Raw genomic sequence first — 422,603 nt, forward strand, 5'->3', positions numbered from 1 at the left:
ATCGCGCAACGGGCCGCGGCTGGGCGCTGAGCGAGTACCGCAACAGCGGGCATCCGTACGCGACCCCGGTCCACCTCACGATGCTCCGACGCGACCACTGGAAGCTCATCGTCCAGCACGGCTCCCCCGCCACCGACAGGGAGCGGACCGGTGAGCTGTACGACCTCGCCGCCGATCCGAACGAGTTGCAGAACCTCTGGGACGACCCGCTGCACCGAGACATCCGCACCGACCTCCAGGAGTTCCTCCTTGACGTCCTGGTCGCCACCGAGGACCGCAGTCAGGAACGTGTCGCCGACTGGTGAGAAATTCGTTGGCACGCACGTCGAGCGGGCGAGTACGGTACCGGCGGACGTGACTTCACGCGAGGAGGTGGGACCCATGAACGCTGTATCTCGACGGGTGCTCCCTCTCTCCGTCACGACAGGGCGATCGGACTAGGTGTCGCCAGGAGCGCCGCAACCAGGCACTCCTGAAAGGGCACCACCATGACTGATCTGCAGTTCATCAGCACCACCACCACGAACGGCGTCCTCGAACGCGAGTTCACCCTCAACGAAGACATCCACGGCATGCTCTGGTCACCAGCCGCGCCGAGTCAGCCCGCCCCAGTGATCCTGCTAGGGCACGGCGGCGGCCGCGACGCCAAGGCACTCCCGATGGTCGGTCGCGCCCAGCGCCTCGTCGCGGAGGGCTTCCACGCCGTCGCGATCGACGCACCCGGTCACGGCGAGCGGCCCCGTACGGCGCTCGACGACCAGCAGATCGCCGCGATGCAGGAGGCGATGAACACCGGCGTACCGGTCGGACCGATCGTCGTCCCGTACAACCTGCACCTCGCCGAGCGCGCCGTACCCGAATGGCAGGCAACCCTCGACGCGCTCGAGCGACTGCCCGAGATCGACGGCCCGTTCGGGTACTTCGGGCTCAACATGGGCACCGCGATCGGCGTACCGCTCACCGCCGCCGATCCCCGGATCGCGGCCGCCGTGTTCGGCATCTTCTGGTACGACGGGACGCTCGCCGAGCATGCCCGCCGGATCAAGGTGCCGGTCGAGTTCCTGCTGCAGTGGGACGATCAGCACATCCCGCGCGACTCCGGGCTGGCGTTGTTCGACGCGTTCGCCTCGACGGAGAAGTCCTTGCACGCGAACGCAGGTGCGCACAAGGAAGTCCCGCGGTTCGAGGTCGAGAGCATGGTGCGGTTCTTCAATCGGCACCTCGGTCGCTAGGACGTGGTGAAGCGCTGCTCCACGGTGTCGAGGAAGCCTTCGACCTGGCGGTACGTCTCGGAGCTGTACACGCCGATGCTGCGTTCCGTCCCGAGGGCTTCGCGCATCGCGTCGAGGTAGCGGCGCTGCAGGATCTCCATCTGTTCGCGCGTGTCCGCCTTGGTCTCCCGGAGCTGCCGGCTCCCGGAGACCAGGCGCGGCACGATCCGGTCCTTCAGCGTGCTGACCACGACCGGATCGAGGGGTTCGCCGTCGACGGTCTGCTCCTCGAGCGGGCCGACCGAGTCGATCGCGGCTTCGCCGATCTGCCGCATCAGCGCCTGCACCGAGTCGCGCTTGTCCTCGCTGCTCTCCGGACGGAACCGCATCTTCGCGATCACCGCGGGCAGCGAGATCCCGAACAGCACCAGCGTGAGCAGCGCGACGATGAACGCCGCGAGCACGACCGTGTCGCGATGCGGCGTACCGGCCGGGATCGTCTGCGCGGCGGCGACTGTCACGACGCCGCGCATCCCGGCCCAGGCGAGCACCAGCATCCCGCGGCCGGTGATCGGCTCGCGCTTCTCGAAGTCCGCGTCCGCCCGGCCGCGGGCGAGCCGTCTGCGCGCCCAGGCGACGCGGTTCTCCTCGCGCGCACCGGCCGGCTCCATCGAGTCCAGGTGCTCCTCGAACTGGTCCAACTGCGCCCGGACCTGCTCATGGCGGTCCTTCCGGCCGAACCGGCCCTGCAGCGCGGGCCACGCCAGCCCGACGAAACGCAGTACGACCAGCAGGCCGACCACCAGCAGGACGAGCCCGGTGATCTCGCCGATCGTCGTCTCCGCGCGGGCGTCGTCGACGAGTTCCGGCAACTGGTACCCCATCGCGAGGAAGACGCCGCTCTCCAGGATGAAGCTGATCGTCGTCCAGGTGGTCGCCTGCGTCTGCCGGTCGCGGGCACTGAACTTCCGGCTGCCGAGCGCTCCGGTCAGCAGCCCGGCGATCACCACGGCGAGTACGCCGGACGCGTGTGCCTCCTCGGCCGGGAAGTAGGCGAGGAACGGTACGGCGAACGAGATCGTCGTGTTGAGGACCGGGTCGTCGAGACGCTGCCGCAGTACGACGGTCAGCAGGCCGACGGCCGCGCCGATCAGGATCGCGCCGACGACTGCCCAGGCGAAGTCGAGGGCGGTGTGGCCGAGGCTGAAGTGGCTGGTGACGGCGAGCGCGGCCACCGCCGTACGTAGGACGACGAGCGCCGAGGCGTCGTTGACGAGGCTCTCGCCTTCGAGCACGGTCATGAGGCGTGGCGGGAGCCCGACCCGGTGCCCGATCGCGGTCGCCGCGACCGCGTCGGTGGGGCTCACGACCGCACCGAGTGCGGTGGCGAGCGCGAACGAGATACTCGGGAACAGCGCGTGGACGACGGCCCCGATCACCAGCGCGGACACGATCACCATCACGATCGACAACCAGGAGATCAACCCGAAGTTCCGCCGTACGTCGAGGACCGGGAGCTGGACCGCCGACGCGTAGAGCAGCGGCGGCAGGATGCCCGCGAGGATGATCTCGGGCTCGATGTGGATGGCCGGCGTACTCGGCAGGTAACTGGCTCCGATGCCCAGGGCAACGAGCAGCAGCGGCGCGGCGACACCGGTCCGGCGTGCGAAGACCGAGGCCGCGATCATGATCACGAGGCCCGCTCCGGCAATCAGAACAATCTGATGATCCACGTGACAGCACTCTAGGGCCGGTCACCGGTGGGCCCGGGTAATGACCAGGGATTCTCACTGGTGTCACGGGGGCGTCTTAGCGGCATTGTGGAGGTCAGTGAACGAGTCGAATCCCCTGGAGGAAGTCATGAGCACCGACCTGAAGCTGGAAGCCGTCGTCGTCCCGGTCGCGGACGCCGATCGGTCGAAGGAGTTCTACAGCGGCCTGGGCTGGCGGCTGGACGCGGACTTCGCGTTCGACAACGGCTTCCGGGTGGTCCAGTTCACTCCGCCGGGCTCCCCCGCCTCGGTCCAGTTCGGCACTCACATCACCTCGGCCGCGCCGGGCACCGCGCAGGGGCTCTACCTCGTCGTCACCGATGTGGAGGCGGCGCGGTCCGAACTTCTGGCGCACGGCGCCAAGGTCAGCGAGGTCTTCCACCCGGCTGCTCCCGGTGCGCAGTTCGAGGCCGGCGACACCAGCGGTCGGGTGACCGGGCCGGCGGACGAGCGGTCGAGCTACGGGTCGTTCGCGACGTTCAGTGACCCCGACGGCAACACCTGGCTGTTGCAGGAGGTCACCAAGCGGCTGCCCGGTCGCGTGGACGATGCGACGTACACCTCCGTCGACGACCTCGAAGCGGCTCTTCGGCGCGCCGCGGCCGCCCACGGCGAGCACGAGGCCCGCACCGGCCAGGCCGACGAGAACTGGCCGACCTGGTACGCCACCTACATGCTCGCCGAGCGCACCGGAGCCGAACTCCCTCAGTAACTGAATTGTCCGTGGGCACGGCTAGCGTGCCGAGCATGAACCGGATCGATCGGCTGTATGCGCTCGCCGAGGAGTTACGCGCGGCGGGTCCTCGGGGGCGTACGGCGCGGCAGCTGGCGGCGCGTTTCGAGGTGAGCGTGCGCACCATCGAGCGTGATCTCAGTGCGCTCGGGCAGGCCGGCGTACCGCTGGCGACGAAACAGGGGCGCACCGGTGGGTATTCGGTGGACCGGTCGATGAGCCTCCCGCCGCTGAACTTCACCGCGCGGGAGGCGATGGCGGTCGCGGTGGCGTTGAGCCGCAGCAACCACGTGCTGTTCTCACGCGACTCGCGGACCGCGCTGCAGAAGATCGTGGCCGCGATGCCGCCGCGGGATCTGGACGAGGCACGTACGGCTGCGGCGAAGGTGCGGCTGCTCGTGCAGCCGGTGCCGGATCCGGACGGTGAGGTCGCCGAGCAGATCTGGCGGGCGGTGCGTCACAACCAGGTACTGCGGATCGCCTACACCGACGTCGGCGGTGTCGCGACCGAGCGCGAGGTCGAGCCGCAACATGTCGTCGTCGGACCGAACGGCTCCTACCTGACCGCCTGGTGCCACCTGCGCCAGGAGGACCGGGTGTTCCGGATGGATCGGATCACCCGCGCCGAGCGCACCGCGACACCACCCTCCCGACCGCTCGCGACCGGCGATCTGAAGGTCGATGGCTACGAAACCAAACTGCCGCATGCCGCGCTGCGTCCCGAAGATCTTTTCCCAACTCCGACATAGGGCTGTCGCGAACCGCTGACACCGTGGGGTCCGTTGCACAGACCACCTGATGCCCTCGGATGAAAGAGAGAGATCGATGAGTACTCCGGCCCCTGGCACGCTGGCCTGGTTCGAGGTCGCGACCGACGACCCCGACACCACCCAGAAGTTCTACGGCAGCCTGTTCGACTGGACCTGCGAGTCCGACGGCGCCCTCGCCGCCACCGGCCTCGAGTACCGCAACATCAAGGCCTCCGGCTCCGACCGGCCGATGGGCGGCATCTTCGGCACCAACGGGCAACTGCCGAACCACGCGATCTTCTACATCCTGGTCGCCGACATCGAAGCCACCTGCGCCGACGCCGAACAGCTCGGCGGCACCGTGATCAACAAGCGCCTCGACGCCACCCCGGCCTTCGCCTACCTGCGCGACCCGTCCGGCAACCAGTTCGGGATCTTCACCCCGCCCGCCGCATGACCCGACCCACCCACCACACGTCCCCGCCGGCCAACGCCGGCGGGGACGCCGCGCGCGAGCTGTACGACGAGCTCACCGACGACCTGCTCTACGACCCTGCCATCGGCCACGGCACGATCATGGGGCACCCGTGCATCCGTCTCGCCGGGCAGTTCGTCGCCTGCCTCGAGAGGAACGGCACGGCGCTGATTCTCAAGCTCCCCGCCGACCGCGTGACCGCCCTCATCACCGCGGGCACCGGCACCCCGTTCGCCCCGACCGGCAACCCGATGCGCGAGTGGGTCGCCATTCCCACCCCGGACCGCGCCCTCTGGCAGTTGCTCCTCACTGAAGCCGTCGCCTTCGCCCGCCAGAACCTCCCCGGCAAATCCGGTTAGTGTCCTGCGCCGCAAGTTCGCGTCGTAAGTCCGGCCCGGTGCGATCTCGGCTCCCCGCGCCCAGTCCACTCAGGCCCTCGACGAGCTCCCCAAACCGGTTTGGGGAGGCTCTTGCCTGCGACCGGGGAGCGCTACTGCCCGATTCGGGGAGGTAGGTCTCCCCAAACCGGTTTGGGGGCCCGGAGCCAGAGGCTGGCGTGGTCAAGTCCGGCCGACTCCGGACTTAGCGCACGAACTTCGGGCGCGGGACACTAGCTGGAGAGTTGGTAGGACCACCTGCCCGCCTTGACGCGCCCTACAGTTTCGTAGGGTTCGCGGTATGGGTAGCAGTGTCTATGTGGCTTCGGTGGAGGGCACGACCGGGAAGTCGACGGTGGCTCTCGGGGTGCTCCACCAGTTGTCCCGACGCGTCGGACGAGTGGCGGTGTTCCGGCCGATCGTGCGCGCGGACACCGCGACACACGGCGGGCGGGACTATGTTCTCGAGCTACTGATCTCGCAGGGTGCGGTCGAGCAGTCGTACGACGACGGCGTCGGGGTCACGTACGACGAGGTGCACGAGGATCCCGACGCGGCGCTGGACACCATCGTCCAGCGCTATCACGCGGTCGCCGAGCACGCTGATGCGGTGGTGATCGTCGGCAGCGACTACACCGATGTCGGCACCCCGACCGAGTTCTCGTTCAACGCCAAGATCGCCGCGAACCTCGGCGCGCCGGTACTGCTCGTGCTGAACGGGTTCGGCCGTACGCCGCACGACGTACGGGCGATCGCCGACATGGCCGCGACGGAGCTCGCCGCGAACCACGGCTCGCTCTTCGCGGTCATCGCGAACCGCGTGGACGATGGCGAAGGCAAGCTCCTCGTCGCCGCACTCGACGGCATCGGCGCGCCGGCGTTCGCGATCCCCGAGGAGCCGGTGCTGAACCAGCCGCTCGTCGCCGACCTGATGGCGCCGATCGACGGCCGGCTGCTGAGCGGTGACCCGCAACTGCTGACCCGCGAGGTCACCGGGCTGATGATCGCCGGGATGACGATGCCGAACGTGCTGGACCGGCTGTTCGACGGCGCCGCGGTCGTCACCGCCGGCGACCGCCCCGAGGTCGTGCTCGGCGTCCTGATGGCGCACGCGTCCCGGACCTTCCCGCAGATCGCGGCCATCGTGCTCAACGGCGGCTTCGAGCTCCCGGCCCAGGTGCAACGGCTGATCGAGGGCCTCGGTGTCACGTTGCCGATCATCGAGACCGATCTCGGTACGCAGGCCACCTCTGCGAAGCTCACCGCCGTCCGCGGCCGGCTCACGAAGGACGCGCCGCGCAAGATCGACACGGCCCTGGCGCTCTTCGACCAGTACGTCGACGGTACGGCGCTGCTCGACCAGCTCGCGCTCGCCCGCAGCAGCGCGGTGACGCCCCTCATGTTCGAGCACCAACTGGTCGACCGGGCCGTCTCCGACCGCAGGCACATCGTGCTGCCGGAGGGCGAGGAGGAGCGGATCCTGCGCGCCGCCGACGTACTGCTGCGGCGCGGCGTCGCCGACCTCACCCTGCTCGGCGACCCGACCACGATCAGCGGAAAGGCCGCGGCGCTCGGCGTCGACCTGACCGCGGCGCACGTCGTACATCCCGAGAACACTGACCTGACCGAGCAGTTCGCCGCCGAGTATCACCGGCTGCGGCAGCATCGCGGCGTCGACCTCGACCGCGCACGCGAACTGATCCGGGACGTGTCGTACTTCGGCACAATGATGGTCCAGCTCGGACTCGCGGACGGGATGGTGTCGGGCGCCGTCCACACCACCGCGCACACCATCCGGCCGGCCCTCGAAGTGGTGAAGACCGTCCCGGACGTCTCCGTCGTCTCGTCGGTGTTCTTCATGTGCCTGCAGAACCAGGTCCTGGTGTACGGCGACTGCGCGGTGAACCCGGACCCGACGGCCGAGCAGCTCGCCGACATCGCGATCTCGTCCGCCGCGACCGCCGTCGCGTTCGGCGTCGAGCCGCGGGTCGCGATGCTCTCGTACTCGACCGGCACGTCCGGCGCCGGCACCGACGTCGAAAAGGTGTCCAAGGCAACGAACATCGTCCGCGAACGCGCACCGCAACTGCCGGTCGAGGGACCGATCCAGTACGACGCCGCGATCGACAGCGCCGTGGCACGGACGAAGCTGCCGGACTCCCCCGTCGCCGGCCGGGCCACCGTGTTCGTGTTCCCCGACCTGAACACGGGCAACAACACGTACAAGGCAGTGCAGCGCTCGGCGAACGCCGTTGCGGTCGGCCCGGTCCTGCAGGGTCTGCGCAAACCGGTCAACGACCTGTCGCGTGGAGCGACCGTCCGGGACATCATCAACACGGTCGCGATCACCGCGATCCAGGCCCAGGAAGGCGGAACGCGATGAGTGATCACGTACTGGTGATCAATGCCGGATCGTCTTCCCTCAAGTACAGCCTCGTCGACGCCAAGACGGGTGAGGCCGCGGCAACGGGGCTCGTCGAGCAGATCGGGGAGGAGCAGAGCCACCACGTGCACCACGGGCCTGCGGGTGAGTTCAACGACGACCAGGCGGTGGCCGATCACGAGGCCGCGTTGGAGGCCGCCGTACGGGCGTTCGAGACGCATGGTCCCGCGCTCGCTGACGTGGACATCGTGGCCGTCGGGCATCGGGTCGTCCACGGCGGCGACCGGTTCGCGGCGCCGGCCCTGGTCGACGACGAGTTGATCGCGGCGGTGACCGACCTGGTTCCGCTGGCGCCGTTGCACAATCCCGCGAATCTGGAGGGCATCGAGGTCGCGCGGCGGTTGTTGCCGGACCTGCCGCATGTGGCGGTGTTCGACACCGCGTTCCATCAGACGTTGCCGCCGCACGCCTACACGTACGCGGTGCCGACTTCCTGGCAGGAGGAGTACGGCATCCGGCGGTACGGATTCCACGGTACGTCGCACTCGTTCGTGTCCGGTCAGGCCGCAGCGCTGCTCGGGCGCGAGCTCGAGGATGTGAATCTGATCGTGCTGCACCTCGGCAACGGTTGCTCCGCGACCGCCGTACAGGGCGGCCGGTCGGTGGACACGTCGATGGGGCTGACGCCGTTGGAGGGTCTGGTGATGGGGACCCGGTCGGGCGATCTCGATCCGGCGATCCACGGGCTCCTCGCCCGGGTCGCGGGCCGGTCGGCCGAGGAGACCGACCGGGCGCTGAACTCGGAGTCCGGGCTCAAGGGCCTCACCGGCGTGAACGACTTCCGCGAGGTGTCACGCCGCCGGGCGGCCGGGGACGAGCGGGCCGAACTCGCGTTCGACGTCTACTGCTACCGCTTGAAGAAGTACATCGGCGCCTACTACGCCGTACTGGGAAGGGTCGACGCGATCGTCTTCACCGCCGGCGTCGGCCAGCACTCGGCCGAGGTCCGCGCCGCCGCCCTCAGCGGCCTGGAAGGCCTGGGCGTTCGTCTCGACCCAACTCGGAACACCAACAACGACCAGATCGTCTCCACCGAGGACAGCCCCGTAGCCGTCCTCGTCATCCCCACCAACGAGGAGTGGGAGATCGCCCGCCAGGCGCTGGACGTCGTCCGCGGTTAGCGCGCCATCGCAACATCGATGAGACGGGCGGCCGCCGCGGCCAGGTCCTCCGAGGTCGTGCCGATGCCGGACATCTTCGACGCCGACTGGAAACGGACCGCCAGGGCCAGCAGATCGGTGCGGGCGAGCTGCTCGCCCGCTTCCCAGCGCGGAGGTACGGGCGGCGGGGTCGGGATCGTGATGACAACGGTTCCGATCACGATGACGGTGCCAGGGGGCGGAATCACGGTGGTCAGGACCGGCGGGCTTGCGATCACACCGTCCGTGAAGGCGTCGAGTGCGTCCTTGACGTGTGCACGTTCGGGTTCGCCCTCCGCGGCGTCCGGGCTCGCGGACCTCCCCCGGGTAACGGCCTGGGTTGCCTCCATCGAGCAGGCCAAAGACAACAGGGCAAGGCGCTCGTCGGCCTTCCGCCCTTTGCGGGCTACTCCGCTGTCGGCGTCCGCGAAGACGTCAGCGCCGGTTTCGACGAAGCCCAGGAAGTGGGCGACGGCGATCGGGTCGATGATGGTTCCTTCTTCACACGGGAAGGGGGAGCTCACCATCGCGCACAGGTCATCTGCAGTGAGTTCGATCAGTGCCATCGGAGCCTCCAAAGTCCTCTACAGGTACGGAACTCCGACCGCGCCCTCGTGATACACGACGAGTCCTAGGTGTCCGGTGACTGGTTGCGGAAGGCCTCTACCGCAGTGGGGAGGGTGTAGAAGACGCGGTCGGGACCTAGCCGGTCGAGGAAGCCGGCGTTGTCCAGGTCGTCACGGAGTTCTTGTTTGACTCGGGCGAGGGCCAGGACGATGCCGCGGGACTTCAGGTCCTCGCGCAGTGCGTCGAGGGCGTCGAGCGCGGTGATGTCGATCTCCACGTTCGCCTCGGTGTTCAGCAGGAACCAGCGCACCGGCGTCGTCGCCTGGTCGGCCGCCGCCAGCGCGCGGCGGTGGAAGTCGTCGGCGTTCGCGAAGAACAACGGCGAGTCGTACCGGTACACGACCAGCCCGGGCACCGGTTGCGCATCCGGGTAGTCGTCCAGATCGTGCATCCCCGCGATCCCGGGCACGTAGCCGAGGATCCCGTCGTGCGGCCGGGCGACGCGTCGCAGTACGTCGATGACGGACAGCGCGACCGCGACGAGTACGCCGTACAACACGTTGAGCGCGACCACGCCGACGGTTGTTGCCACCGCCAGCAGGAACTCGCTGCGCCGGAACGACGCGATCCGGCGGAACTCCCCCAGTTCGATCAGGCGCAGCGCGGCGTACACGACCAGGGCGCCGAGCGCGGGGATCGGGAACGTCTCGAGCAGCGGGCCGGCGAAGAGCAGCGTAGCGACGATCGTGAGCGCGGCCACCAGCGAGTAGACCTGGCTCTTCGCGTTGGAGGCGTCCGCGAGAGCAGTACGGCTGCCGCTACTGCTGATCGGGAAGCCGCGCAGAAGGCCGGCCGAGACGTTGGCCAGTCCGAGTACGAGCAGTTCGCGGCCCGGGTCGATGCGCTCGCCACCGCCGCGGCTCGCGAATGCGCGGGCGGTGAGGACCACGTCGGTGTAGCCGACCAGAGCGACGCCCACCGCAGGTAGGACGAGCAGGCCAAGGTCATGCACCGACAGCGCGGGCACGTGCGGCACAGGCAGACCGCTCGGAACCGAACCGACCAGCGCCACTCCCCTGTCACCTAGGTCAGCTGCCCAAGTCACTAGCGCTGCTAGCGCCACCATGACGAGCGGCCCAGGTATGCGCGGCGTCCAGCGGGCCAAGCCGAGCAGCAACGCCAGAGCTGCCACGGACAACAGCACCGGAGCGGGCTTCCAGTCACCGATCAGCCGGAGCGCGGACAGCACTTCCGCCGGTGGAGAGTCACCGTCGACCGGAGCGCCGGTGAGCCGTCCCAGCTGGCCGGTCATCATGATCACCGCGATGCCGGTCAGGTAGCCGATGAGCACCGGTCTGGACAGCAGATCGGCCAGGAATCCGAGCCGCGCCGCCCACCCGAGCAGGCAGATCGCTCCCACTAGCAGTGCTAGTACGGCGGCCAACCCGGCGTACCGCACCGGATCGCCAGCCGCGAGCGGGCCGATGGCGGTGGCCGTGAGCAGCGCCGTCGTCGACTCCGGACCGAGTGACAGCAGCCGTGACGATCCGAGGAAGAAGTACAGCACCAACGGACCGAGCGCGACCCACAACCCGGTCACCGCCGGCAGACCGGCGAGCTGCGCATACGCCATCACCTGCGGCACGAAGTACGCCGCGACAGTCAGGCCGGCGAGTACGTCGGACCGCAACCAGCCCCGCTGATACTGCCGCAGCGTCTCAACTCCGGGAATCGTCAAGTTCCACCCCCTTCGGGAAACAGTGTCCTTGCTGCTCGGGACTTTCGGCCCTACTGCCACGCTCGACGTCGCCGGACTGTTGATGTGTGGAGACATTCGGGACAGTGCAGCAGTTCGACAGATCCCGCCTGGAGATCATCGGGCCGGCGGACTGTCTGCGGCTGCTCGCGTCGGTCCCACTCGGACGGCTGGTCTACACGGACGCCGGGCTGCCGGCGATCCGCCTGGTCAACTTCGTCGTCGACGAGGACACGATCGTGTTCAGCACCGGCCAGGGCGACAAGTTCCGGGCCGCCGAGCGGGGCGATGTGGTCGCGTTCGAGGCCGACGAGGTCGACGCGGAGCGGCACGTCGGGTGGACGGTGACGGCGATCGGGCACCTGTCCGTGGTCACGGACGACGAGGCAGCCGAGTTGCGTCGTACGTTGGCCCTGCATTCCTGGATGCCGATGGAGGAACCGCAGCTCGTCCGGCTCGGGATCGAGTCGGTCCACGGCCGGCGCCTGGTCCCGTGGGGCCGGCGTCCGCGCTTCCGGTAGCTCGTCACTGTTTGTACTGTGGTCCGGTGGCCGAAGGCTCGCGTGGGGGGTGGGACGAAGGCGCGCTCGAGCATGCGGGCTTGTCCCGGGTACGGCTCGATGCGCTCCTGCAGGAACTGCTGGGGCGTGTCGACGAGTTCATGGAGTACCAGGAGCGCTTGCGGGCGCTTCTCGACGCGGTCGTCGGGATCGGCGCGGATCTCGACCTGAACAGCACCCTGGACCGCATCGTCTCCGCGGCCTGCGAGCTCGCCGGTGCACGGTACGGCGCGCTCGGTGTCGTCGGGCCGGACGGCAAAAGACTCGTCCGCTTCATCACCCACGGCGTGACCGACGAGGACATCGCCTCGATCGGACCGTACCCCGAGGGCCACGGCATCCTGGGCCTGCTGATCGAGCACCCCGAGCCGATCCGCCTGCACGACCTCGCCGAACACCCGAGATCGTACGGATTCCCGGCGAACCACCCGCCGATGAAGAGCTTCCTCGGCGTCCCGATCCGAACCCGCGAACACGCCTACGGCAACCTCTACCTGACCGAGAAGACCAGCGGCGCCGACTTCACCGAGGACGACGAACGCGCCGTCACCGCCCTGGCTGCCGCGGCCGGCGTCGTCATCGACAACGCCCGGTTGTACGCCGACACCGAGCGACGCCGGCGCTGGCACGAGATCACGGCCGAGATCACCCAACTGATGCTCGGCGAATTCGATGTCGACCAGGCGCTCCAGTTGATCGCGCAGCGGTCTCGTGAGGTGTCCGGGGCGCAGGTCGCGGCCGTTCTCCTCACCGACGCGGATCAGCTCGTCGTCCGCGCCGTCGACGGGCCGCCCGGATACTCGCAGTACATCGGCCGGCGGATCCCCAGCGACCTACCGGTGCTCGGCCGCGTGATCTCGGGCGCCGGTGAACAGGTCGTCATCGAGGACCTCGCGCAGTTCCTCAAGGATTCCGGTGGGTTGGCCGAGTTCCCCGAAGGCGCGACGCTTGCACGGACGACGTTCGCGCCGCTGCCGGCCGGCGGTTCCGGCACCGGCGGCGTGCTGGTCGTCGCGGCCGCACAAGGCGCGAACTCACGGGTCGCCGAGGGCACAGACCTGGTCCGGATGTTCGCCGGCCAGGCCACGCTCGCGGTCGAGCGCGCCCAGGCGCAACGGGACCGGGACGTGCTCGCCGTACTCGAGGACCGCGACCGGATCGCCCGCGACCTGCACGATCTCGTCATCCAGCGGCTGTTCGCGACCGGGCTCCAGCTCCAGGGCATGCAACGGCTGGTCGCGTCCGAGCACCAGGAACGTCTGGCCCGTGCGGTCGACGAGATCGACACGACGATCCACGAACTGCGCGCAGCGATCTTCGAGCTGCAGCAGCCGCACGAGACCGCGTCGCTGCGTAGCGACGTACAGGCGCTCGTCAACGAGTACGCCGAACCGCTCGGGTTCCGGCCGCAACTCACGTGCACGGGCCCGATCGACACCGTCGTACCGGCGACGGTCCGGCCGCAGATCCTCGCCACGATCCGCGAAGCCCTGTCCAACATCGTCCGCCACGCCGAGGCATCGCACGCGACCGTCGAGATCACCGTCTCGCCCGACCAGGTCGTCACCCGCGTCACCGACAACGGCGTCGGTATCGGCCCGAGCACCCGTCGCAGTGGGCTCCGCAACCTGACTGACCGCGCCCAGGCGCTCGGTGGCACCGTGCGGATCAGCGACAACGACCCGCAGGGCACCGTCGTCGAGCTGACTGCCCCGGTCGGCTGACGGCCGAACGGCCCACCAGGTCGGGACTCTTGCCCGCAGCGCCACCCACGCTTCTCCGGCGAAGCTGAAGGTGGAGGTGGACCTCATGTCCGATCAGCTGCCCAGAGAGCACATCGACGTACTGCTCGCGGCCGCCGTTGCCGCGCCGAGCATGCACAACACCCAGCCGTGGCGGTTCGAGATCGACGGCCACGTGATCGACGTCTACGTGGACGGATCCCGCACTCTTCCTGCCGAGGACCCCACCGGACGGGCGATGCGGATCGCTGCCGGCGCAGCCACCTTCAACCTCCGCTGCGCTGCCGAGACTCTCGGGTACGGCGCCTGGTTCGGGCTGGCGCCGTACCCGAGCGAAGAACCCGATCTGCTCGCGCGCATCGTGATCGAGCCGACCGCCGCCCGGAACGACGAGCTGCTCGATCTCGCCGTACAGATCCCGTATCGCCACACCGACCGGAACCCGTCGGACGCCACCGCGATCGCCGAGGGTACGCGGGTTTCGCTGATGCAGGCGGCGTACGCCGAGGGCGCGCAGCTCACCTGGCTCGCCGAGGACGATGTCCGCACGGTCCTCGACCTGGTGCTCGACACCGACCTGCGCGAGATCGGCGACTGGCACCGCCGCGCCGAACGCGCTCACTGGGTCGGCGGCGAACGAACCGCCGACGGCGTGCCCAGCTCGGCGCTCGGCCCGCGCGCCACCACCTACCCGGCCGCCGTGCGCGACCTCGCGACCCGGCCGACCGACCGCGTGCGGGCCGAGCGGCCGTTCGAACAGCACCCGGACCTCGCCGTACTCTCGACCGACTTCGACGAGCCCTCCGACCAGGTCACGGCAGGCGCAGCACTCCAACGCGTGCTGCTCACCGCGACCCAGGCAGGTGTCAGCGCCTCGTTCCTCAACCAGCCGCTCGAGTACGACGACTTGCGCCGCAGTGTCCAGCACCTCACGGGACAGCCGGGCCACGCGCACATGGTCATCCGCTTCGGCCACCACCGACCCGGTTCCGCAACCGCCCGTCGCCCGCTCGCCGAGTTCCTGAAGGAGCAGTCATGACCACGTTGCGCCGGGAGATCGACCGCTGGGAGGCCGACCTCGGGAACCTCGCCGAGACCAGCTCGTCCGATAGTTGGTTCCTCGAGGAGCGCCGGCTGGCCGAGGCCCAGCACACCCTCGTCGCTTTCCGCGGCCACATCCTGCCCCTGCTGACCGCGCAGCCGCCGTACGACGCCGTGGCCGCCGAGATCGAACACCTGCTCGAAGGCCTCGAAGGCGACCGCAACGAACTGTTCCGGACGGTTCACTCCAGCGCGTCGCATCAGCAGATCGCGGAGACCGTGGCCGCCCTGCGCGCCCTCAGCCGGGTAGCTGTCCGTATCCATGCGCCTGTTGCCGACGTACATTGATTGATGGTGATGCACCGATGCCCCAGGTGAGATTCCACAGCAACGAAAAGACCGCCGTCCGGCGGGGCCACCTTGTCCCCGAGCAATTGCCGGACTGGGTTCCTTCGGCGTGTGCGGTCGTGGCCGAGCATCTCCGTCACCACGGCATCGCTCCGACCGGCTACCCGTTCGCCCGTTGGCATCCGCTGCCCGGCGGCGAGATCGAGGCCGAAGCCGGCTTCCCGGTCAGCGCGCCGATCGCGAACAGCGGGGAGGTCGAAGCCTCCTCCCTGCCCGCCGGACCGGTGCTCGCCGTCTGGCACACCGACCCGGACGAGAAACTCCCGCTCAGCTACCACGCCGTCCAGGACTGGCTGGAAACCGAGGCCGCGGTCGCGACCGGGGACAGCTGGGAGATCTACCACGACCTCCCCACCTGCGACCACGTCGGGACCCGCATCGAGATCGTCCAGCCGATCACGTTCCCGACCACCTGACCGCGTCGGGCTCAGCGGGCTCAGCGGGTGATGGTTTGGGCGGCCTCTGCCAGTTCGGCGAGGCGGTGCGCTCGGGCGGACTCAGCCGGGGTGAACGGCTCTCCCGGCCGGCTGAACGCGAACAGGCCGGTCCACGGCGAGGGCACCTTCAGCACGGTCCCATCGTCGGGAAGCTGACCCGCCAGGGTCACCCGATTCGTGACCAGCTGAGCGCCGAGCAACTCGGCGACCGCGTGCGGCAGCTCGCTCGGATCCGCCACCACGCGAGCCGACAGACTCAATGCCTTCGTCTGGCCGTCCACCAACGCCAGCGCGGTCGTCGGCCACACGTGCGTCCCGCGCCCGCCGCCTGACTCGATCGCAAGCTCCAGATCTGCGGCCGTGATGTCATCCGGCGTCGAGACCACCAGCTCGTCCCGCACCCCGTCGTCGATCGGATGAACGTGCAGCCCCAGGATGTTCGCATCCAGCACGGAGAGCTGCCGGGCAACGCTCTCCAGCGTTCCCGCCCGGTCGTCGAGCGTCACGCGAATCCGCCACAGCGTCCCGATCCCATTCCGCGGACGAGCCTTCGGAGCATGCAGCCAGGACCGCAGCAACCGCATCGTCGACGGCTCCACCACCCAGATCACGAGCGCCGTTGTCACGCTCGCCAGAACGGCCACCGAGACCAGGTACGGCGGATGCGCAGCGAGCACCACCGCGTGCAAGGCCAGCTCCACCGGAGCGATCGCCAACAGCTTCGCCAGAGTCAGCCGGAGTCGCCGCGGATGCGGCAAACGTCCACACACGTCACAGGCAGTCCCACCCGTGAGCGTCGTACGCAACGAGTCCATACCTGAAAGCGTCCCCGACCCAGATTGCCCACCTGTTGCGCCAACGTGACGTCAGCGTGGGATCGCTCACATGACCCGCTCAGGCTCGGTCGGCCGACAGCTCTTCGGCGATGCGGTCGCCGATGACGAGGCAGGCGGTGGCGGCGGGTGACGGCGCGTTCAGTACGTGCAGGGCGCGGCCGTCGCGGAGGAACAGGAAGTCGTCGACCAGCTTGCCGTCACGCGTCACGGCCTGGGCGCGGACGCCGGCACCGGACCGTCGTACGTCGGACACCTGCAACTCCGGCAGCATCCGCCGCGCCTCGCGCACGAGCGCCCGTCCGGTCAGCGAGCGGACGATCTCCTTCGCGCCGGTGCGGGCGTACCGGCGCGCGAGCTTCCAGGAGCCGCGGTACGTCGCCGCCTCCCACACGTCCCGTACGACGATCTTTGACCACGAGTAGCCCTCGCGGGACAGCGCCGGGACGGCGTTCGGGCCGAGGTGGACGCTGCCGTCGATTCCGCGGGTCAGGTGGACGCCGAGGAATGGCAGGTCGGGATCGGGCACCGGATACACCAGCCCTTTCACCAGGTACTCCCGCTCGGGGACGAGCTCGCTGAACTCGCCGCGGAACGGGAGGATGCGGACCCCGGGTTCGAGACCGGACGCACGCGCAAGCCTGTCGCTGTGCAAGCCCGCGCACACCGCCACCCGGCCTGCCTCGATCACCTCGTCCGTCGTCCGCACGCGCACCACGGAGCTCGCGTTCTCGACCGCCGTCACAGACACACCGGTCCGGATCTCGCCGCCGGCAGCCCGTACGTCGTCAGCGAGCGCGGCGGCTACGAGTTTGAAATCGACGCGTCCCGTCGAGTCGACCGCGAGGGCACCCTTCACCCGCAGATGCGGTTCACGTTCCGCGACCTCGTCCAGGGTGAGCCGACGTACCGGGACACCGTTCTCGCGGCCGATCCCGAAGAGTCGATCGAGCTGCAGCAGTTCGGCCTCGGTCGTCGCGACGACGAGCTTGCCCGGCACGTCGAGCGGGATGTCCTTCTCCTCGCAGTACTCGCGCAGCGCCGTACCGCCCGCCACCGCGAACCGCGCCTTCAGCGAGCCCGGACGGTAGTAGAGCCCCGAGTGCACGACGCCCGAGTTGTGCCCGGTCTGGTGCGCCCCGACAGTCGGTTCCTTCTCGAGTACGACGACCGGCGTACCGGGATCGAGCCGCTGCAGGCTTCGCGCCACAGCCAGCCCCACGATCCCGCCACCGACCACCACCGCAGATCTCGTCACCTGTGAAAAGAGGGTGGACCTGCGGTCAGAAATACAGCCACTTGCGCAGCTCCGTCGCCAGCGCCACCGGGGCGTCGTACTGCATGAGGTGGCCGGCGCCCGGTACTTCGACGTACGACGAACCCGGGATCAGCCCGGCCAGCCGCCGCCCGGTCGCAGGCGGGATCCAGGCGTCCTCGCTCCCCCAGACCACCTTCACGGGGATCGCGAGGTTGCCGACCGTCCGCTCGTTCTGGACCAGGAACTCCTCGTCGTACTGCGTGATCTGCCGATAGAACGCCGGCTGCCCCGCCTCCGTGCACCACGGAGAAACTAGCGCTGCTAGCTCCTCGTCCCGCAGACCGCGATGACTCGCCGCGCTCACGTACGCCCGCAGGATCGCCTCATGGATGTACGCCGGCAACTCGTCGAGCGTCGTCGGGTAGCGCTTCACGAACTGGAAGAACGCCGACCCGCTCGGCGGGATCGCGACCACGTCGACCAGCATCAACGACTCGTACGCCGCGCCCTCGGCTAGCGTTGCTAGCAAGGAGACGGCCCCGCCGAAGTCGTGTGCCACGACCCGCGGCCGCTCCAAATCCCAGTGCTCGAGCAACGCCGCGAACGCCTTCGCCTGCGCGCCGAAGTCGACCGCGTGTTCGGGGTGCTTCGACGACTCGCCGTACCCCGGCATGTCCCACAGGTACACGGTGAAGTCGGCGCTCAGCGCGTCGGCGTACCGCGACCACACGCGCGACGAGAACGGCGTCCCGTGGCAGAACACCACCGGCGGACCGCTGCCCGCCCGGCCCCACGCGATCGATCGGCCCTCCCAGCTGAACCGCTCATCAACGTCCATACCTCCACCTAACCATCACGACGGTTCATGCTGGTTAGGCGGTGTGGGCGATCTGCTCCTGGATCCGGAACTCGAGGCCGTCGGCGACCGCCAGGTACACGTCCTGGTCGACAAGGTTGCCGTCGAGGCGCAGCAGGCCCCGCGGGCTGTCGTAGAAATGACCGCTCGGGAGAGCGGCCGACATCGCGATCGAGCCGCTGATCTCGCCGAGCCGGGCGAGGAAGCGGATCGCCTCGTAACAGGACTCACCGACCGCGTTGAGCGCGGGCGCAAAGGCACCGAAGCGGGCGTAGTACTGCTGGGCGAACTCGCTGCTCTCGACGGTCGTGAGCTTGTCGAAGTACGCCGCGGCCGCGTAGACGCCGTGGTTCGCACCTGATCCGGCGCCGAGCAGCGTGTTCTCCTCGATCGCGGGGCTGAGACGGAGCAGCCTCTCGCTCAGTCCACCGGCCGCGAACTGCCGGTTGAAGTGCACCGCGTCCTGGCCCATCAGGAGCATGATCACGCCATCGGCATCGGTTGCCCGGAGCCCGTCGATCACGTCCCGGAAGTCCGCCGTACCGAGTGGGACGTACGCCGAGTGCACGATCTCGGATCCCGTTCCCTGCAAGGCTTCCTGCGCCACCGAGCCGGTCACCCGCGGGTAGACGTAATCGTTGCCGACGACAACCCAACGGCGAGCGCCAAGGTTCTCGCGCAACCAGTGCGCGGCCGGCAGCAACTGGTTGACCGGGCGCTCGCCGAGCATGAACACGCCAGGCGTGTCGTCGCCGCCCTCGTGCATGGCCGCGAACGCGTACACGACCCGCCCGCCGATCCGTCGGGTCAGTGCGACCCGGACCGCGGAGATGTGCCAGCCGGCCACGGCCTCGACGCGACCCGTGTCGACCAGTCGCCCCACATCCTCGGCGACGACCTCTGGCGGGCGGCCGGCGTCGACCTGGATGAGCTCGACCCGGCGGCCGGCGATGCCGTTCCGTGCGTTCAACTGCTCGACCGCGAGCTGGCCGCAGGCAACACAGGACGGTCCGTAGATCCCGGTCGGCCCCTGCAGCGGCACGACGAAGGCGATCGGCAGTACGTCGGAGCGCCGCACCGTCACCTCCTCCCGCCGTACATTCGGTCAAGTGTGGACGAACCGGAGGCGGAACATCGACCGAACGGCTATATTTCCCACCACCTGAACCGATGAGGGGGTCTTCCGTGCTCCTCTTGCTGAAGCGGATCGAGCGGCAACTCGAGCTGGGTCTGCAGCCGTTGCTCGACGAGTTCGGCCTGACGATCGAGCAGTGGCGGGTCATGGCCGCGCTCCACGAGGAGCCCGGGCAGCCGATGTCGATGCTCGCGGAGTCCGCCGTACTGCCGGCCGCGAGCCTGACGCGGCACGTCGACAAGCTGGTCGAGCGCGGGCTGGTGCTGCGGCGCATCCATCCCGACGACAAGCGCCGGATCGTCACAGCGCTCTCCCCCGTCGGCGGCACGGTCGCCGATCGCCTCGCTTCGGCCCAGCGCGAGCTCGAGGCGGACGTAGCGAAGTACTTCCAGATGGAAATACACGAACGTAGCAGCTCGGCAACACACCGGTAACACGGCGTTCCTAGGTTCCTTCCATTCGGGTGCATCCCTCGTCGGCAGCGTCGCCGGCCCGCCGGAGCACCGCTCGCCCGAAGGTGCCGCCAGGAGTTCGCCCATGTCTGTGGAACCCTCGCTCGACCACCGCACCACCGCTGAAGCCCCCACACCCACCACCGCGACCCGCGAGACGCTGGAGGACTACACCCTCCGGTTCGCGCCGCGCAGCTACCGGAAATGGTCGACCGGCGTCGTCGCCGTCTCGGCCCTCGGCGGGATCGCCTACCTCGCCGACTTCGCGATCGGCGCGAACATCGGGATCTCGTACGGGACCACGAACGCGCTCTGGGGTATCGCGATCTTCGCCGTGGTGATCTTCGCGACCGGCCTGCCGCTCGCGTACTACGCCGCGCGCTACAACATCGACCTCGACCTGATCACCCGCGGCAGCGGCTTCGGGTACTACGGCTCGGTCGTCACCAACGTGATCTTCGCGTCGTTCACGTTCATCTTCTTCGCGCTCGAAGGCTCGATCATGGCGCAAGGCCTTCAGCTGGGGCTTCATGTGCCGCTGTGGCTCGGGTACGCCGTCTCGACGCTGGTCATCTTCCCGCTGGTCATCTACGGGATGAAAGTGCTGTCCACGCTCCAGGTCTGGACGACGCCGCTGTGGCTGATCCTGATGGTGCTGCCGTTCTGCTACCTGCTCGTGTCGCACCCGTCGTCGGTGTCGACGTTCTTCGACTACGGTCCGGACGCCGACTTCGGTTCGATGCTGCTGGCGGCCGGGGTGTGCCTGTCGCTGATCGCCCAGATCGCCGAGCAGATCGACTACCTGCGGTTCATGCCGCCGAAGACCCCGGAGAACTCGCGCCGGTGGTGGACCGCGATGCTGCTGGCCGGGCCGGGCTGGGTGATCTTCGGCGCCCTGAAACAGGTCATCGGCCTGTTCCTCGCCGTCTACCTGATCGCGAACGTCGCCGACTCGTCATCGATCGCGAACCAGCCGGTGCACCAGTTCCTCGAGATCTACCGCGGGTTCCTGCCCGGGTGGGTGGCGATGACGCTGGCCGTCGTACTGGTCGTCATCAGCCAGGTGAAGATCAACGTGACGAACGCGTACTCCGGTTCGCTGGCCTGGACCAACTCGTACACGCGGCTGACCCGGCACTACCCCGGACGGCTGGTGTTCCTCGGGTTCAACCTGGTGATCGCGCTGGTGCTGATGGAGGCGAACATGTTCGACTTCCTGAACACCATTCTCGGGTTCTACGCGAACTGCGGGATGGCGTGGATCGTGGTCGTTGCCTCGGACATCGTGTTCAACAAGTACCTGCTGGGGTTGTCCCCGAAGGCTCCTGAGTTCCGGCGCGGCATGCTGTACGCCGTCAACCCGGTCGGCTTCGGATCGATGGCGGCAGCCGCCGGCGTCTCGATCGTCGTGTTCTTCGGTGGACTCGGCTCGGGGATCAAGCCGTACTCACCGCTCGTCGCCATCGGGCTGGCTCTCGTCCTGCCGCCGGTGCTCGCCGTGATCACGCGCGGGAAGTACTACCTGCGACGGGTCGACGACGGGCTGGACCTGCCGATGTACGACGAGCACGGGAACCCGTCCGGTGAGGTGCTGACGTGCCACGTGTGCCGGCAGCAGTACGAGCGCCCCGACATGACCGCCTGCGAGACGCACTCCGCTGCAGTGTGTTCGCTGTGCCTGAGCACGGACAAGGTCGCCGACCACGTCCTACCTGCGCAAGCATGACCGCCTCACGAGGGACCTGCCCCGCCGCCCTCGCTGCTCCGCCGCCGAGTCGGGGCTGCCATGATGCAGCTTGGGGAGGATTACCTCCCATATCGGGTACAAAATCCTCCCCAACCCGGCGTGTGGAGCCGGATCACGGCTCCTGCTCCATCCAGGCTGCTGCCTCGGCAGCCCCCGACCTGCGAAGGGAGTCAGCGGTGGTCGCTTCCTGCGTCTCTGGGCGGCCCCGCACCAACACACCATGAACTTCACTCCCGCTGACGTCGAGAAGCTGCTGCTCTCCGTGGCCGGCATGGTCGCCCGCGACCGGCTGGCCCGGGGAGTGCTTCTCAACCATCCCGAAGCCGTGGCTCTACTCAGCACCTGGGTGATCGAACGCGCCCGCGAAGGCGCCCGCGTCGCCGACCTGATGGAGTCCGGCCGCACCGTCCTCGGCCGCGACCAGGTCATGCCCGGCGTCGCCGAACTCCTGCACGACGTGCAGGTCGAGGCGACGTTCCCGGACGGCCGCAAGCTCGTCACCATCCACAATCCGATCATCTGAGGGAGAGGTATGAGTGCTCCAGGTGAGATTCGTGTTCGGCCCGGAACCATCACACTGAACGCCGACCGCTCCGACGACGAACGTTTGCGGCTGGTGATCGTGAACGCCGGCGACCGGCCGATCCAGATCGGCTCGCATCTGCATCTGCCCGACGCCAACACCGCCCTCACCTTCGACCGCGAGGCTGCGCAAGGCTTCCGGCTGGACATCCCGTCGGGTACGTCGCAGCGGTTCGAGCCCGGCGCCTCGCGTGAGGTGGCGTTGGTCGCGCTCCGCGGTAGGCGGCGGGTGCCTGGAATCCAGTTGAAGTCGGCTGAATCCGCTGAGGTGGATCGTGGTTGAGATCTCGCGCGCGGCGTACGCCGCCCTGTACGGGCCGACCGTCGGCGACCAGGTGCGCCTCGGCGACACCGATCTCTGGGTCGAGGTCGAGCAGGACCTCACCGTCGGCGGCGAGGAGGTCGTCTTCGGCGGTGGCAAGTCCATCCGCGAGTCGATGGCGCAAGGTACGACGACCCGCGCGGAGGGTGCGCCCGACACCGTCATCACCAACGTGCTGGTCGTGGACTGGTGGGGTATCGTCCGCGCCGACGTGGGGATCCGCGACGGCCGGATCGTCGCCCTCGGCCGCGCCGGCAACCCGGACATCGCGGACGGCGTGCACCCCGACCTCCAGATCGGCCCGTCCACCGACGTGATCGCCGGCGAGGGTCGCATCCTCACCGCCGGCGCGATCGACTCACACGTCCACCTGCTGTCCCCATCGCAGCTCCACGAGGCGCTCGCAACCGGGATCACCACGATCGTCGGCGGCGGCACCGGCCCGAGCGAGGGCTCGAAGGCGACCACGGTCACCCCCGGCGCGTGGCACCTCGAGCAGATGCATCGCGCGCTGGACGCCGTACCCCTCAACATCCTCCTGCTCGGCAAGGGGAACACCGTCAGCGCCGAGGCGCTCGCCGAGCAGGCGCTCGCCGGCGCCGCCGGGTACAAGGTGCACGAGGACTGGGGTTCGACCCCGGCCGCGATCGACGCGTCCCTGCGTGCCGCGGACGAGTGGGGTCTCCAGGTCGCGCTGCATGCCGACAGCCTGAACGAGGCCGGGTACGTCGAGTCGACGCTCGGCGCGATCGCGGGCCGGGGCATCCACGCGTTCCACGTCGAGGGCGCGGGCGGTGGTCACGCGCCGGACATCCTCACGATCGCGTCGTACCCGCACGTCATCCCGGGCTCCACGAACCCCACGTTGCCGCACACCGTCAACACGGTCGCCGAGCATCTCGACATGCTCATGGTCTGCCATCACCTCAGCCCCGACGTACCCGAGGATCTCGCGTTCGCCGAGTCCCGGATCCGCGCCACCACGATCGCGGCCGAGGACATCCTGCACGACCTCGGCGCGCTCTCGGTGACGTCGTCCGACGCGCAGGCAATGGGCCGGATCGGCGAGGTCATCACCCGCACCTGGCAGGTCGCCCACGTGATGAAACACCGCCGCGGCCCGCTCGGCGAGGTCGCCGACAACGAGCGGGTACGCCGGTACGTCGCGAAGTACACGATCAACCCGGCCATTGCCCACGGCATCGATCATGTCGTGGGCTCGGTCGAAGCCGGCAAACTCGCGGACCTCACGCTCTGGGACCCGCGGTACTTCGGGGTCCGCCCGAGCCTGGTGATCAAGGGCGGCGCGATCGCCTGGGCCGCCCTGGGCGATCCGAACGCGTCGATCCCGACGCCGCAGCCGGTGCTGATGCGGCCCGCGTTCGGTGATGCGATCGGGGCGGATCTCTCGTACACGTTCGTGTCTCCGGCCGCGCTCGAGAACGGGCTGGCCGAGCGACTCGGTCTGCGTCGGGGACTGCTCGGCGTACGGCCCACGCGGGAGCTCACCAAGGCAGACCTGAAAAACAACGACGCGCTGCCGGCGATCGACATCGACCCGGAGACGTTCGCGATCAAGGTCGACGGTGAGCTGGTCGAGCCCGCGCCGGCGTCGGTCCTCCCACTCGCTCAGCTCTACGCGATGTTCTGATGGGCAACGCGGAGCTGGTCGCGATGATGCTCGCCGACGGCCGGCTGCCGACCGGCGGGCACACCCAGTCCGGCGGACTGGAGCCCGCCGTACGCGCGGGCCTAGGTGCCGACGGCAAGCAACTCGCCGACGTCGCGGCCTATGCCCGGGATCGACTCCGTACGACGACCCGCGTCGAAGCCGCCGTCGCCGTCGTCACCCTTTGCGGAACAAATGTTGCACCAGACGACGAAAATGTTCCGCAAAACCCCGACACCGTGGCGTTGGTCGAGGCGGCGTGGGCGGCGCGGGTTCCCAGCCATGTTGTGCGGGGCGTCTCGCGACGCCAAGGCCGCCTGTTGTTGAGGCTCGCGCGCCGCGTCTGGCCCGACGTCTCGACGTACCTTCCGAACGACGGCGAGATCGCGAGACCCGTCGTACTCGGGGTCGTCGGTGCAGTGACCGGACTGTCCGCGGAGCAGGTCGCGCGCACCATCGCGTACGACGACGCGCAAACAGTCATCGCCGCGTCCCTGAAGCTGCTCCCCGTGGACCCGGCCGACGCCGCGACCTGGCTCGCCGGTCTGCACGACGACATCGAGTGGCTCGTCAAGGACGTCGCGTCCCTGACCCGAATCGACGAGATCCCGGCCGACGGTGCGCCGCTGATCGACGTGTTCGCGCACAACCATGCAATCGAGAGAATGAGGTTGTTCCATGCCTGAGACCCGCTCCTTCCGTCTCGGTGTCGCCGGACCGGTCGGCACCGGGAAGAGCTCACTGATCGCCACCGTCTGCCGCGAACTCGCCGGTGAACTCCAGCTCGGTGTCATCACCAACGACATCTATACCGACGAGGACGCGCGACTGCTGCGCTCGGCCGGCGTACTCGACCCGGAACGCATCCGCGCCGTCGAGACCGGCGCCTGCCCGCACACCGCGATCCGTGACGACGTCACGCCGAACCTGATCGCGGTCGAGGATCTCGAACGCGACTTCGCGCCGCTGGATGTCGTACTGGTCGAGTCCGGCGGCGACAACCTGACGGCGACGTTCTCCCCCGCGCTCGTCGACGCGCAGATCTTCGTGCTCGACGTAGCCGGCGGCGGGGACGTGGCACGCAAGGGCGGCCCCGGCATCGCCCGCGCCGATCTCCTGATCGTGAACAAGACCGACCTCGCGCCGTACGTCGGAGTCGACGTCGAGCAGATGGTGAAGGACGCCGAGACGGCCCGCGACGGGAAACCTGTGATCGCGCTCTCTCGCACGGATCCCTCCTCGGTCGCACTCTTGACCGCATGGGTGCGCTCGATGGCGCACGTCGTACGCGCCGGCGACCACACGCCCGTCGATCCCGGACCGATGGCCCCGCACTCGCACGTCGGCGAGGACGGCGAACTGATCACGCACACCCATGCCCACACGCATTGAGGTCGTCGCCGACCCGGTTCGCGACCGCTGCCTGCTGACGACCGACCACCTGTCACCGCGGCAACTGCCCGGTGCCGACGGCGTGGTCCGTGTCGCGCTCGTCGCCGCGGGCGCACTGTTGCTCGCCGGTGACGACGTACGCATCGAGATCGCGGTCTCCGGCGCCGTACGGCTGGAGATCGTGGAGACCGCCGGAACCGTTGCCTATGGCATGCGTGGCGGCTCCGCGCGTTGGGACATCGACATCCGGCTCACCGACGGCGCGAGCCTCCAGTGGTACGCCGAACCTTTCGTCGTCTCCGCCGACGCCGAAGTCACCCGTACGACGACCGCACGCCTCGCGACCGGCTGTACGGCGCACCTTCGCGAGTCACTCGTCCTGGGCCGGCACGGCGAGACCGGCGGCGTCCTGCGCACCGCGACCCGCGCCTGGCTCGGCGAGGACCTGCTCCTCGCCGAGGATCTCGACCTCTCCCCCGAAACTCGCACCGGCTGGGCAGTCCTGGGTACGAACCGTTGCCTGGACACTGTGACCACACTCGGCTTCCGGCTACCCGACGACCCGCAAACTCTGCAGCTCGAGGGCCCGGGCTCGATCGCTCGCCGACTGGTCCAGGAACAGCACCAGAGCACCCTCAACCACCCAGTCTCCGCGAGCTAGCTGAATCTAATTGCCTCGGTCAGTCGGGGCTGTCGGTCAGGAGCCGATCGAGGACCTCCGCGGCCTCGTCGTAGCCAGCATCCGCGATGCGTTGCAGTTCGCGCAGATCACGAGCGGCCGCGGCCCGCCGCGTGAGGTGCTCACCCGCGTGCAGGCAGCCCTCGTCCAGCAGATCGCTCAACTCCTGTACGTCGCCGCGCGCCTCCGCCAGGTCCGCGAGCCGGTCCAGGGCCCGCTCGTTCCCGTCATCAGCGAGCGCTCTCAGGGTCTCCCGATCGTTCTCGAAACTCGTCATACACCCATCCTCCGACATTTGGTGCGACCTGCGTCAGCCGACGTGGACCCAGGGGCGGTTCGAGCGTTTGGGCTCGGCGCGGCGGAGTACCTCGCGGGTGACCGGCGGTACGTCGCCCTCGCCGGAGATGAGGTAGCGAAACAGAAAGTAGAACGGGTTCCCCTCGGCCCAGGCGAAGTAGATGTGCGGCATCACGTGCCAGTCGTCGCGGATCTTCAGCAACAGCGCGGCGATCGCGTTCGGAACGCTGGGGCTTTCGACGCGCAGGATCTTGTAGCCGAACCGTTCCTCGCCGCGCACGTCCAGTTCGGTCTCGAACTGTGAGGCGTCGGTGAGCGTGACCTCGAGGAACAGGATCGGCAGGCCCTCCGGCAGGTTGCGGACCTCGCGCTGCTCGGCCTCCTTCTCCTGGTACTCCGCCTCGTCCCGGGCGTCCGGCTCGTTCGCGATGATCCGCAGATCACCGTGCTTGGCGGCTGTGGCGATCAGCCGGCACGCCTCCTCGTCAAACCGGACCTCGGTGGCGCGCAGCTCCAGCGACCTGGTGGCGCGGGAGATCAGCGAGGTGAGAATGATCGCGACGATGAAGAACGAGGCGATCTGCACGCCGTCCGGCCGCTCGATGATGTTCGCGACGGTCGTGTAGAGCAGCACCACGCTGATCACGCCGAACCCGACGGTCTTGGCCCGCTCCCCCTTCCGTCGGGCGGACAGCGTGACGGCGATCGATGCGGACATGATCAGCACCAGTACGCCGGTCGCGTACGCACCGCCCTGCGCGTCGACGTCGGCCTTGAACAGGATCGTGATGACGAACGCGATCAGCCCGAACACGATCACCAGCGGCCGGGTCGCCCGGGCCCAGTCCGGGACCATGCCGTAGCGGGGCAGGTAGCGCGGCACGATGTTCAGCAGGCCGGCCATCGCGGACGCCCCGGCGAACCACAGGATGAGGATGGTACTGACGTCGTACACCGTCCCGAAGATGTTGCCGAGGTGCTCGTGGGCAAGGTAAGCGAGCGCTCTCCCGGAGGCCTCGCCGCCGTCCTTGAACTCGTCCTCCGGGATCAGCACGATCGTCGTGAAGCTGCTGGTGATCAGGAAACCGCTCATGATCAGTGCAGCCGTGGTGAGCAGCTTCCGGGTGTTCCGGATCCGGGTCGCCGGGTGGGCCGGATCGTCCTCGGCGGCACCGTCGACCTGCGGCATCACCGCGACGCCGGTCTCGAAGCCGGACAGGCCGAGGGCGAGCTTCGGGAACACCACCAGCGAGATGCCGATCATCACCCAGATGTTCGAGTGCTCGGTGGTCAGCATGCCGCGCCAGTTCGTGACCAGCTCCGGAGCGGTGACGACGTTCCAGAGCGCGTTCGCTACCACGATCAGGTTCAGGCCGAGGTACACGACGACCAGGGCGACCGCGATCCCGATCGCCTCGCCGAAGCCGCGCAGGAACACTCCCGCCAGCAGTGCTAGCAGGACCAGGGTGATGATCACCTCCTTGCCTTCGAACCAGTGCGGTACGTACGGATTCTCGACCAGGTGCGCGGTGGCGTCGGCGGCGGACAGCGTCATCGTGATGATGAAGTCGGTGGCCATGAACCCGAGCAGGACCAGGATCGTGAACTTGCCCTTCCAGCGGCCGAGCAGCCGGTCGAGCATCGCGATCGAGCCCTCTCCGTGCGGGCTCTCGGCCGCGACCCGGCGGTAGACCGGCAGGGCGCCGAACAGGGTCAGAAGAATCAGGATCAAGGTCGCGACCGGTGACAGCAGGCCTACCGCGGCCGCGGCGATCGCGGGCTGGTAGCCGAGCGTCGAGAAGTAGTCGACACCGGTCAGGCACATCACCTTCCACCAGCGGTGGGTCGGGTGCGGCGCCGGCCGATGCGGGCCCGGGTGCCCGGCCGGACGGTCGTGCAGCAACCAACCGACCACCCGCCCATGGGTGGGTGGCGGTACGCCGACCGTCTCGTTCTCACGCGTTTCTGTCACCGCTCGGAGCCTAACCAGCAGCCAGCGCCCGACCCGGGCCCTCTAACGCCCTTCTAACAACCCCGCCGTGAGACCCCTGTCACCCGGGACCGGGGAACGCTACCCACCTGAACTGACCAGCAGAACTCCCCGGCTAAGCCACGTATCCGGCCCGCTCACTCCCCCACGCCGGCTGCTGTCGATTGCCCGGCGTACCGTCGCCGACGACCTGCGCCGCAAGACCCAACTCGCCGGCGTCCCCTACGCCCAGACCGCCGCCCACCTCGGCTGTCCGGTCGGCACCGTCCGCTCCCGCGTTTCGCGCGCCCGGACGACCCTCGCCGACCTACTCACCGCCTGACTGAGTCCGGCTGCCTCCCGACCCGTGCAGGAGGCAGCCTGGCCTAGGATCGGCGGTATGGCAACGCGGTTGGTACAGATCTCGATCAAGGCTCACGACAGTTCCGGGCTCGGCAGGTTCTGGGCGGAGGCGCTCGGCTGGGACGTCACGGCCGACAACGCCGACGAAACCAACCTCGAGCCGCTCGGCTTCAGCTATCCGGACCCGAGCGCTGTCTGCATCGACCTCATTCCCATCCCGTTGCCCAAGACGGTGAAGAACCGCGTACACCTCGACCTCGCCACCACCTCCGCGGCGCACCAGGCGGAGCTGATCGAGCGCCTCCAGAGCCTCGGCGCAACGCCTGCCGACATCGGCCAGGGCAATGTTCCGTGGACGGTCCTCGCGGATCCGGAGGGCAACGAGTTCTGCGTCCTGGAGCCCCGGCCGATCTACAGCGACACGGGCCCGATCGCCGCAGTCGTCGTGGACTGCGCGGACCCGCGAGCCATGGCGCGGTTCTGGTCGTCGGCGATGGACTGGAGCCTCCACGAGGTCGGCGATGAGTCCGCCGTACTGCGTTCCGCCAAGGGCGTCGGGCCGTACCTCGAGTTCATCCACACCCCCGACCCGAAGACCGTGCTGGACCGCATCCATCTCGACCTGCGCCCGTACCCCACCGACGACCACGCGGCGGAGGCGGACCGACTGCGCGCTCTCGGTGCCACCGACCTCGACATCGGCCAGGGCAACGTCCCCTGGACCGTCCTGGCAGACCCCGAGAACAACGAGTTCTGCCTCCTCACTCCCCGCTAGGTTCTGAGTTCCGCGACGAGTTTCTCGATGCGGGTGCGGATCTCGTCGCGGACCTCGCGGACGACCTCGATCGGCTGTCCGGCGGGGTCGGTGAGTTCCCAGTCCTCGTAGCGTTTGCCGGGGAAGATCGGGCAGGCGTCGCCGCAGCCCATCGTGATCACCACGTCGCTGGCGCGGACGTCCTCGGTCTTCAGTACTTGCGGGACGTTGGCGGCGATGTCGATACCGACCTCGCGCATCGCCTCGACCGCAGTCGGGTTAATTTGGTCGCGCGGTTCGGATCCGGCCGACCGGACCTCAACGGTGTCGCCGGCAAGGTGCCGCAACCACCCAGCAGCCATTTGCGAGCGACCGGCGTTGTGAACACAGACGAACAACACGACAGGCTTACTCACGACGCAACTCCAGAGTCGGTACGGCGGGCTCCTCAGCGGAGTCGCCCAAGTCGGGGTAGAGCACGACGACCAGGCTGGCGCCGACGACCGCGCCGATCACCTGGAAGAACACGAAACCAGGAACGGAACCAGGTGCGATCCCGGCGAACGTGTCGCTGAACGCGCGGCCGATGGTCACGGCGGGGTTGGCGAACGACGTCGACGAGGTGAACCAGTAGGCCGCGCCGATATACGCGCCGACAGCAGCAGGTGCGACGGCGGCCCGACCGGACCGGACGAGCGAGAAGATCAGCAGGATCAGCCCCGCGGTCGCGACCGTCTCTCCGATCCACAAGTGACCTGCGGAGCGGTGGGTCGTCGACCACGACACCGCAGCCTGACCGAACATCACGTTGGCCAGCACCGCGCCCGCGACCGCGCCGACGACTTGCGCGGCGACGTACGCAGACAAATCCCGCAGACTCAGGCCGTCACCGTTTCGTCGGCCGAGCCACCAATCGGCGACTGACACGACCGGGTTGAAATGCGCACCGGACACCGGTCCGAGCATCAGGATCAGAACAGCCAGCCCGAGCGCCGTCGCGAACGAATTCTCCAGCAACTGCAGTCCGGTGTCGCCTGGTGAGAGCTTGGCGGCCGCGATCCCCGAGCCGACGACAACGGTCACCAGCAGCCCGGTCCCGAGCCCCTCGGCGACCAGCCGCCGCCACAACGCCCGGATCATCCCTTGCCCACCGCAACCACCAATCGGTCGATCCGGTCAGCGAGTTCGGCGTACGCGGCTTCGAAGCCTGCGTCGGTGTCGGCCGGCGCCGGGTCGGGGATCGACCAGTGCAACCGGGTTTCGCGGTCGAGCTGTTCGTACGCGTTGTCGCACACCGCGATCAGCAGGTCGTCACGCCGTACGACGTCCCGCAGCCGCGCCGTGCGCCACGCGGCCGGATCCAGGCCGTGCCGCCGGGCGATCTTCACGGCTCGCGGATGCACACGCTCCGCCGGCTGCGTGCCCGCGGACAACGCCGGGACCCGACTGCGCCGCGACCAGATCGCCGCGGCCAACTGGGAACGCGCAGAGTTCTGCGTGCACACGAACACGACCCGCTCTGCCCCGGCCAGCGCGGGTGTCGTGATCGACGCCAGCGCCTCAGGGCGGAGCCGCACATAGGTACGGCGCCTGTCGCCCTCGGACCGCGTCCGCGCGACGACTCCGGCAGCTTCCAGAACCTTCAGATGATGGGCCACCAGGTTCGTCGGCAACTCCAGCGCGGCGCCGAGCTCACCCGGCGCCGCATCACCGGCCACCAGGGTGTCCACGATCGCGAGCCGCGCCGGATCACCGAGCGCCGCGTGAATCCGAGCGCGCTGCTCAATGGTGAATCTCTCAGCGTTCATTGACTCAATGATTGCTGAGCTATTTCAGGGCGTCAAGCCAGACTGATCAGCCCAGCGGCGCCGGCGTCGCGATGAGGGTGGCGATCCACTCCAGGCGTTGCGGGACGGACCAGTAGTAGACCCAGGTACCGCGGCGTTCGCAGTCGACCAGGCCGGCCTCGCGGAGCACCTTCAGGTGGTGCGAGATTGTCGGACCACTGACCTCGAACTGCGGCGTCAGGTCGCACACGCAGATCTCGCCGGCCGCCGACGTGATCATCGACAACAGGCGCAGGCGGATCGGGTCGGCGAGCGCCTTGAACACCACGGCTCCTTCAGCGGCCGCAGCCGGATCGAGAGCCGCGTCGGAGATCGGCGTACAGCAGGCGCCGCCGGACATGGGCGTCAGAGTGATCTCCTGTTTCGACATGCTTCTATCTTGACTCCTGTCGAATCAAGAGGCAAGGTGGGACTCGTTGATTAGATGAACTTCAAGACAGGGAGTGGATCGTGGGCGAGCATCAAACGGCCCCCGTGGTGGTCATCGGGGCTGGTCCGGTCGGGCTGGCCGCGGCGGCGCATCTGGCCGAGCGTGGGCTGGACTTCGTCGTACTGGAAGCCGGTCCGGGCGTCGCGGCGGCGATCGGGGAATGGCGGCACGTGAAGCTGTTCAGCCCGTGGCGGTACGACCTGGACAGCGCGGCACGGCGACTGCTTGAGGCCGGCGGCTGGGTCGCGCCGGACCTCGGCACGCTGCCGACCGGCGGGGAGCTCATCGACGCGTACCTCGAACCGCTCACGAAGCTCCCGCAGCTCAACGACAAGATTCGGTACGGCGCTGAGGTGGTCGCGATCACCCGCGTCGGTTTCGACCGGATCCGCACGTCTGGACGTGAGAACGCACCGTTCCTGATCCGGCTCGCCGACGGCACCGAACTGCACGCGTCGTCCGTGATCGACGCCTCCGGCACCTGGCGCAAACCGAACGTCCTCGGCGGCTCAGGCATCCCGGCGCGCGGCGAGGCGCTGGCGTCGGGTGGTGTCGCTCACGCGCTGCCCGACGTACTCGGCGCTGATCGCGACCGGTATGCCGGACGCCGGACAGCCGTCGTCGGCGCCGGCCACTCCGCAGCGACCACCTTGCTGGACCTCGGCCGGCTCGCGGAGGAGGCCCCCGGAACCGAGATCGTGTGGGTCGTCCGAGGCACCGACCAGGCCCGCACGTACGGCGGCGGCGACGCCGACGAACTGCCCGCCCGAGGCGCCCTCGGCTCCCGCCTCAAGAAGCTCGTCCAATCCGGACAGGTCGAGCTGGTCAGCTCCTTCCGCATCGAGTCCGTCAGTACGTCGAACGGACGCATCGAACTGAGCTCCAGTGATCGGACCGTCAGCGCCGACACGGTCGTGAACTCCACCGGGTTCCGGCCGGACCACGACATCGTCGCGGAGTTGCGGCTCGATCTCGACCCGGTTCTCGGCTCGACCCGCGCCCTCGCGCCGCTGATCGACCCGAACCAGCACTCCTGCGGCACGGTGCCGCCGCACGGCGTCGACGAACTGGCCCATCCCGAGCCGGGCTACTACGCGATCGGTGCGAAGTCGTACGGCCGCGCACCGACCTTCCTGCTCGCCACCGGATACGAGCAGGCCCGTTCCGTCGTCGCCGCACTCGCCGGCGACTGGGAGGCCGCCCGCGACGTCCAGCTCGACCTCCCCGAAACCGGCGTTTGCTCGTCCAACCTGGCGTTCGGCGGATCTGCCGATGAAGCCGGCGGCTGCTGCGGTCCCGCGCCGCAAGCCGTCGAGCTCACCGCACCGACCGGCCGCGGCCTGGCCACCGGTATCAGCGGCGGCCTGCTCACCGTGATCGAGGACAAGCAATCCGGCTGCTGCAACTGATGTCTGCGCCCGCCACCACGACCGGCCTCACCGGGTCCGGTCGTGGTGGCATGCGACGCGACGTCATCGCCGCACTCGCGATCACCACCACCGTCAGCTACGGCGTCCTGTACTACGCCTTCAGCGCCCTACTCGAGCCAATGCGCCAGGACCTGCGGATCTCCCCCACCACCGCGACCGGCGCCCTCACCCTCGCCTCACTCATCAGCGCCGTCCTGGCCGTACCCATCGGCCGCCAGCTCGACAACCGCGGCGGCCACGGGATCATGAGCCTTGGCTCGGTCATCGCGTGCGTCGCAGTTCTCGCCTGGTCACAGGCCCAGAACACGATCCAGCTGTACGCCGCCTTTGTTGCCATCGGCATCGCTTCGGCCATGGTGCTCTACCCACCCGCGTTCGCCGTCGTCGTTGCAGTCACCGCACCACAACGCCGTACCGCCGCACTTCTCGCCATCACCCTCGTGGCAGGATTCGCCAGCTCGATCTTCATCCCACTGACCGGGCAACTCGTCCACGCCCTCGGCTGGCGGCGAGCCCTCCTCGTCCTGGCCGCCGTACTCGCCGTCATGACCATCCCCCTGCATGTCCTCGCCCTGCGCCGCACCCGACCAAGCACCGCGCGCCGCGAAGCCCGCCAGGCATCACCGACCCGTGTTCTTCGCGACGCCGGGTTCTGGTTGCTCGCGGTCGCGTTCGTGCTCCACAGCGCCGCGCTCGCGATCATCGGCGTACACCTCGTCACCTACCTGACGAAACTGGGGCACTCCCCCACCACCGCCGCGACCCTCGCCGGTCTGCTCGGTCTGCTCTCCGTCACCGGCCGGATCACTGTCAGCGTCCTCCGCCGATGGTTGCCGATGACATCGATCAGCGCTGCGGTCATCACGGTCCAGGGCGTCGCGCTGGCCGTCCTACCGGCCGCCGGCCACAGCACCACCGGCGCCGCCGGCTGCCTGATCGCGTTCGGCCTCGGGTTCGGCGTCGCGTCGATCGCGAAACCGGCGATCATTCTCGACCGGTACGGCGACCAGGGCTACGCGACCATCGCCGGCCTTCTCGGTACGCCGACAATGCTCGCATCTGCAACCGCTCCACTGGCCGCCGCAGCCCTGGCCACCACCCTCGGCTACACCCCGCTCATCCTGAGCGCCGCCACCGCCTGCACTCTCGCAGGCCTCACCCTCGCCGCCACCCGCTTCCTGCCCCCGCGCTTCACGCCGGTCTCGCCTCGCCGGTCGCGTTCTTGCGCGCCCTAGGCTTACGGGGTTTGGTGCCGTTGCCGTTGCCGTTGCCCGCCGGCTCGGGGTCGGCCGCGAACGGGACGAACGGCATGGTCAGCGGGAGAGCTGCCAGCCGCATCAGGAGCAGGACGTTGTCGTCACCGGCGGTCTTGTTGAGGCGGAGGCGCCCACAGTTGGTGCACCGGTGGATGAGGACCCAGCGACCCTCACCGCGGACCGTGACCGCGATCGGCTCCATGCCGCCGGCACAGTCAGCCTTGCGATCACCCGGCACGTTGCGGTCGAGATGACGCGACCACAAGCAACTCGGGCAATGATTGCGATGGGTAGTTCCAGGGGCGTCGAGGGAAACCTCTACGCCGCAATGTTCACAGCTGAACGAACGTGCGAATGCCAAACCGAAGAACCTTTCAGAGCAAAGCTGCAGGACAGAGCAGACATACGCTTCCCTCCTCCCGGTCCGCACCGGCTGATCCGGCGCACGTCCCACAGCAGACCAGCCCACCTCCACCACCGTCAAACAATTAACCTGGGTTGACCTTGACGCAGGGTCAACCCTGCAGGCTGATCGTCATGACAGTTCAAGCGGCCGCCGGGCCGACGATTCGGGTGCAGGGTCTGGAGAAGGCGTACGGGAAGAAGGCCGTACTGCGTGGCGTGGAGTTCGACGTCGCGCGGGGCAGCATCTTCGCGCTGCTCGGCTCCAACGGAGCGGGCAAGACCACGACGATCAGGATCCTTTCCACGCTCCTCAAGGCGGATGCGGGCACGGCCGCCGTCAACGGTTTCGACGTCGCCACGCAGCCGGCCGACGTACGGGAATCGATCAGCCTGACCGGGCAGTTCGCCGCCGTCGACGAGATCCTCAGCGGCCGGGAGAACCTCGTACTTGTTGCCAAACTGCGGCACGTCAAGGATCCCGGCGCGGTCGCCGACGACCTGCTCGAACGCTTCTCGCTGACGGAGGCGGCCGCCCAGAGAACAGCGACGTACTCGGGTGGAATGCGCCGCCGTCTGGACATCGCGATGAGTCTGATCGGGAACTCGCCGGTCATCTTCCTGGACGAGCCCACCGCGGGCCTCGATCCCGAGGCGCGGATCGAGGTGTGGCAGACGGTGAAGGAGCTCGCCGGCCACGGTACGACGGTGCTGCTCACCACGCAGTACCTGGAAGAAGCCGAACAACTCGCCGACCGGATCGCGATCCTGCACCAGGGCCGGATCATCGTGAACGGCACCCTCACCGAGCTCAAGCAGCTCCTCCCGCCCGCCAAGGTCGAGTACGTCGAGAAGCAGCCGACCCTCGAGGACGTGTTCCTCGCAATCACCAAGGACCGCGCATGACTACCCACTTCTTCAGCGACACCGGCGCACTGACCGGACGCAGCCTGCGCCACGTCACCCGCAGCATGGACACGATCATCACCACGGTCCTCACGCCGATCGCGATGATGGTGATGTTCGTGTACGTCTTCGGCGGCGCGATCGACACCGGGTCGGAGGCGTACGTCAACTACATGCTGCCCGGCATCCTGCTCATCACGGTCGCGTCCGGCGTCGCGTACACGGCCTTCCGGATCTTCATGGACATGAAGAGCGGGATCTTCGAGCGGTTCCAGTCGATGCCGATCGCACGGTCGGGCGTGCTGTGGGCGCACGTCCTCACCTCGCTGGTCGCCAACCTGATCTCGCTGGTGATCGTCTCGGGTGTCGCGCTGATCATGGGGTTCCGCTCAAGTGCGGGCGTACTGGATTGGTTTGCTGTCGCAGGAATCCTGTTCCTGTTCACACTGGCCCTGACGTGGATCGCTGTGATCCCGGGACTCTCGGCCGCGACAGTCGAGGGCGCTGGCGCGTTCGCGTACCCGCTCATCTTCCTGCCGTTCGTCAGCTCGGCGTTCGTGCCCACGCAGACCATGCCTGGTCCGGTGCGCTGGTTCGCCGAGAACCAGCCGGTGACCTCCATCGTCGACACGATCCGCAACCTGTTCGCCCAGCAACCGGTCGGAGACGACATCTGGACAGCGCTGGCGTGGTGCGTCGGCATCCTCGTCGTCGCCTACGTCTTCGCAGTGGCTGCCTACCGCCGGAAGATCGCCTGAGGCAGGCTGGGACTCATGCTCACGATCAGCCAGCTGGCGGCGCACGCCGGGGTGACGGTGCGAGCGGTGCGGCACTATCACAAGATCGGGCTGCTGCCGGAGCCCGAACGCGACCACTCCGGGTACCGGGCGTACGACGCCGGCGCGGTCGTGCGACTGATCCGGATCCATACGCTGGCGGATGCCGGCGTACCGCTCGCACGGGTGCAGGAACTCCTCGACGCCGCCCCGGGCGACTTCACCGACGGCGTCGAGAAGATCGACAAGCAGCTGCGCACCGAGATCCGACGGCTGCAGAACACCCGCAAACGCCTCGCCAAACTCGCTGCCGGCGAGCACCTCGCGCTTCCACCCAGCGTGGTGGACTACCTCGACCGGCTCCGCGAGCTCGGCATGGACGAGCGGTACGTCGATCTCGAGCGCGACGCCTGGATCATGATCGCCGCACAGGTCCCGCACCTGGTCGACGACGTCATCGTCGAGAAAATCGAAGCGCTGCAGCACCCCGAGATGGTGAAGCTCTACCGCATCGTGAACGAATCGCTCGACTGGACCGACGACAACCCGCGGATCGTCGAGATCGTCGACATCCTGGAGAGCCTGATGGTCGCCGCAGTACACGCCGGCGCCACCGGCAGCTACGGCCTCGACGACGACCTGGTCCGCCTGATGGACTCGGCCATGCTCGAAGCCGCCCCTGGCGCCGAGCGGATCCTGGCGCTCCTGGAGGAACGCGGCTGGAAAGGCTGGACCCGCATCGAGCGAGTGCCCCTGGACCGGCTCTGACCGGTCAGGTGTTCCGGCCGATCAGATCCGGAGCCGCTGGAGCGTCGGAGCGACCGATCTCGCCCCGCTCGGCGGCCGAGATCAACCCGAGCTCGTGCAGGATCGCCGCGGACCGGCGCCAGCAGTCGCGCGCGGTACCGGCCGAACCGAGATCGGCCTGCGTACGGCCGAGACCCCACCAGATCTCGGCGTCGAGGAGCGTCTGGGTCGCTTCGGACCGGCGGCTGGCCGCGTGCGCGCGCTCGAAGTGGGCGAGCGCCTCCGCGGGCCGGCCAGCCAGCCGGGTCGCCTCGGCCAGGTTGCAGAGAATGTTCGCCAGCCAGTTCATCTCGTCCAGCGACTCGGCGATCGCCAAGGCCTCGGTGTGCGCGGCGACCTCGTCCGCGGGCCGGTTCGCGTGCCGGTAGGTCAGGCCGAGGCTGGTCAGGGAGTCGGCGAGTGCGGTGGGCCGGTCGTTGCGCCGGTTGAGCTCGATCGCCGCTCGCGAGTGGGCGATCGACTCGTCATGGCGCCCCAGCAGGCGGTACGCCGATGCCATCGCGGCGAGCTGTACCGCTTCGCCTGGCTCGTTGCCGATCTCCCGGTACGCCGACAGTGCCTGCGACAGGTGCTCGATCGCGAAGCTGTGGTCTCCCCAGCGCAGCAGCGCGGCGCCGATGTTCTCGTGGCCGACCGCTGTGTGGAACGGCTCGGTGGCCGCGGACAGCACCAGTTGGCCGAGCCGGAGTCTGTCGCGATGCCGGCCGCGCAGGGTCAGGCCGAGGCCGACCGCAGAGCCGATCGCGGCCGCCAGCCCGGGCACTAGTTCGGCGGCCTGGCGGACGATCGCGGACAGATTGTCGCCCTCGGAATCGAGCCACGCGTAGACCTCGTCGCGATCGCGCAGTTCGATCCCAACACCCTGGAGGGTTGCGGGCCCGGCCTCGGTCCGCCAGGCGGCGTCGGCGTTCAGCAGTCGGCACGCGGTCCGCGAGGTGGCCAGATAGCAGTGCAGAGCCCGTCGTACGGCGGCTGCGCGGCTGGCGTCGTCGTCCGCTGCAACGGCGCGGTCACGGCCGAACAACCGGAGCAGGTCGTGCGCGCGGTACCGCCCAGGCGCGTGGCTCTCGAGTAACTGCATGTCGACCAGGCTCTCGAGCAGTTCCTCGGCGGCACTGGTGCTGGTGTCCGCCAACGCGGCGACAACCGGAATGCCGACGTCGGCAGCGTCCAGCAGGTTGATCTGCCGGAAGAGCCGCCGTTGCCGATCGTCGAGCTCCTGATAGCTGACCTGGAAACTCGCCCGCACGCCGCGGTCCTCGGTCTGCAACTCACTCAACCGCCGACACCCGTGGTCGGTGGTTGCGAGCCGGTCGGCCAACGTCGGCAGGGTCCACGACGGGCGGGAGGTCAGCCGGGACGCAGCGATCGAAACCGCCAGCGGCAAAGCGCCACAGAGCCGTACGACGTCGGCCGCGGCCCGTCGCTGCTCCGGGTCCGCCAGGTCCACCCGACCGACCAGGCGGGCCAGCAACGCGATCGCATCTTCCTCGGGCAGCACCTCGAGCGGTTCATGGACGGCGCCGGGCAGCGCCGCCAGGATCCGTCTGCTGGTGACGATGGTGCGGCAGCCCTGACCGGCCGGGATCAGCGGTTCGACCTGACCGACGTCCAGCGCGTTGTCCAGGACCACCAGCAGCCGCAGGTCGTTTGTCATCGACCGGAACCGGGCGGCCGCCTCATCGGTCTCCGCCGGGACGGTCCCGCCGGCGGCCCCAAGCGAACGCAGGAACCGCCCGAGCACCTCGGCGGGTTCCAACGGCGCCACGTCGGGAGTCGATCCGCGCAGATCGACGTACAGCTGACCGTCGGGGAACGCATCGGCGAGCAGATGCCCGACATGCACCGCGAGCTCGGACTTACCGACGCCACCGGGTCCGGCGAGGGCCGCGATCGGTGCCGGACGCGGCCGCGCGGACGCCAGCAGATCGCGGAGCCTACGGATCGCGGCTTCCCGCCCGGTGAACGTCGGCACACCGAGCGGCAGTTCCGCCGGTACGACGGTCTCCTGGACAGCCTGTGTCTCGTCCGGCGCCGCACCGGCCAGCACCGCGTGCTCGAGTTCGCGGAGTTCCCGGCCAGGCTCGATGCCGAGCTCCTCAACCAGCAGGCGGCGGCCGTCCCGGTAGCACTCGAGTGCCTCCGCCGGCCGGCCGGATCGCCACAATGCCGTCATCAGCAATGCCCGCAGGTGTTCGCGCAACGGTTGCTCGGCGACCAGAGCGCTCAGCTCCGCTATCGCCTGGCGGTACCTCCCGAGCGCGAACTCGACGTCGTACAACTGCTCGGCGATCGTCAGCCGCAGTTCGGCCAGCCGTTGGGCACTGGCGCTCAGTGCTCGGGTCGACAGGTCGCGCAACGCCGTACCACGCCAGAGCGCGAGGGCGGCGCGCAACCGGTCGGCCGCGTCCTCGAGATCGCCGGCAGCCTGCGCCTCGGCCTGCAACCGCTCGGCCTCTGCCAGGTCGATCCGAACCTCCTGGTCGTTCAGTCGGTAGCCGTGCTGTGTCGTCTCGATGAGTTCGCGTTCGCACCCGGCGTCGGCGAGCGCGCGCCGCAGCGTGGACACCTGGATGGACAGTTGCGTGCGCGCCGACGCCGGCGGACTGTCGTCCCACACCGCGTCGATGAGCTCGTCCGCCGACACCGCCCGGCCGGCCTCCATCAGCAGGGCGGCCAGCACCTGATGGGCTCGCTGACCCCCCAGGCTCGCCGGCCTGCCCCCAACGACCACCTCGACCGGGCCCAGCACCCGGATCTCCACCCCGTCCCCGACCATCACTTCAGGTTAGGCGACGATCGGGTCCTCCCCCGGGTGCCGGGCTCAGGCCCTCAGCAGGGCGAGACTCCGTCGATCACGTTGTTGTATCCGCTGTAGCGCCCCAGATCCGGCTCCCGGTGCGGTGCGACGCTGGTGAACTTGACGTGCCATGCGCCGCTCTTGAAGTTGTAGAACTTCGCCCGCGTGCCCTTCGTCTGGAAGTTCAGGTACGACGTGAGGCGATCGTTCCACGCCGGCTTCAGCTTGCCGAGGTCGGTGAAATGGCAGTAGTACAGGGTGACCTTGTCGTGGTCGTAGTAGTCGCCCGCCCACAAGCAGAGCCGCCCGCTCGTGCAAGTGCGGTCCCCCTCTGCCGCGGTGCCCGGTACGGACAGGGTGACCTTCGCACTCCCGTCGTCGGTCATGATCTCGTTGAAGCCGACCTGGTGCGCCGCAATCTTCATCTGCGCCAGCCGCGCGTCGATCGTGCGCTGCAACTCCTGTGCCTGCGTGGTGCTGAGGCCCGCGCTGCGAGCCTGTGTTGCGAACCGGGTCTCCTGCGGAACTGTTTGCTCGTTGGGTGTTGCGGCGTTCGCCATCAGGGCGCCGCTCGCCGATACCGCCAGCGCGGTCAGCCCCACCCAGAGCCGTGCCATCGTGCGTGAACGCATTTCTCTTGTCCCCTCGAGTTAGTTGATGCGCCATCCGAAGAAGCGCTTGCACTTGTCCGGATCGACCTTGCGATGCGAACTGATGCTGTTGCTCCAATTGCCTGCTTCGGCCTTACCGTCGCCGTACATCTTCAGCTTCGTCACGTAGTGACCGGGGCGGACGCAGAACCGGTCGCCCTTGTCGCTGTACGCCGTACGCGTGTAGAACTCCATGGTCACGTTGCTGTGATTGATCAGCGAGCCGGCCTGGTTGTCGAAATCCTTGATCTGACCCTCGCCGTCGCCGTAGTCACGGTCCTTGGTGGAATCGTCCTTGGCGTCGTGAGCACCTCCGCAGTTCGGCGCTTTGTACAGATAGATGTGCTTGTCGCTGCTCGGCAAACTGTTGACCGTCGCGTGGCAGTCGTTCCCGCGCGCTTTCTCGGCCCCCGTCTTGACAGCAGGTCCGGCCTTCGGCGCCATCGCGGCCGCACTGACACCACCCACCATCAGCACGGCAGTCGCCGCCGAGGTCAGCACAAGTCGCGTACCCATCACACTCCCCTTCCTGGATGGTTGATTCCAGGACACTAGGAGCAGTCGCTATATGTCGGTTATCCCCGCGCGATAACGCGCGGATAACCGACATACCTACCGTCGCCGGTATGAAACCTTCGGATCTGGTCAAAGGACTCGTGGTCGCCGCGACGACCTGCGCACTGGTGTACGGCGGCGGCGCGCAAGCCACCGGCGCGGAGGACGGCGACGACGCCCCCGACGCACCCGCCGTGTTTGTGGACAACGACCCGAACGGCACGGCCCAGGACGTCCCGGCGGAATACCAGCAATACCGCATCCGCGACTACCTGGTGAACCTGATCGAGGGCGCGGGGAAGGGCTCGGACATCACCATCGCGTCGTATCGGTTCGACGACCAGAAGGTCGCGAATGCCCTAGTGAAGAAGATCGAGGACGATGACGTGAAGGTTCGGGTGATCGTCGACGCGGAGCACGCCGGCAAGAAGCCGTACAAGTACGTCGAGAAAGCTGTGGACGGCCGGACCTCGTGGATCAAGAACTGCGGCGACCTCGGTAAGTCCGACGGCAACAAGCACACGTCGTGCATCGGCGACCACATCATGCACAACAAGTTCTACCTGTTCAGCAAGACCCGCGGTCAGTCGAACGTGGTCGTGCAGACGAGCTCGAACCTCAGCGACCATTCCGGCCCGAAGATGTGGAACACCGCGTTCACCGCGATGGGCGACGACGGGAAGTGGCTGTACGACAAGTACCAGGAGTACTTCTTCGATCTCAGCACCGAGGAGAAGCGCGCCGACCAGTACCAGCACTTCATCGACGAGCACGGGCCGGTGTCGAACGCGAAGTACAAGATGTATGTCTCGCCGCGCAAGGAGTCGAGCAGCAACGTCACCTTCGCGAACATCCTGAAGAGCGTGAAATGCGACGGGAACACGTCAGGCGGCACCAACGACAAGGAGCACCGGACCATCGTCCGGGTCGCCGCGGCCCAGATCGCGAAGGGCGGTGGCGCCGCCGTCGCCGCCGAGCTGTGGCGGCTGGACAACGAGGGTTGCTACGTCGACGTCGTAGGCACGGACGTCAGTCAGGCGAAGGACGGGCCGCTCCGCGGCGGTCTGCTCCGCGCTCCGACCGGCAAGTTCCACGGGCCGGAGGTCCGCGAGTTCAGCAAGAACCAGTGCGGAACCCACGAGAAGAACATCCTGATCGACGGCAACTACGCCGGGAACGGGGATCAGAAGGTCGTCTTCACCGGTAGCCACAACCTCAACCGCAAGTCGCCCTGGCACAACGACGACGTGATACTGCGCATCACCGACGCGGACGTGCACGAGAAGTTCAAGGACCACTTCTTCAAGATCCGTGCCGCCGCCGCGGTCACGTGGCAGACGAGCAAGTTCGACACGTACGACCCGGACGATCTGAAATTCAACTGCTAGGAGTTCAGCCTGGCCCCGGCGTGAAGCGCCAGGCCGTCCGAGGCGGCGATGTCGGCGCGGAACCAGCCCGATGAGTCGACGGTGTACGTCGGACCGGTGCAGCTGCCCGACGAGTAGTCGCCGTGGAAGACGTCGCAGTACACGCCGGCCGGAAGCTGGGTGTGGAAGCTCCGGCCGGTCAGCGCCGAACTCTCGTCGTTGAGGACGAGGTAACCCTTGTCGCCACGCCCGAACGCGATCGCGTCGTTCCCGTTGTCCCACCACTCGGTCACGGCGGTCCCTCGTACGGCGTTGTGGAAGCCGACCATGTTGGCGATCACCCGCCACTCGTGCTCGCACCGCCAGCGGTTGCTGAAGCAGGTCGTGTCGACCGTCTGCCCGCTACTGTTCGACGGCGGTCCCTCGTCGTTCGACGAGTACTCGTAGCTCGACATAACCTTCGGCGTCCCGTACGTCCAGGCCAGCATGAACGCGTTCGCCATCGCATAGCGGCCGTTGTCGCGGAACGTCAGTACGCCGCTGCCGCGCTGGGTGTCGTGGTTGTCGGTGAACACCACGGCACGATCCGACGCCAACGGCTCCGCGAACGTTTTCAGGTAGGCGAGGCGCTCGGTGTTGAAGATCTTCGCGAGATCCTTCCCGTACCGGAACTCCAGCACATCGCCGTTCCCGACGTACTCGTCCGGGGTGATCGGCTCGCCGGCGCCGTAGATGACCTCCTGGTACAGGTACGCCGGACGCGACAAGCGGGACTTGATCGCGGCGATGTCCTCGGCCGGCATGTGCTTGGAGGCATCCAGCCGGAACCCGTCGACCCCGGTCGACAGCAGATCGTTCAGGTACGTCGCGATCCGGCCGCGCACGTAGTCGGTGCCGGTCGCGAGATCGGCCAGGTCGACGAGCTCACAGTTCTGCACCTCGTACCGGTCGCCGTAGTTGACGATGTCGTCGTTCCCGTTGCGCCCGCAATGATGGAAGTCCTGTGTCTGATACGTGCCCGGGTAGTCGTAATGCGTGTACGACGATCCCGCGCTGCCGGTGCCGCCCGACGAGCCACCGGTCATGTGGTTGATCACGGCATCGACGTACACCTTGACACCGGCCGCGTGGCAACTGTTGACCATGGCAACGAACTGACTGCGCGTTCCGCGGCGGGTGCTGTCGATCTTGTAGCTCACCGGCTGGTAGTCCTGCCACCACGGATACCCCGACCCCGGCAGCACGACATGCTCCTGCGGAGGCGAGACCTGCACCGCGCCGTACCCCTTCGGGCCGAGCACCTGACCGCACTCCCGCCCGACCGACGTCCAGTTCCATTCGAACAGCTGGACGATGACGTCCCGGTCCCCCACCGGCGCTGCCTGCGCGCTCGCCCCGCTCAATCCGGCCATCGACAGACCCAGCAACAGGACCAGCAATTTGCGCATCATCGGACTCCCTCGGGGCGGCGGGTACCTCATCAAACCACGCAGGCCGGTGGCTCCGAGGGGGTCCCGTGTCGCAGAGTCGGCGAAAACGGCGCATACTTGAGGTCTGATGCTGCCCTATCGCGCGACGACGCGTCGTCACCTGTCCACCAGTCCTTTCAAGGCCCAGGTTTCTGACTCGCTCAAGAGTTACGAAGTCGGTGAGCGGGTCTCTCACGACAGGGAGGGGCTCGGCCGCGTCCATTCAGTCGAAGCTGATGGCACGGTCATCATCGACTTCGGGGCCGGACGGCTCCTGCGAGTCGTCGCCCCCTTCTCCAAACTCCATTCCCTCGGCCAGGCCGACGCCGAGGCCTGATCCGCTCACGCTGCGCAGCGGGTGTTGTGCGGCGGTACCGTCAGCGACGCCAGGTAGTCGGCGACGTGACGGTTGACGCAGTCGTTGCGACCGACTGCGGTATGGCCCTGACCCTCCCAAGTCAGTAACTCCGCGTTACCCAGGATCGCGGCCATCGCGACGGCCCCGCCGTACGGCGTTGCGGGGTCGTGGCGAGTGCCCACGACGATGATCGGGTGCGCCGTGGCGGCGACGGGCGGCTGCAGGGTGTGACGGGTCGGCTGCCAGAACGCGCACCCGAACAGCTGCCACGATCCCCAGACCCCGAACAGCGGGAACTCCTTGGCGAACCGGGCTCCGGCCGCCCTGATCTCACCCTCGCTGGGCCCGGGTGCGCTGTCATTGCAGTTGATGACCAGCAGGGCGTCCTCCGAGTCCCCGCCGCGACCGGCGTCGGCCAGCTCCCGCAGGGTGCCCGAGTCGCCGTCCGCAGCCTCCCGCAGTCCGTCGGCAAGATCAGGCCAGCGCGCATCGTCGTACAGGGAGGCCACCACAGCATCGACGACATCGACGCCGTACGTCGGTACGTCGTCCGCCGGCCGCCTGCTCGGGATGGGCGACTCCTGCGCCTTGCGGACGAGCTCGCCAACGAACTTGCGCACATCGCGGAACCGGTCACAACTGTCCTGTGTCGCGCACCAGGCCGTGAACTGATCGAACGCACTCTCGAAGCCGGCGATCTGGCGTTCGACGGTCTCGATCCAGGTCGTGCCGGGGGCGGTCGGGGCGTCGAGGACGGCGGCGCGGACCTTGTCCGGGTAGAGGCGGGCGTACTCGGCCCCAAGTTTGGCGCCGTACGACCAGCCCAGGTAGGTCAGCGTCGACTGGCCCAAAGCTGCCCGAATGCGATCGATGTCGACAGCCGTCGCCGTCGTACTGAACAAGGCCGCCTTGGATCCCAGCGCCGCCGCGCACTCGTTCGTGATCCCACGCATCAGGCCGGCAGCACGGGCATATCCCGCGTCGGTCAGCAGGTCGGGGAACGTCGGCGTACCGGTATCGGCGTGCTCACACCGGATGGGCTGCGTGCGCCCGACCCCGCGCGGATCGAACCCCACCAGATCGAACCGGTCTAGTACGGATTCCGGCAGCAGACCGGCCGCAACAACCGCGTAGTCCACACCGGACTGCCCAGGCCCACCGGCAATCAGCAACAACGGATCCTTGGTCGCCGCCCCGCCCGACCGATGAACCCGAATGACCTGCACCCCAACCGTCCCCGCCTCCTTATGAGCAGGGTCAAGCTCAACCTCCACAGCCCCACACCGCAGCTCAAACCGATCCGCAGGAAGACTCCCCCCGCCCACGCCGGCACCAGCCGAGCAGTCCCCCCACTCGATCCCCGCCGACTCCCCCACCGACGAACACGAGCCCAGTCCCACCCCAGCCACCAAAACCGCGACCACACCCACCCGCCCCACACCCCCAGTAAGCACCCACCCCAAACCCACCGACAAGACCGAAAGCCCACCAGCAGGTTGCCCGGCTCAACCGGACGTACGACGCGTTCGCGCGGGCGTATCAGTCGCCGTTCTCAGACCTCTTATAGGTGAGTGGGGGTGGAGCAAATGGCGATTCTTCTGGATCCGCCGGTCGAGGGACTCACATCGGATACGGATGTCTCCTTTCACTACGGGCGGCGGGTGGTGTTGCTGATTGTGGGCGTCGGCGTGCTCGCGCTCGGCGCAGTGTTTCTCGGCGACCGTGTCGGAGACGATGACTTGCCGCGGGCGGTCTGGGTCGCGTTCCTTGTGCTCGCCATCGTGCTGGTGGTCGTTCTGCTCGCCACCGACCTGGAGCGCCACTTGCGTGCCGTACTGCGCTGGCTTGCTCTGATCCTGTTTGCTCTTGCCGCCGCACACTTCGGCGACGCGGCGAGTCTCAAGGGCACTCCGAGGTCGATCGTCGAGATCGAACTCGCCGGCACCAGCGACGCATGGACGGCCTGCGCGTGCGGCGATGCCTTCACGAGGGCCGTTCAACAGGACTTCTGGTTCATCGCCTCCTACGTCTTCCTGCTCGGCCTACTGGCGTCGTGGGCCGGCAACTACTTCCGGCTGCCGGCGCTACGGCGAGCGCGTACCACCGTGGTCATCGCTGTCGTCGTCGCGGGCGTCTTCGACGTCGCCGAGAACATCCTCATGCTCACCGCGGGATCGTCGAACGGGCCCTGGCGGTTCGTCGCGGTCTGCGCCTGGGCCAAGTTCACCCTGCTCCTCGTCGCCATCGTCTACACCGCGGCAGGTGCCTTCGCCTGGTGGTCGACGCCACGCTGGGTCAGGACCGCCTCTCTGAAGCTGCCGTCGTACGCCCAAAAGGTGGCCGGCATGGCTCCGACGCCGGAACCTTCGGAAGAGGTCGCGCAAGCCGCAGAGGGCACCCAGATGCGACGCGCCGATCCCCCGTCCGGACCGGCGAGGTATGGCATTGCCCTTTCCGGTGGCGGCATCCGGGCGTCGTCGATCAGCCTCGGCGCACTCCAGGCGCTCGACGACGGCGTCCTCGGCTGGTCCGGGGCGCGCGCCGTCACCGCGGTGTCGGGTGGATCGAACATGGCGGCCGGCTGGAGCATCTCGCGATCCAGCCTCCCGACGACGGATGAGGAGAGCCGTGAACGAGAGCGCCTCCGCCAGCTGGCACCTCGACCGTGGCGGCAGCGGGAAAACGGGTGGCTCACCCCCGAGGAGCGCCATCTGGTCGACAACCTCGGGTACCTCGGGTCGAACCAGCCTCGAGGATCCGACACCGATCCGGCAGCCGCGAAGGCGACCAGGCAATCCGGACCCGAGGGCAATCAGACCTCCACCAAGGCGTCGTACCGCCCAGCCGTGTTCGCAACGGTGATCGCCGGGCTGACAGTCAACCTGGTGGTGCTACTGAGCATGGGCTGGGCAATCACACGGCCTGTGGGCTGGGCATTGCGCAGCCTCACGGGCCAGGGCGGCGAGCTGCCGAACGGCGCGATGCACGGACTCGTCAAGGACCATTTGCTCGCACTGCCCGGGCTCATCTTCCTCGCCGCCGGATTCGTCGTCCTGATGCTCTGGGTCCTCGCCGGTCAGTTTCTCGTCGGTTACGCCCAGAACAAGCCGGCCGCGCGCGTCACACTGCAGACGCTGAAGCGGGCGTCGTACAGCGCGCTCGGCCTTGGTGCGTTGCTCGCACTGACCTTGTGGGGCTTCATCGAGCTGGTCGGTGCGGTCGCCCATCTGACGTTGCCCACGCTGATCGCTACGGTCGGTGCGAGTGTCGGCGTTGTCGGCTCGGTCGTCCGCATCCTCAGGAAGCCGGCGGCGCGCTTCGCGCCCATGCTCGGCGGCTTTGCCTTCGTCGTGGTCGCGCTGGGTCTGACAGCGCTGGCGACGTGGACCGCTGCCAAGCACGAGGTGACCTGGTCCAGGGACGATCTGGTCAGCTGGCAGTCCGGCTGGAACTGGGTACTCGCGCTGGCGGTTCTGGCTGTTGTGCTCCTGGGACCCAGCTCGGAAAGCTGGTCACTGGCGCCCTTCTACCGAGGCAAGCTGCGTCTGGCCTACGCGACGTACCGGACCGACAACGGCGAGGACGAGGTCCGTGTGCGCCCGTACGACAACGACGTCCCTGGTACAGACGAGGCCAAGCATGAACCCGGCCTCTTCGCCTTCAACTACGACAACAAGGCGGTGCGTACGCCGCTGGTGGTGTGCACGACCAGCACCGTGACCTCACGTGCGGTCCGTACCCGCTACGGCACTCCGGCTCTGAGCGTGACGTTCGACCCTGAGCGGACGATCTTGCATCTGCCCCAGGACGGGCGCGGCAACACCCTGCAGTTCGCCGCATCCACACGGGTGCTCGACCGGCTCGGCGAGAAGCTGAACAAGCGGATCACCACGATGATGGCGGTCGCCATCTCCAGCGCGGCGGTCTCCCCCGCGATGGGGCGGTACCAGATCGGCCCGACCAGCATGCTGCTGGCCTTCTTCAACATCCGGCTCGGGGTGTGGATCGCCAACCCGCGCTTCATCACCCAACTCGAAGCCGCCGAGCTGGACAAGGAGATCGACCTGTCGTATCCCCGGACCGGGCTCGGCTACCTGTTCAAGGAGTTCTTCGGGATCCACGACCTCGACGACCCCTACCTGTACCTGACCGACGGCGGGCACTGGGAGAACACCGGACTCGTCGAGCTGCTCCGGATCCCCGAAATCACCGAGATCGTCTGCGTCGACGCCGACTCCGGTCCGGGTGACGCGACGAGCTCACTCGGCAAGGCCATCGCGATCGCCCCGAGCGAGTGCGACATCCGGATCGACATCAGTCTCGACCCGCTCCGGGCAGCGCCCAGCACCTCGCGCGTCCCGGCGTACTCGCCCCGGACCGTCAACATCGGGTTCTTCAGCAAGGGCGCGGGATCGTTCACCGACCAGACGCCGGTCGGTGTCCTCTGGTACGCCAAGCCCGGCCTGGCCAAGGAGATGCCCGCGGCGCTGCTCGCCTTCCACGAGCGGTACCCGACCTACCCGCGGGAGTCGACTCTGAACCAATTCTTCGACACGGCGAGCTTCGTTGCCTACCGCAACTTCGGTCGGTACAACGCCCGCCAGATCCTGCTGGCGCGCCAGAATCTCCAGGAAGCCCTGGACGAACTCCTGGTGATCACCGACCCCGTACTTCTCGAGAAGCGGCTGAAAGCCATGGCCATCGATCGAGAAGGCCACTGGGCCATCGCCGAACTCTACCGCGCCGCCAACAGCGCGGCGGGCACTGCATCTCTCATCACGTCCTACTGCCGCGCGGTAAGGAGCTCCCTCGTAGAACCCACGTGACGCAGTAGAGGTGACCTACCTCACGCCTCAACCCAGTGTCTTCTCCGCGCGTGCCACGTCGGCCTGGATGCGTTCTGGCGGGAAGCCTTTGAGGATTGACTCGTGCACCTGGTCGACCATCCAATGCGCCTCGTAGCTGCGTCTGGTCGCCGGGCTGAGGTGGGCCAGCTTCTCCTCGACCTGCTTCAACTCCTCGGCCCCGACCGTCCTCCGGCCGACGCTCCCCCAGTGCAGCCCGAGGAGCGCGTAGTACCGATCGCCGCGCACAGCGCCGTTGTTCCAGTCGACCACACCGCTGACATTGCCGGCGTCATCGAACAACACGTTTCCCGGCGTGTAGTCGGTGTGCACAAGATCGTCGCCCTGCATGCGAAAGGGGCGCCCACCGTCAATCTCAAGCAGTCGCCCCAGCAGGCGCCGGCCACGCTCGCCAAGACGGCCCACGGTGTTCTCGAAAGTGCGAAAGGCTCTTGGCCGCGGGACCTCTGGACGGTCTCGTAGCACTCCAGCAAACCGGTCGTTCATCGCGATGAACGCAGCAGCCGTGGTCGAGTTGAGCTCACTCACATGACGGCCGGGCAGCCTCTCCTGCACAACAGCGACGTACCCATCAGAAAGCTCCAGCACGAGCTGATGCTCTGGAACGGGCAAGCCCTGCCCGCGTACGTCGTTCAGGACACTCGCCGTCTGCCGCATCACGGCCAACGGCGTACGAGTCCGCGTGAGCGCAGATTCCCGCCCATCCGCCCACGCAACGAACGCCGCGCTGCTCGACCCACCCACCTGATCAGCCAGCCCGGTCAGCACCAACCCGCCACCTGTGCGCGCGTTCACCTCTTCAATGACCGCAGTCGGCGCCCACGGATTCTCCGACAACAGAAACTCAAGCCTGTGCGACATCTCCACGCCCCTTCCTGTCCGAAGGGAGAGGTTAAGTTCCCAATGGGGTTAAGAGCTGGCCGAGCCGAACAGCTCGGCCATCCGGCGCGTCAGCTCGTCGGGCGTCACGTCCTCAATGTGTGACGCGACGGTCCACCCGTGTCCGAACGGATCGACGATGTGGCCGTCCCTGTCGCCGTAGAACTGGTCCTCCGCGGGACGCTGCAGCGTCGCACCGAGCTCCACGGCGCGTGCGATGACCGCGTCGACGTCCTCGACGTAGATGAAGAGCAACGCGGGCGAGCCCGGCAGTCCACCAGGAGGCGGCGCAGTGGTGCCTCGCTGGGGATCCTCGTCCTCGACGATGACGACCGAGTCGCCGATCTGGATCTCCGCGTGGGCGATCGTCCCTTCCGGACCGGGGAAACGCATCCGCTCGGTCGCGCCGAACACCGAGCTGTAGAACTCGAGCGCCTTGACGGCGCCCGCAACGGTGAGGGTGGGCGTCACCCGCCGGTACGAAGCGGGGATCGGGCTGGGCTTTGCTGCCGGTGTCATCTGGTCTTCCTCCGTGGTCGCTCTGCTGTATCCGGGCAGCTCGAATGCCGCCCGCTATCAGTAGGACGATCGGAGACACGGCGCATACGACAGCCGTCCGGCTGCGCGTCAATCGTCCTAACGCTCGACGGGCAGGCCGGCCATTGCCCATTCCGGAAAGCCGTCCTCCAGCCGGTACGCCGCACGACCTTCGTTGGCCAGCAGTCTGACGGCGTCGTCGGCGTACACGCAGTACGGCCCGCGGCAGTACGCCACGACCTGAGCACCGCTGGTCACCTCACCCAACCGCTCCTGCAGTTGGGCGAGCGGCAGCGAGATCGCGCCGGGCAGGTGCCCTGCGTCGTACTCCGCCGCCGGCCGGACGTCCAGTACGACGACGTCCCCGGCGCGAAGGCGCTTCACCAATTCGTCGCGGGTCATACTTTCGAGCGAGCCGCGGTTGCCGAGGTAGTCCTGCGCGAGCCGATCCAGACCGGAGGCATGCTCCTCGGCGGCCGCACGCATCGCCCGCCACAGATCCGTCACCGCGGGGCTTGCGAGCGCGTAGTAGACGTGGGTTCCCGACCGGCGGGTCCGGACCAGGCCGGACCGGAGCAAGCGCTGCAAGTGGTGGGAGGTGTTCGCCACCGACTGCCCGATCTCAGTGGCGAGCTCCTCGACCGACCGCTCCCCCTGGGCCAGTACGTCGATCAGCTCCGCCCGACGACCGTTCGCCAACGCCTTCGCACCCTCTGTCAGAGCGTCGAACAGTGCTGTCTTCGCGGCGCGATCCCGCATCTGTCAGCCTCCTGACCAGCGTATTCAAGTGCTTTCTTGACAATACCCCAGCTCCGGCGCTCTTATTCAAGTAGTTCCTTGAACAGGATGGCGGGAGCGATGACGGTTGTTCCGCTGGTGGACGAGGGCCTGGGCAACTCGGCGTACCTGGTTGACCTGGACGACGGCCGCGCGCTGGTGGTCGACGTCAGCGTCGACCTCCGGGCCGCGACCGCGGCAGTTGAGCGGCGTGGACTGACCGTCGCGTTCGCCGCGGACACGCATCTGCATGCCGACTTCCTCTCCGGTGCGCGACAGCTAGCCGCGAGCCAAGGCACCGAGATCCTCGCCTCCGCCGCTGGTCATCGCGAGTTCGGCCACCGCGGCCTGCATGACGGGGACGAGGTCGACCTCGGCGGGCTGCGCCTGCGAGCACTCGGTACGCCGGGTCACACCCACGAGCACCTGTCCTTCCTTCTCCTCGACGGCGCGCGCCCGCTCGGCGTCTTCACCGGCGGATCGCTGCTCGTCGGAGCAGCCGCCCGTACCGACCTCGTCTCCCCCGATCAGACCGAGGCGCTCGCCCGTGCGCAGTACGCCTCGCTGCGGCGTCTCGCCGAACTGCCCGACGACGTGGCGGTCTGGCCGACCCACGGTGCCGGGTCGTTCTGCTCTGCTCCCCCGGATGCCGACCGAGTCAGCACGATCGGCCGCGAACGGGCAACGAATCCGCTGTTGCAGGTCGGCAGCGAGGACGCGTTCGTGAAGGAACTGCTCGAGTCGCTCGGCAGCTTCCCGCCGTACTTCCTGCGGTTGCCTGAAATCAACCGACGCGGTCCGGCCGTCCTGTACTTCGCCCCATCTCTACGACCCCTCGATGCCCCGGCGCTCCGGAGTATGGATGCCGAGTTGGTCGACGTCCGACCGACGAGAGATTTCGCGGCCGCGCACATCCCGGGCGCGTTGTCGATCCCGCTGCGGCCGGCGTTCGCGTCGTGGCTGGGCTGGCTGGTGCCGGACCGCCGGCCGGTGATCGTCGTACGGCGACCTGACCAGGACGCCGACGAGATCGCGTGGCAAGCGGCCAAGATCGTCTACAACGTCGTCGGCGAACTGCGCGGCGGGATGGATGCGTGGGACGCCGAGACCGTGCACACCCAGCTGATCCGCCCGGGCGACGTCCACGGGGCGGTCCTCGACGTCCGGCAGGAGTCCGAGTTCCACGGCGGCCACCTCCCCCACGCCCAGCACATCGAACTCGGCGCGCTCGTGGACCGCGCCCATGAGGTACGACGCGAACCGCTGGTGGTGATGTGTGGCCACGGCGAGCGCGCGATGAGCGCCGCGAGTTTGCTGGAACGCACCGGGCACCGTGATCTCGCCGTACTCGTCGGCGGAGCGGAGGACTGGGCCGCGGCGACCGGGCAGGATCTGGAGACCGGCTGATGCAGCTCGGGATCCGCGCAAATCTCGCCCAGTTCAGCCTGCTCGTCGCGGTCAACGCGCTCGTCGGCGGGATGCTCGGGCAAGAACGCACCGTCCTGCCGCTACTCGCCGACCACACGTTCCACCTCACCGGGTACACGTTCTTGCTCACCTACGTCCTCGCCTTCGGCCTCACCAAGGCCGCGACGAACTACTTCGCGGGCACCTGGTCGGACCGGTTCGGTCGCAAACCCGTCCTGGTGGTCGGCTGGCTGATCGCCGTGCCGGTTCCGCTGCTCCTCATCTGGGCACCGTCCTGGGGCTGGGTCGTCGCCACCAACGTGCTCCTGGGCGTCAACCAGGGCCTGACCTGGTCGGCCACAGTGATCATGAAGATCGACCTGGCAGGCCCACACCGGCGAGGCCTGGCAATGGGTCTGAACGAGGCCGCCGGCTACGTCGCCGTCGCGGTGACGGCCCTGGCCACGGGGTATCTCGCCGCGCGCTACGGCCTGCGTCCGGCCCCGTTCCTGCTCGGCTTGTCGTACGCCGCTCTCGGGCTCGGCTTGTCGGCGTTCGTCGTACGCGAAACCCGAGGACACGCGCAGCTGGAGGCTGCTGGACATCACACTCGGGGCGAGGTGACGAATCGCCAGGTGTTCAGCCGGACAAGCCTGCGCGAGCCGGCACTGTCGTCGGCCAGCCAGGCCGGGATGGTGAACAACCTGAACGACGGACTCGCGTGGGGACTGTTCCCGATCCTGTTCGCCACCGCAGGATTGTCCGTTGCGCGGATCGGGATCCTCGCCGCGCTCTACCCGGCCGTTTGGGGCCTTGGGCAACTTGTCACCGGTCCGCTGTCGGATCGCTGGGGACGCAAGTGGCTGATCACCGCGGGCATGCTCGTCCAAGCCGTGGCCCTCGCAACGACCGCCGCGGCCGACAGCTTCCCGCTGTGGGCAGCGGCCGCAGTACTGCTCGGCGTCGGCACCGCGATGGTCTATCCGACACTGCTCGCCACTATCGGCGACGTCGCCCATCCCGCCTGGCGCGCGCGAGCCGTCGGCGTCTACCGGCTGTGGCGCGATGGCGGGTTCGCGGTCGGCGCGATTCTGGCCGGTCTGGTCGCGGACCTCTGGGGACTGCGGGCGGCGGTCTGGGTCGTCGCAGTCATCACCGCCTTGTCGGGTCTCGTGGTCGCGATCCGCATGTATGAAACCCATCCGGCCGCGTCGCGACGGCGGCGACCGATGCCGATCGACGACTGGGTCGCCACAGTCCAGGCCGAGCTGCCGCGCCTCAGTCCCGAGGAGGCGTACGACGCCGTACGGCGAAACGAGGCGATGATCGTCGACACCCGGCCCGAATTCCAGCGACGGGCAAGCGGTGAGATCCCTGGAGCGTTCGTCATCGAACGAAACCACCTGGAATGGCGGCTCGACCCCACGAGCACTGCGAGAATTCCCGAGGCCGTTGCGCACGGCATCCAGTGGATCGTCATCTGCGAAGGCGGGTACTCCTCGAGCCTCGCCGCTCGCTCTCTGCGAGAACTCGGACTATTCCGTAGTACCGACGTCATCGGTGGATTCGAGGCCTGGCAGGAAGCCCGTCTGCCGGTCACCCATCCCAAGACCCCGACCCGCCCGGCGACACATTCTTGACCAGCCAACGCGCCAGCGGACGCAGCTGGGCGAAGGCCGCGAGTACCTGGTCCGCCGCGGCGGAGGTGTGAATCCATTCCTCGCAGCCAAGCGGCCGGGTTGCGATCACCGACTTGTGCCGCAGCAGCTCCGCTCGCGGATGGTCAGCGGGATAACCACGCAGCGGCCGCTTCAGTAGATCGCCCGAGATCACGAACCCCTCCCGCTCAAGCTTCCGCACAATGACGGCCAGCTGCGGACCAGAACCGCCGTCCGCCACCGCAGCACGATAGCGCTCGATCTGTACGGACGGCGCATACCACCACGCCAAGCTGACCTCTAACCCATCCAGATCAAACCGAACTCCGAGCTCAACGTTCCGAGCCTGTCGCACAATCGCACTCTGCCGCTGCCAGGCCCTCAGCAACACATCGCCGTACCCCCAGACCGAAAAGTCCTCGTACGCCGAATCCGCATCAGCCACCATATTCAGCAGCTCGATCATCGGCCGCCGAACCAGTTCCTCCCGCTCCCGCCTGCACTCCCGCCTGACATCAGCCGAAGGCTCCCCCTCGAGGCGCAACAACACATCGAAAGCACCCTGCGGCCACCCGTCGAACTCCCCGCTCACGACAGGCAGCCTACCGAGCAGTCAGCGGTAGCGGCGTGACTTGTTCTCCGTCTTGGATTCGCCGGGCTGCCATTCGGCGATCCACGGGCCGGTCCCCTCGGAAGGATCCACGATCCCGTTCTCGAGCCAACTGTGTTTCCCATCGAGCACCTGCCGAGCCAGCTGTCGATCGGCGTCGTCAGTGTTGCTCCACAGCTGCTCGAAGAGGTGGTCGACCCGGAGCCGCGCCTGCTCGCAGAACACCGCCGCCAGCTCGTACGCCGACTCCCCCTGAGCGGCGTCCTGGCCGCGCAGCGTTTCGGCCCGCGAACAGGAAGCGGCCATCGCGAACAGCTCGGCGCCGATGTCCACGATCCTGGCCAGGAAGCCCTGCCGGTACTCAAGCTTCGCCTGCCACCGCCCCATGCCGTAGAAGGTCTGCCGCGCGAGCTTGCGCGACGACCGCTCGACGTACCGCAAGTGCTTCGCGAGCGGCCCGAACTCCCGGTACGACCTGGGATCGGTTCCCTTTCCGACGGCGAGCTGAGGCAGCCATTTGGCGTAGAACCCGCTCGCGTTCACCGCGGCCTTCGCCTTGGCCTGAAGATCGGCGTCCGCTGAGGCGAGGTCCCCGGCCGCGGACAGGTGGGCGTCGACGGCCTCCCGGGCGATCAGCAGATGCATGATCTCCGTCGAGCCCTCGAAGATCCGGTTGATCCGCAGGTCGCGCAGGATCTGCTCCGCCGGCACCGCCCGTTCGCCCCGGGCCGCCAGCGAGTCGGCGGTCTCGTATCCCCGTCCACCGCGGATCTGCACCAGTTCGTCGGCGATCCGCCAGGCCATCTCGCTGGACCACAGCTTGGCCAGCGCCGCCTCGATCCGGATGTCCTTGGTGCCCGCGTCGGCCAGGTTCGCCGACAGGTCGAGGACCGCCTCGAGCGCGAACGTGGTGGCCGCCATGAACGAGATCTTCTCCGCCACGGCCGCGTGGGCGCCGATCGGCCGGCCCCACTGGACGCGCTCCACGGACCACTCCCGCGCGATCTTCAGGCACCATTTGGCGGCCGCGGTGGTGGTCGCCGGGATGGACAACCGGCCCGTGTTCAGTGTGGTGAGGGCGATCCGCAGGCCGGCGCCTTCCCGTCCCAGCCGGTTCTCGACGGGCACCCGGACCTGGTGGAAACGGGTGACGCCGTTCTCGATCCCGCGCAACCCCATGAACGCATTGCGGTTCTCCACGGTGATCCCTGGCGAGTCGGCCTCGACGACGAACGCGCTGATGCCTCCCCGCTCGCCGTCGTGCTCGGGTACGCGTGCCATCACCACGACCAGCTCGGCGATGACGCCGTTCGTCGTCCAGAGCTTCACGCCGTCGAGGAGGTACGCCGTACCGTCGTCGGTCAGGGTTGCGGTCGACGCCAGGCGAGCCGGATCCGAGCCCACGTCAGGCTCCGTGAGCAGGAACGCGGTCACCGCACCGGCAGCGCAGCGGGGCAGGAACCGTTGCTTCTGCTCGTCGGTCCCGAACATCTTCACCGGCTCCGGCACACCGATCGACTGATGCGCGGAGACGAGCGCACTCAGACTCGGATGCACCGACGCGACCAGCATCAACGCCTTGCCGTAGTACGACATCGGCAGGCCCAGGCCGCCGTACTCGGTCGGGATCTTGATGCCGAAGGTCCCCAGCTCCGCGAGCCCTCGCAGGTACTCGTCCGGGATCTTCGCCTCCCGCTCGATCAGCAGGCCGTCGAGGGTCGCGCAGTACGCCGCCAGCCGGGCGATGAACTCCTCGCCCCGGGCAGCGTCGTCCGCCGCGATCGCGTGCGGTTGCGGATGGATCAGCGACAAGTCGAAGTCGCCGAGGTACAGCTTCTTCGCGAAGCTCGGCCGGGTCCACTCGGTCTCCCGGGCCGCCTCCGCAACCTCTCGGGCCTCACGCTCGCCGACCTGCCGGGTCGTAGCCGTCACGGGTATCCCTCCTCGCCTGGGGACTCCTACTACCCGCTAGTACCCCAAACGAGCTTGTGGGAACTCAGAGGCCAACCATGGCCATCCCGGCCGGGTTGTAACGGTCCCCCTGGACACCGATCCGAGCGGCGAGCGCATCGAGATCGGCGATCTCGTCGGCCGACAGCGCGACCTGGGTCGCGCCGGTGTTCTCGTCGATCCGCGGGCGGCGACGGGTTCCGGGAATGGGGACGATCCACGGGTGCTGGGCCAGCAGCCACGCGAGGGCGATCTGGCCGGGCGTGCAGCCCTTCGGCTCGGCGAGCGCGCGGACGTAAGCGACCAAGGCCTCATTCGCGGTGAGGTTTCCGGCCTCGAAGCGCGGGACCCGCGAACGGATGTCGTCGGGGGTGAACTCCGTCGAGGTACTCACGGTGCCGGTCAGGAAGCCCTTGCCCAGCGGGCTGAACGGCACGAACCCGATCCCCAGCTCGGCGCACGCCGGCAGCACCTCAGGCTCCGGGTCCCGCGTCCACAGCGAGTACTCACTCTGCACAGCCGTGACCGGATGTACGGCGTGCGCCCGGCGGATCGTGTCCGCACCGGCCTCGGAGAGCCCGAAATGCCGAACCTTGCCGGCCTTCACGAGTTCGGCCACCGCCCCGGCGACATCTTCGATCGGTACGTCGGGGTCCACCCGGTGCTGGTAGAACAGGTCGATCACATCGATCCCGAGCCGCTGCAACGACTCGTCCGCGACCCGCCGGATCTGCTCGGGACGCGAGTTCGTCCCGGTCATCTTGCCGTCCTGGATGTTCCACCCGAACTTGGTCGCGATCACGACCTGGTCGCGCAGCGGCGCCAGCGCCTCGCCGACCAGTTCCTCGTTGACGTACGGCCCGTACACCTCGGCCGTGTCGAAGAACGTCACCCCGGCGGACTCCACGGCGTACCGGATCACGCCGATCATGTCGTCGCGGTCACCAGGGTTCGGTCCGTAACTCTGCGACATCCCCATGCAGCCGAGACCGACCGCGGAGACCTCCAGGCCTTGACCGAGCGTGCGTGTGTGCATGATGCCTCCTCAGGCCTCAGGGATTTCGATGCCGCCGAACCCTCGCGTGATGGTCTCCGGCGCCGGGCCGCCGCGGATCCCGGTGTCGAGCGCGTCGATCGCGGCGAGCTGCTCGCCGGTGAGTTCGAAGTCGAAGACGGCGAAGTTCTCCGCGATCCGGGAGGGGGTGACCGACTTCGGAATCGGCTGCCGCCCTTCCTGCAGGTGCCAGCGCAACATCACCTGCGCGGGCGTACGGCGGTGTGCCGCAGCGATCTCCAGGATCGTCGGATCTGCCAGCGTCGACCCCTTCGAGCCGCCCCGGTAGAAGGTGATCCCGCCGATCGGCGACCACGCCTGGTTGAGGATGCCCCGCTCGTTGTCATAGGCAAGCAAGTCGGACTGCTGGAAGTACGGGTGGATCTCGAGCTGGTTGACCGCCGGCACGACCCCGGTCTCGGCCAGCAACAGGTCCAGGTGCGGCGGCATGAAGTTCGACACCCCGATGGCCCGGACCTTGCCGTCGGCAAGTAACTTCTCCAGCGCCTGGTAGGCGCCGATGGTGCGCTCGAAGTCGCTGGGAACCGCCTGGTGCAGGATCAGCAGGTCGATCTGCTCGACGCCGAGCTTCCCGGCGCTCTTGTCGAACGCGTGCAGAGTCTCGTCGTACCCGTAGTCGACGACCCAGATCTTCGTCTCCACGAAGACGTCGTCCCGACCGGAGCGGCGGATCGCCTCGCCTACCTCACGCTCGTTCCCGTACGCCGCTGCCGTGTCGACGTGCCGGTACCCCACCTCCAGCGCGCTCTCGACAGCCGCAATCGTCTCCTCGGGCGGCGTTTGAAACACACCGAACCCGATGGCGGGCATCTCCACCCCGTTGTTCAACTTGATCGCTGGAACGGTCATGCCGCCACCGTAGGCCCGCACGGCACGACCAGGGAGTCACTGCCGTTCCAGGTACTACCAGTGCCCCCTTCACCGCCTGTCAGGTCACCTGCGCACAGTGGGTTGACGTAGCCCGATTTCCAGCGTCCCATGAGCTAAGGCAACGAGGCGCTGGGCCCCGGCCGGAGAGTTGGACAGGGTGAAGCTGCCGCGGATCGTGACCCCGTAGAAGCGCCATGGCTGGGCGCGCGCGAGCATCTTGGACGTCGAGGCCGCTCGCGCTGCGCCTGCCGCCCGATCTGGGCCGCACGGCCACGGCCATTGTCCTGGTCGGCGCGGCCTATTATCTCGGGGCGCGTCTGGGCCTGAGCCTGTCGCTGGTGGAGCGAAACGTCACGCCGCTATGGCCGCCCAGCGGCATCGCGCTGGCGGCGTTCCTCGTGCTAGGCAGGTCGATGTGGCCAGCTGTCGCGCTGGCGGCTCTGGCCGTCAATCTGCCGATCAGCGCCGGTCCAGTGCCCGCGTTGTTCACCGCCGTGGGCAACACCCTCGCACCACTGGTCGCGGCGATCGTCCTTGAGCGCGTCGGCTTCCGGCGTCAGCTGGACAGCCGGCGTGATGCGCTGGCGATCGTCTTCCTGGGTGCACTCGCGAGCATGACGATCAGCGCGACCATCGGCGCCACCACTCTCGTAGCCTCGAACGCGATCGGCATCGATCAGCTGGCCGGTGCGTGGGCGGTCTGGTGGACCGGCGACGCGATGGGCGTTCTCGCCGTCGCGCCGTTCCTTTTGTGCATCCCCCTGTTCTGGGAGCACGAGCGGTGGCCGGCCGCGCGCTGGCTCGAGGCCGCGGCAATCCTCGTGCTGACCACGGTGCTTGCGTTCTGGACAGCGTCCACCGACCTGTCGCTGTTGTTCCTGGTGCTGCCGTGCCTGGGCTGGGCCTCGTGGCGTCTCCAGTTGCGCGGAGCTGCACCTGCCGCGCTGATCGCCTCATTGATCGCAACCTGGTCGGCAACACGCGAGCTCGGCCCCTTCGCGGGCGGGTCGCTGCTGGAGCAGATGTTGACCCTTCAGGCGTTCAACGCCACGATCGCGCTCACGTCGTTCTTCCTCGCCGCGCTCGTGACCGAACGTATGCGGTTTGCTCGCGCGCTGATGACCGCAGCTGCCGACCTGGAGGAGCGCGTCAAGACCCGCACGGCGCAGCTCACGGCAACCAACGACCGCCTGCGCCGCGAGATCCACCAACGGTACGAGACCCAACAGCAGTTGACCCTGGAGGAGGCACGGACCCGGCGCGAGCACCAGATCGCGGAAACGCTGCAACGCAGCCTGCTCCCGGACCGGATGCCGGACATCCCTGGCGTGGCCGTAGCCGCCCGCTACGTCCCAGCGACCGCGGATCTCCATGTCGGCGGCGACTGGTACGACGTGATCCCCCTGCGCGGTGGGCTGGTCGGTCTCGTCATCGGTGATGTTGCCGGGCACGGTCTGCAGGCCGCGGCAGCCATGGCCCAGCTGAGGATGGCGGTCCGGGCGTACGCCGTACACGATCCATCACCGGTTGCGGTGATGAACGGCCTGCACGAGTTGGTCCGCGAGCTTCCAATGGCCGAGATGGTGACCTTGCTCTACGTCGTGTACGACCCGGACACCGGCACGATTCGGTTCACGAACGCCGGGCATCCGCCGGCCCTCCTGATCGACGGCGGAGACACGCGGTACCTCGAGGGTGGGCTGGCCCCACCGCTCGGCGTACTCGCTCAACGGGACTATGCCGAGGCAACTCAGCAACTGCGGCCCGGAGCCACTCTGCTGCTCTACACCGACGGGCTCGTCGAGGAGCGCACGCTGTCGATTCAGGACGGTCTCGATCGGCTGCTCGCCGAAGCGTCCGGCATCGGGCAGGCCGACCTCGATGCTCTCTGTGACCGGGTCCTGTCGTCCCTCCCGGAGAACGGCGAGGTTGCCGACGACATCGCACTGGTCGCGCTCCGCCCATTGGTGTTGGCAGGAGCGCCGCTTTCACTTGACGTACCGGCCGATGCACGCATGCTCCTTCAAGTCCGGCACGCGTTAGGTCGCTGGCTGCGCGAGTCAGGTGTCGGCGGGCGGGACGCCGACGAGCTCGCGATCGCCTGCGGGGAGGCTTGCAGCAATGTCGTACGGCACGCGTACGGCGCCTCGCCAGGCGACATGCACGTCGAGGCGCGACTCGTGGACGGCGCAGTCGAGGTGACCGTCCGCGACCACGGCCGGTGGCGGAGCCCAACGCACCGCGGCGGCGGCTTGGGACTGAGACTGATCCGCGGGCTCACGGACTCGGTGGACGTCGACAGCGGCCCAGAAGGCACGACGATCCTCATGCGCCGCAAAGTGATCGTAGGAAACGACCGATGACGTACAGAGTCACACCGACGGTCGTTGGTCCAGACCGAGGCGCGCAGCGATGGCCGCCGCTTGCACCCTCGTCTGCACCCCGAGCTTGTCCAGGATGTGGGTCACGTGGACGCTTGCGGTCTTAGGGCTCATGAAGAGGGCCTTGCCGATCTCACGGTTGGTGAGCCCGTCGGCCAGCAGCGCCAGGACCTGCTGCTCGCGTTCTGTCAGCGCGGGCTGACCCGCCGGGCCCGGTACCGCCTCCGCATGGTCGTCGGCCGTAGTTCCTCGTCCCGTGTCGATGCGGGCGAGACGTGCGAGTTTGCCGATCTGCTCGAGCAGCGGAACCGCGCGGAGGCGTTCGGCAAGGCGTCGTGCCGCGATGAGTTCTTCGGCGGCTGTACGTCGGGCGGCGGCGCCCGGGCGGCTGGTGAGGAACGCCTCGGCGGCGCGAAGGTGTGCCTGCGCCTCCTCGTACGGCCGCCCGAGGACGGACCATTCCCGCGCCGCGATCAGCCACGGATCCGGCTCGAAGGCTCCCGTAGCGCGCGATCGCTCGCCATCGATCACGGCGGACACAGCCGCTCGGGTCCGGCCCTTGGTCGCGCCGCCGAGGCGCGACACCAACCGCTCGAGGCGGTCAGGCGCACGGACGGCCGCAGCCGCCTCGAGACCGGCGAGCAGCAGCCCGCCCTCCACATCCTCATCAGCGCCTGCACGCGCGGTGTCGGCCACTGACAACGCCAACTCGAGCGCCTGCTCCGCATGACCGGTCCGCAGCAGGAGGAGCGTTTGACCTTCGCCGTACGACGCCAGGAACCGTGGTTGATCGCGTTCGTTCAAGGATTCCGCGTGACGCAGCGACTGCTCCGCCGCCGCGATATCGCCGCGCGCCAGGTGTACGTGGACCATCATCACCTGGAAGAAGCCCAGATCGGACGGCGCCGATCGCTCGGACATCCAAGCAACCGCCTCGTCCCATCGACCGGACTCGTAGAGCGCCTGGACGACGTTGCTGTCGATGAGGTCTTCCAGCCAGTGCCGGCCCAGCATCAGCCGGCGTACACCGCGCCCGACGAAGCGGGCGACCCGGGCCACCCGGTCCGGCTCACCCAACCGCAAGTAGACATCGGTCAGAGCGACCCCGGCCATCGCGAGATCCTCTGGTTCAGCCAGCTTGTGCGCGATCGCGAGTGCCGTGAGGTCATGTCCGAGCGCTTGAGAGAACAGGCCCTGCAGAGCCGCCCCGATACCGAGTACGGCGTGAGCCTTGCCGATCGTTCGGTGGTCCGAGTACTTCGCGCCCAGCTCGAGCGCGATGCGCGCCGGCGCCTCCACGTCGTCCCACCGCGAGCAGGTGCCGAGCGCCATTGCCTGGCAGGCGCAGATCCTGGCCCACGTCGGTTCGTCGTCGGCGGACACCAACCGCTGAGCGAGCTCGACGTCGCGCAATGCCTGCACGGTGTCCCCCACGGTGGTACCGAGCCAGCTGCGGGTCAACGCTGCCCGCAGCACCTCCTCGCGCGTGTCGGACATGGCCGTCAGATCGCCCTCCAGCAACGCCATGGCCTTGTCCGTTTGACCGACAGCGCTCAGGTACGTCGCCGCGGACACGAGCAGCGACAGTTTCTCGGGTACGTCGGCCGACGCCGTGCGGGCCGAACCCCACAAGGACCCGGCCACGGCGTACCAATGACCGGCCTCGGCGATCGCGTACCCCTGCTCGGCCGCCACAGCAGCCCGCACCGACCAGACGAGCCCTTCGTCGGCATCCTCAGCGCGGCAATACTGTCCAGCGACCTCCGCGACCGCGGCCGCGCTCGGCCGCTCAGGCAGAACCGACTCCAAACACCCCGCCAGCCTGCTGTGCAGCTGTCGCCGATCACGCGACAACAGTTCCTCGTACGCGACCTCGGCCAGCACGGGGTGACGAGCCATCGCCCCACGCCCAGGCTCGCGCACCACGAGACCTGCGTCGCACGCCTCCCAGACAGCGTCAGCGGCACCGGAGGCCGCGGCGAGCATCTCGTCGTCGGTCAAACCCCGGCCAAGGGTCGCGGCGGCGGCGACCACCATGCGAGCGGGCAACCCGACGGCATCAAGCCTCGAGACCAGCACCTGGCGCAGTGACTCCGTCGGTTCCGCACCGCCGTCGGCCAGTTCGGCGTTGAGATAAGGGTTGCCGGCACTGCGCGCGTACACCGCTGCCACGACCTCAGTCGAACACTCCGGCAGCTGACGAGCGGTCTCCTCCAGAGTCAGCGGGCGAAGGGGTACGTCGGTGACGGACAAGATGCGCAACTGTTCCCCGAGCCAGCGCGCGTGCTCGGCGTCGGTGTCCTCGTCCCGCCAGGTCAGCAAGACCAGCAGACCCGTCGAGGGGAGGTTGCGACTCAGGTGCGCCAGGAAATCCAAGGTCGAGACATCCGCCCAGTGCACGTCCTCGACGACGAGCACGGCGCCACCCTCGGCGATCTCACCAACCGTACGCATCATCGACTCGACGGCCCACGCTCGACCGGCCGCGACCGACGTGAACACCTCGCCGGCAGCACCCCGCCCCACCCCGAGTGCCGTGTCCAGTCCGCCGTACGCCACCGCACCGGACAACGGCGCACACGCACCGCTCAGGATCCGCAACCCGACGGAATCGGCATCCGCCACGGCGGCACGCACCACCGTCGTCTTCCCGATCCCCGCTTCACCCCGCACGACCGCGACGGCCGACCCTTTCGGCAGTCCGGCCGTCAGCTCCCCCAGCAGCGCGAGCTCCCCCTCGCGCCCGATCAACATCCCGCCCACACCACCATCATGCGCCCGCTAAGGCATCGGCAACGGCCATCTAAGGAAACGCCGCGTCGACGCTGACTCCGATGCCCGATGTGCTGAACACACCCGCGGACGGACTGTGGTTGAAACACCAAACTCTCACCAAGGGGAAGCCATGAACCACAAGCGCATCATCATCACCGCACCCGTCCTCGCCGTCGCCGCCCTCGCGTTCGCATCGGCGGAGTCGAACGCCAAGGTCCCAGCCAACGAACCCCATCCCGCTGTGGTCGCACCGCGCGATCCCGCCCCGTCGAACTACGCAGTCCCGACCCAGCCCGCCACCAGCTCCACCATCGTCTCGGACGACAACACAGCCGAGGCATTCCAAGCCGCCGCATCAGGCCTCGGCGGAGCCGGCATCGCCCTCGCCGCCATGTGGCTCTACCGACGCCACCAGACCCACACCGCCTAGCAGTGCTCTAGATCCAACCCCGGACCACAACAGGGCAAGCGCCGTTTAGCTTCACGATCTGGTCGATCATCGAGACAAGACCGCTGGGGCCACTGACGCCGACGCTGTAGCCGCGGCCAACGGCCTGGGGCAGGATGTGCAGAGTCCCGTCTTCGAGACGGGCCTACTGCATACAGCAGGTCGGAGAGGACTGATCGCTCGATGGATGGCAGTGACTCCGGATCAAACCAGGTCGCAGTCGCACTGCGCCTAGCCTCCTTCCAACTTGCCAAAGACATCTTCTTCGCCGAGCCGGCAGGACTCTCGCGAGATCGAATGAAGCGTGCACTCGATGCCATCGAGCGTTCGCTACGTGAGGACGCCGGCGAGTTCTACGTCCGCGGTGCGACGCCGGATCTGACGGCAATGCTTGATGGCACTTCCCTGAACGATCGACATGCGTTTCTCCTCGAGGTCGTCACAGCGCAGCCCTTCGCACCGTACTGGTTCGAGTGGACGAAACCCCGCCGTGCTGAGCACCGAGAGGCGATCCGCCGGCTGGCTGGGAACTCGCTTGGCATGGAGGTCGAGGACGCCGAGCGAATCGAGGTGACGTGGCACCGGCTCCAGCGCGACGAGTCAAAGGCAACTCGCACCCGAAGGGGTTTGAGCGACTATGCCCTGTGGGGGCTCGCGGCCGCCGCTGTGGCAGGAGTTGCTGTGATGGCCGGGCCGGTGATTGCGGTGCTCATGCCAGCCGCGGCGGGTCTCTCCGGAGCGGCCGCCATCTCCGCAGGTATGGCGCAACTCGGCTTCGGATCGATCGCAGCCGGCGGCCTGGGCATGACCGGTGGCATGTGGATGCTGGGTGTGGCTGGTGGAGTCGTTGGACTCGGAAGTGCGGCAGGCATTCGTACTGCGCTGCACGAAGCGGTCGGTACGCCAGGTGCAGGCGAGCTCTTACGTATCGAAGTGGTCAAGCTTCTCGCGTCGGCGACCCTGGCGAAGCAGCTTGGCTGGTTCGGCGGCGACCTCGGCCCGTTCGTGGCAGCGATAGACCGGATCGACACCGAGGTGGACGAGCAACTGGCCGTCGAGCAATCGCGCAACGACCCGAAGGCACCTCGGCTGGAGGAGCTAGCGACGCTGCGGCAGTCGCTGGACTTCGCGCGTGAACAGCTCCGCGGGCTCACTGCCTGATATCGGGTCAGAGCGTGCGTGGGCTGCAGTCCGCCAGCCTCAGCGCCACGGCCGACATGCTGGGCCCCGGAGACGTTCGGTCACAAGCATGTACCGAGTGCACCGCGCGGGTGTCGGCGCCAGCGCGTTCACTCTCACTGGCGTTGAGCGGCTGAAAGTGAACTGAAAGCGGTGGGTGGTGTGATCTGGGGACACGGATCGCTTACCTGGGGAGAGAATATGAAACGGGTCAAGTACGGCGTCGGCGTTATGGCTCTGGCGGCGGGGGTTCTGAGCAGTTCGTCGGTGGCGGGTGCTGCGCCTGCGTCCGACGCCGGTGCGGCGGGGTGGCCGATTTGTGAGCGTTCGCGGATCTGCATCTGGCAGGGCGCGCAATTCGAAGGGTTCATCAAGCTGACGCAGGTGCCGGTGACGCCTGGGTCGTGCCGGCTTATCTGGTTCGGCGGAAGCTCGGTCTTCAACAACTCGTCGGTCACGCAACGGCTCTACACGAGCAAGAACTGCACGGGTACCCCTCGACGCGATGTCGCGCCGGGTGCGTACATCTCTGATCTCGGCTACGAGTACTACTCGCTGGGCGGCTGAGGTACGCCCACGCTACTGGTGTCGCCAGTCCCCCGCCCGGAGCCACCGGCGGGTGGAGCCGCCGCCCGCATGGCCAGGCGCGAGGCCCCGTCGGCAGGCACGCCGGGGACTGGCGACACCAAGGACTCGGCAGCGCTCGCCCTGAGCACGATCGCCGAGTCGGCCTCCGCGATCAGCGCGGTGCCGCCTGCGGTCTCGATCTCGGTGGCAAGGATCTCGAGCCGGTCGCGGCGTCGGGCCACGAGTACGACGGACGCGTGGCCCCGTACAACCTGACACCGGATCACAGGCCGGTCAGGAACAGTGCGCCCGCGGCGAGCAATCCGATCTCGACCAGCAGGACGAAGACGCGGTCGCTGATGCGGCCGACGATCTTCTTGCCCGTCCACGCGCCGAGCAGTGTGGCCGGCGTGAGTGCGGCGCCGTACAGCAGAACCCGCGTGGTGAGCAGGTCCCCAACGCCGTACGTCGCGATCTTGGTGACATGCATCGTGAGCGCGCTGGCGGCCTCGGTGCCGATGTACGCGGCACGAGTGAGTCCAGCGGCGAGGAAGAACGGCGCGGTGAGCGGGCCGACCGAGCCGAGCAGCGCCGACCCGAGACCAGACGCGGCACCGACGGCGGCGAAAGCCGGCTGCGAGGGTGGTCGCGGTTGACGCCGGACCCGTCGCCAGACGACCACCCCAATGAGGAACACACCGAGCAGCCGCTTGAGCACCGGCAGCGGCGCGTGGGTCAGCAACACGCCACCGATCACCGCACACGGTACGGCGCCGAGTGCGAACCAGCCGATCATCGACCGGTGCAGCTCACGGCGGTTGAGCCAGACCCGCGAACCGTTGCTGGACAACTGCGTCAAGGTGAGCATCGGTACGGCGGTCCGCAGCCCGAACAGAACGGTGAACACCGGAAGCAGCAAGACCCCACCACCGAATCCAGCGACCGCCGACAACAGTGCGAGCCCGAACGCCGCAGCCGAGGCCGCCGCCAGCGTGAACAAGACGCCCTCCGTCATCGGGAGTTGCGCAGGCCGGTCAGCCGTGCGACGGCGTCGAACCCGTCCGGAGTGCCTGGCCAATGCGCGCGAACAGCCTCGATGCCTGCGTGACGGACGACGCTGCGCAGTACGGCGGTGACGATGATCGCGTCGTCGGCGTACCCGAGCACCGGGATGAAGTCGGGGATCAGATCGATCGGAAACGCCAGATAGACCATCAACAGTCCCAACCTCACCCGCACACCGCGCGGCAAGCTCTTGTCAGCCGCGAGCCGGCGCAGCAGACGCAACACGTCGGGCAGCACCCGAAGCGCCTCGCGCAGCAACCCACCACGCGGCCGGACAATGACCAGCGCGATAACCAGAGCAAGCCAAACCAGGACGACAGCGGCGACTACGCCGACGACCAGGTCCACCCACACCGACCCCGTCACGACCGGTCCAATGTCCCGAAGTAGTCGCGATCCGCAATCTTGCCCGGCCAGGTGCTGAAGCGTTGCAAGTCAGCCTCAGACCCCTCCACCTCGGCGTACTCATCGCGAGCCGGAAGCCGACAAACCGACTGCTGCAGGTAGAGCGCCGCCGCCCCCGCACTCGACACACTCACGACCCAAGCATCTCACGGAGCAGTGACGGATCAAGAATTTGCCCACAGCAACATTTCGAGCAGCTCAAGGTCAGCGGCCAAGGCGTTGTCGCTCGGTATTGCGGGGTTGTCGTTCCTCTCCTGAAGCGTGACGGCACGGTCGACCCGGCGCACAGTCTGACCAGAAGGGGCGACCCGGGGTGCGATGTGGGCGTTGAGTGGCAGCTGTTTGAGTCAGGTCCGGCGGACGCCGAACACACTGTGCTGTTGCTTCCTGGCGGCATGTGCAGCGCGCGCTCGTGCCACTCGGGCGTACCGACGTGGGTCGTCCACGCCGAGAAGGGCGACGGCGGGCTCACCGGCGCCGAGCGGCGCACGCTAGAGGCATGTTCGACGGTCAAGATCGTGACGATTCCGGGCAGCGTGTTCTTCCTGCCGAACGAGGTGCCCGACCAGATCGCGTCTGTCATCAACGATGCCGTCGCCGCGGTCAACGCGTGATTCCAGAGCCGGAGACCAACGCTATTGTCGCGAGAACCGGACGACGCCGGCCGGAGACTGGCAACGAGGCCGGCTCGATGCTGGCGGCGGCGCGGCTGGACCATCCTGGCGCGCGTCGGCGATGCTGTGGGTGTGGAGTACGTGTCCAGAGTGCCGCGACCGCCGCTGGACGGGCTGATCGACGACCTCTACTACTTGGAGGGTGCGCCGCCGTACGCCCGGCTGACGCTGCCGCCGATGCCGTCGGCGTTGCTCATCGTCAACCTCGGGGCGCCGTTCCGCATCCGCGCCGGCACCGACATCGAGACGGCCGAGTACGCCGACGGCTGCGTGGTCACCATGCCCACCCGTGCGTTGGAGTTCGGCTACCCACCCCGGACCCGGTCCGTCGGCGTGCACGTCAAGCCGTGGGGGCTGGCGCCGTTCCTGCCGATGCCCGCGGCCGAGCTGTGTGACCGGCCGGTGACGGTCGAGCAGGTTTGGGGCCGGCCCGCCGTTGCTGAGCTGCGGGACCGGCTGGCCACGGCGAACGGACCGCACGAGATGCTGACGCTGCTCGAGGAGGAGCTGATGCGACGGCTGTGCGAGACCGCCGGCCTAGGGCTGGTCCGCCATACGAGCAGTGTCATCGCGACGACCACTGGGGCGGTGGCGATCGGCGACCTGAGCGTGGCAGCCGGTGTCAGCACCACTCATCTGGCACAGCGGTTCAAGGAGCTCATCGGCGTCACGCCGAAGCGGCTCGCCCGCACCTACCGCTTCACCGCCACCGTGTTCGCGATCAACCCCGAAGGACCGATCGACTGGGGCGAGCTCGCCGCCGGCGCAGGCTACTTCGACCAGGCCCACTTCGGCCACGAGTTCCGGGCGTTCACCGGGCTCACTCCGACCCGGTACGTCGAAGTCCGGCGGCGGTTCCTGCGCGAACATCCCGGCCACGTGTTCGACGGCTGGCCGCTGCCGGCCGATTGATTTCTTACAAGAGCGACAGCTCACGACACGCTAATTTGGGGGCACCCCAGAGCAGAGGAGAGCCCCGTGGGCAAGGTGGTCATGTACAGCTCGGTGTCGGTGGACGGCTTCGTCGCGGACGAGAACGACCAGCCCGGACCGCTGTTCGACTGGCTGACCAGCGGTGACGTCCCGTTGGACGAGAGCGGCGTGGTGAAGGTGTCGCAGGTGTCCTACGACTACACCCGGACGTACTGGGACCAGATCGGGGTGACAGTCGCCGGCCGCCACGTCTTCGACATGACCGACGGCTGGGACGGGAAACCTCCGGGCGGGATCGACCACGTGGTCGTCGTGACGCACCGACCTGCGCCCGAGGGCTGGGACCCCGAGGCGCCGTTTCACTTCGTCGACGGCGTCGAGGCAGCCATGGCCAAGGCGCAAGAGCTTGCGGGCGACCGCATCGTCGAGGTCGCCGCCGGTGACGTCGGTGGCCAGATGCTTGCCGCGGGCCTGGTCGACGAGGTGCGCATGGACGTCGTACCCGTCGTGTTGGGGTCCGGCAAGCGCTACTTCGGGTCGGTCGAAGCGCAGCACCTGTTGGAGGATCCTGACGTGGTGATTCAGGGCAACCGGGTGCTTCACCTGCGCTATCAGGTGCGCCGCTGATCGACCTGAGCGGGTACGCGAAGAATCTCAGGGTTTGAGGGCGCGGGTGGCGAAGTAGCCAGGCAGCCAGCCTGCGGTCGCGTCGGAATGGTGCGGGGCCTCCTCGAACCCTGTGATCACGAAGCCGGCGGCCAGCTGCCCGCCGATCTGCTCGGCCATCGTGTGGCTGTACTCCAGCGGCGCGTTGGCTCCCCACAGCCGCTCACGCTCCTCCGCCGGGACGTGCGTCAGGTCGCTGTACGGCAGGCGGTGGCGGACGACCAACTCCCCGCGGGTGTCCATGGCCTCGTTGTCGAACAGGTACACGTCAGGGTTGAGGAAGCCGCACAGCAGCGCGCCACCCGGCCGCAGCACCCGGAAGCACTCGCGCCACACGGGTGCGAGCTCGGGCACGAACAGGTTCGAGACCGGGTTGAAGACGAGGTCGAACGAGGAGTCGTCGAACTCCGACAGGTCGCGCATGTCGCCCAGTACCGTGCGCAGCTCCAGACCCTCGCGCTCCGCGACCATCTGATCCTGGGCGAGCTGACGCGGCGAGTTGTCGAAGACCGTGACCCGCGCGCCGGCCGCAGCGAGCGTCGGGCCTTGCTGCCCACCACCCGAGCCCAGGCCGAGAATGTCTACATCGGACAGGTCGGCGGGGAACCACGCCCTATCGACCGGCCGGTACCCGATGAGCACCACGGACCAGTCACCGGCGCGTGCCCGCGCAACGGTCTCGGGAGTGACCGGCCGCGACCACTCGTTGCCACTCTCAACCTCAAGGTCCCACGCCGCACGATTGTGCGCTACCGGATCAACGCTCACGCGCATACGCTAACGCCCCACCGACGACCGCCGCCGAGGCGCATACCTTCAGCTTCTGGTCCGGGCCTGGTTGCTGTCTCCGTTGCAGGAGCGGACGCGGCGCGGCACTCCCCCTACGAGTCAGCGGCGGCCGTCCTCCTGGGGTCTGCCGAGCCCAGGAGGTCATTGTGTTGTCGGGCTGCGGTCAGGCGAACGGGACGAGGCCCGGTTGGCAGACGGTGCCGTGGGGCGGCAGGGTGCCGGCGACGAGGTAGCGCTCGAGGATCTGGTCGGCGCACTCGCTGCCGGTATCGCGTGCGGTGTGACCCCAGCCGTCGACGGTCAGCAGCCTGCTGCCCAGCAGCAGGTCGGTCATCAGCACAGCGTTGCGGTGGCCGGTCGCGGGGTCGTAGCGGTTGTTGATCACTAGGGCAGGGTGCGCCGTACGGACCCGCCAAGGGCCGGTGTAGCGGTCGGTATCCGTGGCCGGCCAGGCCGCGCACGGCAGGGAGAGGTAGGCCCAGAACGCGCCGACGTGCGGGCCTGGCGGTCTGCGGCAGCCGCGGCGTGGGCGTAGTCGGATGGTTCGGCGGGGTTGCGGGTGTCGCTGCAGACACTCGCGAACAGCGACTCCCGCGTGTTGCTCGCGGGCGGATCGTGGGTGGCGGCGGGTCCGCTCGGTACTCGCGCGATCGACCCGGGACTGGTTGCGGCGTACACCTGCTGCAGGATGGAGGCCGCGAATGCCCAGTCGGCGGCCCGGTACAGCGAGGCAAGGGTGAAGTCGACCAGTAGGGCGTAGCCGAAGACCAGGCCGTCGGGCAGGACGAGGGGATTCTCGCGGAGCCGCGCCGCGAGCGTGGCGAACTTGGTCCGTGGGTGGCCTCCGGTGGCGAAGTCGCAGCGCGGACCGGCTGCGGCGCACAGCGTGAAGAACTGGTCGAGGGTCTCGGAGGCGGCCAGGTGGGCGTTGACCCGGACGAAGGGAACAGATTTCGGTGAGCCCGCCGGGTAGGCCGTCGGGTCGGTGTTCCCGTCGAGCGCCAGCGCCCGTACCTTGCCCGGGAAGAGATTGGCGTACGTCGCGCCGAGGTAGGTGCCATAGGAGTAGCCGACGTAGCTGAGCTTCGCATCGCCGACCGCCTTCCGCATCGCGTCGAGGTCCCGGGCGACGTTCGCGGTCGACAGGTGCGGCAGCAGCCACCCTGACCGCGCCTGGCAACGCCGGGCCAGTTCGGCCGCCAGGTTGGCGGCGGCGTTCAGCTCGGGGCGGTTGATCGGGAGCGGGTTGTACCCGGCGAAGAACTGTGCCTGGTCCGCGGCGGTGTCGAAGCATTGGACCGGCGTGCTGGCGCCGACTCCGCGCGGGTCCATCCCGACGATGTCGAAGCGAGCGCGGACGCCGGCCGGATAGGCGGAGCGGGCCGATTCCTGGACGTACTGGACCGCGGAGTTGCCTGGTCCGCCAGGGTTGACGAACAGGGACCCGATCCGTCCCGCCGGGTCGGTTGCCGGCAGCCGGAGCAGTGCCAGTTCGATGCTGCGGCCGTCCGGTTTGTCGTAGTCCAGCGGTACGCGGGCAGTCGCACACTCGAACCCGTCGCCGCAGTCCTGCCAGGCCAGCCGTGGCTGGTTGGTCGGGTCCTCGCTGTTCGTGGCTGTCGCGCCGGCCGACGGCACCCAGCTGAGCAGTGTGAGCGCCGCGGTGACGCAGCCAATGATCCGTGCCGGGTGTTGTCGCATCGGAGCCTCCTGGTATCGGCGATGTGGTGATGGTGTCGAGGTTTGGTCAAGCCGGTCAGAGTGGGGCGCTGTGAGTGAGGAAGGTGTGGATGTCGTGCTGGAGTTGCCGGGCGCGGTGTTTGGGCAGGCCGTGTCCGTGGCCGGGATAGATCCGGAGAGTCGCTGGCGGCAACGCGTCGGCGGTGGCGCGTAACACCGGTTCGGGGAAGAACGGGTCGTCGCTGCCGCCCACGACGAGTGTCGGCATGCTCACCTACGAGAGGTCCGGCGTGGTGTCGTGGGCGAGGTCGGCGTCGACCATGGTGAGGAAGTCGGCGGCGTCGGTCGGTGTCGGTGGCAGGCCGCCCGACAGCAGCGGACGAAGCCGGCGCCACTGTTGTCGTCCGGCCAGGTCACTCCACCGCTGGCAGATCACCTGTGCCCGACTCGCTCGTTCAGGTGCTGTGCGAAGAATCGGCTCAGGAATTGTCGCTGGGCGGTGAGGGCCGCGCGCCCGGCGCGCAGGTCGTCGACGGTCCCGGTCGGGACAAGCTGCTCGAGCTGGGCGCCGACGGCGGGGTCGGCCCGGGCGGCCTGCGGGTTGAACACGACCCAGTCGCTGTAGCCGTAGTGCCGGACGGGCAGTTCGCGGACCGGGTGTGGGCCGCGCAGGTTCCCGAGGAACTCGGCCAGGAGCGTGTTGCCCTGCAGGGGCTGGTCGAGGCTGAGCATGAGCCCGAACGGCTGGTCGAGTCCTGCGGCGACGACGTCGCCGCGAGGGCTGCCGTCGAGGTCGACACCGGCGATGACCTGTGGGTGGTGGAGCATGACCTCCGCCGCTGCGGCGCCGCCTCGGGAGTGACCGAACATCGCGACCGGTGTACGTCGGTCGGCCTCGGGCACGAGCCGGTGGAGCTGGCCGAGCACGACGGCAGCGTCTTGGATCCGCTCGTTGAACGGCCGGGTCTCGGGGTCGTCCGCGAAGATCAGGGTTCCGTCAGGCTCCTCGATCACGAGACTTTCGTGCGGATGTTCCATGGTGACGACCGCGTAGCCGCGGCTGGCCAGGTCGATGACCTGGCCGGTTTGGAAGGCAGCGAGGAAACCGCCGGCGTGCTGGACGAGGACGACGCCCGCGACGTGCTGTCGTGGGCGGACGTCGGGTGCCGCATGGGTGTCGACGTCGAGCCATCCGGTGGGCAGGCCGAATACCTGCTCGAGGGCCGGCTGTACGGCGGCCGACACGTACGGCGCGGGCGGCACCGCCCCGTGCTGGATCGCCGGGTACCACACGCGGATGGGCAGCCTTCGCGGTCGACCGGTCTGGTCGTCGATCCGGGTGGGGTCCGAAACGGATGCCGTTCGCACCCCGACCGGGTACGGCCCGGTCGGCAGGGGCAGCGTCAGCACCGGTTGTGCGTGGCTCGCGGAGTCCGCGACCGCAGCTGTTGCGCCTGTGACGGCGCCACCGACGGCGGTGGCGGCCACGAACACGGCCAGGGCGACTGAGGTGATTATCGCGTTACGCATCATGCCGCTACTCCTTGTCCGCTCTGTGTGGGACGGCGGCGGTGTGGCAGCAGGTTGACGGCGGCCAGGATCAGTACGGCGCCGCCGAGGGCGACGACGAGGCCGCCGACGAGGAGCCATCGACCGATCTGCGGGAGCACCGGCAAGGTGGCGCCGACATCGGTGCTGGCAGCGACACCGGCCGAGCCGAGCAGCAGGAACAGGCCCACGATCAGCGCGATGATGCGAGAGTGCGTCCAGCTGGTGCGTCGCGGTGACACCGGGGTCTGCGGTGACAGCTGGGTTGGGTTGATGGTCATGATGACTCCACGTTGTCGATGGGGCGGGATGTGGCGAGGACGGGTGACCGGAGGGCTCGCAGCGCGATCAGGCCGCTCGCGCCGAGCAGCCCCAGTCCGGCGACGGCGACGGCGCTCGAGACCAGGCCGAGGTCGAGTGGGCGTGATCCGCTGTAGGTCTGGATCATGGTCGAGACGATGACGACGGCGTAGCCGATCGCGCCGAGCTGGACGATCCGGATCCGCCGCCGCTCGGTGGACACCGATGACCGCAGCAGCAGGGCCAATGCGGGGAGCACCTGGGCGGCATGCAGCGTGAAGGCATGCGGGACCTTCAGCGACCCTGAGTCGCCGAAGGTGTTACCGCCCTCGGCAATCATCTGTACGCCGACGGCCTGGCTCGCGAGCATCAGAAGCAGACCGAGGCGGATCGCCCAGGCCAGACTCGCGGGTGCGTCGATCCGGAAGAAGGATCTGGCCGTGACGAACACGGTCGTCACCACAACGACGCCGACCAGCATTCCCATCCAGGAGAACACCGTCGAGTCGAACGTGGTCGACTCGTTGAAGTGCGACTCGACGCCGCGCCACTTCTGCAGCGAGACCAGGGCGACCTCGGCCAGCGACGCGAACGAGAGCACCGATACCACGATCCAGCCGGTGATGTTCCTGATCCTGAAGAAGGTCAGTAACCAGGTCACCGTGAGCAAGGTGATCCCGAACGACAGGCCGAACACGATCGGCTTGCGCCACGAGATCGGGCCCTGCCACGAGCCGCCGTCGACCGCGAAGACCACGGCATGCACACCGGCGCTGAGCAGCAGCAGCGCGCCGCAGACGTAGCCGACGCGCTGGTAACGCTTGGCGTCGGCGAAACGCCCTTCGCGCAGCAGGTTTCTGATCAGGTCTGTCATTTCGTCACCTCAGTTCTCCAGTGGCTGGTCGTGGTCGCCTGCGAGGATCGGGGCGAGCCGTTCGACGATCGATCCCGCCGGCGCGAGCCGCATCACCTTGTTGCGCACGGCAACGGCAACCGGGTTACGCAGGTGGCCGATGCGGGACATCTGCCGGGACCGCCGCACAGCGGCGGAGGCCGCGGACAGGAGGTCGTGGCTGTAGGAGCCGCCGGTCATGGGATCTCGACCTCGCTGACCCTCGTTGCCGTGCTGCGGTCGGCAACGTAGATTGGCAGGAAGCCAAGCGCCTGTCGCTCCGACTTCGCCTCGACCGTCCACCAGATCATGTGGCCACCGGTCAGACAGGAGGTGATCGTCATACCGTGCCGCAGCGGGCTGTCGTGGCCCTTGAACGCGGCATACGCGACACCGCACTCAGCGGGTTCGTGACGGTGCTGCACAAGGAACCGGGCCATGCGCTGAGCGTGCGCGCCCCAGTCGGCGGCCGACATCGGTCGACACCCTGAGCAAGCACCCTGACATCGCGGGACCGCGCAGGCCAAGGGGGAGGGGATCGATCCATGCATGCCAGGACACTCGTCGGACGTGCCACCGAACTAGACCGGATCGACCGTGCCATCTCAGCACTGGACAGCGGTCCGCCGCCGGCCATCGCGGTGGTCGGCGAACCGGGCATCGGAAAGACGTTCCTGCTCGCCGAGCTAGCCACCCGCGCGGACGCCCGGGGCGCACTCGTTCTGCACGGGTCGGCATCCGAGATGGAGAACGACCTGCCATTCTGGGTGTTCGTGGACGCCCTGGACGAATACGTCCGCGGGATCTCACCCCAACTGCTGCCGGTGCTCGATCAGGATGTCGGAGCGGAGCTGACGACGGTTCTGCCGTCCCTGACCTTCCTTCCCCGCGACATTCCGACAGCCGGCCAGCACGAGCGCTATCGCAGCCATCGAGCAGTCCGTACGCTGCTTGAGCTGCTGGCCCGCGAACGCCCGCTGGTATTGATCCTCGACGACCTGCACTGGGCCGACCCGGCGTCCGTCGAGCTGGTGTCCGCACTGCTGCACCGGCCCCCTGCCGCAGCGGTGCTGCTGGCCCTGGCGATGCGGCCGAACCAGATGCCCCGCAGGCTGTCCGTGGCCGTCGAGCACGCCGAGCGGTCGGGCGAGATCGAGCGATTGAACCTCCAGGCACTCACTCCGGCGCAGACGCGCGAGGTGCTCGCCGGACGGGCTGACAGCGACCTCGCGACGCTCCTGCACGAGCAGAGCGGCGGCAACCCGTTCTACCTCGACCAGCTCGCCAGGGCGGCGGCCCGTACCCAGCACGACACCGGCGGGCGGACAGGCTCGGTGACATCGCTGCCGGGCGTCCAGGTTCCGCCGCTGGTCGCCGCATCGCTGAACGAAGAACTCGGCCTGCTCTCCCCTGCAGCACGGCTGGTACTCGACGGCGCCGCGGTCGCAGGCGACCCGTTCGAACCCGAACTGGCCGCCGCGGCGGCACAGGTCACGGTCACCGACGTGGTCGAGGCCCTCGACGAGCTACTGGTCGTCGACGTCGTCCGCACCACCGACGCGCCCCGCCGGTTCCGGTTCCGCCACCCGATCGTCCGCCACGCCGTGTACGAGACAACCCTTGCCGGATGGCGGCTCGGCGCCCACGAACGCTGCGCCCGCGACCTTGCCGACGGCGGCGCCGCGGCAACCGCGCGAGCCCACCACATCGCGCGGTCGGCCCGGCCCGGTGACCTCGACGCCGTCGCTGTGCTGACCGAGGCCGGAACGCAAGCATCGACGCGCGCGCCACAGACCGCCGCCCACTGGTTCGGCATCGCCCTCGACCTGCTTCCCGCCACCGCGCCCGCCGCCGCGCGCATCGAGCTCCTGCTCCCGCGCGCGGGCGCGCTCGCAACGATCGGCGAATACCCCGACAGCTACACCGTCCTGCTCCAGGCCCTGGAGCTGCTGCCGGCCGAACCCGGCCCGCTGCGGACCAAGCTGACCGCATCATGCGCCGCCCTCGAGCAACTACTGGGACACCACGAACAAGCCCGCCGACGCCTGCACGACGCCCTCGACGAATTGCCCGACGCCGACTCGCCCGAATCCGTGCCCTTCATGATCGAGCTGGCCATGGACGGCTACTTCGCCCTGCGGTACGACGTCATGGAGGAGTGGAGCCGACGCGCACTCGCCGCGGCACTGCGCGGCGACGACCGGTGCGCAGCCGGATCGGCGGCCGCGGCCCTGACCCTGGCCGGCGCCCTCGCAGGCACCGCCCAACGCGCCCAAACAGATGCCACCCAAGCCGCCGAGCTAGTGGACAACCTGTCCGACGACGAACTCGCCGGCCAACTCGACGCGCTCGCGTACCTTGCCCTCGCCGAGCTCTACCTCGAGCGCTACCCGCAGGCAGCACAACACGCGGACCGCGCGACCGCGATCGCACGGGCAACGGGACAGGGACAGTTCCTCCCCCTCCTACAGCCAACCCGCGCAACGCTGTGGCTGCTTGAGGGCGCGCTCGGCCGAGCCCGCGAGCTGATCGACGAGGCCACCGAGGCAGCGCGCCTGTCGAACTACCCCCGCGCACTGGCCTGGGTCCTCCTCAGCCGATCAGCCATCGCCCTGACGGCCGGTGACCTCCAACTCGCACTCGCCGACGCGCACGAGAGCGTGGAGATCATCCGCGACCTCGATGAACGCTTCATCAAGGCATGGGCCGCAATCAGCCTCGGCGAGGCGCTGCTCGAGTCCGGCCACCCGAAGCGAGCACTCGAGATCCTCCTCGAACTGGCCGGCGGCGACCAACAAACCCAGGTGTTCGCCGGCTCGCGGGTCAACGCCCTCGAACTCCTCACCCGCTGCCATCTCGCACTCGGCCAGCGAGACGAGGCCACACGCGCGGCGCAGCGCGCCCGGGCCTGGGCCGCCACGGTCGACCTGCGGTTCGCCACCGCGGTCGCACAGCGCGCCACCGCCGCCGTCGAACTGGACGCCGGACATCCGGACCGCGCCGCCGAACTGGCACTGGCCGCGGCCCGCGGTGCTGCCGACGCCGGCGTACCGATCGAAGGCGCCGTGGCGCAGCTTCTCGCCGGCCGCGCGCTGACCCAGGCGCAGAAGCGCGACCGCGCGCTCGCCGTACTGAAACAGGCCACTGCCGAACTCGACCGACGCGGCGCCACCAGGCACCGGGCCGCGGCCGAACAGGAACTGCGTCGGCTCGGCGAGCCTGTTCACCGCCGCTCAGCCACCGATGGCGCAAGCCCCGGCGGCCTCACCGGCCGCGAGCAAGAAATCGCACGGCTGGTCGCCGAGGGCATGACCAACGCGCAGATCGCGGCTGCCCTGTTCCTCAGCCCCAAGACCGTCGAAACACACCTGCGCAACGTGTTCCGCAAACTGGACGTCACCTCACGCCTCCAGGTCGCCCGCTCTGTCGAACGCTCCTGAGCCTGGCCAACATCCGCTCCAGACTCGACCCGAACCTTCAGCCTCATCTGATGGTTGGTCCGTCATCTGCACGGAAGCGCGGTTGGGCATCGGTTCGAGCTTGTGCCAGCCGAGTAGCGGCGCTGCCGGCGCGGGGCCGGTCCACTCGGGTTTGCTCCTTCAAGCAACTGCCAGATGGTGGCCGAGTGGTTCTCGAACAAGACCGGCTGGGTCAGATCTGGAGCGAGCCTGACCGCTTCGCGTTGGTCGATCGCACTCCCCCGGTCAGCAATTACCTGATGCGCATCCCGGAGATGGCCCGGGCGATCACCAGGCGCTGGATTTCGGAGGTGCCTTCGAAGATGGTGTAGATCTCCTCGGTGCTCGCCAGAACAGCCCAGCCCGAAGCACCGATCCGTCCCTGACCTGCGGCTTTGCCACTCGGCATTTGCCGTCGGTTCCCACCGCTTGCCGACGTCCCACGGAACTGTCACGGAACACCGATCACCCCTCGTGCGACGATCATTCGAACCCAAGCTGCCTCCAGGCCCGCCCCAAAGCCAGCCCCGGCACCGACCGCAGCATCAACACCCACTACCGCGTGCTCCACGACATCTCAGACCCCGCCGGCAAACTCACCCTGCGCCGCGCCGGCCGCCTCCACCACATCCCCACCGACAGCGAGCACGCCCGAACCCCCCGTCCTCAAGCTCGTCGACGACCTCCACATCCGGATCATCAACGCCGCCACCGGCGAACTCGTCCGCGAGCTCACTCGACCCCACCCGCGATTCCCAACCCCCTCGGCAGATCCCAGGCCCACCACCCAAAAACAGAAGACCGGACCCCGACAAGTGTCCGGTCTGTCCGGTATCTCCTGAGAGATCACACCACCGCGACCGCCGATGAGCCCAGGACATCGATCATGTCGTAGTCCCCGACCTACACGATCATCACGACCCCGTCGCTTCGGTGAAGCCTGGCGTCTCAATCGATGTCTCGAAAGTACGGTTCTGAATCCGACTTTTGGGACGCCCGCCGGGCGCCACCTTGCCGGGCTACTACATCGTGACCCGAGCCATCGACTACCAGAAGAACCTCTGAAACAAGCCGGGGGCGCCGCATCAAGCGGCGCCCCCGGCTCTGCACCACTGCAGGATCACTCCCCCACGAGCTGGTTCCAGTGGCCGGTGATCGGGAAGATGCCGGTGCCCGGAATCCGCTTCATCGTCTACTGTTTGGTGCTCTCAAACGACTTGGCTTCGAGCCTCACGAGATCGACGACTTTGAGCTGATCGTGCGGCGACACGGCGACGATGCGATTCTCACAACGTACGTGGCACTCTCGCCGTGAGTCGCTAACCCATGGATCTGCCGGGATTTCGGGTTTCGCGCTAGCACACCATTCCGCCCAGAGCGACCCGCGCGAAGGGGATAGAACACGTGGACACTGACGTAAGCTCCCATTCTGCGTGCGTGAAATCCGGAGGCCCTGGAGGCGGAAGCACGTGGTTCAACCTGGCGTCCGACAGCAGCTCGGGCAGTCCCGGACACACCGCGAAACCAAGTTGCGGTCATTGGGAAGAATGGAGCCATGACCGTTGCGTCGCCAGAGCCTGACGCGGACGAGCCGGACGACGGCGACTCCGCCAGTCTGGCCAGCGCTGATCCGGAGGGGGTCGACACCGAGGTCCCCGAGCCGGCACCCATCCCCGCCTACGTTTTCGACGACGCCCACTTGCCGATCGCGACCGACATCCTGGATGCGGCGTTCACGGACCTTCACTTGGGGCCCGTCGGCTGGGGGCTCGTCGAACAGGCCGCCGCTAAGCGCCCCGACCTGGACCCAACCCTGGTCCGGGAGCTGTCCCTCATTGCGTCCCGCGACCTGCGTCTTGCACGGCGGGGTGAGGTCGGTTGCGAATTCTGGCTGGACGGCAAGTGGCTGCCCGACCCGAGGAACGTCAGCACCGACGTGGTCTCACTGTGGGTCGCCTGCGCCGAGTCGGTCACCTCGACCGGAGCCCGTGCACGGCTCGAGGAGCTCCTCATCGCCAGACGCGAGGGGAACGTCGGTCAGCGTGCTCGCACTGCGGCGGCCAGCTACCTCGCAACCGTGATTGGCAAGGACGACGAACTCACTCTCACCATCCAACTCTCGCGAGCCTGGACCATCGCCCGCAAGTACAGCGTCACCGACGTCGAGGACCAGGTGCTCGACGAGATCCTGATCCGGGTCGAGTCCATCAGCCCCGCCCACCCCGGCTCGCTGCTTCCGCTGGTCGCGATCCTGTGCCACAAGCCCTCGAGCAGCGCACGGGCTGAGGACCTGCGGACCGCCGCAGACAAGCTCCTTACCCGCCTCGCCAAGGTCCTGACCCGCGACCACCTCGCTGCGGAGGTCGCCGACCTCCGCCTCTCCCTCTTGCATGGTCCGGATGCCGACGAAGCACGCCTCCAGATCCGACGGGACCAGCTGACCGCGCTCCGGCTGGCGACCACTGTGGCTGGCCTGCACCCGGCCGTTCGGCAGCACCACCTCGCGATCGCGGCAGAGTTCGCAACCCGGCACAACTTCAAGACTGAGCTGAGGCAGATCCGGGCCGAGCTCGAGTCCATCCCGGTCGAGGACCTCGGTCTAATCCGGTTTTCGCAGAGTGTCCCGATTCCGCGGCAGATGCCCGAGTACGAACTCCAGCCATTCACGCGCGGCCACCTGTGGCAGGACGCCCTGGGATACTTCCTCCACACCGGCCCGCCGACCGGGAGCGTTGACGACCTCCGGGCTCGGGCCTCATCCGGCCGCAGCGGGCTCCTGTCGATCCTGCCGACCCAGCTCCTCGGCCACGGTGGCCTACCCCGCGTCACGCTGGCCACCGAGGAGGCAGAGGTCGAGCACCGGATGTCAGAACATGCCAAGGTCATCGCGCAGACGGTCGGGAGTTGCTATGCCGAAGGGCTGATGCGGCTGGCAGACCGGTACGGCACGCCTACCCTGGACGACCTCCAGACCTACTTCGTACAGCAGTACAAGTGCAACCCCGCAGGCGCGTTTATTCTCGCGAAGGCGTACCGGATGTTCTGGAACGGCGACTACATCGACGCCGTGCACCTCGTGATCCCCGCAGCCGAAGCGGCCGCACGACGGCTCCTGCGCATGCTCGACGAAGGGATCTACAAAGTTGCCGTCGGCAACAGTGTCGGTGAGTACCCCGGCTTCCGGGTCCTGCTCGAGGAGCTCGACACCTTGGCGCTCGACCCGTCCTGGTCCTGGTTCCTGAAGTGGATTTTCCTGGGGCCGATTGGTCTAAACCTCCGCAACGACGTCGCGCACGGGTTCATCGTCGGCATTGACCCCGCCTACGCCGCCCTCGTCCTGCGGGCCGCGTCCCTGTTGATTACGACTACTACCACCATCGATGGGGAGCGCCCCATCATCTCGGTGCCGTCGCCGCCCGCGCCGCGACCCGGTATCCGAGGCGTTGGCGACCGGCTGATCCGGACGGCCTCGTCCGCGCTGCTGCGCGGCCACGTGCGACTGGAGGCGATTCGCCGACGCCCCACCCAGGACCCGGCGTAACCCGGTCTCTGGCTCGTCCCCTGGTCGCTCAATTGTCCGGCCACCACAGCCCATGTCGAGAGACTTTGAGATCGGATCGGGCCGAACTCGATTACGGATCAGGTGGCCAAGCGGGGCCGACCTACTTTGTGGTGCTGATCATGCTGAGTTGGTGGCCAACTCGATAGCGGATCGGATTGCCCGCCAGGGAATCTGCTTGTTCGGCGCGCTGCGCGGAGCATGGAGGGGCCACACGTCCTCTCCGTAGACGAGGTGGACTCCGGCTCGTATCAGGGCCGTAATGTGGTCGTCCCATGCCGGTTGGCCGGCGTGGGCTGCGTTGACTCTCGGAAAGACGACGACAGGCGGTCGACGCCCGCCGACCGCTTCGCACAGCTGCGTTAGCGCCTGATTGTCAGCGATGCCTAGCGCCAGCTTTGCAACGAAGTTTGCGGTCGCCGGCACCGCTGCGTAGCAACCCACCGCAGGATGGAGGCTGGTCTCGTTGGGCAGCCGAGGTGCGCTGCGAACAGGAAGACCTGTGACAGCCTCGATCTTTCGAGTTCGCCGGTGGCGTCTAGCCAAGTTGCCGCCGTCGGAGTGAGCGTTACGCCGACGGTCCATCCGTCTGCGAGGGTCGGCTCGATGAGTTCTTCGCGGACTTGCTCGATGCCGCCGGCAGCAGCACAGACGAGGCCGAGGACGCGCCTGCTCACTGAACGGCCCGGCACCGTTCGGCCAGAGCCAAGATCTCCGATCCTCGACCGCCGGTAACCGGTGAGCGGCGGTGAATGTTCCGCACGATCTCACGGACGGCGGGGTTGTGTCGTACGAGTTGGGGCGAGCTGGAACAAGCCCGCCGCGAACTACGCCGAGCCCAGGGCCGAACCCGCAAACTTGAACGCAGTCTCACTCGTGCTGCTCGCCTTACCGCCGCTGCCCGTCGGCGCCGCGACGTTCAGCAACATCGCCTCTGAGCCTTCGAGGGGTGAGGCAAGCCGGCCTGCTCAGGCACCGCACAGCGCGCGGTGTCGCCAGTCCCGGGCCTGCCTGCTGACGGGGCCTTGCGCCTCGACGCCATGCGAGCGGCGTCTCCACCCGCCGGTGGCTCCGGGCCGGGGACTGACAACCCCAACAGTTTGCCAAGATCTGACCGTGCGCCTCGCGAGTTATCCATAACTCGCTTGCACGACCGCCTATGCACCGATGGGCACTGGGCGTCCCGTCGGCGGAGTCAGCCGCCGGGACGGACAGTGCCTGCCCAGTTCGCGCTGGCGTTATCCGCCCAACCCAACAGTCCATCTTCGACAGCGGAGCAAATTCGCGTGCGCAGTCCGGGACGAGATCGCCTGCGGTCACCTGGCTGATTGGCTGCGCAGTCCAGGCAGTTTCTGGTTACTGCTCGCGGCGCGCCGTCGCGAGGATCCAGTAGGCGAGGTTGGTTTGTGCTCGGATGGTGCTGGGGTGGTGCGGGCCGGAGATGCGCTCGCGGATTGGCACTAGTTCGAAGTACATGTCGCGCGCCGTAACAGGGTCGCCGGCCCGGCCAGTCCAGCCGGCGAGACTTGCCCGGCACAGCAGCGTACTAGGGTGTTCCGGGCCGGAGACGCGTTCCCGTATTCGCACCAGGTCGGTGTAGTGGTCCCGAGCCAGGGCAGGATCACCTGCCTCTCCGATGGAGGTCGCTAGGTTGGCCCGGGCTGTGAGCGTGTCGGGATGCTCCTGGCCGGAAATACGCTCTCGGATCGGCACCAGTTCGGCGAACTGATCCCGAGCGGCCGCCGGGTCACCAGCGCGCCCGATGTAGAACGCAAGAGTCGTCCGAGTGCTCAGCGTGTCTGGGTGTTCTGCACCGAGGGTACCCACCATTATCGGCACCAGCTCGGCGAGCTGGTTTCGGGACTTGGCAGGATCACCAGCTTGGCCGGTCCAGACGGCGAGGTCGAATCGGGCGGCGAGTGTGTCCGGGTGTTCTAGGCCGGAGACGCGTTCCAGGGTTCGAACGAGTCTCGCGAGTTGGCTTCGGGCTGCGGCTGGCTCTCCGGCCTCGCCGGTCCAGATCGCCAGGTTTGTACGCGCTGTAAGGGTCTCCGGGTGTTCTGGGCCGGAGACGCGTTCCAGGATTCGAACGAGGCTGGCGAGCTGGTTTCGGGCCGCGGCCGGATCACCCGCCTGTCCGGTCCAGTTGGCGAGCTCCCCGCGAGCGCTGAGTGTCTCGGCGCGTTCTGGGCCAGCGACACGTTGCAGGATCGGCACCAGTTCGGTGAACTGCCCACGAGCTCTGGTCGGGTCACCCGCACGTCCGGTCCAGTGGGCCAGGCTGGCTTGAGCCGAAAGCGTGTCGGGGTGTTCTGGTCCAAGGACGGATTCGAATGTGGTGTGCCACTGCTGCCATCGCTCCTTCTCGTCAGCAGCTTGATTCAACGGTCGTTGATTTAGGCTGGCGAGGACGGCGGTACTGTCACGATGCGAGGCCCACAGGTGGTCGGCTTCGGCGCGGCTTGCGTAACGATGGAGCGCATCGGTTGGGTCGTGATCAGTGGGACTGGCTAGCTCGCCGAGCGCCGCTGCGAGCGCCGCGTGGGCTGGTGCGGGGTCGATGGAGAATTGCGCCTCTTGGGCGGGGCGAAGCAGGTAGTCCTCTATCAGGCTCGAATGAAACAGGCCGATCTGTTCACCGATCTGTCCCGGCTGAGACCGTACGATCAAGCCAGACAAACGTGCGATAACGTCACGGAATCTAATCGTTGTGGCTGGCCCGTCAAGGCGTGCGGTGGCTGCGACCGCCAGCGGTAGCGGGAGGTTCGGCCCAGCCCCTGCCGCGGCGAGAACCGCCAGCACAGGCCTTAGTTCGCTTTGCCAACGATCAATGTTCCCGGCACCGGCGGCCAAAAGCTCCTCGTCGTAGAGGGCCGTGAGTTGGGGCTCGGTCGGTATGTCTGCGGCATCGAATCCGGGACGAACTGCATGTTCGGCGAGCAAATGGGCGTGCAACCAACTTCCCTGCGCCCTCGGAACCAGCAAGGAAACGTAGGTCTCGTCGACGCGTCTGGCGCGCAAGTACTCAGCGATGATGTCGTCGCCAGGCTGGTCGGCCTCGACATGATGCGCGCCGGGTGGCCGGGCCGCGGAGGGGCGTGCGGTGACAACGAACCCCACCAAGTCCAGCGCTGGCTGCCTTAGAGCTGTAGTGATCGAATCACGCACCGCATCCTGTGTCGCGCCAGGGAGTTCGTCTAGGGCGTCAATAATTAGTCGAACTTGCTGCATCGAGCCAACGCGCGACAGCGGCCCAAGGACGCGCCGCTGTAGGGAGGGCAGGCCTTCGATCTCTGCCGCGTCCAGACTCGATGCGTAAGCGCGGGCTGCTTGCTGGAAACCGGGAAGTTGGTCGGTGAGTTGACCAGCCAATGAGGCAGCTAGAGTACCCAACGTGCTCGCGCCGTTCCCAAACGCGACCGCATGTATGGTGCCTGAGCTCATTCGACCGTGCGCTGCAGACGGTCGAATGAACGCGGCCGCGAGCGTGCTCTTGCCACTGCCACGAGGCCCAGTGAGAACGACGCAACGGTGCTGGGTAGTGGCCTCCTCGAGCGCCACCATTGTCGGAGTGGTCTGCAGAAAGTTGGTCAGCTCGACAACGCGGTCAATAGTGGTCCGCGCGGCGGCATCATCATCCTCGTGCCTGACGACAGCGTTGTACGCCAGCCAGAGTCCCTCGTCACCGGATTGAGCCCAACTGCCGCCGTCGACGGTAATCCGCTGCGGGTTCTGCGCCGGTGCGCCAGTCATGAGAGGGTCACGCAGGTAGCGGGCATCGATCGTGGTTCCGGCGGAAGGCACCCCAGATCGAAGCACGTCTACCAGAATGCGAGTGAAGTCGCCCCCGTAGGCTGGGGTTTCGGCTGTGGCAGTTAGCAACTCAAATCGGCGGGCGTAGCGGCCCATCCCGACTTCGCCCCAGTGTCGAAGAGCCTGCCCCGCCACAACACCAGCTTGGCACGTATCCACGAGGACGATCAGTCCGTCCAAATCTCCGTGATCGCGCAGGCCCTCCTTGAGCGCTTGGGACAGGTGCACATCCTTGCGGGAGTTGCCTTCACCTGTCGCGTCCGCGCTGAGAAAGTAGAAGTCGTCCCCTAGAGCGATGCCATGCCCAATCATCGCGAGGACAAGGGTCGCGCCGTCTTGTGCGGAAATCGTGAACGCGTCATCGATCGCATCGAGGGTCTCGTCGCGCGTTGGATCTAACAACAATCCGCCATCATCGGGCAGCACGGAGAGGCACGCCCCCAGCTGTGAATCAGTCAGGACCGCATATAGTTCCGTAGCAAGGTCTGGAAGGAACGCCAGTCTTGGTGCAGCCTCGCACTGAGACCCAACGACCAGTGCTCGGCGTCGCGTGGAAGGTGTCACCAAGTCAGAATGGCGCAATACGGTGACCGGAAGAAGGTCGTTGGCGCCGATCCCCTCGGCGAGAGCCACGGAGGCGCCAAATGTCCGACATCGTACTTGTCCATGGCATCGCCCAAGAGCAGCGCTCGGCCGCCAACCTGGAAGCCGAATGGCTGCCCAGCCTCGCCGGAGGACTCGAGAACGCCGGCCGCACGTCACTCGCGGATCGGCTCCGCCGGGAAGTAGATGCCACCACCACTTCAATCAGTGTGCGCATGGCCTTCTACGGGAATCTTTTCGTCGCCCCTGACTTCCAAGGCGTAGGTGGGGACGGAGCACTAAACGATGATGAAGAGTCGACCGCCATAGACGTTGCAATCGACCTACTCCGCAATGCATCAGAATCGAGCAACACCAGGGATGCCGGCGAAGCCCACCGCGCGCTCGCGATGCTCTCCCGTGACGATGCGGACGGTCAGGGGATCCGCGCGACGGCGGTGAACGTTGTCGCTGCGCTCGACCGGATCCCGTGGTTCTCCCGAGGTGGCATTACTGCTCTCGCCCTCGCGAGCCGGACACTTACTCAGGTCACGCGCTATTTGACCGACCCCGACATTCGAACCTACGCGATCAAGCAAGTGACCCGACACATCGGTCCGAGTACTCGTGCCGTCGTTGGACACAGCCTTGGCTCCGTCGTCGCCTACGAAGCGCTCCGCTCCCTCCCAGCCGGGCCGCGCGTTCCGCTTCTGCTCACCCTCGGCAGCCCGCTCGGTCTCTCCGCGATCAGCGCCAGACTTGCGCAACCGCCGCGCTACCCTGACGTTGTAGGCCGATGGACCAATGTGGCCTCCCTGGACGACATCGTCGCAGCTCGCCGAAATCTTGAATCTCTCTTTGATCAAGATCGTCCACCGGGATCACAGTTCGACCGGACCTGGCACGTCGATAACGGTTCAGAACCCCATCAAGCCGGCCACTACCTCACGAAGCGGATCTGCGGACAGGCACTCGCAGGAGCACTCGCCTAGCGGTGTCAGGCTGGCCCGATGGTGCGGCACTTCGTCGGGCTGACCCGGGGGCCTTTCAACGTACGCCGGCCTGGTCACCCTCGTGGTGCGGCTTGTGGTGCGAACTGGTGTCAATGATGCGGAATATGTTGACGTGGTGCGAAGCAAAGGATGGCAAGGTTGCTGGTAGAGGCCAGGGTCGTCGGGTGTCGTTCCTCCTCGTAATGAGAACGACCTCAATTCGACGTGGCACCAACCCACCTTCCCAGCTCCGCGTGCCGTGTACCCAAGCGTGCTGGCTGAGGTGTCCCGTGCAGCAGGACTGCTGACCTCGTCGTCTGCTTGGCGACGCTGGCGGCGCGGTCTGGCCTCACTTGCTGGTTCGGTCAGCAGCCCCATCGGAGCCGTCTGACCGGGGAAGGTCGCGCGTCATGATCTCTTCCTCGCGTCCGAGCATCTGGAGTAGGTCCCGGGCGAGCCTGCGCGCAGAATTCAGCGTGTCCCGGTACTCCGCCGGCTGCGCCGCCGCTGGGGCTTGGAGTACGTCTAAGGCTTCGGTGGCTAAGGCCAATCCTGCCTCGGGGGCGCCTGAGAATCCGATCACGCCGCCCAGACTGACGAGAACGGTCCCAAGGTCGCCCTGGTATACCTCTGCGTTCGTGGCTGTTAGTTGCCGGAATAGCTCGACCGATTGCTGCAGGTAGGATACAGCTTCTTCGGGCTGGCCGGCTTTTGCTAAGTTCGTGGCTAAATTCCGGAGCGCTAGCGCGAGATCTGACTGAAGTTCATCGGGCTCGCCAGTTGCGATTTGTTGAAGTATCTGAACTGCCTCGCGATTGAGCGTGACAGAGGTCTCATATGATCCGGTCCTGCCGTAACCGACAGCCAGGCTCATCACAGCATGGGCCAGTTGGCCCTGATAGGCGTGGGGGTCGGCCGCCGCCAGCCTACGGGAAATTCGGACAGATTCCTTTCCGATAATGAGTAGGTCTGGATATTTGCCGAGTCGTTCCTGAGCAATTCCAAGATTTGTCAGCGCCAGAGCGAGATTGCCTTCGTATGTACCAGGTAGCTCGGCTGCCAAGCGTCGAAAGAGCCGAACAGCTTCTTCGTTCGCCATGAGCGATTCTGCGTATCGTCCGATCCTGGTCATGGTTACGCCCAGTTCGAGGAGACTCTGAGCTACATTGCCCTCGTGGTCCTCAGGTCGGTCGGCCATCAGTTGCTGGTACAGCTCTACGGCCTCCGAGGCAGCCGCTGCGCCCTCGTCGTACCGCCCGACGCTACATAGGGCGATGCACAGGCGATCAGTGGCTCGGCCCAGAAGGGCATGGTGCGCCCCGCGCTCGGCAGTGATCAATTCTCGTGCAATGCGCACGGCTTCCTCGCAGGCTGCCAGAGCCTCGTCATCTCGGCCGACTGCCCTGAGGTGCGGCGCCAGATTGATGAGTGCGTGGGATAAGCCGTCCTTGGCTCCTTCGACTTGCTGCGAAGCAAGCTGACGGTACAGTTGCAATGCCTCCGTCGCCACCTCGATCGCCCCTTCGTGTCGGCCGATGCCAGGAAGCGCGGTGCTCAGGCTGGTGAGAGCGAAGGCGAGAGGCAACTCGAGTCCTTCGCTGGGCTCAACAACTGGCTGACGTGCCACCGTCACGGCCTCTGAGTATGCGTCAACGGCCTCCTGGGTCCGGCCAAGCCGCTCCAAGCCAGCGCCCAACAAAACTAGGGTTTGCGAGAGATCGCCCGGTCGAGCCTCGGCCCGAGATTTATCCACCTGGCGACGCAAGAGTTCAACGTAAGCGCGAGGCATCTTCCAGCCCTCGCCGACGACATCGCCAAGACGGGATAGTTCAACCTGGGAGATCTCTCCCTGTTGAATCAGATACGCGAGAATCGCGTCGGGCTCGGAGAGTCTGGGAACAGTTGACAGAACTGCTTCGACAGTGGGACGGAGTGCTGCAGACAATCCGCTGCGAGCGAATAGATCCGCAAGGAGTGCTGATCCGTCGTGGACTGCAGCGATATTGTTATTGACAAGCGCGATGACTGACGACAGTTGCTCCGGCCGCAGGGCGCCCGTAACCTCGCTCCAGAGCGCGCGATCACCGGTTACCGCGCCGATGAGTCCTGCCACGACGAGTTCGGCGTTGGGAACCTCGATCCACATCCGGTCCGGCCCGGGGTAGATCGTCCGAACGTAGCGGGCTATCTCACGCAAGCGGTGTTGAGCCGCGTCTCGCAGGTCAGGTAGTCGTGAAAGAACGCTGGCTGCGTCGCTCTCGTCGATGGTGGGCACGAGGATCAGCGCTGCCACGGCTCGGTCTCGTAGATCTCCCGGAATGGCTACATCGACAGGCTCAGGCCATTGCCGCCGCTCGTGCTCCGCGAGCACACGCACGACTTCATCCAGGTCGAGGCTTGTTCCATCGCTCACGCCGACCGATCCGGCCCCCTGCTTGCTCGGTTCGCGCGCCGCTACCAAGGCTCGAGCAAGGAGTTCTCCCATGGACGTACCTGGCTGGAGAGGGTGCGCTGGTCGCGAGGACGCGAACTGTCCTGTCGCCTGATCGGAGGCAAAGACCTGCCTGGCGTGCCGATACCACCGCAGCAAGTCGTCGCCCGATCCAACCGGTTCGACGTGCAACTGGGCCGCGTCCGTCACGATGGCGGCCGATGTCTCGGCCAGTTGAGATTTCAAGTACGGCAACCATGCGAGATTTCGGGCAATCAGTAGGATCTTCAGTTGAGAGCCAGAAGCCCGAGCCGCATCCTCGAGGAACGGCAGCAGCCCGGATCGCCAGCCACCCGTCTCCACCACGACTACGGTGGGCTCACCGCAGGCGAGGATAGCCGCCACACTCGACGCCTCTCGCGCGGTCCGCAGCCTGCCTGCGAGCCATCCGTCTGGTGGTGAGGCGGCGAACTCCAACGCCAAGCGCGTCTTCCCGATGCCTGGAGGTCCCCACATCAGGCAAAGTTGAGGACCGTCCTGATCCGCAAGCCAGGTACGAAGGACGTTGAGCTCTCGCGAACGTCCCCACAGAGGCAGAGCTGCCCGAGCAGTCAGGACCTCAGCGAGCAACGCTTGAGAGGGTGCCAACTGTGCGATACTTCGCGGCTCGGTGACAAGCGAAAGCGGAATGAGATCCAGGGCTTCGGACCTCGCCCTGACCGCCTCACGCTTCTCGAGGCGACGCTGATCGACGCGGGACCAAATGGTCCCGGCCACCAGACCGCCAATAGCGCCGACCGTGCCTCCGAAGCCCGGCCACCAACCGCCTTGTGTGTAGCCTGCAAACCAGCCTGTAATCGACAGCAACGCAGCGGCGCCGCCAACCATCCCAGCCTGGCGCCAGCCAACATACTTCAATCTAGCCTCCCCGTTTACTGACCCGTAAGGGTATGGCCGGCGGCGTTGAACTGCCAGCGCCGAGTCCCTCCGGCGTCACCGATGCCGCGGCCGGCCTGAACAGCCCGGGCTGCGGAGAGCCAGCCGCTCAGTCGTGAGTAGCCGTTTGACCTGGGTCAGAGCGTGCGCTCGGGGGTGACCGCCCGTATGTGTCAATGGATCTGTCAATGAAGCCCAGCTATCTCACGGCAGATATGGCGGCCCAGACAGCCTCGATGCAACTGCCTTCAGCGCTAGACAGCACCGCGTAGACCGGCCCTCGCACTTAGAGGGCGGTGCAGCCAAGGTGCGAGGGCTCACGCTTGCCCGGCAGCCGTGGGGCTGACCAGGAGCCCCACTGCCCGTTCGCTGATGAACCAAGGCTGATCCGGCCCAAGCCTCGTCTCAGGAGGGAGGAGGTTTGGAGGCGGACGGGTCACGAAGCGTCAGACTCGGCCTGCAAAGGTCGGAGAGGCTGACGACAGCCCTGTCCGTGATGCCGCTCCGACACGTTCTGCTCCTCAGTCCAGCTCGCCGACGGTGGCTTTGGGCATCGCGTCCGTGCCGCCGCGCTGCTAGCTTTTAAATATGCGCGTATACGTCCTAATTGCAGTCTTGGTGCTCGCACTTGGCAATATCGTTCTCGGTAGCGTGGTATTCCTTGACGACACGCAGGCACCCGGCGTGCTGTGGGCCAGGCTCGGCGGTTTGACGCTGGGCGTAGTGTCGCTCATCGCGCTGGCGATCTGGCTGCGGCTGACGGCTCTCTCAAACCGGCATTTCCACGCCGCCGCCGAGATCGCTAGCACGGCTCGACCTGAATTGCACAGGTGGTAGGCGCGGAGATGTCTTGGATCCAGCAACTTATCCGGCGGCGGCCACCGGAGCTGGAGGAGCCGATATCGTCCATGATCGAACCGCCAGATGTCTCCTATAAACGCGAGATCGAGAGACACGAGCGGGAGATCGAAAAGATCAGGGCCCAGGGTCGGTGGGCACTAGGCGGTGCTGTTGCCGCTGCTGTCTTGGGGCTTCTTCACGCTTGGAGGCAACCTGTTGGACCGGCAGGAACCGGCTGTACCGGCCGCTGATTCACAAAGTGTGTGTGCGGCGGCGTACGCCAACGTCGACGAGACACTGAAGATCGGTATTCGAAACCCGCTCCTGCTGGAGCGCGTGAACCCGAGGTAGTGGACCAGCAGTGTGGAGAGGAGACCGAAATCGCAGGAGACATTCTCGATGGCAACCAGTAGTCCGATCCCGTTCGTCCTGGCCACCAATCCGCGTTCGGCCGACCGACAGCGAGCTGACGAGTTGGGCAGGTAGCCGGTGCCATGAGCTCTGCGGACTGCTCCGCGGGGCATCGCCGCCAGCGGCAGTCCGCTGGCAAAGCCCAGTCGACCCGCCGCCGCCCGCAGCGCCAGTCGCCAGCTGCCCTGTTCGAGCTATCGCTGCGCATGGTGCCCAGCAGTCCCGCGCATGACGGGAATCGGCGATTCCGAGTGTGCCGGACCGCGGGTTCCCGATCGCCCGCAACTGTCTGTGGTTGGGGTTACCTTGCTTGTCCAGGCCCGCGACTTGAGAGGACAACGATGCGATGTGGAACGACGACCCTGACTTAGGCGAAGGGCTGGAGTACGTGCTCGGCGCGACGGCTCACCTGCTCGCGCAGATGGGCGACGAGCTGGCGTCGCTGCTCCTGGAGGACGTGCAGGGCCTCGGCATCGAGTCCGAGGACCGGGGTGTGACGGAAGAGGACGGCTTTGGGCCGGTCGGATCCGTCTGGCCGAGGAACTCTAATGTGTACTACCTCGACGTGGAGCCATACCTCCGGCCCCGCTTCACTCCGGAGGTTATGGACCGGATCCTGCCCGTCATCCGGAGCCTCGCACAGCGGACCCACCTGCCGGTTGTCGAGTTCCTCGACGCCCGGCTGGCTCTCCCGAATATTGACACCAAGAACTGGCGGGAGACCCTGCGGCAGCAGTATGCGAGCCCGGACGTCACCAACTCGGCGCGCAAAGAGCGGCTGGCTGCGGAGTCGCCTGTAGTCGATGGGTTGACCTTCACCAACACCGCGGAGCTGGCAGTCTATGAGGCACTCGTCAGGCTGCAGGCCACAACCGCTGAAGACCGGACGTTCGCCATCTCACCGCTACCGGGCACTCGGATCAGAGCGGGCAATGTATGGGTGCCGGACTTCCTGCTCGCTGGGAATGGGCGCGCCATGCTGATCGAAGTTGACGGGCCCCACCACGCCAAGGGGCATCGGCGTGCCGACGACGACATGCGCGATGCGCAGTGGCGACGCTGCGGCTTGCAGACTCGTCGGGTCCCTGTCGAGTACACCCGAGGCGAACTCATCAGCGAGCTAGACGCCTGGCTCAAGGTGGAGGTCCGCGACGGTCTCGACTTCGGTCGCTGACCAACATTCCAAGCCTGTGCCGCGGCCATGCGGCGCCAAAGTTGCAGCGCCAGGGCGAGGCGAGAACAGACCTCCATGCGCCGTGCCCACACCCCGAGCGACTCGACACCAACAGGTCCACAGACTGGTGGCGTGCCGCAGAGAGAGCAGAGCCGCGTGTGGACAAGCCGGCTGAGCCGATCGCGGTCGTGGTGCGGCTCGTGGTGCGAAGTGGAGTCAACTCGTGCGGGATATGTTGCCGTGGTCCGAAGCAGACGATGGCAAAGTTCCTGGTAGCGGTCAGGGTCGGCAGTGTCGTTCCTCCTCGTAATGAGAATGTCGACGGTTCGACTTCGACAGGCGGCTCCATCGAGCCAGGGATGCCTGCCACCAATAGGGTCAGTGTCGGCTCCGCTTCGTAGGCTCGACTCATGCAGTCGCTGAGCCGCCCCAGGCCTGGGTGGTCGCGCTCGCCGGCACCGGTGATGTCGACGGCACTGAAAGAGAATCCCACACCTGGTCGGACGTGACCCGCGTGAGCCGCGCCTCCGTCGACCTCAGGGCGCCTGGGAGATGACAAAGGCGATCCCGGCAGCGTCGAGATGGCGATACCGAGCCCGGCGCGTTAGTCCTACGCCGAGCACCAACCTCTTCTGCAGATCAGCGGGCTGCCAGCCCTTGTGTGCCCCGCCGATTAGGCGCATCCACGTTCGCGTATCTGAATCTGGATTCCTGACGCGGAGAAGCAGGTCGTCACCCTCGCGCTCGAGGGCTGTGATGTAGCCGCCGGCACTTCCTGGCTGCCCAATCGGCAGCGTCGCGTTCAGCGCCGGGAGAGCAGCGGCTTGCTTCGCAATTTGGCGGTGTGCAATTTGGATGAGGCATATGGCGACCAACGCTGGACTAACGTCTGCCGGTACCTTGCGGTCGGGGAGCCATGACTCGAAGAGTTCCATCTCCGGTTGTGGCTGAAGCGCCCGATACAGGTCGGTATTGGCGATGATTCGTGAGAAGAGCGTGACCACGAGGGGTTCGTCGACGTAGAACAGCTGTCCTGCCCACGCTTCCCTGGCCAGTGCAGGTGAGAAGACCTGTCGCGCAGGTGGCTGCTGCTTGCGTTGGTGCTGGATCCAGGATGCAGCAGCGCCACTAGTGCTAGTGGACGAGCTGCTTGGCGAGACTGCCGATGGTCTGGAGCCGCCTGCAGACGTCGGGGTCGTCTGTACGTGTCGGCGGTTGCTGAACCAGCTCATCCACAAGCCCCGAGCTAGCTTCGCTTGCCTGGTCGCGGGTTCAAGAATGCGGCAGGCCGCTTCTGTCGAAGAGTGAAGTACGGGCGTGCAGCCGTCCCACGCCTGACGAGCTCGAATAGCTCAGGCTCTTCGTTCGGTGCGAACTCCTTCATAAGCGCGTCGCGGAGTTCTGCGTCAGCGATTGGCGCTTCGGGACCAAGCTCGAACTCCCAAACATCGGCCGTACCGTTCGCCTCAATGGTCAGCGTCACCTGTGGCAGGTACTCGTCTGTCATGCCGGGGCCCCTCGTCTTGTTTGCAGTCCGACAGTACCCCGCCACGAGTACTGCGGCGGTATCTCAGGTGCTGACGTCTCCGGGATACCAAGCCGACACTCGTGTCACCAGTCCTGCGGCATGTATTCGTTCCGTCGCGACCGTCGACGCCAGCGCTGCCGTTTGGCGCGTCCACCGCGCTCGGGGCGCACCACCCATCGCCTCCCAGCGTTGTCCACGATAAGGATCCACTCGATATGCGCGAGGATCCCGTCCGTGAATACCAAGTGGCTGGCTACATCCGGGGCCATGTGCGCAACATTGACTTGGCACTCGGGTCTCAACGTCTCCTGAGGCGGGAGCCGAACGTTGTCGATGAAGAACATCTGCGACTCGGTTCCAGGCGTCGCGGTCCAGCTGTTCGGATCGCTCGGTCCTTGCGCCGTAGGATCGGGTACCCACCAGGAGGTTTCGATCCGGTAGGCGAGCTGACGAACCCTGACCGGCAACTGGCTCGCGTTTCGAAGGTGTGCGGTAACCATGCCCTCCTCCACACGTGGTGTCTGGTGCGGCTCGCTCATCGCCCAAACCACGGTTGTCCATGCACCGACGAGGTCAACCTGCGTCCGCTCCGCGTTACCGCGATCTCGGGCGAAGACTACGAACGCGAGTATGAGCGAGCCCGCACCGAGCCAGGCGGGCACGCTGCCCCAGTCCAACTTGGACAACCAATCCATCACACCAGGAATATCGAGGAGCGGGCCGCACCGTTACTGCAACGCTCTACCGAGCCGGCCGACCCGCGAAGGCGGGCCGCCGAGAATCCGTGCCGACTCCTCCGGATCGGGACGCCCGCCAATCACAACTTCCGCCCATGTCAACCTGCTTGCTCCGAAAGATTCCGGCGACCCGGGACCTATGGCTGCCGACACTCGCCACCGGGCGTTCCAGCATGGCGATCCGAGGATGTCCCAAGCCGGTTCGATCGATCACAGCCGCGCTGGGGTCGCACCTGCCGTGCAGCGATCGCTCGTTGACAACAGCCGTCTGGCGAGATCCCGCGACAAGCGGCTGGGAGCGATTAGCGCGTCGCGAATGGCCGACACGTCGCCATCTTGGTCGGCGGCTCGTGGGACCGCCAGGCGTCCATGGATTTAGTGCGGGTAGCCAGCCGACTCCGGAAGGGGGATTCTGGGAGTCAGGGACGACAGCTCAGTGACTGAGGCAAGCATGCCAACGCCTGAGCGATCAATCCACCGGGGGGCAAGGGTGTCGGATGCCGGAGCGATCCGTAGCCGGGTAGCCGCCAGGCGCGAGGCACAGCAACTGCGACTGGAGTTGGCCGCCATACATCGGCATAACTTGGAACGAGACGTCCCGAAGAGTTCCTGGCCGCCATGGGTCGTGGCCGTTTTGTCGAGCGCAGTTTCGATCGCGGTCGCGTTGCTCGGAGGCTGGGTAGCACTGTCGGGAACCCACTTTGGTGCAGCTGAGGTTCGGGAGAAGGAGAGCCGGGAGAAGCGTGCCCAAATCTACTTGGACTACCTCGCGGCCGCGCGCGCATTGCCCGACCCACAGACTCGTTTGGATCTGGCCTTCGAGGAGTACGAGGAGGCGGTGAAGGCGGCCGCGGAGCCGGGAGCAACGAACGCTATGAAGGCCAGACAGGTGGCGGCCCTACGGGAGCTCACCGCCGCCAGTGTGAAGGCAAAGGTTGTTGGCGACGAGCTCCAAAAACAGGCTGACCTAATCTGGGTGTACGGCAGCAACGAGGCCTGGTACGCACACCTCGAGCTGCAAGAAGCTAGCGGCAAAAAAGCCGCTTCCTCAGGGACTGACCGGGCAGCGAACGCCCGGCAGGGGAAGGCCCTCACCCAGTTCCTGAAGCTCTTCTGCCGAGAGGCCTCAGCAACGCCCCCTGAGCGGTGCGACTCAGGGTAACGGCCTGATGTTCCTTTAGGAGCTGCTCTCCACACCTCGTGTGGAGGGTGTTGAGCTCGGTTGTTAGCAGTATCCGATAAGGCATCGTGGCGACTAAGGCATCGTGGCGACGGCCAACCCGCGGCCTGCTGTGGCGGTGCGGGCGCGTAAGCTGCGTCGAACCAGGGGTGGGGCAGTGCATCCGAACCCGTGACACGGTTCGTGACGCGAAGACGAGTCAACTGCTGCTGGTCGATGCGTCCAGAGGGGCCGTCGCCGACACTCCTGACGCACAAAGATGGTCGAGTTCATGCCATCGCGCAGCCTTTTAATCCGCAGCTGCAGGCTTCGATCGATGTATCGACCGACAACGAATCTCATGTCAGGTGCAATTTGTGCACATGCTGCTTACCGCGACTTGGATAGCTTCTGAAGGTTCATTGCCGAGCCAGCTAGGTCGATTGTGCCGCAGTCCTGGGCGAGGAACGCAACTTCGACCCCTGCTGAGATGGTCTTGCGACTGCAATCTATGTTCCTGAGCCATTCAGCCGCCCTCCTTCCTCTTCCTGTCCGGTCCTTGGGGCGCAATCGGGCTGGGTGCGGCATGTTTGAAGTGCCGATAGCTCGCTATTTCCGTTCGCGGGGGTGGTGTCGCCGGCCGCGGACCAAGAGCGAGAGGACCTCGAGTGCTGCGCGGCGCTGTTCGGGATCGGGGCTGGCGAGGGCGGTGATGGCCGCGATCGTGATGGTCGCCGCGTACAGCAGGCCGGCTGCGCCAGCGGAGTCGTGGAGGAACTGAAGTGTTGTCATGCCGATAGCTGACTCCGTGGCGGTTCGGTCCTGCATCGAGTAGGTTCGGTCACCGGGGGAATGCGCAGGTCAGCGGCCCAATCCGACTGATCCGGCCGTATCCGGACCGGATCATTTCGAGGTCCGTGGGAGCGAAGGGGGCCGCGTGGCGGATGAGGTGTTCGATGTAGAGCTCCGTCGGCTGCGGGACGCTGCCGGTCTCTTTCAAAAGCAGATTGCCACACTGGCGAGCCGGCAAGATCCCCCGATCCGGGTGTCCGAGCAAACGCTGAGTGACTGGTTCAAAGGCAAGGTCAGGGCCCCTAACGACCCGCGAGTCCAGGACCGCATCATCGTGCTCCTCGAGGGGTTGGCCAAGCGACGGGATCCCCAACACCATTGGCACTCGATCGCGTGGTGGCGTGAACTGCGCGACGCGCAGCGCGAAACACCCGAGGCGCGTCGGCTCCGCGCCCGGACGTCAATTCCACAGGGTGGGCAGCTTTTGAAAAGCTACCTCGCAGCTGCACAGCGCGCGGCACGCAGCCACCCATACCCGGGCGTCATCCAGGACATGCCACCGCTCGCAGCCGTCTACCGCCAGCAGCAGGCCATACCCCTGGGCACAACCCGGTCTGCCGACGCCGACGAGACGACTGCCGTCGCTGGGACCGGATCACTGGCCGCCGAGGAGGCGCTATCCGGCGACCAGACATGCGTAGTGCTAGCCGGGCCGGGAGGTGGCAAATCGAGCTTGCTGCGTACACACCTTGCTACGGGTATGGAGCAGTGGATCGACGGCAGGGTCGGGGACAGGGTCCCTGTCCTGGTTCCGGCAGCTGCGCTGACCGATCTCCCATTGGCCCAGGCGCTCGCCGCGGCGGTCAACGCGGATTTGGCAACGCACGGCTTGCTCGAGCCGCTCCCTTCAGGGTTCTTCGCCGATCCTCCGCATCCAGGAGTGGGCTGGCTGGTGCTTGTCGATGGGTTAGACGAGGTCGCCGATCCGCGCGCCCAACGGAGGATCCTCGAGAAACTGGGAGCGGTCTCTACTGGCGAGCGCGCATCCCTATATCGATTCATAGTCGCGACCCGACACCTGCCCGGTGGTGACGACGTCCTCGGCCTACTGAACAACGGGCGATCGTCGCCTCACGCAGTGCCGCGCTACGAGCTGGAGCCGTTCGGTCCCGAGGATCTCGAACACGTTGCCCGCAGCTGGTTCCGCGCTCTCGGACTGTCCGAGCCAGATCAAACCGCCGTGCGGTTCGCCCATGCCATCGCTTCGACCAAGTGGGCCGAGCTCGCGCGGACTCCGCTGATGGCGTGCATGCTGTGTCAACTACACGCCGCCGATCCCGCCCAGCCCCTGCCAGCCAGCCGCGGAGACATCTACGACAAATTCGTGGCACTGCTGTACGAGCGCCAACACACAGCTAACGTCCGAAACGGCGTCGAGGGCCTCCGACGCTACGGAAAGTCGGCCGTTGAGAAGGCCGAGCACACGCTAGACCACCTGCACGACCTGATCGCCTATCTTGCGGCCGCGCGGTCCCAGCGGTACCTCCCCGGTGTATCTGTGCTTCGCCAGCTCCGGGAGATGGAAGAGGTGGTCGTACCCGGCGGAAGCCTCTTCATCCCCCGGCTGACCTTGGCGATCGAGATCGTAGAGTCTCGGCCCGAGGCTCAGCGACCGCCAAGGGTGCCCGTCGATGTTTGGGGAGCTTTCCTCCGGACGAATCTGACTCGCAGCGGGCTGCTCACCGAGCAAGCGGGCGACCTGGTCTTTCTACACCAGACCTTGCTCGAATACTTCGCCATGCGTCATCTCGTCCGAGACCCGAAGGCCAAGAAGAGGAGGCTTCAGGAGCTTGGCACGCAGCGTGTGGAGTCGCCGGTGCCGCAGAGTTGGCCGCGCTTTCTGCGTTATCTCATTGAGGGCGTGCCCTCCTGGGGACATCAGGCGGCAAAGGATCTCTCGATCGACGGTTTCCTCATCGACGCAGTACAGCAGACGGACCCCAGCAGTTGCCTGCCATACCTCAAACGGCTGGCCTCTGGTCTGCATGGAGCCGAATTCGTGGCGGAGCAAGTCATGCTCGGCACCTCCCTGCCCGACGACATTGTCCGTTCGGCCAAAGATGTGTTGGCGGCGCTGGCGGCCAACCAGCGTCGGCGACCGGATTATCAACGGGTCCGTGCGGCGCGGTTGCTGATCCAGCTACACGATCTCCGCGCCGGCGACCTAGTGGTCTCCATCGCGGGAGATCACAAGATCTATCCACGCGACCGTGTCGGGCTGGTTGAAAGGTTGGCCGAACGCCGTGATCCCCGTGCCGCTGATGCGCTGTATGTAGTAGCCACCGATACCTCAGCGCAGGTTTGGCACCGGCTGTCGCTGGCGGGCAAGTTGATGGTGGACTTCGATGATCCCCGCGGCGCCGACATTTGGTTGACGCTAGCCAAAGGTTCACTCCAGCTATGGACCCGGACGGAGAGACTTAACGATCTGATCGTCCTTGGTGATCCCCGTGCCCGCGACATCGTGCAGAACCTTGCCACCGACCCCCGCTGCGATGCTTGGCGTTTGTGGTTACAGACAAACGGGGTAACGATCCCTTCCCGCAGAGACCTGGATCTCAGGCGGTGGTATTCGTGGGCTAGCGCTGTGCGTGCACCCAGTTAGCTCCGACTGGGTGGCATGTTGAGAATCGATCGTTTTCCCGACACTGGTCCCGGGAGACCGATCGGCAACCCGACACACGGGATCTGAGTGTCGAAAAAACGTGTTGCAAAGTTGGAGTGTCCAACAAATCGGCGGCCAACCGATTCTCATACAGTCGCGGGCATGGCGACCCCCGTGACCGCACCCGACCTACTCGCCGCCGAACCCGCGGTGCTCACAGACGCCTCGGTCGGGTACGCCAGGGTGTCGACCCACGGCCAGATCCTCGACCGGCAGCTACTCAAGCTGACCGAGGCCGGCTGCATCAAGGTGTTCGCCGACAAGCAGTCCGGCCGCGACGCCGATCGGCCCGAGCTCATCGCCTGCCTGGCCTACCTGCGCCCGGGCGACACACTCGTCGTACCGAGCCTCGACCGGCTCGCCCGGTCGCTGCAGGATCTCCTCAACATTGTCGGAGACCTTCGACGCAACGGAGTCGGGTTCCGATCACTGCACGAGGCGATCGACACCACGACTCCGGGCGGTCGGCTCGTGTTCCACATCTTCGCCGCCCTCGCCGAGTTCATCCGCGAGCTCATCGTGGAAGGCACCCACGAACGCCTCGCCGCTGCCCGGGCGCGCGGCACACGGCTCGGCCGGCCGCCAGCGATGACACCAGACCAGGTGCGCTCGGCCCGAACCCTCCTCGCCGAGCCCGATCACTCCGTAACCTCGATCGCCAAGCTGCTCGGCGTCAGCCGCTCGACCATCTACAAGTACATCCCCGAACTCCGCTCCCCCGCCATGGCCAGCGCACCAGCTCCGCTCGAGCTCCCGGCTGCGACGGCCGCCGACAGTACGAGGGACGAGCCGATGCCGGCGACGCCGCGAGCCAATGCGTGCCCGACCTGCGGTCACAGTCCGTCGAGCAAGCACGAACTAGAACTGCACCGCGAAGGGCTCGAGACCGTGTGGCTCGAACCTGACCCAGCACAGGCCGGATCCGTCGTCAAGCGCTGGCACTGCGAACGCTGCCAGCCCCACCAGGCCCGGATCGTGATGTGCGGCCTATGCAGCTCAACGGTCATGCTCGGCGGCGCGTTCGCCGCCGAGGCCCCGGCCAAGGTCCCCGACTCCGCTGCGCTCTGGCTCGCCGGCCACGACTGGACTGACGTCGGCGGCCAGTGGGTGTGCGGGCGGCGTCACGAGTAGAGCCGCTCAACCCAAGAACCCCTCGCCGGTGCCCCATGTGCCATCGCATTCCACGTCACATGCAATACCGCCGCCCCCAGCGCCAACCCCCTACACCTTCTTCTCACCCACCTGTCCGGGACCAGTCACCTGCCGGCGTACGGCGATGAGCTCTGTCCACACCTGCCCGTGACTGCGACACTGAGCCTGTGGGAGGGGTGCAGGAGCTGCACGCGAACGGCATTGCGCACTATCGGTGGGGGAGCCAGATGGTGTCGCTGCTCGGTAGCGCCACGGCCAACGGTCGAATGGTCGTCGAGACCCTCGCCCAGGAAATCGTCGGCACGTTCCGCTGGACCCGCCCCCGAGATGTCCGCGCGGCGATCTCCATCCTCCATGAACTGATCCACCTCCAGCAGGACGTGTCCACCGGGCTGGGTGCCTGGGATCACTTCCAGACTCGGGAGTCGATGCCGGCACTCGTCGCAGAACTTCGCCGCCATATCACCGAGGATTCACCGCTGCCCTATCGGGAGACTGGCGAAGGGATCGTGCCCGACGACAACGATGCGCGGACAGATGACCTTCTTCGTCGAATCCATCAGGACACCATCGGCTTCCGCCAGCTGCAGGGTTCGCAGTGGAATACGCCTGCGGTCAGCGCTGCACTCGAACGATGTCTGGGCAGCGAATTCGCCAACGCGGCGGCGCAGGGCGACTTCACCTTGCGGCAGATCCTGGAAGGCGAAGCCGCCTGTCACGTGACCAGGTTCATTGTCGACGCGGCGGTCGAGCAGCAGACCCGGTCCGAACTCGATGCAAGCACCTCCCTATGGCGTATCGACGAGATGCCGGAGGTCTACGGAGTCGCTCTGCTCGAGGTCATGGTCGCGATCGCGAACGAGGCGCTCACCACGGAGCTCATCGTCAAACTGTACGACCCGGCGATGTTGATCACGCCGTGGCTGCTCGACCTGGCCCAAGCGCATCCACCGCCTCGATTCGTCGAGCGCTTCGACGCCGACGCGGCCATGTTCGACCCGGTCGTGCGCTTCCTCGTCCTCACGAAGGCCCTGAACAAGATGTCCGGCGACGACTACGAGACCATGATCCGATCGATAATCGCCGATGATGCGCCGGAGGCCGAACGGATGCTGCTGCAATCGTCCAACTTCGCGTATCCGCCTACGCACGAGATCTACACAGAGTGGATCGCGGATCTGGACGAGGCGATCGCAGCGCAGCCCTGGGACATGCCGCTGCTCCAGATGCGCCGCGATGCGATCTCCCATCGGCTCCAGTCCGGTCGGGGCAAGGGGATCACCCAGCTCGTGGATGCGAAGACCCCGCTGCAGATGATGGTCGAGGGCTACGGCATCGAAGGGATCGTCGTCGGCGTCCAGTTCCACGACTCGGTCAAAGGCCCACTCTTCCGGGCCTTGATCGAGCGGAACATCGACCTCGAGTTGTTCGACCTGCTCGTGGCCGGAGGCACATTCAGGTGCCCGCTGGCGCGAGCTCACGTGTGTGACGGCCGTACGCCGCGCTGCAGCGAAGGAATCGTCACTCTCGACCAACTGCCACCCACCGCCGTGTGCCAAGTGAGAACCGGTCTGCAGTCATGGGGTTACCGGATCTGACGTCCCCTCCAGCGCGGCTCCCATCCCGCCGACAACCTGACCGACCTCCTGAGACCCGACGTCGCGCGGCAGGGTCAGGATCGAGGTGAGGATCCTTTCCACGACCTCTTTCGGCTCGTCGATGGTCTGGATGCGGACGTCGTCATCGGCGGTCAGGATCACCACCGTGCCGTACGGGATGTCCCGGATCCGCTCGACGGTGTGCGGCTGGGTTCCCAGGTCGATCCGCATCCCGCCCTTACGCCGCTCGAGGACCGAGATCACGAACCGCGCGCCGAAGACCGCGGCACCCGTCAGGATGATCGCGGTCGCCGGATCCAAGGCGAGCTCACCACCGCCCGTAGACGTCACCCGCCTGAGCCCCGATTCCGCGGCGTCCTCGAGCAGTTCCGTCGGCTCATCCCCACCCATGACGACGACACGTAGGTCAGCCATCGCTCTCACCCCCTCGACTCACTATGCCCAGCGCCACGGCGCCTGGCAATGCCACCACTGGTGGCCTAGACGAGCGCAGGGCCGGGCGTCCCGCAGGCCCGCGCAGGTGACTCGCGGCAGGTGGTACTTCTCGACCGATTCCGAGGCCGACTTCAGTGTCGCGCTGCTCGAGATCAGGAGCATCTTCCCCCAGGAGTTGCCGCTGCTGCTCTCGCTTGGCGGTCTTCGGGTTGTTGAACGCTTCGGCGACTGGTCCCGTGCGCCACTCACCGCAGATGCTGCGCTCCAACTCTACGTCTGCGCTCCGGACTGAACCGAGAGCTGGCAGGACTGTCGGTTCTCATCCCCCAGGCACCATCATCTGCCGCGAACCGGGCGCTACTCCCGGCTCATCAACTGCCGTTCCTGCCAGTTCGATGTGTAGGTCGAACCACCGCTTTACAAGTGCGAGGTTCGCCACGGACAGGATCGTCTGGAGGCGGAACACGTGGCTTTCAGCCTGTCTCTGCTGCCAAATCTGGCTGGAGTTGACTGGAGTTCATTGACAGAGCCATTGCCAGACCGGGACCTCCGTTCAAGGGTTGTCCGGTCCGGAGGCCGAGCGTGTCAGCTGCGCTCCCCGCCTGCGGGCCCGCACCGGCCAATCCATCAAACTGAGTCCGATCACATGCTGCCACCTCTGAAGGTCGATGATCCGGGCCCGCTTCACCTACTGAAAGCGACTCCCCAACTTTTGTATTTCCTTGCGCCGCACACCCCTCCTTACTTCACGGCGACGACTGGACAGCTGTTCGCCGCACCCCACAGACGTGAGGTGCAGTGTCAGAGGGAGTGGTTCGCATTCGCTTCGATGACGCGGTCGGGTGGTCGAACATCCTCGGCGCCGGGGTGGCTGTGATTGCGCTTGCGGTGGGCGCGTTGGCCAGCTGGTCGAAGTACCAGGCACGCGCCCTGTTCGCTCGCCGGCGCCGCTTCGTACTTCGAGCATTGCGCCGTGCGGGCTGGCCCGTGAATCGGTGGCGCTTCGGCCTCGCGACACGAACGGTCGTAGGCCGTCGCGTCGCGCGCGGCCGTCCCATTGTTCAAGAGGAGATCGCGTGGTTGTCGGAATTGGTTGCCGCCCGCGCCGACGAGCACATTGGATCCCAGCAATTGCCGGTACCTGTTCCAATCACGTTCGCCCCCGTCGCGGACGAGGCCGATTACGAGCGGCGACTATTGCTGCTGTCGGCGTCCTATGACAGGTACGCCGTCGCGGTGCGGCGACGGTGGTTGTTGCGGTCAACGGCCGGACCGCTCGTTGCTGAAGAGTATGCCTGCGCTCGGGAGACCGCGTTCCAGCTGCGACGCTGGGCATCGTTTCGCCCCATCCCGCCGGCCAGCGATCCAGCCGAACTTCGGGGCTTCGTCGTCGCTCTGCCGTCAACACGCAAGGGACCAGGCGGCACCATCAAGCGCAGCGTTCGGCTGGTCACGTGGCCACAGATGGGCAGCACCAGGTCATCAATAACATTTCCCCTGGTGGGCGCATCCTTCCAGCCATACCGAATCACGCTGAACGGCCAGCCTGTCGCCGAAGCCGACGACGGCCTGCCTCGCCAGCTCACCTACGTCGACGACCCCATAGGCGATGCGGCGCATGACCCACTCACCTTCGACGGTGTTCTGACTCGCTGGCACGGCGACGGATACCGGCTCGAGATCGACCGGGTGACCGGTCGCCAGAAACTCCACCTGTGCCTAAGCGAGACCTCCTATTTCGCTTTCCGCGCGACTCAGGTGCCCGAGGCGGCCGCCATCAGCGCTACGCCGCGACTGTCCCGACTGCTCTCGCTCAACTTGGTGGCGATGGATCGTGACGAGAACGTCCTACTGGTGCAGCGTTCTGACTATGTTGTCCACGCGGGCGGTTACGCCGGCACCGTTAGCGGCAACTGCGAACTGGCGAGCAGAGAGGGCGTCCATGCCGACGTCGATGCCCGTGGCTTCCCGGATGTGATGAGCGCGATAATCAGAGAAGCGCGCGAAGAACTCGGCCTCGATCTGTCCCAGGCTGAGGCGCAGCTTGGTGCACTGGGCGTCGTCGAGATCGACACAGATCGAGAGCTTGGCACGCACATACTCGTCGGGACCGCGCTCCTACCGCAGCCAGCTGATCAGTTCGAACCGGATCTTTCCGCGATCGACCCTGTCGAAGGCGCGTGGGAGATCGGCGATCGGGCAATGGTCATCGACCTGCGAGCAGCGACTAAATCAGCCTCTAGCATTCGCGCGTTTGTTGGTTGGCTTAGGTCTGCAACCGAGTTGACGCCCCATGCAGTCGGGGCACTGCTCCTCTTAGTGGTCGCCCGCCAGCAGTTGCGCGAGCACCAGGCCGTACGAGCACAAATCTCGGGCCAGCAGCGCGAAAATCTGACATGGACGTCAACGGACCTCGCGACCTGGCTTCGTGAGCCGCCACCTCGCTCGACGCCAGATGTCTCCGGATTCGTACGCGAGCGCCCACTCTTCATCTCGCAGTCAAAGCCTGCGCCTCCGAACTAGAAGTCGGAGGCATCCGCGGCCTGCCCGCACCTGTTCCGCTGAGTAGTGCAACTTGGTTGCCGTGCCGGTACGCCGAGCCGGTCGGATGGACGGAAGCCTAGTCGCCGATGTTGGTGCTCAGATGCCGCGGTTCGTTCCTCGGGCCTCCACGTCGGCGGGTGCTAACCTGCGGCGATGGTAGCCAAGAAGCGCCCGGACAGTCCGCTTGAGGCCGCGCGCAGAAGGCTGTTTCAGGTCGGACAGGACCTACCGAAGGTGCTCCTCGCAATAGAGCAACCAACGGAGCCTGATCGCGGGCGGGATCTGCACCATCTTGTGCCACAGGTGAACGAGGCTATGTCAGCCGTTGAACAGGCCGACAAGGTCGTTGGCGGTCCTTACGATGCACCAGTCCCTGACAGCCTCCGGCGCGCCCTCAACCTCTCGAATCGGGCCATCAACGCTGTTGCTAATGCTCGGCACGACGACGACGCCTCCGCCCGGATCAGGAGCATGGGCAACGGGCTCGAGTACTACACATAGGCCTGCCACAAATCGATCGGGAATCTACAACCGACGCTCGTCTTGTGGCGTGGTCCCAGCAGCCCGGCGATCAAGCCGGCGGATGGCGCGACTCGGACGACCTTCTCATCACGAGGAGGAACGACAGCGTCACATCCGCTCTCAACCGGCGTCTGTGCTTGCACGCGGAGCCTCATTCGACCCGACATTGTCATCGGGCCCAGGTACTTCGTGTTACGAGCCATGCCACGCTCGGCGGTCATGACCGCCGAGCGTCGGTTGGCGGTCCACGGGCCTCAAGGCTCTGGCCTCGTACAAGAACACCGACGCCGACGCCCTTCGCGCGTCGTAGTCACCGACCTCGGATCCCACCCGGAGTTCGTTCACTGCCCACTCCCCAGCCCTCGCCCGGTGAGATCCTCGCGCGCATTCACCCGCCGGAGTGAACCCCGGCTCTCAGCGGCATGCCCGCAGCTCGTTGACCCGCTGGAGCATCGTGAGGTGTCCTGCCCGGCCAAGATCGTTGAGAAGTGCCTCGGCCCTCGCTGTCAGATCGACGTCGTCGACATCGAGAACAGCGGCAAGCACGGCAGGTGCGTTCTCGATCAAGTCGTAACGCTTAAAGTCGCCTACACCCGATTCGAACAACGCAGCGAGGACATCGAATGCAGCGCTGGGGTCAGCTTGCGCAGCTTCCGCGATCTGCTCGCCAATCATCCCGCGCCCGTCGAACCCGGGAACCTGGCTGGCAACGAGCAGCCTCGGCATCCACCACGTCGGTGAGAACTGACCGCACCTCACCCACCAGTAGAAGCCGCTTAGCTCATGCGACTGGTCCTCCGAGCCCTCAACCGCGTTCGCCCGCCAGTCCCAGATCGCCCGGGCGCGAGCAAGAAACTCCTCCGGGGCCTTCGAGTGCAGGAGCATCCACCCGAGGTGGCCGAGCACTGTGGAGCGAGCGGCTACATCGACCTGCGCGTAGTAGGCGAGAAGCAACGGGTCGTCGAGCTCGATCTCTCCACGCGCAGCGAGCAACGTGAGGTGATCACCCAGCGACTCCGTCGCCGACCGACGTGACTCATACCCGACTTTGACCGGCTCATCGCTTACAAGGCGGTCCAGCCACTGCGGCAGCCACGGACGGAGGAGCTCGAGCAAGAAGGCCGAAGGGGCGTACGCCGCAAGGACGGTCGACATAACGACGCTGGTGTAGTCGCCATCACCCTCGAACAGCCGAGCCAGACGCTCGCGAGTCCACGCCGAGTTGCTCCAGGCCAACGAACTGAGAGCCTCGCCGTAGACGGCAGCGACGGTCAGACTTGAGTCCCGCTCCGATCCGAGCCGCCCATCAAGTACGTCCAATACCGCCTTGTTGATCTCGGGGACAGACGTACCCCGCTCATCCATTCCACTGCTGAATCGCGCGAGGCGGGCGGCGACACGCAGCGCATTTGGGCGGACGGTATTCATCGAGAGAGTGAGCGGGTCCATGTTGGACCCGCCGTACTCGGCCTCGTGTTCCGGCGTCGGATCGGGGTCGAGTGACAGTGCAGACACGATCCGAACCACATCGGGCCAAGCGTCAACATCGACGATGGGCTTCGTGTCACCACCGGCTGACAGGCCGCCCAGGAGCATGGATAACAACGAGTCGTGCACCGATGCGAGATCGGTTCCCCGACCATGAATGTCGCCATCAATCGCCTCGGCCGGCTGCATCGCTACCAGCGAGGCTCCCAACCGCACCAAGGACGCCCACGGAAACGCCGTCCCCGAGTCGGCGATCTCGCGGAACGCGTTAAACAGCGACGCGATGTAGCGAGGGTCCGTGTCGGCAAAGCTTCCCGCCGCCTCCGCGTACTCGATAGGTCGAGCCTTTACGTCTTGCATCAGTGCGAACGTCACGCCCCCGTAAGTAGGCCCATGGAAGGCCCGGTCCGCCGGCTCGCTCCACGACCGCAGGAAGGTGACGACCTCCGGGAGGCTCCATGAAGCGATGTCCTCGACCTCAGCTGGCGCCTTCTCGCCGGCCCCGGAGCTAACGAAGCTCGGGAAGTCAGCGTGCTCCCACTCACCGAACTCCGCTTGCAGATCCGTCAGACGAGCAACAGCCGCATCAGGCATACCCGTTGCGATGGAGCTCAAGATTCGCATCTGCCAGACGCGCCGACGCTCGTCGACAGCCTCCTGCGGTACGTCAGTCTCCGGGAACCGCCACGAAAGCCATCCCCTGATTTCGTCGTCCGTGGCAGTCGGGCCGTCGAGCACAGCCCGCGTCCAAGCAGCGACGACATCACTCGCCGCAACCGGCAACGCGCGCCTTGCGAACTCCGCGTACTCGTGGCGGTAGTCGACTTCGAGGTATTGCTCATCACCGAGGACATCCGCGGCCAGCGACTGCGCACTATCCAGGCCCAGGCCAACTGCGACTGTGATGATGTGGATGCCAACGCGACGCAAGAGCGGCTGGCGGCTCTCCAGGAGAGGCCGAACCACATCGACTACCGGCAGTCCGTCTGCGAGCGCACGGATCGCGGCGTCACGAAGGGCGTCGACTAGACCGTTCCCGACATCATCGAAGTGGTTGTTCTGTTCGTGAGCGGCGATCGAAGGACGCCAAACGTAACTACGGTCGGTTTCAACCTCGCCTGAGCTGTCGTCGCCAGCCGCTTCGAGACCTCGCGCCAGTACCTGGTAACGCTCGAGCCACCGCTGAAGCTCGGCGAGCCATCTCGCACCAAGCGGCGCCATCGCAATCGACACCGAGGCAAGCGTCTCGCTATAGGCGTAGTCATCGATCCCTACAACCACGCGGTCCCCTCCAAAGCGAACCGCCTTTCCATCAGTGCCGGTCGCCTCGCGTGGACCAAACGCGCGGGACGCGACATGTAGCGCTTGCTTCGACTTGCCGGCCGTTATGAGTGCCTCGCCGATTCGGACGATCTCCTCCGGCGGCACCAAGCGGCTACGATCGGCGCTCAGGTACTCGCCAACAATCTTGCTCAGCCTTGCTGCGTTCTCGCCGTCGAGCCGAGCGGTGGCTGACACGACCATGCGTCGAGCAAAGGGGTCTTCCGTGGCTGCCATCCTGACGAGGATCGGCGCGACCTTCGACGGGATAAATTCAGCCATCCGCACGAGGTACTCACCCTCAGACCACACTTTCGATCTGAGGTTGCCCTCGGCGTCCTCGAACGGCGCGGGCACCTCGTCGAACGCACCGAGCCTGTCCAGCGGCTCCACCCACAACGGATTCTGCAAGCCCTGGTAGAAGAGTCGCCGATGCTGCTCGTCGGCACCAAGCACGAGCAGGGCGTCCGCCACCTGCTGCTTCGTGGGTGCCTCGTAGCCGAGGTCGTCGTCGGCACGCACTACGCGTCGCCCCTCTTTCGGTTGGCGGCCACGAGGATTGTCTCAACGGCGGCGAGGCTCTTGAAGAACTGCTCGACGCGCGCACGCAGGACGATCTCGACTCGCTCGAAGTGTCCCAACGCCACTGCATGTGTGGGCAGCGCACGGACGGGCCGGCTGAGGTGGACGTAACTGATGAAGAATTTCTGCGTTTTCGCGAATGTAGTGATGTTGGCGTGATTCTCGGTGAGTGTCCCGGTCACAAGCGCGCCGCGCACCTTCCGCGCGTTGCGCGACCCCTCGACATCGGCGACGACGTAGGCGGCCGCGGCAACGATCAGCGCGTTGGGAACAGTTCGCCGCACAAGCGCCTTCGGCTGCTGCGGTTCGGTCGTGTTATCGGTATCGGCAACGGCTGCCGCCTCCTCGGCCGCACCCAACTCGTCACTGTGCTCACTCCAGACTCGCGATAGCTCATGACCGGCGGCTGATGTGTCCGAACGCGGTGGCAGCCCGTCTATCCCGAGAACGTGCGGCAGCGCACTACAGATCTCGCGGACACAGTGCGCAACGGTTACGAGCCTCGGCATCGACCACCCCGCAGGGTCCATGCCATCTACGGCCACCTCGTATAACCCGCCGATGGTTGCATCTTGCTTGAGCATCTCGGCACGAAGTGATTGCCGCTCCGGCGTCCAGATGCCCGTCAGAGGAGGGTCCGGCTCGCGCGGTTGCTGTGGCTCGCGCGCGGGCTTACCTAGTGGGGACGCAGGTGGCAGCGCGGCCGTGCCGGGTTCAACCACGCCGCCTACCTCCTATCGGACCGCCCGGATCGCGCGCACCGGATAGTGGGCTGCTTTGCCCTAACTGAGCAGGCCCCCACCGCCAGTGACTACTGGACGACATCCTGCCACGGTTTCCAAGTCGTTCGGATGCGTTCGGACCCGGCCCAGCTCACGCCTTGTTGCCTGGTACGACCGTGCTCGAGGGGTGGAGACCGCTTGCGGGGTCGACCGATCTCGGCCAGCCTGTCCCTGCAAATGGCCGGGCTTCACTCCCCGGGAGCCCGCGACTCCAGTGTTGGCTCTCTCTTGATCTGAGAGATTACTCTCGACACATGTCTCTCACGGTTCGTCGGCATGTTAGGGAGCCCGGTCGCGCATTCCGGTGAGTAGCGGACACGGCCGAAGGAGCCGAGCCCCGCGGGTCCGGCGCCTCGACGGCAACCAGTTCGAGCCGCAATAGCCGTTGAATCCGTGGTGTCTGACAGCCTGATCAGAGGCACGAACGGCAGTCCCCGGGCGGCCCTCGTCCGCGAGCGAGCGATGTGCCCGACATATGCAGCCCCGTTGGACCGACCGGAGGCGCTTCGAGGTCGCGTTGTCTGTCTGCAAGCCTTGAGCCTGCGCTATTGCAGCAGGATCGAGCCCTGGCACAAGATACAGACCTTATGCGTCGCAGGTGCGACCCAGCTCTCTGGGGGGAGAAGTACACGCATGACCGCGAAGGCCAACGTTGAGCCGGCGCCTGAAACCTCGAAAACTGACGCGCCCTGGCCAGCATCAGGCGAAGCATCATCCGTTCGAGGGTTCCGCCGGATGTGTGTGTACCTCATTCTGATCTTCACGGTTGTATCCGTCACCGTACTGGCGGGACTTTGGTTTGACCGCCGAGACGCCCGCAATACAACAACCGAGGCGCTGTCCACCGCGTCCGACGCGACGGACACCGCTTATGCCGCTCTCATAGAAGCCCGCGACTACACGATCGCTCAGCAAGTGCAGCTGGAATCGGAGAGTAGATCGAATTCGTCAACACCAGCCTCGATCGATGCCGCTCGGACTGCGTTGGAGGATGCCGGTAACGCTCAAGGCGCAGCACAAGGCAAGTACGACGCAGCGCGAACCGAGGTCGCGAACGCAACGACTGCGAAGGCTCGGGCCGCGAGCGCACTCCATGAGGTGTACACCTATGCCTTCATAGCGCTCGGATTGCTCATCGGGATCGTAGTAACCGCGGTCACCGCGTATCGATGGTTTGAGGACAGCCGACGGCTTTCGTTTGAGTCTCGCTTGGCATTGGAGGCTGTCCGTGACGCCGATCGTGAGGCGGCACGCGGGACCGATCCATTGGCGCTCAAGACGATGTGGGCGAACAACCGGCAACGGTTGGAGGCATATCACACCCTCGTGACCGCGTACGCCGCGTCGACTCGCGCGACGACCCGTATCGCATTAGCCGTCGGCCTGATTTTCGTGATCCTTGCCGGACTCGCTGCTGCAATCGCCCCGACTGTTGCATCTTCGGTCACTACTGGGGCGGTCGGGGTCATTGGTGCCGGCCTGACGGCATATATTGCTACGGCTGTCTTACGTAACTCCGAATCCTCGTCGCGTGAAGTGCTCGCGTTCTTCTCCCATCCGCTCGAGTTGGAGCGAGTTCTGTCGGCCGAGAGGATCGCCGACCAACTTGGAGAAGCCGAGCAGGCGACGGCCAGACTACTGATTATCAAGGCTCTGGTTGCGCAGACGAGCGGCGGACAGGCGCCGACAGCAGAGCCCCGGACTCCGGCCGGTAGCTAAAGACCCGATGCTTCGGTGTGGTCAGGCAGAGGAGCGAGGACGTCGCTTCGCACCTAGATGCCAGGACCTCAGCCATTCCGAGGCAGATCTGGCAGCGCAGACAGCCGCGACGCCGCGGTTTCCGCCTGCAGACGGCCACCTGGATGGGAACCCCTCGCACTTGTAAGCGCGGTTTGACCTGCACCAAGACCTGCTCACAGGCCGCGGTCGAGTTCTCGATCCTCCGCGTCGAGACACATCGGCGCGGTTCGCGCCTTGCCCGGTCGCACCTGTGCCGTTGGCAGGTGCCGGTCCATAGCCCCGATCAGGCGTCCCGCAGCAGCAACAACTCGACCACCCAACGTCTCAACAAGACGGACCGATGGGTTTCGGCCGATCGTTCCGGCGGCGCTGGCCATCTGGTGCGCTGGTAGGACACCGAATCTCGCGAGCATCGTGTAAGCAACCGACTCAGCCTCCAGCCTGGCGAGGCCATGGCAGCCTGAGTCGTGAGACAGCTTGTGCATGCGGAGATGAGCCAGCTCATGCGCGAGTCTCATCGCGGCGACAGCGCCGTCGAGATTGTCGCTGACGATGACTCGCCGCCGTCGGCGGTCAGTCATCGCACCATTCGGTTCGTCCGGCAACGGCCGTCGGTTGACGCGGTACCCAGCATCGAGCGCCACTCGCGCCAACGCGGCATACACATCCTCTGGCCGAAGGCCCGCGACCGTTCCAATCGGAGGCGGCGGGCTGCCCTCTGTCTGGCTGATGTCCCAGACCGTCGCGACTGCGTGCCCCTGCACCGGCCCCGCAGCGCGATCGACATCCCGCGCCGACGCAGCGATCCTGATGCCAGAGGCACCGCGTGCGATATGACGTCCCTGGCGTTGCCACCCGGGGCGACCGTCGACCCACACGGCATCAGGCATCTGCAGCTTGATCAGAACGACATTCCTGAACGACTGACCATGCAGGACCGCAGCCGCGTCAAGCCAGCGCATCCACTGACGATCGGACCAGTTCCGCCGTACCTCCGCATCGACAGCTCTGCGGAGATCATCAACGGTCACCCGGAATCGGTTCCCTGCTCCCCCGTGGCTGCTACCCATGACACGAGAGTCATCAGTAGCGGACGCCCTTTGAACCCGGTCGAGAGAATCCAGGACCTAGTCGAAGGCGAGCAATGGGACGTTGTACAGGTCTGGTTGGCGCGGGCGCGAGAAGGCCGGCGCTTTCACCTCGACCAGGTACATCTCTGTGAGGAACTGGATTTTCGCACCCAGGAGATGGCTGGTGTGGGCTGTTGCCGAGTGTGCCTTCAGGCCAACGGACACGTGGATGTGGGGCAGGACGGTTCCGGACTCCTCGTCGTACGCGAGCGAGCCACCACCGACCGCCTCCACGTTCTCCAGATGTACCGCGCTCCACACCGGCGCGTCTGGGTCTTCGAGTTTCTCGCAGGTGCCGACGAGTTGGACGTCGTGCATGCCCGCGATGAACATCGGGATGAAGCCCTGCCGTACGCCGTACTCCGCGCAGAACTCGGCCAACGCCGGATAGAAGTCGTCACCATGGTCGAAGTGGACCGCGAAGGTGCGGCCCATCGTCAGTTCAGCGGCGCGCAAGTTCAGCTCCTCAGATGTCGTTGATGTAAGCAACGTACCGAATCGCGGTGTTCAGGCCCTGCGTCGACAGCAGGCGGCTACGCGGGTGAGCGATGTCATCCACGCCGACGGTGGCCAGCTCCTCACAACGTCTGCGGAACCAGGGCCACGGAACGTTCAGATAGTCGGCGAGCGCCCGCAGTCGTCCCTCCGCTGTAGCCTCGCATACCAGCGACTCCGCAGACACCTGACCAGCGATCGCGCGGAACATCGATCGGCGCGACGGCGGCGCGCTCGCGTCGACGTACCAGAGCCCAGAACCGCCCAGCCAATTCGCGACAATCGCCTCCTCGCCGAGCACGAAGCCTTCGAACTCCGCGTGTTCAGGCTCGGCGCTCAGCTCGACGGTGATCCCGAAGGCCTCCATCAGCGCCGCAGCGAGTAGGAGCAGGACTCGCTCGTACATCGGGGACTCGGCGACGTCTGTCTCTGAGATGCAGAAGCCTCGACGCATGCGCGGGAACCACCGCGACGTTCGGCGAAGGTAGTCGAACTTGTGTCGCCACAGCAGCCAGGACGCAGCCTCCTCGCCCCGCTTCTCCCGTGTCCAGAAGAACGGCTGCCCCGACAATCGGTCGAGGTTCCGCGTGATATGCCGAGCGCAGAACCTGGACCCCAACCACTGGCTCGCGACAGCGTTCAGCGTCGGGACCTCGCTCAGCGACACGTCCGACGTACGGCGTCCTTCGTGATGCGCCAGCCGAGCTTGGCTACTCATCAACCGTGCATCGTCCGCCAACAGCGCGACGTCGGTGTTCGTCGTTGCCCAGATGATGCCCACCGTCAGATCGTCGAGAATCGCCGCTGACGAGATCGGTTGTGGCCCCGTACGTCGACCTGCGCGGTCAACGAACCGGCGACCGTCGAAGGCGTAGTAGCGGTGTTCATGGTCAGCGACGACCACCATCGACCGACGATCAGGCCGGTTCAGCGCGGCATCCTTGGGATCAACCATCAACCACCCCTCCCCCGGCAACTCCGCCTGGCAGTAGTGCGCACCAACTTCAACACCGGCGTACGACCTGCCGGCCGGAAGACACAGGGTTGCGGACTGGATCGAGGGCGGGCCGGTGATCAAGTCGAGAAGCGAGACAGGATCCGGTGCCTGCCTCGCGGTGATGCGTCGTTTGTAGAAGCCGAGATCCGCAGGCTCGGCCTTCTGAAGCACCCGACACAGCGCGTGGCGTACATCGGCCGACGGCCAGGTGCACCAGCCACATTCCCAGTCGGAGACCGCCTTCGCGGTGATGAGGGCTTCCTTGCCGGTGGCGTGATAGATCTCGGCGCTGACCAAGTCAGCGAGCCTGCCTTGGGACATCCGGCCACGCGCTTGCCGGAGCAGCTTGTTGGGCTGACGCGTCCTGTCAGCCATAAGCCTGAATCATCCTTGCCGTCATGACGGCAAGGATGATCGCTGAGGTCGGGACAGCGTCACGGCACGACCGGACATCTCCGGGATGTCTTGGTTCGCCTCAAAATGTCCCGAAATGTCTTAGGTTAGATCCCGTGCCTAACGAACGACTGCGAGCCGCGATGGTGGAACAGGGCCTCACCCATCATGCACTCGCGGAGGAGCTGGAAGTCAACGTCAAGACCGTTGAGCGCTGGGTCGTGGGCGACAAGCTCCCATTCCCGCGCAACCGGCACAGGCTGGCAACGCGGCTGGGCAGGGACGAGACGTACCTCTGGCCGGATGCGCTCTCCCGCGACCGAGCCGCGGCCGTGGCAGAGAGCGAGGTCGTCCGCGTCTACCCTCACCGCTCCGACGTGACGATGGACGAATGGCGGCAGCTCTTCGAGTCCGGCGAGGAGGAGATCGGCGTACTCGTCTACGCAGGACTGTTCCTGGCAGAGGACGCCGGACTCCAGCGAGTCCTCCGCAAGCGGGCCAAGGCCGGCGCGCGCGTCCGGGTTTTGATCGGCGATCCGGATGATCCGCGGATCGCCGAACGAGGCGAGGAGGAAGGCATCGGTACGGCATTGGCCGCCAAGATTCGCAATGCCATCGTCCTGTACCGCGACCTGTCCGAGGTCTCGAACGTCGAGTTCCGTGTGCATCGAACCGTCCTGTACAACTCGATCTTCCGCGCCGACGACCGGCTGTTCGTGAACACGCACATCTACGGACTCCCTGCGGCACAGGCGCCTGTGTGGCATTTCCGGAAGATCCCTGGAGGCGAACTCGCGCGGCACTATCTCAACAGCTTCGAGCGCGTGTGGGACGACGCAACACCGATGACGGAGTCCTGATGGCCAAGCGCATCGACTACTACGACGATCCGAACGCGCCTGCCGCCAACAGCATGGTTCCCTCCGTGAACGTCGTCATCGAGAACGACGCCGGCGAGATCCTGATGATCGAGCGTTCCGACAACGGCAATTGGGCACTCCCCGGCGGAGCGATCGATCTCGGAGAGTCCATGTCGCGGGCCGGCGTACGCGAAACCAAGGAGGAGACCGGCATCGACTGCGAGGTCCTCGACGTTCTCGGCATCTACACGGACCCGAAGCACATCATCCTGTACACGAGCAACGGTGAGGCCCGCCAGGAGTTCTCCATCCTCCTCCGCGGCCGGGCCACTGGCGGCACTCCGACACCCAGCAGCGAGAGCACCCGAGTGCGCTGGATTCCACAGTCCGAGCTCAACAGCCTGCAGATGAACAGCACGATGCGTCGTCGCATCGATCACTACCTCGAGCCAGGCACAACCCTGTACTTCGATTAGGCGCAGAGCCGGCGTTGCACGTTCTGTACGGCGGACCGCAGCGCGGGCTCCGACCGCACAATCGAGCGATGTACCACGTGGTCGCACGGATAGCGATTCAGAATCTCGTTCAGTCGTTCCTCGACGTCGACCTGGCATCCGTCGACGGCCGCGGTCAGATCGCAGTACGTCAAAGCCTCGAGCAGAGACTGATCGGGCAGGGGGAACTCGACGACAAGTCTGTCGATCCCCCGTTCATCCGCTTCGACCAAAGCGCCCGTGTGATGCGCGACGAGCTGGCACAGCACGCTGTCGGCGCCAAGAACGTCGCGAAGGTAGCGAGCCCCGTCGAGCGGATGGAACCCCGTCGAGCGCACAGCCGCCGAGTATCCGATGTCGTGCAGGAAGGCAGATGCTTCGACGAGTTCAGCTCGGTCGCCGAGCATGGTCGCCAACTCACGCGCGCGAGCGGCAACGCCTTGAGTGTGCGCCCAGCGCCGGGGAAGCTCGTCTGCGAGCAGCCGACGGGCAACCGATTCTGATTCCTCGGCAGTCATCATCAGCCCGAGCGTACGACGGGCGCCCACGATCGCAACAGTCACCTCAGGTGGCGGCGGATTGCAGCTTCGCCTTCGCCCATACTGCTTCGAAGCTCGAGAGGTATGAGTCGAACATCTCGCTGTCGTCCGAGTGTCGGTAGTGATAGACCGGCGACTGCGCTGCTGGGATTCCGTAAGCGTGCTGGTTGACCAGGAGTTGACCGTCCGAGCGGAACATCGAGTTGTAGAGGACCGTGTCGTGCAGCCGCAGCTCGACGTGTTCCTGCATGAGCAGCGACCCGAGCAGGGCGAGCGAGTTGCGGATCTTCGCTCCCATGGCCTCGCCGATCTCCTCCTCGGCACCGCGCTCGACAACCTTCGTCCCATCCGGCGCCCCCAGCGCGATCCTGATCCGAATGCCGTCGCGCTTCTCGCGCAGCAGGCGCACGATCCGGGCATCCTCGGCCAGGAAGAGCGCGCTGTACGCGAGGATGCCTATCTCCGACTTGGCTGACTCGAAGAACGACAGCCAGCTCAACGGGCTGATCGACGTACGCCGCGGATAGATGCCGGCGATCTCTGCGGGTCGTCGACCCTCCGCGCTGCCTGGCCGCAGCTCAGGCCAGACGACTTCCTCGTCGACTCCGAGGAGCCGACTGACAGCCATGCGCGTCCGACGATGCGGCATTTGACCATGCATCCAGTTCCGAACGGTCTTCGGGTCGACGGCGAGCTCCGCCGACAGATCCAGATCAGTGAGGTTCGCGTCGTACATCGCGCGCCGGAGCACGTCGTTCACTCGGATCGCCCACCCTTACTCATGGGTAGATGTCTGTAAATGTCTAGCTGGACCGTAACACGAAATGTCCGTAAATGTCCGTAGACGGGGTTCTGGTGTCCAGCAACCGACCGCGAGGCTTGAGGCACGCTCGGCGCCTCGTCGAGACGTCGCCAGAACTGAGCAAGGAGACGGGATTGATGCGCCGCGGGGAGTTGTATCGGTATCGCGATCCATCAGGAGTCAGTGGCACCGGCGTGGTCGCCTTGGTGGTTGAGTTCCCACCGAACGAGGACGGTCATCAGTGGGTGGCAGCCAAGTGGTTGGGACCGAACCCGTGCATGACTTTCTGGCCAGGCATCGCCCATCTGCTGGAGGTCCATGGCCACCTGGGCGCATCGGAGATCCGCTGGCTTGATCCGGATCCGTTCGACTCCGACGAATGCCCAGCACTAGCCAACACGGTCGCCCACCCCATCTAGACCGGCGAGGCCGGCGTGTGAGCCTCACCTCCGCGTCGGTCGCGCCTTCCAAACCCCGTTGCGCGTGCCGGTGCGCAACGGGCTTGCAGGGCCCTGCCGTCGCCTCCCCTGTCGATGGCAGGGCCCCACATCACGTCACTCCGGTTTAGCGCGACATGACGCACGATTAGTCAGCCTGGAAGGTGCGATGACGGACTATGGCCTTCGGACGCCTACGGATCGTCGCGAGCAGGTTGAACTCCCGCGGGCCTACGCCTACCTGTGCGAGGACCTGCTGGTCTGCAGATCCGAAGTCAACCGCACCAAGGAACGTCTTGCCCGATTCGCCGCCAGCTCCAATCTCGAGCTCGCGGCTGTCTTCGTCGGGCAAGACACACGATCGACGGCTGGCTTCGGTCGACTGTTTGAGGCCGTAGTTCGCGACGAGGTCAAGGTGGTGCTCGTGCCGAGCGTGCTCCACCTGATGGTTCTTGGATCTCCGAGGCGCATCAAGGAGTACTTCGAGGCCGCAACCGAGGCCAGGATCATCACCATGCCTTGACAGCCTCGCCGTTCCCGCAGTCGGCGATCCTACGGCAGCGGGCCGTCCAGATCGTCCGCATGGTGGTGCCCGGTGGTGTCGTGGTACTGGGCGCGGTCGGTTCCGGAGTTCCGAAGCATTCCCGCACTGCGCGCTGGCGTACCTTCAGTGAGCCGGTCGCCGATCTCCCGCCAGTGTCGGAGCTGCTCGTCGAGGTCGATCCGCCGGATGAGCATCCGGATCGTCCACAGATCCGTTGCCAGTGAGGTCTGTGGCCCGGGCGCATTGATTCGGAAGTGCTCGTCGAGCAGGCGCTCGACCTTGCTCAATTTCCCTTCCAGATGAATGATCTGCTCGCCGATCAGCCTGAGCGAGTATCCCCGTTGGGTCCGCTCGTCGTCGACCCGTAGCGAGACGTCGAAGCCCGCCGCCTCGAGTGCTGCCGCAGCCTCGTCCACATGCAAGATGCTCCCTGCCTGGTAACGACTACCCGGGAGATGCCAAGCAGCCAAGTGATAGGACCAGCGCCAGTCCGCGGCCTGCAGCACTGCTGTCAGCGGGTCGTCCTTCGGCACTCCCCAGGTCACGGTGCCCTCATCGGAAGGGTGGCTAATCTCGATCATCAGTCCCACCTCTCGTCGAGAATCTGGTCACTCAGGTCCGCGAACCAGGCGATCACGTCACTCGCGCGATACCGCAGATGCCGACCAACTCTCTTGCCCCGCGGCCCGTACCCCAAGGTTCGCCATCGGTACAGAGTTCGTTTCGGCACGTTCAGGTACGTGGCGACTTGATCGATGTCCCACAGCGGATCCGAGTCAAGCGTCGGCATCCTGACCTCCCGCAAGCGGCTCGTCGACAGCGGTACGTCGTTCTCGGTCTGACTTCACGACCCGGCGGAGTTCGCGAACCGACCAGCCGAGAATCTCGGCTGCGGCATCGGCGGATCGGCAGACGCGGGCGAGCTCGGCTGTCTCGGCTGCCCAGGCGGCCTCAGCGTCGGCGACGCGTTCGTCGTACCGCTCGATGGCGACTTCCCTGGCCACGATCGTGCGGTCGAGTGAATCTCGGGCCTTGACCGCGCGGGCGGTCGCGGCCTCGATCCTTGCTTGACGTTCCCGTGCTCGTCGCAGCGCTGCGACCCTCTCGCTGGCTCCCATGTCTGAGCCGCCTCACAACGCAGGACCGTCAATGTCTGGGGTCAGAAAGGCTGAGTCGGGCCGTCGCGCTTGCACCGGAGCGAGCGGGGTCTGATGAGTGCTCAGATACCTGTCCGTCGACTCGATCAGTCGCCTTGCGGTCTTGACGACCCGCGCACCGGTCGCGTTGATCACGTTGCCCGGCTCCTTCGGGTCCACCTGCCGTGCCCAACCCGCGACGTAGTCGAAGGATTCGGCGTCAACGCTCAGCCCGTGACGAGCCATGAGGACATACGCGACGGACTCGGCCTCCACCTCGCGGGTTCCCACGCATCTAGCAGCCGCGTCCGGATCGGCCGGCGAATGCATCCGAACGTGCCCCACCTCATGTGCCAGACGCGCGACTGCACGGAAGTCATCAAGATGGTCGGCGATCACGATCCGGTTGGCACCGTAGTCGGTGAAGCCTTCCGATGCATCGCCGGTGGGCCGTACATCAACCGCGAACCCATCGGCGGCGACATCCTGCGCCAACCCGTCCCACAGACCTCTTGCCACAGTCGTGTCGGGAGTTGCCGGTAGGCGTGGAACGTGAATGGGCGGGCCGACCGTAGCGGTGACGTCGTACACGACACCAACCCGGAAGCCGATCACCTGAGCCTCGGCCGAACCCTCAACACTATCGTGCCCGCGGGCCTCGGCCACAGCTGTCTGCACACGTATCGGTCTGAGGATCCTGATTCCTTGCGCTGTCTTCACCCGCCGGCCGAGCTCCTCCCACTGGTGAGCGCGTGCGACCCAGCTCGCCTGTGGCATCTGAAGATTGATCAGAACGAGATTCCCGAACTCGTACGTCGGGAACAACGCCGCCACGTCCAGCCACCTGCTCCAGTCGGACCCCGTCTGCAGCCTGCTCAATTCCGCATCGAGCACGCGATAGAGGTCCTCCGCCTGCACCACTTCCTTGCCCACAGCAACCTCCCGAGTAGTCGGCTGCCTACCTCAACGGCCGAGACCGGACGACTCCTGTCCTGGATCCGCGATCCCGGAGGCGATGTCGACGTACGGCTGCGGAGTCCTCACCAGTGGGTCTGCGGTACGGCGCAACAACGCTGACGTCCCCGCGAGCCGACGAGCAACCGCTGCCGCACGCGCCAGATGATCGCCAGCGTCAGCCAACTGTCCTGTCAGCTGGCTGAAACAACTCGCAAGGTCTGTGCGCACCCATCTCGCTTGCAACGGTCGCGTCCCTCCCCCGGGACGTCGCAGATAGGAGAGGGGACTGCCCCCGGTTCGGTTGACTCCTGACCTGTGAGGACTTCGGTCCTTGCTGGAAGGATGTCTGTCATGCCGAAAGCGTTCCCCGAAGAGTTCGTCGTGACGTGGTCGCGGTCGCCCGCAAGGGCGAGGCTCCGATCACACAGATCGCGAAGGACTTCGGGATCTCCCAGTCGTGTCTGACACGTTGGCTGAAACTGGCCGACATCGAGGACGGCAACCGGCCGGGCGCGACCCAGCAGGAGTCGGCCGAGCTGCGAGAATTGAAAAAGCGAAACCGGCAGTTGGAGCAGGAGAACGAGATCCTGCGCCGGGCCGCGGCCTACTTCGCTCGTGACATCAACCCAAAATGACCTACCCGCTGGTCCTTGATCTCGCCGTCGACGGTATCGCTGTCGCGGTGACCTGCCGGGTGCTCGGCTTCACCAAGCAAGCCTTCTACAAATGGCGCGCAAACCCTGTCACACAACGCGATTACGACGATGCGCACCTGATCAACGCAGCTCGCGAGATCCACGGCGACGACCCCGGCTTCGGCTACCGGTTCATCGCCGACGAACTCCAGGTCTTGGGCATCACCGCGGGCGAGAACCGGGTCGCGAGACTGTGCAGCCAGGAGCGGATCTGGTCGATCCACGCCAAGAAACGTGGCCTGAACCGCAAAGCAGGCCCGCCCGTGCACGACGATCTCGTGCAGAAGGTCTTCACCGCGCCGGCGCCGAACCTGGTCTGGCTGACCGACATCACCGAACACCCCACCGCCGAGGGCAAGCTCTATTTGTGCGCGATCAAGGACGTCTACTCCAACCGGATCGTCGGTTACTCCATCGACTCACGCATGAAGGCGTCCCTGGCCGTGGCCGCCCTGCGTAACGCGGTCGCACTGCGCAGGCCTGCAGCTGGGCTGATAGTTCACAGCGACCGCGGCAGCCAGTTCCGGTCCAAGAAGTTCATCCGGGTCCTCAAAGCCCACCAACTACGCGGCTCGATGGGCCGGGTCGGAGCCTGCGGCGACAACGCCGCCATGGAATCCTTCTTCGCCCTGCTCCAGAAGAACGTCCTGGACCGGCAACGCTGGACCAGCCGGCACCAACTACGGCTGGCGATCGTCTCCTGGATCGAAACCAGCTACCACCGACGGCGCCGACAACGCCGCCTCGGCAGACTCACACCCATCGAGTTTGAGACAATTCAACCCGCCGCACTCGCGGCCTGAACCACCAAACCCCGCGAGTCAACTGAACCCGGGGCAGTCCCGTCCTCGGCGGCTGATCCAGCATCTCGAAACCGATACGGCGTTGAAGCGTGCCTGGCCGACGCTGGTTGAGCTTTGCAGGCCACCGAGCTGGCCGACAGGTCCTGCAGACCCGCGCCGGACAGCGGTACGTCGTACACGAACTTCGCCAGCGTCGCCGTGCCACCGGTCGGGTCCGCCGGCCGGATCGCGCTTGACCGTGTCGAGCTTCTCGCGCTGATCGAGTGTCACATAGTTCAGCTGGATCGGGAGCTGGCCGACCGACTTGACCGAGGTCAGGTGGTTCAGCGCGTTGTAACGCACTCCGTGGACAGGTTGGACCGCGGGTCGGTGACCTTGCTCAGCCGGCCGCTGGTGTCGTACGTGTACGCGGCGACCTTGATCGGAGTCCATACCGGCGCCGACCTTGTCCGGGTTGTAGATGTTCAGCCAACCCTCGGACAGCCGGGTTTCGCGTTGATCGTGGTGTAGACGAAAGACAAGGCACGGCAACCCGCGTCCAGAGAAGAGATGCAGTTCACGCCAGGCGGTGTCGGGGCCAGAATGCGAGCGGCGAAGGCCGGGACGCTGACTCGACCGCATCCTGGCAATGGAATCTCCAGTCAGCCCGCGTGAGTATCGCTCCAGAGATCGGTCAGGGCATCGCCTGCTCGATCGTTGCCTGCGAGCCAGTTTCATTCTCCACGGCGCTCGACGGCTCCACCGTCTTCTTCCCAATCGTCATGCGCTGAGCCCACGGAACCCAACTCGTCAGGCGATTCCTGCCGCACCGTCGCCAGGCGAGATCATGTTGAGCGCGAAGCGTGTGGTTAAGGTGTGTGTTGCTCCTCGGACACAGGTAACGCCGGATGGCCGATCTGTAGATCAGCACCCGCGCTTCGTAATTGGAAGACTTTCATCGCGTCAAGCTCCTTCAGCCTGGCGCGAACATCTGCAGCACTCTCTGCTCGGACGCATGAATGGCATCTTCTTTGCCCTGAGCGCCTACAAGAACCACAACAGTCTCATCAACATCCTGAGGGCTGAACAAACCCACGTCCGCGCCTCTCGCGGCGCAAGTTCTTCGACGGCACAGGCCGACGGGATATCACGACGTGCCCGGCCGCCGCATCATCCGGATCAACCAACTCCCAACCTTCTGCTACCGCCCATGGATCGCATAACTGGTGCAGGGGATTCCCCAAGATCGCCGTAAGGCGGAGTGCGGCGGTTCTCACGCGGCGAACATGGCCGCGCGACTCGCGCCAGGCAGCGAGGATTTGGCCGTGATGGTCCAGACCTCATCCGGACACGAGGTACGGAGAGCCTTGCGCGAGAGCCATCGACTGCGCATTCGCGAGATCGTGATCTCCAGGTGGACAGCCGGCGGCGGGCCCTCACCCGAGACCGCTCAATCAAGAAGGGTCCCTGGGTCCTGACCATGCATTCGTTCCGATCCCACAGACCCGCGGATCTCAGCTGTACTTCGCTGTCGTCAAGTACCCCCACATGCACGTTGGTCCTTCCCTGAAGATCTGATGGCGAGGGCTCCTACCGACTATGGTCTGGTTTCGTTGAGGCCCGCGCTGGCTTGTGAGGATCATCAGGATGGGTCGCTGTTGCGGCCGAGCGGTGCAGTTGCGCCTTTTGCTGCATCGTGCGGAGACGCCGCAGCCGCTGCCCAAGGTCAGCGGACACCTCACCTGGGTGAGTACCTCCCTCGATCCGCGCGGACACCGCGCGGCGTAGTTCCTGCAGGAACAGGCTTCGTAGATGCTCGCTGGGATCGGACATGGCGGGTTCCGAGCTCAGCATCCACGGCAGGCCAGCGCGGCCCACAGGGCCGGACGGGTCAGGTCCACCGTTTCAACGGTTTTGACGTGGGCGCCGGTAAGAAGAGGAGCGAGGTCACGGTCGGGGTCGAGCATCCACCGGTGTACGGCGTTCACCGCCGACCCCGGCGGCAGGCGACGATCGACGAGCATCAAATGGGTCATGAACAGGGCGAGTTCGGCGTACGGCGCCGGGACCGGCCATTGCCAGCCGATGACGCTTGAGAAGCCCGCGTCGAGGAACGCGTCAGCGATCGATACGAACCCTCCGGGGTCTGGTTTCGCGAGAACGACCAGCCCCTTACCGTGCACGTCGCTGTCGCGCACATCGAGCACGTCCCCACCGGCCAGGAGGAGGGCCGGCACCCCGCCCGTTCGTAGCCCGCACGCCAAGTGCGTCACTGATGCGTCCGGCAGGCTGCTCAGGACATCGTCCCTCGTCCCCGCCGCATGCACGAGCTCGATGGCGCGACCCATGCAGGTCGAGCGCGGATAGAACAAGCGCCGGAGGACCATCACATCTGCCATCTCCGAGTCCCGATCACCGCGCGGGTTGACCACGAACAGCGGAGCGTCATTCATCGGAACAGGCGGTCGACTGGCCAGGTCGACCACGCGTGTCCCGGACGACACGTAGGTGACGCTCATGTCCTGGGCAAGGCGACGGCCTGCGCCGGTGCGTACGGCGGGCATGGCGAGCCGGTTGAGCTCGCCGGTGGCGACGACGAGGAGGCTGCCCGCGTTCCACCGCCCCATGATCGCCGACCAGCCGGGGTCGTCCAACAGCAGCGGATCGTTCACCGGAAGGTTCGCGATCACATCGAGGCGGTCGGTCGCCGGGTCCAGGCACAACACGCCGACGGCCCGGCCCGCGTCATCGGTCGGGTGCAAATAGAGGAGAGCGACGGCCCCGGTACGCCGGACCGCGGTGGCCACGTCCGTGTGCGGCGGCACCTCTATGGGCGGTGAGTCCTCGGATTCCATACGGAGAATGACGCCGACAACATCCTCGGCGAGATCGACCGGTCGGCCGGATGCCAGTGCGGCAACTTCGAGTGCGGTGAACGCTTCTGCACTGTACCCCTCCCCCAGCATCTGCCCGGCGAACCGAGCTGCGCTCACATTGTCCTGGCCGCCACCGCCCAGCGCCTTCACCCCGGCATCACGACTCAGGTCTGAGTCTCCGGGCGCGCCCCGTCGGCGATACGCCGTGGCCAACCGCCACCATGATCGGGTGCGCAGCCCCGTGCACGCATCGTCGAGATCTCGAGTCGCGGCGGACAGCAGGCGAATGGCGACGTCGAGGTTTCGCCGCTCCGCGGTCAGCTCGAGGTAGCTCGCGCCGACCACCGCGGCGAACCGCGCCTCCAGAACATCGCCGGTGAATCCGTCGACAGCATCGCGAAGCATCTCAGGCTCATCGTGGACCAGCGCATCGAGAAGCCTGGTGAGTCCCGTAGGCGCCGATCCGACCAATGCGCGGACAGCGTCGCGATCAAGCGCATGAACAGCCGCTGCGAGTCGAACCTGCTGGACCGCGGTCGCGAGTGCGGCGTACGCGAAATGATCGCTCGACACGGTGGCGACGGCAGCCTCAAGCAGGGCTGGATCACCAGCAATACCTGTGGCCACCACGCGACACAGCTCGCTGACTGCGGCCACCGGTGCTGGGCGCGTCGACACCTTGGCCGCGTAGGCCTCGAACTGACCGGTGATCGCCGCAGCCAATGGCCATGCCTCGTCCAGCATGCCGCCGAGCGCCTCGACGACAGCGGCGGCAGCCGGATGGTCGGGCGGGATCAGGTCGGTCGCAGCGAGGAGATGCCCCGCGGCGGCGAGACTCATGCCTGCGTCGTCCTCAATGCCCCATCCGCTGCCGTCCCGCCGGTCCCGCAGGCACAACCCAACCGCTGACAGCAGGCGATCCAGCCCCGATTCGACGGGGTCATCGTCGCCGGCCGCAACCGCGTTCAGTGCCGCGCCGATGAACGCGTCCAGTTCTGCGGCTCCAAGCTGCTCCGGCCCCGCTTGGAGCAGCGCCGATGTCTGCTCCCAGACAGGCTGTCCGGAGGCGCCGGACAAGGTTGCCAACCGACTGCGCGCGGCCCACCGGGCGGCGTCCGGTTCGGTGGCCGCAGCCGGGGCAGCCGCGGGACGACGCGGCGCTGGGGCCTGCGTCGATGGAGCGGAGCCCTGCAGGTCGAGAACGGGATAGTCGAGCGGGCCGACGTTACTGAAGTCGATAGCGGATGAGAGCGGCGGGGGCATTCCGCTGACGCCCGGCGTCGCAAACAGGGTGCTGCCCTGCTGGAGCTGTTGCACCGCCGCCATCGCGCTCATGACCTTGGTCATGTCGAACCCGGCCAGATTGCCGCTGAACAGGGGCAGAACTGCTTCCGCAAGCGTGAGCATCGCCTGGATCAGCCTCGCGATGTCGGCGTTGAACGTCGGGCGGGCGAGAACCTCGCGGAAGCACTCGATCGCTTTGTCCGCATCGGCCTTCGCGGTCACGGATGCACCACCCGTGAAGCCGCCGCGCGCCGCCGCAGGGTTGAGCGCCTCCATAGCTCGGTTCAGGTGCAGTTGGCCGAGGGCCACGCGCGCCGTGATGATCTCCATCGACGAGAAGCCCGGGTAGCTGAGCGCCTCGCCGAGTACAGCGATACCGGTTTCTGCGTCCTGCGCGGAACCTCCGTGCGTGCCGTAGCGAGCAAAGAGCAGCCAGCCTAGGAGCCTGGCGAGATGCCCGCGGGCCTGGTCGCCGGGGCTGGCCAGGTCATGGGCCTCGTCGATCGCCGCGATTGCGTCGGACAGATCGCCAAGCGCCCCTGGGGTGCCCGGGCCGGTACGCACGTACCGTTTGCCGAGCTCCTGCCCCAGGAGTAGCAGCTTGGGCAGCCGCGCCGGACCTTCCAGCTGCGAGAGGTCCTCCCGAAGCTTCGCGATGGTTACGTCCATAGCATTGCCACCTTCCCGGTTGGTCACTGTCCCCAGTGGACGAATCCGGCCCACGAAGTGATGCGGGCGGGATCGGCGTCCGCGAGCATGCGGCGCAGCGGTGCGGGCATATCCCTGGGCGGCTTTCGGGCGTCATCCAGCATCCACAGCTGCGCTAGGCGGAGCGCGTCCCCTGGTGGTCGGCGCTCGGTGCTCAAGAAGTGGTGGAACATGTACATGAGCAGTGAGGTGTCTTGATCCGGGATGCTCCACTGGGTCGACAGCACCGTGCGGGCGCCGGAGGCGAGAAACAGCGTGCCTAGGCTGTACGCCTCGTCATAGCCGTGAATCGACTGGCCGGTATGGCAGCCGGCGAGCACCACGAGTCCGATGGGGTGTCGATCGGCATCCAGAGTGCGGATCAGCTCCTCGGCCGTGAGATCCCCGCCGGCGAGCAGCAGGCGCGACGACGCGCGGGCCGGATCGGTCGTCATGTCTCCGTGGGTCGCGAAGTGGAGCATCGTTCCCGCGTGTGAGCCGTCGGCCCGCAGCCAGTTCCGGACCTCGTCGGGTGTGCCGGCGCCCGAGCCGCTGACGGTGCCGTCCGGCCTGCGGCCGACGTAGGTTGCGCCAGGATAGAAAGTCCGATGGATCGCGTACGCCTCGAGGCGCGCCGACAGTAGGTCTGACGTCGGCTTGCCTGTGACCGGGTCCGCCACGATCAGCCCGGTCGCCGTCTGCCGCACAGGCCCAGCCGCCGCCGAGGCGCACAGCATCCGAGCCGACGCGGCCTGCGACACGGCGGCGAGCTCTACCAGATAGGTACCGTCGGGTCGCCGTGCCGCCTGCCAAGGGACTCGGGCCAGGTCGCCCATCGGAATGAGTACGAGACGTGGCGTCCGGTCCGAGGCATGCTCGAGGTACGGCTTGACGATCGGGCCGATGGCCGCCTTCCAGGCCCAGCCGCACAGCGCCTCGAGGCTCTCCACGAAATCAGTCAGCTCGACGGTCTCGAAGTCACGGCTGTTACGGAGACGGGCTGCATCCCGGCCGGCCGCGGCGGCGAGATACCGCTCGATCTCCATTCCGTCATCGATCACGAGGTTGGGCAGCGCGAGGTAGCGTGGCGTCCCCTCGGCTGGAGCGATCACCGCCCAGCCCGGCATCGCTGCGGTGGCGGGCACCAGGTAAACCAGCGCGTCGGCGCCGAGACGGCCCAGCGCTTCCTGGATCTCTTCGAGGGTCGGTGGATCGAGCAAGTCGGTTTCGCGGGACAGGACCTCGATGACGTCGTCCCGCAGCCAAGCCGACGGCTGCTCCTCCGACCGCCATCTGTCCGCCAGCCCACGCTCGCCGGCCTGGGTCAGACGAGTGCAAGGATCGCGCAGCTCGGTCGCCGCGAACAGCAGCAGGCCCCGGCCTGCATCCAGCGCGCGTAGCGCGCCCTCGGGTTCATGGTCGACGAGGCGCCGACCAGCTTCATCCACTGCATCTTGAGCCGCTTTCCGTGCGGTCGTGCGGGCGCTCCCCGGGTCGGGCTGCAGCAATACCTGCCAAGCGTGACCACGGAGCGCGTCCAGCCCAGCGGGACTCGACGACGAGCTTTCCCCGCGTCGCCGACGGAACTGGGACAACAGCTCGGTAACCATGCTCCACTGCGGATCGGCTGGCCCCCTGGCCAGTTTCCGAGCTTCTTCCAGTACCGCGATCGCTTCGTCGACGTCACCGAGTGATCCCGTGACCAGCGAGCGGTGGTAGAGGGCCAGCGCGAGGCCGGCGAGGTGCATAACGTGCTCCGGCTGATCGCTGGACAGCTTCACAGCCTCCCGCAGGTCAGCGATGCCCTCGTTGATCCGCCCGACGTCCTGTTCCTCGCCCCGGTTCAGTGCCGCGGTGCCGGCGGCCAGTAGGCCCATCGCACGTTCGGCATCGGTGGCGCTCGGACGGTCCGCGATCTTTCGCGCCGCTTCGGGCCGGCGGTCGTGGGCGGTCTCGTCGCGGTCCGGCATGCTGTCGTCCAACGACCCCATCAGCTCTGACACGAGCGCGATATGCGCCGTCAGTTGCTGCCCGAGAGCAGAGTTCGGAAGCCCCTCGGACCGTTTCAAGATCTCGGCGAACCGAGCGCGCGTGGCCGGCAGATCGCCGCCATGCTGGAACGACTGCACGGCGTCCAGGTAGTCCGGCATCAATTCCATGAGCGGGTTGGCCTGTTCGCCGGCCATCTGACTGAGGTTTTCGAACATCCGGCGTAGCCCATCCACGTCGACTGGTCCGGGTGCGGTGGTCATCTTCAGGACTGCGCGCGTGGCCTCCACCAGAGCCTCGACCTGTCGGTCCCCCGCGAACGCCACCGCCAGCCGGTCCACCTCATCCAGGGCCGTGCGCGGGTCGACCAGCTCGCGACTCTCAGCCGCCTTCTGCAGTTCCAACAAGCGGGCGACAGCTTCCGCCCTCGTCCAGGTCAGGTGCGCCGACTCGTCGTCGTTCGGTCCGTCCATACCCACTGACCTCCTTGGTCCGCCTCCTACTGTTCTGACGGACGGTCGAGGTCTGCGAGCAGGTCGAGGACCGCAGCGACGATCCGCTTGAGCTTGACAGGGTCGTCGATCAGCGCGGCCACCTGGTGGAGGCCACCCTCGTCGGCCGGCAACCTTTCAAGGTCGTGCGAGGCCTGCAGGCCGCCGAACACTGTGCCGAGTACATCGGTAATCACGACGGTGGCGTCCTCGCCACAGCCGATGCGCGTGATCATGACCTCGATGGAGACGTTCGCCAGCTCGTGCAGCACCGCCTCGTCGCGCTCGTCCGGATCCACCAACGACAGCGGCGTCGGCTCGGCGTGCGCGTCGGCTGAGCTGTGCGACGGGTACCAGACCTGCGCCTGCTTGCGACCGAACGGGCGCTCGACGTACTTCTCGTACCAGGCACGCCGCCGACGCATAGCGGTCAGGACGACCTCGACCTCGTCGGCTACTACGGACTCGCCGGCGGTGTGATCCCCGGTCTGGCCGGCACGCCTTTCGGCAAAGGCATTCAGTGGCCACAGCGAGGACCCGGCCGCCGCATCGGTGCCGACCCATTCGAGGATCGCCTTGGCCAGATCGATCAGCCAGGTGTCCCGCCCGAGCGCGTTGGCGAGCCACCCCGGCACACGGGGGCGCTGTTGCGCGCCACGTTCGCCCCGGCGGCGGCGGTATCCGTCCACGGTGGCTCGGAGGAGTCGCGAGGTGAGCCAGCCCTCGATGTTCATGATCGGCTTGTCCGCGTAGGCGAACAGGTCGTCCAGGACCGCGTCGACGTCGTCGTGGAAGCGGTCCAGGCAGTCGGGCAGCATCCGCCGCACCGTGCTGGCGCACTCGTAGTGGCGACGATTCCGCTCCACCGGCTTGGTCACTCGCTCGTATACGAGCGGCCTGGCGATCTCGGCGGCTCCGGCGCGCAACCTGCGCCGTTCGTCGCGGGATCCGGCTCGGAATCGATTCACGAGCTCCCCTGCGCCGGCCAGTCGGCGGACCTCGTACGCGGCGGCGGATGGCTCCTCTGAATAGGGCACGTGCGCTCCCTTGCATCGACGTTTCACCGATCGTCGATGGTGAGAAATGCGCGAAGAATGGCCTCAGGAACAGATACCGGGAAATACGTAGACGCCCGCAAAAAGGGGTTTGCGGAATACGTACGGGCCGGGTCCTCAGCGGAACCCGGCCCGTCTTCACCCGATCGTCAGGACATCTCGCTGGGCTTCGGTCCCTTGGTCAGGTCGAGGGCCGCGCTGGAGGTGGCCGCGCCATTGAGGAAGACCGTGACGACATGCCCAGCAGGGTCGTACAGCTGGAGCTCGACGGTCGTGCGGTTGGTCATCGCCTCACGGACCAGACGGGCGATGCCGTCCGCGTCCGCGTCGGCGATGCCCCACTCCTGCTGTCCGATGACGAGCTTCTTGCTGATATTCATGCTGTTGCTACCTTTCGGTGATGCTCGCGAGGCGAGCGTTTCTTGAGGTTCGGGCGGTTTCTCAGGCCACCACCTCGACCGAGAACGTGAACGAGAAGTCCTGCGGGTGCCGCACGTGCCGCCCGATCCCGAACTGCTCCTGTGCAAGCAGCGAGGTTCGGTACAGCCCGATGCTCTGGCCGACTGCGTCGGACAGGAGCTCGTATGCCGTGTTCACCAACACGGCGCCGGCGCTCACCGCCGCCACCGCAACGGCGGCCTGCGGCGCGACCAGCGCAAGCCCGGCCAGCTGAGTACCTGCGGCCTGCAGCGCGGGACTGCTGAGCTTCTCCGCCAGGAGGTCACTGAGCGCCAGACTGCCCGTGGCGTCACGGGAAACCCAGACAGCGATGTCGAGGAACTCCACGGCAGGTCCGTGATAGATCAGCAGATTGTCGAGCGGCAGCCGCTCACCGTCGCGGATATTGCTGAACCGTGTGGTCGCCGCCCGGTACACCGGCTGGTCGCCGGCGCCACCGGTCAGTACCACCGCGTCTACCCTGACGTCGGCGCTGAGCAGCGCCCGGTTGCGATGGACGATCAGTTCGGCGATCCGGACGGCGACCTTGCCCGGCATCAGGCCGCGCGGGGAGAGCAGACGTACCGGCTGCCGCGGGCGGTCGTCGATCAGGAAGCTCGCCCGTTCTGGTGTGGGCGGCGGCGTTGGGCTCACCGTGAAGTCGATCGGCTCAACCGAGTAGCGGACCGACCTGGCGGGAGCGTCGCCGACCTCCCGGGTGGCGCCGGTGCCGATCTGGCTCAGCAGGCGCTCGAGCTTGGGTGCGTCCTCGCGGCGACTGGACGCAGTGCGTACGCCATGGTTCTTCAGGGCCCCGACATCGACCGGCCCGTCGCTGATCAGGGCGATGACTGTCTCCGGCCGCGCGACTGTCATCTCGACGCCTTCCGGCCAGGTCATCCCGACACCAACGAGCCTTCGCAGGTCGTCGTTCCAGCCGTACGTATATGACGCCCCTGGAGCGAGCCGGACGCCGCCGGGGTCGGCCGCGGTGAGGATCGAGATCCGGGACGCGATCCCAATGTCGATCAGCGACACGAACATCGCCCGTTCGCCGGCGTTCCGCAGCCGGAAGAAGACGCGCTCTGTCTCGTGCGCGAAGAGCAACGCTCCTGCTAAGGGAAGCAGCTCCTCCTGGCCGTCGTGCACTCGGCCCCATTCGATCTGGATGCCGTGCTCCAGCGGCATCGCAGGATCGCCCGCCAAGCGGCGCAGCGCCGCAGCCTGAGCGATTCGCTGCAAGTTGGCCATGATCGAGCTGATCCCGAGCGGCGTCGGCGGGTACGGCGGATGGAGCGGCGATCCGTTGTCCTGGACAACCAATTCGCCCTGCGCGTCGACCGCGACTTCTATCGAAGACTTCCCGTCAGTGTCCGGGCCGGCCGGCCGCAGCAACGGCCGCAGCAACATCGCCTTGACCAGATCCGCGGTCACTGGATGATCCTGAGGCAGTCGCACTGGCAGAGCAGGCGCGGCGGCGTGAGTGCGGTGTGCACGGGCATCTGGCGGCAGGGGTTCACCGGCCTTCTGGAGTCGCAGTTGCGCAAGCGCGGCCGTCGGCAGTACTCGGTCCACCGTCGCGGCCCCGATCGCCGGCCCGTCCTCCGGTCCGGTAGCAGCCGCCGGCATGATGGCGAACTCATCGCCGACCTCGACGCCCAGCAGCGGCGCGCCGAGCAGCTGGATCCGGTGCGGTCCGTCCGTCACCACCGGCAGGGTGTCGAGTGGCTCCAGATCGGTTGTCTCGAACGGCTGGCGTTCAGACGGGCCTTCCGCCTCCGGCCGTTGGGTGGACGCCAGGTCCTGCACGTCCCGACGGACCGCGTCGATGAGCGTGGACCAGTTGACGCGCAGCCCCTGCGCCTCGCGGAGGGCCCTGGACAATGCGTCGGTCAGGAGCCCCATCCCCACTCCGTCGCGGTTGACGCCTTCGAAGGCAGACTCCGACGGCGAGCAGGCGACCACCCGCACGGCTTGCGGATTGCTGATCATGTGCCGCTCGTGCACCTGTAGACCGTCCTCAACGAGCCTGTCCAGACGCCGCTCGACGATCTCGTACGTCGGCTTCCAGACCGCGCGCAGGAGCGACTTGACCCGCAGATCAGGGTCGCGCGACATGTGCGCGGCGTGGCAGCAGTCGAGGACGACGGTGGCGTTGGCCGTGCGCTTGGTGAGCCGGGCGAGCAGAACCGACAGCTCGATACCGGTGATGCCGCGGAAGTCGTCGTCGTCGGAGTCGGCGTAGTCGTCCGGCACGATGAACTGCAGGTCCGGGCCCTCCGGCGTCTGCAGGCGGCCGCCATGGCCGCTGTAGTAGACGACGACGGCGTCGTCTTGATGGGTGTCCACGATGAGCTTCTCGTACGCGTCGAGCACTGCCGCCTGGGTGGCGTGCGGTGTCACCAAGCGTTCGATCTGGAAGCCACGCGGTTCGAGGGCACCCGCCATCGCCTCGACGTCGTTGAGCACACCGGTCAGGTTGTTGGTCTGCGCACCGATAAGAAGAGCTTTTCGCGTCATGCCCGTCTCTGACGGACAGTGCAGGTCAGTCGAGCAGGCTCTCCTTGTGCGCCCGAGCCACGGCCTCGGTTCCGCTGTGCACGTCCAGCTTTCGGTAAATCGCTCGGAGCTGCGTCTCGACCGTTCGCCGCACCACGCTGCGCTCGGCGGCGATCTTCGCCGCATCGTTGCCGTCAGCAAGCAGACGCAACGTGTCGAACTCGGCGTCGGTGAGCCCGTAGGGCCGTTCGATCCGCGGTGCCCGATCCACGTCGAGGTCGATTCTCTTGGCCAACGCAGCCAACTTGGCGCGGAGTGATTCGGCGCGGAGATCGACAGTCGCTTGGTGCGCGCCTCGAAGGATTGACCGCGCCTCACTCCGCTGACCTGCCGCGACCATGGCAGCCGCCTGGCGGAATCGGGCGTAGGCCGCGGGGTACGGCCTGTCCAGAGCGGTCCAGCCAGAGGCCACCTTGCTCCACTCAGCGGCGGTATCCGCTCGCCGAATGCGCTGTCGCTCGGCCTTGCACAGCCGCACAAGCTGCTCGGTCTCGGCCGTCGAGGGCGCCGGGTGGGCGTCCCACCCCTCGCGGGCGAGCCAGTCTCCGGTGGACACCGCGACGGCCCGATCCTGCTCCTTCGCGCCCTGCCTGCTCGCCTGGTCGGCCGCGCTGCGGAGACCGACCGCACACAGGCGCAGCAATTCCAGGGCGCTCTCGGTACCGCGCACGGCCTCCAGCCCGCATCTCACCTCGTAGACCGCGCGGTCCAGGTCGCCTTCGCCGAGCGCCAACTCAGCCCGGATCGTGTGCAGCGGTCCGAGGAACCGTGGATCCTCGCCGAGCTCGACACCGGCGATCGAGGCGAGCAGTTGACGCGCCTGGTCGTAATCGCCGCGGGCCACCTTGATCTCGGCCAGTGTGAGGCGCGGATAGAGACTCTCGGCCACCGGCCGGTCCAGGGACACCTCGGTGATGATGCTCTCGGCATCGTCCCACTCGCCCAGCAACACGAGCGCGGCGCTGCTGTTATTGGCCAGGATCGTGCCCTGCCGCGTGTTCGCCAGGTCGAGCTGTCGTGCTTCCTCGAGCCCTCGCTTCGTCACATCGGCTGCTTCCCGCAGCCGGCCGGCGTGCTCGAGGACGAGTCCAAGGTTGCCGTAGGCCCGGAAAAGGTCCTCGATGTGGTGAGCCGATTGGGCGACGTCGAGCGAGCGCCGTAGCCGGTTCTCGCCGTCCTGCTCACCGAGCATGCACATCGCGAGGCCCGAGATGTTCAGTGCCCGCCCCTCCTCGGCCGGGGCGCCGACCTCGGTCGCCATCTCCAACGCCTTGTCCGCCTCCGCGCGGCCCTCCAGGTAGCGTCCAGCCCGCAGGTGGGCAAGGGCGATCCCGGCGAGGACGCGAGCCTCCATCGCCGATGGTGGCTTTCCGGCCATCAGCCGTGCCGCCTCGTGGAAGGCCCGGGCGGATTCGGCGCTCTGACCGGCCTCCCACAGATAGGTGGCGAGCCGCTCCTGCAGCTCGCCGAGCCGATCCGTCCTCCGGCCGGCCGTCTCCTCTTCAATGGCCTGCCGGATGTGGTCGACGGCCCGATCGACGTGGCCGGCCCACCGCGCGGCGTCGGCTGCCTCGATCAGCAACTGGACCTTTCCGACGCCGGCGATCGCCTCGGGATCGTCAACCTGTCGCCACAACTGCAGCGCGCGGCCGAACTGGATCTCCGCGGACGGGAATGCCAGGGTGCGTGCCGCGAGCTGTCCGGCCTGCACGGCGGACGCAAGTGCCTTCGGCCGGACGTCCGCCTGGTACCAGTGACTGGCCTGCTCGGCGGTCGCCGAGCCCTCGGTCAGGCTCAGCGCCGGATCGGATGCTAGGGCCTCCGCCATCGCTACGTGCAGGTCGACCCGGGTGTCGCGGACGGTCGCCTGATACACCGCCTCGCGCAGCAAGGCGTGCCGGAACCGGTAGACGTCCACCTCCAGTCCGGCGATCAGCATCTGCCGGTCGAAGCACTCCTGCACCGCTTCGTGCAGCGCCTCGGCGGGTAGGTCGCTGACTGTGCGCAGCAACCGGCGACTCATCGCGCGACCGGCAACGGCAGCCACCCGCAGCACCTTCAGCGCATCCGTGCTCAGACCGCTCAGGCGCGCGAGCACCACCGACTCCATGTCGGGGGGAACCCGGACGTCCTCAGAGTTCTCCAAGGCGCCGGCAGCGATCAGTTGCTCGGCATAGAACGCAATCCCGTCGGACCACTCGAAGCAGCGTGCGACCAATTGCGGGTCCGCTCGTTCACTGTTCACGGAGCCGAGGAACTGACTCAGTTCCTCCAGAGTGAAGGCAGGCAGCTCGATGCGCTCGGTCTGGCGCAGGAACGTCGCGCCCGCCATCAGCTGCCACAGTGGGTGGTCGCGGCTCACCTCGCGCGTGCGATAGGTGCAGACCAGCAGCAACCGACGGTCGTCCTTACGGGCCTGACCGAGGTGCCGGACCAAGTCGAGGGTCGACGGATCCGCCCAGTGCAGGTCTTCGATGATCAGCACAACCGGGGCGACCGTACCGAGAGCGTCCAGCATCCGGCGTACAGCGAGGAAGACCTGGGCGGGACTGGTCATCGAAGCGGTGCCCAGGTCGAAGAAGTCGGTCAGTCGTTCATAGGCAGGCCCTGCGATCTCACACGCCCGCTGCCTTCCGTGCTCGCGACCGAAGATCTCCAGAAGTTCCAGCAGCGGCCGGTACGGCATCGGATCGCCGAAGTGCTCCTCACAAGCCCCGGTCAGCACATGGGCTCCGGCCGCGCGGGCCGACTCGGCGAACATCGCGACCAGGCGGCTCTTTCCGACGCCTGCTTCACCTCCGACAAGAACAGTTCGAGCGTGACCATCCCGTACGTCGGCCAGCCGGCTCGCAAGCAGTTCCCGTTGTTCGACGCGGCCGACGAACTCACGTTCCATCCACCGCTTATACCACGCGGTCGCCGGCGAGGTCCCGTGCACGAGCTCGCGAACGGCTGTCCGTCAGACATCCCGTGTACAGAACCCGAAGCCTGGAGGTCGCAAGTGCGTGACGCTCGCGTCGTAATGCTGATCCTCGCAGCCGTCTGCGCGGCGGGCGTGATCGCGCTCGCGATCGTCCGGATCCGGGCCTGCTCCTGGATACGTCGGCCGATCGCGCAGGCGTGGCCGGTGGATGCCGTTGCACGAACCCATTTCATCGACGGCGGCGGGTACGTCGAGATCGACGGCGTCATCGGGTGGGCGACGGCCGACCCGGCGGCACGGATCCTCCCGGGCCACGTCCTGAGCTACGAGCCTGATGACGGCGGTTACACGGTCGCCCCGATTCTCGGCGACGATTCCGCATCAGGGAGTTTCCGCGCATGAGCGATTCGCAGATTCCCGCGGCACGCGCCTCCCACAGCCGCGCCTTGATCACCCTCGTTGTCGACACTTCCGACTCGATCAGACAGATCGGCGCGCTCGACAGGCTCAACCAATCTCTTCGGAGATGGGGCGACGACATGCGCAAGGACGCCAACCTGCGACGGATCAGCCAGATCGCCATCGTGACATTCGGGTTCGAGGGCGTGCGGACGATCGACGCGAGCGGCGCGACCACCGGAGCACCGGCTGATCCTTTCGTCGATCTGGACCGGTTCAGCCCGCGCGATCTGTCGGCCGGACACTTCAGCCCGATGCTCGAGGGGATCGAGCGTGGAATGGAGATCATTCGCGACGGCGCGGATGCGTTGGAGCGACAGAACTTGCTGCTCGCCTGGCGACCGATCCTTTGCCTCGTGTCCGACGGCGCGCCGACGGACTTCGAGGGGCGTCCCACCCGTCGGCTCGGAGAGGTGGCTCAGCGGATACGAGCCGAGGAGGCGGCGCACAACCTGGTCTTCTTCGCCATCGGTGTGCCTGGTGCCGACGACCGCGCGTTACGAACGCTGGCCGGTGCGAACGGGTACTACCCGCTGGCGGAGGTGAACTTCATGCACGCGCTCGAGCTCGTATCGGCCAGCAATCGAATCAATGCGGCAGCGGGCATCGGTTCGGCCGCGGAAATCAAGAACGAACTCCGCCAAGAGGTCGATGAGCAGTATGCCTCCTGGCTCGGCGGTGCAGGCGGATGACCGGCCCGTTTCCGCCGGGGTGGCTGGTCACCGGGGTCAGTGTTCCAGGAGGCCGACACGCCGCCGCCGCCCAGGCCAACCAGGACTCCTGGTTGTATCGCCAACTGGCCGATGAGATGTTCGTGATCGCCGTCGCCGACGGGGCGGGCTCCAGACCGCGCTCGGCAGTGGGCTCCCGGATCGCAGTGGAATCGGCGTTCGCATCAGCTGTCGCTGCGCTGTCAGCACAGGAGCGCACACATCGGCAGGACTGGGTCGAGTTCGCCGCTCGCTGGGCCGGTGCGTGCCGGGCAGTGTTCGAGCAAGCAGTGACTCCGATCGCCGCCGCGCTGTCAGACGGAATCAGCGAGAAACTCTCGCTGGACGATTTCGCGTGCACCTTGCTGGCCGTGCTAGCCGCACCACCGTGGTACTGCTACATCACAGTGGGCGATTGCTTCGCGGTCGTATGCCGCCGACCCGGAGGAGCACATCTTGTCGTTCCACCGGCGATGGCCGGTTCACGCGACAGCACGACGTTCCTCGGCACGCCTAGGGCCGCCACGGAGATGCTCTCCGGTGTGATCGAGGATCCCGCTCTCTCAGGGATGGCGTTGTGCTCGGACGGATTGATCGAAGCGACGCTCGACGTCTCCCGGCAGGCCGACGACCGATTGTGCTACCTCACTCCCTCCGATTTCGGAGGGTTCTTCCAGGTCTTCGAGAACGCGGACCGGGCTACCGCCGACCTCACGGCCGGGCTCACCTCTCCGGCGTACGCCGCCGCCTCCGGTGACGACATGACCATGGTGTTGGCGATCCGTCGATGAGCTACCACACGGCCGCCGGTGGCGAGCTGCGGCTAGGCCCTCGGATTGCCCGGGGTCGCGAAGGAACAGTCTTCCGGGTGCTTGGCGCCGACCGGACTTGCGTCAAGATCTACAGCCGTCCGGATGCATGGCTGGAGGCCCGGCTGGCGGTGGTGATCGCTCAGCCGCCGACGCGCCGGCTCGCCGATCCGGGAGAGCACCGCTGGGTGGCGTGGCCCCGCGCGGTGGTCTACGACACCGATAGCCGTGCGGTCGGCTTCCTCATGGCCGAGGTGCACGGTCTGCCGCTGGTGAACCTGTACGAGGCCGGCTCACGCGCCGAAGCACTCGACGATCCCACCTGGGCGACATGTGTCGCGATCGCGCGAGAGCTTGCCGCGATCTTCGAGGCGCTACATCCGTCCACGGTCGTCGGGGACGTCAGCCCCAACAACGTCCTCGTCACTCGCTCGGGCCAGGTCAGCCTGATCGACTGCGACAGCATGCAGTTCACCGACCGACCGGCCGGCCGGATCTGGCCCGCGCAGATGGTCACCCCGGACTACGCGCCCTTCAGCGCCGATGGACGAGGCACGGTCCTGACCGCCGAACACGATCGCTTCGGGCTGGCGATCCTGATCTGTGAGCTGTTGATGGCAGGCCAGCACCCGTACGACGGGCGACCGGTCGGCCGCCGTACCGAAGGAAGAGCCACCAATATCCGGCTCGGGGCGAACCGTGTCACCGATCCCGCGAGCCTGGGCCACCGGCCCGGTCTGGTTCCGGTGACCGTCCTTCCCCCGGCTGTTCGCCGGCTGATGACCGAAGCGTTCACCGCCGGCACGAAGCTCCCCTGCGAGCGTCCCACCGCGGCGATGTGGGTGCGGGCACTCGACGGCGCCGCGGACAGGATCTCCGCGTGTGCACGATCGCCGTACCACCGATTCCCCCGCGGTCTGCCGAACTGCGTCTGGTGCGACCTGATCGCGGCCGGCGTCGGCGATCACTTCCCAGCCCCGGCGCCCCACAGTGTCCAGGCGCCAAGCCCCGAACCCCGGCAGTGGATTCGCAAGCCGCCTCCACCTGACTACGGCCATCGCCCGAAACCAGGGGCTCCGCCGTTACCGACTTGGACGCCTCCGCGGAAGACCTGGAAGGACCGCTGATCATGCCCGATACAGTCATTCGGCTGGCCGAGACGCACCCTCGCTGCACGGTGCTCGGGCCCGGCAATCGATTCGTGGTGTGGGTGCAGGGCTGTCCGCTGCATTGCGCCGAATGCACGAGTCCGGCGTGGATCCCGCAGACCGGCGGTGTCGAGATCGGCATCGGCGAACTCGCCGATCGGATCATCGACGCGGCGATCGACGGGCTGACGCTCTCCGGTGGCGAGCCGTTCGCGCAGGCGCATGCTCTGGCCGAGCTGATACGACGCGTGCGCACCGTGCGGGACCTCTCGGTGATGAGCTACACCGGCTATGTCGTCGAGCATTTGCGCCGCCACGGCGATGCCGCGCAGCACCGACTGCTCGAGTCACTGGACATCCTCGTCGACGGCCCCTACCTGGCCAATCGTCACGCAGCCCTGCGCTGGCGCGGATCCGCGAATCAACGCCTGCACTACCTGACCGGTCGGCACCGCCCGGAACCGGACGAGGACAGCGCCGGACTACAGATCGAGCTCGGCGCCGATGGAGGTATCCGATGGCTCGGCGTACCAACTGTCCGTCAGTTCCGGGTGGAGTTCGAACGGCAGCTGGGCCTCACGCCGGCGCCGCCGGTCGAACGGCCCTGACCGGACTCGCACCGGAGTCGACGAGGAGATCGTACGGATGAGTGGATCACCGAAGTACAACAGCGTCGCTCTCGCGGCGGCGCGGCGCGCCCAGGCAGAAGCCGAGCGTGCCGCGCGTGCCCGCCGTCGCGAAGAGAAGCGCCAACGACGCCTGGCTGCCGCGCTCCAACGGACCCGTCGCACGGCCGAACGCCGGTGTGCGTCCCTCGCGTCCCGCTACGCCACGCTGCGTGCACCGGCAGAGGCGGTCGGCCTGGGGCCGGACGCGGCCACGAGAACAGCCGCCGTCGAACAGATCGCGACCCAGATCGTCGGCGCCACGAATCACGCCGAGCTGGCGGTCGCCGACCGGCAGCTGGACCGGCTGGAATGGCAGATCGACTCGCTGGCCGACGCTGTCGGCCTGCGTCGGGTAGCAGAGGTCTCGGTCGGTCTGAAGCAGCTGGCAAGACAGCTCGAGGCGATCCCGCGAGGCGAGCGGCTGCAGCTGGATGCTCCCGGCGGGCAGGCCGCGGAGAACGCGCTCCGCGCTGCCACCTCGTCCCCGGGCACTCAGTCCCGGGAACAGCTCAGCAGTGTCGGCCGTAAGGTCACCGAGCATCTCGAGCGGGTCCGGAGCGCACAGGCGGAGCGGGCCGCGGCCGTACGGAATGCCCAGGCACAGATCGACGACCTCGGCTCGAGGCTCGAGATGCTCCGGGCGGACGGGCGTGATCTGCAGATCAGGCTCGAGGGGGCCGAGTTCGCCCAGGACCACCTCGACCGGATGCGCGGACTGGCCTCCGGCGGGCATCTCGACGAGCTGTCCGTGACGTTGCCCCAGGTTGTCGAGACGATCAACCGCGTCGAGCAGTCGTTCGATCTCACGGTCGACCGCGTCGTGGAACGCCGCCGGATCCTGGGTTCCATCATCGCTGGTCTACCCGGCCTCGGCTTCGGTGTGATCGCCGACAGCCTCACCGAGCTGCCGGACGGATCGGTGTCCCTGCGCGCGGAGACGCTTCGGGGTGAGACTCTCGACGTACTCGTGCACGACGGTGAGAACGATCCGCACGAAGTGCTGTATGCCGGCTCGGAACTCGAGTCCGAGGAGGCTGCCGGAGGCATCACCGGCAGCACCTGCGGCAGCCTCGTGGAGCTGGTCGGAGCGTTGAACGAGAGTGTGGCCCGCGACGGTTACGTCACCGGTGCGGTGCAGTGGGACGACGGTGGTCCGGGACCCGATACCGATGGCACCGGACTTACTCTGCCCTCGATCGGGCCGTCGGTACACGGAGCCCGTTAATGAGCCCTCCCGAGACGTCCACCTTGCCCGGATCACTGTGGCTGCAGCGCCTCGCACACGAGGTCAACAGGCAGCGGCACCTGGTGATTCACGGCAACATCGACGACCTTGTCCGGTCGAGCAACCGCTACGACACGCTCACGAACTCCGTGTTCGATGCGCTTCGGGTGCTCGGGTTCGCCGTACTGGCCCGCTACAGCATCGATGAGGGTCTGACCTTCGCCAACGAGTCCCACCGGCGAGAGATCGAGCGGCTGTCCGGGCAGGAAGGCTCCATGTCCGTGACAGCGCCGGCGCCGATGCCCGACCGGGGAGCGTCTGGTCAGGCCGAGGCTGTGGGCCCACGACAGAGCCGCCTCAACACCGCACGCGAGCAGATCACCGGGCAGCTGCGCACCGCGCCGCGCGCACGAGCGCGTAACCCGGCCGAGGCGCTCGCCGCGCTGGTCCCCATGCTCACCCAGACCGCGACCCCCTGCGCGATCATCATCGATTCGCCGGACCTCCTGATCGGCCAGGCGGGTCAGGTCACCGACCAGTTCCCGGCCCAGGTCGCGTACGTACGACGCCTTGTGCGGACCGCGGCCATTCCTGCGCCCGGAGATCTGCGCAACACCCTGATCTTCGTGACCCGTGATCTCGCCGACGTACCGATCTGGTTGCGGGAAAGCCCGCACGTGGCTGTAGTGCCCGCGGAGCTTCCGCGGATCGAGGAGCGACGGCAGCTGCTGTCGGAAACCATGCCGTCCTACCATCGGGACGACGAGCTCACTGACCAGATGCGCGACCAGGCTTTGTCGACGCTCGTCAACCTCACCGAAGGGATGACGGCTCTCGACATCCAGTCGCTCACGGCAACCTCTCGGAAGGCCGGCATCGAGGCCGGCGACGGGCGCCGCTTGTTGGCACGGCATCGCTTCGCCTTACGTGACGACCCGTGGGAGAAGCTCGATCTGGTGAAGATTCGCAACTCGGCGGAAATACTGGGTCGGCGAGTCGTGGGCCAGGAGCACGCCGTACACGAAGTCAGCAACATCCTGGCCAACGCGCGGGTCGGCATCGACTTCGTTGCCGAGGGCACCGAAGGTAGCCGGCCGAAGGGTGTCTTCTTCTTCGTCGGCCCGACCGGTGTCGGCAAGACGGAACTGGCCAAATCGATCGCCGAACTCGTCTTCGACGACGAGAAGGCGATGCGGCGCTTCGACATGAGCGAGTACATGCAGGAACACGCCGGCGAGCGGCTGACCGGCGCCCCACCCGGATTCATCGGCCACGAGCAGGGCGGGGTCCTGACCAACTGGATGCTGGAGCGGCCCTTCAGTGTGGTGCTCTTCGACGAGATCGAGAAGGCACACACGAAGATCTACGACAAGTTCCTGCAGATCATCGACGACGGCCGATTGACCGACGGCCAGGGTCGCACCGCGTACTTCTCGCACTCCATCGTCATCTTCACCTCCAACATCGGCGCGGCCGGCCTCGCGAATCTACCGGCCAACCCGAGCTACTCAGTGGTCGCGAAACACTTCCGGGACGAGGTGGAGGAGTACTTCCACAGCAAGCTGCAGCGGCCGGAGTTCCTCGGCCGCCTCGGCGGCGGCGTGGTCCCGTTCGACCTGTTGCGCCCAGAGGTCATCGGCCAGATCGTCGACAAGTTCCTCGACCAGCTGACCGCCTCGGCCCTGGCCAAGGGCTTCGAGTTGGTGGTCGACCGCCTGGACCTCATCGAGGAGGTCCAGGCGCACCTTATGGGAGCCGGGCCTCGGTACGGGGCCCGTGAGATTCGCAGCCCGATGCTGGAGCAATGGGTCCAGGTCCCACTCAGCCACTGGATGCTGCAGCACACCCCCACTCCAGGCACGCGGATCCGCGTGTATCGCACGGCGGAGTCACCTCCTTTCGCCATCGACGCACTTACCCACAACGACCACGCGATTGAGAGGACCCGGCGATGACGAATCCGGACGAGGAACCCAACTGGTACCAGCGGACCTTCACGGACCCGAGCCCGGACGGCCAGCGCGGCGACCCCCTTCCGGAGGGAGCAACTCCGCAGCCCGATCCTGCGTCGATCCAACCGACAGGAGCGGCGGTCCCTTCGACCCCACAGGACAACTCTCTCCCGTCCGAGCCCCTGATCAACGGCGCCAGGTTGACCGTCGGAGCGCCGATCTCCGCGGTCGGCTCCGACTTTGCCCAGCGCGCGTATGAGCCTGTTCCCGAGCCGGAGCCGGCTCCGCCCGCCGTCAATGCGTGGGAGTTGGAAGAGGACTACGAAGACAGCGTGGCCCAGCGCATCCCGGTGGCACCCGCGCCTGGGAGTGCTGTCCAGATCGGACTGTGGGGACAACCCGAATCCGGCAAGACCACCTATCTCGGCGCGTTGCGGATCGCAGCCGCGCAACGGGAAGACAGTAGCGGCAAGTGGACTGTGACGGGCCTGGACGACTCCTCGTCGGATTTCCTGGTAGTCCAGGCCAGGCAACTGACGCGGCTGCGCCAATTCCCGGAGGCCACGCAAGCAGTGGAGACGCTGAAGTGGGCGTTCAACGGCCCGGCTCCCAAACGATTCGTACGACGTCCGGTGGAGTTCGTCCTGTCGGTCCAGGATGTGAAAGGAGAACTGTTTCACCAGGGCGCGGTGCTGCAGCGGGTCGTTGATCATCTCGCGCGATCCCGTGGTCTCATCTACCTCTTCGATCCCATCACCCTCAGTTCCGCCAACCTCGACTACTTCGATCAAACGCTGCAGATGCTGTCGGCCGCCATGGGAGCCGGTGGCCACCTCCAGAAAGGAAAGCTCCCGCAGTACCTTTCGGTCTGTGTGACCAAGTTCGACGACCCAGCCTTCTTCAGACGCGCAATACAAGAAGGTTGGGTGACGCAGGACAGCACCGATCAGCGCATGCCGCGTGTCACGGACGACCGGGCAGAGGCATTCTTCGACTGGGTCTGCCACGTACTGCGTCGGCAGGGCGCGCCGCTGATCCGTGATCTCATCCGAGCCAACTTCCATGACACACGGGTCAAGTACTTCGCGACGTCATCCGTCGGGTTCCGGCTCAACCACCAACAGGTCTTCGACTTTCGTGACTACCACAATGTCGAGGTCGGAGCCGATCGGCATAAGCGCATCCGCGAGATGGTGCGCCCGATCAACGTACTGGAGCCGCTCATCTCCCTCGAACGCGCGATCCGGGGCTAGCCGCCGTGTTCGGGGACGAAGGTGCCTCGCGTCCGCAGCACACAGTGCCGGCCGATTGGGCCCTGGTCAGCAAGAGACTCGACCCGTCCGGCATGTACGGGGTCGATGGCTACGAGGTCGTTGGGACCAGCGGAAGCATGGCTCTCGCGCAAGCGCTCCAGGACGCCTGCCTGACGGGAACGCCGGACAGTCGCGCCGTCGGGACGCCGGACGCACTGCCATGGGTGATTGTCACGGCCTGGCGCGCCCAGGACCCGGTCATGGCGATCAGTGTGGTGACTTCGAGCGACCTCATCACCGAAGGCGGCCGGGCGGTCACACCGACGCGGCTTCTCTGGACAGGCTGGGCGGACGCGGTTCGTTCTCGGATGTCGTGGAGGGCGATGGCGCTCGCATACCAGTCGGTGCGGTGGACCGACACCATGATGCCAGCTCCGGTGCGGGGTGACGCGGTGTCGGTACAGATCTCCGAGATCGCTGCCGGGACAGTGGCCGATGACATCGAGCGGTTCGGGTTCGACTGGGTGGCCGGCCTCGCCGGCCTGGTTCTGGATAGGCGCCGCATCGCGATCGTCGCCGACGCAATGCCGCTGCCAGGAGTGGCTGAACGCCTGCGACTGTTCGACGCGGTGTGCGCACTACTGCCCTACGCGTACCGCGCCCGGTTCAGTGCGGCCACCTGGGCGAAGGCCAATGTCGAGCACCGCGTCCTCCTGACTTTTTCGGACACCGCGGCCAGAGACCAGAACCGGGTCGTCTGGAAGGCTGCGCTTCCCCGCCCACACGGCTCGGACGCCTCGGGATATGTCGATGCACTGTTGCGTCTGAGAAACGGTGAGGCCCAGTTGTCCACCTCGGACATCGTGCAGCACCTCCTCGCGGAGTCGGATCCGCGGCGATACTCCGACGCCGCGGCAGCTCTGAGAGCTCTGCAGCGAATGGATCTGCCACGCGAGGTCGCCCGCGCGATCCGGTCCGGGCGAGGCAGACTCGCCGACGTCCAGTCGGTACTGGACGAGTATCGGCTCGAAGGCCTCGCACCCGAAATCGCCCAGACGCTGGTGCGGTTCCTTGCCGATCGCGTCGACGACCACCCGGCGGCCGGAGACCTGCTGGTACGAATCTGGTCCACCGAAACCGAGCGCCAATTGGGAGCCTATGGTCGTCCGTTGCTGAGTGACGCCGGCCTGCCGCGGTTGCACCGATGGTTCGACCTGGCAAGGCGCGCCGGCAGGGCGTCCGAACTCGGCTTGTTGCGAGAGTTGTTGCGGCCCACCGAGACGATGCCGGACCTTCCCTCCGCGTCCGCATCGGTGGCGCTGAGGCTGCTGTCGGTCCCCCATGGCGCGATCGACGACGCGGCAACTCGGCAGATCGTCGTCGGCCAGCCCATGATCTTCATCGCCCTGCTCCGGCACCTCCTGAACCATGGGCGGACCGACCGCGCAGTCGAACTGATCGAACTGGGGCTGGGGCTGCGTGGCCCCGCCGCCGAAGGTCACCCCTGGCTCGTGCCGTTCGGTTTCGCGATCGGACGGGGAGAGCCGACGAACGAGCAGTGGCAGGCCCTGCGCGACGCCGACGATCGCGTCTGGCTGGTCCTGCTACAGATCGCGGACTTCGGCGGGCACTCGATGCGGCTCTTCGCCGCCATGTGGCCGTTCCTTGTGGATCGGGCCGGCAGACAGACGACGCCGGCCCGCGACGCGGCGTTCGACGCCGAGCTCGCGGTCCTGGCTCCGACACGGTGCGGTCTGCCTGAGATCGAGTGGGCCAGTATCGACGTACTGAATCTCATCCGCTTCGGCTCGATGCCCGGTCTGCGGGCGGGTGCGGTACCGCATGAGCACTATCGGGAACGCTTCTGGACGGTCTGGTACAGCCCGAGCCTTGCTGACCGTCGGTCGCTCTTGAGCGCGCCGCTCGTGAGGGCGATCTTCCCTGAGTCCAGCACCGCTGCCGGAGCCGAGTTGCTGATGTCGGTCATACCGTCCGACGATCTCGCGCTCGTCCAGCACGCCGCGCAGACGATAGCTCGAGAGATCGACGCCCGGCCGGATCAGTTCGGCTCGCTGGTCTTCCGCCCCGAGTGGATCGACCAAATTCGCCGCGTCTCCGTCAGGCCGGGCTTCTGGGTCTATCTGGAACTTTGTACCGCGGTGGAGGCGAACTCGAGCGCCCGGCAGATCGCGGCACGGTACGTGCAGGGCCTCCAGGCCAGCTTGAGCTTTGCCCAGATGGAGCCACCGGTGGATCGGTGGATCCGACGTCAGCCGGCGCTTCTGGTCGAGCAATTGCTGATCGACCTCTGGCAGCAGGATGTCGCTGAAGGCGCGGAACTGCTCCGTCGCGGCGTTGCCGAAGGCCGCTACGGAGGTCGCGCAGCCCAGCAGTGGCGCGACTTCGTCCAGGAGCGACAGCTGTTCGCGCAATGGCTGGCGGGGAGATCTAAACCGCCCCGCAGGCCGCGCACCGCAGGGCACCGAGGGGCTGGGGAGTCGCGGCTGTCAAGGCTGTTTCCTGGTCGTTCAACGGCTCCGGAGGCGACGGAAGAGCCTCCGTTGCGCGCGAACTCCTCGGAAGTCTGATCCCAGGCTCTCCGGCAGCACCGACGCCGACGAACCTTCGGCGCGGACCACTGATCGCCGCGGCCCACGACTACCACCCACTTCCATCCATCGACGGAGAAAGATCATGATGGCGATCCGACCGCATTCCAGCTCACGCTTCGTCCGGATCTCGTCGGCGTTGGCGGCTTTGCTCGTCGCGTTGTGTGCTGTGCTGAGCTCGGCGCCTGGGCCCGCGATGGCCGATCCAGCGCCGCCCACCCGCGACCAGATCTACCGGCAACTGCGCATCGACGCCGTACCAGCCGACTATGTCGTCCTCGTGGATACCTCGGGTTCGATGGCGGCCAACGGCCGGTACAGCAACGTCCGCAGAGTCCTGGGCGGTTTCCTGTCCGGCCTCGCCCCGAGCGACTACGTCGCCGTCTACACCTTTGATGCCGCTCCACAGCGGCGCTACGGCGGCACTGCCGCCAACCGTGCCGCGATCCTCAGTGCCTTGCCCGCCGGCCCTACGCCCAACGGTGCCACTGATATCGGCGCTGGGATCGAGCAAGCTCTCAACGAGCTGAATCGATCGGGCGCTGCCGCGATCGCGACGGTCGTGATGCTGACGGATGGCCAGCAGGATGCGCCCGCGAGTTCGGCGTACCGGTCGACGGCGTCCCCGGCGTGGCAGACGCTCAAGAACCGAGCGGCCGCGCTGAAGAAGAACTGGTTGGGAGCGTACGCCCTTCCGCTGAAGGCGCAGACCGGCGCGGCACTGCTGCAGAAGGTCATCCCCAGCACGGTCGTTCTCGAGTCTGGCAACACGGCCGCTCTGAGGCGCTACCTCGATCAGTCCAAGCAGGCCACCCGATTGGCGAAGGCACGTTCGCTGGTGGCCGGCGACCTCGGTAAAGGTGTCCGCGTGACGTGGACCGAGACGCGGTCCGACCCGGTCGCGGGTACCGCGACACTGCGTGCGGATGTGACATCGATGACGCGACGGGTGCCGTTGACCGTGTCGGACCTGCGCGTCGGTGCGGGCGACGGTGTGACCTTGAGCGGCTCGCTCCCTCAGACGGTCAACCTCGCACCCGGCCAGACCCGGTCTTTTGTACTGCAGGCGCACCAGAAACCGGGCTTCAACCCCCAACTGTGGCCGCATCGGGTGACCACTTCCGCTGCGCTGTCGGTGTCAGGACGAGTCAACTCGCCGTGGGAGGAAGCGCTTGCTCCGGACATCACCCTGAAGGTGCCGGAGCAGCTCACCAACACCGGTGACATCCGGGTCTCGAATCAGATCGGGTCATGGCGAGCGGTGGGAATCGCCGGTGGCGTGCTGGCACTACTTCTGTTGGTGTTCGCGCTGGCACTGTACCTTCGTGCGTTCCCCCCGCTGCCTGCCGGAACAGTCGGCATCTACGAGGTCGACGTCCGTCCAGGTGCGGGATTTCGGCGCATCGACCAGGTCCCGGTCGGGCGGCGCGCTTGCCGGCACGTCAGCCAGCCCGCCGATGCAACCGTCGAGGTCCGTGGTCGCCGTGTTCCGGCTTCGACGTTCGACATCCGACACATCGGATTGGAGACCACCCTGGTCCGGAACGACTCCCGGGGTACTTCGCGCACTACGCTCCGGCCAGGGGACGGTGGACTGATCGGCGGCTTCTATCTGCTGCACGTGCGGCAGGGCGGCGCTGTCCCGACCCGGCTACAAGTGAACAACAGCCCCCAGGACAGTAGCGGCGACTCGCCTTGGGAGATGTCAGAACCAGCGGAAGACAGCCTGGACGCGGTCCACGGCGATGAGGCTTCGGAGCCCAGCCACTGGACCGACGACCCAGGAGAGACGCCAGTTCCAGCTTCCGGCAACAGCTCCGCTTGATCGATGCGACGCAGCGCTGCGCTCTGACGAGAATCAAATGACCTCCTGTGATTGACATCTACAGGGAGTCACTGGTTGGTTGATACCTGGGGGGGCTCGCACCGGGCGGCGGCATGCCACCGACACGATCCATGACGTTGGATCAGCTGTCGACTTGCGGGGCGAACAAGCACATGAATCCAGTCCACGACCCGGCCGAAACGACGGCGGGGTTCCGGGTATGACTGTCCGGATCGACCTGCTCTCGAAAGAGCTGGACAAGTTGCATCGCGGCCGCGGCCTCAATGCGCTCGGAGTCACGAACAGGCTGGGCCCACTGCTGTCCGCGCTGATCTTCGGCGACAACGAGCCGAACGAATCACTCGGCCGCGGCCTGATCAGTGCTTACTTGTTCGACGCCGCGAGGACGCTGCAGCCCGATCTGGAAAGGGTGTTCCTGGCCGGGCTGGCTGTAGGGGACGACTCGCCCTACCTGACAACGAGGCTGGAGAACGTCGGCATCGAGCTCGACCGAAGTCCACGAACCATCGTCCGAAGGCTCCGAGAAGCGAATCATGCTATCGCCCAGGTTCTGGAACGCAGGACACGGATCAGCGAGGACGGGAATCCACTCATCGCGAAGGGCTGGTACGTCGATCGCATCGAGTCGTGTGCCATCATCGGCGACCGTCCGCAGTTCATCGCGATCCGCGACATCAAGGTGACCCACGATGGCGTGGCGACGTTGTGCGAGTCCTTCAGCGTCCCGCACATTCTCGGCGGGCTGGACACCGCCGAGATCGAGGTCGAGCCCATCGAGGGCTGTGAACGACTCGAGATCGACCGGTACTCGGCCAGTTCCTGGCTGCTCACCATGCATCTGCCGCGGTCCTTCAGGACAGGGGAGACCCATCGTGTCGGCGTCAGTGTCACGATGCCGTCGCGTAACTTCATCCGTCCCTACAACGCCCTCGCCCCAGTACGGCGAACGCGCTCGTTCCGAGCCAGCGTGCGCTTCGAGGACGACACCGAGGTCAAGCGTGTGTGGAGGTACGACGGTGTGCCCCCACCAGTCATCGAGGACCGGCAGCCGACGGCGCACAGCCTGACACCGGACGACGACCACATCGTCGTCGCGGACTGGCCGAACATTCGGCAAGGACTCGCCTACGGCATCGCCTGGGCCTGAGGTCCACCAGGGAACAACAGCTCGTCCAGGACGTCTCCGACCGCGCACAGCGGCTCGGCTCCCAGCACCTCCAAGGACGACTGTCGCAGGGCTGCTTCCGTCGACACACCGGTCCGTGTCAGCCTTCGGAATCGGTGCCGAAGGTCGCTGATCGCCACCACGTCGTCGTGCTGCGTCTGGTACGACATCGCTGCGTCGTGCCCGTCCTCCAGCGGCACGACGTATGTCCGCAACGGATGCAGAATCGCGTCGTTTAGCCATGACCTACCGGCAATGCGAGCGGCGACGTCGAGCACGGTCTGGATGTCCCTCGACAGCTCGGCGCGCGCCGCCGCCGTACCGATGCCACGAAGCGCCCCGTCGCGTGAACTCTTCTCGGTGGACCAGGCATCCAGTGGCCAAGCCGAACCGGTGCGGCCGTCCCGGCACGCGTAACCACGCATCATCCGGAACAGCGTCTGCAACCACGCGGCCTCCGCGGCCTCGCTCAGGGCGTTGTTGATGCGGCCGGCGATGCCGTCGTTCCGCGTCGGCTTGGCCGGCAGTCCACGACTTACCCGGGCGTCACGCTCGCAGTCCGCTGCCTGCGAGCCGACGATTCGGCGCGCGTAGCCGGGTCGCTCGGTAACCATCGCCAGTGTTTCGTCGAGTTCCCCGAGCCGGCGAAGCACGCGAGCGTAGACGTCATGCATGATCCCCAGACAGTCCGAGTCACGGCAAGGCTGGTTCACGGTGGCAACGGAGGTGCTGTACGGCGCGACACGGGTCGGGCAGGTGGACTGGCCGACGCGCAAATGCGCGCGCCGTCGCAAGGTCGCCGTACCGGACCAGACGAACTCGGCAAGCAGTTGATCAACGGCGCCAGTCATTCTCGGTGAGCCTCCCCCAACGAAATCGCGGCACCGGAGCCTCCGGACGCCGCCTTTCGATTCCATCGTCGAACACACCGTCGCCAGAAGCTCCGGATCGGGCGGAACTGTCAGCTATTTGTCCGGTGCACCTGGGATTCGATGCCCACCGGAACGGACGCATGGCTAATCGGCTCGACATCAGCAGTTCTGGCACCACTGTCAGCATTCAACGAGCGGGCAGTTGCCAGTGGAAACTTGTTGCCGGTGGGATTTGTACGTCCGACAGGCCAATTGGGGTGGGACGCGTCGGCAATCCACCCGACGCAGCCCACCCCAAACCGGTGTCTCGAATCAGTTTTCAAACGACTGTCGACTCAGTTTGTCGACGTGATTCCCCGCAACGGTATCCAGCACACGGAAACTCCTCCTCCCCCACGTATTCGACGCCCCCGTTCGACGGTGTCGACACCTTGCCTACAACGGGAGACCCCGGTCCGCCCGAACATCACCCTCACGGCTCTGCCGAACCACCCGGTCCCCACCGATCTGTGGGTCCATGTCCGGCGAGTCCCGGCGCGAGGTTCAGGCGGGCGCTCGCACCGAACAGTAAGACGACGTATCCCCCATCGATTGGAACCGGTCGGCCCCACAAAGCATCCCTCCCTTGACCTATCGTCACGAAGGAACCATCTGTTACTAATCGTCTTTTCCTGCGGATATTGACGTGGAAAGCACACCCGTTGATCGGCCGATTGGTCTCGTCGGCTTATGCGTGCCCAATGGCCCGCGAGGAAGGCGAGCGCGAAGATTTCTGGTTTCGCAACGCCCGAGCCGACAAGCTGGGCCGGTCATCGAGCGCATCGCCCACAGCCGGGATCCGCCCGCGTCACCGGCCGCCGGGCAACCTGGGCGGACGTCACATGACCACGCGGAGCGGATGGAATCCGGCGGCTTCCTACGAACGTCGACATGATGCACACACCCGTTGACGCCTCGACAGCGCGGTCAGAATCTCGACCCTTTGAAGCCGCACTTCAAGTCAGCCAGTGAGCGTCGCCGAGTTGGGCAACTGCGCCTGAGCGCACTCACCGCGTTTGATGACTTCCTGGGCGGACCTGGTCGGCCCAACCTAACGGCCACCGTCCAGCCGTCCGCTGTGATCAGCGTGCACCGTCCAACCAACACTCCGCGGCTCAACGACCGCTTCGCCCACCACGAGATCATCCGCCTGCCCGCCGACATCCCGGGCCGCGGATCCTGCGACTGCTCGACAACCCATCAACGCTCCAGACTCCGGTCGGTGAGATGGGGGCTAAAGTCGAGGCGTGTGGTTAAGGTGCGTGTTCCTCCTCGGATCACACCCCTCGGACACGGACCATATCCACGCGGTCCCCCATCGGGTCGAACCGGCGTCACCGAAGTCAGCGGAGTCGCCGACCGCGCCACACCATCCGGCCCGATACCGACAACTTTCAACCGCCGATGACCGCCGATCATGAGCGACGAGCATCAAGTTGTCCCGGTGCAGGTCGACCGCGTCACCATGCTCATTCCAGTCCAGCAGGCCAGCTCGCGCCAACGTCCCGAATTCAAACTCTGGTCCTGCCAGTGATCAACCAGATTCGACGAGGCCCGCGGCGCGTACCCAACCCTCCACACCGACTCCGCCGACGCAGCCCTCGCTCACTGCGTTGGGGCGTTGCGACGTCCCCATGTTCGCGGTTGACCTCGGTAGGCCCGAGTGCTCCGATGGTCTTTCCTGGATGCTTACCCGGGGGCTGCGGCGCGGATCTGTCGCGATGCTAAATCAACGTACTCATCGCATTTGGCGAGAGCGTCGAGCCGGCTCTCCCTGAGGGACGCACGAACCCGCTTGTCTACTGTCGTGTCACCACCTGTGTGGGACCGACCTCTGAAAGCGTTCTGGATCTCTTCTGACCAATGCTCCAGCGACGCCGCGGCGGCGCGAGCCGAGTCGGCAGTCTCCCCTTCGCCCACGAGCCCCACCAAGCGCTCGATGACGTCCTCGAGCGCGGAGATCCTGGGTGCGACTCGGAGCGTCACGACGTAGTACTTGCTGGAGTCAGTCGGTTCAGCCTCGCGTCGATCGGGACGGCTCCTCGTGTCTTTGTACAGCCAGGCGTATGGGTCGCTCGGGTCAACACCTCGGTCGTTTTCTCGGCCCTGGGTCGGTACCTGTTCGGCCTCGTCGAGAAGGCTCAAGATTTCGTCGATGCTGCGAGTCAGCTCCGATGCCACTTCGACCAGAGGGCGCCCTCGCCTTGCGCGTGTACGCGCGCTACGCCTCACGGCCATGCGGAAGACCAGTCCTAGCGGCACGAGTAGCAGGACGACCAGAAGTAGCCGCATAAGCAGCAGGAGCGCACCGGTCCATCTGTCGACGAACTCGACTTCGGTCGACCAGTTCAGCGTCTGGGGCACGTCGAGCGCCGGGACGGTATCCGCGAGGGACCACGCATACCACTCTAAGGCGGAGCTCACCTCCGCAGACGCAGCCACAGGAGCGCTGGTCTCAGCGATCCCGGCGTGCAGCATGGTGATCGTGACCGCACCGACGGCGAGGGTGGCGAGCAGCAGCCACCAGGTCAGTAGGACGGCTCCGGCGGCCGCGTGCAAGAACGAGCGAAAGAAGTCCTCGAGAGAGGCCAGGCCTTGGCTGATCAGGCCCCAGGCTAGAGACACTAGGAGCAAAGCCCCCAGGCCGTCGAAGACGGTAGCCAGCCAATACGACAGAGCGTGATCGCCCGGCCAACGTTCCAGCACATCACCCGCCCAGCGATCCATCCGTTCGCCGACCCAGCGATTCAGCGGGCCGCCCACCCATCGATCCAGAAGGGACTCCCCACGCACGACGAGGGCGAGGATGCCATACATGAACAGCGGCACCGCGATGGACAACATGAGCACCCGTGCACCGAAGGAGGCGATCCCGAGGCTCTGCCTGAACGGCTGCGGGAAGGACCGGCCAGTCTGCCCGACATTGCGTTTGAGGACCTGTTGCCGATGCTTTTCTGCCATGCGCTCGTGATGCTTGAGCCAGCTGGAAATCATCCACCGGGCGCCGGACAAGAGGACTCGGAACAGAGGGATGAGCAGCAGGATCTTGAAGGCGAGCAGAAGCGCGCCGCTCCACGGGTCGGAGAAGGCGAGAGGCCCGGCCCAACGCAGGGCATGTGACATGTCGAGCAGCGGCACGACATCCACGAGTTGCCACAAGTAGTACACCTCTACGCGGGCAAGCCCGGGCATTGTCACCGATGGGTCCGGCGTGAGGACTCCCCACAGGCACAACATCGTGGTCAGGCCGGCGAATGCGACGGTGCACACTCCTACCGTTGCCAGCGACGACAACGCCGCGAGGACGTAAGCCCTCCGGTCCTCAACATCGACCTGGATCCGCCAATATATCCGCGCCAGGACCGCGAGTCCGAGACCGGCGAGCACCAACCCCAGTCCGGCCCCGAGGACATTCGCAATGTGGCTGCCGCTCTTAAGTGCGGACCATTCGACCCAGTGCAGGCCACCGACCAGCACCAGACTCAATGCGCATGACTTGCCGACGACAGAACCCCATCGGTCTTCGGTCTCGGCCCGGGTCACCATAGCTACGGCGTTGGCGCGCAGGCCTGCCCAGTAGCGGCGGCATGCGCGCCGGCCCTGCTGGATCATCGATGTTTCGTTCATTGGAAGCTACGCCTGACCTGGCCCATCCCTTGACCATTCGGAGGGGCAGAAGGGCGCCTTTGATACCTGCTTCTTGAGGCGAACGGAACCTCGGAACCTACCCATGGGCGACGCCGACACGACAGCACATAAACCTGTCGCTGACCGTCGCCGGATCGATCCCCATGAACTGTGGCCATCCTGCGATCGCGACGCCTTGAACAAGTCTTCGGTGTTCCCCTCGACAATGTCGGCGTCGAGCCCGTCACCCCCGCCACCGCCGCAGACGTGGCCGAGGCCTTCGAGTTGGACTTCCTTCTCAGCAGGCAGACGTTCTCGTCGGCGAGGGCTATTGAGAACCGACCGGTTCACACCGGCCTCCGGGTCTGCGGCTTCAGTCGGAGTTCCTCGAAGTCGTGACCTACAGTGTCAAGGCATCACACCGTTGTCCCTTCTGTCATGTCGCGTTCGCGCCCAGCCAACGCCTAGTGGACAAGACCCGATGTCCGGCTGCGACTTCACCGACACGGCGCCCCAGCCCCTTGTACCCGGGCCTTGAACGTTGAACTCGGTTCGACCCCCAATTCGCGCCGCGTAAGGTCGCGGTAGGTCACGAACGTCCGCCTGGCCTCGATGTAGTTGCCCTCTGCGATGTGGGCTTCGGCCAGCACCCGTTGGGCGCTCTCTCGAAGGGGCTCAACTGCGACAGCGTCCATGGCTGCCTTGACAGCCTCGCCGTACCGGCCGGTCGCGCGCAGGCGGCAACTGAGGACCTCAAGCGCGTGGAGCATCCGCTGCCGCAAGCGCTCACGCTCGAAAATCACCCAGTCGTCGTACCACCCAGGCAACAGGTCGGCGACCGCTGAACTCCAGTCCGGAACCCGCATATCAGCCTCGGTCGCTGTGCCGACCACGAGTCGATCCGCCCATTGACATAGCGCGTTGAGATCAGTGGTGATCTGGTCCCGCACATAGACGTTCACCTTGTCCGCCATCAATACATCGACGCCAGCACCCCGCAGGCGCCACAAAGAGGAGCGTAGGTTGCCTGACGCTCGGACCTCTGGACCGTCTGGCCACAGCGAGCCCGCGGCATGACGCCGGTCGACTCGCCCGCCCTTGAGGGCGACGAACGCGAGTACGCGCTTACAGCCTTCAGGTACGACGTATTGCTTGCCACCCTGGACAACGTAGGGGTCTCCAAGCAGGCAGATAATGTCGTCGCGCTCCTCCTCCACAGCCATGAACGTGGCGGTCATAGGTCCATCCCCCCGTCGGTAACACGGTTTCCATGCACCGTAATGGCCCTGCGTCACTCGAACGTCACGTCCTCCTTTCCTGCCGGCAGTCAGACACCCTGCTGCCCGGGGTGCCCGCGAGGCTTGTCGTGCGGCTCATCCTCGTCCGCACAAGGATCGCTTTCGTTTTGATCGTCCTCTTCAGGTGCAGGCTTGCACGGCTTCTGCGACGGGCACAGCCGGTCGTAGCCGGCCAGGATTTCGTCCACCGGATTGGCAAGCAACGCGTCGCACCAGGTCTTCGCCGCATCACGCTTGCACTCTTCTACAGCACGAGCGCCCGTAAGGACCGATATCACCTCGGCGCCGGTCGACCAGGACGTCAGCGCGCGGCATAGGCAGTCGACGAACGCGGCGCTGTCTGCAAAGCCGTGCCAGATGCGCGAGAGCATCCGGTCGGCGACTCGGGCCTCGGCATATACCCGCTTGAGATCCACCGTGGCGGGGTCCTTCGCCAGGTCGGCGTTCACCTTGTCGATCGCCGCTTTGGCGTCCACGACCCGTTTCGCGAGAGCGGCCGGCTCGCCGACCAGGGTTGCGAAGCACGCCTTAGCCTTGTCCGCCTCACGCTGGTATTTCTCGATCCGGCGCACGAGATCGCGGTACTTCGTTGGCGGCGTCGAGTCGTAGTTGTAGTCCTCGACACAGCAGCCGTAACAACCCTCGCAGCAGTCCAACTGCTCCGACACCTCGTCGAAGGCATCGTCGAGGCAGCGCACTACCCGGTCCTGCTCTATCAGGCAGCGGATACGTTCCACGAGGTGCTTGATCTGATGCTTCATGTCCTGCACTGCAAGGGCCGCCTCGTGCCGACGTTCGCGATAGGCCTTGCGAGCGGTGTCGTAGTCCTTCTGCGCCTGCTCGACCGCCGGCTGGTACGTCGCGTTGTACGTGGCTTGCGCGGCAACGCCCTTCGCACGGCACACGAGGTCGTCTATCGAGGACGGGTCACACTCGTCATCAGGATGCCTGGGCCGGCAGTCCTTCCAGTCGTCGCCCTTGCCGGACGGGCTCTCGTAGGTCATGGGTGCTCCCTTCGGATGTGCGCCTCAGGAGTCTCGTGGCCGCGCTGTCACCGGGCCGTCGCTCGTGGATCGCCCGCGACGGAGCGGTGACGCGGGCTCCAACACGATGTCCGGTATGGCAGGGTTCCAGGCACTCAAGGCCGCGGGGGTCAGCATCGTCGCGCTGCTGGACCGACGCTTCAGCGAGCTGGACGGCGGTGCTGGACTCAAAGCGAAACTTGCGAACACCCATGAGCTCAAGACCATGCAGAACAACAACGGCCAGCTGATCCAGCAGCCCGCCATCTCCGTCTACTGCTATCGGGTGAGCGTTGACCACGAGACCCGGCCCGGCTGGTCGGCAGTCGGCAGCGTCGACGGTATTCCGCGTATCCCGCTGCGGATGCACTTCCTCGTCGGTGCCTTTGCCGGCACGGTCGAGGAGGAGCTGCTGTGGCTCGGGCTCGCGGCCCAGGTACTGGAGAGCGAGAGCATCCTCACCGGCCCGCTCCTGCTGCCCGTGGAACAGCAACCGGGCGTCATCGTGGACCCCTGGTTGCCTGGGGACACTGTGCAGGTCGTCAGTGACGAGCTCGCCGTCGACTCGATGAGCGAAGCCTTCCAATCCCTGAGCACCGACTATCGGCTGCAACTCCCGTACGTCGCCCGGGTGATCTGCATCGACGGACGTCGCGAGCAGGTCGTCGAACCAGTCGGAACTGTCGCCGTGCGCGTGGACAAGGTGGCGCCGTGAGTCCGCGGGACCTGATCGAAACCAGCGCGGGGCCGGTGACCGTACTGCACCGTCTGGCCCTGGGTGTCCTGGCCCGGGACGGGATCACCTCACGTGGAGCGGCCGACGGACTCCGAGTCGGCTGGGAGGCTGCGCCGCCACTGTTGCCGCCCCACCACCCAGGTTGGTGGCCCTGTATCGACCTCGAGCAGGTCGGCGGCGGACGGTTCCGCCTGCGGGCCACGGAATCGCGACCGGCGATCGTAGTGATGCGGCTGCATGACCCAGCCCGGCGCTATGTCTCCCGTCGGCTCGAGGTCACGCTGTGGCCGCACGCCGCACTGGTCGACCCAGATCCAGCGCACCATGTGGCGGTCGCCGCCCGGACGCTTCCCGTGTGGCTGCCTCCGGGTGCCGCGTACTCCCTGCCACGTGGTGCCACGGCAGTACGCGGCCGGGTCGTACGAGACGGTACGCCGGTGCACTGGGCGCGCGTGGTCGGTGTCGGCCCCGGCAACGCCGTACTCGGACGGGCGCGGACCGACGACCGCGGAGAGTTCCTCCTCATTCTGGGCGAGACCAACCAGAACCCGGTGCAGAGCACCGTCGGGGTCGACCTGCGTGTGCACGGTCCGGTCGCCCAGCCGGCAACGGGCACCGTGACCGACCCTTTGGCAGACCTGCCTGCCGAACCGATCGCGCGACCGGCCAATCCACCCGTACCGAGCGACCTCGACAACGCCAGCCTGCGCGGCGAGCTGATCCTGCCGGGGTCCGTCGGCAACGCGGCTCCGGCCGTCCACCTCAACGTCCCTGTCGGCTCGGAGCTGAGTCTCACCGCCGACGTCCCGTTCGCACCACAGCCTTGAGGAGACCCGCATGCCCGAGTACCTGACCCCAGGGGTCTACGTCGAGGAGACCAGCTTCCGCTCGCGCTCGATCGAGGGGGTAGCCACCTCGACGTTCGGCATGGTGGGACTGACCCGCTACGGCCCTGTGCCCTACTTCCTCACGCCGCCCGGCTCGAACCGGATTGTGATGGTGCCTGGTCCCGCCCTCGTCACCAGCTTCACCGAGTTCGAGCGAGCGTTCGGTGGCCTCGGCGAGGTGGGGAGCGATGACCTCCTCGATCGGCATAACTACCTGGCGTACGCTGCCCGCGCGTTCTTCGCCAACGGCGGACGGCGCCTCTACGTCCAGCGCGCCTTTCCCTTCCACCTAGACGCCGCCGGCCAGGTCGACCTCGCCTTGGACTTCGCCGCGCTCCCCATCGGCGCGCCCCCGGTCGCCACCTGGCGGGCCCGGTGGCCCGGCGCTGCCGGCAACGACTTCGCCGTCTCCGCAAGCTTCCAGCGGACGAAGAACGTGCTCACCACGACGACCCGGGCAGGGGTCACGACCCACGTGCTCAAGGGCGTCCAGGCCGGCGCAGCGGTGGAGATCTTCCCGGACCGCAATAATCTGCCATCCGAGATCGACCGGGCGACCCGGCGACCCCGCCCGCCGGAACCGGCGAACGTGCGGATCGTCGTACGCATGGCCGACGGCAGCCTGGCACTTGCCGATGCCGGCGGCGCGGTGACGCCCGTCCCGACCGACAGCACGACCGGCCTGTGCCACCTTACCGCCACGGTGAACGTGCGGTGGGGCGACCGGCGGTTCGACACGTATCCCGGCCTCGAGCTCGGCGACCACCCCCGCGGTATCGCGAAACTGCTGCAGGCGGAAGATCCGGCCGATGACATGTCTCTGGTGTGGTTCGACGCCGGTTCGGACCTTCCCGCGCCAGATGCGCTGGTTACGGCGCTATTGGCGCTGCGCGAGGAGCAGTTCCTCAGCGGCGGGAGCGAGGGCACGGCGCTCACGCCGGTCGTGCTCGCCGGTGATCCGGCAGACCCCGACGACGCCATGCGCGCCGCAACCGGATTGGCGGCACTTGGCGAGGTGGAGGACATCGCGATCGTTGCTTCACCGGACGCCGTCCGGTTCGACGAGCAGACCCAGCTAACCGCGACCAATGACCTGATCGGCCATTGCGAGGCACCACGGTCGTACCGGATCGCCATCGTCGACCCGCCCAAGGACAGCTCGATCTCGGAGGTCCGGAAGTTCCGCGCCCAGCTCGATACCAGCTACGCCGCGCTCTACTACCCGTGGATTGAGATCCTCGACCCGACGGCGAAGGCTGACCCCGGCGCGGCGCCGGCCACGCTCCAACTTCCGCCCAGTGGCTTCGCCGCCGGCATATACGCCCGCAGCGACATTGATCGTGGCGTGCACAAGGCACCGGCCAACGAAGTGGTACTCGGGATCACGAAGTTCCGGCAGAACGTGACCTTCGATCGCCAGTCGGTGCTGAACCCCGAGGGAATCAACGCACTGCGCTTCTTCGAGGGCCGCGCCAACCGCATCTGGGGCGCTCGGACGATGAGCTCGGACCCGGAGTGGAAGTACGTGAACGTACGGCGGCTCTTCCTCTTCCTCGAGCACTCCATCGACAGGTCCACCCAGTGGGCAGTCTTCGAGCCGAACAATGAACGGCTGTGGGCGTCGATCCGGCAGTCCATCGAAGACTTCCTGGTCACTGTCTGGCGCACCGGCGCCCTGATGGGCACTAAGCCCGAGGAGGCGTTCTTCGTGCGCTGCGACCGCACGACCATGACTCAGAACGACCTGGACAACGGCCGGATGATCTGCCTCATTGGCGTCGCCCCGACCTACCCGGCCGAGTTCGTGATCTTCCGCATCGGCCAATGGACCGCCGACGCGCAGCAGAGCTGACCGCGGAACGACAACAGGGCTGAGGTGAAACGATGGCAACGCGAGACAACCCGTACGGCGCCTTCAACTTCTTGGTGAAGCTGGGGGACTCCGGAGGCGAGGACCAGATCGTCGGCGGCTTTTCCGACATGAGCGGACTCGGCAACGAGATCAAGTACTCCGAGTACCGCAACGGCAACGACCCCGACAACCACGTCCGGAAGGTGCCCAACATCAACAGCACCGACGACGTCACCCTGAAGCGCGGCGTCATCGGCGACCTGCGCCTCTTCAACTGGCTCAAGGCACAGCGCGAGGGTGACCTCGAGCCCCGCACCGTAACGATCACGCTGCTCGACGAGCGACGGCAATCGGTGTGCAGTTGGGTGCTGCATAACGCGCAACCCAAGAAGTGGGTAGGCCCAACGCTGGCCGGCAAGGGCGGTGGCGAGGTGGCAATGGAGGAACTTCACCTGGTGTCCGAACAGGTCGACTTCAAGGCATGACCCTCGGTACCGGCCTCCGTACGCCGGGGCGGCCCGGAGTCTTCCTCGCCCCGGCGCCGAGCGCTGCGCCGATACAGCCGGAGCGGCTCGACGTCGCGGGCTTTGTCGGCGTCGCCCTGCGCGGTCCCGTGGACGAGCCCGTCCCAGTCACCCGCTGGTCGGAGTTCGTGCAGCTTTTCGGTGGCTTCGAGCGACCCCGGGGTGGCCCCGAGCGGCTGCTGCCACACGCCGTCTCGGCGTACTTCCGCCAGGGCGGTCAGCTCGCCTACGTGCTGCGGGTCGCCCCACACGGGCGAACCAATGACAAGCCGTTGGCCGCTACTGCGACGTACCGGCTGCGCTTGCCTGGCACGGATGCCGACCCGTTGCTGGCGGCAGCAAACGAAGGCGAATGGGGCAATGCGCTGCAGGTGCGGCTGCGCTACGAGGTGGCCCAGCAGGTGCGGGCGCGGATCGAGGAACCAGGCGTACTGCGGCTCCCGGTCGGGACCCGCATCTCGGTCGGCACCCTGCTCCGGCTGCATGACCCCGTTCTTCCCGCCGGCAGCGCGTTGCGCTGGGTACAGGAGATCGACGATCACCTAGCCCGTGGCTCCGACGTCCGGGTGATCTTGGACCGCGAAGTCGCTTTCTCCGCGGACACCGTGGTGGGGCTGGACGTCGTCGCAGCCGCCCTCGACGTCGCCGACCGGTCGGCCCAGGACCGACACGGCGACAGGCTAACCGGTCTCGGACTGCGGCCCGGACATCCCCGCTGGCTGGTGACTGTCCTGCGCAGCGAACGCCACCTGGTCGTCCCGGTCGGGGACTGGCTCAACGTCGATCTCACACCGACACCTGCTCTGTCCCCCATCGATGCCGCCCGCGAGGCCGACGGGGAAGACCGCTCGCACCTAGTGAAATTCGACGCATTCTTCGACTCCGGGGATGCGGGTGCGGACCCGCTTGACGAGAACCTCGGCGAGGATCTGGACCCACACGTCGGCGTTGATCGGATGGGCCGGATCCGTGATCTCGGCCTGCTCTGCGTGCCTGACCTGACCTGGCGTTCGGACGAGGCACCACCCGCGTCGCCACGTGTGCTACGGCGCCCACCCGACCCACGGTGCTGCAGCGCATGTGATCAGCAGAAGGACGAACCGGAATACGAGTCACAGGCACCGCTGCCCCTTGGCCTCGACGCCCGCAACCCCGACGACCTGACAGAGATCGTCGACAGGCAGCGTCGTGCAGTGGAGGTCGCTCGCTACCACAAGCGCTTCGTCGCCTTACTCGACGTACCCGATGGCCTCTCTGCGACCCAGATCACCGCCTGGCGTGCCGGATTCGACTGCAGCTACGCTGCGGCTTACCACCCATGGCTCGCGGTGGCTGGCGGTCAGGGCAACGCCGTTGCCGTACCGCCGTCAGCCTTCGCCGCCGGCATCATCGCCGAACGCGAGATCCGACTAGGCCTGCCGTGGGGGCCAGCCAACGAGCTCGCCCTCGACGCCGTGCGCTCGGAGGCCGCAGTCACCGATGCCATCCACGACCGGCTCCACGAACTGGGCATCAACGTCTTCCGCAGCGAGCGCGACGGCTTCCGTCTGACCGCCGGGCGAACCCTGTCGTCCGACCCCGACTACCGGCAGCTCAGCGTACGGCGGCTCATGACCATGCTGCGGCTCAGCATCGAGCATCAGACCCAGTGGCTGGCCTTCGAGCCCAACAACGCCGAGCTCCGCGAACGTCTCTCGCGGGTGATCACCGGCTTCCTACGCACCATGAACCGTAGCGGCGCTTTCGCCGGGGCCACCGAGGCGGAGTCGTTTTTCGTCCGCTGCGGGGACGACGTCAACCCGGTCTCTTCGCTGGCACTAGGACGGCTGGTCGCCGAGATCGGTGTGGCTCCGTCGTCTCCGCTCGAGTACGTGATGGTCCGGATCGCCCGGGACGTCGACGGCAGCCTGTCGGTGGTCAGCGATGACGGATGACTACCTGCTGCCTGCTTTCCGTTACAACGTCGTCCTCAGCCGCGCGACGGCCGGAGGTACGGACCCTGAGGTGCTAGGCACCGTGGGCGGTTTCGCAGAGTGCGCGGGCCTCGAACTCGAGGCCGACGTCAAGGAATACCTCGAAGGCGGCCGCAACGACGGCGTTGTACGACGAGTCGGCCGGGTAAAGCTCACGCCCATCGTACTCAAGCGCGGCATGTTCGCCGCGGACAACCACTCCCCCGCCAACATCGACCTGTGGAACTGGATGACCCGAATGGTCAGCGGAACGCTACCCGTCGCGCGCTACGACGGACGGATCCAGATCCTCGACCCGACCGGACACACCGCCCTTGCGACCTGGACCTTCGATCGAGGGCTGCCGCAGAAGGTGTCCGGGCCCTCGCTCAACGCCCGCACCGGTGAGATCGCGATCGAAGAACTGCACATCGTGCACGAAGGACTGCGGATGGAGGTACCCCAATGACCACCGACCTCACGCCGGCCAAGCTGATCCGTCTCAAGCAGGTAGCCGGCCGAGGAAAGAACGGCAAGCCCTCCTACGAGCCCGAGGACAAGGGTTCCGTCGACGTGCAGTTCAACCCCACGACACTGAAGATCTCGCGCACGAACAACATTGACAAGGGTGGAGCTACCACCAGGACACAGAAACGCCAGACACCGTCGGTGCAGCCGGCCATCCTCTCCTTCGACCTCGAATTCGACACCGCCGAGGGTGATCGCCAGGGTCGGCCGCTCGACGTACGCGATCTCACTCACGTCGTGCGCCAGTTCGCCGAGCCCACGAAGGAAAAACCCAACACTCCGCCGCCTGCGGTCCGGTTCGCCTGGGGCTCGTTCATGTTCCAGGGCATCGTCACCCAGCTCACCGAAGACCTCGACTATTTCTCTCCCACCGGCATGCCGCTGCGCGCGAAGGTCTCGGTCAGCATCACCGAGCAGAACCCTGAGTGGGAGGCCGCCGCCATCGGCCCGGGGGCCCGCGATGCCCGGGCGGCCAGCCACCCCGGTGCGACACCGCGGCCGTCTGGTGGGGGCAGTGCTACGACTCCGGCGCCGGTGGCAGGGAACGGCCCTGGATCTGGTCCCACCCCGAACCCGGTGACCACTGCGCTGGCCCGTGCCGGCGAAAGCGTGCAGCAACTGCTCGCCCGGCTGGATGCCGACCCGGCCACATGGCGTACCGCGATGGCCGGTCTGGGCAGCCCACTCTCGCTGGCCGCCGGGGCGCAGGTGCAACTCGGTGCGAGCGTCTCCGCATCGGCAGGGCTGGGAGCGAGCGGCGGGTTCACGGCCGGCGCCGGGCTGGGCGCCATCGCGTCTGTGCGGGGCGCACTCGGCGGTGGGATCAACCTGCGTGGAGGTCTCGCGGCCGAGGCGACCGCGGGGTTCGTCCTCGCCAATTCGGGCGGTGTCGCGAAGGCAGCCGCCGCCGTCGCCGCCGCCGAGGTGGCGTCGGCCCGGGGCGACGCCCGCGCATCGTTCGCCGTGCCAACGCTGGCGGCGACAGCAGGGGTCTCGACCAGTGCTTCGGCCAGGGTCTCGGTCACCCCCGATCCGCGAAGCCTGGGCTTCGGACGCGGCATCCCCCTGAGGGCGCGGGTGACGCCGTCGTAACGCACTCACGCCGAGACTGTGAGGGTCAGGTCCGGCGTCCCGGAAGGTCGACCGATGACTGTGCACGTCGACGAGATCCACACCCAGGTGAGTGCGGGCAGGCCTGGACACCAACCGGGCGAACACAGCCAGTCCGAGCGTGGCGGCAGTGCCGCCGACCCGCCCGGGGCGAAGGACGACCGGTGGCGGAGAGCGGAAGCGCGGGTGCATCAACTGCGGTGCCGGGTAGCGGCCGAGGGCTTCGATGACTGAGATGCTGCTCGCCATCGCCTCCCCTGTCTTCACCGTGGGTGGCGAGGTGGTGCGCGGGCTCGCCCTTGACTGCGTACGGCTGGTCGTCTCCGACGGAGTCGAGGGTCTGTGCACCCTCGAAGCGCACTTCGTCGCGACTGGCATCGGCGCGGCCGGCCCGCCGGGAGAACTGCTGCACGTCGACGGGAGCGAAGTGGACTTCGGCACTGACCTGGAGGTTGCCGTAGGGCCCGGGGGCACCCAGCGCACGGTCTTCGACGGCACCGTGTCGGGCCTGGAGGTCGTACTCGGGGACAGCGAGCCCCCGCGGGTGATCGTGCTGGCCGAGGATCGGCTGATGCGGCTGCGCATGACCCGGCGGATGCGGAGCTACCCGCGGACAACCGACGCCGAGGTGGCCCGCCGGATTGCCCAGGACCATGGCCTGGACGCCGACGTGAATGTCGACGGACCGACGTACGACGTTCTGCAGCAGGTGAACCAGAGCGATCTCGCGTTCCTGCGCGAACGAGCACGGCTGATGCAAGCCGAGCTGTGGTGCACCGGCCGGACACTCCACCTCAGCGACCGCGCCAAGCGGCAGGGCACCCGGCTGACACTCGTGCACGGCAACGAGCTGCTCGCTGTGCGGCTTACCGCAGACCTCGCCCACCAGCGCACGGACGTGGCTGTAAGCGGGTACGACGCCCGCACCAAGGACGTCATTGACGAGCACGCCGGCGCGGCTACCATCCACGCGGAGGCCGCGGCCGGCCGGACCGGCCCGGAGGTGCTGGAGAAGGCCCTCGGCGCCAGCGCCACCTTCCGGGTGCGAGAAGCTCCGCTGACCACCGCTGAGGCTGCAGCGTGGGCAAGAGCCGAGATGCTGCGACGCGCCCGCCGGTTCGTCACCGTCACGGGGCAGACCCGTGGCTCACCGGACCTTCAGGTCGGCAGCAAGTTACGCCTTGAGCTGGTCGGCTCACCGTTCGAAGGCGATGGCTACTACGTCACCCGAGTGACGCATACCTACGACATGGAGCATGGCCTGCGCACCGCGTTCGAGGCGGAGCGTCCCACCTTGAACGGAGCGACGTGATGGGTCTCCCGCAGCCCGCCGATGGCCAGGGCCCGTGCTTCTTCGGCGTCTATCCCGCGCTGGTCACCGACATCGAGGACCCCGACAACCTGGGCCGTGTCCAGCTCCGGTTCCCCACACTCGGCGCGACCGGGGACCGCGACGTGCGGTCGTGGGCGACTCTGTGCACGCCCTACGCCGACAAGGACCAGGGCCTGGCAATCCTGCCCGAGGTAGGCAGCCAGGTCGTCGTTGCCTTCGAGGCGGGCGACTTCCGCCGCCCGTACGTTGTGGGCTCGACATGGAACGGCAAGGCTCCGCTGCCGCACCGGCCAAGGAAGAGCAACAACATCCGGATGCTGCGCACCCGCAACGACAGCCGGATCACTTTCGACGACAGCACCGCCGCAACCAAGATCAGCATCACGACCAAGGCAGGACACAAGGTGGTTCTGGACTCCGGCACCCAAGAGATCACCATCACGCACCTCAACGGCTCCAGCATCAAGCTCAACCCGGCAGGCGGCATCGACATCACGGCCAACCTCTCTGTGAACGTGAAGGCTCCGATGGTCAACGTGACGGCGCCGACATCGACGTTCAGCAACGTGATCAACTGCCAGACACTGATCGCGAGCGTCGGCGTTGTGTCCCCGTCGTACACCCCTGGCATTGGGAACGTCTGGTGACCACGCCCGGGTTCGTCCTCCGAGCCCCGTGGTATTTCCGCGAGCGGGAGAGGCTCGATCTGCGCACGCCACGGTCCAGACGCCCGCAGCTCCAGATGTACGACAGTTCGACATTCGGTGAGCAGATCACCCGCGATCCCGCAGACAGCGTGAAGTTCGGGGCGGACGACGTGTGGAGCTACCCCATCCCGGTCGTACCAGATCTGACCGACAAGAGCCGACTGCGGCTGGCGACCTCCGCCCTCGTGACCACGAACCTGCGCAAGCTCTATCAGCCGATGCACCAACGCTTCTATGCCGTCGTGGTCGAGGTCTTCTGCGACTCCCCCGGGCTGCCACGCGCCGGTGAGCACGACGACATCGGCGTGGAGTTCCGGATGCGCCGGATGCACACGACGGTGACGGGAAAGCGGCGGCCCACGCGGCGGGTCGCGACGGCGCTCGTGGCCGAACTGGCCAAGGCCCAGGGACGGAAGATCGCGGATACCGACCCTGACCTGCGTGATCTGTGGTGGGCCGACGTCGCCTGGCGCCGCCGGTTCGAAGAGGACCAGAAGGAGCAGCTCGCCCAGCTCGATGCCCACACTGAGTACCAGCAATGGCTGGTCGCGAAGAAGACCGGCACCGGTCGCTGGCGAACGCTCGACGACGACCTCGACCCGGTGCTCGAGGATGAGGACGAGGAGATGCATCCGATGTGGCGGCTGCCGCAGCGGGACCGTGACAAGAATTGCGACGCGGCGCGGACCCGGTCACTGTGGTTCGGGATCGTGCCGACATTCTCCGGCGATCATTGGAAGGGACGCACCCCACGCGGTGAGCCGACGACGGAACCGAAGCTGGATGATCACGCGATTTACGAAATCGAATGCGTCGTCAGCCAGCCGCACCCGACACGACCCACAGAGTGCTCACCTCGGACGTGGGTGAGCACCCCCACCGAGCCGTTCCGTCTCGCCACGCATATGGATCCGGACGGCACCAAGAACCGAACCGTCACCGTCACGCTGCCGGACCTCCGCAATCTCGCCGCGCGCGCCGGACAGAAACAGGGACCCGGTGGGGTGCGCGTGGTGACGCCGCCCCGTTCGCAGATGGTCTTCAACCCGTTCAACGGCGTACCCAAGTCAGGGTCCGGACGGATCGGCGCCGGCGACGGGATCTGCACCTTCGCGCTCGAGCTCTTCTTCCTCGTCGCCTTCTTCCTGTTCCTGATGTTCCTGCCCATCGTCGTACTGGCCTTCCAACTCTGGTGGATGCTCGCCCTACGCTTCTGCATCCCACCCTCGATCGGCTTCGCGGCCACAGCCGACTTTCTCGCCACCGGCAAGCTCATCACCGACCTCGATACCGGCATGAAGGTGGAACTCGATATCGCGATGGGGATGGACACCAGCAGCCTCACCGGAGATGACAAGACCAAGGGCTGGACCCACCAACTGACCGAGGCGACGGACCCCCTGAGCACGCCACCGAACAAGCCGGTTTTCAAGACCGACTCGAACCTCACCCACGCCCTGGTCATCGCCACCGACCCAACCGATGCCCAGCCACCTGCTCCGCTGCCGCGTGAGAAGAGTCCAGATGACCCGCTCTGTCCCGTCACGCCGCGGCCATGAGGTTGGCGTGTTCTACAGCTTCGGTGCCCAGGTCGCCGCACCGGCCATCAGGACCGTCGAGGAGGAGCGGCCGCGCACGGAGTTCGCCGTGTTACACCGGCTCGCGGCGCCGGCCGTGCTGCCGACGATCTACCGCTCTCTGTCCACCGGGGATGCAGCACCGATCCAGGTGAGCGACCCGGACGAACCTCAGGAGCGGGAGGCTGACGAGGTCGCGTACAACCTGACCCCCGGTTCGGGACGGACTCGGCGTGCGGGTGAACCTCCTCTGGACGGCGTACAGCGCGTGGCAGTCACCGGCCGCGCAGCGCCACTCCGGGCTGACCCGACGCCGGCAGACCCTGGTCACCCGCTGCCGCCATCTGCTCTGGCGTGGGCCGAGCCGCGCTTCGGCACCACATTCGACCACGTCCGGGTCCACAGTGGGGGCGGCGCCAGCCGTGCCACCGACCAGGTCTCGGCCCGGGCCTTCACGGTCGGCAGTCACATCACCTTCGCCGCTGGCCAGTACGCACCCGACACGCCGTCCGGGCGGCGCCTGCTCGCCCACGAGCTCACGCACGTCGTGCACGGCGGCGGGTCCGGTGCCGCCGCGCGCAAGTTACGCCGCCAGCCGCGCGCAGCGGAGGTCCCGAATCGGGAGCAGGTCCTTCAACGCGCAGTGGAGGACTTGGAAACTCGGGCCTTGCCGGCCTTCCAGCAAGCGACAGACGCTGTCAGCGAGTCTCGCGTGCGAGTAGCTGGCATGTCGGTCGCAGCGCTGTGCGCGACCATCGACGGCATTCATCGCGAGCTCGGACTACCTGCACCCGGGCAGAGTGCAGAGCCGCCACTCATCGGTCCGCCGGCTCCAGGCCCCGAAGGCGAGCGAGACAGGCTGGCACGGCAGCACCAGAACGTCTCTGTACTCCTCCCTCGGCTCCTCACCGTGCAGCAGTTTTGCGGGCACCCCGTCCTCCCTGATGCAGCCCCGCCAGCAACGGTGACGGGCGACCTCGCCCCCTATGCCATCCAGCGGACCGACTCCACGGCGTGGGTGATGCGCGATGCCAGGGCACTGCTGGCACTGCTGCGGCACGAGACCTTTCCGGACGCTGACCAGTGGACGGCCATTGGCCTGTTGCGCCAGCACCTTAACCCGTGGGAGTTCGCCTATATGCTCGCCGTGGTCCGCGCCGAGAGCGCCATGCCCCACCTGGACGCGCTGAGCGTTGGTCCGCGCGCCGCCCTCCGGAGCCTGACCGAAAGCATTGGGCAGATTCGGGCGGCGACACCCATCGGCCCGGCCGATGAGCCAGCCCTGCTCGAGTTGCACGCCGCGGAGGGCACCATCCGGTTGTTGCAGCCCCTCAGCGGTGCCGAGATCGCGATGGAGCTGTATGGAAATCAATCGGCCTGGACCGACCTAGTCGTCGCCTACAACCGCGTGCTCAGAGGCCGCGACCCTGCCTCATGGCTCGAGCGAGGCACGGTGATCGTCGTCGCTGTCGATCAGCTCATCGGGAACTACAAATTGGTCTTCGGATACGCCCGACTGATGCGCTCGACCAACGAGCGTGGAGGCTCCGACCCGTATCTGAACCTTCTGTCGGGAGACGACACGCTCGTGGTCGGGAATACCGTGAGCTTGGGGGTGGTCTGGCCGGACTCGTTCTTCGCCAACGTCCAGCTGCGTTGGTGGGCCGAGAACGATCCGGTGGCGGTCCGAGAACAGGGGATACCCGCGCGGGTCCAGTGGCCCGACGGCACCCTCAGCATGGTCCCGGAGCAGACCCGCAACGCCTCGATACGGGCCGTGGCGACAGCGCCAGGTCGACATGTCCTCAAATGCCAGCTCACGATGTCCACAGGCCACCTAAGAACGCTGGAACGAAGCGTCACTGTGCTCACGCTGGAGGAGAAACTGGCCGCAGAGACACGGCGGGAACTGAGCTGGACCCGCCGACCGGACAGGATGCTCGACGACCTCAGGAAGGAGCGCGACCGGCTTCAGCCGGGATCAAGCCAGCACAGGCAGGTCGAGAGCCGGATCACCGAGATAGAGAGGACTCTCTCAGACGCTGATAAGGACCAGCGTCGTTACCAGGGCCACTCGGCCCACCTCAGCGGGATCCGTGCCATCTACGTCTCCGCCGAGGACACCCCCATGACCGTTCCTCTGAGCATCTTCGTGGATAGCGATCCGGCCTACTTCGACGCTCCCGACTACGTCCTCAAGCTCTGGGACTTCACCCTTCGGGGCAGCATCCGTACGTATCGCGGACGCGGCGAACGTCCCCACGAGGCACTAAGTGATGTTTTGCGGACGTTCGCCGACGACGCGCCGTACCCGACTGGGGCGATGCGGTTCGAGATCACGCCCTTGTCGATGGGCTACAGCGGCGTCCGACGGGAGATCCTGACCTGTCGAACCGACGGTGGGACTCGGATGGCTCCTGCCCTTCGCGCTCTCTCGATGGTAGCCATGGGGGTCGGCGTGGTCTCTGCGGCAGCCCTCCAGGCCGAGATTGCCATCCCAGCGTTCGCGGTGGCTGGTGTGCTCGCCGGCGCAGGAGGCACCTTCAGCCTGTACGACCGGCTCGAGCACGGGGACTTCGCTTGGGACCTTCAGACCGGTCTGGACCTGCTCGACATTGCCGGGGCGGTATTGACTGTCGGCGTATCTTCGGCTGGTACGAGGGTCGTCGGGGGCGTCGGACGCGCGAGCCTCGGTGGCACTGCGCAACTGGCGGTGGGCACTGTACAGATCGGTGTCATGGCCGGCGTCCATGTGGGCCAGGTAGCCGAAGCGATAGCATCCGGCGACAGGGACCGAACGGCTCGCGCGCTCCTCAGCGCTCTCGCCGACGGCGCCCTGATCCTCATCGTGCATCGAGCCGCGAGTCGACTCGGCGGCGCGCGAGGAGTACCCAGGGAGATCCCGGGGCCGACGCAAACCCCACCAGAGGTGGTGCCACGGCGAACTGCGACGGGAACCGTGTCCCCCGAGGGAACCCCGTCCGCTCCTACCGCTCGCCCGGGAACTCCCGAGTACAGGAGACAGGTTCATGACCAATGGGTTGAGGGCCTGCGCCAGTCGGGGCTGGCTGAGCGGCCAGCCAGTGCCCGTGTCGCCGAACCTCTCGCCGCGCGGGACGACATCCCCACGATCGAGGAGGCGCACCGGATCTACGATGACATCCTGGCCCGAGATTCCAGCCGGGAGGTGGGAATCTACCGCAACAACGCGAGCGGCGCCTACGCGGTCCGGGTAGGCAGCGAGATGGCGGTGTCAGGGCCACGACGTGGAAGCTGGGAGGCGGTGCTCCACTTCCACCCGAACGAGGCCAACGTCCTCACTCACAGGATGCCAGCGCCGGCCGACGTCGATGGTGCAGCGACAGCAGCGCTTCGCAGCGGCCACCCGGTGACCGAGTTCACCGACTTTCCCCTTCCCGGCGGCCGTCGCGGCCGTTGCGCCTACCGAGCGACTCCGACGGGCGAAGTGACGATCGACTTCGTACGGCCTGATGGCTCCCGCGTCAGCCGAAGCTTCGCAAGTGTCGGCGACTACCAGCGCGCATACGGCGCACGGACCACATACCTAGACCCGAGCAGCCCGGAGTATCGCTGGGTCGTGGAGGACCTCCACGACTACTACGGCGGCGAGCGCCCGTCCGGTGGCGGCATTCGGACCGCGAGAGGGACTTCCCGGGCGCCGGGTGAACCGACCGCACGGGAGGTCGAGGCTGCGGCCCGCCGTGAAAGCATGGAATGGTGGCAGTCGCCGGGAGTCACCACAGATGCACGGTTCGCCCGGCACGAGCAGACGTTCAACTCCATTGCGGCGACCTTGCGGAACGCCATGCAGGTGCTCCGCTCGCAGGGCCGCGGGCAACTGCTGCCTCGTGTGAACGAGGCTGTGCTAACCGAACCTGTCGACATGTTCATCCGTCGTGTTCCACGGCTCCATCGCCAGTGGACCCAGATGGAAGTCGACGCCATGAGGAACCCCGACCTACGTCAGCAGATGGACCAATTCCTCGAGGGGTCCCTCAAGGGCGCGGGAAGCCGTGAGGTCGGCAGCCGAAGGCCCGACCTCGTCGAGTTCTTCCTGGAGCACGGGGACGTCGTGGTCACGGACGTCGTCTACTCGAATGACGGCACCTACCTCCGGATGCATGCCTTCAAGACGGACTTCTACCGCGCGGTGGTGACAACGATGATTGGGGGGAGAGGCGGCCCCAGAGTCAGCGGGCTGGACCTGAACCTGCGTCCGGCATTCCCAGAAGCGCGGGTCACTCCATGATCTCGTTCAAACCATCCGAAGCAAACGGCGAGCGAGGCCAACGAGCCGGAGCACCCGGGGGGTGGGTGCCGCCCGGTCCGACGAGGAGGTGGTGTGGTCGTCTGGGACTCCGCCAGGCGTAGGCACCGGGTGCGATCGCGTGATCGGCACCAGGCGCGGGTAGTCCAGCGATGGTGGCGTCTGAGGAGCTGTGGGTGGATGCGTCCGCCAGGTCAATGACCGGCTTCACCGCGCGTGGGCCTGGCGCATCGGGTCGGTCAGCAGTGGGCGGCGAGACTCAAGCCGCCACCCGGTTCGCCAGATCATGACCCCGGAGCGAGCCAGGCGACTCCCAGGGCAGGCGAGACTCGGGCGCGCCAGTTGAGGTGAGTGCTCACGGTCAGATGGTGCCAACGATCTCGAGGTTCGCAATGAGGCTCTCTCCCCCGCGTGTTGGGCCCAGGTCCGGCGGCAGGAGCAAGGGTCGTCATGTGCATGGGGTGCCCGCTCGCCTACGTGATCGGGATGCACGCCTTCACCTGTTCGAAGCCAGGCAGGCTGATTGGCCTGCGCGCCGCGGCGACGGTCGAGTGACGGAGACAGCGCGACCATCGCATCGTGGAAGACGTGGTTGAACTGTGGACCGGCACCGGCGTACGGCTGCCGTTTCTGCCTGACCCTGCGACGGGTGGGCTGGGGTGGGTGCGCGGCATGGATCTCATCCGCCAGTCGGTTTCGACCATCCTCGACACTGCGCCCGGTGAGCGGATCATGCTGCCGGGGTTTGGGTGCGGGTTGCGGCGCTACCTGATGGAGCCCAACACCCTCACCACTCGGACCTCGATGGAGGCCGACATCCGGACGGCCCTGGAGACGTGGGAGCCGCGTATCCGGCTCGTCAACGTCGCCGTGACGCCCGGCGAGGAGCCTTACCTGGTGTGGGTCGACGTCGCGTATGTGCGTCTGGCCGACCTCCGGCCCGACAACCTCGTCTATCCGTACTACCTGAGGTGAGCGCCTCGTGGCACTGATCAGCCCCATCCTCGACAACCGGACCTATCAGGAACTCCGGGACGAGCTGGTGCGCCTGATCCCGGTCCACTCCCGAACGTGGACCAACCACAATGAAGGCGACGCAGGCATCACGCTGATCGAGCTGTTCGCCTCCCTCGGCGAGTCCCTGCTCTACCGGTTCAACCAGATCCCGGATACCACGCGGGTCGAATTCCTGCGGTTGCTCGGCGTCCAGCCACGCCCGGCACGTCCCGCCCACGTACTCCTTTCGGCGAGCACCGACGAGCCGGCCGGCATCCAGGTGCTCCGGGACTCCGAGGCGATGGCCGGAGCACTGCCGTTCCAGACCGAGGACGAGGTCTACGTCTGGCCCGTCGATGCGCTCGGCGCCGGCAAATTCCTTACGGTCGGCGGCGGCGCCGATATCCGTGCTGACGCCCTCGAGCGGGTCGGGCTACCCGCGTCCGGGGCAGCGTTCTACCGGACCGTCCTCACGCCCAAGGACCCGATGGCTGCCGACGCCGTCCCCATCGACGTCAGCGCGCAGCTGGACCGGAGCCTGTGGGTTGCGCTGATGGCGCCACCCACCATCGCCGTGTCCGTGATGGCCCGCCGCACGCTGTTCTTGGGCATCGCTTTCGACGAGGAACTGGATCCCCCGCCGCTGATCGAGAAGCTGACCCCCGACGAGACCGAGGTATTCCGATCCGGAGCGCTCATCGGAGACCCGCCAGCCACACTGTGGCAACTGTGGACTGGGCCCACCGCGGTCGGCGTAACGCCGTTCGTCACCTTGCCGGTACTCGGCGACACCACTCACGGCATGGTGACCACAGGTGTCGTGAAGCTCGAACTGCCCGCCCATGTCGGACGCCTGGCCGAGCTCGGTGACGGGCTCACGAACAGCCCTCCGCCGGTGGACGACGAGGAGGTGCGCGAGCAGATCTTTGCCTGGCTGCGCGTGACCCGCCCCGACCGGCCGAACATCGGCGACGCCATCCACAAGGTGCGTTGGGTCGGCGCGAACTGCGTCAGCGCGGTCCAGTCGCGTACGCCGCCGCCCGAGCTGCTTGGGAGTGGCACCGGCGACGCGGACCAGCGGTTCCCACTCACCCATGCGCCCGTGCTGGCGGACACTGTGCAACTGCAGGTGGAGGAGGCCGACGGCTGGACCGACTGGGAGGAGGTCGACAACTTCGCGCGCAGTACGGTCGACGACCGCCACTTCGTCGTCGCCCACGATGGCGCGGTCGCGTTCGGCGCGGCACGGGTGCCGCAGATCGGTGAGCGGATCCGTGTGCTGTCCTACCGCTACGGCGGCGGCAAGGCAGGCAATCTGGCGCCCGGCTCGGTGTCGGCGTTCCCCGCGGCACCGTCGGTCACCGTGACCAACCCGCTCCCCGCGGTCGGTGGCGCCGACGCGGTCAACCTGGCCGAGGCGCTCGACGCGATCCCTGGTGAGGTCCACCGACGCGACCGGGCAGTGGTCGCCGAGGACTACCGCGCCCTCGCGCTCGAGGTGACGGGCGTGTCTCGGGCCGAGGTGCTGCCGCTCTTCCACCCGGACACCCCGGCCGTCAAAGCGGCCGGGGTGACAAGCGTCGTCGTGCTGCCCGACAGCGATCAGCGGAATCCCGACGCCCCGATGCCTGACCTAGGCCTGCTGCGCCGGGTTGCCCGCTACCTCGACGTACGCCGGCCCGTGACGAGCGAGCTCTACGTCATCCCGCCGGAGTACGTGCGCGTTGCGGTGTCCGTGGGAGTGCAGGTCCGCGAGGGCTACCAGGTCGACGCGGTGCGTCGCTGGGTCGAGCAGATCCTGCAGCAGTTCCTCTCCGCGGTGCCGCCGGGTGGCCCCGATGCCGCCGGCTGGCCGCTGGGCCGCGCGATCCGCGCTGCCGAACTCGAGGCCGTCGCTGTCCAGGTGGAGGGCGTCGAGTTCGCCGTCGGCACCCGGCTGGCCACCGTGGATCCGTCAGTGACGGAGCGGGAGGCTGCCCTCCTCCAGCCGTGGCAGCTCCCCGAGCTCACCACGGTCACCGTCGTGTCGGGCGACCCCACCGAGCCGGGCATCCCGATCGGGGCACCGCCCCCGGAGCTCGTACCCGTCCCGTTGCCACCGGAGGTGTGCTGATGTACGGCGACCGCGGACTGGCGGTGCTCACCCACGAGGACCAGTGGGCGCGCTGCGCCCACCGCAACACCGTCTTGCTTCCGGCCGGTGGCGTCGGGCTCGACTGGGACGAACCACCGCCGCCCTCTCGCTGGGACGGGGAACGCTGCCTCCCCGTACCGCCCGGGCAGCCATCCGCGTGTCCCGCCGGGATCACCCATGACCGTTGGTGCCGCACCTGGCGTACCCGACCGCAGGAAGGCGCTGTCGAGCTGATCCGGGGTCATGCCGGGCCTAGTGGCAACGTCCGCCCCGGCGGACTCCGGCATCCGACGGGCATCGCGGTCGACGATCGCGACCGGCTGTACATAGTGGAGTCGGCCGGCCGTGCGCTCCTCGTCGTCGACCTGTGGTCGGGCCGGGTTCTGCGCCGAGTGCCCATCCCCGGTCAGCCGATCGATGTGGTCGCCGTCGGGGACGCCGTACTCGTCCTCACCCGGTCCCCGCACGCGATCGTCCGCGTGGAGGGCCGCACCGGTCCCTGTGCCGGTCCTGACCTGCACCACCCTTGTGCCCATGCCGCGATGGTCCCGGCCCGCATCACCACGCTCGTCGACCGGACGGTCGTGCTGTGGCGTGACGATGTGACCGGTGTCATCACGGACCTGCAAGGCGGCGAACTGCTCGAAGCTGAGGGTGCGACAGACCTGGAAGGCACCTCTGACGGAATGCTGGTCATAGCCCGCCATCCCGGACAGGCCTTCCTCCGCCTGTGGGAACGCGGCGGCGTTCTCGTGGAGGACGAACCGCTCCGCGCCCCCGACTACGACGGCGCCGCTGTCACCATCGACCCCTCCGATCGAGTCGTCTACACCACCGCATTCGGCCGGCGAGGCACCGAGGGAGCCCACGCCCGCCACGTACGGCGCGGCACCGTCACGACGTACCGGCTCGACAGCGGGAACTACCGGACCCGCTGGGGGCGGGTCTTCGTGGAGGCGTGCCTGCCGACCGGGACGACGCTGGCCTTGCGCTGCGTGACCAGCGATGACGACGACGTCGAGGACCCGGTCGAGGACATCCGGCCCCGCCGTGGGGATCGGCCGCTCCGCGAGCCCGAGCAGACACCTCCCCTTGCTCCCTCGAGGACCATGGGCGACGCCAGCTGGCTACCGGTGGTCACGCGCCGACGCAACGCGGTCCTCGACACAGTCGACCCGGGAGGAGTCAGCGGTGCCGACTGGACGACGTACGAGAGTGGGGTCGAGGCTCCGCCCGGCCGCTACCTGTGGCTGGAGATCGAGCTCACCGGCACCGAGCGGACCTCGCCGCGCCTGCGCGCATTGCGCGTCGAGCGCCCCGGCCATTCTCTGCTCTCGGCACTGCCGCGCACTTGGTCGAGCGTCGACGAGGAGGCCGACTTCGTGCATGGCTTCCTCACCCCCGCTGAAGGCCTTGTACACGACCTTGACACGGCCGCAGCGGGTCGGGCGGTCCTCGTCGACCCCGGCACCACGCCCGACGCGATGCTGCCGTGGGTCGCCTCGCTGACCGGGCTGGTGCTCGACCGGCGATGGCCGGAGGACGCACGCCGCAGACTTGTCGCCGAGGTGTTCCAGCTCTATGCCCGCCGCGGCACCCAGGCTGCGCTCGAGCGGACGCTCACCCTCTACCTTGGCCGCAAGGCCCGGATCGTCGAGCGTTGGCGCCTGCGCGGACTCGGCGGGGCCGTCATAGGGCTCGGCCCCGACGGTCTGCAGGCACCCACCGCAGGTGGCAACAGCCGGGCGGCCGGCATGCTCGGCCATTTCACGGTCGGAGGCGAGACGCCGACCACAAGCTCCTACCGCCGCTTCGCGCACCGCTTCACGGTGCTGGTGCCGGGATGCCTGACAGTCGAGCAGCGGACCGTTACGCGCCAGCTCCTGCGGCACCACCAGCCCGCACACACGATGGCAGAGATCTGCGAGCTCGGTGACGGACTCCCCGTCGGCCGACTGCGCGTTGGGCTCACGGCGTACGTCGGTCCACGCACTGGGCGGCCTAGCGCTGTGCTCGGTCAGGCCCGCCTCGGTGTGGGCGGCATCGTTGGTGTCCCCGCCTGCGGCGCCCGGCTCGGGGACCCGGACGGCAGCCGGGTCGGACGGGTGCGCGTCGGATGAGCGACCTCACCATCGGGCGGCTGACCGCCACAGTCGGGGACTGGCCAGACACCGACCCGGACCATGTGCCGAGGATGCTCCGCCACATGGCCGACACCCGCCTGCAGGACGCGGTCCGCGCGCACCCTTTCCCCGGCGGCGAGTGGTGCGTCCGCCGCGTCGACGTCGACGTCGAGCTCGACCCCGAGCGGCCGGACAGCGCCCTCGAAGCGGACTGGGCGAACCAGATCGTCGTTGCGCTGCGCCGCTCGCTGCGCGACGGCAGCCTTGACGTGGTGCGCTACGAACGAAGTGAGCAGGCCGTCGATGACCTGCTCGCCGGTCTCGCTACCGGTGACCACGACCGAGCGTGGGCATGGCTGCAGGTTGGTGTCCTGGCGGCCGGCGACCCGGAGCCGGGCGCGGCATCCCGTGAGCTATGCCTGCGCGTCATCGAGCGGACACCTTTCGGCGTGGCGGCGGCGCTTGGCCGGCTCGTCGAGCGGGTCGGAGCGTCGGTTGCGCACCGCTTGCTCGGGAGCGAGGGCTGGATCGCGGCCGCCGAGCTGGCGGCCGGCCAACCGGGCGTCACGGCTTCGCCACTCCAGGCGGCCACTGCTCGGACCGAGCCCCCAGACCGCACCGTCGACCCGTCGGTCAACCTTGGCAGCTCCTTCGCTCGACGGGCCACCGCCGTCGCCACCATGTCTCCGCTGGCCACGGCACTCCGCGGTTCGTCGCTCCGCCCGGATGACGCCACGCTGCGCGCCTGGGCGGTTCTGGTCATGGCCGGGTCCGACCCGACCGGGCTCCGCTGCCCCGAGAGCGCGGGTCTGGTGAGGGCGCTGGCCGAGTTGCTCCGACCGGCAACCGCCGTGGGACTCGGCGCCACATCGCCGCGAGGTACGCGGCGCGGTGGACAACGTGACCGGGCTCCTGCCGACCAAACGATCTCTACGAGCCATGCAGCCAGCGATCAAAGTAGTCACCACTCCCACGACCTGAACTTCGCGACGCCGCCGTCTCACTCGGCCGGCAAGGCAGGGGACAACCGGGACGTCGCCGCCATCGGCCGGCACGATGCCGATAGCGCGCCTGACGAGTCGGTCGTCGGCGCACGGACCGCATGGGGTGGCCTCCTTTTCCTCCTCAACACGGCCGCCGATGCGGGTCTTCCGGACTCGCTCGACGAACCGCCGTTCCTGGACCGGCCGACCCCTTGGTTGGTGCAGCAACTCTGTGTCCGCCTCGTCCCAGCTCTGCCAGACAACCCCGCAGTCCTCGCCTTCAGCAACGTCGGCCTCGACGTTCCGGGCGACCAGCTACCACCTGACGCCTCTGAGGCCGCAGCCCTCGATCGATGCGCCGCCCGCTGGGCGGCCGCGACAGCCTCCCGGCTCCGGCCAAGGGTCGTGGACACGCCGAGCGACCTCGAACTCGTCCGCATGCTGGCGCGCCGCGACGCCACCGTCCTGCGCGAGCCAGGATGGGTTGAAGTCGTCCTCCGCCTCGACGACGTCGACCTCGACATCCGCCATTCCGGACTGGACATCGACCCTGGCTGGATCTGGTGGCTCGGCCAGGTCGTGAGGTTCCTCTATGAGTGAGGTCGCTCTACTCACCGCTGCCGACACCAGCGCCGACCTGACCGCCAGGGTCGGCCGAGTCGCCCGCGCGGTCGCCGACGTGCTCGACGACCGATGCACCCCCGAGTCAGGTGCACGCCAGGCCTCGACGTTCCTCCGCGACTGGGCCGAGACCGCAAGCGCCCCTGCAGGCCTACCGCTGCAAACACCCCTGGACCGGCTTGTCGGCAGCTTCGACCTAAGCAGCGAGGAGCAAGACATGCTCATACTCGCTGGCCTGCCGGAGGAGCACGAAGGACTGGCCACGACGTTCCGAAATCTCCATCCCCAGGGTGAGCCCCGACCGACCGTGGGCCTGGCCGCCCTACTGCTGGGAGGCACCCCGGAGGACCGCGCACACCTGCGACACCTGCTCACTTCCGGACCCGCGCTGCGCCACCGCTTGCTCCGTGTCGAGGGCAACGGCCCGTTCTTCGAGCGGTCAATCATGATCGCCGACGAGCTCTGGTCGTGTCTTCACGGCTGCGACGCCTGGCCGGCTGGCATACCCCGGATCGTCACCCAGGGCCCTCCGCCAGGGCTGGCAGCCTGGCTGGACGGGCCCGACGTGCGCGCCTGTGTCGGCGCCGTTCGGCGAGACGCCCGCGCGTTGCTCGTCGTCCCGCACGAGGACGGCTCGGTCGGAGTCGGTCGCTGCGAGGCCATCGCCGCCGCGGCGGGCTCACCGGCCATAGCCGCCGTCGTTGTGCCGGATGACAGCGCCCGGATCGCGCTCGTCCTCGCCCACGCCGTCGCCCGCGGTGCCGTGCCCGTCATCATGGTCCCGGACCGCCGAGAGCGGCAGCCGACGGCCTTGGCACTCGGCGACTTCCCGGGGCCCGTGCTGGTGACCGCCGCCCCGGGCGACCTGGTGCCCAGCCCTGACCGAGCGATCATCAGCGTAGGCAGCGGACCCGTCCCCGTCGCGTCGTTGCGCGCCGCGTGGTCGGCAGCATTGCCCTGGCTCGATGGCCAAGCGGCGGCCATGGCCGCACGCCACCCACTTGACCCGACGGTCACCGCCCAGCTCGCCCTCGACCTCGCCGTGGTGGACTACGATCCGGACCCCTCCCATGTGTCGGGGATGGTGCGCAGCCGGACGGGCGTCAATCTGCCTTCCGGCGCCCTGCTCACGCAGCCTGACATCGCGTGGTCCCAGCTGGTGCTTCCCGCCGAATCAGCCGCCCAACTCCGAGCCGCGGTCGACCGCCTCGAGCAGCAGTCGACCGTGCTCGACGACTGGGGACTGCGCGATCGGGCCCAGGCCACGCGCGGCGTACGGGTGCTGCTGACGGGTCCACCTGGCACCGGCAAATCGGTGGCCGCCGCTGCCCTGGCCACGGCGGCCGGCACCGACCTGATGCTCGTGGACGTGTCACGGATCGTGTCGAAGTGGCTCGGCGAGACTGAGAAGAACCTCGCCGCCACCTTCGAAGCGGCTGAGCGGACCAGGGCGGTCCTGCTGCTCGACGAGGCGGACGCGCTGTTCGGCACCCGCACCGAGATCTCCGACGCACACGACCGCTATGCCAATCTCGAGACGGCCTACCTGCTCCAGCGGATGGAGCGCTTCGAGGGCCTGGTCGTGCTGACCAGCAACATGCGGCAGAACATCGACCCGGCCTTCATCCGGCGACTCGACTTCGTCGTGGATCTCCCGCTCCCCGACCTCGACGGCCGGCTCGCGCTGTGGCGGCGGTGCCTGCCGGACAGCGTCCTTGCGGACGACCTCGACGTCGACTGCCTGGCCCAGCTCTACCCCATCCCGGGAGGCTGGATCCGCAACGCCGCCGTGGCGGCGGCGTTCGGCGCAGCCGCCGGCGGGCAGACCATCACCCAGCAATCCCTGGTCGACGCCGTGCGCCGGGAGTACCAGAAGGCCTCGATCCCTTTCCCGGGTCAACCACCGAGGAGACGAGATGACGACATCTGACGCGCGGACCAGCCGGGACACGGCAGCGGGCGCGCACGCCGCTGCACTCGCGACGTTACCCCTGCACCCCTGGACGGACTTGCGGGCGGCCACCGGCATGCTGCTGGGAGCCGACGACTTCGAGGTGTTGATGGGCAATCCTCGCGGCAAGCACATGCTGCACAACGCCTGGATGCACGGCCGAGGGGTCGTCTGGGGATTCGGCGTGCGCTTCCGCGGCGAGTGGGACGTCGAGGTGTGCCCCGGCCTGGCTGTCGACGGCTGGGGCCGCGAGTTGCATCTCGACGCTCCCCGCTGCGTCTCCCTGCGGCCCCTGCTCGAGGCCGACCACGACCCGACCTGTGGCACCCGTCAGGTGGAGCTGCACATCGTCATACAGTTCGACCCCTGCCTCGACAAGGAGGTGGAGGCGCTGGTGGATCCGTGCGACGTCACGCGGCAGACCACAGACCATTCGCGCGTCGTCGAACGCATCCGGATCGAGGTCGTCAGAGGCAGGCCGCCGGTCACCCGACCGGGCTACCACCGGGTGCGGGTGCTGCTAGGGCTCGATCGCGTGGGCACGGACGACGAAGCCGGCGCGGAGGCGACGCGCTGCCGGGAAGAGGTGTCGCGGACTTCGCCCTCCGAACGGGCCAGGGCGTTGCTATACCACTTCCGTTGCCTTGCCGCGCTCGACGCCGCCGACTGGCGGCCGCTCGACTCCGACTGCTCCTCAGAGCTCTTCCCGGTCGACGCTGACAAAGCCGGCGTTCTGCTGGGCTGTGTGACGCTGACTGTGACGAACGAATCAGACTGCCCGGTGATCGTCGGGACCCCCGAGCTGGACACCTGCAGGCCGACCGTCCTGCCGACGACCGTGGTACAGGATCTCGTCTGCGCCCTCGCTCCCGGACTGATCGGCACCGACGACAAACACGGCTCCGGGCAAGGCCCCCAGGTCATCGCGGAGCCGACCTGGAGCAGAGATCCCGCGGAGCACGAGGTACTGCACATCCCGGTCACGGCCGATCTCGTCCCCGGCTCCGTACGACGGGCGGTCCAGATCAGCTCGCTCAGTGACACCGCGTGGATCGCGGAAGACCTCGAAGGTCCACCGCGCTATGACCCGGAGTCGGCGAGCATCGCCGTGACCTTCGCTGACCGGCCGAAGAACCCAACCCTGCGCATCCTGATCCTCGGCACCGGAAACATGCCCGTCTACGGCGCGAATCCGAAGGTGCCACTCGCCGGCGTACGCGGCGAGGACCCAGGCACCGGCGCCCAGGGGCGCGACGCTGTCCTGACCATCCCGAACCCGTTCCTTCGAGAGGAGTGAGACGAAATGACCACGACGCAGAGTCAGAACTCCGACGTCGCAGCCGACACCAGAGCCGTTCGCTCGCTCGACGGCTTTCGCTCGCTGAACCCGGCGAATGGGCTCTTCCTGCAAGCCGAGCACCTCGCGACAATGCAGTCCTACGCCCGCTCCCTGACCTTCGCGACCGCTCAGGCCACCGGCACCGGCGTCGTGCACGGCCTGACGGTTGCCCTCGGCAAGGACCGTACATCACTCGAGATCTCCCCAGGCCTGGCGATCAGCCCGGCGGGCGAGCTACTGCGCATGGAGCACACACTCCGGCTGCCGCTCGACGACGAACACCTGCCTGCCCTGCCCAGCCACGGCTTCTGGGTCGTCGAAGCGCGATGGGCCTCGGGAACTTCCGGGTCATCACCGGTCTACGGGAGCCTGTGCAACGACGCATGCACCGACGGCGGCGGGACGATCCAGCCCTGGCGCGACGAAGGGCTCGCGGTCCAGCTGAGGTCAGACACCATGACCGGGCTCGACGGCGAACGGTCCGACGTACGCCGCAACTGGCTGGCATCCCACTACTTCGAGCGCGAGCGAGCCGCAGTCCCACCCTGGCTCGTGCCCGCCCGTGGGGGCGCCCGGGTCGCTCCCCTGCCAACCAACGCGTGGGGCGACGGCACCGCGCTACCCACGAACGCCGGCGTCCCGCTGGCGGTGCTCCAGCGCGTCGATGGCGACTGGGTCCTCGACATGTGGACTGCTCGCCGGTTGGTGGACGGCGCGTCCGCACACGCGGCCTGGCGGGGACGGCTAGCGATGCGCCCCTGGTCGGTTTTCCTCGCCCAACTCCTCCAGTTCGAGGAGGCCCTGGCGGCAGGCAGCTCCGCGCTCGGAAGCGCGACCGCCGACCCGGATAAGCTGGTCGTGCTCGACGTGGACGTCGAGGAGGCGCTCCGGGGCCCGGTCACCGACTTCCTCCGCAACACCGAGGGCAAGCCGTTCGCGAGCTGGCACATCGTCGAGGAGCTCAGAGACGCCTTTGACCGAGCCGTCCCCCGGCGCGGCAAGGTCACTGCGGCGCGCTCGCTCAAGGGCCTGGGCATGGTCGAACTCCCACCCGCTGGATACCTCAGCGTCGAGGAGACACGGGAGGACCTGAAGGGACTCCTCGAGGACTTCTTCGGCCCGCAGGTTCGGCTGCGCCTCTGCTCGGTTCGCGCCGACCACGTCGCCGCGGCGGTTAGCGATGCCCAGCACCGCGACCGGATCCCGTTGGCCCACGACCGTGCGCCCTACCCGCAGGTGGACGTGCTTGTCCCCGACCAGCCCGCCGACAAGGCCGAACTGTACGTCGAGGCCTATGGCTGGGTGGCGTTTGTCCGGCGGCCACTAGTCTGCGACGACCTAGTGGTCCCGATACCCGAACAGAAGACGGAGGATGTCACCGTCTACACAGCGTTCCGGGGAGACACCCCGACCCCGGAGGCGGAGTTCCGCGACGGCCAACTCAAGGACGTGGAGCCTATCGGGACGCTGACCTACCCGGTCGGCGGGTGGGACTACCCAGGCACTGAGTCAGCAACGCAAGCCGCACTGAAGGCCGCCGAGATAGCTGGGCTGTCGGGACCGCCGATGACAGTAGTAGCGCTGACCGCGGACACGGACCACCGTCCGATCGCTGCGCTGCGCGCGTCGCTCTTCACAGCCTCAGTGGACACCGGCATCGGCGCACGGCCAGTCCACGCCTTCCCCAACACTTCGGGCGCGGAGGCGATCGTGCTCGTCTTCCAGATCCAGATCAGCTGAGGGAGGCGAACCGTGGCTCGACACCACCTCCCCCGGGTCCGCAGTACCGGCGAGCAGGAAGCTTGCGAGGCCGAGCACTGGGTCGCGCCCAACTCCGGAGACATCACGCGGCCAACCGGCGAACAGCGCCCCGCTGACCTCGACGGCGTATACCCACGACGCCACGCGGGGGCGGCGGCCCTGACCAACATCGTCGGCGCTGGTCCGAAGCTGCTGGCCCACGTGCGCCAGCATCGATCGCACGGCGATCGGCAACCACGGAACGTACGGGAGTTGCACAAAATGCCGGATATCGAGCAGACCGCAACGTTGGGTCCTCAGGTAGTGCAGCGTCATCATTGGGCCTACCGACGGCTTGGACCGCAGCAGGTCCTCGACTTTTACGCCTCCCAGGCCGGCGCTGGGGAACTGGTCACCCAGAACCGATTTGCCTTGGCCCCCATCTCTGACGTGCCAGAGATGGGGAGAGCGGACCGCTCACTCCCCTTTGAGCTGGACGAGGGCAGCCCCAACAGCGCTGCCATCTTGGGGAAGGCATTCGACCGCGGCGTCGCGGGGGTCACCGGCGACAGCGAGATCCGCCCGTTCGTAGCGACGCAGCGCGAGCAGGTGGCAAGCGACATCCCAGAGGGGATGCGGGGACGGCTCAGCGGACGACTCCTGCACTGCTGGGAGAGCGATGCCTGCGAACTACTCCACGTGCTGGCCGACGCGGTTAGCAAGGCGTCCTTGCGGGTCGCCGCCAGGTCGATCCTTCTCGGCCACACCGAACGGCGCATCCGCCTCAATCTGGTCCGGGCGAACTCGTGAACGACCCGCCGGCACGGTTCGGGGTCTGCACCCTCCGTGTGGAGGTGCAGCCGGAGCATCTCCTAATCACGATCACAACCAGCCGCTACCTCTCCCCCGGCGCACGACGCGGCGTCACCGCCGCTCCCCACACCTACGCGTCCGTCCGCGACGCGCTGGAAGTCACCCAACAATTCCTCGAGTCCTTCGGCACCTGGCAGGACACCGGAGTCAATCGGCGGTGAGTCGTGCGCGCGCTCCCGATCTGACGGGACCCGCGCACCATGAGACTAACCCTGTTGCTACAGCAGGATCCAGTGAGTTGGCTGACGGTTCCCGTTCATTACCAAGACTCACCGCAAGCTGAGCGGAAGGTACGCGAGCGGATCCGTGCGGTCGATGCCCCCAACTTGGTTGCCGCGGCAATGCAGGTCGTGATCGACCAAGCATCCCCCCGCTCCAGGAGCGTCGCCGTTCGCCTAGGACGGACATAGCATCACCAGGCGGTTCCGGCTCCATTGGCTCGACGCCGAACAACTCATGGACTAGCCCGAGCGTGCCACTCCTGGTCGAGGAGCTAGCAGTGATCGTTGGGACAGTGCAGGATCTCACGCACGACCAAGCAGCCCACCGACGTTCGAAGGAACCACGTTCTCAAGCTGTTACGAACATGGTCTCTCCAGCTTCTGAGTGACCGGATGTCGTGCGCCACGCTCGCGAGCCAGTTGCTGGTAATGCCCCAGTAGAGCCGAGCCGACCGATGGCAGCGCTGGCACTCTCCGTTTGTGTTCGAGGAGCGATCGATTGCTCCACTCAGATTACCAACGGCTGCGCCAGCGTCCTTTCAGGGCTTCATTGCCATCGCCGAGGTCAAACGTTTCGATGACACGGCTTTAGCTTTGGCCTAATATTCCCGTCGCGTCAACGGTCACCGCGCAACAGATGCACGGCGGGCCGGGACGATATTTTGCGTGGCCGACCATCTGAAGACCGAAGCGAACGTGAGGTAGCCCACAGAAGTGTGTGGTCAACGCGTCTCGCGGCGGGTGCGAGATGCCTGGCCGACATTCAATCGTTTGCGAAAGGGAGTGGTACGCCGCACCACCTCTGATTACTTCTGGCGCAGTGGGATCCAACCATGGCCGAAGGTAAAGACCCGCGCCTATGCTCGGTGCATTATCCGTGTGCAGCTTCAGACACGGAGGATGGGGCCTGGGAGGCACTCGAACCACCAGCAGGGGGCAGCATGGCTGGGTTGCGACTGCGGTTGCTCGGCCAATTCGCTTGCGAATCGTCTGGGTCTTCCGTCGATCTTCCATTCGGCATCCAAAGACTGGTGGCGTTCCTCGCACTTCGGGGCCCCTCGCACCGTTGCATGGTCGCTGGTTCTCTGTGGCCCGAAGTGCCGGACGCCCAGGCTTTGGCTAGTCTGCGTACTGGCGTCTGGCGGATGAATAGGCTTGCGCACGGTCTGCTGGAAGCCCAGGGGACCGGGCTCCGGATGTCGGCGCACACCTGGGTCGACAGCAAGGCTCAGGAGGACTTCGCCAAGCGCGTCGTGGACACTCGTCTAATTGATGGCAGGGAGTACGAAAAGGATCTCGAGACGCTGTACCCGCCCGAACTGCTGCCAGGATGGTACGACGACTGGGTCATCTTCGAACGTCAGCGACTCAGCCAGCTCCGACTGCACGCACTCGAGATCATTGCGCGCCGCTTGACTCAGCGCGATGAACTTGACGTCGCCCTCAGGCTCGCCCTCGAGGCGGTCCGTACCGAGCCGCTGCGCGAGACCGCGAACGCAGTGCTGATGTCGGTGTACCTCGCCGAGGGCAACGTGTCCGATGCGATACGCCAATACGCCGTCTTCCGGGATCTCCTACAGCGCGAGCTCGGCCTCGAGCCATCGGCCCGGCTGACGCGATTGCTGCCGGCACAAGCAAGGACGACGCTGCGCGCCAGCGTAGATGTTCTAACGCCCCGGTGACGCGGGGTGCCATAGGCCTTTAGTCATGGCCAAACAGCTCGTCACCCCGGCTACGTGAGCGCACCGAATGAACACATCCGTCGACTTCTTCAACGCGATCGTGACGCTATCTTCGGTCGTATTGTTCGCCAAGTTCGTGACCCACCGAAGCCGTCGTCAGAGTCTGCCCACCAGGCTGCGCAGGCTGCACGTAACTTGCGTGATGTCGAGCATCGGTGCGCTCACGTTCGCCTTCGTCAGCCTTGAACTCGAGCGAGACGCTCCCCCCATGGCTGCATGTCTCGGCTGCCGTGCTCATGTCGGTATCGGTTCTCATACTCGTGTTCGATGCGCTGTGCGATGACAGAAAGCAACTCACGCACGCCGACGCTGTTAACGATCCCAGCGTCGCGCAGTCCGTTGAATCGCCGTCCACAGCAAGCGGCGAGCAAAAGGATGCATCGTCCGGGCGGGATCTTAAGGGCACCTGAGCCTAGGCGCACCCAAGGCCGCCAGGGGCCGTTTCACGCATCGCCGACACAGGATCCTTTCATGTTGTGATCCCCATCTTGGGCGTGGACGTCCTCAGCGAGGTGCGGTGCGTGGTCGTCCAGAGCGGAATGCTTTGGACGACCACGCAACGTCGTCTGCCAACGGAGGCGGCTCGCGTCCACGCGGCACTCCGTCGGTCGGTCCAAGATCTGGCCAATCCGCCTCGACGACTCTGACGGGAGCTGGTTGGGCGAGCTCGTCCGATTCGGTCCTCTGAGAGCCGTTTCGTTGAGCGGCTATGGAACGTCCGAGGTATAGCGCGAAGCACGCTCCGAACGACGAGCGGCCATCCTGAGCATCCATCGGTTGACCGCTGGAGATGGCGATAAGTACCTGCTGCGCCACATCGCGTCTGGCGACGTCGGCCGTCGGATGGCTACGTCGTTGACGGCCTACTGCATGGCGTCCGGATACCCGTCAGGGCGATGGATGGGCAGTGGGCTGAGCGGACTCGGCGCTGGCCAGCTCGTCCCGGGTGGCGAGGTCAGCGAGGAGCAGATGGCTGCGCTTTCGGCCGCGCTCAGGACCCGCTGACGGGGCTACCCCGCATTCAAAAGCCCGGCAGAACGGATTCGAGACCAGATCCGCGCGCTCGACCCACACCTGAACGAGTCCGAGCGGCAGGTCGAGATCGAGCAGATTCGCAAGCGCGAGATGCGCCAGAAGGCGAAACAGGCGGTCTCCGGATTCGACCTCACCTTCTCCCCCGTCAAGTCGGTTTCTGCCCTTGGGCGACTTCTCGAGCAATTGCTCGCCGCGGGGATTGACCGATCCTTTGCCAGCCTTGCGGCTCGTTGCCGTGAGCAATCTCTCTCTATCCAGATGTTGCTCCGGCGGTCGCGAGAGCAGCAGGGTGCCGGCGACATGCGCGCGCCTCAGATCGCGCATCTCGCATCGGGGCAACCGCTGCCCTGTCGAACGTTTGGATGATTCTTCCTAGTCATCTCCTGTCGTCGGAGCACCCGATTGAGTCGCGCTTCGCGGCATTGCGAATCCGCGTCACCGCGCGCATTGTGTATTAGTCGGACACGGCGCTGGGAGGGGCAGTGCTGGAGACTCTGGAAGATCTGAAGAGTTGGGCTGGGGGGCTCATACGGGCAGAAGCCGCTCCGCCGTTGTGGATGCGCGTGCCATGGGAACGTGTTGACCCCAAGCCGTTCGCTCAGCAACTCACGCCTAGCGACGACTATTTCTGCGTACGCGTCTGCAATATGCATCTCACGTATGACAGGGAGTGGTTAGAGGAGTATCAGCCTCTCCTGCTCGTCGCTGTCGAGTTCTCCTACGATGGCGAAGGCGTCACCAAGCCCGCTGTGATCGGTCCGCAGTTGATCGAGAGGCTGGGCGCTGCAGCACCCCAGGCCACTGCCATCGCCGGCACGGTCGTAGCAGGGCCGCATCCGTTGCGAGAAGGGAGCGTCACGGTCACGCTTGCCCTCCAGCGAGTGCTGCGCCGCAACGTCGCGAGCGGCTTCCTCGACGTGATAGAAGGAGCAGGAAAGGCCCTGAACCTTGCGGCCGGCATCGCTCCCTTTGCCGCGTTGGCCCGCGTGGTCACCGACGGCGTGAGCGCCCTGACCTCCGCGGAAGGTCCGGTCATGGCCAGGCGCGACGAGTTTCTGCCCGCAGTGCCTGGATATTTCGCACTCATCGCTCCCACCGCTGCCGTCGACCTCAATCAGGTGGGCGTGATCGACGGTGTCCTGATGGAGCAGCGGAATGGCTCCGTCCGGCCATTTCGAAGGGCCGACTACGTGCTCTATAGTATCGAGCCCGTCGGTTGGAACAGCATCGACGTCACACGGCTCCCACTCTATAGGCAGTGGCTCACAGTTCTGAGTGAGGCCAACAAAGCCGCGACACCCCACGTCTGGGAGAGCGCCAAGACCAATCTCTCCACTCTGATCGCCATGGCATTCGCAAGTCCCGATCTGACCTACGGGCACGCCGAGGTGCTCGAGTCCGCATGGACCGACAAGGCGCAGCGGCGTCGGGACAGCGCTCGACGACTGGGCGAGCTGGGCGAGAAGCGGCCATCAGAGGCCGTGACCGAGGACACCCAAGGGACTAGTCGGCATGAATTGCCGGAGCAGGTTCGAGATCGAGCGCTCGCTGTGCTGGACCTGTGAGATGTGATGGATATGGAACCGACAGTCTGCACCCTCACCATCAAGGACGACTACCGCGGAGAGTACGAAGACAATCTCCGGTACGTCCGGTCCGAAGGGAGGCACGTACTGTCGCCGCTCGGAGCCAAGCGCCTGACGCGGGCAATCGTCCAGCTCCTGCACGGCTGGATCGCGGCCTCTCCACAGTGCAAGCGCGCCGAACTGAAGGTCCTCGGTTCGGCGCTCTACGAGATCGCCTTCGGCGAGCTCGATCCAGCCGATCCGACGGCAGCCCCCATGCGTGCGGCATTCGAAGACACTCTCAGAACATGCAACAAGGTGGATCGACCGGTGCGATTGCGTCTGGTGGTCGAGAGCACGGCACAGACACTAGGTCAGTATCCGTGGGAGTTCCTCTACCTTGACCGTGGCGACGACGAGAGCGGGTTCTTCCTCGCCGGGCAGGACGTACACCTCACCCTGACCCGCTACGTACCCAACGAAGACACCTGGGCTCAGGCGCCCGAGGATCAGGATGGTCGTCTGCGCGTTCTGGTTGTCGTGTCGAGACCCCGGATACCGGACATGACGGACCTCAAGGTCGGCGGTTTCGTCGAGCAATTGATGCAGCTGGATCATCGGCGATTCGTCCCGGACCTTGTCCCGTCACCGACACGAGCCGAGCTCAGGAAGCGCATCAGAGCTCTGCAGCCACATGTCATTCATTTCATCGGCCACGGCCGAGCCAATCAGATCGCTCTCAAGAAGGACGCCGAAGTGCTCGCCCGCGACCTGGAGGACTACAGCGTTGCTCGGGAGCTCGGCCGGCTCGTTGCTCCAGTATCCGAGGCGGACTGGGTCGACGCCTTCACGGCGTGTGGGATTCTCCGCGCGGGTCTTGAGCGAAGAGATGCGCCACAGCGTCTCATCTTCTTGCACGCGTGCGAAGGTGCAACTGTCGCGGACACCGACAACATTCTCGAGGGCCTCAACAGCGTCGCGAGGGCGCTGATGGGTGGCAATGGACGCATCGGCGGCGTCATAGCGATGCAGTACACGATAGCCGTGGAGGAAGCCGAGCTGTTCGCCAAGTTCTTCTATGATGCGATCAGCAAGGGGCAACGAGTGGATGAGGCGGTGCGATCCGCGCGCATGCAGTTCGCTGAGACTCCCCTCCGAGCAAGCCAGCAGAGCTGGGACAATCGGGGATGGGGCACACCTGTCATCTTTCTGCGGAGTGAGGATCCCCTCGTCCAGCCACCACCGACGCTGGAACGAGCCAAGGAACCTTGCCCTAATCCGAGTTGCCCAGACGGATGGGTGATTCGCGCGGCAAGCCTCAAGAAGTGTCGACGATGTCAGTATCCCTTCGTTGAGTGCCCAGCGTGTCCAAACGGCCTTGTCGTGCCGAAGTCCGGGTTCGAGTGCTCGGAGTGCGACTACATCTTCGAATCAGCGAAGACTGTGGGGCCTGCGGATGCGCCAGACGCGGTGCACGGCCGCCGTCGTCGTCCAGCCGAGCGAAGGGATGGGCCTTTGTCAGATCGACTCGCGGCGTCGATGCCTCGCGACACGAATATTCCGCGCACCCGGACCACCGGAACCGAACGCCGCGAGGTTGTGGCCGGTGCGGGCGGACCACCCCACGAGTCCGCGGATGACGTCACTTTGTGGCGCAGGTCCAATGGCACGCAAGGCAGCGACCATGACGACCCGAGCTGAGCGCCGTCGGTATCTCGTTCCAACCAGAGATCGGTTGTCGGCTTTGGCGGCTGACGCCTACGCCGCGGCCGCCGTACAAGGTGTTTCGATGCAGCGAGCCGTCGAGGTCATCGAGCCACTGCGGGAGCAGGCCCTGTCGTCGTATGACGCGTACGAGCTCGGCATGGAGTTCGATGCCGCCGTGGCCCAGGTGGTGGGCGACTCCGTTGTCCCTGTCATCAGGCAATTGCGGGAGGGATACTTCGCTGCGATGGCTGGACGGGTCGCCGACCTGCTTATTGCGCCCGACTACGACGGCCACGCCGACTCAGACTGGATTCGTGCTTTTGCCGAGGCGGTCGGCGAGTATCGCAACAACGCTTGCGAGGAGCTTCTGCGTGGCGAGACGTTTCCAGGCATCGACCACGAGCTGCGCTCAGGTGCCCAGCGGATTGCTGATCGGGTTCGAGACGAGGAGTGGGCCGACCTTCGTGTCGATCTCGAGTGGCTGCTCGAGCACGCCATCCTCGAGGATGCCGAACGGGCTCCGCTCCTGGCTATGGCCTCACTCATCGAGCTGTTCATTCTCGGCGATCAGGCGGCGGCCCGTCAGCTCGCCGACGCCGCGCTCCGTGCAGGTCCTGCAGATCCGCGCGCTGCAGAGGCGCTCTCCTACTGTCTGCACTACGAGGATCGTCGAGCAGACGCCGAAGCGGTCCTCCGCGAAGTGCTTGTCAGGGAGCCGACGAGTGGCGTTGCACAGGTGGCGCTTGGAAGGATCGCCCGCGAGAACGGGGATCTCGCCGACGCTGAGCAGCTTCTTCTCACGGGCATCCGCGGGGCTCCAGGTCTCGGCGAGCTGTACAGAGAGCTCATCACGCTGTACACCGAGCCGACCCTTTTCCCAGAGCGTGAGGCGCGTCTGCCGCTGCTCGCCGCACAAGCTCGTGCCCTGGATCCAGAGTCCGCCTACTCGATCGATGTCGATCTGGGTTGCACTTATCGCGACAACGACGCTGCCGACCGGGCCCTTGAAACCCTGACTCGAGCTGTCGAGACCGAACCAGACCGACCACGCGGCCGCGTCGAGCTCGCACGCCTCTACCTCGCCAAGAACGACCTCGCCGCGGCACGTTCGGAACTCGACACCGTGCTCAGGATTGATCCCACGTACGTCGACACCGCCACGGTCTACGCCGACCTGAGTCAAAGAGCTGGCCGGCCGGATGAAGCGATTAGCTGGAACCAAAGAGAACTCGCCCTCACAAGGGGAAATCCGGGCCAGGTACTCGCGAGGCTCGCGGCGCGACTGCATGACTCCGAACGCGTCGAGGACGGTTGGCGCACTGCATGCGACGCCGTGAAGGCGGCTCCGAACGACTGGCGACTGCTCGAGGTACTCGAGGAAGTCGTCAACGCCCGCTGGGTGACGAACCCGCAGGATGTCCGGACCTTGTATGCCACGTTCCTCCAGCTCGGCGAGGATGCGCCAACCGCCATCTACTCCAACCTGATCGGCAACACGGCATACCTCGCATCCGACCTTGAAGTCGCGCGGGCAGAGTTCAGCAGCGCTGTCGAGATCGATCCGTCGACTCCCGCGTACCATCGCAATCTCGGGCGCGTGCTGCGGGACCTCGGCCGGTGGGAGGACGCGCTGGCCGCCATCGACGCCGCTTATGCGATAGACCGGGACGACGCCGTTCGTCGCTATGAGCGGGCCTGGATCATCAACGGCCGAGGCAACGAGGCCTATGGCGTCGGTGACTCCTCCCGGGCCGCGGCGGAGTATCAAAACGCCATCGACGACTCGCCCGATCAGGCCGTCCTTTATGGAAATCTTGCTCTGGCCCTCCTCGAGAACATGCCCGAAGGCGAACATCAACAGCGACTGGAACACGCGGTCGATGCCTTGACGCACGCGACCGCCTTGGACTCGGAGTCGGACTATGAAGTCGGTCTGGCCCGTGTGCAGGGACGACTGGATCGGGTCCGCCGTTTCAGCGAGCTGATCGACGTCTCGACCGACCTGCCCGCGATCATCGTCGAGTTCGCGGACGACCTTGTCCCCCGCGTCGACGCAGCCCAGGAGGGTGGCTCCGTCATCCCGCAGCAGATTCCTGCAATGCGTGCGCGGCTGGAGAGCGACATCGGCTTCATGATTCCTGGTTTGCTACTGCGTGCCGGGGACCTGCATCCCGGCGAGTACCGAGTGTTGTTCTTCGGTGTCCCTCGTGCCGTCGGTCGGGCGTCTGCTCGTCGCGTCTGCCTACTCGCTGACCTGGACTCACTGGTCGATCGCGGCTTGTCCCGAGACGACGGCCTCGAGATCACCGATCCAGTCACCGGGCGATCGCAAACTTGGGTGGAAGAGAGCGTGATTCCTGCGTTGGCGCTCGAAGGCGTCGAGCAGCTCAACGACGTCGACGCGATCCTGCGCCACGTCGAACAATTGATCCGGGCCGACAGCGGTCTCTTCTTTGGGCTCGATGCTGCCTCGTCCTGGTTGGGCGCAGAAGGGCACGCACCAGCATCGACGTCGCACATCGCCACCGGTCGAGCCGCCCTTGGCCGAAGGATCGCCGGATCTCGGACGCTTCGCGCCTGCGCGAGGGACGGTATTCAGCTCGATGATCAGGTCCGTGCGGTGGTGGATGACCTGGTCAGCGAGGTCCGGGATGTAGGGGTGCGGGCAGAAGCTGCAGTCCGACAGATTCGACGGACGCTCAGCGACCGGCTGCCGCGGTGGCACCTGGTGGAGATGCCGTCCTGGGCAGAAGAGATTCTGCTCGGCGGACGTCGGCTGACACGGATGGAGGAGCACAAACTGATGCAGATGCTGGAGCCGATCGTTGACGTGCATCCCCACGTCACGGTTGTGACGGCCGCAGAGGATGCCCGCGCCTACGCACAGCGGTTGCTTCTCGACCACTTCGACCGGGTCGTCGGGGCTCGGGTCAACGTCCTCTCCCGCGATGAGGCGTCGATGGCGGACAGCAGGCAACCGCTCGTCGGAGGAACTGGGGCGTGATCGAAATGGGAGTTCCCCGCTCGGCGGCCACGCAGCAGCATTCGATCACGGTGGTCAACCTCCGACTAGCCGGACCACTGGCCGACGTCGCCGGCGAAGCGAACGTACGCAACGATCTCATCGCAGCGGTCTCGTCGGCCATCGACGAAACCGCGACGACACTCGGTGTCCAAGCCACTCTCGAGGTTTCGATCGACCTGGCTGCCGAACCGCCGACCGACACCGCGCCGCAGCTTCTGGGAATCACTCTGAACGGCGTCCGCTGCCGATATCCTGCCCTGACTCCAAGGTTGGCCCGCCTCGTGCAGTCTGAGAACCGGCTGGACGATACGTCCTTCGCCTGGACGAGCCCCTGGCCGGTTGACATCGGCGCAGCTGAGGACGTGCCGAGCATCGTACGGCTGGTGTCTGCGGAGGCCCTTGCTTTGCGACCAAGTGCCTTGCTCACCGCTGAGGTCCTCGACCGGTACATGGACGACGTAGCCGCGACCGTGAGCGGCGTTGAGTCCCTCCGCGATCAACGCTCCTGGGTTGGTGAGGTGTTGCGCACGGTCCTGGACCAGCGGATCAGCATCGCAGACCACGAACGCGTGGGAGCGCTGCTCTGCGCGGCCGAGGAGGAGAACGCGACAGACGCCGCTGAGCTTCTGGTCGCGGACCTGGCGAGGACAACGATTGGCTTACGGCTACCCGATGACTTCGGAGAAGATCTCGGCTCCGGAAATCTCGGCGATCCAGACGATCTCCTCGCATTCGTCTTGAAAAGTCTCTATGAGGAGACCGGACTCGTCTTTCCACGGATCGACTTCGAGAGGCCGGCCGCAAACCAGCCCGCACGATCGTTCGCAGCTCGCATCAATGACCTCGTGACCGCGCCGTCGTGGATGCCGCCCCCGGACCTCATCATGGTGAACGAAACGCCGGAGCAGATCTGTTCGATTGTGGACGTTCGATTTTCCGCAATCAATCCCGCAACGCTGAAGCCGAACTCCATGGTGGCGGCGTCTGCGCAGGAAATCCTCGAGAACGCCGGCTACACGACCTGGACTCAGGCGCAATACGTGACCCTCCAACTCGCCGCGTGGATGCGCCGCTTCGCCGGCGCACTCGTCACTCAGGACCAAGTTCTCGGCCAACTGGAGTCTCTGGAACCCGGCTGGCCAGCAGTCGTCCATGCCGCCCGAGGTCAGCTCGGCCCAGCCCTGCTGACGCAACTTGTTCGCAGGCTCGCCAACGATGCCGTACCTCTGCGTCATCTCCCCGCGCTGCTCGAACGTGTCGTTGACCTCCCGGCGATGGACCTCGGTCTCGGCAAGTACGCGATCGTCACTGATCCCGTGGCCTCGCCCCAGGGCGCTGACCAAGCACCGCTCTCCGAATTCGAACGCGTCGAATCCTGGGTAAGAACAGGGCTCCGGAACTACATCGCTGATGCCGCTGCTCCTGATCCAGGCACGCTGGTGGCTTACCTATTGACGCCAGAGATCGAGTCGATCCTCGTCCAGAACAAGCGGTCACCGGCCGATGAGGATCGACTCGTGTCGGCCGTCGATGCCGAACTCGCTCAGCTTCCTTCGGCCGCACGAACACCGGCGATCTTGACGTCGAGCCGCGCACGCCCGGCGCTCCGCGACCTGCTGTGGGCCTCGCATCCGCTCGTTCGAGTGCTGGCGCATGACGATCTTCCTGCATCGACCGTGGTACAGCCGATTGCTCGGATCGGTGCGGGAGACTAAGGAGCCGACATGCTCGAGTGGACGATAGACGGGCGGTGCCCCTGCGGGGGCCAATACGAGGACCGCCGTGTCGAGGTGCGCATCGCTTCGACAGTCACCGGCGAGCCAGCGGTCCTCGAATCCGTAGCGCAAGGCAGTTGCCCGCGCTGCGGATCCCGGGTTTACACCAACGCCGTCCTCCAACGAATCGAGGCAGTGTTCAGCGAGGCTCAGCAGCGACCTGCGCCCGACACCTCCTGAATGGATCTTGGACGGCACGCTCGCCACATTCTGTACGGAAGCCGTCGCCGGAGCCCTCTGATCCTCATCGGCAACGATCGTAGGATGCATGGTCGAGATGACTAATGCACCGTCGAGTATCGGCGGCGCTCCAACTGAGGGAGGAGCCATCGCTGGTCACCGCAACCGCTCGCCCGGTTACGCACTCAACAGGTGGGAATCAATGCGCGGTGCCGCAAACCGATGCACACTCCGCCCTGGAAACGCCACAGGTCGCGCGCCATATGCGAGACGTCAGCAACTGTCGGTCGAAAATGCGAGCAAATCAGCGGTTACAGGGTTCGACGATGCGGATCCGCAGCCGCATCGAAGTCGAGGCGTGTGGTTAAGGTACATGTTCCTCCTCGGACGCGCACGTTAACCACACCGTCGGCCGATGAATGAGCGCCTCGTCGACAATCTGCACCACTTGGTGAGGTATCAGCGAAGCCAGACGGCTGACCACTGACCGACAGTCCGCGGAGCTAGCTCGGGCCCAGGCCGGAGCGCCTTCTCGGCAGAGGTCGTGGGGTTCAGGCGCTTGTTTATGCGTGGTTGCCTTCATCGGCGCGTCAGATCAGGCAGCCGACGTGGGCGTCCAGCTTCATTGCTGGCAAGCCAGGCCACCATTCTGCGACAGCTCAGACGTTGAACCTGAAGGTTTGACCGGTCGACTGGAAGGTGCGAGGGCGATGGCTTATGCGAAGGATCTGTGGACTCATCCGGTGAAGCAGGCCGATGGCACGGTCGCGCGGGAGCGGAGCAAGAGGTGGGGGCGCGGGAAGCGGTGGATGGCAGGCTGGCTGGATCCGGAGGGGAACGAGCGGACGAAGGTGTTCAGCACCAAGGTGGCTGCCGAGCGGCATGGGGCGGCCATGGAGACGGATGGCGCGCGTGGGGAGTACATCGATCCGAATGCCGGCAAGGTGCGGTTCGACGTGGTTGCCGAGCGGTGGCTGAGGTCGCGGGTGGTGGATCCGGCGACCGCGATCAGGTATGAGTCGTCGTTGCGGCTGCATGTTGCGCCGGTCTTCGGGAAGCGGCAGTTGAGCAGTATCAAGCCGTCGGAGATTGCCGCCTGGATCGCCGACCTGGGTACGCGATTCGGGTCGTCGACGGCTCGCACCGCATTCCTTGTCCTGCACGGGACGTTGGAACTCGCAGTCGACGACGAGGCGATCAAGCGGAACCCGGCCAAGGCCCGGGGCGTGAAAGTCCCGGCCGAGAAGGCCGGGAGGGTCGTCGCGTGGAGCGATGAGACCGTGTTCCGGATCGTCGAATGCCATCCACCCCTGTATCGGCCGATCGCATCCGTCGGCGCGGCATGTGGATTGCGTCAAGGCGAGCTCTTCGGGCTTGCCCAGGAGGATATCGACTTCGACGCGATGGTCATCCACGTACGGCGGCAGGTGAAGAAGCTAGGTAGGGCCTTCGTGTTCGCGCTGCCGAAGAACGACACCGAGCGAACGGTGCCGATGTCCGAAGGGACCGCACGGACACTCCGAGAGCACATCGAAGCAACGAAGCCTCGGCCGTACACCCTGCCGTGGGAAAGGCTCGACGGAAAGCCTCTCGCGGTGAAACTTCTGTTCCGATGGACGGACGACAAGCACATCCGGGCTCGCACCTACGACGAGCTGGTCTGGAAAGCGGCGCTCGCCCAGGCGGGCGTGATTCCAATGCCGGGGAAGGACGCTCGCGGACGTCGGCAATACACAACCAGCCGCGACACCGGCATGCACGCGTTGCGCCACTACTACGCGAGCATCACTCTGGCCGACGGCGTCAACATCAAGGAACTCGCCGAGTACCTAGGTCACGGAGACCCAGGCTTCACTCTCCGGCTGTACACCCACATGCTTCCGTCCTCGCACGAGCGGGCGCGGAAGGCGGTGGATGCCCGACTGGCCCGCCTCTTCTCCACTTTCTCCCACGGAACAGTCACGGAACAGGCCGCCGACCGCTCCCCCACTGCACCTTGGGAGCCCGACGGCGGAATCTATCCAGATGGGCCTGGAATCAGTCTCTGACCTGCGGAAACGTCAGCGGATCCGCATGCCGGAGATGGCGCGCGCGATCACCAAACGCTGGATCTCGGAGGTGCCTTCGAAGATGGTGTAGATCTTGGCGTCTCGGTGCATTCGTTCTACTGGATATTCGCGGGTGTAGCCGTTGCCGCCGAGGATTTGGATGGCTTCTTCGGTGACCTTGACGGCTACTTCGCCGGCTTTGAGTTTGGCCATGGAGCCTTCGCCGTGGCGGTAGTCGGGGGTTTCGCCGCGCATGAGGGCGGCGGACATGTTGGCGGCTCGCCAGACGAGGAGTCTTGCAGCGTCGATCTCCATGGCCATGTCGGCGAGTTTGAAGGCGATGCCCTGGTTGTCGATGATCGGGCGGCCGAACTGTTCGCGGGTCTTGGCGTAGTCCAGAGCTACCTCGTAGGCGGCGCGGGCGATGCCGATGGCTTGGGCGCCGACGATGTGGCGGGTCATTTCGAAGGTGGCCATCGAGGCGTTGCGGCCCGCCGAACCAGATGAACCAGAAGAACCAGAAGCTTCGTGGGCTCGGGCTATGCGGGCGTCGAGTTTTTCCTTGCCGCCTAGGACGTTCCCGGCGGGGATGCGGACGTTGTCGAAGAAGACGTCGGCGGTGTGGGAGGCGCGCAGGCCGTGCTTGCGGAGTTTGGTGCCCTGCTCCAGGCCGCGGACCTCCGACTTCGGTACGACGAACGCCGCCTGACCCTTCGTACCGAGCGACGGGTCGACGGTCGCGACGACCACGTGGATGTCAGCGATACCGCCGTTCGTCGCCCACGCCTTCTGCCCGTTGATGACCCACTCAGACGTCCGCTCGTCGAAGACAGCCCGCGTACGGATGGCGGACACATCGGACCCTGCACCAGGCTCGGACGAGCAGAACGCGGCAACCCGTACGTCGTCAGGCGTGCCGTAGCACCGCCCCATCCACTGGCTCCACTGCTCCGGCGTACCGTTCGAGAAGATCGCGGACGAGGCGAGCCCGGTGCCCTTGAGCGACATCGCGATGCCGGCGTCGCCCCAGAACAACTCCTCGTGGACCAGCGGCATCAGCAGGCCGGTCGGGTCGACGAACAGGTTGATGTTCATGTCGAGGCCGTAGATGCCGACCTTCGCCGCTTCCTGGATGATCGGCCAGGGGGTTTGCTCGCGCTCGTCCCATTCGGCCGCGGCGGGCCGGATGACGTCGGCGGCGAACGTGTGCGCCCAGTCCCGGATCTCGCGCTGGTCGTCGTTGATCGCCAGCGAGAAGGTGCTCCAGTCCGGCTTCGAACGCTCGGCGCCGAGTTCGCCGGCCAGCGACATCACGTCTGCGGACACAACAGGGTCGCTCATCAGGTCCTCACAAAAGCGGAGATGTTACCGACGAGTGTAACTGTCGTTTGCACCAACGGGTACCACTGTGGCTAAGATCGATTCATGAGCTCCGCGCTGCTCGCGATCGGACGCCGCCGCACCACGGCGGAGCGTCGTCGCGACCGCGAGCGGGAGATCATCCGCGCCACCCGCGAGATCTTCGACGAGCGCGGCACGATCGACGCCCAGATCGACGATATCGCCAAGCGGGTCGGGATCAACAAGGCCCTGATCTACCGGCACTTCGCCGGCAAGGAAGAGCTCTTCGCGCTCACCCTCGTCGACTATCTCGGCGAGCTGGAAAAAGAACTACAGACAGTCGACAATCCCAGACGGGCGCCGCTCAACCGGCTCAAGGCGCTCAGTGAGACGTTCGTCGACTTCTGCCTCGGCTACCCCGCCTTCACCGACTGTGCGATGAGCCTGCTCAGGCGGACCGGCGAGCAGTTGTTCGGCGAGATCACCGAGCCGGTGATGGTCAAACTGGGTACGGCGATGGCCGCCCCGCTGGACCGTATCGCGGTGATCCTCAAAGCCGGCCAGCGTGCGGGCGTGTTCGACGAGGTCGACACGGCGTACCTGGCGAACCATCTCTACACGCAGACGCTCGGATCGTTGCACATGGCAAGGGTCGGGCTGATCGTGTCGGGCAGCCAACCGGGCCACCCGGTGGTGCATCATGCCGATGTCGGCACCGTCCGGTCGACCGCGATCACCGCGACACTCGCCACCGCGGTGGGACAGATTGCCCTGACAACCAAGAAGACCCGCTCCGCTAGAGCAGGAGACATATCGTGACCGAACCGCGCAAGGTGGCCGTGGTCGCCGGCAACCGGATTCCGTTTGCCCGGCAGGACAAGACCTACCGGCACGCCTCCAACTCCGACATGCTCACCGCCGCCCTGAACGGTCTCGTCGACCGCACCGGCCTCGGTGGCCAGGAGGTGGGTGAGGTGGTCGCCGGAGCCGTCCTCAAGCATGCCCGCGACTGGAACATGGTGCGCGAGGTGGTCCTCGGGTCCAAGCTCGCCCCGACCACCCCGGCGTACGACATCCAGCAGGCCTGTGGCACCGGTCTCGAGGCGGCCATCCTGGTCGGCAACAAGATCGCGCTCGGCCAGATCGACGCGGGTATCGCGGGTGGTGTCGACACCGCCTCCGACGCGCCGCTCGCGGTGAACGACCACCTGCGGAACGTTCTGCTCGATCTCAACCGCGCCAAGACGTACCCGGACCGGTTGAAGGTCCTCGCCCGCGTCCGCCCGAAGGACGTCGTACCGGAGATCCCGCGCAACGCCGAGCCGCGCACCGGCAAGTCGATGGGCGACCATGCCGCGTTGACCGCGCTCGAGTGGGGCATCACCCGGGAGGCGCAGGACGAGCTCGCGTACAACTCCCACATCAACCTCGCGAAGTCGTACGACCTCGGTTTCCAGCACGACCTGATCACGCCGTACCTGGGCCTCGAGAAGGACCAGAACCTGCGTCCCGACACCACGCTCGAGAAGCTCGCCAAGCTCCGGACCGTGTACGGCAAGGGCGAGACCGCGACGATGACGGCCGGCAACTCGACCCCGCTGACCGACGGCGCCTCGGCCGTCCTGCTAAGCACCGACGAGTGGGCGCAGGAGCACGGTCTGCGGCCGCTCGCGTACCTGACCCACTCGCAGACCGCCGCGGTCGACTACGTGAAGGGTGCCGAGGGTCTGCTGATGGCGCCCGCGTACGCCGTACCGCGCATGCTGGCCCGCGCCGGGCTGACCCTCCAGGACTTCGACTACTACGAGATCCACGAGGCGTTCGCGTCCCAGGTGCTGTCGACATTGAAGGCGTGGGAGGATCCGATCTTCTGCAAGGAACGGCTCGGCCTGGACGCGCCGCTCGGGGAGATCGACCGGGACAAGCTGAACGTGAACGGCAGCTCGCTCGCCGCGGGTCACCCGTTCGCGGCGACCGGTGGGCGGATCGTCGCCGCGCTGGCCAAGCAACTGGACGAGAACGGTGGCGGCCGGGGCCTGATCTCGATCTGCGCCGCGGGCGGCCAGGGTGTCGTCGCCATCCTCGAGAAGTAGGAGCTGAGATGACGGATCGCTACCAGACCTTCACCACGACGCCGCTCGGCAAGACGCTGGTGAAGAACCTGGGTCTGCCCGACCCGACGCCGCTGCCCCGCTGGACCGAGGGCTCGCCGGTGATCGACGGGCCGGTCGTCTTCGGCGCGATCGGCGAGACCGACGCCGGCAAGGCGGTCCAGGCGCTGCTCCGCGACATCGGCGCCGCGTTCAGCACCGTGACCGAAGGCGTCGCGTCCAGCACGATCCGGCCGAAGGCGATCGTCTTCGATGCGACCGGCGCCACCTCGACCGCGGACCTGACCAGCCTGCAGCGCTTCTTCTCCCCCGTCGTCCGCCAACTCGCCCCGGCGGGCCGCGTCATCGTCGTCGGCCGTACGCCGGAACTCGCGAGCTCCCCCGAGCAGCACATCGCGCAGCGTGCCCTCGAGGGCTTCACGCGAAGCCTCGGCAAGGAGGTGAAGCGCGGCGCCACGGTCAACCTCGTGTACGTCGCCCCGGACGCCCACGAGCAACTCGACTCGACGCTCCGCTTCTTCCTCTCCCCCAAGTCGGCGTACGTCGACGGCCAGGTCGCCCGGATCGGGACCGGACCGCTGGTCAGCAACGACCCGAGCCGGCCGCTCGCGGGCCGTACGGCGCTCGTGACCGGAGCGGCCCGGGGTATCGGCGCCTCGATCGCGGACACCCTGGCCCGCGACGGAGCGACGATCATCGGCGTCGACGTACCGCAGAACGCGGACCCGCTGCGCAAGGTGATCTCCAAGATCGGCGGTACCGAGCTCCTCCTCGACGTCACCGCGGTCGACGCGGCACAGCGGATCGCGGCGCACGCGCAGGAGCAGCACGGTGGGCTCGACATCGTCGTCCACAACGCGGGCATCACCCGCGACCGACGGCTCGTCAACATGCGCACCGACGCGTGGGACGCCGTACTCGATGTGAACCTGCGCGCGCCGGAGCGGATCACCAAGCACCTGGTCGATTCCGGGGCGCTCCGGGACGGCGGCTCGATCATCGGGGTGTCGTCGATGGCCGGGATCGCGGGCAACAACGGCCAGACGAACTACGCGACCTCGAAGGCCGGCGTGATCGGTCTGGTGCAGGCGCTGGCGCCCGCGCTGGCGGAGCGGCAGATCCGGATCAACGCGGTCGCGCCTGGGTTCATCGAGACCGAGATGACCGCGAAGGTCCCGTTCACGATCCGCGAGGTCGGGCGGCGGATCAACTCGCTGCAGCAGGGCGGTCTGCCGATCGACGTGGCCGAGACGATCGCCTGGTTCGCGGATCCGGCCTCGGCCGGCGTGACCGGCAACGTCGTCCGGGTCTGCGGCCAGAGCATGCTGGGCGCCTGAGATGCCGACCCGACGGTACGACGACTCCCCCGGGCTCGGCTCGCTCTACGCGCGCACTGTCCGGGCCACGCTCCGACGGGCCGACTACGAGCCGGACGCGGACGGGCTGACGCTCGAGCTGCCCCGGTCGGCGATCGACCAGGACCACCTGACCGCGTACCGCGAGGTGACCGGATTCGCGGCGGGTCCCGCGCTGCCCCCGACGTACCCGCACGTCCTGGCGTTCCCGCTGCACCTGGACCTGATGTCCGACCCCTCGTTCCCGTACAAGCCGATGGGGATCGTGCACCTGTCCAACACGATCACGCAGAAGCAGCCGATCCCGTTGCACGCCGAGCCGGCGATCCGCGTGCACAGTACGCCGGAACGCCCGCACCCGAAGGGCACCGTCTTCGACGTGATCAGCGAGGTCTTCGTCGACAAGGAGCTGGTGTGGAGCGATCTCACCACTCTGCTCAGCCGCACGGCCGGGACCGAAGGCGCGCATGCCGATCTGCTGACCGATCCGGTGCTGAGTCCGAGCGCGTGGTGGGACCTGCGCGGCAACCTCGGCCGCCGGTACGCAGCCGCGTCCGGCGATCGGAACCCGATCCACCTGTTCAAGCTGACCGCTCAGGCATTCGGGTTCCCGCGCCAGATCGCACACGGGATGTGGGCCAAGGCTGCCGCGCTCGCGTCGATCCAGCGGGCCGGCGCGTTGCCGGACGCCTTCACGGTCCGCGTGGACTTCCGCAAGCCGTTGCTCCTGCCGTCCCGGGTCGGGTTCGGCTACGAGCAGACGGACAAGACGGTCGACTTCGCGCTGTACGACGAGGGGCACGACGTGACCCACCTGATCGGGCAACTGCAGGAGAACTGAACCGCCACGCAGGCAGAACCCCCTCGGACACGCTCAGATCCCGTCCGATTCGTGACTTCTGCCTGCATGGGGATCCGCCGCCTCTCGAATCCGATCCAGCACCTCGCCGATCGGAGCCGCATCCCACCGTCGACCGTCACGCTCCCGGACCGCGAGCTGGCCGCCCGCGGCCTCGCGGGAACCGATGATGGCCTGGTACGGCGCCAGCCGGTTCTCGCGGATGCGCGCGCTCAGACTCCCCTCGTCCGCGTGCGCGACCTCGACCCGGAGACCGCGATCCAGGGCTCTCCGGGCGACCTCCCCGGCGAGTTTCTCCTCGTCGTCGGAGATCGGCAGTACGACGACCTGGACCGGGGCCAGCCACGCCGGGAACGCGCCGCCGTGGACCTCGATCAGCTGAGCAACCGCTCTCTCGATGCTGCCCACGATCGCGCGGTGCACCATCACCGGACGATGCTTGTTGCCGTCGGCACCGATGTACTCGAGCCCGAACGCCTCCGGCTGGTGGAAGTCGATCTGGACGGTCGACAGGCTGAACTCGCGGCCCGCCGAGTCCTCCATCTGGATGTCGATCTTCGGCCCGTAGAAGGCCGCGTCGCCCGGCGCGTCCTCGTACTCGACGCCCGCGTTCTCGAGCACCTCACGGAGCAACTCGGCGGCCTGCGCCCAGCTCGCCGCGTCTCCGACGTACTTGCTCGCCGGGCTGTTGAACTCCGCGTCGAGCGACGGGAGCGCGAGGACGTAGCGCGACGCGATGATGCCCATGTCGGCGTACGCCTGCTTGATCAGTTTCAAAGCCCCGGCAGCCTCTCCAGCCACCTGATCCAGGCGGCAGAAGATGTGGGCGTCGTTGAGTTGCATCGCGCGGACCCGGCTCAGGCCGCCGATCGCTCCGGAGAGTTCGGCGCGGTACTGCCCGCCGAGCTCCGAGTAGCGGAGTGGGAGTTCGCGGTAGCTGTGTGAGCGGGATCGGAACATCAGCGCGTGGTGCGGGCAGATGCTGGGTCGCAGGACCAGTTGCTCGCCGCCCATATCCATCGGCGGGTACATGTCCTCGTGGTACTTGGCCCAGTGGCCCGAGATCTCGTACAGCTCGCGCTTGCCGAGGACCGGCGAATAGACCTGCTGGTAGCCCGCTCTTCGTTCCACGTCGGCGATGTAGCTCTCCAAAGCGTGCCGAACGGCGGCGCCCGCGGGCAGCCAGTAGGGCAGTCCCGCGCCGATCAGCGGGTCGGAGTCGAACAGGCCGAGTTCGCGGCCGAGCTTGCGGTGGTCGTACATGATTCCTCCATGGGTTGAGGCGAGCAACCCACGGAGCACGACAAAGCCCCGGGGCACTCGCCCCGGGGCTTGGTCAGACAGTCAGGTGTCAGCGCGCCAGGACGAGGTCCGGCGTCGTCGTGACTACTGCGCGCTGCAACATGTCTCCACGGTATCAGAGGAAACGGGAAAGGAACGCACGAGTTCGTTCGTGCTGCGGATTGTCGATCACCTGCTCCGGCGTGCCCTGCTCGACGACCTGGCCGGCGTCCATGAAGACGACCCGATCGGCGGCCTCGCGGGCGAAACTGATCTCGTGAGTGACGACGACCATCGTGAGACCGGCACTGGCGAGACGCTTCATCGTGGCGAGCACCTCGCCGACCAGCTCGGGGTCGAGCGCCGAGGTCGGCTCGTCGAACAGCATCAGCTTCGGCCGCATCGCCAGCGCCCGGGCGATCGCCACGCGTTGCTGCTGACCGCCGGAGAGCTGTCGCGGGTACGCCTTCTCACGGCCGGCCAGTCCGACCTCGGCGAGCAGGCCGACCGCCCGCTCGGTCGCCTCCCGTCGCCCCTCCCCCAGGACCGCGATCGGCGCCTCGATGATGTTCTCCAGCGCGGTCATGTGCGGGAATAGGTTGAACTGCTGGAACACCATGCCGATGTCCTTGCGCCGGCGGGCGATCTCGTTCGGCGACAGCTCGTGCAGCCGGCCGTTGCGTACGTCGTACCCGACATCGCGGCCGTCGACGGTGATGCGGCCGGCGTCGAGGGACTCGAGCAGGTTGATGCACCGCAGGAAGGTCGACTTGCCGGATCCGGACGGGCCGAGGACGACCACGGTCTCGCCCGGCGTCACGTCGAGATCGATCCCGGACAGTACTTCGGTGTGCCCGAAGCTCTTGCGGACGCCACGCGCCTGCAGGACCGCCGTACTCATGCCGCACTCCCCTTCGGACGGATACGCAAGAAGTCCCAGAAGCTGGGAGCCTGATGCCGCGCGCCGCGGTTGTAGTGCCGTTCGATGAACGATTGGACGACGTACAGCACCGAGGTGACCGCGAGATACCAGAGGCAGACCACGATCAGCATCGGGATCGTCTCGAAGGTCCGGTTGTAGATCGACTGCGCCGTGTAGAGCAGGTCGGAGAGCGCGATCACACTGACCAGTGCGGTCGCCTTCACCATGCTGATCACCTGGTTGCCGGTCGGCGGCACGATGAAGCGCATCGCCTGCGGCAGGATGATTCGCTTCATGATCCGCGAGTTCTTCATCCCGAGCGCCTGACCTGCCTCGCGCTGGCCGGGGTCGACCGAGAGCAGACCGCCGCGGACGATCTCGGCCATGTAGGCGCCCTCGTTCAGCCCGAGTCCCAGAATCGCGGCCAGCAACGGGGTGATCAGGGTGTTCGTGTCGACGCTGGTGAAGACCGGTCCGAACGGGATGCCTATGTTCAGCTTGGGCAGCAGCGCGGACAGGTTGTAGAAGAAGATCAGCTGCACGAGCGTCGGCGTACCGCGGAAGAACCAGATGTAGAGTCCGGCGGCGCTGCGCAACAGTGGATTGGCCGAGATCCGGCAGACCGCGAGGAGTACACCGAGCACGACGCCGATCACCATCGCGACGACAGTCAGCATCAGCGTGATGCCGAGGCCCCGCACGATCGACTCGGCCCGCAACCAGGCCCAGACCACGTCCCAGCCGAAGTTGTCGTTGGTGACCAGCATCTTCACCAGCTGCGCGGCGAACACCAGGACGACGAGCGCCGACAGCCAGCGCCAGGGGTGTTTGCGGTGCGCCGCGTTGCGGACGTCGAGCTCCAGGCCGGCGGCCGGAGCGTCCTGCACCGTGGTTGCCATGGTCAGCCCTTCCCGAGGTTGAGGCCGGGTTTGGCCAGCTTGTTCTTCTCCAGACCCCACTTCGCCATGATCGCGTCATAGGTGCCGTTGGCATGCAGTTTCTCGAAAGCAGCGAGCAGTACGCCGGCCAGCGGCGACCCGATCGGCACGAGCGCACCCTGGAACAGGTCCTCGAAACCGTTGCCCTTGCCAACGCCGGCCAGTTCCAGCTTGCCACCGGACTGCGCGACGAAGTAGGTCAGCGGCGCCTGCGACGAGAAGAATGCGTCGGCCCGGTTGGACTGGACCGCGAGGATCGACGACGGCTGGTCCTTGTACGACTGCACCTCGACCGCCGGCTTCCCGGCCGCCACGCACTTGGTCGACTGCGCCTTGATCACCTTCTCCGCCGATCCCGCTGCCTGTACGGCGATCCGCTTGCCGCACGCGGTGTCCAGACCGTCGATGCCCTTCGGATTCCCCTTGTGCACGGCGAAGACGACGTACTCCTGGACGTAGTCGATGAAGGTCGCCTGCTTCTGCCGCTCGACGAAGTCGCCGGTCGGTCCCAGGTCCAGGTCGTACCGCTTGGCCTGCATTCCGGACAGCACACTGGCCAGGCCGTCGACGGTGGTGTGCTCGATCCGGATGCCGAGCAGCTGGCTGATCGCCTGGGACAGGTCGGCGGTCGCGCCTTCGATCGAGGCATCCTTGTCGGTGCCGACGATGACGTACGGCGGGAACGAGCCGTTGTTGACGGCAACGATCTTGCCGGCCGTCTTGATCTTCTCCGGCAGCTGGTCGTGCAAGGCCTTGTCTACCTGCTGCTGCGGGATCGCGGCGGCCGGTGCCTTCGCGTTGGCGTTCGTGCTGGTGTCGACCGGGTCTGCGGTGCACGCGGTGACACCGAGCACGCTGAGGGCCAGTACGGCGATAGTTGCGGTGCGGGGGATAGACACGACTACTCCTACGGCTTCAGCTGGTGGGGACGGCTTCGACCGGTCGAGGGGTGGGGCTGACGGAGAAGCGCCGGTTGATCAGGACCGGCAGACGGCGGCGGGCGTCGGTCAGACGCTGCCGGGAGACGACGGCCGTGATGGTGGCCGGCTCCTCTGCTGCTTGGGCGAGCGGGACACCGAGCGGGTCGACGATGAGGCTCTGGCCGATGTTGCGCTGACCGCATTCACCACTCGCGACGACGTACACGGTGTTCTCGAGCGCGCGGGCGGTGACGAGGGTCTGCCAGTGGTGTTCCTTGAGCGGACCTTTGACCCACGCGGCCGGCAGCACGAGTACGTCGGCGCCGTCGAGGGCGAGGAGGCGGGACAGCTCGGGGAACCGGACGTCGTAGCAGGTCATCAGGCCGACCTTGAAACCGTTGACGTCGATCAGTTCGGGGACGACGTCGGCCGGAGTCACGTTGTCGGACTCCAGTTGGCTGAACGCGTCGTACAGGTGGAGTTTGCGGTAGAGCCCGGTGATCGCGCCGTCCTTCAGGACGACGAGGGTGTTGTACGGCTTGTCGTTGGCGGACTTCTCGTGGATGCCGACGACGACGGTGAGTTGCAGGCCCTCGGTGGCCTTGAGCAGGCCGGTGACGAAGGGGCCGTCGAGCGGCTGGGCGTACTCGCGGATGCGCTCACGCTCCTCGATGAAGCGCGCGAGCACGCCTTCGGGGAGCACGAGCAGGTCGACGCCGTCGGCGTCCGTCTGCTTGATGAGCTGAGTCGCCGTGTCCAGGTTCTCCTGCCAGTCGACGCTCGCGACGAACTGCGCGGCCGAGACGTTCAGCGTACTCATGCGATCTTCTCCAACGGGTCGATCTGGTAGGGAAAGAGGTCTTCAGCGGGCACGGGCTGCGCGAGCAACTCCTGGGCGACAAGGTGGTCCTGGAAGGCGGCGACCATGCGGCGGTCGGCGGAGACGCCGTACGGCATCCAGTCCGGACCGAAGATCCTGGTGGTGACGCCGACTTCCTCGTTGTGCCAGGGGGTGACGTCCATCAGCTTGTTGCGGCGCTGGAAGCTGAGCTGCTTCGCCTGCTCGAACAGATCGATGAGCTGCTGAGCGATCTCGGGCCTTTCCTGCAGCACTTCCTTGCGCAGGGCAAGCAAGTGGATACCGGGGATGAAGCCGTGGCGACCGTAGTACGCACGCTCCTCGGCACGGGTGTCACGGAAAAGCGTGCGGTACGGCGAATCCTGGTCATGGAATCCCGGCGGCATGAACGGCGTCATCACGGCGTCGAGTTCCTTGTCCAGCAGGAGATCCACGAGCCGGGCGCCGTCGGCGGTGTGCCGGATGTTGTTGCTGACCGCAACTCCCCCGATGCGGTCCAGCACCGGGTGGGCCGCGGTCAGCGGGCCGACCTGCCAGTCGGCGTCGTGGATGCCGACGCCGGCCTCGGCGAGGATCGCGCGGGTCCAGGTGTTGCCGCTGTCCGGCCAGCCGGTCAGGCCGATCCGGGCGCCCTTCAGGTCCGCCGCGATCTCGGCCGTCGAGTCCCGCCGCACGATGATGCAGCGATGCCGGAAGCCGCGCATCAGGAAGATCGGCAGCGCGACCACCCGGTCGTCCCCCGCCGCACGGGCCCGGACGTAGCGGCTGAACGAGGTCTCGCCGCCGTCGTACTCGGGGGAACCCCACAGGTCCGGCGTCGCCTCCAGCCGGGTGACGGTCGGGCCGGGGACGTCGCCGAGGGCCAACGGGATCACGTGGTCCCAGTGCCGTACGCCGAGGTGAAGCTTCACGCGGTGTGTTCCTTCGATGCCGGGACGCTCTCGTGGGGTCCGGGTCGGATGCGCGACGTCGCTGTCGCGAGCTCGATTGTTCGGTAGCCTATGTTCAGCGCGATTGCCCGAACAATGCATTGCAATGTTACTGATCAAAAACCTGGGGGACGGCATGGCCGAAGACGTTCCACCGCAGGACGGTCCGGCGGTGTCGTCGGCCTGGCTCGCGGAGCAGATCACCGAGTCCAGTGCGGCGGGGATCGCGGCGGCGATCTCCCGGCTGGTCCGGCACGGTGAACTCGAACCGCAGACCCGCCTTCCGACGGTACGCGCGCTGGCTCCCCGGCTGGACGTCAGCCCGGCGACCGTGTCCGCGGCCTGGGCGACCCTGCGCAAGCAACGCGTCGTCGCCGGCGGCGGACGGCAGGGCACCTGGGTGCTCGGCGGACTCGCGGTCCCCCGGCCGACCCGCTACGAGAACATCTCCCGCCTCTGGCCGGATCAGACCCTCAACCTCACGCGCGCGATCCCTGACCCCGCCCTGCTGCCGGACATGTCCGCCGCGTTCGTCCACGCCCTCCGCGACCCCGACCTGCACTCCTACGAGGTCGTCTCGATCAGCGCGCCACTCCGCGCCGCCGTGGCCCGGACGTGGCCCTTCGAGACCGACCACTGGATGTGCGTGAACGGCGGCTACGAAGGTCTCCTCCTGTTGATGCGTACGACGGTTGTCCCCGGCGAACACGTCGCGATCGAAGAGCCCGCGACCCCACGCCTGCTGGACATCCTCGACAACGTCGGCGCGCGGCCGGTGCCCGTCGCGACCGACGCGGAGGGGCCGGTCCCGGCATCGTTGCGGGAAGCGCTCCAGCACGATCCGGTCGCCTTCATCTACGAGCCGCGGAGCAGCTCACATTTCGGCGCCTCGGTGACGCCGTCGCGCCGCGACGAGCTCGCGGCCCTGCTCGCCGGGACCGACACCCTTGTGATCGAGGACGACGGGCTCGGCGAGCTGAGCTCGTTCGAGTACCACGGGATAGCCGAAGTACTGCCGGCGCAGAGCGTGCTGGTGCGGAGCTACTCCAAGTCCCACTCCCCCGACCTCCGGCTCGCCGTGATGGCCGGCGCCGCCGAGCCGATCGAGCGAGTCCGCGTCTACCGGCAGTTCGGATCGGGCTGGACGAGCCGCATGCTCCAGAACGCGCTCGCCTGGCTGCTCGACGACGAGCCGTCGAAGACCGCGGTCGCCACCGCGCGTACGACGTACCGGGAACGCCGCGACCACCTCACGGGACTGCTGGCCGCCCGCGGTGTCCAGGCGACCGGCCTCGACGGCCTGGCGATCTGGGTACCGGTTCGCAGCGAACACGAGGCACTCCTCGTCCTCGCGTCACACGGCATCGCCGCCGCCGGCGCGAGCGCCAGCTGGACGAAGCCCGGCCCGCCCGCCATCCGCATCGCCACCGGCCTCCCTATTCCCGCCCCCGACCGAGTCGCCGACGCCGTCGCCCGCGCCGTACAGGCCCGATGACCCGGGACTAGCCCTCGAGGTCCAGGCCGACGGGACGGATGAGACCTTCCTGGGCGACGGAAGCGACGAGGCTGCCTGCCTCGTTGTAGAGGCGGCCGGTGGCGAAGCCGCGGGCTCCCGATGCGGACGGCGACGACTGGTCGTACAGCAGCCACTCGTCGGCGCGGAACGGGCGGTGGAACCAGAGTGCGTGATCGAGCGAAGCCGGCTGGATGCGGCGGTCGCCGATGACGATGCCGTGCGGGAGCAGGCTGGCGCCGAGCAGCGTCAGGTCACTGGCATAGGCCAGCACACATGCGTGCAGCGCCGGGTCGTCGGGAAGCTTGCCGGCGGCCCTTATCCAGAATTGGCGTCCGGTGACTCCGGCCAGGCGTACGTCGAGCGCCGCCCACTCCTTGTCCCAGTCGGCCGCCGGTCGACCGGACCGCGCCTCGAGGACGGTCGCGAGTCGCGGGGCCTCTTCCGGCGGTACGGCGTCGTCCGGCATCGGATCCTGGTGATCCAGGCCGGCTTCGGGGCGTTGGAAGGACGCGGACATGTAGAAGATCGGCTTCCCGTTCTGCGACGCCACCACTCGGCGGCTGCTGAACGATCCGCCGTCGCGGGTCGGCTCCGGGCGATACACGATCGGCACGGAGGTATCGCCGGCGCGCAGGAAGTAGCCGTGCAGCGAGTGCACCACCCGCTCCGGGTCGACGGTGCGGCTCGCGGCAGCCAGCGCTTGTCCCAGCACCTGACCGCCGAACACCCGTTGCATCGAGGTCTGCGGCTGACGACCCCGGAACAGGTCGACGTCGATCATCTCCAGGTCGAGCAGCTCGACCAGATCCTCCAGCGACTCAGGCATGCCTCATCCTGACAGCCCCAACCGCCGCGCAACGCCGTACCCGCTGTGGAAACCGTCACGTGCGCTCAACGCGCCCGTCCCCATTTGCCTGGCAGACCCATCAAATGAGGGGTTCCTGACCCTGGGTAAGGGTCAGGAACCCCTCATTTGGTGGGTCAGCCAGGCAAATGGGTAGGTCCACCAGGCAAATGAGGGTGTGTGACGGGGCGGTGGTGCGGCGCGGGTTACTCGTTGTCCTCGCGGTTGAGTTCGGCGAGGAACTGTTCTACTTCTGCGCCTAGCTCGTCGGCCGACGGAGTGGAGTCGGCGAGGAGGCTCTTGCGGGTGAGGGAGCCTTCGGCGGCGTCGTACTGCGTTTCCAGTGCCTTGACGACTGCACTCGCATCCTCGGACGCATCGACCTGCTCGTCGACCAGCCGGCCGGTGACGGCGGCCTCGTCGAGCAGGGCCTTGCTAGGGAGGAGCAGGCCGGTCGCGGCCGAGATCGCGTGGACGAGGGCCAGTGCTGCACCCGGGAAGCGGTTCTCGGCCAGGTAGTGCGGCACATGGACGGCGAAGCCCATCGCGTCCTTGCCCGCCTCGCCGAGACGGACCTGGAGCATCGTCCCCGCGCTCGCGGGCAGCACCATCTCGCCGTCCCAGATGTTCGAGCGGGTGACCAGCTCGGGCCGTGTCGCGTGCGCCGTCAGACCGAGGGGCCGCGTGTGCGGCACACCCATCGGGATGCCGTGCACACCGACCGTGAGCGTCACGTTGTAGAGGTCGTTGAGCTGCCGGATCGCCCCGGCGAACCGGTCCCAGTGGTTGTCCGGTTCGGCGCCCTCGAGCAGCAGGAAGTCGACGCCCGCGTCGTCGGTCACCAGATGCAGGCTCAGGTGCGGCGGGGTGTAGTCGGTGAACCGGTCCTCGGCGAACGTCACCTCGGGCCGCCGGGCCCGGTAGTCGTGCAGGAGGTCGATGTCGAACCGTGCCAGCAGCCGGTGGTCGAGCACCTCGAGCAGGTGGTCGGCGGTCACGCGCCCGGCCTGGCCGGCGTCCATGAAACCGTCCAGCGAGTGCACCAGGACCTTCGGCGTCGCCGCCGGGCCGGTGGCCACCGACTCGTCGACGATCTCGTAGAGGTCGTCCGGTCGCAGCATCGTCGTCTCCTTCGCAACTTCCAACAGACTGACAGGCAGTTCTACCTTCCCCAACGCCGCGATGTCGCGGAGTAATTCCGACCCTGGCGAACTTGCCGGAAAGATTCAGGATGTTCCAAGACTCGGCGGTCGGCGCGACAGCGCTGGAAAGCGCTTGCTAAGTTGTCGTCGTGAGCCCTGAACCAAACTCCGCCCTGACCGTCATGCTGGCGATGAACGACGCCAGCCGGGACCGCGTCCTCGTGCCGCGGGTCCGGCAGCGCCTCGACGCGATCGCCACCGTGCTGCCGGTCGGACCCGGGAGCAGTTTCCTCGCGGACCCCGCCGTACGGGCGGCGCTCCCGGACGTCGACGTACTGCTCACTGGCTGGGGTTGCCCGCGGATCGGGCCGGAGGTTCTCGAGGCGGCACCGAAGCTGCAAGCCATCCTGCACGCCGCGGGCTCGGTCAAGGCGATCGTCGATCCGGCGGCGTTCGACCGCGGCATCCAGGTCTCGTCGGCGGCCACGGCGAACGCGCAGCCGGTCGCCGAGTTCACGGTCGCGGCGATCGTGCTGGCGGGGAAGCGGGCGTTCCGGCTCGCGGCGCAGTACCGGCTGGAGCGGCGTAAGACGGACCCGCACGGGATGCCGGGCAGTTACGGTACGACGGTCGGTCTGCTGGGGGCCTCGCGGATCGCGAAGATGGTCGCGGAGCGGTTGCGCGGATTCGACCTGGAAGTGCTGATCAGCGACCCGTACCTAACCACGGACGAGGCCGCGGCGCTCGGTGCGGAGCTGGTCGACAACGACACGCTCTTCCGCCGTAGCGACATCCTCAGCGTGCACGCGCCGCTGCTGCCGGAGACGGTAGGCCTGGTGGACGCGCGGCTGCTCGCGCTGCTGAAGGACGGCTCGTCGCTGATCAATACGGCCCGCGGCAAGATCATCGACTCCGAGGCGCTGATCCGCGAGTGCGTGACCGGCCGGATCGACGCGATCCTCGATGTCACCGACCCTGAGCCGCTGCCGCCGGACTCGCCGCTGCTCGACCTGCCGAACGTCTTCGTCACCCCACACGTCGCCGGTGCCGTCGGCAACGAGATCGCCCGCCTCGGCGAGCTCGCGGTCAGCGAACTCGAACGCCTCGCCACCGGCCAACCCCTGCAACACGCCATCAGCCCCACCGAGATCGGAAGGCTCGCATGACTGTTTCATTGCCACACCTCCGGCGCGGCGGGTCATCGGGCTGTTACTCCCGGTCTTCCCTCGTCGCTCCAGTCGCTTCGCTCCCTACGCTCCTCAGTCCAGACCGGGAGGCCCGATGACCAGCCTCATCCTGCCGGACACCGACCGTGAGCTCTCCCGTCAGACCGGATGGGTGCGGGCGCACTGGGAGGCGCTCGCGGACCACCTGCTCGACTCGCTCGTTCCGTACTTCTCCCCCGGCGCCTCCCTGGTCGAGCTCCCGGGCCGGCCGAGCCGGTCGGGTATGGCGTCCGACGCGCTGGAGGGATTCGCCCGGTCGTTCATGCTCGCCGCGTTCCGGATCGCCGGCGTCCAGGGCAAGGGCTGCGAGGAACTGATCGAGCGGTACGCGCGGGGTGTCGCGAACGGCGCCAACCCGGACCACCCCGAGGCGTGGCTGCGGCTCACCCCGAGGTCGCAGCAGATGGTGGAGGCCGCGGCGATCGCGGTGTCACTGCACGAGACCCGCGAATGGATCTGGGACCGCCTCGACACGCGGGCCCAGGAACACGTCGCGGAGTGGCTCGGCGGCTTCAACGGATCGACGACGCACGACAACAACTGGCGGCTGTTCCAGGTCGTCAGCGAGCAGTTCCTCGCGTCGGTCGGAGCGCCGTACTCGCAGGAGGACATCGACGGCGGCCTCGACCGGATCGAGGACTGGTACGTCGGCAACGGCTGGTACTCCGACGGCGACGGGCAGAACTTCGACAACTACATCGGCTGGGCGATGCACCTGTACCCGGGCCTGTGGGCGCGGATGGCGGCCGCGACGCCGGGAGCGCAGTACGAGGACCGGCTGAAGCTCTACAAGGAACGGATCAAGCTCTTCCTCGAAGACGCCGTACACCTGGTCGGGAACGACGGGGCGCCGATCTACCAGGGGCGGTCGCTGACCTACCGGATGGCGGCCGCGGCGCCGTACTGGATGGGTGCGATCCTCAACTCGACACCGTTGACGCCGGGTGAGACGCGACGGCTGTGCTCGGGCGTCGCGCGGCATTTCGTGCAGCACGGGGTGCCGGACGAGCGTGGCGTGCTGACGCTCGGGTGGTACGACACGTTCCTGCCGACGACGCAGCAGTACTCCGGTCCTGGTTCGCCGTACTGGGCCTCGAAGGGGTTTGTCGGGTTGATCCTGCCGCCAGAGCATCCGGTGTGGTCGGACCCGGAGGGCTCGATTCCGCTGGACAACGCGGATCAGCTCCGAGCGATGCCCGAGCCCGGGTGGATTGTGCACGCGAGTCGCCACGACCAGGTCGTGCAGCTGGTGAACCACGGCGCCGACCATGCGCCGGTGGCCGAGCCGCAGGGCGTGGAGCCGGCGGGCGATCCGCACTACAACCGGCTGGCGTACGCGAACCACGCGGGCCCGGACCTGTCGGATCACGAGCCACACATCGACAACCTGATCTCGCTGGTCTCCCCCGACGGGCAGGCCAGCGGGCGCGGGCGGATCCGACGGCTCGGCGTGGATGGCAGTACGGCGTCGTCGTGGCACAACGCCTGGCTCGGCGACGAAGGACCGTGGGCGATCGAGATCACGTCCGTGGTGCACAGTGGCTGGGAAATCCGGTGCGCTCTGGTCGACGGCCCGGACGGAGCACTGGTGCGCAGCGGTGGATTCGCGGTCGCGGGCGACTCTTTGCCAGAGGCAACAGCCAGCGAAAGGTCCGCCTCCGCACGGAATTCAGATGGGTTGGTGTCGGCGGTGGTCGGCCTGCACGGGTACGACGAAGCAGGCGTGCACCGCGGGCTTGGAGTGAACCCGTACGGCGCGCACTCGGCGACGCCGTACCTGACGGCACCGCATCACGGGGAGCCGTTGGTGCTCGTGAACGCCGTACTGCTGACCCGCGACGCGCTCCGGCCGGAGGCGCTTGCCGAGGGCATCGATATCGCCGTGGACGGTACGACGGTGCGGATCAGCCTGCCCGGAGGCGGTACCGAGGTGGTCGAACTGGGACGGAATCGAGCCGGTTAGGTCAGGCTCGCCAAGGGTGTGGATTCGGCGGACGGCCATTAGATTGACGGAATGAGCACGTACGAGAAACTCCTGCAGGAACAGATCCGTAACGAATTCACGGCCGCGCAGCAGTACGTGGCAGTCGCTGTCTGGTTCGACGACCAGGACCTGCCGCAGCTGGCCGCGCACTTCTACAAGCAGTCACTGGAAGAGCGCAACCACGCGATGATGATGGTCCAGTACCTGCTCGACAAGGACATCCGGCCGCACATCCCGTCGGTCGGTGAGGTCGAGTCGGACTTCAAGACCGCGTTGGAGCCGCTCGAGCTCGCGCTGGCGCAGGAGATCACGGTCACCAAGCAGATCGAGATGCTCGCGCGCACGGCCCGTGACGAGAGCGACTACGTCGGTGAGCAGTTCATGCAGTGGTTCCTCAAGGAGCAGGTCGAGGAGGTCGCGGCCATGAACACCCTGGTCAACGTCGCCAAGCGCGCCGGCGACAATCTCTTCCACCTCGAGGACTTCCTGGCTCGCGAGACCGTTGGCGACGCCGGCGCCGACCCCACGGCCCCCACAGCGGCAGGCGGAACGGTCTGACCTACCAGCTCCCGCCGCCACCGCCTCCTCCGCCGCCGCCCGACGAACCCGAGGACGACGATGACGAGGAACCGCTGTACGAGCTGAAGCCGGATGAGCTGCCGCCGCCGGATCCCGGCTCGGGCGCGGGAGGTGGTGGCGCCACGAACGTGGTCTGGACCGCGGTGCTCATCGAGGCGGCCGACCAGTTGGAGTGGTAGTACGACGGGCCGACGTACCAAGTCGGATCGGGCGTCAGCCGGCCGGCCTCCACGAGCTCCGCACAGACCCGCTGCCAGCGGGAGGCGAGACCGAAGGCGATGGCCCAGGGCAGGTACTTCGAGAAGATGTCCTCGCCCTCCTCGAAGCGCAGCTGATCCGCCTCGGCGGTCGCGAGGTACACCTGGAACCCGATGACCTGGTCCGTGATCGCGCGACCTTCTGCGCTCCGCTGCCCGCGCCGTCTCCTCCCGATCCACATCCAGAGCAGCGTCAGCAGGGCGCAGCCGGGAATGATGATCGCGATCACGCGGCCCGCGGTTGCCGGGCCAGACCCGATCTGTGCAGCGCCGAAGCAGAGGATGCCGAGAGCGAACGTGAGCATCCAGCCGAGAGCCGTCGAGCCGTCGCCGTTACCGGACGAGGCCGGCAGCCTGAGGTACCACTGCTGCCGTCTGATGTTGGTCCACACGGCGTCGTACATCTTGTCCGCGGCCTGCACCAGCGTGTAGTCGCCGACCTCGGCGCGTTCGAGCGCCCGCTCCTCGCCTGGCTCCTGCTTCGGGAACAATCCCTTGAGCAGCACCTTCTCGTGCTTCGCCGTCGCAACCTCCGGGTCGACCAGCACTGCCTTGCGCGCGCCGTCATCGGTGTTGTCGAGGTGGATCGCACCGCGGACAGCGAGGTGGATCAGCGTTGCCGCGAGGGCAGTGGACTTGTCCGCCGCCTCGGCCATCAGGGCGCCCTCCGCGACCGTGACCTCGGGCGGCGCGAACGCCACCGGGATCTGGTCGTCCGTGAGCTGATCCCGTCCGATCTGTGCACTCGCGCCCGCGGGCGGAACGGTCCCCGGCGGCAGGCCGACGTACCGCAGATCGCGGAGGCCGCGCCGGTTGTAGAGGAACGCAGCGGCGATGCCGGCCGCGGTGGCCAGAGCGGATCCGGCGAGTGCGAGCCAGGACATCCCGTTGCGCTCCAGCCAGTTCGGCGGGTCGACCACGATCGGTGTGTCGTTCTGCACGGCGCCGGCCTTGATCCCGGCCACGATCGTCAGCTGGCTCCCTTCGAGGATGTCGGATTGGGTGAAGCGCCCGACGCCGCCGGTGACGGCCTTGCTCTCGCAGGGAGTGTTGGAGCCTGACCAGCCGCTGTAGCACTCGACCCGTTGCACGCCCTGCGGTGCGTGGACGCTCACCGCGACCTTCTTGATGTCGGCGTCCCAAGCGGAACCGGTGGCGTCCCAGTACAGCTCGCTGTGGTCGTCGAAGTGCCGGAGCGCGCCACGGACGTCGTACGAGATCACGTACTTCGCGCTGGTCGACCAGATCGTCCGGTCCTTCGAGCCGATCTTGATCCGCAGCGTCTGGTCCCGGTCGCCGTTGAGCTTCGCCGTCTCGGTCGTGAACTCGTCCGGTGCGGTCGGCGACGACACCTCGATGTTCGAGACCTCGTACTTCTGGTCCTTCGTCTTGTCGTCGGCGTACGGCTCGCGGATCACCAGGTCGCGGTAGATCCCGTGCCGTCCGGACTCCGCGAAGGTGTAGTCGATCGTCTCCTCGACGTGCAGTACGCCGTCCTCGGAGACGCTGTAGATGATCGCGAACGATTCGATCTCGTCGCCGTACGCCGTGGTCGCGGCCTCGGCCGGTACGGCGAAACCCGCCACCGCGAGAACGGTGAACAGTGAGCTGATGACGATCCCGAGTCCCCGACGCATAGCCGGGAATGTAGCGGCCCAAAAGGCCACGCAGCAGCCCACTACCAGCTGCCGCCGCCTCCACCGCCGCCACCGCCGCCCGAGGACCCGCCGCTGAAACCGGACGAGCTGCCGCCGCCACCGCCGGAGCTGGACGGCGTGGGCGGCGGGCTGAAGGTGTTCGCGACGGTAGTGCTGACCGCGGCCGCGGTCCAGCCGGAGGTGTAGTAGGACGGTCCGTAGTACCAGTACGGGTCGGGCGTGATGCGGCCGGCGGCGACGAGCTGCTCGCACACCCGTTGCCAGCGGTCGGCGAGGCCGAAAGCGATGGCCCAGGGCAGGTACTTCGAGAAGATGTCCTCGCCCTCCTCGAAGCGCAGCTGGTCCGCCTCGGCCGTGGCCAGGTACTTGCGGAAGCCGATCAGCTGGTCGGCCACCGCGCGGCCGGCCGGGTTCCGTTGCCCGCGGCCCCGGACCGCGATCCAGATGCCGATGGCAACGATGACCGCGATCACCGGCACCGCGACGACCACCGCCCGGCCGAATCCCCCGGTCGCGGCGCTGATCACGGTGCCCATCAAACCGGCGCCGACGACCCAGATGCCGATCATCGCCATACAGGCGCAGCCGAAGCCGTTCTTGAACGCCGAGCCGCCACCGGCCCGCGGCATCCGCAGGTACCACTGGCGGGCCTTCACCTGGTCACGGAGTGCCTTGATCATCTCGTTGTGCGCGTTGCGCATGGTGTTGTCACCCACCGCACCGCGCTCCAGTTGCACCTCCATGCCCGGCTGCAGCCCCGGGTACAGGCCGAGCATCAGCGCCTGCTCGTGCGGTGCGGTCGCGGCCGCCGGGTTCAGCAGCACCGCCTTCTGCGACGTGCCGTCGTTCTCGATCCGTACGCCGCCGCGCACCGCCAGGTCGATCAGCGTCGCGGCCGTCTCGGTCGTGTTCGCCTTCGCGTCGATCAGCAGGCCGCCCTCGGCGACCGGGATCCGTGGCGGCGCGAACGCGACCGGGATCTGGTCCTCGGTGAGGTCGTCCTTCACCGGCTGCGCGGCGACCCCGTCCGGTGGGAACGCGCCCGGCGGCATCCCGGCGTACCGCTGGTCCTTGTTGCCGAACTTCGCGTAGAGCGAGGCGAGCACGATGGCGGCTGCGGTCGCGACGCCGGAGCCGATCAGCGAGAGCCAGGACACCCCGTTGCGCTCCAGCCAGCTCGGCGGGTCGACCAGGATCGGGGTGTCGTTCTGGACGGCGCCGGCGGTGATTCCGGCGACGATCGTCAACTGCTCGCCCTGATCGAGCTGGGAGGCGCCGAACACTCCCTTCTCGCCGACGACCGACTTCTGCTGGCACGTGCGGTTCGATCCGGCGGTGCCCAGGAAGCACTCGGTCTTGGTGACGCCCTGCGGTACGTCGACGTTGACCGTGACCTGGTCGATCACCGCGCTCCACGCGCTGCCGGTGGCGTCCCAGTACAGCTCGCTGTGGTCGTCGAAGTGCCGGAGCGCGCCGCGCACGTCGTACGAGATCTTGTACGTCGCCTCGGTGCCGGAGATCGTCTTGTCCGGGTCGCCGATCTTGACCTGCAGTTCCCCGTAGCGGCCCTTGTTCCCCTCGTACGTGTCGACGGTGAACTCGTCCGGCGCGCCGGTCGGGGACGACACGTCGATGTTCGAGACCTGGTACTCCTGGTCCTTCGAGTCGTCGTCCTTGTAGGGCTCGCGGGTGACCAGGTCCCGGTAGATCCCGTGCCGCCCGGACTCCGCGAAGTGGTAGTCGATCGTCTCCTCGACGTGCAGCACGCCCTCGGCGGACACGGTGTAGTCGATCCTGAAGTTCCTGATCTCGTCACCGGCCTCCGCCGTACCCGCGCTTGCCGGTACAGCGAAACCGGCCAGCGCCAGGACGGCGACCAACGTACTGATGACGACCCCGAGTGCCCTACGCATGTCCGCGACACTATCGAGCGCCAGGGTCCGCGGGTCGCAGGCTCGACACGAATCCGCGAGCTGAGGGGCCTTGTGCGAAGTGTCGGTTAGGGGAATCGTGGGTGGACCAGGAGGAACGTCATGGCAGACAAGACGAACGCTTCCCAAGGCACCGGGGCCGCGCCCGCTGTGGACAACCCGGGAGCCATCCGCAACGTGGTGCTGGTCGGCCCTTCGGGCTCCGGCAAGACCACCCTCGTCGAGGCCTTGCTGGTGGCCTCCGGAGTCCTGAACAGACCCGGCACCGTCCTGGACGGAACCACGGTGTGCGACTTCGACGACGCCGAGATCCGGCAGCAGCGCTCTGTGGGCCTGTCGCTCGCCTCGCTGCCGCACGACGCCGGCCAGGGGAAGGTCAAGATCAACCTGATCGACACGCCCGGATACGCCGACTTCGTCGGTGAGCTGCGGGCCGGTCTTCGCGCCGCCGACTGTGCGCTGTTCGTGATCTCGGCGAACGAGGGCGTCGACGAGCCGACCCGGACGGTCTGGCAGGAGTGCGAGCAGGTGGGAATGCCGCGCGCGGTCGTGATCACGAAGCTCGACCACGCCCGCGCGAACTACCAGAACGCGCTCTCCACGGCGCAGAACGCGTTCGGCGACAAGGTGCTGCCGCTCTACCTGCCCGCTGGTGACGGGCTGATCGGGCTGCTCTCCCAGTCGTACTTCGAGTACGCCGACGGCAAACGTTCGACCGCGGCGCCGGACCCGTCGTACGCCGACGAGATCGAGGAGCTGCGCGGCACGCTGATCGAGGGCATCATCGAGGAGTCCGAGGACGAGTCCTTGATGGACCGCTACCTCGGCGGCGAGGAGATCGACCAGAAGGTCCTGATCGACGACCTCGAGCGCGCCGTCGCCCGCGGCTCGTTCTTCCCGGTGGTCCCGGTCTGCAGCGCCTCCGGGGTCGGCACGCTGGAGCTCCTCGAGGTGATCACCAGCGGTTTCCCGTCACCGCCAGAGCACAAGCTCCCGGAGGTCTTCACCCCGCACGGAGTCGCCCGCCAGGGCCTCACGTGCGACACCGCCGGACCGCTGCTCGCCGAGGTGGTGAAGACGACGTCGGACCCGTACGTCGGCAGGGTCAGCCTGGTGCGGGTGTTCTCCGGCACCATCAGGCCCGACACGACGGTTCACGTGTCGGGCCATTTCACGTCGTTCTTCGGTGACCACAACGGAGCGTCGCACGGGCACGAGGACCACGACGAGGACGAGCGGATCGGCACGCTGTCGTTCCCGCTCGGCAAGACGCAGCGTCCGGCGGGGCAGGTGATCGCCGGTGACCTGTGCGCGATCGGCCGGCTGACCCGCGCGGAAACCGGTGACACGCTCTCCGACAAGGCGGATCCGCTGCTGCTGCGGCCGTGGAACATGCCGGAGCCGTTGCTGCCGATCGCCGTCCAGGCGCATGCGAAGACCGACGAGGACAAGCTCGGGGCCGGGCTGCAGCGGCTGGCGGCCGAGGATCCGACGTTGCGGATCGAGCAGAACCCGGAGACCCACCAGATCGTGCTGTGGTGCATGGGCGAGGCGCACTCGGACGTCGTACTGGACGCGCTGTCGAACCGGTACGGCGTGACCGTGGACACCGTCGAGCTACGGGTGCCGCTGCGGGAGACGTTCGGCGGGTCGGCCAAGGGTCACGGACGGCACGTGAAGCAGTCCGGCGGGCACGGTCAGTACGCCGTGTGTGACATCGAGGTCGAGCCGCTGCCGGGAGGGTCGGGCTTCGAGTTCGTCGACAAGGTGGTCGGCGGTGCCGTGCCGAGGCAGTTCATCCCGAGCGTCGAGAAGGGCATCCGGGCGCAGATGGAGAAGGGCGTCGGGGCCGGGTATCCGATGGTCGACATCCGGGTCACGTTGCGCGACGGGAAGGCGCACAGCGTCGACTCGTCCGACATGGCGTTCCAGATGGCCGGCGGGCTGGCGCTGCGTGAGGCGGCGGCCGCAACCAAGGTCGCGATGCTGGAGCCGGTGGATCTGGTGTCGGTGCTGGTGCCCGACGATCTCGTCGGTGCGGTGATGAGCGACCTGTCCGGGCGTCGCGGGCGGCTGCTCGGGACCGACAAGATCGGCGAGAACAGGACGCTGGTGAAGGCCGAAGTACCGCAGGTGGAGATCACCCGCTACTCGATCGACCTCCGCTCGCTGTCCCACGGTTCGGCGTCGTTCAGCCGCGAGTTCTCCCGGTACGAGGCGATGCCGGAGTCGGTCGCGTCGAGGCTGAAGTGACCTAGGGCTTGGAGTCGCGGGTGAGGCGGCGGCGTACGTCGCGGGACTTGAGGTACGCCGCCACATCGTCGTACCGCTCGCTCTGGTTGGCGAACTCGATGTACGAGCGGACGCGGTGCAGCCAGTCGAGCGTCGACGGCTTCACCGCGGTCAGCGCGTCGGTGAGGTGGCGCATCGCGAGTGGCGGTTCGCCACCGCTCGAAAGCGCCTCGTCGATCACCTTGTCGACGCCGCGCTCGATCAGCGCGCGCAGGTCGGCGCCGCTGAACATCGCTGTCTGGCTTGCGAGGGCCTTCAGGTCGAGGCCGTCGGCCGGGACCTCCTTCGTCAGCACGGACAGGATGTCGGAACGGGCCGGTTCGTCCGGCGGCGGTACGAAGATCACCCGGTCGAAACGGCCGGGGCGGAGCATCGCCTCGTCGACGTCCCACGGCGCGTTCGTCGCGGCGAGCACCAGCAGGCCCTCGTTCTCAGAGCCGATCGCGTCCAGCTCCTGCAGCAGTACGTCGACCAGCCGGCGCGCCTCGGACCCGCCGTGCTTGTGGCGCGCGAACGCCAGCGCGTCCAGCTCGTCGAGGAACAGCACGCACGGAGAGTTGGCGCGGGCGCGCTCGAACGCGGCGTGCAGATTGCGCTCGGAGACACCGAGGTACGGGTCCATCACGTCCTCGATCCGGACGTTAATGAACGGCAGCCCGCACTCCCCCGCGGTCGCACGCGCCAGCAGCGTCTTGCCGCAGCCGGGCGGCCCGTACAGCATCACGCCGCCGCCGGATTTCCGCCCGTACTTCTCGTACAGCTCCGGCCGGCTCAGCGGGAGGATCACCATCCTGTGGATGACCCGCTTGATCTCCTCCATGCCACCGACCTGGTCGAAGGTGGTGGTCTCCTTGGGCGTGTCCGGGATCAGCGGATCCTGCTCGTCCTCGGGCCCGACCTTGATCCGTACGCCGCTGCGCTCGGCGATCATGCCGTCCACGAGCTGCTGCAAGCGCCCGGTCCCCTCGACGACGCCGCGCTGGCGAGCCGCTTCGAGCAGGTTCCGCAGCAGGGCGAGCCGCCCGTTCGCCGCGGCCAGTTCACCGACCGGCACGAACTGGTCGTCGGGTAACCCACGCTGATCGAGCAGTACGACGTACTGGTCGAGCGCCTCCTCGGTCTCACCGGCCGCGGCCAGCGACTCCGCGAGCACGAGCCGCAGCAGTACGTCGTCCGGCGCCGCGTCGACTGCCTTACGCAGCGCCTCGATGCGGTCGTTGCTCATGAGCCCCACTTTCGGTTGAGCCAACGGCGGACCAGCGGTGGGACCACCCAGGAGTAGACGCAGAAGCCCAGCCACACCATGGCGAAGGCGAAGGACAGCGGTGCGAGCCCGGCCGCGCGGAGGCCGTAGATGACTGCGACCGCGCCGACCCAGACGACCAGCGGATTGATGCGCGCGAACGGACGCAGCGGAACCATCAGCGGGTGGTTGAACAGCTTCGCCTCGCGGGCGGCGGCCCGCAGGTCGGCGTCACCTGGTTGCGAGGCGGCGGCGGACCGCAGCGAGTTGTATCCGGCTCGGGAGTCCCCGGTCAGCATCGACGCCGTACCGTGCAACGCCCGCGCGTTCGGGTCCTCGGGGTCGTACGACAACGCCTCGGTGCTGTGCCGGTGCATGTCGCGGTCCTTGCCGAGCGCGAACGCCACCTGTGCACGGGCAGCCGAGACAGCCACACTCTCCGGCGCGTGCGACGCGGCACGCTCGACCAGGGCGCTCGCCTTCTCGGCCTGCCCGGCCGCCAAACAGACATGGGCGTACCCGAGCAGCAGGTCCGGATCGTTCGGGTCGAGGCTCAGGCCCTGCAGGAACGCGGCCTCGGCCTCGGGCAGACGGCCCTCCGAACGCAGCGCGGACCCGAGAACGTGCAGCATCGCGGGGAACGGGCCGTGCTGGGCAAGGCCGTCCCGCAGTACGTCGACCGCCTCGGCGTCCCGGTCCAGCGCATGCAACGCGGCACCGCGGAACAGGTACGCGCGGTAGTCCACCGCCGCATCGCCGGACAGCCCCTGCAGTTCGTCGAGCACGCGCTCGGGGCGGCCGATCTGCAGCCAGTGCGCGGCCATCCGCAGCCGTGCCTCACTCGGTTCGTTCACAGCACCACCGTCACCAGGAAGAGGATCAACGCCTCGGCGATCGCGCCGCCGATCGTCACCGCGATCCCCCAGCCCCACAGGGATCCGTAGTCCGCACCCCGCAGCTGGAACGCGCGGTCCATCGGACGCTGCAGGCGGAGCTGGACCATGCAGCACAGTACGGCGACCACGCGGATGCTGACCCGGAGACCCGACGTGACGCCGGCGTCGTCGTACAGCAGGACGAACACGCCGATCACCGCGAGCAGGCCGACCAGTCCGGTCAGCAGGATCAGCCGGCGCTTGGCGACGTCGACGCCGAGCCGGCCCGCGTTGAGGTAGGCCACGGCCGTGGACGCGAGCACGCCGCCGAAGAACGCGACGTACGTCTGGGACATCAAGCGCCACGGGCGCGCCGACATGTCCACGCCGGCGCCGACGGTCGGGCGCAGGAGTTCGTCCGGCATCGGGCTCCAAGGGCAGATGGGCACAGGTTCGGCTCGCGCAGTGTATAGCCTGGGCCGATGAGCGAGAACTGCATCTTCTGCGGGATCGTGGCCGGCACCATTCCCTCCACACGGGTCGCCGAGACCGACCGGGCGATCGCGTTCATGGACATCAACCCCGGCACGACCGGACACCTGCTGGTGGTGCCGCGCGAACACTCGACGGATCTCCGCGATGCCGCTCCCGAGGACCTCACCGCCGCGACCCTGCTCGCCCAGTCGCTGGTCTCCCGGGTGATCGACCGCCTCGAGGGCGCGACCGGGGCGAACCTGCTCAGCTGCATCGGCTCGGACGCCTGGCAGTCCGTCTTCCACACCCACCTGCACGTCATCCCCCGCTACCCGAACGACCCCCTGGTGCTGCCGTGGACGCCGCACCCTGGCGACCTCGACGAGATCAAGACCATCAGCGAGAAGCTGGCCCAAGCCTGAACGCAGCCGTCACTCCCTACGCTTCCCGCTGCCCGCACCGGTGCACCGCCTGTCGAGCTGACCATCACCCGCAATCCCCCTGGCTGCTGTCAGTCCCCAAACCGGTTTGGGGACCATTTCGACCGGGACTGGGGAGCCCTCCCCCCGGAAACGGCAGGTGAAACTCCCCAAACCCCGGCCGCTCTCACCCAGGTCCCACGCCCACGTCCCACGCGCGAACCGGGCCACGCGCTGCGCCGCGACGGCCCGGCTGTCTCCGCCGTGGCGGTGGCTTCATTTCTGGGGTGAGGCTGCGGGGTGACGCTCATCGGCGGGCGACGAGCTCGTAGACCGAGAGCAGCTCCGGGAGCAGGACGGACCAGTCGTACTTCGGTACGCCGGCCAACCCCACGGCTCGCAATTGCTCGCGCTCGTCGGGCCGGCGCAGTAGTCGGAGAGCACGGGCCGCGAGCTCGCCGGCGTTCCCTGGCTCGAACAACTCCCCCAGCTGCCCGCCCTCCAGCACGTGCCGGAACGCGGGCAGGTCACTCGCCAGCACCGGCGCACCGGCCGCCATCGCCTCCAGCAAGACGATGCCGAAGCTCTCGCCACCGAGATGCGGGGCGACGTAGACGTCCGAACCGGCCAGCATGTCTGCCCGAGCCTCGTCGTCGATCGCGCCCAGGAACAGCACGTTGTCCTGATACCGCGGCGGCAGCGCCTCGTCGGCCTGTCCTGATCCGGCGACCAGGATCTTCAACCGTGGACGCTCGGCGATCAGCGCCGGTACGGCGTCCAGCAGCACGCCGAGGCCCTTGCGCGGCTCGTCCAGCCGTCCAAGGAAGCTGATCGTGCCGTCCTCGCCCATCCACTCCGGGCGCGGGCTGCCCTTGAACCGCGCGGTGTAGAGACCGTTCGGGATCACCACAGCCTCGCCGCCGATGTGCTGCACCATCATCGAGCGCGCGTTCTCGGAGACCGCGATCCGGGCGTCGATCTTCTCCAGCGCCGGCCGGAGCAGGCTGGACGCCACGCTCATCGCCCGGGACCGGACCTGCCAGGTATGGAAGGTGGCGACGAACGGCCCGTCGGCGGACCACAGCGCGATGATCGAGGCGCTCGGCGTGGTCGGCTCGTGGACGTGGACGACGTCGAAGTTTCCGTCGGCGAGCCAGCTCTTCACGCGCGCCGCCGTACGCGGACCAAACGTCACACGAGCGACCGACCCGTTGTACGGCACGCCGACGGCCCGTCCGGACGAGACGACGTACGGCGGGATCGCGCTGTCCGAGGACTCGTCGACCGGGGCCAGGACCGACACCCCGTGACCGAGGGAGAGTAGGGCCTCGGCGAGGTCGCGGACGTGGTTCTGCACCCCGCCGGGCGTGCCCAGCGAGTACGGGCAGACCACGCCGATCCTCATACAGCGATTCTCGCGCTAGTCCACGAAGATGCGCTGCAGCATGTGCCAGTCCTGCGGGTGCTCGGCGATCCCGATCGCGAAGGCGTCGGCGCATCGCTGGGTCATCGCCGCCATGCCGCCGTCGGGATCGACCACGTCATGGAAGGTGATGACGAGATCCGGACCGTCGTAGTGCAACGTCGCCGGGACCAGCGGCGCGCCGGTCTTCAGGCTCAAGGCGGCCGGTCCGGCAGGCATTCGCGACGGCCGCCCGAAGAACGTGACCGGGACACCGCGCTCGGACAGGTCCCGATCGGCGACCAGGCACACGAATCCCCCGGCCCGCAGGCGGTCCGCGAGTACGCCGGTGACGTCGTCGTCACCGCCCGTCAGCGGGAGTACCTCCATGCCGAGCTTCTTCCGGTACGCGATGAAGCGGTCGAACAGCGATTCCGGCTGCAGACGTTCCGCGACCGTCGACACCGGCATCCCGGTCAGCCCGGCCCAAGCACCCGCGTGGTCGTAATTCGCCAGGTGTGGCAGCGCGCAGATCACGCCCTGCCCCGCGGCGTACGCGTCCCGCAGCACCTTCTCGTTGACCGTCCGGACCCGGCCGACGATCTCCTCGTCGCTCCACTCGGGCAGGCGGAACGCTTCCTGCCAGTAGCGCAGATACGACCGCATCCCGGCGTGCGTGAGCTCGTCGACCTCGCCCTCGCCGGCTTCTGGACGTACGGCGGCCAGGTTGCCGCGCAGTCGCCGTACGCCGCGGCCGTTGCGGCGGAACGTGCGGTCCGCGGCCCGTTGGAACAGCCACGTGACGGTCCGCTCGGGCAGGCGTCGTACCAGGGTCCAGGCGAGCGCGAAGGCCAGGTCGACGACCCGGTGCCGGACGCCTTCCATCAGGCCTTGGGGTCCGGCGGCGGCGTGTCCAGCCCCGAGTTGGACGGGTCGGCCAGGACCTGCTTGCGCACGGACAGCGCCCGCTGGACAACGGTGACCGTGCTCGCCGCGGCGAGGTACCAGATCACGATCTCCAGCAGGATCGGCAGGTTCAGCACGTCGGAGAAGAACGCGAGGACCAGCGTCAGCACCAAGCGGTCCGCGCGCTCGGCGAGGCCGCCGCTCGCCTTAAGGCCGAGGCTTTCCGCCTTGGCCCGCGCGTACGACGTGACCGCGCCCATCACCAGTGCCCACAGCGTCACGGCCGCCATCAGCGTCGAGTCGCCGGCCTGCGAGTTCGCGTAGTACATCACCAGGCCGCCGTAGACCGCGCCATCGGCGATCCGGTCCAGCGTCGAGTCGAGGAACGAGCCCCACTTCGACGACGTACCCGACGTCCGGGCCATGTGGCCGTCGATCAGGTCCGAGAACACGAAGCAGGTGATGACCACCGTGCCGATCCACAGCTGGCCGCGCGGAAAGAAGATCAGCGCTCCGGCGGACACACCGATGGTGCCCACCAGCGTGACCACGTCGGCGCTCACGCCGAGCTTGAGCAGGAGGGTGGCGATCGGCGTGATCACCTTGGTCCAGAACTGACGGAATCTGTTAAGCATGGCGACGCGATCGTAGTTCACCGGGGTCACCACCGGGTGACGCGGCACGGGTTTCGGCCTGCGCCAGGCCCTCGCACGGAGGATGCTGGGGTGAGGAGGTGACCGGCATGGGTCGCAGGCAGCTCGCGCGCGGCCTCGTCCTCCTGCTCGCGGCGAGCGGTTGCACCGCCGGTTGCTCCGTCGCGCAGCGCGCCGACGGCACCGCGCCGGCCCCCGTGCCGCCCTCGGTGATCATCCCGACCGCCATCGCTCCCACGCAGCCCGAGGGACTCGACGGTACGTCGGGAGCACCCGGGCCACAGGTGTGTACGGCGATCACGCGCCAGCTGACCGCGAAGTTCCGCGGCCCGGTCACGGCCAAGCCGAACGCCTGGAACGACGGCGGCCTTCCGGCGATGGACCTCTGCACCCTGCTGCTCGGAGACCTGCCGGTCACGATCGGCGTCAGCGCGCTGCCGATCCAGCCGGACACGCTCAGCCGGCTCGTGGAGAATCCCGGGGCGGTCGAGTCGCTGCCGGAGCTCGGGCCGGAAGCAACCATCAGCGAGTCCCGGATCGTCTTCCGGGTCGCAGACCGTGCGGTGCGGATCAGCCCCGCCGGCGGCATCGACCGCGATCCCGCGGACGGGATCGAGAAGGCGCGAGCGATCGCGATCGCTCTGGCCGCGCGGGACGCCGTACCCCGTAGCCTGCGGCCGGCCCGGCAGGCGGACGAGACGTGTCAGCTGGCGACCTCGGCGGCCGAGCGGTTCATCCGGCTGCAGGTGCAGTTGCGGCGGGACTACCGGGTGAAGGGCGCGCTCACCTGCATCTGGGGAACGTACGACGCGACCGTGTCGATCGTGGAGGCGTTCGACCAGCTGACGATCCCGGAAGCGCAGCAGGTGCCACCGCCACGATTCGCGCCGATCGGGCAGCCCGGGTACTACCTCCCCGAGGCCGGCGAACTCGTCTTCCGTCAGGGCCGCCGGGTCGTCCGCGTCACCGCGCTGACGAACCCACCGCGCGAGGTCACGCTGGCCACCCTCACCAACCTCGTCGACCCCATGCTCCCGCTCTTCTTGCGCTGAACTTTCCGGTCCAGACCAGCGTCCAACCACCATCTATCAGTGATGGGGGTGGTGGAAATGCGCACACTTCTCAGGTACGGCGGGTTGATGGCCGCCGCGACGCTCACCACGGGACTGCTCACGGCCGGCACGGCGACGGCGGAGCAGAGCGGGACGACGGCGCCGTGCAGGATCTCGGTCGGCTCGGTGACGGCCGGCGGGGATCACCGGATGCAGACCTTCTCGGCGACAGCACCGGTCACGAAGGTCACCGACAAGATCGTCGCGAAGGACATCTATGCGGACGGTCAGACGCGACTCAGCGCGGCCGTCAGGTACGGCCCGGGCGAGGGCTCGGAGTTGCACACGGGTCAGGTGGTGCTGGGATCGGTTCTGTACGACTTCTCGTACCGCACGCCGACCGGCGGCGGGACGGTGTCGCAGAAGCAGCTCACGCGGGTCGGGCCGGGGTGGCAGAACTACCGGACCCTTGACCGGTCGACGGTCGGGGCGAAGTCCGTCGAATGGTCGCTGACCAACGACGGGGCGGAGCTGGAGCGCCGTACCGTCAAGATCGACAACGGGCGGATCTACCGTCACATGGACGGTTGGGCCTCCAACTTCCGCGGCGTGAAGGGGATGGCGTTGATCAGCCAGAGCTCGACGTACGACACGTTCCTGATGACGCACAGCACCGGGCGGCTGTACACGGCCCGTCTCCCGCGCGTCAGCGGGCACATCATCCAGCCGGTCGTGAAGCCGATCCGGATCTCGACCTGGGGGGTGTTCGAGACGCTGGTGGCCGCACCGTGCGGTACAGGCACGATCATCCTCGGCATCGACCGCGACACCGGCAACGGCTACCTGTACTCCGTTGGCCACGCCAACGGACTGTCGACGGTCATCAAGGGCCTCGGCAAGGCTCCCGGCACGTTCAAGGACCCGGTGTACTTCAGCTGGACCAAGTACAGCGACCCACTGCTCTTCGGCGAGTGACCACTGCACCCTGGGGACAACCGCCCCACCCGATCCGTCGGGTGGGGCGATTGTTCGTTTACGGCCAGGACTTCGCGAGGAGTGCTCGGGTGTCCGGGAGGAGTTGGGGCAGGACCTTGGTGTGGGCGATCGCGGGCATGAAGTTGGTGTCGCCGGCCCATCTCGGGACCACGTGCTGGTGCAGGTGGGCGGCGATGCCGGCGCCGGCGATCTCGCCCTGGTTCATGCCGATGTTGAAGCCGTGCGCCCCCGACACGGTGCGGATCGCCTGCATCGCCTGCCGGGTCAGCGTGGAGACGTCGGCGACCTCCGCCTCGCTCAGCTCGGTGTAGTCGGCGACGTGCCGGTAGGGCACGACCATCAGGTGACCTGGGTTGTACGGGTACAGATTCAGGACGGCGTACGCCGCCTCACCGCGGTGCACGATCAACGCGTCCGCGTCCGGCAGCCCCGGAAGCCGGCAGAACGGGCAGCCCGAACCCGCCTCATCACTGGTGGGTTTGTTCTCGCCCTCGATGTACGCCATCCGGTGCGGCGTCCACAACCGCATGAACGGATCGGGCACCCCGACCCCGTCCTGACCCACCAGTTCTTCAGGTGTGTACGGCGAGTCGGGGGTGTCCGTCATACCTGAACGCGCTTCTGCACGGACTCGACGATCTCGGCCACGGCGTCGGCGATCGGTACGCCGTTCTTCTGCGTGCCGTCGCGGTACCGGAACGAGACCGATCCGGCCGCCATGTCGTCGTCGCCGGCGATCAGCATGTACGGCACCTTGGCCTTCTGGGCGTTCCGGATCTTCTTCTGCATCCGGTCGTCGGACGCGTCGACCTCGACCCGGATCCCCTGTGCCTTCAGCTGCTTGGCGATCTCGAACAGGTAGTCCACGTGCCCGTCGGTGATCGGGATGCCGATCACCTGGACCGGGGCCAGCCAGGGCGGGAAGACGCCGGCGTAGTGCTCGGTCAGCACCGCGACGAACCGCTCGATCGAGCCGAACAGCGCACGGTGGATCATCACCGGCCGCTGCCGGGAGCCGTCCGGCGCGGTGTACTCCAGCTCGAACCGCTCCGGCAGGTTGAAGTCCAGCTGGATCGTCGACATCTGCCAGGTCCGGCCGATCGCGTCCCGGGCCTGGACGGAGATCTTCGGGCCGTAGAACGCGGCGCCGCCCGGGTCCGGGACCAGCTCCAGTCCGGAGCCCTCGGCAACTTCCCGGAGCGTCTCGGTGGCCTCCTCCCAGACCTCGTCGGTGCCGACGAACTTGTCCGGGTTCTTGGTGGAGAGCTCGAGGTAGAAGTCGTCCAGGCCGTAGTCGGCGAGCAGGCCGAGCACGAACGTCAGCAGGTTGCGCAGCTCGTCGCGCATCTGCTCACGGGTGCAGTAGATGTGCGCGTCGTCCTGGGTGAAGCCGCGGGCGCGGGTCATGCCGTGCACAACGCCGGACTTCTCCAGCCGGTAGACCGTGCCGAACTCGAACAGCCGCAGCGGCAGCTCCCGGTACGACCGGCCGCGGGCCGCGAAGATCAGGTTGTGCATGGGGCAGTTCATCGGCTTCAGGTAGTAGTCCTGGCCCTGCTTGCGGATCTGCCCGTCCGCGCCGCGCTCCTCGTCCAGGTGCATGGGCGGGTACATGCCGTCGGCGTACCAGTCCAGGTGACCGGAGGTCTCGAACAGCTGGCCCTTGGTGATGTGCGGTGAGTAGACGAACTCGTAGTCGTCCTCGACGTGCCGCTGGCGGGAGTAGTCCTCCATCACCTTCCGCAGCACGCCGCCCTTCGGGTGGAACACCGCGAGACCCGAGCCGATCTCGTCCGGGAAGCTGAACAGGTCGAGCTCGGTGCCCAGCTTGCGGTGGTCGCGCTTGGCGGCCTCCTCGAGACGGGTCAGGTACGCCTTCAGCTCGTCGCGCGACTCCCACGCGGTGCCGTAGATCCGCTGCAGCTGGGGGTTCTTCTCACTCCCCCGCCAGTACGCCGCCGCCGTACGCATCAGCTTGAAGTTGCCGAGGTACCCCGTCGCCGGGACGTGCGGGCCGCGGCACAGGTCCTTCCAGGCGACGCTGTCGTCGCGCCGGACGTTGTCGTAGATCGTCAGCTCGCCGCCGCCGACCTCGACCGAAGCGCCCTCGGCCGCGTCGGCCGCGGAGCCCTTGATGCCGATCAGCTCGAGCTTGTACGGCTCGGCCGCGAGCTCGTCGCGCGCGTCGTCGTCGGTGACCACCCGGCGGCTGAACCGCTGCCGCTCCTTGATGATCTGCTGCATCTTCTTCTCGAGCTTGGTCAGGTCCTCCGGCGTGAACGGCGTCGGTACGTCGAAGTCGTAGTAGAACCCGTTCTCCACCGGCGGACCGATGCCGAGCTTGGCCTCCGGGAACAGGTCCTGCACCGCCTGCGCGAGGACGTGCGCGGTCGAGTGCCGGATGATCGCCCGGCCGTCCTCCGACGCCGCCTTGACCGGCTCGATCTCGTCGCCGTCGGCGACCACCCGGGACAGGTCCCGCAGCTCACCGTTGACCCGGGCGGCGATGGCGGAGCGGTCCTGGCCGAAGATCCCGGCGAACAGCTCCCCGATCGTCGTCGTCTCGGTCACACTCCGCTCAGCCTCGCCCTCGACGCCGATCAGGTGGACCTTGACTTCCGACACGTGCACTCCTCAGGTCTCGACCAGCCGAATACCGGTCACGCACAGATGGTATCGACACACCTGACGAAAGTAGGGGTCGGGACCAGCCGCTCGTCCGATGTGCCGGGGGCGCCTCCATTTCTAGGTTCGAGGTACCACAAGGACCAGGAAAGGGCCCCGGCGTGATCACGCTCGAAGGACTCACCAAGAGGTACGGCGGGACGACCGCCGTGGACTCGCTCGACCTCACCATCTCCCCCGGCCGGGTGACCGGCTTCCTCGGGCCGAACGGCGCCGGCAAGTCGACCACGATGCGGATGATCCTCGACCTCGACAGCCCGTCCGCGGGCACCGCGCTCGTCGACGGACGCCCGTACGCCGAGTGGCCGCGCCCGCTGACCAAGGTCGGGGCCCTGCTCGACGCCAAGGCCCTGCACCCTCGCCGGTCGGCCCGTGACCATCTGGTCGCGATGGCCCGCAGCAACGGCGTCCCGGTCACCCGCGTCGACGAGGTGCTGTCGATCGTCGGCCTGGACGCGGTGACCAGGAAACGCGCCGGGCAGTTCTCGCTCGGCATGGGCCAGCGGCTCGGCATCGCCGGCGCGCTGCTCGCCGACCCCGAGGTGCTGATGTTCGACGAGCCGGTGAACGGCCTCGACCCGGACGGTGTTCGCTGGGTCCGTGAGCTCATGCGCTCGCTCGCGGCCGAGGGCCGCACGGTCTTCGTCTCCAGCCATCTGATGAGCGAGATGCAACTGACCGCCGACCAGTTGGTCGTGATCGGTCGCGGCCGCCTCATCGCGGACGCCGCGGTCGGCGACGTGATCGCGGGATCGTCCAGGACGACCGTCGCGGTGCGGATCCCCGACCGGACCCAGCTCGCCGTACTGCGGGACCGGCTGGCGGCTGAGGCCGAGCGGGTCGAGGCCGTAGAGGAGGGGCTGGTGGTGACCGGCGTACCGGCCGAACGGGTGGGCGATCTCGCCTATGAACTCGGCGTACGGCTGCACGAACTGGTGACGGAGCGGGCGTCCCTCGAGGAGGCTTACATGGAGCTCACCGCGGACAGCGTCGAGTACGGCGTGGCGGTGGCGTCATGAGCGACGCGATCCTGCAGTTCGCGCACGAACTGATGTCGTCCTGGTGGATCTACCTCGCGTTGTGGGGGTTCGCCGCGCTGGACGGGTTCTTCCCGGCCATCCCGTCGGAGACGTTGGTCGTCACGGCAGGAGTGTTCGCCGCCGGCGGTGAGCCCAACCTGTACGCCGTCATCGTCGTCGCGGCGGTCGGAGCCTTCATGGGCGATCACGTCTCCTATGCCCTCGGGCGCGGCGCCGGCGGACGGGTGCTCGACCGGATGAAGCCAGGGACCCGGCGGTACGCCGCGGTGCTCTGGGCCCGGCAGGCTCTGGTCGAGCGCGGCGGGCTGGTCCTGGTCGTCGCCAGGTACGTGCCCGGAGGACGTACTGCGGTCACGCTGACGATGGGATCGGTCCGCTACCCGCTCCGGCAGTTCTCCGCGTTCGCGGCACTGGCCGCGGTCAGCTGGGGCATCTACTGCACCTTGGTCGGCTACATCGGCGGGAAAGCGTTCGAGGACAACCCGCTGAAGGGCGTGGTCCTCGGCATCGGGCTGGCGCTCGCAGTCACGCTCGTCGTCGAGGTTGTCCGGCATCGCCTCAAGAAGCGGCGTCAAGCTCAAGTCGAGGCTCAGGGTGAGCTCGTGGAAGCAGGTGGACGGTGAGTGCGGCGATCCTCGCAGTGGGGACCGGTTCCGGTCTGTCGAATGCGGTTCGATCGGAGTGGACCAAGCTGTGGTCGGTCCGGTCCAGCTGGCTCAATATCGTGGCTGCCGTCGTACTGAGCACGTTGCTCGGGATGCAGTACGGCTGGGGACTCGCGTACGACAACACGCACCTCGGGCCGGGCGAGGTCGCGGAGCAGCAGCCGATCGGGCACTTCGGCGCCTCGGCGATGCTGATCGTGCAGGTGGTCATTGCCGCGTTCGCCCTGCTGACAGTCACCTCGGAGTACGCGACCGGCAGCATCCGTTCGACTCTGCAGTGGACTCCGGTGCGGCGGGACGTCGTACTCGCCAAGGCTGCCGTTCTCGCACCGGTCCTGTTCGTCTACGGGATCGCAATGGCCGCGCTCGCTTCCGTGGCAGGCGGTCTGACCGCCGGCTCCTGGGCTGACTGGAACCTGACCGACCTCGTGGTCGATCTGCTGTCTGTCGGTTTCTACGCGACTGCTGCCGGCCTCTTCAGCTCCGGAGTCGCCTGGGTGGTCCGGAGTACTGCAGGCACGCTGACAGTTGCCTTCCTGCTGCTTCTTGTGGTCCCGCTGATGCTGGGCCAGGCCTCATTGCGCGCTCTGGTGTGGACAGCCGCGCTCCTCCCAGGCGGGGCCGGCCAGAACTTCCTGACAGGCGCCACGGATCCGCTCTCCCCCACACTGAGCGCGGCAATCCTGATCGCCTGGGCAGCCGGCGCACTCGTCTTGGGCGCGATCGTCCTCAAGCGACGCGACGCCTGAACGGCAACGAGGCGGTCCGGAAGTGTCCGGACCGCCTCGTTGACTGTGCTCAGCGCGGGGTGTTGAGCGCGATGGTGATCTGCTCCGAAACCCGGGCCGCGAGCTCCAGGGCGGCGCGGCGGGTGCCAGGCTGCAGGGCGTTGTGGTCCAGCGGACCTTCCGCCGCGACGTGCATGTCGGTCGGGATGTCGATGACGGCGGCCGCACGGGACTCGAAGTACGGGCGGAGCTGCTTCTCGACCTCTTTGTTCACATCGCCAGGGCCGTTGGAGACCGCGATGATCGCGCGGCGGATCAACCGCTGCGCCTCCGGGCCCTGGTTGTCGAGCTCCTCGAGCATCTGCACGGCAGCCGCGCAGGACAGGCTCTTCCACTTGATCGGGATGACGAGGGCGTCGGCCGCCTTCATCGCCTCGCGCCAGTTGCTCGAGCCCTCGTTGTTCCCGGTGTCGATCACGAGCACCTTGTAGAACCGGCTCAGCAGGCGGTGGATCTGGTCGAAGTCCTTGGCCTCGATCTGCGCGTACGTCGTGGTCGCCGATGTGAGCACGTCGTACTGACCGGCCACCTGGTGCCGCAGGTACGCCGCGACGTCGCCGAGCCGGGCGTCCGGCTGGGTCAGCATCGGCATCGCCTGCAGCATGTCCGTGACGGTCGACCGCGAGTTCGTGTCGTGAGTCCGCAGGTGCATGTTGCCGCGCAGCTCGTTGTTGTCCCAGGCGACGACACCGCCGCCACGGGCCTGGCCGAGGGCACCGGCCAGCATCAGGGTGGTCGGCGTCTTACCCGAGCCGCCCTTCGGGTTCGCCACGACGATCGTCACCGGACGACGGAAGGCCGTCGCCGCAGTCGCCCGCGCGATCCGCTCGGAACGCTCCGAGCTACCCGGACGCAGCTTCAGCATGCTCCGCATGCCCCGCTCGGCGGGAGCCTCCCGCGGCAACGGCAGCGCCTGGATCAGCTCGTCGGCCCGGTACGACAGGTTCTGCGGGGGCTGCTGCGCCTGCTGACCGGGCACGCCCTGCGGGAAGAAGTGCTGAGCGGCCGGCGACAGCGGCTGGCCGCCCTGTCCCGGCTGGGGCGCCGGAGCGGGCTGCGGAGGCTGGGCCGGCGGGAACTGGGCTCCCTGCGGCTGCGCGCCCTGGTCCTGACCGGAGCCGTGGAACGACGAACCGCCGAACACGGGGCTGTTCTGACCGGCATCCTGAGCGGGCGCAGCGGCGTCGTCGGTGGTGGCCGCCGGCTCGGCCTCGAGAGCGGCCTCATCGTCCTGCTCTTCCGGCTGACTCCACGACGCGGCACCGGACTCAGCGGCCGGCTGCGTCCACGACGGGGTCGGCGCGCTCGGCTGCGGCTGGGTCCACGGCGCCGGCTGGTCGACGGGCTTGCCGGCAGGTCCGGACCACGAGTCGCCGGGGAACTCCTGCGACAGGGCGTCCGCCTGCTCTTCGGTCTCCTCGACGGGCTGTGCATCCGATTGGGCGTCGGTCGACTGGTTAGGGTCCGGCTGAGACCAGGAGGGGGTCGGCTGCCACATTCTCCGGACCTCGGCCGCCGCCGCTTCCCGGTCCTTGTGCTGTCCGGAGTTGTGCGAGTCGGTCACGACCTGGATCCCCGATCTGTGCGAGGGGGCGGGTGGCCCCTGGAGGCTTGCTGGGTGGTCCGGAGAGGTGAGGTCTCCGGACGGGTCCACTATCCCATGACCCGGTGTCCTCACCACGTCACCACCCGGAGCGTCCGATGACGGTTCCGCAACCAGTATCCAGGCTCGCGCCGACCATGCATCGCGGTGACCCGAAGCGGCCAGATCCGCCCCTCAGCTCGTGACCAGACCGGCTTCGTAGGCGACGATTGCCGCCTGGACCCGGTTCTTCACGCCGAGCCGCAGCAGGACGGCACTGACGTACGCCTTCACGGTCCCCTCGACCAGATACAGCCGCCCCGCGATCTCGGCGTTCGACAGGCCGGCACCGACCAGTCCAAGGACCTCCAGCTCCCGGGGAGTCAGTACGGCGACCTGCTCCTTGGCGGCCGTCGCACGCGCCATCGCACCGCCACCGGACCCGGCGCTCAGCTCGGCGATCACCCGCTGCGCGACCTTCGGGGACAGGTAGGCGGCGCCTTCGGCTACGGCCTTCAGCCCTGCGATGAGCTCCCGCGGGTCGCCGGACTTCAGCAGGAAGCCACTCGCGCCGTCGCCGAGCGCACGGGCGATGTAGGCGTCCTCCGAGAAGGTCGTGAGGATGACTACCGCCGTGTCCGGGACGGTCCGCCGGATCTCTGCGCCGGCAGCCAGTCCGTCCATCTTCGGCATCCGGATGTCCAGTACGGCGACGTCCGGTCGGTGTCGCCGTACCGCTTCGACGGCTTCCACGCCGTCGGCTGCCTCGGCAACGACCTCGATCTCGTCGTCGGTGCCGAGGATCGCGCGCACACCGGCCCGCACCATCGCCTCGTCGTCGGCGAGCATCACCCTGATCATCCGTTGCCTTCCGGGGTCGGTGGGACAGAACCGCTCTGTACGACGGCCTTGGCGACCAGTGCGCCGTTCGCGAAACACAGGCGGTACACGTAGTTGCTGGAGAACGGAGCCGCAGGCCGGTAGTACCGGCAGCTCCAGTCGGCCGGTGGCTGGTAGCCCTCTCCAGGTGGGTCGATCATCTGCATCCGCGGCAGTACCTTCGCCACGTCGGCCTCGGACTGGCCGATGGTGAGTCCGTCGTACTGCGCGGGTCGCAGGATCGCGCTGTAGCCGGCGACGAGGTAGTAGCCAAGGGCAACCGCACCGACCAGCGCACCTAGTAGTACCGGCGCGGCAATGGCGGTGATCAGGCCACGCTGTGCGCTCCGCCGTACCGTGGCTCGCTCAACCGCGGCAGTCGGTGGCTCGGGTCGGCCACCGGCCCGCGGAATCGTGGCACTGACCTGGAAACCACCACCTGGTCGTGGGCCTGCAGTGAATGAGCCGCCAGCGAGCCGGACGCGTTCACGCAGTCCGTCGAGGCCACGCCCACCTGACGGCGCAGCCACTGGTTGACTCGCTCCGGTGTCGACAACCTGCACCTGTACGTCGTCCTCGTGTGTCGTCACGCTGACAGTCACGGACGCGCCAGGTGCGTGTTTGCTCGCATTCGTCAACGACTCCTGCACCACGCGGTGCACAGCACGGTCCACCATCGGCGCCAGTACGCCGTCGACGTCCTCAGTCAGCCGCACCGCCAGACCGGACGCAGCAGCACGGTCCACCAACGCACGCACGGTTTCGTCATGCGGAACGGTCGGTGCGTCCTGGTCACGCAGTACGCCGACGATCTCGCCGAGCCGCTCCGTCGCCGTGGCGGCTGACTCGCGTAGCTCACCCGCAGCCCGTCGGTGCTCCTCTGGCAGTGACGGGTCGAGTTCGAGGGCTGCCGCGCGCAGTGCGATCAGGCTGAGCTCGTGACCGACCGAATCGTGCATGTCCTCGGCGATCCGGGACCTCTCGCGCAGGCGCTCCTGGTCGATCTCCATCTGCTGCTCACGCTCGATCCGCTCGGCGCGCTCCCAGCCGGCTGTCGCCAGCAAGGCCTGCTGCGCCCGGTAGCGGCCGATCAACCACGGCAGCACGACCAGCAGTAGTGCGAGCAGAAGCATCAGGAGCCACGTCAGCACGGACTCTGTCGCCTGAGCTCCCCTGCGCATCGTCAGAGCGAGCAGGAGCATCCCGATCAGCGACCAACTGCACAGCAGGACGAAGTGCTTGAGCTGCGTCTCCCGACGACCAGCCAGGTAGCTCAACAGGCTGATCGCCGGTACCAGGGCAATCTGCACGCCGTTCGTCGTACCGAGCGCGAAGGCGAGGATGACGATCTCTGTCCACGCCACGACGCTCAGAGCCACCAGCGGCCACCTACGTCGCCCGAAGACCGCAAACGCCAGTACGGCGAGGCAGACAGCGCGGAACCAGTACGGGTCGTGCCGTGCACCGCTCTCTGCGAGCACCAGGAAGCTCAGCGCGGCCCACAGACCCACGTCCCCCAGGCGCCGCCACTTCATGACGTAGACGCTACACAGTCGCAGTGCGCGCGCCGTACTGCCGAAAGTCAGGTCTGCGCGTCAATCAGCTCGAACGGCACGAGGGACAGGTTCGGAACAGGCTCGCCGCGCAGCTGCGCGAGTAGTAGGTCCACGGCACGCCGGCCCATCTCTGCCTGGTTCTGCCGGACATGCAGGTACGGCGGTCCGCCGATGGAGTCCCCCGGTGAGTCGAAGCAGGCGACCACGCGGTCACCGCCCAGCGCCCTGTCGACCATGCGGGCCAGGTTGTACTCACACGCGAAGTACGCGGTCACCTCGGGCCTCTGGTCGCGGAAGGCGCGGATGGTGTCCATGTCCGCGCGCACGCTCTCAGTGGTCGTCGAGCCGGGCAGTGTGCTCCGCAGGTCGGTCAGCTCGTAGGGCTGACCATGCTTTTGGTCGGCGAAGGCGGCACGGAAACCCTCCAGCCGGTCCTCGATCGAGGAGGTGTTCACCGGAGGCGGCGAGACGAAGGCAACGTGCTCATGCCCCCGCTCCAGCAGCCGCGTGGTGAGTGCCCGAGCAGCGGCCACGTTGTCCGTGTGCACCGCGGCCACAGGGATGCCGGAGAGATGACGGTCCACCACAACCACCGGGAACCCGTCGAGCACCTGCCGGAGCAGGCTGGCGTTGTAGAAGTCGCCGTGCACCGGGAACACGATCAGGCCGTCCACAGTGGCCACCAGCGAGTCGACAGCCTTCTCCTCGTCGGTCTGCCGGCCGTGCGTACGCCGTACCACCAGGTGGGCGCCGTACTCCGCGCAGCGCTCCTCGATCGCGTTGAGAAGATCCAGCCCGTACGCCTCGGACATATCAGGCACGATCAGCGCGATCGACCGGGCCTCGCGACGCGGCGTCGAACGCAGCGGGACGGTCAGATCGGTGAGGTCGGGCAGCCGGCGTACGACGAATGTCCCCTTGCCCCGGACGCGCTCCACCAGACCGGCTTCCCGCAGTACCTCCAAGGCGCGCTTGGACGTGATCCGGCTGACCGCGAACTGGGCCGCCAGCTCCATCTCGGACGGCACCCGGTCCCCCGGCCGCAGCGCGCCCCGGCGGAGCTGCTCCAGCACGTGAGCACAGATCCGCTCGTACAGCAGAGCCACAGCGCCTACCCCTCGGAAGTTCCGGTTGACATATCCAATCATCCCGCAAACTGTCGGTGCGGCCTGGGACCGTAACGACATGGAAATCGCGGGAAAGGTCGCAGTGGTCACGGGCGCCGCGGTCGGCATCGGGCGCGCGATCGCGGTCCGCCTGGGCGCGGCGGGCGCCTCGGTGGTGGTCGCGGACATCGATGCGTCCGGCGGACAGCGGACATGCGAGCTGATCGGGCCGTCGGCACGCTTCGCCCAGGTTGATATGCGGGACGACGCGGCGGTGGCCGAGCTGATGGCATGTCAGCCACAGATCCTGGTCAACAACGCAGGCGGCGGCGCCGTGCTTACCCCGTGCTTTCCGGAGGCCTCGGTCGCCCGCTGGACGGCGTCACTCGAGGTGAACCTTCGCGCGCCGATGCTGTCCACACAGCTCGCTCTTCCTGGCATGCGGGCGGCAGGCGGCGGGACGGTGGTGAACGTCGGCTCGACGGCCGGAGTGGGCTTCGGACCACACGTGTCCCCCGAATACAGCGCGGCGAAGGCTGCCCTGATCCGGCTCACCACGACGCTGACTCCCCTGCACGCCAGTCACGGCGTCCGGGTGAACTGCGTCGTACCCGACTGGGTGGCGACCGAGCGCGGACTGCGCGAACGCGACGCCTTACCGCCGGACGAGCGCGGCCCGGCGCTGATCCCGCTGGAGACTGTCACCGACGCCGTCGTCCGCTTCGTCGAGGACGAGTCACTGACCGGCCGCGTCCTGCTCCTGGAACGCGAGCAAGAACCCCACCTGTTGAACTAGTCGCAGCCCCGTTCGGCTGACACCATGCCGCCATGACCCGCCCACCGGTGCCTGCGTTCGCTCTGAGGCCTGTGGCGACCGTCGCGTTGATCGTCGGTGCGGTGCTGACTGCGCTGTCCGGCCGCTACGGCTACCACCGCGACGAGCTGTACTTCGTGGTCGCCGGCAGGCATCTCAGCTGGGGGTACGTCGATCAGCCGCCGCTGACCCCGTTCCTCGCACGCGTGTCGACGGCTGTCTTCGGCGACACAGTCATGGGTTTGCGGGTGCTGTCGACGCTGAGCACTGTCGCCACGATCGTCGTCGTCGCGCTGATCGCGCGGGAGTTCGGCAGCGAGCGGCGTGCGCAGATCCTGGCTGCTGTCTGCGCTGCGGTGTCCGGCTTCGTACTCGGCGTCGGGCACTTGGTCTCCACGGCGACGTACGACCTGCTTGCCTGGATGCTGATCGGTCTGTTCGCGGTGAAGCTGCTGCGGACGGGCGACGGCCGCTGGTGGCTCGCGCTCGGGCTGACGGCCGGGATCGCGTTGGAGAACAAGTACCTCGTCGTGCTGCCGATCGGCGCGCTGCTCATCTCGCTGCTGATCGTGGGACCGCGCGGGGTGCTGCGGTCCTGGTGGCTGGTCGCGGGCGTGGCGGTCGCGGGGCTGATCGCGTTGCCGAACGTGCTGTGGCAGTTCCAGCACGATTGGCCGCAGCTCACGGTCGCCAGCGGTATCAGCCAGGACGACGGCACCGAGAACCGGATCATGTTCGTCCCGCTCCAGCTCTTGCAGCTGTCACCGTTCCTGGTCCCGGTGTGGGTGGCCGGCTTCCTCCGGATCTGGCGGCAGCTCCGCTGGGCTCGTTCGGTCGCCCTGGCGTACCCCGTGTTGTGCGTCGTCGTGCTCGTGACCGGCGGGAAGTCGTACTACGCGCTGCCGCTGCTGCTCGTGCTCGTGGCAGCCGGTTGTGAGCCCACACTGCACTGGGTCGATCGTCATCGAGCGCAGGCTGTCGTCGGTCTCGTCCTGACTGCTGTGACGTCTGCCCTCTTCACGCTGCCGGTCCTGCCCGCGCCGGCGGCCGACTTCGTCATCCCGGTGAACAAGGAGCAGGGCGAGCAGATCGGGTGGCCGGCGTTCACCGCGTCCGTCGCGAGCGCCTGGGGCCAGATCCCATCTGCGGAGCGAGCGACTCTCTTCACCGGCAACTATGGCGAGGCCGGGGCACTCGTGCGCTACGGGCCTGCGCACGGTCTGCCAGCGCCGTACTCCTCGCACATGAGCTTCTGGGACTGGTCGCGGCCGCCGGACACCAACACCGGCCCGGTACTTCTCGTCGAGATCGAACGGAACCCGGGCCTCGAGTCGCACTTCCGCGACTGCAAGCAGGTCGGCACGGTGGACAGCATCGTCTCGAACGACGAGGACGGCACCGCCTTGGTCCTGTGCGCCGCGCCCGCCGAGCCCTGGTCCACCTTGTGGCCGAAGATCCGCCAGTTCTATTGATGCCCTTACGGTTGGACGATGCTCTTTGCTGACCTTCCCGCCGGACTGCTGTTCCTGCGGGACGACCGGGTCGGCAAACGGTGGCATGTGAACCTGTCCGCCTTCCGTCTGGCCCGGTACCCGATGACTCACGGCGAGTTGCCGCTCACCGGCGTGAGCTGGTACGACGCAGTTGCCTTGTGCAACCAGTTGTCGTCGGAGGCCGGCCTGCCCGTCGCCTACACGATCGAGGGCGAGCAGGTCGACTGGGACCAGTCCTCCCCCGGTTTCCGACTGCCCACCGAGGCGGAGTGGCAGTACGCGTGCACCGCCGGCACGCCCGGCTATCGCTACGGTCCGCTCGACGAGATCGCCTGGTACGCCGAGAACTCCGACGGTCATGCCCATCCCGTCGGTCTGCGCACGCCGAACGCCTGGGGGCTGCACGACATGCTCGGCAACGTGTGGGAGTGGTGCTGGGATCTGTACGACCCGGAGGCCTACGGCTCGTACAGGATCTTCCGTGGCGGCGGTTTCGCGGACGGGGAGCGCTCTCTAGGCTCCACCGTCCGCCGACGATCGCATCCGACGTTCGCGATCGAGGACCTCGGCTTCCGGGTCGCGCAGTCAGTCGTCGGCTGACGGTCGGAGGGCGAGCTTGCCGACGGTGGCACGGGCCTCGAGTTCGACGAGTGCCTTCGGACCATCGGCGAGGTCGTAGACGGTAGGACGGCCGGGCGGATACACACTCTTCTTGATCAGCTCGTCCAACTCTTCGAGAACCTCGGCAAAGAGTTCAGGCGCGTGCTGGATCGTGGTGGTCAGGTGCTGGCCGATCACGTGCACCGGGTGCTTGAAGTTGAGCTCCCAGTTGCTGATCGACGACTCACCGGCCGCGGCTCCGATCACGACAACCTTCCCAGTCACCCGGCGCGCGACCTCAACGCTCTGCCGGAACGTGTCACCGCCGACGGATTCGAGCACGATGTCGACACCACACCCACCCGTCGCTCCAGCCGGTTGGGACCGGTACGACGGCGTTCGCGGGCATCAGCATGTAGTCCGCGAACGCGCCGGCACCCGTGCCGATGACGTGGTCGCCGACAGCCACGTTCGTCACGTTCTCCCCGAGGGCGACGATTTCTCCGGCTGCCTCGAAGCCCGCGAGGTACGGGGGCTTCGGACCGCCGTCGTACGTGCCTCGCGTCTGCATCACGTCGGCGAAGTTCACCCCGGCGGCACCGACTTTCACGAGGACCTCCCCGGCCCCGCCACCGGCACCGCGACATCCACGAGCCGCATCACTCCCGGACCGTCCAACGAAGGCTGTTCCAGCGCCCGCACGACCTTCACCATCCTCAAGTTTGTTTGATGATGATCGTACAGGTGTTTGTCAGTTGTCGAACTCCTTCGCGAAAATCCGGTCGCGTCCGGCTCACGACGGCGGCTAGCTTGCCGGGATGGAGCTGCCACTCATCACCCGCAGGCTGGCTCTCCGCTGGCCGATCGAGTCCGACTTCCAGACGCTCGTCGAGCTCTGGACCGACCCGCGCGTCGCCCGCTTCATGGACGACTTCGGCCCCCGCGACGAGCAGGCCGTCCGCGAATGGCTCGACCTCCACAGCAGCACCACCACCCGAGACGGCACCCACCTCCAACTGATCCTCACCCGCCGAACCGACGCCACCCCCGTCGGCTGGCTAGGCCTGGGCGTCAGCAACGACCCCACCGCCGACTGGAGCTTCGGCTACGCCATCCACCCCGCCCACCGCTCCAACGGCTACGCCACGGAAGCCCTAGCTGCCGCCCTAACCCACCTGGACGTATCAGTCTGGGGCGAATGCCACCTGACAAACGACGCCTCAGCCCACGTAATGCAATCCGCCGGCATGCAAGAACTACCCCCCACCACCAGCCGCCGCTTCCTCCACCCCGCCCCGGTGAGTGACACACGAACCCGACCCGCGCGCGTGAGCTAACTGCCCAACCCAACCCCCGCAGCCGAGCGAAGCGAAGGCGCAAAGGGGGTGCGGGTGGCGAAGCCCCCGCCGCGCGGCAAGCGAAGCGCAGCCGCACAAATGACGAAGGCGACCCGGTCCGCGCTTTCCGCGGACACGAGTCGCCTATCGGCTTCGTGGACGATACTGGGATCGAACCAGTGACCTCTTCCGTGTCAGGGAAGCGCGCTACCGCTGCGCCAATCGTCCAAGGGAACCTTGTTGGGGTCCTCGAGGTGGAGACGGGATTCGAACCCGTGTACACGGCTTTGCAGGCCGTTGCCTCGCCTCTCGGCCACTCCACCACTGAGAAAGCTGGCCTGCCGAACCCTCTCCGAGCGGACGACCGGGTTCGAACCGGCGACCTCAACCTTGGCAAGGTTGCGCTCTACCAACTGAGCTACGTCCGCAGTGCGCCCGAACTTCCGTGTCTCCGGCGCGAGAAGAACATTAGCCCATCTCCGCTCCAGTTCAAAAACCGGGGCCCCCGGTACGTCGACGTACCGTCATCAACTGCTCACCTTCGGACTCCCGCGCGGACCGGGATCACCTGCGCACTAAGGTGTTCCGCGGAAGGAGCACCACATGCGTATCTGGCTGAACGGCGCCTTGCTTGACGACGAGGCGACGGTCTCGCCGCTGGACCACGGGCTGACCACCGGTGACGGCGTTTTCGAGACGATCAAGATCGAGAATGGCAACCCGTTCGCGGTACGACGGCATCTCGACCGCCTCGTCCGCTCGGCGGTCGGACTCGGCCTCCCGGCACCGGATGTCGCGGCGATCGAAGCGGGTATCGACGCGGTGGTCGCGGCCGATCCCGGCATCCCGTTCGGCCGGCTCCGGATCACGTACACGGGCGGCGTCTCTCCGCTGTCGTCGGACCGCGGTACGTCGGGCCCGACCGTCCTGATCGCGACACAGGAGATCAAGCGCCCGTCGCCGGTGTCCGAGATCGTCACCGTCCCGTGGGTGCGCAACGAACGCAGCGCGGTCGCCGGCCTCAAGACCACGTCGTACGCCGAGAACGTCCGCGCCCTCGCCTACGCGAAGGAACGCGGCGGCAGCGAGGCGATCTTCGCCAACACGATCGGCAACCTCAGCGAAGGCACCGGCTCGAACATCTTCTGCGTGTACGACGGTGAACTCGTCACGCCGACCCTCGAGTCGGGCGCACTGGCCGGCGTGACGCGCGGACTCGTCCTCGAATGGTTCGGCGGCGTCGAGCGCGACGTACCCCTGGAGCAGCTCTTCGAGGCCGAGGAGATCTTCCTCACATCGACAACGCGAGACGTTCAGGCCATCCAGCGTGTCGACGACCGCGATCTCCCGGCCCCCGGCACGATCACCGCCCAGGTCGCCAAGATCTTCACCGAGCGCTCCACCGAAAGCCTGAACCCGTAGCGCCCGCTCTTTCCGGAACATAACTGCCAACAGGCGCAGAAAAGGTTCCGGAAAGAGACGGACCTGGTTACTCGCCGGAGGCTTTGCGGCGTTCGCGGTAGGCGGCTACGTGCAAACGGTTGCCGCAGGTGCGGGCGTCGCAGTAGCGCTTGGAGCGGTTGCGGGACAGATCGATCAAGGCGTCGTCGCAATCCGGCGCCTCGCATCTGCGGAGGCGTTCACGCTCGCCGGCCGAAATCACCTGGGCAAGCGCGATCCCGCACTCCACCGTGATCCGGCACGCCATCGACGCACCCGCGCGGGAGTAGTGGATGTGCCACGGATGCCCGTCGTGGTTGGTCAGCCGCGGAGTCGACGTACCACGCGCGATGATCGCGTTGATCATCGTCGCCGCGGACGCGTCGGAATCCGTCGTGAACACCGGCGCGAACAACGGCCGCAGGTCGCGAACCTCGGCCAGGTCCTTCTCCGTCAACGTGTCGACCGCGCTGAACTCCCGTTCCTGGACGAACTTCTCCAGTTCCTCCAAGGTCTCCAGCGAATCGACCTGGCTGTTCGGCCCGGGCATCGTGTTGACGAGCCGGACCAGCGTCCCGAGCGCCTGCTCGGTGTCGTGCGAGAAAGTCACAATCACGTCTCCAACGTGACGGGGTCTCCGTCCTGCAGCAAGAGTAGCCCGGCCGGATTAGATCGTCGCTTCATCATGCGCTATGGTTTCACCCGCAACACCACACAAGAAACATCAGCACCACCCCGGGCGATTGGCGCAGTGGTAGCGCGCTTCGTTCACACCGAAGAGGTCACTGGTTCGAACCCAGTATCGCCCACGAGAGTCGACAGGCGACGTGTGTCCGCAGAATGCGCGGACCTCGTCGCCTTCGTCATTTGTGCGGCTGCGCTTCGCTTGCCGCGCGGCGGGGGCTCCGCCACCCGCACCCCCTATGCGCCTTCGCTTCGCTCGGCTGCGGGCGTTGGGTTGGGCAGTTAGCTCGCGTGTGCGGGTCCGGTTTGCGCGTCGGTCACCACACCCCCGACCGTCCGTCGGTGGACGCCTTCGCTTCGCTGGGCTGCAGGCTGGGTTGGGCAGTTCGCTCACGTGCGTGGGTCGGGTTGGCTTGCGGCGTGTGCGAGCCCGGGGCGCTCGCGCGTCCCGGGCTCGTTGGGCTCTGCCTGCCTGGAGGGGTGTCGGGGCAGAGCTTTCCTTTACGGGTCGATGACGACCGTGCAGGTGTAGGTGCCCGGCGGGAGGTTGGTCGCCGCGGCTGAGCCGTCGCCGTTCGCGCCGGTAGTGCCACTGGCTACTGTGCCGCCGCCAGGGCCGGTGCAGACGATCGTCGACGCCGTACCGCCGTCGATCTGCGAGTTGACCGAGACGGACAGGTCGGTCAGTGGAGTGTTGCCGAAGCTGACGGACTCACCTGCGTACGGCGTGGCTGTGCAACTCGCCACGTTGTCGACCACGACTGTCTTCGTGAGAGGCCCGTCGGCGACGTAACCAACCGGCAGAGTCTCGGTCACCGAGTAGCTACCGAACTGCAGGTTGCCGAAGCACGTCTGACCGTTGGCGTCGGTCGTCTGGGTGACCCCGTTCACGGTGAACGAGACACCTGCCTGCGGATGAGATCCAGCCCCCTCGGCCGCGTGCTTCCTCGTCTTGGTGATCTTGATCGCGCCGCAGCTGGCGAGGTTGAGCGGTGCGGGAGCGATGAAGTCCTTCAGCGCTGCGGTGAACGAGTCGGACGACCGGCTCTTCAGGTACGCGCTGCCGAACGACACGCAGGGATCTGTGCCGCCGCCGAGCGCCGAGAAGTCGATCGACGCCTCTCCGAACGTCCGCGCCGAGACCGAGTTCGGGGCCGTTGCCAGGCCGTCGGAATCGGCTGCCGGGATCGCCGTGGTGTTGATCGAGCCCGTGGCGTCGCCCTGTGCCGACAGGTTCTGCTTGTCGCTCCAGCACGGCAGGGAGTTCGATGCCTCGCACGCCGAGGTCGGGCCGCTGGTGAGCCACCGGGACAGGAACAGCACCGGGTTGGTGCCGCCCTGTGACAGGTCGTACTGGATCAGGACATCGCCCGCGGTCCGGACCGGGGTGGTGCCGTTGGCACTGGTAGCGAGGGACTTGTTGAACTCGAAGTCCATGTTGGTGGTTCCGGACGGCTCCTGCACGCGATGCCAGAACAGGTGCAAGAAGTCGGTGGTTCCGGTGTCCTCCAGATAGACACCGAAAGTGAGCAGGTCGCTCTTGTTCGGCGGGATGCTGCCGTCGACCACAGTCGGTACGGCGGTGTCCTCCTTGGTGCCCTGGCCGAACGAATCGTCCGTCGCACCGGTGGGCTTGTCTGCCTTTCGGATCTCGGTGACACTCGCCCAGTCGATCGACGGCGCCGGGTCGTCGACCTTCAGGTTCGCGTTGGTGTCGATCTCGAAATTACTGCCCGGCAGACTGACCTCAGGATGCGAGGCCTCCGCCGGAGACGCGATCAGGGCGCTTGCCACCAGCAACAGCCCCGCGGCCCCGATCAACGGCCGCCGCACCCTACGTGATGTGCCGGCATGCGAGCCGGCCTGCAACGAAGACGTCATTGTCTCCCCCTCGGAGATCCAAATCCCGGTCCGTGTCTCGGCCGGGCGGTCTCCTCACGGCAAGGCGCGCGCGTAGCCCTCCCTACGCAGCCGGTGCTCCCCCATCCCCCCGTGGCGAGGTCGCACACCAGCCCCCCAGCCGGCCGCGTCGCCAGAATTCCGCTGCCGACGTTACGCCCGCGAGAGTCGCCGTACAACGGTTGATCACGGCCACTACCGCCACGGCCCAACCGGCCACACCGCGTGGTCTAACAGGGCGCAATGGCGCGATAACAAAGGGCCGCTGACGTTTCTCTGGTGGGTCAGACGAGCCAGGTGCCGTTGTTCATCAGTACACGGTCTTTGAGTTCGTTGACCTCGCGCCAGGCCTGGATCTTCGTCGGCGTGACGCGGAAGAACGGGTAGTTCGGCAGCGGACGCGGGTCGAAGCCGGCCTTCGCCGCGAACGCCGCGCCCTCGGCCTCCGACACCTCTGTGATCGAGACCGTGCCGGCCACATGGATCACGTCGCGCACCTCCCCCAGCGTCAGCTGTACGACGGGATTCGCGAGCAGGTTGCGCGCCGTCGGATTGGACCGCGACGTCGACAGCAGCAGGGTCCCGTCGCTCCACAGGAACGAGAGCGGCATCAAGTACGGCGTACCGTCGAGCGACGCCGTGGACACCCACGCGTCGACGTCGTTCTCCAGACGGTTCAGGGTGTCCTGCTTGCGGACCTCCAACGGGCGGACCTCGGCCGTCATCGCTCACTCCTCTGTCACATGTGGTGCTCGTGCTCCGTCAATCGCATGACGGCGCTCGGCCGGTCAGTGTGACAGCTCAACATATGACAGGTGAAGGATGTGATCCGGATGGGCGGGGACGACTGGCTCGCGACGCGGTTCGAGCAGAACCGGGACCGGCTGCGGGCTGTCGCGTACCGGATCCTGGGCTCCGAGCCGGAGGCTGAGGACGCGGTCCAGGAGACCTGGATCCGGCTCAGTCGCAGCGACAGCGCGACGATCGACAACCTGGGCGGCTGGCTGACGACCGTGGTCGGGCGGATTTGCCTCGACATGCTGCGGACCCGGCGCGGGCGGCCCGAGTTGCCGGTCGGCGAGCACTCCCCGGTCCTCGCGGACGACGTCGTACCGGATCCCGAACTCGAAGCAGTACAGGCGGATTCGGTCGGGCTAGCACTGCTAGTGGTTCTCGAGACGCTGTCGCCGGCCGAGCGCCTCGCGTTCGTGCTGCACGATCTGTTCGCCGTACCGTTCGAGGACATCGCGCCGATCATCGGCAAGTCCCCCGCCGCCGCCCGCCAGATCGCCAGCCGGGCGCGACGAAGGGTCCGCGGTACGCCGGAACCGACCGACGTCGACGTGGTGCGCCAGAAGGAAGTCGTCACCGCCTTCCTCGCCGCAGCACGGGGTGCGGACTTCTCGGCACTACTTCACGTCCTCGACCCGGAGGTCGTCGTACGTTCGGACGCCGGCGCCGCTGCCTACGGCGGTACGCCGGGGCTCGCCGGAGCCGACCGGGTCGCGCAGGAGTTCTCCGGTCGGGCGGCCGCCGCGAAGTTGGTGCTCGTCGACGGAATGCCTGGCCTGGTGTGGATGCAGCGCGGTGAACCGCTGATTGTGTTCTCTTTCACCGTGGTCGACGGGCGTGTCGCCGCGATCGATCTCCGGGGCGATGCGGAGTACCTCGAGAACGTCGATCTGGTATCGCTGAAGGCGTGACCGGACGGCGTGGCGAGTGGACAGGATCGATGGGACTCGTGTGACGGATGGGGTGCGATTCAGGCTCGTCGCGACCCGGTGAAATCGGGTTTTTGTCCGGGCGGAAAGTGCGCTACTGTTCTGCTCTCGCACCGAGCGGAAACGCCACGGAGCGCAGTGCGGACGTAGCTCAGTTGGTAGAGCGCAACCTTGCCAAGGTTGAGGTCGCCGGTTCGAACCCGGTCGTCCGCTCGGAGAAGGTTCGGCAGGCCACCGCCCTCAAGTGGCGGAACGGCCTCTCTGGTGGAGTGGCCGAGAGGCGAGGCAACGGACTGCAAATCCGTGTACACGGGTTCGAATCCCGTCTCCACCTCGAGGACGATTGGCGCAGCGGTAGCGCGCTTCCCTGACACGGAAGAGGTCACTGGTTCGATCCCAGTATCGTCCACGAACAACAGGCGGTGGGTGCGAAAGCGCCCACCGCCTGTTCGCATTTCAGCGGCGACTCTGGGCCGCAACCGCCAGCAGAAGCACTACTGCCCCTAGCAGTGCTAGCGGAGTCAGTCGTTCGTGAAACGCGAGGATGCCGATCGCTGCGGCTACTACTGGTTCTAGCAGCGCTAGCACCGATGCGGTTGAGGCTTTCAGGGTTCTCAGGCCGACGTAGAACAGGGTGTAGGCGAAGGCCGTGGGGACGAGTCCGAAGTACGCGATCAGCAGCCAGCCGATGGGCGTGGTGGGTAGCGCGGCGAAGGGTGCCAGGAACAAGGCACCGGCGGTGAAGCCCAGGAGCGCGGTGGTCAGGGGGTCTGGTGTGTTGCGGTTCAGGAGCGTTGTCAGCGAGTAGCCCGCCGCGGACGCCACGGCTGCTGCGAGACCGGTCAGGTTGGCTGTGCCGCTGGTGGCGGACAGGAGGACCAGGCCGACCACGGCAGCGAAGAGAGCTGGGGTCAGCCGTTCGCGGGCGGCGACCGTGATGAAGATCGGGGCGGAGCCCAAGGCGATCACGGTTGCTACGCCGACGCCGACGCGTGGGATCGCGGTGAAGTAGCCGAGTTGGCAAACGGCCAGACCCAAACCGCTCAAAACGTGGCGGAGCGGGCTAGCCGCGAGTACGGGTCGGAGCGCAGTTCGGCGTACGGCGAGGCGCGCGAAGGCCAGCCATACAACGGCTGCGGCCAAACGCCAGAAGGACGTAGCCAGTGGTGTGAGGCCGGCGTACTGGGACAGAAGGGCGCCGGTCGGTCCACCGGTACCCCAGGCCAGGGCGGCGAGAACGACGTAGACGAGGGCACGCCTCGTCGAGAGACGATGATGCATCGGACACTCCGGGAAGGTGTTCGCAACGAATGGTCGGGGCGTCTGCGAACAGCCCGAAGAAGCCCAGGCCGCAAGACCTGAGCGCGAGGAAGCCGTCCGCTAAACGGCGGCCGGCGGAGTGATGATGCGATGCACAAACAGGACCCTAACCAGTCCAAAACCGGTGGGCGAACGGATTTACATCCGCAGGTACGAGCCGCCGTTGAAGTCGAGGACGGTCCCGGTCGCGAACTCGGCTTCGCGTGACGCCAGGTACAGAATCGCGGCCGCGACCTCGGACGGGTCGGCCACGCGCTCGAGCGGGCTCTCCTGCCGGCGGCGGTCGTACCCCTCACCGGCCAGGTTCACCGCGGCCATGTCGGTGACGGTCCAGCCCGGAGCGATCGCGGTCACCGCGATCCCTTCCGGCCCCAACGCCCGCGCCAGCGACTGGGTGAACGAGACGATCGCCGCCTTCGAGGCGCCGTACGCAGGCTGGTTCGGCTCGCCGCGGAACGCGCCGCGGGACGACACGTTCACGATCCGGCCGCCACGCGACATGTGCCGCACCGCGCACCACGTGACGTTGGACGGCCCAACGAGATTCACCGCGAGCGTGTCCGCCCACGCCTGCTGCCATTCGGCGTACGTCGTCTCGCGGATCCGGTGCGGGTGATACACGCCGGCGTTGTTCACGAGTACGTCGATACTCCCCAGCGCCGCGGCGGCGTCCGACACCATCGCCTCGATCGCCGCCGGATCCGCCAGATCTGCCTGCACCGTCAGATGCCCTGAGCCCGGCAGTTCCTTCAGCACCTGCGCCGCGGCGTCCGCCGAGGCGCTGTAATGGATCGCCACCCGGTCACCCGCGGCAGCGAACGCCCGCGCCGCCGCCGCACCGATCCCCCGCGAAGCCCCCGTCACCAGCACCGATCGGTTCATACGACCGATCCTGCCATCAAAAGGCACAGCATCACGGTCGGGGCTTGTGGTCGCGGCGGTAGGACTTGCTGGCGCGAACCCATTCCTTCTTCGCCTCGGTCCGGAGCCGGACGTCCGCACGACGGGCCATGTACGCCGCCTCGCGTTGCAGCTTCACCCAACTGTCGTAGCGCCGGTACGGCAGCGACCCGTCGTCCAAAGCCGCCCGTACCGCACACTCGGGCTCCATCACGTGTGAGCAGTCCTTGAACTTGCACTGCGCTGCGAACGCCGTGATGTCGGGGAACGCCGCCGCCAGCCCCTCACCGCTCTCCTGCAGACCGATCCCCCGCAGCCCAGGCGTGTCGATCACCACCCCGCCCTGAGGTAGCGCGATCAGCTCGCGCCGTACCGAGGTGTGCCGGCCCTTCCCGTCCTCACGGATGTCCTGCACGTTCAGCAGCTCCACACCCGCCAGCGCGTTCACCAGCGACGACTTGCCCGCGCCACTCGAACCTAGCAACGCTAGCGTCGCGTTCCCGTCGAGCAGCGCCCGTACGTCGTCCATGCCCGCGCCCGTGGTCGCGCTGCACACCAGTACGTCGGCACCCGGCGCGGCGACCGCGACGTCCTCGGCCACCGAGTCGGCATCCCCGACGAGGTCGGACTTGGTCAGTACGACGACCGGTCGCGCACCGCTCTCCCAGGCCAACGCCATGAACCGCTCGATGCGCACGATGTTCGGCTCCGGGACCAGCCCGACGACGATGGCGATCACGTCGACGTTGGACGCGAGCACCTGCCCGCGCGACGAGCCGCCGACCTCGGCCCGGACGATCGTCGTACGGCGGGGCAGCACCGATTCGAGCGTGATCCGGTCGTCCGGCCAGAACCGCAGGACGACCCAGTCCCCTGTGCAGGGGCCGGCCTGCGCGTCGGCGGCGATCTCGGCGAGCAGCGCCCCGGACCAGCTGGCGCGGACCGGACCGTGCTCGGTGAGAACCGTCGCCAGGCCCTTGTCGACCCGGGCGACGCGTCCCGGGACGAGGTCCTCCGGGACGGACTGCAGAAACTCGGCCGTGGAACTGTCGAGTCCCAGGGCCTGAAGCGTGGCTGACATGCGGCGAACCTTTCAGCGGGTCCGGCCGCGAGATCAGCTCAGCGGACGGACGGTGCGGGAGACAACGGCCCAATGGGCCTGTTGCAAGCTCATGGCAGGTGCCTCCCTTCCGAATCCCAGCGGTCCCGAGCCGGAACCGTGTGTCGCGATGCCGTCAGCCTAGGTCGTCGGTGTCACTCTGCGCACCGGATTTTCCGACTGAAGCGGGCTTCCGCGGAGCATCAGGCTCAACTTGAGCTTCAGGCTCACGCTCAGGTCGAGGCGCAGCGGAGGGAGCAACCTTCCGGGGCCGCTCGGCCAGCTTCTCCACCTTCCGCCCGATGGCCGCCTCCGGCCGCTCCTCCGACTCCACCGGCGTCGGCACGTAGCCCTCCTCGTGGTGCGGATCCGGCTCCGCCTTCATCACCGGCTCGACCTCGTCGTCCTCCACCCGGTCGTCGTCCTCCACCCGGTCGTCGTCCTCCTCGACAGGCTCGGCCTGCTTGACCTCGGTGATGTGCGCCTTGTGCGGCCACAGCCGGTCCACGACCGCGTTCAGCGCCGCACCGATCAGTACGGCGATGGCGGTCATGTAGAGCCACATCAGTACGGCGATCGGCGCCGCCAGCGGGCCGTAGATCGACGTACCGCCGACCGTGCTCTGCAGGATCCACCGGAGCACGAAGCTGCCGAGGATCCAGATCGACAGCGCCAGGAACGAGCCGGGGAGGTCCGAGACCCACGGCGTACGGATCGGGACCGAGAGGTGATACAGGGTGTTCAAGAAGCCCGCGGACAGGATCGTGACCACCGGCCAGTACAGCTGGTTCAGGAAGTCCAGCCGGTGCGGCAGGAGAGCGTCGACCGCGTCGGGTCCGGCCAGCACCAGCGGCAGGACGATCACCCCGATCACCAGCGCCGCGCAGTACAGCGAGAACGACAGCGCGCGGGTGCGGACGATGCCGCGCTTGCCGCCCATCCCGTACATGATCGTGATCGTGTCGACGAACACGTTCAGCGCGCGGCTGCCCGACCACAGCGCCAGCACGAAACCGATCGAGATGACGTCCGGGCGGCCGCCGTTCAGCACCTGGTCCAGCGTCGGCGCGATGACGTTCTTGATCGAGTCGTCGGTCAGCGCCCGGGCGGCCAGGTCGACGATCTGCTGCTTGATGTCGTTGATCGTCTCGACCTCGAACCACTTGCTCGCGATGTAACCGAGCGAGCCGGCCAGCCCGAAGATCAGCGGCGGCAGCGAGAGGATCGCGAAGAACGCCCCCTCGGCCGCGAGTCCGGTGACCCGGTAGCGCAGACAGACCCCGATCGTCTGGGTGAGCAGCTTCCAGGTCGTCGCGGGGACCCTGCGAACCCATGCCAATGAGAGGGAGCTCCCACCAGTGGGTCCTGCCCCAGAACGTGCCATACCGCTTACCGTACTGACATGGCGGACCCATTCGCGGTAACGAATCAGGCTCCCCCACTGCGGGGCGTGAACTTCTTCACCCAGGACCCGGCTCTCGGTGACGCTCTGCGTCCGTACGCCGACCTCGCCGGCGATCCCGGTCTGCACCGGATCGGCGAGCTCGCGGGATCCGAGGAGGCGCTGTCTCACGCTCTTCCGGCGAACCAGAACCCGCCGGTGCTGCGCACCCATGACCGCTACGGGAACCGGATCGACGAGGTCGAGTTCCACCCGTCGTGGCACTGGCTCATGGAACAAGCCGTCGGATTCGGGCTGCAGGCGGCGCCGTGGACGAGCGAGCGCCCGTCGCCGCACCTCACCCGTGCGGCCGGGTTCTACCTCTGGTCGCAGGTCGAGCCGGGCCACGGCTGCCCGATCTCGATGACGTACGCCGCCGTGCCCGCGCTCAAGGCGGACGCGCAACTGGCGAAGGAGTGGGTCCCGCAGCTCGCCTCCACGCAGTACGACATACGCCGGCTGCCGGCCGCGGCGAAGAACGGTGTCCTCGCCGGGATGGGGATGACTGAGAAGCAGGGCGGTTCCGACGTACGAGCGAATCTCACGACGGCGACGCCCGCCGGCGATGTGTACCAGCTGAACGGGCACAAGTGGTTCTGCTCGGCGCCGCAGGTGGACCTGTTCCTGGTCCTCGCGCAGGCACCCGACGGGCTGAGCTGCTTCGTCGTACCGCGGGTTCTTGCCGACGGCAACCGGAACCCGTTCGCGCTGCAGCGGCTGAAGGACAAGCTCGGCAACCGCTCGAACGCCTCCAGCGAGGTCGAGTTCCACGGCACGATCGGGTACCGCCTCGGCGACGAGGGCGCCGGCGTACGGACGATCATCGAGATGGTCGCGGCGACCCGGCTGGACTGCGTGCTCGGCTCGGCGGCACTCCAGCGGCGCGCACTCGTCGAAGCGAGCTGGCACACGCAGCACCGCTCGGCCTTCGGCGGCCTGCTCGCCGACAAGCCCGCGATGCAGAACGCGCTGGCCGACCTCGCCCTGGAGAGCGAGGCAGCGACGGCTCTGGGGATGCGGCTGGCCGCCGCAGTGGATTCCTCGGACCCGAAGGAAGCAGCTTTCCGGCGGATTGCGCTTCCCCTCGCGAAGTTCTGGGTGTGCAAGCGGACGCCGTTCATGGTCGCGGAGGCGCTCGAGTGCCTCGGCGGCAACGGGTACGTCGAGGAGTCCGGGCTGCCGCTGCTCTACCGTGAGTCGCCGCTGAACTCGATCTGGGAAGGATCGGGCAACGTCAACGCGCTCGACGTACTGCGTGCGCTCCGCCGCCCGGAGTCGCTCGAGGCGTGGCTGCTCGAGGTCGGCTCGGTCCAGGGTGCCGATGCGCGGCTCGATGCGGCGGTCAACGACGTACTGCAAGCGCTTGCTGACATCGAGAACGCCGAGGCCGGGGCACGGCGGCTGGCTGCGCGGATGGCCCTGTGCCTGCAGGCGTCGCTGCTGATCCGGCACTCGACGCCGGAGGTCGCGGACGCGTTCGTGGCGTCGCGGTTGGCCAACGACTGGGGTGGTGTGTTCGGGACGCTCCCACGGACTACGCCGTTCGAGCAGATCGTCAGCCGCGCGATAGGGTAACTGTGCCTTTCTTTTGGGCAGTCGCGACTGGCGCGCTGAAGGTGGAGAACCACCGGGGAGCGAAACCCGTCGGCACCGTGCGCCTGGGTGCCTTCGACCCACTGCAACCGCAGGAGAGACAACGATGACTCAATCCTTCGACGCCGCCGCCGCGTCGGCCGCGTACAACAACGCGCTGCAGGTGATCGCCGCGGTGGAACCCACCATCGCCGGCGCGATCAGGGCCGAGCTCGCCGACCAGCGGTCCTCGCTGAAGCTGATCGCGAGCGAGAACTACGCCTCCCCCGCCACGCTGCTCACGATGGGCAACTGGCTGTCGGACAAGTACGCCGAGGGCACCATCGGGCACCGCTTCTACGCCGGCTGCCAGAACGTCGACACCGTCGAGCAGACCGCCGCCGACCATGCCAAGGCCCTGTTCAACGCGCCCCACGCCTATGTCCAGCCGCACTCCGGCATTGACGCGAACCTGGTCGCGTTCTGGGCGATCCTGGCGCAGCGGATCGAGTCCCCGGCGCTGGCCGAGGCGGGCGCGAAGCATGTCAACGACCTGACCGACGAGGACTGGGCCAAGCTCCGCAAGGCGCTCGGCGACCAGAAGATGCTCGGTATGTCGCTGGACGCCGGCGGTCACCTGACGCATGGTTTCCGGCCGAACATCTCCGGCAAGATGTTCAACCAGCACTCGTACGGCACCGACCCGGAGACCGGGCTGCTGGACTACGACGAGGTCGCGCGGAAGGCCCGCGAATTCAAGCCGCTGATCCTGATCGCCGGCTACTCGGCGTACCCGCGCAAGGTGAACTTCGCCAAGATGCGCGAGATCGCCGACGAGGTCGGCGCCACCCTGATGGTCGACATGGCGCACTTCGCCGGCCTGGTCGCGGGCAAGGTCTTCGCCGGCGACTTCGACCCGGTCCCCCACGCGCACGTCACCACGACCACGACCCACAAGTCGCTGCGCGGCCCGCGCGGCGGCATGGTGCTCTGTCAGCCGGAGTACGCCGACGCCGTCGACCGCGGGTGCCCCATGGTCCTCGGCGGTCCGCTCAGCCAGACGATGGCCGCGAAGGCGGTCGCGCTGGCCGAGGCGCGGCAGCCCTCGTTCCAGGACTACGCACAATCCGTCGCCGACAACGCGGTCACGCTGGCCGAAGGGCTGATGAAGCGCGGCGTGAAGCTGGTGACGGACGGCACCGAGAACCACCTGGTGCTGCTGGACGTCTCGTCGTACGGCATCACCGGCCGGCAGGCCGAGTCGGCGCTTCTCGACGCGGGCATCGTCACCAACCGGAACGCCGTACCGCGCGACCCGAACGGCGCCTGGTACACGTCCGGTGTCCGGATCGGTACGCCGGCACTCACCACGCGCGGCCTCGGCGGCGACGAGTTCGACCGGGTCGCGGAGCTGATCGTGGACGTCCTGTCCTCGACGACGCCGACCACGACCGCGGCGGGCGCTGCGTCCAAGGCGAAGTACGTGCTGGCCGACGGTGTGGCCGACAAGACCAAGGCCGCTTCGGCCGAGATGCTCGACAAGTTCCCGCTGTACCCGGGCCTCGTGCTCAGCTGACACACGTCACAGCGCCCGCTCCTCGCTTCGGGGAGCGGGCGCTGGTCTGTCTGGTCAGGCGTCCTGCTTGACACGCATCAGGGCATCCTGCGAGGGCTTCTCGGCTCTCGCGGGCATCAGGACAGCGGCGAGGATCGCGCCGGCGACGGCGATGCCGGCCGAGACCCACATCGTGGTGTTGAGACTGTTGATGAAGGCGTCGCGCACGTTGTCCAGCAGCTCCGGCGAACCGGCCTTCTCGGCGACCGCGAGCCCACCAGCCAGGCTCTTCTCCACCGCGTCGGCGGCCTCCGCGGGCAACCCGGCGGTGTCGACGTTGTTCCGGTAAACCGAGTTCAGCACGGTTCCGAGTACGGCGACACCGACCGTCCCGCCGACCTGCCGGAACGCCTGCAGCAGGCCGGATCCGGTCCCGGCGCGCTCCGGGTCGAGTACGCCGAGCGCCGCGTTCATTGCCTGCGGCATCGAGCACCCGAGGCCGAACCCGACCACTGCGAACCAGATCGCGGTGTACCCGTACCCGGTCCCAAGATCCGTGAAGGCACCGAGCACGAACCCGGCCGCCATCACCACGAACCCGGCCATCACCACGAGCCGCGTACCGGCCTTCGCCTCCACCGGCTCGGCCAGCTTGGCGCCGACCGTCATACCGCCGATGAACGGCAGCAACTTGAGACCGGTGTGCAGCGCGTCCGACCCGTTGATGCCCTGGAAGTACTGCGGCATCGTGAACAGCAACCCGAAGATCGCGAACACCGACACCGTCAGCAACACGGCGCCACCGGTGAACACCCGCTCGCTGAACAGCCGCAGCTCGATCAACGGTTCGCTGTTGCGCCGCTGCCACACCAGGAACCCGGCGATCAGTACGACGGCCAGTCCGAGGAACACGATCGTCACGGTGTCGCCCCAGGACGCCTCCCCCGCCTTGGTCACGCCGTACACGAGGGCCGCGAGACCGGCGCTCGACAGGATCATGCCGAGCCAGTCGATCGCCGGGCGGTTCGCGCTCCGGCTCTCCGGGACGAGCAGGGTCACCGCTAGCGCTGCCAGGAACGCGATCGGGATGTTGATCACGAAGATCCACTGCCAGCCGGCGTGGTCGAGCAGCAGACCGCCGACGATCGGGCCGAGCGGCATACCGATGCTGTTGGCAACGACGAAGAACCCGATCGCCTTCTTCCGCTCCTCCGCGGTGCGGAACAGCACGGTGATCAGCGAGAGCGCGACCGGGACGATCATCGCCGCACCGATGCCGAGGAAGGCCCGGGCCGCGATCAGGGTCCCCGCGGAGTCGGCCAACGCACAGGCCAGCGAGGCGGCGCCGAACAGCGTGAGCGCGATCGCGATGATCTTGCGCCGACCGTACCGGTCCCCGAGCAGACCGGCCGGAAGCAGCAGCGCCGCGAGTACGAGGTTGTAGCTGTTGGCCATCCACTGCAGTTGGCTGGTGGACGCCTGCAGGTCCTTGGCCAGCGTCGGCAGCGCGACGTTGAGCACAGTCGTGTCCAGACCGAGGACGAGGACCGCGAGGCAGAGCGCGATGAGTACTCCGAAGCGGCGGGCGCCGGTCAGCGTCTGTCCTTCGGCGTCGGAGGTTGAGGTCATGGAATACAAATTATCAGAAGATTGTGATAGTTGCGATAAATCAAATCACTGTAAGCTTCAACCATGGCGCAGGAACCGAGCCCGGAACAGATCAGCCAGTTCGTCGAGCGGTTCGCCGGCGTCCTGGCGAACAGCGGCGTACCGACGATGTCGGCTCGGGTGATGGGCGCGATGCTGGTCAGCCCGAACGGCACGATGACCGCCGCCGAGCTGGCCGGTGCGCTGAAGATCAGCCAGCCGGCCGTCTCCGGCGCGGTCCGCCAGCTGCTCCAGGTCTCGTTCATCACCCGCGAGCGCCTGCCCGGCTCCCGCAAGGATCACTACCGCATCCGCGAGGACGTCTTCGCCACGATCCTCGAGCGCCGCAACCAGGGGCTCGGCGAGTGGGAGTCGACCAGCCGCTCCGGCGCCGAACTCTTCGGCCTCGACACCCCCATCGGCCAGCGCCTCACCGAGGCCGCCGACTTCTTCGCGTTCATCCACACCGACATGGACCAGATGATCAAGAACTGGCGCGCGGAACACCCGCGATGAACCGTCGCGAAGCCAAGCAGCTCGTCGGTACGGCGTGGTTGGACAGCGACTACCGAACCGGGTGGGAGACGCGCATCATGCGCCGGCGCGTCCCGCTCTACCGCGTCGGAATCGCCGCCCTGCGTGCACTGAACGCCGTGACGGGTGGCCCGAACCGCCCGTCGCTGAAGGTCACCCGCTGGAACCGGATCGGGCCGCACGGCGGCACCTTCGTGATGGACAAGCTCGAGACGATGACCGGGCGGACCGATCATCCGGTCACGTCGCGGGCCGAGCTGCGCGCCCGTACGTCGTTCGCGTCCCGGCTGGCGCGGGCCGTCTCCGCGGACGAGTGGCCGCAGATCATCGCCGAGTACGAGCGGCGCCGGCGTGGCGAGCGTCCGCAGTACCGGTATGTCGGCCATCGGCCGCTGAACGCGACCTCGCACGCGTTGATGGACGAGGCGTGGGTACGGGGCGAGCTGCCGACGGATCAGTACCGGGCGTGGAACCTGCTGAAGGACGAGGACGAGGGGGCGTTCTACAGCGAGTTCTTCACCGACGGCGGCGCGCGGGCTTATCCCGGTGGTGAGACGAATCCCGGCTTCCGGCTGGGGCGGATCACGTTCGACGTCAGTTGGCGGGAGAAGGCGTCGCTCGCGGGTGAACGCCACGTACTCCGTCGCAGCCGGCTCCTCCGCGCAAAGGAGCTGGTCAAGTTCTTCCGCACGGAGCTCCGCGAAGCTGTCCGGCCGCCCGTGTCCTCCCCGGCGCAGCCCGACTCGGCTCGCACCCCCGGACGCCACGACGTCTACACCCAGCCAGTTGTCGCTGCGATCGCCGACTTCACCAAACCCGAGGCGCGGCGCTCCCCCACCGCCCGCGCCGAAACCACGCCGGATCGAAAGCGCGCCTCTGCCATCGATCTCGCCAACACTGTCGCCAAGGCACTCCCACCAGCCGTCAGCGGAGGGGTGGTTGGGGAAGGTCGGTCAGGACCTGGCGAGCCACTGCCAGGGCAACCTCGTCCGCCCCATGCGGCGCAACAATCTGCGCACCCACCGGTAGCCCGTCCGCCAACCCCGCCGGAACACTCACCGCGGGATGCCCAGTCACGTTGAAGATCCAGCACGGGTCGCCGGTGACGATGCTCTGCTCGTGCTGATCGTAGCCGTGGGCAACAGTCAGCGTTGTCGGCGTCACCAGCGCATCGACCTCGGTGAACAGATCAGCCAGCGCTGTGTTGTTGTGGTCGCGCACCTCGCGCGCTCGGTTGGCGGCCGCGGCGTCGGCACCCCGCCCGTTGTCGAGCGCTGACAAGACCGACCACGCGTCGTCCGTCGGCGCGAGCTCCAGCGGTACGTCGACCACCTCGATCCCACACTGGACCAGCCGCTCCCGCACCACCCGATCAACGCCCGGATCCGCACCCCAACGCCCCAGCGTCGAGAAGTACGCAACCCGCCACCGCCCGATCGGCTCTGGCTCGGTTGGTACGGGCCAGTGGGGTAGGGATGTGGGGTCGAGGCGGTGGGGGCCACTGGCGATGCTGGTAGCGAGGATTACGTCGTCGAGGTCTGCGCCGATCACGCCGGCCGTGGTCAGTCCGCCGAGTGCCCGTCCGCCCGGGCGTGGGACGCGACCGTAGGTTCCCTTGAACCCGACGATCCCGCAGAACGATGCCGGGATCCGCAGCGATCCGCCGCTGTCACCACCGGTCGCCAGCGGTACGACGCCTGCCGCGACCGCCGCCGCACCACCCGCGGTCGAACCGCCGGGTGACCGCTCCACGTCCCACGGATTCCGCGTGTACTCGCGCCCGTTCCACCCGAACGTCAGCGACACCGCACCCGGCCGCGCCCGCGTCGCCCACCCGATCGGGATGGCGCCGGCCGCGATCAGCCGGGTCAGGATCGGCGACTCCGGCGGCGTACGCGCCTTGATCAGGAACGGCACGCCGGCAAACGCCCCACTCGGATGCACCCGCTCAGCAGCCCGACGCGCCCCGTCGGCATCCAACTCGTCCAGAAAATGCAACACCGGATCAAGCTCCCGAGCCGCCCAGAGGGCGCTCTCTACAATCTCCAGCGCAGACACAGCCCCCGACCGCACCTGCTCGGCAACAGCCCGAGCGCTCATTCGGCTACGAGCGTGTAGGCGAAGGCGAGGCGGCGATCCAGCCAGGCGGCTTTGATCGTGATCGACTTGGTTGCCTCGGACAACATGACCACGTCGTCTCCGGCCCGCCACTCCAGGACGCGCTCCTTGGTCGGCTGGTCGCCGCCCTCGGCGCCGAAGCTCGTGAGCGCGTCCAGCACCCCGGTGAAGAGCCGCCCGGCGGCCTTCTCGGCGAGTTGCTTCGCGTCGCCGCTCAACCACTCGGTCCGCCCGATCACGTCGACCTGGCCAGGCTGCTCGATACGCCAGTTCGGACGGAGCAACGGCCGACCAGATGGGATCCGGGTAATGGTTCCGACAGCCGACGCACCGGCGTCGTGAACACTCCACGAGTTCTCCCCCGACGGGACCACCGAGCAGAGCAGCTGCGTCAGCTCGGCATCGAGGTACAGCGAGTGTTCCGGCCCGACGTACGCACAAGCCGCGAGCACCCGGTCGAACTTCCCGCCCTGCGGAACCCGGATCGCCTTCGGACCCCATCCGATCTTCTTCCGCTTCGGGGTAGCCGGCAGTTCGACCGACCCGACGGTGAATTCGCGGACGCTCTCCCAGCTCGACACCCGCCGGAGTTTACGTCAGCGGTTGACGCGGATCGCTGCCCACAGGACCAGCGACGCGAAGAGGGTGGCTACCAGCACGCAGGCGATCGGGATGCTCGAGAGGCTGATCAGTGCGCCGAAGCCGACCATTGCGAGCGGCATCATTGCCTCGTCGGACAGGTTCACGATGCTGAAGCTGCGGCCGAGGTACGTCGGGTCCACGCTCTGCTGAAACGCCGCGGACAGTTGCGCCGACGCGAGCCCCGCCGTACAGCCGATCATCGCCATCGCGACGAAGACACCGAGCTTCGGCATCAGCCCGATCATCGCGCACCCTGCCGCCTGGACGACGAGCGCCAGCAGACCGGACCGCGCCACGTCGGCGGGCTTCCATCGCATCGCGACCAACGCCCCCACCGCGGCCGCGACCCCGGAGCACGCCTCGAACCAGCCGTACCAGGCCGAGCCCCACCCGGCGGAATGGGTTCGTTGCACCAGGCCGACGGCGAGGATCGGGCCGACGCACAGGTTCAGCCCGGAGAACGCGATCACCAGTGTCCGCGCCCGGGCGTCCCGCTTGAGGTACGCGAACCCGTCGCGCAGGTCGGCGCGGATCGAGTGGCCCGTGGAGACCGGCTGCGGGAGCCGTGGCTTGACCAGGAACGCCAGCGCCACCGCGATCACCACGAACGACGCCGCGTCGACGATCATCACGGTGATCAGGCCGCCGTGCGCGACCAGCAGGCCGCCGAGCGGGGCACCCGCGAAGGTCGCGAGCCGCTGCGCCAGCTGGCTCCCGGCCGACAGCTTCACCAGGTCCTCGGAGCGAACCATCCGCCGCGGCAGCGTCCCGGACGCCGGCGTGTAGAGCGCGTCGACCGCGCCGAACGCGACCGCGACCGTCGCTAGCAGTGCTAGCGAAAGTCCCCAGATCGCCACAGCCGTCGCGGCGACCGTGAGTACGACAATCCGCGCGAGGTTGGCGAGGATCATCGTCCGGCGGCCGTCGAAACGGTCCGCGAGCGCACCGCCGTACAGCAGGATGAGTGCCTTCGGCAGCGCCCCGATCCCCATCACGAGACCCGCACCGGCCGGGCCCGTGACCTGTGCGGCACTCCACGCAAGTCCGACGTACCAGGCCATGTCGCCGGCCTGCGACACCGCGGCCGACGCGATCCATCCCTGCACCCGACGGTCTCTCCGGAGCGGCGGGAAGACCTCGGTGGTCATGGGCGGGCAGGTATGGCGTGCGCGAAGAAGAAGACGCGGTGCGCGTCCTCACCCTCGGCCGGGTGGTCGTAGTACGAGCGGACCAGCTCCTCGATCCGCTCGCTCAGCTCGCTGAGCTGGTCGGGCGTCAATGTGAGCCATCTCTCGGTGGCGTACGCCGCCCGCACCCAGGGTTCCTCGAACTCGTACCGCATGTCGAACCACTGCCGCACCTTGCCGACGTGATGAGCGAGGTTCGCGTCCTCGGCGGTGGCCGCGACCAACTCGGCCGCCGGGTCGCCCTTCGCGTCCGCGATCGACCACGAGTACTCCGAGGTGTCGCCGAGCTTCCACCACCGCTCGCGGCGGTTCTTCGCCAGCTCCGGAGCTTCGACGATCACGCCCGCGGACGCGAGAACCTTCAGGTGATGGCTGACATTGCCGACAAGTTCTCCGGTCGACTCGGCCAGCCGGGACGCGGTCGCGGGGCCGTCGATGTGGATCAGGTCGAGCAGCCGGCGGCGCAGCGGGTGGTGCATGGCGGCGAGGACGGACGGTGTCACCGTCCGGCGGTTCGGAGGCGTCATGAAGAGCACCGTAGCTTCCACAAGAACTCTTGCACAAGAGTTCTTGTACGATGCGTTCGCCGCCGGAATCAATCTCCACCAGACTGGTGGAGATAGCCATATCGTGAGATCGGATCTCAGGATGTAGGAATGGGAGTTGATTTGTCAGCGGTTCGCGCTGACGCTTGTGGACATGCTCGCTGCGTTCACCACCCACCTCGTAGGTCGGCTGCATGTCGACCTCGGGCGGATGCGCAGTGCCATCTGTTGTCCTTCGATGTTCTGACAGCCACCCTGCCCGGGCCAACGACGGCCCCCTGATCACCCCCGATCACCGCTGGGTGCGCACCGCGCGGAACGCATCGAACCGACGACGCTTCGATCCTGCCGCCCTCGGTGAGCACCTGTCACGAGGACAAGGACACGCCCCGGATGACTGCCGGCGTCACCTCCCCCGCCCGCAAACCGGCCCGGCCCCGTAAGGGCAAGGGCGAAGGCCAGTGGGCGCTCGGATACCGCGAGCCGCTGAACAAGAACGAAGAGAACAAGAAGAACGACGACGGCCTGAACGTCCGGGCGCGGATCGAGAACGTCTACGCGCACCGCGGCTTCGACTCGATCGACCCGGCCGACCTGCGCGGCCGCTTCCGCTGGTGGGGTCTGTACACCCAGCGCAAGCCCGGGATCGACGGCGGCAAGACCGCGACGCTGGAGCCGGAGGAGCTGGACGACCGCTACTTCATGCTGCGGGTCCGGATCGAGGGCGGCCAGCTGACCGCCGAGCAGCTGCGGGTGATCGCCCACATCTCCACGACGTACGCGCGCGACACCGCGGACATCACCGACCGGCAGAACATCCAGCTGCACTGGATCCGGATCGAGGACGTGCCGACGATCTGGGAGCAGCTGGAGTCTGTCGGGCTCTACACGACCGAGGCGTGCGGCGACGTACCGCGGGTCGTGATCGCGAGCCCGGTCGCGGGGATCGCGGCGGACGAGATCATCGACCCGACGCCGGCCATCGACGAGATCGTCTCGAAGTACATCGGCTCGGACGAGTTCTCCAACCTGCCGCGGAAGTTCAAGACCGCGCTCACCGGGCACCCGTCGCACGACGTCGTACCGGAGGTCAACGACATCGCGTTCGTCGGTGTCGTGCACCCCGAGCACGGCCCGGGCTTCGACCTGTGGGTCGGCGGCGGCCTGTCGACGAACCCGATGCTCGCGCAGCGGCTGGGCACCTGGATCCCGCTGAACGAGGTCGCCGAAGCCTGGTGGGGGGTCACCAGCATCTTCCGCGACTACGGCTATCGCCGGCTGCGGACCCGGGCCCGGCTGAAGTTCCTGCTGGCGGACTGGGGCGTCGAGAAGTTCCGCGAGGTGCTGGAGGACAAGTACCTCAAGCGGAAGCTGATCGACGGCCCGGCACCCGAGGTCCCCGCGATCCAGGGTGACCACGTCGGCGTCCACAAGCAGAACGACGGCAAGTACTTCGTCGGCGTCGCACCGGTCGTCGGCCGGGTCTCCGGTACGTCGCTCGCACAGGTCGCCGACGTGGTGGCGCGGCACGGGTCGGACCGGATCCGGACCACCGCGCAGCAGAAGCTGCTGGTGCTGGACGTCGAGGAGTCGCAGATCGAGTCGCTGGTCGCCGAGCTGAACTCACTCGGATACCAGGCGAACCCGTCGGCGTGGCGGCGGAACACGATGGCCTGCACCGGAATCGAGTTCTGCAAGCTGGCGATCGTCGAGACCAAGGCGAAGGCGGCGCAGCTGATCAACGAGCTCGAGGAGCGGATCCCCGAACTCGACGTACCGATCACGGTGAACGTCAACGGCTGCCCGAACTCGTGCGCCCGGATCCAGGTCGCGGACATCGGACTGAAGGGACAGCTCGTACTGGATGCCGACGGCAAGCAGGTGCCGGGCTACCAGGTGCACCTCGGCGGCGGTCTCGGGCTGGACGCCGGGTTCGGCCGGAAGCTGCGCGGTCACAAGGTCACCGCGGACGGGCTCACGGACTACGTGGAGCGCGTCACCCAGAACTACCTGAAGGAGCGCAACGAGGGCGAGCGCTTCGCCCAGTGGGTCACCCGAGCGGACCAGGAGGCACTTCAGTGAGCGAACGTGCGGCACCTCTGTACTGCCCGTACTGCGGGGACGAGGATCTTCGTCCCTCTGAAGAAGGCCATGGTGCGTGGGAGTGCCGGCCGTGTGCACGGGTGTTCCAGCTGAAGATGATCGGACTGCGGGTGACGGTGGAATGAGTACGGATCTGAAGACGATCGCCGAGGAGGCGAACGAACGTCTCGCCGACGCGTCGGCGGTGGAGGTGCTCGCGTGGGCGCGGGAGACCTTCGGTGACGAGCTGGTGGTGACCGCCTCGATGGCCGACGGCGCACTCCCCCATCTCGCGGCCGCCGCGGCGCCCGGGGTCGACGTACTGTTCCTCGACACCGGGTACCACTTCGCCGAGACGATCGGGACCCGGGACGCGGTGGCGGCGACGCTGCCGATCCACCTGATCAACGCCTTGCCGAAGCAGACGGTCGCCGAGCAGGACGCGGAGTACGGCGAGAAACTGCACGACCGCGATCCGAACAAGTGCTGCGCCATGCGCAAGGTCGAGCCGCTGAACCGGTACCTGTCCGGCTACAAGGCCTGGGTCACCGGCATCCGCCGCGAGGAGGCGCCGACCCGCGCCAACACGCCGGTCGTCGAGTACGACGAGAAGCGCGACATGGTGAAGCTCAACCCGATCGCGCCGTGGACGCAGGAGGACCTGGACAGCTACATCCAGGACAACGGCGTACTCGTGAACCTGCTGCAGTACGACGGCTACCCGTCGATCGGTTGCGAGCCGTGCACGCAGCAGGTCGCGCCCGGTGAGGACCCGCGCAGCGGCCGCTGGGCGGGCACCGGCAAGGTCGAATGCGGGTTGCACACATGAGCATCACTGTGACAGAGCTGGATGCTCTGGAGAGCGAATCGATCTTCGTGTTCCGTGAGGTCGCGGCGGAGTTCGAGCGGCCGGTGATCCTGTTCTCCGGCGGCAAGGACTCGATCGTGATGCTGCACCTGGCGCGGAAGGCGTTCTCGCCGGCCGCGGTGCCGTTCACGTTGCTGCACGTCGACACCGGCCACAACTTCCCCGAAGTACTGGCCTATCGCGACGCGGTCGTCGAGCAGCTCGGGCTGCGGCTCGAGGTGGCGAAGGTCGAGGACTACATCGCCGACGGCCGGCTGCGCGAGCGCACGGACGGGACCCGGAACCAGCTGCAGACCGTTCCGTTGCTGGACGCAATCAACGCGCACCGGTTCGACGCCGTGTTCGGCGGCGGCCGGCGCGACGAGGAGCGCGCCCGGGCGAAGGAGCGGATCTTCAGCCTGCGCGACGAGTTCGGTCAGTGGGACCCGCGGAACCAGCGCCCGGAGCTGTGGTCGCTGTACAACGGGCGGCACCGGCCGGGCGAGCACGTGCGGGTGTTCCCGCTGTCCAACTGGACCGAGCTGGACGTGTGGAACTACATCGAGCGCGAGCAGATCCCGCTGCCTTCGATCTACTACGCCCACGAGCGGGACGTGTTCGAGCGCGACGGCATGCTGCTTGCCGTCGGCCCCTACTCGCAGCCCCGCTCCGGTGAAACCGTCGCCCAGCGCGTGGTCCGGTACCGGACCGTCGGCGATATGTCCTGCACCGGCGCCGTCGCCTCCACGGCGACGTCGCCCGCCGAGGTCGTCATCGAGGTCGCGGCCAGCGAGATCACCGAGCGAGGCGCGACCCGCGCCGACGACCGGGCCAGCGAGGCCGCGATGGAAGACCGCAAACGAGAGGGGTACTTCTGATGAGCACCCTGTTGCGTCTGGCAACGGCAGGATCGGTGGACGACGGCAAGTCGACGCTGGTCGGGCGGCTGCTGCACGACTGCAAGGCAATCCTCGCCGACCAGATCGCGCACGTGAAGACGGTCTCCGAAGCCCGCGGCGGCGACTTCGACTTCGCACTGCTCACCGACGGTCTCCGGGCCGAACGCGAGCAGGGCATCACGATCGACGTCGCCTACCGGTACTTCGCCACGGACAAGCGCTCGTTCATCCTGGCCGACTGCCCGGGGCACGTGCAGTACACCCGGAACACCGTGACCGGCGCCTCGACCGCGGACGTGGTGATCATCCTCGTCGACGCCCGCCACGGCGTCCTCGAGCAGACCCGCCGGCACCTGGCCGTGGCCGGTCTGCTCCGGGTGCCGCACGTCGTACTCGCGGTGAACAAGATCGACCTGGTCGGCTACGACGAGGCCGTGTTCACCAAGATCGCGAAGGACGTCGGCGAGGTCGCCGACCAGCTCGGCATCGCCGACCTGAAGGCGATCCCGGTCTCCGCACTCGTCGGCGACAACGTCGTCGAGCACTCCGCCGACACCGCCTGGTACGACGGGCCGACGCTGCTCGAGGTCCTGGAGAACGCGAACGGACGCACCGACACCTCGAACCAGCCGCTGCGGTTCCCGGTGCAGTACGTGATCCGCCCGCAGACCGACGAGTACCGCGACTACCGCGGCTACACCGGAACCGTTGCCTCCGGCACCGTCACGGTCGGCGACCCGGTCATCGTGCTGCCCGCGGGACGCCGTACGTCGATCGCCGGCATCGACCGGCCGGTCGTCACCGCGACGTCGACCGCGGTCGTCGAACGGCCGTCCGCGATCGCCGGTGAAGCCGTCACGGTCCGGCTCGCCGACGACATCGACGTCGCCCGCGGCTCGGTGATCGTCGCGGCCGAGCACTCCCCCGGCACCCGCCGGGAACTCGCCGCCACCGTCAGCTGGCTGGCCGACCGGCCACTGACAGTCGGGGCCCGGGTGCTGATCAAGCACACCACCACCACCGCGCAGGCGATCGTCACCAAGATCACCGGCGCGCTGGACCTCGACACGCTCGGAGTCATCGACGCCGCCGAGCTCGCCCTGAACGACATCGGCAAGGTGCAACTCAAGATCGCCGCACCGCTGGCCGCCGACCCGTACTCCAGCAACGCCATCACCGGTTCGTTCCTGCTCATCGACGCCCACGACGGGTGGACGCTCGCGGCCGGAATGATCGACGACGAAGAAGGGGAACTGCTGTGACTGCTCCAGCGCTCGTGATCCTCGCCCACGGCAGCCGCGATCCGCGTTCGGCCGCCACCGTCCACTCACTCGTGAAGTGCCTGCGCGAGACGCGTGACGACCTGCGGATCGAAGCCTCCTTCCTCGACCACTGCCCGCCCACGCCGTACCAGGTGATCGGCAAGCTCGCCGCCGAAGGCGTCGAAGAGGTCGTCGTCCTGCCGCTGCTGCTGTCGGCCGCGTACCACGCGCGGATCGACGTACCGGCCGTCCTCGACGAGGCACGGAGCCGGTTCCCGAGCCTGCGGATCATCGCGTCCGACGTGCTCGGGTACGACGACACGCTGCTCGACGTACTCGACCGCCGGATGCGCGCCGAGCTGAAGGGCGGCCGCGTGCGTGAGCTGGACGCGCTGGTGCTCGCGGCGGCCGGTTCGAGCGACTCGCACGCGAACGCGAGCGTCACCCGCCTCGCGCGCCTGTGGGGCCAGCGTCACCGCCTCCCGGTGACCGCCGCCTTCGTCTGCGCCGCCTCGCCGTCACCGGCCGAGGCCGTGCTCCAGTGGCGCCTGGAGGGCCGCCGCCACGTCGCGGTCGGCTCCCTCTTCCTCGCCCCCGGCGTACTCCCCGACCGAGCCGAAACCACGTCCCGCCGCGCCGGCGCGGTCGCAGTCTCGGCACCCCTCGGCGTCAGCGCAGAGGTAGCCCGCCTGGTCCTCCTCCGCTACGGCGTAGCCGGCCTCGACCTCCTCACCCTGGAGCCGGCCCCGCGCCCAGTCATCGCCCGCCCCGAGCTCGTCCGTACGGCCTGAACCTGCAGGCAGGCAGAACCCCCGTTTTCGGCCCTCAAGCGGCCCGTTTCAGGGGGTTCTGCCTGCCTGTGCGTCCGCTCCGAACAGTCGCCAACACCTCCCCCACCCACCCCTCATCCAGAACCACGTCCTCCCACGAGAACCGCAGCAAGGTCCAACCACGCATCGCGAGGTTGGTGTAACGACGGCAGTCGCGGCGCAGGGCCTCGCGGGACGCGTGGTACGCGAACGAGTCGGCCTCGAGGACAAGGCGCCGGTCGGGGTCGGCGAGGTCGACACGGGCGAAGAAGTCGTCGTCGGCAATCACGAACTGCGGGATGAAGCCACGCCAGCCTGCCTCCAGGGCCCGTGCCCGCAGCACCGACTCCAGGACCGACGCCGCACGCGCATCTCCCGCCTCGACCAGCCGGAGCCCACGAGCCCGCCCCGGTCCTCGGACGGCGATCGCGGCGGCGAGTAGCTCGTCGCTGGTCACCAGGCCCTTGCGCAGCGCCGAGTCGACCACCGCCAGAGCCTCGCAGAACGGGAGCGTCCGCGCGCAGTCGAGGACCGTACGCACCGGCGTTGTCGCACCGTCGAGCTCGGGCACGTCGGCCCAGTGCAGCGTGCAGGGAAGTTTGGTGTTCCTTCTGCGCTGGGCCCGCCGCACGGTGACGTGCGGCTTGAGTGGAGTCGTGACGACGTCCGGGCCATGGTGCTCAGCGGCACTCTCGTGCGACAGCACGCCGCCGTGCGCCCGTGCGACTGTCAGCGCCGACACATCTAGCGGCAAGGCATACATGCCCCGCGCGACTCGCTTGATCCGCCCCTCGAACAGGGCCAGCCGTAGGTCCCGGCCGTGAACGTATGCCCGCAGTTGCTTGTAGGTCGCGCTACCACCCGCCTTCTGCAGGAGCTCGACGACATCCATGGGACCAAGCGTCGCAAAAGCTCTCGCGGTGGCGCAGGAGTTGTCCACAGGTGGTCCTGCGTGCATGCACAAGCGCCGAAACCACCCTCTCCCCGGTCGTTCGGGCGGGGATATGCATGCATCTAGATCCAGCTACCGTGATATCTTGATATCTATGGCGAAGGACGGGACCAAGAACATCTTGTTGCGGCTCGACCCGGTGCTGGCTGAGCGGTTGCAGACTGTGGCGTCGGTGGAGGGTCGTTCGGTGTCGGACGTGGCGCGTGAGGCGATTGCGGCGTTGGTGGATCAGCGCCGACAGGACGACCAGTTCAGTCAGTTGCTCGAGCAGAACCTCGTCCGGCACGAGGAGTCGTTGCGCCGGCTGCGTGGAGACGACTGATGCGCTATCTCGGTCGGTACGACGTCCTCGCGATCGCCGCGCGTGTGCTGCAGTGCGACTCCGACGACGTCGTACGCCGATCGAACCTCGACGCGATCGATCGCGTGCTGGACGGCGTACGGCTGACGGGCGGGCTCGCGGAGTCGGCTGGGGTGCTGCTCGCGGGTCTGGTCCGGGCGCGACCGTTCAGCGGAGCCAACCGGGTGGTGGCGGTCGCGGTCGTGCTGCAGTTCGTCACGCTGAACCGGGCCGAGCTGCAACTCGAGCCGGTGGCCGACGTGGACGAGCTGCTCGATCGGATCGCGTCCGGTGACGCCGGGTACCACGAGGCCGCTGCCTTCATCCGGAGCCGGCTCGAGCATCACCCGGTGACGGCCGAGGACCTGCAGGAACGCCTTCGGGTCGAGCTGGTTCTCGACGAGGAGGCGCTGACCTTCGATCTCGTGCAGGACTGGTGGAGGGGAGATCCCATGTACGAACAGTTCAGCGAGCAGGCCCGGCATGTCATCGTGCTGGCGCAGGAGGAGGCGCGCAGCCTCGACCACGTGTACGTCGGCACCGAGCACCTCCTGCTCGGGCTGATCACCTTGGGGCAGGGCGTCGCGGCGCGCACACTCGCCGACCTGGGCATCACGGCTCCGGCGGTGCGGGATCTGGTCGTCGAGATCATCGGCCGCGGCCGGAGCGGTGCGGCTGCCGGGGCGATCCCGTTCACGCCGCGCGCGAAGAGCACGTTCGAGTTCGCGTGGGGCGAGGCGCGGGCCCGTGGCGCGGAGCAGGTCGGCCCGGAGCACCTGCTCCTTGGCGTACTCCACGACGGCGACGGGGTCGGCGGACAGATCATCACCAAGCTCGCCGAGAGCACCGACGAGGTACGCCGGAAGCTCGAGAAGCACATGAACTGGCGCCGGCGCTCGGAGGACCTCGTCGCGGGCATGCTGGCCGAGGATCCCGCCAACACGTGGACGACGTACGGCCGCCGGCATCACCTGCTCGCCGAGCTCAACGCCGTCCTCGAAGAGAACGAGCGCCTGCACGAGCAGGTCGCCGCGCTCCGCGACCTGCTCCGGCGCCACAACATCGACCCGGACAGCTGAGCTCAGGTCGCGGCGAGCCGCTTCTTCTCCTTCTCGATGTCGAAGTCGGCCGCGGGCCACTCCGGGTTCAGCTCCTTGAGCGTCTCCAGGAGGATCGTGGTGACGGCCCAGTTGCGGTACCACTTACGGTCGCTCGGGATGACGTACCAGGGCGCGTCAGGTGTGTTGCAGCGCTCGAGCGCAGCGTGGTACGCCTCCATGTAGTCCGGCCACAGCTGCCGCTCGTCGACGTCGCCCGGGTTGTACTTCCAGTGCTTGGTCGGGTCGTCGAGCCGCGCCTCGAGCCGGGCCCGCTGCTCGTCGGCCGAGATGTGCAGGTAGCACTTCACGATCGTCACGCCGCTCGCGGTCAGCTCGGCCTCGAACTCGTTGATCTGGTCGTACCGCCGGGTCCACACGTTCGGCGTGACCAGCTCGCGCACCCGGGCGATCAGCACGTCCTCATAGTGCGACCGGTCGAAGATCCCGATCATCCCGTGACCCGGCACCGCCTGCCGGATCCGCCACAGGAACCCGCGGCGCTTCTCGGCCGGCGTCGGCGCCTTGAACGACGTGATCTTCAGGCCCTGCGGGTCCATCAGGCCCGCGCCGTGCCGGATCACCCCGCCCTTGCCGGAGGTGTCCATCCCCTGCAGCACCAGCAGAATGCTCCGCTCGCCACCGGTCCGGCCCTCGGCGAACAGCCGTTCCTGCCAGTCCGAGACCTCGGCGCCGAGCTGCTCCAGCGCGAGCTTCCCCTCGTCCTTGGTCCCGCTGAACCCCGCCGACGCACGCGTGTCGTACTTCGTCAGGTCCACCTCGCCGGCCGGCACCCGCAGTTGCTCGCGCAGTCCCCCACCGGCTGCCTTCTGGCCCTTCTTCTGCTTCGCCATTAGGTCATCCTGCCTCATCGATCCCAGACTTCGGCGGACGTTCACATGCGGCACGGGCCAACGCGATCAGCCGCGACAGGGCGCGCAGGTACTTCTTGCGGTAGCCGCCCTTCAGCATCTCGGCCGAGAACAGCTGGTCGAGCGGCACACCACCCGCGAGGAGCGGCAAGTTGCGGTCGTACATGCGGTCCGCGAGCACCACCATCCGCAAGGCCACGTTCTCGTCGGTCAGCGGCCGTACGTCGGTGATCGCCACCGTCTCGATCCCGTCGAGCAGAGCGCCGTACTTGCTCGGATGCAGCTCGGCCAGGTGCCGGTGCAGGTCGACGAAGTGGTCGCACGACGCGTTCGCCCGTACTGCGGCCTCTTGTTCGACCTTCTCGTCAGGCCACGGATCCGGCGCCACAGGCAGGTCCCGGTGCCGGTAGTCGGGCCCGTCCACCCGCCGTACGTCGAAACGCGCGGCGAGCCCCTGGATCTCGCGGAGGAACTCGATCGCCTGGAAACGACCCTCGCCGAGCTTGTCGGGCAACGTGTTCGAGGTCGCCGCGAACTCGACGCCGTCCTCGACCAGCTGGCCGAGCAGCCGCGAGATCAGCATCGTGTCGCCGGGATCGTCGAGCTCGAACTCGTCGATGCAGATCAGCCGGTACGACGACAGCGCCTCGACCGCCGTCCGCAGCCCGAGGGCACCGACCAGGTTGGTGAGCTCGACGAACGTGCAGTACATCTTCGGTCCCGAGGACTCGTGCCACAACGACGCGAGCAGGTGCGTCTTGCCGACGCCGAATCCACCGTCGAGGTAGATGCCCGGCTTGTCCGGGGACTCGGTCCGTCCGCGCAACCGCGACCAGAGCGACGGCGCCGGTCGCGGCTTGGCCAGCTTCTCGGCCCGCGCCGACAGCACCGCGAGCGCCTCCGCCTGCGACGGCTCGTCCGGATCCGGGCGGTACGTGCCGAACCGGACATCGGCGAACCGCGGCGGAGGCACACACTCCGACAACAGCCGATCCGGCGTGACCTCCGGCATCCGCCCACTCAACCGCACGACCATGCGCCCAACCCTAAGGTCTCGCACCTTGAGCACCCACCAACCACGGATCGCCCGCCGAAATGGTCGGTGCGGGCACAAAGTCGGGGCTGTGGCCTTGACCACTTTCTTACTTTCAGTTAGGAAGTTGTGGAGAGGGTCGTGAGGCGAACTACGAGGAGTCTCCGATGGGCGAACAGCACGTACGGCGGCGGACGGTTCTGAAAGGGGCGGTGGGTGCGCTCGGCCTCGGGCCGGCGCTGGCCGCCTGCGGCGGTAGTGACAGCGGGGGCGGCACCACGAGCGGCGGGAAGGCCGTGGTCCGGATGTGGTCCTGGTACAACGACCAGGAGGACCAGTTCCCGAAGCTGATCAGCGCGTTCGAGGCCGCGCACAGCAACATCAAGATCGAGAACCGGATCTTCGGCACCCCGGACCAGTACCTGCCCGCGTTGCAGGCCGCGGTCGCGGGTGGCGACGTACCGGAGATCTTCGCGCCGCACACGCGGGCGCTGACCTACGGCACCGGCGGGGTGTCGGCCGACCTGAAGCAGGAGCTCGGCGACGACTTCCTGAAGGACTTCTTCGACTCGGCCAACCAGGAGTACACGCTGGACGGCAAGCAGTACGCCGTCGGCTGGATGGCGCAGACGTTCGGCCTGTTCTACAACCCGGACATGCTCAAGAAGGCCGGCGTCGCAGAGGACGGCATCGAGACCTGGGACGACCTGATCGCAGCGGCCGCGAAGATCAAGGCGACCGGTAAGTTCCCGGTGGCGCTCAGCTGCAATCCGACGACCAGCTCGCTGGACTTCTTCCTGCCGCTGATCACGCAGGTCGCCGACGACCCGACGTACTACCTGAAGCTCGACCAGCTCAAGGACGGCGCGACGTACGAGGACCCGAAGGTGGTCCAGGCGATCGAGCTGCAGCAGAAGATCGTGAAGGCGGGCGTGTTCCAGCCCGGTACGACCGGCACCAGCGGCGACCAGGCACCGCAGATCTTCTACACCGGGAAGTCCGCGATGCTGTTCAACGGCAGCTGGACACCGCAGGGGCTGACCAAGGATGCGACGCCGGCGTTCAACAAGCTGTACAAGGTGATGAAGACGCCGGCGATCGCGCCCGGCAAGCGGCACTGGACGGCGAACCAGGCGGGTGCCGGGTGGGCGTTGTCGGCGACCAGCAAGAACAAGGACGCCGCGCTGGAGTTCCTGAAGTTCATGTACTCGGCCGACCAGTACTCCCCCACCATGAACGGCTCCAACTCGATGCCGGCCACGAAGAGCGCGGCGGCCCGGATCGAGTTGCCGATCATGAAGCAGATGACGTCCTGGCTGCTCGACGGCGACGGCTGCCCGCACATCCCGTTCGGTCCCGGCTCGGTGGCGGCCGGCGATCCGCTCGCGAAGATCTTCGACGGCAGCGGCGAGCCGGCGGCGGTCGCGAAGGCGATGCAGCAGGCGGTGCAGAACGCCAAGGGCGGCTGATCGGATGGCGACAGCCCAATTCTTCGGGACGCCACTGAGAAAATCACAAAGAGTCGCAGGCTATCTCTTCGTTCTTCCCACGTTCGTCCTGTTCCTGGGTTTCGTACTCTGGCCGATCCTCTACACGGCGTACCTGAGCCTGACCTCGTGGGGCGGGTTCGGGGCGCCGCGGTTCGTGAACCTCGACAACTACAGCCGGATGCTGCACGATCCGGTGGCGCGCCGGGCGTTGATCGTGACGCTGGTGCTGACCGGCGTGACGACGGCGATCCTGACGTTCCTGGGTCTCGTCACGGCGGTGCTGGTGAACGTGATCTGGCCGAAAGTCGGTGTCGTCGTCCGGACCATCCTGTTCATCCCCGGGATCGTCTCGTTCGTCGTGTCGGCAGTGCTCTGGAAGCTGATCTACGACCCGAACATCGGCACGCTCAACCGGTTGCTCGGGGCAATCGGTCTGGACAGTCTGCAGCACCAGTGGCTGGCCGACCACAAGACAGTGCTGCCCGCGATCATCGTGGTGACAGTGTGGGGCGGACTCGGTTTCAACATGCTGATCTACTTCGCCGGTCTGCAGAGCATCGATCCCAACCTGTACGAGGCCGCGGCCATGGATGGCGCCAACACCGTCCAGCAGTTCCGCCACATCACGGTCCCGAGTCTGCGGATCGTGACCGGCCTGATCGTCAGTCTCGGGTTGCTCAACGGGTTCAAGGCGTTCGACGTGATCTTCGTGATGACAGGCGGCGGGCCGAACCACGCCAGCGAAGTCCTCGGCACCTATCTCTACTCGCTGGCCTTCGGGTCGACGTCCGGCTCGATCCCGCAACTGGGGTACGCCAGCGCATTCAGCGTCGTGACGATGGTGCTGTGCACGCTCGCGGTGATCGCTCAGCTCTGGCTGACCCGGAGGGCGGACCGATGAGGAAGAGTCTGCTCGGCAAGTCGTTCGCGACGTTCGTGCTGTTGCCGTTCTGCCTGCTGATGGCGTTCCCGTTCGTGTGGATGCTCCTCACGTCGCTGCGCGAGCAGAACACGATCTTCAACGGCCCGATCATTCCGCGGAAGTTCACCGGTACGGCGTACCGGGACGCCTGGACGTCGATCGAGTTCCCGCTGCATTTCTGGAACAGCGTGTGGATCACGTCGGTGACGGTGATCGGCGTACTCATCTTCGCCACACTCAGCGGGTACGCGTTCGCGAAGCTCGACTTCCCGTTCCGCAACACGCTGTTCGTGCTGCTGCTGACGACGCTGATGATGCCGTCCACGGCGCTGATCATCCCGCTGTACCTCGAGCTCAAGTCGTTCGGGCTGCTCGACAGCCAGGCCGGTCTGCTGGTGCTGTACATCTCCGGATCGGCGCCGTTCGCGATGTTCCTGATGCGGGCGTTCTTCCAGACGTTGCCGGACGAGCTGATCGAGGCCGCGCGGGTGGACGGCGGCAGCGAGCTGACGATCTTCCGGCGGGTGATCCTGCCGCTCACGAGGCCCGGGATCGCGACCGTGGTGATCTTCCAGTTCCTGTCCACCTGGAACGAGTTCCTGATCGCCAACACGGTCCTGCGGAACACCGATTCGCTCCCGTTGCAGCCGGTGCTGTTCACGCTGATGGGTCAGTACTCCACGAACTGGCCGGCGCTCACCGCCGGCCTCACGTTGTCCGTCGTACCGGTCGTCATCGTCTACGTCCGGATGCAGCGGCAGTTCGTCGCCGGGATGATGCTCGGCGCCGTCAAGAACTAGAGGAGGTCGGATGCCGATCAAGAACGTCGTGGTCAACTGCGTCGATGTCGAGCGCTCGGTCGAGTACTACACGCGGTTTCTCGAGCTCGAGCTGGTCGGCGAGGTTTCGCCGGAACGCGCCGTACTCGACGCGGTGACCGCGACGGTCGAGTTACGGACCGTAGGCAACGGCCGGGAGCAGAGCACCTGGTCCCCGGACGATCTGCAGAAGGGTTTCCGGCATCTCGGCTTCAAGGTGGATCGGCTGGACGAGCGGGCGGAGGCACTGAAGGCCGGCGGGGTCGAGTTCAAGCTGGACCCGCTCGATGCCGAGGGCGAGGTCCGGATCTGTTTCTTCTACGATCCGGACGGCACGCTGCTCGAGATGATCCAGGGCGACCTGCAGTACGCCGAGATCATGGACGCGGACGGGGTGGCGCGGGAGCGGGCGCTCGGCGTACCGTCACGCCCGCGGTTCGACCACATCGCGGTCACCATCGAGGACCGCGACGCCACGGCCGCGCACTACCACGAGCGCCACGGCTTCGACTTCATCGGAACCATCGAGCAGCCGCACGACAGCCGCGGCTTCCACATCGGCTACCTCAAGGGCGGCGACACCGTCCTCGAGGTCTTCACGTACGACGTCCCGAAGACCTCGCGCGACCCGCAGCTCGACGTGGCGGGATTCGCGTACGCCGAACTCGAGGGCGACCCGCCCGACCTGCCGGTCGCGATCTCGCCCGACGGGACGAAGGTCTACGTCGACTCCGACGGGTTCGCGTACGCCGTAGGCTCCGGCGCATGACTGAAAACTGGCTCCGTCCGCTGGGTTCGACCGGTCTGACCGTCTCCGCCGCTTGCGCCGGCGGCAGCGGGATCGCCGGCATGCCCGCCGTCTTCGGGTACGACGTCACGCCCCAGGAAGCGGTCGACCTGGTACTGCGCGTGTTCGACAGCCCGCTCACCTGGATCGACACCTCCAACGGGTACGGCGACGGCTCCAGCGAGACCCGGATCGGCCAGGCGATCCGCGAGTACGGCGGACTGCCCGAAGGGTTCCTGGTCGCGACGAAGGTCGACGCGAAGGACGGCGACTACTCCGGCGCGCGCGTCCGGGCGAGCGTTGCCGAGAGCAAGGAGCGACTCGGGCTGGACGACCTGCCGCTGGTCCACCTGCACGACCCCGAGGCCCACAACTTCGAGTCGATGCGTGACGCCGTCGACACCCTGATGCAGCTGCGCGCCGACGGGGAGATCGGGCATGTCGGCCTGGCGGGCGGCGACACTCGTGAGCTGTCCCGGTACCTGGATCTCGGCGGGTTCGAAGTACTGCTCGTGCACAACCGCTGGAGCCTGGTCGACCACTCGGCCGAGGGCATCTTCCAGCGGGCTCGCGCGGAGGGCATCGCAGTCGTGAATGCCGCGGTCTACGGCGGCGGGATCCTCGCGAACCCGGCCGGCGCGACGAAGTACGCCTACCGCGAGGCGCCGGCCGCGGTCCTCGAGGCCGTGACGGAGATGGACAAGGCATGCCGCGAGTACGGCACCGACCTCGCCACGGCCGCGCTCCGGCACTCGATCGACGACCCGGGCATCGCCGGCACGGTCGTCGGCATCACCAAGCCGGCCCGCGTCGACGCGCTGCTCGCTGCCCGGGATGCGGACCTGCCCGAGGAACTGCTTAACCGGTTAGGTAGCCTGCTTCCGGACAGGCAGTACTGGGTCGAGAAGGAGACGACGTGACCAACGGCTTCCCCAGCGGGTTTACCTGGGGCGCGGCAACCGCGTCGTACCAGGTCGAAGGCGCCACGACAGAGGACGGCCGCGGCCCGAGTATCTGGGACACGTTCGCCCACACTCCGGGGCGGATCGCGGACGGCACCACCGGCGATGTGGCCGTCGAGCACTACGTCCGGTTCGCCGACGACGTCCGGCTGCTGGCGGACCTCGGGCTGAACGCGTACCGGTTCTCGATCGCGTGGCCGCGGATCGTGCCCGCAGGCTCGGGTACGGCCAACCAGGCCGGACTCGACTTCTACCGGCGGCTCGCTGAGACGTGCCTGGAGAACGGCGTCACGCCGTACGCGACGCTCTATCACTGGGACCTGCCGCAGCCGCTCGAGGACGCCGGCGGCTGGCTGGTGCGCGACACGGCCGAGCGTTTCCGTGACTACGCCGCCGTCACGCACGACGCGCTGTCGGACGTGATCAAGCACTGGATGACGCTGAACGAGCCGTGGTGCTCGGCGTTCCTCGGGTACGGCAACGGCGAGCACGCGCCGGGTCGGACCGAAGGCGCCGATGCCTTGAAGGCAGTGCACCACCTGCTGCTCGGGCACGGTCTGGCGCTGGACGCGATCCGGTCCGAGGACGGGACATACGGCATCGCGCTCAACCCGGCGCCGATCCACGCCGCCACCGACTCCCCCGCCGACCGCGACGCCGCACGCCGCATCGACGGCCTGCGGAACCGTCTCTTCCTGGAGCCGTTGCTGTCCGGGCAGTACCCGGCGGACGTCCTGCAAGACACCGGGATGTCGGAGTGGTTCGCGGCGCAGGAGGCCGACCTGACGCTGATCGGGGCGCCGCTCGACTTCCTCGGCGTCAACTACTACTGCCCGACCACGGTGGCGGCGCCGGACGGGCCGATCTCGTCGCCGGTCGCGTCCACCCAGCCGGGCAGCGAGAACGTCGTTGCCGTCGACACCGGTCTCCCCCGGACCCAGATGGGCTGGCCGATCCAGGCGACCGGTCTGCGCGACATCCTGGTCACGATCAACAAGCTCGCGCCCGAGCTGCCGTTGTACGTGACGGAGAACGGTTCGGCGTACCTCGATGAGGTCACCGCGGACGGGACGGTCGAGGACGACGAGCGACTCGACTACCTCCAGCAGCACGTCGCCGTCTGCCAGGAACTGGCCACCGAGGGCTTCCCACTGAAGGGGTACTTCGCCTGGTCGCTGCTCGACAACTTCGAGTGGGCCTGGGGCTATAGCCGCCGCTTCGGCATCGTGTACGTCGACTATGCGACGCAGGCGCGCATCGTGAAGAAGAGCGGCCGCTGGCTGCAGGACTTCCTCACGAGCGAGCGTTCTGGTGCGGAGTGAGTTGACTATGTAGGACGAGCGAGGCGGCCCCTAGTGCCGCCGCGCTCGGACCGAGTTTGGAGAGCTCCACACGGGTCGGGTGCATCGCGCGGACGAACGACAGCCGGTTGAGCTCGGTCGACGCGACCCGGACGTAGATGTCGCCGGCCTCGCTGAAGCCGGGCCCGGCCAGGATGATCTGGTCCAGGTCCAGCAGGTTGGTGATCGAGAGCAGCGCCTTCGCGAGGTACGTCGCGGACTCCTCGATCAGCTCCACGCAGCGCGTGTCACCGCCGGCGGCGAGGCGCGCGATCTTGGCGAAGTCCGCGCGTACGGACGTCTGACGGCCGCGCAGACCGAGCTTGTCGACCAGCGTCGCGTCCTGTTCGGCGCGCGCGACGACCGCCGCCGGGGCGGCCAGGCTCTCCAGGCACCCCTGCCCGCCGCACCAGCACATCGGCCCGTTGACGTCGAGCACCATGTGGCCGATCTCGCCGACGTTCGACGACGAGCCGCGGTACACATCGCCGTTCGTCACCAGGCCGAGCCCGAAACCGGCCGCCAGGTACACGGTCGCGAAGTCGTTCACCGACGGGATCTTCCCGGCCCAGAACTCGCCGATGGCCGCGCAGGTCGAGTCGTTCTCCACCACGATCGGGTGGTCGATGGCCTCCTTCAGCGTGTGCCGCACCGCGAACGGTTCCCACGCGTACTTCTCCGAGTCCGTCCGCAGCAGCCGCGTCCCACCGCGCCCCTGCCGACCGGCCAGCGCGACGCCCACCCCGACCAGCGTGGTCGGCTCGATCCCCGCCTTCACGATCAGGTCCTCGAGCTCGGCCGTGATCCGCTTGACGGCGGTCGCCGGCGCGTCCTTCCCGATCCCGCGCGACGACAGTTGCTCGATCACCCGGCCGCTCATGTCGGTGACGACGTACGTCGTACTCGGGGTGTCGACCGCGATACCGACCGCGTGCCGCGCGCGCGGGTTGAACTGCAGCAGCGTGGCGCGTTTCCCGCCGGTCGGGTCGCCGTACCCGGTCTCGATGATCAGGCCGTCGGCGAGCAGTCGCTTGACCACCCGCGAGATCGACGCACCGGTCAGGCCGGAGCGGTCGGCGAGGTCGACGCGGGTCACCGTCCCGCTGGAACGGATCAGGTCGAGGATCGCGCTGTGCGTCTCCTGCGCGGTCGCACCTCTCAGAATCTTCGCCACGTCACCCTCCCTCGGAGCGCACTTTAGTACACAACGTAAGGAAGTGGCAGAGGTTGACCTCAATCATTGTTGAGGTTCTAGCGTGAGCGCTGTGAAAGCGATCAGATTGCACACATTCGGTCCGGCGGAGAACCTCGTGTACGAGGAGGTGCCGGACCCCACTCCTGACAGCGGCACGGTGTTGGTCAAGGTCGAGGCCGCCGGCGTCCACCTCGTCGACACGATGATCCGCGCGGGCTCCACCGGCGGCGGCCCGATCCCGGTCCCGGAGTTGCCGACGATCCCGGGGCGCGAGGTCGCGGGCCGGGTCAGCGCGGCCGGACCGGACGTCGACCCGACGTGGATCGGCAAGCGGGTCGTGGTCCATCTGGGCATGGTGCCAGGCGGGTACGCCGAACGCGCGGTGGCAAAGGTCGAGTCGCTGTACGAACTTCCCGACCACGTCGACGCCGCCCAGGCAGTCGCCGCGATCGGCACCGGCCGTACGACCGCCGGCATCCTGCAGCAGGCACATCTCACCGCGGACGACGTCGTACTGATCACGTCGGCCGCGGGCGGGATCGGCAGCTACCTGATCCAGGCGGCACGCAACGCCGGCGCGATCGCCATCGGGCTGGCAGGCGGTCCCGCCAAGGTCGAGACGGTCCGTTCGCTCGGTGCGCAGTACGCGATCGACTACCGCGACCCGGAGTGGGCTGCGCAACTGAAGTCCGAGTTGGGCGACCGCGAGATCACGCTGCTCTTCGACGGGGTCGGCGGGGCCAACGGTCAGCAGGCCTTCGACCTGCTCGGCGTCGGCGGCCGCGCGCTCATGTTCGGCTGGTCGGGCGGCGGTCCCATCGAATTCACCCACGAGGACCTCATGACCCGCGGCCTCACCGTCGGCTGGGCCATCGGCGCCAAACTCACCCGCCATCTCCGAGCGCTGGAAGCAGCCGCTCTGGAGGAAACGATCTCCGGCCGGTGGCAGGCGCTCACCACCACGTTCCCGCTGTCTGAGGCAGCCGCCGCACATCGAGCACTCGAACAACGTGCAGCCACCGGAAAGGTCGTGCTCATCCCCCGGACGTCGTAACCGAGCTCAGGTCGCGATGCGGATGGTGAGGCGGTCGCCCACAGCGCCGGCCGGCCAGCTGACGAGCCAGCCGTCCTCGCTCCGGACAGCGGTTGCGTTGCCGTCTGCGGTGACTTCTCGGGTGGTTCGGATCAGTGCCTTGCCTCCGGCCGGCGTGCGTCGGAGAAGGACAGTCGAGCCGTCGCCGGGGCCGTCGAGTTCAGCGGTGGACCAGCGGAGGACCGCGTCGTCGAGTTGTACGTCGAGCGGTATGACACGGCCTTCGCGGGCGTCGAGGTGGAGCTCCAGGGAGAGGTCGTCCACCGACAGCGTGAAGTCCTGTGCGACCGGTGCGACGTTGATGAGGTGGATCAGACGTTGACCGGTGCCGTCGGCCGTGCTCGTGACAACCAGACCGGGCGTGTTGCCGTTAACAACTATCCGGCGGTGCACGCCGATGCGCTCCAGCAGCAGGCGCCAGAACTCGAGGAGACACGGGTAGTCGCAGGCCAGCACCACAGCTCGCCCGGCCCCCGCGATCGTCATGTCCACAGCAACCGGCGACCCGCTCGCAACGTCCACGGCCAGCACCTCACCGTCGCCGGTCAGGTGTTCCAGCATGCCCACCCGGACCTCTGGCTGCTCGCCGGCCCAGGCGGTCGCGCGCACAGACGGGAAGTAGTGCGGCGTGCCTTCGACGGTGTCGTCGACCTTGACGCCGAGCTCGTCGGCCAGGACCGTGCACGGCGTGCCGTCGTCGTCCGCGACCGGCACCCGGCCATGCAGCAGCAACCGGCCGCCCGCCCGGACAAACCCAGCCAGCCTTTCTTGGATCGCCCGTCCGAGCACCGGCGGTGTCGCGAGGGCGACCACCGGACCGGTTGGATCCAACGAGGCAGCCGACAGGTCGACAGCGCCGAAGGAGTACCCGCCCAGCAGCAGCGCACGAGCGAGGATGTCCCGCGGGCCCATCCCCCGGTACCGCTCCAGCTCGCCGACCTGCGCCCGGCGTACCGACGCCGACGGGTGGCAGTACTCCGTCAGGTAGTGATCCGGCACGTAGCCGAGGACGATGTCGTCGTACTCCTCGTCCATGCCCGCCAGCAGATGCTCCGCCCCACGGACCGCGCGCACCGCCGAGGCAGTCCCCGCGTACGTCGTACTCAGCCGCCCCTCCGGATCCACCGGCGCCGCGAATCCGTGCCGCTCGCCGGTGAACGCGATCCGGTCGTTGCCATCGCCGACAGCTGAGTCCAACGGCGGATTGTGGCCGCCGGCGAAGAGGTAGTAGTTGATCAACCGATTGCCCTGGGCAACGCAGAGCCGGGTCTTCAGCTCGGCGGTCTCCGGGCTGGTCAGCAAACTCAGGTCTTCGCCATAGTCGCCTGTCCCGGCCTCGAACTCCAGCGACGTGATCGGCTGGTCGGCGTCGTGTACGGCGGCCATGAACGCGTTCATCACGTACAGGTCCGGCACCTTCTCGACCGTGAGCTCGCCGATGTAGTGATCGGAGCCCGAGGTCATCTGCGGCACCCCGGCGTACGCCTTCGACAGCTGGCTGATGCCGATCGGGAAGTGCCGGCCGCGACCGGCGTACGTGCCGTGCAGGTTGATCAGGAACGGTACGCCGTCGACACCGTGCTGCAGTGCGACGTCCCGCAGCCGCAGCAGGTACCGCGCGTACCGGTCGCGGTGATGCGCCCCGAGGTCATGGTGCAGCGCGAGCTGCTGCGCCACCGTGCCGTCGAGAGTGCCACCCGATCGCCACTGCGACGCCCAGCCCGCGGGGTCGTCCGGGTCGGCGCCGTACCGCGAGATGCTGCCCTCGCGGCCCCAGGTCTGGAACGCCCACACCGCCAGGTCGGCGAGTGTGCGGTCGGTCAGCTCCGGCGTGTTGGTGACCCACGAGAGCATGCCGACCTCGTTGTCCAGCTGGACCGCGGCGACCGGTCCGCCCTGGGAAACAAGGCGATCCGCCAGTACCGGCATGATCTCGGCGTACCACCGCTCGGCCGCGGCCAGGTACCCGGGCTCGAGGTAGTCCAGCGTCGCCGACTCGGCCGGCTTACCGTCCCACCCCAGCGGTACGGCCTCCGAGTGTTCGCGGTAGATCCGGAACGGCAGGCCCTCGTTCTTCAGCTCGGCCATCACGAACGGACCCGGGCGGGCGATCACCAGCAGGTCCCGCTCCGCAGCCAACTCCAGGAAGCCGACAAGGTCGCGGTACTCACTGGTTCGGCCAGTGAAGTCGACGCCACTGGCCGTCTCGTGCACGAGCCACGGCATGTAGCTGGCCACCGCGTCGCAGCCCGCGGCGACGAGCTTGTCCAGGCGGTTCGCCCAGTCCTCGCGACGCAGCCGGAAGTAGTGCACCTCGCCGGCCATCAGGATCCTCGGTACGCCGTCCACCAGGAGTCGGCGCCGTTCCAGCCTGATCGATCTGGGGTTCCTCACAAGCACGTCCTCACCAGGTCGGGCGCCGCGCCGCGAGCTGTTGCCTCTGCGGCACGGTCGTGGTTATGGTCGTGAAACCGGTCTCATGAAACCGGTTTCAACCGTAACGGGAGTTCAGCCAATGGGCAACAGCCGCGTCACCCTCCGCCGGGTCGCCGAGATGGCCGGCGTATCTCCCGCGACCGTGTCGCGGGTCTCGCGCGGCACGGTGCCGGTCTCCCCCGAGCTTCGCGAGCGCGTGCTGCGGGTGATCGAGGAGCACGGCTACAAGCCCAGTCATTTCGGGCGCGCGCTGGCCGAGCGCCGGCACGGGGCCCTGGGCCTGGTGTTCCCAGGTCTGTCCGGTCCGTACTTCTCCGAGTTGATCCAGGGCTTCGAAGCCGAAGCGCTCGAGACTGGCGACAGCGTGCTCGTCCTCGCGTCGCACTCGCGCGCCGACACCGACGCGACTGTGCTCGACCTCGCCGACCGCGTGGACGGTATGGCGATCCACGGCGGGACCGTTTCGGCCGACACGATCGCGGCGGTCGCGGCGCAGATCCGCGTGGTGGTGATGGCTAGCGAGGCCGGGCCCGCGCACGCCTCCGTGAGCGTTGCCAACGACAACATGAAGGCGCTCACCCGGCACTTGCTCGTCGACCACGGCTATCGGCGACTCGCCTTCGTCGGTACGCCGGACGGCTCGCCCGACGTGACCGCCCGCTGGCAGGCGTTCCTGGCGGCGCACAAGTCGACCCGCCGCAAGCCGCCGGCCGAACCGATCCGGGTCGGACTGCAGCAATCCGACGGCGCGATCGCCGCGGAACGGTTGCTCGATGCAACAGACCGTCCGGACGCGGTGGTCTGTGCGAACGACGAGACCGCCCTCGGCCTGCTGCTGAGCGCGCTCGGCCGGGGGTTGCGCGTGCCGCAGGACATCGCGATCACCGGCTTCGACGACATGCCGATGGCCGCCCTCGCGCGGCCTGCGCTCACAACGGTCCGGCAGCCGATCCGCGAGCTGGCCGCGACCGCGGCCCGGCTACTGGTCGACCCGCTCGAAGAGCCGGCCGGCGACATCATCCTGCCGACGGAGCTGGTGTTGCGCGGCTCTTGCGGCTGCGGGGGTGCGACCTGATCGTGCCGCCCTGGGGGGGACTGAGGGGATACGGGGATCGAGGGGGACACCGCCACACACCCTTTTGGAGGACTCCCGGATGACCAGACGACCATGGCGCAGGACATTCGTAGCGGTAGCGGCAAGTGCGGCATTGGTGCTCACCGGATGCACCGGCACCGAAGGAGCCCAGAAATCGTCCGCCGGCAGCGGAATGATCGACTTCCTCAACTACGGCGACTTCGGCGGCGGAACCACCCCGAAGGCCAACTACAACCCCTACCTCGACGCCACCAAGCTCAGCGCGGCCGACTATATTTACGAGAGTTTGATGAACGTCGAGACCTACAGCTGCAAGGCAATCCCCTGGCTCGCGACGGCGTACCAGTGGTCCGATCCGAAGACGCTCGTCTATACGATCCGCAGTGGGGTCAAGTGGAACGACGGTCAGCCGTTCAGCGCGAAGGACGTCGAGTTCACGTTCAACATGCTGAAGAAGTTCGACGTACTCGACACCCAAGGGGTGTGGACGTCCCTCGCGTCGGTCAAGGCTGACGGCGACGAGAAGGTGACCTTCACGTTCAAGCAGCCCGGCGCCTCGGCGTTCACCCAGGTCAGCGGCGTGAAGATCGTGCCCCAGCACATCTGGTCGAAGGTCGCCGACCCGACGACGTTCGTGAACGCGACCGCGCCGGTGGGCACCGGCCCGATGAAGCTGAAGTCGTTCAACCCGCGCCAGCTGGTGGTCGAGCGGAACCCTGACTACTGGCAGGCCGACAAGATCAAGGTGAACGAGATCCGGTTCAACAAGGCCGACGCCGGCGGGCAGGTCGAGCAGCTGAAACTGAGCCGCGGTGAGTACGACACCAACGCGATGTTCGTACAGAACATCAAGAAGGCGTACGTCGACCGCGACCCCGAGCACCACCACTACTGGTACGCGCCTGGTGGCGTCATCAGTGTGTACATGAACCTGACCAAGGCTCCGTTCAACGACGTCGGCTTCCGCAAGGCACTGACCACGGCCTTCGACGACAAGCAGGTGATCGACAAGGCACAGCTCGGGTACGTGACCCAGGCCAGCCAGAGCGGCCTCGTCGTACCGGGTCAGAAGGACTGGCTGCCGCAGGGTCTCGCGGACGACGGCCGGATCGGGTACGACGCCGCAGCGGCCGACAAGGCCCTGACCGACGCCGGGTACGCCAAGGACAGCAAGGGCCGCCGGCTCGGCAAGGACGGCAAGCCGATCTCGTTCAGCTTCAAGGTGCCCGGGTCGTACGTCGACTGGGTCGCGGCTGCTGACATCCTGATCAAGAACCTGCAGGCGCTCGGCATCACCGTCTCGAAGGACACACCGACGCCGGACGCGAACAACCAGGACCGGGCCACCGGCAACTACGACATGACGTTCGGCGTCTTCGGCGGCGGCTGCAACATGTACGCCAACTTCTCCGATCCGCTGAACAGCGCCCGGACCGCGCCGGTCGGCAAGAAGGCGGCCAGCAACGAGATCCGCTGGCAGGACCCGAAGACCGACGAACTGCTGCACACGCTGCAGGTCTCGCCCGATGAGAAGGCGCAGAAGGAGGCTGTCGCCGGCCTCGTCGACATCATGATGAACCAGGTGCCGACGATCCCGATCTGGTACGGCGCCAAGTGGTTCCAGTACGACACCACCAAGGCCGAAGGCTGGCCGAGCGCGCAAGACCCGTACGCCGACGGCGGGAACGGCCTGGTCGTACTGACGCACCTGGTCCCGGCCGGGAGCTGAGGAGATGCTGTACTTCCTCCGGCGGACCGGCTTCTTCGTGGCCACCTTGTGGGCCGCGGTGACGCTGAACTTCCTGATCCCCCGGCTGCAGCCGGGGGATCCCGCCCAGGCGCTGCTGGCGCGGCTCCAGGGCAACACCCAGGCGGTCAACCCGGCGCAACTGGCGGCCATCCGCAAGATGCTCGGCACCCACGACGGGAACCTGCTGTCGCAGTACTGGGACTATCTCGGAGCCGTGGTCCACGGGCAGTTCGGCGTCTCGTACTCGTACTACCCGTACTCGGTGACGGCCATGATCGCGACGGCGTTGCCGTGGACGTTGATCCTGGTCGGGGTCACCCAGATCGCGTCGTTCGCGATCGGCACGTTGCTCGGTGCGTGGGCGGCGTACCGGCGGAACTCGCGGGTCGACTCGGTGATCACGCTCGGCTCGACGTTCGTCGGCACGCTGCCGTTCTTCTGGATCGGGCTGCTGCTGATCTTCGTGTTCGCGATCACGCTGAACTGGTTCCCTGACGGCGGCGGGTACGGCGGTGGCAGCAGTCCGAGCTGGACGTGGCTGTTCTTCTCGGACGCCTTCCAGCACAGCGTTCTGCCGGCGCTGGCCTTGCTGATCACCGGACCGGTCGGCTGGATCATCGGCATGCGCAACAACATGGTGCAGACGCTGGGCGAGGACTACGCGCGGCTGGCCCGTGCGAAGGGACTGCCGCGGCGGCGGATCGCGCTCACGTACGGCGCCCGGATCGCGATCCTGCCCAACGTCACCGGGTTCGCGATCGCGCTCGGCGGCCTGCTGGGCGGGACCGTACTGGTGGAGACGATCTTCAACTACCCCGGGCTCGGCCGGCTGCTGCTGGAAGCCGTGTCGAACAAGGACTATCCGCTGATGCAGGCGCTGTTCCTGTTCACCACGATCGGCGTCCTGATCGCGAATTTCCTCGCCGACGTCACGTACGGCTTCCTCGATCCGCGGGTACGACGGGCGGAGGCAACATGACGATCCTCTGGCGCAACAGCAAGTGTCGCGCGGGCATGATCATGCTGGCGGCCTTCATCTTGATCGCAGTGTTCGCGGCGGTGATCGCGCCGTACGGTCCGCGCGTCTCCGACTTCGGGGCGTCCGAAGGACCGTCCGGTGCGCATTGGTTGGGTACGACGGCGCGTGGCGAGGACGTGTTCTCGCAACTCGTGTACGGCGCTCGTACGTCGCTCATCGTCGGGCTGGTGGCCGGCGTACTGAGCACACTCATCGCGATGGCCGTCGGCCTCACCGCCGGGTACCTGCGCGGTGTGGTGGACGAGGTTCTCTCGTTCTTCATCAACCTCGGCCTGGTGGTGCCGGTGCTGCCGCTGATGGTCGTGCTGGCCGGGTACGCGCCGGTGAAGGGCCTCGGCCTGATCATCGTCGTGATCACCGTGACCGGGTGGGCGTACGGCGCCCGGATCAAACGGGCGCAGATCATCACGTTGCGCACGCGCGACTACATCACCGCGGCCAAGTTCGCCGGTGACAGCACGGCCCGGATCATCGCGTTCGAGATCGTGCCGAACATGATCTCGCTGATCGTGGTCGGTTTCATGGGCGCGGCGCTCGGCGCGATCGGCGCCGAGGCCGGCCTGGCGTTCCTCGGGCTCGGCGACCCGCAGACGGTGAGCTGGGGAACCATGCTCAACCAGGCCAGCCTCGGCGGCGCGCTGACCACCGGCCAGTGGGCCTGGCTGGTGGCGCCCGGACTCGTGCTCGCGCTGCTGATCACGTCGTTCACGCTGATGAACTTCGGCATCGATGCGCTGAGCAACCCGCACTTGAGGGAGGACTGAGATGGCGCTGCTCGAGGTACGCGACCTGAGCGTCACGTACAGCCCGCGCGATGCGGACACCGTACGGGCCGTCGACGGGGTCAGTTTCGAGGTGCACGACGGCGAGTTCGTCGGTCTGCTCGGCGAATCCGGCTGCGGCAAGTCGACGCTGGGCAACGCCGTACTGCGGTTGCTGGACAAGCCGGCCGCGATCACCGGCGGGACGATCACGTTCGATGGCAAGGACATCACGTCGACGAGCGAGGACGACCTGCGGTCGCTGCGCTGGGTCGACCTGTCCACGGTCTTCCAGTCGAGCATGAACTCGCTGAACCCGGTGATCACCATCCGAAGCCAGTTCGCCGACACGTTCGAGGCCCATGACAACGACGTGGACGTGGACGATCGGGCCGGCGAGCTCCTCGAGATGGTGTCGCTCGACCGTTCGGTGCTCGGTCGATTTCCGCATGAGCTGTCCGGCGGCATGAAACAGCGGGTTGCGCTCGCCTTGGCGCTCGCGCTCGAGCCGCGATTCGTTCTGCTCGACGAACCGACCACGGGCCTGGACGTCGTCGTACAACGCGACATCCTCGACCGGTTGCGCGTTCTGCAGGCGCGGCTCGGGTTCGCCGTACTGTTCATCAGCCACGACCTCGGCACGGTGATGGAGCTGGCCGACCGGGTGATGGTGATGTACGCCGGGGAGCTCGTCGAGGACCAGCCGGCGGCGGAGATGGTGACGCGCCACCTGCACCCGTACAGCGCCGGCCTGCTCGGCTCGTACGCCGATCCTCGCGACGAGATCGTCGAAGTCGAGTTCATCCCCGGGCGGCCGCCGGACCTGTCGCAGTCGCACGCCGGCTGCCTCTTCCAGCCGCGCTGCCCGGTCGCCGTGGACAGATGCCGGACCGTGCACCCCGATCTGCTGCCCGCGGGGCGTGGTCAGGTCCGATGTCTCCTTGTGGAGGAGTCGGTCGGCGACCGGGCAGTGCTCGACAAGGCGGCCGCGCTGCGCCATCGCGACCAGGTGTTCGCCGCCGGACCGTCCGCGCTCGCCGATGCCGATCCGGTGCTGGTGGTCGAGGGCATCAGCAAGATCTATCGGACCAGGCGTGGCCTGACCACGACCGTGACCACGGCCGTCGACGATGTGTCGTTCGCGTTGCGACCGGGGCAGGTCACCGCGCTGGTCGGCCAGAGCGGCTCCGGCAAGACCACGATCGCGCGCATGCTCACCGGTGTGGAACGGCCGACCGCGGGCTCGATCCGGTTCAAGGATGCGCCGGTCGATCACCTGCGACGGCGTGCGCTGCGGAAGTACCGGCGGCACGTGCAACTGGTCTTCCAGGATCCGTTCTCCGCGCTGAACCCGACCCGGACGGTGGCCTATGCGCTCTCCCGGCCGTTGCGCAATCACCTCGGGCTGAGCGGTGCCGAGGCTCGGGCGCGGGCGGGCGAGCTGCTCGAAACGGTTGGGCTCTCGCCGGCAGCGCAGTACCTGGACAAGCTGCCGCACCAGCTGTCCGGCGGGCAGCGGCAACGCGTGGTCATCGCGCGGGCGCTGGCGCCGGAACCCGAGGTGGTGATCGCCGACGAGCCGATCTCGATGCTCGACGTGTCCATCCGCGCCGAGATCATCGCGTTGCTCGACGCGTTGGTCCGCGACCGCGGCATCGCCATGTTGTACATCACGCACGACCTGCTGAGCGCCCGGTTGCTGGCCGACGAGGTGATGGTGCTGAACGAGGGCGTGATGGTGGAGCGCGGGCCGACGCTCCAGGTCATTGGCGAGGCCAAGGATCCGTACACCCGCAAACTGCTGGCGGCGATTCCCCGTCCCGGTGCCTCAGGTACGCCGGTAGTCGCGCGGGGAGACACCGAAATGGGAGCGGAATCGGCGTGACAGGTGGAACTCGTCCGCGAAACCGAGAGTTCGCGCGATCTCGCGATGGGTGAGGTCGGTCAGGCGTAGCAACGTGGCCGCGGCCTGCAGGCGACGTACGTTCCGGAACGCGGCCGGCGTCTGGCCGACCTGCGCCGCGAATCTTCGGCGGAACGTGTCGTAGCTCAGTCCGGACTCGGCCGCGATGGTGGCGAGGTTGGTGCTCGCGGTGAGGTCGTCGGCCAGGCGGCCCATCGCGTCCGCAATCTCGACGCTCAGGTCTTCCGCGGTGTCCTCGACGTCGACGAGCCAGTCGGCCAGCGCCAGCAGTTGGTGCTCGGCGACACGTCGGGTCCGCGGCGGTGCCCGCAGTACTGTCCGTAGCGCCTCGATCGAGGGCTGCGGCACCGGGTACCGCGGGCCGGCGGCGGTCAGGTGATCCATTGAGTCGAACAGCGGTCCGGCGAAGACGACGAACAGTTCGGTCCACCGCTCCCCCGGATCGGTGCGATACGTGTGCGGGAACCCGGGTGGCACGATCGTGTGCGCGCCCGGCCGGATCCGCTCGTCGCGACCGCTCGCGTCCCGATAGTTGCCTTCGCCATCGATCAGCACGGACAGCACGTACGCGTCCAGCACCCGCAACGACGACGACATGATCGGCTCGTCGTCGACCACCTCGCCGGCGAGCACCAACTGACCGAGCCGCGTCACCGGGCCGTCGGTGATCGCCACTACCGTCCGCCCGCTCATGCTCCGACATTACCCAGCGGCCGCGCCAAAATGTTCATGTCCGGGTCGCGGGGAGACATTCTCCGGCCGTCGGCGCCGTCTTAGCGTTGCAGGTAAGCCGATGGAACGGAGGACCTGATGAACGACCTGGTCACACCCGAGCACCTGGCGCAGTTCCGCGACGAGGGGTACTTCGTGCTGGACCGCGTGCTCACCGACGAGCAGCTCGAGCTGTTGCGTGGCGGAGCGCAGTACTCGATCGACAAGCTCGACGCCGCGATGGATGCGGCCGGCACCGACTCGATCGGGATCAACCACCGGGGCAAGCGGTACTTCAGCAGCATGATCTACCAGGACCGGCCCGAGCTACGGCAGTTCCTGTTCAGCGACACGATGGCCGAGATCTGCCGGGCGACGCTGGGCGATGAGGCGTACCTGTTCTGGGAGCAGTACGTGATCAAGGCCGGCGACCCGAACACGGCGTTCGCGTGGCACCAGGACTCCGGCTACGTGCACGAGGACCACGCGCCGTACCTCACCTGCTGGATCGCTCTCGACGACGTCACCGAGGAGAACGGCTCGGTGTACCTGCTGCCGTACTCGCGGTCCGGCATCAGGTCGTACATCAAGCACATCCAGGACCCCGAGCTCAACGACATGGTCTGCTACTTCGGCACCGACCCCGGCATCCCGATGACCGCCGCCGCCGGCTCGATCGTCGTCTTCTCCAGCGTCGTCATCCACCGCAGCGGCCCCAACCTCACCAACCGAAACCGCCGCGTCTACATCGCCCAGTACTCCCAAGAAATCATCCCCGCCAAAAACGGCTCAGGCCCCCACGGCTCCTTCGACCCCTTCCTAACCGCCGGCCAAAACATAGCCCCCCACTGACACCACCCTCGCGGACCGTCAGGCAGAGGCCTGGGGAGGATTACCTGCCCGATTCGGTACAAAATCCTCCCCAACCTCCCTCAGTCACCCGTGAGATGCAGCTCGGTGGATGGCATCTCGCGGCAGCCTTGGACCGGACCTCGTCGGCCGTCAGGAGACAACTCTCCGAACATGGTCAGGGGGTGCGGGGCGCGTACATGATGACTAGGACGCCTAGGAGGCAGATGGTGGCGCCGATCAGGTCGTAGCGGTCGGGTCTGAAATGGTCGACCAGGACGCCCCAGGTCAGGGAGCCGGCTACGAAGATTCCGCCGTAGGCGGCGAGGATTCGGCCGAAGTGGGGGTCGGGCTGGAAGGTGGCGACGAAGCCGTAGGCGCCTAGGGCAACTATTCCGCCGGCGATCCAGAGCAGGCCGCGGTGTTCGCGCCAGCCTTGCCAGATCAGCCAGGCTCCGCCGATCTCGGCGAGTGCCGCCAGCAGGAAGAGTACGACGGACTTCAAGACGCTCACTGAGCGATCTCCGAGAAGGGCAGGGGGCAGTCGGGGTTGCCGGCGCAGGTGTCCAGGTTGTCGCAGCCGGCGGCTATGCCGGCACGGAGGGTCTGGGCGATGACGGTCAGGTCGGCGAGTTTCGCTTCCACGTCGGCCAGTTTCTCGCGGGCGCGGGTCTGCAGTCCGGCTCCCCCGCCGCGTGCATGCCGATGCCTGGCGGTGTCGAGCAGTTCGGAGATCTCGGCGAGCGTGAACCCGAGCCGCTGCGCCGCCTTGATCACGCGCAGCGTCGTGACGGCCTCCGCGGGATAGAGGCGGTGGCCGCCGAGGGTGCGGTCCGGTTCGTCGAGCAGTCCGCGGCGTTCGTAATACCGCAGTGTCTGCAGATTGACCCCGGCCGCGGCGGCTACCTCGCTCGATCTCATCGCGGCAGGCGTTCGGACAGGCCGTCGAGTACGGCGGTCTGCGTCGGCGGGACCGTGATGCGAAGGGTCGTGCCGGTCATGGTGAAGGTGAAGAAGGAGCAGCACTCGTTCTCGCGGGCAGTGAGGTCCTCGACCGTCGTACGGGCGTCTGCGTCGAGCGTGAGGTCGAGCGTCTGCGGGTCTACGCGTACGGCGCCCTGCAGGTAGGTGCTGAACAGGTCGTCGAACTCGGCCACGCGGAACGGCCGCTCCGCGGTGGGCAGGGTGCAGGTTTCCGGGGCCCAGATTTCGTCCATGGTTCGACGGTAAACCTGTACCGACGTACCGAATGCAACTACTGCCCGCGATACGTCAGCGTGAAGACGACCGCGCCGAAGCTCACCCGGTCGCCGGGGCGGACGCGGACCGTGGTGGTGATCCGGAGGTCGTTGACGCACGTCCCGTTCATCGAGCCCAGGTCGCGGAGCATCCAGCCGTCGCCCAGATGCCGGAGTTCGGCGTGGAACCGCGACACGGTGACATCCCCGAGCCGGAGCGTCGCTCCCGGGAAGCGCCCGATGCGGACGGTGGGCGAACCCGGCGCCGGCAGCGCCAGCGATGCAGGAGCGGCCACGGCGTGGTACGGCGAAGTGGTCCGGCCCGATCGTGAGAACTTGGCGCGCAGGTCACGCAGCCAGCTGACGCCACGAGGTTCGGCCCTGGGCAGCTCGCGGGGCAGATCGCGGAGTACGTCGGCCAGCTCGCCGCGGCTCTGAGCGCGCAGGACGAAGTTCATCCGGCGGATGAAGGTGTCGTGCGACAGGCGGCCGGATCCGGCGCCGTCGCGGAGGATCGCCAGTGCACGGTCGCGTTCGGCGTCCGACGGACGCGTCCACTCCACCCCGACCGTACTCATGAGGGCATTGTCCGTGGCGGTCCGGTTCACTGTCCACCACGGGACTGTGACAGTAGGTTCCTGGTGACTGTCCGCGCTGTGGGACAGAATGACGGGATGCGACTGCCTGTCATGCCGCCGGTCAAGCCGATGCTCGCCAAGCCGGTCAAGGAGATCCCCCGCGGGGCCCTGTCCTACGAACCGAAGTGGGACGGGTTCCGGTCGATCATCTTCCGCGACGGCGACGAGGTGGAGATCGGCAGCCGGAACGAGAAACCGATGACGCGGTACTTCCCCGAGCTGGTCGAGGCGGTGAAGGCGAATCTCCCCGAGCGCTGCGCGATCGACGGCGAGATCATCGTGATCGGTGACTCCGGCGACCGGCTCGACTTCGAGGTCCTGCAGCAGCGGATCCACCCGGCCGCGAGCCGCGTGAACATGCTGTCCGAGAAGACCCCGGCCCGGTTCGTCGCGTTCGACCTGCTGGCGCTCGGTGACGACGACTACACGGAGCGCCCGTTCAGCGAACGCCGTACGGCGCTGATCGATGCACTCGCAGGAGTGAAGGCACCGATCCACGTCACCCCCGCGACCGCCGACCACGACACGGCCGCGCAGTGGTTCGAGCAGTTCGAGGGCGCCGGCCTGGACGGGCTGATCGCCAAGCCGCTGGACGGGACGTACCAGCCGGACAAGCGGGTGATGTTCAAGATCAAGCCGGAGCGTACGGCGGACTGCGTGGTGGCGGGCTATCGCCTGCACAAGAGCGGCCCGGACCGGATCGGCTCGCTGCTCCTCGGGCTGTACAACGACGACGGCACGCTGGCGAGCGTCGGCGTGATCGGCGCCTTCCCGATGGAGCGCCGCAAGGAGCTCTTCGAGGAGATGCAGCCCCTCGTCACCACCTTCGACGAGCACCCGTGGGCGTTGGCGAAGCAGGAGGAAGGCGTCCGTACGCCGCGCAACGCCGAAGGCAGCCGCTGGCAGGCAGGCAAGGACCTGTCCTTCACTCCCCTGCGCCCCGAACGGGTCGTCGAGGTCCGCTACGACCACATGGAAGGCATCCGCTTCCGGCACACGGCGCAGTTCGTTCGCTGGCGTCCGGACCGCACTCCGGAGTCCTGCACGTACGAGCAGTTGGAGGAGCCGATCAAGTTCGACCTGGCGGACGTACTGTCGAGCGCCCAACGCTGATGCTCTACAGCCTCTACACGCGCCGCCTCCGCCACCAGCTAATCGGCCTGCCGAAGCCGGAACACGTCGCGATCGCGATGGACGGCAATCGCCGCTGGGCGCGCGGCGCCGGGTACGACGACGTACGCATCGGTCATCGCTTCGGCGCCGAGCACCTCGAGCTCTTCCTGAACTGGTGCGCCGACGCCGGGATCCGGTGCGTGACCGCATGGGTGGCGTCGCCCAGCAACCTGCGCAAGCGCGACGCCGACCAGGTCGACTACCTGATGAACCTCACCGAGACCGTGCTCGCCGAGCATGTACGGCGGGATCACCGGTGGCGGCTGCACGTCGCGGGCCAGCTGGACTTGTTGCCCGACTCAACGGCCCGCGCGCTGAAGGAGGCGGTGGAGGAAACGCGCGACCGCCCCGATGCGGGAGATCTGACGATCGCAATCGCCTACAGCGGCCGGCTCGAGGTGGTGGACGCCGTTCGCGCGGTGCTGGACGAGGCGGCCGCGAGCGGTCGGTCGCTGGACGAGGTCGCCGACTCGCTGAGCGAGGAGGAGATCAGCCGGCATCTGTACGTGCCGGGTTTGCCCGATACGGACCTGGTCATCCGAACCAGCGGCGAGCTGCGGATGTCGGACTTCCTGCTGTGGCAGGCGACCCGCTCGGACATCGAGTTCTGCGACCTGTACTGGCCCGCGTTCCGCGAGGTGGACCTGCTCCGGGCGCTCCGCACCTACGGACGGCGGAGACTGGAACGATCCAGTTGAATACTTCCAACCCGTGAGGGGGCACACTGGGGGTATACCGACTGGTAAGCACGGAGGTGGCACGATGTACGACGTCGTACTGCTCGTCGAACAGGAACTGTCCGAGCCCGACGCGAAACGCGTCGTCGAACTCCATCAGGACATGCCCGATCCGGTCACGTACCACGTGCTGGTGCCGTGCCACAACGCCGAGGCGGGCGTCGAGGCCTCGATCAGCGCCCTCGGGACCGCGGACCTCTACGGGCCGGGCCTGGCCGGTCAGCGCCAGGACCTCGCGGAGGCGCAGAAGGCGATCGACACCGAGGCCAAGGGCTGCAGCGGGCGGAGCGTCCAGCGGCTCCGCGACCTCGGCCAGGCCGCCGAGGGCGGGATCACGCACGACCGGCCGATCGACGCCCTGGTCGCGACCGTGCAGCACGTCCACGGCCAGGAGGTCATCATCCTCACCCGGCCGCACATCGTGGCAGAGTTCTTCCACCTCGACTGGACCAACTCGGCCCGCCGCCACCTCGGCGTACCGGTTCTCCACCTACTGGAGCACGACTCGAAGCCGGCTAGTGCGGGAGCATAGCCGCGTAAGTGATGCCGCCGGCCAGGCTGGCGATGAGTAGCGACAGGCCGGTGCGGACCGCGCGTTCACCGGTTCGGCCGTAGTGGCGGCCGTCTTCGGAGTGGTACGCGACCTTGAAGCCGGCGTACCCGGCCGCCAGAACGAGTCCCAGCTTGATCATCAGACACCTGCCGCTGTGCCAGATACTTGGTCGGAATCCGCGAACTGTGTGTGGTACAAATCAGCGTACTCGCCGCCGGCCGCGAGCAGCTGCTCGTGCGTGCCGCGCTCGACGATGTTGCCGTGGTCAACCACCAGGATGAGGTCCGCGTTCCGCACCGTCGACAGCCGGTGCGCGATCACCAGCGACGTACGGCCTTCCAACGCGGTGTCCAGCGCCCGCTGAACCGCGACCTCGGACTCCGAGTCGAGATGCGCGGTCGCCTCGTCGAGTACGACGATCTTCGGGGCCTTCAGCAACAACCGGGCGATGGCGAGTCGTTGCCGCTCGCCACCGGACAGCCGGTGACCGCGATCGCCGACCACGGTGTCCAGCCCGTCCGGCAACACTGACACCAGCTCCCAGATCTGCGCGGCCCGCAGCGCCGCGACCATCTCGTCCTCGGTCGCGTCGGGCTTCGCGTAGCCGAGGTTGGCGCGGATCGTGTCGTGGAACATGTGCGCGTCCTGCGTGACGTACCCGATCGTGTCGTGCAGGGACTGCAGGGTGACATCGCGGACGTCCTGACCGCCGACGCGCACCGCTCCCCCGGTCACGTCGTACAACCGAGCGACCAGGTTGGTGATGGTCGTCTTGCCGGCCCCGGACGGGCCGACCAGGGCAATCATCTGCCCGGACGGTACGACGAAACTCACGTCCTCCAGCACCTGCGCCGAGACGCGCTTGTCCAGGACCGCGACGGACTCGAGGCTGGCCAGCGAGACCTGCTCGGCCGTCGGGTACGCGAACGCGACATGCTCGAACTCGACACTCGCCGCGTCGGGCGGCAGATCCGTGGCGTCCGGGGCGTCCTTGATCATCGGTTCGAGGTCGAGCACCTCGAAGACCCGCTCGAACGACACCAATGCCGTCATCACGTCGACGCGGACGTTGGAGAGCGCAGTCAGCGGACCGTACAGCCGGCCGAGCAGGGCGACGAGCGCGAGCAACGTGCCGATGGTCAACGTCTCGCGGACGGCCAGGTTGCCGCCGACGCCGTACACCAGGGCTGTGGCCAGCGCGGCGACCAAGGTCAGCGCCGTGAAGAACACTCGGCCGAGCATCGCGATCCGGATGCCCAGGTCGCGGACCCGCCCGGCCCGTTCGCCGAAGTCGGCGTTCTCGATCTGCGGCTGGCCGAAGAGGGTGACGAGGAGCGCGCCGCCGACGCTGAAGCGCTCGGTCATCGAGGTGGACATCTCGGCGTTCAGGTTCATCTGTTCCCGCGTCATCGCGGCCAGGCGGCGGCCAAGAACACGCGCCGGGATCAGGAAGATCGGCAGCATCAGGATCGCGACCACGGTCAGCTGCCAGCTCAGCACGAGCATCGCGCCGATGACCAGGATCAGGCTGATGACGTTCGAGACGACGCCGGACAGTGTCGAGGTGAAGGCCTGCTGGGCACCGATCACGTCGTTGTTGAGCCGCGAGACCAAGGCACCGGTCTGGGTCCGGGTGAAGAACGCGACCGGCATCCGCTGCACGTGCGCGAACACCTTGGTCCGCAGGTCGAAGATCAGCCCTTCACCGATCCGCGCCGAGAACCAGCGCTGCACCAGGCCGAGCGCCGCCTCCACGACCGCGAGCAACGCGACCACCAGGGCGAGCGCGGTCACCAGGCCGGCGTTCCCCTTGGTGATCCCGTCGTCGACGATCTTCTTGAACAGCAGCGGCGACGCGATCACCAGCACCGCCGAGACGATCACCAGCAGCAGGAACGCCGTGATGTGCCAGCGGAACGGCCTCGCGAACCGGACGATCCGTCGCAGCGTGCCCTTGGCGAGCTTCTGCTCGAGGACCGACGAGTCCTGGCGCCGCCAGCCCATCGCGCCCATACCTGGGCGCATCATTCCCGACATCCGGCTCCCTCCCTGTAGTGAACCTTCATAACACCCGGAGTCACTCCGCGCTTCCCGCAACCTTTGGTTGCGCATCGGCGTCGCCTGGTCTAGAGTCACATGCAACCAAAGGTTGCGAAAGGACGGAAGCAATGACCAGGAGCATCGAGCGGGAGATCCGGGTGGAGGCTAGCCCAGAGGTGGTCTACGAGGTGATCAGCTCGCCGGAGCACCTGCGCGAGTGGTGGCCGGACGAGGTGGACCTCGACCCGGCGGCCGGCGCGAGCGGGCAGATCACGTTCCGGCGCCCGGACGGGGACAAGGTCGAGCCGCTGACGGTCGTCGAGGCCGACCCGCCGCGTCGCTTCTCCTTCCGCTGGGGCTACACCGGCGAGACCGCCACCCCGGAGAACTCACTGCTGGTCACCTTCGACCTGCTCCCGACCGGCGACGGCACACTCCTGCGGTTCGCCGAGACCGGGTACGACGAGGCGTCGAAGTCCGACGAGATGCTCGCCGACCACACGTCCGGCTGGGACTACTTCCTTCCGCGCATCACGCCGTACGTCGAGAAGTTGGCGCAACGGCCGTGATCGACGACGAGCTCTGGTCGGCGATCGGCGACCCGACCCGGCGGCGGATGCTCGACCTGCTGCTCGCGGGCGGCGGCGGTACGGCGACCAGTCTCAGCGACCAGCTGCCCGTCACACGACAGGCGGTCGCAAAGCATCTCGGCGTACTCGACCGGGCCGGGCTGGTGCACTCCACGCCGTCCGGACGGGAACGCCGCTACACCGTGGACGAGGACCGCCTCGGCCACGCGATCAACCAGCTGACCGACGTCACCGACGCCTGGGACCGGCGGCTGCAACGCATCAAGCGCATCGCCGAGGCGATCGAACAAGCCGAGAGGAAACTCCCATGAGCGACATCCTGCACCGCGTTGGCATCATCGCGTCCCCGAAGGACGTCTTCACCGCACTCACCACGATCGACGGCCTGGCCGGCTGGTGGACCGAGGACACGGTCGGCGACCCCGACGGGGTGATCCAGTTCCGCTTCGCCACGGCGGGTGGCGACGGCTTCGACATGAAGGTCGTCGAGACCAAGCCCGGCGAACTGGTCCACTGGGAGGTCGTCGGCGGCCCGGACGAGTGGATCGGCACCCACGTGACCTTCGAGCTGTCCCAGACCGACGAGTACACGATCATCCTGTTCAAGCAGGCAGGCTGGCGCGAGCCGGTCGAGTTCATGTACCACTGCAGCACCAAGTGGGCCACGTTCCTGATGAGCCTGAAGCAGTACGTCGAGACCGGTAAGGGCGAGCCCGCGCCGCACGACGTACTCGTCAGCAACTGGCACTAACCGAGTGCGGCCAGGAGCTCCTTCAACCGGCGCTCCTGCGCCTCACGCTCGGCCTCGAGCTGGTCGTCGTATGCGCGGTCCGCGGCACCGAGGAGCAACGCCTTGGTCTCGCGGATCGCGCCGGGCAGCGGGCCGAGCAACGCGTCGGTCAGGTCCTTGACCGTCGCCTCCAGCTCGTCCGCCGGTACGACGATGTTCGCGAGGCCAAGCTCCTTCGCCTCCGCGGCCTCGACCCAGCGGCTCGTCGCGCAGATCTCCAGCGCCCGCGAGTACCCGACCAGCTCGACGAGCGGCTTCGTACCACCGAGGTCCGGGACCAGCCCAAGGGACGGCTCGCGCATGCTGAAGCGCGCGTCGGGGGTGACGACCCGGAGGTCACAGGCCAAGGCGAGCTGGAAGCCGGCGCCGACCGCATGTCCCTGCACCGCGGCGATGCTGACGATCTCGGGCCGTCGCAGCCAGGAGAACCCGGACTGGAACTTCGCGATCAGCTCCAGGACCTCGTCGGTCGGCTTGGCGCCGAGGGTGAGCAGCGGCTCCTGGCCGAGGTCGTTGTCGCCCATGATCAGCCGGCGGTCCAGGCCGGCCGAGAACGACGGCCCCTCCCCCGACACGACCACCACGCGGACGTCGGACGGCAACGCCGTACCGAAATCGGCCAGCGCGCTCCACATCGCGGGCGTCTGGGCGTTGCGCACCTCCGGACGGTCGAGCACCACACGCGCGACCGGTCCGTCCACCGTCAACCGCAGTCCGAGATCCGTCATGGCCCGGATATTACTCGGAAGTAATCAGGCTAGCGAGATCAGGTCGGCGTACTCGTTGGTCCAGAGGTCTTCGACGCCGTCGGGCAGCAGGACGACGCGCTCGGGTTCGAGGGCCTCGACGGCGCCCTCGTCGTGGGTGACCAGGACGATCGCGCCCGTGTACGAGCGGATCGCGTTCAGCACCTCCGCGCGGGACGCGGGGTCCAGGTTGTTGGTCGGCTCGTCGAGGAGCAGGACGTTCGCCGCCGACACGACCAGCGTGGCCAGGGCGAGACGGGTCTTCTCGCCGCCGGACAGCACTTTGGCGGGCTTGTCCGCGTCGTCGCCGGTGAACAGGAACGAGCCGAGCACGCTGCGCGCCTGCGTCTCGTTCAGGTCCGGAGCGGCGGTCTTCATGTTCTCCAGGACCGTCCGGTTCACGTCCAGGGTCTCGTGCTCCTGGGCGTAGTACCCGAGCTTGAGGCCGTGGCCGTCGATCACCTCACCGGTGTCGGCCTTCTCGATCCCGCCGAGGATCCGCAGCAGCGTGGTCTTGCCGGCGCCGTTCAGGCCGAGGACGACGACCCGCGAGCCCTTGTCGATCGCCAGGTCGACGTCGGTGAAGATCTCCAGCGAGCCGTACGACTTCGACAGCTCCCGCGCCATCAGCGGCGTCTTGCCGCACGGCGCCGGCGTCGGGAAGGAGATCTTCGCGACGCGATCCTGCTTGCGCTCGTCCTCGAGCGAGGACATCAACCGCTCGGCCCGCCGCAGCATCTGCTGGGCAGCGGCCGCCTTGGTCGCCTTGGCGCGCATCTTGTTCGCCTGGTCGACCAGCTGGGTCGCCTTCTTCTCCGCATTCGCCCGCTCGCGCTTGCGGCGCCGCTCGTCGGTCTCCCGCTGGAGCAGGTACGCCTTCCAACCGACGTTGTAGACGTCGATCTCGGCCCGGTTCGCGTCCAGGTGGAAGACCCGGGTGACGGTGTCCTGCAGCAGGTTCACGTCGTGGCTGATCATGATCACGCCACCGGCGTACGACTTCAGGAAGTCGCGCAGCCAGATGATCGAGTCGGCGTCCAGGTGGTTGGTCGGCTCGTCGAGCAGCAGCGTCTCGGCCTGCGCGAACAGGATCCGGGCCAGCTCGACACGGCGGCGCTGCCCACCGGACAGGGTCGACAGCGGCTGGCCGAGGACGCGGTCCGGGAGGCCGAGGTTGGCGGCGATCCGGGCTGCCTCGGACTCGGCGGCGTACCCACCGGCGGCGTGCAGCTCCGCCTCGGCCCGCTCGTACCGCCGCATGCCCTTGGCGCGGGTCTTCTCGTCCGCACTGGCCATCGACTTCTCGGCGGAGCGCAACCGCCGTACGACGTCGTCCAGGCCGCGCGCGGACAGGATCCGGTCCCGGGCCAGTACTTCGAGATCGCCGGTGCGCGGGTCCTGCGGCAGGTAGCCGATCTCGCCCGAAGACGTCACGGAACCGCTGGCGGGCAGGCCTTCACCGGCGAGGATCTTGGTCAGCGTCGTCTTGCCGGCGCCGTTGCGGCCGACCAGCCCGACCTTGTCGCCGGGGCCGACCCGGAACGAGGCGGGCGCGAGCAGCTGACGGGCACCGACGCGCACCTCGAGATTGGAAACGGTGATCATCGGGGGTCGCAGGCGTCCTTACGCTGGGCTACGGGCTGACAGGGCGGTACCAGGCGGTGTCACGGCACGCCGGAATCCCCCGCTCTCAGGTCTAGTGTAGGTGGCGTGAAATTCAATCCGGATGCGGATCTCGACACCAGCGGTGTCGAGGACACCCGCGGTAGTGGTGGCGGCGGCCGCAGCGGCCTCCCCGGCGGGATGATCCCGGTCGGCGGCGGTATCGGCGGCATCATCCTGCTCGTCGTGATCCTGCTCCTGACCGGCGGCCTGCCAGGCGGAGGTGGCAGCGACGAACCGGTCACGCAGAACACGGCAACCGGCAACCTGGGCTCCTGCAAGAAGGGCACCGATCTGCAGTCGAACTCGGACTGCCGGTTCGTGTTCTACCAGAACTCGATCGAGAGCTTCTGGGCCGCGGAGCTCCCCCGGCGCGGCAAGAAGTACACCCGGGCGCCGATGCGGGTCTTCGACGGCTCGGTGAACACCGGCTGCGGCCCGGCGACCAGCGCGGTCGGCCCGTTCTACTGCCCGCCGGACAAGCGGGTGTACCTGGACATCGGGTTCTTCGAGACGCTGCAGAAGGACCTGGGCGCCCGCGGCGGCGAGTTCGCCGAGGCGTACGTCGTGGCGCACGAGTACGGCCACCACATCCAGAACCTGTACGGCATCCTCGACCGGATCAAGACCCGCAACGGCCCTGCCTCCGACTCGGTCCGCTCCGAGCTCCAGGCCGACTGCCTGGCCGGGATCTGGACCAACCACGCGACCACGGTCCCGAACTCGAGCGGCCAGCCGCTGATCACCGAGCTCAGCGAGGACGACATCGCCCGCGGCCTGGACGCCGCTGCCTCGGTCGGCGACGACCGCATCCAGTCGAAGACCCAGGGCCAGGTCACCCCGGAAAGCTTCAGCCACGGCACCGCCGAACAACGCATGCGCTGGTTCACCAAGGGCATGGACTCCGGCGACATGACCGCCTGCGACACCTGGTCCGCCAGCTCCCTCTGACAAACCCTCTGACAAACGCCGAACCGCCCCGCACGCCGGAAGCGTGCGGGGCGGTTCGTTGGTAGCTGTCAGGCGACCTGGGCGGGGCGGTGGTAGCCGGGGAGGAGTTCGTCGACGAGGGCGTCGGTTTCCGCCTCGGGGCCGCGGGGGCCGCCGTGCCTGGTGAGGGCGGCGTACATCTGGGCGGCCACGTTGGTGACGTCCGCGGTGGTGCCGAAGTGGGCAGCCAGGCGGAGGGTGGCGCGCCAGAGTTCCTCCGAGGCCGGCGAGAAGCTGAGGCCGGTCTGGAGGGCGGTGCGGGCCAGGTTGCCGTCGTTGTGGCTGAGGGACGACTCGGCGAGCCGCAGCGCGGCGTCGACGACGGCCTCCGCCATCCGGCGCTCGATCCCGGACGCGGCGAGCCACGAGTAGCGGCCGCCGGGCAGGTTCGACCAGGCCGGGCCGTGCACCAGGCTGAGTGCCGTTGACAGCGGGCCACGCGGGTCGTCGATCATCGTGGCCTGCTTCGCCAGCGTGCGGAACACGTCCCAGTCGACCCGGACGACGCTGCGGTTCAGCATCCAGCGACCCGACTCGTCGGCGTACATCGCGTCCACGCCGACCCAGCGCCGGGTGTGCTCCAGCGCCGCGTCGCGCAGCTCCTCGCTGATGCCGCGCGGCCAGATCGCCCCGGCGAGCACGTTCGGGTGTACGCCGTAGTCCTGGCTGGCCAGGAACGCAATGATCTCCGTCGACAGCGTGACCCGGCCGTCGTCGATGACCCCACGGGCGTCCACCTCGACCGGACCGAGCAGGTCGACCTCGACCGGCGCCGGCTGGCTCAGGTCGGTGGTGGAGAACTCGTACGCCGGCATGTCCTGCTCGGAACGCCGCTTGTCGCGGGCGTCCGACTCGGCCGCGTCGAACAGCGCGACCAGGTCGGCGAACTGCTCCGGGTTGACGCTGTGCGCGTCGACCTCGAGGCCGAGCAGCCGGCAGACGGCCTGGTTCTTCTCGTCCACGACGAACCGCCACGGCGAGTTCATCACGTCGCCGACCACGACCACCGAGATGCTGCGCTTGGTGTCCGCGGCCAGGCGGTTCAGCTGGTCCTGCTCCTCCGGCGACGGCGGCGCGGACACGAAGATGATCTCCGAGCCCCACAGCGCCGCGTCCGGATGCGTCATCCGGGCCTCGGCGACCGAACCGGCGTTCCGCCGCTGGCAGGCCTGCAGCTGCGCCTCGCTCCGGCGGACGACCTCGGCCATCGCGTCGTCGAGGCGGATCCAGTAGCTCATCCGCGTCGGCGCGAGTGACGACAGGTCGTCGCCGAACCCGACCATGCTGATGTGCGCGCCCTCGGACCACAGGTTCGTCGCCAGCTCGACGGCGAGCGAACCGACCACGTCGCGGGACGCGTTGTTCACGCCGCCGAACGCGACGATCCCGTTCGCGGTGTCGAGGTCGATCAGCACCGTCGCGCCGTCAGCGTTCTGGCCGACCGTCACCAGCGTCGGGTACGGCGCCGGCGCGTTGACCTCACCGCTCGGGCCGTATCCGCGGCGCAGTGTCCACCGGGTGCCTTCGGCAATGGCCTGCCACGGGCCGGGCGGCTCGGCCTGCGCGCCGTACGGGTCGAGCACCAGCGTGAGCGACCGCTCGGTCACCAGCGCGGCGACCACATTCGGCATCGGTCGCTGCAGTTGCGTCATGTCGGCGCCAAGCTTGCGCAGGGAGTTGTCCACGAACTGCGCGGTCGGAACGTCCGACGCGAGCCGCAGGCCGATCTCCGTCTGCCGGTGACCGGCAGCCTTCGGGCCGGGGCCCTGAGCCCAGCCGCGGCGCCGCTTGAGCGCCAGCGCCAGGCCGGCCGCGAGCAGCGTCGCGCCGAAGCCGAAGATGCCGGCGTCCTTCAGGCTGATGCCGTCGTCGGTCGCGACCGGGGTTGCCTCCGGCACCTGGGTACCGCCGCCGGCCGGCTCGCCGTGCTCGTGGCCGGCTCCCGGGGCATGCGGCTCGACCGTGACGTTCGGCTCCCCCGGCTTGACGTTCTTCGCGCCCGGGTCGTTCTTCGCGCTGCCGATGCCGACCGACGAGGGCTTCTCGATGCCCTGCTCCGAGTAGCGGCCCGGACCGACCGGCTTCGACTCGGGCGTCGTACGGGTCTCGGTCTTGTTCTCGACCGCCGTCTTCGGCTTGGCCGTGGTCCTGGTCTCGGTCGTCGTCTTCGTGCTGACCGTTGTCTTGGTGGTGGTCTTGGTGGTCGTGTGGTCGCCTATGCTCACGCGGACGGTGTGCACGCCCGGGCCCTTGGCGTCAGCAGGCAGCCGCACCTGCCAGCCCGGCAGGATCAGGTCCGGGTTGGTCAGCCGACGGCCGTCGGGCTGCAGCTTGTTCTTGTTGAGGTCGTAGATCTCCTTGTACCGGCGACCCTCACCGAGATACCGCTCCGCGATGTCCCACAGACAGTCGTAGTTCCGGCCCTGCGGCGGACGGACCTCGGTGTACTTGACGACCTGACCCTTGTGATCGTTGTTCGTCCGTACGCCGACGCTCGTCTTCCCATGGCTACCGCTGAGCACCGTGCTGGCTGCCTCGGTCTGACGGAACTGTGACGTCGAGGACTGCTCGTTGCCGTGCCGCGCGCTCACGGACGTCGGAGCGGCCGGGCCGCTCGCGGTGACCGCGCTCGCGACCGGCAGGCTGACACCGGCACCCGCGGCGATCAGCACGACCGTGCCGATCAGCCGGCGGGCCAGGACCTGGGAGCCGCCGCCGAGCGGGACGCGTGGCGAAAGACCGTGACCGCGGATCTCCGCGGCCGCCTCCGCGATCAGGCAGACGACGAAGTGCAGCCAGGCGACCCAGATGAAGAACGCGATGATGCCGAGCACCGTCTCGACGCTGAGCTCGCTGAACAGCATGCTCTTGCTGGGCATCTTGTCCGGCCACGGCGTACCGAAGAATCGCAGCAGCACGTACGGCACGCCGCCGACGATCGCCAGGATCGCGAGCAGCGCGACGAAGCCCTTCAGCCGGTCCGCGCCCGGACTCCCCTGCCGCCGCTGCGGCAACCGCGCCGCCTGCGTCGGCTCATTCGTCCTTACCATCGCTCCTCCATACCCCCACCATCAGCCACCAATGGCCTGAACTTCCTGCACAGGCAACCGTTGCACAGCAGTCACGTTCGCTCTTCCGATCGGCTGCCAGCCGGTGCCCTTTCCGATCCAGTACGAGACCTCCCACGTGATCGTCAGCTTCACCGTGTACATGCCGTCCGGCTGACTCGCGCTGGACTTCTTGTAGACGTGTTTGCACGGGTTGAGCTGATGATCCGGGTCCTTCGACTGGTCGTACCCGTCCGGGTCATCCGCCGGCGTGACACCCGCGGGACAGGTGAACGGGCCGGTGCCGTCGCCGGGATCGATCTTCAGTTCCACGACCATGCCGCGCATCGTGAGGTTGTGCGTCGGGTCGTAGTACCCGCTCAAGTCACCCGACTGCTTCAGCACCATCGAACTGTCGGGCGTCAGCGTGAAGAACGCCGGGATGTTCACCCGCGGCGTGTACGTCGGCATGATCTGCAGCGCCGGCTCCGGGTAGCTGCTCTCGAACCGCCACCAGAACTGCTGCATGTAGTCCGGGAACGGGCACTGGGCACGCTCCGCGTCGTCGACCGGCATGTACGCCCGCTCGAGGTGCGCCTTCGGACCACCGTTGTACGTGTTCAGGTCGTAGTCGGCGATCGTGATCCGGAGTACCCAGGTCTTGCCCTCCGGCGCCTGCGGCAACCGAATGCCCTTGGGGATGTCGAAGTCACGGCACGGCACGAACGGCCGGCCGTTCAGGCGCTCCCGCCAGGTGGGCGGTGGAGTCCCGTCACCGACGTACGCCTTCCCGGAGCTGCAGTAGGCGCCGAAGCCGACTGCGTTCACGTACATGCTGCAGACGGAGTTACCGGTCTGGATCGTGTCGGCGGACGCGGTCGTCGCGGGGACGGACATGAGCAATGCGAGCACGGCGCTCAGGGTGAGCAGTGTGCGGCCTACCCGGTTGTGCATCCTCACTCCCCAGACTCGTCTTCCCGCAGATTATCTTCGACCAGGGGCATCATGCCCGGTACCCAGTGCCCCGTCACCTCTTCGCAACCTCAAAATCTCTATTCCGGTCTAGGCCGGGTAGTGGACCGACGCGCAGTTCACGCCCTTGCTGGTCACCAGCCGGTACGGCATCCAGCCGACACCCGTCTTGATCATCTCGATCACCTCGGGCGATCCCTTCGGCGTCACCACGGTCCAGTTCCGCGTCTTCGGGTCCCAGTACTGCGTGGTCTGCGAGCGGCACGTCTGCACCGCGACGGTGTCGTCCGGCGTACTCCGAGCTCCGACCACGACCACACTGCCCGGTGGCTTCATCACCCAGCCATTGCGCTTGGCATCTTGGATCCCTTGCGACACATCGGCGTAGAAGAACGACGGGAACTGCTTCTTCAGGATTGTGTCGTCCTTTGTGACTAGGGCCTGGAAGTACAGCGGGTAGCTGGTCACGAGGCCTTGGACGGCGGGGTTGGACGCGAAGTTCCCTGCCTGGACGATGACTTGTTTCGCGGTCGGTGCAGTTGGTTTGGCGGTGGTGGCCGGCTTGGTGGTCGTCGTCGGCTCAGAAGATGGTGCTGTGGACGGCGTGCTGGACGTCGTCGTACCGGACTCACCGCCGACCGGGACCGGGCGGCCGCCGTCGGTGGCGTCCTTGCTGCAGGCACTCAACAGCAGGACACCAACCACTGCAAAGGCCGGGAAGGCAAACCTACGCACGGACAGAATCCTCCGGTGTCTAGCGCCCGCTCGGCGGCGAGCTGCTTGTGGGGCCTGACGGTTCGCCGGTCGGCGGGGTCTCGGACGGGGTCGGCGTCGGTGTCACGTTCGGGGAGCACGAGGCCGGGAACGGGAACGGCGACAGGGTCCAGATCGGGGTCGGCGAGCCGAGAGTCCAGGTCGGGCACGGCAGGTCGATCGTCGGTGGCCGCGGGGTGTCGATCGTCCCGCCGGGGCCGTCGGTGGTCGGGTTCACGACGATCGGCGGGATGGTCGGGCTGTCGTCGGCCTTGTCGACGCCCTGTTCGGCGTGCGCCTGGCCGGTGCCGCTGGCCTTCAGAGAGGTCTTGCCGATCAGGCCGAGGAACGTCGCCTTGTTGGCGATGTCGACCTGGATGTCGACCTCTTTGTCGGTCAGCGTGGTCGGCCCGCACGCCGTGACCGCCGGGTCGTTCGACCGCACCTGGCCGCAGAACTCCGTGATCGCGGTCGCTGCCTTGGCGGTGTCGATCTTCGCCTCGGCGACGTTCAACTGGATGGCCGCGGCGCCGACGCGCGCGGCCTCCTGCGCGTAACCGACCGCACGCGACCGCGCGCCCAACTGCCGGCCGCCGTCGATCACCAGGCCGGCCAGCGTAAAGATCATCACCGCGAGAATCGCGACCGCCGGGCTCAGCGCGCCGCGGCCGAACCGCCGATGGTTGCGTCGCGCATCGATCCGGAAGAACTCGACCAGACGCGAGCGATTCCGTTCAGGAGCCGTCACCGCGCACCCCCCGGTACGGATCGAGCGAGGACGTGAACCGCTTGGTGATCTTGGTGTCGCCGCCCAGACCGAGCAGGCCGAGATCGCGGTAGTTGATCGTGCAGGTGACCTCGACCGACAACGGCGAACCGGCCACGAACCCGGTGGTGATCGAACCCGCCGCGGACTCCTTGCAGGACGCCACCGCCTGGCTCATCGTCGTGTTGACCGCCTCGTCGACGCGGGCCTGCGCACCCTGCAGCGACCGCGCCTGACTCGCGCCCCGGGCACCGTCACGGGCCGCGCTCTCCAGCAACGACGACGTCTGGAAGTACCGCCCGCAGGCCAGCAGGAACATGAACAGCAGCAACAGCACGGGCGCCAGGATCACCATCTCCAGCGCCATCGTGCCGCGCTCGCGGGTACGGCGGTGCCGCCCGCGAGACCCCGGTCTGCTCGTCATCTGCTCGCTCACTTGTCGGCTTCGAACTGTTCGATCCGCCCGGTGGCGGTCCGGGTCACCTTCAGCTCCAGGCCGGGCACCAGCGAAACGGTTTGCCCGGTGACAGTGAACGAAACCACGCCTTCAGGGTCGTTGTACGCCGGGAACGGGACGGTGGCGTTCTGCAGCGTCGTACCGCCGAGCTGCTGGGCGTACGACTGGACGTCCGCCCGCACCTTCTCCCCCACGGCCGGGGTGTAGACGAGCGGCTGCACCAGTCGCAGCCGGGACACGCCCTCCTGCGCCGCGTTCAGCGCGACGGAACGCCCGTACAGCCACAACGCGGTCTGGATCGACACGAAGATCAGCGCGATGATCGCCGGCGCGAGGATGGACAGCTCGAGTGTGCTGACCCCCCGCTCCGACCGTCTCCGCCGACCTCGTCTCCGCCCCAGCCGCATGGTTCTTCCGTCAGCCCTTGTCGATATCGGCGGTGTGCTTGGTGATGACGCGCTTCACCACGACGCCGATCGCCAGCGCGGCGACGACCAGGATCCCCGAGATGATCGCCCACTCGAGTGCGGACGCGCCCATCTCGGTGTGGCCCTGCCGCGCGCGGGCCCGCTGGGCCTGCGCCCGCGCCACCGCGTAGCCGGCCATGGCCCGCCAGAACATCAACTCCGAGGTCATCCACATGCCTTCCAGATCGTGAGGCCGAAGCAGGCCTCAGTATGCCGTGTTCGACGGACAACTCCGCCCAACGGATCCCTTGCCCTCATCACTGTTCGGCCTAACTTCCGAGGATGGCCACGCCGGCCGGGAAGGCCAGGAACAGGAAGAAGGCCGCGATCATGACCAGCTGCGCGACCAGCATGGACTGGGAACGCTCACCCGCCTTGCCTTCCACATCTGCGAGTTCCTTGCGCCGCAGCGACGCCGCCCGGGCGAGCAGCGACGAACGGATCTTCGCGCCCTCGTCACCGGCGAGCGCGAGTGCCGAGGCCAGGTCCCGCAGTTCCTCGACGCCCAGGTCCTCGCCGAGCAGGGCCATCGCGTCCCACGGCGTGATGCCGATCAGCCGCGCGTTCGCCAGCGCCTGCCGGATCCGCGCCATCGCCCAGTGCTCACCGATCGTCGAGGCCGTCATCAGCGCCTCGGGCAGACCGCGGCCGCCCGCGAGGTTCATCGCGACCAGGTCCAGGAAACTGCCGACCACGTGCCGGAAGTCGCGCCGCCGCTTCTCCGCCTCCTGGCGCAGCGCCAGGTCGGGCAGGAAGAACGCCAGCGTCATGAACGCCAGCGTGACGATCGCCGGGGCCGCCCCGGGCGCCGTGATGCCGATCGCGGAGAACAGGAACAGCACGATCGGGATGAAGACCATCGCGCCGAGCGCGAAGAACGCCTTGGTGGCGAGCATCGCGGCGAACGGCCGGTTCATCACCGCGAGGTCGCGGCGGAGCTTGCCGAACGCCCAGCCGCGCGCGTTCGCCTCCGCCTCGAGCCGGCGGCCCAGGGTCTCCCGGGCCCGGTCCACACCGCCGAGCACCCGCTCGCCGGCCGCGCTGGCGGTGGCGCCGCCGACGTACCCGCCGCGGCCCGCGTCGATCCGCGCGATCGTGGACAGCACGTTGGCCCGCGGCTTGATGAACATCCGGACCAGGACGTACACACCAAGCCCGGCGATGCCGCCGGTAATGAAGGCCCAGGTCATCCGCTCACCGTCTCCATCCGCTCGTCGCCGGACCGGGGCAGCCGGTGCTCGTCGGCGATGCCGATCAGGAACCGGTCCGGTACCTCGATCTTCGCCAGCCGCCGCAGCCACAGCAGCCCGAGCGCGTAGAGCCCGATCACCACGGCCAGCACGACCTGCCCGACGAAGCTCGTGTACGGCGCCATGTACGCCGAGTTGAACAGCACGAGACCGGCCGCCATGATCAGCGTGATCGCGACGACCACCTGGACGCTGCGCCGGGTCGAACGACGTTCCGCTGCGACCTTCCGGCGTACGTCGAGTTCCTCGCGGGCCGAATCGGCCAGCGCGCTCAGCACCTCGCGCAGACCGGGACCGCGCAGCCGGGCGTTCAGCACCAGGGCCGCGACGATCAGGTCCGCGGACGGGTCGTTCAGGTCGTCGGCGAACCGCATCAGGGCCGACGGCAACGGTTCACGGATCCGCAGCCGGTCGACCAGCAGGTTCAGGCTGGGCTTGATCGCGGGTGCCGCGTTCACCGCGGTGGCCGGGATCGCCTGCTCCAGGCCGACCGCGCCGGCGATCGTGTCGCGCAGCGCCTCGGTCCAGGTGGCCAGTGCGTCCAGGCGGTCGATCGCCCGGCGCTCCTCACCGGTACCGCCGAAGAAGCGGTCCGCCATCGCCGCGAGCAGGCCGAGAGCGACCGCGAGCACCAGCCAGCGGGTCACCACCAGCACGAGCAGGCCGACCGCGAAGGCGACACCCAGCCGGATCATGTTCTTGCGGGCCTCGACGCTGCGATTGCGGAACAGCGACGGTGTCTCGTCCTTCGGCTCGGTACCGCGGATCGCGACGATCAGCAGCATCACCGCGCCGCCCACCAACGCCCCGCACAGCAGCGCTCCTAAAGTCCGGTCGTTCATCGCGTCACGCCCACGTTCCGTGCACGAGCGGCTGGTACCCGAAGTGCTCGAGCTCGTCCATGCACGCGATCGGCGCGTGCGCCGCGGCGTGGCCGTCCGGACCCGGTGCGAACACCTCGCCGGACAGCACCCGACCGTCCCATCCGGTGACCTCCCGGATGCTCTCGACGTACCGGCTGAGGCCGCCGCCGCGGGAGTAGTCGTTGTGCTTGCGGACGAACACCACGAAGTCGAGCGCGCCGGAGATCAGCATCTGGGTGGCCTCCATCGGCAGCCGCTCCGTCGCCTGGATCGCGTAGGTGCTGATCCGGTTGAACACCTCCATCGAGCTGTTCGAGTGGATCGTCGACAGCGAGCCGTCGTTTCCCTGGCTCATCGCGTTCAGCATCGTGACGATCTCGTCGCCGAGCACCTCACCGACGATCACCCGGCTCGGGTTCATGCGCAGCGAACGACGGACCAGGTCGGCCATCGTCACCTCGCCGACGCCTTCGGAGTTCGGCAGCCGTTCCTCGAACGCGACCACGTTCGGGTGCAGGTCCTTGAACTCGCCGAGGCCGAGCTCGAGAGAGCGCTCCACGGTGATCAGCCGCTCGTGCGGCTGGATCTCGTTGGCCAGTGCCCGCAGCAGCGTCGTCTTCCCGGAGTTCGTGGCGCCGGCGATCATGATGTTCTTCCGCGCTGCGACGGCGGCCCGCAGGAACGAGCCGACGTCGTCGGAGATGGTTCCGTTGGCCACGAGGTCCTTGAGGAACACCTTGCCGAGGCGGGCTCGCCGGATCGACACCGCCGGACGGGACGTCACGCCCATCACGGCGGACAGCCGGGACCCGTCGGGCAGTCGCAGGTCGAGTTGCGGGTTCGCCGAGTCGAACGGGCGGCTGGTCAGACCGGCGTGCGCCGCCAGCACCTGGATCAGCTCGATCAGTTCCTCGTCGCTCTCCGCGACCGGCCCCGGGGTCTCCTCGCGACCGTCGCCGTACTGCACGAAGACCTGGTCACAGCCGTTGATGTCGATGTTCTCGACCTCGGGGTCGTCGATCAGCGGCTGCAGCCGGCCGACACCGAACAGCGCGGAGTGGATCGCGCCGGCGATCTGCGCGTCGTCGTCCGGCGTCGGCGGCGTCCGGCCCTCGGCCAGCTCGTACCGCGCGTGGTCCTCGAGCACCTGCACGATCAGCGACCGTGCGTACTCCCGCTCGTCCTCCGCGCTCATCGGAGGTACGCCGTTCACCTGGTCGCGGCGCCGCTGCTCGTTCAGCCGCTCGGCGACCTGCACCCGCAGCTTCCGGACCAGCTCCTGGTCGGCGCTCATCGATAGTCACCGGGCGGTGGCGGGAACGCGGCGTTGGCCATGTCGAAGTCCTGCGGCGGCGGAGCGGCGACCAAGGACGCCATCTCCGCGGTGATGACGCTCGCGGACCGGATCAGCTGGGTCTTGTCGAGCCGGCCGTGGCCCCGCCCGTCGAAGAACGCCGCACCGATCGGGTCGTACGCCAGGTGCCAGCGGTGCCGCACCGGCAGCGACATGGCGTCCAGCACGGACCAGACCTGCTTCACGCCGTCCCGCTGCTTCGGATCGGCCACGACGACCACGCCGAGCTGTGCGTCGACATGGTGCACCAGCGTGGACAGCCGCTCCCGCAGGTGCGCCACCGACGAGCCTGTCGCCGAACACACCAGTACGACGAGGCGTGCGGACTGGATGACCGGAAGCTGCGGCGACGACGCACCGATCCGCCCGCAGTCGGCCAGTACGTCGCCGTGATGCATCTGGTTGAACGAGATGCCGAGCGGGTGCCACAGACCGCCCATGCCACCGACCTGCTCCGGCGAGCGCACACCGAGCAGTACGTCGAGACCGCCGTCGAGCTGCTGGCTGTGCGCGAGGATGACCTCGTCGCCCAGCCCCTTCCGGCTCGCGGCGGCGAGGCTGACCAGGCCGCGATCGGAGTTGAGGCCGGCTCCGCTCGGTCCGGTCATCCGGATCGCCACGTCACTGCCGGCCGGGTCGCACTCGGCCAGCAGCACCTGCCGCGGCCAGAGCGCACCGAAGACCAGGCTTGCCGTGGTCACCCCGGGCGAGCCCTTCGCGCTCGCCAGCGCCACCAGCGCCATCAGTTGGCCCCGTTGCGTGCGACGTCCGGCTTGGTGCCGGGCGCCAGCTTCACCAGCACCAGGGTCTTGGCCGCGGCCGCTGCCGCAACCGTGGTGATGTCGTCGGCGGGGATCAGGATCGTCACGTTGAGAGAGCTGTTCGCGCTCGTCTTGCTGTCGGTGATCGCACCGGCCGTGGAGGTCACCTCGGCAGCACTGACCAACGGCACCGCGGCGCCCTCCGCGTTGGCGGACGGCACGCGGATGACCTTGACGATGTCGCCGACGAGAAGCCCGTCCGACGGCGCGCGTCCGGCCTCCAGGCTGACACCGACCAGGGCGCCGCCGGCCGGGATCGGCTGCTCGCCCTCCTGGGTCAGGTTCTCCGGCGTGACGAACTGGTCCTTGTACATCCAGGTCTTCGTGTAGCGGCCGATGTACTTCTCCGCTTCCGACCACGGAATCAGGCCACCGGTGGCACCGGCCAGGTCGCCCCGGGAGAGGTCCTTCGCTTCGAGCTTGCTGCCCGGTGGCAGCGCGTCGACCGAGATCGCCACGAAGTCGGAGCGGTTGCCGCTGTTCAGCGCGATCAGCGCCGATCCGGCGGCGCCGAGCAGGATCAGGATGACCGCGAGCGCGGCCAGGGCAGGACGGCGTTCCCGGCCGCTCGGGAGGCGGGTCGAACCGCCACCCGTCGATCGGCCCGCTGCCCGGGCGCCTTGGGAAGAGTTACGCGTGGAGGACGAGAGACTCACCCGCATACCGTAATGGCAGCGAGGTGCCATCCGTGCCAGCAGGCCACTCCCGTTACCGCGCCGCGACCCGCTCCAGCTCGGCAGGCTTGAGCAGCTGGTTGAACGCTCCCGGTCCGCCGTACAACTGGTCTAGATAGGCATACATCGCGCGCAGGCACAGGCCGATCTGCCGCTGCCAGTCGGGCTGTCCCTCCAGCCAGATCACGAGATCCCGGCCTTCGACCAGCGTGACGGCGGCGTTGACCGGCTGAACGAGCCGTTCCGACCGCGGGTCAGGCTCGACCTCCGGGCCCCGCATCTCCTGGACCGCGGCGGCCAGCGCTGCCTGCTCGGCGCCGGTGTAGAAGTAGTCGAATCCGTGCTTGCCGTGCAGCAGGTCGAGGTACTCGCAGAGGGCGAGGAACAGTTCGATGCCGTCGTACTCCCGGCCGTCCCCGGCGTGGTGCCGCAACTGGGCGACTGTGCTGCGCGCCTGGGGGATGTTCCACTCGGAGTCACCGAACTTCTCCCACATGGACTTGATCCTAGGTGCGCCGCTGGGCGTAAATCGTTAACGGTTCGGGTGAATCGAGTTGCTGGCAAGTAACCGATTGTTTGCTAAATTCCGGACCAGAGGGTCCGGGTGACAACTGGTGATCACCCGGGCACTTAACGGGAGGGGTGATTCGGCTGACTACACCGACGTTGTCCGCCACTGATCCGACGGCTCGCGCTCGCTGGGCGGTCGGAAACGCGCTCGGGATCCTGCACCCCTCGGCGGTGCCACTGCGGGACGGCCGGGTCCGGCTGACCACGCCCGACGACATGCTCGCCGCGCGCGTGATGCGCGCGATCGAGGAGCTGCTCGACCGCCGGGCGGCCGACCGCGCCGGCGACGACCGGCTGCTGGCGGAGGCCGTCAGCGTGATCGGCACCGAAGTGGCCCGCGCCCGCGGTGAGCTGCCCGCGCGCGGTGCGGTCGACGCCCTCGACCGGTACCTCCGGGTGCCGGGGCTGGATCAGTCCCGTCGTACCGAGGCCGACGCGATGCTCCGGGTCGCCCTCAGCGGCGCGGCGCCGGACGACCCCGAGGCTGCTGCCCGCCTCAGCCGGCTCACAACCCCGCAGAACGCCGTCGCGACCTCGGCGCTCGTATCGGCCTCCGCCGCGATCAACCGCGACGCGGAGCTCCTCGGCTTGGGTACGCCGCCTGCACCGCGGCGCGCCGGACGCCACCGCGCACAGGTCGGCACCAGGCACCGCAGAGCGGAAGGACGCCGGGTCTGGACCTCGCAGATCCGCGGCACCGGGCTGACGGTCGGCTCGCGTCCGAGCTCGCAGGGGCAGCTGACCGACCTGCACGCGCTGAACCTGCTCGCCGCGATGGATCGCCAGGCGCTCGACGCCGCGGTGACCGACCGTCCGGCTGTCGACCCCGACGCGCGTCAGGCCCTCCTGCAGATGACGGGCTCCGCCGTACCGCAGCAGTTCCGGGTCGAGATCGGCGACACCACCCTGGGCGCGCTGGGGCAGGGCATCATCCGTGCCGGTACGGCGAACGAACCGCACGTACTGCGGATTCCGCCCGGACTCAGTGACGAACAGGTCCGCTACGTCTGGACGCACCAGCTGACGCTGATGTCGCAGGAGATCGCCGCCGCGGAGGCCGGCCGGCTCCGCGGTGTCCTCGGCAAGCTGAAGTCCGTCTTCGGCCATGAGCGCCGCGACCGCCGGCTGCACGCGGACCACGCCGCGTTCCAGAGCCTGCTCGTGGACTGGCACGAGGCGCGGGCCGAGACGCTCGCGAACGGGCATCCGAGCGGGCCGCGCAGCGTCCCCGAGCTCGAGCGCGACCTGGAAGGCCTGGCCCGGACCATCCGCCGGCACGGCGGTTCCGAGCCCGCGCTCCCCTGGACCGCCGGAGCAGTCGCAACCCCCGAGGCAACGGCAGCAGGCCGGGCCGCCGCGCGCGCCGAGGCCGAGGCGAAGCCTGCCCGGAACACGCCCGCTCACCTGCGCGTTCAGGTCGTCACCCAGATCGAGACGCTCCGAGCCGCGGTCGAGGACCTCGACAGCAAGGCGTCGAACAAGCGGAACAGCTCCCGGGACGCATCCAAAGAGGCCAGGAAGTCCGACAAAGACGCCGGCGCCGAGGACCGGCAACGCGACCGCGGCGCTCCCGAGCGGGCCCGAAAGCTGCGCGTCGCGGCCCAGACCGCGCGGAACAAGGCCGGCCGGCACACCGAGATCGCCGGCGCCTACGAGCAGGCCGCCGCCGACGCGCGGCAGGCCCTGGCCGGCTACCAGACGCTCCTCACGGAGATCGACGCCGACGGCTCGCAGAGCGGGATCGCCGATCTGGCCGCTGCCGCCAAGCAGCAGGTGGCGGTGTACGAACGCAGCCTCGGCCAGGCGATGCCGGCCAAGGAACTGCTGGGGACCGGGGTACCGGAAGGCGATCAGCTCGAGCTGCCGGTCGCCGACATCAACCGGGTCCTGGCCGCGAACAAGTTCAGCGAACAGCTGTCGAACCGCGGGCCGCTTCCGGATCCCGCCGCGCAGTACCGGCGGCTGATGTCCCGCGACGGCATGGTGTTCAGCGTCGGCGAGGACGCCGACACGGCCGTCTCCTCGCTGCGCCAGGTGCGGCTGCGGCTGATCCCGGACGACCTCACCGAGCGCGACGACATCGACTTCACGATGGCCGAGCAGATGTCGGGTTCGCTCGGCGAGGGCGGCACGAGCGTCGGCACGACCGACACCCACTCGACGAACGTCAACATCGGCGTGAACATCGGCGCGTTCCTGGCGCTCGCCGCACCCGGTACGCCGGTCCACGCCGCCGCGCAGCTCGTCTCGCCGAAGGTCGAGGTGGCCCGCGGCCGCTCGCTCGCCGAGAACAGCGGGGCCACGGCCCACCACCAGTCCGGTTGGGTCGACGACAACCGCGGCGAGTCGATCCTCTACGAGTGGTCCGGCAAGTGGCAGATCGAGGTCCGGGCGTCCCCCACCGAGCCCTGGTCGGCGGTCGAGACGGTCGACGCCGGCCGCCAGCAGACGTGGGTCTCCAGCGCGTACACGGTGAAGCCGCCGGCCGAGACCGTTTCGCTGGCAGAGATCGGCCACGGGCAGGAAGTCACCGGTGAGTTCCCGCGGCACGCGGTCACCAGCATCACCGGACTGCACGACGTCACCGATCGCCTGGTCCGGAAGGCACAGCAGAAGTACGACGACCTGGATCGGGTCTCGTACAACCACATCGCCGGCATGATGATCAACGACTCGCACCGCCTGCTGCGCGAGTTCAGTCAGCCTGGTGGTGTCACCCGGCGGATCCCCACCGGCGGCGAGACGGAGTACGACCTGACCTGGGAGGTCGAGCCGATCTGGGCCGACGCCCAACTCGTCGGTGAGTCCAGCTCGGAGATGTGGCAGGAAGAGGTCCTCGTCGACTTCGCCGGCGTCAACGCGAGCCAGACCTACACGGCGTCGGTCACCGGCACAGGGTCGGTCTCGTTCCCGGGCAAGCCCTCCGACCTGAGCCCGGTGCCCGCTGCGGCCGCGCTCAACAACGTCGGCGGTTCCGGCGTGAACGTGTCGCCGAACGCGTCGGCCGGACGCAACGTGTCCCGGTCGGGCGGCCAGAGCCTCAGCATGACCACGATCACCCCTGCCGTGCACCGCAACCAAGGCCCGACGCAGGGCGTGCTCGTCGGTCTCAGGGTGCGCGCCACGCTGCGCAAGGTCGGGGACCCCAAGGCCGCACCGATCGTCGAGACCGGCGAGTGCCGCGCGCTGCTGCGGGCCGCGGAGAACGACCTGCTGCGCGCGGGTGGCCGCGCGGACAAGGACGCCGTGCTGCGGGAAGACGACGGCACCATCAAGGTGGACAAGAACGGGCACGTGCTGCTGCGCGGCGACGCCGTGCCGTCGACCGTGCCGCAGAAACTGCCGCCGTGGATGGGTCGCGGCGAGAACCAGTTGCGCGGCGTCGGCAAGGCACTGCCGCAGAACCTCAAGGGCGCCGAACAAGCACAGCGTCAGGCGCTGGAGCAGCTGGCCAAGATGGGCCTGGTCGCGCGGCCCGGGGAGCCGGCCACCGCCCAGCAGGAGGCCAACCGCGAGCGGATCGAGCAGCAGATCAGCGCGCCGCGGATCGAGGCCGGCATCAACCAGGCCTGTCAGGGCGGCCTGGTCGTGATGCTCGAGGACACCGGCTTCGCCGGCACGCCGCGCTGGCGGCCGTTCCGGCTGTCGGTCACGCAGGACTACGACGAGGCGACCAAGGAGTTCAAGACCACCGGCGCCGGGACGAGCACGAACGAGAACGTCGTACTCCTCGGCATCAGCTCCGCGGCCACCGGCCGTACGTCGAGCCGGTCCCGCGGGGTGCCGCTGTCCGCCGGGGTCGGCGGCTCCAACCCGCCGCCGGAAGGTGTCCGCGGCTGGATGGGCAAGATCGGCTTGAAGTTCAGCCGGAACGCGCTCGGCCGCACCTTCAGCTATACCGCGGGACGGCGCGTCAACAACGTCACCCTGAGCGAAAGCACCGAACCGCTCGACCGGCTCAAGCAGGACGTCCGGATCACGTTCGCCGAGATGACTGACCGCGGCGACGCCAAGCCGATCGCCAACGTCCGGGGCAGTATGGAGGTCGCGTACGACAGCTCGATGACCCGTGCCGACGCCCCGGTGTACGAGAAGAACCCGAAGGCGCCGCACCACCTGGCCGTCGAGCAGGCGTTCCCGGTCGCGGTGGACGCCGGCTACATCGACGCCGATGGACGCCGGCATGATCCAGCCGACGAACTGTCCGCGGCGATCCCCGCGATCCGGTCCGACTCCACTGCTCTGCCCGCACTGCACGAGGCCCTGTCGCCGACCAGCCTGGTCGCGAACCGCGAGTGGATGAACGGCAGGTACCGGCTGCCGTTCCTGGTGGTCCGTGCTCCCGGCAGCCCGGCTCATGCGCTCGCTGACGGGACGATCCTGCCGCAGGAGTACGAGATCGTGATCCGCGGCGAGGCGGTCAGCCTGACCCACGTCGCGATGAGCCAGGAGAACTCCGTCGACATCAACTTCACGATGACCGACGTCGGCTCCACGTCGGGTACGTCGGCGTCCGGCGGCGTCAGCGGGGAGGCCGGTGGCGGCCTGGTCGAGGCCGACGGCTCCGCCCGCTCCGGCAACCTGTCGGTCGGACGCATCGGCGGCCGGTCGCAGTCCACCACGACCAGCGAGACGTCCGGCGACGAGCGACTGCTGGTCAACCCGGGCACGCACCACGAGTTCATCGAGCGCCACAAGATGACCGCGGACATCATGCACAACGGTCAGGTGATCAAGTCCGTCCCGTTGCCGGACGCCCTGGCCCAGAAGGCGATGGCCGAGCGGCGCGCGCTGGATCTGTACGCCTCCGGCAAGCTCGATCTACCGCTCTGGGTGGCGTCCGACGCCGCCGAGCGGTACCTGAACGACAGGCTGCCGATCAGTCACCGCGTCGCGGCCGGCTTCCTGCGTCGGTACCAGCGGGAGAAGGCCGGCGTGACCACCGGCCTGGCCGCCGAGCACACGGTCGAGAGTCTGACGGCGAAGCTGCGGGCGAACAGCAGGGCACCCCGTGCGCAGGCCTCGAATGCCACCACGGAGTTCGACACGACGGCCGATCAGGTCGAGGAGATGGCTGCGCAGCACCGCGTCATGAGCACTTCCGAGGCGTACGACGAGAGCCAGGGAGCTGCCAAGATCGAGTCGCTCACCGTCGAAGGCACCACGCACCGGGTCGACCTGCGGACCCTGGTGGAGCCGCAGGTCGACGAACTCGCTCCCGGGCTGCGGGACGCCAGCCGCCTGCTCCAGGGCGCCCTGGACGTCGACCTGAAGCCAGGGAACTTCCACGGCCACCTCGAGGACATGCTCGGCGCGGACGGCTTCGAGGTTCCCATCGAGGTGCCGATCCAGGGACAGGAACGGCCCGACGTCCTGTTCGTCCAGGTGCACGCCCGGTACGAGGGCGAGCGCACCATCGAAGGCGTCCCGACCACACCCGAAGGCGAACCCGACATCCCGAAGGAGGAGGCCGGCAGCGTCGACCAGAACTACGACTACGAGCAACTCGACCGGTCGGCCGCCCACACCGTGACCGTCTCCGCCGGGGTCGAGGGCAAGACCCCCACCGCTCTCGGCGATGGCTCCGGCGGGGTCGCCACGGACCAGACCACGTCCCACACGGGCGGCGACGGCGTGCAGAACGCCGCGATCGACCGGTTGGGCCATTTCGACCCGGTCAAGACGCATCAGAAGATCGTGTTCACAACCCAGGTCGTCAGGGTCCGGAATGCCGGCGCGGCCGCGATGGCCAGCGCCCGCTGGAAGCTCGGCCGGATCGACCCGGCCGACGTCACCAGCGTGTCCGAACCTCGGGAGCTCCGGGCGGACATCGTCCAGTGGATCCCCCGCGGCGACCTGACGGACGGCCCCCGGATCGAGCCACAGCCGGAGCTGGAGGAACGCGCCGAGCACCGCCCGATCCGGCTCCCGGAAGGCGCCGTCCCGATCCGGGCGGCGCTGCACGCGAAGGGCGCCGCCCGGCGCAACGAACTGGCCGAGAAACTGACCGCCCATCTCGAGCAGCCCGGCGTCCTCGGCCGGCGAGGTACGGCGGAGTACCGGCATCTGATCAGGTCGAACCTCAAGCCGAGCGCGCTGAAGGCCAAGGCCGGCCGGCTGCTCGGCGAAGGCATCGCGCTGCAGCCGATGGCAAAGCCGGGCAACGGGCGGACGATGGTGAGCGTCCAGATCAACGCGACCGCGCTCGGCTGGGAGCTGCACGGACCGTCGCTCGAGGGTCAGGCAGGCCGGGTCTGGCGCCGGCAGGAGGTGTACCGCTCGTCCAGCAGCAGCAACCGGCTGACCCCGGTCACCGCGTCCGGCGGCGTCGACGGCGGGTTCGTCTCGGTCGGCGGCTCGATCGGCGAACAGGTCAAGGAGCAGTCGTCGGATGCCAACGGCACCCGGCTCGAGACCAGCCGGTTCCTCGAGGGTCAGATGGTCACGGTCCGGATCCCGGTGGTGTACGACGCCACGGTCCGGACGACCACCGACAACGGCCACGGCGAGCCGGTCGTGAAGAAGTCCACCAACCTGCCGGACCTGGCGCGCGGCGAGATGTTCGTCCGGATGCTCCGGCACCAGTACCTCGAGGGACTCCGGCAGATGGAGACCGGCGCGTCCCTCGACGCCGTCCTGGCGAACGCGCGGCTGCAGGCGGTCCCGGAGGAGCTCGGGCCGCCGGACATCACGGCGACCGAGTACGGGAAGGGCAAGTCGGGCGCGGTCTTCCAGCCGTACCGGCCGCTGCTGAACGCCCTCGATCGCGCGAAGGCCGAGCGCAAGCCCATCGTGCTGCTGGTTCAGGAGGCCGACGGCACCGAGCGGAAGTATCAGGCGCTGCCGAACGGAACCATGCTCGGCGACCGCGACGGCGGTTTCGCCTCCGCGTTCGCGACCCTGCACCCGAATCTGGCGCTGATGGCCGAGGGCCGGGTCGACCTCCGGGAGCTCTACAACACGTCGTCACCGGACGGCAGCTTCAGCGCGAAGGTGGCCGGCGCACTGGAGAAGGCCAACGTGCCGCGGGACGTGCTCAAGGCACTCGACTACACGACGGCCGCGCGGACGCTGCCGCATGCGTCGAACCAAGGCGCGCGTACGTCGCCGGGAGGCGCTGCCGGACGGACGATTGCACAAACCGGCCACGGGCCGTCGCTGTCCGGGCCGTGAGCCGATCATGGATACTCCAGAACCTGGTGGACGAGAGGGGCTTCATGGCATTCGCGGTGGCGCGCACCTGGGACGAGGCGCAGCTGTACCTCGAGCTGCATCCGTGCCCGGACTGCGGGTCGGTCGACGCGCAGTGGGAACAGGCACTGGTCCAAGTCGAGGGTGACCTGGCGTCCAGCTATGCCGCGATCTGTCCGGGGTGTTCCGCCGAACGCGAGTACCTGTTCGGGTTGCCGGCGCACGAGACGCCGCCGCGCGGCTGGCCGACGTTCGGAGGTCCGGAGCCGTCCGAGATCCTCGACGCCGGCCAGTGGCTGGACGTCGCCGACACCGCCGCGGCAGCCGTTCCCACGGATCCTGTCGAGGCCGGTAGGGTGCTGGCCATCGCGCAGGCCGCAGTGGTCGAGGTGATCAAGTTCGTCCCGGCCGGCGCGGACGCCGTACCCGAGGACGAGTTCTGGACACCACAGGGACGGGCGGTGCGTGCCGCGGAGCCGGGGCGCTTCCGGCTGGACCGGCTACTGGTGACCCGGGACGCGTACGCCGAGCTGGGTAGAGAGATCAGCCAGACAGGAGCGAGATAACCGATGCCGATGGCAAGGACCCTGTGGGAAGCCCGGATCTACGTCGCGCTGGAGACCGCGCAGGCCGGACCACAACCCGGTGAGGTGTTGGCGCCTGCTCCCGATTTCGAGCTCGGCGACAACCTCGTCGAGGGCCCGGATGCCTGGACCTACCGGTCGCCGATCGGCGACATCACCATCCCGTACTCGTCCCAGCACTCGTCCACGCGGCTCGGAGCGCACTGGGGACTGGGCCGGTCGCAGTTGGTCGACGCGGCGGAGTGGGCGGTCGTCGGGCACCTGTACGCCGACCGGACGATCGCGGCCGACATGGCGTACGACGGCCAACCTGGCCGGGAGCGTTATTACGTCGAGCTCGGCTGGGAACTCGCCGCGGAGGCGATCCGGGAGGCGATGAAGTCCCTGCCGGAAGGTACCAACGGCGGCGACACGGTCCCCGATTCGGAGATCTGGACCAGCTTCGGCACCGACGCCAAGGCGCGCGATCCGTACCTGGTCAGCCGCGCCCGGCTGGACGACGACCTGGAGTACTACACCGGCACGCTGGCGGACTTCCGCGCGCTGCACGGCCCGAACGCCCAGGGTGCGCCCTAGCCGACGTCGATCCGGATCGCGCGGGCGTCCGCACCGGCCTGCTCGAGGACCTTCTGCTTCGGATCCGGTACGCCGAGGAACGGCGGCCGCACCAACCCGGCGATCTCCTTCAGCCGGGGATCGTCGAGCACCGTGTCGACGGCCCGCCGGTCTCCCCCGCACACCAGTACGTCGAGCTTCGCCGGCGCCAGGATCCGTACCGCGACCTCGGTGGCCGCCGCGAACGCCTCACGTGCCTGGTTGTCCCGCCGGCGCGCGTACCGCTGCTGCGACCAGCCACCCGCCTTGGTCGTCCCCTGCACGTGCCGCGACCCGACCTTCGAGTCGACAAGCTTGCCGCCGGCAAACACTCCCGCGCCGTAGCCACCGCGCCGGACGAGCAGTACGCCGAGCCGTCGTTCGGTGAGCACATGCGCCACGAGCCCCGCGCGGGACAACTCCGCAAGGGGCTCGAAAGGCACAGTAACGACAGCGGACTCGCCGTCCTCCCCGGACAACGTGACGCTCGTCGGCGTCACGTCGTACACGACCTCACCGTGCCGTTCGCCGAAGCCGGTCAGCCACCTGTCCAAGCGCTCCGGCGCGACGTGAACGGTGCGCGTCATGCGTCAGTCCCCTCGGACAGTCCGGCGCGCACGATCGCGCGCGCGGACGACAGCATCACGTCCGCAGCCTCGTCGCGGCTCAGTCCGGCCACGTCGACGAGCCAGACCAGCGCCTCGATACCGACAGCGCTGCGCACGGCGACGGCGAGCCGGTGGACGGCAGCCTCGGACAACCTGTCGCGGGCCGGGGAGAGCGCATCCTCGAACCAGCCGATCCCACGTCCTTGCCGCAGTGGCAGCTGACCCGGCTGTGCGGACGGCTCGAGCGACAGGCGAAGCATCGTGCGCTGCTGCGGCTCGAACTCCAGCACAATCTTGACGAACGCCGCCGCGACCGCGACGAGCCGGGTCTCGGGGTCGTCACCGCTGTCGGCCGGCAACAAGGACGTGAGCTCGACCTCCGGGTGGGCGGCGGCGAGCAGCTCCGCCTGACTGCGGAAGTACCGGTACGCCGTCGTCCGCGAGATCGACGCAGCCGCCGCGGCCTCCTCGACCGTCGGGGCCGACCCGCCCTCGGTGATCAGCTCACGAGCGGCGGCGATCAGGTCGTTGCGCGTGCGCTGCTTCTGCCGGGTCCGTCCGGACTGCTCGTACGCCGTTGACATGGCATACACGGTACCGTACTTTCGTAATGGGACTCGAGTCCCACGAACGGGAGGGGTATTCGACATGACACCACTGGCTGCGACGGTCCGCGATCACGGCGAGGGCGAACGGCAATGGTTCAGCGGCGGCGGTTTGCTCACCTGGCTGGCGACCTCGGAAGAGACCGGAGGCGCGTTCCTGCTCTTCGAGTTGGCCGGCGAGCAGGGCAAGGTCACGCCGCTGCACATCCACCCCGCGTCGGACGAGACCTTCTACCTCCTCGACGGGGAGATCCAGCTCGACCTCGACGGGAAGAAGCGCAACCTGTCGACAGGTGGAGTCGCGGTGATTCCCCGCGGCGTGCCGCACGCGTTCAAGGTCGTCTCACCGACGACCAGGCTCCTGACGCTCCAGACCCCGGGCACGGACGAGGCGTTCTTCCGGCTCGCCAGCGAACCCGCTCCGGAGGGAAGCCGGCCGATCCCGGTCGACTTCGACCGGATCCGGGACGTCGCCGAGAAGACCGGCGCCATCCAGATCGTCGGACCGCCACCGTTCTGAGCAGATGCGAGAGCCCGGGCCACCTGACCCGGGCTCTCCCACTGCGGAAACACTCAGACGTTGAAGCCCAGCGCGCGCAGCTGGTCGCGGCCGTCGTCGGTGATCTTTTCCGGGCCCCACGGCGGCATCCAGACCCAGTTGATCCGGAAGTCGTTCACGAGGCCGTCGAGTGCCATCCGGGTCTGGTCCTCGATCACGTCGGTCAGCGGGCAGGCCGCGGACGTCAGCGTCATGTCGATGATCGCCGTACTGGTGTCGTCGACGGTGATGCCGTAGATGAGGCCCAGGTCGACCACATTGATGCCGAGCTCGGGGTCGACGACGTCCTTCAAGGCCTCGTTGACGTCCTCGACCTTGGGCGGCGTCGTGCCCGCCTGAGCAGCCTCGAGGTCGACCTCGGGCAGCTCGATCTTCTCGTCGGTCTGGTCAGGCATTCTTCACTCCTTCGTTGGCTGCGAGGGCCTGCGCCGTGGCATCCCGCCACGCCGACCAGCCCAGCAGTGCGCACTTCACCCGGGCCGGGAACTGCGCGACGCCCGCGAACGCGACGCCGTCCTCCAGAACCTCTTCGTCCGGCTCGACATTCCCCCGGCCCTGCATCAGCTCGAGGAACTTCTCGTACGTCGCCATCCCCTCGGACACCGGCTTGCCGATCACCAGGTCCGACATCACCGACGTGGCCGCCTGGCTGATCGAGCAGCCGACGCTGTCATGCGTGACGCCCTTCACCGTGTCGCCGTCGAGCTCCACCCGGAGCGTGACCTCGTCCCCGCAGGACGGGTTCACGTGGTGCACCTCCACGTCGTACGGGTCCGCGAGACCCGCGTGATGCGGGGTGCGGTAGTGATCCAGGATGATCTCCTGGTACAGACTGTCGAGCTGCATTATCAGTCCACCTTGAAGAACGATCGGACGAATCCGAGCCCGTCGACGAGCGCGTCGACCTCCTCGGGAGTCGTGTACAGGTAGAAAGACGCTCTGGTCGACGATTGCATTCCGAACCGCTCGTGCACCGGCCGCGCGCAGTGGTGCCCGGCCCGGACCGCGATCCCCCGGGTGTCCAGCACGGTCGACACGTCGTGCGGATGTACGCCGTCCAGCGCGAAGCTGATCGCGCCGCCGTGGTCCGTCGCGTCGGTCGGCCCGAGCAGCGTCAGGCCGGGGACCGTCTTCAGGCCCTCGAGCGCGTACTCGACGATCGCGTGCTCGTGCGCGGCGATCTTGTCCATCCCGATCCCGGACAGGTAGTCGACGGCCGCACCGAGTCCGACCGCCTGCGCGATCGGCGGCGTACCGGCCTCGAACCGGGCCGGCGGCGGTGCGTACGTCGAACCGGTCATCCGGACGACCTCGATCATCTCGCCGCCACCGAGGAAGGGCGGCAGCTCGGCGAGCAGCTCGTACCGGCCCCAGAGCACGCCGATCCCCGTCGGGCCGACGACCTTGTGACCGGTGAAGACCAGGATGTCGGCGCCCAGCGTGGACACATCGACCGGGAACTGCGGGACCGCCTGCGACGCGTCCACGACCACGGTCGCGCCGATCGCGTGCGCCTTGGTCGCGATCTCGGTGATCGGGTTGATCGTGCCGAGCGCGTTCGACACCCAGGTGAGGGCGACGACCTTGGTGTTCTCGGTCAGCAGCTCCTCGATGTTGCTGAGGTCCAGCCGCCCGTCCTCGGTCACACCGAACCACTTGAGGGTGGCGCCGGTCCGCTCGCACGCGAGCTGCCACGGGACGATGTTGCTGTGGTGCTCCATCTCGGAGATCACCACGACGTCGCCCGGCTTCAGCGAGGCGCCGAGCGTGTGCGCGGCCAGGTTGAGCGCCTCGGAGGCGTTCTTGGTGAAGACGATCTCGTCCCGGTTCGGGGCGCCGATGAACGCGGCCACCTTGTCCCGGCCGCCTTCGTACGCCGCGGTCGCCTCGGCACCGAGCTGGTGCATGGCGCGGGCGACGTTGGCGTTGTGCACCAGGTAGTGGTCCTCGATCGCCTGGACCACCTGGCGCGGCTTCTGCGAGGAGTTCGCCGAGTCCAGGTAGACCAGCGGGAATCCGCCCGCGAGCTCGCGGGACAGGATCGGGAAGTCCGCCCGGACCGACTGCAGGTCCAGCGGGCTGCTGAAGGTCCGGGTGGTGGTCATGCCTTCGTGCTCGCCTTCAGGAAGCGCTCGTAGCCGTTGGCCTCGAGTTCCTCGGCCAGCTCCGGTCCGCCCTCTTCGGCGACGCGGCCGTCGACGAAGACGTGGACGAAGTCCGGCTTGATGTAGCGCAGGATCCGCGTGTAGTGGGTGATCAGCAGGACGCCCTTGTCACCCTGGGACGCGAACCGGTTGACGCCCTCGGAGACGATCTTCAGCGCGTCGATGTCGAGACCGGAGTCGGTCTCGTCGAGGATCGCGATCTTCGGGTTCAGCAGCTCCAGCTGGACGATCTCGTGGCGCTTCTTCTCACCGCCGGAGAAGCCCTCGTTGACGTTGCGCTGACCGAAGGTGGGGTCCATGTCCAGGTCCGACAGCGCCTTGTTCACGTCCTTGACCCAGGTGCGCAGCTTCGGCGCCTCGCCGTCGATCGCGGTCTTCGCGGTGCGCAGGAAGTTCGCCACCGACACCCCCGGCACCTCGACCGGGTACTGCATCGCCAGGAACAGGCCGGCCCGGGCGCGCTCGTCGACCTTCATGTCGAGGACGTCCTCGCCGTCGAGGGTGACGGTGCCGCTGGTGATGTTGTACTTCGGGTGGCCGGCGATCGAGTAGGCCAGGGTGGACTTGCCGGAACCGTTCGGGCCCATGATCGCGTGCGTCTGGCCGGCCGCGATGGTCAGGTTGACGCCGCGCAGGATCTGCTTCGGGCCGTTCTCGGTGTCGACCGACACGTGCAGGTCGCGGATCTCGAGTGTCGCCATGAGGTTTCTTCTATCTCCGTCGTTTACAGGGATGCCTGGTTCAGGGGGTTCTTCACGTCGACGAGTACGTCGTCGCCGTCGAGGCGCACGGGGTAGATCGGCACCGGGTCGTAGGCCGGCAGGCTGGTCGGCTCGCCGGTGCGCAGGTCGAAGCGGGACCCGTGCAGCCAGCACTCGATCTCGCACTCGCCGACGTCACCCTCGGACAGCTGGATCTGCGCGTGCGAGCACTCGTCCCGCACCGCGAAGTACTGTCCGTCGCTCTTCACGACCGCGACCTCCACACCGCCGACCTCGACCGGGATCACACCCTCGTCGGGGACGTCGGCGGCGGCGCAGGCGCGCTCGAACGTGTCGCTCACTGCCCGACGACCGCCTTGGCCGATGCGCTCAACTCCGCGGCCCGGGCGAGCTTCTCTTCGATCACGTCGTGCAGGTGCTCGGCGACCTCGGGGACACCGATCTTGCCGATGATGTCGTTGAAGAAGCCGGACACCACCAGCCGCCGGGCCGCGTCCTCGGGGATGCCGCGGGCCTGCAGGTAGAACAGCTGCTCGTCGTCGAACCGGCCGGTCGCGGACGCGTGACCGGCACCCTCGATCTCGCCGGTCTCGATCTCCAGGTTCGGCACCGAGTCGGCGCGGGCGCCGTCGGTCAGGACCAGGTTCCGGTTCAGCTCGAAGGTGTTGGTGCCCTCGGCCGCGGCGCGGATCAGGACGTCGCCGATCCACACCGAGCGGGCGTGGTCACCCGCCAGCGCACCCTTGTAGATCACATTGCTCTTGCAGTGGACGGCCTCGTGGTCTACGAACAGCCTGTTCTCGTGGTGCTGACCACCTTCGGCGAAGTACACCCCGAGGAGTTCCGCGTCGCCGCCAGGTCCGGCGTACCGGACGTTGGTGCCGATCCGGACGATCTTGCCGCCCAGGGTGACGACCACGTGGTGGAGCTTCGCGTCCCGCCCGACCAGCGCGTCGTGCTGGGCCAGGTGGATCGACTCGTGGTCGCCCTGCTGGATGCTGACCACGCGCAGTTCGGCGCCGTCGCCGACGACGACCTCGACGTTGCTGCCCAGCTCGCCCGCACCGGTGTGATCGATGATCACGATCGCGCGGCTGTGCCGGCCGGCCTCGACGATCAGGTGGCTGAAGCCACGGCCGCCGAGGCTCGCGACGTTCACGTGCACCGGCTCGGTCAGCTCGGCCTCGACCGGGATCCGCACCGCGAGCGCCTCGCCGGCGTGCGTCCAGGCGATGGCGGCGGACCGGTCCTGGGGCTTGCCGACCTTGACCGAGTCCGCGGCGACGGTCTCGAAGACGACACCCTCCGGACCGGAGGCGTCGATCTTCGGGGTCTCGGTGCCGGCCGCGTCGTCGAACAGGGCCTTGAGCTGTTTGACCGGCGTGAAGCGCCACTCCTCTTCGCGTCCGTTGGGCACCGCGAAGTCGGCCACGTCGTACGACGTGGGCCGCTCGCTGCGCGCCTGGAGCGGGACCGGGGACCCCGGCCCGTGGGAATGTGCCCGGTTGCCGGTGGCAACCAGCGTTTCAGCGGCGGACATCAGCCGACGGCCCCTTCCATCTGCAGCTCGATCAAACGGTTCAGTTCCAGCGCGTACTCCATCGGGAGCTCGCGGGCGATCGGCTCGATGAAGCCGCGGACGATCATCGCCATCGCCTCGTCCTCGGCCATGCCCCGGCTCATCAGGTAGAAGAGCTGGTCGTCGCTGACCTTGGACACGGTCGCCTCGTGACCCATCGCCACGTCGTCCTCGCGGACGTCGACGTACGGGTAGGTGTCCGAACGGCTGATGGTGTCGACCAGCAGCGCGTCACAGCGCACCGTGGACTTGCTGTGGTGCGAGCCCGGCGCCACCTCGACCAGACCGCGGTACGACGTCCGGCCGCCGCCGCGGGCCACCGACTTCGACACGATCGAGCTGGAGGTGTACGGCGCGTTGTGCACCATCTTGGAGCCGGCGTCCTGGTGCTGGCCCTCGCCCGCGAACGCGACCGACAGGGTCTCGCCCTTGGCGTGCTCGCCCATCAGGTACACGGCCGGGTACTTCATCGTCACCTTGGAACCGATGTTGCCGTCGATCCACTCCATGGTCGCGCCCTCTTCGCAGGTGGCGCGCTTGGTGACCAGGTTGTAGACGTTGTTCGACCAGTTCTGGATCGTCGTGTAGCGGCAGCGGGCGCCCTTCTTCACGATGATCTCGACGACCGCCGAGTGCAGCGAGTCCGACTTGTAGATCGGCGCCGTGCAGCCCTCGACGTAGTGCACGTAGGCGTCCTCGTCGACGATGATCAGGGTCCGCTCGAACTGGCCCATGTTCTCGGTGTTGATCCGGAAGTACGCCTGCAGCGGGATGTCCACCTTGACGCCCTTGGGGACGTAGATGAACGAGCCGCCGGACCAGACCGACGTGTTCAGCGAGGCGAACTTGTTGTCGCCGACCGGGATGACGGAACCGAAGTACTCCTTGAAGAGCTCCGGGTGCTCCTTCAGGCCGGTGTCGGTGTCCAGGAAGATGACGCCCTGCGCCTCCAGGTCCTCACGGATCTGGTGGTAGACGACCTCGGACTCGTACTGCGCGGCGACGCCGGCGACCAGGCGCTGCTTCTCCGCCTCCGGGATGCCGAGCTTGTCGTAGGTGTTCTTGATGTCCGGCGGCAGGTCCTCCCAGGAGGTGGCCTGCTTCTCGGTCGACCGGACGAAGTACTTGATGTTGTCGAAGTCGATCCCCGACAGGTCGGCGCCCCACGACGGCATCGGCTTGCGGTCGAAGAGCTTCAGGCCCTTCAGGCGCAGGTCGAGCATCCACTCCGGCTCGTTCTTCAGCGCGGAGATGCCCCGCACCACGTCGGTGCTGAGGCCGCGCTGGGCGACCGCACCGGCGGCGTCGGAGTCGGCCCAGCCGTACTGGTAGTTGCCGAGGCCTTCCAGTTCGGGGTGAGCGGTTTGCGTCATCGTGTAGTCCTCGCAGCTTCGCCGTCGGATACAGGGGGAACCGGGTTGGTACCCGGGATATGCGTCGTACAGACACCGTCGCCGTGAGCGATGGTGGCCAGTCGCTGCACGTGCTTGCCGAGGAGTCTCGAGAACACCTCGGTCTCGGCCTCGCACAGCTGGGGGAACTGCGCGGCCACGTGCGCGACCGGGCAGTGGTGCTGGCAGAGCTGGGCGCCGTGGCCCGCCTCCGCCGTGGAGGCTGCGTAGCCGTCGGCCGTCAGGGCCTGGGCGAGCACCTCCGCCTTCCTGCTCTCGGGAGCCTGCGCGAGCAGTCCCCGGTAGCGCTCCTCCACCTCGGAGACCCGGCGCCGCGCGAACTCCGCGACTGCGTCGTCACCGCCGGCCTCGGCGATGAACCGCATCGCGGTCGCCGCGAGGTCGTCGTACGCCTGGTGGAAGGCATGCCGGCCGGAGTCGGTCAGCACGAACACCTTCGCCGGGCGGCCGCGGCCACGGGGGCCGTAGACACGCTCCTCGCGGGATTCCACCAGGCCCTCGTCGAGCAGGTGGTCCAGGTGCCGGCGAACCGCCGCCGGGGTGAGTTCGAGCCGCTCCGCCAGCGCCGCGGCGCTGGACGGGCCATTGGTCAGGATCGAGCGTGCGACCCGGTCCCGGGTGGACTCGTCCCGCGCGCCGGCAGCGCCGTGGGGCACGGCTCGGTCGGTCGCAGGAGTTTTCACAACATCAGTGTCGCGTAATTCCCCGGACCCTTCAAATAAGGGTCCCCTAACCGGTTCGCGCGCTCACGCGGGGCCCGGGACCCGACCGTGAGCGAGGTCACTCCGGGCCGTTCTCTATGCTGCCGTTTGTGCCAGTCGCGGTGGAGATCGACAACCTCGTCGTGCGGTACGGCGAGAAGACCGCGGTCGACGGTCTCGCTCTCACCGTAGCCGCCGGAACGGTGACGGCCGTGCTCGGCCCGAACGGCGCCGGCAAGACCACGACCGTGGAGACCTGTGAGGGCTTCCGGCGCCCGGACTCGGGCAGCGTCCGGGTCCTGGGCCTCGACCCGCTCGCCGACCACGACGAGCTGATGCCGAGGATCGGCGTGATGCTCCAGGAGGGCGGTGCCTGGTCGGGCGTCCGCGCGGTCGAGATGCTTCGGTACGTCGCCACCCTGCACGCCCACCCGCTCGACGTGCCCGCCCTGGTGGAGCGGCTCGACCTGGGCAGCTGCGGGCGAACGCCGTACCGGCGACTCTCGGGTGGGCAGAAGCAGCGGTTGTCGTTCGCGCTGGCGATCGTGGGACGGCCGGAGCTCGCGTTCCTGGACGAGCCGACCACCGGGCTGGACCCGCACGGCCGGCGAGAGATCTGGCAGCTGATCCGCGACCTGCGCGACGACGGCGTGACGGTCGTGCTGACGACGCACGCGATGGACGAGGCCGAGCAGCTGTCCGACCAGGTGCATGTGGTGTCGGCCGGCAAGGTGATCGCCTCCGGCACCCCCGACTCCCTCACCGAGCACCACACCAAGTCCCTCGAGGACGTTTTCCTCGAACTGACCGCGCCCAAGCGGGAGACACGATGAGCAGCGCCGCGACGTACGCCCCACGGCCGGGCAGCGCGCCCTGGCCGCGGAAGGTGCTCGCGCACACCCGGATGGAGTTCAAGCTGCTCGTCCGCAACGGCGAGCAACTGCTGCTCGCCCTGGTGATTCCGCTCGGTCTGCTGCTCCTTCTCGGCGGGACCGGCCTCGGCGAGCGGCTGCCGCTCGGGAGCGGCCGGCCGATCGACGAAGCAGTCCCCCGGGTGCTCGCGCTCGCGATCCTGTCCTCGTCGTTCACCTCGCTGGCGATCGCGACCGGCTTCGAGCGCCGGTACGGCGTCATCAAGCGCCTCGGCGCCTCACCGCTGTCCCGCACCGGTCTGCTCGCGGGAAAGATCGGCGCGGTCTTGATCGTCGAGGTCATCCAGCTGGTCGTTCTGATCGGCACCGGATTCGCGCTCGGATGGAAGCCGATCGGCGGGTTCGGGGCCGTCTTCGGCGTCGTCCTCACGGTCCTGTGCGGTACGGCGGCCTTCGCGTCACTGGGTCTGCTGATGGCCGGCGTACTGCGGGCCGAGGCGACGCTGGCCGCGGCGAACCTGCTGTACCTGCTGCTGCTCGTGGGCGGCGCGATCATGACGCCCGTCGACGAGTACCCGGCCGGCATGCAAGGCGTCGTACGGCTGCTGCCGAGTGCCGCGCTCGCCAACGGGATCGCGAATTCGACTGTCGAAGGAGTGATTCCGTGGGCCGCGGCGCTGTCGCTGGCACTCTGGGCGGGGGTGCTGGGGTACCTGGTGTCCCGCACCTTCCGCTGGGACTGACCTTTAGAGTGTGCCGGTGATGACGACCGAGACCCCGCCCCAAGAGACTGAGCCAGTCAGCGGATTCTGGCGACTGGTTCCCGAGCCGAGCCTGGACGTCGTCCGGCGCTGGGGCTGGGCGTCGATCGTGGTGAACATCGGCATCGTGGTCACCGGCGGACTGGTCCGGCTGACCGGCTCGGGGCTCGGCTGCCCGACCTGGCCGTCCTGCACCGACGACTCGTACGTCCCGCACGCCGCCCTCGGCATCCACGGCGCGATCGAGTTCACCAACCGGATGCTCGGGTTCGTCGTCGCGATCGTCGCGATCCTCACCTGGCTGGTGGTCATGCGCTACCGCCCGATCCGGCGCGACCTGCGCCGGCTGGCGACCGCGGCCGCGCTCGGGGTCCCGCTGCAAGGGGTGATCGGCGGCATCAGCGTGCTCACCGGGCTCAATCCGTGGATCGTCTCGGCGCACTTCCTGGTCTCGCCGATCATCATCACGCTGACGGTCTCGATGATGCGCCGGTCGCGCACCAGCCCGTACCCGCACACTCCCCCGGTGGTCCGCGCACTCGCCACCGCCTCGGTGGTGGCGGTCTGGCTGACCGTTGCCCTCGGCACCATTGTCACCGGCGCCGGGCCGCACTCGGGCGATCCGGAGACCGGCCGCAACGGTTTCGACCCCGAGCTGGTCAGCCAGCTGCACTCCGACGTCGTCTTCGGCCTGCTCGGAATCTCGATCGCCCTGGTGATCGCGACCCGCGTGACCGCGACCTCACGCACCCTGCGCAAGCTCGCCGCCTGGCTGCTCGCCGTCGAAATCCTGCAGGGAGCCGTCGGCTTCACGCAGTACTTCACCGGCCTGCCGTGGGGTGTCGTCCTCGTCCACATGTTCCTGGCCGGCCTACTGATCGCCCTCGTCACAGCCGTCTACGGCGAACGCGGCACACCCGCCACCTGACGGGAAGTGTCGAATCCGGGCCATCTCGTTCGTCGCAAGGGTCAGAGGCAGGTCACAAGGGCGCTGTCACGACCAAGGAGATGCCGACGATGCCGCACCCACTGGCCAAGGTCCACCGCATGTTCGAGCTCGTCGAGCCGATCGCCACCGTCACCTTCTCCGAGGCGCCGACCGAGGCGTTCCTGGCCCTCGGCATGCGCAACTACTGGGACGGATACTTCGCCGGCCGAGCCGCGCCACTGGGTCTCGCACCGGCCGAAGTCATGCATGCGGTCTTCTACAACTTCGCCGAAGGTGAGGTGGCGCGCCACATCCCGTGGGTCTGGGGCAAGACCACCCCGGAGGAGGCAATCGCCGTGCGCGAGCGGGGCAGCACCTCCGCGTTGCGGCAGAGGATCGGGGAACTCGCCGACTCCCCTGGTCTGATGCGGGTCGCCGACCTCGCCACCCGCGCGGCGGTCAGCGCGCCGACCGAGGGCCGTCCGCTGTACGCCGGGCTCCGGGCGCTCGACGTACCCGAGCAACCGGTGGCCAAACTCTGGCACGCGGCGACGCTGCTGCGCGAGCACCGCGGGGACGGCCACAACGCCGCCCTCGTCGCGAACGGCATCGGCGGCACCGAGGCCCACGTCCTCCTGGCTCTCTCGCTCGGAATGAGGCCGGAGGAGTTCGGCCGGATTCACCACCTGCCCAAGCCACAGCTGGCCGCTGTCGTCGACGGGCTGCGCGACCGCGGCCTCGTAGACGCGGCCGGCGGGTTCACCAACACCGGCCGGCAGACCAAGGAGCGGATCGAGGCCCTCACCGACGAACTGGCAGCACCGGCGTACGACGTACTCAGCGCGGACGAGCTCGACGAGCTCATCGCGGGCCTCGAGCCGATCGCCGCCGCAGCACATGCCCATTGACGACCGCGGGGCCGTGCGACAGGTTCTGGTGGGCCAGGACCTGATATTTCCTGTCCGCACCAACGCGACGCGATACCCGAGCGTATTCAGTTGCTGTAAGCAACCTTTGGTCAGATCTCCAACTCCGCAAGGCATTCCGGCATCCATCCGCGAGCGTTCGCGAGTTGAGTTCATCGAACACATGTTCTAATATAGAAGCATGAGCGAGCCTTCGACCGTCACCATCAGCACCACCGCCGTACCTTCGGCGCCTGGTGCTGCGGCGACGACCGTCCCTACTCGTGACCGGACGGTCGTGGTGTCTGCATGGAGTGTTTGGGATGACGCGCCGCTCGACGATGACTACGTGCCAGACGACCTGGTCTACCCGACCGATACCGAACTCCCCGACGGCCCCGCGGTGATCAGTGAGCAGGACCAGTTCGACGCCGATCTGGACGAGTTGCTGGGCCGGAATCGCTATTCCCGGGTGGACGAGTTCGAGTGGCAGGAATGGGACGGTGTCGAGCAGGACGCCGCGGAGCGGGAGATGCTGCGCCGGGAGGCGCCGGCCTGGGTGTTGCTGCCGCCCGGCGGCGCGCTGGCTGCCGCGTTGGAGGAGACCCGGCCGGAGGCTATGTCGCCGGTGGCGCTGATCGAGTTGATGAAGGCCGCGGACCGGCTGATCAGCTGGGGCGAGGCGATCAAGGCCGGTGCGACGGCGTCGTTCGTCCGGCAGCGCCGCGCCGAGCACCGCGAGTCGCCGCGCCCGACCCAGCTCGATTCCAGGGGTCGCCCGGTCGACCCGGAGCGGTCCTGGCACGGCGAGATCGCGCTGGCCCTCGGCCTGTCCCCCAACACGGTGGGGCGGCGGGTCGAGACCGCGCTGCGTCTGACCTCGTCCCTGTCCGCCACCTATTCGGGGTTGCGCTGCGGCGCGTTGACGTGGGGCAAGGCGCTGGCGATCTCCGAGGCGACCAGCCAACTCCCGGATGAGGCCGCACGAGCCGTGGAGGCGCACGTGCTGAAACGCGCCGCCAAGCAGACCCATCGGAACCTGCTGGAGTCGCTGCGCCGCCAGGTCGCCAAACACGTCACCACCCAAGCTGCCGGCGACCACCGCGCCGCGGTCGCCGAGCGGACCTGCAAGATCGTCCCGCTGGCCAACGGCATGGCCGGGCTGTGGATCGTTCACACCTCCGACAAGATCCAGCAGATCTGGGTCACCATCCAAGCCATGGCCACCCTCGCCAAACGCGGAACCCGCACCACCAACCCCACCAACCCCACCACCGATGCCGCTGCGCCGCTCGGCGCGCCCGCGGATCCCGAGCCGACCGCTCCCACGGACGCCGGCTCAGGAAGCCCGGACGCCAGACCCGATCCCGATCCGGATCCGGGCGCCACCCACGACGACATCGCCGCCACCGACACCGCCGCCAGCGCGGATGCCGATGCCGGTCCGGATGCGGATGCCGGTGCCGGTGCCGAGAAGGACGTCCGGACCGCCGAGCAGCGACGTGCGGATGTGGCTGCGGATCTGTTCGAGCACATCCTGCGCAACGGGCTGGACTGGCTCGGCCGACGCCTGCCCGACCAGCACCGCCGCCGCCCACACATCGAGGTCGTCATCCCGGCCTCGACCCTGCTCGGCCTGGACGACGACCCCGCCGACCTCACCGGCTACGGACCCATCCCCGCCGAAATGGCCCGCCGCATCGCCGCCGACGGCACCTGGCGCCGGCTCCTCACCGACCCCGTCAACGGGTCCGTGCTCGAGGCCTCCACCACGCGCCACGACCCGGGTGTGTTGGTCACCGAAACCCTGCTTGCCCGACACCCGGTGTGCGCCTGGCCCGGCTGCAACCGCACCTCCCGCGACTGCGACCGCGACCACCTCACCCCGTTCACGCAGTCAGGCCGCACGAGTCTGACCGGGATGGCGCCGTACTGCGAATACCACCACGTCATCAAGGACACCAAAGCCTGGGGATGGAAAACCACCGCTCACCCCGACGGCTCCGTCACCCTCACGACCCCTACCGGCCATCGATACACCACCGTCCCACCGGCCCGCGGACCGATCGCGCCATCAGCAACCCCACCGACGAACGATCCACCGCCGTTCTGAGCGGTCTCACGCTGCCTCGTCGACCGACGAACTGTTCTGGTCGGGAAGCCAGGTCTTCCAGAGAACGCGGGACACCCGCCACCTGACGGGCGCCCGCGCGTCACTCAGTACTTCACCGCGTCACTCAGTACTTCACTCTGTAGACCGCACCAGGCCCGAAGACCGGCGCGGAGACGAACAGCTGCCCTGCGCGGTTGAAGCCCGCACCGCCCGGCAGTGTCAGCTGATCCTTCACCAGCTCGCGCTTGTACCCGGCCCGGTGAGACCTGCCCGAGTACTGCAGGAACAGGCCGCCCTTCGTCGGGCCGTTCAACTCGAACTTCAGCCAGCTCGCCTTGTCGAGCTCGACCACCGCGAGCGTGCCCCGCGGACCTCCGGCCAGGTCAACGATCGACGTGTACCCGTCGGCGTACCGCTGGCAGTTGCCCTTGTACGGCTTGTCCGGGTTGCACACCGCGCCCACCGAGCCCGGCTTGATCCGCCAGATCTGCGACGTCCCCGGTGTGGCCGGGAAGCCACGGAGCTCACCGACGTACCAGTAGCCGTCCGAGCCCACTGTCACCGACGTGGCGACGGCCTCGGCCGGGACCGGCGTACCGGCCGGCGGCAGCGGGTGGCCGTCCGGGTCCGTGGCGGGCAGACCGGTAGGAACCTTCACGACGCGTGGCTTGAGCTTCGCGACGGTCTTGATGTGGCCGTTCGGCCAGACCCGGAGCAGGTCGTTGCCGGCGGCGTCCGAGACCAGGACCGTTCCATCACTCAGCGCGGCGACGCCGAACGGGTTGGAGTCGGTCGGGTTCTCTTCCAGGTCGTACGGGTCCGGGTCCTTCTTCTGGTACGCGCCGATGTCGGCGATCTTGACCGGCGCCTTCCCGTATCGCATCCGGTAGAGCGTCGTGCTCCCCGGAAGCGGCGGCTGCCCCGGCTCTCCGCCCGCGCCGGTCAGCGCGTACGTCGTACCCCACTTGTTGGTGTCGATCGCCGGCGGGAACCCACCCGTGCCCGGCACCGTGCCGAGCTTCAAGGTCCGCTGCCCGTCTGTCACGTACACCGAGCCGTCGGTGACGCTGTAGATGACCTTGTTCCCGTACGTCGAGACGCCGCGCGGACCGTTGAGACCTGTTGCCACCGGCTTCAGACTCGAGTGGCTGTGACCGGCGTCGGCCTGTCCCGCGACCAGAAGCGAACCGGTCAGTGCGAGTGCCGCGATCGCGGCGATGCGTGTTCGTACCCCCATGCGAATCCCCCTGCTGTTACGCCTCCCCAGGCGTGGAACCCCCTCCACAGGCAGGTGCCCATCGCAACATCAGATCACGATCAGGTCAACGGGGAAACGCACCGCGCCCGCAGCACGACTCTCAGTGCCAGATCTCAGTGCAGGAGCGGATCGATGGCCGCGGCGATGAACAGCAAGGCCAGGTAGATGTTCGAGAAGTGGAACAACCGCATCGGGCGCAGCGCGGCGCCGTCGGCGCCGGTGTGGGCCCGGAGCAACAACCGGCGCGCCTCGCGGAGGAACACGAAACCGAGCACGATCGCGGCGATCGGGTAGACCATGCCGGTGTCGCCGACCGGCCAGAGCGCGAGCGACGTGATCACCATGACCACCGAGTACGCCATGATCTGCCGCGCGGTGGCGACCGGGGTGGCGACCACGGGGAGCATCGGTACGTCGACCGACGCATAGTCCTCGCGGTACCGCATCGCGAGCGACCAGGTGTGCGGCGGCGTCCAGAAGAAGACGACCAGGAACAGCACGACCGGCGTCCAGGCCAGCTTGCCGGTGACCGCGGTCCAGCCGATCAGGGTCGGGAAGCAGCCCGCGATCCCGCCCCAGACGATGTTCTGCACGGTCCGGCGCTTGAGCAGCATCGTGTAGCCGAAGACGTAGAACAGGTTCGCGGCCAGCGCGAGGCCGGACGACAGCCAGTTCACGTAGAAGCCGAGCTCGAGGGTGGCGAGCACACCGAGCACGACGCCGAAGATCGTCGCCGAGCGCGGGCTGACCGCGTGCCGCGGCAGCGGGCGGCGCCGGGTTCGGCGCATCTGCTCGTCGATGTCGCGATCGAGGACGCAGTTGATCGTGTTGGCGCTGCCGGAGGCGAGCACGCCGCCGATCAGCGTGGCCACGACCACCTCGAGACCGGGCACGCCACCAGCTGCCAGGAACATCACCGGCACGGTGGTGATCAGAAGCAGCTCGATGATGCGCGGCTTGGTCAGACCGACGTACGCCTTCACCACGTCGCGCACCGACGGACTCACCACAGCGGTAGCGTCCGGCAGCGGCGTCGGGTACGACGTCGTCGCGGCAGGACGCGGGTCGACGGCCGTCACGAACACCTCGAACAGAGTGGGTTGACGCCGGATGAGCGGCGCTGACGATTCAGCAGTCTACGACGCCCCGTAGGAGGGTTCTCGCACCCCCCTCCGATGAGCCGGGTGTGATGTCGGAGACGTCCGGGAACAGCACCAGTTACCAGCTGGTTGACAAGCCTTGGAGCAATGTGCAGCCGACAGGCGGCGTCACAGTAGGCTCTGCGTGAGATACCTAGAAGGTCACCATCGAGAGGAGCGCCGCCGGCGTGACGGAGAAGACCAGCCCAAAGCTTGAATGGACCGAACTGGACCAGCGCGCGGTCGACACCGTACGGGTGCTCGCGATGGATGCGGTCGAGAAGGTCGGCAACGGACATCCCGGTACGGCGATGAGCCTCGCACCGGCGGCGTACCTGCTGTTCCAGAAGGTGATGCGGCACAACCCGGCCGACACCCACTGGGCCGGCCGCGACCGGTTCGTGCTGTCCGCGGGGCACTCCAGCCTGACCTTGTACATCCAGCTCTACCTGGCTGGCTTCGGCCTCGAGCTGGACGACCTGAAGTCGCTGCGGACCTGGGGCAGCAAGACCCCGGGCCACCCCGAGTACCGGCACACCGCCGGCGTCGAGACCACCACCGGCCCGCTCGGTCAGGGCATCGGCAACGCGGTCGGCATGGCGATGGCGGCCCGCCGCGAGCGCGGCCTCCTCGACCCGGACGCGCCGAAGGGCGAGAGCCTGTTCGACCACCAGGTCTACGTGATCGCCTCCGACGGTGACATCGAGGAAGGCGTCGCCTCCGAGGCGTCGTCGCTGGCCGGGCACCAGAAGCTCGGCAACCTGACGATCATCTACGACGCGAACAAGATCTCGATCGAGGACAACACCGACATCGCGCTGTCCGAGGACGTGGCGGCGCGCTACGCGGCGTACGGCTGGCACGTCCAGGACGTCGACTGGACCGAGGGCGGCACCGGCTACGAGGAAGACGTCCAGGCGCTGTACGACGCGCTGGAGGCGGCCCGGGCCGTGACCGACAAGCCGAGCTTCATCCGGCTGCACACGATCATCGGCTGGCCGGCCCCGAACAAGCAGAACACCGGCAAGATCCACGGTTCGGCGCTCGGTGGCGACGAGGTCGCCGCGACCAAGAAGGTCCTCGGCTGGGACCCGGAGCAGACGTTCCAGGTGGCCGACGACGTGATCGCGCACACCCGCGGGGCGCTGGACCGCGGCAAGGCCCTGGAGGCCGAGTGGACCGCGAAGTTCGACCAGTGGAAGGCCGCGAACCCGGAGCGGGCGGCGCTGCTGGACCGGCTCTCGAAGCGTGAGCTGCCGGCCGGCTGGAAGGACAAGCTGCCGAGCTGGGACGCCGACGCCAAGGGTGTCGCGACCCGCGCCGCGTCCGGCGACGTGCTGACCAATCTCGCGCCCGAGCTGCCCGAGCTCTGGGGCGGTTCGGCCGACCTGGCCGGCTCCAACAACACCACTCCGAAGGGCCAGCCGTCGTTCATCCCGGCGGAGTACTCGACGAAGGAGTTCTCCGGCGACGAGTACGGCCGGGTCCTGCACTTCGGGATCCGCGAGCACGCCATGGGCTCGGTGCTCAACGGCATCACGCTGCACGGCCTGACCCGCCCGTACGGCGGTACGTTCCTGGTCTTCTCCGACTACATGCGCCCGTCCGTCCGGCTGGCCGCGCTGATGCAGCTGCCGGTGACGTACGTGTGGACGCACGACTCGATCGGCCTCGGCGAGGACGGTCCGACGCACCAGCCGATCGAGCACCTCTCGGCGCTGCGGGCGATCCCGGGCCTGGACGTCGTACGGCCCGGTGACGCGAACGAGACGGCGGCCGCCTGGGCCACCATCCTGGAGCACACCGACCGCCCGGCCGGCCTGGCGCTGACCCGGCAGAACGTGCCGACGTTCCCGCGCGGCACCGACGGCTTCGCCACCACCGAGAACGTGCACAAGGGCGGTTACGTGCTGCTCGACACCGATGGCACGCCGGACGTGGTGCTGATCGGCACCGGCTCGGAGCTGCAGATCGCGGTCGAGGCCCGCAAGGTCCTGGCCGACGAGGGCGTCAACGCCCGCGTAGTCTCGATGGTGTCCCGCGAGTGGTTCGACGAGCAGGACGACGCGTACCGCGAGTCGGTCATCCCGGCGGACGTGCGGGCCCGGGTCTCGGTCGAGGCCGGGATCGCGCTGAGCTGGCACGACATCGTCGGCGACGCCGGCCGCTCGGTGAGCCTGGAGCACTACGGCGCGTCCGCGGCGTACCAGACGCTGTACGACGAGTTCGGCATCACCACCGACGCGGTCGTGCAGGCCGCGAAGGACAGCATCGCCGCCGCCGCGCAGATCAGCGGTCCGGGTGTCCCGCCCGGTCGCGCCGCCGCCGGGCCGGTCGGACCGGCCGACGCCAACTGAAGACCACAACAGAACATTCGGAAGAAGGCATCGGATCCATGAACGATCGCTTGAAAGCACTCGCCGACGCGGGTGTCTCCATCTGGCTGGACGACCTGTCGCGTGAGCGGCTGACCAGCGGCAGCCTGCAGGCGCTGATCGAGGACAAGCACGTGGTCGGTGTGACCACGAACCCGACCATCTTCGCCAAGGCCATCTCGGACGCCGACGCGTACGCCGAGACGGTCTCTCGGCTAGCCGCAGAGGGCGTGTCCGTCGACGAGGCGATCCGGGTGATCACGACCAGCGACGTCCGTGACGCCGCCGACGTGTTCAAGCCGGCGTACGACGACTCCGAGGGCCAGGACGGCCGGGTGTCGATCGAGGTCGAGCCGACCCTGGCGCACGACACCGCGAAGACGGTCGAACAGGCCAAGCAGCTGTGGGACATCGTCGGCCGCGAGAACGTCTTCATCAAGATCCCGGCCACCAAGGCGGGCCTGCCGGCGATCACCCAGACCCTGGCCGCCGGTATCAGCGTGAACGTGACGCTGATCTTCTCGCTGGAGCGCTACAAGGCCGTCGCGGAAGCGTTCCTGACCGGCCTGGAGCAGGCCGTGGAGAACGGTCACGACGTCACCAAGATGGCCAGTGTCGCGTCGTTCTTCGTCAGCCGGGTGGACAGTGAGATCGACAAGCGGCTGGACGCGATCGGCACCGACGAGGCCAAGGCGCTGAAGGGCAAGGCCGCGATCGCCAATGCCCGGCTCGCGTTCGAGGCGTACGAGGAGATCTTCGCCAGCGACCGCTGGCGCGAGCTCGAGACCGCCGGCGCCAAGCCGCAGCGCCCGCTGTGGGCCTCCACCGGCACCAAGGACCCGTCGTACTCCCCCACCCTGTACGTCGACAACCTGGTCACCCGCGGTGTCGTGAACACGATGCCCGAGGCAACCATCAAGGCGGTCGAGGAGCACAGCGAGATCACCGGCGACACGGTCCGCGGCGACTACGCCGGCGACCGCAAGGTGATCGACGACCTGGAGAGGCTGGGCATCTCGTACGACGAGGTCGTGCAGCTGCTCGAGGACGAGGGCGTCTCGAAGTTCGACGCCTCCTGGTCGGAACTGCAGGACACCGTCGCGTCTGCCCTCAAGGCGGCTGCCAAGTGACGACTCCGAAGGTAAGCACGCAGAACGGCGACTGGGCCGAGGTCGTCGACAAACTGGTCGCGGAGAAGATCGCGTCCCGGATCGCCGGGAAGGACGCGACGATCTGGGGCCCGGACGCCGAGTCCGAGGCGTCGATCCGGCTCGGCTGGGTCGACCTGCACGACACCTCGCGGCCGCTGCTGGCCGAGATCGAGGCGCTGCAGGCCGACCTGCGGTCCGAGGGCCTGGACCGGATCGTGCTGTCCGGCATGGGCGGCTCGTCGCTGGCTCCGGAGGTCATCACCCGGACGGCGGGCGTGGAGCTCGTCGTCCTCGACTCGACCGACCCGAGCGTGGTCAAGCGCGCGCTGGACGGTGACCTGTCGAAGACCGTGATCGTGGTGTCCAGCAAGTCCGGCGGGACGGTCGAGACCGACAGCCACCGCCGGACCTTCGCCAAGGCGTTCACCGACGCGGGCATCGACGCGGCGTCGCGGATCGTCGTCGTGACGGACCCGGGTTCGCCGTTCGAGAAGCTGTCGGCGGACGAGGGCTACCGCAAGACGTTCCTCGCGGACCCGAACGTCGGCGGGCGGTACAGCGCGCTGACGGCGTTCGGCCTGGTGCCGTCCGGTCTGGCGGGCGCCGACATCGCCGAGCTGCTCGACCAGGCGGCCGAGGCTGCACCGGCGTTGCAGGCCGACTCCACCGACAACCCGGCGCTGTGGCTGGGCGCGGTACTCGCGGCGAGCGCTGGTCGGGACAAGGCGATCATCACGGCCGACGGCTCCGACATCGTCGGGTTCCCGGACTGGGCCGAGCAGCTGATCGCGGAGAGCACCGGCAAGAACGGCACCGGCGTACTCCCGGTCGCGGTCGAGGTCGGTGCGCCGGAGCTGCACAGCGACGCTGCTGACCTGACCAACGCCTTGCTCGCCGAGAAGGCGACCAGCGGGGTCCCGACGGCGCTGACGTCGGGCTCGCTCGGCGGTCAGATGCTGCTCTGGGAGACGGCGACAGCGGTGGCGGGCTACCTGCTCGGCATCAACCCGTTCGACCAGCCGGACGTGGAGAGCGCGAAGAAGGCGGCGCGTGGTCTGCTCGACGCGCAGCCGAAGCCGGAAGCGGCCGCGTTCACCGACGGTTCGGTGGAGGTCCGCGCTACCGAGGGTCTGCTCGACGGTGTGGACTCGCTGCAGGGCGCGGTCGACGCGCTGCTGGGCAAGCTCGAGCCGAAGGGCTACGTGGCCGTCATGGCGTACCTGGACTCCGAGCGGGACGCCGACCTGATCGCGATCCGGCCGGCGCTGGCGACCAAGACCGACCGTCCGGTGACCTTCGGCTGGGGCCCGCGGTTCCTGCACTCGACCGGTCAGTACCACAAGGGCGGCCACCCGGAGGGCGTGTACCTGCAGATCACCGGTGCGCACCCGACCGACGTGGAGATCCCGGACCGGCCGTTCACGTTCGGCACGCTGATCTCGGCGCAGGCCGCCGGTGACGCGGGCGTCATCGCGGAGCGCGGCCGTCCGGTACTGCGTCTACACCTGACGGACGTGGCGTCCGGCGTACAGCAGCTTTTGTCCCTGTTCAAGTAACACGACAACTCGGAGGAAAGCGGCCCATGACCGCTGAGCTCGGCGAAGAGCCGACAGGTCCGGTGAACCCGCTGCGCGATCCGCAGGATCGGCGGCTGCCGAGGATCGCCGGGCCGTGCAGCCTGGTGATCTTCGGGGTCACCGGCGACCTGGCCCGCAAGAAGCTGATGCCGGCGGTCTACGACCTGGCGAACCGGGGGCTGCTGCCCCCGGGTTTCGCCCTGGTCGGGTTCGCCCGTCGGGACTACACCAATCAGGACTTCGCCCAGATCGTGCACGACTCGGTGAAGGAGCACGCGCGGACGCCGTTCCGCGAGGAGGTCTGGCAGCAGCTCGCCGAGGGCTTCCGGTTCGTGCCGGGCGACCTGACCGACGACGAGGCGTTCAAGCGGCTCCGGGAGACGGTCGACGAGCTCGACGTCACCCGCGGGACCGGCGGCAACCACGCGTTCTACCTGTCGATCCCGCCGGGGCTGTTCCCGGAGGTCGTGCGGCAGCTGTCCGAGCACGGGCTGACCGACGAGCACCCCGGCTCGTGGCGGCGGGTGGTGATCGAGAAGCCGTTCGGTCACGACCTGAAGAGCGCCCGCGAGCTGAACCAGGTCGTCGAGTCGGTATTCCCGCCCGAGGCGGTCTTCCGGATCGACCACTACCTGGGCAAGGAGACGGTCCAGAACATCCTCGCGCTGCGGTTCGCGAACGCGATGTTCGAGCCGATCTGGAACAGCAACTACGTCGACCACGTGCAGATCACGATGGCCGAGGACATCGGCATCGGCGGCCGCGCCGGGTACTACGACGGCATCGGCGCCGCGCGGGACGTGATCCAGAACCACCTCCTCCAGCTGCTCGCGCTGGTCGCGATGGAGGAGCCGGTCAGCTTCGACGCCTGGTCGCTGCGCCAGGAGAAGAAGAAGGTGCTGAACGCCGTACAGCTGCCGGAACGCCTCGACCTACACAGTGCCCGTGGGCAGTACGCGGCAGGCTGGGCCGGTGGCTCGAAGGTGAAGGGTTACTTGCAGGAGGACGGCATCCCGGCGTCCTCGGCGACAGAGACGTTCGCCGCGCTGCGGGTCGACGTCGACACCCGGCGATGGGCCGGCGTCCCGTTCTACCTGCGCACCGGCAAGCGGCTCGGCCGGCGCGTGACCGAGGTCGCGGTGATGTTCAAGCGCGCGCCGCACCTCCCGTTCAACAAGACCGAGACCGAAGAACTCGGCCAGAACGCCCTGGTGCTGCGGATCCAGCCGGACGAAGGCATCACGGTCCGCTTCGGCGCCAAGGTGCCTGGTACGTCGATGGAGATCCGCGACGTGAACATGGACTTCATGTACGGCGGCTCGTTCACGGAGTCCTCCCCCGAAGCGTACGAGCGGCTGATCCTCGACGTACTGCTCGGTGATCCGCCGCTGTTCCCGCAGCACACCGAGGTCGAACTGGGCTGGAAGATCCTCGACCCGGTGCTCGACTACTGGGCGCGGCACGGCAAGCCGGAGCAGTACTCGTCCGGCGGCTGGGGCCCGGACACGGCGCACGAGATGCTCGCCCGCGACGGACGTGCCTGGAGGCGGCCATGATCATCGACCTGACCGACACCACGTCGAGCGAGATCGCGTCGGCGCTGCTGAAGGCCCGGCGGAACGCGGGGTCGCCGGCCATGGGCATGGTCGGCACGATCGTGGTGGTCGTCGACGAGGCGTCCCACCACGACGCGATGAAGGCCGCGAACGAGGCCGGTCGCGAACACCCGTCCCGGGTCCTGGTCGCGATCCTGCGGCCGGGCCGCGGCGCGTCCGGGCTGGACGCCGAGGTACGAGTCGGCGAGGGCATTCCGGGTGAGGCGGTGCTCCTGCGGCTGCACGGTGACCTGGCGAAGGTGCCGGAGTCCGTGGTCACGCCGCTGCTGCTGCCAGACTCCCCTGTCATCGTCTGGTGGCCGGGCGGCGGGCCTCGTGTTCCGGCCGAGGATCCGTTGGGCCGGCTGGGCCGGCGCCGGGTGACGGACGCGGCCGCTACGCGGCGGGCGTCGGTGGACTACAACGCGCGGGCCGAGGGGTACGCGCCTGGTGACACCGACTTCGCGTGGACGCGGTTGACGCCGTGGCGTGCGCTGATGGCGGCCGCGCTGGATCAGTACCCGACGAAGGTGACCGGGGCCGAGGTCACGGCCGCTCGCGGGAACGCGAGTGCGGATCTGATGTCCGCGTGGTTGCAGTCGCGGCTCAAGGTGCCGGTGGAGCAGCGGAACTCGCGAGGTCCGGGGGTGACCGCCGTACGGCTGTTCACGCCGTCGGGTCCGATCGCGTTGACGCGGCCGGACGGTGCGGTCGCGACGTTCTCCGTGCCCGGCCAGCCGGATCGGCCGGTGGCGTTGAAGCGGCGTACGACGTCTGAGCTGTTGAGTGAAGAGCTGCGGCGGCTCGACCCGGACGACGTGTACGCGAAGACGCTGGCGTGCATGGTCGAGCGGGATGCGATGCCGGCGGACGCGAAGAAGGTCGCGGAGACGGCGCGGAAGTCCACGGCGGCCAAGGTGACCGCGGCCGGGAAGAAGGTCGTCGCCACCAAGAAGGCTGCCCCTGCGAAGAAGGCTGCGGCGAAGAAGGTTGCTGGGGGCAAGAAGGCGGCGGGGAAGAAGGCGGCGAAGCGATGAACCAGGCCGAGCTGCTGATCCATGCCGATGCCGATGATCTGGCGTACGCCGTCGCGTCCCGGTTCATCACCCGGGTCGTCGACGCGCAGAGCACCGGTGGCGTCGCACAGGTCGTGCTCACCGGCGGCCGGGTCGCCGCCGTCGTCTACCGGGCTGTCGCGGAGTCGCCGGCCCGGAACCAGATCGATTGGCAGCGGGTCGAGTTCTGGTGGGGTGACGAGCGTTTCCTGCCCGACGGCGACCCGGACCGGAACGAGACGCAGGCCCGGGAAGCGCTGCTGTCCCACCTGGACGTCGACCCGGCCCGGGTGCACCCGATGCCGGCCGACACCGGACAGGGCGCCGAGGCTGCGGCTGCGGCGTACGCAGAAGAGCTGGCTGCCGCGGGCTCGCCGAAGTTCGACGTACTGATGCTCGGCGTCGGCCCGGACGGGCACGTGGCATCGCTCTTCCCTGGCTATCCGCAGCTCGAGGTGACAGATACCGCGGCGGTAGCGGTCCACGACTCCCCCAAGCCGCCACCGACCCGGGTCTCCTTGACGTTCCCGCGGCTGGACCGGGCGCGGGAGGTCTGGTTTGTGGTGTCGGGCGAGGACAAGGCCGACGCGGTCGCTCGAGCGCTGAGCGGCGATGACGTTCCGGCCGCCCACCCGAAGGGCCAGGACCGCACCCTCTGGCTCCTCGACCAGGCCGCAGCCTCGAAGCTGACCTGAAGTGGCTAGCATGCTGAAGAAGACCATTGCGGTGGCGGCGAGCATCATGCTCGCCGCCACCGTTTTTGTTGCCACGTCAGACAATCCCGTCGAGGCGGCCGCGCCGGTGCTGATGGGCGTGCACGACGACGTCGCGCCGAAGGACCTGGCGAAGCGGTACCCCGGGGTGCGAGCGACCCGCGAGTTCGTCAACGGGGTCCAGTCGACGAAGACCGACCTGCGGAAGAAGTACGCCGGGGTGGCGCAGGCGTCCTGGGATGCCGGGCTGATCCCGTTCGTCAGCATCAAGACCGCGCCGGAGGCGACCGGTTCCGGGATGTACGACGTACGGTTCCGGGAGCTCGCGGTGTGGCTGAAGGAGCAGCCGGACACGTACTTCATCTGGTATCACGAGCCCGAGAACGACATGGACGGGCAGACGTTCGCGAAGGCGTTCAAGCGCGTCCGGGACGTGATGAAGGCGGCCAATCCGCAGGTGAAGGTCGGGTACTCGGCGATGGCGTTCCAGTGGGACGGCCGGCCGCGGACCAAGGACCCGAAGCCGTGGCGGGTCGAGGCGGACTTCTACGGCGCCGACACGTACAGCGGCGGCACGCAGCCCGCGACCGCGATCGTCAGCGAGCACGCTGGGCACGTGCGGTGGTACCGCGAGGTCGTGCAGCAGACGCCGGGTGCGGCGGCGAAGTGGGGACTGACCGAGCGCGGGTTCAAGGGGACGAAGAGCGATCAGGCGCGGGCGAGCGAGATCGACCGCGAGACGGCGTACCTCGATGGGCTGCCGGCGGGCTCGCGGCCGGCGTTCTACCTGTACTGGAACACGAAAGGCACCGAGGGCGATCCCGATCTGGTGAACGGCCCGAAGGCGCAGGCGGCGGTGGCCCGGATGGTCGGGAAGCTCGGCTGAGTTCGGCCGGCGCCGAAGAGTCGGGATGAAAGACTCGGGCGTATGACGACGTTCCGCGAGTTGCATGCCGATCGGTTCGTGATGCCGAATGCCTGGGATGCCGGGAGTGCGGTGATCCTGGCGGCGGCCGGGTTCCCGGCGATCGCGACGACCAGCGCCGGGATCGCGTTCTCGCTGGCGAAGGGCGATCACACGCTGCCGGACGGGGCGCCGGCGGTGTCGCGGGAGCAGATGTTCGATCGGGTGCGGGAGATCGCGGCGGCGAGCGACGTACCGGTGAACGGGGATCTCGAGGACGGGTACGGCGCTGAGCCGGAGCGGGTCGCGGACACGATCAGGCTGGCCCGCGAGGCCGGGTTGGCCGGCGGGAACATCGAGGACTACGACGGGCGGGAGCTGTACGACGTAGAGCTCGCGGTCGAGCGGATCGTGGCGGCGCGGGAGGCGTCCGGGGACGAGTTCGTGCTGACCGCGCGGACCGACGGGCAGTTGCTGCGTACGCCGACCTCGTTGAGCGACTCGATCGACCGGGCAAACCGCTTCCGCGCGGCGGGCGCGGACTGTCTCTACGTCCCCGGCGTCAACGATCTCGACACGATCCGCACGCTGGTCGCCGAGATCGACGGCCCGCTGAACGTGGTTATCGGTCTCGGCACCTCCACGCTGACGGTCGCCGACCTGCAGGCGGCCGGCGTTGTGCGGATCAGTCTCGGCGGCAGCATCGCCCGGGCGGCCCTCGGCTTCATCCGCCGCAGCGCGGAGGAGCTGGCGACGAAGGGCACGATCACCTTCGCTGCCGACCAGATCCCACAGGCTGACTTGAACCAGCTGTTTGCGCGATCATCCAAGGGTGAACGCTGAAGCCGGCCTCCCGGTGGTGGCGATAACCCACGGCGTCGTGGGTCTCACCACCTGTGCCTGCCTGATCGCATTCTTCGCCGTCGGCGGCCCCTTCGGAACCATCAACGACCTGGGAAACGCTGTCTTCGGCGTCCAGAGCCTCGCTCTCGCCAGGTTCCTCGCGGCGCCCTCACATCGGTTCCTGCTGCTTGGCGTTGCCGTGGTCGGCGCGATCCTGACGGTCGTGGGCACAGTGCTTGTGGTGACCGAGGTCACCGGCTTCTACCTCGCTGGACTGTGGTCCAGCTTCGGCTTCGCGCTCATCGGACTCTGGCTGGTGGCTGTCAGCCGGCACGGTCCGACCCGCCTGCGCCGATCAGGCGTCGTGGCCGGAGGTGTGATGCTGCTCGGGCTGGTCGGCGTACCAGGGATCCCGATGGGTCTCGACGACATGGACAACGCCCCGGCGTGGACCTTCGTGGCCGGCGTCAGCTGGGCCGGGACGTATCTGCTGTTCCCCGTCTGGAGCCTGCGGTTGGCCGGGCGGGACCGTGCCGAACGCGGCAGCTAGCGGCGGGAACATCTCGCGGACGTCTCCCCCGCCGACCCAGATCCCGATCGCCAGCGCAGCCGTTGCCTCCAGCAACCTCGCCTGGTCCCGATCCGCGCCCTCGGCGACTGGGCCGCCGTTTACGCCGACCGGGTCCCGACCGAAAACAAACCGTAAACGCCTCGCGGGACAGTGTTGGAGTCAGCCCGATCCCGATGGAGGTCCCCCGCCATGTTCACCCTGCAACAGATCGTCGACGCCCCACCCACCGAGGTCGTCCGGGCGTTCACCGAGCCCGAACCGTTCGCCGCCTGGTTCGTCGCCGAAGGCTTCAGCACCCCGTCCGACCGCGTCACGCTCGACGTCCGCCCCGGCGGCCAGATCTCGGCCGTGTTCGTCGCCGCGGACGGCACAGAGGTCCCGTTCACGCTCCGCTTCGGCGACCTGGACCTGCCGCACCACCTGGTCCTGCACTTCGACCAGCCCGCCGAGGAGATCACCGTCGACCTGACCGCGCTCGCCGACGGCCGTACGCGGCTCGATTACCGCAGCGTCGGGCTGTCCGACGAGCAGCAGGTCCCGATCGAACCCGGCGTCGCCACGATGCTCGGCCACTTGGCGGCGTACTTCACCCAGTGACCTATCCGGAGGGTCCTCCGCAAAACGGGATAGGATTCCCGCTATGACAGCTTCCGATTCCACCGACCGTCCGTACGGCGCGTTCCCCGCACGGATCGGTCTGCAGGTCCAGCCCCAGCACGCCCAGTACGCCGACATCCGGCGGACCGTCGCGGCGGCCGAAGAGATCGGCGTTGACGTTGTTTTCAACTGGGACCACTTCTATCCGCTCAGCGGTGAGCCCGCGGGTCTGCACTTCGAGTGCTGGACCATGCTGGCCGCCTGGGCCGAGGCGACCGAGCGGGTCGAGTTCGGCGCCCTGGTCACCTGTAACTCCTACCGCAACCCCGACCTGCTCGCCGACATGGCGCGGACGGTCGACCACATCAGCGACGGCCGGCTGATCTTCGGCATCGGCTCCGGCTGGTTCGAGAAGGACTACGACGAGTACGGCTACGAGTTCGGTACGGCGGGCGGCCGGCTGGACGCCCTCGGCGAGGCGCTGCCGCGGATCGAGCAGCGCTGGGAGAAGCTCAACCCGAAGCCGACCCGGGACATCCCGGTGCTGATCGGCGGCGGCGGTGAGAAGAAGACGCTGAAGCTCGTGGCCAAGCACGCGAACATCTGGCACGGGTTCGGCGACGCCGAGACCATCGCGCACAAGCACGCCGTACTGGACGAGCACTGCGCGACCATCGGCCGCGACCCCGGCGAGATCGAGCGCTCGGTCGCCGTCGGCGACAAGACGCCCGAGCAGGTCGGCAAGTCGCTCCTCGACGTCGGCACCCGCCTCTTCACGGTCCACTCCTCCGGCCCCGACTACGACCTGGGCCTCCTCCGCGCCTGGGTCGCCTGGCGCGACGAGGTCAACGCCAAGTAGACCCCAGGCTCTTTGGGCCCCCATCAACCATTCAGGCGAGCCGAAAGCGGTTGGTGGGTGCTCAAAGACGCCGTGGGGGGCGGCGGTTAGGATTTCGGGCATGTCTACGTTGCCTGGGAATGGTTCGGTGCGGCCTATCACGCGGTGGGGCGAGGACGTCATGCATCGGGTCAATCAGCCTGTCACCGACTTCGGGGACGAACTGCAGACGCTCGTCGCGGACATGGTCGCGACGATGAACGCGGCCGAGGGCGTCGGCCTGGCGGCGAACCAGGTCGGCGTGGACCTGCAGCTGTTCGTGTTCGACTGCCCCGACAAGGAAGGCAAGCGCGTCCAGGGCGTCGTGTGCAATCCGACGCTGGAGCTCCCGGAGGGCAAGGACCGCAACCTCGACGAGGGCGACGAGGGCTGCCTGTCGCTGCCCGGCGCGTTCACCAAGTGCGCCCGCCCCGACTTCGCCAAGGTCACCGGCGTCGACCAGCACGGCAAGCCGGTCAGCTTCGAGGGCGACGGCCTGCTGGCCCGCTGCCTGCAGCACGAGACCGACCACACGCAGGGCATGGTCTTCGGCGACCGCCTCTCCCGCAAGTACAAGAAGCGCCTGTTCGCGGAGGCCGACGAGTTCGCCCCCGACTACCCGACCGACTGGCCCGTCACCCCGATGGTCGAGCACGAGGACGAGCACGAGGACACCCCCGCCACCTGATCTACCAGCGGGCTTTCTCCAGGTCGATCCCGTCGACGGTTTCGGCTGCGGTCTGACCGGTGGTGTCGAGCCAGAGGCCTCGGCGCGGGATCTCGTCGAGGCCGGCCTGCAGTGCGCGTACGCCGTCCTCGAGCGAGGGGCCCCAGTCACGGTACGAGTTGGCGCCGCCGCGGCCGATCTCCCGCTCGACGATGGACTCGACCGACGGGACGAGTACGACGAGGTACGGGTCGACGTCGTGCAGCCGCGAGAACCAGCGCTCGACATGCTCGCCCAGGACGATATCGCTGCAGACGAAGTCGAAACCGGCATCGGCGTAGTGCTGCGCGACCAAGGCGCTGGCGTCGTACCGGAGTTCCAGTTGCCGCACCGCCTCCGCCGACGGGTCCGGCGTCATGACTTCAGCGCCTGCGACCACGCCGCGGTAGAACACGTCCCCGTCGAGCGTCGCGGCCGGCGGCCCCATCCGGGCGGCGAGGAGCGGCGCGATCGTCGACTTCCCCGCCGCCTGCATCCCGGTGACCAGAACTACCTTCTGCATGCTGCTATGTCATCACTGTCGTCAACTACTTTTGATCGCGCGGATGGAGTTCCAGAGGACACCGCGGTTCAGGCGGTCCGGGTATTCCGCGAGCATTGCGTTGTAGAGGTCGAGCGCGGTGCTGGTCCGGGTCTCCGCGGCGGCGAACGCCTTGAGGTACCTGCGGGTCTCGTCGATGTACCGCGGGTCGTCAGAAGCGCCCGCCTGGCGGTGACCGGAGACGACCGCGACCGGATGCAGGGTCTCGAGTACGTCGAGTGCGGCCAGCCAACGATCGAGGCCACCGGCAACCGACTCGGCCAGGTAGAGGTGCACGTCGTCGTACACGGAGTCCCCCGCGACGACGAGACCGATCGACGGGACGTACAACGCCGAACTGCCGTCGGTGTCGGTGTGACCGAGGTCGATCGCCACCAGTTCGGAACCCTCCAGCGTGAAGGTGTCGCCGTCGAGAGGTTCGGCGACGACCAGCCGGCCGGGCAGTTGCCCGGGAAACCTGACCCGCCAGAAGCCGTCCAGCCACGCCGGACTGAGCTGCTTCCGCATGCCCTCGACCACCGACGGCAGCGCGACCATCCGGGCTGCCGGGAACCGGTCGAGCACCGGCGCTGCGCCGAAGAAATGGTCGCCGTGGCCGTGCGTGACGAAGATCGTGGTCAGGTTCTTCCCGGTGGCCGCGATCCAGCCTGCCAGGTCCTCGCCTTCCGCCTGCGTCATCAGCGGGTCGACCAGGACCGCGTCGTGCTCGCCGTGGATCAGCGTGGCCGCGGTCGGCGACCACATCCGGCGTACCTCACCCGGCGGGAGATCGTTGGACACGGCCGGCTTGGACGGTGCGACGTACGTCGAATAACTCAACATATTCACAGCGTCTCGCCGGGGCAGCCGGCGCAGAAGGCCGTGTCTTCCTGGGTGCGCCGCACCCAGTCAGTCCGTCAACCGCTCCAACGCCTCCGCACTCGCGCTGCCCGGTTCCGCCGTACCGACGAGCAGTTGCTGACCGGGCGCGGCCCGGACGTCGAAGGTCTGGTAGGTCAGCTCGATCCGGCCGGCCTGTGGGTGGTTGAAGATCTTGTACGCCCGGCTCAACCCGCGCGCCGTCCGGTCCTCCCAGAGTGCCCGGAACTCGGGCGATCGCGGCAGCAGGTCCGCCACCAGCGCCGCGATCTCGGCGTCGTCCGGGTACGCCGCCGCGTTGAACCGGACCGCGTGGACCGCCCGCCGTACGACCGCCTCCCAGTCACCGAAGATGTCCCGCGCCCGGGGATGCTCGAACATCATCCGCAGCATGTTCGTCATCCCGAACGGCGCCAGCAGCGCCTGCGCCACGCGGTTCGTCGCGAGGATCTCGTACGCCGGACTCAGCACGTACCCGGCCGCGGCCGGGAAGCTGTCGAGCAACTGCAGGAGCGCTGGATGCACCTGATCCCGCGCGGCTCCGAGGCCGGGCGCCGGGGCGAGCCCGGCCAGCCGGAACAGGTACGCGCGGGCGTCCGGGTCGAGCCGCAACGCGTGAGCGATCCCGTTCAGGACCTGAGCCGACGGATGCCGCTCGCGCCCTTGCTCGAGCCGGGCGTAGTAATCCGCGCTGACGACGGCGAGTACGGCGACCTCCTCACGCCGCAGGCCCGCGACGCGCCGATCGCGACCGGCCGGGAGGCCCACCGCAGCCGGGTCCACGCGAGCACGTTCGGCACGCAGGAACGCGCCGAGGTCGTCCACCGCTCGCATGCCGGTCAGCCTACGCGCCGCCGCCAGGCATCGGCTGTGAGCGCGTAGACGGTGGCGTCGAACGGTACGCCGTCGTCCTCGAGGACGGCCTCGTGGTCGAAGGTCATGCCGAGCCGGCGCATGACGGCAATGCTGCGCTCGTTGGGCGAGTCGGTGACGGCGATGATGCGCGGCAGCCCCATGGTCGCGAACCCGTGCTCGAGCCACGACGTCGCCGCCTCGGTCGCGTACCCGTGGCCCCAGTACTCCCGGGCCAGCCGCCACCCGATCTCGAGGTCGTCCGGGTACCACTGCTCCTTGCTCAGTCCGCAGGCGCCGAGGAACACGCCGTCCGAGCGTCGCTCGACCGCCAGGAAGCCGAACCCCTGTGCTTCGTAGGACGCGTTGATGGCCCAGGCGGTCCGGTCCGAGTCCTCGCGGCCCAGTGGCGGCCCGAGGTACTGCGTGACGTCGGGATCCGCGTTCAGCGCGGCCCACGGTTCCAGGTCGGACTCGCGGAACGGGCGCAGTACCAGGCGTTCCGTCGTACGCATGTATCCCCCTCAGCGAGTGGCGTAGAACGCTACTGCTGCTGAGGATGCCACGTTGAGGGAGTCGACGCCGCCGGCCATCGGGATGCGTACGGTCAGGTCTGCCTGTTCGAGCACGTGCGGTTTGAGGCCGTGGCCTTCGGTGCCGAAGATCAGCGCGAGCTTGTCGTCCTTGCGGTCCGCGAGCTCGTCGAGCGTGATCGAGTCGTCGGCGAGCGCCATCGCGGCGGCGACGTACCCGTTGTCCTGCAGGTGCCGCAGGTCGCCGGGCCAGTTCTGCAGGCGGGTCCACGGGACCTGGAAGACGGTCCCCATCGACACCTTGATCGAGCGCCGGTACAGCGGGTCGGCGCAGGTCGGCGTCACCAGGACCAGTCCGACACCGAGCGCGGCCGCGGCGCGGAACCCGGCTCCGACGTTGGTGTGGTCAACGATCTCGTCGAAGATCGCAATCCGCCGTACGTCGTCTGTGAGCAGGTCAGGCAGCGGTACGGCGGGCTGCCGCTTGTACGACGCCAGCGCGCCGCGGTGCACGTGGAACCCGGTGACCTGCTCGGCCAACTCCTCCGAGACGACGTACACGGGCTTGTCCGGCCATTTCTCCAGCACGTCCTGCAACGAGTCGAGCCACCGCGGCGCCAGGAGAAACGACCGCGGCTCATACCCGGCATCCGCCGCGCGCCGGATCACCTTGTCGCCCTCGGCAATGAACAGCCCATGCTCTTCTTCAAGAAGCCGCCGAAGACTGACCTCCCGCAACCGAACGTAATCCGCCAGCCGCGAGTCCCCCGCATCCTCAACCGGAACCAGACTCACGCTTGCCCTGCCACGTCCACCACGTTGCCGATGACAACGATCGCCGGGGCGCCGACGCCCTCGTCCGCCATCGCCTGTGCGATTCCGGCGAGATCCGACTTGACCATCCGCTGCCCCGGAAGGGTGCCGTCGGCAACCGCCGCCGCGGGCGTCTCCGCCGCACGCCCACCCTCGATCAAGCGGGACGCGATCGCCGGCAGGTTCTCCACCGCCATCAGCAAGACCAGCGTCCCGTGCAACTGAGCCAACGCATCCCAGTTCACCAGCGAATCCGGATGCGACGGCGGAATGTGCCCCGACACCACCGTGAACTCGTGCGTCACGCCACGATGCGTCACCGGGATCCCCGACACCGCCGGCACCGAGATCGAGCTCGTGATCCCCGGCACCACGGTCCACGGCACCCCTGCCGCCGCGCACGCCAGCGCCTCTTCGAACCCGCGCCCGAACACGTACGGATCCCCACCCTTGAGCCGTACGACGACCTTCCCCTGCTGCCCACGCTCCACCAGGATCCGGTTGATCTCCTCCTGCTGCGCGGCCCGCCCGCGCGGCAACTTCGCCGCATCGAACAGCTCGACATCAGGATGCAGCTCGTCCAGCAACTGCTGCGGCGCCAACCGATCCGCGACCACCACATCCGCCTCGGCCAGCAACCGCCGCCCGCGCACGGTGATCAGATCCGGATCGCCCGGACCCCCACCGACCAGGTAAACCCCAGGCCGCCGATCCACGTCCCGCGCCGCCAGCTCACCCGTCCGCAGACCCTCGAGGATCGCGTCCCGTACGGCGGCCGACCGGCGATGATCGCCGCCCCCGAGGACGCCGATCGTCACGTTGTCGTGCTGCCCGGAAGCCGGCGTCCACGCGGTCGCACGGGACCGGTCATCGGATCGCACGCAAAAGATCCGCCGTTCCTCCGCCTCCGCCGACACCTGATCGTTGACCGCGGCATCATCCGTCGCCACTACGACGTACCAGGCTCCGTCGAGGTCACCGGCGACGTACCCGCGCTCGATCCAGGTCAGCGACGGGTTGCCGAGCAGCCCCTCGATCGTCGGCGTGATCGACGGCGAGACGAGGTCGATCCGCGCCCCGGACTCGAGCAGCCGCGGCAACCGTCGCTGGGCGACACCGCCACCGCCGACGACGACCACGCGCCGCCCTTCGAGGACTAGACCGGACAGGTACTGGTTCGTCACGAAGTGATCCCCGCGTCCTCGAACGTGGCCATCTCGGCGAGCGCGCGGACCGCGCAGGTCAGGATCGGGTACGCGAGCACGGCGCCGGTCCCCTCACCGAGCCGCAGATCCAGGTCGACCAGCGGCTGCAGGCCGAGCTGCTTGAGCGCGACCGCGTGCCCCGGCTCCGCGGACCGGTGCCCGGCGACGCAGTAGTCGATGACGGCCGAGTGGAACGCCTGCGCCACCAGCGCGGCCGCCCCGGCGATCACACCGTCCAGGATCACCGGGACCCTGTTGGCCGCGGCGCCGAGGATGTACCCGGCGAGGGCAGCATGCTCCAGACCGCCGTACGCCTGCAAAGCCTTGAGCGGCTCGGTCGGCGGTACGGCGTGGAGCGCGAGAGCACCCCGTACGACGCCTGTCTTGTGGGCGAGCGCCGCGTCGTCGATACCCGTCCCGCGGCCCGTGACGGCGTCGGCGGTCGCGCCCGTGAAGGTCGCGATCAGCGCTGCCGAGGCGGTCGTGTTGGCGATGCCCATGTCGCCTGTCAGCAGGCAGCGGTACCCGTCCTGGACGAGCCGGTCGGCGAGGTCGAACCCGACGGCGATCGCTGCCCGCGCCTCGTCCTCGGTCAGGGCGCCGGTCTGCGAGAGGTCGCGCGTGCCCGCGCGGACCTTCGCGTGCACGATGTCGAGTTGGTCGACCGGCGTGGCGACGCCGACATCGACGACGCGGATGTCGACACCGTTGTTTTTGGCGAACGCGTTGACCGCGGCGCCGCCGGCGGCGAAGTTCGCCAGCATCGCGGCGGTCACTTCCTGCGGCCACGGGGAGACGTTCTGTGCATGGACGCCGTGATCGGCCGCGAACACCGACACCACGGCCGGAGCCGGCACTGCCTGCGTTCCGGTCATGCCGGCCACCCGAATCGACAGCTCCTCGAGCACACCGAGCGATCCGGCCGGCTTCGTCAGCTGCGCGTGCCGCTCCTCAGCCGCCCGCATCGCTCCGGAATCCGCCGGAGCAATCCGCTCCAGGTACTCCTCCAGCGCGCCGTCCATCGCGTCCTCCATCCGTCCCCGTTCACCAGTCCGGCCGACGGTCCCGTCGTACCGCTCCGATCTTCGCATCCCCGAGCATGTGCCCCGGGACGGACCGGCGGGATGTGGACAGTAGTGTCGGAATCACCACATCCCGCGAGATCCCGGAGGGCTCACAGATGTCGCTCGATCGTCCCGTCGCACCGGACCCGTACAAACTCCTCCCGGAGGTCGGTGCGTTCACCGTCACCAGCACCGACGTCGCCGACGGCGAGCCGTTGGCGGACGACCATGCGTTCGCGGGCGGCAACACGTCGCCGCAGCTCAGCTGGTCCGGGTTCCCGGCGGAGACCAAGGCCTTCGTCGTCACCTGCTACGACCCGGACGCCCCGATCGTCTCCGGCTTTTGGCACTGGGTCCTGGTCAACCTCCCGGCCACCGTCACCGAACTCCCCACCGGTGCCGGCACCGCCGAACGCCTCGACAACGGCGCCTTCCACGTCCGCAACGACTTCGGCACCAAGTCCTTCGGCGGCGCCGCCCCACCCGCAGGCGACCAGATCCACCGCTACTACTTCGTCGTCCACGCCATCGACGTAGAAGCCCTGGACGTCGACTCCGACGCCTCCCCCGCAGTAGTCGGCTTCAACCTCGCCTTCCACACCCTCGCCCGAGCCATCCTCACCCCGACCTACCAAATCGCGGAGTAGTTCTCAGAGGGCGGCGACGTATACCCATTCGCCGGCTTCGCGGGTGAAGGTGCTGGTTTCGGATTGGGTGCCTGGGTTGCCGTTTCGGGTGTAGTGGGCGTGGAACTCGACGGTTCCTTCGCTGTGGAAGGGGCTGCCGCCGGTGGTGGCGACGATCTCCAGGCCGGTCCATTTCTGGCCGGGGGTGAAGTCGATCGTCGCCGGGCGGGTGGTGAGGGACCAGGTCTGGCGCAGGTACGCCGCATCGTGCATCACGAAGGCGGCGTACCTGGACCGCATCAGCTGCTCCGCCGTGGTGGCCGTCGCTTCGCCGCGGTGCAGGCGGCCGCAGCAGTCGGCGTACGGCAGGTCTTGTCCACAGGGGCAGGTGGGAACTGGCATGTGCCAATTGTCCCCGATCCGTCGGCCGCGCTCGTGATCTACTGCGGTGATGGTGACCGAGGCGGCACGCTGGCGACGGCAGATGGTGCGGCCCGTTCTCGACTGGTACGCCGCCATTGAAGGCGTCGACGCGGTGATGCTGGGTGGGTCGACCGCCCGCGGGGACGCGGATCGCTGGTCGGATGTCGAGGTCGGTGTGTTCTGGCGACGGCCGCCGACATCTGCTGAGCGTCTCGCGGTCGATGGGGCTGCTGAGGTTCGGTTGGTGAACGTCGACGGCCCGCCGTGGGACGACCACCTGTACCTGGGCGAGCCGCGGCCGGACGGGCTGATGGTCGAGGTCGCGCACACGCTGACGCAGACGGTCGAGAGCGCCTTGGATGAGCTGCTCAAGGGCAAACCCGATGGCCAGGTCATGCAACTGGCGCAGGGCATCATCGACGGCCGCGAGGTGATCGGGCCGCGGGCGAAGCTCGTCGCACGCTGGAAGGAGCGCGTCGCGGCGTACCCGCGTGACTTGGCGCTCGCCGTCGTACGGCACAGCGGGAACATCGAGAAGTTCTGGCGCTGGCAGATGTTCTTCGAGCGCGACAACCCACTGCTCGTCGCGCGCGAGTTCGTGCGCATGACCAACCAGCTGCTCAACGTCCTCTACGCCCTCAACGGCCGGTACAGCGGTCACGTGCTGGCCTTCAAACGCCTCGACGCGCTCGACCTCCCGCTGGCGCCATCGTCCCTCGCCGCCCGCCTCCGCGCAGTCTTCGACCGGCCCGCTCCCGAAGGCGCGCAGACCCTGCACGATCTCATCGAGGAGACCTTCGACCTCGTCGAACGCCACCTGCCGGAGGTCGACGTCGACGCCCTGCGCGCCACGTTCCGCAGCGATCGCAAGCCTGTCGAGTCAGCGGACTGACAGCCGCGGATCCCGCACCGGCAGGCTCGCCACCTCCGCGCACAGATCGTCGTACTGCTCCCGACTGAGCCTCTCCGACAGAACCACGTCGACGTGGCCTCCCTTGCGGCCCCACGCACCGACGATCCGCCCGTCGATCAGCAAGCCGTTGGGATGGAATGAATCGGCAGCCGCCGTCAGAGCCCGCAGACCGGGCGCAATGAACCGGCCGTCGCGGTCGCGACCGAACAACCGCAGATCCGGTGCCGCCAGCAACCGCACCCCACGCGGAGCCTCCGCCGACCACAGACGGTCCGCGTCGTCTCGAAGTACCCAGGCCGGTACGCCGTCGAAGTCGACCTCGATCAGCTCGTGAGCCAACTCGTCCCACATCACTCGCGCATCGGCCGGCGACAGCCCGGACCACCACGCGAACACCTTCGGCGTGGTCGGACCGAAGCAGTGAACGTGCCGCCGGCACAGCTCCCGCCGTGCGTCGTCCACGTCGATCGCCGGTCGCTGAACCTCCCGGACCCAGAGCGACGTCGTGTCCCACCGCACCGCGATCCGCCCGCTCGCACACGCCTCACGCAACCCGTGGATCCCGGCCCCACGCCGCCGCTCCTGCCCACCCAACGTCTCGCATACCTGTTCCGCGAGTACGTCGATCCGCCGCGAATCCAGCGGCATCCGGCCCAGCGTGAACACGCCGAAGTCCCGCGCCGGCAACACGTACACGGCCGCCCGCGGACTGTACGTCTGGATCAGCGAGGGGTGCTCCCAATCCGCCGGCGAACACCCCGCCATCCGCGCATGCAGTCCGAGCAACGCGTCCCGCGGCGCGGTGTCCTGCAACCCGACGTATGCCGCCTTCTCGTGCGAGCCCACCGGCAGCCGTCCGACAAGGTTGTTGACCTGCAGCCGGTAGGCAATGGCCTGCTCCCGCGTAACAATCCGCATAGCCCCGACCGTAGACAAAAAACACGCCACCGCCTGACTTGATTTCGAGGAGCACCCCTTGAAGACAGCCCGACTCGACCTCCTGGCGCTCGATATCGACCGGGATCTCGGCGCGCTACACGCGATGTTCTCGGATCCGGAGTGGGCGCGGGGCGGATACATGACCCCGACCGCCTCCGTGGACGAGTCGCGGGAGCGGTTGGTGCAGGAGTTCGGGGACAACGGCGGGTGGACCTGGGTACTGCGGGTGCGGCCGGACGAGGACGCGGCGGGAGTGATCGGCGTGTTCTCGGATCAGGGCAGCTCGATCCGGGGCATGAGTTGGTACCTGAGGCGGGAGCGCTGGGGCGCAGGGCTGATGAGCGAGGCTGCACGTGCCGTGATCGACCACCTTCTGCAGCAGCCGTCGATCACCGGCGTCGAGGCGTGGATCGACTCGCGCAACGTACGGTCGATCGCGGTCGCGCGGCACGCGGGCCTGGACCTCGTCGGCCGGTTGCCGCGCACACATTACGGCGAGATCGCGCAGTCGGTCGTGATGGGCCGCGCCGCTGAGCCGAGCGACCCCGTGACGTTCGGGATCTCGCCGGTTCTCGAGGTGCACGACGTCGCCGGCACGGTGCGGCTGTTGTGCGAACTGCTCAGCCTCCACGTCCACTTCCAGTTCGGCGACGACTTCGCACGGCTCGGGTTCACCGAGTGGAACGGTCAGAGCGGGCTGGAGGTACGACGGACAACCGGTGAGGTCTCGCCCGCCGCCGTCACCGTCGAGGTCGGCGTACTCGTCGATCCCCTGTACGACACCGCGCTCGCCGCCGGTCTGATCGAGTCGACGCCACCCGAGGACGCTCCATGGTCCCGCCGCACGTTCACCCTGGTCCTGCCCGAAGGGCACCGGCTGACGATCTCGGGGCCGCTCAGCGGAGCCTGAGCAGCTGCACTCAGCTTCGGAAGTCGTAGTTGTAGACCATGATCGCGCCGACGCCCAGGGCGAGGAAGGCGAGGAGCATGCCGATCGCTGCCGCAGGCTTCCCGCGGCGGTTGGCGGCGAGCCCTGCGATCGCCAGGGCGAGGGCCGGTAGGGCGAACGGGAAGGCCAGGTACTGGCGGACCGGGAAGCGGTCGATGAGGTTCGAGAACGGCAGGAACGGCGCGACCAGCGAGGCCATGCCGAGCAACAGCGCGAGGACACTCGGCACGGCCGAGCCCGTCGGCCGATGGACTCCGGACGGCATGGCGGCAACAGGCTGCTGAGCGTGCTCTGGCCAAAGGTGCTGCGGGTACCCGGAGGTCGGCTGTTGCCCATAACCGGGGGCGGGTGATTGGGGTGCGGCGGGGCGGGGATCCGGCTCGGCCGGGCGGTCGGTCATGGAAGCTCCACACTCGGGGGGCCAGGCGCGAACTGTGCCTGGTGCGGACGGCATCTTCTCCGCTGACGCGGCGACCCCCGGGACGGTTCCCCCGATCGGCGCGATTAGTCCTCGTCCAGCGGAAAGGCGCGGATGATGACGGCGGTGGGGGTGCCGGAGGTTGGTTCGGTGGTGGTGAAGTCGCGGAGGACGCGGTGCAGGCGGGCGCGGAGTTCGGCGAGTTCGCCGTCCGCGAGGGTGACGACCTCGCTGAACGCGAAGTCCTCGTCGTCGGAGGTCTTCGCGGCCAGCCAGCTCGCGTACGCGGTGTCCTCGAGTTCGCGGTTGAGCGTCGACTGCTCGGTCCGCACCCGGCGCCACGGCTTCACCCGGCCCGCCGCGCCCGGCTCCGGCTCGATCACCCCGAGCGCCTCCAACCGGCGCAGGTGGAACGAGCACGAGCCGGTGCTCTCCCCCAGCTCGCGGGCGGCGATCGTCGAGGTCGTCGTACCGTCCCGGTCGATCAGCCTCAGGAGCGCCTCCCGCAGCGGGTGCGTGCGGACGACGTCACGACGGTTCGGCGCACTACTCTCCATGGCGGGCATCCTATCCTGAGCTTTGCAAAGTCCCGACTTTGCAGACTACGATCTTTGTATGCCGACGTACATCCTGGGCCGTCCGAGCCGTCACCTGCCCGAACTGACGGACGAGGTACGACGTGGCAAGCCGCTGCGCATCACGGAGTACGGCGAGGAGATCCTGCACCGCCCGTGCCGGCCGGTGACCGAGTACGGCACCGCGCGCTGGGGCGGGCTGATCGACGACATGTTCACGACGATGTGGATCGCCGAGGGGTGTGGGCTGGCCGCGAACCAAGTGGATGTCGACGCGCAGCTCTTCGTCTACGACCTCACCGACGAGTACGGCGACCGCCACGTCGGGCATGCGTTCAATCCGTGGATCGAGACCGCGCCCGCCCTGGTCGGTATCCAGCGCGGCACCGAAGGCTGCCTGTCCGTACCCGGCGCCAACGCCCCGCTCGACCGCCCCGCCCGCGCGACTCTGCACGCGTACGACGTCGACGGCCGCCCGTTCACGCTCGAGTCCACCGGCTACTTCGCCCGCTGCCTGATCCACGAAACCCAACATCTCGGCGGCACCGTCTACGTCGACCACCTCTCCCCCAGCGTCCGTGCTCAGACCCTCGCCCAGTCAGCCGACCGACGCCCGTCGGTACTGGAACATCGCGCCAGCCGCGAGAATCAACTCGCCGCGGTTCGCTGTACGCGTTAGCGTCCGTGGCGTGGAGGATCCGAAGCAGGTCGTACGGCGCGGGTACGACGTACTGTCCCGTCGGTACGACGACGCCACCGGCGCCGACTCGAAGTACCAGTCCTGGATCGACGAGCTGATCGCGCGACTCGGGCCCACCAGCCGGGTGCTCGACGTGGGATGCGGAAGCGGCATACCCGTGGCGCACGCCCTCACCGCCGCGGGGCATCACGTGGTCGGCGTGGACATCAGCGAGATCCAGATCAACCGCGCACGCCAACTCGTACCGCAGGCCGAATTCATCAACGCCGACGCAATGTCGCTCGAGTTCCCACCCGAGTCCTTCGACGCCGTCGTCTCGCTCTACGCGCTGATCCACCTGCCGCTGGACGAGCAGCAGGAACTCCTCGCCCGGATCGCTACGTGGCTCCGGCGTGGTGGTTGCTTCCTCTGTACGACGGGCCACACCGCGTGGACCGGTATCGACAACAACTGGCTCGACGGCGGCGCCCCCATGTGGTGGAGCCACACCGACACGGCGACGTACCGCACCTGGCTCGCCGACGCCGGCCTCACCGTGGACGCCGAATCCTTCGTTCCCGAAGGCTCGGGTGGGCACACGCTCTTCTGGACGCACCGGCTTTCCGGAACATAACTGCCACCAGCTGACGGTTATGTTCCGGAAAGCGGGGTGGGTGAGCTGACGTCGCGGCGGAGGCCTTGGAGTACGTCGAGTTCGCGGTCAATCTCGCGGCGCTTGGACTCGAGTCGCTGAACCTCCTGGGCGAGCAGCACCTCCAGTACGCCGGTGCGCTCCTCGGGCGGCGCGTCGAGGCACGGCAGCAACTCACCGATGACGGCACTGCCCAGCCCCGCCGCGAACAGGTGCTGGATCATCACAACCCGCTCGACCATCGACTCCTCGAAGTCCCGCCACCCGCCCGGGGTGCGACTCGAGCGGATCAGGTCCTGCTCCTCGTAGTACCGCAAAGAGCGTGTGCTCACGCCGGTTGCCTCGGCGAGTTCTCCGATCCGCATGAGTCAAGTGTTGCACTTGACACCAGTGTGAAGTTCCACCCTGAGGAGGCCGCACCAGCATTATCCCTGGAAGGAACCTCATGCACTGGCTCTACCTCGCGATCGCCGTCGTTTTCGAGATCGCCGTGGCGATCTCCGCCGGCAAGGCGCAAGGCTTCAAGCACCGCGGCTGGACGGCCGCGACCCTCGTCACCGGCGGACTCGGCACGTACTTCCTGAGCCGCGCCCTCCTCGCCTTCGACGTCGGCGTCGGGTACGCGCTGTGGACCTCACTCGCCGGAGTCGGCATCACCCTGCTCGGCGCACTCCTCTTCGGCCAGAAACTCACGTGGCACAAGGCCATCGGCATCGCCCTGGTCATCGGTGGCGTCGTCGGGCTCCAGCTCTCGAGCGGATCGTGATCGCATGAACACCAAGCCCCAGTCGTCCCGCACTGCCTGGCTCACGCTGTTGCTCGCCGGCGCGTTCGAAGTCGGCTACGCGCTCTCGGTGGGCGGCAGCCACGCCTTCACCGTCTGGCAATGGTCCGTCGCCGCCGCCGTGTTCTTCCTGCTCACCCTCTGGGCCCTCAGCCAAGCCCTACGCACCATCGAGGTCAGCATCGGCTACGCCACCTGGGCAGGCCTAGGCTCCGCCGGCGCCGCCCTCCTAGGCCCGGTCTTCTTCAACGAATCCCTCGCCCCCACCAAAACCCTCTGGCTAGCCGTCACCATCACCGGAGTCATCTACCTAAAACTCGCCGACCGTCAACCGAACCCCACCTGACACACCCGGTGGCGGGGAGCCTGGTGGACTCCCCGCCGGTTTGGGTCAGTCCTTGATGCCGGACTGGGTTACGCCCTGGATCAGGTAGCGCTGGAGGAAGGCGAAGATCAGGACCAGCGGGAGGATCGAGACGGCCACCGCCATGAACAACTCGTGGATGTTGATGGTTTGGGCGGTGATGAACGTCGACATCGCCACCTGGATGGTCCACGACGACGAGTCCTGCCCGATGACCAGCGGCCACAGGAACGAGTTCCAGTTGCCGATGAACGTGATCGCCGCCAGTGCCGCGAAGAACGGCAGGGAGTTCGGTACGACGATCCGCCAGAACACCCCGAAGTACCCGGCGCCGTCGACCCGCGCCGCCTCCTCCAGCTCCCGGGGAAATCCGAGGAAATACTGCCGGAAAAGGAAGGCCGCGAACCCGCTGAACAAGGTCGGAATGATCAGGCCACGCAGCGAGGACACCCATCCGAACGACGACACGACGATGAACGAAGGGATGAAGGTGACTGCACCCGGGATCATCAGCGTCGCGACGATCGCGTAGAAGATCTTGTCCGCGTGCCGATAGGGAATGCGGGCCAGCCCGTACCCGGCCATCGATGCCAGCAGCAACTGACCGCCGGTGCCGAGGATCGCGACGACGGCGGAGTTGTACATCGCCCGTGCCATCGGCACCGTGGTGTCGTTGAACAGCTCACTGATGTTGCTCCACTGCAGATGCGAGGGGAACAGCGTCCAGTCAGGAGCGGTGATGTCCTGTTCGGTGGCCAGCGCGTTGCGCAGGATCAGGTAGAACGGGATCAGGAACAGCACGACCGCGATGAGCAGGGCGATCCAGCGCAGCACCAGGGCGACCCGGCCCCAGGTGCTCCGGCTGAACCCGATCGGCTGCGGAGTTCCCGTCGTACGTTCGGAGACAGCCATCAGTCACCCGCCTTTCCGAAGCCGAAGATCCGGTTCTGCAGCAACGTCACGAGCATGATGATGACCGCGAGGATCAGCGCGCCGGCCGAACCGTGCCCGAGGTCCTGGATCGATCCGAGCGAGATGCCGTACAGGTAGACCAGCGGTGGCCGCGCGTAGTTGACGTTGCCGACCAGGTTGTAGAACTCGTCGAACGCCTGGTAGGCCGCGATCAGGTTCAGGATCAGTACGGCGACCGACGTCGCCCGCAGCTGCGGCAGCGTGATGTACCGGAAGACCTGCCACCCGGGCTTCGCCCCGTCGACGTACGCCGCCTCGTACAACGTCGGCGAGATCCGCTGCAGCCCCGCGATGAACAGGATCATGTAGAACCCGAGCTGCAGCCACAGCCGTACCGTCACCAGCGGGATCCAGTACCACGGCGGATCCACCGTCGACAGCCAGGCGATGTTGTCGATTCCGAACCAGCCGAGCACGGTGTTCGCGAGACCGAACCGGACGCCGTTGAAGATCGACAGCTTCCAGATCAGCGACGCGACGACGTACGAGCACGCGGTCGGCAGGAAGAACACCGACCGGAAGAACGCCCGCGCGATCTTCACCTGGTTGACCAGCAACGCCAGCGCGAGCGCGAGCACGAACGTCAGCGGCACGATGAACACCGCGAAGATCGTGAACGTGCCCAGGCTGGACAGGAAGTTGTGGTCGGTGAGCATGTCGACGTAGTTGCGCAGCCCGACGAACTTCGACGGTGTCGCGGTGTTGTACGCCTCGAAGAAGCTGAGGACCAGGCTCCAGATGATCGGCAGGTACGAGAAGACCAGCAGCCCGACGACGAACGGGCCGACGAACACCCAGAACCACAAGGTGGTCCCCGCGATCGTCTTGCGCCGCCGCCGCCGTGATCCCCGCCGCTCACCAGAGACAGCGGGGTCCGCGGACGTCTTGGTGGCCGGAGCGCTCATCCGAACAACCGCGTCAGCTCGCCGTTGACGGTCTTCTCGGCCTTGGTGATCTCGGCAGCTGGGTCAGCTCCCTTCTTGATGACGTTGGTGAGCAGGTCGGTGAACGCCGTACCCATCTTCGGCGTCCAGGCCGGGTTGTCGGTGTAGCCGTAGTCCTGGGTCAGCTTGACCGTGTCGGCCGCGACACCGCTCTGCAGCTTGGCCGCCTTGGCCGCGAGGCTCTTCCGCGGCGGGATGTGGAAGCCGTAGCTCAGCGACCAGTCCTCCTGGTACTCCGACTTGTCGATCCACAGCCACTTGACGAACTTCTTCGCCGCGTCGACGTTCGCGCTCTTCGCGGAGACGAACTGGGTCCAGCCGCCGGAGTACACGGCCGGCTTGGCCTGCGCGTCGAGCTTCGGGAACGGGATGACGCCGATGTCGTCGCCGAGAGCCTTCTGCATTCCCGGCACCGCCCACATGCCGATGAACTGCATCGCCACCAGGCCCTGGTTGATCGCGGTCGGGTCCCACCAGTCCGTGGGCGCACCGAGCAGGACGCTCTTGCTGGCGTACAGCTCGTGCAGTTTGCCGAAGGCCTGGGCGGCGCGATCGCCGGTGAAGCCGGGCTTGTTGTCCTTGGTCAGGTACTCCCCGCCGGACGAGTACAGCGCCGGACCGCCCATGACGTTGCCACCGTCGTTGCCGACGAAGATGCCCTTCACCTTGTTCGTGGTGAGTTCCTTCGCAGCGGAGATCAGGTCGTCGATCGTCTCCGGCGGCTTGATCCCGGCCTTGTCCAGCAGGCTCTTCTTGTAGTAGATGACCTGCGGGTCGATGATCATCCGGATCCCGTAGATCTTGCCGTCCAGGGTGTTCGTGGCCAGGTCGCCAGGCTGGAAGTCGTCCTTGACGTCGGCCATGATGTCGTCCAGCGCCACGACCTGGTTGCTCTTCACCATACTGATGTTGAAGTGGCCCTCGAAGACGTCCGGGCCCTTGCTGGAGAGCAGGCCGGACGCGAGCTTGGCGTCGTAGTCACCCGGCGTCCACTGCACTGCGACGTTCGCGTCGGGGTAGGCCTTGGCGTACTTCAGCGCCGCCTGCTGGGTCCCGGTCTCGCCGTACTGGTGGTACCACTGCGCGAGGTTCGGTTTCGAGCCGCCGCTTCCCCCGCCGGACGACGGTCGGCCGGTGTTACCGCCACAGGCCGCGGTGAATGCGGCGAGGGCGGCAAGGCTCCCGGTCCGCTTGAGCAGGTCGCGCCGGGACAGTCCGGCGTTCGGAACATGAGCAGGCATGAATTCCACCTTCCCGAGAGGGAACGTCGCAGGGGACGCACGGTTCCGAGGTACTTAACGGTGTTAAGCATCTCCGAGTTCTGGCACACGGTACTGCAGGTCAATCGTTGTAGAAGTGGCAGCACAATGGCTCAAAAGCGCGCCCGGCGCAAGACCGGGCGCGCTGTTATTTGTTCGAATGTGTGGATTTTGCTTGAGTTGGTATCGGGCCGTGATCAGCCGAAGATCTCCCCCGCGGCAGCCTTCCGGTCCAGCAGGGCCGGCGGCTCGAAGCGGGCGCCGTACGTCGCTGCCAGCTGGCGTGCACGTTCTGCGAACTTCTGCACACCATAGGCGTTTACGTACTGCAACGCGCCGCCGTGCAGTGGCGGGAACCCGATGCCGAAGATCGACCCGATGTTGGCATCCGGCACCGAGCGCAACACACCCTCGTCCAGGCACTTCACCGTCTCGAGCGCCATCGCGAACAGCATCCGCTCCTGCAGATCGACGCGCGAGACGTCGGCGCCGGCAGCGAAATGCTCGCGCAACCCGGGCCACAACTGCTTCGGCCCGTCGGCCGGGTAGTCGTAGAACCCCGCACCGGCAGCCTTGCCGCGCCGGTCGAACTCGTTGACGAGCCGGTCGGTCACCGCCATCCCAGGGTGATCGTCGAACGCGCCCGCACTGTCACCCGCCACCCGCGCGGCGTCCCGGATCTTCTGCGGCAGCGTCAGCGTCACCTCGTCCAGCATCGCCAGCGGCGGCGCCGGGAACCCGGCCTGGGTCGCGGCGCGCTCGATCATCACCGGGTCGACACCCTCGGCGACCATCGCGGCACCCTCCATCACGAGCGTGCCGAACACCCGCGACGTGAAGAACCCACGGCTGTCGTTGACCACGATCGGCGTCTTCTTGATCTGCCGTACGACGTCGTACGCCTGCGCGATCGCGCGATCCGAGGTCTTCTCCCCCACGATCAGCTCGACCAGCGGCATCCGGTCGACCGGCGAGAAGAAGTGCATGCCGATGAAGTCGTCGGGCCGGTCGATGCCGTCGGCGAGCGCCGTGATCGGCAGCGTGGAGGTGTTCGAGCAGAGCAGCGCGTCGGGCTCGACCACGTCGGCGATCTCCGCGAACACCTTTTGCTTGAGCCCGCCGTCTTCGAAGACGGCCTCGATCACCAGGTCGCACCCGGCCAGGTCGTTCGGGTCCCCGGTCGGCGTGATCCGGCTCAGGAACGCCTCCACCTCGGCAGCCGTCGACCGACCCTTCGCGACCTGCTTCGCCAGGAGCTTCTCGGAGTACTCCTTGCCGCGAGCGGCCGCCTCCAGCGAGACGTCCTTGAGCACCACAGACATCCCGGCCTTCGCGCACACGTACGCGATCCCGGCGCCCATCATCCCCGCCCCGAGCACCCCGACCTTGCGCGCGGAGTACTTCGGCACGCCGGCAGGCCGCGACCCGCCCGCGTTGATCGACTGCAGGTCGAAGAAGAACACCTGGATCATGTTCTTCGCGATCTGCCCGGTCGCCAGCGACACGAAGTACCGCGACTCGATCCGCGAGGCGGTCTCGAAGTCGACCTGGCTGCCCTCGACCGCGGCGCTCATGATCGCCCGCGGCGCCGGGTACGGCGCACCCTTGAGCTGCTTGCGCAGGTTCGCCGGGAACGCGGGCAGGAAAGCGGCCAGCTTCGGCGAGGACGGCGTACCGCCCGGGATCTTGTACCCGTCGCGGTCCCACGGCTGCTTGGCGTCGCCGTCGTACGTCGAGATCCACCGGCGGGCCGCATCCAGCAGGTCCCCGGCCGGCACGACCTCGTCGACGATGCCCACGCTCGCGGCGTGCGCGGGCTTCATCCGCTGGCCCTGCAGCAACACCTTCATCAGCGCGTCCTGGAGTCCGAGCATCCGGACCGTGCGGGTCACTCCCCCGCCGCCGGGCAGCAGGCCGAGTGTCACCTCGGGTACGCCGAGTTCGATCCGGTTGTCGTCGGCAACAATCCGGTGGTGGCAGGCGAGCGCGATCTCGAGCCCGCCGCCGAGCGCCGATCCGTTGATCGCGGCAACCACCGGGACGCCCAGCGTTTCCAGGGTCCTGAGCTGCCGCTTGACCTCTTCGATGGTGTCGAACACCTCGGCCGCGTCCGACGGCTGGATCTTCGACAGCTGCTGCAAGTTGCCGCCGGCAAAGAACGTCGACTTCGCCGAAGTCACGATCACGCCCTTGATCAGGGCCTTCTCGGCGACCAGGCGTTCGACAGTCCGGCCCATTGCTTCGACGTACGCGTCGTTCATCGTGTTCGCGGAGGCGTCTGGGTCGTTCATCGTCAGCGTGACGACCCCGGCGTCGTTCTTCCACTCAATCATGCCGTGAGCCTTTCGATGATCGTCGCGACGCCCATACCGCCGCCGACGCACAGGGTGGCCAGTCCGTAGCGGAGCTCGCGTCGCTCCAGCTCGTCCAGCAGGGTTCCGATCAGCATCGCGCCGGTGGCGCCGAGCGGGTGGCCGAGCGCGATCGCGCCGCCGTTCACGTTCACCTTCTCGTGCGGTACGCCGAGATCCTTCATGAAATGCATGACCGCAGCCGCGAACGCCTCGTTCATCTCGAACAGGTCGATGTCGTCCACCTCGAGCCCGGCCCTGGCCAGCGCCTTGCGGGCTGCCGGCGCCGGGCCGGTCAGCATGATCGTCGGATCCGCGCCGCTGACGCCGGTGGCGACCACCCGGCCGCGGGGCGCCTGACCGAGCGCCTCACCGGCCTTCTCGTTGCCGACAGCAACCAGCGCCGCCCCGTCGACGATGCCCGACGAGTTGCCCGCATGGTGCACATGCGTGATCCGCTCGACGGTCAGGTACTTCTCCAGCGCGACCGAGTCGAACCCGCCGTGCTCCCCGATCGCCTCGAACGACAACGGCAGCCCGGCCAGCGTCTCGACGGACGTCCCGGGCCGGACGAGCTGGTCGTGGTCCAGGATCCGCAGCCCGTTCCGATCCACGACCGGTACGACGGAACGCGCGAAGTACCCGTTGGCCCACGCCTTCGCGGCCCGCGCGTGCGACTCGGCGGCGTACGTGTCGACGTCGGTGCGGGAGAAGCCGTCGAGCGTCGCGATCAGGTCCGCGCTGATGCCCTGCGGGATGAAGCCGGTCTCGAGAGCGGTCTCCGGGTCCATCGCCCAGGCGCCGCCGTCGGAACCCATCTTCACGCGAGACATCGACTCGACGCCGCCCGCCAGGATGAAGTCCTCCCATCCGGACCGGACCCGCTGCGCTGCGTGGTTGACGGCCTCGAGACCCGACGCGCAGAAGCGGTTCAGCTGCACGCCACCGGTCGTCTCGGGATAGCCGGCCACCAGTACGGCGGTCCGCGCGATGTCCATGCCCTGGTCGCCGATCGGCGTCACCACGCCGAGCACCACGTCGTCGATGGCCGTCGGATCCAGGTCGGGATGCCGGGTCCGCAGCTCCTGCAGCAGTCCGGTGATCAGCTGGATCGGCTTGACCTCGTGCAGCGCACCGGTGGGCTTGCCCTTGCCGCGCGGTGTCCGAATCGCGTCGTACAGAAAGGCTTCGCTGGTCATAGAGGTGATTGTGACAGTAGAGCTGTCACGATGGTCAAGGGGGACTCGTTATGATCTCCGCCATGTCGGAGCTGGCGGGGACTGCGTCTACTGGGACCGACGCGACGCTGACGGTGGACGAACTGTCGGCGCGGGTCGGGATGACCGTGCGTACGTTGCGTTTCTATGCGGGGCGGGGGCTGATTCCACCGCCGATCCGGCGCGGGCGGGTCGGGTACTACGGCCCGGAGCACATCGCGCGGCTCGATCTGGTGCGTGAGCTGCAGGCGCACGGGTTCACGCTGCAGGCGATCGAGGGGTACCTGGACCGGATCCCGACCGACGCGACACCGCAGGACATCGCGCTGCACCGGACCCTGCTGACGCCGTGGATGCGCGATCTCCCTGAAACACTCGATCGCTCGGCACTGGTACGGCGTACCGGCCGGGAGCTGAACGACGACGACATCGAGATGCTGGTGGCGCTCGGGGTGGTCGAGCCGACGCCCGACGAGGACGTGTTCCAGGTCGCGACCGCGCATCTGAGTCTCGGCGTCGAACTGCTCGACCTGGATCTCCCGGTCGAGGCGGTGCTCGACGCCGGCCGGATCTTCACCGAACACGGCCGCGCGATCGCCGAGGAACTCACCGAGGTCTTCCGCACCAAGGTCTGGCCCCACTACCGCGACTCCGGCGGCCCCCCGGAACACATCCAGCAACTGGTAGAACGCTTCAAACCAGTCACCATCCAAGGCCTGGTCCTGGCCTACGAACGAGCCGTAGGCGAAACCCAACGAGACACAATCCGCCGAACCCAACACAAACCCCGCTGACCCCACCGCCGGGTGGTGTTTGCGGGCCCGGGGGGTTATGAGTTGGGGACTCGGAGGTAGGTGAGGCCTCGGAGGTCTAGGTAGGTGTTGGTGGGGGTGGTTACTACGCGGAGGAGGACGGTGTCGCAGCCGGCGCAGCGGGCGATCATGCCGGGGGCGTCGACGTACAGGCGGGACTCGGCGAAGACGGTGGTCTGGCCGCAACCGTTGCATTGGGCAATGGCTGCGGTGAGGTCGACCGCGAACAGTTCGCTCAGCGCCCCCGCGGCCGCGTTGCCGTCCAAGTAGTCGCTCATCGAGGTCCTCCTGTCGGGCCGAAACGTTCAGTTCTGACGCGGGCCGGGTCGTGCCCGGCCGCGACCAGCAGGTCCGCCACCGTCTCCACGAACGGCGTCGGTCCGCATACGTACGTCGTCGCGCCGTCCTCGGGCTTGAACGCGTACTGCTCGATCAGCTCCGCGTCGATCCGCCCGACCCGAGGCTCCCCGGCCGGCGCCTCCCGCGTGTAAACGAGCCGTACGTCGACATCGTCCGACGAGGCCAGCTCCTTCAGATCGCTCACGTAGATCACCGACTCCGGCCGCCGCACGGAGTACAGCAACCGCACCGGCGTCGTACCAGCGACGGCATGAGCCCGCAGCATCGCCCGCAACGGCACGACTCCCGATCCCCCGCCGATCAGCTGCACCGGCCCTTCCTGCTCGGGCTTCCACACGAACCACCCGCCGACCGGTCCCCGGATCTCCAGCGGATCCCCGACCTTCAGCACGTCGACCAGGTACGGCGACACTTCGCCGTCAGGCACCTGCTCCACGGTCAGCTCGATCGTCGAGCCGTCCGAACCGTCCCAGGCCGACGCGATCGAGTACGACCGCGACGCCCGGTACCCGTCGTCCGCGGTCAGCCGTACGTCGAGATGCTGCCCCGCGAGATGCCCCGGCCAGTCCGGTACGTCGAGCACGATCGTGCGAGCGGTCTCCGTCTCCCGCCGTACATCGGCCACCGTGGCGACCTGCCAAGACATGCGCGCGCTCAATCGCCGGCGTATCGCTGTTCTTTCCATGGGTCTCCGTACTCGTGATAGCCGGCGGTCTCCCAGAAGCCGAGGTCCTCGCTGTCGGACAGCACCAGACCTCGGACCCATTTGGCGCTCTTCCAGAAGTACAGGTGCGGAACGAGCAGTCGCGCGGGTCCGCCGTGTTCGGCGTGCAACGGCTCACCGTCGTACTCGTAGGCGATCCAGGACTGCCCGTCGAGCAGGTCCTCGAGCGGCAGGTTCGTGGTGTAGCCGCCGTAGCTGTGCGCCATCGCGAAGTCCGCGCCGGTCTCGACGTCCGCGAGCAGCGTGTCGAGCGAGACGCCCTTCCAGGTCGTCTGCAGTTTGGACCACCGGGTCACACAGTGGATGTCCTTGGTGATCTCCTCGGCCGGCAACGCCGTCAGGGCCGCCCAGTCCCACTTGTACTTCTCGCCGGTCTCCGTGGTGACCGTGAATTCCCAGTGATCGGTCAGGATGTGCGGTGTCGGTCCCGCCGACAGCACCGGAAACTCGTGCGTCAGGTACTGCCCCGGCGGTAGATCCGTCCCACCGCCGCGCCGACCTGTGAACCCCGGCGACACGATGCCCATAACGACCTCCCTCGACTCCTGGAAGCAGTCAATCACGGTCGACCTGCGCGCAGGGAGCGCCGCGGACCCGACACGGGACTAAACTGGGCGGTACGGCGTGCCCCGGACCACGGCTCGCGCATCGCACCCGGCGGGCGACGGATGAGGATCGCGGCATCGGGTACCGGTCGTTATCAGGCGGCTGGACCGGCGGATCTGGGGACCGGACATGGCGCGGCCGCACAAGAGTCTGATGGTGACGCGCGCGCTATGACCAACATCTCGATGATCCGGCCGCTAGGGTGGACGCTCCGCCCGATGGCGGTTCGAGTCTGGACGGATTGGGTGGATCACGACCGCAGCGCGAGGGTGTGGGGGGCGATCAGAGCCGTTGCCGACGGCGCGTCCCCGACGCTGGCGCACGCCGTGTCGGCCTGTGCCCAGGCGCTCTCCGCGGCCGGCGCCGGGCTCGCGATGACGCGCGACGGCGGGATGCTCGAGCCGGTGCTGGCCACCAGCCCGGAGATCGCTGACCTGGACGAACTGCAGTTCGAGCTTGGTGACGGCCCGAGCGGTGAGGCGGCCGCCATGAGCGCGCCGGTGCTCGAGCCAGACCTTGCCGGCGTCGCGGCCGGTCGACGGTGGCCGGCGTTCGCCGCAGCTGGTGGTGCACGGAATGTGCGCGGCGTCTTCGCGTTCCCGGTCGCCGCCGGAGCCGCGAGGGTCGGCGTACTGACCGTTTACCGGCGGGAGCCGGGACCACTGCAGCGCGAGCAACTGGAGCAGGCGTTGGTGTTCGCAGACGCCCTGTTCGTGCTCGCCCTGGACAACCGTCAGGGTGTCAGCGCGGACCTGGACGAGGTGATCGAGGCTGCGTTCACCGCTCGCCGGGCCGAGGTCCACCAGGCCGCCGGCAGGCTCGCCTCCCAGCAGCGCATCAGTGTCACCGACGCGCTGGCCCGGCTGCGCGCGTACGCCTACAGCAGTGGATTGTCGTTGTACAAGGTCGCCATCGACGTGATGTCCGATCGCCTGCACCTCGACGGTGACCAGCCCCGTGGCGGCGGTCCACCGGCGAAGCCGCAGCTGACAGACCCCGAAACGGCCGAGAAAGAAGAGGAGGAGGACTGATGAGTGCATCCGATCGCAGAGTGCGCGAGGTGTTCATCGAATTGTCGGACACGCTCGTCGACGACTTCGATGTCATCGAGTTCCTGGACCGGCTCGCCGCTCGTTGCAGCGAGCTGCTGGGGGTGTCGGCCTGTGGCATTCTTCTCGCCGATCATCACGGTGCGCTGAACCTGGTCGCGGCCTCCACCGAACAGGCACGGCTGGTCGAGCTGAACCAGCTGCAGAACCTCGAGGGCCCCTGCTTCGACGCGTTCAGTACCGGCCGCCCGGTGCAGCATCCGGACCTGCGGAGCGCCCGCGGCCACTGGCCCCGCTTCACCGCAGCCGCTGTCAGCTCCGGCTACCTCTCGGTGCAGGCGCTGCCGATGCGCTTGCGCGACACAGTCCTCGGGGCGGTGAATCTGTTCAGCAAGACCACCGGGGAGCTGGATGCCGACACCATCACCCTGGGGCAGGCGCTGGCCGACGCGGCCACGATCGGCATCGTGCACCAACGCGCGCTGGCCCGCCAGGAGATCGTCACCGAGCAGCTCCAGACCGCTCTGAACAGCCGGATCCTGATCGAGCAGGCGAAGGGTTTCCTCAGCCACAGCCTCGACATCGGCGTCGACGAAGCGTTCGCCTTGATGCGTTCGTACGCCCGCGCCAACAACCGCCGTCTGACCGACGTCGCCGACGAGGTCGTCCAGGCCAGGCTGACGCTCACCCCGTCCCCGTCTCTGGAGTAGTTGTGACAAGCCGTGGTGCCTTGCTGCCTTAAGGGTTAGGCTGATCGAGCCTGTTCGGGCATGCCCAAGACCTCGGCGCCAGGTGTGTCGCGCCGCCGGAGGGGTTGCGCACGACACACGGCGATACCCAGCACAGGATGCTCGCACCACCTGTCTGGTGATCAGGCGCAGGACCCGTCGCGACGGCGCCGCCCGCGTGCGCACCGAGCGACGGTTCCCCTGCGTCTAGACGCCCATCGTCCGGCCGATGATTTCCTTCATGATCTCGGTGGTGCCGCCGTAGATGGTCTGGATACGGGTGTCCAGGTAGGCCTTGGCGATCGGGTATTCGGTCATGAAGCCGTAGCCGCCGTGCAGCTGGAGGCACCGGTCGACGACCTTCTTCTGCAGCTCGGTGGTCCACCACTTGGCCATCGCGGCCTCCGCGACGGTCAGCGTGCCGGCGTTCAGCTCCTGAATGCAGCGGTCGACGAACACCCGGGCGATCTGCGTCTCGGTCGCGAGCTCCGCGAGGACGAAACGACTGTTCTGGAACGACCCGATCGGACGGCCGAACGCCTTGCGGTCCTTCACGTACCGGAGGGTGTCCTCGAGCATGTTCTCGCAGGCGGCAGCCGCGACCACCGCGATCGTCAACCGTTCCTGAGGAAGCTTCTCCATCAGGTAGATGAAGCCCTTGCCCTCTTCGCCGAGCAGGTTGTCCACAGGGACCCGAACGTCGTCGAAGAACAGTTCCGCAGTGTCCTGCGCCTTGAGCCCGATCTTGTCCAGATTCCGCCCACGCTCGAACCCGGGCATCCCGCGCTCGACCACGATCAGCGAGATCCCCTGCGCGCCGGCCTCCGGATCAGTCTTCGCCACGACGATCACCAGGTCGGCGAGAATCCCGTTGGAAATGAACGTTTTCTGCCCGTTCAGCACATAGTGGTCGCCGTCGCGCCGCGCGGTGGTCTGGATGCCCTGCAGATCGCTGCCGGCCCCGGGCTCGGTCATCGCGATCGCGGTGATCGTCTCCCCCGAACAGAACCTCGGCAGCCAGCGCGCCTTCTGCTCGTCGGTCGCGTAGTCCAGCAGGTACGCCGAATTGATGTCAGTGTGGATGGTGAAGCCGACCCCGCTCGCACGAACCCGGGTCAGCTCCTCGATCAGCACGGTGTTGAACCGGAAGTCACGCACGCCACCACCGCCGTACTGCTCCGGCATCATGAATCCGAGCAGGCCGGCCGCGCCGGCCGCGCTCCAGAGCTCGCGCGGGACGATCCCGGCGTCCTCCCAGCTGTCGTGGTGGGGGACGATCTCCTTGTCGCAGAACGACCGGACGGTCTCCCGGAAGGCGTCGTGATCGGCGTCGAACAGCTGACGTTCCACGGGCGGGTTCCTCTCTCAGTTCTGCACGGCTGCGCCGGACTCGAGCAGCCCGTCGATGTCGGTGATTCCCCAGTCGGCCAAGGCTTCCCGGGTGTGTTCCCCCGGCCGCGCGGGCGGTCGGTCCAGGCTGGTCGGCGTACGGTCGAAGCGCGGCGCGGGGGCCGCCTGCCGGACGCCGTGGTGGTCCACAAAGGTGCCTCGGGCAACGAGGTGCGGGTGGTCGCCGGCCAGCGGCAGCACCGGTGCGACGCAGGCGTCCGAGCCGTCGAACAGCTCCGTCCACTCCGCCTGCGTCCGCTGCCGGAACGTTTCGGCCAGAACCTTCCGTAACTCCGGCCATTGCGAAGGATCGTTGCGGTCCGGCGCGTCCAGACCGAGTTTGTCGATCAGCTCGGCGTAGAACTGCGGCTCCAGCGCCCCGACCGCGACGTGCTTCCCGTCGGCGGTCTCGTACACGTCGTAGAACGGCGCACCCGTGTCCAGCAGGTTCGTCCCGCGCTCCTGCCGCCACGACCCGGCGGCGAGCGCCCCGAGCAGCATCGTGGTCAGGTGCGCCGATCCGTCCACGATCGCCGCGTCCACGACCTGTCCCTGACCGCTGCGCTGCGCCTCGTTCAGGGCGGCGAGTACGCCGATCACGAGGTACAGCGAGCCGCCCGCGAAGTCACCGAGCAGGTTCGCCGGCACCTGTGGCGGCCCATCGGCGCGCCCGATCAGATGTAGCGCGCCGGACAGCGCGAGGTAGTCGATGTCGTGCCCAGCCGCTTGCGCGAGCGGACCGTCCTGGCCCCACCCGGTCATCCGCCCGTACACGAGCCGCGGATTGAGCGCGTGACAGTCCGCCGGCCCGAGCCCGAGCCGCTCGGCCACCCCGGGCCGGAATCCTTCGACCAGTACGTCGGCCTGCGCGACCAGGCGCCGTACGACGTCGACCGCGGCCGGTTGCTTGAGGTCCAGGGCCGCACTCCGACGGCCGCGATTGACCAGATCCAGCTCCGGCGGACCCATCGACGCCCCGCCACCGGGGCGATCGATCCGCAGCACGTCGGCGCCGAGCTCGGCCAGCATCATGCACGCGAACGGCGCCGGACCGAGGCCGGCCAGCTCGACCACCTTCACGCCCTCGAGTGGACCCATGGGCGCTATTGTGACAGTCCTACTGTCACAGTCGTCAAGTCAACTTGCGCGTCCCCACCAAAGCGGTGGCCGGCAGCACCACCATCAAGATCACGCCGACTGCGAGTACGACCGACCAACCCGGCTCGCCGTGCTCGAGATGGGCGAGGTGGAAGATCATGTGTGGCAGGGAGAACGCGAGATACGCCAGCAGCGCCACTGCCGCCAGGTAACGGTCCAGGCGAATCGCGGCCGCGGTCAGGACGATCCCCAGACCGAGCGACGCGCCGCCGAAGTCGTGGAAGAGATGGTCGCTGTACGGCGGTGTCCAGTTGACCGTCGGCACGTGGTCGTAGAACGTCTTCGGGGCGAACGTCAGCCACACGCCGAGAACGAGCTCGAACGCGGCGAACACGATCAGCACCGCGCGGACATAGCCCTTCATCTGAGGTAGTCCGCGAACGTGATCCGCCCGTACGCCGGACCGTCCACCATCGCCGCGCCGTCGGCGTACGCCCGGAAAATCTTGCCGCCCAGCCGCAACGGCAGCACCGGCCGACGCGAGGACCTCGCCTGCTTCCACATCTGCGCCAGTTCGACGACAGGCCGCCGCTCTGGACCCCCGATGTCCGCGGCGTGACCGTTCACCGGGGGCTCGTCGACGAGCTCCGCGAGGCGGACCGCGACGTCCTCCACCGCGATCGGCTGCAGCGTGATCGCGGGGGCGAGCACCGCCGGCAGGAAACGCTGCGCGGCGAGGACCCGCTCGACCAGGTTGTGGAACTGGGTCGCCCGCAGGATCGTGTACGGCACGCCCGACTCGGCGACCAGGCGCTCGGCCTCGAGCTTGTGCCGGTAGTACGCGAGCGGGATGCGTTCGATGCCGGCGATCGACATCACCACGAGGTGCTGTACGCCCGTGGCGGCCTTGAGCAGGTTGCGAGTCTGCTCGACGTCCCGGCGGCCCTGGCTCGTGGCCAGGTGCACGACCACGTCCGACCCGTCGATCGCCGCGGCCAGTCCCTCGCCGGTCGTCAGGTCGCCGACTACACGGTCGGGTCCGGGCTTCCGGCTCAGCACCCGGACCTGATGATCAGCGGCACGCAGTCTGGCTACGGTCGGCTTGCCAAGGGTGCCGGTTCCGCCGGTGACAAGGATGGAAGTCATTTTTGCTGGATTCCTTTCGGTCACCAGCTGAGATCCGGTAGCCCTTCGATTCGTGACAGCTGGGCGACGGCGAACGCGAGCTTGTCCGGGTTCATCACGAACTGCAGCTCGGTGACACCGTCCGGTCCGATGCCGATGAAGCAGATCGCCATGACGCCATCGGGGCCGACGGCAACCAGCGCCGGGCCGCCGTTCGCCTCCACCAGGCGGGCCTCGATGTCGCCACCGAACCGCTGCAGCGCTCCGGCCGTGTAGCGAGCGACCCGATCGCGGCCGACCACCACGTTGCGGGCGGCGGACACCTTGCCGCCGCTGTCGGCGCGCGACACCACGTCCTCGGCCAGCAGCTTCTCGAGCTCCTCGATCTCCCCCAGCCGCGCGGCCGCGATGAACCGCTCGACCAGCTTCCGCCAACCCGCCTGGTCGACCGGCTGCTGACGCGGCCCCTCGGCGCTGAGCTTCCTCCCCGCCCGCGACGCCAGTTGCCGCGCGTTCGCCTCCGACGTCCCGATCAGCTCGGCAACCTCGCGGTACCCGTACGCGAACGCCTCGTGCAGCACGTACGCCGCTCGCTCGGCCGGCGTCAGCCGTTCGAGCAGGAGCAACAGCGCGAACGACACCGACTCCCGCTCCGCCACGACCTCCAACGGCCCGAGCGCGTCGAACTCAGCCCGCCCGGTCAGCACAGGCTCCGGCAGCCACTGCCCGACGTACAGCTCCCGCCGCGCCCGCGCCGACGTCATCTGCTTGATCGACAGGTTCGTGACAGCCTTCGCCAGGTACGCCTCCGGATCACGCACCGTCGTACGGTCGACATCCTGCCAACGCAGCCACGCGTCCTGCAGAATCTCCTCGGCATCGGTCGCCGTACCGGTCATCCGGTACGCAATCCCGAACAACCGCCCCCGCAGCCGTTCGAAATCATCCATCCCGGAAGGTCTCCGCGGCTCGCTGGATCTTGGCGTAGTAGTCCGTCCAGGCGGCCTCGTCGAGCATGTCGGCGTCCTTGCCGCCCTGGCCGTCGATCAGTTCGCGGACGATGTCCGCGTGGCCGGCGTGATGTGCGGTCTCGTCGACGACGCGGACCAGCAGCGCGCCGAACGTCGTACTGCGTTGACCTTCGGCCCAGTGCGGCACCTCGGCCGGGTGGTCGAGGTCGAGCGCGGCGATGGAGCGGTCGCTGTGGGCGCAGGCCTCGCCGTAGAGGCCGGTGATGTACTCCGTCGACTCGTCCGGCTTCGCCCACATGTCGGCGCCCTCCCACACCGATCCGTCCGCCTCCCACGGCAGTACGTCGGCCGGCGGGCGACCCACGCTCGTCCCGAGGTACACGTACTCGATGCCAACCAGGTGCTTCACCAGCCCGAGCAGATTGGTCCCGGACGGTACGAGCGGGCGGCGCCGGTCGTACTCACTGATCCCGTCGAGCTTGGCGAGCATCAGCGCGCGAGTGTCCTGGAGGTACTGCTGGAGGTGGGACTTCACGGCGCTCCTGGTGGGATGAACGGGACGGGAGGTGCGCCGTGCTCGATCAGGTGCAGCAGGGCGGCGGTGTCGGCGTACTCGTCGATCATGTCGGCCAGGCGGTCCAGCCGTTCCTCGCGCAGCCCCGCGAACGAGACCGAGCCGTCGGGCGCGGGTTTGCCGGTGAGCGCGGCGACCTCGGTGAGGAACGCGTGCCGCGCGGCGTCGTCGTCGAGCAGACCGTGCCAGATCGTGCCCCACGTGTTGCCGCTGCGGCAGCCACCCGGGAACTCCGACGCGTCACCGATCACGTCGACGACACCATGATGGATCTCGTACGCCGTTCGCGCCGGCCGCGCCAGCGTCTTCTCGCGCGCAAAGGTGGTTGCTACCGGCAATAGCCCGAGACCGGCCGACGAGCCACCCGATTCGACCCCGTGAGGGTCGGAGATCGTTGCGCCGAGCATCTGGTAGCCGCCGCAGATGCCAAGCACCGGACGGCCCGCTGCGTCCCGTGCCGCCACGGCGTCGGCGAGACCGAGCGACCGCAACCACTCCAGGTCGGCACTGGTCGCGCGCGAGCCCGGCAACACGACCAGGTCGGCGTCGCGGACCTCCCCCGGGCTCGTGGTGAAGAACACGCTGTTGGTCGGCTCTACCGCCAGCGCGTCGAGATCCGTGAAGTTGCTGATCCGCGGGAACCGCACCACCGCGATCGTCAACAGGTCGCCCGGCGAGGTACGCCGTACCGGGATGTCCAGCGCGTCCTCGGAGTCCAGCCACAGCTCGGGCAGCCACGGCAGTACGCCGTACGTCGGGCGGCCGGTGACCGAGGCGAGCATGTCGATCCCAGGCTGCAGCAGCGAGACGTCGCCGCGGAACTTGTTCACCAGGAACCCGCTGATCAGGGCCTGGTCGGCGGCGTCGAGCAACGCGACGGTCCCGAACATCGACGCGAACACTCCCCCGCGGTCGATGTCGCCGACCACCACGACCGGAGCCTTGGTGTGCTGTGCGAGTCCCAGGTTCACGTAGTCCGACTGCCGCAGGTTGATCTCGGTCGGACTGCCCGCGCCCTCGCTGATCACCACGTCGTACCTCGACGCGAGATCGTCGTACGCCGCGAATGCCGCCTTCGCCAGCTCCGCGCGCTCGGTGAGGAAGCCGCGGGCGGACAGCTCGCCCCACGGCTCGCCCATCAGGACGACGTGGCTGCGCCGGTCGCTGCCCGGTTTGAGCAGGACGGGATTCATCGCGGCCTCGGGCTCGGCGCCGGCGGCAACGGCCTGGATCCACTGCGCACGGCCGATCTCGGTGCCGTCCGCGCAGACCATCGAGTTGTTCGACATGTTCTGCGCCTTGTACGGCGCGACCCGCACACCCTGCCGCGCCAGCCAACGGCACAGCCCCGTGACGACGGTCGTCTTCCCGGCGTCGGACGTCGTACCGGCGATCAGCAGCGAACCCACGCCGCAATCTTAGGGTTCGTCCTCCCGGCGCCGTTCGGTAGCCGGGAGCCGCGGCGTCGCGCCCTGGAACCGGGTCGCCCCGGTCGTCGACGACAGCGGCTTCGCGATGTCCTCCAGGGACTTGCCCTCGGCGTCCACGCCGAACACCCACGCGATGATCCCGCCGGCCAGCATCACGACCGCGCCGATGATGTAACCGACCGTCAGCGGCCCGCGCGCCGGGTTGTCGCCCTCACCGATCAGCGAGGCGAACAGGTACGGCGCGATCACGCCGCCGGCCAGCTGCGAGATCGCGAAGAAGAACGAGATCGCCTGTCCGCGCAGCTCGATCGGGAAGATCTCGCTCACCGTCAGGTACGCCGACGACGCGCCGGCCGACGCGAAGAAGAACACCACGCACCACAGCCCGGTCAGCGACGCGGCGTTCAGTACGCCGGCGTTGAACAGCAACGCGGTGATGAACAGCACCACGGCCGACAGCGTGTACGTGCCGAGGATCATCTTCCGGCGGCCGACGGTGTCGAACAGGTGCCCGAGCAGCAGCGGACCGGCCAGGTTGCCGATTGCGAACGGGAAGAAGTACAGCGCGACGCTGGAGTCGTTCAGACCGAAGTACGACTTCAGCACCAGCGCGTAGGTGAAGAAGATCGCGTTGTAGAGGAATGCCTGGGTGACCATCATCGAGAAGCCGAGGAACGATCGGCTGCGGTAGTCGCGGAGCATCACCCGGGCGATCTCGCGGTACGTCACCGGTGGGTAGTCGACCACCGCGATCGCCTCGTCGTCGCGGACCTCGCGCAGTTCGCCGCCCTGCCGCCGTACCGTCGCCTCGATGTCGTCGACGGTCCGCTCGGCCTCCTCGACCCGGCCGTGCGTCATCAGCCAGCGCGGGCTCTCCGGGATGTGCCGGCGCAGGTAGATGATGATCAGGCCCATCACCGGGCCGATCAGGAAGCACAGCCGCCAGCCCCACTCGACCGGGATGATGTCCGTGTTCAGGAACAGCAGACCGACCGCGGAACCGATCAGCGCGCCGCCCCAGTAGGTGCCATTGACGCCGATGTCGACGCGGCCGCGGTACCTCGACGGGATCAGCTCGTCGATCGCGGAGTTGATCGCGGCGTACTCACCGCCGATGCCCATCCCGGCGATGAACCGGAAGACCAGCAGCGAGGTGAGGTCCCAGGACAGGCCGGCCGCGCCGGAGGCGATCAGGTAGACCAGCAGCGTGACGATGAACAGGCTGCGTCGGCCGAGCCGGTCGGTCAGCCGGCCGAACAACAGCGCGCCGACCACCTCACCGGCCAGATAGATCGACGCCATCAGCCCCACCTCGGAGGTGGTCAGATGCAGGGTCTCGGGTTCCTTCAGCACGTTCCCGACCAGGGAGACGAGCTGGATCTCCAGACCGTCCAGGATCCAGGAGACGCCCAGACCGACGACGATCATCCAATGGAACTTGGTCCACGGCAGCCGGTCCATCCGGGCCGGCACGAGACTCGGTATCGCCTTGCCGTGCTCCAACGCGTGCTCGCTGCTCATCCTTGCTCCTCCCGGCCCGTGGTTGTCGAAAGCCTTTGGGCCGGTACCCCGGGAGTGACGGACTCAAAACGGTCAGTTAGCGGGAGAGGCGAACTGCAGTACTTCGGCGGTGGGGAGCTTGGCGAGGTCGGCGCCGTCGACGAGGAGTTTGGAAGCGCGCATCCCGCTGCCGATCACGACCCGGCCGGCGTTCGCGACGGCCTCGTCGACCAGGACCGGCCAGTCCGCGGGCAGTCCGATCGGCGTGATACCGCCGTACTCCATCCTCGTCGTGCCGACCGCGTCGTCCTGCGCGGCGAACGAGATCTTCCGGACGCCGAGGTGCTTGCGGATCACGCCGTTCACATCCGCCCGGTGGGTGGCGAGCACCATCACCGCGGCGTACGTCGACTCACCGGCGCGCTTGCCGTGGACGATCACGCAGTTCGCCGACGCGGCCATCGGTACGTCGTACTCCGCGCAGAATGCGGCCGTGTCCGCGAGGCCGGGATCGATCGCGGCCGCGTACGCCGGGATCGACCCGAGGGCGCCGCGGACCGGCTCGGCCAGAAGCTCCGGCACCTCGGCGGCCGGCTTCCACTCGAGCTTGCCCAGTACCGTCACTCGCCCTCCCGCTTCACGAGGTCGGCGTACTCGGTGTGATCGGTGAGGAAGTCGATGTAGAACGGGCAGAGCGGCTTGACCCGGAGCCCGAGAGCCCGTGCGTCGTCGAGCGACTGGGTCGCGATCCGGCCGGCCACGCCCTGCCCGCGGAACTCCGGCAGCGTCTCGGCATGCACGAAGCTGATCACACCGGGGTGCAGCCTGTAGTCGACGAATCCCATCAGAGTGCCCTCGGAGTCGACCGCTTCGTACCGGCTCCGGTCCTTGGCATCCACCACGCTGATCTCGTTCTCCATGCCCGCCACTCTAACGAGCCCGCGCCGACGTGGACCGGACGTGCCCTAACGTGCCGCCGGTGCACAACTCACTGCCCGGGTTCGTGGAGCTCCCTCCAGCTGCAAGCGGTCCTGACCACTTCCTGACGGTATTGCGGAACGCGGACTGGTCGGCGTTCGAGCCCTCTCGTGACCTGCCTCCACTGCGCACCGCGCTTGCTGAGCTCCAGCAGGAGTACGGCGTGACGGACGCGCACCGGTTCGCGACCGAGCAGATCAGGTCGGCCGGTGCGGTGCTCCGCCACCCCGACGGGCATCTGGTCGAGATCGACGCCTTGGCGCTGAGTCCCTGCGGGCGTTATCTCGCGGTCGGCTCGTGGTGCGGCGACGACTACGACCGCGGAGGTGTGCTGCAGGTCTGGGAGCTCGACACCGGGCGCTGCGTCAACATGCTGGACGGAGTCCCCGGTGGCGTGGGCTGGCCCGGGTACGCACGCAGCATCCAGTGGTCGCCCGACGGGCAGCGGGTCGCGTTGGCGTTCAACACCAACATGGTGGGGCTGTGGGACCCGTTCGGTGCGGATGGCGAGGAGCCGATCGGCGATGCCTCGGTGACCGACGGCGGTTCGCGGCCGCCGGACTTCGCGTTCGCGCCCGACGGAACGCATGCCTACATCGGGATGCGGGCGCCGCACGAGGTGCACGGCTGCATCGCGCCGCTCGCGGCGGGACATTTCTTCTACAACGCGTACGACGAGCACGGTCCGCAGCCCGCGTGGCTGGCCCAGACCCTGCCGGCACCGGTCAAGGCACGGCTCGGCGACGACGAGCTCTTCTTCGAGCAGGTCTTCTGGTCACGGGACGGCTCGCGGATCTATGGCTACAGCCGGCGTAACTGGGCGGCGTCGATCGACGTTCGCAGCGGCCAGGTGGTGTGGCTCGACGGTGCCGACACGCACGGCCAGGCCCCGGCCTGGAGCCTCGACGAACGCCTGGTGGCGGTTCACCTGGACGGGCGCCTGCTGATCGCCGACGCCCAAACGGGTGCGCTGGTAGGCGAGCTCCCCGGACTGCCCGGGGCTTCACTGTCCTGGGGAGCAGGCGGTCGGCTGGCCGTGGTCCTGAACGACCACCACTTCCCTCGCGTGGTTGTGCACGACCCGGACGGTCGCAGCCACCACCTGCACGTGGCGCCGAAGGAGGCGGACTGGGAGCTTCCCGACGCAGGAGTCTGGGCATGGTCGCCGGACGGCGAGTTCGCCGCCTGCCTCACCTCGGCCGATCAGATCGAGATCTGGTCGCCCGGGGCCTATCCCGAGGCCGTGGACATCTTCGACGTACCCGAGGACATCTCCGGTGTGCTCTGGGGCGGAGACGGCGTGGTCGTCGCGGCCGGCCGGACCAGGCTGCGATTCATCGAGGCCGCTACCGGCGACGTACTCGGCGAGTACCGCTTCCTGCGCGAGCCGTACGCCTCGCGTCCGCTCGAGCTCGACGGTGACGACATCGGCGCCGACCTCCGGTACGAGGAGCATGGAGACCCCTCGTTCGTCCTCGACGACGACACTTGGGCAGCGGCGTTCGCGCCGGGACTGGTGATCGCCCCCGATGACCGGCGCGACGACCTGGACGAGCTGCTCGCCTGGGTTCTCGACCGGCGGTACTCCTGGCCCACGTGGTGGGGCGAGCTGGACATCGTCCCGGACGCGGAGACCGCGGCCGGACGCCTCGGAGCGCCGTACGACGACTATCTCGAGCCATTCGTCGGCGCACCCGAACCCGCGCCCGCCGAAACCTGGCCGCCGCCGAACACAGCGACCGTGGACGACCTGTTCCAGCTCGCACTGGACTCGGTCCGGCCGTTGCGCTCGGGCTGGGATCACCATGTCAGCGAGAGCCTCCGGCACGCGGCCCGGTTGCGCGCGCGGCGCGGTGAAGTGCAGGGCGCGATGGACCTCCTGGCAGCCGTCCCCACTCCCGCCGAGCGGCTCCGCGGCACGGCCGACGTCGCGTTGATCCTGGCCGCCGCCGGCCGACTCGACGAGGCCCGGGCCGTCTTCACCCTGACCGACACCGATATCGACGCCGTACTCGACGAGTACAACGTGGCGTTCATCGCGTCGTCGATCGGCGGCGCGTACACCGCGCTCGGCGACGCAGCCCGGGGCGATGCCTGGTTCGCCCGCGCCCGGGCCGCGATCGAGCCCGAGACCAATCCGGGTCAGCATCGCCTGGCCGTTGCCTGGGCGCTGGTCGAATGCGGGCGCGTCGACGAGGCCCGCGCCGTCTGGCAGGGCGCAACCACCACGCCGTCGACGTTCTACACCACGCCCTTCCTGGCGTACCTGGTGCGAACGGGACGAGACGACCTCGCCCGGGAGCTGTTCACACTCAAGAGCACGTCGGGGATGGACTACGTCTCCTACTCCGAGGACGGTACGCAGGAATACCTCGGGCACCTCGAGGAGGGCTGGTTCGACGGCTGGGAAGGCGTGCAGGTGCTCGCGGGCCTGGGGCGTCCGGACCTGGTTCGTGACTGGGCGCGGGTCTTCGGCGACGGATACGCGTACGACGACGTACTCGAAAGGGCCGAAGTCACCGCGCGCGACCGAGGTCCCCGGCCGGCACCGGCCGAGATCTCCGGGCTGGTGGACGAGTACGGCACACTGCTGAAGACTCCGCGCGCCCGGCGTGAGCACCCGACTCAGCTGCTCGTCCTGCAGGCCGCCGCATGCCGTCACCTCGGCGCGGTTCTGAACTTGATCCCGACGCTGCCGGACGACGACTTCAACGGTCAGCCCGGATCCGCCTTCCGTGCCCTCTGGATCGCAGCGACGGGCGTCGACGTCGAACCCTGGTGACTGGACACGCGGTGGCATCACCCGCTGGAATGGGTGCGTGGCTGGGCGTGGGTCAGGTTGAGTGAGCAGACGACGGTGAGCGGCGGCGAAGGCGGTCCGACCGCTCTTCGGATCATGCTCGGTGGGCAGTTGCGGCGGATGCGTGAATCCGCCGGGATCAGTCGCGCCGACGCGGGCTGGCAGATCCGGGCGTCGGAGTCGAAGGTCAGCCGGATGGAGCTCGGCCGGGTCGGGTTCAAGGAACGCGACGTCAGCGATCTGCTCGAGCTGTACGGGATGGCCGACGAGGACGAGCGCTTCCGGTTGATGGAACTGTCCCGGGCCGCGAACAACCCGGGCTGGTGGTCCCGGTACGGCGACGTGATGCCGAGCTGGTTCGCGAACTACGTCGGGCTCGAGGTCGCCGCGACGCTGATCCGGACGTACGAGGTGATGTTCGTCCCGGGTCTGTTGCAGACCGAGGAGTACGCGCGGGCCGTCGTACAGATGGGCAAGTCGTTCCTGCCGCATCAGGAGGTCGACCAGCGGGTGGAGCTGCGGGTGGCCCGGCAGCAGATCCTGACCCGGCCGAACCCGGCCCGGTTGTGGGTCGTCATCGACGAGTCGGTGCTGCACCGGCCGGTCGGCGGCGAGGACGTGATGCGGGCGCAGATCGAGCACCTGCTCAAGTGGTCCCAGCAGCCGAACATCACGTTGCAGGTAATGCCGTTCAGCAGCGTCGGCTACCCCGGCGCCGGCGGCGCGTTCAGCCTGCTGCGGTTCCCCGACGGCGACCTGCCGGACATCGTCTACATCGAGCACGCGGCGAGCGCGGTCTACCTGGACAAGCTCGAAGAGGTCGACGAGTACGTCGCGATCATGGAAGGGCTGACCATCTCCGCAGCCCCGGTGTCCGCCACCGAGGGCCTCCTGGAAGAGGCCCTCGCGCGGATGTGAATCAGGCGACCTTGAGGTCGACCTTGATGTTGCCGCGGGTGGCGTTGGAGTACGGGCAGACCTGGTGCGCCTTGGCGACGAGGTCCTCGGCGACCGGACCGTCCAGGCCGGGCAGGCTGACGACCAGCGCGACCTCGAGGCCGTAGCCGGCGCCGCCGTTGATCGGGCCGATGCCGACCTCGGCGGTGACGGTCGAGCCGTCGACGTCCAGACGGGACTTGCGCGCGACGACCTTCAGCGCACTGTGGAAGCAGGCCGCGTAGCCGGCCGCGAACAGCTGCTCCGGGTTGGTTCCGTTGCCGGAGCCACCCATCTCGGCCGGCGGCACGACCAGGACGTCGAGCTTGCCGTCGTCGGTGGCGACCTTGCCGTCGCGGCCGCCGTTCGCGGTGGCGCGGGCGGTGTACAGAACCTTCTCAACAGCGATGGTCATATCTGGTTTCTCCATATCCGATTCAGCGAGTGGGGTCGAGCAGGAGCTTGCCGACGGTCCGGCGAGCTCGCATGTCTTCGTGGGCGGAGGCGACGTCGGACAGCGCGTACTCGCCGCCGACGATCGGGCGGAGCTGGCCGCCCGCGGTCAGGTCGAACAGCTCGGTCAGCGGACCGCCGAGCAACTGCGGGTTCGCGAAGCAGTCGGCCAGCCAGAAACCGGCGATGGTCTTCGAACCCTTCATCAACCGGCTCGAGTCGATCGGCGCAGCCGACTGCCGGGAAGCGGCACCGAACGTGACCAGGCGACCGAAGCGGCCCAGTGCGGCGAACGACTCGTCGAAGGTCTGACCGCCGACCATCTCGAGCACGATGTCGACGGGCTTGCCGCCGTTCGCCTCGAGGATGCGGTCCTTCAGGCCTTCCGGCGTACCGTCGATGGCGGCGTCTGCGCCCAGCTCGAGGACCTGCTTGCGCTTCTCCTCGGTGGAGGCGGTCGCGATGACGCGGCCCGCGCCCCAGAGCTTGGCGAGCTGAACGGCGAGCGAACCGACCCCGCCGGCACCGGCGTGCACCAGGACGGTCTCCCCCGGCTGCAGGTGCGTCGACGTCTTGAGCAGGTGCCACGCAGTGGTGCCCTGCAGAACAAGAGCGAGCGCCTGGCCGTCGGTGACAGCTTCCGGAACGTCCCAGGCGTACGGCGCGTGCGCCACGGTCTGCTCGGCGTACCCACCGGAACCCACCAGCGCGACCACGCGGCGGCCGTCCTCGGTGTGCCCGACGACCTCACCGCCGGGGATCAGCGGGAGCTCGGTCTTGGAGAGGTAGCTGTTCTCGACCTGGTGGGTGTCGGCGTAGTTGATCCCCGCGCGGTCGACCTTGATCAGGACCTGCCCGTCGCCGGCGACCGGCGTCGGGACATCGCTGATCTTCAGGACCTCGGGTCCGCCGAATTCGGTGATCTGAATGGCTCGCATACACCGTACTATACACTGTACGTTAGGAGCATCGAAGGGAGATGGGTCACACATGGCGCGAACGCCGCGGAACACCCTGAGCGCCGACCTGATCGTGCGGACCGCGCTCGAGTTGATGGAGGCGAAGGGCACCGACGCGTTCAGCCTGCGCGGGGTCGCCGGCGAGCTCGGCGTCGGCCCGATGGCGCTCTACACGTACTTCCGGAACAAGGACGATCTGTACGACGCCGTACGCGACCACCTGATGGCGCTACTCCCCGCCGTACCTTCAGACGCGCCCTGGCCGGATCAGGTGCGGACGGTCTGCCGGTCGCTGCGGCTGCTGATGCTCCAGCACCCTTGCCTTGCGCAACTACTCGCCGGACGGCCGCTGAGCGGGCACGAGACGGCGCGGGTCGCCGAGGGTCTGCTCGGCGTACTGCGGGCCGCCGGGTTCGACGCGGAGACGGCCGCGCGGACGCACACGACCCTGTTCACGTACGTACTCGGCTCGACGTCGTGGGAGATCCAGATGGCGGCCGAACGCCGCGACCCCGAGGCGTGGCGCCGGCTGCGCACGTCGATGGAGTCACTGTCGGCGCGGGACTTCCCGTCGGTCGTCGAACTGGCGCCGGAACTGGCCCGGACGACAGGCGGCGACGAACAGTTCGACTACGGGTTGAACCTGCTGCTGGCCGGACTACAGGTCAGAACACCATCGTGACGATGGCGAGAATGCCGATGCAGACGATCAGCGCGCGGAGTGCGATCGGCGGGAGCTTCCGGCCGTAGCGGGCGCCGATGAAGCCGCCGATCGTCGAACCGACCGCGATCAGACCGGCCGCGAGCCAGTCGATGTCGTGCACGAGGATGAACAGGATCGCGGAGGCGGTGTTCACGACCGTGGCGAGGACGTTCTTCAGGCCGTTCATCCGCTGCAGGTTCGAGTCCAGGCCGAGGCCGAGAATCGCCATCAGCAGCACGCCTTGCGCGGCACCGAAGTACCCGCCGTACACACCGGTCGCGAAGACGGCCGGGATCACCCACCAGGCGCCACGGTGCTGATGGGACGGGACGCTGATCCACTTCGACAGCCACGGCTGGAAGGCGACCAGCAGACAGCCGAGCAGGATCAGGACCGGTACGACGGCGTGGAACGCGGAGTCGGGCAGCGTGAGCAGCAGCACTCCCCCGACGATGCCGCCGGCAAGTGACGCCGGCACCAGGCGGACCAACCGGCCGCGCTGCCCTTCGAGCTCGCGACGGTAGCCGATCGCGCCGGCCGCCGTACCGGGTGCCAGACCGACCGTGTTGCTGACGTTCGCCAGCACCGGAGGGATGCCGACGGCAAGCAACGCGGGGAAGGTGAGCAGCGTGCCCGACCCCACCACGGCGTTGATCGTTCCCGCGCCCATCCCCGCCAGCAGGACGAACACCGCCTCGAACCATGTCATCGCTGAAGAACTCTACGCACCTGACCAGGCCCTCGCAGATCTGTCCGACGATTGAACACGCAAGAGCCCTCCCGAAACAGTCCGGGAGGGCTCTCGTGCAGTTGTCAGCGCTGCGGCGGTTCCTGCGCCGGCGGCTCCTGGGACGGGGCCGGCGGCGGCATCGACGGGGTGCTCGGCGCGGCCTGGCTGCGGCTGCTCACGGCCGCGGACTCGGCGGCGGCGATCGCTTCGCGGACCGCGTTGTCGGCCTCGGCCACTGCAGCCGGTGCGGCGCTGTCGATCTCCGGCACCTGGCCGTTGTCGAGCTGCGGCGCCTCCCAGTTGCCCTCGGCCTGCTGCGCGATACCGGCCACCTGGCCGACCGCACTGCCGAGACCCTTGAGCGCGTCGCCGATCTCGCTGGGCACGATCCACAGCTTGTTCGCGTCGCCCTGGGCGATCGACGGCAGCATCTGCAGGTACTGGTACGCGAGCAGACCCTGGTCCGGCTTGCCGGCGTGGATCGCGTTGAAGACCGTGGTGATGGCCTGCGCCTCACCCTGCGCCTTCAGGATCCGGGCCTGCCGCTCGGCCTCCGCGCGGAGGATGCGGGACTGCTTGTCACCTTCGGCGGTGAGGATCGCGGACTGCTTCTGGCCCTCGGCGGACAGAACGGCCGACTGCCGCATACCTTCCGCGGTGAGGATCGCGGCGCGCTTGTCACGGTCGGCGCGCATCTGCTTCTCCATCGAGTCCTGGATCGACGGCGGCGGGTCGATCGAGCGCAGCTCGACGCGGTTGACGCGGATACCCCACTTGCCGGTCGCCTCGTCCAGCACGTACCGGAGCTTCTCGTTGATCTCCTCACGCGAGGTCAGGGTCTGCTCCAGGTCCATGCCGCCGATGATGTTCCGCAGCGTGGTCATGGTGAGCTGCTCGATGGCCTGGATGTAGTTGGAGATCTCGTACGTCGCGCGCACCGGGTCGTTCACCTGGAAGTAGATGACGGAGTCGATCGACACCATCAGGTTGTCCTCGGTGATGACGCCCTGCGGCGGGAACGCGACCACCTGCTCGCGCATGTCGATGGTGTAGCGGACCTTGTCGACGAACGGGGTCAGCAGGTTCAGGCCCGGCTGCAAGCCGGTCTTGAACTTACCGAACCGTTCGACGATGCCGACGGTCTGCTGCTGCACCACCCGGACGGACTTGATGAGTGTGACGATCACCAACAAGGCAACCAATGCCAGCACTACGAGGAACGCGGTCACTCGACCCTCCACTCGACAGAACGCTCAGGACGGACAGTCTTTCGTATTGACGGGCCATCCGGCGTACCGGTTCCCGGCGCGTCGGCTACGTGCTGCCGCCTTGTCTCCGACAGTACTGCGGAGACAGGACCAACCAACGGTCAGGTCTGGGGCGGATCGTTGGGTTTCGGGGGCTCGGTGTTGCCGAGCTGGTGGTGCAGCGGGTCGCTGACCGGGTACACGACCGCGGTCGCGCCGTCGATCGACATCACCTCGACGCGCGTCCCCGGGGCGATCGTCGACACCTCGTCGTACGGGCGGGCCGTCCAGAGCTCGCCGCCGAGCCGGATCGAGCCGCCGCCGTCCGGATGGATCTCCTTGACCACGAGGCCGGACTTGCCGATCACATGGGCCGAGCCGGTCTTCAGCTCCTGGCCGTGATGGATCTTCCGGACGATCATCGGCCGGATCGCGGCGAGCATCGCGGCCGCGGTGATCAACCCGACGACGATCTGCAGCCACAGCAGCCCCGGGAAGATCGCCGCGACGCCGGCTGCGGTGAGCGCGCCGGCGGCCAGCATCAGCAAGGTGAAGTCCAGCGAGGCCAGTTCAGCCAGGCCGAGGACGGCAGCGATCGTCAGCCACGCCGCCCACATGTTGTCCCGCAGCCAATCCATCATTTCCCAAGCCTATCCACGTCGGGGGCTTCAAGTAGATGTTGGACGCGTCTCGCGGCCTGCGGGATCCGGGTCAGAGGGCGCGGGCGGTGTAGCGGCCGTCCTCCTGCTTGAGGGTGAGGGCCAGATCGAAGGTGTCGCTGAGGGTCTCGGCGGTCAGCGCCTCGTCCATCGGGCCGGCGGCGACGATGCGGCCCTGCTTGAGGAGCAGGGCGTGGGTGAAGCCGGGCGGGATCTCCTCGACGTGGTGCGTGACCAGCACCATCGCGGGCGCTCCGACCGCGGTCGCGATCGAGCTGAGCGAGCGGACCAGCTGCTCGCGTCCGGTCAGGTCGAGACCGGCCGCGGGCTCGTCCATCAGCATCAGTTCGGGGTCGGTCATCAGCGCGCGGGCGATCTGGACGCGCTTGCGCTCTCCCTCGGACAGCGTGCCGAACGTCCGGTCGGCCAGGTGCGCGATCCCGAGCTCGGCCAGCAACGCGTTGGCGCGTGCGTGGTCCAGTTCGTCGTACTCCTCGATCCAGCGGCCGAGGACGGCGTACGACGCCGACATGACGACGTCGGACACCCGCTCGCTCTTCGGCAACCGGTCGGCGAGCGCGGCGCTGGTCAACCCGATCCGCGGGCGCAGCTCGAAGACGTCGACCGCGCCGAGCACCTCACCGAGCAGTCCGGCGACCCCGGCCGTCGGGTGCATCTGGGCGGCAAGGATCTGCAGCAGCGTCGTCTTACCGGCACCGTTCGGTCCGATCACCACCCACCGGTCGGCCTCGTCGATCGTCCAGTCGATCCCGTCGAGCAGCCGCGCGTCACCGCGGACGATCGTCACCCCGGCCAGCTCCACCACTGCAGTCATGCTCAAAACCTAAGGGGTCGCCGTCCGCGGGCAGTCGTCGGGTGGTGAGAGACTTGCGAGCGTGCTGACGACCTCTGCCTCGGTTCGGTTCACCGTGTGGACCAACGCGATGCTGACCGGTGCCTGCGACCCCGACACCGCCGCGCAGAAGATCCTCGGCGACGACGTCGGTCACCACGTCGCGGGCCTCGCCGGGCATCCCGAGCCGGCCACTCTTCCGGTCGCGCTGAATCTGCTGCGGGCCGCGGGTACGACGCAGGCGCATCTCGCCCTGCCGGTGCCGGGCGACCCGATCGGCCTGGCCGGACCGCCGACGTTCAACGAGGCCGCGCTGGAGACCGGTGAGGCCGTCGTACTCACCGGGCCTGAGCTCGGACTCGTTCCGGCGTACGTCGGTCCTGCGGTGCAGTGGACCGTGCTACCGGCCGCTTCGCCGCTGCCTGCCGACCTCGGTGAGGCGGACCGTGGGTTGCGAATGGCGCTGATCGACGCGGCCGAGTCGTTGGCCGCGCTGGATGTCGCGCGGTGGAAGCCGGAGGTCGCGGACGCGCTGATCGACATTCGGCGGATCGGTCAGGGACGCGGTGACGATCTGGCTCCGGGGTACGAACCGCGCGCGGTGAAGACCGCGGCGACGGCCCGGCGTTGTCTCGCGATTGCGGATGCCGCTCTCGACGACGACGGCTCGGCGGTCACCGGGGCTGAGGCCGATGCTCGCCGGCGCACGTTGCTCGAGCTTGCCGCTGCGGCTCGGCGGGCGTTGGTGGCGGCTTGCGCGCCGCCAGTTCACGCCTGAGATTTGGACCGGACACTGGACGGTCATCTCACTTAGGTAGCGTTCGGGGTGCGATGACTGAGCTCAGTGAGGTTGAGAGCGCGTCGGCCGACCGGCCCACGTTGCTGGTGACGTTGACGGGCAGCGACCGGCCGGGGCTGACGTCCGCCGTCCTGTCGACGCTCGCGACCCGTGGGCTCGACGTGATCGACGCCGAGCAGGTCGTGCTCCGGGGCCGGCTGGTGCTCGGCGTACTGCTGTCCGCGCCACGTGACCACAAGAGCCTGAAGGAAGAGCTGAAGGCGCTCGCCGCCGTCCTCGACGTCGAGATCTCGGTGAAGAAAGGTGTCGGCGACAACGAGCCCCGCCGCAAGGGCCGCAGCCAGGTGACCGTGATCGGCCACCCGCTGTCGGCGGCCGGACTCGCCGCGGTCGCCGGACGGATCGCCGACACCGGCGCCAACATCGACCGGATCAGCCGGATGGCTCGGTACCCGGTGACCGCGATGGAGTTCGCCGTCTCCGGCGCCGATCCCGAAGCGCTGCGGACCGTCCTCGCCCAGGAAGGCGTCCGGCAGGGCCTCGACATCGCCGTCCAGGACGGCGGGCTGTATCGACGGGCCAAGCGGCTGATCGTGATGGACGTCGACTCGACGCTCATCCAGGGCGAGGTCATCGAGATGCTCGCCCACCACGCCGGCCGGCTGGACGAGGTCGCCGCCGTCACCGAGCAGGCGATGCGCGGCGAACTGGACTTCGCCGACTCGCTGCGGAACCGGGTCGCGGCGCTCGAAGGACTGCGCGCGACAGCCCTCGACGAGGTGTACGCCGCGATCGAGCTGGCGCCCGGTGCGCGCACGCTGGTCCGCACGCTCAAGCGGCTCGGGTACCAGTTCGCGATCGTCAGCGGCGGGTTCAGCCAGATCACCGACAAGCTGGCCGCCGAGCTCGGCATCGACTACGCGAAGGCCAACGAGCTGGAGATCGTCGACGGCATCCTCACCGGCCGCGTCGTCGGCGAGATCGTCGACCGCCCCGGCAAGGCGACCGCGCTGCGCCAGTTCGCCGAGCGCTCCGGTACGCCGCTGACCCAGACGGTCGCGATCGGCGACGGGGCCAACGACCTCGACATGCTGGCCGTCGCCGGCCTCGGCGTCGCGTTCAACGCCAAGCCGGTCGTCCGAGCGGCCGCCGACACCCACCTGAGCGTGCCGTACCTGGACACGATCCTCTACCTGCTCGGCATCACCCGCGAGGAAGTCGAGGCCGCCGACGCGGAAACGCCGGCCTGATGCGGCACGATCGGGGCCATGGACTCCTCGACCCGCCCCGCCACCCTTGACGACGCGCCCGCGATCCACCGCCTGATCGCCGCGGCCGAGCAGCTCTGGCACGGGCAGGCGGAGTCGGCCCCCGATGCGGTGGCCGCCGACCTGCAGCGCCCCCTCATCACCCTCGACCTCGACACCCGGGTGATCGAATCCAACGATGAGCTCGTGGCCTGGGTCTGGGTACATGGCGGTCGGCGCGCGCAGGTCGACGTACATCCGTCGTACGTCGGTCTAGGCCTCGGGACCCAGCTGCTCGACTGGGCGGAGGCCCGGGCCCGCGAGCACGGTAGCGACTGGCTCGCGCAGACAGTGGACGACGCGGACGAGGCCGGTACGGCGTTGCTTCGATCCCGCAGGTACGACGTACTGGCGACGAACTGGTTGCTCGAGCGACCGGTCTCGGGTGCCGCGCCCATGCTGCCTGAAGGAGTCACGGTGCGGCCGTTCGCGCCGGGCGACGCGCGAGTCGTGCACCAAGTTGTGCAGGACGCTTTCGACGAGTGGCAGCCGCGGCGGCACGAGTACGAAGAGTGGGCGAAGACGAGCATCGAGCGTCCTAGCTTCGATCCCGAGCTGTCGCCGGTCGCGGTCGCCGGTGACGAGGTGGTCGGCGTCGCGCTCAGCCTGCACCTCCCTGACTCACCCGATGGGTACGTCGAGCAGGTCGCCGTACGCCGCGACTTCCGCGGCCGCGGTCTGGCCCGCGCACTGCTGACGGTCGCGGCCGAAGGAGCCGGTCGCCGAGGCAAACAATCCCTGACCCTCTGGACCCACTCCGGCACCGGCGCCCTCGCGATGTACGAACGCCTCGGCATGACAGTGCGCCGCAGTACGACGGTGTATCGCACCCAGCTGTGACGAGCTGTTGACAGCCCGCCATGAGAGCGCTCCCATTGGCCTTACCGAAACCTGGAGGCCATCATGCGATTCCGCCCTGTCGCACTCGCCTTGCTCGCGCCATTACTGGTCGTCGTACCCCTGAGCGTCGCGGCCGACGCGAGTGTCCCGACTCCACCCGCCGGCTGGACGACGGTGTGGAGCGACGACTTCGACGGGTCCAACGGCAGCCTGCCGTCGGGCTCCAACTGGATCATCGACACCGGTCACGGCTACCCGGGTGGGCCCGGGAACTGGGGTACCGGCGAGATCCAGAACTACACGAACAACCCGAACAACCTCTCCCTCGACGGCACCGGAAACCTGCGCATCACGCCGCGCCGCGACAGCGCCGGGAACTGGACGTCCGCCCGGGTCGAGACACAACGGAGCGACTTCAAACCACCGGCCGGTGGGGTGCTGGCGATCGAGAGCCGGATCCAGATGCCGAACGTCACGGGTGACGCCGCGCTCGGGTACTGGCCGGCGTTCTGGGCGCTCGGTGCGCCGTACCGCGGGAACTACTGGAACTGGCCGGGGATCGGCGAGTTCGACATCATGGAGAACGTCAACGGGATCAACTCCGTCTGGGGCGTGCTGCACTGCGGCGTGAACCCCGGCGGCCCGTGCAACGAGACGACCGGCCTCGGCGCCAGCCGCGCCTGCCCGGGCTCGACCTGCCAGTCCGCGTTCCACACCTACCGCTTCGAGTGGGACACCAGCATCTCGCCGAACCAGTTGCGCTGGTACGTCGACGGACAGCAATGGCACTCCATCAGTCAGGGCCAACTGCCGGCCGACACGTGGACGAACATGACCTCGCACGCCGGCTATTTCGTCCTGCTGAACGTCGCCATCGGCGGAGCGTTCCCGGATGCCCTCAACGGCCCGACCCCGCGGGCCTCGACGGTGCCCGACAAGCCGATGATCGTGGACTACGTGGCCGTGTCGTCGAAGGGCGGCGGCACCACCCCGCCGACCACACCCCCGCCCGGTGGTGGCGGCAGCGCCTACACCACCTTGCAGGCCGAGTCGTACGGCCAGCAGTCGGGCATGGGCCTGGAGACCACGACCGACACCGGCGGTGGCCAGAACCTGATGCAGATCGGCAACGGTGACTGGGCCCTGTACCGCGGAATCGACTTCGGCAGCACGGCCGCGACACAGTTCGTGGCGCGAGTCGCCTCCGGCGCCGCCGGCGGAGTGAGCGGCCTGGTCGAGGTCCGCCTGGACAGTCGCAGCAACGCACCGATCGGCAGCTTCGCCATCGCCAACACCGGCGGCTGGCAGTCCTGGCGATCAGTCCCCGCCAACATCACCTCCGTCACCGGCACCCACAACGTCTACCTCACCTTCACCACCGGCCAACCCGCCGACTACGTCAACCTCAACTGGTTCACCTTCACCCACTAACCCGCCGTACCAACTTTGAGAAGCCACCGACCATGAATCGTCGCCGAGAATGGTTGGTGGCTTCTCAAAGTCGACGTCCCGGAGCGGGCCGGTGCGGTGCGGCGGTGAGTGCGAAGTGGGCAGTTAGGCGGCGTGGAGCCAGAAGGCGGGGTCGTGGCGGGCCGGGGCGCGCCAGATCGGCGGGTCGCCGGGGCGGGAGCTACCTCTTGCGAAGGCTGCGCGGAGGCGGGCGATCAGGTCCGAGCGCGGATCGAGGACGTCCTCCCAGCCGAAGTGCACGAGCTCGACAGCCCGATCGCTCAGTCGCTGATCACGCCGGTAGCTGCGGCGCAACTGCCGGCGCCGTTCCTCGGGGCTCTCACTCTCGTACTTCGCAAGACCGTCGGCCTCACCGATCGTCCGGACGCCGCTGCGCAGTGCGTCATCGACGGTCACGATCGCCTCGCGGAACGGCAAGGTGCGAGCGAGATCCACCACGGTTCTCGCCGCGCCGGTGACGGGCAGCCACAGGTGCCGAGACACATCGGCCGGCTCCAGGGCTGCACGTCGTACGACGATGTCCTGGCGGCGCTGGTTCCGCTTGGTAGTGGGCGGCCGCGTCAGCCACACGGCGTCGGTGGGAGGCGCCGATTGTCGCCGGCCGTCGGTCCAGTTGCGCAGCCCCGCGAGGCTGGCGGCGCTGAAGTGGCTCACCACCGAACCCGGGTGCAATGCCTGCGCACAGGCGATACGCGCAAAGTGCTCGTCCAGGCGGCCGTCGACGTAATGCCCGTGGTAGTGCCGCAGCGCCGTCCTGCGCAGCAGCCGCCTCAGGTCGGCGTCCCGCAAGCCGGTCTCGAGCAGGACCTGCCGGCTCTGCGGTCTCCGAACGAGCGTCAGCACCCGCGCGCGAACCTCGTCACCCAACCGATCCATCACACCAGCATGTCCGCCCCGCACCCCATCAGCACGCCCCCAACCGCGCCCTGTGGATAACTCCCCTCCCCGCATCCGCGTCAACCCCCCGACTTTGAGAAGCCACCGACCATGAATCGTCGCCGAGAATGGTTGGTGGCTTCTCAAAGTCGGGCTGGGGTGAACGTGGGACGGCGAGGCGGTGGTGGGGGCAGGCTTTAAGCTTCGCGTATGTCTGAACTGCAGGGTGGGGCCGGAGCCCTGTTTGCTATTGGTGGTGCCGAGGACAAGCTGAAGAAGCGGACGGTGCTGCAGGAGTTCGTGGAGGCGGCGGGCGGGGCCAAGGCGCGGATCGTGGTGGTTCCCACCGCGTCCGCGCTCGGGCCCGACGTCGTCGACGTGTACCGGGCGCTGTTCGCGGCGCTCGGGGCCGAGAGCGTTGTCGGCGTCCGCCCGGAGAACCGGGAGGACGCGGACGACCCGGCCTTCATCGCCCCGCTCAACGACGCGACCGGGATCTTCATGACCGGCGGCAACCAGCTGAAGCTTGCGGGCGTTGTCACCGGTACGGCGTTCGGCCGCGCGGTCACCGCCGCTCATGCGCGCGGTGCGGCCGTCGGTGGTACGTCGGCCGGCGCGAGCATCCTCGCCGAACACATGATCGCGTTCGGCCGCTCCGGCGCCACCCCACGGCAGCGGATGAGCCAGCTCTCCAGCGGACTCGGCCTCGTCCAGGGCGCGATCGTCGACCAGCACTTCGCCCAGCGGAACCGGTACGGCCGGCTGCTGTCGCTCGTTGCCCAGTCCCCCGGCCTGCTCGGGATCGGCGTCGACGAGGACACCGCGGCGGTCGTCCGCGGCACCCACCTGGAGGTCGTCGGCCGGGGCGCGGTGACGATCTTCGACGGCACCCGGATCACGTCGAACGCCCACAACGCCAAGCGGTCCGAGCCGATCCTCGCGTCCGGCGTCGTACTGCACGTCCTTCCGGCCACCGCGACGTTCGACCTGCAGAACCGCGTGCTGCTGTCGTACGGCCCGCAGCCGCCGGCGGAGGAGATCGCCGAGATGGCGGCCGCCGAGGCCGACCTGCGCAAGCTCGCCAAGGAGATCGCCGCCGAGGGAGTGTCGCCGAGGTACTACGAGGAGCGGAAGCGGCGGGCAGGACGCCGTACGGCGAAGTCGGCCAAGTCTGCGATCGGGGCCGGGGAGTCCAGACCGGGGGCGACCGAGCCGATCACGGCCGGCGCCGAACCCGACTCCCCCGACCCGACGCAAGCAGACAACGGAACCCCATGACCGAAACGCACGGCACTCCGGCTCCCGACCTGAAGATCATCGAGACCCGCGTCTTCCGCGGCCCGAACATCTGGAGCTACGACCCCGCGATCCACCTGGTCGTCGACCTCGGCTCGCTCGAGAACTTCCCGTCGAACACGATCCCCGGCTTCACCGAACGGCTGCTCGCCGACCTCCCGCGGCTCGACCAGCACCACTGCTCACGAGGCCGCAAGGGCGGGTTCATCGAGCGCCTGAACGAAGGCACCTGGCTCGGTCACATCGCCGAACACGTCTCGCTGCAGCTCCAGCAGGAGGCCGGCCACGACATGCGCCGCGGCAAGACGCGCCAGGTCAAAGGCTCGCCGGGCGTCTACAACATCATCTACGCGTACGCCGACGAACCGGTCGGGCTCGCGGCGGGTGAACTCGCCGTACGGTTCGTGAACAACCTCGTCCAGCCCCAAATGAAGGATGGACAGCCCGCGTTCGACTTCACCACCGAGCTGGAGAAGTTCATCAAGCAGGCCGAGCGGACCGCGTTCGGCCCGTCCACGCAGGCGATCGTCGACGAGGCGGTGTCCCGGGACATCCCGTGGATCCGGCTGAACAAGGCCAGCCTGGTCCAGCTCGGGCAGGGCGTCCACGCGAAGCGGATCCGGGCCACCATGACGTCCGAAACCGGTTCGATCGCGGTCGACGTCGCGAGCGACAAGGACCTGACCACGCGGCTGCTCGCCTCGGCCGGTCTGCCGGTGCCGCGGTCGGAGTCGGTCCGCACGGTCGAGGATGCCGTCTCGATCGCCAACAAGATCGGCTACCCGGTCGTGTGCAAGCCGCTCGACGGCAACCACGGGCGCGGTGTCTGCCTGAACCTGCAGGACGCGGACGCGGTCCGCGAGGCGTTCCCGATCGCGGCCGAGCAGTCCCGGCGCGGTTCCGTGATCGTGGAGAACTTCGTCACCGGCAAGGACTACCGATGCCTGATCATCAACGGCCGGATGGAGGCGATCGCCGAACGCGTGCCCGCGCACGTGGTCGGCGACGGCATCCACACCGTGTCCGAGCTCGTTGACATCACCAACGCCGACCCGCGGCGCGGTGTCGGCCACGAGAAGATCCTGACCCGGATCACGATCAACAACGCGGCCCGCCAACTGGTTCGCGACCAGGGTTTCGAGCTGGACGACGTACCGCCCGAAGACGTGATGGTGAAGCTCACGCTCACCGGCAACATGTCCACCGGCGGGATCTCGATCGACCGGACCTGGGAGGCGCACCCGGAGAACGTCGAGATCGCCGAGGAGGCGGCCCGGATGATCGGGCTCGACATCGCCGGTATCGACTTCATCTGCCCGGACATCACCCAGCCGGTGCGCGAGACCGGCGGCGCGATCTGTGAGGTGAACGCGGCGCCCGGGTTCCGGATGCACACCAACCCGACGATCGGCGAACCGCAGTACATCGCGAAACCGGTGGTGGACATGCTGTTCCCGTCTGGTGCGGTCAGCCGGATCCCGATCGTCGCCGTCACCGGGACAAACGGGAAGACGACCACCTCGCGGATGATCAGCCATGTCTTCAAGGGCATGGGCCGCAAGGTCGGTATGACGTCGACCGACGGCATCGTGATCGACGAGCGGCTGGTGATCCGGCAGGACGCGTCCGGCCCGAAGTCCGCGCGGATGGTGCTGCAGAACCCGCGCGTCGACTTCGCGGTGTTCGAGGTGGCGCGCGGCGGGATCCTGCGCGAGGGGCTCGGGTACGAGCGCAACGACGTGGCCGTCGTCCTGAACGTGCAGCCGGATCACCTCGGCCTGCGCGGGATCGACACGCTCGAGCAGCTGGCCGATGTGAAGGCCGTGCTGGTCGAGGCGGTGCCGCGGACCGGGTACGCCGTACTGAACGCCGACGACCCGTTGGTGCGCAAGATGCGCCGGAAGTGCTCGGGGCAGGTCGTGTGGTTCAGCATGGCCGAGCCGGGCAGCGAGGTCCGCGACTACATCGAGGGGCACTGCCGTCGTGGCGGGCGGGCCGTGGTGCTGGAGCGCTCGGACCTGGGCGACATGATCGTGGTGAAGCACGGGCGCCGGTCGATGCAGCTCGCCTGGACTCACTTGCTGCCGGCAACGTTCGGCGGGCGGGCGATGATGAACGTGCAGAACGCGATGGCGGCCGCCGCGGCGGCGTTCGCCGCGGGTGCGCCGTTGCACGACATCCGGCAGGGGCTGCGGACGTTCAGTACGTCGTACTACCTGTCGCCGGGCCGGCTGAACGAGATCGACGTCGACGGGCGCAGTGTGATCGTCGACTACTGCCACAACGCGCCGGCGATGCGGATGCTCGGTGACTTCGTCGACCGACTCGGGGAGAGCCTGAGCGCGTCGTCCGAGGTCGGGCGGCCGTCGCGGATCGGCGTGATCGCGACCGCGGGCGACCGCCGGGACGACGACATCCGCGAGCTCGGTGAGGTCGCGGCGCAGCACTTCGACGTGGTCATCGTCCGCGAGGACGCCCGGCTGCGCGGGCGCAAGCGCGGCGAGTCGGCAGGACTGGTGAAAGTCGGCGTACAGGCCGCGATGGAGAGCGGCGCGCGGTGCCGGACGGTGGACGTCGTCCTCGACGAGCTCGAGGCGGTGCGGTTCGCGTTGGAGCGGTCGAACCCGGGCGATCTCGTCGTGCTGTGCGTCGATCAGCATCAGTCGGTACTCGCGGAGCTCGAATCGGTGTCGCACCTGGCGCAGGCCGGGGCGCGGTCCGGTGACGAGGGCGGCGACCCCGACTTCGTGCAACCCGACGAAGAGGTCACAGAGGAGACACCTCGGGAACTTGCCTAGGGCAAGTCTCGTTGGCCGTTGCGTGAAGACGAAGTTGCTGGCGGCCGCCGCCGTGGTCACGTTCCTGGTGTCGTCGTGTGGTTCGACGGAGAAGCCGGCCACTCAGGAGGCGGCGGTGACCACTCCGGGCGTGCTGGTCGAGGACGCGTGGGTGCGGGCGACGACCGGCGCGAAGGACACCACGATGACGGCCGCGTTCCTGTCGCTGACCAATCCCGGTGACACCGACGTGAAGTTGACCTCGGCAACTTCGCCGATCGCCGGCATGGTGCAGCTGCACGAGATGGCGTTGCAGGACGGCAAGATGGTGATGCGCGAGAAGCCCGGCGGCATCACCGTCCCCGCCGGCTCCCACGCCCACCTCTCCCCCGGCGGCGACCACATCATGCTGATGTCCCTGAAGCGGCCGCTGAATCCCGGTGACGAGGTCCCGCTCAGGCTCAAGTTCTCCGACAACACCACCCACGACCTGAAGGTCCCGGTCAAGGCGTTCACTGAGGAAGAAGAGCACTACCACACCAAGTGACGACTAGACGGCAGTTCTTCGGGTACGCCGGTGCGGCCGCTGCAGGCGCCGCGGCCACCGGTGGTGCTGTCGTTGCTCTCGACAACGACAGCACCGAAACGCCTGTCTCCCGGACCGTTTCGCCGTACGGCGAACATCAAGCCGGAATCGCCCGCGTCGCGCCGGCGGTGGCCGAGTTGGTCAGCTTCAAGCTCGGGACCGATCGGGCCGGGCTCGGGCGGTTGATGCGGCTGTGGACGAGTGACCTCGTCGCGTTGGCCGATGGGCGGGGTGCGCCTGGAGATACGGCGCCCGAGATGGCGGTGGCCAACAAGGGTGTGACGGTGACGGTCGGGTTCGGGCCGCGGGTGTTCGAGTTGACCGGGCAGCGGCCGCCGGGCCTCGACGACCTGCCGGTGATGAAGCACGACCGACTGCAGGCTGCCTGGTCGGGCGGTGACCTGCTGGTGATGGTCGACGCGGACGACGCGGTCAGCGTGGTGCACGCCGTACGGCGATTGATCGCGGACGCGAAGCCGTTCGCGACCCCGCTCTGGCGCCAGACGGGCTTCTGGGACAGCACCGGCCCGGACGGCAAGCCAGTCACCGGCCGCAACTTGTTCGGCCAGGTCGACGGCACAGGCAACCCCGCCTTCGGCACGCCGGAGTTCGACCAGACCGTGTGGTCCGCCGACGGCCCCGAGTGGTTTCGCGGCGGTACGACGCTCGTCGTACGGCGGATCCGGCTGAACCTCGACACCTGGGACGAACTCACCCGCTCCGAACAGGAACGGGCCGTCGGCCGCAAACTCTCCACCGGCGCACCGCTCACCGGCACCGCCGAACACGACGAACTCGACCTCGAGGCCCGCGACGCCGACGGCCGGCTCGTCATCGCGCAGAACGCGCACGCCCGCCTCTCGCACCACACCGAGAACGACGGCCGCCGCATCTTCCGCAAGGGCCTGAACTACGTCCGCGACACCGGCGCGACCCGTGAGTCCGGCCTGATCTTCCTCAGCCACCAGGCGGACGTCGCGGGTCAGTTCCTCCCACTGCTCACCCGCCTGGACGCGGTCGATGCCCTCAACGAGTGGACCACCACGATCGGCTCCGCCGTCTACGCCCTCCCACCCGGCTTCCAGCCCGGCGAATGGCTCGGCCAGAAACTTCTCGCGTGATCTGTCACCCTGCGACGCTGTCCAAGGCGTTGTATGGGGTGTGCCGATGAGAACCGAGCATGACTTCGACGAGTTCGTTCGAGCGCGGTGGACCGCCACCGCGCGGCTCGCCTACGCGCTGACCCTGGACCATCAGAAGGCGGAAGACCTGGCGCAGGACGCGTTCACCAAACTCTGGTTCCACTGGCGGAAGCTGCAGAACGGGAATCCCGAGGCGTACCTGCGAAGGATCGTCGCCAGCAGTTTTCTGTCCGGTCGCCGCCGCCGCTGGCTCGGCGAACGCCCCACGGACGCACCACCGGAGACCGTCGTCGACCCCGACACCGCCCAGGTGGACGAGCGCCTCGCGCTCCGCCAGGCGATGGCGCGCCTGAGCCCACGACAACGCGCAGCCGTCTATCTCCGGTACGCCGAGGACCTGTCCGAGCGCACTGTCGCGGAAGTCCTCGGCTGCTCGGTCGGCGCCGTGAAACAGCACACCCGCAGGGGCCTGGAAGCGCTCCGCGCCGACATCACGTTCGCCACCCCGGACGAACTGGCCGACCTGACCGAAAGGGGGATCTCATGACCGACGACCTGAGCACGAACCGCCTGCCCGAGGACCTGGGCGCCAAGCTCGCCGTCCTCACCGACGAGCGGCCCGAGCCCGCCGACCCCGCGGCCCCGATCCGGCTGCGGATCAAGCGCCGCCAGGTGCGTCGCCGTACGACTGCCGCTGCCGTGTGCGCGGCCGCCGCAACCGCCGCTGTCGTGGTCGCGAGCTCGGTCCTCGGCTCGATCCGGTCGGCCGAGCCCGGCGTCGCGACTCCCTCTACGAGCCCCGTGCCCAAGATGGTGTCCACGCACGCCGACTTCCGGTACACCCCGCTCCCGAAGCCCTGGTCCGACAAGCCGGCGTTCACGACGCAGCCGGACTCGCTCAGGTACGCGCCCGCCTTCTACGTCGCCCGCGGCAGCATCCCGAACGAGAGCTGGGCGGTCGCGTCCTACTACAGCTCCGGCTGCCTCGTCGTCACCGATGAGGGCCCGGCGAAGGCCTTCGGCGGTACCAAGGACTGCTTCTACGAGAACTGGCAGCCGGACCAACGAGCCCAGTACAGGACCATCCCCGCGGTGGTACCGAATCTGTCGTCCCCGCTGCACCTCACGATGGTCATGGGCGCGGTGTCCGCCGAAGCACGTACGGTCCGGATCACCGCGGGCGGCAAGACCTACAGCACGGACGCGATCGGTACGCCGAACAGCAGTCGGTTCAGGTTCTTCGCACTGGTGGTCGACGCCGCCGAATCCGAGATCACCGCGGTCACACCACTGACTGCCACCGGGCAGCCCGCGCCCAGCCCGAGCTGACTCAGGAGGCGGGCTGGCGGCGTGCGAGCAGGCGTCGGCGGGGTTCTTCCTGGTCGATCCAGTCGAGGTCGTCGGAGAGTACGGCGTCGTTCGACTTGTCGGCGTACGGGTCCAGGGGCGGCGGTGGCGGTGGGAGGGCGCGGAGCTTGAGCGCCGTCATCGGGATCGCGAGCAGGATGCCGACGACCATCCACGGCCAGTACTCGCGCAGCAGCGGCTCGAACGACTGGAAGAATGCCTCGGTCGACGCGTCGCCGACCGCGTCCATCGGCTTCCCGGTCGACTGACTGACGAGCCGGACGGACGCGACGATGCCGAAGCAGGCCAGGTAGAACCCGGTCAACGGGATCCACGACCCCACCGACCGCCAGCCGCGCTTCCAGCAGGCGACGTAGAGCAGGATCGCGAGCCCGGCGCCGACCAGCAGACCGTTCAGCTGCCACAGCCACCGCCAGTCGGCCAGTTGCTCAGCCGGCCGCAGGGCCGTCCAGGCCACCGGCAGCGCCAGCGCGAACGCCGCGACCACCGAAATCCTCGTGCCCAGGGCACCGAAGAACCCGCCGAGAGCGCTTGCCACCAGCAACGTGACCAGCAGATCTCCGAACGAGTTGCCGGTTAGCCACCACATGCCCGCGGCAACGATCAGCACGACCGGTACGGCGATCCGGATCCGCCCGATGAGCAGCCCGGCCAGCACGCCGCCGGCGAACCCGCCGAGCACCACCAGATCGATCCGCGGCGGCACGAAGTACGTCGTACCTTCCGGGAGTCCCTTCAGATACGTCGCGGAGAAGCCGCCCACGAACCAGGCGACCACCGCAGCCGGGATCGACCACAGGTAGCGCATCACACAACCCCGTTCCCACCCCGACTGTGCCGTCGGAATGGCGGCGGCAGGGCTAGTGCTGGGCTCTCTCGACCTTGCTCTTCAAGGTCTCCGGTGTGTCGACAGTAGCTCCCTCGGACCGCAACCACGCGTCAAGACTCGCCCGATCCTGCAGAGACATGACTGCCACCACATCCCCCGCCCGCGCCTCGGCGACCAGCGCCTGCGCCGCCGCCAGCTCGGTCGGGAACGCCGGTACGTCGTCCACGCCGACCGACGACGCACCCTCGCGGAACACCGCCTCGAGCTCCTCCGGCGGCCGCCCGCGCAGGTAGTCGCTCTTGTGGCCGATTGCGATCCGGTCGGTCGCCCGCGCGCCCATCGCACCGAGCGTCGCGACCATGTCGTCGGCTCGGTCACCCGGCGATCCGAGCGCCAGCATCAGCCGGCCGCCGTCCGGACGGACGCCGTTCATGATCTCGAGCAGCGCCTCCAGCCCGGCCTCGTTGTGCGCGAGGTCGATGACGACGGTGAAGTCGCGCAGCGAGTACATGTTCATCCGGCCGGGGTTGTTCTCGTTCGGCGCGAACGTGCTCAGACCCTCGATCACCGCCGCCCGCGGCAGCCCGAGACCGAGCGCCGCCGACGCCGCGGCCAGCGTGTTCTCCACGTTGTAGTGCGACAGGCCGGACAGCGTCATCGGTACGTCGGCGACCTTGAGCAACGGCTCCGGGTCGCGCGACTGGTCGAGCACGGTCACGTACCCGTCGAGCACGGTCGTGGCTCGGCCGCCCTCGTCCAGCACGGTCCGGATCGACGGCGAGTCGGGCTCGCGGGAGAACACCCAGCACTTGGCCGGCGAATTGAGCCGCATCGCGAACGTCCGCGGGTCGTCGCCGTTCACCACGCACCAGCCGCGCGGCCGGGTGATGTGCGTGATCACCGCCTTCACCTCGGCGAGCTGGTCGACGGTGTCGATCCCGCCCAGGCCGAGATGGTCCGCGGACACGTTGGTGACCACCGAGACGTCGTTGTACGCGACGCCGATCCCGCGGCGCAGGATCCCGCCGCGGGCGGTCTCGGTCACCGCGAGCTGGATGCCCGGCTGGGACAGCACCTGCCCGGCGCCGCTCGGCCCGGAGAAGTCGCCGTACTTCACCAGTTCGCCGTCGAAGTACACGCCGTCGGTGCTCGACCAGCCGACGTGCAGCCCGGCGGCGCGCCCGATGTGCGCGATCATCCGCGACGTCGTGGTCTTGCCGTTCGTCCCGGTCACCGCGACCACCGGCACCTTCGGCCGCAGCGTCGGCGGCGGGTTACCCGGCGGCTCGTCCCGCACCCGCTCCCCGACGGTGTGGATCAGCTCGCTCAGGTCATCGGCACCGAACGCGTCCAGCACCTCGACGATCGCCGCCCCGAGCGCCCGCGCCCGTCCCTCGTGCGCCCACGGGAACGCCACCACGAGCCGCCGTACGTCGGACTCTGGGCGGACCCGTACGCCGATCCGCCCGATCCCGGCCTCCCGGGCGATCCGCCGTACGACGTGACCGGCGACCCGGATCGCGAACCGCTGGCGGAACCCGGACCCGATCCGGCCGGGCCGGGTTGCGCCGAGACCGATCGCCTGTCCGTACGCTTTCGCCGCCGGAGCGGGCGCGTCCGCGATCGCCGATACGTCCAGCGTCAGCTTGATCGCGGCCCGGCTGAAGTAGAGATTGGCGCCGTCGAGAACGCGGAGCTCTACCAGAGAAGTTGCCACTACGCTCCCATCGCGTGGTAGCCGCCGTCGACGTGCACGATCTCGCCGGTGGTCGCGGGGAAGAAGTCACTGAGCAGGGCGACGATGGTGCGCCCGGTCGGCTCGAGGTCGGACGGATCCCAGCCCAGCGGGGCCTTGTCCAGCCACGGCTCCTCGAACTTCTCGAAGCCCGGGATCGCCTTCGCGGCCAGGGTCTTCAGCGGACCGGCCGACACCAGGTTGCAGCGGATCCCCTGCGCACCGAGGTCGCGCGCCAGGTACCGGCTGGTGGACTCCAGAGCGGCCTTGGCCACCCCCATCCAGTCGTACCCGGGCCAGGCCACGGTCGCGTCGAACGTCATCCCGACGACGCTGCCACCACGGCTCATCAGCGGCGCGCAGGTCACGGCCAGCGACTTCAGGCTGTACGCCGACACGTGGACGGCCTGCGCCACGTCGTCCCACGGACCTTCGAGGAACTTGCCGCCGAGGATCGTCTCCGGGTTGCCGTACGCGATCGAGTGCACGACCCCGTCCAGCCCGTCGACGTGCTCACGGACGGCGTCCGGCAGCGCGGCCAGGTGTTCGGCGTTCGTGACGTCGAGCTCCAGCACCGGGGGCTCGGTCGGCAGCCGTTTCGCGATCCGCTTGGTGATGCTCAGCGCGCGGCCGAAGTTCGAGATCAGCACGGTGGCGCCTTGTTCCTGCGCCACCTTGGCCGTGGCGAAGCCGATCGACGAGTCGAGGGTGACTCCGGCGACCAGGATCCGCTTGCCGTCGAGGATGCCCACCGGCATGCCCTTTCTAGATGAAATGTGAGATTAGTTGCCCATGCCGATGCCGCCGTCGACCGGGATCACCGCGCCGGTGATGTAGCCGGCTTCCTCGGACGACAGCCAGCGGACAGCGTTCGCGATCTCCTCCGTCAGGCCGAAGCGGCCGAGCGGGATCTGGCTCAGGTACTGCTTCTGGGTCTCCTCCGACAGGACCGCGGTCATGTCGGTCTCGACGAAGCCGGGCGCGACCACGTTCGCGGTGATGCCGCGGCTGCCCAGCTCGCGGGCGATCGAGCGGGCCATACCGATCAGGCCGGACTTGCTGGCCGCGTAGTTCACCTGGCCGGCCGAGCCGAGCATGCCGACCACGGAGGAGATGAACACGATCCGACCCCTGCGCAGCCGCAGCATGCCCTTCGCGGCGCGCCGGGCGACCCGGAACGAGCCGGTGAGGTTGGTCTGCAGGACCGAGTCCCAGTCGTCGTCGGACATCCGCAGCAGCAGCGTGTCGCGGGTGATGCCGGCGTTCGCCACCAGCACCTCGACCGGCCCGTGCTGCTCCGCGATCGTGTCGAAGGCGGCGTCGACCTGTGCCTGGTCGGTGATGTCGCACTTCACGCCGAGGAAGCCCTCCGGCGGCGGGCTGGTGTTGTACGTGACAGCGACCTGGTCGCCCGCCTCCTTGAACGCGGTCGCGATCGCCAGCCCGATCCCCCGGCTACCGCCGGTCACCAACACAGACCTACCCACAAGCGCTCCTCACATCGTCGGACGGAGGAACGCTATCCCACAGCGGCCGGGCGATCCGACTTAGGAGTCTTCGAGGCGGAAGCCGACCTTCATGGTCACCTGGTAGTGGTCGATCTGGTTGTCCTCGATGTGGCCGCGGATCTCGCTGACCTCGAACCAGTCGAGGTGCCGCAGGGTCTCGCCGGCCCGCGCGATGCCGTTGGTGATCGCCTGGTTGACGCCCTCTTTCGAGGTGCCGACGATCTCGGTGACGCGGTAGGTGCGATCGGTCATGACAAACCTCTCTCCATCCGGCTGCGCCTGAGCGGCCGGCGCGGCGTACCGTTGCTATTGGTGAGGAGGATAGATGTCGAAACGCCATGAGCGGAGCGACGCGACGGTCGTCTCGGTGACGAGTGCGCAGCCCGGCCGGTCCGAGGATCTGGACAGCCGGATCGCGCGCTACGCCTGGATGATGTCGATCCGGATCGTCTGCTTCGTGCTCGCCGTCATCACCCCGTCGCCGTGGCGCTGGCTTTTCGTCGTCGGAGCGATCGCTCTGCCGTACTTCGCGGTCGTGCTGGCGAACGCCCAGCGGTCCGTGACGACGCCCGCCGCGGACCCATATGTGGCGCCCGCGAGGCCCGCGATCGGGGAGCGTCCGACGGTTGTCGTACCCGCTGAAGAGGACGCTTCTCAGGACCGTCCGGCCGACACCGAAAAGTGATCTGGGCCGGGACTGGAAAACTTGGACTGATCCGTGTCAGAATCTCCCGCGTGCTCTGAAGTTCATGTGTGGAATTCAGGGACTTGATGCGGCGTCGGACGGCTCCCCCCGTGGCTGTCCGACGTCGCTTCATTTTGCCCAGGCTATTGATTATTGAGGCATCAGGAATGCAGAGGAATGACACCCGCGGATGACTGAAGAAGCCGCACCGACGATGCCGACCGGCTGCTCCGCCAGGGGCTGCGGGAAGCCTGCCACCTGGGCGCTGCTGTGGAACAACCCGAAGATCCACACCCCCGACCGGCGCAAGACCTGGCTGGCGTGCGACGAACACAAGGACAGCTTGTCCGACTTCCTCGACCGCAGATCATTCCTGCGGTCGGTCGAGCCATTCAGCGCGTGAATGCCGGGTAGCGAAAAACTGCATTTCCGGATTGGGCCGGAAGAGCATGGGATTGGGAGCTCCGCTCCAGGCACTCAACCGCCGATCGCGGACATCGGGCGGGAGGGTTGCAGGAAGCTCGGGTCGTTGATGCCGTGACCCGGAAGTTTGTTGAGCATCGCGCGACGCCAGCGGTCGGCCAGTTCGGCGTCGTCGGCGCCGGCCCGGAGCGCGGTCCGCAGATCGGACTCGGTGCGCGCGAACAGGCAGTCCCGGACCTGCCCGTCGGCCGTCAGCCGAACCCGGTCGCAGTCGCCGCAGAACGGGCGCGTGACGGACGCGATGATGCCGACCGTCTGCGGTCCGCCGTCGACCAGGAACGATTCGGCGGGCGCACTGCCCCGTTTCGACGCGTCGTCCGGCGTCAGATGGAACCGCTCGGTGAGCATGCCGAGAATCTCGTCCGCGGTGATCATCGTCGTCCGGTCCCAGCCGTGCTGCGCGTCCAGCGGCATCTGCTCGATGAACCGCAGTTCGTAACCGCGCTCGAGGCAGAACTCCAGCAATTGCGGTGCACCCGAGTCATTCACGCCGCGCATGAGGACCGCATTCACTTTCACCGGCGTGAGACCCGCGTTGTGCGCAGCCTCCAGCCCGGCGATCACGTCCTGCAAACGGTCCCGTCGGGTCAGATTCTTGAACGTCTCCTGGTCGACGGTGTCGAGGCTCACATTCACCCGGTCCAGACCAGCATCCTTCAGCGCGGTCGCCTGCCGGGCGAGGCCGATCCCGTTCGTGGTCAGCGACACCTCGGGGCGGGGCGCGAGTTCCGTCGTACGGGCGACGATGTCGACCAGGCCGCGCCGGAGCAGCGGTTCACCGCCGGTGAAGCGGATCTCGTGCACGCCCAGGTGCGTGACCGCGACCGACACCAGGCGGACGACCTCGTCGTCGGTGAGCAGTTCGGGCTTCGCGAGCCAGTCCAGGCCCTCTTCCGGCATGCAGTACGTGCAGCGCAGGTTGCAACGGTCCGTGAGCGACACGCGCAGGTCAGTCGCGGTCCGGCCGTAGCGGTCCGCCAGACCGGTTCGCGTCGCTTCCTGGATCACTGTCACGCCCCCAGCGTACGTGCCGCGCGTCGGCCGTTTCAGGGGATGGCTTAAGTTCGAGACGTGGGACGCCTCATGAACATCCGTTGGATCGTCGCCGCGCTGGGCGTCTTGGTACTCGCCGGCGTCTGCGTGCAGCTCGGTCGCTGGCAGCTGCACCGCCTCGAGGAACGCAAGGCGCGCAACGAGGTGACCCGGACCAACTTGGCCGCCGCCGCGGCCCCGATCGACCAGATCCTGGGTCCGCCGGGCGTCGTCGGCGACCAGCACGCCTGGCGCACCGTCGTCCTCTCCGGGCGGTACGACGCCTCGAAGCAGGTGGTCCTGAAGTACCGCAACGTCCAGGACAAGCCGGGCTTCGAGATCGTCACGCCGCTGGTCCTCGCGGACGGGAAGGCGGTGCTGGTCGACCGCGGCTTCCTGGCCCGGCAGAGCTCGGAACTGATGCCGCTGCACGTCCCCGCCGTACCGACCGGCGAGGTGACCGTCACCGGCCGCCTGCAGCGTAGCGAACGCGGCGGCCACACGAACGGCGGAACGCCGGACGACGGTACGGCGCGACTCATCAACGGTCCGGACTACGCGAAGGTGCTGGGGCTGAGCCTGTACGACGGCTACGTCACCGTGGACAAGCAAGAGCCGGCGAACGATGCGGCGTTCGGCTCGTTCCCCGGTCCGGAGATCGACGACGGACCGCACTTCTTCTACGCACTGCAGTGGTTCTTCTTCGCGCTGCTGGCCCTCGGTGGACTCGTCTACTTCTCCCGGCAGCAGGCGATCGCCGACAAGCCCGCGGAACAGCAGGCGGAAGCCCTCGAACGACCTGAGGCCCACGCCGGAGCCCCGGACTGACGACTGCCTCGTGGCTCGTTGCCTTACGCAACGACGGTTCTTGCCGTGGGCACGAGATGCGCGGCGGGGTGTGGTGGGGCAGGATGGTGGTGTGGACCTCGGACTGCGTGATCGCACCTACATCGTCACCGGCGCGAGTGCCGGACTCGGCTTCGCCACTGCCAAGGCGCTCGCCGCCGAAGGCGCCCGGCTGGTGATCTCCAGCCGCAACGAGGAGTCGATCGCGCGGGCCGCGGCGGAGCTCGGCGGGAACGTCGTCGGGATCCCCGTCGACAACGCCGACCCGGACAGCGCGGAGCGGCTGGCCGCGACCGCGATCGCCAAGTGGGGCGAGCTGCACGGCGCGCTGATCAGCGTCGGCGGGCCGCGGGCCGGGACCGCGCTGGACACCGACGAGGAGGACTGGCGGTCGGCGTTCGACAGCGTGTTCCTCGGCGGGCTGCGGATCGCTCGCGCGGTCGCCCGGGCCGGCACCGAGGACACCTCGATCGCGTTCGTGCTCTCGTCGTCGGTGAAGTCCCCGATCGCCGGCCTGGCGATCTCGAACGGTCTCCGGCCCGGCCTCGCGATGGTGGCGAAAACGCTCGCAGACGAGCTCGGACCGAACGGGATGCGGGTGAACGGCCTGATGCCGGGCCGGATCGCGACCGACCGCCTGAAAGAGCTCGACGCCCGTGGCGGCGACCCCGACGCGGCCCGGCGGGCCTCGGAGAAGACGATCCCGCTGCGCCGCTACGGCACCCCCGACGAGTTCGGCCGGGTTGCGGCGTTCGTCCTCTCCCCCGCAGCGTCGTACATCACCGGCGCCATCATCCCCATCGACGGCGGCGCCCTGCGCACTTTCTGACCCGCATCAGCCCCACTGGCCGGGCACGTAGTCCCCGGCGGGCTGCTGGGTGATGACGTTGAGGCGGTTCCAGGTGTTGATGCCGGCGACTGCCGCGACCAGGGCGCCCAACTGCTCCTCGTTGTAGTGCTTGGTGGCGTTCAGCCACACATCGTCGGGAACTCCGCCGGCAGCGTCGGCGATCCGGGTGCCGGCTTCCGCCAACGCGAGCGCGGCGCGTTCGGCCTCGGTGTAGACGGTCGCTTCGCGCCACGTCGCGACGAGGTTGATCCGGACCGTGGTCTCCCCGTGGTGCGCGAGATCCTTCGAGTGCATGTCGACGCAGTACGCGCAGCCGTTGATCTGGCTGACCCGTAGCTCGACCAGCTCGAGCGTGGTCAGTGGAACCCCGACAGTTGTCGCGACCCTGGCCGCGCTGTTCAGGTGCTTGATGAACTTGGTGAGGACCGGGTTGGTGAACAGGTCCAGACGAGTGTCCATAACAGGTGTCTCTCCTAGCGAATGAGCGTTTGACACCCATCCGACGAGACAGCCCTGAAAAGTGTCAGTCAGGGATCCGGTTGCCCTGCTCGTCCCAGTGCTCGGCGACCTTCTTGCTCGGCTGGACCCGCGGCGGCTCCCCCGGCATCTTCGGGTAGTCCGGCGGGAAGTTCAGCTCGCCGCCGGGGAGCTCCTCCCACAGCCGCAGCAACGGCTCCAGCGGGTACGCCGTGTCGTCCATATCCGCCCACGGGTCGCCGTCGGCGAGGTACTCCGGAACCGTGTGCAGGTTGAACGCCCGCGGATCGTCGACCTCGGCGAGCCGCTCCCAGGTCATCGGCGTACTCACCGGCGCCCCAGGCCGCGGCCGGAGCGACCAGGCGCCCGCGACCGTGCGGTCCCGGAGGTTCTGGTTGAAGTCCAGGAAGATCGAGGCCTCGCCGCGTTGCTCCTTCCACCAGGCGGTCGTTACGCCGTCGTCGCGGCGCTCGAGCTCGCGGCCGAGGCCGATCGCGGCGTGCCGGGCCTCGTCGAAACTCCACTCCGGCCGGATCCGCACGTAGATGTGGATGCCCCGGTTGCCGCTGGTCTTCGGATACCCCCGCAGACCCAGCTCCTCGAGGAGCTCGCGGGCGACGCCGGCCACCCGCCGGGCGTCGGCGAAGGTCGCGCCGGGCTGAGGATCGAGGTCGATGCGCAGCTCGTCGGGCTGGTCGAGATCGCCGCTGCGAACGGCCCACGGGTGGAAGGTCAGCGTGCCCATCTGCGCCGCCCACACCGCAGCGGCCGGCTCACTCAGGCACAGCTCGTCGATCGGGCGCCCGTTCGGCGTCAGCACGCGGCAGGTCTCGAGCCAGTCCGGCGCGCCCTTCGGAAGGCGCTTCGAGTAGAAGCCGTCCCCCGTCTGACGACCGGTCGCGTCCACCGACAGCGTCATACCTTCACGCCATCCACCGGGCCAGCGTTCCAGCGCGACCGGACGGTCGCCCGACGCCCGCATGAACGCGGGAGCCACCTCGGTGAAGTACTCGCAGACCTGCAGTTTGGTGACCTCCGGAGCCCAGTCGGTCGCCTCGTAGGCCACCCGATCGGGGCTGGACACCCGGACCTCCCGGTCCCCCACGGTGAGCATCACCGCCGTGCTCTTCGCCATGCGTTTCTCCTATGTCAAGCCGCGGCTGCGAGGGTGGTTCTCGCGGTGGGTTGGTCGGTAGTGAGGTGGTTGAAGACGATGCGGGCGAGGCGGCGTT

The 422,603-nt window shown here is 67.8% G+C and carries 387 protein-coding genes, 7 tRNA genes and 1 riboswitch (1 of these 395 running past the window's edge); of the genes, 202 read left to right on the top strand and 192 right to left on the bottom strand.

Going from position 1 to position 422,603, the window contains the following annotated elements; all coding sequences use genetic code 11:
* Both EV649_RS24405 and EV649_RS24410 read left to right on the top strand, forming a co-directional pair.
* Nucleotides 1–305, top strand: partial view of a sulfatase-like hydrolase/transferase gene (locus tag EV649_RS24405; protein WP_130385875.1) — the 3' portion only. The gene continues 1,096 nt to the left of window position 1, outside the view; the window shows 305 of its 1,401 coding nt (coding positions 1,097–1,401); its start codon lies beyond the left edge, outside the window; it ends in the stop codon at nucleotides 303–305.
* A 183-nt stretch (nucleotides 306–488) separates the two neighbouring features.
* Entirely contained in the window at nucleotides 489–1,232 is a 744-nt protein-coding gene (locus EV649_RS24410) for a dienelactone hydrolase family protein (protein WP_130385876.1), read from the top strand.
* Here the strand turns inward: EV649_RS24410 and EV649_RS24415 are convergent.
* On the bottom strand, nucleotides 1,229–2,944 hold the full coding sequence (locus EV649_RS24415; protein ID WP_130385877.1) for a sodium:proton antiporter: 1,716 nt from the start codon (nucleotides 2,942–2,944) through the stop codon (nucleotides 1,229–1,231). The genes EV649_RS24410 and EV649_RS24415 overlap by 4 nt on opposite strands.
* Nucleotides 2,945–3,071: 127 nt before the next feature.
* On the opposite strand from EV649_RS24415, the gene EV649_RS24420 reads away from it, so the two are divergent.
* The 6 genes from EV649_RS24420 (at nucleotide 3,072) to EV649_RS24445 (ending at nucleotide 8,881) form a co-directional block, all read left to right on the top strand.
* Nucleotides 3,072–3,695 carry a VOC family protein gene (locus EV649_RS24420; RefSeq protein ID WP_130385878.1) on the top strand — a complete coding sequence of 208 codons (624 nt, stop codon included), beginning with the start codon at nucleotides 3,072–3,074 and terminating at the stop codon, nucleotides 3,693–3,695.
* 35 nt (nucleotides 3,696–3,730) lie between these two features.
* Nucleotides 3,731–4,465 (top strand): YafY family protein, encoded by a 735-nt coding sequence (locus EV649_RS24425; RefSeq protein ID WP_130385879.1) that lies wholly within the window; start codon nucleotides 3,731–3,733, stop codon nucleotides 4,463–4,465.
* A gap of 76 nt (nucleotides 4,466–4,541) precedes the next feature.
* Nucleotides 4,542–4,922 carry a VOC family protein gene (locus EV649_RS24430; protein WP_130385880.1) on the top strand — a complete coding sequence of 127 codons (381 nt, stop codon included), beginning with the start codon at nucleotides 4,542–4,544 and terminating at the stop codon, nucleotides 4,920–4,922.
* Nucleotides 4,919–5,299, top strand: coding sequence for a hypothetical protein (locus tag EV649_RS24435; RefSeq protein ID WP_130385881.1), 381 nt, complete (start codon nucleotides 4,919–4,921; stop codon nucleotides 5,297–5,299). Before EV649_RS24430 ends, EV649_RS24435 begins: the two co-directional genes overlap by 4 nt.
* Nucleotides 5,300–5,618: 319 nt before the next feature.
* Nucleotides 5,619–7,700: a phosphate acetyltransferase gene (gene pta / locus EV649_RS24440; protein ID WP_130385882.1), complete on the top strand. Its 2,082-nt coding sequence runs from the start codon at nucleotides 5,619–5,621 to the stop codon at nucleotides 7,698–7,700.
* On the top strand, nucleotides 7,697–8,881 hold the full coding sequence (locus tag EV649_RS24445) for an acetate kinase (protein ID WP_130385883.1): 1,185 nt from the start codon (nucleotides 7,697–7,699) through the stop codon (nucleotides 8,879–8,881). The genes pta and EV649_RS24445 overlap by 4 nt, the downstream gene beginning before the upstream one ends.
* On the opposite strand, the gene EV649_RS24450 is transcribed toward EV649_RS24445, so the two are convergent.
* Both EV649_RS24450 and EV649_RS24455 read right to left on the bottom strand, forming a co-directional pair.
* On the bottom strand, nucleotides 8,878–9,465 hold the full coding sequence (locus EV649_RS24450) for a hypothetical protein (RefSeq protein WP_130385884.1): 588 nt from the start codon (nucleotides 9,463–9,465) through the stop codon (nucleotides 8,878–8,880). The two genes, EV649_RS24445 and EV649_RS24450, sit on opposite strands and share 4 nt — an antisense overlap.
* Before the next feature lie 65 nt (nucleotides 9,466–9,530).
* Complete coding sequence (locus tag EV649_RS24455; protein ID WP_241998609.1) at nucleotides 9,531–11,204, bottom strand: SulP family inorganic anion transporter; 1,674 nt, start codon at nucleotides 11,202–11,204, stop codon at nucleotides 9,531–9,533.
* 86 nt (nucleotides 11,205–11,290) lie between these two features.
* On the opposite strand from EV649_RS24455, the gene EV649_RS24460 reads away from it, so the two are divergent.
* The 5 genes from EV649_RS24460 to EV649_RS24480 all read left to right on the top strand — a co-directional run bounded on the left by EV649_RS24460 (nucleotide 11,291) and on the right by EV649_RS24480 (nucleotide 15,389).
* The gene (locus EV649_RS24460) at nucleotides 11,291–11,743 is read left to right on the top strand and encodes a pyridoxamine 5'-phosphate oxidase family protein (protein WP_130385886.1); all 453 of its coding nucleotides are present in this window, start codon (nucleotides 11,291–11,293) and stop codon (nucleotides 11,741–11,743) included.
* 26 nt (nucleotides 11,744–11,769) lie between these two features.
* On the top strand, nucleotides 11,770–13,506 hold the full coding sequence (locus EV649_RS24465) for a GAF domain-containing protein (RefSeq protein WP_198682655.1): 1,737 nt from the start codon (nucleotides 11,770–11,772) through the stop codon (nucleotides 13,504–13,506).
* 85 nt (nucleotides 13,507–13,591) lie between these two features.
* Nucleotides 13,592–14,563 carry a hypothetical protein gene (locus EV649_RS24470; protein WP_130386281.1) on the top strand — a complete coding sequence of 324 codons (972 nt, stop codon included), beginning with the start codon at nucleotides 13,592–13,594 and terminating at the stop codon, nucleotides 14,561–14,563.
* Nucleotides 14,560–14,913, top strand: coding sequence for a hypothetical protein (locus tag EV649_RS24475; protein ID WP_130385887.1), 354 nt, complete (start codon nucleotides 14,560–14,562; stop codon nucleotides 14,911–14,913). The genes EV649_RS24470 and EV649_RS24475 overlap by 4 nt, the downstream gene beginning before the upstream one ends.
* Nucleotides 14,914–14,930: 17 nt before the next feature.
* Entirely contained in the window at nucleotides 14,931–15,389 is a 459-nt protein-coding gene (locus EV649_RS24480; protein WP_130385888.1) for a GyrI-like domain-containing protein, read from the top strand.
* Nucleotides 15,390–15,409: 20 nt separating this feature from the next.
* Here the strand turns inward: EV649_RS24480 and EV649_RS24485 are convergent, their stop codons facing one another.
* From EV649_RS24485 to EV649_RS24500, 4 genes are all read right to left on the bottom strand, one after another.
* Complete coding sequence (locus tag EV649_RS24485; RefSeq protein ID WP_241998610.1) at nucleotides 15,410–16,225, bottom strand: amino acid-binding protein; 816 nt, start codon at nucleotides 16,223–16,225, stop codon at nucleotides 15,410–15,412.
* A 79-nt stretch (nucleotides 16,226–16,304) separates the two neighbouring features.
* Nucleotides 16,305–17,501, bottom strand: coding sequence for an L-2-hydroxyglutarate oxidase (gene lhgO, locus EV649_RS24490; protein ID WP_130385889.1), 1,197 nt, complete (start codon nucleotides 17,499–17,501; stop codon nucleotides 16,305–16,307).
* Nucleotides 17,502–17,526: 25 nt separating this feature from the next.
* Nucleotides 17,527–18,339 carry an alpha/beta hydrolase gene (locus EV649_RS24495; protein ID WP_130385890.1) on the bottom strand — a complete coding sequence of 271 codons (813 nt, stop codon included), beginning with the start codon at nucleotides 18,337–18,339 and terminating at the stop codon, nucleotides 17,527–17,529.
* A gap of 34 nt (nucleotides 18,340–18,373) precedes the next feature.
* Entirely contained in the window at nucleotides 18,374–19,435 is a 1,062-nt protein-coding gene (locus EV649_RS24500) for a substrate-binding domain-containing protein (RefSeq protein ID WP_130385891.1), read from the bottom strand.
* 107 nt (nucleotides 19,436–19,542) lie between these two features.
* On the opposite strand from EV649_RS24500, the gene EV649_RS24505 reads away from it, so the two are divergent.
* From EV649_RS24505 to EV649_RS24540, 8 genes are all read left to right on the top strand, one after another.
* Nucleotides 19,543–19,926 (top strand): MarR family transcriptional regulator, encoded by a 384-nt coding sequence (locus tag EV649_RS24505; protein ID WP_241998612.1) that lies wholly within the window; start codon nucleotides 19,543–19,545, stop codon nucleotides 19,924–19,926.
* A gap of 103 nt (nucleotides 19,927–20,029) precedes the next feature.
* Entirely contained in the window at nucleotides 20,030–21,670 is a 1,641-nt protein-coding gene (locus EV649_RS24510) for a hypothetical protein (protein ID WP_130385893.1), read from the top strand.
* A 241-nt stretch (nucleotides 21,671–21,911) separates the two neighbouring features.
* Complete coding sequence (locus tag EV649_RS24515; RefSeq protein WP_130385894.1) at nucleotides 21,912–22,214, top strand: urease subunit gamma; 303 nt, start codon at nucleotides 21,912–21,914, stop codon at nucleotides 22,212–22,214.
* 9 nt (nucleotides 22,215–22,223) lie between these two features.
* Complete coding sequence (gene ureB / locus EV649_RS24520; RefSeq protein WP_130385895.1) at nucleotides 22,224–22,556, top strand: urease subunit beta; 333 nt, start codon at nucleotides 22,224–22,226, stop codon at nucleotides 22,554–22,556.
* Complete coding sequence (locus EV649_RS24525) at nucleotides 22,549–24,246, top strand: urease subunit alpha (RefSeq protein ID WP_130385896.1); 1,698 nt, start codon at nucleotides 22,549–22,551, stop codon at nucleotides 24,244–24,246. Before ureB ends, EV649_RS24525 begins: the two co-directional genes overlap by 8 nt.
* On the top strand, nucleotides 24,246–24,950 hold the full coding sequence (locus tag EV649_RS24530; RefSeq protein ID WP_130385897.1) for an urease accessory UreF family protein: 705 nt from the start codon (nucleotides 24,246–24,248) through the stop codon (nucleotides 24,948–24,950). The genes EV649_RS24525 and EV649_RS24530 overlap by 1 nt, the downstream gene beginning before the upstream one ends.
* A complete protein-coding gene (ureG, locus tag EV649_RS24535) occupies nucleotides 24,943–25,656 on the top strand; it encodes an urease accessory protein UreG (RefSeq protein ID WP_130385898.1) in 714 nt (237 codons plus the stop codon). The genes EV649_RS24530 and ureG overlap by 8 nt, the downstream gene beginning before the upstream one ends.
* The gene (locus EV649_RS24540) at nucleotides 25,640–26,317 is read left to right on the top strand and encodes an urease accessory protein UreD (protein WP_130385899.1); all 678 of its coding nucleotides are present in this window, start codon (nucleotides 25,640–25,642) and stop codon (nucleotides 26,315–26,317) included. Before ureG ends, EV649_RS24540 begins: the two co-directional genes overlap by 17 nt.
* A 19-nt stretch (nucleotides 26,318–26,336) precedes the next feature.
* Here the strand turns inward: EV649_RS24540 and EV649_RS24545 are convergent, their stop codons facing one another.
* Nucleotides 26,337–26,612 (bottom strand): hypothetical protein, encoded by a 276-nt coding sequence (locus EV649_RS24545; RefSeq protein WP_130385900.1) that lies wholly within the window; start codon nucleotides 26,610–26,612, stop codon nucleotides 26,337–26,339.
* 33 nt (nucleotides 26,613–26,645) lie between these two features.
* A complete protein-coding gene (locus tag EV649_RS24550; protein WP_130385901.1) occupies nucleotides 26,646–28,604 on the bottom strand; it encodes an amino acid transporter in 1,959 nt (652 codons plus the stop codon).
* 67 nt (nucleotides 28,605–28,671) lie between these two features.
* Here EV649_RS24550 and EV649_RS41710 point away from each other — a divergent pair, with 67 nt between their 5' ends.
* Together EV649_RS41710 and EV649_RS41715 are read left to right on the top strand one after the other, a co-directional pair.
* Nucleotides 28,672–28,944: a sigma factor-like helix-turn-helix DNA-binding protein gene (locus EV649_RS41710; protein ID WP_241998614.1), complete on the top strand. Its 273-nt coding sequence runs from the start codon at nucleotides 28,672–28,674 to the stop codon at nucleotides 28,942–28,944.
* Between the two features lie 57 nt (nucleotides 28,945–29,001).
* Nucleotides 29,002–29,739 (top strand): VOC family protein, encoded by a 738-nt coding sequence (locus EV649_RS41715; protein ID WP_130385902.1) that lies wholly within the window; start codon nucleotides 29,002–29,004, stop codon nucleotides 29,737–29,739.
* On the opposite strand, the gene EV649_RS24565 is transcribed toward EV649_RS41715, so the two are convergent.
* The 4 genes from EV649_RS24565 to EV649_RS24580 are packed head-to-tail and all read right to left on the bottom strand — an operon-like array spanning nucleotide 29,736 to nucleotide 31,935.
* The gene (locus EV649_RS24565; RefSeq protein WP_130385903.1) at nucleotides 29,736–30,134 is read right to left on the bottom strand and encodes an arsenate reductase ArsC; all 399 of its coding nucleotides are present in this window, start codon (nucleotides 30,132–30,134) and stop codon (nucleotides 29,736–29,738) included. The genes EV649_RS41715 and EV649_RS24565 overlap by 4 nt on opposite strands.
* On the bottom strand, nucleotides 30,127–30,858 hold the full coding sequence (locus EV649_RS24570) for an aquaporin (RefSeq protein WP_130385904.1): 732 nt from the start codon (nucleotides 30,856–30,858) through the stop codon (nucleotides 30,127–30,129). The genes EV649_RS24565 and EV649_RS24570 overlap by 8 nt, the downstream gene beginning before the upstream one ends.
* A complete protein-coding gene (locus EV649_RS24575) occupies nucleotides 30,855–31,526 on the bottom strand; it encodes a helix-turn-helix domain-containing protein (RefSeq protein WP_130385905.1) in 672 nt (223 codons plus the stop codon). The genes EV649_RS24570 and EV649_RS24575 overlap by 4 nt, the downstream gene beginning before the upstream one ends.
* Nucleotides 31,527–31,572: 46 nt before the next feature.
* The gene (locus EV649_RS24580; protein ID WP_130385906.1) at nucleotides 31,573–31,935 is read right to left on the bottom strand and encodes a metalloregulator ArsR/SmtB family transcription factor; all 363 of its coding nucleotides are present in this window, start codon (nucleotides 31,933–31,935) and stop codon (nucleotides 31,573–31,575) included.
* Between the two features lie 80 nt (nucleotides 31,936–32,015).
* On the opposite strand from EV649_RS24580, the gene EV649_RS24585 reads away from it, so the two are divergent.
* Nucleotides 32,016–33,404, top strand: a complete 1,389-nt coding sequence (locus EV649_RS24585; protein WP_130385907.1) for an FAD-dependent oxidoreductase — start codon at nucleotides 32,016–32,018, stop codon at nucleotides 33,402–33,404.
* A gap of 50 nt (nucleotides 33,405–33,454) precedes the next feature.
* Nucleotides 33,455–34,660: an MFS transporter gene (locus EV649_RS24590; protein ID WP_130386283.1), complete on the top strand. Its 1,206-nt coding sequence runs from the start codon at nucleotides 33,455–33,457 to the stop codon at nucleotides 34,658–34,660.
* Here the strand turns inward: EV649_RS24590 and EV649_RS24595 are convergent.
* Complete coding sequence (locus EV649_RS24595; protein WP_347233154.1) at nucleotides 34,617–35,159, bottom strand: RNHCP domain-containing protein; 543 nt, start codon at nucleotides 35,157–35,159, stop codon at nucleotides 34,617–34,619. The genes EV649_RS24590 and EV649_RS24595 overlap by 44 nt on opposite strands.
* A gap of 59 nt (nucleotides 35,160–35,218) precedes the next feature.
* Between EV649_RS24595 and EV649_RS24600 the strand changes: the two genes are divergently transcribed.
* From EV649_RS24600 to EV649_RS24610, 3 genes are read left to right on the top strand one after another with little or no spacing between them, the layout of a single operon-like run.
* Entirely contained in the window at nucleotides 35,219–35,989 is a 771-nt protein-coding gene (locus EV649_RS24600) for an ATP-binding cassette domain-containing protein (RefSeq protein ID WP_130385909.1), read from the top strand.
* Complete coding sequence (locus EV649_RS24605; RefSeq protein WP_130385910.1) at nucleotides 35,986–36,747, top strand: ABC transporter permease; 762 nt, start codon at nucleotides 35,986–35,988, stop codon at nucleotides 36,745–36,747. The genes EV649_RS24600 and EV649_RS24605 overlap by 4 nt, the downstream gene beginning before the upstream one ends.
* Nucleotides 36,748–36,762: 15 nt before the next feature.
* Entirely contained in the window at nucleotides 36,763–37,533 is a 771-nt protein-coding gene (locus EV649_RS24610; protein ID WP_130385911.1) for a MerR family transcriptional regulator, read from the top strand.
* Nucleotides 37,534–37,537: 4 nt separating this feature from the next.
* Here EV649_RS24610 and EV649_RS24615 read toward each other — a convergent pair whose 3' ends face one another.
* The 3 genes from EV649_RS24615 to EV649_RS24625 are packed head-to-tail and all read right to left on the bottom strand — an operon-like array spanning nucleotide 37,538 to nucleotide 41,538.
* Nucleotides 37,538–40,351: a BTAD domain-containing putative transcriptional regulator gene (locus EV649_RS24615; RefSeq protein ID WP_130385912.1), complete on the bottom strand. Its 2,814-nt coding sequence runs from the start codon at nucleotides 40,349–40,351 to the stop codon at nucleotides 37,538–37,540.
* 53 nt (nucleotides 40,352–40,404) lie between these two features.
* Complete coding sequence (locus EV649_RS24620; protein WP_130385913.1) at nucleotides 40,405–41,004, bottom strand: hypothetical protein; 600 nt, start codon at nucleotides 41,002–41,004, stop codon at nucleotides 40,405–40,407.
* A gap of 18 nt (nucleotides 41,005–41,022) precedes the next feature.
* On the bottom strand, nucleotides 41,023–41,538 hold the full coding sequence (locus tag EV649_RS24625) for a hypothetical protein (RefSeq protein WP_130385914.1): 516 nt from the start codon (nucleotides 41,536–41,538) through the stop codon (nucleotides 41,023–41,025).
* Nucleotides 41,539–41,648: 110 nt separating this feature from the next.
* Here EV649_RS24625 and EV649_RS24630 point away from each other — a divergent pair, with 110 nt between their 5' ends.
* Complete coding sequence (locus EV649_RS24630; protein WP_198682656.1) at nucleotides 41,649–42,965, top strand: phospholipase D-like domain-containing protein; 1,317 nt, start codon at nucleotides 41,649–41,651, stop codon at nucleotides 42,963–42,965.
* Here EV649_RS24630 and EV649_RS24635 read toward each other — a convergent pair.
* Nucleotides 42,962–44,395 (bottom strand): alpha-amylase family protein, encoded by a 1,434-nt coding sequence (locus EV649_RS24635; RefSeq protein WP_130385916.1) that lies wholly within the window; start codon nucleotides 44,393–44,395, stop codon nucleotides 42,962–42,964. The genes EV649_RS24630 and EV649_RS24635 overlap by 4 nt on opposite strands.
* A 106-nt stretch (nucleotides 44,396–44,501) precedes the next feature.
* Between EV649_RS24635 and EV649_RS24640 the strand changes: the two genes are divergently transcribed.
* Complete coding sequence (locus EV649_RS24640) at nucleotides 44,502–44,750, top strand: hypothetical protein (RefSeq protein WP_130385917.1); 249 nt, start codon at nucleotides 44,502–44,504, stop codon at nucleotides 44,748–44,750.
* A 5-nt stretch (nucleotides 44,751–44,755) separates the two neighbouring features.
* Here EV649_RS24640 and EV649_RS24645 read toward each other — a convergent pair whose 3' ends face one another.
* The gene (locus EV649_RS24645; RefSeq protein WP_157996297.1) at nucleotides 44,756–45,997 is read right to left on the bottom strand and encodes an alpha/beta hydrolase; all 1,242 of its coding nucleotides are present in this window, start codon (nucleotides 45,995–45,997) and stop codon (nucleotides 44,756–44,758) included.
* 360 nt (nucleotides 45,998–46,357) lie between these two features.
* On the opposite strand from EV649_RS24645, the gene EV649_RS24650 reads away from it, so the two are divergent.
* The gene (locus EV649_RS24650; protein ID WP_130385919.1) at nucleotides 46,358–49,597 is read left to right on the top strand and encodes a hypothetical protein; all 3,240 of its coding nucleotides are present in this window, start codon (nucleotides 46,358–46,360) and stop codon (nucleotides 49,595–49,597) included.
* A gap of 27 nt (nucleotides 49,598–49,624) precedes the next feature.
* On the opposite strand, the gene EV649_RS24655 is transcribed toward EV649_RS24650, so the two are convergent.
* The 3 genes from EV649_RS24655 to EV649_RS24665 form a co-directional block, all read right to left on the bottom strand.
* Nucleotides 49,625–50,404 (bottom strand): aminoglycoside phosphotransferase family protein, encoded by a 780-nt coding sequence (locus EV649_RS24655; RefSeq protein WP_157996298.1) that lies wholly within the window; start codon nucleotides 50,402–50,404, stop codon nucleotides 49,625–49,627.
* Nucleotides 50,405–50,545: 141 nt separating this feature from the next.
* Nucleotides 50,546–51,034 (bottom strand): VOC family protein, encoded by a 489-nt coding sequence (locus tag EV649_RS24660; protein ID WP_130385921.1) that lies wholly within the window; start codon nucleotides 51,032–51,034, stop codon nucleotides 50,546–50,548.
* 117 nt (nucleotides 51,035–51,151) lie between these two features.
* On the bottom strand, nucleotides 51,152–51,811 hold the full coding sequence (locus tag EV649_RS24665) for a metalloregulator ArsR/SmtB family transcription factor (protein ID WP_130385922.1): 660 nt from the start codon (nucleotides 51,809–51,811) through the stop codon (nucleotides 51,152–51,154).
* Between the two features lie 99 nt (nucleotides 51,812–51,910).
* Here EV649_RS24665 and EV649_RS24670 point away from each other — a divergent pair, with 99 nt between their 5' ends.
* A complete protein-coding gene (locus EV649_RS24670) occupies nucleotides 51,911–53,236 on the top strand; it encodes an MBL fold metallo-hydrolase (RefSeq protein ID WP_241998616.1) in 1,326 nt (441 codons plus the stop codon).
* Nucleotides 53,236–54,876, top strand: a complete 1,641-nt coding sequence (locus EV649_RS24675) for an MFS transporter (RefSeq protein WP_157996299.1) — start codon at nucleotides 53,236–53,238, stop codon at nucleotides 54,874–54,876. Before EV649_RS24670 ends, EV649_RS24675 begins: the two co-directional genes overlap by 1 nt.
* Here the strand turns inward: EV649_RS24675 and EV649_RS24680 are convergent.
* The 4 genes from EV649_RS24680 to EV649_RS24695 form a co-directional block, all read right to left on the bottom strand.
* Nucleotides 54,833–55,486: a DUF2461 family protein gene (locus tag EV649_RS24680; RefSeq protein WP_130385924.1), complete on the bottom strand. Its 654-nt coding sequence runs from the start codon at nucleotides 55,484–55,486 to the stop codon at nucleotides 54,833–54,835. The genes EV649_RS24675 and EV649_RS24680 overlap by 44 nt on opposite strands.
* 21 nt (nucleotides 55,487–55,507) lie before the next feature.
* The gene (locus tag EV649_RS24685) at nucleotides 55,508–57,436 is read right to left on the bottom strand and encodes an acyl-CoA dehydrogenase family protein (RefSeq protein WP_130385925.1); all 1,929 of its coding nucleotides are present in this window, start codon (nucleotides 57,434–57,436) and stop codon (nucleotides 55,508–55,510) included.
* Between the two features lie 64 nt (nucleotides 57,437–57,500).
* Entirely contained in the window at nucleotides 57,501–58,490 is a 990-nt protein-coding gene (locus tag EV649_RS24690) for an aldo/keto reductase (protein ID WP_130385926.1), read from the bottom strand.
* Nucleotides 58,491–58,499: 9 nt separating this feature from the next.
* Nucleotides 58,500–59,378 (bottom strand): aldo/keto reductase, encoded by an 879-nt coding sequence (locus EV649_RS24695; RefSeq protein WP_130385927.1) that lies wholly within the window; start codon nucleotides 59,376–59,378, stop codon nucleotides 58,500–58,502.
* Nucleotides 59,379–59,593: 215 nt separating this feature from the next.
* Between EV649_RS24695 and EV649_RS24700 the strand changes: the two genes are divergently transcribed.
* The gene (locus tag EV649_RS24700) at nucleotides 59,594–61,762 is read left to right on the top strand and encodes a SpoIIE family protein phosphatase (RefSeq protein ID WP_130385928.1); all 2,169 of its coding nucleotides are present in this window, start codon (nucleotides 59,594–59,596) and stop codon (nucleotides 61,760–61,762) included.
* Nucleotides 61,763–61,771: 9 nt separating this feature from the next.
* On the opposite strand, the gene EV649_RS42060 is transcribed toward EV649_RS24700, so the two are convergent.
* Nucleotides 61,772–64,534: a helix-turn-helix transcriptional regulator gene (locus EV649_RS42060; protein WP_277875700.1), complete on the bottom strand. Its 2,763-nt coding sequence runs from the start codon at nucleotides 64,532–64,534 to the stop codon at nucleotides 61,772–61,774.
* A 151-nt stretch (nucleotides 64,535–64,685) separates the two neighbouring features.
* Here EV649_RS42060 and EV649_RS24710 point away from each other — a divergent pair, with 151 nt between their 5' ends.
* The 4 genes from EV649_RS24710 to EV649_RS41210 all read left to right on the top strand — a co-directional run bounded on the left by EV649_RS24710 (nucleotide 64,686) and on the right by EV649_RS41210 (nucleotide 67,025).
* A complete protein-coding gene (locus EV649_RS24710) occupies nucleotides 64,686–64,985 on the top strand; it encodes a hypothetical protein (protein WP_130385930.1) in 300 nt (99 codons plus the stop codon).
* A gap of 201 nt (nucleotides 64,986–65,186) precedes the next feature.
* On the top strand, nucleotides 65,187–66,164 hold the full coding sequence (locus EV649_RS24715; RefSeq protein WP_130385931.1) for a hypothetical protein: 978 nt from the start codon (nucleotides 65,187–65,189) through the stop codon (nucleotides 66,162–66,164).
* A 219-nt stretch (nucleotides 66,165–66,383) separates the two neighbouring features.
* Nucleotides 66,384–66,749, top strand: coding sequence for a peptidase inhibitor family I36 protein (locus EV649_RS24720; RefSeq protein WP_130385932.1), 366 nt, complete (start codon nucleotides 66,384–66,386; stop codon nucleotides 66,747–66,749).
* Nucleotides 66,750–66,818: 69 nt separating this feature from the next.
* On the top strand, nucleotides 66,819–67,025 hold the full coding sequence (locus EV649_RS41210; protein ID WP_198682658.1) for a hypothetical protein: 207 nt from the start codon (nucleotides 66,819–66,821) through the stop codon (nucleotides 67,023–67,025).
* 7 nt (nucleotides 67,026–67,032) lie between these two features.
* Here the strand turns inward: EV649_RS41210 and EV649_RS24730 are convergent, their stop codons facing one another.
* A complete protein-coding gene (locus EV649_RS24730) occupies nucleotides 67,033–67,764 on the bottom strand; it encodes a sulfite exporter TauE/SafE family protein (RefSeq protein ID WP_130385933.1) in 732 nt (243 codons plus the stop codon).
* A complete protein-coding gene (locus EV649_RS24735; protein WP_130385934.1) occupies nucleotides 67,761–68,180 on the bottom strand; it encodes a DUF1232 domain-containing protein in 420 nt (139 codons plus the stop codon). The genes EV649_RS24730 and EV649_RS24735 overlap by 4 nt, the downstream gene beginning before the upstream one ends.
* Before the next feature lie 434 nt (nucleotides 68,181–68,614).
* On the opposite strand from EV649_RS24735, the gene EV649_RS24740 reads away from it, so the two are divergent.
* From EV649_RS24740 to EV649_RS24750, 3 genes are all read left to right on the top strand, one after another.
* Entirely contained in the window at nucleotides 68,615–68,833 is a 219-nt protein-coding gene (locus EV649_RS24740) for a hypothetical protein (protein ID WP_130385935.1), read from the top strand.
* Between the two features lie 132 nt (nucleotides 68,834–68,965).
* A complete protein-coding gene (locus tag EV649_RS24745) occupies nucleotides 68,966–69,805 on the top strand; it encodes a helix-turn-helix domain-containing protein (protein ID WP_241998617.1) in 840 nt (279 codons plus the stop codon).
* A 66-nt stretch (nucleotides 69,806–69,871) separates the two neighbouring features.
* Nucleotides 69,872–70,453 (top strand): dihydrofolate reductase family protein, encoded by a 582-nt coding sequence (locus tag EV649_RS24750; protein WP_130385937.1) that lies wholly within the window; start codon nucleotides 69,872–69,874, stop codon nucleotides 70,451–70,453.
* A gap of 27 nt (nucleotides 70,454–70,480) precedes the next feature.
* On the opposite strand, the gene EV649_RS24755 is transcribed toward EV649_RS24750, so the two are convergent.
* The 10 genes from EV649_RS24755 to EV649_RS24795 form a co-directional block, all read right to left on the bottom strand.
* A complete protein-coding gene (locus EV649_RS24755; RefSeq protein WP_241998619.1) occupies nucleotides 70,481–71,260 on the bottom strand; it encodes a class I SAM-dependent methyltransferase in 780 nt (259 codons plus the stop codon).
* Between the two features lie 184 nt (nucleotides 71,261–71,444).
* A complete protein-coding gene (locus EV649_RS41215; RefSeq protein ID WP_241998670.1) occupies nucleotides 71,445–71,747 on the bottom strand; it encodes an alpha/beta hydrolase in 303 nt (100 codons plus the stop codon).
* The gene (locus tag EV649_RS24765) at nucleotides 71,666–72,982 is read right to left on the bottom strand and encodes an alpha/beta fold hydrolase (RefSeq protein WP_130385939.1); all 1,317 of its coding nucleotides are present in this window, start codon (nucleotides 72,980–72,982) and stop codon (nucleotides 71,666–71,668) included. The genes EV649_RS41215 and EV649_RS24765 overlap by 82 nt, the downstream gene beginning before the upstream one ends.
* 55 nt (nucleotides 72,983–73,037) lie before the next feature.
* Nucleotides 73,038–73,229 (bottom strand): alpha/beta hydrolase, encoded by a 192-nt coding sequence (locus tag EV649_RS24770; protein ID WP_130385940.1) that lies wholly within the window; start codon nucleotides 73,227–73,229, stop codon nucleotides 73,038–73,040.
* 6 nt (nucleotides 73,230–73,235) lie between these two features.
* Entirely contained in the window at nucleotides 73,236–73,397 is a 162-nt protein-coding gene (locus tag EV649_RS40880) for a hypothetical protein (protein WP_157996300.1), read from the bottom strand.
* Entirely contained in the window at nucleotides 73,394–74,494 is a 1,101-nt protein-coding gene (locus tag EV649_RS24775; RefSeq protein WP_206751590.1) for a hypothetical protein, read from the bottom strand. The genes EV649_RS40880 and EV649_RS24775 overlap by 4 nt, the downstream gene beginning before the upstream one ends.
* Entirely contained in the window at nucleotides 74,491–74,790 is a 300-nt protein-coding gene (locus EV649_RS24780) for a hypothetical protein (protein ID WP_130385942.1), read from the bottom strand. Before EV649_RS24780 ends, EV649_RS24775 begins: the two co-directional genes overlap by 4 nt.
* A complete protein-coding gene (locus EV649_RS24785) occupies nucleotides 74,787–75,683 on the bottom strand; it encodes a hypothetical protein (protein ID WP_130385943.1) in 897 nt (298 codons plus the stop codon). Before EV649_RS24785 ends, EV649_RS24780 begins: the two co-directional genes overlap by 4 nt.
* Nucleotides 75,684–75,692: 9 nt before the next feature.
* Nucleotides 75,693–75,902 (bottom strand): hypothetical protein, encoded by a 210-nt coding sequence (locus tag EV649_RS24790; RefSeq protein WP_130385944.1) that lies wholly within the window; start codon nucleotides 75,900–75,902, stop codon nucleotides 75,693–75,695.
* Nucleotides 75,899–76,177 carry a hypothetical protein gene (locus tag EV649_RS24795; RefSeq protein WP_198682659.1) on the bottom strand — a complete coding sequence of 93 codons (279 nt, stop codon included), beginning with the start codon at nucleotides 76,175–76,177 and terminating at the stop codon, nucleotides 75,899–75,901. The genes EV649_RS24790 and EV649_RS24795 overlap by 4 nt, the downstream gene beginning before the upstream one ends.
* Nucleotides 76,178–76,246: 69 nt before the next feature.
* Here EV649_RS24795 and EV649_RS24800 point away from each other — a divergent pair, with 69 nt between their 5' ends.
* Nucleotides 76,247–79,141, top strand: a complete 2,895-nt coding sequence (locus tag EV649_RS24800; RefSeq protein WP_130385945.1) for a LuxR family transcriptional regulator — start codon at nucleotides 76,247–76,249, stop codon at nucleotides 79,139–79,141.
* Between the two features lie 271 nt (nucleotides 79,142–79,412).
* On the opposite strand, the gene EV649_RS40885 is transcribed toward EV649_RS24800, so the two are convergent.
* Nucleotides 79,413–79,568 carry a hypothetical protein gene (locus EV649_RS40885; protein ID WP_157996301.1) on the bottom strand — a complete coding sequence of 52 codons (156 nt, stop codon included), beginning with the start codon at nucleotides 79,566–79,568 and terminating at the stop codon, nucleotides 79,413–79,415.
* Nucleotides 79,569–80,714: 1,146 nt separating this feature from the next.
* On the opposite strand from EV649_RS40885, the gene EV649_RS24810 reads away from it, so the two are divergent.
* Nucleotides 80,715–82,700, top strand: coding sequence for a DUF4209 domain-containing protein (locus tag EV649_RS24810; RefSeq protein ID WP_130385946.1), 1,986 nt, complete (start codon nucleotides 80,715–80,717; stop codon nucleotides 82,698–82,700).
* Nucleotides 82,701–82,838: 138 nt separating this feature from the next.
* On the opposite strand, the gene EV649_RS42145 is transcribed toward EV649_RS24810, so the two are convergent.
* Complete coding sequence (locus tag EV649_RS42145; protein WP_347233149.1) at nucleotides 82,839–83,303, bottom strand: flavoprotein; 465 nt, start codon at nucleotides 83,301–83,303, stop codon at nucleotides 82,839–82,841.
* Nucleotides 83,304–84,074: 771 nt separating this feature from the next.
* Complete coding sequence (locus EV649_RS24820; RefSeq protein ID WP_130385947.1) at nucleotides 84,075–86,957, bottom strand: tetratricopeptide repeat protein; 2,883 nt, start codon at nucleotides 86,955–86,957, stop codon at nucleotides 84,075–84,077.
* Between the two features lie 218 nt (nucleotides 86,958–87,175).
* On the opposite strand from EV649_RS24820, the gene EV649_RS24825 reads away from it, so the two are divergent.
* The gene (locus EV649_RS24825; RefSeq protein ID WP_130385948.1) at nucleotides 87,176–88,105 is read left to right on the top strand and encodes a hypothetical protein; all 930 of its coding nucleotides are present in this window, start codon (nucleotides 87,176–87,178) and stop codon (nucleotides 88,103–88,105) included.
* A 349-nt stretch (nucleotides 88,106–88,454) separates the two neighbouring features.
* Here the strand turns inward: EV649_RS24825 and EV649_RS24830 are convergent, their stop codons facing one another.
* Nucleotides 88,455–91,454, bottom strand: coding sequence for a tetratricopeptide repeat protein (locus EV649_RS24830; protein ID WP_130385949.1), 3,000 nt, complete (start codon nucleotides 91,452–91,454; stop codon nucleotides 88,455–88,457).
* A gap of 606 nt (nucleotides 91,455–92,060) precedes the next feature.
* Between EV649_RS24830 and EV649_RS24835 the strand changes: the two genes are divergently transcribed.
* Both EV649_RS24835 and EV649_RS24840 read left to right on the top strand, forming a co-directional pair.
* Nucleotides 92,061–92,309: a hypothetical protein gene (locus EV649_RS24835; RefSeq protein ID WP_130385950.1), complete on the top strand. Its 249-nt coding sequence runs from the start codon at nucleotides 92,061–92,063 to the stop codon at nucleotides 92,307–92,309.
* Nucleotides 92,310–93,069: 760 nt separating this feature from the next.
* On the top strand, nucleotides 93,070–93,897 hold the full coding sequence (locus tag EV649_RS24840; protein ID WP_130385951.1) for a hypothetical protein: 828 nt from the start codon (nucleotides 93,070–93,072) through the stop codon (nucleotides 93,895–93,897).
* 1,611 nt (nucleotides 93,898–95,508) lie between these two features.
* On the opposite strand, the gene EV649_RS24845 is transcribed toward EV649_RS24840, so the two are convergent.
* A complete protein-coding gene (locus EV649_RS24845) occupies nucleotides 95,509–96,123 on the bottom strand; it encodes a hypothetical protein (RefSeq protein WP_130385952.1) in 615 nt (204 codons plus the stop codon).
* Between the two features lie 622 nt (nucleotides 96,124–96,745).
* On the opposite strand from EV649_RS24845, the gene EV649_RS24850 reads away from it, so the two are divergent.
* Nucleotides 96,746–97,324, top strand: a complete 579-nt coding sequence (locus EV649_RS24850; RefSeq protein ID WP_157996302.1) for a hypothetical protein — start codon at nucleotides 96,746–96,748, stop codon at nucleotides 97,322–97,324.
* Nucleotides 97,325–97,930: 606 nt separating this feature from the next.
* Here the strand turns inward: EV649_RS24850 and EV649_RS24855 are convergent.
* A complete protein-coding gene (locus EV649_RS24855) occupies nucleotides 97,931–98,113 on the bottom strand; it encodes a hypothetical protein (protein WP_130385954.1) in 183 nt (60 codons plus the stop codon).
* A gap of 145 nt (nucleotides 98,114–98,258) precedes the next feature.
* On the opposite strand from EV649_RS24855, the gene EV649_RS24860 reads away from it, so the two are divergent.
* The 3 genes from EV649_RS24860 to EV649_RS24870 all read left to right on the top strand — a co-directional run bounded on the left by EV649_RS24860 (nucleotide 98,259) and on the right by EV649_RS24870 (nucleotide 103,588).
* Entirely contained in the window at nucleotides 98,259–100,778 is a 2,520-nt protein-coding gene (locus EV649_RS24860) for a helix-turn-helix transcriptional regulator (RefSeq protein ID WP_130385955.1), read from the top strand.
* Between the two features lie 162 nt (nucleotides 100,779–100,940).
* Complete coding sequence (locus tag EV649_RS24865; RefSeq protein WP_130385956.1) at nucleotides 100,941–101,969, top strand: recombinase family protein; 1,029 nt, start codon at nucleotides 100,941–100,943, stop codon at nucleotides 101,967–101,969.
* 197 nt (nucleotides 101,970–102,166) lie between these two features.
* Complete coding sequence (locus tag EV649_RS24870) at nucleotides 102,167–103,588, top strand: hypothetical protein (protein WP_130385957.1); 1,422 nt, start codon at nucleotides 102,167–102,169, stop codon at nucleotides 103,586–103,588.
* Here the strand turns inward: EV649_RS24870 and EV649_RS24875 are convergent.
* Nucleotides 103,568–104,023: a hypothetical protein gene (locus tag EV649_RS24875; RefSeq protein WP_130385958.1), complete on the bottom strand. Its 456-nt coding sequence runs from the start codon at nucleotides 104,021–104,023 to the stop codon at nucleotides 103,568–103,570. The genes EV649_RS24870 and EV649_RS24875 overlap by 21 nt on opposite strands.
* A gap of 106 nt (nucleotides 104,024–104,129) precedes the next feature.
* On the opposite strand from EV649_RS24875, the gene EV649_RS24880 reads away from it, so the two are divergent.
* The 3 genes from EV649_RS24880 (at nucleotide 104,130) to EV649_RS24890 (ending at nucleotide 107,089) form a co-directional block, all read left to right on the top strand.
* Nucleotides 104,130–104,336, top strand: a complete 207-nt coding sequence (locus EV649_RS24880) for a hypothetical protein (protein WP_198682660.1) — start codon at nucleotides 104,130–104,132, stop codon at nucleotides 104,334–104,336.
* A 518-nt stretch (nucleotides 104,337–104,854) separates the two neighbouring features.
* Entirely contained in the window at nucleotides 104,855–106,567 is a 1,713-nt protein-coding gene (locus EV649_RS24885; protein WP_130385959.1) for a hypothetical protein, read from the top strand.
* A gap of 174 nt (nucleotides 106,568–106,741) precedes the next feature.
* Entirely contained in the window at nucleotides 106,742–107,089 is a 348-nt protein-coding gene (locus EV649_RS24890) for a hypothetical protein (RefSeq protein ID WP_130385960.1), read from the top strand.
* A gap of 435 nt (nucleotides 107,090–107,524) precedes the next feature.
* Here the strand turns inward: EV649_RS24890 and EV649_RS24895 are convergent, their stop codons facing one another.
* Complete coding sequence (locus EV649_RS24895) at nucleotides 107,525–110,440, bottom strand: hypothetical protein (protein WP_130385961.1); 2,916 nt, start codon at nucleotides 110,438–110,440, stop codon at nucleotides 107,525–107,527.
* The gene (locus EV649_RS24900; protein WP_130385962.1) at nucleotides 110,440–110,859 is read right to left on the bottom strand and encodes a hypothetical protein; all 420 of its coding nucleotides are present in this window, start codon (nucleotides 110,857–110,859) and stop codon (nucleotides 110,440–110,442) included. Before EV649_RS24900 ends, EV649_RS24895 begins: the two co-directional genes overlap by 1 nt.
* A 1,056-nt stretch (nucleotides 110,860–111,915) precedes the next feature.
* Here EV649_RS24900 and EV649_RS24905 point away from each other — a divergent pair.
* Nucleotides 111,916–113,001, top strand: coding sequence for a hypothetical protein (locus EV649_RS24905; RefSeq protein WP_130385963.1), 1,086 nt, complete (start codon nucleotides 111,916–111,918; stop codon nucleotides 112,999–113,001).
* A gap of 194 nt (nucleotides 113,002–113,195) precedes the next feature.
* On the opposite strand, the gene EV649_RS24910 is transcribed toward EV649_RS24905, so the two are convergent.
* The 3 genes from EV649_RS24910 to EV649_RS24920 form a co-directional block, all read right to left on the bottom strand.
* Nucleotides 113,196–113,984: an ImmA/IrrE family metallo-endopeptidase gene (locus EV649_RS24910; protein WP_130385964.1), complete on the bottom strand. Its 789-nt coding sequence runs from the start codon at nucleotides 113,982–113,984 to the stop codon at nucleotides 113,196–113,198.
* A gap of 165 nt (nucleotides 113,985–114,149) precedes the next feature.
* A complete protein-coding gene (locus EV649_RS24915; RefSeq protein ID WP_130385965.1) occupies nucleotides 114,150–114,608 on the bottom strand; it encodes a DUF296 domain-containing protein in 459 nt (152 codons plus the stop codon).
* 10 nt (nucleotides 114,609–114,618) lie between these two features.
* A complete protein-coding gene (locus tag EV649_RS24920) occupies nucleotides 114,619–116,019 on the bottom strand; it encodes an XRE family transcriptional regulator (protein WP_130385966.1) in 1,401 nt (466 codons plus the stop codon).
* A gap of 134 nt (nucleotides 116,020–116,153) precedes the next feature.
* On the opposite strand from EV649_RS24920, the gene EV649_RS24925 reads away from it, so the two are divergent.
* The 3 genes from EV649_RS24925 to EV649_RS41730 all read left to right on the top strand — a co-directional run bounded on the left by EV649_RS24925 (nucleotide 116,154) and on the right by EV649_RS41730 (nucleotide 117,894).
* The gene (locus EV649_RS24925) at nucleotides 116,154–116,897 is read left to right on the top strand and encodes a helix-turn-helix transcriptional regulator (protein WP_130385967.1); all 744 of its coding nucleotides are present in this window, start codon (nucleotides 116,154–116,156) and stop codon (nucleotides 116,895–116,897) included.
* A complete protein-coding gene (locus EV649_RS24930) occupies nucleotides 116,897–117,373 on the top strand; it encodes an NUDIX domain-containing protein (protein ID WP_130385968.1) in 477 nt (158 codons plus the stop codon). The genes EV649_RS24925 and EV649_RS24930 overlap by 1 nt, the downstream gene beginning before the upstream one ends.
* Before the next feature lie 68 nt (nucleotides 117,374–117,441).
* Nucleotides 117,442–117,894 (top strand): hypothetical protein, encoded by a 453-nt coding sequence (locus EV649_RS41730; RefSeq protein WP_241998621.1) that lies wholly within the window; start codon nucleotides 117,442–117,444, stop codon nucleotides 117,892–117,894.
* A 61-nt stretch (nucleotides 117,895–117,955) separates the two neighbouring features.
* Here EV649_RS41730 and EV649_RS24940 read toward each other — a convergent pair whose 3' ends face one another.
* Complete coding sequence (locus tag EV649_RS24940; RefSeq protein ID WP_130385970.1) at nucleotides 117,956–118,690, bottom strand: XRE family transcriptional regulator; 735 nt, start codon at nucleotides 118,688–118,690, stop codon at nucleotides 117,956–117,958.
* Between the two features lie 179 nt (nucleotides 118,691–118,869).
* On the opposite strand from EV649_RS24940, the gene EV649_RS24945 reads away from it, so the two are divergent.
* Nucleotides 118,870–119,151: a hypothetical protein gene (locus EV649_RS24945; RefSeq protein WP_198682661.1), complete on the top strand. Its 282-nt coding sequence runs from the start codon at nucleotides 118,870–118,872 to the stop codon at nucleotides 119,149–119,151.
* A gap of 187 nt (nucleotides 119,152–119,338) precedes the next feature.
* A complete protein-coding gene (locus tag EV649_RS24950) occupies nucleotides 119,339–119,692 on the top strand; it encodes a hypothetical protein (RefSeq protein ID WP_130385971.1) in 354 nt (117 codons plus the stop codon).
* A 29-nt stretch (nucleotides 119,693–119,721) separates the two neighbouring features.
* Here EV649_RS24950 and EV649_RS24955 read toward each other — a convergent pair whose 3' ends face one another.
* Genes EV649_RS24955 through EV649_RS40890 form a run of 5 tightly spaced genes read right to left on the bottom strand, consistent with a single transcriptional unit; the run spans nucleotide 119,722 to nucleotide 121,989 of the window.
* Nucleotides 119,722–120,294: a hypothetical protein gene (locus tag EV649_RS24955; RefSeq protein WP_130385972.1), complete on the bottom strand. Its 573-nt coding sequence runs from the start codon at nucleotides 120,292–120,294 to the stop codon at nucleotides 119,722–119,724.
* Entirely contained in the window at nucleotides 120,294–120,503 is a 210-nt protein-coding gene (locus EV649_RS24960) for a helix-turn-helix domain-containing protein (RefSeq protein ID WP_130385973.1), read from the bottom strand. Before EV649_RS24960 ends, EV649_RS24955 begins: the two co-directional genes overlap by 1 nt.
* On the bottom strand, nucleotides 120,490–120,831 hold the full coding sequence (locus EV649_RS24965) for a hypothetical protein (protein WP_130385974.1): 342 nt from the start codon (nucleotides 120,829–120,831) through the stop codon (nucleotides 120,490–120,492). The genes EV649_RS24960 and EV649_RS24965 overlap by 14 nt, the downstream gene beginning before the upstream one ends.
* A gap of 12 nt (nucleotides 120,832–120,843) precedes the next feature.
* Nucleotides 120,844–121,782 carry an ImmA/IrrE family metallo-endopeptidase gene (locus tag EV649_RS24970; protein ID WP_130385975.1) on the bottom strand — a complete coding sequence of 313 codons (939 nt, stop codon included), beginning with the start codon at nucleotides 121,780–121,782 and terminating at the stop codon, nucleotides 120,844–120,846.
* 30 nt (nucleotides 121,783–121,812) lie between these two features.
* Nucleotides 121,813–121,989, bottom strand: coding sequence for a hypothetical protein (locus tag EV649_RS40890; protein WP_157996303.1), 177 nt, complete (start codon nucleotides 121,987–121,989; stop codon nucleotides 121,813–121,815).
* A 203-nt stretch (nucleotides 121,990–122,192) separates the two neighbouring features.
* On the opposite strand from EV649_RS40890, the gene EV649_RS24975 reads away from it, so the two are divergent.
* Both EV649_RS24975 and EV649_RS40895 read left to right on the top strand, forming a co-directional pair.
* Nucleotides 122,193–123,304, top strand: a protein-coding gene (locus EV649_RS24975; protein WP_198682662.1) for an IS3 family transposase whose coding sequence is annotated in 2 segments (ribosomal slippage) — nucleotides 122,193–122,427 and nucleotides 122,427–123,304 — 1,113 coding nt in all. Because the reading frame shifts where the segments join, the coding sequence is not laid out codon by codon here.
* A 114-nt stretch (nucleotides 123,305–123,418) separates the two neighbouring features.
* Nucleotides 123,419–123,814 carry a hypothetical protein gene (locus EV649_RS40895; protein WP_157996304.1) on the top strand — a complete coding sequence of 132 codons (396 nt, stop codon included), beginning with the start codon at nucleotides 123,419–123,421 and terminating at the stop codon, nucleotides 123,812–123,814.
* Nucleotides 123,815–125,130: 1,316 nt separating this feature from the next.
* Here EV649_RS40895 and EV649_RS24985 read toward each other — a convergent pair.
* The 6 genes from EV649_RS24985 to EV649_RS25010 all read right to left on the bottom strand — a co-directional run bounded on the left by EV649_RS24985 (nucleotide 125,131) and on the right by EV649_RS25010 (nucleotide 137,558).
* The gene (locus EV649_RS24985) at nucleotides 125,131–128,112 is read right to left on the bottom strand and encodes a CHAT domain-containing protein (RefSeq protein WP_130385976.1); all 2,982 of its coding nucleotides are present in this window, start codon (nucleotides 128,110–128,112) and stop codon (nucleotides 125,131–125,133) included.
* A gap of 23 nt (nucleotides 128,113–128,135) precedes the next feature.
* Complete coding sequence (locus tag EV649_RS24990; protein ID WP_157996305.1) at nucleotides 128,136–130,523, bottom strand: CHAT domain-containing protein; 2,388 nt, start codon at nucleotides 130,521–130,523, stop codon at nucleotides 128,136–128,138.
* A 95-nt stretch (nucleotides 130,524–130,618) separates the two neighbouring features.
* Nucleotides 130,619–131,647: a hypothetical protein gene (locus EV649_RS24995; RefSeq protein ID WP_130385978.1), complete on the bottom strand. Its 1,029-nt coding sequence runs from the start codon at nucleotides 131,645–131,647 to the stop codon at nucleotides 130,619–130,621.
* Nucleotides 131,648–131,814: 167 nt separating this feature from the next.
* Entirely contained in the window at nucleotides 131,815–132,045 is a 231-nt protein-coding gene (locus tag EV649_RS25000) for a hypothetical protein (RefSeq protein ID WP_130385979.1), read from the bottom strand.
* Between the two features lie 61 nt (nucleotides 132,046–132,106).
* Entirely contained in the window at nucleotides 132,107–134,623 is a 2,517-nt protein-coding gene (locus tag EV649_RS25005; RefSeq protein WP_157996306.1) for a caspase family protein, read from the bottom strand.
* Between the two features lie 25 nt (nucleotides 134,624–134,648).
* Nucleotides 134,649–137,558 carry an AAA family ATPase gene (locus tag EV649_RS25010; RefSeq protein ID WP_130385981.1) on the bottom strand — a complete coding sequence of 970 codons (2,910 nt, stop codon included), beginning with the start codon at nucleotides 137,556–137,558 and terminating at the stop codon, nucleotides 134,649–134,651.
* A gap of 105 nt (nucleotides 137,559–137,663) precedes the next feature.
* Here EV649_RS25010 and EV649_RS25015 point away from each other — a divergent pair, with 105 nt between their 5' ends.
* The 11 genes from EV649_RS25015 (at nucleotide 137,664) to EV649_RS25060 (ending at nucleotide 151,411) form a co-directional block, all read left to right on the top strand.
* The gene (locus EV649_RS25015) at nucleotides 137,664–137,987 is read left to right on the top strand and encodes a hypothetical protein (RefSeq protein ID WP_130385982.1); all 324 of its coding nucleotides are present in this window, start codon (nucleotides 137,664–137,666) and stop codon (nucleotides 137,985–137,987) included.
* A complete protein-coding gene (locus EV649_RS25020; protein ID WP_130385983.1) occupies nucleotides 137,984–138,736 on the top strand; it encodes a VWA domain-containing protein in 753 nt (250 codons plus the stop codon). The genes EV649_RS25015 and EV649_RS25020 overlap by 4 nt, the downstream gene beginning before the upstream one ends.
* Nucleotides 138,733–139,545 carry a PP2C family serine/threonine-protein phosphatase gene (locus EV649_RS25025; RefSeq protein WP_130385984.1) on the top strand — a complete coding sequence of 271 codons (813 nt, stop codon included), beginning with the start codon at nucleotides 138,733–138,735 and terminating at the stop codon, nucleotides 139,543–139,545. The genes EV649_RS25020 and EV649_RS25025 overlap by 4 nt, the downstream gene beginning before the upstream one ends.
* Nucleotides 139,542–140,690 (top strand): hypothetical protein, encoded by a 1,149-nt coding sequence (locus EV649_RS25030; RefSeq protein WP_130385985.1) that lies wholly within the window; start codon nucleotides 139,542–139,544, stop codon nucleotides 140,688–140,690. Before EV649_RS25025 ends, EV649_RS25030 begins: the two co-directional genes overlap by 4 nt.
* A 2-nt stretch (nucleotides 140,691–140,692) precedes the next feature.
* Nucleotides 140,693–141,319 (top strand): 4Fe-4S single cluster domain-containing protein, encoded by a 627-nt coding sequence (locus tag EV649_RS25035; RefSeq protein ID WP_130385986.1) that lies wholly within the window; start codon nucleotides 140,693–140,695, stop codon nucleotides 141,317–141,319.
* A gap of 37 nt (nucleotides 141,320–141,356) precedes the next feature.
* Nucleotides 141,357–142,604 (top strand): hypothetical protein, encoded by a 1,248-nt coding sequence (locus tag EV649_RS25040; protein WP_130385987.1) that lies wholly within the window; start codon nucleotides 141,357–141,359, stop codon nucleotides 142,602–142,604.
* Complete coding sequence (locus tag EV649_RS25045) at nucleotides 142,604–144,559, top strand: AAA family ATPase (protein ID WP_130385988.1); 1,956 nt, start codon at nucleotides 142,604–142,606, stop codon at nucleotides 144,557–144,559. The genes EV649_RS25040 and EV649_RS25045 overlap by 1 nt, the downstream gene beginning before the upstream one ends.
* On the top strand, nucleotides 144,556–145,809 hold the full coding sequence (locus EV649_RS25050) for a hypothetical protein (RefSeq protein ID WP_130385989.1): 1,254 nt from the start codon (nucleotides 144,556–144,558) through the stop codon (nucleotides 145,807–145,809). Before EV649_RS25045 ends, EV649_RS25050 begins: the two co-directional genes overlap by 4 nt.
* Before the next feature lie 260 nt (nucleotides 145,810–146,069).
* Complete coding sequence (locus EV649_RS40900) at nucleotides 146,070–148,397, top strand: hypothetical protein (RefSeq protein ID WP_157996307.1); 2,328 nt, start codon at nucleotides 146,070–146,072, stop codon at nucleotides 148,395–148,397.
* Between the two features lie 106 nt (nucleotides 148,398–148,503).
* Nucleotides 148,504–150,243 (top strand): vWA domain-containing protein, encoded by a 1,740-nt coding sequence (locus EV649_RS25055; protein WP_157996308.1) that lies wholly within the window; start codon nucleotides 148,504–148,506, stop codon nucleotides 150,241–150,243.
* Nucleotides 150,244–150,463: 220 nt separating this feature from the next.
* A complete protein-coding gene (locus tag EV649_RS25060) occupies nucleotides 150,464–151,411 on the top strand; it encodes a hypothetical protein (protein WP_130385991.1) in 948 nt (315 codons plus the stop codon).
* Here the strand turns inward: EV649_RS25060 and EV649_RS25065 are convergent.
* From EV649_RS25065 to EV649_RS25080, 4 genes are all read right to left on the bottom strand, one after another.
* A complete protein-coding gene (locus EV649_RS25065; protein WP_130385992.1) occupies nucleotides 151,390–152,280 on the bottom strand; it encodes a hypothetical protein in 891 nt (296 codons plus the stop codon). The genes EV649_RS25060 and EV649_RS25065 overlap by 22 nt on opposite strands.
* Nucleotides 152,281–154,029: 1,749 nt before the next feature.
* Nucleotides 154,030–155,967: a hypothetical protein gene (locus EV649_RS25070; protein WP_130385993.1), complete on the bottom strand. Its 1,938-nt coding sequence runs from the start codon at nucleotides 155,965–155,967 to the stop codon at nucleotides 154,030–154,032.
* 497 nt (nucleotides 155,968–156,464) lie between these two features.
* Nucleotides 156,465–157,205, bottom strand: coding sequence for a BTAD domain-containing putative transcriptional regulator (locus EV649_RS25075; RefSeq protein ID WP_130385994.1), 741 nt, complete (start codon nucleotides 157,203–157,205; stop codon nucleotides 156,465–156,467).
* Between the two features lie 89 nt (nucleotides 157,206–157,294).
* Nucleotides 157,295–158,269, bottom strand: coding sequence for a hypothetical protein (locus EV649_RS25080; protein WP_130385995.1), 975 nt, complete (start codon nucleotides 158,267–158,269; stop codon nucleotides 157,295–157,297).
* 115 nt (nucleotides 158,270–158,384) lie between these two features.
* Between EV649_RS25080 and EV649_RS25085 the strand changes: the two genes are divergently transcribed.
* The 22 genes from EV649_RS25085 to EV649_RS40910 all read left to right on the top strand — a co-directional run bounded on the left by EV649_RS25085 (nucleotide 158,385) and on the right by EV649_RS40910 (nucleotide 188,444).
* Nucleotides 158,385–159,002, top strand: a complete 618-nt coding sequence (locus tag EV649_RS25085; RefSeq protein ID WP_157996309.1) for a Pvc16 family protein — start codon at nucleotides 158,385–158,387, stop codon at nucleotides 159,000–159,002.
* Nucleotides 158,999–159,850, top strand: a complete 852-nt coding sequence (locus EV649_RS25090) for a hypothetical protein (protein WP_130385997.1) — start codon at nucleotides 158,999–159,001, stop codon at nucleotides 159,848–159,850. The genes EV649_RS25085 and EV649_RS25090 overlap by 4 nt, the downstream gene beginning before the upstream one ends.
* A gap of 10 nt (nucleotides 159,851–159,860) precedes the next feature.
* Complete coding sequence (locus EV649_RS25095) at nucleotides 159,861–161,762, top strand: phage tail sheath subtilisin-like domain-containing protein (RefSeq protein ID WP_130385998.1); 1,902 nt, start codon at nucleotides 159,861–159,863, stop codon at nucleotides 161,760–161,762.
* 32 nt (nucleotides 161,763–161,794) lie between these two features.
* Nucleotides 161,795–162,247, top strand: a complete 453-nt coding sequence (locus EV649_RS25100; RefSeq protein ID WP_130385999.1) for a phage tail protein — start codon at nucleotides 161,795–161,797, stop codon at nucleotides 162,245–162,247.
* Nucleotides 162,244–164,220 carry a phage tail sheath C-terminal domain-containing protein gene (locus EV649_RS25105; protein ID WP_130386000.1) on the top strand — a complete coding sequence of 659 codons (1,977 nt, stop codon included), beginning with the start codon at nucleotides 162,244–162,246 and terminating at the stop codon, nucleotides 164,218–164,220. Before EV649_RS25100 ends, EV649_RS25105 begins: the two co-directional genes overlap by 4 nt.
* Nucleotides 164,210–164,707 (top strand): phage tail protein, encoded by a 498-nt coding sequence (locus tag EV649_RS25110; RefSeq protein ID WP_130386001.1) that lies wholly within the window; start codon nucleotides 164,210–164,212, stop codon nucleotides 164,705–164,707. The genes EV649_RS25105 and EV649_RS25110 overlap by 11 nt, the downstream gene beginning before the upstream one ends.
* Nucleotides 164,704–165,858 (top strand): hypothetical protein, encoded by a 1,155-nt coding sequence (locus tag EV649_RS25115; protein ID WP_130386002.1) that lies wholly within the window; start codon nucleotides 164,704–164,706, stop codon nucleotides 165,856–165,858. The genes EV649_RS25110 and EV649_RS25115 overlap by 4 nt, the downstream gene beginning before the upstream one ends.
* A 54-nt stretch (nucleotides 165,859–165,912) precedes the next feature.
* A complete protein-coding gene (locus EV649_RS25120) occupies nucleotides 165,913–166,110 on the top strand; it encodes a hypothetical protein (protein WP_130386003.1) in 198 nt (65 codons plus the stop codon).
* Complete coding sequence (locus EV649_RS25125) at nucleotides 166,103–167,188, top strand: contractile injection system protein, VgrG/Pvc8 family (RefSeq protein ID WP_130386004.1); 1,086 nt, start codon at nucleotides 166,103–166,105, stop codon at nucleotides 167,186–167,188. Before EV649_RS25120 ends, EV649_RS25125 begins: the two co-directional genes overlap by 8 nt.
* Entirely contained in the window at nucleotides 167,188–167,856 is a 669-nt protein-coding gene (locus EV649_RS25130; protein WP_130386005.1) for a phage baseplate assembly protein V, read from the top strand. The genes EV649_RS25125 and EV649_RS25130 overlap by 1 nt, the downstream gene beginning before the upstream one ends.
* Nucleotides 167,853–169,475: a hypothetical protein gene (locus EV649_RS25135; RefSeq protein ID WP_130386006.1), complete on the top strand. Its 1,623-nt coding sequence runs from the start codon at nucleotides 167,853–167,855 to the stop codon at nucleotides 169,473–169,475. The genes EV649_RS25130 and EV649_RS25135 overlap by 4 nt, the downstream gene beginning before the upstream one ends.
* A 7-nt stretch (nucleotides 169,476–169,482) precedes the next feature.
* Nucleotides 169,483–173,763 (top strand): DUF4157 domain-containing protein, encoded by a 4,281-nt coding sequence (locus tag EV649_RS25140; protein WP_157996310.1) that lies wholly within the window; start codon nucleotides 169,483–169,485, stop codon nucleotides 173,761–173,763.
* Between the two features lie 597 nt (nucleotides 173,764–174,360).
* Nucleotides 174,361–174,756 (top strand): GPW/gp25 family protein, encoded by a 396-nt coding sequence (locus tag EV649_RS25145; RefSeq protein WP_130386008.1) that lies wholly within the window; start codon nucleotides 174,361–174,363, stop codon nucleotides 174,754–174,756.
* A 7-nt stretch (nucleotides 174,757–174,763) separates the two neighbouring features.
* Nucleotides 174,764–176,890 (top strand): putative baseplate assembly protein, encoded by a 2,127-nt coding sequence (locus EV649_RS25150; protein WP_130386009.1) that lies wholly within the window; start codon nucleotides 174,764–174,766, stop codon nucleotides 176,888–176,890.
* On the top strand, nucleotides 176,890–179,031 hold the full coding sequence (locus tag EV649_RS25155; protein ID WP_130386010.1) for a phage tail protein: 2,142 nt from the start codon (nucleotides 176,890–176,892) through the stop codon (nucleotides 179,029–179,031). Before EV649_RS25150 ends, EV649_RS25155 begins: the two co-directional genes overlap by 1 nt.
* Nucleotides 179,028–180,617, top strand: coding sequence for a hypothetical protein (locus tag EV649_RS40905; RefSeq protein WP_157996311.1), 1,590 nt, complete (start codon nucleotides 179,028–179,030; stop codon nucleotides 180,615–180,617). The genes EV649_RS25155 and EV649_RS40905 overlap by 4 nt, the downstream gene beginning before the upstream one ends.
* Nucleotides 180,610–182,568: an ATP-binding protein gene (locus tag EV649_RS25165; protein ID WP_130386012.1), complete on the top strand. Its 1,959-nt coding sequence runs from the start codon at nucleotides 180,610–180,612 to the stop codon at nucleotides 182,566–182,568. Before EV649_RS40905 ends, EV649_RS25165 begins: the two co-directional genes overlap by 8 nt.
* Nucleotides 182,555–183,886, top strand: a complete 1,332-nt coding sequence (locus tag EV649_RS25170; RefSeq protein WP_130386013.1) for a hypothetical protein — start codon at nucleotides 182,555–182,557, stop codon at nucleotides 183,884–183,886. The genes EV649_RS25165 and EV649_RS25170 overlap by 14 nt, the downstream gene beginning before the upstream one ends.
* 6 nt (nucleotides 183,887–183,892) lie before the next feature.
* Entirely contained in the window at nucleotides 183,893–185,668 is a 1,776-nt protein-coding gene (locus tag EV649_RS25175; RefSeq protein WP_130386014.1) for a hypothetical protein, read from the top strand.
* Nucleotides 185,669–185,680: 12 nt separating this feature from the next.
* On the top strand, nucleotides 185,681–186,478 hold the full coding sequence (locus tag EV649_RS25180; RefSeq protein WP_130386015.1) for a hypothetical protein: 798 nt from the start codon (nucleotides 185,681–185,683) through the stop codon (nucleotides 186,476–186,478).
* Nucleotides 186,475–186,702, top strand: a complete 228-nt coding sequence (locus tag EV649_RS25185) for a hypothetical protein (RefSeq protein ID WP_130386016.1) — start codon at nucleotides 186,475–186,477, stop codon at nucleotides 186,700–186,702. The genes EV649_RS25180 and EV649_RS25185 overlap by 4 nt, the downstream gene beginning before the upstream one ends.
* Before the next feature lie 1,256 nt (nucleotides 186,703–187,958).
* Entirely contained in the window at nucleotides 187,959–188,444 is a 486-nt protein-coding gene (locus EV649_RS40910) for a bacterial transcriptional activator domain-containing protein (protein ID WP_157996312.1), read from the top strand.
* 948 nt (nucleotides 188,445–189,392) lie between these two features.
* Here EV649_RS40910 and EV649_RS41735 read toward each other — a convergent pair.
* On the bottom strand, nucleotides 189,393–189,863 hold the full coding sequence (locus tag EV649_RS41735; protein WP_130386018.1) for a hypothetical protein: 471 nt from the start codon (nucleotides 189,861–189,863) through the stop codon (nucleotides 189,393–189,395).
* 158 nt (nucleotides 189,864–190,021) lie between these two features.
* Between EV649_RS41735 and EV649_RS25205 the strand changes: the two genes are divergently transcribed.
* The 5 genes from EV649_RS25205 to EV649_RS25225 all read left to right on the top strand — a co-directional run bounded on the left by EV649_RS25205 (nucleotide 190,022) and on the right by EV649_RS25225 (nucleotide 199,839).
* Nucleotides 190,022–191,104, top strand: coding sequence for a hypothetical protein (locus EV649_RS25205; RefSeq protein ID WP_130386019.1), 1,083 nt, complete (start codon nucleotides 190,022–190,024; stop codon nucleotides 191,102–191,104).
* A gap of 12 nt (nucleotides 191,105–191,116) precedes the next feature.
* The gene (locus tag EV649_RS25210) at nucleotides 191,117–192,805 is read left to right on the top strand and encodes a CHAT domain-containing protein (RefSeq protein ID WP_157996314.1); all 1,689 of its coding nucleotides are present in this window, start codon (nucleotides 191,117–191,119) and stop codon (nucleotides 192,803–192,805) included.
* Nucleotides 192,806–192,893: 88 nt separating this feature from the next.
* Entirely contained in the window at nucleotides 192,894–195,815 is a 2,922-nt protein-coding gene (locus tag EV649_RS25215; protein ID WP_198682664.1) for a tetratricopeptide repeat protein, read from the top strand.
* Nucleotides 195,816–195,820: 5 nt separating this feature from the next.
* Nucleotides 195,821–197,551, top strand: a complete 1,731-nt coding sequence (locus tag EV649_RS25220) for an FHIPEP family type III secretion protein (RefSeq protein WP_241998671.1) — start codon at nucleotides 195,821–195,823, stop codon at nucleotides 197,549–197,551.
* Between the two features lie 950 nt (nucleotides 197,552–198,501).
* Complete coding sequence (locus EV649_RS25225) at nucleotides 198,502–199,839, top strand: site-specific integrase (protein WP_130386023.1); 1,338 nt, start codon at nucleotides 198,502–198,504, stop codon at nucleotides 199,837–199,839.
* 12 nt (nucleotides 199,840–199,851) lie between these two features.
* Here EV649_RS25225 and EV649_RS25230 read toward each other — a convergent pair whose 3' ends face one another.
* On the bottom strand, nucleotides 199,852–201,180 hold the full coding sequence (locus EV649_RS25230; RefSeq protein WP_241998624.1) for an acyl-CoA dehydrogenase family protein: 1,329 nt from the start codon (nucleotides 201,178–201,180) through the stop codon (nucleotides 199,852–199,854).
* Between the two features lie 84 nt (nucleotides 201,181–201,264).
* Here EV649_RS25230 and EV649_RS25235 point away from each other — a divergent pair, with 84 nt between their 5' ends.
* From EV649_RS25235 to EV649_RS25250, 4 genes are read left to right on the top strand one after another with little or no spacing between them, the layout of a single operon-like run.
* Nucleotides 201,265–201,999 carry a TetR/AcrR family transcriptional regulator gene (locus EV649_RS25235; protein WP_130386024.1) on the top strand — a complete coding sequence of 245 codons (735 nt, stop codon included), beginning with the start codon at nucleotides 201,265–201,267 and terminating at the stop codon, nucleotides 201,997–201,999.
* The gene (locus EV649_RS25240; RefSeq protein WP_130386025.1) at nucleotides 201,996–203,273 is read left to right on the top strand and encodes an acetyl-CoA C-acetyltransferase; all 1,278 of its coding nucleotides are present in this window, start codon (nucleotides 201,996–201,998) and stop codon (nucleotides 203,271–203,273) included. The genes EV649_RS25235 and EV649_RS25240 overlap by 4 nt, the downstream gene beginning before the upstream one ends.
* 8 nt (nucleotides 203,274–203,281) lie before the next feature.
* Nucleotides 203,282–204,628, top strand: a complete 1,347-nt coding sequence (locus EV649_RS25245; protein ID WP_130386026.1) for a 3-oxoacyl-ACP reductase — start codon at nucleotides 203,282–203,284, stop codon at nucleotides 204,626–204,628.
* Nucleotide 204,629: 1 nt separating this feature from the next.
* A complete protein-coding gene (locus tag EV649_RS25250) occupies nucleotides 204,630–205,487 on the top strand; it encodes a MaoC/PaaZ C-terminal domain-containing protein (protein WP_130386027.1) in 858 nt (285 codons plus the stop codon).
* Between the two features lie 33 nt (nucleotides 205,488–205,520).
* Here EV649_RS25250 and thrS (EV649_RS25255) read toward each other — a convergent pair whose 3' ends face one another.
* The 6 genes from thrS (EV649_RS25255) to EV649_RS40915 form a co-directional block, all read right to left on the bottom strand.
* Nucleotides 205,521–206,768, bottom strand: coding sequence for a threonine--tRNA ligase (gene thrS / locus EV649_RS25255; RefSeq protein ID WP_130386028.1), 1,248 nt, complete (start codon nucleotides 206,766–206,768; stop codon nucleotides 205,521–205,523).
* Nucleotides 206,769–206,922: 154 nt separating this feature from the next.
* A complete protein-coding gene (locus tag EV649_RS25260; RefSeq protein ID WP_130386029.1) occupies nucleotides 206,923–207,687 on the bottom strand; it encodes an amino acid ABC transporter ATP-binding protein in 765 nt (254 codons plus the stop codon).
* Nucleotides 207,684–208,607, bottom strand: coding sequence for an amino acid ABC transporter permease (locus tag EV649_RS25265; RefSeq protein WP_130386030.1), 924 nt, complete (start codon nucleotides 208,605–208,607; stop codon nucleotides 207,684–207,686). Before EV649_RS25265 ends, EV649_RS25260 begins: the two co-directional genes overlap by 4 nt.
* A 2-nt stretch (nucleotides 208,608–208,609) precedes the next feature.
* The gene (locus EV649_RS25270; RefSeq protein ID WP_198682665.1) at nucleotides 208,610–209,545 is read right to left on the bottom strand and encodes an ABC transporter substrate-binding protein; all 936 of its coding nucleotides are present in this window, start codon (nucleotides 209,543–209,545) and stop codon (nucleotides 208,610–208,612) included.
* A 16-nt stretch (nucleotides 209,546–209,561) separates the two neighbouring features.
* A complete protein-coding gene (locus tag EV649_RS25275) occupies nucleotides 209,562–210,386 on the bottom strand; it encodes a deaminated glutathione amidase (RefSeq protein WP_198682666.1) in 825 nt (274 codons plus the stop codon).
* A complete protein-coding gene (locus EV649_RS40915) occupies nucleotides 210,383–211,336 on the bottom strand; it encodes a hypothetical protein (RefSeq protein WP_157996315.1) in 954 nt (317 codons plus the stop codon). The genes EV649_RS25275 and EV649_RS40915 overlap by 4 nt, the downstream gene beginning before the upstream one ends.
* A 124-nt stretch (nucleotides 211,337–211,460) precedes the next feature.
* Here EV649_RS40915 and EV649_RS25285 point away from each other — a divergent pair, with 124 nt between their 5' ends.
* Nucleotides 211,461–212,849, top strand: a complete 1,389-nt coding sequence (locus EV649_RS25285) for an aminotransferase class I/II-fold pyridoxal phosphate-dependent enzyme (protein WP_198682667.1) — start codon at nucleotides 211,461–211,463, stop codon at nucleotides 212,847–212,849.
* Between the two features lie 7 nt (nucleotides 212,850–212,856).
* On the opposite strand, the gene EV649_RS25290 is transcribed toward EV649_RS25285, so the two are convergent.
* Together EV649_RS25290 and EV649_RS25295 are read right to left on the bottom strand one after the other, a co-directional pair.
* Nucleotides 212,857–213,696, bottom strand: coding sequence for an acyl-CoA thioesterase II (locus EV649_RS25290; protein WP_130386032.1), 840 nt, complete (start codon nucleotides 213,694–213,696; stop codon nucleotides 212,857–212,859).
* 224 nt (nucleotides 213,697–213,920) lie between these two features.
* The gene (locus tag EV649_RS25295; protein WP_130386033.1) at nucleotides 213,921–214,835 is read right to left on the bottom strand and encodes a PAC2 family protein; all 915 of its coding nucleotides are present in this window, start codon (nucleotides 214,833–214,835) and stop codon (nucleotides 213,921–213,923) included.
* A gap of 170 nt (nucleotides 214,836–215,005) precedes the next feature.
* Here EV649_RS25295 and EV649_RS25300 point away from each other — a divergent pair, with 170 nt between their 5' ends.
* The 3 genes from EV649_RS25300 (at nucleotide 215,006) to EV649_RS25310 (ending at nucleotide 218,624) form a co-directional block, all read left to right on the top strand.
* Nucleotides 215,006–216,022 carry a hydroxyacid dehydrogenase gene (locus EV649_RS25300; protein ID WP_241998626.1) on the top strand — a complete coding sequence of 339 codons (1,017 nt, stop codon included), beginning with the start codon at nucleotides 215,006–215,008 and terminating at the stop codon, nucleotides 216,020–216,022.
* 115 nt (nucleotides 216,023–216,137) lie between these two features.
* Nucleotides 216,138–218,045, top strand: coding sequence for a DUF2264 domain-containing protein (locus EV649_RS25305; protein WP_130386034.1), 1,908 nt, complete (start codon nucleotides 216,138–216,140; stop codon nucleotides 218,043–218,045).
* A 51-nt stretch (nucleotides 218,046–218,096) separates the two neighbouring features.
* On the top strand, nucleotides 218,097–218,624 hold the full coding sequence (locus EV649_RS25310; protein WP_130386035.1) for a ferritin: 528 nt from the start codon (nucleotides 218,097–218,099) through the stop codon (nucleotides 218,622–218,624).
* A 1-nt stretch (nucleotide 218,625) separates the two neighbouring features.
* On the opposite strand, the gene EV649_RS25315 is transcribed toward EV649_RS25310, so the two are convergent.
* Nucleotides 218,626–220,539: a DUF2207 domain-containing protein gene (locus EV649_RS25315; RefSeq protein ID WP_130386036.1), complete on the bottom strand. Its 1,914-nt coding sequence runs from the start codon at nucleotides 220,537–220,539 to the stop codon at nucleotides 218,626–218,628.
* Nucleotides 220,540–220,580: 41 nt separating this feature from the next.
* Complete coding sequence (locus EV649_RS25320) at nucleotides 220,581–222,473, bottom strand: DUF2207 domain-containing protein (protein ID WP_130386037.1); 1,893 nt, start codon at nucleotides 222,471–222,473, stop codon at nucleotides 220,581–220,583.
* A gap of 120 nt (nucleotides 222,474–222,593) precedes the next feature.
* On the opposite strand from EV649_RS25320, the gene EV649_RS25325 reads away from it, so the two are divergent.
* On the top strand, nucleotides 222,594–224,744 hold the full coding sequence (locus tag EV649_RS25325; RefSeq protein ID WP_130386038.1) for an elongation factor G-like protein EF-G2: 2,151 nt from the start codon (nucleotides 222,594–222,596) through the stop codon (nucleotides 224,742–224,744).
* Between the two features lies 1 nt (nucleotide 224,745).
* Here the strand turns inward: EV649_RS25325 and EV649_RS25330 are convergent, their stop codons facing one another.
* Genes EV649_RS25330 through EV649_RS25340 form a run of 3 tightly spaced genes read right to left on the bottom strand, consistent with a single transcriptional unit; the run spans nucleotide 224,746 to nucleotide 227,326 of the window.
* On the bottom strand, nucleotides 224,746–226,008 hold the full coding sequence (locus EV649_RS25330; protein WP_130386039.1) for a tetratricopeptide repeat protein: 1,263 nt from the start codon (nucleotides 226,006–226,008) through the stop codon (nucleotides 224,746–224,748).
* Nucleotides 226,005–226,880 carry a tetratricopeptide repeat protein gene (locus EV649_RS25335; RefSeq protein ID WP_130386040.1) on the bottom strand — a complete coding sequence of 292 codons (876 nt, stop codon included), beginning with the start codon at nucleotides 226,878–226,880 and terminating at the stop codon, nucleotides 226,005–226,007. The genes EV649_RS25330 and EV649_RS25335 overlap by 4 nt, the downstream gene beginning before the upstream one ends.
* Complete coding sequence (locus EV649_RS25340; RefSeq protein WP_130386041.1) at nucleotides 226,877–227,326, bottom strand: hypothetical protein; 450 nt, start codon at nucleotides 227,324–227,326, stop codon at nucleotides 226,877–226,879. Before EV649_RS25340 ends, EV649_RS25335 begins: the two co-directional genes overlap by 4 nt.
* A gap of 57 nt (nucleotides 227,327–227,383) precedes the next feature.
* On the opposite strand from EV649_RS25340, the gene EV649_RS25345 reads away from it, so the two are divergent.
* Nucleotides 227,384–227,797 (top strand): HIT family protein, encoded by a 414-nt coding sequence (locus tag EV649_RS25345; protein WP_130386042.1) that lies wholly within the window; start codon nucleotides 227,384–227,386, stop codon nucleotides 227,795–227,797.
* A 304-nt stretch (nucleotides 227,798–228,101) separates the two neighbouring features.
* Here EV649_RS25345 and EV649_RS25350 read toward each other — a convergent pair whose 3' ends face one another.
* From EV649_RS25350 to pgsA, 3 genes are read right to left on the bottom strand one after another with little or no spacing between them, the layout of a single operon-like run.
* Nucleotides 228,102–229,199, bottom strand: coding sequence for a glycosyltransferase family 4 protein (locus EV649_RS25350; protein WP_130386043.1), 1,098 nt, complete (start codon nucleotides 229,197–229,199; stop codon nucleotides 228,102–228,104).
* 15 nt (nucleotides 229,200–229,214) lie between these two features.
* Entirely contained in the window at nucleotides 229,215–230,081 is an 867-nt protein-coding gene (locus EV649_RS25355; RefSeq protein ID WP_130386044.1) for a phosphatidylinositol mannoside acyltransferase, read from the bottom strand.
* Nucleotides 230,081–230,737 carry a phosphatidylinositol phosphate synthase gene (gene pgsA / locus EV649_RS25360; protein WP_130386045.1) on the bottom strand — a complete coding sequence of 219 codons (657 nt, stop codon included), beginning with the start codon at nucleotides 230,735–230,737 and terminating at the stop codon, nucleotides 230,081–230,083. Before pgsA ends, EV649_RS25355 begins: the two co-directional genes overlap by 1 nt.
* A gap of 107 nt (nucleotides 230,738–230,844) precedes the next feature.
* On the opposite strand from pgsA, the gene EV649_RS25365 reads away from it, so the two are divergent.
* Both EV649_RS25365 and EV649_RS25370 read left to right on the top strand, forming a co-directional pair.
* Nucleotides 230,845–231,807, top strand: coding sequence for a hypothetical protein (locus EV649_RS25365; RefSeq protein ID WP_241998628.1), 963 nt, complete (start codon nucleotides 230,845–230,847; stop codon nucleotides 231,805–231,807).
* Nucleotides 231,808–231,864: 57 nt separating this feature from the next.
* Nucleotides 231,865–232,782: a hypothetical protein gene (locus tag EV649_RS25370; protein WP_130386046.1), complete on the top strand. Its 918-nt coding sequence runs from the start codon at nucleotides 231,865–231,867 to the stop codon at nucleotides 232,780–232,782.
* A gap of 58 nt (nucleotides 232,783–232,840) precedes the next feature.
* Here the strand turns inward: EV649_RS25370 and EV649_RS25375 are convergent, their stop codons facing one another.
* Nucleotides 232,841–233,410: an HIT domain-containing protein gene (locus EV649_RS25375; RefSeq protein ID WP_130386047.1), complete on the bottom strand. Its 570-nt coding sequence runs from the start codon at nucleotides 233,408–233,410 to the stop codon at nucleotides 232,841–232,843.
* Nucleotides 233,407–235,428 (bottom strand): threonine--tRNA ligase, encoded by a 2,022-nt coding sequence (gene thrS / locus EV649_RS25380; RefSeq protein ID WP_130386048.1) that lies wholly within the window; start codon nucleotides 235,426–235,428, stop codon nucleotides 233,407–233,409. The genes EV649_RS25375 and thrS (EV649_RS25380) overlap by 4 nt, the downstream gene beginning before the upstream one ends.
* Before the next feature lie 161 nt (nucleotides 235,429–235,589).
* Between thrS (EV649_RS25380) and EV649_RS25385 the strand changes: the two genes are divergently transcribed.
* The 3 genes from EV649_RS25385 to EV649_RS25395 are packed head-to-tail and all read left to right on the top strand — an operon-like array spanning nucleotide 235,590 to nucleotide 237,942.
* On the top strand, nucleotides 235,590–236,507 hold the full coding sequence (locus EV649_RS25385) for an ATP-binding cassette domain-containing protein (RefSeq protein ID WP_130386049.1): 918 nt from the start codon (nucleotides 235,590–235,592) through the stop codon (nucleotides 236,505–236,507).
* The gene (locus EV649_RS25390) at nucleotides 236,504–237,151 is read left to right on the top strand and encodes a DedA family protein (RefSeq protein WP_130386050.1); all 648 of its coding nucleotides are present in this window, start codon (nucleotides 236,504–236,506) and stop codon (nucleotides 237,149–237,151) included. The genes EV649_RS25385 and EV649_RS25390 overlap by 4 nt, the downstream gene beginning before the upstream one ends.
* On the top strand, nucleotides 237,148–237,942 hold the full coding sequence (locus EV649_RS25395; protein WP_130386051.1) for an ABC transporter permease: 795 nt from the start codon (nucleotides 237,148–237,150) through the stop codon (nucleotides 237,940–237,942). The genes EV649_RS25390 and EV649_RS25395 overlap by 4 nt, the downstream gene beginning before the upstream one ends.
* Nucleotides 237,943–237,991: 49 nt before the next feature.
* Here EV649_RS25395 and EV649_RS25400 read toward each other — a convergent pair whose 3' ends face one another.
* The 4 genes from EV649_RS25400 to EV649_RS25415 all read right to left on the bottom strand — a co-directional run bounded on the left by EV649_RS25400 (nucleotide 237,992) and on the right by EV649_RS25415 (nucleotide 243,104).
* Nucleotides 237,992–239,545 carry an AAA family ATPase gene (locus EV649_RS25400; protein WP_130386052.1) on the bottom strand — a complete coding sequence of 518 codons (1,554 nt, stop codon included), beginning with the start codon at nucleotides 239,543–239,545 and terminating at the stop codon, nucleotides 237,992–237,994.
* 213 nt (nucleotides 239,546–239,758) lie between these two features.
* Nucleotides 239,759–240,424 carry a response regulator transcription factor gene (locus EV649_RS25405; protein ID WP_130386053.1) on the bottom strand — a complete coding sequence of 222 codons (666 nt, stop codon included), beginning with the start codon at nucleotides 240,422–240,424 and terminating at the stop codon, nucleotides 239,759–239,761.
* Nucleotides 240,421–241,977, bottom strand: a complete 1,557-nt coding sequence (locus EV649_RS25410; RefSeq protein WP_130386054.1) for a histidine kinase — start codon at nucleotides 241,975–241,977, stop codon at nucleotides 240,421–240,423. The genes EV649_RS25405 and EV649_RS25410 overlap by 4 nt, the downstream gene beginning before the upstream one ends.
* A 47-nt stretch (nucleotides 241,978–242,024) precedes the next feature.
* On the bottom strand, nucleotides 242,025–243,104 hold the full coding sequence (locus tag EV649_RS25415; RefSeq protein ID WP_130386292.1) for a GntR family transcriptional regulator: 1,080 nt from the start codon (nucleotides 243,102–243,104) through the stop codon (nucleotides 242,025–242,027).
* A 79-nt stretch (nucleotides 243,105–243,183) separates the two neighbouring features.
* Here EV649_RS25415 and EV649_RS25420 point away from each other — a divergent pair, with 79 nt between their 5' ends.
* Genes EV649_RS25420 through EV649_RS25430 form a run of 3 tightly spaced genes read left to right on the top strand, consistent with a single transcriptional unit; the run spans nucleotide 243,184 to nucleotide 246,011 of the window.
* A complete protein-coding gene (locus tag EV649_RS25420; RefSeq protein WP_130386055.1) occupies nucleotides 243,184–243,900 on the top strand; it encodes an SDR family NAD(P)-dependent oxidoreductase in 717 nt (238 codons plus the stop codon).
* 32 nt (nucleotides 243,901–243,932) lie between these two features.
* A complete protein-coding gene (locus tag EV649_RS25425; protein ID WP_130386056.1) occupies nucleotides 243,933–245,390 on the top strand; it encodes a glycosyltransferase family 39 protein in 1,458 nt (485 codons plus the stop codon).
* An 18-nt stretch (nucleotides 245,391–245,408) separates the two neighbouring features.
* Nucleotides 245,409–246,011 carry an SUMF1/EgtB/PvdO family nonheme iron enzyme gene (locus tag EV649_RS25430; RefSeq protein ID WP_130386057.1) on the top strand — a complete coding sequence of 201 codons (603 nt, stop codon included), beginning with the start codon at nucleotides 245,409–245,411 and terminating at the stop codon, nucleotides 246,009–246,011.
* Here EV649_RS25430 and EV649_RS41740 read toward each other — a convergent pair.
* Both EV649_RS41740 and EV649_RS41745 read right to left on the bottom strand, forming a co-directional pair.
* Nucleotides 245,997–246,353 (bottom strand): zinc-binding dehydrogenase, encoded by a 357-nt coding sequence (locus EV649_RS41740; protein WP_241998630.1) that lies wholly within the window; start codon nucleotides 246,351–246,353, stop codon nucleotides 245,997–245,999. The genes EV649_RS25430 and EV649_RS41740 overlap by 15 nt on opposite strands.
* Complete coding sequence (locus EV649_RS41745; protein ID WP_241998632.1) at nucleotides 246,331–246,621, bottom strand: alcohol dehydrogenase catalytic domain-containing protein; 291 nt, start codon at nucleotides 246,619–246,621, stop codon at nucleotides 246,331–246,333. Before EV649_RS41745 ends, EV649_RS41740 begins: the two co-directional genes overlap by 23 nt.
* Nucleotides 246,622–246,829: 208 nt before the next feature.
* Here EV649_RS41745 and EV649_RS25440 point away from each other — a divergent pair, with 208 nt between their 5' ends.
* Entirely contained in the window at nucleotides 246,830–247,348 is a 519-nt protein-coding gene (locus EV649_RS25440) for a GNAT family N-acetyltransferase (protein ID WP_130386058.1), read from the top strand.
* Between the two features lie 156 nt (nucleotides 247,349–247,504).
* On the opposite strand, the gene EV649_RS25445 is transcribed toward EV649_RS25440, so the two are convergent.
* The 3 genes from EV649_RS25445 to EV649_RS25455 form a co-directional block, all read right to left on the bottom strand.
* A tRNA-Val gene (locus tag EV649_RS25445) sits at nucleotides 247,505–247,576 on the bottom strand.
* 24 nt (nucleotides 247,577–247,600) lie between these two features.
* A tRNA-Cys gene (locus EV649_RS25450) sits at nucleotides 247,601–247,671 on the bottom strand.
* A gap of 32 nt (nucleotides 247,672–247,703) precedes the next feature.
* Nucleotides 247,704–247,776: transfer RNA gene (locus EV649_RS25455), tRNA-Gly, on the bottom strand.
* A 175-nt stretch (nucleotides 247,777–247,951) separates the two neighbouring features.
* Between EV649_RS25455 and EV649_RS25460 the strand changes: the two genes are divergently transcribed.
* On the top strand, nucleotides 247,952–248,770 hold the full coding sequence (locus EV649_RS25460) for an aminotransferase class IV (RefSeq protein ID WP_130386059.1): 819 nt from the start codon (nucleotides 247,952–247,954) through the stop codon (nucleotides 248,768–248,770).
* A gap of 67 nt (nucleotides 248,771–248,837) precedes the next feature.
* Here the strand turns inward: EV649_RS25460 and EV649_RS25465 are convergent, their stop codons facing one another.
* Entirely contained in the window at nucleotides 248,838–249,404 is a 567-nt protein-coding gene (locus EV649_RS25465; protein ID WP_241998633.1) for a CGNR zinc finger domain-containing protein, read from the bottom strand.
* A gap of 121 nt (nucleotides 249,405–249,525) precedes the next feature.
* Here EV649_RS25465 and EV649_RS25470 point away from each other — a divergent pair.
* Nucleotides 249,526–249,597, top strand: a tRNA-Val gene (locus EV649_RS25470).
* A gap of 376 nt (nucleotides 249,598–249,973) precedes the next feature.
* Here EV649_RS25470 and EV649_RS25475 read toward each other — a convergent pair.
* Together EV649_RS25475 and EV649_RS25480 are read right to left on the bottom strand one after the other, a co-directional pair.
* Entirely contained in the window at nucleotides 249,974–251,353 is a 1,380-nt protein-coding gene (locus EV649_RS25475) for a SpaA isopeptide-forming pilin-related protein (protein ID WP_130386060.1), read from the bottom strand.
* A gap of 302 nt (nucleotides 251,354–251,655) precedes the next feature.
* Nucleotides 251,656–252,096, bottom strand: a complete 441-nt coding sequence (locus tag EV649_RS25480; protein ID WP_130386061.1) for a pyridoxamine 5'-phosphate oxidase family protein — start codon at nucleotides 252,094–252,096, stop codon at nucleotides 251,656–251,658.
* A 90-nt stretch (nucleotides 252,097–252,186) separates the two neighbouring features.
* On the opposite strand from EV649_RS25480, the gene EV649_RS25485 reads away from it, so the two are divergent.
* The 4 genes from EV649_RS25485 to EV649_RS25500 all read left to right on the top strand — a co-directional run bounded on the left by EV649_RS25485 (nucleotide 252,187) and on the right by EV649_RS25500 (nucleotide 253,501).
* Nucleotides 252,187–253,074, top strand: a complete 888-nt coding sequence (locus tag EV649_RS25485; protein ID WP_347233151.1) for a sigma-70 family RNA polymerase sigma factor — start codon at nucleotides 252,187–252,189, stop codon at nucleotides 253,072–253,074.
* 158 nt (nucleotides 253,075–253,232) lie between these two features.
* A tRNA-Gly gene (locus tag EV649_RS25490) sits at nucleotides 253,233–253,305 on the top strand.
* 50 nt (nucleotides 253,306–253,355) lie between these two features.
* Nucleotides 253,356–253,426, top strand: a tRNA-Cys gene (locus EV649_RS25495).
* A 3-nt stretch (nucleotides 253,427–253,429) separates the two neighbouring features.
* A tRNA-Val gene (locus EV649_RS25500) sits at nucleotides 253,430–253,501 on the top strand.
* 47 nt (nucleotides 253,502–253,548) lie between these two features.
* Here EV649_RS25500 and EV649_RS25505 read toward each other — a convergent pair.
* The 4 genes from EV649_RS25505 to EV649_RS25520 all read right to left on the bottom strand — a co-directional run bounded on the left by EV649_RS25505 (nucleotide 253,549) and on the right by EV649_RS25520 (nucleotide 257,795).
* A complete protein-coding gene (locus tag EV649_RS25505) occupies nucleotides 253,549–254,373 on the bottom strand; it encodes a DMT family transporter (protein WP_130386062.1) in 825 nt (274 codons plus the stop codon).
* 177 nt (nucleotides 254,374–254,550) lie between these two features.
* Entirely contained in the window at nucleotides 254,551–255,294 is a 744-nt protein-coding gene (locus EV649_RS25510; protein ID WP_130386063.1) for an SDR family oxidoreductase, read from the bottom strand.
* Nucleotides 255,295–255,325: 31 nt separating this feature from the next.
* Nucleotides 255,326–256,393, bottom strand: coding sequence for a ribosome small subunit-dependent GTPase A (rsgA, locus tag EV649_RS25515; RefSeq protein ID WP_130386064.1), 1,068 nt, complete (start codon nucleotides 256,391–256,393; stop codon nucleotides 255,326–255,328).
* Nucleotides 256,394–256,547: 154 nt separating this feature from the next.
* Nucleotides 256,548–257,795 (bottom strand): YihY/virulence factor BrkB family protein, encoded by a 1,248-nt coding sequence (locus EV649_RS25520; RefSeq protein ID WP_130386065.1) that lies wholly within the window; start codon nucleotides 257,793–257,795, stop codon nucleotides 256,548–256,550.
* A gap of 18 nt (nucleotides 257,796–257,813) precedes the next feature.
* Between EV649_RS25520 and EV649_RS25525 the strand changes: the two genes are divergently transcribed.
* Together EV649_RS25525 and EV649_RS25530 are read left to right on the top strand one after the other, a co-directional pair.
* Complete coding sequence (locus tag EV649_RS25525) at nucleotides 257,814–259,427, top strand: acyl-CoA dehydrogenase family protein (protein ID WP_130386066.1); 1,614 nt, start codon at nucleotides 257,814–257,816, stop codon at nucleotides 259,425–259,427.
* Between the two features lie 13 nt (nucleotides 259,428–259,440).
* Nucleotides 259,441–259,523: riboswitch (ZMP/ZTP riboswitch) on the top strand.
* Nucleotides 259,524–259,551: 28 nt separating this feature from the next.
* Nucleotides 259,552–261,000 carry a glycine hydroxymethyltransferase gene (locus EV649_RS25530; protein ID WP_130386067.1) on the top strand — a complete coding sequence of 483 codons (1,449 nt, stop codon included), beginning with the start codon at nucleotides 259,552–259,554 and terminating at the stop codon, nucleotides 260,998–261,000.
* 54 nt (nucleotides 261,001–261,054) lie between these two features.
* Here the strand turns inward: EV649_RS25530 and EV649_RS25535 are convergent, their stop codons facing one another.
* A complete protein-coding gene (locus tag EV649_RS25535) occupies nucleotides 261,055–262,608 on the bottom strand; it encodes a DHA2 family efflux MFS transporter permease subunit (RefSeq protein ID WP_130386068.1) in 1,554 nt (517 codons plus the stop codon).
* 63 nt (nucleotides 262,609–262,671) lie between these two features.
* Between EV649_RS25535 and EV649_RS25540 the strand changes: the two genes are divergently transcribed.
* Nucleotides 262,672–263,142 carry a MarR family transcriptional regulator gene (locus EV649_RS25540; protein WP_130386069.1) on the top strand — a complete coding sequence of 157 codons (471 nt, stop codon included), beginning with the start codon at nucleotides 262,672–262,674 and terminating at the stop codon, nucleotides 263,140–263,142.
* Between the two features lie 942 nt (nucleotides 263,143–264,084).
* On the opposite strand, the gene EV649_RS41220 is transcribed toward EV649_RS25540, so the two are convergent.
* The 4 genes from EV649_RS41220 to EV649_RS25555 form a co-directional block, all read right to left on the bottom strand.
* Nucleotides 264,085–265,161: an amidase gene (locus EV649_RS41220; protein ID WP_198682668.1), complete on the bottom strand. Its 1,077-nt coding sequence runs from the start codon at nucleotides 265,159–265,161 to the stop codon at nucleotides 264,085–264,087.
* Between the two features lie 95 nt (nucleotides 265,162–265,256).
* Nucleotides 265,257–265,859 (bottom strand): hypothetical protein, encoded by a 603-nt coding sequence (locus EV649_RS41225; protein ID WP_198682669.1) that lies wholly within the window; start codon nucleotides 265,857–265,859, stop codon nucleotides 265,257–265,259.
* A 15-nt stretch (nucleotides 265,860–265,874) separates the two neighbouring features.
* On the bottom strand, nucleotides 265,875–267,068 hold the full coding sequence (locus EV649_RS25550; protein WP_130386071.1) for an MFS transporter: 1,194 nt from the start codon (nucleotides 267,066–267,068) through the stop codon (nucleotides 265,875–265,877).
* Nucleotides 267,065–267,634: a winged helix-turn-helix domain-containing protein gene (locus EV649_RS25555; RefSeq protein WP_130386072.1), complete on the bottom strand. Its 570-nt coding sequence runs from the start codon at nucleotides 267,632–267,634 to the stop codon at nucleotides 267,065–267,067. The genes EV649_RS25550 and EV649_RS25555 overlap by 4 nt, the downstream gene beginning before the upstream one ends.
* 411 nt (nucleotides 267,635–268,045) lie before the next feature.
* Here EV649_RS25555 and EV649_RS25560 point away from each other — a divergent pair, with 411 nt between their 5' ends.
* The 5 genes from EV649_RS25560 (at nucleotide 268,046) to EV649_RS25580 (ending at nucleotide 273,533) form a co-directional block, all read left to right on the top strand.
* The gene (locus tag EV649_RS25560; protein ID WP_130386073.1) at nucleotides 268,046–269,734 is read left to right on the top strand and encodes a nitrite/sulfite reductase; all 1,689 of its coding nucleotides are present in this window, start codon (nucleotides 268,046–268,048) and stop codon (nucleotides 269,732–269,734) included.
* 142 nt (nucleotides 269,735–269,876) lie between these two features.
* A complete protein-coding gene (locus EV649_RS25565; protein WP_130386074.1) occupies nucleotides 269,877–270,563 on the top strand; it encodes a phosphoadenylyl-sulfate reductase in 687 nt (228 codons plus the stop codon).
* The gene (cysD, locus tag EV649_RS25570) at nucleotides 270,560–271,459 is read left to right on the top strand and encodes a sulfate adenylyltransferase subunit CysD (protein ID WP_198682670.1); all 900 of its coding nucleotides are present in this window, start codon (nucleotides 270,560–270,562) and stop codon (nucleotides 271,457–271,459) included. The genes EV649_RS25565 and cysD overlap by 4 nt, the downstream gene beginning before the upstream one ends.
* Nucleotides 271,459–272,742, top strand: coding sequence for a GTP-binding protein (locus EV649_RS25575; protein WP_130386076.1), 1,284 nt, complete (start codon nucleotides 271,459–271,461; stop codon nucleotides 272,740–272,742). Before cysD ends, EV649_RS25575 begins: the two co-directional genes overlap by 1 nt.
* Complete coding sequence (locus EV649_RS25580; protein WP_130386077.1) at nucleotides 272,739–273,533, top strand: sirohydrochlorin chelatase; 795 nt, start codon at nucleotides 272,739–272,741, stop codon at nucleotides 273,531–273,533. The genes EV649_RS25575 and EV649_RS25580 overlap by 4 nt, the downstream gene beginning before the upstream one ends.
* Nucleotides 273,534–273,567: 34 nt before the next feature.
* Here the strand turns inward: EV649_RS25580 and EV649_RS25585 are convergent, their stop codons facing one another.
* Nucleotides 273,568–274,443 carry a DUF559 domain-containing protein gene (locus EV649_RS25585; protein ID WP_130386078.1) on the bottom strand — a complete coding sequence of 292 codons (876 nt, stop codon included), beginning with the start codon at nucleotides 274,441–274,443 and terminating at the stop codon, nucleotides 273,568–273,570.
* A gap of 154 nt (nucleotides 274,444–274,597) precedes the next feature.
* On the opposite strand from EV649_RS25585, the gene EV649_RS40920 reads away from it, so the two are divergent.
* Both EV649_RS40920 and EV649_RS25595 read left to right on the top strand, forming a co-directional pair.
* A complete protein-coding gene (locus tag EV649_RS40920; RefSeq protein WP_157996316.1) occupies nucleotides 274,598–274,825 on the top strand; it encodes a ribbon-helix-helix protein, CopG family in 228 nt (75 codons plus the stop codon).
* Nucleotides 274,825–275,922 (top strand): Clp protease N-terminal domain-containing protein, encoded by a 1,098-nt coding sequence (locus tag EV649_RS25595; protein ID WP_130386080.1) that lies wholly within the window; start codon nucleotides 274,825–274,827, stop codon nucleotides 275,920–275,922. Before EV649_RS40920 ends, EV649_RS25595 begins: the two co-directional genes overlap by 1 nt.
* A 2-nt stretch (nucleotides 275,923–275,924) precedes the next feature.
* Here the strand turns inward: EV649_RS25595 and EV649_RS25600 are convergent, their stop codons facing one another.
* Both EV649_RS25600 and zapE read right to left on the bottom strand, forming a co-directional pair.
* On the bottom strand, nucleotides 275,925–276,794 hold the full coding sequence (locus tag EV649_RS25600; RefSeq protein ID WP_130386081.1) for a polyphosphate kinase 2 family protein: 870 nt from the start codon (nucleotides 276,792–276,794) through the stop codon (nucleotides 275,925–275,927).
* 4 nt (nucleotides 276,795–276,798) lie between these two features.
* On the bottom strand, nucleotides 276,799–277,848 hold the full coding sequence (gene zapE, locus EV649_RS25605; RefSeq protein WP_130386082.1) for a cell division protein ZapE: 1,050 nt from the start codon (nucleotides 277,846–277,848) through the stop codon (nucleotides 276,799–276,801).
* Nucleotides 277,849–278,012: 164 nt separating this feature from the next.
* Between zapE and EV649_RS25610 the strand changes: the two genes are divergently transcribed.
* The 6 genes from EV649_RS25610 to EV649_RS25635 are packed head-to-tail and all read left to right on the top strand — an operon-like array spanning nucleotide 278,013 to nucleotide 284,146.
* A complete protein-coding gene (locus tag EV649_RS25610; protein ID WP_130386083.1) occupies nucleotides 278,013–279,314 on the top strand; it encodes an extracellular solute-binding protein in 1,302 nt (433 codons plus the stop codon).
* Nucleotides 279,315–279,318: 4 nt separating this feature from the next.
* Nucleotides 279,319–280,236, top strand: coding sequence for a sugar ABC transporter permease (locus EV649_RS25615; protein ID WP_130386084.1), 918 nt, complete (start codon nucleotides 279,319–279,321; stop codon nucleotides 280,234–280,236).
* Nucleotides 280,233–281,057 (top strand): carbohydrate ABC transporter permease, encoded by an 825-nt coding sequence (locus tag EV649_RS25620; protein ID WP_130386085.1) that lies wholly within the window; start codon nucleotides 280,233–280,235, stop codon nucleotides 281,055–281,057. Before EV649_RS25615 ends, EV649_RS25620 begins: the two co-directional genes overlap by 4 nt.
* 10 nt (nucleotides 281,058–281,067) lie before the next feature.
* Nucleotides 281,068–281,844, top strand: coding sequence for a VOC family protein (locus EV649_RS25625; RefSeq protein WP_130386086.1), 777 nt, complete (start codon nucleotides 281,068–281,070; stop codon nucleotides 281,842–281,844).
* The gene (locus tag EV649_RS25630) at nucleotides 281,841–282,782 is read left to right on the top strand and encodes an aldo/keto reductase (RefSeq protein ID WP_130386087.1); all 942 of its coding nucleotides are present in this window, start codon (nucleotides 281,841–281,843) and stop codon (nucleotides 282,780–282,782) included. The genes EV649_RS25625 and EV649_RS25630 overlap by 4 nt, the downstream gene beginning before the upstream one ends.
* Complete coding sequence (locus EV649_RS25635) at nucleotides 282,779–284,146, top strand: GH1 family beta-glucosidase (protein ID WP_130386088.1); 1,368 nt, start codon at nucleotides 282,779–282,781, stop codon at nucleotides 284,144–284,146. The genes EV649_RS25630 and EV649_RS25635 overlap by 4 nt, the downstream gene beginning before the upstream one ends.
* Here the strand turns inward: EV649_RS25635 and EV649_RS25640 are convergent.
* Nucleotides 284,118–285,338 (bottom strand): ROK family transcriptional regulator, encoded by a 1,221-nt coding sequence (locus EV649_RS25640; RefSeq protein ID WP_130386089.1) that lies wholly within the window; start codon nucleotides 285,336–285,338, stop codon nucleotides 284,118–284,120. The genes EV649_RS25635 and EV649_RS25640 overlap by 29 nt on opposite strands.
* An 82-nt stretch (nucleotides 285,339–285,420) precedes the next feature.
* On the opposite strand from EV649_RS25640, the gene EV649_RS25645 reads away from it, so the two are divergent.
* A complete protein-coding gene (locus EV649_RS25645; protein WP_241998635.1) occupies nucleotides 285,421–286,413 on the top strand; it encodes a zinc-binding dehydrogenase in 993 nt (330 codons plus the stop codon).
* Nucleotides 286,414–286,419: 6 nt separating this feature from the next.
* Here EV649_RS25645 and EV649_RS25650 read toward each other — a convergent pair whose 3' ends face one another.
* The gene (locus EV649_RS25650) at nucleotides 286,420–288,846 is read right to left on the bottom strand and encodes a beta-galactosidase (RefSeq protein WP_198682671.1); all 2,427 of its coding nucleotides are present in this window, start codon (nucleotides 288,844–288,846) and stop codon (nucleotides 286,420–286,422) included.
* A 121-nt stretch (nucleotides 288,847–288,967) separates the two neighbouring features.
* On the opposite strand from EV649_RS25650, the gene EV649_RS25655 reads away from it, so the two are divergent.
* The 5 genes from EV649_RS25655 (at nucleotide 288,968) to EV649_RS25675 (ending at nucleotide 295,419) form a co-directional block, all read left to right on the top strand.
* Nucleotides 288,968–289,963 (top strand): LacI family DNA-binding transcriptional regulator, encoded by a 996-nt coding sequence (locus EV649_RS25655; protein WP_130386090.1) that lies wholly within the window; start codon nucleotides 288,968–288,970, stop codon nucleotides 289,961–289,963.
* 79 nt (nucleotides 289,964–290,042) lie between these two features.
* Complete coding sequence (locus EV649_RS25660) at nucleotides 290,043–291,713, top strand: ABC transporter substrate-binding protein (RefSeq protein ID WP_130386091.1); 1,671 nt, start codon at nucleotides 290,043–290,045, stop codon at nucleotides 291,711–291,713.
* Between the two features lie 4 nt (nucleotides 291,714–291,717).
* The gene (locus tag EV649_RS25665) at nucleotides 291,718–292,713 is read left to right on the top strand and encodes an ABC transporter permease (protein ID WP_130386092.1); all 996 of its coding nucleotides are present in this window, start codon (nucleotides 291,718–291,720) and stop codon (nucleotides 292,711–292,713) included.
* Nucleotides 292,710–293,537, top strand: coding sequence for an ABC transporter permease (locus tag EV649_RS25670; RefSeq protein WP_130386093.1), 828 nt, complete (start codon nucleotides 292,710–292,712; stop codon nucleotides 293,535–293,537). The genes EV649_RS25665 and EV649_RS25670 overlap by 4 nt, the downstream gene beginning before the upstream one ends.
* 1 nt (nucleotide 293,538) lies before the next feature.
* Nucleotides 293,539–295,419: an ABC transporter ATP-binding protein gene (locus EV649_RS25675; RefSeq protein WP_130386094.1), complete on the top strand. Its 1,881-nt coding sequence runs from the start codon at nucleotides 293,539–293,541 to the stop codon at nucleotides 295,417–295,419.
* Here the strand turns inward: EV649_RS25675 and EV649_RS25680 are convergent.
* Nucleotides 295,363–296,151 (bottom strand): AraC family transcriptional regulator, encoded by a 789-nt coding sequence (locus tag EV649_RS25680; protein ID WP_130386095.1) that lies wholly within the window; start codon nucleotides 296,149–296,151, stop codon nucleotides 295,363–295,365. The genes EV649_RS25675 and EV649_RS25680 overlap by 57 nt on opposite strands.
* Nucleotides 296,152–296,268: 117 nt before the next feature.
* Between EV649_RS25680 and EV649_RS25685 the strand changes: the two genes are divergently transcribed.
* The gene (locus tag EV649_RS25685; RefSeq protein WP_130386096.1) at nucleotides 296,269–297,021 is read left to right on the top strand and encodes a phytanoyl-CoA dioxygenase family protein; all 753 of its coding nucleotides are present in this window, start codon (nucleotides 296,269–296,271) and stop codon (nucleotides 297,019–297,021) included.
* A gap of 175 nt (nucleotides 297,022–297,196) precedes the next feature.
* On the opposite strand, the gene EV649_RS25690 is transcribed toward EV649_RS25685, so the two are convergent.
* The 4 genes from EV649_RS25690 to EV649_RS25705 are packed head-to-tail and all read right to left on the bottom strand — an operon-like array spanning nucleotide 297,197 to nucleotide 298,834.
* Nucleotides 297,197–297,532 (bottom strand): YnfA family protein, encoded by a 336-nt coding sequence (locus EV649_RS25690; protein WP_130386097.1) that lies wholly within the window; start codon nucleotides 297,530–297,532, stop codon nucleotides 297,197–297,199.
* Nucleotides 297,529–297,939, bottom strand: a complete 411-nt coding sequence (locus EV649_RS25695) for a MerR family transcriptional regulator (protein WP_130386098.1) — start codon at nucleotides 297,937–297,939, stop codon at nucleotides 297,529–297,531. The genes EV649_RS25690 and EV649_RS25695 overlap by 4 nt, the downstream gene beginning before the upstream one ends.
* A complete protein-coding gene (locus tag EV649_RS25700; RefSeq protein ID WP_130386099.1) occupies nucleotides 297,936–298,235 on the bottom strand; it encodes a hypothetical protein in 300 nt (99 codons plus the stop codon). Before EV649_RS25700 ends, EV649_RS25695 begins: the two co-directional genes overlap by 4 nt.
* Nucleotides 298,236–298,273: 38 nt before the next feature.
* The gene (locus tag EV649_RS25705; protein WP_130386100.1) at nucleotides 298,274–298,834 is read right to left on the bottom strand and encodes a DUF1707 and FHA domain-containing protein; all 561 of its coding nucleotides are present in this window, start codon (nucleotides 298,832–298,834) and stop codon (nucleotides 298,274–298,276) included.
* Between the two features lie 96 nt (nucleotides 298,835–298,930).
* On the opposite strand from EV649_RS25705, the gene EV649_RS25710 reads away from it, so the two are divergent.
* From EV649_RS25710 to EV649_RS25720, 3 genes are all read left to right on the top strand, one after another.
* Nucleotides 298,931–300,007, top strand: a complete 1,077-nt coding sequence (locus EV649_RS25710; RefSeq protein WP_130386101.1) for an ATP-dependent DNA ligase — start codon at nucleotides 298,931–298,933, stop codon at nucleotides 300,005–300,007.
* The gene (gene uppS, locus EV649_RS25715) at nucleotides 300,007–300,765 is read left to right on the top strand and encodes a polyprenyl diphosphate synthase (protein ID WP_130386102.1); all 759 of its coding nucleotides are present in this window, start codon (nucleotides 300,007–300,009) and stop codon (nucleotides 300,763–300,765) included. Before EV649_RS25710 ends, uppS begins: the two co-directional genes overlap by 1 nt.
* Nucleotides 300,766–300,829: 64 nt before the next feature.
* Complete coding sequence (locus EV649_RS25720; RefSeq protein WP_130386103.1) at nucleotides 300,830–301,336, top strand: hypothetical protein; 507 nt, start codon at nucleotides 300,830–300,832, stop codon at nucleotides 301,334–301,336.
* Here EV649_RS25720 and EV649_RS40925 read toward each other — a convergent pair.
* Both EV649_RS40925 and EV649_RS25725 read right to left on the bottom strand, forming a co-directional pair.
* Nucleotides 301,320–301,496 carry a hypothetical protein gene (locus EV649_RS40925; RefSeq protein WP_157996317.1) on the bottom strand — a complete coding sequence of 59 codons (177 nt, stop codon included), beginning with the start codon at nucleotides 301,494–301,496 and terminating at the stop codon, nucleotides 301,320–301,322. The two genes, EV649_RS25720 and EV649_RS40925, sit on opposite strands and share 17 nt — an antisense overlap.
* Nucleotides 301,496–303,385: an ABC transporter ATP-binding protein gene (locus EV649_RS25725; protein WP_130386297.1), complete on the bottom strand. Its 1,890-nt coding sequence runs from the start codon at nucleotides 303,383–303,385 to the stop codon at nucleotides 301,496–301,498. Before EV649_RS25725 ends, EV649_RS40925 begins: the two co-directional genes overlap by 1 nt.
* A gap of 140 nt (nucleotides 303,386–303,525) precedes the next feature.
* Between EV649_RS25725 and EV649_RS25730 the strand changes: the two genes are divergently transcribed.
* Genes EV649_RS25730 through EV649_RS25740 form a run of 3 tightly spaced genes read left to right on the top strand, consistent with a single transcriptional unit; the run spans nucleotide 303,526 to nucleotide 304,738 of the window.
* Complete coding sequence (locus EV649_RS25730; RefSeq protein ID WP_130386104.1) at nucleotides 303,526–303,966, top strand: SRPBCC family protein; 441 nt, start codon at nucleotides 303,526–303,528, stop codon at nucleotides 303,964–303,966.
* Entirely contained in the window at nucleotides 303,963–304,298 is a 336-nt protein-coding gene (locus tag EV649_RS25735; RefSeq protein ID WP_241998637.1) for a metalloregulator ArsR/SmtB family transcription factor, read from the top strand. The genes EV649_RS25730 and EV649_RS25735 overlap by 4 nt, the downstream gene beginning before the upstream one ends.
* Nucleotides 304,295–304,738: an SRPBCC domain-containing protein gene (locus tag EV649_RS25740; protein WP_130386105.1), complete on the top strand. Its 444-nt coding sequence runs from the start codon at nucleotides 304,295–304,297 to the stop codon at nucleotides 304,736–304,738. Before EV649_RS25735 ends, EV649_RS25740 begins: the two co-directional genes overlap by 4 nt.
* On the opposite strand, the gene EV649_RS25745 is transcribed toward EV649_RS25740, so the two are convergent.
* Entirely contained in the window at nucleotides 304,735–305,505 is a 771-nt protein-coding gene (locus EV649_RS25745) for an enoyl-CoA hydratase/isomerase family protein (RefSeq protein ID WP_130386106.1), read from the bottom strand. The genes EV649_RS25740 and EV649_RS25745 overlap by 4 nt on opposite strands.
* A gap of 24 nt (nucleotides 305,506–305,529) precedes the next feature.
* Nucleotides 305,530–307,128 (bottom strand): ribosomal protection-like ABC-F family protein, encoded by a 1,599-nt coding sequence (gene abc-f, locus EV649_RS25750; protein ID WP_130386107.1) that lies wholly within the window; start codon nucleotides 307,126–307,128, stop codon nucleotides 305,530–305,532.
* 105 nt (nucleotides 307,129–307,233) lie between these two features.
* Between abc-f and EV649_RS25755 the strand changes: the two genes are divergently transcribed.
* A complete protein-coding gene (locus EV649_RS25755) occupies nucleotides 307,234–308,136 on the top strand; it encodes a neutral zinc metallopeptidase (RefSeq protein WP_130386108.1) in 903 nt (300 codons plus the stop codon).
* A gap of 68 nt (nucleotides 308,137–308,204) precedes the next feature.
* On the opposite strand, the gene EV649_RS25760 is transcribed toward EV649_RS25755, so the two are convergent.
* The 13 genes from EV649_RS25760 to EV649_RS25820 all read right to left on the bottom strand — a co-directional run bounded on the left by EV649_RS25760 (nucleotide 308,205) and on the right by EV649_RS25820 (nucleotide 320,095).
* Nucleotides 308,205–311,225, bottom strand: coding sequence for a hypothetical protein (locus EV649_RS25760; protein ID WP_130386109.1), 3,021 nt, complete (start codon nucleotides 311,223–311,225; stop codon nucleotides 308,205–308,207).
* Nucleotides 311,226–311,246: 21 nt separating this feature from the next.
* Nucleotides 311,247–312,176, bottom strand: a complete 930-nt coding sequence (locus tag EV649_RS25765) for a hypothetical protein (RefSeq protein ID WP_130386110.1) — start codon at nucleotides 312,174–312,176, stop codon at nucleotides 311,247–311,249.
* Nucleotides 312,177–312,284: 108 nt separating this feature from the next.
* The gene (locus EV649_RS25770; protein ID WP_241998640.1) at nucleotides 312,285–312,929 is read right to left on the bottom strand and encodes a hypothetical protein; all 645 of its coding nucleotides are present in this window, start codon (nucleotides 312,927–312,929) and stop codon (nucleotides 312,285–312,287) included.
* Between the two features lie 19 nt (nucleotides 312,930–312,948).
* Nucleotides 312,949–313,695, bottom strand: a complete 747-nt coding sequence (locus EV649_RS25775; protein ID WP_198682672.1) for a pilus assembly protein TadG-related protein — start codon at nucleotides 313,693–313,695, stop codon at nucleotides 312,949–312,951.
* The gene (locus EV649_RS25780; protein ID WP_130386111.1) at nucleotides 313,682–314,137 is read right to left on the bottom strand and encodes a TadE/TadG family type IV pilus assembly protein; all 456 of its coding nucleotides are present in this window, start codon (nucleotides 314,135–314,137) and stop codon (nucleotides 313,682–313,684) included. The genes EV649_RS25775 and EV649_RS25780 overlap by 14 nt, the downstream gene beginning before the upstream one ends.
* A gap of 8 nt (nucleotides 314,138–314,145) precedes the next feature.
* Complete coding sequence (locus EV649_RS25785) at nucleotides 314,146–314,577, bottom strand: TadE family protein (RefSeq protein ID WP_130386112.1); 432 nt, start codon at nucleotides 314,575–314,577, stop codon at nucleotides 314,146–314,148.
* A gap of 10 nt (nucleotides 314,578–314,587) precedes the next feature.
* Nucleotides 314,588–314,806, bottom strand: a complete 219-nt coding sequence (locus tag EV649_RS25790; protein ID WP_130386113.1) for a hypothetical protein — start codon at nucleotides 314,804–314,806, stop codon at nucleotides 314,588–314,590.
* 100 nt (nucleotides 314,807–314,906) lie between these two features.
* Entirely contained in the window at nucleotides 314,907–315,827 is a 921-nt protein-coding gene (locus EV649_RS25795) for a type II secretion system F family protein (RefSeq protein ID WP_130386114.1), read from the bottom strand.
* Nucleotides 315,824–316,729, bottom strand: coding sequence for a type II secretion system F family protein (locus EV649_RS25800; protein ID WP_130386115.1), 906 nt, complete (start codon nucleotides 316,727–316,729; stop codon nucleotides 315,824–315,826). Before EV649_RS25800 ends, EV649_RS25795 begins: the two co-directional genes overlap by 4 nt.
* 4 nt (nucleotides 316,730–316,733) lie before the next feature.
* A complete protein-coding gene (locus EV649_RS25805; protein WP_130386116.1) occupies nucleotides 316,734–318,044 on the bottom strand; it encodes an ATPase, T2SS/T4P/T4SS family in 1,311 nt (436 codons plus the stop codon).
* Nucleotides 318,041–318,847 (bottom strand): hypothetical protein, encoded by an 807-nt coding sequence (locus EV649_RS25810; protein WP_130386117.1) that lies wholly within the window; start codon nucleotides 318,845–318,847, stop codon nucleotides 318,041–318,043. The genes EV649_RS25805 and EV649_RS25810 overlap by 4 nt, the downstream gene beginning before the upstream one ends.
* Entirely contained in the window at nucleotides 318,847–319,581 is a 735-nt protein-coding gene (locus tag EV649_RS25815) for a hypothetical protein (protein WP_130386118.1), read from the bottom strand. Before EV649_RS25815 ends, EV649_RS25810 begins: the two co-directional genes overlap by 1 nt.
* Before the next feature lie 52 nt (nucleotides 319,582–319,633).
* Nucleotides 319,634–320,095: a hypothetical protein gene (locus tag EV649_RS25820; RefSeq protein ID WP_130386119.1), complete on the bottom strand. Its 462-nt coding sequence runs from the start codon at nucleotides 320,093–320,095 to the stop codon at nucleotides 319,634–319,636.
* Between the two features lie 146 nt (nucleotides 320,096–320,241).
* Between EV649_RS25820 and EV649_RS25825 the strand changes: the two genes are divergently transcribed.
* Genes EV649_RS25825 through EV649_RS25835 form a run of 3 tightly spaced genes read left to right on the top strand, consistent with a single transcriptional unit; the run spans nucleotide 320,242 to nucleotide 328,520 of the window.
* Nucleotides 320,242–327,342, top strand: a complete 7,101-nt coding sequence (locus tag EV649_RS25825) for a hypothetical protein (protein WP_130386120.1) — start codon at nucleotides 320,242–320,244, stop codon at nucleotides 327,340–327,342.
* Nucleotides 327,343–327,386: 44 nt separating this feature from the next.
* On the top strand, nucleotides 327,387–327,926 hold the full coding sequence (locus EV649_RS25830) for a hypothetical protein (RefSeq protein WP_130386121.1): 540 nt from the start codon (nucleotides 327,387–327,389) through the stop codon (nucleotides 327,924–327,926).
* 3 nt (nucleotides 327,927–327,929) lie between these two features.
* A complete protein-coding gene (locus EV649_RS25835; protein ID WP_130386122.1) occupies nucleotides 327,930–328,520 on the top strand; it encodes a hypothetical protein in 591 nt (196 codons plus the stop codon).
* Here the strand turns inward: EV649_RS25835 and EV649_RS25840 are convergent.
* Both EV649_RS25840 and EV649_RS25845 read right to left on the bottom strand, forming a co-directional pair.
* The gene (locus EV649_RS25840; protein WP_130386123.1) at nucleotides 328,517–329,125 is read right to left on the bottom strand and encodes an acVLRF1 family peptidyl-tRNA hydrolase; all 609 of its coding nucleotides are present in this window, start codon (nucleotides 329,123–329,125) and stop codon (nucleotides 328,517–328,519) included. The genes EV649_RS25835 and EV649_RS25840 overlap by 4 nt on opposite strands.
* Entirely contained in the window at nucleotides 329,122–329,730 is a 609-nt protein-coding gene (locus EV649_RS25845) for a TetR/AcrR family transcriptional regulator (protein WP_130386124.1), read from the bottom strand. The genes EV649_RS25840 and EV649_RS25845 overlap by 4 nt, the downstream gene beginning before the upstream one ends.
* 64 nt (nucleotides 329,731–329,794) lie before the next feature.
* On the opposite strand from EV649_RS25845, the gene EV649_RS25850 reads away from it, so the two are divergent.
* A complete protein-coding gene (locus EV649_RS25850; RefSeq protein ID WP_130386125.1) occupies nucleotides 329,795–330,271 on the top strand; it encodes a quercetin 2,3-dioxygenase in 477 nt (158 codons plus the stop codon).
* Nucleotides 330,272–330,324: 53 nt separating this feature from the next.
* Here EV649_RS25850 and EV649_RS25855 read toward each other — a convergent pair whose 3' ends face one another.
* Genes EV649_RS25855 through EV649_RS25890 form a run of 8 tightly spaced genes read right to left on the bottom strand, consistent with a single transcriptional unit; the run spans nucleotide 330,325 to nucleotide 336,844 of the window.
* Complete coding sequence (locus tag EV649_RS25855; RefSeq protein WP_130386126.1) at nucleotides 330,325–330,705, bottom strand: metal-sulfur cluster assembly factor; 381 nt, start codon at nucleotides 330,703–330,705, stop codon at nucleotides 330,325–330,327.
* Nucleotides 330,698–331,156, bottom strand: a complete 459-nt coding sequence (gene sufU, locus EV649_RS25860) for a Fe-S cluster assembly sulfur transfer protein SufU (protein WP_130386127.1) — start codon at nucleotides 331,154–331,156, stop codon at nucleotides 330,698–330,700. Before sufU ends, EV649_RS25855 begins: the two co-directional genes overlap by 8 nt.
* 2 nt (nucleotides 331,157–331,158) lie before the next feature.
* Nucleotides 331,159–332,415, bottom strand: a complete 1,257-nt coding sequence (locus EV649_RS25865; protein WP_130386128.1) for a cysteine desulfurase — start codon at nucleotides 332,413–332,415, stop codon at nucleotides 331,159–331,161.
* A complete protein-coding gene (gene sufC / locus EV649_RS25870; RefSeq protein WP_130386129.1) occupies nucleotides 332,412–333,176 on the bottom strand; it encodes a Fe-S cluster assembly ATPase SufC in 765 nt (254 codons plus the stop codon). Before sufC ends, EV649_RS25865 begins: the two co-directional genes overlap by 4 nt.
* 23 nt (nucleotides 333,177–333,199) lie before the next feature.
* Complete coding sequence (locus EV649_RS25875) at nucleotides 333,200–333,538, bottom strand: non-heme iron oxygenase ferredoxin subunit (RefSeq protein ID WP_130386130.1); 339 nt, start codon at nucleotides 333,536–333,538, stop codon at nucleotides 333,200–333,202.
* Nucleotides 333,535–334,737 (bottom strand): Fe-S cluster assembly protein SufD, encoded by a 1,203-nt coding sequence (gene sufD / locus EV649_RS25880; protein WP_130386131.1) that lies wholly within the window; start codon nucleotides 334,735–334,737, stop codon nucleotides 333,535–333,537. Before sufD ends, EV649_RS25875 begins: the two co-directional genes overlap by 4 nt.
* On the bottom strand, nucleotides 334,737–336,149 hold the full coding sequence (gene sufB / locus EV649_RS25885) for a Fe-S cluster assembly protein SufB (protein ID WP_130386132.1): 1,413 nt from the start codon (nucleotides 336,147–336,149) through the stop codon (nucleotides 334,737–334,739). Before sufB ends, sufD begins: the two co-directional genes overlap by 1 nt.
* The gene (locus EV649_RS25890; RefSeq protein ID WP_130386300.1) at nucleotides 336,146–336,844 is read right to left on the bottom strand and encodes a metalloregulator ArsR/SmtB family transcription factor; all 699 of its coding nucleotides are present in this window, start codon (nucleotides 336,842–336,844) and stop codon (nucleotides 336,146–336,148) included. Before EV649_RS25890 ends, sufB begins: the two co-directional genes overlap by 4 nt.
* A 167-nt stretch (nucleotides 336,845–337,011) precedes the next feature.
* On the opposite strand from EV649_RS25890, the gene EV649_RS25895 reads away from it, so the two are divergent.
* The 5 genes from EV649_RS25895 (at nucleotide 337,012) to EV649_RS25915 (ending at nucleotide 342,468) form a co-directional block, all read left to right on the top strand.
* Entirely contained in the window at nucleotides 337,012–337,722 is a 711-nt protein-coding gene (locus EV649_RS25895) for an ABC transporter ATP-binding protein (RefSeq protein ID WP_130386301.1), read from the top strand.
* A complete protein-coding gene (locus EV649_RS25900) occupies nucleotides 337,719–338,504 on the top strand; it encodes an ABC transporter permease (protein WP_130386133.1) in 786 nt (261 codons plus the stop codon). The genes EV649_RS25895 and EV649_RS25900 overlap by 4 nt, the downstream gene beginning before the upstream one ends.
* Nucleotides 338,505–338,523: 19 nt before the next feature.
* A complete protein-coding gene (locus EV649_RS25905) occupies nucleotides 338,524–339,450 on the top strand; it encodes a COX15/CtaA family protein (protein WP_130386302.1) in 927 nt (308 codons plus the stop codon).
* Between the two features lie 89 nt (nucleotides 339,451–339,539).
* Nucleotides 339,540–340,358, top strand: coding sequence for a MarR family transcriptional regulator (locus EV649_RS25910; RefSeq protein ID WP_241998642.1), 819 nt, complete (start codon nucleotides 339,540–339,542; stop codon nucleotides 340,356–340,358).
* Between the two features lie 199 nt (nucleotides 340,359–340,557).
* On the top strand, nucleotides 340,558–342,468 hold the full coding sequence (locus EV649_RS25915; protein WP_130386134.1) for an HNH endonuclease signature motif containing protein: 1,911 nt from the start codon (nucleotides 340,558–340,560) through the stop codon (nucleotides 342,466–342,468).
* Between the two features lie 124 nt (nucleotides 342,469–342,592).
* Here EV649_RS25915 and EV649_RS25920 read toward each other — a convergent pair whose 3' ends face one another.
* The gene (locus EV649_RS25920) at nucleotides 342,593–343,705 is read right to left on the bottom strand and encodes a ScyD/ScyE family protein (RefSeq protein ID WP_130386135.1); all 1,113 of its coding nucleotides are present in this window, start codon (nucleotides 343,703–343,705) and stop codon (nucleotides 342,593–342,595) included.
* A gap of 134 nt (nucleotides 343,706–343,839) precedes the next feature.
* A complete protein-coding gene (locus EV649_RS25925; RefSeq protein WP_130386136.1) occupies nucleotides 343,840–344,811 on the bottom strand; it encodes a heme o synthase in 972 nt (323 codons plus the stop codon).
* Nucleotides 344,812–345,053: 242 nt separating this feature from the next.
* Here EV649_RS25925 and tkt point away from each other — a divergent pair, with 242 nt between their 5' ends.
* The 12 genes from tkt to def (EV649_RS25985) all read left to right on the top strand — a co-directional run bounded on the left by tkt (nucleotide 345,054) and on the right by def (EV649_RS25985) (nucleotide 357,811).
* Nucleotides 345,054–347,222 (top strand): transketolase, encoded by a 2,169-nt coding sequence (tkt, locus tag EV649_RS25930; RefSeq protein ID WP_130386137.1) that lies wholly within the window; start codon nucleotides 345,054–345,056, stop codon nucleotides 347,220–347,222.
* A 38-nt stretch (nucleotides 347,223–347,260) separates the two neighbouring features.
* A complete protein-coding gene (gene tal, locus EV649_RS25935) occupies nucleotides 347,261–348,370 on the top strand; it encodes a transaldolase (RefSeq protein WP_130386138.1) in 1,110 nt (369 codons plus the stop codon).
* Nucleotides 348,367–349,947 carry a glucose-6-phosphate isomerase gene (locus EV649_RS25940; protein WP_130386139.1) on the top strand — a complete coding sequence of 527 codons (1,581 nt, stop codon included), beginning with the start codon at nucleotides 348,367–348,369 and terminating at the stop codon, nucleotides 349,945–349,947. Before tal ends, EV649_RS25940 begins: the two co-directional genes overlap by 4 nt.
* A 26-nt stretch (nucleotides 349,948–349,973) precedes the next feature.
* Nucleotides 349,974–351,524, top strand: coding sequence for a glucose-6-phosphate dehydrogenase (gene zwf / locus EV649_RS25945; RefSeq protein WP_130386140.1), 1,551 nt, complete (start codon nucleotides 349,974–349,976; stop codon nucleotides 351,522–351,524).
* Entirely contained in the window at nucleotides 351,521–352,600 is a 1,080-nt protein-coding gene (locus tag EV649_RS25950; protein WP_130386141.1) for a glucose-6-phosphate dehydrogenase assembly protein OpcA, read from the top strand. The genes zwf and EV649_RS25950 overlap by 4 nt, the downstream gene beginning before the upstream one ends.
* Nucleotides 352,597–353,313: a 6-phosphogluconolactonase gene (pgl, locus tag EV649_RS25955; RefSeq protein ID WP_130386142.1), complete on the top strand. Its 717-nt coding sequence runs from the start codon at nucleotides 352,597–352,599 to the stop codon at nucleotides 353,311–353,313. Before EV649_RS25950 ends, pgl begins: the two co-directional genes overlap by 4 nt.
* Nucleotides 353,314–353,323: 10 nt before the next feature.
* Complete coding sequence (locus tag EV649_RS25960; protein WP_130386143.1) at nucleotides 353,324–354,217, top strand: hypothetical protein; 894 nt, start codon at nucleotides 353,324–353,326, stop codon at nucleotides 354,215–354,217.
* A gap of 42 nt (nucleotides 354,218–354,259) precedes the next feature.
* The gene (locus EV649_RS25965; protein ID WP_130386144.1) at nucleotides 354,260–355,078 is read left to right on the top strand and encodes an isocitrate lyase/phosphoenolpyruvate mutase family protein; all 819 of its coding nucleotides are present in this window, start codon (nucleotides 354,260–354,262) and stop codon (nucleotides 355,076–355,078) included.
* Complete coding sequence (locus tag EV649_RS25970; protein WP_130386145.1) at nucleotides 355,068–355,628, top strand: hypothetical protein; 561 nt, start codon at nucleotides 355,068–355,070, stop codon at nucleotides 355,626–355,628. Before EV649_RS25965 ends, EV649_RS25970 begins: the two co-directional genes overlap by 11 nt.
* Before the next feature lie 210 nt (nucleotides 355,629–355,838).
* Nucleotides 355,839–356,246, top strand: coding sequence for an SRPBCC domain-containing protein (locus EV649_RS25975; RefSeq protein ID WP_130386146.1), 408 nt, complete (start codon nucleotides 355,839–355,841; stop codon nucleotides 356,244–356,246).
* A 43-nt stretch (nucleotides 356,247–356,289) separates the two neighbouring features.
* Entirely contained in the window at nucleotides 356,290–357,105 is an 816-nt protein-coding gene (locus EV649_RS25980) for an LLM class F420-dependent oxidoreductase (RefSeq protein ID WP_130386147.1), read from the top strand.
* 100 nt (nucleotides 357,106–357,205) lie between these two features.
* Nucleotides 357,206–357,811: a peptide deformylase gene (def, locus tag EV649_RS25985; RefSeq protein WP_130386148.1), complete on the top strand. Its 606-nt coding sequence runs from the start codon at nucleotides 357,206–357,208 to the stop codon at nucleotides 357,809–357,811.
* Nucleotide 357,812: 1 nt separating this feature from the next.
* Here the strand turns inward: def (EV649_RS25985) and EV649_RS25990 are convergent, their stop codons facing one another.
* The 7 genes from EV649_RS25990 to cobT all read right to left on the bottom strand — a co-directional run bounded on the left by EV649_RS25990 (nucleotide 357,813) and on the right by cobT (nucleotide 363,743).
* Complete coding sequence (locus tag EV649_RS25990; RefSeq protein WP_130386149.1) at nucleotides 357,813–358,352, bottom strand: hypothetical protein; 540 nt, start codon at nucleotides 358,350–358,352, stop codon at nucleotides 357,813–357,815.
* Between the two features lie 21 nt (nucleotides 358,353–358,373).
* The gene (locus tag EV649_RS25995; RefSeq protein WP_198682674.1) at nucleotides 358,374–359,213 is read right to left on the bottom strand and encodes an MBL fold metallo-hydrolase; all 840 of its coding nucleotides are present in this window, start codon (nucleotides 359,211–359,213) and stop codon (nucleotides 358,374–358,376) included.
* A gap of 66 nt (nucleotides 359,214–359,279) precedes the next feature.
* The gene (locus tag EV649_RS26000) at nucleotides 359,280–360,083 is read right to left on the bottom strand and encodes a helix-turn-helix transcriptional regulator (RefSeq protein WP_130386150.1); all 804 of its coding nucleotides are present in this window, start codon (nucleotides 360,081–360,083) and stop codon (nucleotides 359,280–359,282) included.
* Nucleotides 360,084–360,088: 5 nt separating this feature from the next.
* Nucleotides 360,089–360,616 carry a GNAT family N-acetyltransferase gene (locus EV649_RS26005; protein ID WP_130386151.1) on the bottom strand — a complete coding sequence of 176 codons (528 nt, stop codon included), beginning with the start codon at nucleotides 360,614–360,616 and terminating at the stop codon, nucleotides 360,089–360,091.
* Between the two features lie 9 nt (nucleotides 360,617–360,625).
* Nucleotides 360,626–361,429 carry an RNA methyltransferase gene (locus EV649_RS26010; protein ID WP_130386152.1) on the bottom strand — a complete coding sequence of 268 codons (804 nt, stop codon included), beginning with the start codon at nucleotides 361,427–361,429 and terminating at the stop codon, nucleotides 360,626–360,628.
* Complete coding sequence (gene cobA / locus EV649_RS26015; protein WP_130386153.1) at nucleotides 361,426–362,631, bottom strand: uroporphyrinogen-III C-methyltransferase; 1,206 nt, start codon at nucleotides 362,629–362,631, stop codon at nucleotides 361,426–361,428. The genes EV649_RS26010 and cobA overlap by 4 nt, the downstream gene beginning before the upstream one ends.
* A complete protein-coding gene (cobT, locus tag EV649_RS26020) occupies nucleotides 362,628–363,743 on the bottom strand; it encodes a nicotinate-nucleotide--dimethylbenzimidazole phosphoribosyltransferase (protein WP_241998644.1) in 1,116 nt (371 codons plus the stop codon). The genes cobA and cobT overlap by 4 nt, the downstream gene beginning before the upstream one ends.
* A gap of 89 nt (nucleotides 363,744–363,832) precedes the next feature.
* Here cobT and EV649_RS26025 point away from each other — a divergent pair, with 89 nt between their 5' ends.
* The gene (locus EV649_RS26025) at nucleotides 363,833–364,363 is read left to right on the top strand and encodes a YbhB/YbcL family Raf kinase inhibitor-like protein (RefSeq protein WP_130386154.1); all 531 of its coding nucleotides are present in this window, start codon (nucleotides 363,833–363,835) and stop codon (nucleotides 364,361–364,363) included.
* A gap of 3 nt (nucleotides 364,364–364,366) precedes the next feature.
* On the opposite strand, the gene EV649_RS26030 is transcribed toward EV649_RS26025, so the two are convergent.
* The gene (locus tag EV649_RS26030) at nucleotides 364,367–364,744 is read right to left on the bottom strand and encodes a YchJ family metal-binding protein (RefSeq protein WP_130386155.1); all 378 of its coding nucleotides are present in this window, start codon (nucleotides 364,742–364,744) and stop codon (nucleotides 364,367–364,369) included.
* A gap of 49 nt (nucleotides 364,745–364,793) precedes the next feature.
* On the opposite strand from EV649_RS26030, the gene EV649_RS26035 reads away from it, so the two are divergent.
* Nucleotides 364,794–365,657 carry a nucleotidyltransferase domain-containing protein gene (locus EV649_RS26035; protein WP_130386156.1) on the top strand — a complete coding sequence of 288 codons (864 nt, stop codon included), beginning with the start codon at nucleotides 364,794–364,796 and terminating at the stop codon, nucleotides 365,655–365,657.
* On the opposite strand, the gene EV649_RS26040 is transcribed toward EV649_RS26035, so the two are convergent.
* A complete protein-coding gene (locus tag EV649_RS26040; protein WP_157996318.1) occupies nucleotides 365,646–366,596 on the bottom strand; it encodes a crosslink repair DNA glycosylase YcaQ family protein in 951 nt (316 codons plus the stop codon). The two genes, EV649_RS26035 and EV649_RS26040, sit on opposite strands and share 12 nt — an antisense overlap.
* A gap of 58 nt (nucleotides 366,597–366,654) precedes the next feature.
* Between EV649_RS26040 and EV649_RS26045 the strand changes: the two genes are divergently transcribed.
* Entirely contained in the window at nucleotides 366,655–367,527 is an 873-nt protein-coding gene (locus EV649_RS26045; protein WP_130386158.1) for a GNAT family N-acetyltransferase, read from the top strand.
* A gap of 10 nt (nucleotides 367,528–367,537) precedes the next feature.
* Here the strand turns inward: EV649_RS26045 and EV649_RS41230 are convergent, their stop codons facing one another.
* Nucleotides 367,538–367,966, bottom strand: coding sequence for a hypothetical protein (locus EV649_RS41230; RefSeq protein WP_198682675.1), 429 nt, complete (start codon nucleotides 367,964–367,966; stop codon nucleotides 367,538–367,540).
* 104 nt (nucleotides 367,967–368,070) lie between these two features.
* Entirely contained in the window at nucleotides 368,071–368,541 is a 471-nt protein-coding gene (locus tag EV649_RS26055; protein ID WP_157996319.1) for a winged helix-turn-helix domain-containing protein, read from the bottom strand.
* Between the two features lie 58 nt (nucleotides 368,542–368,599).
* Here EV649_RS26055 and def (EV649_RS26060) point away from each other — a divergent pair, with 58 nt between their 5' ends.
* Both def (EV649_RS26060) and EV649_RS26065 read left to right on the top strand, forming a co-directional pair.
* Nucleotides 368,600–369,238 (top strand): peptide deformylase, encoded by a 639-nt coding sequence (def, locus tag EV649_RS26060; RefSeq protein ID WP_130386160.1) that lies wholly within the window; start codon nucleotides 368,600–368,602, stop codon nucleotides 369,236–369,238.
* A 10-nt stretch (nucleotides 369,239–369,248) separates the two neighbouring features.
* The gene (locus EV649_RS26065) at nucleotides 369,249–369,872 is read left to right on the top strand and encodes a class I SAM-dependent methyltransferase (RefSeq protein ID WP_130386161.1); all 624 of its coding nucleotides are present in this window, start codon (nucleotides 369,249–369,251) and stop codon (nucleotides 369,870–369,872) included.
* Nucleotides 369,873–369,889: 17 nt separating this feature from the next.
* Here the strand turns inward: EV649_RS26065 and EV649_RS26070 are convergent, their stop codons facing one another.
* On the bottom strand, nucleotides 369,890–370,255 hold the full coding sequence (locus EV649_RS26070; RefSeq protein WP_130386162.1) for a MerR family transcriptional regulator: 366 nt from the start codon (nucleotides 370,253–370,255) through the stop codon (nucleotides 369,890–369,892).
* Between the two features lie 80 nt (nucleotides 370,256–370,335).
* Between EV649_RS26070 and EV649_RS26075 the strand changes: the two genes are divergently transcribed.
* The gene (locus EV649_RS26075) at nucleotides 370,336–370,656 is read left to right on the top strand and encodes an SMR family transporter (protein ID WP_130386163.1); all 321 of its coding nucleotides are present in this window, start codon (nucleotides 370,336–370,338) and stop codon (nucleotides 370,654–370,656) included.
* A 4-nt stretch (nucleotides 370,657–370,660) separates the two neighbouring features.
* Nucleotides 370,661–371,020 (top strand): SMR family transporter, encoded by a 360-nt coding sequence (locus EV649_RS26080; protein ID WP_130386164.1) that lies wholly within the window; start codon nucleotides 370,661–370,663, stop codon nucleotides 371,018–371,020.
* Between the two features lie 45 nt (nucleotides 371,021–371,065).
* Here the strand turns inward: EV649_RS26080 and EV649_RS26085 are convergent, their stop codons facing one another.
* The 5 genes from EV649_RS26085 to EV649_RS26105 all read right to left on the bottom strand — a co-directional run bounded on the left by EV649_RS26085 (nucleotide 371,066) and on the right by EV649_RS26105 (nucleotide 377,763).
* The gene (locus tag EV649_RS26085; RefSeq protein WP_130386165.1) at nucleotides 371,066–371,950 is read right to left on the bottom strand and encodes a carbohydrate ABC transporter permease; all 885 of its coding nucleotides are present in this window, start codon (nucleotides 371,948–371,950) and stop codon (nucleotides 371,066–371,068) included.
* Nucleotides 371,950–372,915 carry a sugar ABC transporter permease gene (locus EV649_RS26090; protein ID WP_130386166.1) on the bottom strand — a complete coding sequence of 322 codons (966 nt, stop codon included), beginning with the start codon at nucleotides 372,913–372,915 and terminating at the stop codon, nucleotides 371,950–371,952. Before EV649_RS26090 ends, EV649_RS26085 begins: the two co-directional genes overlap by 1 nt.
* Nucleotides 372,912–374,195 carry an extracellular solute-binding protein gene (locus EV649_RS26095; RefSeq protein ID WP_130386167.1) on the bottom strand — a complete coding sequence of 428 codons (1,284 nt, stop codon included), beginning with the start codon at nucleotides 374,193–374,195 and terminating at the stop codon, nucleotides 372,912–372,914. Before EV649_RS26095 ends, EV649_RS26090 begins: the two co-directional genes overlap by 4 nt.
* Nucleotides 374,196–374,410: 215 nt before the next feature.
* The gene (locus EV649_RS26100; RefSeq protein WP_130386168.1) at nucleotides 374,411–376,546 is read right to left on the bottom strand and encodes a 3-hydroxyacyl-CoA dehydrogenase NAD-binding domain-containing protein; all 2,136 of its coding nucleotides are present in this window, start codon (nucleotides 376,544–376,546) and stop codon (nucleotides 374,411–374,413) included.
* Entirely contained in the window at nucleotides 376,543–377,763 is a 1,221-nt protein-coding gene (locus EV649_RS26105; RefSeq protein WP_130386169.1) for an acetyl-CoA C-acetyltransferase, read from the bottom strand. The genes EV649_RS26100 and EV649_RS26105 overlap by 4 nt, the downstream gene beginning before the upstream one ends.
* A 62-nt stretch (nucleotides 377,764–377,825) precedes the next feature.
* On the opposite strand from EV649_RS26105, the gene EV649_RS26110 reads away from it, so the two are divergent.
* Nucleotides 377,826–378,575 carry a MerR family transcriptional regulator gene (locus EV649_RS26110; protein ID WP_241998645.1) on the top strand — a complete coding sequence of 250 codons (750 nt, stop codon included), beginning with the start codon at nucleotides 377,826–377,828 and terminating at the stop codon, nucleotides 378,573–378,575.
* 35 nt (nucleotides 378,576–378,610) lie between these two features.
* Here the strand turns inward: EV649_RS26110 and EV649_RS26115 are convergent, their stop codons facing one another.
* The 3 genes from EV649_RS26115 to EV649_RS26125 are packed head-to-tail and all read right to left on the bottom strand — an operon-like array spanning nucleotide 378,611 to nucleotide 380,204.
* Nucleotides 378,611–378,871 carry a DUF6510 family protein gene (locus EV649_RS26115; protein ID WP_130386171.1) on the bottom strand — a complete coding sequence of 87 codons (261 nt, stop codon included), beginning with the start codon at nucleotides 378,869–378,871 and terminating at the stop codon, nucleotides 378,611–378,613.
* Complete coding sequence (locus EV649_RS26120; protein WP_241998647.1) at nucleotides 378,868–379,599, bottom strand: ferredoxin reductase; 732 nt, start codon at nucleotides 379,597–379,599, stop codon at nucleotides 378,868–378,870. The genes EV649_RS26115 and EV649_RS26120 overlap by 4 nt, the downstream gene beginning before the upstream one ends.
* Nucleotides 379,600–379,607: 8 nt before the next feature.
* Nucleotides 379,608–380,204: a sulfite oxidase-like oxidoreductase gene (locus EV649_RS26125; RefSeq protein ID WP_130386173.1), complete on the bottom strand. Its 597-nt coding sequence runs from the start codon at nucleotides 380,202–380,204 to the stop codon at nucleotides 379,608–379,610.
* A 297-nt stretch (nucleotides 380,205–380,501) separates the two neighbouring features.
* Between EV649_RS26125 and EV649_RS26130 the strand changes: the two genes are divergently transcribed.
* Complete coding sequence (locus EV649_RS26130; protein WP_157996320.1) at nucleotides 380,502–381,314, top strand: GAF and ANTAR domain-containing protein; 813 nt, start codon at nucleotides 380,502–380,504, stop codon at nucleotides 381,312–381,314.
* Nucleotides 381,314–382,042 carry a GAF and ANTAR domain-containing protein gene (locus tag EV649_RS26135; RefSeq protein ID WP_130386175.1) on the top strand — a complete coding sequence of 243 codons (729 nt, stop codon included), beginning with the start codon at nucleotides 381,314–381,316 and terminating at the stop codon, nucleotides 382,040–382,042. The genes EV649_RS26130 and EV649_RS26135 overlap by 1 nt, the downstream gene beginning before the upstream one ends.
* A 225-nt stretch (nucleotides 382,043–382,267) precedes the next feature.
* Here EV649_RS26135 and EV649_RS26140 read toward each other — a convergent pair whose 3' ends face one another.
* The 10 genes from EV649_RS26140 to EV649_RS26185 form a co-directional block, all read right to left on the bottom strand.
* Nucleotides 382,268–383,410: an acyl-CoA dehydrogenase family protein gene (locus EV649_RS26140; protein ID WP_130386176.1), complete on the bottom strand. Its 1,143-nt coding sequence runs from the start codon at nucleotides 383,408–383,410 to the stop codon at nucleotides 382,268–382,270.
* Between the two features lie 15 nt (nucleotides 383,411–383,425).
* Complete coding sequence (locus EV649_RS26145) at nucleotides 383,426–384,547, bottom strand: CaiB/BaiF CoA-transferase family protein (protein ID WP_130386177.1); 1,122 nt, start codon at nucleotides 384,545–384,547, stop codon at nucleotides 383,426–383,428.
* Between the two features lie 34 nt (nucleotides 384,548–384,581).
* Nucleotides 384,582–384,971, bottom strand: a complete 390-nt coding sequence (locus EV649_RS26150) for a hypothetical protein (RefSeq protein ID WP_130386178.1) — start codon at nucleotides 384,969–384,971, stop codon at nucleotides 384,582–384,584.
* Nucleotides 384,968–385,693 carry an NAD(P)H-binding protein gene (locus EV649_RS26155; protein WP_130386179.1) on the bottom strand — a complete coding sequence of 242 codons (726 nt, stop codon included), beginning with the start codon at nucleotides 385,691–385,693 and terminating at the stop codon, nucleotides 384,968–384,970. Before EV649_RS26155 ends, EV649_RS26150 begins: the two co-directional genes overlap by 4 nt.
* 20 nt (nucleotides 385,694–385,713) lie before the next feature.
* Nucleotides 385,714–386,622, bottom strand: coding sequence for an RNA polymerase sigma factor SigJ (gene sigJ, locus EV649_RS26160; RefSeq protein WP_130386180.1), 909 nt, complete (start codon nucleotides 386,620–386,622; stop codon nucleotides 385,714–385,716).
* Nucleotides 386,615–387,178, bottom strand: coding sequence for a DinB family protein (locus EV649_RS26165; RefSeq protein WP_241998650.1), 564 nt, complete (start codon nucleotides 387,176–387,178; stop codon nucleotides 386,615–386,617). Before EV649_RS26165 ends, sigJ begins: the two co-directional genes overlap by 8 nt.
* On the bottom strand, nucleotides 387,175–388,626 hold the full coding sequence (locus EV649_RS26170; protein ID WP_130386181.1) for a cobyric acid synthase: 1,452 nt from the start codon (nucleotides 388,624–388,626) through the stop codon (nucleotides 387,175–387,177). Before EV649_RS26170 ends, EV649_RS26165 begins: the two co-directional genes overlap by 4 nt.
* A gap of 9 nt (nucleotides 388,627–388,635) precedes the next feature.
* Nucleotides 388,636–390,168, bottom strand: a complete 1,533-nt coding sequence (locus EV649_RS26175; protein ID WP_198682676.1) for an MFS transporter — start codon at nucleotides 390,166–390,168, stop codon at nucleotides 388,636–388,638.
* 72 nt (nucleotides 390,169–390,240) lie between these two features.
* Entirely contained in the window at nucleotides 390,241–390,771 is a 531-nt protein-coding gene (locus EV649_RS26180; RefSeq protein ID WP_130386182.1) for a YbaK/EbsC family protein, read from the bottom strand.
* The gene (locus EV649_RS26185; RefSeq protein WP_130386183.1) at nucleotides 390,768–391,067 is read right to left on the bottom strand and encodes a GNAT family N-acetyltransferase; all 300 of its coding nucleotides are present in this window, start codon (nucleotides 391,065–391,067) and stop codon (nucleotides 390,768–390,770) included. The genes EV649_RS26180 and EV649_RS26185 overlap by 4 nt, the downstream gene beginning before the upstream one ends.
* Before the next feature lie 59 nt (nucleotides 391,068–391,126).
* Between EV649_RS26185 and EV649_RS26190 the strand changes: the two genes are divergently transcribed.
* Together EV649_RS26190 and EV649_RS26195 are read left to right on the top strand one after the other, a co-directional pair.
* Nucleotides 391,127–393,907 carry a WD40 repeat domain-containing protein gene (locus tag EV649_RS26190; protein ID WP_130386184.1) on the top strand — a complete coding sequence of 927 codons (2,781 nt, stop codon included), beginning with the start codon at nucleotides 391,127–391,129 and terminating at the stop codon, nucleotides 393,905–393,907.
* A 114-nt stretch (nucleotides 393,908–394,021) separates the two neighbouring features.
* Nucleotides 394,022–394,843, top strand: coding sequence for a helix-turn-helix transcriptional regulator (locus EV649_RS26195; protein WP_130386309.1), 822 nt, complete (start codon nucleotides 394,022–394,024; stop codon nucleotides 394,841–394,843).
* 1 nt (nucleotide 394,844) lies between these two features.
* Here EV649_RS26195 and EV649_RS26200 read toward each other — a convergent pair whose 3' ends face one another.
* Nucleotides 394,845–395,276: an organic hydroperoxide resistance protein gene (locus EV649_RS26200; protein WP_130386185.1), complete on the bottom strand. Its 432-nt coding sequence runs from the start codon at nucleotides 395,274–395,276 to the stop codon at nucleotides 394,845–394,847.
* 22 nt (nucleotides 395,277–395,298) lie between these two features.
* Entirely contained in the window at nucleotides 395,299–396,252 is a 954-nt protein-coding gene (locus tag EV649_RS26205; protein ID WP_130386186.1) for a zinc-binding dehydrogenase, read from the bottom strand.
* 52 nt (nucleotides 396,253–396,304) lie between these two features.
* On the opposite strand from EV649_RS26205, the gene EV649_RS26210 reads away from it, so the two are divergent.
* The gene (locus EV649_RS26210) at nucleotides 396,305–396,955 is read left to right on the top strand and encodes a TetR/AcrR family transcriptional regulator (RefSeq protein ID WP_130386187.1); all 651 of its coding nucleotides are present in this window, start codon (nucleotides 396,305–396,307) and stop codon (nucleotides 396,953–396,955) included.
* Here EV649_RS26210 and EV649_RS26215 read toward each other — a convergent pair.
* The 4 genes from EV649_RS26215 to EV649_RS26230 all read right to left on the bottom strand — a co-directional run bounded on the left by EV649_RS26215 (nucleotide 396,939) and on the right by EV649_RS26230 (nucleotide 400,447).
* A complete protein-coding gene (locus EV649_RS26215) occupies nucleotides 396,939–397,685 on the bottom strand; it encodes a sulfite exporter TauE/SafE family protein (RefSeq protein ID WP_130386188.1) in 747 nt (248 codons plus the stop codon). The two genes, EV649_RS26210 and EV649_RS26215, sit on opposite strands and share 17 nt — an antisense overlap.
* 104 nt (nucleotides 397,686–397,789) lie before the next feature.
* A complete protein-coding gene (locus EV649_RS26220; protein ID WP_130386189.1) occupies nucleotides 397,790–398,935 on the bottom strand; it encodes an SPFH domain-containing protein in 1,146 nt (381 codons plus the stop codon).
* A 140-nt stretch (nucleotides 398,936–399,075) separates the two neighbouring features.
* Nucleotides 399,076–399,594, bottom strand: coding sequence for an NfeD family protein (locus tag EV649_RS26225; RefSeq protein WP_130386190.1), 519 nt, complete (start codon nucleotides 399,592–399,594; stop codon nucleotides 399,076–399,078).
* Between the two features lie 70 nt (nucleotides 399,595–399,664).
* Nucleotides 399,665–400,447, bottom strand: a complete 783-nt coding sequence (locus tag EV649_RS26230; RefSeq protein ID WP_130386191.1) for an ABC transporter ATP-binding protein — start codon at nucleotides 400,445–400,447, stop codon at nucleotides 399,665–399,667.
* Between the two features lie 61 nt (nucleotides 400,448–400,508).
* On the opposite strand from EV649_RS26230, the gene EV649_RS26235 reads away from it, so the two are divergent.
* The 4 genes from EV649_RS26235 to EV649_RS26250 all read left to right on the top strand — a co-directional run bounded on the left by EV649_RS26235 (nucleotide 400,509) and on the right by EV649_RS26250 (nucleotide 404,842).
* On the top strand, nucleotides 400,509–401,243 hold the full coding sequence (locus tag EV649_RS26235) for a hypothetical protein (RefSeq protein ID WP_130386192.1): 735 nt from the start codon (nucleotides 400,509–400,511) through the stop codon (nucleotides 401,241–401,243).
* Between the two features lie 53 nt (nucleotides 401,244–401,296).
* On the top strand, nucleotides 401,297–402,514 hold the full coding sequence (serB, locus tag EV649_RS26240; RefSeq protein WP_130386193.1) for a phosphoserine phosphatase SerB: 1,218 nt from the start codon (nucleotides 401,297–401,299) through the stop codon (nucleotides 402,512–402,514).
* An 18-nt stretch (nucleotides 402,515–402,532) separates the two neighbouring features.
* The gene (locus tag EV649_RS26245; RefSeq protein WP_130386194.1) at nucleotides 402,533–403,411 is read left to right on the top strand and encodes a GNAT family N-acetyltransferase; all 879 of its coding nucleotides are present in this window, start codon (nucleotides 402,533–402,535) and stop codon (nucleotides 403,409–403,411) included.
* A 63-nt stretch (nucleotides 403,412–403,474) separates the two neighbouring features.
* Nucleotides 403,475–404,842, top strand: coding sequence for a glycoside hydrolase family 16 protein (locus tag EV649_RS26250; RefSeq protein ID WP_198682677.1), 1,368 nt, complete (start codon nucleotides 403,475–403,477; stop codon nucleotides 404,840–404,842).
* 123 nt (nucleotides 404,843–404,965) lie between these two features.
* Here EV649_RS26250 and EV649_RS26255 read toward each other — a convergent pair whose 3' ends face one another.
* Nucleotides 404,966–405,757, bottom strand: a complete 792-nt coding sequence (locus tag EV649_RS26255; protein WP_130386196.1) for a hypothetical protein — start codon at nucleotides 405,755–405,757, stop codon at nucleotides 404,966–404,968.
* 210 nt (nucleotides 405,758–405,967) lie between these two features.
* Here EV649_RS26255 and EV649_RS26260 point away from each other — a divergent pair, with 210 nt between their 5' ends.
* From EV649_RS26260 to EV649_RS26285, 6 genes are read left to right on the top strand one after another with little or no spacing between them, the layout of a single operon-like run.
* Entirely contained in the window at nucleotides 405,968–407,035 is a 1,068-nt protein-coding gene (locus EV649_RS26260) for a cyanophycinase (RefSeq protein WP_130386197.1), read from the top strand.
* On the top strand, nucleotides 407,032–409,851 hold the full coding sequence (gene cphA / locus EV649_RS26265) for a cyanophycin synthetase (protein WP_130386198.1): 2,820 nt from the start codon (nucleotides 407,032–407,034) through the stop codon (nucleotides 409,849–409,851). The genes EV649_RS26260 and cphA overlap by 4 nt, the downstream gene beginning before the upstream one ends.
* Nucleotides 409,852–409,873: 22 nt before the next feature.
* Nucleotides 409,874–410,377: a copper chaperone PCu(A)C gene (locus tag EV649_RS26270; RefSeq protein ID WP_130386199.1), complete on the top strand. Its 504-nt coding sequence runs from the start codon at nucleotides 409,874–409,876 to the stop codon at nucleotides 410,375–410,377.
* Complete coding sequence (locus EV649_RS26275) at nucleotides 410,374–411,537, top strand: Dyp-type peroxidase (protein WP_130386200.1); 1,164 nt, start codon at nucleotides 410,374–410,376, stop codon at nucleotides 411,535–411,537. The genes EV649_RS26270 and EV649_RS26275 overlap by 4 nt, the downstream gene beginning before the upstream one ends.
* Nucleotides 411,538–411,583: 46 nt before the next feature.
* Nucleotides 411,584–412,105: a SigE family RNA polymerase sigma factor gene (locus tag EV649_RS26280; protein ID WP_130386201.1), complete on the top strand. Its 522-nt coding sequence runs from the start codon at nucleotides 411,584–411,586 to the stop codon at nucleotides 412,103–412,105.
* Complete coding sequence (locus tag EV649_RS26285) at nucleotides 412,102–412,887, top strand: hypothetical protein (RefSeq protein WP_130386202.1); 786 nt, start codon at nucleotides 412,102–412,104, stop codon at nucleotides 412,885–412,887. Before EV649_RS26280 ends, EV649_RS26285 begins: the two co-directional genes overlap by 4 nt.
* 1 nt (nucleotide 412,888) lies before the next feature.
* Here the strand turns inward: EV649_RS26285 and EV649_RS26290 are convergent, their stop codons facing one another.
* Genes EV649_RS26290 through EV649_RS26310 form a run of 5 tightly spaced genes read right to left on the bottom strand, consistent with a single transcriptional unit; the run spans nucleotide 412,889 to nucleotide 417,250 of the window.
* Nucleotides 412,889–413,734 carry a hypothetical protein gene (locus tag EV649_RS26290; protein WP_130386203.1) on the bottom strand — a complete coding sequence of 282 codons (846 nt, stop codon included), beginning with the start codon at nucleotides 413,732–413,734 and terminating at the stop codon, nucleotides 412,889–412,891.
* Nucleotides 413,735–413,786: 52 nt separating this feature from the next.
* A complete protein-coding gene (locus tag EV649_RS26295) occupies nucleotides 413,787–415,472 on the bottom strand; it encodes a Mur ligase family protein (RefSeq protein WP_130386204.1) in 1,686 nt (561 codons plus the stop codon).
* Nucleotides 415,472–416,248, bottom strand: coding sequence for an enoyl-ACP reductase FabI (gene fabI / locus EV649_RS26300; protein WP_130386205.1), 777 nt, complete (start codon nucleotides 416,246–416,248; stop codon nucleotides 415,472–415,474). Before fabI ends, EV649_RS26295 begins: the two co-directional genes overlap by 1 nt.
* 24 nt (nucleotides 416,249–416,272) lie before the next feature.
* Nucleotides 416,273–416,977: a 3-oxoacyl-[acyl-carrier-protein] reductase gene (gene fabG, locus EV649_RS26305; RefSeq protein ID WP_130386206.1), complete on the bottom strand. Its 705-nt coding sequence runs from the start codon at nucleotides 416,975–416,977 to the stop codon at nucleotides 416,273–416,275.
* A gap of 60 nt (nucleotides 416,978–417,037) precedes the next feature.
* Nucleotides 417,038–417,250: a dodecin gene (locus EV649_RS26310; protein ID WP_130386207.1), complete on the bottom strand. Its 213-nt coding sequence runs from the start codon at nucleotides 417,248–417,250 to the stop codon at nucleotides 417,038–417,040.
* A 73-nt stretch (nucleotides 417,251–417,323) separates the two neighbouring features.
* Between EV649_RS26310 and EV649_RS26315 the strand changes: the two genes are divergently transcribed.
* Both EV649_RS26315 and EV649_RS26320 read left to right on the top strand, forming a co-directional pair.
* Nucleotides 417,324–417,683, top strand: a complete 360-nt coding sequence (locus tag EV649_RS26315) for a DUF3099 domain-containing protein (protein WP_130386208.1) — start codon at nucleotides 417,324–417,326, stop codon at nucleotides 417,681–417,683.
* 190 nt (nucleotides 417,684–417,873) lie between these two features.
* On the top strand, nucleotides 417,874–418,086 hold the full coding sequence (locus EV649_RS26320) for a hypothetical protein (protein WP_130386209.1): 213 nt from the start codon (nucleotides 417,874–417,876) through the stop codon (nucleotides 418,084–418,086).
* 74 nt (nucleotides 418,087–418,160) lie between these two features.
* Here the strand turns inward: EV649_RS26320 and moaA are convergent, their stop codons facing one another.
* Entirely contained in the window at nucleotides 418,161–419,180 is a 1,020-nt protein-coding gene (gene moaA / locus EV649_RS26325) for a GTP 3',8-cyclase MoaA (RefSeq protein ID WP_241998653.1), read from the bottom strand.
* 69 nt (nucleotides 419,181–419,249) lie between these two features.
* On the opposite strand from moaA, the gene EV649_RS26330 reads away from it, so the two are divergent.
* Together EV649_RS26330 and EV649_RS26335 are read left to right on the top strand one after the other, a co-directional pair.
* Nucleotides 419,250–420,026 (top strand): SURF1 family protein, encoded by a 777-nt coding sequence (locus EV649_RS26330; protein WP_130386210.1) that lies wholly within the window; start codon nucleotides 419,250–419,252, stop codon nucleotides 420,024–420,026.
* Between the two features lie 91 nt (nucleotides 420,027–420,117).
* Nucleotides 420,118–420,873 carry an SDR family oxidoreductase gene (locus tag EV649_RS26335; protein ID WP_130386211.1) on the top strand — a complete coding sequence of 252 codons (756 nt, stop codon included), beginning with the start codon at nucleotides 420,118–420,120 and terminating at the stop codon, nucleotides 420,871–420,873.
* 6 nt (nucleotides 420,874–420,879) lie between these two features.
* Here EV649_RS26335 and EV649_RS26340 read toward each other — a convergent pair whose 3' ends face one another.
* A complete protein-coding gene (locus EV649_RS26340) occupies nucleotides 420,880–421,353 on the bottom strand; it encodes a carboxymuconolactone decarboxylase family protein (protein WP_130386212.1) in 474 nt (157 codons plus the stop codon).
* Nucleotides 421,354–421,417: 64 nt separating this feature from the next.
* A complete protein-coding gene (locus tag EV649_RS26345) occupies nucleotides 421,418–422,506 on the bottom strand; it encodes a DNA primase small subunit domain-containing protein (protein WP_130386213.1) in 1,089 nt (362 codons plus the stop codon).
* Nucleotides 422,507–422,603 lie beyond the last annotated feature (97 nt).

The organism is Kribbella sp. VKM Ac-2569 (genome assembly GCF_004216905.1).
Lineage (GTDB): Bacteria > Actinomycetota > Actinomycetes > Propionibacteriales > Kribbellaceae > Kribbella.

Excerpts from the sequence above, each read along its gene's own strand:
- EV649_RS25320 (WP_130386037.1), bottom strand. The coding sequence starts at position 222,473 with ATGCGTAGGGCACTCGGGGTCGTCATCAGTACGTTGGTCGCCGTCCTG.
- EV649_RS25760 (WP_130386109.1), bottom strand. The coding sequence starts at position 311,225 with ATGGTAAGGACGAATGAGCCGACGCAGGCGGCGCGGTTGCCGCAGCGG.
- EV649_RS25260 (WP_130386029.1), bottom strand. The coding sequence starts at position 207,687 with ATGAGTACGGCGGTCCTGCAGGCGCGTGGCGTCCGCAAGAGCTTCGGG.
- EV649_RS25095 (WP_130385998.1), top strand. The coding sequence starts at position 159,861 with ATGCCCGAGTACCTGACCCCAGGGGTCTACGTCGAGGAGACCAGCTTC.
- EV649_RS25535 (WP_130386068.1), bottom strand. The coding sequence starts at position 262,608 with ATGACCTCAACCTCCGACGCCGAAGGACAGACGCTGACCGGCGCCCGC.
- EV649_RS26310 (WP_130386207.1), bottom strand. The coding sequence starts at position 417,250 with ATGACCGATCGCACCTACCGCGTCACCGAGATCGTCGGCACCTCGAAA.
- EV649_RS24590 (WP_130386283.1), top strand. The coding sequence starts at position 33,455 with ATGCGACGCGACGTCATCGCCGCACTCGCGATCACCACCACCGTCAGC.
- cysD (WP_198682670.1), top strand. The coding sequence starts at position 270,560 with ATGAGCATCACTGTGACAGAGCTGGATGCTCTGGAGAGCGAATCGATC.
- EV649_RS25405 (WP_130386053.1), bottom strand. The coding sequence starts at position 240,424 with ATGATCAGGGTGATGCTCGCCGACGACGAGGCGATGGTGCGGGCCGGT.
- EV649_RS25420 (WP_130386055.1), top strand. The coding sequence starts at position 243,184 with ATGGAAATCGCGGGAAAGGTCGCAGTGGTCACGGGCGCCGCGGTCGGC.
- pta (WP_130385882.1), top strand. The coding sequence starts at position 5,619 with ATGGGTAGCAGTGTCTATGTGGCTTCGGTGGAGGGCACGACCGGGAAG.
- EV649_RS24600 (WP_130385909.1), top strand. The coding sequence starts at position 35,219 with ATGACAGTTCAAGCGGCCGCCGGGCCGACGATTCGGGTGCAGGGTCTG.
- EV649_RS25980 (WP_130386147.1), top strand. The coding sequence starts at position 356,290 with ATGACAGCTTCCGATTCCACCGACCGTCCGTACGGCGCGTTCCCCGCA.
- EV649_RS40900 (WP_157996307.1), top strand. The coding sequence starts at position 146,070 with ATGGCGATCAGTGTGGTGACTTCGAGCGACCTCATCACCGAAGGCGGC.
- zapE (WP_130386082.1), bottom strand. The coding sequence starts at position 277,848 with ATGGTCGTGCGGTTGAGTGGGCGGATGCCGGAGGTCACGCCGGATCGG.
- EV649_RS26210 (WP_130386187.1), top strand. The coding sequence starts at position 396,305 with ATGGCGCGAACGCCGCGGAACACCCTGAGCGCCGACCTGATCGTGCGG.
- rsgA (WP_130386064.1), bottom strand. The coding sequence starts at position 256,393 with ATGTCAGCCACGCTTCAGGCCCTGGGACTCGACAGTTCCACGGCCGAG.
- EV649_RS25165 (WP_130386012.1), top strand. The coding sequence starts at position 180,610 with ATGAGTGAGGTCGCTCTACTCACCGCTGCCGACACCAGCGCCGACCTG.
- EV649_RS24540 (WP_130385899.1), top strand. The coding sequence starts at position 25,640 with ATGCCCACACGCATTGAGGTCGTCGCCGACCCGGTTCGCGACCGCTGC.
- EV649_RS26195 (WP_130386309.1), top strand. The coding sequence starts at position 394,022 with ATGCTCGGTGGGCAGTTGCGGCGGATGCGTGAATCCGCCGGGATCAGT.
- EV649_RS26135 (WP_130386175.1), top strand. The coding sequence starts at position 381,314 with ATGAGTGCATCCGATCGCAGAGTGCGCGAGGTGTTCATCGAATTGTCG.
- def (WP_130386160.1), top strand. The coding sequence starts at position 368,600 with ATGCCGACGTACATCCTGGGCCGTCCGAGCCGTCACCTGCCCGAACTG.
- EV649_RS25730 (WP_130386104.1), top strand. The coding sequence starts at position 303,526 with ATGACCAGGAGCATCGAGCGGGAGATCCGGGTGGAGGCTAGCCCAGAG.
- EV649_RS25830 (WP_130386121.1), top strand. The coding sequence starts at position 327,387 with ATGGCATTCGCGGTGGCGCGCACCTGGGACGAGGCGCAGCTGTACCTC.
- EV649_RS25700 (WP_130386099.1), bottom strand. The coding sequence starts at position 298,235 with ATGGACGAAATCTGGGCCCCGGAAACCTGCACCCTGCCCACCGCGGAG.
- EV649_RS26145 (WP_130386177.1), bottom strand. The coding sequence starts at position 384,547 with ATGGGTCCACTCGAGGGCGTGAAGGTGGTCGAGCTGGCCGGCCTCGGT.
- EV649_RS25965 (WP_130386144.1), top strand. The coding sequence starts at position 354,260 with ATGACGACGTTCCGCGAGTTGCATGCCGATCGGTTCGTGATGCCGAAT.
- EV649_RS24530 (WP_130385897.1), top strand. The coding sequence starts at position 24,246 with ATGGGCAACGCGGAGCTGGTCGCGATGATGCTCGCCGACGGCCGGCTG.
- EV649_RS25780 (WP_130386111.1), bottom strand. The coding sequence starts at position 314,137 with ATGACGAGCAGACCGGGGTCTCGCGGGCGGCACCGCCGTACCCGCGAG.
- EV649_RS25800 (WP_130386115.1), bottom strand. The coding sequence starts at position 316,729 with ATGAACGACCGGACTTTAGGAGCGCTGCTGTGCGGGGCGTTGGTGGGC.
- EV649_RS25245 (WP_130386026.1), top strand. The coding sequence starts at position 203,282 with ATGACGGATCGCTACCAGACCTTCACCACGACGCCGCTCGGCAAGACG.
- EV649_RS25430 (WP_130386057.1), top strand. The coding sequence starts at position 245,409 with ATGCTCTTTGCTGACCTTCCCGCCGGACTGCTGTTCCTGCGGGACGAC.
- EV649_RS25585 (WP_130386078.1), bottom strand. The coding sequence starts at position 274,443 with ATGGATGTCGTCGAGCTCCTGCAGAAGGCGGGTGGTAGCGCGACCTAC.
- EV649_RS25960 (WP_130386143.1), top strand. The coding sequence starts at position 353,324 with ATGCTGAAGAAGACCATTGCGGTGGCGGCGAGCATCATGCTCGCCGCC.
- EV649_RS25355 (WP_130386044.1), bottom strand. The coding sequence starts at position 230,081 with ATGGAAGGCGTCCGGCACCGGGTCGTCGACCTGGCCTTCGCGCTCGCC.
- EV649_RS24985 (WP_130385976.1), bottom strand. The coding sequence starts at position 128,112 with ATGGACGTAACCATCGCGAAGCTTCGGGAGGACCTCTCGCAGCTGGAA.
- EV649_RS25235 (WP_130386024.1), top strand. The coding sequence starts at position 201,265 with ATGAGCTCCGCGCTGCTCGCGATCGGACGCCGCCGCACCACGGCGGAG.
- EV649_RS24920 (WP_130385966.1), bottom strand. The coding sequence starts at position 116,019 with ATGGCTGACAGGACGCGTCAGCCCAACAAGCTGCTCCGGCAAGCGCGT.
- EV649_RS26285 (WP_130386202.1), top strand. The coding sequence starts at position 412,102 with ATGACCGACGACCTGAGCACGAACCGCCTGCCCGAGGACCTGGGCGCC.
- EV649_RS25410 (WP_130386054.1), bottom strand. The coding sequence starts at position 241,977 with ATGAAGTGGCGGCGCCTGGGGGACGTGGGTCTGTGGGCCGCGCTGAGC.
- EV649_RS25370 (WP_130386046.1), top strand. The coding sequence starts at position 231,865 with ATGCGCACACTTCTCAGGTACGGCGGGTTGATGGCCGCCGCGACGCTC.
- EV649_RS25130 (WP_130386005.1), top strand. The coding sequence starts at position 167,188 with ATGGGTCTCCCGCAGCCCGCCGATGGCCAGGGCCCGTGCTTCTTCGGC.
- EV649_RS25840 (WP_130386123.1), bottom strand. The coding sequence starts at position 329,125 with ATGACGCGCACCGTTCACGTCGCGCCGGAGCGCTTGGACAGGTGGCTG.
- EV649_RS25505 (WP_130386062.1), bottom strand. The coding sequence starts at position 254,373 with ATGCATCATCGTCTCTCGACGAGGCGTGCCCTCGTCTACGTCGTTCTC.
- EV649_RS24950 (WP_130385971.1), top strand. The coding sequence starts at position 119,339 with ATGACGGACTATGGCCTTCGGACGCCTACGGATCGTCGCGAGCAGGTT.
- EV649_RS26330 (WP_130386210.1), top strand. The coding sequence starts at position 419,250 with ATGAACATCCGTTGGATCGTCGCCGCGCTGGGCGTCTTGGTACTCGCC.
- EV649_RS42145 (WP_347233149.1), bottom strand. The coding sequence starts at position 83,303 with ATGGACCGTCGGCGTAACGCTCACTCCGACGGCGGCAACTTGGCTAGA.
- EV649_RS24620 (WP_130385913.1), bottom strand. The coding sequence starts at position 41,004 with ATGCGTTCACGCACGATGGCACGGCTCTGGGTGGGGCTGACCGCGCTG.
- EV649_RS24715 (WP_130385931.1), top strand. The coding sequence starts at position 65,187 with ATGGATGGCAGTGACTCCGGATCAAACCAGGTCGCAGTCGCACTGCGC.
- EV649_RS26025 (WP_130386154.1), top strand. The coding sequence starts at position 363,833 with ATGTCGCTCGATCGTCCCGTCGCACCGGACCCGTACAAACTCCTCCCG.
- EV649_RS25340 (WP_130386041.1), bottom strand. The coding sequence starts at position 227,326 with ATGCCGGACGAACTCCTGCGCCCGACCGTCGGCGCCGGCGTGGACATG.
- EV649_RS26055 (WP_157996319.1), bottom strand. The coding sequence starts at position 368,541 with ATGGAGAGTAGTGCGCCGAACCGTCGTGACGTCGTCCGCACGCACCCG.
- EV649_RS25630 (WP_130386087.1), top strand. The coding sequence starts at position 281,841 with ATGACTGAAAACTGGCTCCGTCCGCTGGGTTCGACCGGTCTGACCGTC.
- EV649_RS41730 (WP_241998621.1), top strand. The coding sequence starts at position 117,442 with ATGTACCACGTGGTCGCACGGATAGCGATTCAGAATCTCGTTCAGTCG.
- EV649_RS24835 (WP_130385950.1), top strand. The coding sequence starts at position 92,061 with ATGCGCGTATACGTCCTAATTGCAGTCTTGGTGCTCGCACTTGGCAAT.
- EV649_RS25845 (WP_130386124.1), bottom strand. The coding sequence starts at position 329,730 with ATGTCAACGGCGTACGAGCAGTCCGGACGGACCCGGCAGAAGCAGCGC.
- thrS (WP_130386028.1), bottom strand. The coding sequence starts at position 206,768 with ATGTACGACCACCGCAAGCTCGGCCGCGAACTCGGCCTGTTCGACTCC.
- EV649_RS25600 (WP_130386081.1), bottom strand. The coding sequence starts at position 276,794 with ATGGCGAAGCAGAAGAAGGGCCAGAAGGCAGCCGGTGGGGGACTGCGC.
- EV649_RS24840 (WP_130385951.1), top strand. The coding sequence starts at position 93,070 with ATGTGGAACGACGACCCTGACTTAGGCGAAGGGCTGGAGTACGTGCTC.
- EV649_RS24510 (WP_130385893.1), top strand. The coding sequence starts at position 20,030 with ATGTCTGTGGAACCCTCGCTCGACCACCGCACCACCGCTGAAGCCCCC.
- EV649_RS25210 (WP_157996314.1), top strand. The coding sequence starts at position 191,117 with ATGGAACCGACAGTCTGCACCCTCACCATCAAGGACGACTACCGCGGA.
- EV649_RS24485 (WP_241998610.1), bottom strand. The coding sequence starts at position 16,225 with ATGGACTCGTTGCGTACGACGCTCACGGGTGGGACTGCCTGTGACGTG.
- EV649_RS26255 (WP_130386196.1), bottom strand. The coding sequence starts at position 405,757 with ATGGATCGGTTGGGTGACGAGGTTCGCGCGCGGGTGCTGACGCTCGTT.
- EV649_RS25510 (WP_130386063.1), bottom strand. The coding sequence starts at position 255,294 with ATGAACCGATCGGTGCTGGTGACGGGGGCTTCGCGGGGGATCGGTGCG.
- EV649_RS25615 (WP_130386084.1), top strand. The coding sequence starts at position 279,319 with ATGGCGACAGCCCAATTCTTCGGGACGCCACTGAGAAAATCACAAAGA.
- EV649_RS24730 (WP_130385933.1), bottom strand. The coding sequence starts at position 67,764 with ATGACGGAGGGCGTCTTGTTCACGCTGGCGGCGGCCTCGGCTGCGGCG.
- EV649_RS25555 (WP_130386072.1), bottom strand. The coding sequence starts at position 267,634 with ATGACGCCTCCGAACCGCCGGACGGTGACACCGTCCGTCCTCGCCGCC.
- EV649_RS40905 (WP_157996311.1), top strand. The coding sequence starts at position 179,028 with ATGAGCGACCTCACCATCGGGCGGCTGACCGCCACAGTCGGGGACTGG.
- EV649_RS25975 (WP_130386146.1), top strand. The coding sequence starts at position 355,839 with ATGTTCACCCTGCAACAGATCGTCGACGCCCCACCCACCGAGGTCGTC.
- sufC (WP_130386129.1), bottom strand. The coding sequence starts at position 333,176 with ATGGCGACACTCGAGATCCGCGACCTGCACGTGTCGGTCGACACCGAG.
- EV649_RS25810 (WP_130386117.1), bottom strand. The coding sequence starts at position 318,847 with ATGGCGCTGGTGGCGCTGGCGAGCGCGAAGGGCTCGCCCGGGGTGACC.
- EV649_RS24640 (WP_130385917.1), top strand. The coding sequence starts at position 44,502 with ATGCTGCCCTATCGCGCGACGACGCGTCGTCACCTGTCCACCAGTCCT.
- EV649_RS26075 (WP_130386163.1), top strand. The coding sequence starts at position 370,336 with ATGCACTGGCTCTACCTCGCGATCGCCGTCGTTTTCGAGATCGCCGTG.
- EV649_RS24930 (WP_130385968.1), top strand. The coding sequence starts at position 116,897 with ATGGCCAAGCGCATCGACTACTACGACGATCCGAACGCGCCTGCCGCC.
- EV649_RS24475 (WP_130385887.1), top strand. The coding sequence starts at position 14,560 with ATGACCACGTTGCGCCGGGAGATCGACCGCTGGGAGGCCGACCTCGGG.
- EV649_RS26035 (WP_130386156.1), top strand. The coding sequence starts at position 364,794 with ATGGTGACCGAGGCGGCACGCTGGCGACGGCAGATGGTGCGGCCCGTT.
- EV649_RS25315 (WP_130386036.1), bottom strand. The coding sequence starts at position 220,539 with ATGCGTCGGGGACTCGGGATCGTCATCAGCTCACTGTTCACCGTTCTC.
- EV649_RS25620 (WP_130386085.1), top strand. The coding sequence starts at position 280,233 with ATGAGGAAGAGTCTGCTCGGCAAGTCGTTCGCGACGTTCGTGCTGTTG.
- EV649_RS24710 (WP_130385930.1), top strand. The coding sequence starts at position 64,686 with ATGAACCACAAGCGCATCATCATCACCGCACCCGTCCTCGCCGTCGCC.
- EV649_RS24910 (WP_130385964.1), bottom strand. The coding sequence starts at position 113,984 with ATGCGCTGGCTTGACGCGGCTGCGGTCCTGCATGGTCAGTCGTTCAGG.
- EV649_RS25865 (WP_130386128.1), bottom strand. The coding sequence starts at position 332,415 with ATGACCACCACCCGGACCTTCAGCAGCCCGCTGGACCTGCAGTCGGTC.
- EV649_RS25345 (WP_130386042.1), top strand. The coding sequence starts at position 227,384 with ATGAGCGAGAACTGCATCTTCTGCGGGATCGTGGCCGGCACCATTCCC.
- EV649_RS26095 (WP_130386167.1), bottom strand. The coding sequence starts at position 374,195 with ATGCCTGCTCATGTTCCGAACGCCGGACTGTCCCGGCGCGACCTGCTC.
- def (WP_130386148.1), top strand. The coding sequence starts at position 357,206 with ATGTCTACGTTGCCTGGGAATGGTTCGGTGCGGCCTATCACGCGGTGG.
- EV649_RS24410 (WP_130385876.1), top strand. The coding sequence starts at position 489 with ATGACTGATCTGCAGTTCATCAGCACCACCACCACGAACGGCGTCCTC.
- EV649_RS25995 (WP_198682674.1), bottom strand. The coding sequence starts at position 359,213 with ATGTTGAGTTATTCGACGTACGTCGCACCGTCCAAGCCGGCCGTGTCC.
- fabI (WP_130386205.1), bottom strand. The coding sequence starts at position 416,248 with ATGCCGGTGGGCATCCTCGACGGCAAGCGGATCCTGGTCGCCGGAGTC.
- EV649_RS25745 (WP_130386106.1), bottom strand. The coding sequence starts at position 305,505 with ATGACGGATCTCGGACTGCGGTTGACGGTGGACGGACCGGTCGCGCGT.
- EV649_RS25805 (WP_130386116.1), bottom strand. The coding sequence starts at position 318,044 with ATGAGCGCCGACCAGGAGCTGGTCCGGAAGCTGCGGGTGCAGGTCGCC.
- EV649_RS25110 (WP_130386001.1), top strand. The coding sequence starts at position 164,210 with ATGACGGATGACTACCTGCTGCCTGCTTTCCGTTACAACGTCGTCCTC.
- EV649_RS41210 (WP_198682658.1), top strand. The coding sequence starts at position 66,819 with ATGGCCAGGCGCGAGGCCCCGTCGGCAGGCACGCCGGGGACTGGCGAC.
- EV649_RS25220 (WP_241998671.1), top strand. The coding sequence starts at position 195,821 with ATGGGAGTTCCCCGCTCGGCGGCCACGCAGCAGCATTCGATCACGGTG.
- EV649_RS25350 (WP_130386043.1), bottom strand. The coding sequence starts at position 229,199 with ATGAGGATCGGCGTGGTCTGCCCGTACTCGCTGGGCACGCCCGGCGGG.
- EV649_RS26225 (WP_130386190.1), bottom strand. The coding sequence starts at position 399,594 with ATGATGGATTGGCTGCGGGACAACATGTGGGCGGCGTGGCTGACGATC.
- EV649_RS26175 (WP_198682676.1), bottom strand. The coding sequence starts at position 390,168 with ATGAGCAGCGAGCACGCGTTGGAGCACGGCAAGGCGATACCGAGTCTC.
- EV649_RS40910 (WP_157996312.1), top strand. The coding sequence starts at position 187,959 with ATGTCGGCGCACACCTGGGTCGACAGCAAGGCTCAGGAGGACTTCGCC.
- EV649_RS25530 (WP_130386067.1), top strand. The coding sequence starts at position 259,552 with ATGACTCAATCCTTCGACGCCGCCGCCGCGTCGGCCGCGTACAACAAC.
- EV649_RS24965 (WP_130385974.1), bottom strand. The coding sequence starts at position 120,831 with ATGGGAGCCAGCGAGAGGGTCGCAGCGCTGCGACGAGCACGGGAACGT.
- EV649_RS26105 (WP_130386169.1), bottom strand. The coding sequence starts at position 377,763 with ATGACCAGCGAAGCCTTTCTGTACGACGCGATTCGGACACCGCGCGGC.
- EV649_RS25035 (WP_130385986.1), top strand. The coding sequence starts at position 140,693 with ATGCCCGATACAGTCATTCGGCTGGCCGAGACGCACCCTCGCTGCACG.
- EV649_RS25000 (WP_130385979.1), bottom strand. The coding sequence starts at position 132,045 with ATGAATATCAGCAAGAAGCTCGTCATCGGACAGCAGGAGTGGGGCATC.
- EV649_RS24765 (WP_130385939.1), bottom strand. The coding sequence starts at position 72,982 with ATGCGACAACACCCGGCACGGATCATTGGCTGCGTCACCGCGGCGCTC.
- EV649_RS25065 (WP_130385992.1), bottom strand. The coding sequence starts at position 152,280 with ATGACTGGCGCCGTTGATCAACTGCTTGCCGAGTTCGTCTGGTCCGGT.
- EV649_RS26185 (WP_130386183.1), bottom strand. The coding sequence starts at position 391,067 with ATGGAGAACGAGATCAGCGTGGTGGATGCCAAGGACCGGAGCCGGTAC.
- EV649_RS41735 (WP_130386018.1), bottom strand. The coding sequence starts at position 189,863 with ATGCGCGATCTGAGGCGCGCGCATGTCGCCGGCACCCTGCTGCTCTCG.
- EV649_RS24825 (WP_130385948.1), top strand. The coding sequence starts at position 87,176 with ATGTCCGACATCGTACTTGTCCATGGCATCGCCCAAGAGCAGCGCTCG.
- EV649_RS25045 (WP_130385988.1), top strand. The coding sequence starts at position 142,604 with ATGAGCCCTCCCGAGACGTCCACCTTGCCCGGATCACTGTGGCTGCAG.
- EV649_RS25910 (WP_241998642.1), top strand. The coding sequence starts at position 339,540 with ATGCCGCACCCACTGGCCAAGGTCCACCGCATGTTCGAGCTCGTCGAG.
- EV649_RS25820 (WP_130386119.1), bottom strand. The coding sequence starts at position 320,095 with ATGTGGGAGAAGTTCGGTGACTCCGAGTGGAACATCCCCCAGGCGCGC.
- EV649_RS25425 (WP_130386056.1), top strand. The coding sequence starts at position 243,933 with ATGACCCGCCCACCGGTGCCTGCGTTCGCTCTGAGGCCTGTGGCGACC.
- EV649_RS26260 (WP_130386197.1), top strand. The coding sequence starts at position 405,968 with ATGTCTGAACTGCAGGGTGGGGCCGGAGCCCTGTTTGCTATTGGTGGT.
- EV649_RS40920 (WP_157996316.1), top strand. The coding sequence starts at position 274,598 with ATGGCGAAGGACGGGACCAAGAACATCTTGTTGCGGCTCGACCCGGTG.
- EV649_RS25475 (WP_130386060.1), bottom strand. The coding sequence starts at position 251,353 with ATGACGTCTTCGTTGCAGGCCGGCTCGCATGCCGGCACATCACGTAGG.
- EV649_RS41230 (WP_198682675.1), bottom strand. The coding sequence starts at position 367,966 with ATGACCGACCGCCCGGCCGAGCCGGATCCCCGCCCCGCCGCACCCCAA.
- cphA (WP_130386198.1), top strand. The coding sequence starts at position 407,032 with ATGACCGAAACGCACGGCACTCCGGCTCCCGACCTGAAGATCATCGAG.
- EV649_RS25835 (WP_130386122.1), top strand. The coding sequence starts at position 327,930 with ATGCCGATGGCAAGGACCCTGTGGGAAGCCCGGATCTACGTCGCGCTG.
- EV649_RS24810 (WP_130385946.1), top strand. The coding sequence starts at position 80,715 with ATGACCGTTGCGTCGCCAGAGCCTGACGCGGACGAGCCGGACGACGGC.
- EV649_RS24480 (WP_130385888.1), top strand. The coding sequence starts at position 14,931 with ATGCCCCAGGTGAGATTCCACAGCAACGAAAAGACCGCCGTCCGGCGG.
- EV649_RS26000 (WP_130386150.1), bottom strand. The coding sequence starts at position 360,083 with ATGCGAGCGGTGGACGACCTCGGCGCGTTCCTGCGTGCCGAACGTGCT.
- EV649_RS26100 (WP_130386168.1), bottom strand. The coding sequence starts at position 376,546 with ATGATTGAGTGGAAGAACGACGCCGGGGTCGTCACGCTGACGATGAAC.
- sigJ (WP_130386180.1), bottom strand. The coding sequence starts at position 386,622 with ATGGATGATTTCGAACGGCTGCGGGGGCGGTTGTTCGGGATTGCGTAC.
- EV649_RS25125 (WP_130386004.1), top strand. The coding sequence starts at position 166,103 with ATGACTGAGATGCTGCTCGCCATCGCCTCCCCTGTCTTCACCGTGGGT.
- EV649_RS24545 (WP_130385900.1), bottom strand. The coding sequence starts at position 26,612 with ATGACGAGTTTCGAGAACGATCGGGAGACCCTGAGAGCGCTCGCTGAT.
- EV649_RS25680 (WP_130386095.1), bottom strand. The coding sequence starts at position 296,151 with ATGAGCGGGCGGACGGTAGTGGCGATCACCGACGGCCCGGTGACGCGG.
- EV649_RS25550 (WP_130386071.1), bottom strand. The coding sequence starts at position 267,068 with ATGACCACCGAGGTCTTCCCGCCGCTCCGGAGAGACCGTCGGGTGCAG.
- EV649_RS25075 (WP_130385994.1), bottom strand. The coding sequence starts at position 157,205 with ATGACCGCCACGTTCATGGCTGTGGAGGAGGAGCGCGACGACATTATC.
- EV649_RS25785 (WP_130386112.1), bottom strand. The coding sequence starts at position 314,577 with ATGCGGCTGGGGCGGAGACGAGGTCGGCGGAGACGGTCGGAGCGGGGG.
- EV649_RS24625 (WP_130385914.1), bottom strand. The coding sequence starts at position 41,538 with ATGGGTACGCGACTTGTGCTGACCTCGGCGGCGACTGCCGTGCTGATG.
- EV649_RS25230 (WP_241998624.1), bottom strand. The coding sequence starts at position 201,180 with ATGAGCGACCCTGTTGTGTCCGCAGACGTGATGTCGCTGGCCGGCGAA.
- EV649_RS40925 (WP_157996317.1), bottom strand. The coding sequence starts at position 301,496 with ATGATCAAGCTGGGACTCGTTCTGGCGGCCGGGTACGCCGGCTTCAAG.
- EV649_RS26280 (WP_130386201.1), top strand. The coding sequence starts at position 411,584 with ATGAGAACCGAGCATGACTTCGACGAGTTCGTTCGAGCGCGGTGGACC.
- EV649_RS25480 (WP_130386061.1), bottom strand. The coding sequence starts at position 252,096 with ATGACGGCCGAGGTCCGCCCGTTGGAGGTCCGCAAGCAGGACACCCTG.
- EV649_RS24630 (WP_198682656.1), top strand. The coding sequence starts at position 41,649 with ATGAAACCTTCGGATCTGGTCAAAGGACTCGTGGTCGCCGCGACGACC.
- EV649_RS25285 (WP_198682667.1), top strand. The coding sequence starts at position 211,461 with ATGTTACTGATCAAAAACCTGGGGGACGGCATGGCCGAAGACGTTCCA.
- EV649_RS25625 (WP_130386086.1), top strand. The coding sequence starts at position 281,068 with ATGCCGATCAAGAACGTCGTGGTCAACTGCGTCGATGTCGAGCGCTCG.
- EV649_RS25575 (WP_130386076.1), top strand. The coding sequence starts at position 271,459 with ATGAGCACCCTGTTGCGTCTGGCAACGGCAGGATCGGTGGACGACGGC.
- EV649_RS24740 (WP_130385935.1), top strand. The coding sequence starts at position 68,615 with ATGTGCAGCGCGCGCTCGTGCCACTCGGGCGTACCGACGTGGGTCGTC.
- EV649_RS25900 (WP_130386133.1), top strand. The coding sequence starts at position 337,719 with ATGAGCAGCGCCGCGACGTACGCCCCACGGCCGGGCAGCGCGCCCTGG.
- EV649_RS26230 (WP_130386191.1), bottom strand. The coding sequence starts at position 400,447 with ATGACTGCAGTGGTGGAGCTGGCCGGGGTGACGATCGTCCGCGGTGAC.
- EV649_RS25310 (WP_130386035.1), top strand. The coding sequence starts at position 218,097 with ATGAGCACGTACGAGAAACTCCTGCAGGAACAGATCCGTAACGAATTC.
- EV649_RS25850 (WP_130386125.1), top strand. The coding sequence starts at position 329,795 with ATGACACCACTGGCTGCGACGGTCCGCGATCACGGCGAGGGCGAACGG.
- EV649_RS25365 (WP_241998628.1), top strand. The coding sequence starts at position 230,845 with ATGGGTCGCAGGCAGCTCGCGCGCGGCCTCGTCCTCCTGCTCGCGGCG.
- EV649_RS24575 (WP_130385905.1), bottom strand. The coding sequence starts at position 31,526 with ATGAACGCTGAGAGATTCACCATTGAGCAGCGCGCTCGGATTCACGCG.
- EV649_RS25950 (WP_130386141.1), top strand. The coding sequence starts at position 351,521 with ATGATCATCGACCTGACCGACACCACGTCGAGCGAGATCGCGTCGGCG.
- EV649_RS25705 (WP_130386100.1), bottom strand. The coding sequence starts at position 298,834 with ATGAGTACGGTCGGGGTGGAGTGGACGCGTCCGTCGGACGCCGAACGC.
- EV649_RS24700 (WP_130385928.1), top strand. The coding sequence starts at position 59,594 with ATGGCTGGGCGCGCGCGAGCATCTTGGACGTCGAGGCCGCTCGCGCTG.
- EV649_RS24890 (WP_130385960.1), top strand. The coding sequence starts at position 106,742 with ATGGTAGCCAAGAAGCGCCCGGACAGTCCGCTTGAGGCCGCGCGCAGA.
- EV649_RS25920 (WP_130386135.1), bottom strand. The coding sequence starts at position 343,705 with ATGGGGGTACGAACACGCATCGCCGCGATCGCGGCACTCGCACTGACC.
- EV649_RS25990 (WP_130386149.1), bottom strand. The coding sequence starts at position 358,352 with ATGCAGAAGGTAGTTCTGGTCACCGGGATGCAGGCGGCGGGGAAGTCG.
- EV649_RS25540 (WP_130386069.1), top strand. The coding sequence starts at position 262,672 with ATGGCGCAGGAACCGAGCCCGGAACAGATCAGCCAGTTCGTCGAGCGG.
- EV649_RS24435 (WP_130385881.1), top strand. The coding sequence starts at position 4,919 with ATGACCCGACCCACCCACCACACGTCCCCGCCGGCCAACGCCGGCGGG.
- tal (WP_130386138.1), top strand. The coding sequence starts at position 347,261 with ATGAACGATCGCTTGAAAGCACTCGCCGACGCGGGTGTCTCCATCTGG.
- pgl (WP_130386142.1), top strand. The coding sequence starts at position 352,597 with ATGAACCAGGCCGAGCTGCTGATCCATGCCGATGCCGATGATCTGGCG.
- EV649_RS25085 (WP_157996309.1), top strand. The coding sequence starts at position 158,385 with ATGGCAGGGTTCCAGGCACTCAAGGCCGCGGGGGTCAGCATCGTCGCG.
- EV649_RS25710 (WP_130386101.1), top strand. The coding sequence starts at position 298,931 with ATGCGACTGCCTGTCATGCCGCCGGTCAAGCCGATGCTCGCCAAGCCG.
- EV649_RS26320 (WP_130386209.1), top strand. The coding sequence starts at position 417,874 with ATGACTGAAGAAGCCGCACCGACGATGCCGACCGGCTGCTCCGCCAGG.
- EV649_RS25295 (WP_130386033.1), bottom strand. The coding sequence starts at position 214,835 with ATGCTGCGACCGGACGACCTCTACGAGATCGTCGACGAGTCGGTGGCC.
- EV649_RS24670 (WP_241998616.1), top strand. The coding sequence starts at position 51,911 with ATGACGGTTGTTCCGCTGGTGGACGAGGGCCTGGGCAACTCGGCGTAC.
- cobT (WP_241998644.1), bottom strand. The coding sequence starts at position 363,743 with ATGCGAAGATCGGAGCGGTACGACGGGACCGTCGGCCGGACTGGTGAA.
- EV649_RS25265 (WP_130386030.1), bottom strand. The coding sequence starts at position 208,607 with ATGGCAACCACGGTGCAGGACGCTCCGGCCGCCGGCCTGGAGCTCGAC.
- EV649_RS25010 (WP_130385981.1), bottom strand. The coding sequence starts at position 137,558 with ATGGAACGTGAGTTCGTCGGCCGCGTCGAACAACGGGAACTGCTTGCG.
- EV649_RS25080 (WP_130385995.1), bottom strand. The coding sequence starts at position 158,269 with ATGACCTACGAGAGCCCGTCCGGCAAGGGCGACGACTGGAAGGACTGC.
- EV649_RS25725 (WP_130386297.1), bottom strand. The coding sequence starts at position 303,385 with ATGATGCGCCCAGGTATGGGCGCGATGGGCTGGCGGCGCCAGGACTCG.
- EV649_RS25170 (WP_130386013.1), top strand. The coding sequence starts at position 182,555 with ATGACGACATCTGACGCGCGGACCAGCCGGGACACGGCAGCGGGCGCG.
- EV649_RS25175 (WP_130386014.1), top strand. The coding sequence starts at position 183,893 with ATGACCACGACGCAGAGTCAGAACTCCGACGTCGCAGCCGACACCAGA.
- EV649_RS25100 (WP_130385999.1), top strand. The coding sequence starts at position 161,795 with ATGGCAACGCGAGACAACCCGTACGGCGCCTTCAACTTCTTGGTGAAG.
- EV649_RS25155 (WP_130386010.1), top strand. The coding sequence starts at position 176,890 with ATGTACGGCGACCGCGGACTGGCGGTGCTCACCCACGAGGACCAGTGG.
- EV649_RS41715 (WP_130385902.1), top strand. The coding sequence starts at position 29,002 with ATGGCAACGCGGTTGGTACAGATCTCGATCAAGGCTCACGACAGTTCC.
- EV649_RS25720 (WP_130386103.1), top strand. The coding sequence starts at position 300,830 with ATGTACGACGTCGTACTGCTCGTCGAACAGGAACTGTCCGAGCCCGAC.
- EV649_RS26040 (WP_157996318.1), bottom strand. The coding sequence starts at position 366,596 with ATGCGGATTGTTACGCGGGAGCAGGCCATTGCCTACCGGCTGCAGGTC.
- EV649_RS26155 (WP_130386179.1), bottom strand. The coding sequence starts at position 385,693 with ATGACTTCCATCCTTGTCACCGGCGGAACCGGCACCCTTGGCAAGCCG.
- sufU (WP_130386127.1), bottom strand. The coding sequence starts at position 331,156 with ATGCAGCTCGACAGTCTGTACCAGGAGATCATCCTGGATCACTACCGC.
- EV649_RS24425 (WP_130385879.1), top strand. The coding sequence starts at position 3,731 with ATGAACCGGATCGATCGGCTGTATGCGCTCGCCGAGGAGTTACGCGCG.
- EV649_RS26125 (WP_130386173.1), bottom strand. The coding sequence starts at position 380,204 with ATGGGCATCGTGTCGCCGGGGTTCACAGGTCGGCGCGGCGGTGGGACG.
- EV649_RS25375 (WP_130386047.1), bottom strand. The coding sequence starts at position 233,410 with ATGACGGACACCCCCGACTCGCCGTACACACCTGAAGAACTGGTGGGT.
- EV649_RS24770 (WP_130385940.1), bottom strand. The coding sequence starts at position 73,229 with ATGCCGACACTCGTCGTGGGCGGCAGCGACGACCCGTTCTTCCCCGAA.
- EV649_RS24580 (WP_130385906.1), bottom strand. The coding sequence starts at position 31,935 with ATGTCGAAACAGGAGATCACTCTGACGCCCATGTCCGGCGGCGCCTGC.
- EV649_RS26005 (WP_130386151.1), bottom strand. The coding sequence starts at position 360,616 with ATGCGTACGACGGAACGCCTGGTACTGCGCCCGTTCCGCGAGTCCGAC.
- EV649_RS25060 (WP_130385991.1), top strand. The coding sequence starts at position 150,464 with ATGACTGTCCGGATCGACCTGCTCTCGAAAGAGCTGGACAAGTTGCAT.
- EV649_RS24605 (WP_130385910.1), top strand. The coding sequence starts at position 35,986 with ATGACTACCCACTTCTTCAGCGACACCGGCGCACTGACCGGACGCAGC.
- EV649_RS26150 (WP_130386178.1), bottom strand. The coding sequence starts at position 384,971 with ATGAAGGGCTATGTCCGCGCGGTGCTGATCGTGTTCGCCGCGTTCGAG.
- sufB (WP_130386132.1), bottom strand. The coding sequence starts at position 336,149 with ATGACGCAAACCGCTCACCCCGAACTGGAAGGCCTCGGCAACTACCAG.
- EV649_RS25765 (WP_130386110.1), bottom strand. The coding sequence starts at position 312,176 with ATGCACAACCGGGTAGGCCGCACACTGCTCACCCTGAGCGCCGTGCTC.
- EV649_RS24865 (WP_130385956.1), top strand. The coding sequence starts at position 100,941 with ATGGCGACCCCCGTGACCGCACCCGACCTACTCGCCGCCGAACCCGCG.
- EV649_RS26250 (WP_198682677.1), top strand. The coding sequence starts at position 403,475 with ATGCGATTCCGCCCTGTCGCACTCGCCTTGCTCGCGCCATTACTGGTC.
- EV649_RS26290 (WP_130386203.1), bottom strand. The coding sequence starts at position 413,734 with ATGCGCTACCTGTGGTCGATCCCGGCTGCGGTGGTCGCCTGGTTCGTG.
- EV649_RS25905 (WP_130386302.1), top strand. The coding sequence starts at position 338,524 with ATGACGACCGAGACCCCGCCCCAAGAGACTGAGCCAGTCAGCGGATTC.
- EV649_RS25565 (WP_130386074.1), top strand. The coding sequence starts at position 269,877 with ATGAGTACGGATCTGAAGACGATCGCCGAGGAGGCGAACGAACGTCTC.
- EV649_RS24790 (WP_130385944.1), bottom strand. The coding sequence starts at position 75,902 with ATGACCGGCGGCTCCTACAGCCACGACCTCCTGTCCGCGGCCTCCGCC.
- EV649_RS25655 (WP_130386090.1), top strand. The coding sequence starts at position 288,968 with ATGGGCAACAGCCGCGTCACCCTCCGCCGGGTCGCCGAGATGGCCGGC.
- EV649_RS24615 (WP_130385912.1), bottom strand. The coding sequence starts at position 40,351 with ATGGTCGGGGACGGGGTGGAGATCCGGGTGCTGGGCCCGGTCGAGGTG.
- EV649_RS26085 (WP_130386165.1), bottom strand. The coding sequence starts at position 371,950 with ATGGCTGTCTCCGAACGTACGACGGGAACTCCGCAGCCGATCGGGTTC.
- EV649_RS25670 (WP_130386093.1), top strand. The coding sequence starts at position 292,710 with ATGACGATCCTCTGGCGCAACAGCAAGTGTCGCGCGGGCATGATCATG.
- EV649_RS25390 (WP_130386050.1), top strand. The coding sequence starts at position 236,504 with ATGAGCGACGCGATCCTGCAGTTCGCGCACGAACTGATGTCGTCCTGG.
- EV649_RS25225 (WP_130386023.1), top strand. The coding sequence starts at position 198,502 with ATGGCTTATGCGAAGGATCTGTGGACTCATCCGGTGAAGCAGGCCGAT.
- zwf (WP_130386140.1), top strand. The coding sequence starts at position 349,974 with ATGACCGCTGAGCTCGGCGAAGAGCCGACAGGTCCGGTGAACCCGCTG.
- EV649_RS40885 (WP_157996301.1), bottom strand. The coding sequence starts at position 79,568 with ATGCCGAGTGGCAAAGCCGCAGGTCAGGGACGGATCGGTGCTTCGGGC.
- uppS (WP_130386102.1), top strand. The coding sequence starts at position 300,007 with ATGCTCTACAGCCTCTACACGCGCCGCCTCCGCCACCAGCTAATCGGC.
- EV649_RS26110 (WP_241998645.1), top strand. The coding sequence starts at position 377,826 with ATGTCGGAGCTGGCGGGGACTGCGTCTACTGGGACCGACGCGACGCTG.
- ureG (WP_130385898.1), top strand. The coding sequence starts at position 24,943 with ATGCCTGAGACCCGCTCCTTCCGTCTCGGTGTCGCCGGACCGGTCGGC.
- EV649_RS26215 (WP_130386188.1), bottom strand. The coding sequence starts at position 397,685 with ATGACATGGTTCGAGGCGGTGTTCGTCCTGCTGGCGGGGATGGGCGCG.
- EV649_RS26070 (WP_130386162.1), bottom strand. The coding sequence starts at position 370,255 with ATGCGGATCGGAGAACTCGCCGAGGCAACCGGCGTGAGCACACGCTCT.
- EV649_RS25460 (WP_130386059.1), top strand. The coding sequence starts at position 247,952 with ATGCGTATCTGGCTGAACGGCGCCTTGCTTGACGACGAGGCGACGGTC.
- EV649_RS24775 (WP_206751590.1), bottom strand. The coding sequence starts at position 74,494 with ATGATGCGTAACGCGATAATCACCTCAGTCGCCCTGGCCGTGTTCGTG.
- EV649_RS24570 (WP_130385904.1), bottom strand. The coding sequence starts at position 30,858 with ATGATCCGGGCGTTGTGGCGGCGGCTGGTCGCCGAGGGGCTCGGGACC.
- EV649_RS25440 (WP_130386058.1), top strand. The coding sequence starts at position 246,830 with ATGGAGCTGCCACTCATCACCCGCAGGCTGGCTCTCCGCTGGCCGATC.
- EV649_RS24785 (WP_130385943.1), bottom strand. The coding sequence starts at position 75,683 with ATGACAGACCTGATCAGAAACCTGCTGCGCGAAGGGCGTTTCGCCGAC.
- EV649_RS25560 (WP_130386073.1), top strand. The coding sequence starts at position 268,046 with ATGACTGCCGGCGTCACCTCCCCCGCCCGCAAACCGGCCCGGCCCCGT.
- EV649_RS25675 (WP_130386094.1), top strand. The coding sequence starts at position 293,539 with ATGGCGCTGCTCGAGGTACGCGACCTGAGCGTCACGTACAGCCCGCGC.
- EV649_RS25305 (WP_130386034.1), top strand. The coding sequence starts at position 216,138 with ATGACCAGCCTCATCCTGCCGGACACCGACCGTGAGCTCTCCCGTCAG.
- EV649_RS24515 (WP_130385894.1), top strand. The coding sequence starts at position 21,912 with ATGAACTTCACTCCCGCTGACGTCGAGAAGCTGCTGCTCTCCGTGGCC.
- EV649_RS24780 (WP_130385942.1), bottom strand. The coding sequence starts at position 74,790 with ATGACCATCAACCCAACCCAGCTGTCACCGCAGACCCCGGTGTCACCG.
- EV649_RS24945 (WP_198682661.1), top strand. The coding sequence starts at position 118,870 with ATGCGCCGCGGGGAGTTGTATCGGTATCGCGATCCATCAGGAGTCAGT.
- abc-f (WP_130386107.1), bottom strand. The coding sequence starts at position 307,128 with ATGATCACCGTTTCCAATCTCGAGGTGCGCGTCGGTGCCCGTCAGCTG.
- EV649_RS25050 (WP_130385989.1), top strand. The coding sequence starts at position 144,556 with ATGACGAATCCGGACGAGGAACCCAACTGGTACCAGCGGACCTTCACG.
- serB (WP_130386193.1), top strand. The coding sequence starts at position 401,297 with ATGACTGAGCTCAGTGAGGTTGAGAGCGCGTCGGCCGACCGGCCCACG.
- EV649_RS26130 (WP_157996320.1), top strand. The coding sequence starts at position 380,502 with ATGGCGGTTCGAGTCTGGACGGATTGGGTGGATCACGACCGCAGCGCG.
- EV649_RS25790 (WP_130386113.1), bottom strand. The coding sequence starts at position 314,806 with ATGACCTCGGAGTTGATGTTCTGGCGGGCCATGGCCGGCTACGCGGTG.
- EV649_RS42060 (WP_277875700.1), bottom strand. The coding sequence starts at position 64,534 with ATGTTGATCGGGCGCGAGGGGGAGCTCGCGCTGCTGGGGGAGCTGACG.
- EV649_RS24855 (WP_130385954.1), bottom strand. The coding sequence starts at position 98,113 with ATGACAACACTTCAGTTCCTCCACGACTCCGCTGGCGCAGCCGGCCTG.
- EV649_RS25070 (WP_130385993.1), bottom strand. The coding sequence starts at position 155,967 with ATGAACGAAACATCGATGATCCAGCAGGGCCGGCGCGCATGCCGCCGC.
- EV649_RS25330 (WP_130386039.1), bottom strand. The coding sequence starts at position 226,008 with ATGAGCAACGACCGCATCGAGGCGCTGCGTAAGGCAGTCGACGCGGCG.
- EV649_RS24650 (WP_130385919.1), top strand. The coding sequence starts at position 46,358 with ATGGCGATTCTTCTGGATCCGCCGGTCGAGGGACTCACATCGGATACG.
- EV649_RS24955 (WP_130385972.1), bottom strand. The coding sequence starts at position 120,294 with ATGATCGAGATTAGCCACCCTTCCGATGAGGGCACCGTGACCTGGGGA.
- EV649_RS25055 (WP_157996308.1), top strand. The coding sequence starts at position 148,504 with ATGATGGCGATCCGACCGCATTCCAGCTCACGCTTCGTCCGGATCTCG.
- EV649_RS25115 (WP_130386002.1), top strand. The coding sequence starts at position 164,704 with ATGACCACCGACCTCACGCCGGCCAAGCTGATCCGTCTCAAGCAGGTA.
- EV649_RS24720 (WP_130385932.1), top strand. The coding sequence starts at position 66,384 with ATGAAACGGGTCAAGTACGGCGTCGGCGTTATGGCTCTGGCGGCGGGG.
- EV649_RS26090 (WP_130386166.1), bottom strand. The coding sequence starts at position 372,915 with ATGAGCGCTCCGGCCACCAAGACGTCCGCGGACCCCGCTGTCTCTGGT.
- EV649_RS25040 (WP_130385987.1), top strand. The coding sequence starts at position 141,357 with ATGAGTGGATCACCGAAGTACAACAGCGTCGCTCTCGCGGCGGCGCGG.
- EV649_RS24470 (WP_130386281.1), top strand. The coding sequence starts at position 13,592 with ATGTCCGATCAGCTGCCCAGAGAGCACATCGACGTACTGCTCGCGGCC.
- EV649_RS25610 (WP_130386083.1), top strand. The coding sequence starts at position 278,013 with ATGGGCGAACAGCACGTACGGCGGCGGACGGTTCTGAAAGGGGCGGTG.
- EV649_RS26245 (WP_130386194.1), top strand. The coding sequence starts at position 402,533 with ATGGACTCCTCGACCCGCCCCGCCACCCTTGACGACGCGCCCGCGATC.
- EV649_RS25795 (WP_130386114.1), bottom strand. The coding sequence starts at position 315,827 with ATGACCTGGGCCTTCATTACCGGCGGCATCGCCGGGCTTGGTGTGTAC.
- EV649_RS25665 (WP_130386092.1), top strand. The coding sequence starts at position 291,718 with ATGCTGTACTTCCTCCGGCGGACCGGCTTCTTCGTGGCCACCTTGTGG.
- EV649_RS26115 (WP_130386171.1), bottom strand. The coding sequence starts at position 378,871 with ATGAGCGACTACTTGGACGGCAACGCGGCCGCGGGGGCGCTGAGCGAA.
- EV649_RS25030 (WP_130385985.1), top strand. The coding sequence starts at position 139,542 with ATGAGCTACCACACGGCCGCCGGTGGCGAGCTGCGGCTAGGCCCTCGG.
- EV649_RS24610 (WP_130385911.1), top strand. The coding sequence starts at position 36,763 with ATGCTCACGATCAGCCAGCTGGCGGCGCACGCCGGGGTGACGGTGCGA.
- EV649_RS26340 (WP_130386212.1), bottom strand. The coding sequence starts at position 421,353 with ATGGACACTCGTCTGGACCTGTTCACCAACCCGGTCCTCACCAAGTTC.
- EV649_RS25020 (WP_130385983.1), top strand. The coding sequence starts at position 137,984 with ATGAGCGATTCGCAGATTCCCGCGGCACGCGCCTCCCACAGCCGCGCC.
- EV649_RS25290 (WP_130386032.1), bottom strand. The coding sequence starts at position 213,696 with ATGCCTGAGTCGCTGGAGGATCTGGTCGAGCTGCTCGACCTGGAGATG.
- EV649_RS24905 (WP_130385963.1), top strand. The coding sequence starts at position 111,916 with ATGACCGCGAAGGCCAACGTTGAGCCGGCGCCTGAAACCTCGAAAACT.
- EV649_RS25525 (WP_130386066.1), top strand. The coding sequence starts at position 257,814 with ATGGCGGACCCATTCGCGGTAACGAATCAGGCTCCCCCACTGCGGGGC.
- ureB (WP_130385895.1), top strand. The coding sequence starts at position 22,224 with ATGAGTGCTCCAGGTGAGATTCGTGTTCGGCCCGGAACCATCACACTG.
- EV649_RS26315 (WP_130386208.1), top strand. The coding sequence starts at position 417,324 with ATGTCGAAACGCCATGAGCGGAGCGACGCGACGGTCGTCTCGGTGACG.
- EV649_RS25740 (WP_130386105.1), top strand. The coding sequence starts at position 304,295 with ATGAGCGACATCCTGCACCGCGTTGGCATCATCGCGTCCCCGAAGGAC.
- EV649_RS25120 (WP_130386003.1), top strand. The coding sequence starts at position 165,913 with ATGACTGTGCACGTCGACGAGATCCACACCCAGGTGAGTGCGGGCAGG.
- EV649_RS25915 (WP_130386134.1), top strand. The coding sequence starts at position 340,558 with ATGAGCGAGCCTTCGACCGTCACCATCAGCACCACCGCCGTACCTTCG.
- EV649_RS24450 (WP_130385884.1), bottom strand. The coding sequence starts at position 9,465 with ATGGCACTGATCGAACTCACTGCAGATGACCTGTGCGCGATGGTGAGC.
- EV649_RS26200 (WP_130386185.1), bottom strand. The coding sequence starts at position 395,276 with ATGACCATCGCTGTTGAGAAGGTTCTGTACACCGCCCGCGCCACCGCG.
- EV649_RS24665 (WP_130385922.1), bottom strand. The coding sequence starts at position 51,811 with ATGCGGGATCGCGCCGCGAAGACAGCACTGTTCGACGCTCTGACAGAG.
- EV649_RS26080 (WP_130386164.1), top strand. The coding sequence starts at position 370,661 with ATGAACACCAAGCCCCAGTCGTCCCGCACTGCCTGGCTCACGCTGTTG.
- EV649_RS24875 (WP_130385958.1), bottom strand. The coding sequence starts at position 104,023 with ATGGCTGACCTACGTGTCGTCGTCATGGGTGGGGATGAGCCGACGGAA.
- EV649_RS26120 (WP_241998647.1), bottom strand. The coding sequence starts at position 379,599 with ATGTCTTGGCAGGTCGCCACGGTGGCCGATGTACGGCGGGAGACGGAG.
- EV649_RS24445 (WP_130385883.1), top strand. The coding sequence starts at position 7,697 with ATGAGTGATCACGTACTGGTGATCAATGCCGGATCGTCTTCCCTCAAG.
- EV649_RS25685 (WP_130386096.1), top strand. The coding sequence starts at position 296,269 with ATGAACGACCTGGTCACACCCGAGCACCTGGCGCAGTTCCGCGACGAG.
- EV649_RS25275 (WP_198682666.1), bottom strand. The coding sequence starts at position 210,386 with ATGAGTACGCTGAACGTCTCGGCCGCGCAGTTCGTCGCGAGCGTCGAC.
- EV649_RS26205 (WP_130386186.1), bottom strand. The coding sequence starts at position 396,252 with ATGCGAGCCATTCAGATCACCGAATTCGGCGGACCCGAGGTCCTGAAG.
- EV649_RS24690 (WP_130385926.1), bottom strand. The coding sequence starts at position 58,490 with ATGCACACACGCACGCTCGGTCAAGGCCTGGAGGTCTCCGCGGTCGGT.
- EV649_RS24795 (WP_198682659.1), bottom strand. The coding sequence starts at position 76,177 with ATGTCGGCCGCCGACTGGGGCGCGCACGCTCAGCGCATGGCCCGGTTC.
- EV649_RS24960 (WP_130385973.1), bottom strand. The coding sequence starts at position 120,503 with ATGCCGACGCTTGACTCGGATCCGCTGTGGGACATCGATCAAGTCGCC.
- EV649_RS24675 (WP_157996299.1), top strand. The coding sequence starts at position 53,236 with ATGCAGCTCGGGATCCGCGCAAATCTCGCCCAGTTCAGCCTGCTCGTC.
- EV649_RS25660 (WP_130386091.1), top strand. The coding sequence starts at position 290,043 with ATGACCAGACGACCATGGCGCAGGACATTCGTAGCGGTAGCGGCAAGT.
- EV649_RS25595 (WP_130386080.1), top strand. The coding sequence starts at position 274,825 with ATGCGCTATCTCGGTCGGTACGACGTCCTCGCGATCGCCGCGCGTGTG.
- EV649_RS26030 (WP_130386155.1), bottom strand. The coding sequence starts at position 364,744 with ATGCCAGTTCCCACCTGCCCCTGTGGACAAGACCTGCCGTACGCCGAC.
- EV649_RS25855 (WP_130386126.1), bottom strand. The coding sequence starts at position 330,705 with ATGCCTGACCAGACCGACGAGAAGATCGAGCTGCCCGAGGTCGACCTC.
- EV649_RS25215 (WP_198682664.1), top strand. The coding sequence starts at position 192,894 with ATGCAGCGAGCCGTCGAGGTCATCGAGCCACTGCGGGAGCAGGCCCTG.
- pgsA (WP_130386045.1), bottom strand. The coding sequence starts at position 230,737 with ATGCTTAACAGATTCCGTCAGTTCTGGACCAAGGTGATCACGCCGATC.
- EV649_RS25105 (WP_130386000.1), top strand. The coding sequence starts at position 162,244 with ATGACCCTCGGTACCGGCCTCCGTACGCCGGGGCGGCCCGGAGTCTTC.
- EV649_RS24495 (WP_130385890.1), bottom strand. The coding sequence starts at position 18,339 with ATGGACGTTGATGAGCGGTTCAGCTGGGAGGGCCGATCGATCGCGTGG.
- EV649_RS24635 (WP_130385916.1), bottom strand. The coding sequence starts at position 44,395 with ATGATGCGCAAATTGCTGGTCCTGTTGCTGGGTCTGTCGATGGCCGGA.
- EV649_RS25250 (WP_130386027.1), top strand. The coding sequence starts at position 204,630 with ATGCCGACCCGACGGTACGACGACTCCCCCGGGCTCGGCTCGCTCTAC.
- EV649_RS25025 (WP_130385984.1), top strand. The coding sequence starts at position 138,733 with ATGACCGGCCCGTTTCCGCCGGGGTGGCTGGTCACCGGGGTCAGTGTT.
- EV649_RS25520 (WP_130386065.1), bottom strand. The coding sequence starts at position 257,795 with ATGGCACGTTCTGGGGCAGGACCCACTGGTGGGAGCTCCCTCTCATTG.
- EV649_RS24420 (WP_130385878.1), top strand. The coding sequence starts at position 3,072 with ATGAGCACCGACCTGAAGCTGGAAGCCGTCGTCGTCCCGGTCGCGGAC.
- EV649_RS24660 (WP_130385921.1), bottom strand. The coding sequence starts at position 51,034 with ATGACACCGGCAGCAAAGCCCAGCCCGATCCCCGCTTCGTACCGGCGG.
- EV649_RS24695 (WP_130385927.1), bottom strand. The coding sequence starts at position 59,378 with ATGACCGTTCCAGCGATCAAGTTGAACAACGGGGTGGAGATGCCCGCC.
- EV649_RS25325 (WP_130386038.1), top strand. The coding sequence starts at position 222,594 with ATGGCAGACAAGACGAACGCTTCCCAAGGCACCGGGGCCGCGCCCGCT.
- EV649_RS25005 (WP_157996306.1), bottom strand. The coding sequence starts at position 134,623 with ATGACGCGAAAAGCTCTTCTTATCGGTGCGCAGACCAACAACCTGACC.
- EV649_RS24800 (WP_130385945.1), top strand. The coding sequence starts at position 76,247 with ATGCATGCCAGGACACTCGTCGGACGTGCCACCGAACTAGACCGGATC.
- EV649_RS24430 (WP_130385880.1), top strand. The coding sequence starts at position 4,542 with ATGAGTACTCCGGCCCCTGGCACGCTGGCCTGGTTCGAGGTCGCGACC.
- sufD (WP_130386131.1), bottom strand. The coding sequence starts at position 334,737 with ATGTCCGCCGCTGAAACGCTGGTTGCCACCGGCAACCGGGCACATTCC.
- EV649_RS26345 (WP_130386213.1), bottom strand. The coding sequence starts at position 422,506 with ATGGCGAAGAGCACGGCGGTGATGCTCACCGTGGGGGACCGGGAGGTC.
- EV649_RS25695 (WP_130386098.1), bottom strand. The coding sequence starts at position 297,939 with ATGAGATCGAGCGAGGTAGCCGCCGCGGCCGGGGTCAATCTGCAGACA.